This window comes from Bradyrhizobium sp. C-145 (genome assembly GCF_023375135.1).
GTDB classification, from domain to species: domain Bacteria; phylum Pseudomonadota; class Alphaproteobacteria; order Rhizobiales; family Xanthobacteraceae; genus Bradyrhizobium; species Bradyrhizobium zhanjiangense.
The window spans coordinates 113,310-574,682 of the sequence record NZ_CP088150.1 but is presented as its reverse complement, the minus strand read 5'-3'; the positions used below and the strand labels follow the sequence as shown (position 1 = coordinate 574,682).

At 64.4% G+C, this 461,373-nt stretch carries 398 protein-coding genes, 3 tRNA genes, 1 other RNA gene and 9 pseudogenes; 228 read left to right on the top strand and 183 right to left on the bottom strand.

All coding sequences use genetic code 11. The features are described from left to right. Nucleotides 1-80 precede the first annotated feature (80 nt). Nucleotides 81-1,493 carry an FAD-binding oxidoreductase gene (locus tag LRP30_RS02575; RefSeq protein ID WP_249759237.1) on the top strand — a complete coding sequence of 471 codons (1,413 nt, stop codon included), beginning with the start codon at nt 81-83 and terminating at the stop codon, nt 1,491-1,493. Nucleotides 1,494-1,504: 11 nt separating this feature from the next. After that, the gene (locus LRP30_RS02570) at nt 1,505-2,215 is read left to right on the top strand and encodes a GntR family transcriptional regulator (protein WP_164934855.1); all 711 of its coding nucleotides are present in this window, start codon (nt 1,505-1,507) and stop codon (nt 2,213-2,215) included. Nucleotides 2,216-2,221: 6 nt separating this feature from the next. Here the strand turns inward: LRP30_RS02570 and LRP30_RS02565 are convergent, their stop codons facing one another. Beyond that, nucleotides 2,222-2,359: a hypothetical protein gene (locus LRP30_RS02565; RefSeq protein WP_164934848.1), complete on the bottom strand. Its 138-nt coding sequence runs from the start codon at nt 2,357-2,359 to the stop codon at nt 2,222-2,224. Nucleotides 2,360-2,636: 277 nt separating this feature from the next. Between LRP30_RS02565 and LRP30_RS02560 the strand changes: the two genes are divergently transcribed. Further along, the gene (locus tag LRP30_RS02560; protein ID WP_249759236.1) at nt 2,637-4,658 is read left to right on the top strand and encodes a YgiQ family radical SAM protein; all 2,022 of its coding nucleotides are present in this window, start codon (nt 2,637-2,639) and stop codon (nt 4,656-4,658) included. A 17-nt stretch (nt 4,659-4,675) separates the two neighbouring features. On the opposite strand, the gene LRP30_RS02555 is transcribed toward LRP30_RS02560, so the two are convergent. The 3 genes from LRP30_RS02555 to LRP30_RS02545 all read right to left on the bottom strand — a co-directional run bounded on the left by LRP30_RS02555 (nt 4,676) and on the right by LRP30_RS02545 (nt 8,157). Beyond that, the gene (locus LRP30_RS02555) at nt 4,676-4,969 is read right to left on the bottom strand and encodes a DUF718 domain-containing protein (protein ID WP_249759235.1); all 294 of its coding nucleotides are present in this window, start codon (nt 4,967-4,969) and stop codon (nt 4,676-4,678) included. Nucleotides 4,970-5,369: 400 nt separating this feature from the next. Beyond that, the gene (locus LRP30_RS02550) at nt 5,370-6,365 is read right to left on the bottom strand and encodes a dienelactone hydrolase family protein (protein WP_249759234.1); all 996 of its coding nucleotides are present in this window, start codon (nt 6,363-6,365) and stop codon (nt 5,370-5,372) included. Nucleotides 6,366-6,588: 223 nt separating this feature from the next. Next, the gene (locus LRP30_RS02545; RefSeq protein WP_249759233.1) at nt 6,589-8,157 is read right to left on the bottom strand and encodes a winged helix-turn-helix domain-containing protein; all 1,569 of its coding nucleotides are present in this window, start codon (nt 8,155-8,157) and stop codon (nt 6,589-6,591) included. Nucleotides 8,158-8,318: 161 nt separating this feature from the next. Between LRP30_RS02545 and LRP30_RS02540 the strand changes: the two genes are divergently transcribed. Further along, a complete protein-coding gene (locus LRP30_RS02540) occupies nt 8,319-9,014 on the top strand; it encodes a hypothetical protein (protein WP_128940825.1) in 696 nt (231 codons plus the stop codon). 26 nt (nt 9,015-9,040) lie between these two features. Next, nucleotides 9,041-9,403 carry a hypothetical protein gene (locus LRP30_RS02535; RefSeq protein WP_128940826.1) on the top strand — a complete coding sequence of 121 codons (363 nt, stop codon included), beginning with the start codon at nt 9,041-9,043 and terminating at the stop codon, nt 9,401-9,403. A gap of 230 nt (nt 9,404-9,633) precedes the next feature. Here LRP30_RS02535 and LRP30_RS02530 read toward each other — a convergent pair whose 3' ends face one another. Beyond that, entirely contained in the window at nt 9,634-9,930 is a 297-nt protein-coding gene (locus tag LRP30_RS02530; protein WP_128940827.1) for a DUF1127 domain-containing protein, read from the bottom strand. 801 nt (nt 9,931-10,731) lie between these two features. On the opposite strand from LRP30_RS02530, the gene LRP30_RS02525 reads away from it, so the two are divergent. Both LRP30_RS02525 and LRP30_RS02520 read left to right on the top strand, forming a co-directional pair. Then, nucleotides 10,732-11,754, top strand: coding sequence for an LLM class flavin-dependent oxidoreductase (locus LRP30_RS02525; protein WP_249759232.1), 1,023 nt, complete (start codon nt 10,732-10,734; stop codon nt 11,752-11,754). 124 nt (nt 11,755-11,878) lie between these two features. Beyond that, nucleotides 11,879-12,313, top strand: coding sequence for a DUF2846 domain-containing protein (locus tag LRP30_RS02520; RefSeq protein ID WP_245508758.1), 435 nt, complete (start codon nt 11,879-11,881; stop codon nt 12,311-12,313). 336 nt (nt 12,314-12,649) lie between these two features. On the opposite strand, the gene LRP30_RS02515 is transcribed toward LRP30_RS02520, so the two are convergent. Beyond that, nucleotides 12,650-13,246, bottom strand: coding sequence for a TetR/AcrR family transcriptional regulator (locus LRP30_RS02515; RefSeq protein WP_128931066.1), 597 nt, complete (start codon nt 13,244-13,246; stop codon nt 12,650-12,652). 87 nt (nt 13,247-13,333) lie between these two features. Between LRP30_RS02515 and LRP30_RS02510 the strand changes: the two genes are divergently transcribed. Further along, nucleotides 13,334-14,644 (top strand): MFS transporter, encoded by a 1,311-nt coding sequence (locus tag LRP30_RS02510; RefSeq protein WP_249759231.1) that lies wholly within the window; start codon nt 13,334-13,336, stop codon nt 14,642-14,644. 103 nt (nt 14,645-14,747) lie between these two features. On the opposite strand, the gene LRP30_RS44900 is transcribed toward LRP30_RS02510, so the two are convergent. Both LRP30_RS44900 and LRP30_RS02505 read right to left on the bottom strand, forming a co-directional pair. Then, a complete protein-coding gene (locus LRP30_RS44900; RefSeq protein WP_256477652.1) occupies nt 14,748-14,870 on the bottom strand; it encodes a hypothetical protein in 123 nt (40 codons plus the stop codon). A gap of 13 nt (nt 14,871-14,883) precedes the next feature. Next, the gene (locus LRP30_RS02505) at nt 14,884-15,060 is read right to left on the bottom strand and encodes a hypothetical protein (RefSeq protein ID WP_245473399.1); all 177 of its coding nucleotides are present in this window, start codon (nt 15,058-15,060) and stop codon (nt 14,884-14,886) included. Nucleotides 15,061-15,336: 276 nt separating this feature from the next. Here LRP30_RS02505 and LRP30_RS02500 point away from each other — a divergent pair. From LRP30_RS02500 to LRP30_RS02475, 6 genes and pseudogenes are all read left to right on the top strand, one after another. Beyond that, nucleotides 15,337-15,648: pseudogene (locus tag LRP30_RS02500) on the top strand (phytanoyl-CoA dioxygenase); the annotation flags it as partial. Between the two features lie 508 nt (nt 15,649-16,156). Continuing rightward, a complete protein-coding gene (locus LRP30_RS02495) occupies nt 16,157-20,983 on the top strand; it encodes an NAD-glutamate dehydrogenase (protein WP_249759230.1) in 4,827 nt (1,608 codons plus the stop codon). A gap of 71 nt (nt 20,984-21,054) precedes the next feature. Next, nucleotides 21,055-21,375, top strand: coding sequence for a hypothetical protein (locus LRP30_RS02490; RefSeq protein WP_091887339.1), 321 nt, complete (start codon nt 21,055-21,057; stop codon nt 21,373-21,375). Nucleotides 21,376-21,507: 132 nt separating this feature from the next. Beyond that, entirely contained in the window at nt 21,508-25,191 is a 3,684-nt protein-coding gene (locus LRP30_RS02485) for a transglycosylase domain-containing protein (RefSeq protein ID WP_249759229.1), read from the top strand. A gap of 10 nt (nt 25,192-25,201) precedes the next feature. Further along, a complete protein-coding gene (locus LRP30_RS02480) occupies nt 25,202-26,221 on the top strand; it encodes a hypothetical protein (protein ID WP_249759228.1) in 1,020 nt (339 codons plus the stop codon). Between the two features lie 572 nt (nt 26,222-26,793). Next, on the top strand, nt 26,794-27,012 hold the full coding sequence (locus tag LRP30_RS02475) for a hypothetical protein (protein WP_249759227.1): 219 nt from the start codon (nt 26,794-26,796) through the stop codon (nt 27,010-27,012). Nucleotides 27,013-28,108: 1,096 nt separating this feature from the next. Here the strand turns inward: LRP30_RS02475 and LRP30_RS02470 are convergent. Next, a tRNA-His gene (locus LRP30_RS02470) sits at nt 28,109-28,186 on the bottom strand. A gap of 130 nt (nt 28,187-28,316) precedes the next feature. Here LRP30_RS02470 and LRP30_RS02465 point away from each other — a divergent pair. Beyond that, entirely contained in the window at nt 28,317-28,670 is a 354-nt protein-coding gene (locus tag LRP30_RS02465; protein WP_249759226.1) for a hypothetical protein, read from the top strand. 61 nt (nt 28,671-28,731) lie between these two features. Here the strand turns inward: LRP30_RS02465 and LRP30_RS02460 are convergent, their stop codons facing one another. The 4 genes from LRP30_RS02460 to LRP30_RS02445 all read right to left on the bottom strand — a co-directional run bounded on the left by LRP30_RS02460 (nt 28,732) and on the right by LRP30_RS02445 (nt 34,986). After that, a complete protein-coding gene (locus LRP30_RS02460; RefSeq protein WP_249759225.1) occupies nt 28,732-30,702 on the bottom strand; it encodes a sigma 54-interacting transcriptional regulator in 1,971 nt (656 codons plus the stop codon). A gap of 201 nt (nt 30,703-30,903) precedes the next feature. Continuing rightward, complete coding sequence (locus tag LRP30_RS02455) at nt 30,904-32,097, bottom strand: serine hydrolase domain-containing protein (protein WP_249759224.1); 1,194 nt, start codon at nt 32,095-32,097, stop codon at nt 30,904-30,906. Between the two features lie 82 nt (nt 32,098-32,179). Further along, the gene (locus LRP30_RS02450; RefSeq protein WP_249759223.1) at nt 32,180-33,814 is read right to left on the bottom strand and encodes an NAD(P)/FAD-dependent oxidoreductase; all 1,635 of its coding nucleotides are present in this window, start codon (nt 33,812-33,814) and stop codon (nt 32,180-32,182) included. Nucleotides 33,815-34,104: 290 nt separating this feature from the next. Further along, nucleotides 34,105-34,986, bottom strand: a complete 882-nt coding sequence (locus tag LRP30_RS02445; RefSeq protein WP_249759222.1) for a LysR family transcriptional regulator — start codon at nt 34,984-34,986, stop codon at nt 34,105-34,107. A 185-nt stretch (nt 34,987-35,171) separates the two neighbouring features. Between LRP30_RS02445 and LRP30_RS02440 the strand changes: the two genes are divergently transcribed. From LRP30_RS02440 to LRP30_RS02420, 5 genes and pseudogenes are all read left to right on the top strand, one after another. Further along, nucleotides 35,172-35,540, top strand: a complete 369-nt coding sequence (locus LRP30_RS02440) for a nuclear transport factor 2 family protein (RefSeq protein ID WP_249759221.1) — start codon at nt 35,172-35,174, stop codon at nt 35,538-35,540. A 105-nt stretch (nt 35,541-35,645) separates the two neighbouring features. Then, nucleotides 35,646-35,925 (top strand): annotated as a pseudogene (locus LRP30_RS02435) (type II toxin-antitoxin system ParD family antitoxin). A 263-nt stretch (nt 35,926-36,188) separates the two neighbouring features. Further along, complete coding sequence (locus tag LRP30_RS02430; RefSeq protein ID WP_091887314.1) at nt 36,189-36,473, top strand: GYD domain-containing protein; 285 nt, start codon at nt 36,189-36,191, stop codon at nt 36,471-36,473. A gap of 40 nt (nt 36,474-36,513) precedes the next feature. Next, entirely contained in the window at nt 36,514-36,777 is a 264-nt protein-coding gene (locus LRP30_RS02425) for a hypothetical protein (protein WP_249759220.1), read from the top strand. Between the two features lie 106 nt (nt 36,778-36,883). Further along, the gene (locus tag LRP30_RS02420) at nt 36,884-37,315 is read left to right on the top strand and encodes a nuclear transport factor 2 family protein (RefSeq protein ID WP_249761681.1); all 432 of its coding nucleotides are present in this window, start codon (nt 36,884-36,886) and stop codon (nt 37,313-37,315) included. A gap of 38 nt (nt 37,316-37,353) precedes the next feature. Here LRP30_RS02420 and LRP30_RS02415 read toward each other — a convergent pair. After that, nucleotides 37,354-37,430: transfer RNA gene (locus tag LRP30_RS02415), tRNA-Arg, on the bottom strand. Nucleotides 37,431-37,724: 294 nt separating this feature from the next. Beyond that, on the bottom strand, nt 37,725-39,227 hold the full coding sequence (locus tag LRP30_RS02410) for a HAMP domain-containing sensor histidine kinase (RefSeq protein WP_128930900.1): 1,503 nt from the start codon (nt 39,225-39,227) through the stop codon (nt 37,725-37,727). A 349-nt stretch (nt 39,228-39,576) separates the two neighbouring features. Here LRP30_RS02410 and rpmH point away from each other — a divergent pair, with 349 nt between their 5' ends. The 13 genes from rpmH (at nt 39,577) to dapE (ending at nt 50,314) form a co-directional block, all read left to right on the top strand. Beyond that, a complete protein-coding gene (gene rpmH, locus LRP30_RS02405) occupies nt 39,577-39,711 on the top strand; it encodes a 50S ribosomal protein L34 (protein ID WP_008542748.1) in 135 nt (44 codons plus the stop codon). Between the two features lie 27 nt (nt 39,712-39,738). Then, entirely contained in the window at nt 39,739-40,137 is a 399-nt protein-coding gene (rnpA, locus tag LRP30_RS02400; protein WP_249759219.1) for a ribonuclease P protein component, read from the top strand. A gap of 16 nt (nt 40,138-40,153) precedes the next feature. Next, on the top strand, nt 40,154-42,007 hold the full coding sequence (gene yidC, locus LRP30_RS02395; protein ID WP_091887309.1) for a membrane protein insertase YidC: 1,854 nt from the start codon (nt 40,154-40,156) through the stop codon (nt 42,005-42,007). Nucleotides 42,008-42,148: 141 nt separating this feature from the next. Beyond that, entirely contained in the window at nt 42,149-42,802 is a 654-nt protein-coding gene (gene yihA, locus LRP30_RS02390) for a ribosome biogenesis GTP-binding protein YihA/YsxC (RefSeq protein ID WP_128930897.1), read from the top strand. Beyond that, entirely contained in the window at nt 42,802-43,173 is a 372-nt protein-coding gene (locus LRP30_RS02385; RefSeq protein WP_249759218.1) for a DUF423 domain-containing protein, read from the top strand. Before yihA ends, LRP30_RS02385 begins: the two co-directional genes overlap by 1 nt. A gap of 167 nt (nt 43,174-43,340) precedes the next feature. Beyond that, entirely contained in the window at nt 43,341-44,228 is an 888-nt protein-coding gene (argB, locus tag LRP30_RS02380; protein WP_128930895.1) for an acetylglutamate kinase, read from the top strand. Nucleotides 44,229-44,410: 182 nt separating this feature from the next. Then, nucleotides 44,411-45,397, top strand: coding sequence for a DUF1036 domain-containing protein (locus tag LRP30_RS02375; RefSeq protein WP_249761680.1), 987 nt, complete (start codon nt 44,411-44,413; stop codon nt 45,395-45,397). Nucleotides 45,398-45,612: 215 nt separating this feature from the next. Continuing rightward, nucleotides 45,613-46,305, top strand: a complete 693-nt coding sequence (locus tag LRP30_RS02370) for a pyrimidine 5'-nucleotidase (RefSeq protein WP_249759217.1) — start codon at nt 45,613-45,615, stop codon at nt 46,303-46,305. Nucleotides 46,306-46,328: 23 nt separating this feature from the next. After that, complete coding sequence (locus tag LRP30_RS02365) at nt 46,329-47,234, top strand: LysR family transcriptional regulator (protein WP_206734819.1); 906 nt, start codon at nt 46,329-46,331, stop codon at nt 47,232-47,234. A gap of 105 nt (nt 47,235-47,339) precedes the next feature. After that, nucleotides 47,340-47,699: a carboxymuconolactone decarboxylase family protein gene (locus LRP30_RS02360; RefSeq protein ID WP_249759216.1), complete on the top strand. Its 360-nt coding sequence runs from the start codon at nt 47,340-47,342 to the stop codon at nt 47,697-47,699. After that, on the top strand, nt 47,696-48,139 hold the full coding sequence (locus LRP30_RS02355) for a DUF302 domain-containing protein (RefSeq protein WP_128930890.1): 444 nt from the start codon (nt 47,696-47,698) through the stop codon (nt 48,137-48,139). Before LRP30_RS02360 ends, LRP30_RS02355 begins: the two co-directional genes overlap by 4 nt. Before the next feature lie 140 nt (nt 48,140-48,279). Continuing rightward, the gene (dapD, locus tag LRP30_RS02350) at nt 48,280-49,125 is read left to right on the top strand and encodes a 2,3,4,5-tetrahydropyridine-2,6-dicarboxylate N-succinyltransferase (protein ID WP_249759215.1); all 846 of its coding nucleotides are present in this window, start codon (nt 48,280-48,282) and stop codon (nt 49,123-49,125) included. Between the two features lie 10 nt (nt 49,126-49,135). Beyond that, nucleotides 49,136-50,314, top strand: a complete 1,179-nt coding sequence (gene dapE / locus LRP30_RS02345; RefSeq protein WP_249759214.1) for a succinyl-diaminopimelate desuccinylase — start codon at nt 49,136-49,138, stop codon at nt 50,312-50,314. A gap of 136 nt (nt 50,315-50,450) precedes the next feature. On the opposite strand, the gene truA is transcribed toward dapE, so the two are convergent. The 3 genes from truA to def all read right to left on the bottom strand — a co-directional run bounded on the left by truA (nt 50,451) and on the right by def (nt 52,962). Beyond that, nucleotides 50,451-51,188, bottom strand: coding sequence for a tRNA pseudouridine(38-40) synthase TruA (truA, locus tag LRP30_RS02340; protein WP_128930887.1), 738 nt, complete (start codon nt 51,186-51,188; stop codon nt 50,451-50,453). Between the two features lie 118 nt (nt 51,189-51,306). Continuing rightward, nucleotides 51,307-52,242: a methionyl-tRNA formyltransferase gene (gene fmt, locus LRP30_RS02335; protein WP_249759213.1), complete on the bottom strand. Its 936-nt coding sequence runs from the start codon at nt 52,240-52,242 to the stop codon at nt 51,307-51,309. A gap of 192 nt (nt 52,243-52,434) precedes the next feature. Beyond that, complete coding sequence (gene def / locus LRP30_RS02330; protein WP_091887295.1) at nt 52,435-52,962, bottom strand: peptide deformylase; 528 nt, start codon at nt 52,960-52,962, stop codon at nt 52,435-52,437. A 171-nt stretch (nt 52,963-53,133) separates the two neighbouring features. Between def and rmuC the strand changes: the two genes are divergently transcribed. Both rmuC and LRP30_RS02320 read left to right on the top strand, forming a co-directional pair. Beyond that, entirely contained in the window at nt 53,134-54,333 is a 1,200-nt protein-coding gene (gene rmuC, locus LRP30_RS02325) for a DNA recombination protein RmuC (protein ID WP_128940850.1), read from the top strand. Nucleotides 54,334-54,535: 202 nt separating this feature from the next. After that, nucleotides 54,536-55,894 carry an MFS transporter gene (locus LRP30_RS02320; RefSeq protein ID WP_249759212.1) on the top strand — a complete coding sequence of 453 codons (1,359 nt, stop codon included), beginning with the start codon at nt 54,536-54,538 and terminating at the stop codon, nt 55,892-55,894. A 163-nt stretch (nt 55,895-56,057) separates the two neighbouring features. Here the strand turns inward: LRP30_RS02320 and LRP30_RS02315 are convergent, their stop codons facing one another. From LRP30_RS02315 to ffs, 5 genes are all read right to left on the bottom strand, one after another. Beyond that, complete coding sequence (locus LRP30_RS02315; protein WP_128947261.1) at nt 56,058-56,492, bottom strand: hypothetical protein; 435 nt, start codon at nt 56,490-56,492, stop codon at nt 56,058-56,060. 27 nt (nt 56,493-56,519) lie between these two features. Beyond that, entirely contained in the window at nt 56,520-57,122 is a 603-nt protein-coding gene (recR, locus tag LRP30_RS02310) for a recombination mediator RecR (RefSeq protein WP_091887285.1), read from the bottom strand. A 1-nt stretch (nt 57,123) separates the two neighbouring features. Next, nucleotides 57,124-57,444, bottom strand: a complete 321-nt coding sequence (locus LRP30_RS02305; RefSeq protein WP_122406015.1) for a YbaB/EbfC family nucleoid-associated protein — start codon at nt 57,442-57,444, stop codon at nt 57,124-57,126. A 133-nt stretch (nt 57,445-57,577) separates the two neighbouring features. Beyond that, entirely contained in the window at nt 57,578-59,419 is a 1,842-nt protein-coding gene (locus LRP30_RS02300) for a DNA polymerase III subunit gamma/tau (protein WP_249759211.1), read from the bottom strand. Between the two features lie 94 nt (nt 59,420-59,513). Then, an RNA gene (gene ffs / locus LRP30_RS02295) (signal recognition particle sRNA small type) lies at nt 59,514-59,610 on the bottom strand. A gap of 184 nt (nt 59,611-59,794) precedes the next feature. Here ffs and LRP30_RS02290 point away from each other — a divergent pair. From LRP30_RS02290 to LRP30_RS02250, 9 genes are all read left to right on the top strand, one after another. Further along, entirely contained in the window at nt 59,795-60,649 is an 855-nt protein-coding gene (locus LRP30_RS02290) for a transporter substrate-binding domain-containing protein (RefSeq protein WP_130213186.1), read from the top strand. A 186-nt stretch (nt 60,650-60,835) separates the two neighbouring features. Next, complete coding sequence (locus LRP30_RS02285) at nt 60,836-61,498, top strand: amino acid ABC transporter permease (RefSeq protein WP_091887276.1); 663 nt, start codon at nt 60,836-60,838, stop codon at nt 61,496-61,498. Beyond that, entirely contained in the window at nt 61,495-62,301 is an 807-nt protein-coding gene (locus LRP30_RS02280) for an amino acid ABC transporter ATP-binding protein (RefSeq protein WP_249759210.1), read from the top strand. Before LRP30_RS02285 ends, LRP30_RS02280 begins: the two co-directional genes overlap by 4 nt. Further along, nucleotides 62,301-63,056: an SDR family oxidoreductase gene (locus tag LRP30_RS02275; RefSeq protein WP_249759209.1), complete on the top strand. Its 756-nt coding sequence runs from the start codon at nt 62,301-62,303 to the stop codon at nt 63,054-63,056. Before LRP30_RS02280 ends, LRP30_RS02275 begins: the two co-directional genes overlap by 1 nt. After that, a complete protein-coding gene (locus tag LRP30_RS02270) occupies nt 63,053-64,180 on the top strand; it encodes a muconate cycloisomerase family protein (protein WP_249759208.1) in 1,128 nt (375 codons plus the stop codon). Before LRP30_RS02275 ends, LRP30_RS02270 begins: the two co-directional genes overlap by 4 nt. A gap of 241 nt (nt 64,181-64,421) precedes the next feature. After that, entirely contained in the window at nt 64,422-64,841 is a 420-nt protein-coding gene (locus tag LRP30_RS02265) for an HIT family protein (protein WP_128955956.1), read from the top strand. Nucleotides 64,842-64,851: 10 nt separating this feature from the next. Next, entirely contained in the window at nt 64,852-65,796 is a 945-nt protein-coding gene (nudC, locus tag LRP30_RS02260) for an NAD(+) diphosphatase (protein ID WP_249759207.1), read from the top strand. Nucleotides 65,797-65,809: 13 nt separating this feature from the next. Beyond that, nucleotides 65,810-66,763: a PfkB family carbohydrate kinase gene (locus LRP30_RS02255; protein WP_249759206.1), complete on the top strand. Its 954-nt coding sequence runs from the start codon at nt 65,810-65,812 to the stop codon at nt 66,761-66,763. 67 nt (nt 66,764-66,830) lie between these two features. Next, nucleotides 66,831-67,340, top strand: coding sequence for an Lrp/AsnC family transcriptional regulator (locus LRP30_RS02250; protein WP_008542650.1), 510 nt, complete (start codon nt 66,831-66,833; stop codon nt 67,338-67,340). A gap of 137 nt (nt 67,341-67,477) precedes the next feature. On the opposite strand, the gene LRP30_RS02245 is transcribed toward LRP30_RS02250, so the two are convergent. The 4 genes from LRP30_RS02245 to LRP30_RS02230 form a co-directional block, all read right to left on the bottom strand. Then, complete coding sequence (locus tag LRP30_RS02245) at nt 67,478-68,977, bottom strand: phosphomannomutase/phosphoglucomutase (RefSeq protein WP_249759205.1); 1,500 nt, start codon at nt 68,975-68,977, stop codon at nt 67,478-67,480. 192 nt (nt 68,978-69,169) lie between these two features. Next, entirely contained in the window at nt 69,170-69,682 is a 513-nt protein-coding gene (locus LRP30_RS02240) for a TIGR02281 family clan AA aspartic protease (protein ID WP_249759204.1), read from the bottom strand. Nucleotides 69,683-69,841: 159 nt separating this feature from the next. Further along, on the bottom strand, nt 69,842-72,316 hold the full coding sequence (gene hrpB, locus LRP30_RS02235) for an ATP-dependent helicase HrpB (RefSeq protein ID WP_249759203.1): 2,475 nt from the start codon (nt 72,314-72,316) through the stop codon (nt 69,842-69,844). A 141-nt stretch (nt 72,317-72,457) separates the two neighbouring features. Further along, a complete protein-coding gene (locus tag LRP30_RS02230) occupies nt 72,458-73,774 on the bottom strand; it encodes a UDP-glucose/GDP-mannose dehydrogenase family protein (RefSeq protein ID WP_249759202.1) in 1,317 nt (438 codons plus the stop codon). Nucleotides 73,775-73,968: 194 nt separating this feature from the next. On the opposite strand from LRP30_RS02230, the gene LRP30_RS02225 reads away from it, so the two are divergent. The 3 genes and pseudogenes from LRP30_RS02225 to LRP30_RS02215 all read left to right on the top strand — a co-directional run bounded on the left by LRP30_RS02225 (nt 73,969) and on the right by LRP30_RS02215 (nt 79,283). Beyond that, nucleotides 73,969-75,036, top strand: coding sequence for an acyltransferase family protein (locus LRP30_RS02225; protein ID WP_249759201.1), 1,068 nt, complete (start codon nt 73,969-73,971; stop codon nt 75,034-75,036). Nucleotides 75,037-75,229: 193 nt separating this feature from the next. After that, complete coding sequence (polA, locus tag LRP30_RS02220) at nt 75,230-78,325, top strand: DNA polymerase I (protein ID WP_249759200.1); 3,096 nt, start codon at nt 75,230-75,232, stop codon at nt 78,323-78,325. Nucleotides 78,326-78,597: 272 nt separating this feature from the next. Further along, a pseudogene (locus LRP30_RS02215) lies at nt 78,598-79,283 on the top strand (LysE family translocator). A 13-nt stretch (nt 79,284-79,296) separates the two neighbouring features. On the opposite strand, the gene LRP30_RS02210 reads toward LRP30_RS02215, so the two are convergent. Further along, complete coding sequence (locus tag LRP30_RS02210; RefSeq protein WP_249759199.1) at nt 79,297-81,150, bottom strand: feruloyl-CoA synthase; 1,854 nt, start codon at nt 81,148-81,150, stop codon at nt 79,297-79,299. Between the two features lie 151 nt (nt 81,151-81,301). Between LRP30_RS02210 and LRP30_RS02205 the strand changes: the two genes are divergently transcribed. The 5 genes and pseudogenes from LRP30_RS02205 to LRP30_RS02185 all read left to right on the top strand — a co-directional run bounded on the left by LRP30_RS02205 (nt 81,302) and on the right by LRP30_RS02185 (nt 85,031). Then, nucleotides 81,302-81,796 (top strand): MarR family winged helix-turn-helix transcriptional regulator, encoded by a 495-nt coding sequence (locus LRP30_RS02205; protein ID WP_249759198.1) that lies wholly within the window; start codon nt 81,302-81,304, stop codon nt 81,794-81,796. Nucleotides 81,797-81,976: 180 nt separating this feature from the next. After that, nucleotides 81,977-83,782 (top strand): allophanate hydrolase, encoded by a 1,806-nt coding sequence (atzF, locus tag LRP30_RS02200; RefSeq protein ID WP_249759197.1) that lies wholly within the window; start codon nt 81,977-81,979, stop codon nt 83,780-83,782. Between the two features lie 299 nt (nt 83,783-84,081). Then, nucleotides 84,082-84,468, top strand: a pseudogene (locus LRP30_RS02195) (transposase); the annotation flags it as partial. 293 nt (nt 84,469-84,761) lie between these two features. Next, nucleotides 84,762-84,842 (top strand): annotated as a pseudogene (locus LRP30_RS02190) (hypothetical protein); the annotation flags it as partial. Between the two features lie 48 nt (nt 84,843-84,890). Beyond that, complete coding sequence (locus LRP30_RS02185; RefSeq protein ID WP_249759196.1) at nt 84,891-85,031, top strand: hypothetical protein; 141 nt, start codon at nt 84,891-84,893, stop codon at nt 85,029-85,031. Nucleotides 85,032-85,059: 28 nt separating this feature from the next. On the opposite strand, the gene LRP30_RS02180 is transcribed toward LRP30_RS02185, so the two are convergent. The 10 genes from LRP30_RS02180 to ugpB form a co-directional block, all read right to left on the bottom strand. Beyond that, entirely contained in the window at nt 85,060-85,782 is a 723-nt protein-coding gene (locus tag LRP30_RS02180) for a GntR family transcriptional regulator (protein WP_128930865.1), read from the bottom strand. Further along, nucleotides 85,779-86,174 (bottom strand): oxalurate catabolism protein HpxZ, encoded by a 396-nt coding sequence (hpxZ, locus tag LRP30_RS02175; RefSeq protein WP_128930864.1) that lies wholly within the window; start codon nt 86,172-86,174, stop codon nt 85,779-85,781. The genes LRP30_RS02180 and hpxZ overlap by 4 nt, the downstream gene beginning before the upstream one ends. Nucleotides 86,175-86,186: 12 nt before the next feature. Next, complete coding sequence (locus LRP30_RS02170) at nt 86,187-87,581, bottom strand: AtzE family amidohydrolase (protein ID WP_249759195.1); 1,395 nt, start codon at nt 87,579-87,581, stop codon at nt 86,187-86,189. Nucleotides 87,582-87,588: 7 nt separating this feature from the next. Further along, nucleotides 87,589-87,768, bottom strand: coding sequence for a DUF4089 domain-containing protein (locus LRP30_RS02165; protein ID WP_128930863.1), 180 nt, complete (start codon nt 87,766-87,768; stop codon nt 87,589-87,591). 26 nt (nt 87,769-87,794) lie between these two features. Beyond that, nucleotides 87,795-89,648: an ABC transporter ATP-binding protein gene (locus LRP30_RS02160; RefSeq protein ID WP_249761985.1), complete on the bottom strand. Its 1,854-nt coding sequence runs from the start codon at nt 89,646-89,648 to the stop codon at nt 87,795-87,797. A 103-nt stretch (nt 89,649-89,751) separates the two neighbouring features. Beyond that, complete coding sequence (locus tag LRP30_RS02155; RefSeq protein ID WP_249759194.1) at nt 89,752-90,651, bottom strand: ABC transporter permease; 900 nt, start codon at nt 90,649-90,651, stop codon at nt 89,752-89,754. Nucleotides 90,652-90,865: 214 nt separating this feature from the next. Then, on the bottom strand, nt 90,866-91,879 hold the full coding sequence (locus LRP30_RS02150; RefSeq protein WP_249759193.1) for an ABC transporter permease: 1,014 nt from the start codon (nt 91,877-91,879) through the stop codon (nt 90,866-90,868). A gap of 215 nt (nt 91,880-92,094) precedes the next feature. Then, nucleotides 92,095-93,717 (bottom strand): ABC transporter substrate-binding protein, encoded by a 1,623-nt coding sequence (locus LRP30_RS02145; RefSeq protein ID WP_249759192.1) that lies wholly within the window; start codon nt 93,715-93,717, stop codon nt 92,095-92,097. 383 nt (nt 93,718-94,100) lie between these two features. Beyond that, on the bottom strand, nt 94,101-95,060 hold the full coding sequence (locus LRP30_RS02140) for an aminoglycoside 3'-phosphotransferase/choline kinase family protein (RefSeq protein WP_249761984.1): 960 nt from the start codon (nt 95,058-95,060) through the stop codon (nt 94,101-94,103). A 228-nt stretch (nt 95,061-95,288) separates the two neighbouring features. Further along, entirely contained in the window at nt 95,289-96,560 is a 1,272-nt protein-coding gene (gene ugpB, locus LRP30_RS02135) for a sn-glycerol-3-phosphate ABC transporter substrate-binding protein UgpB (protein WP_249761983.1), read from the bottom strand. A 255-nt stretch (nt 96,561-96,815) separates the two neighbouring features. On the opposite strand from ugpB, the gene LRP30_RS02130 reads away from it, so the two are divergent. From LRP30_RS02130 to LRP30_RS02080, 11 genes are all read left to right on the top strand, one after another. Beyond that, nucleotides 96,816-97,811 (top strand): TRAP transporter substrate-binding protein, encoded by a 996-nt coding sequence (locus LRP30_RS02130; protein WP_346016202.1) that lies wholly within the window; start codon nt 96,816-96,818, stop codon nt 97,809-97,811. Between the two features lie 6 nt (nt 97,812-97,817). After that, nucleotides 97,818-99,893, top strand: coding sequence for an ATP-binding protein (locus tag LRP30_RS02125; RefSeq protein ID WP_245473418.1), 2,076 nt, complete (start codon nt 97,818-97,820; stop codon nt 99,891-99,893). Continuing rightward, the gene (locus tag LRP30_RS02120) at nt 99,863-101,608 is read left to right on the top strand and encodes a DUF3369 domain-containing protein (RefSeq protein WP_128940876.1); all 1,746 of its coding nucleotides are present in this window, start codon (nt 99,863-99,865) and stop codon (nt 101,606-101,608) included. The genes LRP30_RS02125 and LRP30_RS02120 overlap by 31 nt, the downstream gene beginning before the upstream one ends. 10 nt (nt 101,609-101,618) lie before the next feature. Continuing rightward, entirely contained in the window at nt 101,619-102,353 is a 735-nt protein-coding gene (locus tag LRP30_RS02115) for a response regulator (protein WP_128930856.1), read from the top strand. A gap of 190 nt (nt 102,354-102,543) precedes the next feature. Continuing rightward, complete coding sequence (locus LRP30_RS02110) at nt 102,544-103,875, top strand: IS1182 family transposase (RefSeq protein WP_091895192.1); 1,332 nt, start codon at nt 102,544-102,546, stop codon at nt 103,873-103,875. A gap of 486 nt (nt 103,876-104,361) precedes the next feature. Continuing rightward, nucleotides 104,362-104,973, top strand: coding sequence for a sigma-70 family RNA polymerase sigma factor (locus LRP30_RS02105; protein WP_091887231.1), 612 nt, complete (start codon nt 104,362-104,364; stop codon nt 104,971-104,973). Nucleotides 104,974-105,462: 489 nt separating this feature from the next. Beyond that, nucleotides 105,463-106,161: a cytochrome c biogenesis CcdA family protein gene (locus LRP30_RS02100; protein WP_249759190.1), complete on the top strand. Its 699-nt coding sequence runs from the start codon at nt 105,463-105,465 to the stop codon at nt 106,159-106,161. Nucleotides 106,162-106,192: 31 nt separating this feature from the next. Continuing rightward, nucleotides 106,193-106,756 carry a thioredoxin family protein gene (locus LRP30_RS02095; protein WP_091887228.1) on the top strand — a complete coding sequence of 188 codons (564 nt, stop codon included), beginning with the start codon at nt 106,193-106,195 and terminating at the stop codon, nt 106,754-106,756. Nucleotides 106,757-106,858: 102 nt separating this feature from the next. Further along, the gene (locus tag LRP30_RS02090) at nt 106,859-107,833 is read left to right on the top strand and encodes a hypothetical protein (protein ID WP_249759189.1); all 975 of its coding nucleotides are present in this window, start codon (nt 106,859-106,861) and stop codon (nt 107,831-107,833) included. A 314-nt stretch (nt 107,834-108,147) separates the two neighbouring features. Further along, the gene (locus tag LRP30_RS02085; RefSeq protein ID WP_128930850.1) at nt 108,148-108,741 is read left to right on the top strand and encodes a L,D-transpeptidase; all 594 of its coding nucleotides are present in this window, start codon (nt 108,148-108,150) and stop codon (nt 108,739-108,741) included. 54 nt (nt 108,742-108,795) lie between these two features. Next, nucleotides 108,796-109,833 carry an amino acid ABC transporter substrate-binding protein gene (locus LRP30_RS02080; protein WP_128937084.1) on the top strand — a complete coding sequence of 346 codons (1,038 nt, stop codon included), beginning with the start codon at nt 108,796-108,798 and terminating at the stop codon, nt 109,831-109,833. A 262-nt stretch (nt 109,834-110,095) separates the two neighbouring features. On the opposite strand, the gene LRP30_RS02075 is transcribed toward LRP30_RS02080, so the two are convergent. Together LRP30_RS02075 and LRP30_RS02070 are read right to left on the bottom strand one after the other, a co-directional pair. After that, the gene (locus tag LRP30_RS02075) at nt 110,096-111,235 is read right to left on the bottom strand and encodes an acyl-CoA dehydrogenase family protein (protein WP_249759188.1); all 1,140 of its coding nucleotides are present in this window, start codon (nt 111,233-111,235) and stop codon (nt 110,096-110,098) included. A gap of 158 nt (nt 111,236-111,393) precedes the next feature. After that, complete coding sequence (locus LRP30_RS02070; RefSeq protein WP_249759187.1) at nt 111,394-112,593, bottom strand: acyl-CoA dehydrogenase family protein; 1,200 nt, start codon at nt 112,591-112,593, stop codon at nt 111,394-111,396. A 136-nt stretch (nt 112,594-112,729) separates the two neighbouring features. On the opposite strand from LRP30_RS02070, the gene LRP30_RS02065 reads away from it, so the two are divergent. Then, complete coding sequence (locus LRP30_RS02065) at nt 112,730-113,275, top strand: carboxymuconolactone decarboxylase family protein (RefSeq protein ID WP_249759186.1); 546 nt, start codon at nt 112,730-112,732, stop codon at nt 113,273-113,275. A 90-nt stretch (nt 113,276-113,365) separates the two neighbouring features. Next, nucleotides 113,366-113,860: a VOC family protein gene (locus LRP30_RS02060; RefSeq protein ID WP_249759185.1), complete on the top strand. Its 495-nt coding sequence runs from the start codon at nt 113,366-113,368 to the stop codon at nt 113,858-113,860. A 252-nt stretch (nt 113,861-114,112) separates the two neighbouring features. Here the strand turns inward: LRP30_RS02060 and LRP30_RS02055 are convergent, their stop codons facing one another. Both LRP30_RS02055 and LRP30_RS02050 read right to left on the bottom strand, forming a co-directional pair. Continuing rightward, nucleotides 114,113-115,369, bottom strand: a complete 1,257-nt coding sequence (locus LRP30_RS02055) for an MFS transporter (RefSeq protein ID WP_249759184.1) — start codon at nt 115,367-115,369, stop codon at nt 114,113-114,115. A gap of 144 nt (nt 115,370-115,513) precedes the next feature. After that, complete coding sequence (locus LRP30_RS02050; protein WP_249759183.1) at nt 115,514-116,761, bottom strand: MFS transporter; 1,248 nt, start codon at nt 116,759-116,761, stop codon at nt 115,514-115,516. Between the two features lie 189 nt (nt 116,762-116,950). Here LRP30_RS02050 and LRP30_RS02045 point away from each other — a divergent pair, with 189 nt between their 5' ends. Then, nucleotides 116,951-119,020 carry a prolyl oligopeptidase family serine peptidase gene (locus LRP30_RS02045; RefSeq protein ID WP_249759182.1) on the top strand — a complete coding sequence of 690 codons (2,070 nt, stop codon included), beginning with the start codon at nt 116,951-116,953 and terminating at the stop codon, nt 119,018-119,020. 11 nt (nt 119,021-119,031) lie between these two features. On the opposite strand, the gene LRP30_RS02040 is transcribed toward LRP30_RS02045, so the two are convergent. Further along, nucleotides 119,032-119,706, bottom strand: a complete 675-nt coding sequence (locus LRP30_RS02040; RefSeq protein WP_128930842.1) for a DUF938 domain-containing protein — start codon at nt 119,704-119,706, stop codon at nt 119,032-119,034. A gap of 260 nt (nt 119,707-119,966) precedes the next feature. Between LRP30_RS02040 and soxX the strand changes: the two genes are divergently transcribed. From soxX to LRP30_RS01985, 11 genes are all read left to right on the top strand, one after another. Then, complete coding sequence (soxX, locus tag LRP30_RS02035; RefSeq protein ID WP_128930841.1) at nt 119,967-120,320, top strand: sulfur oxidation c-type cytochrome SoxX; 354 nt, start codon at nt 119,967-119,969, stop codon at nt 120,318-120,320. A 22-nt stretch (nt 120,321-120,342) separates the two neighbouring features. Beyond that, nucleotides 120,343-120,834 (top strand): thiosulfate oxidation carrier protein SoxY, encoded by a 492-nt coding sequence (gene soxY, locus LRP30_RS02030; protein WP_091887206.1) that lies wholly within the window; start codon nt 120,343-120,345, stop codon nt 120,832-120,834. Nucleotides 120,835-120,845: 11 nt separating this feature from the next. Next, nucleotides 120,846-121,157 carry a thiosulfate oxidation carrier complex protein SoxZ gene (soxZ, locus tag LRP30_RS02025; protein WP_128930839.1) on the top strand — a complete coding sequence of 104 codons (312 nt, stop codon included), beginning with the start codon at nt 120,846-120,848 and terminating at the stop codon, nt 121,155-121,157. After that, nucleotides 121,157-122,020, top strand: a complete 864-nt coding sequence (soxA, locus tag LRP30_RS02020; RefSeq protein ID WP_164934866.1) for a sulfur oxidation c-type cytochrome SoxA — start codon at nt 121,157-121,159, stop codon at nt 122,018-122,020. The genes soxZ and soxA overlap by 1 nt, the downstream gene beginning before the upstream one ends. Then, nucleotides 122,017-122,325 carry a hypothetical protein gene (locus LRP30_RS02015; protein ID WP_249759181.1) on the top strand — a complete coding sequence of 103 codons (309 nt, stop codon included), beginning with the start codon at nt 122,017-122,019 and terminating at the stop codon, nt 122,323-122,325. Before soxA ends, LRP30_RS02015 begins: the two co-directional genes overlap by 4 nt. A 140-nt stretch (nt 122,326-122,465) precedes the next feature. Next, nucleotides 122,466-124,217, top strand: coding sequence for a thiosulfohydrolase SoxB (soxB, locus tag LRP30_RS02010; protein WP_249759180.1), 1,752 nt, complete (start codon nt 122,466-122,468; stop codon nt 124,215-124,217). Further along, complete coding sequence (locus LRP30_RS02005) at nt 124,214-124,672, top strand: hypothetical protein (RefSeq protein ID WP_249759179.1); 459 nt, start codon at nt 124,214-124,216, stop codon at nt 124,670-124,672. Before soxB ends, LRP30_RS02005 begins: the two co-directional genes overlap by 4 nt. Before the next feature lie 274 nt (nt 124,673-124,946). After that, nucleotides 124,947-125,984: an MBL fold metallo-hydrolase gene (locus LRP30_RS02000; protein ID WP_128940888.1), complete on the top strand. Its 1,038-nt coding sequence runs from the start codon at nt 124,947-124,949 to the stop codon at nt 125,982-125,984. 85 nt (nt 125,985-126,069) lie between these two features. Next, the gene (locus LRP30_RS01995) at nt 126,070-126,240 is read left to right on the top strand and encodes a hypothetical protein (RefSeq protein ID WP_164934867.1); all 171 of its coding nucleotides are present in this window, start codon (nt 126,070-126,072) and stop codon (nt 126,238-126,240) included. Between the two features lie 337 nt (nt 126,241-126,577). Then, entirely contained in the window at nt 126,578-127,786 is a 1,209-nt protein-coding gene (locus LRP30_RS01990) for an MFS transporter (protein WP_249759178.1), read from the top strand. Between the two features lie 206 nt (nt 127,787-127,992). After that, nucleotides 127,993-129,711 carry an amidohydrolase family protein gene (locus LRP30_RS01985; protein WP_249759177.1) on the top strand — a complete coding sequence of 573 codons (1,719 nt, stop codon included), beginning with the start codon at nt 127,993-127,995 and terminating at the stop codon, nt 129,709-129,711. A gap of 213 nt (nt 129,712-129,924) precedes the next feature. On the opposite strand, the gene LRP30_RS01980 is transcribed toward LRP30_RS01985, so the two are convergent. Beyond that, the gene (locus LRP30_RS01980; RefSeq protein WP_249759176.1) at nt 129,925-131,247 is read right to left on the bottom strand and encodes an MFS transporter; all 1,323 of its coding nucleotides are present in this window, start codon (nt 131,245-131,247) and stop codon (nt 129,925-129,927) included. A 144-nt stretch (nt 131,248-131,391) separates the two neighbouring features. Here LRP30_RS01980 and LRP30_RS01975 point away from each other — a divergent pair, with 144 nt between their 5' ends. Genes LRP30_RS01975 through LRP30_RS01960 form a run of 4 tightly spaced genes read left to right on the top strand, consistent with a single transcriptional unit; the run spans nt 131,392 to nt 135,990 of the window. Then, nucleotides 131,392-132,045, top strand: coding sequence for an ABC transporter ATP-binding protein (locus LRP30_RS01975; RefSeq protein ID WP_249759175.1), 654 nt, complete (start codon nt 131,392-131,394; stop codon nt 132,043-132,045). Beyond that, the gene (locus LRP30_RS01970; RefSeq protein ID WP_249759174.1) at nt 132,042-134,504 is read left to right on the top strand and encodes an ABC transporter permease; all 2,463 of its coding nucleotides are present in this window, start codon (nt 132,042-132,044) and stop codon (nt 134,502-134,504) included. The genes LRP30_RS01975 and LRP30_RS01970 overlap by 4 nt, the downstream gene beginning before the upstream one ends. After that, nucleotides 134,494-135,576 carry a lipocalin-like domain-containing protein gene (locus tag LRP30_RS01965; protein WP_249759173.1) on the top strand — a complete coding sequence of 361 codons (1,083 nt, stop codon included), beginning with the start codon at nt 134,494-134,496 and terminating at the stop codon, nt 135,574-135,576. The genes LRP30_RS01970 and LRP30_RS01965 overlap by 11 nt, the downstream gene beginning before the upstream one ends. 27 nt (nt 135,577-135,603) lie before the next feature. Next, entirely contained in the window at nt 135,604-135,990 is a 387-nt protein-coding gene (locus LRP30_RS01960; RefSeq protein ID WP_249759172.1) for an MAPEG family protein, read from the top strand. A 171-nt stretch (nt 135,991-136,161) separates the two neighbouring features. Here the strand turns inward: LRP30_RS01960 and LRP30_RS01955 are convergent, their stop codons facing one another. From LRP30_RS01955 to LRP30_RS01945, 3 genes are all read right to left on the bottom strand, one after another. Further along, entirely contained in the window at nt 136,162-137,352 is a 1,191-nt protein-coding gene (locus tag LRP30_RS01955) for an ABC transporter substrate-binding protein (RefSeq protein WP_249759171.1), read from the bottom strand. A gap of 311 nt (nt 137,353-137,663) precedes the next feature. After that, on the bottom strand, nt 137,664-140,822 hold the full coding sequence (locus LRP30_RS01950) for a multidrug efflux RND transporter permease subunit (RefSeq protein ID WP_249759170.1): 3,159 nt from the start codon (nt 140,820-140,822) through the stop codon (nt 137,664-137,666). Next, nucleotides 140,819-142,018 carry an efflux RND transporter periplasmic adaptor subunit gene (locus tag LRP30_RS01945; RefSeq protein ID WP_164934868.1) on the bottom strand — a complete coding sequence of 400 codons (1,200 nt, stop codon included), beginning with the start codon at nt 142,016-142,018 and terminating at the stop codon, nt 140,819-140,821. The genes LRP30_RS01950 and LRP30_RS01945 overlap by 4 nt, the downstream gene beginning before the upstream one ends. A gap of 639 nt (nt 142,019-142,657) precedes the next feature. Here LRP30_RS01945 and LRP30_RS01940 point away from each other — a divergent pair. The 7 genes and pseudogenes from LRP30_RS01940 (at nt 142,658) to LRP30_RS01910 (ending at nt 151,242) form a co-directional block, all read left to right on the top strand. Next, nucleotides 142,658-143,810: pseudogene (locus LRP30_RS01940) on the top strand (iron-containing alcohol dehydrogenase). A 19-nt stretch (nt 143,811-143,829) separates the two neighbouring features. After that, the gene (locus LRP30_RS01935) at nt 143,830-145,380 is read left to right on the top strand and encodes an AMP-binding protein (RefSeq protein WP_128930822.1); all 1,551 of its coding nucleotides are present in this window, start codon (nt 143,830-143,832) and stop codon (nt 145,378-145,380) included. Between the two features lie 387 nt (nt 145,381-145,767). Next, a complete protein-coding gene (locus tag LRP30_RS01930) occupies nt 145,768-147,366 on the top strand; it encodes an ABC transporter substrate-binding protein (RefSeq protein ID WP_128943371.1) in 1,599 nt (532 codons plus the stop codon). 35 nt (nt 147,367-147,401) lie between these two features. Further along, the gene (locus LRP30_RS01925) at nt 147,402-148,349 is read left to right on the top strand and encodes an ABC transporter permease (RefSeq protein ID WP_128930820.1); all 948 of its coding nucleotides are present in this window, start codon (nt 147,402-147,404) and stop codon (nt 148,347-148,349) included. Nucleotides 148,350-148,358: 9 nt separating this feature from the next. Next, nucleotides 148,359-149,252: an ABC transporter permease gene (locus LRP30_RS01920; RefSeq protein ID WP_091887158.1), complete on the top strand. Its 894-nt coding sequence runs from the start codon at nt 148,359-148,361 to the stop codon at nt 149,250-149,252. Next, nucleotides 149,252-150,259: an ABC transporter ATP-binding protein gene (locus LRP30_RS01915; protein WP_128943373.1), complete on the top strand. Its 1,008-nt coding sequence runs from the start codon at nt 149,252-149,254 to the stop codon at nt 150,257-150,259. Before LRP30_RS01920 ends, LRP30_RS01915 begins: the two co-directional genes overlap by 1 nt. Next, a complete protein-coding gene (locus tag LRP30_RS01910) occupies nt 150,256-151,242 on the top strand; it encodes a dipeptide ABC transporter ATP-binding protein (RefSeq protein WP_128930817.1) in 987 nt (328 codons plus the stop codon). Before LRP30_RS01915 ends, LRP30_RS01910 begins: the two co-directional genes overlap by 4 nt. Before the next feature lie 129 nt (nt 151,243-151,371). On the opposite strand, the gene LRP30_RS01905 is transcribed toward LRP30_RS01910, so the two are convergent. The 7 genes from LRP30_RS01905 to LRP30_RS01875 form a co-directional block, all read right to left on the bottom strand. Beyond that, nucleotides 151,372-153,348 carry an acetyl-CoA carboxylase biotin carboxylase subunit gene (locus LRP30_RS01905; protein ID WP_249759169.1) on the bottom strand — a complete coding sequence of 659 codons (1,977 nt, stop codon included), beginning with the start codon at nt 153,346-153,348 and terminating at the stop codon, nt 151,372-151,374. Further along, a complete protein-coding gene (locus tag LRP30_RS01900; protein ID WP_249759168.1) occupies nt 153,345-154,961 on the bottom strand; it encodes an acyl-CoA carboxylase subunit beta in 1,617 nt (538 codons plus the stop codon). The genes LRP30_RS01905 and LRP30_RS01900 overlap by 4 nt, the downstream gene beginning before the upstream one ends. Nucleotides 154,962-155,074: 113 nt before the next feature. Next, on the bottom strand, nt 155,075-155,941 hold the full coding sequence (locus tag LRP30_RS01895; RefSeq protein ID WP_249759167.1) for a 3-keto-5-aminohexanoate cleavage protein: 867 nt from the start codon (nt 155,939-155,941) through the stop codon (nt 155,075-155,077). A 221-nt stretch (nt 155,942-156,162) separates the two neighbouring features. Next, entirely contained in the window at nt 156,163-156,963 is an 801-nt protein-coding gene (locus tag LRP30_RS01890) for an AraC family transcriptional regulator (RefSeq protein WP_249759166.1), read from the bottom strand. A 273-nt stretch (nt 156,964-157,236) separates the two neighbouring features. Further along, nucleotides 157,237-157,893, bottom strand: a complete 657-nt coding sequence (locus LRP30_RS01885) for a glutathione S-transferase family protein (protein ID WP_128930812.1) — start codon at nt 157,891-157,893, stop codon at nt 157,237-157,239. Next, nucleotides 157,893-159,059: an acyl-CoA dehydrogenase family protein gene (locus tag LRP30_RS01880; protein WP_249759165.1), complete on the bottom strand. Its 1,167-nt coding sequence runs from the start codon at nt 159,057-159,059 to the stop codon at nt 157,893-157,895. Before LRP30_RS01880 ends, LRP30_RS01885 begins: the two co-directional genes overlap by 1 nt. A gap of 132 nt (nt 159,060-159,191) precedes the next feature. After that, nucleotides 159,192-160,328 carry an acyl-CoA dehydrogenase family protein gene (locus LRP30_RS01875; RefSeq protein WP_249759164.1) on the bottom strand — a complete coding sequence of 379 codons (1,137 nt, stop codon included), beginning with the start codon at nt 160,326-160,328 and terminating at the stop codon, nt 159,192-159,194. Nucleotides 160,329-160,593: 265 nt separating this feature from the next. Here LRP30_RS01875 and LRP30_RS01870 point away from each other — a divergent pair, with 265 nt between their 5' ends. Then, the gene (locus LRP30_RS01870) at nt 160,594-162,144 is read left to right on the top strand and encodes a long-chain fatty acid--CoA ligase (RefSeq protein WP_249759163.1); all 1,551 of its coding nucleotides are present in this window, start codon (nt 160,594-160,596) and stop codon (nt 162,142-162,144) included. A gap of 76 nt (nt 162,145-162,220) precedes the next feature. Continuing rightward, complete coding sequence (locus LRP30_RS01865; protein ID WP_128940908.1) at nt 162,221-163,444, top strand: ABC transporter substrate-binding protein; 1,224 nt, start codon at nt 162,221-162,223, stop codon at nt 163,442-163,444. 82 nt (nt 163,445-163,526) lie between these two features. Here the strand turns inward: LRP30_RS01865 and LRP30_RS01860 are convergent, their stop codons facing one another. Continuing rightward, nucleotides 163,527-164,297 (bottom strand): helix-turn-helix transcriptional regulator, encoded by a 771-nt coding sequence (locus tag LRP30_RS01860; protein WP_249759162.1) that lies wholly within the window; start codon nt 164,295-164,297, stop codon nt 163,527-163,529. A 187-nt stretch (nt 164,298-164,484) separates the two neighbouring features. Here LRP30_RS01860 and LRP30_RS01855 point away from each other — a divergent pair, with 187 nt between their 5' ends. The 5 genes from LRP30_RS01855 to LRP30_RS01835 all read left to right on the top strand — a co-directional run bounded on the left by LRP30_RS01855 (nt 164,485) and on the right by LRP30_RS01835 (nt 171,423). Next, nucleotides 164,485-166,746, top strand: a complete 2,262-nt coding sequence (locus tag LRP30_RS01855) for a marine proteobacterial sortase target protein (RefSeq protein WP_249759161.1) — start codon at nt 164,485-164,487, stop codon at nt 166,744-166,746. A 212-nt stretch (nt 166,747-166,958) separates the two neighbouring features. Continuing rightward, a complete protein-coding gene (locus LRP30_RS01850; RefSeq protein ID WP_249759160.1) occupies nt 166,959-167,528 on the top strand; it encodes a class GN sortase in 570 nt (189 codons plus the stop codon). Nucleotides 167,529-167,642: 114 nt separating this feature from the next. Then, nucleotides 167,643-169,862 carry an acetate--CoA ligase family protein gene (locus tag LRP30_RS01845; RefSeq protein ID WP_249759159.1) on the top strand — a complete coding sequence of 740 codons (2,220 nt, stop codon included), beginning with the start codon at nt 167,643-167,645 and terminating at the stop codon, nt 169,860-169,862. 151 nt (nt 169,863-170,013) lie between these two features. Further along, nucleotides 170,014-170,832: an MlaD family protein gene (locus tag LRP30_RS01840; protein WP_249759158.1), complete on the top strand. Its 819-nt coding sequence runs from the start codon at nt 170,014-170,016 to the stop codon at nt 170,830-170,832. A 285-nt stretch (nt 170,833-171,117) separates the two neighbouring features. Next, nucleotides 171,118-171,423 carry a hypothetical protein gene (locus tag LRP30_RS01835; protein WP_249759157.1) on the top strand — a complete coding sequence of 102 codons (306 nt, stop codon included), beginning with the start codon at nt 171,118-171,120 and terminating at the stop codon, nt 171,421-171,423. A 211-nt stretch (nt 171,424-171,634) separates the two neighbouring features. On the opposite strand, the gene LRP30_RS01830 is transcribed toward LRP30_RS01835, so the two are convergent. The 8 genes from LRP30_RS01830 to urtA form a co-directional block, all read right to left on the bottom strand. After that, nucleotides 171,635-172,675, bottom strand: a complete 1,041-nt coding sequence (locus LRP30_RS01830) for an aliphatic amidase (protein WP_249759156.1) — start codon at nt 172,673-172,675, stop codon at nt 171,635-171,637. Between the two features lie 40 nt (nt 172,676-172,715). Continuing rightward, entirely contained in the window at nt 172,716-173,078 is a 363-nt protein-coding gene (locus tag LRP30_RS01825) for a zinc ribbon domain-containing protein (protein WP_249759155.1), read from the bottom strand. 107 nt (nt 173,079-173,185) lie between these two features. Next, on the bottom strand, nt 173,186-174,415 hold the full coding sequence (fmdA, locus tag LRP30_RS01820) for a formamidase (RefSeq protein WP_128940916.1): 1,230 nt from the start codon (nt 174,413-174,415) through the stop codon (nt 173,186-173,188). A 27-nt stretch (nt 174,416-174,442) separates the two neighbouring features. Beyond that, entirely contained in the window at nt 174,443-175,132 is a 690-nt protein-coding gene (urtE, locus tag LRP30_RS01815; protein ID WP_128940917.1) for an urea ABC transporter ATP-binding subunit UrtE, read from the bottom strand. Between the two features lie 272 nt (nt 175,133-175,404). Next, nucleotides 175,405-176,160, bottom strand: a complete 756-nt coding sequence (gene urtD, locus LRP30_RS01810) for an urea ABC transporter ATP-binding protein UrtD (protein ID WP_249759154.1) — start codon at nt 176,158-176,160, stop codon at nt 175,405-175,407. 64 nt (nt 176,161-176,224) lie between these two features. Further along, entirely contained in the window at nt 176,225-177,367 is a 1,143-nt protein-coding gene (urtC, locus tag LRP30_RS01805; RefSeq protein ID WP_164939130.1) for an urea ABC transporter permease subunit UrtC, read from the bottom strand. A 17-nt stretch (nt 177,368-177,384) separates the two neighbouring features. After that, nucleotides 177,385-178,311 carry an urea ABC transporter permease subunit UrtB gene (gene urtB / locus LRP30_RS01800; RefSeq protein WP_128943392.1) on the bottom strand — a complete coding sequence of 309 codons (927 nt, stop codon included), beginning with the start codon at nt 178,309-178,311 and terminating at the stop codon, nt 177,385-177,387. Nucleotides 178,312-178,441: 130 nt separating this feature from the next. Beyond that, the gene (urtA, locus tag LRP30_RS01795) at nt 178,442-179,701 is read right to left on the bottom strand and encodes an urea ABC transporter substrate-binding protein (protein WP_128930796.1); all 1,260 of its coding nucleotides are present in this window, start codon (nt 179,699-179,701) and stop codon (nt 178,442-178,444) included. A 170-nt stretch (nt 179,702-179,871) separates the two neighbouring features. Between urtA and LRP30_RS01790 the strand changes: the two genes are divergently transcribed. Beyond that, complete coding sequence (locus LRP30_RS01790; RefSeq protein ID WP_249759153.1) at nt 179,872-183,243, top strand: ATP-binding protein; 3,372 nt, start codon at nt 179,872-179,874, stop codon at nt 183,241-183,243. Further along, nucleotides 183,227-184,153 carry a response regulator gene (locus LRP30_RS01785; protein ID WP_249759152.1) on the top strand — a complete coding sequence of 309 codons (927 nt, stop codon included), beginning with the start codon at nt 183,227-183,229 and terminating at the stop codon, nt 184,151-184,153. Before LRP30_RS01790 ends, LRP30_RS01785 begins: the two co-directional genes overlap by 17 nt. 214 nt (nt 184,154-184,367) lie before the next feature. On the opposite strand, the gene LRP30_RS01780 is transcribed toward LRP30_RS01785, so the two are convergent. After that, nucleotides 184,368-185,870 carry an NAD(P)/FAD-dependent oxidoreductase gene (locus LRP30_RS01780; protein ID WP_249759151.1) on the bottom strand — a complete coding sequence of 501 codons (1,503 nt, stop codon included), beginning with the start codon at nt 185,868-185,870 and terminating at the stop codon, nt 184,368-184,370. Nucleotides 185,871-185,995: 125 nt separating this feature from the next. Beyond that, a complete protein-coding gene (locus LRP30_RS01775) occupies nt 185,996-186,754 on the bottom strand; it encodes a trypsin-like serine protease (protein WP_249759150.1) in 759 nt (252 codons plus the stop codon). A 119-nt stretch (nt 186,755-186,873) separates the two neighbouring features. Here LRP30_RS01775 and LRP30_RS01770 point away from each other — a divergent pair, with 119 nt between their 5' ends. Next, nucleotides 186,874-187,509, top strand: a complete 636-nt coding sequence (locus tag LRP30_RS01770) for an HAD-IA family hydrolase (protein ID WP_249759149.1) — start codon at nt 186,874-186,876, stop codon at nt 187,507-187,509. A 145-nt stretch (nt 187,510-187,654) separates the two neighbouring features. On the opposite strand, the gene mtnA is transcribed toward LRP30_RS01770, so the two are convergent. From mtnA to LRP30_RS01755, 3 genes are all read right to left on the bottom strand, one after another. Next, on the bottom strand, nt 187,655-188,761 hold the full coding sequence (gene mtnA / locus LRP30_RS01765) for an S-methyl-5-thioribose-1-phosphate isomerase (RefSeq protein WP_249759148.1): 1,107 nt from the start codon (nt 188,759-188,761) through the stop codon (nt 187,655-187,657). An 18-nt stretch (nt 188,762-188,779) separates the two neighbouring features. Further along, complete coding sequence (locus LRP30_RS01760; protein WP_249759147.1) at nt 188,780-189,655, bottom strand: S-methyl-5'-thioadenosine phosphorylase; 876 nt, start codon at nt 189,653-189,655, stop codon at nt 188,780-188,782. Between the two features lie 269 nt (nt 189,656-189,924). Further along, the gene (locus LRP30_RS01755; RefSeq protein WP_128930790.1) at nt 189,925-190,197 is read right to left on the bottom strand and encodes a phosphopantetheine-binding protein; all 273 of its coding nucleotides are present in this window, start codon (nt 190,195-190,197) and stop codon (nt 189,925-189,927) included. Between the two features lie 356 nt (nt 190,198-190,553). Here LRP30_RS01755 and LRP30_RS01750 point away from each other — a divergent pair, with 356 nt between their 5' ends. From LRP30_RS01750 to LRP30_RS01720, 7 genes are all read left to right on the top strand, one after another. Next, nucleotides 190,554-191,771, top strand: coding sequence for an acyl-CoA dehydrogenase family protein (locus LRP30_RS01750; protein WP_249759146.1), 1,218 nt, complete (start codon nt 190,554-190,556; stop codon nt 191,769-191,771). A gap of 39 nt (nt 191,772-191,810) precedes the next feature. Then, the gene (locus LRP30_RS01745; RefSeq protein WP_128940927.1) at nt 191,811-192,791 is read left to right on the top strand and encodes an amino acid--[acyl-carrier-protein] ligase; all 981 of its coding nucleotides are present in this window, start codon (nt 191,811-191,813) and stop codon (nt 192,789-192,791) included. 41 nt (nt 192,792-192,832) lie between these two features. Then, complete coding sequence (locus LRP30_RS01740) at nt 192,833-193,708, top strand: acyl-CoA acyltransferase (RefSeq protein WP_249759145.1); 876 nt, start codon at nt 192,833-192,835, stop codon at nt 193,706-193,708. Between the two features lie 203 nt (nt 193,709-193,911). Continuing rightward, complete coding sequence (locus LRP30_RS01735; RefSeq protein ID WP_249759144.1) at nt 193,912-196,779, top strand: PAS-domain containing protein; 2,868 nt, start codon at nt 193,912-193,914, stop codon at nt 196,777-196,779. Nucleotides 196,780-196,983: 204 nt separating this feature from the next. After that, a complete protein-coding gene (locus LRP30_RS01730; protein ID WP_249759143.1) occupies nt 196,984-197,961 on the top strand; it encodes a tripartite tricarboxylate transporter substrate binding protein in 978 nt (325 codons plus the stop codon). A 148-nt stretch (nt 197,962-198,109) separates the two neighbouring features. Continuing rightward, complete coding sequence (locus LRP30_RS01725; protein ID WP_249759142.1) at nt 198,110-198,595, top strand: tripartite tricarboxylate transporter TctB family protein; 486 nt, start codon at nt 198,110-198,112, stop codon at nt 198,593-198,595. A gap of 4 nt (nt 198,596-198,599) precedes the next feature. Continuing rightward, nucleotides 198,600-200,108, top strand: a complete 1,509-nt coding sequence (locus tag LRP30_RS01720) for a tripartite tricarboxylate transporter permease (RefSeq protein WP_128930783.1) — start codon at nt 198,600-198,602, stop codon at nt 200,106-200,108. A 105-nt stretch (nt 200,109-200,213) separates the two neighbouring features. Here LRP30_RS01720 and LRP30_RS01715 read toward each other — a convergent pair whose 3' ends face one another. Then, nucleotides 200,214-201,908, bottom strand: a complete 1,695-nt coding sequence (locus LRP30_RS01715) for a bifunctional diguanylate cyclase/phosphodiesterase (protein WP_249759141.1) — start codon at nt 201,906-201,908, stop codon at nt 200,214-200,216. Between the two features lie 221 nt (nt 201,909-202,129). Here LRP30_RS01715 and LRP30_RS01710 point away from each other — a divergent pair, with 221 nt between their 5' ends. After that, nucleotides 202,130-202,390 (top strand): hypothetical protein, encoded by a 261-nt coding sequence (locus LRP30_RS01710; protein WP_164934874.1) that lies wholly within the window; start codon nt 202,130-202,132, stop codon nt 202,388-202,390. Here LRP30_RS01710 and LRP30_RS01705 read toward each other — a convergent pair whose 3' ends face one another. The 3 genes from LRP30_RS01705 to mtgA all read right to left on the bottom strand — a co-directional run bounded on the left by LRP30_RS01705 (nt 202,391) and on the right by mtgA (nt 204,210). Next, nucleotides 202,391-203,041, bottom strand: a complete 651-nt coding sequence (locus LRP30_RS01705) for a hypothetical protein (RefSeq protein WP_249761982.1) — start codon at nt 203,039-203,041, stop codon at nt 202,391-202,393. It lies immediately after the preceding gene. 142 nt (nt 203,042-203,183) lie between these two features. Next, complete coding sequence (gene rpmF / locus LRP30_RS01700) at nt 203,184-203,366, bottom strand: 50S ribosomal protein L32 (RefSeq protein WP_007598106.1); 183 nt, start codon at nt 203,364-203,366, stop codon at nt 203,184-203,186. Between the two features lie 169 nt (nt 203,367-203,535). After that, nucleotides 203,536-204,210, bottom strand: coding sequence for a monofunctional biosynthetic peptidoglycan transglycosylase (mtgA, locus tag LRP30_RS01695; RefSeq protein WP_249759140.1), 675 nt, complete (start codon nt 204,208-204,210; stop codon nt 203,536-203,538). Nucleotides 204,211-204,371: 161 nt separating this feature from the next. Between mtgA and LRP30_RS01690 the strand changes: the two genes are divergently transcribed. After that, complete coding sequence (locus tag LRP30_RS01690; RefSeq protein ID WP_128930779.1) at nt 204,372-205,295, top strand: polyprenyl synthetase family protein; 924 nt, start codon at nt 204,372-204,374, stop codon at nt 205,293-205,295. Nucleotides 205,296-205,466: 171 nt separating this feature from the next. After that, nucleotides 205,467-206,150: a DUF1345 domain-containing protein gene (locus LRP30_RS01685; RefSeq protein WP_091896586.1), complete on the top strand. Its 684-nt coding sequence runs from the start codon at nt 205,467-205,469 to the stop codon at nt 206,148-206,150. 157 nt (nt 206,151-206,307) lie between these two features. On the opposite strand, the gene LRP30_RS01680 is transcribed toward LRP30_RS01685, so the two are convergent. Continuing rightward, entirely contained in the window at nt 206,308-208,125 is a 1,818-nt protein-coding gene (locus LRP30_RS01680; RefSeq protein ID WP_128940935.1) for a caspase family protein, read from the bottom strand. Nucleotides 208,126-208,294: 169 nt separating this feature from the next. Beyond that, complete coding sequence (locus LRP30_RS01675; RefSeq protein WP_128940936.1) at nt 208,295-208,723, bottom strand: GFA family protein; 429 nt, start codon at nt 208,721-208,723, stop codon at nt 208,295-208,297. Between the two features lie 93 nt (nt 208,724-208,816). Here LRP30_RS01675 and LRP30_RS01670 point away from each other — a divergent pair. From LRP30_RS01670 to LRP30_RS01660, 3 genes and pseudogenes are all read left to right on the top strand, one after another. After that, nucleotides 208,817-209,216, top strand: a pseudogene (locus tag LRP30_RS01670) (nuclear transport factor 2 family protein). Nucleotides 209,217-209,437: 221 nt separating this feature from the next. Then, on the top strand, nt 209,438-210,292 hold the full coding sequence (gene bla, locus LRP30_RS01665) for a class A beta-lactamase (RefSeq protein ID WP_249759139.1): 855 nt from the start codon (nt 209,438-209,440) through the stop codon (nt 210,290-210,292). A 48-nt stretch (nt 210,293-210,340) separates the two neighbouring features. After that, nucleotides 210,341-211,948: a Na+/H+ antiporter gene (locus tag LRP30_RS01660; protein WP_128943408.1), complete on the top strand. Its 1,608-nt coding sequence runs from the start codon at nt 210,341-210,343 to the stop codon at nt 211,946-211,948. Nucleotides 211,949-211,982: 34 nt separating this feature from the next. Here the strand turns inward: LRP30_RS01660 and LRP30_RS01655 are convergent, their stop codons facing one another. From LRP30_RS01655 to LRP30_RS01635, 5 genes are all read right to left on the bottom strand, one after another. After that, nucleotides 211,983-212,681, bottom strand: coding sequence for an N-acetylmuramoyl-L-alanine amidase (locus LRP30_RS01655; RefSeq protein ID WP_128930772.1), 699 nt, complete (start codon nt 212,679-212,681; stop codon nt 211,983-211,985). Nucleotides 212,682-212,791: 110 nt separating this feature from the next. Then, nucleotides 212,792-213,688 carry a TauD/TfdA family dioxygenase gene (locus tag LRP30_RS01650; protein ID WP_249759138.1) on the bottom strand — a complete coding sequence of 299 codons (897 nt, stop codon included), beginning with the start codon at nt 213,686-213,688 and terminating at the stop codon, nt 212,792-212,794. Between the two features lie 261 nt (nt 213,689-213,949). Then, complete coding sequence (ispG, locus tag LRP30_RS01645) at nt 213,950-215,233, bottom strand: flavodoxin-dependent (E)-4-hydroxy-3-methylbut-2-enyl-diphosphate synthase (protein ID WP_249759137.1); 1,284 nt, start codon at nt 215,231-215,233, stop codon at nt 213,950-213,952. Nucleotides 215,234-215,245: 12 nt separating this feature from the next. Further along, complete coding sequence (locus LRP30_RS01640) at nt 215,246-216,199, bottom strand: DMT family transporter (protein WP_249759136.1); 954 nt, start codon at nt 216,197-216,199, stop codon at nt 215,246-215,248. Between the two features lie 35 nt (nt 216,200-216,234). Continuing rightward, entirely contained in the window at nt 216,235-216,729 is a 495-nt protein-coding gene (locus LRP30_RS01635) for a transcriptional repressor (RefSeq protein ID WP_091896613.1), read from the bottom strand. A 157-nt stretch (nt 216,730-216,886) separates the two neighbouring features. Between LRP30_RS01635 and LRP30_RS01630 the strand changes: the two genes are divergently transcribed. The 3 genes from LRP30_RS01630 to LRP30_RS01620 are packed head-to-tail and all read left to right on the top strand — an operon-like array spanning nt 216,887 to nt 220,092. Beyond that, entirely contained in the window at nt 216,887-217,369 is a 483-nt protein-coding gene (locus LRP30_RS01630; RefSeq protein ID WP_091896610.1) for a MarR family transcriptional regulator, read from the top strand. Further along, on the top strand, nt 217,362-218,531 hold the full coding sequence (locus LRP30_RS01625; RefSeq protein ID WP_249759135.1) for an HlyD family secretion protein: 1,170 nt from the start codon (nt 217,362-217,364) through the stop codon (nt 218,529-218,531). The genes LRP30_RS01630 and LRP30_RS01625 overlap by 8 nt, the downstream gene beginning before the upstream one ends. 4 nt (nt 218,532-218,535) lie before the next feature. Further along, nucleotides 218,536-220,092, top strand: coding sequence for an MDR family MFS transporter (locus LRP30_RS01620; protein WP_249759134.1), 1,557 nt, complete (start codon nt 218,536-218,538; stop codon nt 220,090-220,092). A 169-nt stretch (nt 220,093-220,261) separates the two neighbouring features. Here LRP30_RS01620 and LRP30_RS01615 read toward each other — a convergent pair whose 3' ends face one another. The 7 genes from LRP30_RS01615 to LRP30_RS01585 all read right to left on the bottom strand — a co-directional run bounded on the left by LRP30_RS01615 (nt 220,262) and on the right by LRP30_RS01585 (nt 228,840). Next, on the bottom strand, nt 220,262-221,353 hold the full coding sequence (locus LRP30_RS01615; RefSeq protein ID WP_249759133.1) for an ecdysteroid 22-kinase family protein: 1,092 nt from the start codon (nt 221,351-221,353) through the stop codon (nt 220,262-220,264). 49 nt (nt 221,354-221,402) lie between these two features. Next, nucleotides 221,403-223,091: a methyl-accepting chemotaxis protein gene (locus tag LRP30_RS01610; RefSeq protein ID WP_249759132.1), complete on the bottom strand. Its 1,689-nt coding sequence runs from the start codon at nt 223,089-223,091 to the stop codon at nt 221,403-221,405. 189 nt (nt 223,092-223,280) lie between these two features. Continuing rightward, nucleotides 223,281-223,883, bottom strand: a complete 603-nt coding sequence (gene pcaG, locus LRP30_RS01605) for a protocatechuate 3,4-dioxygenase subunit alpha (protein WP_249759131.1) — start codon at nt 223,881-223,883, stop codon at nt 223,281-223,283. Beyond that, nucleotides 223,884-224,585: a protocatechuate 3,4-dioxygenase subunit beta gene (gene pcaH / locus LRP30_RS01600; RefSeq protein ID WP_249759130.1), complete on the bottom strand. Its 702-nt coding sequence runs from the start codon at nt 224,583-224,585 to the stop codon at nt 223,884-223,886. Between the two features lie 250 nt (nt 224,586-224,835). Beyond that, entirely contained in the window at nt 224,836-226,299 is a 1,464-nt protein-coding gene (locus LRP30_RS01595) for a trehalose-6-phosphate synthase (RefSeq protein ID WP_249759129.1), read from the bottom strand. 231 nt (nt 226,300-226,530) lie between these two features. Continuing rightward, nucleotides 226,531-227,352: a trehalose-phosphatase gene (gene otsB / locus LRP30_RS01590; protein ID WP_249759128.1), complete on the bottom strand. Its 822-nt coding sequence runs from the start codon at nt 227,350-227,352 to the stop codon at nt 226,531-226,533. Between the two features lie 3 nt (nt 227,353-227,355). Further along, the gene (locus tag LRP30_RS01585; RefSeq protein WP_249759127.1) at nt 227,356-228,840 is read right to left on the bottom strand and encodes an MFS transporter; all 1,485 of its coding nucleotides are present in this window, start codon (nt 228,838-228,840) and stop codon (nt 227,356-227,358) included. A 182-nt stretch (nt 228,841-229,022) separates the two neighbouring features. Here LRP30_RS01585 and LRP30_RS01580 point away from each other — a divergent pair, with 182 nt between their 5' ends. After that, nucleotides 229,023-229,397, top strand: a complete 375-nt coding sequence (locus LRP30_RS01580; RefSeq protein ID WP_128940947.1) for a DUF3175 domain-containing protein — start codon at nt 229,023-229,025, stop codon at nt 229,395-229,397. Nucleotides 229,398-229,627: 230 nt separating this feature from the next. Here the strand turns inward: LRP30_RS01580 and LRP30_RS01575 are convergent, their stop codons facing one another. Together LRP30_RS01575 and LRP30_RS01570 are read right to left on the bottom strand one after the other, a co-directional pair. Continuing rightward, on the bottom strand, nt 229,628-231,661 hold the full coding sequence (locus tag LRP30_RS01575; RefSeq protein WP_249759126.1) for a HAMP domain-containing methyl-accepting chemotaxis protein: 2,034 nt from the start codon (nt 231,659-231,661) through the stop codon (nt 229,628-229,630). Between the two features lie 366 nt (nt 231,662-232,027). Then, on the bottom strand, nt 232,028-234,067 hold the full coding sequence (locus tag LRP30_RS01570; protein WP_249759125.1) for a HAMP domain-containing methyl-accepting chemotaxis protein: 2,040 nt from the start codon (nt 234,065-234,067) through the stop codon (nt 232,028-232,030). Nucleotides 234,068-234,325: 258 nt separating this feature from the next. Here LRP30_RS01570 and LRP30_RS01565 point away from each other — a divergent pair, with 258 nt between their 5' ends. Together LRP30_RS01565 and LRP30_RS01560 are read left to right on the top strand one after the other, a co-directional pair. After that, nucleotides 234,326-235,492, top strand: coding sequence for an FIST N-terminal domain-containing protein (locus LRP30_RS01565; protein WP_249759124.1), 1,167 nt, complete (start codon nt 234,326-234,328; stop codon nt 235,490-235,492). Further along, nucleotides 235,489-236,847 carry a hybrid sensor histidine kinase/response regulator gene (locus LRP30_RS01560; RefSeq protein WP_128940951.1) on the top strand — a complete coding sequence of 453 codons (1,359 nt, stop codon included), beginning with the start codon at nt 235,489-235,491 and terminating at the stop codon, nt 236,845-236,847. The genes LRP30_RS01565 and LRP30_RS01560 overlap by 4 nt, the downstream gene beginning before the upstream one ends. Before the next feature lie 146 nt (nt 236,848-236,993). Here the strand turns inward: LRP30_RS01560 and LRP30_RS01555 are convergent, their stop codons facing one another. The 5 genes from LRP30_RS01555 to LRP30_RS01535 all read right to left on the bottom strand — a co-directional run bounded on the left by LRP30_RS01555 (nt 236,994) and on the right by LRP30_RS01535 (nt 242,170). Beyond that, nucleotides 236,994-237,686 carry a response regulator transcription factor gene (locus tag LRP30_RS01555; protein ID WP_249759123.1) on the bottom strand — a complete coding sequence of 231 codons (693 nt, stop codon included), beginning with the start codon at nt 237,684-237,686 and terminating at the stop codon, nt 236,994-236,996. Between the two features lie 103 nt (nt 237,687-237,789). Then, nucleotides 237,790-238,476, bottom strand: coding sequence for a response regulator transcription factor (locus LRP30_RS01550; protein ID WP_091896604.1), 687 nt, complete (start codon nt 238,474-238,476; stop codon nt 237,790-237,792). A 123-nt stretch (nt 238,477-238,599) separates the two neighbouring features. After that, on the bottom strand, nt 238,600-239,790 hold the full coding sequence (locus tag LRP30_RS01545) for a transporter substrate-binding domain-containing protein (protein WP_346016201.1): 1,191 nt from the start codon (nt 239,788-239,790) through the stop codon (nt 238,600-238,602). A gap of 139 nt (nt 239,791-239,929) precedes the next feature. Beyond that, nucleotides 239,930-241,645, bottom strand: coding sequence for a PQQ-dependent methanol/ethanol family dehydrogenase (locus LRP30_RS01540; RefSeq protein ID WP_249759121.1), 1,716 nt, complete (start codon nt 241,643-241,645; stop codon nt 239,930-239,932). Between the two features lie 414 nt (nt 241,646-242,059). Beyond that, a complete protein-coding gene (locus LRP30_RS01535; protein WP_249761981.1) occupies nt 242,060-242,170 on the bottom strand; it encodes a hypothetical protein in 111 nt (36 codons plus the stop codon). A 551-nt stretch (nt 242,171-242,721) separates the two neighbouring features. Here LRP30_RS01535 and LRP30_RS01530 point away from each other — a divergent pair. From LRP30_RS01530 to LRP30_RS01510, 5 genes are all read left to right on the top strand, one after another. Beyond that, nucleotides 242,722-243,222, top strand: coding sequence for a (2Fe-2S)-binding protein (locus LRP30_RS01530; RefSeq protein ID WP_249759120.1), 501 nt, complete (start codon nt 242,722-242,724; stop codon nt 243,220-243,222). A gap of 82 nt (nt 243,223-243,304) precedes the next feature. After that, on the top strand, nt 243,305-245,647 hold the full coding sequence (locus LRP30_RS01525; RefSeq protein WP_249759119.1) for a xanthine dehydrogenase family protein molybdopterin-binding subunit: 2,343 nt from the start codon (nt 243,305-243,307) through the stop codon (nt 245,645-245,647). Nucleotides 245,648-245,662: 15 nt separating this feature from the next. Continuing rightward, nucleotides 245,663-246,463: a xanthine dehydrogenase family protein subunit M gene (locus LRP30_RS01520; RefSeq protein WP_091896509.1), complete on the top strand. Its 801-nt coding sequence runs from the start codon at nt 245,663-245,665 to the stop codon at nt 246,461-246,463. 210 nt (nt 246,464-246,673) lie between these two features. Further along, a complete protein-coding gene (locus LRP30_RS01515) occupies nt 246,674-247,798 on the top strand; it encodes a CaiB/BaiF CoA-transferase family protein (RefSeq protein WP_249759118.1) in 1,125 nt (374 codons plus the stop codon). 104 nt (nt 247,799-247,902) lie between these two features. Further along, the gene (locus tag LRP30_RS01510) at nt 247,903-248,214 is read left to right on the top strand and encodes a DUF1272 domain-containing protein (protein ID WP_249759117.1); all 312 of its coding nucleotides are present in this window, start codon (nt 247,903-247,905) and stop codon (nt 248,212-248,214) included. A gap of 69 nt (nt 248,215-248,283) precedes the next feature. Here the strand turns inward: LRP30_RS01510 and fahA are convergent, their stop codons facing one another. From fahA to LRP30_RS01485, 5 genes are all read right to left on the bottom strand, one after another. Further along, nucleotides 248,284-249,558 (bottom strand): fumarylacetoacetase, encoded by a 1,275-nt coding sequence (gene fahA, locus LRP30_RS01505; protein ID WP_249759116.1) that lies wholly within the window; start codon nt 249,556-249,558, stop codon nt 248,284-248,286. Between the two features lie 178 nt (nt 249,559-249,736). Further along, nucleotides 249,737-251,083 carry a homogentisate 1,2-dioxygenase gene (hmgA, locus tag LRP30_RS01500; RefSeq protein ID WP_249759115.1) on the bottom strand — a complete coding sequence of 449 codons (1,347 nt, stop codon included), beginning with the start codon at nt 251,081-251,083 and terminating at the stop codon, nt 249,737-249,739. 2 nt (nt 251,084-251,085) lie between these two features. Beyond that, nucleotides 251,086-252,042 (bottom strand): MBL fold metallo-hydrolase, encoded by a 957-nt coding sequence (locus tag LRP30_RS01495; protein ID WP_128930745.1) that lies wholly within the window; start codon nt 252,040-252,042, stop codon nt 251,086-251,088. A 24-nt stretch (nt 252,043-252,066) separates the two neighbouring features. After that, nucleotides 252,067-252,291 (bottom strand): DUF2783 domain-containing protein, encoded by a 225-nt coding sequence (locus tag LRP30_RS01490; protein ID WP_128930744.1) that lies wholly within the window; start codon nt 252,289-252,291, stop codon nt 252,067-252,069. A gap of 8 nt (nt 252,292-252,299) precedes the next feature. Next, nucleotides 252,300-253,913, bottom strand: coding sequence for an FAD-dependent oxidoreductase (locus tag LRP30_RS01485; RefSeq protein ID WP_249759114.1), 1,614 nt, complete (start codon nt 253,911-253,913; stop codon nt 252,300-252,302). A 110-nt stretch (nt 253,914-254,023) separates the two neighbouring features. On the opposite strand from LRP30_RS01485, the gene LRP30_RS01480 reads away from it, so the two are divergent. After that, nucleotides 254,024-254,566, top strand: a complete 543-nt coding sequence (locus LRP30_RS01480; protein ID WP_249759113.1) for a MarR family transcriptional regulator — start codon at nt 254,024-254,026, stop codon at nt 254,564-254,566. Nucleotides 254,567-254,678: 112 nt separating this feature from the next. Here LRP30_RS01480 and LRP30_RS01475 read toward each other — a convergent pair whose 3' ends face one another. The 3 genes from LRP30_RS01475 to LRP30_RS01465 form a co-directional block, all read right to left on the bottom strand. After that, on the bottom strand, nt 254,679-255,119 hold the full coding sequence (locus tag LRP30_RS01475) for a hypothetical protein (RefSeq protein ID WP_249759112.1): 441 nt from the start codon (nt 255,117-255,119) through the stop codon (nt 254,679-254,681). Nucleotides 255,120-255,308: 189 nt separating this feature from the next. Next, nucleotides 255,309-255,971, bottom strand: coding sequence for a phytochelatin synthase family protein (locus LRP30_RS01470; protein WP_091896478.1), 663 nt, complete (start codon nt 255,969-255,971; stop codon nt 255,309-255,311). Between the two features lie 283 nt (nt 255,972-256,254). After that, nucleotides 256,255-258,816 carry a GAF domain-containing protein gene (locus tag LRP30_RS01465; protein ID WP_249759111.1) on the bottom strand — a complete coding sequence of 854 codons (2,562 nt, stop codon included), beginning with the start codon at nt 258,814-258,816 and terminating at the stop codon, nt 256,255-256,257. Between the two features lie 226 nt (nt 258,817-259,042). On the opposite strand from LRP30_RS01465, the gene LRP30_RS01460 reads away from it, so the two are divergent. The 3 genes and pseudogenes from LRP30_RS01460 to LRP30_RS01450 form a co-directional block, all read left to right on the top strand. After that, a complete protein-coding gene (locus LRP30_RS01460; RefSeq protein ID WP_249759110.1) occupies nt 259,043-259,441 on the top strand; it encodes a hypothetical protein in 399 nt (132 codons plus the stop codon). A gap of 144 nt (nt 259,442-259,585) precedes the next feature. After that, nucleotides 259,586-260,461 carry a site-specific integrase gene (locus LRP30_RS01455; RefSeq protein WP_249757956.1) on the top strand — a complete coding sequence of 292 codons (876 nt, stop codon included), beginning with the start codon at nt 259,586-259,588 and terminating at the stop codon, nt 260,459-260,461. Nucleotides 260,462-260,471: 10 nt separating this feature from the next. Beyond that, nucleotides 260,472-261,503 (top strand): annotated as a pseudogene (locus tag LRP30_RS01450) (IS91 family transposase); the annotation flags it as partial. A 570-nt stretch (nt 261,504-262,073) separates the two neighbouring features. On the opposite strand, the gene LRP30_RS01445 reads toward LRP30_RS01450, so the two are convergent. Then, nucleotides 262,074-262,880, bottom strand: a complete 807-nt coding sequence (locus LRP30_RS01445) for an N-acyl homoserine lactonase family protein (protein WP_249759109.1) — start codon at nt 262,878-262,880, stop codon at nt 262,074-262,076. Nucleotides 262,881-263,260: 380 nt separating this feature from the next. Here LRP30_RS01445 and LRP30_RS01440 point away from each other — a divergent pair, with 380 nt between their 5' ends. From LRP30_RS01440 to LRP30_RS01415, 6 genes are all read left to right on the top strand, one after another. Beyond that, entirely contained in the window at nt 263,261-264,793 is a 1,533-nt protein-coding gene (locus tag LRP30_RS01440) for a caspase family protein (protein WP_249759108.1), read from the top strand. Nucleotides 264,794-264,937: 144 nt separating this feature from the next. Then, a complete protein-coding gene (locus tag LRP30_RS01435) occupies nt 264,938-265,609 on the top strand; it encodes an OmpA family protein (RefSeq protein WP_249759107.1) in 672 nt (223 codons plus the stop codon). A gap of 158 nt (nt 265,610-265,767) precedes the next feature. Next, nucleotides 265,768-266,697, top strand: coding sequence for an efflux RND transporter periplasmic adaptor subunit (locus LRP30_RS01430; RefSeq protein WP_249759106.1), 930 nt, complete (start codon nt 265,768-265,770; stop codon nt 266,695-266,697). After that, nucleotides 266,697-269,846 (top strand): efflux RND transporter permease subunit, encoded by a 3,150-nt coding sequence (locus LRP30_RS01425; protein WP_128942594.1) that lies wholly within the window; start codon nt 266,697-266,699, stop codon nt 269,844-269,846. The genes LRP30_RS01430 and LRP30_RS01425 overlap by 1 nt, the downstream gene beginning before the upstream one ends. A gap of 56 nt (nt 269,847-269,902) precedes the next feature. Continuing rightward, the gene (locus LRP30_RS01420; protein ID WP_128942620.1) at nt 269,903-270,190 is read left to right on the top strand and encodes a hypothetical protein; all 288 of its coding nucleotides are present in this window, start codon (nt 269,903-269,905) and stop codon (nt 270,188-270,190) included. After that, on the top strand, nt 270,187-270,471 hold the full coding sequence (locus LRP30_RS01415) for a type II toxin-antitoxin system RelE/ParE family toxin (RefSeq protein WP_128930730.1): 285 nt from the start codon (nt 270,187-270,189) through the stop codon (nt 270,469-270,471). Before LRP30_RS01420 ends, LRP30_RS01415 begins: the two co-directional genes overlap by 4 nt. Nucleotides 270,472-270,476: 5 nt before the next feature. On the opposite strand, the gene LRP30_RS01410 is transcribed toward LRP30_RS01415, so the two are convergent. Further along, entirely contained in the window at nt 270,477-271,151 is a 675-nt protein-coding gene (locus LRP30_RS01410) for a Crp/Fnr family transcriptional regulator (protein WP_128930729.1), read from the bottom strand. Nucleotides 271,152-271,399: 248 nt separating this feature from the next. Here LRP30_RS01410 and LRP30_RS01405 point away from each other — a divergent pair, with 248 nt between their 5' ends. Continuing rightward, on the top strand, nt 271,400-273,451 hold the full coding sequence (locus LRP30_RS01405; RefSeq protein ID WP_249759105.1) for an AsmA family protein: 2,052 nt from the start codon (nt 271,400-271,402) through the stop codon (nt 273,449-273,451). 207 nt (nt 273,452-273,658) lie between these two features. Beyond that, a complete protein-coding gene (locus LRP30_RS01400; protein ID WP_249759104.1) occupies nt 273,659-276,106 on the top strand; it encodes an adenylate/guanylate cyclase domain-containing protein in 2,448 nt (815 codons plus the stop codon). A gap of 170 nt (nt 276,107-276,276) precedes the next feature. On the opposite strand, the gene LRP30_RS01395 is transcribed toward LRP30_RS01400, so the two are convergent. Together LRP30_RS01395 and LRP30_RS01390 are read right to left on the bottom strand one after the other, a co-directional pair. Next, the gene (locus tag LRP30_RS01395) at nt 276,277-276,681 is read right to left on the bottom strand and encodes a PIN domain-containing protein (RefSeq protein WP_091897895.1); all 405 of its coding nucleotides are present in this window, start codon (nt 276,679-276,681) and stop codon (nt 276,277-276,279) included. Further along, nucleotides 276,678-276,908 carry an AbrB/MazE/SpoVT family DNA-binding domain-containing protein gene (locus LRP30_RS01390; protein WP_091897901.1) on the bottom strand — a complete coding sequence of 77 codons (231 nt, stop codon included), beginning with the start codon at nt 276,906-276,908 and terminating at the stop codon, nt 276,678-276,680. The genes LRP30_RS01395 and LRP30_RS01390 overlap by 4 nt, the downstream gene beginning before the upstream one ends. Before the next feature lie 240 nt (nt 276,909-277,148). Here LRP30_RS01390 and LRP30_RS01385 point away from each other — a divergent pair, with 240 nt between their 5' ends. Next, nucleotides 277,149-277,976, top strand: coding sequence for a hypothetical protein (locus LRP30_RS01385; RefSeq protein WP_249759103.1), 828 nt, complete (start codon nt 277,149-277,151; stop codon nt 277,974-277,976). On the opposite strand, the gene LRP30_RS01380 is transcribed toward LRP30_RS01385, so the two are convergent. Then, a complete protein-coding gene (locus LRP30_RS01380) occupies nt 277,977-279,245 on the bottom strand; it encodes a Spy/CpxP family protein refolding chaperone (protein WP_249761980.1) in 1,269 nt (422 codons plus the stop codon). A gap of 182 nt (nt 279,246-279,427) precedes the next feature. Then, entirely contained in the window at nt 279,428-280,483 is a 1,056-nt protein-coding gene (locus tag LRP30_RS01375; RefSeq protein WP_249759102.1) for a LysM peptidoglycan-binding domain-containing protein, read from the bottom strand. Nucleotides 280,484-280,659: 176 nt separating this feature from the next. Here LRP30_RS01375 and LRP30_RS01370 point away from each other — a divergent pair, with 176 nt between their 5' ends. From LRP30_RS01370 to LRP30_RS01340, 7 genes are all read left to right on the top strand, one after another. Next, the gene (locus LRP30_RS01370) at nt 280,660-281,352 is read left to right on the top strand and encodes a hypothetical protein (protein WP_249759101.1); all 693 of its coding nucleotides are present in this window, start codon (nt 280,660-280,662) and stop codon (nt 281,350-281,352) included. A gap of 108 nt (nt 281,353-281,460) precedes the next feature. Further along, nucleotides 281,461-284,124 (top strand): EAL domain-containing protein, encoded by a 2,664-nt coding sequence (locus LRP30_RS01365; protein ID WP_249759100.1) that lies wholly within the window; start codon nt 281,461-281,463, stop codon nt 284,122-284,124. Between the two features lie 297 nt (nt 284,125-284,421). Then, nucleotides 284,422-285,381 carry an AraC family transcriptional regulator gene (locus LRP30_RS01360; RefSeq protein WP_128943444.1) on the top strand — a complete coding sequence of 320 codons (960 nt, stop codon included), beginning with the start codon at nt 284,422-284,424 and terminating at the stop codon, nt 285,379-285,381. A 98-nt stretch (nt 285,382-285,479) separates the two neighbouring features. Beyond that, nucleotides 285,480-285,785, top strand: a complete 306-nt coding sequence (locus LRP30_RS01355; RefSeq protein ID WP_249759099.1) for a hypothetical protein — start codon at nt 285,480-285,482, stop codon at nt 285,783-285,785. A gap of 118 nt (nt 285,786-285,903) precedes the next feature. Continuing rightward, nucleotides 285,904-287,109, top strand: coding sequence for an NAD(P)/FAD-dependent oxidoreductase (locus LRP30_RS01350; RefSeq protein ID WP_249759098.1), 1,206 nt, complete (start codon nt 285,904-285,906; stop codon nt 287,107-287,109). A gap of 42 nt (nt 287,110-287,151) precedes the next feature. Then, entirely contained in the window at nt 287,152-287,898 is a 747-nt protein-coding gene (locus tag LRP30_RS01345) for an SDR family oxidoreductase (protein ID WP_249759097.1), read from the top strand. A 213-nt stretch (nt 287,899-288,111) separates the two neighbouring features. Continuing rightward, nucleotides 288,112-289,068, top strand: a complete 957-nt coding sequence (locus LRP30_RS01340) for an MBL fold metallo-hydrolase (protein ID WP_249759096.1) — start codon at nt 288,112-288,114, stop codon at nt 289,066-289,068. A gap of 136 nt (nt 289,069-289,204) precedes the next feature. Here LRP30_RS01340 and LRP30_RS44895 read toward each other — a convergent pair whose 3' ends face one another. Next, complete coding sequence (locus LRP30_RS44895; RefSeq protein ID WP_256477651.1) at nt 289,205-289,327, bottom strand: hypothetical protein; 123 nt, start codon at nt 289,325-289,327, stop codon at nt 289,205-289,207. An 85-nt stretch (nt 289,328-289,412) separates the two neighbouring features. Further along, nucleotides 289,413-289,589: a hypothetical protein gene (locus LRP30_RS01335; protein WP_164939125.1), complete on the bottom strand. Its 177-nt coding sequence runs from the start codon at nt 289,587-289,589 to the stop codon at nt 289,413-289,415. Nucleotides 289,590-289,710: 121 nt separating this feature from the next. Here LRP30_RS01335 and LRP30_RS01330 point away from each other — a divergent pair, with 121 nt between their 5' ends. The 3 genes from LRP30_RS01330 to LRP30_RS01320 all read left to right on the top strand — a co-directional run bounded on the left by LRP30_RS01330 (nt 289,711) and on the right by LRP30_RS01320 (nt 292,434). Then, nucleotides 289,711-289,848 (top strand): hypothetical protein, encoded by a 138-nt coding sequence (locus LRP30_RS01330; protein WP_249759095.1) that lies wholly within the window; start codon nt 289,711-289,713, stop codon nt 289,846-289,848. 123 nt (nt 289,849-289,971) lie between these two features. Next, complete coding sequence (locus tag LRP30_RS01325) at nt 289,972-291,111, top strand: beta-propeller fold lactonase family protein (protein WP_249759094.1); 1,140 nt, start codon at nt 289,972-289,974, stop codon at nt 291,109-291,111. Nucleotides 291,112-291,540: 429 nt separating this feature from the next. After that, a complete protein-coding gene (locus LRP30_RS01320; RefSeq protein ID WP_249759093.1) occupies nt 291,541-292,434 on the top strand; it encodes an HlyD family efflux transporter periplasmic adaptor subunit in 894 nt (297 codons plus the stop codon). Between the two features lie 321 nt (nt 292,435-292,755). On the opposite strand, the gene LRP30_RS01315 is transcribed toward LRP30_RS01320, so the two are convergent. Continuing rightward, the gene (locus LRP30_RS01315) at nt 292,756-293,607 is read right to left on the bottom strand and encodes a caspase family protein (protein WP_128930716.1); all 852 of its coding nucleotides are present in this window, start codon (nt 293,605-293,607) and stop codon (nt 292,756-292,758) included. A 421-nt stretch (nt 293,608-294,028) separates the two neighbouring features. On the opposite strand from LRP30_RS01315, the gene LRP30_RS01310 reads away from it, so the two are divergent. The 4 genes from LRP30_RS01310 (at nt 294,029) to LRP30_RS01295 (ending at nt 300,449) form a co-directional block, all read left to right on the top strand. Further along, nucleotides 294,029-295,759, top strand: coding sequence for a hypothetical protein (locus LRP30_RS01310; RefSeq protein WP_249759092.1), 1,731 nt, complete (start codon nt 294,029-294,031; stop codon nt 295,757-295,759). A 287-nt stretch (nt 295,760-296,046) separates the two neighbouring features. Further along, the gene (locus LRP30_RS01305) at nt 296,047-296,772 is read left to right on the top strand and encodes a thermonuclease family protein (protein WP_128930714.1); all 726 of its coding nucleotides are present in this window, start codon (nt 296,047-296,049) and stop codon (nt 296,770-296,772) included. 107 nt (nt 296,773-296,879) lie between these two features. Next, nucleotides 296,880-298,067, top strand: a complete 1,188-nt coding sequence (locus tag LRP30_RS01300; RefSeq protein WP_249759091.1) for an aminotransferase class V-fold PLP-dependent enzyme — start codon at nt 296,880-296,882, stop codon at nt 298,065-298,067. Between the two features lie 285 nt (nt 298,068-298,352). Next, on the top strand, nt 298,353-300,449 hold the full coding sequence (locus tag LRP30_RS01295; protein ID WP_249759090.1) for a S9 family peptidase: 2,097 nt from the start codon (nt 298,353-298,355) through the stop codon (nt 300,447-300,449). Between the two features lie 152 nt (nt 300,450-300,601). On the opposite strand, the gene LRP30_RS01290 is transcribed toward LRP30_RS01295, so the two are convergent. The 6 genes from LRP30_RS01290 to LRP30_RS01265 form a co-directional block, all read right to left on the bottom strand. Beyond that, nucleotides 300,602-301,693, bottom strand: coding sequence for an SMP-30/gluconolactonase/LRE family protein (locus LRP30_RS01290; RefSeq protein ID WP_249759089.1), 1,092 nt, complete (start codon nt 301,691-301,693; stop codon nt 300,602-300,604). A gap of 75 nt (nt 301,694-301,768) precedes the next feature. Then, nucleotides 301,769-302,488, bottom strand: a complete 720-nt coding sequence (locus LRP30_RS01285; RefSeq protein ID WP_249759088.1) for a ribonuclease activity regulator RraA — start codon at nt 302,486-302,488, stop codon at nt 301,769-301,771. 10 nt (nt 302,489-302,498) lie between these two features. Next, a complete protein-coding gene (gene araD / locus LRP30_RS01280) occupies nt 302,499-304,241 on the bottom strand; it encodes an L-arabinonate dehydratase (protein WP_249759087.1) in 1,743 nt (580 codons plus the stop codon). Continuing rightward, a complete protein-coding gene (locus tag LRP30_RS01275) occupies nt 304,238-305,101 on the bottom strand; it encodes an ABC transporter permease (protein WP_128930708.1) in 864 nt (287 codons plus the stop codon). Before LRP30_RS01275 ends, araD begins: the two co-directional genes overlap by 4 nt. A 10-nt stretch (nt 305,102-305,111) precedes the next feature. Then, on the bottom strand, nt 305,112-305,873 hold the full coding sequence (locus tag LRP30_RS01270) for an ABC transporter ATP-binding protein (RefSeq protein ID WP_249759086.1): 762 nt from the start codon (nt 305,871-305,873) through the stop codon (nt 305,112-305,114). After that, entirely contained in the window at nt 305,873-306,892 is a 1,020-nt protein-coding gene (locus LRP30_RS01265) for an ABC transporter substrate-binding protein (RefSeq protein WP_249759085.1), read from the bottom strand. Before LRP30_RS01265 ends, LRP30_RS01270 begins: the two co-directional genes overlap by 1 nt. Before the next feature lie 94 nt (nt 306,893-306,986). Between LRP30_RS01265 and LRP30_RS01260 the strand changes: the two genes are divergently transcribed. The 3 genes from LRP30_RS01260 to LRP30_RS01250 all read left to right on the top strand — a co-directional run bounded on the left by LRP30_RS01260 (nt 306,987) and on the right by LRP30_RS01250 (nt 311,896). Then, nucleotides 306,987-307,700, top strand: a complete 714-nt coding sequence (locus tag LRP30_RS01260) for a GntR family transcriptional regulator (RefSeq protein WP_128942615.1) — start codon at nt 306,987-306,989, stop codon at nt 307,698-307,700. A gap of 193 nt (nt 307,701-307,893) precedes the next feature. Beyond that, on the top strand, nt 307,894-308,322 hold the full coding sequence (locus LRP30_RS01255) for a response regulator (RefSeq protein ID WP_249759084.1): 429 nt from the start codon (nt 307,894-307,896) through the stop codon (nt 308,320-308,322). Beyond that, nucleotides 308,300-311,896: a PAS domain S-box protein gene (locus tag LRP30_RS01250; RefSeq protein ID WP_249759083.1), complete on the top strand. Its 3,597-nt coding sequence runs from the start codon at nt 308,300-308,302 to the stop codon at nt 311,894-311,896. The genes LRP30_RS01255 and LRP30_RS01250 overlap by 23 nt, the downstream gene beginning before the upstream one ends. A gap of 160 nt (nt 311,897-312,056) precedes the next feature. On the opposite strand, the gene LRP30_RS01245 is transcribed toward LRP30_RS01250, so the two are convergent. Beyond that, on the bottom strand, nt 312,057-312,692 hold the full coding sequence (locus LRP30_RS01245) for a response regulator (protein ID WP_091897867.1): 636 nt from the start codon (nt 312,690-312,692) through the stop codon (nt 312,057-312,059). A gap of 149 nt (nt 312,693-312,841) precedes the next feature. On the opposite strand from LRP30_RS01245, the gene LRP30_RS01240 reads away from it, so the two are divergent. Next, nucleotides 312,842-313,126 (top strand): hypothetical protein, encoded by a 285-nt coding sequence (locus tag LRP30_RS01240; RefSeq protein WP_249759082.1) that lies wholly within the window; start codon nt 312,842-312,844, stop codon nt 313,124-313,126. 165 nt (nt 313,127-313,291) lie between these two features. Here LRP30_RS01240 and LRP30_RS01235 read toward each other — a convergent pair whose 3' ends face one another. The 7 genes and pseudogenes from LRP30_RS01235 to LRP30_RS01205 form a co-directional block, all read right to left on the bottom strand. Further along, nucleotides 313,292-313,795 (bottom strand): response regulator, encoded by a 504-nt coding sequence (locus LRP30_RS01235; RefSeq protein WP_249759081.1) that lies wholly within the window; start codon nt 313,793-313,795, stop codon nt 313,292-313,294. A 142-nt stretch (nt 313,796-313,937) separates the two neighbouring features. Beyond that, nucleotides 313,938-314,255, bottom strand: a complete 318-nt coding sequence (locus tag LRP30_RS01230; RefSeq protein WP_091897861.1) for a pilus assembly protein PilZ — start codon at nt 314,253-314,255, stop codon at nt 313,938-313,940. A 2-nt stretch (nt 314,256-314,257) separates the two neighbouring features. Then, entirely contained in the window at nt 314,258-315,136 is an 879-nt protein-coding gene (locus LRP30_RS01225) for a protein-glutamate O-methyltransferase CheR (protein WP_249759080.1), read from the bottom strand. 61 nt (nt 315,137-315,197) lie between these two features. Beyond that, nucleotides 315,198-315,584, bottom strand: coding sequence for a response regulator (locus LRP30_RS01220; RefSeq protein WP_091897857.1), 387 nt, complete (start codon nt 315,582-315,584; stop codon nt 315,198-315,200). Between the two features lie 32 nt (nt 315,585-315,616). Further along, nucleotides 315,617-316,090 (bottom strand): chemotaxis protein CheW, encoded by a 474-nt coding sequence (locus LRP30_RS01215; protein WP_128930699.1) that lies wholly within the window; start codon nt 316,088-316,090, stop codon nt 315,617-315,619. Nucleotides 316,091-316,111: 21 nt separating this feature from the next. Further along, nucleotides 316,112-318,889, bottom strand: coding sequence for a hybrid sensor histidine kinase/response regulator (locus LRP30_RS01210; RefSeq protein ID WP_249759079.1), 2,778 nt, complete (start codon nt 318,887-318,889; stop codon nt 316,112-316,114). A 420-nt stretch (nt 318,890-319,309) separates the two neighbouring features. After that, a pseudogene (locus LRP30_RS01205) lies at nt 319,310-319,597 on the bottom strand (response regulator); the annotation flags it as partial. Between the two features lie 582 nt (nt 319,598-320,179). Here LRP30_RS01205 and LRP30_RS01200 point away from each other — a divergent pair. The 3 genes from LRP30_RS01200 to LRP30_RS01190 all read left to right on the top strand — a co-directional run bounded on the left by LRP30_RS01200 (nt 320,180) and on the right by LRP30_RS01190 (nt 321,896). Next, the gene (locus LRP30_RS01200; protein ID WP_128930696.1) at nt 320,180-320,887 is read left to right on the top strand and encodes a Crp/Fnr family transcriptional regulator; all 708 of its coding nucleotides are present in this window, start codon (nt 320,180-320,182) and stop codon (nt 320,885-320,887) included. A 152-nt stretch (nt 320,888-321,039) separates the two neighbouring features. Continuing rightward, nucleotides 321,040-321,417 carry an Hpt domain-containing protein gene (locus LRP30_RS01195; RefSeq protein ID WP_249759078.1) on the top strand — a complete coding sequence of 126 codons (378 nt, stop codon included), beginning with the start codon at nt 321,040-321,042 and terminating at the stop codon, nt 321,415-321,417. A gap of 230 nt (nt 321,418-321,647) precedes the next feature. Then, the gene (locus LRP30_RS01190; protein WP_091893184.1) at nt 321,648-321,896 is read left to right on the top strand and encodes a hypothetical protein; all 249 of its coding nucleotides are present in this window, start codon (nt 321,648-321,650) and stop codon (nt 321,894-321,896) included. A gap of 43 nt (nt 321,897-321,939) precedes the next feature. Here LRP30_RS01190 and LRP30_RS01185 read toward each other — a convergent pair whose 3' ends face one another. Continuing rightward, nucleotides 321,940-322,563 carry a helix-turn-helix transcriptional regulator gene (locus LRP30_RS01185; protein ID WP_249759077.1) on the bottom strand — a complete coding sequence of 208 codons (624 nt, stop codon included), beginning with the start codon at nt 322,561-322,563 and terminating at the stop codon, nt 321,940-321,942. Between the two features lie 311 nt (nt 322,564-322,874). Between LRP30_RS01185 and LRP30_RS01180 the strand changes: the two genes are divergently transcribed. From LRP30_RS01180 to LRP30_RS01170, 3 genes are all read left to right on the top strand, one after another. Continuing rightward, entirely contained in the window at nt 322,875-324,038 is a 1,164-nt protein-coding gene (locus LRP30_RS01180) for a hypothetical protein (RefSeq protein ID WP_249759076.1), read from the top strand. Nucleotides 324,039-324,516: 478 nt separating this feature from the next. Further along, nucleotides 324,517-324,942, top strand: coding sequence for a hypothetical protein (locus LRP30_RS01175; protein ID WP_249759075.1), 426 nt, complete (start codon nt 324,517-324,519; stop codon nt 324,940-324,942). A 291-nt stretch (nt 324,943-325,233) separates the two neighbouring features. Next, entirely contained in the window at nt 325,234-326,442 is a 1,209-nt protein-coding gene (locus LRP30_RS01170; RefSeq protein ID WP_128942469.1) for an EAL domain-containing response regulator, read from the top strand. A 131-nt stretch (nt 326,443-326,573) separates the two neighbouring features. On the opposite strand, the gene LRP30_RS01165 is transcribed toward LRP30_RS01170, so the two are convergent. Beyond that, nucleotides 326,574-327,434 carry a DMT family transporter gene (locus LRP30_RS01165; RefSeq protein ID WP_249759074.1) on the bottom strand — a complete coding sequence of 287 codons (861 nt, stop codon included), beginning with the start codon at nt 327,432-327,434 and terminating at the stop codon, nt 326,574-326,576. Nucleotides 327,435-327,595: 161 nt separating this feature from the next. On the opposite strand from LRP30_RS01165, the gene LRP30_RS01160 reads away from it, so the two are divergent. After that, the gene (locus tag LRP30_RS01160) at nt 327,596-328,963 is read left to right on the top strand and encodes a PLP-dependent aminotransferase family protein (protein ID WP_249761979.1); all 1,368 of its coding nucleotides are present in this window, start codon (nt 327,596-327,598) and stop codon (nt 328,961-328,963) included. 4 nt (nt 328,964-328,967) lie between these two features. Here the strand turns inward: LRP30_RS01160 and LRP30_RS01155 are convergent, their stop codons facing one another. Together LRP30_RS01155 and LRP30_RS01150 are read right to left on the bottom strand one after the other, a co-directional pair. Next, nucleotides 328,968-329,582, bottom strand: coding sequence for a GDYXXLXY domain-containing protein (locus tag LRP30_RS01155; protein WP_249759073.1), 615 nt, complete (start codon nt 329,580-329,582; stop codon nt 328,968-328,970). Next, entirely contained in the window at nt 329,579-330,850 is a 1,272-nt protein-coding gene (locus LRP30_RS01150; protein ID WP_249759072.1) for a DUF2157 domain-containing protein, read from the bottom strand. The genes LRP30_RS01155 and LRP30_RS01150 overlap by 4 nt, the downstream gene beginning before the upstream one ends. Before the next feature lie 511 nt (nt 330,851-331,361). On the opposite strand from LRP30_RS01150, the gene LRP30_RS01145 reads away from it, so the two are divergent. After that, on the top strand, nt 331,362-332,372 hold the full coding sequence (locus LRP30_RS01145; protein WP_249759071.1) for a tripartite tricarboxylate transporter substrate binding protein: 1,011 nt from the start codon (nt 331,362-331,364) through the stop codon (nt 332,370-332,372). Between the two features lie 117 nt (nt 332,373-332,489). Here the strand turns inward: LRP30_RS01145 and LRP30_RS01140 are convergent, their stop codons facing one another. After that, nucleotides 332,490-333,470: a tripartite tricarboxylate transporter substrate binding protein gene (locus LRP30_RS01140; protein ID WP_249759070.1), complete on the bottom strand. Its 981-nt coding sequence runs from the start codon at nt 333,468-333,470 to the stop codon at nt 332,490-332,492. A 60-nt stretch (nt 333,471-333,530) separates the two neighbouring features. After that, nucleotides 333,531-335,171 (bottom strand): FAD-dependent oxidoreductase, encoded by a 1,641-nt coding sequence (locus LRP30_RS01135; protein WP_249759069.1) that lies wholly within the window; start codon nt 335,169-335,171, stop codon nt 333,531-333,533. 116 nt (nt 335,172-335,287) lie between these two features. Between LRP30_RS01135 and LRP30_RS01130 the strand changes: the two genes are divergently transcribed. Beyond that, the gene (locus tag LRP30_RS01130) at nt 335,288-336,202 is read left to right on the top strand and encodes a LysR family transcriptional regulator (RefSeq protein WP_249759068.1); all 915 of its coding nucleotides are present in this window, start codon (nt 335,288-335,290) and stop codon (nt 336,200-336,202) included. Between the two features lie 61 nt (nt 336,203-336,263). Continuing rightward, the gene (locus tag LRP30_RS01125; RefSeq protein ID WP_249756508.1) at nt 336,264-337,469 is read left to right on the top strand and encodes an integrase core domain-containing protein; all 1,206 of its coding nucleotides are present in this window, start codon (nt 336,264-336,266) and stop codon (nt 337,467-337,469) included. Between the two features lie 263 nt (nt 337,470-337,732). On the opposite strand, the gene LRP30_RS01120 is transcribed toward LRP30_RS01125, so the two are convergent. Next, nucleotides 337,733-337,822 (bottom strand) — tRNA-Ser (locus tag LRP30_RS01120). 136 nt (nt 337,823-337,958) lie between these two features. On the opposite strand from LRP30_RS01120, the gene LRP30_RS01115 reads away from it, so the two are divergent. Further along, a complete protein-coding gene (locus tag LRP30_RS01115; protein ID WP_249759067.1) occupies nt 337,959-338,822 on the top strand; it encodes an alpha/beta hydrolase in 864 nt (287 codons plus the stop codon). A 471-nt stretch (nt 338,823-339,293) separates the two neighbouring features. Here LRP30_RS01115 and LRP30_RS01110 read toward each other — a convergent pair whose 3' ends face one another. Beyond that, entirely contained in the window at nt 339,294-340,430 is a 1,137-nt protein-coding gene (locus tag LRP30_RS01110; RefSeq protein ID WP_249759066.1) for an ROK family protein, read from the bottom strand. A 334-nt stretch (nt 340,431-340,764) separates the two neighbouring features. On the opposite strand from LRP30_RS01110, the gene rplU reads away from it, so the two are divergent. The 3 genes from rplU to LRP30_RS01095 all read left to right on the top strand — a co-directional run bounded on the left by rplU (nt 340,765) and on the right by LRP30_RS01095 (nt 342,269). Further along, a complete protein-coding gene (gene rplU, locus LRP30_RS01105; protein ID WP_080137431.1) occupies nt 340,765-341,151 on the top strand; it encodes a 50S ribosomal protein L21 in 387 nt (128 codons plus the stop codon). Between the two features lie 102 nt (nt 341,152-341,253). Continuing rightward, nucleotides 341,254-341,523 (top strand): 50S ribosomal protein L27, encoded by a 270-nt coding sequence (gene rpmA, locus LRP30_RS01100; RefSeq protein WP_128942462.1) that lies wholly within the window; start codon nt 341,254-341,256, stop codon nt 341,521-341,523. Nucleotides 341,524-341,675: 152 nt separating this feature from the next. After that, the gene (locus LRP30_RS01095; RefSeq protein WP_249759065.1) at nt 341,676-342,269 is read left to right on the top strand and encodes a GNAT family N-acetyltransferase; all 594 of its coding nucleotides are present in this window, start codon (nt 341,676-341,678) and stop codon (nt 342,267-342,269) included. 203 nt (nt 342,270-342,472) lie between these two features. Here LRP30_RS01095 and LRP30_RS01090 read toward each other — a convergent pair whose 3' ends face one another. Then, nucleotides 342,473-343,387, bottom strand: coding sequence for a DMT family transporter (locus tag LRP30_RS01090; protein WP_249759064.1), 915 nt, complete (start codon nt 343,385-343,387; stop codon nt 342,473-342,475). Nucleotides 343,388-343,650: 263 nt separating this feature from the next. Between LRP30_RS01090 and LRP30_RS01085 the strand changes: the two genes are divergently transcribed. From LRP30_RS01085 to LRP30_RS01075, 3 genes are all read left to right on the top strand, one after another. After that, a complete protein-coding gene (locus LRP30_RS01085) occupies nt 343,651-344,133 on the top strand; it encodes a MaoC family dehydratase (protein ID WP_128947778.1) in 483 nt (160 codons plus the stop codon). Nucleotides 344,134-344,217: 84 nt separating this feature from the next. Continuing rightward, nucleotides 344,218-345,258 (top strand): GTPase ObgE, encoded by a 1,041-nt coding sequence (gene obgE, locus LRP30_RS01080; RefSeq protein ID WP_128942479.1) that lies wholly within the window; start codon nt 344,218-344,220, stop codon nt 345,256-345,258. Nucleotides 345,259-345,356: 98 nt separating this feature from the next. Further along, complete coding sequence (locus LRP30_RS01075; RefSeq protein ID WP_249759063.1) at nt 345,357-346,991, top strand: alkaline phosphatase family protein; 1,635 nt, start codon at nt 345,357-345,359, stop codon at nt 346,989-346,991. Between the two features lie 161 nt (nt 346,992-347,152). Here LRP30_RS01075 and LRP30_RS01070 read toward each other — a convergent pair whose 3' ends face one another. Further along, entirely contained in the window at nt 347,153-348,118 is a 966-nt protein-coding gene (locus LRP30_RS01070) for a Bug family tripartite tricarboxylate transporter substrate binding protein (protein ID WP_249759062.1), read from the bottom strand. A 198-nt stretch (nt 348,119-348,316) separates the two neighbouring features. On the opposite strand from LRP30_RS01070, the gene proB reads away from it, so the two are divergent. The 11 genes from proB to LRP30_RS01015 all read left to right on the top strand — a co-directional run bounded on the left by proB (nt 348,317) and on the right by LRP30_RS01015 (nt 359,791). Further along, nucleotides 348,317-349,438, top strand: a complete 1,122-nt coding sequence (gene proB / locus LRP30_RS01065; protein ID WP_091893138.1) for a glutamate 5-kinase — start codon at nt 348,317-348,319, stop codon at nt 349,436-349,438. A 134-nt stretch (nt 349,439-349,572) separates the two neighbouring features. Beyond that, nucleotides 349,573-350,868, top strand: coding sequence for a glutamate-5-semialdehyde dehydrogenase (locus LRP30_RS01060; RefSeq protein WP_128930674.1), 1,296 nt, complete (start codon nt 349,573-349,575; stop codon nt 350,866-350,868). A 20-nt stretch (nt 350,869-350,888) separates the two neighbouring features. Next, the gene (locus tag LRP30_RS01055; RefSeq protein WP_249759061.1) at nt 350,889-351,533 is read left to right on the top strand and encodes a nicotinate-nucleotide adenylyltransferase; all 645 of its coding nucleotides are present in this window, start codon (nt 350,889-350,891) and stop codon (nt 351,531-351,533) included. A 214-nt stretch (nt 351,534-351,747) separates the two neighbouring features. After that, nucleotides 351,748-352,104 carry a ribosome silencing factor gene (gene rsfS / locus LRP30_RS01050; RefSeq protein ID WP_091893134.1) on the top strand — a complete coding sequence of 119 codons (357 nt, stop codon included), beginning with the start codon at nt 351,748-351,750 and terminating at the stop codon, nt 352,102-352,104. 94 nt (nt 352,105-352,198) lie between these two features. Further along, on the top strand, nt 352,199-352,681 hold the full coding sequence (rlmH, locus tag LRP30_RS01045) for a 23S rRNA (pseudouridine(1915)-N(3))-methyltransferase RlmH (protein ID WP_128930673.1): 483 nt from the start codon (nt 352,199-352,201) through the stop codon (nt 352,679-352,681). Between the two features lie 32 nt (nt 352,682-352,713). Beyond that, entirely contained in the window at nt 352,714-354,048 is a 1,335-nt protein-coding gene (locus LRP30_RS01040) for a peptidoglycan DD-metalloendopeptidase family protein (protein ID WP_249761978.1), read from the top strand. Then, nucleotides 354,045-355,400, top strand: coding sequence for a S41 family peptidase (locus LRP30_RS01035; RefSeq protein WP_128930672.1), 1,356 nt, complete (start codon nt 354,045-354,047; stop codon nt 355,398-355,400). Before LRP30_RS01040 ends, LRP30_RS01035 begins: the two co-directional genes overlap by 4 nt. Nucleotides 355,401-355,731: 331 nt before the next feature. Continuing rightward, complete coding sequence (locus LRP30_RS01030) at nt 355,732-356,955, top strand: divergent polysaccharide deacetylase family protein (RefSeq protein ID WP_249759060.1); 1,224 nt, start codon at nt 355,732-355,734, stop codon at nt 356,953-356,955. A gap of 80 nt (nt 356,956-357,035) precedes the next feature. Further along, nucleotides 357,036-357,542 carry an RNA pyrophosphohydrolase gene (locus tag LRP30_RS01025; protein WP_128930670.1) on the top strand — a complete coding sequence of 169 codons (507 nt, stop codon included), beginning with the start codon at nt 357,036-357,038 and terminating at the stop codon, nt 357,540-357,542. A gap of 64 nt (nt 357,543-357,606) precedes the next feature. Then, nucleotides 357,607-358,107 carry an RNA pyrophosphohydrolase gene (locus tag LRP30_RS01020; protein WP_249759059.1) on the top strand — a complete coding sequence of 167 codons (501 nt, stop codon included), beginning with the start codon at nt 357,607-357,609 and terminating at the stop codon, nt 358,105-358,107. Between the two features lie 337 nt (nt 358,108-358,444). Beyond that, entirely contained in the window at nt 358,445-359,791 is a 1,347-nt protein-coding gene (locus LRP30_RS01015; protein ID WP_249757405.1) for an IS5 family transposase, read from the top strand. Between the two features lie 244 nt (nt 359,792-360,035). Here LRP30_RS01015 and LRP30_RS01010 read toward each other — a convergent pair whose 3' ends face one another. The 7 genes from LRP30_RS01010 to LRP30_RS00980 form a co-directional block, all read right to left on the bottom strand. Beyond that, complete coding sequence (locus LRP30_RS01010) at nt 360,036-361,241, bottom strand: integrase core domain-containing protein (protein ID WP_249756508.1); 1,206 nt, start codon at nt 361,239-361,241, stop codon at nt 360,036-360,038. Nucleotides 361,242-361,445: 204 nt separating this feature from the next. Beyond that, complete coding sequence (locus tag LRP30_RS01005) at nt 361,446-363,104, bottom strand: adenylate/guanylate cyclase domain-containing protein (protein WP_249759058.1); 1,659 nt, start codon at nt 363,102-363,104, stop codon at nt 361,446-361,448. Between the two features lie 147 nt (nt 363,105-363,251). Beyond that, a complete protein-coding gene (locus LRP30_RS01000; RefSeq protein ID WP_128930667.1) occupies nt 363,252-363,659 on the bottom strand; it encodes a F0F1 ATP synthase subunit epsilon in 408 nt (135 codons plus the stop codon). A gap of 88 nt (nt 363,660-363,747) precedes the next feature. Further along, nucleotides 363,748-365,190 (bottom strand): F0F1 ATP synthase subunit beta, encoded by a 1,443-nt coding sequence (gene atpD, locus LRP30_RS00995; protein ID WP_128930666.1) that lies wholly within the window; start codon nt 365,188-365,190, stop codon nt 363,748-363,750. Nucleotides 365,191-365,224: 34 nt separating this feature from the next. Continuing rightward, nucleotides 365,225-366,097: a F0F1 ATP synthase subunit gamma gene (locus LRP30_RS00990; RefSeq protein ID WP_128930665.1), complete on the bottom strand. Its 873-nt coding sequence runs from the start codon at nt 366,095-366,097 to the stop codon at nt 365,225-365,227. 179 nt (nt 366,098-366,276) lie between these two features. Next, nucleotides 366,277-367,806, bottom strand: a complete 1,530-nt coding sequence (gene atpA, locus LRP30_RS00985; protein ID WP_128942452.1) for a F0F1 ATP synthase subunit alpha — start codon at nt 367,804-367,806, stop codon at nt 366,277-366,279. Beyond that, complete coding sequence (locus LRP30_RS00980) at nt 367,806-368,366, bottom strand: F0F1 ATP synthase subunit delta (RefSeq protein ID WP_128930663.1); 561 nt, start codon at nt 368,364-368,366, stop codon at nt 367,806-367,808. The genes atpA and LRP30_RS00980 overlap by 1 nt, the downstream gene beginning before the upstream one ends. 636 nt (nt 368,367-369,002) lie before the next feature. Here LRP30_RS00980 and LRP30_RS00975 point away from each other — a divergent pair. Continuing rightward, a complete protein-coding gene (locus LRP30_RS00975; RefSeq protein ID WP_249759057.1) occupies nt 369,003-369,503 on the top strand; it encodes a septal ring lytic transglycosylase RlpA family protein in 501 nt (166 codons plus the stop codon). Between the two features lie 176 nt (nt 369,504-369,679). On the opposite strand, the gene LRP30_RS00970 is transcribed toward LRP30_RS00975, so the two are convergent. Continuing rightward, complete coding sequence (locus LRP30_RS00970; protein ID WP_249759056.1) at nt 369,680-371,887, bottom strand: primosomal protein N'; 2,208 nt, start codon at nt 371,885-371,887, stop codon at nt 369,680-369,682. A 111-nt stretch (nt 371,888-371,998) separates the two neighbouring features. Between LRP30_RS00970 and LRP30_RS00965 the strand changes: the two genes are divergently transcribed. Together LRP30_RS00965 and LRP30_RS00960 are read left to right on the top strand one after the other, a co-directional pair. Then, nucleotides 371,999-372,964: a tyrosine recombinase XerC gene (locus LRP30_RS00965; protein WP_249759055.1), complete on the top strand. Its 966-nt coding sequence runs from the start codon at nt 371,999-372,001 to the stop codon at nt 372,962-372,964. 81 nt (nt 372,965-373,045) lie between these two features. Further along, nucleotides 373,046-373,636, top strand: a complete 591-nt coding sequence (locus LRP30_RS00960) for a DUF4337 domain-containing protein (RefSeq protein ID WP_128942448.1) — start codon at nt 373,046-373,048, stop codon at nt 373,634-373,636. Between the two features lie 156 nt (nt 373,637-373,792). Here LRP30_RS00960 and LRP30_RS00955 read toward each other — a convergent pair whose 3' ends face one another. The 12 genes from LRP30_RS00955 to LRP30_RS00900 form a co-directional block, all read right to left on the bottom strand. Beyond that, nucleotides 373,793-374,323 (bottom strand): hypothetical protein, encoded by a 531-nt coding sequence (locus tag LRP30_RS00955; RefSeq protein WP_091893104.1) that lies wholly within the window; start codon nt 374,321-374,323, stop codon nt 373,793-373,795. A 33-nt stretch (nt 374,324-374,356) separates the two neighbouring features. Further along, complete coding sequence (gene lpdA, locus LRP30_RS00950; protein WP_249759054.1) at nt 374,357-375,757, bottom strand: dihydrolipoyl dehydrogenase; 1,401 nt, start codon at nt 375,755-375,757, stop codon at nt 374,357-374,359. A 35-nt stretch (nt 375,758-375,792) separates the two neighbouring features. Further along, nucleotides 375,793-376,542, bottom strand: coding sequence for an SDR family oxidoreductase (locus LRP30_RS00945; protein ID WP_164939881.1), 750 nt, complete (start codon nt 376,540-376,542; stop codon nt 375,793-375,795). A 67-nt stretch (nt 376,543-376,609) separates the two neighbouring features. After that, nucleotides 376,610-377,851 (bottom strand): 2-oxoglutarate dehydrogenase complex dihydrolipoyllysine-residue succinyltransferase, encoded by a 1,242-nt coding sequence (gene odhB, locus LRP30_RS00940; protein WP_249759053.1) that lies wholly within the window; start codon nt 377,849-377,851, stop codon nt 376,610-376,612. Nucleotides 377,852-378,051: 200 nt separating this feature from the next. After that, on the bottom strand, nt 378,052-381,009 hold the full coding sequence (locus tag LRP30_RS00935; RefSeq protein WP_249759052.1) for a 2-oxoglutarate dehydrogenase E1 component: 2,958 nt from the start codon (nt 381,007-381,009) through the stop codon (nt 378,052-378,054). Between the two features lie 133 nt (nt 381,010-381,142). After that, on the bottom strand, nt 381,143-382,027 hold the full coding sequence (gene sucD, locus LRP30_RS00930; protein ID WP_091893094.1) for a succinate--CoA ligase subunit alpha: 885 nt from the start codon (nt 382,025-382,027) through the stop codon (nt 381,143-381,145). 33 nt (nt 382,028-382,060) lie between these two features. Then, a complete protein-coding gene (locus LRP30_RS00925) occupies nt 382,061-382,540 on the bottom strand; it encodes a DUF1579 family protein (protein WP_091893092.1) in 480 nt (159 codons plus the stop codon). A 4-nt stretch (nt 382,541-382,544) separates the two neighbouring features. Further along, complete coding sequence (gene sucC / locus LRP30_RS00920) at nt 382,545-383,741, bottom strand: ADP-forming succinate--CoA ligase subunit beta (protein ID WP_091893090.1); 1,197 nt, start codon at nt 383,739-383,741, stop codon at nt 382,545-382,547. Nucleotides 383,742-383,960: 219 nt separating this feature from the next. Next, on the bottom strand, nt 383,961-384,929 hold the full coding sequence (mdh, locus tag LRP30_RS00915) for a malate dehydrogenase (protein ID WP_091893088.1): 969 nt from the start codon (nt 384,927-384,929) through the stop codon (nt 383,961-383,963). Between the two features lie 250 nt (nt 384,930-385,179). Continuing rightward, the gene (gene zapE, locus LRP30_RS00910; protein ID WP_249759051.1) at nt 385,180-386,364 is read right to left on the bottom strand and encodes a cell division protein ZapE; all 1,185 of its coding nucleotides are present in this window, start codon (nt 386,362-386,364) and stop codon (nt 385,180-385,182) included. A gap of 172 nt (nt 386,365-386,536) precedes the next feature. After that, nucleotides 386,537-387,073: an RNA 2',3'-cyclic phosphodiesterase gene (gene thpR / locus LRP30_RS00905; RefSeq protein WP_091893084.1), complete on the bottom strand. Its 537-nt coding sequence runs from the start codon at nt 387,071-387,073 to the stop codon at nt 386,537-386,539. A 175-nt stretch (nt 387,074-387,248) separates the two neighbouring features. Beyond that, entirely contained in the window at nt 387,249-387,884 is a 636-nt protein-coding gene (locus LRP30_RS00900) for an arylesterase (RefSeq protein ID WP_164940906.1), read from the bottom strand. Between the two features lie 55 nt (nt 387,885-387,939). Here LRP30_RS00900 and LRP30_RS00895 point away from each other — a divergent pair, with 55 nt between their 5' ends. The 4 genes from LRP30_RS00895 to LRP30_RS00880 all read left to right on the top strand — a co-directional run bounded on the left by LRP30_RS00895 (nt 387,940) and on the right by LRP30_RS00880 (nt 393,043). Further along, nucleotides 387,940-388,662, top strand: coding sequence for an ABC transporter ATP-binding protein (locus tag LRP30_RS00895; protein ID WP_128930650.1), 723 nt, complete (start codon nt 387,940-387,942; stop codon nt 388,660-388,662). Beyond that, nucleotides 388,659-391,229, top strand: a complete 2,571-nt coding sequence (locus LRP30_RS00890) for an FtsX-like permease family protein (protein WP_249759050.1) — start codon at nt 388,659-388,661, stop codon at nt 391,227-391,229. The genes LRP30_RS00895 and LRP30_RS00890 overlap by 4 nt, the downstream gene beginning before the upstream one ends. Nucleotides 391,230-391,499: 270 nt before the next feature. Beyond that, complete coding sequence (locus LRP30_RS00885; RefSeq protein WP_128930648.1) at nt 391,500-392,291, top strand: Bax inhibitor-1/YccA family protein; 792 nt, start codon at nt 391,500-391,502, stop codon at nt 392,289-392,291. A gap of 221 nt (nt 392,292-392,512) precedes the next feature. Further along, nucleotides 392,513-393,043: a GNAT family N-acetyltransferase gene (locus tag LRP30_RS00880; RefSeq protein WP_128930647.1), complete on the top strand. Its 531-nt coding sequence runs from the start codon at nt 392,513-392,515 to the stop codon at nt 393,041-393,043. A gap of 123 nt (nt 393,044-393,166) precedes the next feature. On the opposite strand, the gene LRP30_RS00875 is transcribed toward LRP30_RS00880, so the two are convergent. From LRP30_RS00875 to acnA, 3 genes are all read right to left on the bottom strand, one after another. Next, entirely contained in the window at nt 393,167-393,538 is a 372-nt protein-coding gene (locus LRP30_RS00875; protein WP_128930646.1) for a DUF2794 domain-containing protein, read from the bottom strand. A 569-nt stretch (nt 393,539-394,107) separates the two neighbouring features. Continuing rightward, the gene (locus LRP30_RS00870; RefSeq protein ID WP_128930645.1) at nt 394,108-394,884 is read right to left on the bottom strand and encodes a DUF1223 domain-containing protein; all 777 of its coding nucleotides are present in this window, start codon (nt 394,882-394,884) and stop codon (nt 394,108-394,110) included. Nucleotides 394,885-395,105: 221 nt separating this feature from the next. Then, on the bottom strand, nt 395,106-397,826 hold the full coding sequence (gene acnA, locus LRP30_RS00865; protein WP_128942438.1) for an aconitate hydratase AcnA: 2,721 nt from the start codon (nt 397,824-397,826) through the stop codon (nt 395,106-395,108). 240 nt (nt 397,827-398,066) lie between these two features. On the opposite strand from acnA, the gene ccmA reads away from it, so the two are divergent. The 5 genes from ccmA to LRP30_RS00840 all read left to right on the top strand — a co-directional run bounded on the left by ccmA (nt 398,067) and on the right by LRP30_RS00840 (nt 401,267). Next, nucleotides 398,067-398,669 (top strand): heme ABC exporter ATP-binding protein CcmA, encoded by a 603-nt coding sequence (ccmA, locus tag LRP30_RS00860; RefSeq protein ID WP_249759049.1) that lies wholly within the window; start codon nt 398,067-398,069, stop codon nt 398,667-398,669. A 259-nt stretch (nt 398,670-398,928) separates the two neighbouring features. Further along, the gene (gene ccmB, locus LRP30_RS00855; protein ID WP_028150494.1) at nt 398,929-399,597 is read left to right on the top strand and encodes a heme exporter protein CcmB; all 669 of its coding nucleotides are present in this window, start codon (nt 398,929-398,931) and stop codon (nt 399,595-399,597) included. Between the two features lie 106 nt (nt 399,598-399,703). Next, nucleotides 399,704-400,495 (top strand): heme ABC transporter permease, encoded by a 792-nt coding sequence (locus tag LRP30_RS00850; protein ID WP_128930641.1) that lies wholly within the window; start codon nt 399,704-399,706, stop codon nt 400,493-400,495. Beyond that, a complete protein-coding gene (gene ccmD / locus LRP30_RS00845) occupies nt 400,492-400,677 on the top strand; it encodes a heme exporter protein CcmD (protein WP_128947762.1) in 186 nt (61 codons plus the stop codon). Before LRP30_RS00850 ends, ccmD begins: the two co-directional genes overlap by 4 nt. Next, a complete protein-coding gene (locus LRP30_RS00840) occupies nt 400,674-401,267 on the top strand; it encodes a DsbE family thiol:disulfide interchange protein (RefSeq protein ID WP_128930639.1) in 594 nt (197 codons plus the stop codon). Before ccmD ends, LRP30_RS00840 begins: the two co-directional genes overlap by 4 nt. A 140-nt stretch (nt 401,268-401,407) precedes the next feature. Here LRP30_RS00840 and LRP30_RS00835 read toward each other — a convergent pair whose 3' ends face one another. The 3 genes from LRP30_RS00835 to ftsY form a co-directional block, all read right to left on the bottom strand. Beyond that, on the bottom strand, nt 401,408-402,577 hold the full coding sequence (locus LRP30_RS00835; protein WP_128936665.1) for an IS481 family transposase: 1,170 nt from the start codon (nt 402,575-402,577) through the stop codon (nt 401,408-401,410). A gap of 127 nt (nt 402,578-402,704) precedes the next feature. Beyond that, nucleotides 402,705-403,307 carry a septation protein A gene (locus LRP30_RS00830; protein ID WP_128930638.1) on the bottom strand — a complete coding sequence of 201 codons (603 nt, stop codon included), beginning with the start codon at nt 403,305-403,307 and terminating at the stop codon, nt 402,705-402,707. A gap of 2 nt (nt 403,308-403,309) precedes the next feature. Continuing rightward, nucleotides 403,310-404,254, bottom strand: coding sequence for a signal recognition particle-docking protein FtsY (gene ftsY, locus LRP30_RS00825; protein ID WP_128930637.1), 945 nt, complete (start codon nt 404,252-404,254; stop codon nt 403,310-403,312). A 47-nt stretch (nt 404,255-404,301) separates the two neighbouring features. On the opposite strand from ftsY, the gene LRP30_RS00820 reads away from it, so the two are divergent. Further along, nucleotides 404,302-405,003: an RNA pseudouridine synthase gene (locus LRP30_RS00820; RefSeq protein WP_164939826.1), complete on the top strand. Its 702-nt coding sequence runs from the start codon at nt 404,302-404,304 to the stop codon at nt 405,001-405,003. A 116-nt stretch (nt 405,004-405,119) separates the two neighbouring features. After that, nucleotides 405,120-406,229, top strand: coding sequence for a DUF2336 domain-containing protein (locus tag LRP30_RS00815; protein ID WP_249759048.1), 1,110 nt, complete (start codon nt 405,120-405,122; stop codon nt 406,227-406,229). Between the two features lie 164 nt (nt 406,230-406,393). Here the strand turns inward: LRP30_RS00815 and mtaB are convergent, their stop codons facing one another. Beyond that, a complete protein-coding gene (gene mtaB / locus LRP30_RS00810) occupies nt 406,394-407,647 on the bottom strand; it encodes a tRNA (N(6)-L-threonylcarbamoyladenosine(37)-C(2))-methylthiotransferase MtaB (RefSeq protein ID WP_249759047.1) in 1,254 nt (417 codons plus the stop codon). Continuing rightward, nucleotides 407,647-408,522, bottom strand: coding sequence for a diaminopimelate epimerase (gene dapF / locus LRP30_RS00805; RefSeq protein WP_249759046.1), 876 nt, complete (start codon nt 408,520-408,522; stop codon nt 407,647-407,649). Before dapF ends, mtaB begins: the two co-directional genes overlap by 1 nt. A 214-nt stretch (nt 408,523-408,736) precedes the next feature. Between dapF and LRP30_RS00800 the strand changes: the two genes are divergently transcribed. Then, the gene (locus tag LRP30_RS00800; RefSeq protein WP_249759045.1) at nt 408,737-409,492 is read left to right on the top strand and encodes a GyrI-like domain-containing protein; all 756 of its coding nucleotides are present in this window, start codon (nt 408,737-408,739) and stop codon (nt 409,490-409,492) included. A gap of 5 nt (nt 409,493-409,497) precedes the next feature. Next, a complete protein-coding gene (locus LRP30_RS00795; RefSeq protein ID WP_249761977.1) occupies nt 409,498-410,208 on the top strand; it encodes an SIMPL domain-containing protein in 711 nt (236 codons plus the stop codon). 198 nt (nt 410,209-410,406) lie between these two features. Here the strand turns inward: LRP30_RS00795 and LRP30_RS00790 are convergent, their stop codons facing one another. Beyond that, nucleotides 410,407-411,471 (bottom strand): MBL fold metallo-hydrolase, encoded by a 1,065-nt coding sequence (locus LRP30_RS00790; protein WP_249759044.1) that lies wholly within the window; start codon nt 411,469-411,471, stop codon nt 410,407-410,409. Nucleotides 411,472-411,906: 435 nt separating this feature from the next. On the opposite strand from LRP30_RS00790, the gene ffh reads away from it, so the two are divergent. The 8 genes from ffh (at nt 411,907) to LRP30_RS00750 (ending at nt 418,000) form a co-directional block, all read left to right on the top strand. Then, complete coding sequence (ffh, locus tag LRP30_RS00785; protein WP_128942198.1) at nt 411,907-413,454, top strand: signal recognition particle protein; 1,548 nt, start codon at nt 411,907-411,909, stop codon at nt 413,452-413,454. An 85-nt stretch (nt 413,455-413,539) separates the two neighbouring features. Further along, a complete protein-coding gene (gene rpsP, locus LRP30_RS00780; protein WP_035702960.1) occupies nt 413,540-413,872 on the top strand; it encodes a 30S ribosomal protein S16 in 333 nt (110 codons plus the stop codon). A gap of 9 nt (nt 413,873-413,881) precedes the next feature. Further along, the gene (rimM, locus tag LRP30_RS00775; RefSeq protein ID WP_249759043.1) at nt 413,882-414,457 is read left to right on the top strand and encodes a ribosome maturation factor RimM; all 576 of its coding nucleotides are present in this window, start codon (nt 413,882-413,884) and stop codon (nt 414,455-414,457) included. A 127-nt stretch (nt 414,458-414,584) separates the two neighbouring features. Next, nucleotides 414,585-415,340 carry a tRNA (guanosine(37)-N1)-methyltransferase TrmD gene (gene trmD, locus LRP30_RS00770; RefSeq protein ID WP_249759042.1) on the top strand — a complete coding sequence of 252 codons (756 nt, stop codon included), beginning with the start codon at nt 414,585-414,587 and terminating at the stop codon, nt 415,338-415,340. A 109-nt stretch (nt 415,341-415,449) separates the two neighbouring features. Next, nucleotides 415,450-415,830: a 50S ribosomal protein L19 gene (gene rplS / locus LRP30_RS00765; protein WP_249759041.1), complete on the top strand. Its 381-nt coding sequence runs from the start codon at nt 415,450-415,452 to the stop codon at nt 415,828-415,830. 253 nt (nt 415,831-416,083) lie between these two features. Next, nucleotides 416,084-416,224 (top strand): hypothetical protein, encoded by a 141-nt coding sequence (locus tag LRP30_RS00760; protein WP_249759040.1) that lies wholly within the window; start codon nt 416,084-416,086, stop codon nt 416,222-416,224. 64 nt (nt 416,225-416,288) lie between these two features. After that, nucleotides 416,289-417,695 carry a 3-isopropylmalate dehydratase large subunit gene (leuC, locus tag LRP30_RS00755; protein ID WP_249759039.1) on the top strand — a complete coding sequence of 469 codons (1,407 nt, stop codon included), beginning with the start codon at nt 416,289-416,291 and terminating at the stop codon, nt 417,693-417,695. A gap of 95 nt (nt 417,696-417,790) precedes the next feature. Continuing rightward, complete coding sequence (locus LRP30_RS00750) at nt 417,791-418,000, top strand: hypothetical protein (protein ID WP_249759038.1); 210 nt, start codon at nt 417,791-417,793, stop codon at nt 417,998-418,000. A 38-nt stretch (nt 418,001-418,038) separates the two neighbouring features. Here LRP30_RS00750 and LRP30_RS00745 read toward each other — a convergent pair whose 3' ends face one another. Then, the gene (locus LRP30_RS00745) at nt 418,039-418,572 is read right to left on the bottom strand and encodes a hypothetical protein (protein ID WP_249759037.1); all 534 of its coding nucleotides are present in this window, start codon (nt 418,570-418,572) and stop codon (nt 418,039-418,041) included. 179 nt (nt 418,573-418,751) lie between these two features. Here LRP30_RS00745 and LRP30_RS00740 point away from each other — a divergent pair, with 179 nt between their 5' ends. Continuing rightward, on the top strand, nt 418,752-419,051 hold the full coding sequence (locus tag LRP30_RS00740; protein WP_128942194.1) for a DUF1330 domain-containing protein: 300 nt from the start codon (nt 418,752-418,754) through the stop codon (nt 419,049-419,051). Between the two features lie 10 nt (nt 419,052-419,061). Here the strand turns inward: LRP30_RS00740 and LRP30_RS00735 are convergent, their stop codons facing one another. Together LRP30_RS00735 and LRP30_RS00730 are read right to left on the bottom strand one after the other, a co-directional pair. After that, nucleotides 419,062-419,322: a hypothetical protein gene (locus LRP30_RS00735; RefSeq protein ID WP_128944399.1), complete on the bottom strand. Its 261-nt coding sequence runs from the start codon at nt 419,320-419,322 to the stop codon at nt 419,062-419,064. Nucleotides 419,323-419,363: 41 nt separating this feature from the next. After that, nucleotides 419,364-419,657, bottom strand: coding sequence for a hypothetical protein (locus LRP30_RS00730; protein WP_249761976.1), 294 nt, complete (start codon nt 419,655-419,657; stop codon nt 419,364-419,366). Nucleotides 419,658-419,855: 198 nt separating this feature from the next. Here LRP30_RS00730 and LRP30_RS00725 point away from each other — a divergent pair, with 198 nt between their 5' ends. From LRP30_RS00725 to LRP30_RS00705, 5 genes are all read left to right on the top strand, one after another. Next, entirely contained in the window at nt 419,856-420,254 is a 399-nt protein-coding gene (locus LRP30_RS00725) for a metallopeptidase family protein (RefSeq protein ID WP_249759036.1), read from the top strand. 300 nt (nt 420,255-420,554) lie between these two features. After that, on the top strand, nt 420,555-421,160 hold the full coding sequence (gene leuD, locus LRP30_RS00720) for a 3-isopropylmalate dehydratase small subunit (RefSeq protein ID WP_008539074.1): 606 nt from the start codon (nt 420,555-420,557) through the stop codon (nt 421,158-421,160). Nucleotides 421,161-421,239: 79 nt separating this feature from the next. Next, entirely contained in the window at nt 421,240-422,025 is a 786-nt protein-coding gene (locus LRP30_RS00715) for a hypothetical protein (RefSeq protein ID WP_249759035.1), read from the top strand. Between the two features lie 118 nt (nt 422,026-422,143). Beyond that, a protein-coding gene (locus tag LRP30_RS00710; protein ID WP_249757655.1) for an IS3 family transposase occupies nt 422,144-423,312 on the top strand; the annotation gives its coding sequence in 2 pieces (ribosomal slippage) (nt 422,144-422,432 and nt 422,432-423,312; 1,170 coding nt in all). A 232-nt stretch (nt 423,313-423,544) separates the two neighbouring features. After that, on the top strand, nt 423,545-423,964 hold the full coding sequence (locus tag LRP30_RS00705; RefSeq protein ID WP_249759034.1) for a DUF6455 family protein: 420 nt from the start codon (nt 423,545-423,547) through the stop codon (nt 423,962-423,964). Between the two features lie 188 nt (nt 423,965-424,152). On the opposite strand, the gene LRP30_RS00700 is transcribed toward LRP30_RS00705, so the two are convergent. Both LRP30_RS00700 and LRP30_RS00695 read right to left on the bottom strand, forming a co-directional pair. Next, nucleotides 424,153-426,945 carry a UPF0182 family protein gene (locus LRP30_RS00700; RefSeq protein WP_249759033.1) on the bottom strand — a complete coding sequence of 931 codons (2,793 nt, stop codon included), beginning with the start codon at nt 426,943-426,945 and terminating at the stop codon, nt 424,153-424,155. Between the two features lie 384 nt (nt 426,946-427,329). Beyond that, complete coding sequence (locus LRP30_RS00695) at nt 427,330-428,211, bottom strand: CoA ester lyase (RefSeq protein ID WP_128930617.1); 882 nt, start codon at nt 428,209-428,211, stop codon at nt 427,330-427,332. A gap of 103 nt (nt 428,212-428,314) precedes the next feature. Between LRP30_RS00695 and LRP30_RS00690 the strand changes: the two genes are divergently transcribed. Continuing rightward, nucleotides 428,315-428,959 carry a carbonic anhydrase gene (locus LRP30_RS00690; RefSeq protein ID WP_249761975.1) on the top strand — a complete coding sequence of 215 codons (645 nt, stop codon included), beginning with the start codon at nt 428,315-428,317 and terminating at the stop codon, nt 428,957-428,959. Nucleotides 428,960-429,074: 115 nt separating this feature from the next. On the opposite strand, the gene LRP30_RS00685 is transcribed toward LRP30_RS00690, so the two are convergent. Beyond that, on the bottom strand, nt 429,075-430,109 hold the full coding sequence (locus LRP30_RS00685) for an aspartate-semialdehyde dehydrogenase (RefSeq protein ID WP_128930615.1): 1,035 nt from the start codon (nt 430,107-430,109) through the stop codon (nt 429,075-429,077). 116 nt (nt 430,110-430,225) lie between these two features. Here LRP30_RS00685 and LRP30_RS00680 point away from each other — a divergent pair, with 116 nt between their 5' ends. Both LRP30_RS00680 and LRP30_RS00675 read left to right on the top strand, forming a co-directional pair. After that, nucleotides 430,226-431,011 (top strand): hypothetical protein, encoded by a 786-nt coding sequence (locus LRP30_RS00680; RefSeq protein ID WP_249759032.1) that lies wholly within the window; start codon nt 430,226-430,228, stop codon nt 431,009-431,011. A 156-nt stretch (nt 431,012-431,167) separates the two neighbouring features. Further along, on the top strand, nt 431,168-431,551 hold the full coding sequence (locus LRP30_RS00675; protein WP_128944390.1) for a hypothetical protein: 384 nt from the start codon (nt 431,168-431,170) through the stop codon (nt 431,549-431,551). A 145-nt stretch (nt 431,552-431,696) separates the two neighbouring features. Here LRP30_RS00675 and leuB read toward each other — a convergent pair whose 3' ends face one another. Beyond that, nucleotides 431,697-432,809, bottom strand: a complete 1,113-nt coding sequence (gene leuB / locus LRP30_RS00670; protein ID WP_091882962.1) for a 3-isopropylmalate dehydrogenase — start codon at nt 432,807-432,809, stop codon at nt 431,697-431,699. Nucleotides 432,810-433,037: 228 nt separating this feature from the next. Here leuB and LRP30_RS00665 point away from each other — a divergent pair, with 228 nt between their 5' ends. Next, nucleotides 433,038-434,237, top strand: a complete 1,200-nt coding sequence (locus tag LRP30_RS00665) for a YbfB/YjiJ family MFS transporter (protein WP_249759031.1) — start codon at nt 433,038-433,040, stop codon at nt 434,235-434,237. A gap of 82 nt (nt 434,238-434,319) precedes the next feature. On the opposite strand, the gene LRP30_RS00660 is transcribed toward LRP30_RS00665, so the two are convergent. The 5 genes from LRP30_RS00660 to LRP30_RS00640 all read right to left on the bottom strand — a co-directional run bounded on the left by LRP30_RS00660 (nt 434,320) and on the right by LRP30_RS00640 (nt 438,095). Further along, nucleotides 434,320-434,694: a hypothetical protein gene (locus LRP30_RS00660; RefSeq protein WP_249759030.1), complete on the bottom strand. Its 375-nt coding sequence runs from the start codon at nt 434,692-434,694 to the stop codon at nt 434,320-434,322. A gap of 171 nt (nt 434,695-434,865) precedes the next feature. Next, nucleotides 434,866-435,648, bottom strand: coding sequence for a molybdopterin-binding protein (locus tag LRP30_RS00655; RefSeq protein ID WP_249759029.1), 783 nt, complete (start codon nt 435,646-435,648; stop codon nt 434,866-434,868). A 10-nt stretch (nt 435,649-435,658) separates the two neighbouring features. After that, on the bottom strand, nt 435,659-436,288 hold the full coding sequence (locus LRP30_RS00650) for a cytochrome b/b6 domain-containing protein (RefSeq protein WP_249759028.1): 630 nt from the start codon (nt 436,286-436,288) through the stop codon (nt 435,659-435,661). Nucleotides 436,289-436,471: 183 nt separating this feature from the next. Then, nucleotides 436,472-437,026, bottom strand: coding sequence for a fasciclin domain-containing protein (locus LRP30_RS00645; RefSeq protein WP_249759027.1), 555 nt, complete (start codon nt 437,024-437,026; stop codon nt 436,472-436,474). A gap of 307 nt (nt 437,027-437,333) precedes the next feature. Beyond that, nucleotides 437,334-438,095: an SDR family oxidoreductase gene (locus LRP30_RS00640; RefSeq protein WP_128930608.1), complete on the bottom strand. Its 762-nt coding sequence runs from the start codon at nt 438,093-438,095 to the stop codon at nt 437,334-437,336. Between the two features lie 86 nt (nt 438,096-438,181). Between LRP30_RS00640 and LRP30_RS00635 the strand changes: the two genes are divergently transcribed. Further along, the gene (locus LRP30_RS00635) at nt 438,182-439,711 is read left to right on the top strand and encodes a malonyl-CoA synthase (protein WP_249759026.1); all 1,530 of its coding nucleotides are present in this window, start codon (nt 438,182-438,184) and stop codon (nt 439,709-439,711) included. 32 nt (nt 439,712-439,743) lie between these two features. Then, complete coding sequence (locus tag LRP30_RS00630; protein ID WP_249759025.1) at nt 439,744-440,241, top strand: hypothetical protein; 498 nt, start codon at nt 439,744-439,746, stop codon at nt 440,239-440,241. A 180-nt stretch (nt 440,242-440,421) separates the two neighbouring features. Here the strand turns inward: LRP30_RS00630 and LRP30_RS00625 are convergent, their stop codons facing one another. After that, a complete protein-coding gene (locus LRP30_RS00625) occupies nt 440,422-441,282 on the bottom strand; it encodes a sulfite exporter TauE/SafE family protein (protein WP_249759024.1) in 861 nt (286 codons plus the stop codon). A gap of 507 nt (nt 441,283-441,789) precedes the next feature. Here LRP30_RS00625 and sdhC point away from each other — a divergent pair. From sdhC to LRP30_RS00575, 10 genes are all read left to right on the top strand, one after another. Further along, on the top strand, nt 441,790-442,188 hold the full coding sequence (gene sdhC / locus LRP30_RS00620) for a succinate dehydrogenase, cytochrome b556 subunit (RefSeq protein WP_128930604.1): 399 nt from the start codon (nt 441,790-441,792) through the stop codon (nt 442,186-442,188). Beyond that, entirely contained in the window at nt 442,185-442,589 is a 405-nt protein-coding gene (gene sdhD / locus LRP30_RS00615; RefSeq protein WP_128930603.1) for a succinate dehydrogenase, hydrophobic membrane anchor protein, read from the top strand. The genes sdhC and sdhD overlap by 4 nt, the downstream gene beginning before the upstream one ends. Nucleotides 442,590-442,592: 3 nt before the next feature. Further along, nucleotides 442,593-444,428, top strand: a complete 1,836-nt coding sequence (gene sdhA / locus LRP30_RS00610) for a succinate dehydrogenase flavoprotein subunit (protein WP_091882929.1) — start codon at nt 442,593-442,595, stop codon at nt 444,426-444,428. A gap of 24 nt (nt 444,429-444,452) precedes the next feature. After that, nucleotides 444,453-445,235: a succinate dehydrogenase iron-sulfur subunit gene (locus tag LRP30_RS00605; RefSeq protein ID WP_060734471.1), complete on the top strand. Its 783-nt coding sequence runs from the start codon at nt 444,453-444,455 to the stop codon at nt 445,233-445,235. 183 nt (nt 445,236-445,418) lie between these two features. Then, nucleotides 445,419-447,557 (top strand): hybrid sensor histidine kinase/response regulator, encoded by a 2,139-nt coding sequence (locus tag LRP30_RS00600; RefSeq protein WP_249759023.1) that lies wholly within the window; start codon nt 445,419-445,421, stop codon nt 447,555-447,557. Between the two features lie 51 nt (nt 447,558-447,608). Then, nucleotides 447,609-449,570, top strand: a complete 1,962-nt coding sequence (locus LRP30_RS00595) for an ABC transporter ATP-binding protein/permease (RefSeq protein WP_249759022.1) — start codon at nt 447,609-447,611, stop codon at nt 449,568-449,570. A gap of 156 nt (nt 449,571-449,726) precedes the next feature. Beyond that, on the top strand, nt 449,727-450,551 hold the full coding sequence (locus LRP30_RS00590; protein ID WP_249759021.1) for an FkbM family methyltransferase: 825 nt from the start codon (nt 449,727-449,729) through the stop codon (nt 450,549-450,551). Nucleotides 450,552-450,575: 24 nt separating this feature from the next. Next, nucleotides 450,576-450,962, top strand: a complete 387-nt coding sequence (locus LRP30_RS00585; RefSeq protein ID WP_249759020.1) for a VOC family protein — start codon at nt 450,576-450,578, stop codon at nt 450,960-450,962. Between the two features lie 84 nt (nt 450,963-451,046). Continuing rightward, nucleotides 451,047-451,289, top strand: coding sequence for a hypothetical protein (locus LRP30_RS00580; protein WP_128930597.1), 243 nt, complete (start codon nt 451,047-451,049; stop codon nt 451,287-451,289). Between the two features lie 188 nt (nt 451,290-451,477). Continuing rightward, nucleotides 451,478-453,622 carry an OmpA family protein gene (locus tag LRP30_RS00575; protein ID WP_249759019.1) on the top strand — a complete coding sequence of 715 codons (2,145 nt, stop codon included), beginning with the start codon at nt 451,478-451,480 and terminating at the stop codon, nt 453,620-453,622. A 183-nt stretch (nt 453,623-453,805) separates the two neighbouring features. Here LRP30_RS00575 and argG read toward each other — a convergent pair whose 3' ends face one another. The 7 genes from argG to LRP30_RS00540 form a co-directional block, all read right to left on the bottom strand. After that, nucleotides 453,806-455,143 (bottom strand): argininosuccinate synthase, encoded by a 1,338-nt coding sequence (argG, locus tag LRP30_RS00570; protein ID WP_091882904.1) that lies wholly within the window; start codon nt 455,141-455,143, stop codon nt 453,806-453,808. A gap of 105 nt (nt 455,144-455,248) precedes the next feature. Beyond that, nucleotides 455,249-456,025 carry a phosphatase PAP2 family protein gene (locus LRP30_RS00565; RefSeq protein ID WP_249759018.1) on the bottom strand — a complete coding sequence of 259 codons (777 nt, stop codon included), beginning with the start codon at nt 456,023-456,025 and terminating at the stop codon, nt 455,249-455,251. A gap of 59 nt (nt 456,026-456,084) precedes the next feature. Next, nucleotides 456,085-456,384 (bottom strand): hypothetical protein, encoded by a 300-nt coding sequence (locus tag LRP30_RS00560; protein ID WP_249759017.1) that lies wholly within the window; start codon nt 456,382-456,384, stop codon nt 456,085-456,087. Between the two features lie 18 nt (nt 456,385-456,402). Continuing rightward, on the bottom strand, nt 456,403-456,900 hold the full coding sequence (locus LRP30_RS00555) for a hypothetical protein (RefSeq protein WP_249761974.1): 498 nt from the start codon (nt 456,898-456,900) through the stop codon (nt 456,403-456,405). A 135-nt stretch (nt 456,901-457,035) separates the two neighbouring features. Further along, a complete protein-coding gene (gene rlmN / locus LRP30_RS00550) occupies nt 457,036-458,229 on the bottom strand; it encodes a 23S rRNA (adenine(2503)-C(2))-methyltransferase RlmN (protein WP_128944628.1) in 1,194 nt (397 codons plus the stop codon). A gap of 180 nt (nt 458,230-458,409) precedes the next feature. Further along, a complete protein-coding gene (locus tag LRP30_RS00545) occupies nt 458,410-459,060 on the bottom strand; it encodes an invasion associated locus B family protein (RefSeq protein WP_249759016.1) in 651 nt (216 codons plus the stop codon). 116 nt (nt 459,061-459,176) lie between these two features. Next, the gene (locus LRP30_RS00540) at nt 459,177-460,016 is read right to left on the bottom strand and encodes an SDR family oxidoreductase (protein ID WP_249759015.1); all 840 of its coding nucleotides are present in this window, start codon (nt 460,014-460,016) and stop codon (nt 459,177-459,179) included. 218 nt (nt 460,017-460,234) lie between these two features. On the opposite strand from LRP30_RS00540, the gene LRP30_RS00535 reads away from it, so the two are divergent. Continuing rightward, entirely contained in the window at nt 460,235-461,209 is a 975-nt protein-coding gene (locus LRP30_RS00535) for an NADPH:quinone oxidoreductase family protein (RefSeq protein WP_249759014.1), read from the top strand. Nucleotides 461,210-461,373: the final 164 nt, after the last annotated feature.

Here is a 461,373-nt window from a genome sequence, read left to right as displayed (position 1 = left end):
TACCTTACATACAAGAAAGAGGCAAATCCTTTCCACCGTCGCGGCGCGCATAGGCGCAGTCAGATCTGAGGAGGTCTCGCATGGACATGGTGACCCCGAATGAGCGTCCTGACCAACTGCTTGGCGCATTGCGCAACAAGCTCGGCGCGGCCGCGGTGCTGACCGGCAGCGACGTGCCGGCGCGCAATTGCAACGACTGGAGCGCGAGCCTGCCGCAGACACCGCTCGCGGTGATCCGTCCGCTAGATGCGCAGGGCGTTGCCGATGCGATTCTGACCTGCCGCCAGGCGCGGCTTCCGTTCGTGCCGCAGGGCGGATTGACCGGGCTGTGCCGCGGCGCCTCGCCCGAGACAGGCTGGGTCGCGATCTCGCTGGAGCGCATGACCGGGATCGAGGAGATCGATCCTGCATCGGCGACGATGACGGTGAAGGCCGGCACGCCGCTGGAGACGATTCAGAAGGCCGCGGACGAGGCCGGCTTCTTCTTTCCGCTCGATCTCGGCTCGCGCGGCTCCTGCGCCATCGGCGGCAATCTGTCGACCAATGCCGGCGGCAACCGCGTGATCCGCTACGGCATGACGCGCGAGCTGGTGCTCGGGCTCGAAGTGGTGCTGCCGGACGGCACCATCATCACTGGCCTCAACAAGCTGATGAAGAACAACGCCGGCTACGATCTGAAGCATCTGTTCATCGGTTCCGAAGGCACGCTCGGCATCATCACCCGCGTGGTGCTGCGGCTGTTTCCAAAACCGCGCTCGACCATGGCCGCGCTCTGCGCGCTGAAGGATTATGCCGCGGTGATCGCGCTGCTCGGCGCCGCGCGCAGCGGGCTCGGGCCGCTGCTGTCGGCCTTCGAGGTGATGTGGCCGGACTATTGGGACGTGATCACGACGCGCGCCGGCGTGAAGCCGCCGGTCGCAACAGGCCACGGCCTCTACGTGCTGGTGGAGGCGCAAGGCACCGACGAGAGCTTGGATGCACCGCGCTTCCAAAACTGGCTGGAAGAGCTGATGGAGCGCGGACTGCTGGCCGACGCCGCCGTGGCGCAATCGCTGGCGCAAACGCAAGCCTTCTGGCGCGTGCGCGACATCTGCGCCGAATTCGGCCAGGTGCTGGGGCCGCACATCTCCTACGACATCGGGCTTGCGGTGGCGCGGATGGACGAGTTCGCGACGCGCTGCAAGGCCGCACTCGCAAAAGGCATCAAAGGCTGCGAGAGCGTCTATTACGGCCATATCGGCGACGGCAATCTGCATCTCGTCTCCTGGGTCACGGGTCTCTCCGTCGCGCAGCAGCCGAAAGAACAGATGGACGCGATCATTTATGGTCTGGTGCGCGAGATGGGCGGCAGCGTCTCCGCCGAGCACGGCATCGGCACGCTGAAGAAGAAGTGGCTGGATCATGCCAGGAGCGAGGCCGAGATCGCGCTGATGCGAACCCTGAAGGCCGCGCTCGATTCCGAGCATCTGCTCAATCCCGGCAAGGTGATCTGACCGGAGAGCCCATGAAGTCGCTGAAGTTCGATACGCCGAAATCGCTGTCGCAGCGGGTGATGCAGCGGCTGCGCCAGGCCATCGTCGACGGCGAATTCGCGCTCGGCGCCGCCATCTCCGAGGAGATGGTGGCCAATTCCTTCGGCGTCAGCCGCACGCCGGTGCGCGAGGCGATGGGCCTCTTGCAGGCGCAGGGGCTCGTGGCGATCCGGCCGCAGGTCGGCAGCTTCGTGTTCACGCCGAGCGCAGAGGACATCCATGCGCTCTGCACCTTCCGCATCGCGCTCGAGCCGAAAGCGGCCGAGCTCGCCTTCCGCCACGATCGCGAAGGCGCAATCGCGACAATGAACGCAGCGATCGCCGCGATGGAGCCGGCGATCGCGGTAAAAGACAACATCGCCTATGGCCGCGCCGACGCCGCTTTTCACGAGGCGCTGTTCGCCCATTGCGGCAACCGTTACCTGGCCGAATCCTATCAGCTCGTCTCCGGCCGCGTCGCCGCGCTCCGCACCAATTTGACCTCGCCGATCGACGTGCGCACCCGCTCGTCCTTCGACGAGCATCGCAGGCTGCTCGATCTGTTCGCCCGCGGCGAATTCGCGGCCTTCGAAGCGCTGATGACGACGCACATCACCAATTCGGGCGTTGTCTATGCCAAGGCGCTGAAAGTAGAGGCACTGAAAGTGGAGGCGCCGCAGATGGACGCGCCGAAGGTGGATTGAGCGCCGTCACGGTCCCTCCCTCGGTCCCGGCCTGTCCAGAAAATCCAGCGCGGTGTTGATCTGTTCGAGCTGGTGCTCGAGCCTGTCGCGGTCTTCGACCGACTGCGTCGTCTCGAGCTGTTCCACGAGCTTCTGCTTCCGCATCAGCAAGTTCTCTATAACCGTGCTCACAATTCCCCCATCGCCAGAGGCGAAGATCAGGGCAATGTCAAACCCGGACGCGAGCGCGCGCGACCCGGGCCGCATCAACCCTCCATCAGAATGTTCGCGGAGGCGGATGGTTCCTGCAGGTGAACCACGACGCGCTCGCCGAGGTCCGGCAGTTGCTCGGCTGAAGCTTGGCTGGCAGCCCGGGGAACCCCGACCTTTCACGCGCCCGTCGGTTGAATTCGGGGCCTCGGGGTCTTATCCGTAAGCCCCCATGGACACCCAGATCATCACCGCCGAAAAACCCCTGATGGCGCAGGCCCGCCCGCGCAAGCCGGCGCCGTTCCTCCCGATGAGCCGCGCCGAGATGGATGCGCTCGGCTGGGATGCCTGCGACATCGTGCTGGTGACCGGGGACGCCTATGTCGACCATCCGAGCTTCGGCATGGCGATCATCGGCCGCCTGCTCGAGGCGCAAGGCTTTCGCGTCGGCATCATCGCGCAGCCGGACTGGCATTCGGCCGAGCCGTTCAAGGCTCTGGGCAAGCCGCGCGTGTTCTTCGGCGTCACCGGCGGCAACATGGACTCCATGGTGAACCGCTACACCGCGGACCGCCGTCTGCGCCATGATGACGCCTATACCGCTGGCGGCGAAGGCGGCAAGCGGCCAGACCGCTGCACCATCGTCTACGCGCAGCGCTGCCGCGAGGCGTTCAAGGACGTCCCCATCGTGCTCGGCGGCATCGAGGCCTCGCTGCGCCGGATCGCGCATTACGATTACTGGTCCGATAAGGTGCGCCGCTCGGTGCTGGCCGACGCCAAGGCGGACTTGCTGCTCTACGGCAATGCCGAGCGCGCCGTGGTCGAGGTGGCGCAGCGGCTCGCTGCCGGCGAGGCGCCGCGTGAGCTCGACGACATCAGGGGCGTCGCGCTGTTCCGCCGCGTGCCGGAAGGTTATTCCGAGCTGCACGCCGACGATCTCGACTCCGCCGACGAAGGCGCATCGCGGAAGCCGGGCGCCACGGTGATCCGCCTGCCGGCGCTGGAGCAGGTCGAGCAGGACCGCGAGGCCTATGCGCGCGCCTCACGCGTGCTTCACCGGGAGAGCAATCCCGGCAATGCGCGGCCGCTGGTGCAGCGTCATGGCGATCGCGATCTCTGGCTCAACCCGCCGCCGATCCCGCTGACCACCGAGGAGATGGACGCGGTCTACGATCTGCCTTACGCACGCGCGCCGCATCCGTCCTACGGTGATGCGAGAATTCCCGCCTGGGAGATGATCAAATTCTCGGTGACGATCATGCGCGGCTGCTTCGGCGGCTGCACCTTCTGCTCGATCACCGAGCACGAGGGCCGCATCATCCAGAACCGCTCGGAAGGCTCGATCCTGCGCGAGATCGAGAAGATCCGCGACAAGACGCCGGGCTTCACCGGCGTGATCTCCGACATCGGCGGCCCCACCGCCAACATGTACCGGATGGCGTGCAAGGATCCGAAGGTCGAGGCGGCATGCCGGCGGCCGTCCTGCGTCTTCCCCGAGATCTGCCCGAACCTCAACACCTCGCATGACGACCTCATCAGGCTCTATCGCAAGGTGCGCGAGACCCGCGGCATCAAGAAGGTGATGGTCGCCTCCGGCGTGCGCTACGACCTCGCGGTCGAGAGCCCCGAATACATCAAGGAGCTCGTCACCCATCACGTCGGCGGCTATTTGAAGATCGCGCCGGAACATACCGAGCGCGGTCCGCTCGACAAGATGATGAAGCCGGGCATCGGCGCCTATGACCGCTTCAAGCGGATGTTCGACGCTGCTGCCGAGCAGGCCGGCAAGAAATATTACCTGATCCCCTATTTCATCGCGGCGCATCCCGGCACGACCGACGAGGACATGATGAACCTCGCGCTGTGGCTGAAGAAGAACCGCTATCGCGCCGACCAGGTGCAGACCTTCCTGCCCTCGCCGATGGCGACGGCGACCGCGATGTACCACACCGGCGTCAATCCCTTGCGCGGCGTCCGCCACGGCGGCAGTGACAAGGTCGAGGCGATCAAGGGCCTGCGCCAGCGCCGCCTGCACAAGGCGTTCCTGCGCTACCACGACCCTGACAATTGGCCGGTGCTGCGCGAGGCCTTGATCGAGATGGGCCGCCGCGACCTGATCGGCTCGCAACCCCATCAGCTCGTCCCAGCACACCAGCCGCCCGGCACCGGCAAGGCCGCCGGCACCAAGCGCCCCATTCGATCAGGCGGCAAGACGCAGAAGTTCACGACCAAGGGCGTGCGGCTGATCAAGTAGCGGCCGCCACGCGCCTGCTAGAGATCGAGCACGACCGCCCCTGACACGGCATCCGTGACGCCGCGTCCATTGCCCTGGTCCTCGAGCACCGACCTGAAACTGTCGAGAGTCTTGATCATCGCGGGCCGTGCCGCGACCATCGCGTCCTGACTGGCCCAGCTGCCGATGAGGCAGAAGGCCTGCTCGCCGGTCTTGATGATGACGCCATGTTCGAGGCCCGGCCACTTCGCCTTGCCGTTCCGGTGCGCGTCGAGGAAAGCGGCTTCCTCACCCTGCTTCACCCTGAACTTCACCACGTTATAGACTTGCATGATGCGCCTCCCGAAAATGGATTGATGAAAAGGCGAACGCCGGGCCGGTCCGGCTCGGGCTGATAGTTTTGCATCCCCGAAACAAAAAGTCGAAAACAACCCCATGCACAGTAGCCGGGAATAGCGAAATCAATGGCTTGAAGCGCGGAAGTCGAGTCGCGCCGTGATCGCGCCTGAGCGGGTCGTTCGCGTCCAACATTTAAGAAAAACCGAAAATCGCTTGAGGCGTCGGGCAAAACAGGTGTAGGATGGCATCATGGGAAGCGTGGGGCCAAGCAACCAGCCAGAGCGGCCAGCCAGTCTGCCCGCTCCACCGGATCCGCAATTTCTCGACCATCTGCTTCAGCAGCTCGGTAACATCTGATGCACAGTCAAATGTGCAGCAAGACGTTGCTTTGCTCTACGGTCGCATACTTCGTTGAAGAAAGGAGATCGTATCAGCGATAGATTGGGCGCGAACTGCCGTGTCAAATCCCATCGAATAGCCCGGTGCTGTAGCGAGGCAGGTACCAAAGGCGGTCGGGTCGAACGGCTTCGCCTCGCCGTCGATGAGCAAGGCCGGCCGCTTCGGCCCGAGCAGGATAAGCGGACATTTTTTCGTGCTCACGAGGTCCGGGTAGAAGCGGACGGTGGTGAGATCGGGGACGGTCCATGCATGGTAGGCGCCCGGGTAGATGACAGTTTGGATCGGGGCCGGCGCCCCTGCGGCGCGCACATAAGCCAGATATCTCTCGATCTTGGTCAGCGGCAGATTGTCGTCCTTGTCGCCGAGCAGCAGCAGGACCGGGGAGCCGGTATAGGCGCCGGGTTCAGCGACCGCGCCAAAAGTCCCACCGGGATAGAACGAGACGTGAGCTGCAAATCGGTCTGGGCCTGGAGTGAGCGCCGATCTCACCGCCTCGAATGCCGCAAGATGAGCCACTTCAGCCCCATACGAAAATCCGATGAGCGCAATATGCGCGGCGTCGATGCGACTATCGCGGGAGAGAAGCCGCAGCGCGGCGTATGCGTCCGCAACGCCAACCGTCAGATAGCCCGGTGATCCCTGCAGGGCTGTCCCCGTGGTTCCGCGCGCGGAAAAACTGTCATACGTCAATGTGGCGAAACCTGCCTTGCGCAATTCCGCAGCGACGTAGCCTTCGTTGGCGTCACGATAGCCAGCGAGCGTGTGAACGACGATGACGGTTGGATAGCGATCCTTCACTTGCTTGGGAAACTCAAGCGTGGCCTTGACCGTCACTGCTGCGGTCGTAGCCTCCCCCGCCAAAAGTTGGCGCATGTCGCCGTAGGTGGCCGATTGAAACGTGATTGTGGATGTGCCTGCCTGCGTCTGACAATGTCCAGCCGCTGTGCCAAATACGATACTCGCCATCAGCAAGCATAAAAATCGGTACATCGAAGTCTCTCCGCCTCACGGCCGAACGGACAAACCTACCTGTCCAATCCTGCGAATGCTACGTCTGATGGCCCATCTGAGAAGTTGTGTCTCGTCTGCCCGGGGGGCCGCTCACTGCGTCAAAGCAGTCCAGGCTTGCTCAACCTGAGTTCTTCGCATTTTGACCTGAGGCAGACTATCCCCGAGCCTCATCGATCTGTCTTTTTTTGACCGGAAACGTCCATCACTCTTCCGGCACGCCAGCGAGGCGGAAGCCTTCACAGACGCGCTCGAGCCCGACAAGAAAATTCGGACTGTCGCTTTGTTGAGCAGTGCGGAAGCGACGGATGGTGAAACCCGAGTTGAGCGCAAGTCCCGTTCTTGCAGCAGTTCGCGCCTCATCGAGGGCGCCGGTCAGGCCCAACGCAGCGGCGAGTGCCAAATGAGCGATAGGAAAGTTGCGGTTCGCCTCAATGCTTCGTCGGAGCCAACTGACGGCTTCGACGTCCGAACCAAGCTGTAGCTTGGCCACGCCTACAAAACACGCCCATTGGTAGGCCTCAACGTCGCGAGGGGAGAGACGTAAGGCCTCGAATATGTGGCCTTCGGTCTCGGCAGCGAGTCCCATATAGAATTTGGCAAAACCAAGGGCAGCATGAGCGTGGGCCCCGTTCGAATCCAGCGCCAACGCATGCTCGAATTCACGGATGCCTTGGGCGGCCCGGTTCGTAAAGATCTGGACCCAACCCCGAGCCAAGTGGGCTGAAGTGCGGTTCGGCGTGATCGACAATGCCTTATCCGCCATCGCCTCGGCCGCTGCGAACCGCGCAGGCCCATCATCCGTCGTAAAGCTGGATCCAATTGCCGTATCAACATTTGCCAGGCCAATCATTGCTTCGACGTTGTCGGGGTCGTACGCTAGAGAGCGTTCGAAGAAGTTCCGCGCTCGGGTTAAGCATTCAAGGCTAAACCCCTTCATCAGCCAGGCCCGGCCCTGGAAGTATAAGTCCATCGCATCGGGATGCAGCGTACGCTCGGCTCGTCGCGCTTCCGCCTCGATGAGCTGGCGACCTAACGTATTGGCGAGCCTCGATACGATTTCGTCCTGCATGTCGAACAGGTCGACGACAGACTTCTCGAAGCGCTCGGCCCAAAGATGCTGGCCGCTGATAGCATCAATCAACTGCACGTTCATGCGAAGCCGCTTGCCGCTGCGTTGCACTGAACCTTCGAGCACGTAGCGGACGTTTAATTCGCGGCCGACTTGCCGTACATCGACTGCTCTACCCTTGTAGGAGACGGCGCTGTTCCGTGCGATCACAAATGTACCAGCGATGCGCGACAAGTCTGTGGTCAAACTCTCGGTCACGCCATCCACGAAATAGTCCTGCTCGCGGTCGCCGCTCAGGTTCGCGAAGGGTAGCACGACGATGGAGAGGCGCGGTGGCATGTCGCCGGTTCGCTCGACTGAGCCAGCCGCCTTTATTGCGGAGCTCCCGGTTTCCTGCACGGCACCCACGAATCGGAAACCTTTGCGCGGGAGCGTCTTGATCAGGTCCTGTTTCTCGCCAGTGTCGCCGATTGCACACCTGGCACCATTGATGCGCGTCGTCAGCGCGGCATCCGAGACGATACGACCATTCCAAACGCCGGCGATGAGCTCGTCCTTGCTGACGACGCGTTCCCGGTTCCGGATCAAATAGTTCAGAAGGTCGAATACTTGCGGCGCGACAGAGATTGTCTCGGCTCCTTGCCGCAGCTCCCGCCGTTCCGTATCCAGCGTGAAATCCGAAAAGGAGTAAAGCAAATGCATCCTCCTGCGGTACGAACGCACTCCCCTGGAGCCGATATGTAAGCAGACGGTAAGAAGAATGGAAGCCGCCTGTAAAGCGCTTCCCATGACCTCGGTGCATCCTCGCGCGCGGCTGAACAGTATGAACTGCTTGCCGATCTCGCGTTACGAGGGAGGATGTCATGACGCGGATGTTTGCACTGACGTGGGCGGCCACTGCAGCGAGGCTCTTGATCTGGGTCGTATGCGTTCTCGCCTCTGCGAACCGCGCTCAGGCTCAATGCTCGGCGCGCGATGTGTTGCAAAAGCAGTTAGTGCTTAAGGCGGCGCCCGTTGTCCCGACACGCATGGGTCCAGTAACGTCCGTTTCGGATGTTGCCGAATGGAAAACGATCAGCATCGGGACGTTCCCGGATACGTTTGCTCTCCTCACCGCTCTGAGTGCGATTGGTTGCGGCGTCGGTAACTCGGCTGCGGAGGCTCTTGCCCGACCTGCGTTTACGCTCAGCGGTACCAGAACGGCGGTAACACTTCTGACAGTGACCGCGGCCGATCTAGGCTTCAGGGGTGAGACGGTGCCATTGCGGCAAATCTACGAACTCGCGCAGCAACTGGGCTTCGGGCTTGCACCGCCCGAAATCGCTCCGCAGCTCAGACTTCAATATCTGGACCAGCCCGTAGGTGAGTTTCTCGTCATCGGGATGAACCCGATCCGGACATGGACTGGTGAAGAGGTCATCCTGACCGTGGCAAATGGAGGAGCGGGTCTCATTCTCATCGGCCAGGACGGTCGCGCCGACGCGGAAATTCCAGTGACCTCCCGCTTCGTGTTCCTGCGCTCCTTGCCCATTACGCCAGCTGCGCTGAATCGAAACTGATTTTCCGAGATGGCCGAGGTGACGAGATGCTGGCGATCAGAGCGAAGAAGCGCTTGGCAACTCAAATCTGCCTGCTGTTGCTGGTTGCGACCGCGACATTTGCGCGAGATGACGGGCGCTATGCGAATTCACCGCTGAAGCCCTGGTTCGAGAGCCTGCAAAGCGAATTCGGGAAGTGCTGTGAGGACTCCGACGCCTACGTGGTCTCCGAACCGAATTGGAAGTCCGATCACGGACAATATCGAGTTCGCATCGACGACGAATGGGTGCTCGTGCCAGACGGCGCTGTCATCAAGCAACCCAATCTTGCCGGACGGACCATGGTCTGGAAGCACTACATCGATGGACATCCTCGTGTCCGCTGTTTCATTCCGGGCAGCATGACGTGACACGTCGACCAACGTCTAGTGAACCCCGCGCATGATCCAAGATCGATGGCTGGTCCACCATTGGGATCGGTTGCTCAGTTTCGTTAAAGCAAGAGGCCTCGCTCATTGTTGTTGCGGTGCTTACATCCGGAAATGGCCCCTTCTGGACCTTACCGCGCCCAGTTCCAATGCCTGATGCCTGAGGAAGATCAGAAGGGACTTCAGGCGCAGCAATCCATCGCTCGTGGCCTCTACCGAGAGTCAGTCGGTCCTACCTGGCCGTCCACAGTTGGCAGATATCGCAGCCATTCACCGGATCGGATGCCTCGAGGATCAATACCTCGGTGCGAGGCGACGTAGTCGATCTCGCTGCGCGTGGTGGCGATATCCATCAGTTCTCGATCACTTAGGTCGGACAAGGTGGCGCTCACTTTCCGGCGTTCGCGGCGCTCCTGAAAGGCATCCCAACATTTCCGGATGAAGCTGGTGACATGCCGGGTCGATACGGATGTCCATTCCAGCCGTGTCGTGCCATGCGTCGTGGTCATTGCGGTGTCTCCTGGACGGTGTTTCTGCACCGACCGGAGAGTGCCGCGGGATTGGTTGGGGCGCTTAACCGGCAGCTTACATTTTCCGTACCGGCGGCTTATTCTCGCGATTTTCGGCGAGGTCAAAACGCTGCCCAGTTAGCATCCAATGGGATTCGCATCCTTGCTATCTCTTTGCAGAGTACGTATTCGACACTGACCGGCGCGAGCTGCATCGCGGGGCAGACGTCGTCTCCATTGCACCACAGCTCGTAGGATGGGTAGAGCGCCAGCGAAACCCATCAATCTCTCAGCCTGTGGCGAGGCATGATGGGTTTGCTCAACCCATCCTACGAGCTTGACCGGTTGCGACATCTGAGGAGGCTTCTCGGCGTGGCAGATCGAAGTCGAATGATCTGAGTTCGTGGTCCGCTGTAAGGCAGAAGCACCAGCAGTCCAACCCGTGCCTCATCTGCTTCCCCGGGGGCAATCGCATATGGGAGCCATTTCCCTGTGGCCATCCTTCGAGACGCCCGCCGTAGGCGGGCCCTCAGGATGAGGACCGCGTGCGCGGCGGTAGTTTCAACGAGCACCGATGCCACTTAGCCTCATCATGAGGAGACCGCCACCGGGTCCGCGCAAGGCGCGGCCCGATGACAGGCTCCGCGGTCGTTTCGAAAGGACGAGGCGCGCGCTCAGGTCGCGCAAAATGCCATATGCGGTAGCCCTAACGGGGGGCGCTTACGGGTGCATGCCCCGTATTCTCATCTTTCCTCAGGTCGACGTCTCGCAAACTGTTCCGATCATCCATATGTTGCCTCCATGAAAAAGATCGGATTCCTCTCCTTCGGGCACTGGACGCCCTCGCCGCAGTCACAGACCCGCTCTGCTAGCGATACGCTGCTGCAATCGATCGAGCTTGCGGTCGCGGCGGAACAGTTAGGGGCGGACGGCGCCTATTTCCGCGTGCATCATTTCGCGCGGCAGCTGGCTTCGCCCTTTCCGCTGCTCGCCGCCGTTGGCGCGAGGACCAGCAAAATCGAGATCGGCACGGCCGTGATCGACATGCGCTACGAGAATCCGCTCTACATGGTGGAGGACGCAGGCAGCGCCGACCTCATCGCCGGCGGCAGGCTGCAGCTCGGCATCAGCCGCGGCTCGCCCGAGCAGGTGATCGACGGCTGGCGTTACTTCGGCTATCGCCCGGCCGAGGGCCAGAACGACGCCGACATGGGCCGGCGCCATGCCGAGGTCTTCCTCGACCTCTTGCGCGGCGAAGGTTTTGCCGAGCCCAATCCGCAGCCGATGTTTCCCAATCCGCCCGGGCTGTTGCGCCTCGAACCGCATGCGCAGGGCCTGCGCGAACGCATCTGGTGGGGCGCCGGCTCGAACGCGACCGCGGTGTGGGCGGCCAAGCTCGGCATGAACCTGCAGAGCTCGACGCTGAAGAACGACGAGACCGGCGAAGCCTTCCACGTGCAGCAGGCGGCGCAAATCCGCGCCTATCGCGCCGCGTGGAAGGAAGCCGGCCACGGCCGCGAGCCGCGCGTGTCCGTCAGCCGCAGCATTTTTGCGCTGATCGACGATCGTGACCGCGCCTATTTCGGCAGAAGTGGCGAAGGCGAGGACCAGATCGGCTTCATCGACCCGCGGACGCGCGCGATCTTTGGCCGGAGTTATGCGGCGGAGCCGGATGTGCTGATCGAGCAGCTGCGCCAGGACGAGGCCATTGCGGAGGCGGATACGCTGCTGTTGACGATCCCGAACCAGCTTGGCGTCGCCTATTGCGCGCATGCGATCGAGGCGATTCTGACTCACGTCGCGCCGGCGCTGGGGTGGCGGTGAGGCGAGCCGCCCCCCATACGACCTATAGTCGAGATTGACTTCAGCCACCACCCCAGCCAATGATGCCCGGGGAAATTGGAATGATTAAGGGGCGAGAATGCGTTTGGGGGTGGGGATCTTTGCCGTGGCCACGCTGCTTGCGGGGTGCGCATCGGGGCCAATGGGCGATCAGGCTCTGACCGAGAACGTCAAGTCGAACACTGCACGCCTTGTGGTGTATCGCTCGTCCGCCCTGGGATTTGCGGTCCAGCCCAACTATGCCGTGGACGGACGCGTGATTGGCGGCAGCCAGGCCGCGGGCTTCCTGGCGTGCGATCTGCCTCCGGGCCGACACGAGGTCGCCGTCAACAATCTGCCATTGAGCAGCAATCTGTTCGGACAGGGAAGCGAGAAGGTGAGCCTCGAATTGCGCGCAGGCAGCACCACCTATCTCTCAGCCCAGCCGCAGATGGGAATCGTGACGCCCGGCGCGATCACGCTGATCCAGGTCACGGAAAGCCAGGGCCGCGCGGACGTCGCCAAGCTGCATCAAAGCAACGGTTCATGTGACAAGGCGTGATCCAACTCGCTCCGGTATCAAGGAGCGCATCAATCGCCTCGCCCTGAAGATCATCCTGCGGCTCGGAGCCAAAGATCTCCCAGCCCGCTTTGACGGGGAATGGCGGAAGAAGGCGCAGGAGTGGGTCAGCGTCGGCAGGTGATTGCGGCCGAAACCTGAGCAACTGCTGCGGCTGCGGTCATTGAGCGACACCTGTGGTCGCACGATGCCGGCGTGAATAGGGACGCGATTGGTGGCTGAATTCGTCCCCGAGGCGATCAGGCTGCCGCCCGCTTCGACCGGCAGCAAGTTCCGCGTGCGCTTGTCAGCGGCCTGATCTGCGAGCCGGCCCACCGCTCACCCCGCCTTCACACCCGCATCGATCAGCATCTTCGCCGCCGCGACTGCCGACTGCGCCGGTCCGTCCTCCGACTGCTGGCCGGTGACGTAGATGCCTTCGATCAGCAGCAGCAGGGCGTCGCCGAGCACGGCCGGCTGGCGCGCGCCCATGTTGGCGGCGAGTTCGCGCAGGCGCTTGCGGAAGACCTTTTTGTGCGCTTCGGCGACCTGACGCGCGGGATTGTCGCGCGAGGGGTACTCCACCGCGGCGTTGCTGAGGCCGCAGCCGCGATAGCCCTTGCGCACGGCGTGCGCCGACAGCTGGCTGATATAGGCGAGCACATGCTCGCGCGCGTTGCTGTAAGTCTTGCCGTCGGGGCGCTCGAAATTCTCCCAGAAGTGCTGGTCGTAGTCGCGTAAGTACGCGGCAGCGAGATCGTCCTTGGAGGCGAAGCTGCGATAGAGGCTCGGCTTGGTCACGCCGGCCCGGTCCACCACCTCGTCGACGCCGACGGCGCGGATGCCCTCGCGGTAAAACAACTCGCTCGCGGAGGCGCGAATCCGGTCGGCGGCACGGAGCGGCGGGTCCGCGGGTGCTTCGGCTTTTTTCTTCATCGCTTTCCGATGCCTTCCATCTGGGCTTGACAATGTTACTGACCGGTACGTACTAATGCCGCATCGAAATACGTACCGGTAAGTAACATGCCCCATTCTCCCGTTCAACCTGCCTCCGTTCAATCCACCACCGTCTCCAGGCGGCCGTTCGGCCCGAACTATGCCTTCGTGGTCGTCGCCGTGATCTTCCTGGCGTTGCTGGCATCCGCCGGACTGCGCGCGACGCCGAGCGTGCTGATGCTGCCCCTTCAGAAAGCATTCGGCTGGGACGTCGGCGTGATTTCGTCGTCCGCCGCCGTCGGCATCTTCCTTTACGGCCTCGCGGGTCCCTTCGCGGCGGCCGTGATGCAGCGCTTCGGCATCCGCCGCACGGTGCTCGGCGCGCTGGTGCTGATGTCTCTCTCGACCGGGGCGAGCTACTTCATGACCGCGCCGTGGCAATTGTTCCTGACCTGGGGCCTGCTCTCCGGCATCGGCTCGGGCGCGGTCGCCAATGTGCTCGGCGCCACCATCGTCAATCGCTGGTTCACCACCAATCGCGGCCTCGTGATGGGCCTTTTGACCGCGAGCACCGCGACCGGCACCCTGATCTTCATGCCGGGCCTCGCCTCGCTGGTCGAGTGGGGCGGCTGGAAGCCGGTGGTGCTGACGGTGGCCACATGCTGCGCGGCGCTGATTCCGCTGGTCTATTTTCTGGTGCCGGAGCGGCCCGCCACGATCGGCCTGCGCTCCTACGGCAGCACGCATGACGAACAGCCCGCAGCACCCGCGCAGGGAAATCCGTTCGTCGCCGCGATCAGCAATCTTGTCCGCGCGACGAAGACCCCGACTTTCTGGTTCCTGTTCGCGACGTTCTTCATCTGCGGCTTCACCACCAACGGCCTCGTCGGTACGCATCTGATCGCGTTCTGCGGCGACCACGGCATTTTCGAAGTGCAGGCCGCAAGCCTGCTGGCATTGATGGGGTTCTTCGACCTGTTCGGCACCACCTTGTCGGGCTGGCTCACCGACCGTTTCGATCCGCGCAAGCTCTTGTTCTTCTATTACGGTCTGCGCGGGCTGTCGCTGATCTACCTGCCCTACTCGGACTTCTCCTTCGTCAGCCTGTCCGTGTTCGCGGTGTTCTACGGCCTCGACTGGATCGCGACGGTGCCGCCGACCGTGCGCATCGCCAACGAGGCGTTCGGCGACAAGAACGCGCCGCTGATCTTCGGCTGGGTCGTCGCCGGCCACCAGCTGGGAGCCGCCTGCGCGGCCTTCTTCGCCGGCTACATGCGCTCGGCGCAGGGTGACTATCTGCAAGCCTTCATGATAGCGGGCGCGACCGGTATCGTCGCAGCCGTGCTCTCGCTGATGATCGGCCGGCGTCCGATGCAGCCGGCGCTCGCCGCGGCGTGAGGGGCAGATTGCTTCGGATGGCGGCGGCGCGATCCGCCGCCGTTCAACCTGGGAAAGCGCGATGCGCGCTTGACGCGTCACTCTCGGAATAGAGCAGGAGCGGTCAGCTGATGTTGAGCAGAATCCGCCCCGATTCGCCGCTGCGCATCAGATCCAGCGCGTCGTTGATGTCGTCGAGCGCGAACTCGTGGGTGACGATGCCGCCCTTAGCAGTCATGATATCCATGAGGCGCGCCCCGTCACTCGAAATAGATGAATTCGTAATCGCCGGTGTAGCCGAGCTTGCCGTAGAGCCAGGTCCATTCCGATGTGTGCAGGATGGATTCCGCCGTCAGCGCCCAGCATTCGAGATTGTGCAGCTCGGCGACGGTCCGGTAAGCCTCGACCATGACGTACTTGTTCTTGCCGACCATCATTGTTTCAGATCAATGATGTGGACATCCGTAGCCGCAACCGCACGCGTGTCCGAGCCTCGCGCGGCCTTTGTTCGGGATGCGAGGTCGGGCGAACCTTGATTCCACGCTCCACCGCGGTATACGTTCCCACCATGATGTTCATGTCCACATTCTTCCCGCTGATCTGAACGACTGAAGTCGTTCCGGCGCATCCGCGCCAATCAGATCAAACGGCTGCGCTTGATGCGTAGCCGAACGGAGAATGTGCAATGCCCAAGACCGAACAGGCTGGCCTGAATCCGGAAAGGCTCGCATGCCACCATCGCGCGGGAGCTGCTGCCCTATGGCGACGCAGGCGCGACGCTCCGGCAGCTCTCTGCCGAGGACTACGCCTCGACCGCAGATTGCGGGGTCGAACTGGCGACCGGTGCGGCAGGCAGCGTCTATCTGTGCCATCCGTTCCTTGTTCATGCCGCGCAATCCCACCGGGGGAAGCGGCCGCGCTTCATGGCACAGCCTCCGCTGCTGCCGAAGGGCGAATTTGATCCGGCGTTGCCACCTTCGCCGGTTCAGATCGCCATCCGGCAGGCGTGTGGGCTGGCGTTGTAGTCGGACAACATCCGGGACCGCTGGGGCGGCTGATGTTCCGGTTGCTCCCGGCGTTTCACGGGGCAACGGGCTGAAGGGCCGAATGCTGAGCCCGGTGGCACGGGCGTTTGCCGATTGCGTTCGCGAAATTGCCAAGCCGCTTACCCGCCACTGAGGGCACGGCGTGATGAGAGCGGCGGCGAAATCGTACTGAAGCGCGCGAAATCGGAAATGGCGTGCCGTTCAGAACAAAACAACGAACTCATACATAATTGAAATTGCGTGTGATTTTTCCTGCCCCAGGCGTTCCACCGCTGTCGGCGCAGACTTCGGGTCCCTCCCGTTGTCGTAGGAAAATTCAACACACCTCACGACAGCGTGCACCTTTCGCTCCTGGGACGTAGTATGTTGCCGGAAGCCGTCGACGCTTCGAGACCGAGAATTTCGGTCGCACTCGATCGCGAGCGCTCGAAGAGATGCACTCCAGACTCAAGCTGATGATCGCGGCAGCGGTCGGACGGCGCGGCAAATGGAGGACACGATGGTGTGGCGTGACGACAAGGCCCGGGCAACCCTGATCCGCGATGCAGCAGGCAGCGTGCCAGCCGGCAAGAGCCCCCGGGCCTTTGCCGAGCCTCTGTTCGGCTACACCAATGCCGAGGACCTCGCCAATTACGATGCGGCCTCGCTTGCCCTCCTGGCGGAGCAAGCCTGGGAACACGTGCAGCGGCGCACGGCCGGCCGCGCCGATATCCGCGTCTTCAATCCGGTGCTGCCCGACGGACGCGAGATTTCCGTGCTCGAAATTCTCAACGACAACATGCCTTTCCTGTTCGACTCCACCATGGCGGAGCTCATCGAGCAGGGCATCGAAGTCACCCTTGTCGCTCATCCGATCATCGCCGTGGAGCGCGATGACCAGGGCAAGCTGCTGCGCTTCTACGGCGAATCACTGCCGGAGGGAGCAAAGGGCACGCGCGAAAGCCTGATTCATCTCCACATCACTCGCCTGGACGCCGATGCGGATCGCAAGAAGCTGATCGAGGGCCTCACCAGCACGTTGAATGACGTCCGCGCCTGCGTCACCGACTGGCGCGCCATGCGCGACCGCGTCGAGGAAGCGATCAAAACTTTCTCTTCCAATCCGCCGCCGCTGCCGATCGACGAGGTCGCCGAAGCAAGCCAGTTCCTGCAATGGCTCTGCGCGGACAATTTCACCTTCCTCGGCGTGCGTGAATATCGCTTCTCGTCCGACAGCGACGCGTCCGACGACATTACAACCGGCGAAGGCCTCGGCATCTTGCGCGATCCCGACGTGAAGGTGCTGCGCCGCGGCACGGAAATGGTGGTGATGACGACGGAAATTCGCGAGTTCATGCGCGAGCCGACGCTGCTGATCGTCATCAAGGCCAATGTCTCGAGCCGCGTCCATCGTCGCATCCGCATGGATTATGTGGGCATCAAGCTCTATACGCCCGACGGTCGGCTCGAGGGCGAACTGCGCGTCGTCGGCCTTTTCACCTCGGGCGCCTATACCCGTTCGGTACGACAGATCCCCTATGTCCGCCACAAAGTTTCGGGGGTGCTCCAGCGCGCGGGCTTCGACCCGAGCGGCCATTCCGGCAAAGCGCTCATGCATATTCTCGAAGAATATCCACGTGACGAACTATTCCAGATCGACGTCGACACTCTGAACAATTTCGTCATCGAGGTCCTGATCCTCTACGAGCGCCCCCGCGTCCGGGCGCTGGCGCGGGTCGACAAGTTCGATCGCTTCGTATCCGTCCTCACCTTCATTCCACGCGACAAGTACGACACCAATGTGCGCACGCGTGTCGGCGCCTTCCTGGCGCAGGCCTACAAGGGCACCCTGTCGGCCTCCTACGTAGCATTCCCTGAGGGGGCGCTTGCGCGCGTCCACTACATCATCGGGCGCTATGAAGGCAAAACTCCCCTCGTCGAACGCGCCGCGCTCGAAGCCGGAATCAGCGCCATTGCCGCAACCTGGGCCGACAAGCTGAAGGCCGCGCTCACTGCATCGACCGATGGCATGCGGGCACGCATGCTCGCCAATCGCTATGCCCAGGCCTTTAGCGGCGGCTATACCGAGGTATTCACGGCAGAACAGGCGATCGCCGATATCGCGACCATCGAGAAGCTCACGCCGGCGCGCCCGGTAACGATTTCGGTTCACCGCTTCGGGGGCGAGGGCAATCCCAGGCGCTTCGGCCTCAAAGTTTTCTCGGACGCCGCACCGCTGTCGCTGTCCTACCGCGTGCCGGTGATCGAAAATCACGGCCTGCGCGTGGTCAACGAACGCACCTATCAGATCGTGCCCGGTAACAGGCCCGCCCCGGTCTGGCTGCACGACATGACGATCGACACCAGCGACGGCCAGCCGATCGAGATCAGCCCGGACTTCAGCCATCGCCTAGAAGCCTCGATCATGGCCGTGGTCACCGACCGCGCCGAATCCGACGGGTACAATGCCTTGATCCTGCGCACGGCCCTGGGCTGGCGGGAAGTCTCGACCATCCGGGCGCTGTCCCGCTATTTGCACCAGATCCGTGCCCCGTTCACCCAGGACTATATGTGGGAGACCTTGCGCAAGAACGCCGCGATCACGGCCAACCTCGTCGCGCTGTTCCAGGTTAGCCGCGATCCGCATCTTATCCTTACCGATCGCGAACGTTCAGCGCGCGAGGCAACTCTCCTTGCCGAGATCGAGGAGCAGCTCAAATCCGTCGCCTCGCTCGACGAAGACCGCATCCTGCGCCGCTTCACCAATCTGGTCCAGGCAACCGTTCGCACCAATCTGTGGCAGATCGGCGAGGATGGACATCCGCGTCCGGTGATCTCCTTCAAGTTCGAGGCGCGCCGGATCGACGACCTGCCCGCTCCACGACCTCTCTACGAGATCTTCGTCTATTCACCTCGTGTCGAAGGTATTCACCTGCGCTTCGGCAAGGTTGCGCGCGGTGGCTTGCGCTGGTCCGATCGGCCGCAGGATTTCCGCACCGAAATTCTCGGCCTGGTGAAAGCGCAGCAGGTCAAGAACGCCGTGATCGTGCCGGTCGGGGCCAAAGGCGGCTTTGTACCCAAGCGCCTGCCACCGCCCTCCGATCGCGAGGCGTGGCTAGCGGAGGGCACGGAAGCCTATCGCATCTTCGTTCGTTCGCTGCTCGAACTCACCGACAATCTCGGCGGGGACATCGTGGTGCCGCCCGACCTGACCGTGCGGCATGACGGTGACGACCCCTATCTCGTGGTAGCCGCCGACAAGGGCACCGCCACCTTCTCCGACGTCGCCAACGCGATCTCGGCCGAGAAGAACCATTGGCTCGGCGATGCCTTCGCATCCGGCGGCAGCCAGGGTTACGATCACAAGAAGATGGGGATCACGGCGCGCGGCGCCTGGGAGGCGGTCAAGCGCCACTTCCGCGAGCTCGGCACCGACATTCAGACCACGCCGTTCACCGTTGCCGGCGTCGGCGACATGTCCGGCGACGTCTTCGGCAACGGCATGCTGCTCTCGCCGACGACGAGGCTCGTCGCCGCCTTCGATCACCGCGACATCTTCATCGATCCCTCGCCCGATCCGGCGATCAGCTTTCATGAGCGCCAGCGTCTGTTCGACCTGCCGCGGTCGAGCTGGCAGGACTACAACAAGTCGCTGATCTCGCAAGGCGGCGGCGTGTTCTCGCGCTCGCTCAAGGCGATCGCGCTCGCTCCGGAAGTGCGCACCCTGCTGGATCTCGATAAGCCGCAGGCGACGCCGTTCGAGGTGATGGCAGCAATCCTGAAAGCGCGCGTGGACTTGCTGTGGTTTGGTGGCATCGGCACCTATATTCGCGCGTCGGCGGAGAGCGACGATCAGGTCGGGGACCGCGCCAACGATCCGATCCGCGTCGCGGGTGGCGACGTGCGCGCGCGGGTGATCGGCGAAGGCGCCAACCTCGGCGTCACCCAGCGTGGCCGCATTGAAGCGGCACAGAAGGGCGTCAAGCTCAACACCGACGCTATCGACAATTCGGCCGGCGTGAACACGTCCGACGTCGAGGTCAATATCAAGATCGCGCTGGCGCGCCCCGAGCGCGAGGGACGCCTCAGCCCCGCTGACCGCAACAGCCTGCTTGCCGCAATGACCGACGAGGTCGGTACGCTGGTGTTGCGCAACAACTATCTGCAGACGCTGGCGCTCTCGCTCGCCGAGCGCAAGGGCGTGGCCGAGGCCGGCTTCCTCGCCCGCCTGATGCAGTCGCTCGAGCAGCGCGGCTTACTCAGCCGCGCGGTGGAGTACTTGCCCGACGACGCAGTGCTCACCGAGCGCATACGGCGCGGCCAGTCCCTGACGCGGCCCGAGCTTGCGGTGCTGCTCGCCTACGCCAAGCTGACCCTCTACGATGATTTGCTCGTCACCAGCGTGCCCGATGATCCCTATCTTGCCCGCGAGTTGTCTCAGTATTTTCCGCGCGAAATTCAGGACAAATTCCCGACAGCGGCCGAACTGCATCGTCTGCGGCGGGAGATCATCGCGACCAGCCTCGCCAATGCGGTGATCAACCGCGGCGGCCCGGCCTGTGTCGTACGCCTGATCGACGAGACGGACGCCGATATCCCGACCATCGTCATGGCCTACGTGGCGGTCGATGAATGCTACGGTCTAAAGGGGCTCAATGACGCGATCGATGCACTCGATGCCTGCATCGACGGGCAGGTGCAGCTGTCCCTCTACGCTTCCGTGCAGGACCTCCTGCTCTCCCGCATGGTCTGGTACGTGCGCAATGTCGATTTCAAGGGCGGGCTGGAGGCCGTCGTCGCGCGCTTCGGCCCGGCGATCCGCCAGATTGTCGCCGCGCTCGACACTACCCTGCCGCCGGACTTGCAGGCCGCACGCGCCAAGCGTCGGCAGGACCTGACCGACGCTGGCGTCCCGGCCGGCCTTGCCGGCGAGCTCGCCGATCTCGACCCTCTGGTCTCGGCACCCGATATCGTGACGGTCGCCGAGCGCACCACCCGCCCCATTGGCGACGCCGCCGCGACCTTCTTCGCCGCCGAGGCGAATTTCCGTCTCGACCGCATCATCGCCGCCGCGCGCCACGTGCCGGCAAACGACTATTTCGAACGTATAGCCATCGATCGCGCCGTTGAGCAGATCGCTGGCGCCGAAAGAAGACTGGCCGCGGATATGCTGGCGACCGGCCAGTCCGGCCAGCAGGCCGTCGAGACCTGGCTCGCCGCTCACCCCCAAGCGACGCGCATCCGCAGCTCGGTCGAGGAGATTGCTGCCAGCGGCCTGACGCTCGCCAAGCTGACGGTGGCGGCGAACCTGCTGGGCGACTTGGTCAAGGCCTGAGGGCGTAGCGAGGCAGCGATGTGAAAGGGTCAATGCTAGGCAGGTTGTCAGCCGGCGAATGGAGGAATCCAATGATCCACGCTACTTGCCATACAGCCGATAATGTCCGCTGCATCGAGTTCGATGCCACACCCTGGTTCAGCGAGGCTGACGCTCCGAGCATTATCGACTTGGCCCAACGCGGATGGGCCAGTACCGCGATTGCCGATTCCCTCGAGGGCCGACGCGGATACGAACGACTGCACGACCTCGTTGAGTATGCGGCGAAGCGACTGCAATCAGAATCCCTGGAGGACCCGACCTGGGAAACCTTCGAGTGCGTCGTCGACGGACCGGAGGCCGTGGCCTGGCTCGAGAAAAACCGACCCGACGTGGTGACAAGGATCCGGTAAGCCACGAAAAGCGCAGCAACGGCGGCGCTTGATTTTTGCGATTGCAAACAAAAGAAATGGCGCTCCCTAGGGACGGGCCAGAAGCGAGTGATTTCAGTGGACTAAAGAAACGTTTGGGCAGCAACAGCCTTATTGCCAGGCACGGTCGCTACAACTGCAAATCAATTCAGGCGTAAAGCTTCACTCATCCAATTTCTTGTTCAGTTCAGGATCGAGCTTGGTTCGGTCGACAGACTGATAGAACGTGATAGGCCTGCATTTTCCGTCGAAGTCCGCGAGGACGACGGCCGTCCACGGACTCGTGGTCTCGCCCGAACTATCGCGGGAGTCCGGCATGACCTTGCGAGCAGCGACGACATACCAAGCGCGACCAGCCGTTGCCGCCTTCGCAGCCGCAGCAAACTCATCCAATATTCCGCGCAGATTTTTGCGCATTTCTTCTTCCGTGTCCCCGCGGAGGTATTTTCGAGACGACTTTCCTGCCTCCCCGTACTCATGCTGAATGTTCAACTGCAGTCGGGCATCGTCCACTTCGATCTTGGTCACCCGTGTCACCGCTCCGCCTTCGCGAAGATAGTCCCGCACCCGGACGTCGCAGGCCAAAAATCTGTCCGTGGGCGGCTGAGCGACGCTAGCTGCAGGGGAGACCGCGGCAAGTGTCCGGGTGTGCTTTTTTCGAGGAGCAGCGTCCGCAGGCATCGTGGCGATGGCGGCGCTGAGGAGCGCCACGGCGAGCACGACTGGAAGAGGGGCATTCATGAGTGCGCTGCCAATTCGGTCTTTCTAAAACGCACGGGCCTCGGCGTTGGTTCCGCGGCGCGGCCAGGTCGGAGCAATCATGAAGGACCGGAGAAGCGGGCGGCGGCTCCTCAGGAACTTTTTCCTCAACACGGTCTTGTTTGTTATTGTTCTACGACCTTGCGGAGGCGGCTTTTCGACCATCGGCCGGTCATGGACTCGATACTCATCAAGATCTTCGCCACGGCGCTTGCCTTCAGCCAGGTCACTACCCGGCCGGATGGGATCAAGACGGAGTTCGATGCGGTGCGCGACCGCTTCGAGGTGGCGGAGCTCTTGAGTGCCGGCTGCGCCCACATGCGCAAGGCTTTCGACATCGAGGACATCAACCTGGACGATCTGATTGCCACCGCCATGGATGACAAGGAGGCGTTGAGCAGCGAGATCAAGGCGCTCAAAGGACTGAATCTGGCCGACCTCCAGGTGGCCTATAGGCAGTTCTGCAAGGTCGAAAACGTGCAAGACTCTCCGGTCGATCTCGGTCAGGTCATCACCTTCTACAACAGCGCGGTCAAGGATCTGCCCGACGCGGCGCAGCTTGAGCACCTCAGGCTTTCTGGCACCAGCGAAGTCCTCGACAACAAGGGCGAGCAGCTTGCTGAGATTTACGCGCCTAACAACCGCCGCATCTCGGTCAAGCTTGCGGATATACCGGAAGCGGTACGCAACGCATTTATCGCCGCCGAGGACAAGCGCTTCTTCCAACACGCCGGCATTGACGAGCGCGGACTGGTCCGCGCCTTCATCGGCAACTTCACGCACCCGGGCCGGCCGCAGGGAGGCTCGACCATTACGCAGCAGGTCGCCAAGAACCTTCTGGTTGGTAACGACATCACTTACGAAAGAAAACTGCGTGAAATGATCGTTGCCTCGCGGATGGAGCGCGCCCTGACCAAGGCGGAAATCCTCGAGCTCTATCTCAACTCGATTTATCTCGGTCGCGGAGCCTGGGGCATCGAGATCGCGGCGCGCAGCTATTTCGGCAAACCGGCCAAGGCGCTCTCCGCCGTCGAGGGCGCCCTCCTCGCCGGGCTAGCCAAGGGACCGAACTACTTCAACCCCGACCACCACCCCGAGCGCGCGCGCGAGCGTCTTGCCTACGTGCTCGGCCGCATGCGGGACGACGCCATGATCGACGACGCCGCGGCGAAAGCAGTATTGCCACAGCTGGTCGAGTACCGGCCGACGCGACGGGACTTCGGCTTTCACTTCGTCGATCACATCGCCCGCGAGGCAAAGTTGGTCGCGGGCCTTGATACTCTCACCAACGCCTCCTACACGGTGCGCTCGACCATCAACTCGGCCTTGCAGCGCGTAGTCGAAGCGACATTGCAGGAGGGCCTCGCGCGGTACGAGCTGAATACCGGCCGCTACAAATTTGAGGGACCCGAGGCGAACATTTCCGATGCCGTCCGTCGCATTGCGGCAGACCTGAAGGCCACGGAACCGGCTTGGCTCGCGGCGTTGAAGGCGACACGGCTACCTCTCTACGACGTTCACTGGGACTCGGCGGTCGTCCTGGAGAATGCGCGCGGCAAGCGTGGCCACGCGATCAACGTCGGTCTGACCGACGGAAGAATCCTGCCGCTGAACACCTGGAGCGCCGCGATCCAGCGCGGCCTCAAGCCATACGATGTGGTCTACGTGCAACTGCGCGAAGCCAAGGGCAAGGAAGCGGCGCGTGCCGATCTGCGTATTCGACCGAACGTGCAGGGAGCGGCACTCGTACTCGGGAACGAAACCGGCCGCATTCTCGCGATGGCGGGCGGCTTTTCGTATCCGGCAAGCCAGCTCAACCGCGTCGTCCAGACCCTGCGCCAACCCGGCTCCACCTTGAAGCCGCTGACCTATCTCGCCGCCCTTCGCAAGGGATTGCAGCCCAACACGCTGGTGATGGACGAACCCATTACGCTGACACCGATCGGCGCGACGGTCCACGCGCGCCGGGGCGATTTCTGGTCGCCCAAGAACTATGACGGCGGCGCTTTGGGTGCCATTACACTGCGGCGTGCGCTGGAAAACTCCCGCAATCTCGCCACCGTGCAACTGCTCGCATCCGGCCTCGACGACAGTGCCGAGCGAGGCCTCGACCGAGTCTGCGAGCTCGCGATGGAAGCGCAGCTCTACAAGGACTGCATGCGCTACTACCCGTTCGTGCTCGGTGCCCAAACCGTGCGGCTCATCGACCTTGCGGCGTTCTATGCAGCGATCGCCAACGAGGGCGCCCGGCCCCGGCCCCATGCGATCGAAAGGATCGAACAGGACGGCCGACCAATCTACCAGCACGATCCGCGTGCGGTGGACTGGATCGGCTCGGCCGACCGAGCATCGTTTTACCAGATGAAATCAATGCTGCAGGGCGTGCTCGCGCGCGGAACCGCGCGCGTGGTGAAGCATCTTTCGCCCTTTGTCGGCGGCAAGACTGGTACCACTGATAATGCGGTCGACGCCTGGTTCGTCGGCTTCACAAATGACGTTACCATCGCCATCTGGGTCGGCTACGACAACAGCGATGGCGGGCGCCGCTCCCTTGGCAGCGGCCAAACCGGATCAAAAGTGGCGCTGCCGATGTTCGAGCCGATCGTGCAGGCGGCCTGGGAGCTGCACGCTCCCAAGATGGCATTGAACGGCCCTTCGCGCGAAGCACTGCATCAGCTCGCTCCCCTGTCGATCGATCCCCATACCGGCGATCCTTCACCGCCCGGCTCCGGCCGCGCTTTCACCGAGTATCTCAAGAGAGATCCGTCGGGCAGAATCGATGATACGCAATTTCGGATCGTCTCGCGTGCAGAAAGCTACGCCCATCGTGGCGGCCGTGACGAAGACGACGGGCCATTCCAGCAGTGGTCCTACGACAACCGCCATTACGGCGATAACCGGTCGCCCTTTCCATTCCCGACCTGGCGTCTTGGTCCGCGCGAATATCCCTCCTGGCGCGGACCTCCCGATGACGAGGACCGCCTCCCGCGACCGCCGCTCCGAGTCGATCCCGATTATTTCTGGCGGCGGCTGAATTGAGCATTGACCCATGAGACTTCACCTGAGACTTCACCGTGCCGCAGCCCTCATCGCCGCCTGGCTGGCCGCTTGCACAGGTGCGGTCGCGCAGGAATTCCAGCTGGAGGACGTGGCCGCAGTCGCCGGCATCCCGATCGCACAGATCAACCCGCGCACCGTCATCTTCGCCGACCAGCGCAACGACAAACTCGCCGATTCCTCGACCGAGCTCATTCCTTTCGACGATTGGGCCCGCTCACGTCCGGTTCAGCGGCGCTTCCTCTCGCTCTTCCCGAGCTTCGTTGAGCCCACGCTCAACCAGCAAACGAAGCTGAAGCTCTCGGTCTACCAGGCGGAGGCCCGGTTTCGACTTCCAAAACCGGCAGCGGCATTGGATCTGGCGCGGTATGCGAATGTCGCGTTCCTCGAGCAGATCGATCCGGCAGTCAAGCACTGGCCGATCACGGCGGCCGATGATGTTCCCAGCAAAGACGCGGGCGCCGCGCACAACCGTCCGCCGGATCGCCGCTGGTGCGAGGACGCGAACGCGATCTGCGTGCGGTCCCGCTACGTGTTCGAAGGGAAAATTCCGGCGGGCATTCAGCTTGCCAACAAGCTGCGCGAGGAGAGCAAAAAACCGATTCCGGATTTCATCGAGTTCCTGAGTGAGATCATGTTGGTCACGCAGCCGCGCCTTGCCGAACTGCCGACCCTGACAGGCCTCGACTCCACAGTCACCAGCGCGCTCGAGCAGAACATCTTTTGGGTGAACCAGGTCATCCAGTTCGGCAAGCTGCTTGCGGTTCTGCAACAGCATCCGACCCAGCCGGAAGCCGCCATCGCAACGGTCTACATCCTGATTGCGGTCAGGAACGACGTGCTCAACAAGCAAAGGGAATACAGCAATATACCCGTTCTGCGAAACCTCGTTCCCGCGCAACTGCTCATGGGCAAGAGCTCCTTCAACAGCGGCGATTCGCTGAGCGCCGGCCTGCCGAAATACGCCAGAAGCCGCATCAAGGCGATCGCCAACATGATGGAGCGGGAATGAGTAGATCTTGCGCGGCAACGACAAATCGCGTTTGCCGTCGACAGGCGTCTGAGAAATCCGAAGAACTGGCAAACAGTCTCCGAGCCACGGCAAGACTCCTGCCCGCCACCCCTTGCAAGATCAGTTGATCAAGAGGCTCGCACTTCCGATCGGGACTCCCATCCCAAAATGTCGCGGCATATCGTGCATCTCTGGCGCGCCGCGACCGATGAAGATGGGCACTATTGCTTCGCCGTGGCGCTATGATTCCGCCGCTAGCCATGCGCTCCAACAGGTTAATCTGCGACGGTCTTTGATCTTATGCTATGCCCATAAGCTGCTCTCCCGATCTTGTCGGGATAGTACGGTCTATTTCGGTTTTATTGAACCATTCCTTGTGGGATTGTGAGACATTGATCGTGTCGGAAAGTGACGAGATATCCAAAGGAAGACCAGCGCGTATAGAGTGTTCAGTCGTCTTCTTGCCGGAAAGTGAGGGTGGTCGCACCTCTCCATTGCAGCCAGGAGCCCTGTCAGGAGACGCTTATCGGCCACATCTCGTGATCGGTGACCCAGCCCAACGTCGGGCCATAGTGACAGACCACAACCGCAGTCTCGAAGAGTATATCGGGGTCGCCTTCCATCAGGGGCCGCTGGTCCCTCAAGTCGGCATGGAGATGAGAACAGTGTTGACGCTGATCTACTTCCCTCACCCCATGTATGATAAGCTGGCGCCCGGCGTTACGTTTACCGTGCGCGAGGGTCCGCAGATCGTCGGCTATGGCACCGTTCGTCGGCGGCTAGACTGCTAGGACTGAGCAGCGAAATGCGTCCAAGCTACTCAGAGGTTCAGGCCGCAGCAAGAGTGCTGCACGACGAGGGGACTCGTCATGGGTGGTGGCCGCGTCACCTAACCATGATGGGCTGGACCCGATCGGCCAGAGCGAGTTTGACGGCATCGTCGAACGAATCCTGATGGCTGCTGCAGCCGTAAGTGAGCCGACTCAGGGCCAATAAGCAACTTGGCTTGAGATAATTACGGAAGCTGGCAGCTCAGGAGGCCAAGGACGTGCAGCGATGAGTTGGAATGAATCTGAGATTCTGGCGGCCCGCCGCAGCATATTCAAAGCCGCGCAAGACATGCTAGCCGGAAAGCTGTCGTACATCGAGGGCGCGCGGAAGATCGTTGCGGCTCGTAGGACGGCGCGGCTCGATGAATGGGACGTCGACGTGCTGCCTTTCGTAGGCATTGCTTCCGAGACGGACGCGTTACCGTTTGGAGAGATGAGGAAGCATTGGCAGGCGGCTGCCCTGGACGCCCTTCAACCGGAAATCGACCGAAAGGAAGCTTGGGCTCGCGGGTTTGGCGAACCTCATTGCCGAAGCCTCGTCGAGCGTCTTTCGATTAGGACAGCTAGATAAAAGCGACGGTGTCGCTCCGGGCTGTCGGTGGTCGTAAGGATTTGCCTGCACTTTGTTTTGGATGGCACTGAAGCGGCACCGTGTGAAGGGGCCTGGTGCCGCTCGAACCGCAAAAGCATTCAAAATCAACGTTCCGAGCGCCATCGTTCGCAGCATAGCGTCTTGTTGCGCGTGCTCGGCATGATGTCCGGCCATGATCGCATGGGAGGCCGCTCCGACGCGGAGCGGGCCGAGGGTGCGCTGGATCGGGCTAGGCCGAGCATCACGCCCCAGGCGCTGAAAACCTTCGCCAGCCAAGCGCGCAAGCGGATGCGGACCGAATCCGGCGGCTACCGGCGCGACCACCTCCGCGCGCTCGCCCAGCGTATCGAGGTGGACGCGAAAGAGATTCGCATCATGGGGTCGAAAAGCGTGCTCCCGCGCACGCTTGTCGCCGCATCGAGCGCAAAAACGGCAGGTTTTGGAGTGCCCAGTTTTGTACCGAAGTGGCGCGTCCGGAACGATTCGAACGCCCGCCCCTCAAATTCATAGTCTGATGCCCTATCCCATCTGAGCTACGGGCGCGATTTCGCGAGCGGCGATGGCGGGCTTGGCCCGCGACGCCCGGTTCGTGAACCGGAATGGCGTGGCGGCCGACAAAGATGGGCAACTCTTGCATCTTCCTGGCGTCCGCCTGTCCGACAGAGAGCGAAGAATGAGACGGCAATTTTCTTTGGTGATTCTCGTTGCTGCTCTGCCGATCCTGTCGGCGTGCGGGCAGCCGGTGCCGGACGACAAGGCCGCTTATGTCGGCGAGTGGCACGCGCAGGCGATGGACGTTGAGCTCACGAAGGACGGGACGGTCCGCTACAAGCGCGTCAAGCGCAACACCACGGCAGGCACCACCACGATATCGATCGACGCCCCGTTGCGGCGGTTCGAGGGCGACAATTTCGTCGTCGGCATTCCATTCCTTACGGCGACATTCGAGGTATCGACGCCGCCGCACCAGGAGGCGGGGACATGGAAGATGGTGGTCGATGGCGTCGAGCTGGCCCGCATTCCCTAGCCGAACTTTTCCGCCGGAAACTTGACGGTCCAACCCCAATGCTCAGAGAACGGCCCCGACTTCAGGCGGGGTCGTTTGCGGAGCCCAGGTCGGGACGAATGCCGTAGCGGCGCAGCTTGGCATAGACGGTGCTCTTGGCGAGACCGAGCGCGGACGCGGCGGCTGCCACATGACCATTGCATGAGCGCAGCGTGCGCGCGATGAGATCGCGCTCGGAAGATTCGGCGAGCGACAGGCCGTGGTCACCTCCGGCATGCAATTCCGTCTGGGGGATGAAAGCGGGCAGATTCGAAACTTCGATCACGTCCCCGTCCCCGGTCAACATCAGGCTTTCGACCAGATTACGCAGCTCGCGCACGTTACCGGGCCAGTCATAACCTTGCAGGCGCGCAACCGCCTGCGGCGTGAAACTGCGATCGCCGAGGCCATAGCGCATCCTAGCCTGAGCAACGAAGTGTTCGACCAGCATCGGAATGTCATCCGGCCGCTCCTTCAAGGGAGGCACGACGACCGGGACCACCGCCAGCCTGTAGTAGAGATCCTTGCGGAAGCGCCGTTCATTGACCTCGATTTGCAGCTCGCGGTTCGTTGCAGCGACGAGGCGGAAGTCAACCCTCCGCGTCGTGGTCTCGCCGATGCGGTTGATCTCGCCGCTTTCCAGCGCCCGCAGCAACATGGGTTGGAGGTCGAGCGGCAATTCGCCGATCTCGTCGAGGAAAAGAGTTCCGCCCGAAGCGGCTTCGATCTTTCCGGCGGAGCCGCCGCGACGCGCGCCGGTGAAAGCACCCTCCACATAGCCGAACAGCTCGCTGGCGAGCAGCTCGCGCGAGACGCTGCCGCAATTGACGACGACGAAGGGACGCTCGCGCCGAGGCGATGCCGCATGGATGCCTTGGGCAAATATCTCCTTGCCGACGCCGGTCTCACCAAGCAGCAGGACGGGCGCGGAGGTCGCGGCAACGCGGCGGCATGTCTCGACCACCGCATGCATCCTCGCATTGCCGTGGACGACGCTTGCGAATGCATGCGTCCCTTCGCGCGTAAGCGGCAGGTACGTCCTGCTCGCCGTCATCGGCTTCGGCGCGACCATGACCGTGCCGAGATGTTCACCCTGGTAGACCACCGGCCGCAGCCACTCCTCCTTGATCCAGGCCGGGCGTGACGTACCCCAGGGACGGTCATCGCTGGTCCCGATCTGAGGAAAGTCGGGCTGGCCCCGTGGCGCGCCGAGGTCGCGCATGATCTGCGCCATCTCGCCGTTGGCCTTGAACGGACGCCCGGCACTATCGAACAGCACCGTGTGGTGGCGGTCCGCGGCAGGCACCATCCAGAAGCACTGATCAAGCAGCCGGTAGCGGGCGTCCATCTCCATCTGGAGCAGATGTGCCTCGATGCGCGCGGCCGCCGAGATCGCCAGTGCGAGGGCCTGCCGTCCGTAGGAATCGGACAGCCCGGAAATGTCGATGGCCCCGATGACTGCGCCGTCGATAGGATCGCGGATGACGGAGGCCGAGCAGGTCCAGCGCTGGATCCCGGAGCAGAAATGTTCGGTGGCATGGACCTGAATAGCCTGGCCGGTCTGCAGCGCCGTGCCGATCGCGTTGGTGCCGCACGTCGCCTCACTCCAATTGCTGCCGGGCAACAGATGCGTCTTCTCCACGGCATTGCGCAGCGCGAGCCTGGTATCGCCTTCCAGGCGCAACACGATGCCATCGGCATCGGTCAGCACCATCACCGTGCCGGTTTCGAGCATGTAGTCGCGCGCCAGCGCCATGGTCGAAGCGCCGGCGTGGACCAGGCGGGTGCGCTTGTCGAGTAGGCGGTGCAGCCGGTCGTCGTTCATCGGCAGAGGCGCCTGGCTGCGCCGATAGTCCACGGCCGATTGCTGGCTCCGCCGCCAGGACTCGTTGATCGCGGGCCGAACGACCTGCCCGCCGGCGCCGCTTCCGGACATGAAGCGCTCCCAGCTGATCAGGACGGCGCGTTCAATACCTGGATTGGCAAAGGCTTCCTCCGGTGTCTGCCCCAACACGCTTCCTCCTTTGACGCGCTGAGCGGTCCAAGATCTTCTTGTTGTTGGGGGACCCCAAGCTTTATCGCCTGATTTTGAAATCATTCCATGCTGAGGCGCAACTGACAACCGGATCAGGGCGCAACTTAGGCGCGCCTCCGACCGCACTGCGAAAGCCGTGAAGCCGAAAGGCGCGCCGAATGTCCTAACCTGACAACGCGCTTACGCGGCCTTGCGCCGGTGCAGGGCGTCGTAGAAGGCCGTCTCGAAACGCATATATCCGGTGAACGAATCCGGATCGCCGAACGGCAGGATCTGGGTTGCCCAGTAGCCGCCGAAGCCATTCTGCCGGTCGATCCAGTAGAACAGGTTCGCCAGGCCCGCCCAGCCGAGCGCACCCGCGGGGCGGCCCGTCGGGGCCTCCTCGTCATTGACCATGAACGTGAACGCCCACGATTTCGATTGACCCGGGAAGAACTCGGCATCGTTGGAGAGCGACTTGATCACGCCCGGCAGCGCCGTCACCTTGAGATCGCCGAGGTGATTCTTTTCCGCCATCTGCACGGTCTCCGCTTTCAGCACGCGGCCGTGCGGGCCATTGCCGTCGTTCAACCACATCCGGATGAACCGCATGTAGTCTCCGACCGTGCTGTAGAGGCCGTGCCCGCCCATATGGACCTCGGGGCTCGCCGGCAACTCGAAGTCCATCGGCGTGAGCGAGCCGTCGGCGTTGCGGGCGTGCACGCCGGCGAGCTTGCTGCGGACGGCATCGTTGATCTCGAACGTCGTGTTCGCCATTCCGAGCGGCTTGAAGATGCGCTCGGCGAAGACCTCGCCCAGCCGTTTGCCGGTAATACCCTCGACGACCTGCCCCACCCAATCGATGTTCGTTCCGTACTCCCACTTCGAGCCGGGATCAAACAGCAGCGGCGTCATGAGCGAGGCCTTGGACGAGGTGATCACGCTCGGTTGTCCGTGCTCGGTCGCCAGGCGCAAATAGTTTTCGTTGAAGAAATCGTAGCCGAAGCCGCCGATGTGCAGCAGCAGCATGCGCGTGGTCACTTCGCGCTTCGGCGCCCGCAGCCTGGGCTGGCCCTTGGCGTCGAAGCCGTCGATCACCTGCAGCTTGCCGAGATCGGGCGCGTATCTCTTGGCGGGAGCATCGAGATCGAGCCGGCCCTCCTCGATCAGCTGAAGTGCGGCGGTGCCGGTGATTGCCTTGGTGGTCGAGAAGATGGCGAAGCTCGAATCGGTCGTCATCGCCTCCGACTTGTCGGTCCGACGCTTGCCTGCAGCGCCTTCGTAGATGTTGCCGTTGCGATCAGTCACCATGGCGACGACGCCCGGCACACCGTTCGCGTTCGCGACCGTCTCATTGAGGATTGCGTCGGCGTCGACAGTGAATTCCTTGCGCATGTGTTTCTCCGTTCTGTGTTGGCGAGATGCAAAAAGCGAGGCCGCGCTCACGCGACGGATCGCGCGGCCCTGTTTGCGGTGCTTATTGCTTGGCGAAGCCCTGGTAGCCGGCGGCGGCGACTTCATCGCACTTCTTGCGATAGGTCCCGACGCCGCCGATGTAGGACAGCAGTCGGCGCGGCTTGCCCTCGACGTTAGAGCCCATGTACCAGGAGTGAGTCTTGGTCACGAGAGTCGCGCTCGCGATCTCGTCGTGATGGGCGACCCAGGCATCCTGCGCTTCCCGCGTCGGCTCGATGACGCTCAGCTCGTTCTTGCGCAGATAGCCAATGCAGTCGCTGATCCACTCGACCTGCTGCTGAAGACACGTCGTCATGTTGCACAGGGCGGTGGAGGGTGCCAGCGGCGCTCCGGTCGTGAACATGTTGGGATAGCCATGGACCTGCAACCCCATGGTGGTACGGATATCGCGGCTCCATTCGTCCTTCAGCGAACGGCCGTCGCGGCCGCGGATGTCGATGCGGGTAAGCGCGCCCGAGCCGGCGTCGAAGCCGGTCGCGAGGATGATGACGTCGAGATCGTACGTCGTGCCGTCGGCGAGCTCGAGGCCTGTGGGCGTGATCCGCTCGATCGGATTGGTCTTGACGCTCACCAGCTCGACATTCGGCTGGTGATACGCTTCGAGATAGTTGGTCTCGAGCGGAACGCGATGCGTCCCGAAGCCGTAGTCGGTCGGAATCAGAGTCTCGCACAGTTTCGGATCCTTGAGTCGCGCGCGCATCTTCCTGCGGACGAATTCGGAGATTTCCTCGCTGACGTCCTCCTCGAAGAACATCTCTGCGAACGAGGCGAGCCACAGCCGCAGCGAGCCCTCGTCCCAGATCTTCTCCAGCACCGCATGGCGTTGCTCGCTGGTCAGGTCCTTCCAGTTGCCGTTGGTGAAGTCGTACTCGAAGCCGGTGAAGCTATGGGGAAGCGTCTCGCAGAACTCCTTGAAGCGCGCCTTGTAGGCCTCGACCTCCTTCGGGCCGTATTTCGGATTCTTCATCGGGATGATGTATTGCGGCGTGCGCACGAACACCTTGAGGCTGCCGACCTCGCCCGCGATGGTCTGGATCACCTGGATGCCGGTCGCCCCGTTACCGACGACGCCGACGCGCTTGCCGGCAAGATCGAGATCGCCCTTCGGCCAGCGGCCGGTGTGAACGAGCTTGCCCTTGAACGTCTCCTGTCCGGGAAACACGGATGTCAGTGGCGCCGACAGCATGCCGGTGCACGTGATCAGGAATTGCGTGTCAATGACCTCGCCGCTGTCGGTGGTGATCGTCCAGCGCTGCGTCGCCTCATTGTAGACGGCGGAGGTGATCGTCGTGCTGAAGCGGATGTCCTTGCGCAGGTCGAGCTTGTCGGCAACATAATTGAGCCAGCGTTCGATCTCGGGTTGGCCGGGGAAACGTTCGCTCCAGCTCCAGCCCTTGTAGAGCTCTTCGGAGAACAGATACTGGTAGATGTAGGCCTCGGAGTCGAAGCGCGCGCCAGGGTAGCGATTCCAGTACCACGTTCCACCGACACCGGTTGCCGCGTCGAACGCCTTGACCTTGAGACCCTGCTCGTCGCGCAGCTTATAGAGCTGATAAAGGCCAGCAACGCCCGTACCGATGACCACCGCGTCGAAACTCTCGTGTCGACGTGCGGAGTTGGTCCTGTTCCCACTCATGCATTCCTCCCAATCTCGCTTGTTGTCCTCCCCCCGCCGCAAGGCGTGAGGTGCCAGTGGGAAACGCAGATTGTGTGCCAGCCCCGACGCGCGGCTCTAAGCACTTGCGATGATTGAGTTTATGGTTTGCCGGCTGCGGCGCGGCGCGTTCGAAATTCGAACTGGGCGAGATGCGCGAGACCGAAATCCGATCGCGCATGCGCCTTCACGCTTCCGGGGGCGCCGTGCAACTCATCAGGCGCAGACGAGGCGGCCAAGGCAGGATTCCGCGGGCCTGAGGCAAATTCCTGTCAAGTGAGCCGCAGCGCGTTCACGAGTGCAGCCAGCGCAGCAGGCTGATGCTGACGACTGGGGTAATACATGAAGAAGCCGGGAATTGGCGGCGTCCAATCCTCCAGGACGCGGATAAGCCGACGCTTCGCCAAGTGCTCAGCGACCTGCTCTTCATAGGCGAGCCCGATGCCAGCTCCAGCGAGCACCGCCTGAATCACCAAGTGCGTATCGTCGATGATGAGCGGGCCGTTCACGCTGATCGTGACCGATTTTCGTCCCTGCTCGAATTCCCATCGATATGGACCGCTCGGAAGACGCAAGGTGATGCAGCGATGATCACTGAGATCCTTTGGTCTTTGCGGAATGCGTCGTGACGCGAAATAACGAGGCGATCCAACCACCGCCAGTCGCAAGGCCGGCGTGACCCGCACGGCGATCATATCCTTTTGAATGTACTCGCCGAGCTGAATACCGGCATCGAACTCGCCCGCAACAAGGTCTACGGGGCCGGTGACGGTGACAACGTCGAGGACGATGTCAGGATAGGCCTCGACGAATGCCGTCAGCTTCGGCAGCAATACCATCACCGCAGCCGACCGGGACATTACAATTCGAAGGCGCCCAGCAGGTCGCTGACGAATGCTTCGGGCTTTGTTGAGAGCACGATCAATCTGCTCGAGCGCCGGAGACAAGTCGTTCAAAAGAGCTGCCCCTGCAGCGGTTGGCGCGACACTCTTAGTTGTTCGAGCAAGAAGCTGCAGCTCAAGCCGTTGCTCAAGTCTCCGGATCGTGTGGCTGAGGGCAGACTGTGACACACCGAGCTTTACTGCGGCCCGCGTGAAGCTTCGTTCACTCGCGACGACTGCAAAGGCTGTCAGTTCGTTCAATTCGTTTCTCATGATTTATGAATATCACTCATGACTCCATCCCGTGCAACAGGTCTAGCATCATAAGCCGCTTGGCCCTAGGTTCGGCCAGCAGGGAGCATGAGGCGCCTTCGACACATTCCGGGCGCTTAAGACTCTCGGCACGGCAGGCGGGCCGCGCGATTCGGTCCGTTGTAACGATTTTTGCAGGATGACTGATGGACACGGATGTTCACGCCTTGCGCTCCCTGGCGCAGACCTATTTCGACGCGGCCTATGAAATGGATGCTGAGAAATTTGCATCCATATTCCATCCCTCGAGTTCCGTCACAAAGGTCGGTGACGATGGCAACGTGGCTGTGACGCCGATTGCCGCGTGGCTCGCAGCGGTCCGCAACCTTAGAGCACCGAAAGAACAGGGCCTCGAGCGCGACGACCAGATCGTGTCAATCGACGTCGAAAGAGAGCTCGCGCTCTTGAAGTTGAAATTTCAGATTCCGCCTCGTTACTTCACGGACATGCTGTCATGCTTAAAGGTCAACGGGGCCTGGAAGATCGTTCAGAAGGTGATGACTTCGAAAACGTAACGATTGGGCAGCGTGCGCACCAACATTCGGGTTGAGGCCATCAAACGCGTATGGCCCTACTATGCCATACGGGGCGCGTTTTCAAATAACCTGAGAGGATGACCGATGCCCACCAGAAATGTTGTGCTGACGGAGCGCCAGGAAAAACTACTCGAGACCCTCGTCAAGTCCGGCCGCTACCAGAATGCCAGCGAAGTGCTGCGCGAGGGGTTGCGGCTCGTGGAGCAACGAGAGGCCGAGGATGCGGGCAAGCTGAAAGCCCTGCGAGCAGCGGCTCGCGCCGGCGTTGGATCGGGGAGACTTCAAAGAATTCGGGAATATCGAGGAGCTGCAAACCTATTTGAATGACCTCTCAGAGAAGGTCATCTCCCGAACCGCCGAATAGAGCCCTCATGGCCGACCAGAGACTACCGACGAAGATGGGCACTATTGCTTCGCCGTGGCGCTATGATGCTGTGGCCAGGAACACGGTCCGGTCACCAATGCACGGCTAGCCTTCAATTTTGCACTACGCGTCATCGGGCAATGTGCTCTCAGGCCCGGCTCCCCATACGCTTCCGCCACGGAACGGCATGTACGCGGGTCGCGGGAAGGCGTATGATTGTTGGGTCCTTCTCGCACGATGATCAACATGACGTGGAGGTGGCCATGAAATATGTGCTGCTTGGTAATCTGAGCCCGGAGTGGGCGAGCAAGCAATCGGAGCGGATCGGCAAGGCCAAGGCAAAGCTCGACAATCTGGGTATCAAGATCGAGTCGATCCACTACACGCAGGGCTACTACGATTTCGTCGACATCATTGATGCCCCGAATCCGGAAGCGGTGCTCGCGTTCTCGGTCTGGTACTCGACCCAGGGTCTGGGGCGGATCCAAAGTATGCCAGCCTTCGACGCAAAGAGCTTCGAAGCCGCGATCAAGAACGCAGCGGGCTAAGCGCTGCCGGCTCACGGATCGCAGATCGAGCGACGACAAGATGAAAGCGACGGTGTCGCTCCGGGCCCTTGTGCGCGGCGTTGATGAGATCATCGCGCTTCACGCTCCGATCCACGAGACGATCTATCGCGACTCGACGCTCGAAAACGAGGTGGTCGCCATCGGCGATGGCGTGGCCGTCGCGCATTCCTGGAGCCGTCTCACGGTTGGCGCCGGGCATCCGGCCGGACCACATTCCGTGGACACCTTGATCCAAGCGGTGCTGACCCCGCTGGGACGGCAAATGGCTGATCAAGGCGCTTGAAAACGTGACCTTGACGAACCCACGCACCGGCGAGCCGGTCCTGCGAAAGTGATGTCGGCAGAGAGGTTCCCGGACCCGACACGCGTTGGAGGCGACGATGAAGACGATGGAGACGAACGTCAGGAAGCTGTTCGAGCGATATGAGAATATCTCCAAGGCTTCTTTGCGCGGCGACGTCGACATGGATGACGTCGCGGCGCTCTACGCCTCCGAGTTCGTCGCGGCCACGCCGGCCGGCGTGGTGACCGGGAAGAACGACGAGCATCTCAAGCAGGTCATCGCCGAGGGCTATGCCCACTACCGGGCTATCGGAACAAAGGAGATGCACATGCGGGGACTCCGCATCTCGCCGATAGACGGACACCATTGCGTCGCCCATGTCGCCTGGAGAGCGACGTATGTCCGCAAGAACCAATCCGACGTCGTGATTGATTTCGACGTCCACTACCTCGTCCAGCAGTTGGGCGCAGAGCCCAAGGTCTTCGGATGGGTGTCGGGGGACGAGCAGGCGCTCCTGAGGGAGCACGGCGTCATTTGACGCTGACTAGGCCCCTCACGCACATCTTGATATCGAAATGGCGCGCCCGGAACGATTCGAACGTCCGACCCTCAGATTCGTAGTCTGATGCTCTATCCAGCTGAGCTACGGGCGCGTTTTTCGCAAACAGCGATGGCGGGGGTGACCCGCGACGCATCTCCCGGAGGGCCGGGAGGGGTGCGAAAGAGCGCTCTGACTAGCCGCTCTTGCCGGCGTTGGCAAGGTCCGGGATGGGGAGATTTTGCAAGGAGATGACGGCCTCTTCCCTGTCATTCCCGGACTCGCGGAGCGAGAAGTGCGGAATCTCGCGCCCAAAACCTCCGGATTCCGGGTTCGGCGCTTCGCGCCGGCCCGGAATGACGGAACGGCCGGCCTCGCGCCGAATGACGCAGCTCGGCCGCGGGCCGAGTTACGCCCGCGCCCGCTCGTTGCGGATGGAGAGCAGTTCCACGGGCCGGTCGGGGATGACGATGCGGAAGGTGGCGCCGATGGTGCCTTCGACGAGGTGGATGTCGCCGCCATGGGCGCGGACGAGCTCGGCGGCGATGGCAAGGCCAAGGCCGCTGCCGCCGGGGCGGCCGGAGGTCTGGAACGCCTCGAACAGGTGCTCCCGGGTCTTCTGGGGAACGCCTGGACCGGTATCGGAAACCTCCAGGATGGCGACGGCGCCCTCGCGTTTTCCGGTGATCCGGATCTGCTGCACGCCGCCATCGCCGGACTGGGCATGGGTTTCCAGCGCCTGGGCGGCGTTGCGGACGAGGTTGAGCAGCACGCGGAACAGCTGGTCGGGATCGGCATCGACCGCAAGCCCGCGTTCGATCGCGGCGACCCAGGCGATCGTGGCATCGCTGGCCAGCCCTGCGGTCTCGCGCACCTCCAGCACCACCGGCTCGATCAGGATCATGCGGCGGTCGGGCGCGGCCTCCTGGGCGCGGCCATAGGACAGGGTCGACTGGCAGAAGGCGATGGCGCGCTCGAGCGAGCGCACCAGCTTCGGCGCAAAGCGCTGCACCCGCGGATCCGGCACGCTGGCGAGCTGGTCGGACAAAAGCTGCGCCGAGGCCAGCAGGTTGCGAAGATCATGGTTGATCTTGGAGACGGCGAGGCCGAGGGCAGCGAGCCGGCTCTTCTGATTCAGCATCGACATCAGATCGCGCTGCATGTCCGACAATTCGCGCTCGGCCACCCCGATCTCGTCGCTGCGCTGGCTCGGCACGATGATGCGCGCCGCGCTCTCCGGGTTCTCGTGGAAGCCGACCAGGCTGGCGGTGAGCCGCCGCATCGGGCGCACGAACAGGTAATGCAGGGCGAGATAGACGAGGCCCGCGGTCAGCGCCGCGATGATCAGCGCGACCACCACGACGTTGCGCGAGAAGCGGTACATCTGCTGCCGCAGCGGCAGCTCGTCGGTCACGATCTCGATGAATTGGGCATTGCCGACGCCGGGCCCGACGATGCGGATGGCCTGGTTGCCGGTCTCCAGCATCATCCGGAACGAGCCGGTGATCGCGTCCCAGGCCGTCATGTCGCGCAGATCGATGTCGTGCTCGATGGCTGTCGGAAGGTTATCGCTGGCGAGCAGCCGGCGCTGCTGACCCATCTTGATGGCGACGGCGCGGGCATTGATGCTTTTCAAGATCTGCCGCGACAGCGAATCGGGAACCATGCCAAGCGGCGCGGCATCCAGCACCAGCGCTGCCGTATTGGCCGCCGCCACCCGGTCGTTGAGCCGGTTGACCCAGAAGTTGGCGATGGCGGGCACGTAAAGCAGGCTGGCCGCGATCATCACCAGAGGGACGGTAAGGAGCAGCAGCTTGCCTGACAGCCCGAGCCCGCCCGACCCGCGCGGCCGCATCGCCGGCTGGTCCGGCTGATCCAGATCTTGGATCGGCTGGCGATCTGTGGCTGCCACGAAATTCGCCCCTGTTGACCTTGGCTGATGCAGGATGCGACCCGTCCCGGGTCCGGTCAAATTACGGATCGCTAATCTGCCAAGGTGAGATGTAAGCACTGGTAAAGCGAGTCGCCACCTCAAGGGTTAAAAACCCCGCACAAACAGCGATATTCACCGGAAACGCGCGCTTGTGCGGCGTTGACGAAAACAAGGCGCTCCCTTATAAGCCGCGCGAATTGTCCGCGATGACCCGGTGCGACACCGGGAGCGGCTCTTTTGGGGCGGGAAACGGCCCGTTTTGGGCCGCATCTTCGGGACTTTACCATCAATTCTACAGGCAAATTGCCCGGTCAGCGGAGAAAAACCCGTGAAGCGGACTTATCAACCCAGCAAACTGGTGCGCAAGCGCCGTCACGGCTTCCGTGCCCGTCTCGCCACTGCCGGCGGCCGCAAGGTTCTCGCCGCCCGCCGCGCCCGCGGCCGCAAGCGTCTGAGCGCCTGAGCCGGACCCCCTTTTTGGGATTTCATCATGGATCGGCTGAGGCAGCGGGCGGATTTCCTCGCCGTTGCCAATGGCGCGCGGGTGAATAATCCCGCGTTCGTCCTGCAAAGCCGCCGCCGGGACGACGGCGGCCCGATCCGGATCGGCTTCACCGTTTCCAAAAAGAACGGCAACGCCCCCGAGCGCAATCGTATCCGGCGCCGGCTTCGCGAATTGGTGAAGCGGCTCGATCCGGTGTCGATGCAACCCCATCATGATTATGTGCTGGTCGGACGAAGGGACGCGCTCTCGCGCGACTTCGCGACCATGCTCGACGATCTGCGCATAGCATTCACGAGGCCGGCGCGGCATACGGCCAAAGGACCGGCCAAGGCGCGCGACCAGAGGCCGGATCGCGCCACAGCGACCAGCCGCAAACCGGATTGATGACGAGACAATCGAGATGACCGACAATCGCAATACCATCCTCGCCGTCATTCTATCCGGCCTGGTGCTGATCGCCTGGCAGTATTTCTACAACGTGCCGCAGATGGAGAAGCAGCGCGCCCAGCAGCAGGCACAGACCGAGCTCCAGAAATCCACGCCGCAGCCGACGGCGTCCGCAACGCCGGGTACCACGCCGCAGGCGGGCGGCGCGACTCAGCCCTCGACACCGGCCGCGAACCAGCAGCAGGCCCAGCCGGTCGTTGCCCGGGACGCCGCGATTGCAGCCAGCCCGCGCGTGAAGATCGACACGCCGCGGATTGCCGGCAGCATCTCGCTGAAGGGCGGCCGCATCGACGACATCGCGCTGGTGCAATTCCGCGAAACCGTCGACCCGAAGTCGCCGCCGATCATCCTCTATTCGCCCTCGGGCACGGCGGAGCCCTATTACGCCGAGTTCGGCTGGGTGGCGGCGACGGGCGTGACGGCGAAGATGCCTGATGCCCAGACCGTCTGGCAGCAGGACGGCAGCGGCAGCCTGACGCCGTCGACGCCGGTGGTGCTGAAATGGGACAATGGCGAGGGCCTCACCTTCCGCCGCACCATCGCGGTCGACGACCATTATCTCTTCACCATCAAGGACGAGGTGAGCAATGTCGGCAATGCGCCGGTCACGCTCTATCCGTTTGCGCTGATCTCGCGCCACGGCGCGCCGCAGGTCTCGGGCTACTACATCCTGCATGAAGGCCTGATCGGCTATCTCGGTGACCAGGGCTTGCAGGAATACGCCTACAAGAAGATCGACGAAGCCAAGACGGTCAACTTCAAGGCCACCAATGGCTGGCTCGGCATCACCGACAAGTACTGGGCCTCGGCGCTGCTGCCCGACACCAATGCGCAGCTTCAGGCGCGCTTCTCGTCGAACCCGGTCGGCAACGTCCACACCTACCAGACCGACTATCTGCTCGATCCCGTCACCGTCGCGATCGGCGGCACGGCCACTGCAAACGCGCGGCTGTTCGCGGGCGCCAAGGAAGCCGGCGTGGTCGGCGTGTTCCCGTTCGCCGGCCTCGGCGGCTACAACAAGGCGCTGGGGCTCAACCACTTCGATCTCTTGATCGACTGGGGCTGGTTCTACTTCATCACCAAGCCGATGTTCCTCGGCCTCGACTTCTTCTACCGCTTCTTCGGCAATTTCGGCATCTCGATCCTGCTCGTGACCGTGATCGTGAAGCTGCTGTTCTTCCCGCTGGCGAACAAGTCCTACGCCTCGATGGCGAAGATGAAGTCGATCCAGCCGCAGCTGCAGGCGCTGAAGGAGCGCTATCCCGACGACAAGGTGAAGCAGCAGCAGGAGATGATGGAGATCTACCGCAAGGAGAAGATCAATCCGGTCGCCGGCTGTCTTCCCGTGGTGATCCAGATCCCGGTGTTCTTCTCGCTCTACAAGGTGCTGTTCGTCACCATCGAGATGCGGCACGCGCCGTTCTATGGCTGGATCAAGGACCTCTCGGCGCCCGACCCGACCAATTTGTTCAACCTGTTCGGACTGATCCCGGTCGACCCGACCACGATCCCCGTGTTCGGCCACTACCTCGCGCTCGGCATCTGGCCGATCATCATGGGCATCACGATGTGGTTCCAGATGAAGCTGAACCCGACGCCGCCGGATCCGACGCAGCAGATCATCTTCAACTGGATGCCGCTGATCTTCACCTTCATGCTGGCCGGCTTCCCGGCGGGCCTCGTGATCTACTGGGCCTGGAACAATCTGCTCTCGGTGGTCCAGCAGAGCTTCATCATGCGTCGCAACGGCGTGAAGGTGGAGCTGTTCGACAATCTCAAGGCGACGTTCGCGAGGAAGGCGACGTAGGCGCCGTTGCCGGGCGCAAATGCCTCCACATCGTCATGCCCGGGCTTGTCCCGGGCATCCACGTTTTTGGAGGCTCGTTTCGTGACTAAGACGTGGATGGCCGGGACGAGCCCGGCCATGACGAGAGGATAGACCGCTCGCATGAACGACAAGACCGACGAGCGACTGATCGAGGCCGGGCGAAAACTGTTCGCCCGCGACTGGCAGTTCATCTGGGCCTCGCCCTCGATTGCCACGCTGCCGCCGATGGCCGGGCTGGAGATCGCCTTTGCGGGACGCTCCAATGTCGGCAAGTCCAGTCTCATCAACGCGCTGACCGGCCGCAACGCGCTGGCGCGCACCTCGCATACGCCGGGCCGCACCCAGGAGCTGATCTTCTTCGAGGTCCCCGGGAAGAGTGACCTGCGCCTCGTCGACATGCCCGGTTACGGCTATGCCAAGGCGCCCAAGAGCCAGGTCGCGTCGTGGACCGAGCTGATCCACAAATTCCTGCTGGGACGTGCCTCACTCGCGCGCGTCTATGTGCTGATCGACGCGCGGCATGGAATCAAGGATGTCGATCTCGAAGTCCTGAAGACGCTCGATCGCTCCGCGGTCAGCTACCAGATCGTGCTGACCAAGGCCGACCAGGTGAAGGCCTCCGAGCTGCAGGCGCGCATCGCCGAGACCGAGGCTGCGCTGGCCAAGCACCCCGCCGCGTTCCCGAACGTGCTCGCGACCTCGTCGCGGAGCTCGACCGGCATGGAGGGCTTGCGCGCCGCGATGGCGAAGCTCTTGGAGGAGCGGGCCTCGTGATGGCGGCGCAACGCCTGCTGATCGGGCTTGCCGGTTTGATGGGCGCCGCCGGCGTCGCGCTGGCGGCCGCCTCCGCGCATGGCGCCGATGCGAGCCGGCTGGCAACGGCCAGCGCCATGCTGCTGTTTCATGCAACTGCCATACTTGCGACCGTCGCGCTGCTCGCGCGCGGCCTTCTGCACGGCGGAATTGGCCTCGTTGCCGCGTTCGGCTTCGCAGCTGGCGCCGCATTGTTCGCGGGTGACCTGACCTTGCGGCAATATGCGGGGCACGCGCTGTTTCCCTACGCGGCGCCGACGGGTGGGACGATATTGATCTTGGGCTGGTTGGCGGTGAGTGTGGCGGCGGCGGTGGCGAAGCGCAATCCGTAGCGCCCGTAGCCCGGATGGAGCGCAGCGCAATCCGGGACAGGTGTCTGCGGTACGAGCCCCGGATTTCGCTTCGCTCCATCCGGGCTACATATCAGCCACACTTTGCGCCGCGCCCGCCAATCAGATAGAACGCAGGCCGCGTTAGTCCCGCCAGCGAGATCCGCCTCATGACCGACATCTCCCCGCTCGACCAGGCCCGCATCCTGTCCGAAGCGCTGCCGCACATGCAGCAGTATGACGAGGAAACCATCGTCATCAAATATGGCGGCCATGCCATGGGCGACGAGGAGACCGCCAGAAACTTTGCCCGCGACATCGTGCTGCTGGAGCAGACCGCGATCAATCCGGTGGTGGTGCATGGCGGTGGGCCGCAGATCGCGACCATGCTCAAGCGCCTCGGCATCGCCTCGGAATTCGCCGCAGGCCTGCGCATCACCGATGCCGCGACCATCGAGATCGTCGAGATGGTGCTCGCCGGCTCCGTCAACAAGCAGATCGTCGGCTACATCAACGAAGCCGGCGGCAAGGCCGTGGGCTTGTCGGGCAAGGACGGTAACATGGTGAAAGCGTCGAAGACGACGCGGACCATCATCGATCCGGGCTCGAACATCGAGAAGGCGATCGATCTCGGCTTCGTCGGCGACCCCGAGAAGGTCGACCTCACTTTGCTCAACCAGCTGATCGGCTACGAGCTGATCCCGGTGCTGGCACCACTCGCAACCTCCAAAGAAGGCCAGACCCTGAACGTCAACGCCGACACGTTTGCCGGTGCCGTTGCCGGCGCGCTGAAGGCCAAGCGTCTCCTGCTGCTCACCGACGTGCCAGGCGTGCTCGACAAGTCCAAGAAGCTGATCCCGCAATTGTCCGTCAAGGACGCGCGAAAGCTGATCGCCGACGGCACCATTTCCGGCGGCATGATCCCGAAGGTCGAGACCTGCATCTACGCGCTCGAACAGGGCGTGCAGGGTGTCGTCATCATCGACGGCAAGATGCAGCATGCGGTACTGCTCGAGCTCTTCACCAACCAGGGCACGGGAACGCTGATCCACAAGTGAAGCGGGAGCGGACAAAGAAAGCCGTCATGGCCGGGCAAGAGCGCGAAGCGCGTCTTCGCGAAGATCTCCCGGCCATCCACGATCTTTCGTTCCGCGCCAAGAAGGTGGATGCCCGGCACAAGGCCGGGCATGACGAGCGGAGAGAGCGGCAGCCTCGCCGTCCTCCCCTGACCCGCTTCCTGATGACGCTGCCCGCCGCAGCCGTCTCGTTCTTCTTCTCCTCCGCGCCAGCTCTCGCCGACCTCAAGATCTGCAACCGCATGTCCTATGTCGTCGAGGCCGCGATCGGCATCGACGACAAGGCGGCGACCGCGACGCGGGGCTGGTTCAGGATCGATCCTGCCACCTGCCGCGTGGTGGTGCAGGGCACGCTGATGGCCGACCGCATCCTGCTCAACGCCCGCGCGCTCGGCGTCTATGGCGCCTCCCCGATCCCGCAGAACGGCCGCGACATGCTGTGCGTGGCGCAGGATAATTTCGTCATTGCGGCGGCGCGGCAATGCCGCAGCGGCCAGATCCAGGCCGCCTTCACGCAAGTGACGCCGACGCAAGGCGCGGACGGCAACCTCATTGCCTATCTCGCCGAGGATTCCGAATATGACGACGAGCAGGCGCGCCTTGCCGGCATCCAGCGGCTGCTGGTGATCGCGGGTTACGACGTCGGCGCGATCGACGGCGTCGACGGGCCGAAGACGCAAGCAGCGCTGGCCGCCTTCCTGAAGAGCCGCGGGCTGTCGTCCGACGTCGTCTCGTCGCCGAATGTGTTCAAGACCATGGTCGATGCGGTGCAGACGCCCTCCGCGACCGGCCTCACCTGGTGCAACGACACGCCGCACAAGGTGATGGCGGCAGTCGCGAGCGACGACGGCAAGTCGGTGACGAGCCGCGGCTGGTATCGCATCGATCCCAAGACGTGCCTGCATCCTGACGTGACCGGCCAGCCCAGGCAGATCTTCAGCTTCGCGGAAGCGGTCGACGCCGACAACCGCGTCATCAAGCTGAAGGACCGGCCGCTGAACTGGGGCGGCGACAAGCAGCTCTGCACGCGCGAGACCAAGTTCGAGACGAGCGAGCAGACCGATTGCGGCGCGCGCGGATTCGCCGCGACTGGTTTTGGCGCGGTGGACATGTCGAGCGGCGGCAAGACGCTGCGGTTTGCGCTGCCGTGATGGGTGGGATTGCTGTGACGATTGTTGCGGTGACCGCGCCACAAACTCCACCGTCGTCCTGGCGAAAGCCAGGACCCATTACCCCAGGATGGGGTTTGGCAAAGAACGACAACCAGAGTGCCCCATTGATAGGTCACGGCGTATGGGTCCTGGCTTTCGCCAGGACGACGATTGAGGGTGAGGCCACAGCGCCGCCCAACGGATAGAGAGTTGCGATGACCTGGCCCCGCACCTTCGCCCATGTCGACACCTGGGTATTCGATCTCGACAACACGCTCTATCCGCATCACGTCAATCTGTGGCAGCAGGTCGATGCGCGGATCGGCGAGTTCGTGTCGAGCTGGCTGAACGTGACGCCCGAGGAGGCGCGCAAGATCCAGAAGGACTATTACCTGCGCTTCGGCACCACCATGCGCGGCATGATGACCCTGCACGGCGTCTCCGCCGACGACTACCTTGCCTACGTCCACAAGATCGACCATTCGCCGCTGGAGCCGAACCCGGCGCTCGGTGCAGCCATCGCCGGGCTGCCGGGGCGCAAGCTGATCCTGACCAACGGCTCGGTCGACCATGTCGATGCCGTGCTGGCGCGGCTCGGCTTCGCAACGCATTTCGACGGCGTATTCGACATCATCGCCGCCGAGTTCGAGCCCAAGCCGGCACCGCAGACCTACCGGAAGTTCCTGAGCGACCATGCAGTCGATCCGACCCGCGCCGCGATGTTCGAGGACCTCGCGCGCAACCTCGCCGTCCCGCACGAACTCGGCATGACCACGGTGCTGGTGGTGCCCGACGGCACCAAGGAGGTGGTGCGCGAGGACTGGGAGCTGGAGGGCCGAGACGCCGTCCATGTCGACCACGTCACGGATGATCTGACGGGGTTTTTGCAATCGCTCGCCGCCGCCTGAGCGCGACCATGCAAGGAGCGAACGTGTCCCGGAAACCGCCAGGCCTACCCGCCATCGAATGGGACGATCTGCGCTATTTCCTGACCCTGGCTCGCGAGAAGAGCCTGTCCGGCGCGGCGCGCAGCCTCGGCACGACGCAGCCGACCATGAGCCGCCGACTCGAACTGTTCGAGAAGAAGCTTGGCGCCGTGCTGTTTCAACGAAGGCCGTCCGGCCTCGAGCTCACCGGCACCGGGCGGCAAATCCTCGACTATGCCGGCAGGATGGAAGACGCAGCTCTTGCTGCCGAGCGGATAGCCACCGGTAGCAGCGCCGGGCTCAGTGGAACGATCCGCGTGACCTCCGCCGAATGGCTGGGCGCGCGGGTTCTGTCGCCCCTACTTGCCGAGTTCTGCACCCTGCATCCCGAAATGAACATCGAGCTCGTCACCGACACCGAGGCGCTAAGCCTGACCCGACGCGAGACCGATATTGCCGTGCGTTTCGGACGCTTCGAGCAGGAGGGGCTGATGCAACGCAAGATCGGCAGCCTTCCGTTCGGCCTCTATGCGGCGCCCGGCTACCTCAAAGCGAAAGGTCTCCCGGATTTTCGGCAAGGCGGCGCCGGCGCCACGGTCATCGCCATGAACGCGGCGCTTGCCGAAAGCGTCGCCGAGACAAAGTGGCTCCGCCACCATTTGGCACACGCCCACATTGCCTTTCGCAGCAACAGCCGCGACGGCCAGGCGGCGGCGGCCGTTGCCGGCGCCGGCCTGGTTTGTCTGCCGGCACGTCTCGCCGGCGCATATCCGCAGCTGCGCGCAATCGAGACGCCGGCCCCTGTTCCGAGCCGCGATGTGTGGCTCGGATTCCACCGTGACACGCGCGGGATTCCCCGGGTGCGCGGTGTTGTGGACTTCCTCGCCGAGCGCACGCGTCGGCTCCGCTGACGATCTCCGGTCCGCGTATAGGGATCATACGCCGGCAGCCGATGGGCATCGGCGCAGCTGCCGCCTATGTCGTCTCCCGAGCCCCCGCAATCGAGGAGATCTGCAATGTTGGACTGGAAGACCTATCAAGGTGAACTGCTGGCGCGGATCGGTGACGTCGGCAAGCTCAGTCCGGAGACGGTGAAGGGTTGTCGCGCGCTCAGCGCCGCAGGCGCACAGAGCAGCCGGCTCGGCGACAAGACCCGCGAGCTGATCGCGCTCGCCGCCGCGGTGACCGCACGCTGCGATGGTTGTATCGCCGTCCATGCCGAAGCCGCGACCCGGCACGGCGCGAGCCGCGAAGAGCTCGCGGAAGCACTTGGCGTCGCGATCGCGATCGGAGCGGGCGCCGCGCTGGTGTATTCCGCCCGCACGCTCGATGCATTCGAGGCGAACCATGCGGCGAGCCCAGCGGCGGTCCGATGACGAAGGCGGCCCTTCAGACTGTCGCCTTTTCCGAGAGCGGCACCGCGGCAACTTCTTTCCAACGCGCCCTCTCCTCGACGCTGCCGGTCGAGGAGATCGTGACGCGCCTCAAAGACAGAATCCTCGCTGCCGATCTCTGGGTGCTGCACGAGATCAATCCGCAGATGCTGCTGCATCGCGGCGGATACGACATCGGCCCGGCTCGGCAGATCCTGTTCTTTCACCCGCGCCTGATGTCGCGTCTGCTGGCGGCCGATTCGGCGGCCTTGCTCGAAGTCCCCCTGAAGTTCGCAGTTATCGGCTTCCGCGAAGGACGAACCGAACTGCGCTGGCTCGATCCCGGCAAAGCCTTTGCGCGATATCGATCGCCGGCGCTTGCTGCGCTTGGCGACGAACTGGCCGACGTTTGCGAGAGCATCGTCGCCGGCCTCGATCCCTGAGGGGCAGGCCCCCGCTCACGTTCCGGGTGCGTCGGCGCCATCCGGAACAAGGCCGAGAGCGTTCTTGACTCTCCTCGTCCAAATCCCGAAAAAGCCCCCTCGATTTCCCGCAGATAACTCCGGTTTTGAGGAAGCCTCCGATGTCCCTGTCCGCCCTGGAATCCACCATCAACAGCGCCTTCGATGCGCGTGAGACCATCTCGACCACGACCAAGGGCGAGGTGCGCGAGGCCGTGGATCAGGCGCTGGAGATTCTGGACAAGGGCGAGGCGCGTGTTGCCGAGCGCGGCAGCGACGGCAAGTGGAAGGTCAATCAATGGCTGAAGAAGGCCGTGCTGCTGTCCTTCCGCCTCAACGACATGGGCGTCATTCCCGGCGGATCGGGCAAGGCGACCTGGTGGGACAAGGTGCCCTCGAAGTTTGAAGGCTGGGGCGAGAACCGTTTTCGCGATGCCGGTTTCCGTGCCGTCCCCGGCTCCATCGTGCGCCGCTCGGCCTTCATTGCCAAGAACGTCGTGCTGATGCCGTCCTTCGTCAATCTCGGCGCCTATGTCGATGAGAGCACCATGGTCGACACCTGGGCCACCGTCGGCTCCTGCGCCCAGATCGGCAAGCGCGTGCATATCTCCGGCGGCGCCGGCATCGGCGGCGTGCTCGAGCCGCTCCAGGCCGAGCCCGTGATCATCGAGGACGACTGCTTCATCGGCGCGCGCAGCGAGGTCGCCGAAGGCGTGATCGTGCGCAAGGGCGCGGTGCTGGCGATGGGCGTGTTCCTGGGCGCCTCGACCAAGATCGTCGATCGCGAGACCGGCGAAATCTTCATGGGCGAAGTGCCTGAATATTCGGTCGTGGTGCCCGGCGCCCTGCCCGGCAAGTCGATGAAGAACGGCCAGCCCGGCCCAAGCACCGCCTGCGCCGTCATCGTCAAGCGCGTCGACGAGCGCACGCGGTCCAAGACCAGCATCAACGAGCTGCTGCGAGATTGATCGGACGCGCATGACCGATGCTCTCTCCATTGCCCGCGATCTCATCCGCTGCCCCTCGGTAACCCCGGCCGATGCCGGTGCACTCGGGGTGCTTGAAAAAGCCCTCAGCGCCGCCGGCTTCATTTGCCACCGCGTGACGTTCAGCGAACCCGGCACCGCCGACGTCGACAATCTCTATGCGCGGATCGGCAGCGAGGGACCGCACATCACCTTTGCCGGCCACACCGACGTGGTGCCGCCGGGCGACGAGAGCGCCTGGAGCGTCGGCGCATTCTCGGGCGAGGTGAAGGACGGTTTCCTGCACGGCCGCGGCGCGGTCGATATGAAGGGCGGCATCGCTTGCTCGATCGCCGCGGTGCTGGAGCATCTCGCCGCCAATGGCGGCAAGCCGCGCGCCGACGGCCAAAAATCGGGCTCGGGTTCAATCTCCTTCCTGATCACCGGCGATGAGGAGGACGTCTCCATCAATGGCACCATCAAGCTGCTGAAATGGGCCGCCGAGCGCGGCGAAAAGTTCGACCATTGCGTGCTGGGCGAGCCCTCCAACGTCGAGACGCTCGGCGACACCATCAAGGTCGGCCGCCGCGGCTCACAATCGGGCACGCTCTATGTCGACGGCGTGCAGGGCCATGTCGCCTATCCACATCGCGCCTCCAACCCGGTGCCTGATATCGCGCGACTGATCGTGGCGATCTCCGACGAGCCGCTCGACCATGGCAGCGCCCAGTTCCAGGCTTCCAACCTCGAGTTCACCTCGGTCGACGTCGGCAACAAGGCCAGCAACGTCATCCCCGGCGAGGCCCGCGCGAAATTCAACATCCGCTACAACGACAACCACACCCAGGCGAGCCTGCGCGAATTGGTCGAGACGCGCCTCGCCAAAGCCTGCGGCAACCGCATCCGCGCCCGCATCGTCTGGGAGCCCTCGAACTCCAACGTGTTCGTGACCAAGCCCGGGCCGTTCACCGATCTCGCGGTCTCCGCGATCGAGGAGGTGACCGGCCGCAAGCCGGAGCTGTCGACGAGCGGTGGAACTTCGGATGCTCGCTTCATCTCGAGCTACTGCCCGGTGATCGAGTTCGGCCTGGTCGGGCAGACCATGCACCAGATCGACGAGCGCGTGCCGGTGACGGATCTGGAGAAGCTGACGCAGGTGTATCGGGGGATTTTGGCGCGGTATTTTGGGTGAGGCGCTAATTCTCGCCAAACCCTCTACCGTCATGCCCGGGCTTGTCCCGGGCATCCACGTTCGTCGGCGCGTCGGACAAGAAAGGTCGTGGATGGCCGGGACAAGCCCGGCCATGACGCCAGTGGCGGCATCAGAGTCAATAATCCACCTTCACCAGATACAACCCCTCCGGCGGGGCGACGATGCCGCAGGCGGCGCGATTGCGGGCAGCTAAGGCTGCGGAGAGATCGTCCGCGGTCCAGCGGCCCTCGCCGACCCAGACCAGCGAGCCCACCATCGAGCGCACCTGGCTGTGCAGGAACGAGCGCGCCGAGGTGAGAATCGTGATCTCGCGGCCATCGCGCGCGACGTCGAGCTGGTCGAGCGTCTTCTCCGGCGACTTGGCCTGGCACTCGGTGTCGCGGAATGTGGTGAAATCGTGCTTGCCGAGCAGGCGTTGTGCCGCCGCATGCATCGCGTCGGCGTCGAGCCGGCGCGGCACGCGCCAGGCGTGGCCGACGTCGAGAGTGAGATTGGCGCGGGTGTTGACGATGCGGTAGCGGTAATGGCGCTTGATGGCCGAGAAGCGCGCCTCGAAGGTCTCGGGGACGATCTCGGCCTCGAGCACCGCGACCGGATGCGGGCGCAGATGCGCATTGAGCCCGTCGCGAAAACGATCCGGCGCAAATTGCTTCGCGATGTCGACATGCGCGACTTGGCCGAGCGCGTGCACGCCGGCATCGGTGCGGCCGGCCCCATGCACCCGCGCATCCGCGCCGGTCATCGCCTTGACGGCAGCTTCCAGCGCGCCCTGCACCGAGGGCAGCGTCTCCTGCACCTGCCAGCCGCAGAACGGCGCGCCGTCATATTCGATGGTGAGCTTGTAGCGGGGCATCTCAATCCGGGTGGTGTCATCATCCGCGAAGGCGGATGATCCAGTACTCTGAGACAGCTCCGTTCGACCGAGACGCCTCGGCGTACTGGATACCCCGCTTTCGCGGAGTATGACAGCGTCAGCTGAACTTCGATCCCGCCTTCAGCGGCACGCCCCGCAAAAAGTCAGCGGCCTGCATCCGGGCCTTGCCTTCGCGCTGGATCTCGATGATGCGGATGGCACCCTCGCCGCAGGCGATGGTGAGGTGGTCGTCGAGCACCTCGCCGGGCGCAGCTGAGCCGTTCGCCAATTCACATCGCAGGATTTTGACGCGCGCATTCTCGCTGACGTCCGCGAGCTCGGCCCAGGCACCGGGGAACGGCGACAGGCCGTGGATGTGGCGCAGTACCGCGCGTGCAGGTTTCGTCCAGTCGATCCGCGCCTCGGCCTTGTCGATCTTGGCGGCATAGGTGACGCCGTCCTCGCTCTGCTTTTTGAGCTGAAGCCCGCCGCGTCCGAGCGCGGCCATGGCGCGGACCATCAAATCGGCACCGAGCCGGGAGAGGCGATCGTGCAGATCGGCCGCGGTCATGCTGTCCGTGATCGCGAGCCGTTCGGCCATGGCGACGTCGCCGGTGTCGAGGCCGACATCCATCTTCATCACCATCACGCCGCTCTCGGCATCGCCTGCCATGATGGCGCGATTGATCGGCGCGGCGCCGCGCCAGCGCGGCAACAGCGAAGCGTGCAGATTGTAGCAGCCGAGTTTTGGTGCATCGAGGATGGCCTGCGGCAGGATCATGCCGTAGGCGACGACGACCGCGGCATCGGCATCGAAGGCGCGAAATTCGTCGAGCGCTTCCGGCGTCTTCAACGTCTTCGGCGTCAGCACGGGAACGCCGAGTTTTCGCGCAGCTTCCTCGACCGGCGTGGGCTGCAATTGCAGGCCGCGGCGCCCGCCGGGCTTCGGCGCGCGGGTGTAGACGGCCGCGATCTCGTGGCCATGCGCGACCAGCTCGAGCAGCGTCGGCACGGAGAAATCGGGCGTGCCCATGAAGATCAGGCGGAGGGGCATGGGACGAGACAATCCTCGGAAAGGAACAGAGTACTCGTCATGGCCGGGCTTGTCCCGGCCATCCACGTTCTTTCTCACTCGACGGACGAAGAACGCGGATGTCCGGCACGTTAGCTTGAAGACGCGCTTCGCGCTTTTGGGCTTGAAGACGCGCTTCGCGCTTTTGGCCGGGCATGACGGCGGAGGACGTGGTTACTCCCCCGCGCGCTTGGCGGCTTTCTCGAACTTCTTCATCACGCGGTCGCGCTTGAGCTTCGACAGATAGTCGACGAACAACACGCCGTTGAGATGATCGATCTCGTGCTGGATGCAGGTGGCATAGAGGCCTTCGGCATCCTCCTCGTGCACCTTGCCGTCGAGGTCGGTGAAGCGCACGCGCACCTTCGCGGGACGCTCGACCTCCTCGTAATATTCGGGGATCGACAGGCAGCCTTCCTCGTACACCGAAAGTTCCTCCGAAGAGGAGAGAATCTCCGGGTTGATGAAGACACGCGGCTCGTGCTTGGTCTCGCCGTTCTCGTCGCGCTTGGCGAGGTCCATGGTGATCAGCCGCAGCGGCTGCGCGACCTGGATCGCCGCGAGGCCGATGCCGGGCGCGTCATACATGGTCTCGAACATGTCGTCGGCAAGCTTGCGGATCTCCGGCGTGACCTTCTCGATCGGCTTGGAGATCAGACGCAGCTGCTTGTCGGGCAGGATGATGATTTCTCTGAGGGCCATGGCGGCGATTTAAGCTGCGCGCCGGATGCGGTCAATCCGGCCAGGAACTTCGTTAACCCTCCGCTAACCATAAAACTTCAGCTTTCGTTAACCATAAAAATTAGTGGGTCGTTAACCACCGACGTTCCCTCTTCGTTCGCGCATTCCGGCGAATCGGGTAGAAGGGGACGCATGAACGAGATCATTGTCATGCTGGGCGACTGGCCGGTGCGCACGATCGATGCGCTGATCGGCTTCGGCGCCCTTATCCTCATCCTGCTGGTAGTGATTGCCGTCGTGATCGCGCGCTCCGGGCGGCGCGGCGCGGAACTCGCGATGGCGCATGCGATCCGGGCCGACGAGCTCGAGGAGCGCCTGAGCGAGGTGCTGCGGGCCCAGAGCGAGGCCTCGGGCCGGGTCGACGCCATGACCCAGGCGCTGGCCGGCCGCCAGGCCGAGATGGCGCGGGCGGTCAACGAGCGGCTGGATTCGGTGACGCATCGCGTCGGCCAGTCCATGGAACATTCGACCCGCAACACCATGGAGAGCCTGCGCGCGCTGCATGAGCGGCTCGGCATCATCGACAGTGCGCACAAGAACCTCACCGACCTCACCACGCAGGTGACGACCCTGCGCGACGTGCTCGCCAACAAGCAGTCGCGCGGGGCCTTCGGCCAGGCGCGAATGGAAGCAATCGTCCAGGACGGATTGCCCAAGGGCTCGTACGAGTTCCAGTTCACGCTCTCGACCGGCAAGCGGCCCGATTGCGTCGTGTTCCTGCCGGACCAGCGCCCGCTCTGCATCGATGCGAAATTTCCGCTGGAGGCGATGACCGCGCTGCACGACGCCCGCAGCGACGAGGAGCGGCGCTTCGCCACGCAGCGGCTGCGCGGCGACGTGATGAAGCACGTCAGCGACATCGCCGAAAAATATCTCGTCACCGGCGAGACCCAGGAGATGGCGCTGATGTTCGTGCCGTCGGAATCGGTCTACGCCGAGATCCATGACGGCTTCGACGACGTGATCCAGAAGGCCTATCGCGCCCGCGTCGTGCTGGTGTCACCCTCGTTGCTGATGCTCGCGATCCAAGTCATGCAGCAGATCATGAAGGACGCGCGCATGCGCGATGCCGCCGACCAGATCCGCACCGAGGTGATCAAGCTGGGCGACGATTTGGGCCGCCTGCGCGACCGCGTGCTGAAGCTGCAAAAGCATTTTGCCGACGTCAACGAGGACGTGCGGCAGGTGCTGATCTCCGCCGACAAGATCGAGAAGCGCGCCGGGCGAATCGAGGAGCTCGATTTCAGCAAGGCGGATGCGCCCGAAGGCCCACATTTGGTGGCCACCGGTGCGCCGGAGCTGTTTCCGAGGAAGCTCCAGGCGGGGGAGTGACGTCTTCACCTCTCCCCGCTTGCGGGGAGAGGTCGGATTGCCACCGGCGATGCGAAGCATCGTCCGGCGCAATCCGGGTGAGGGATACAGGTCCCTCGACGAGTTCAAATGTGGCGAGAGGCCCCTCACCCCAACCCTCTCCCCGTAAGAACGGGGGAGAGGGAGAAGAGGCAGCGCCCCCAGAATCTGCTAACACCACCCCATGACCGCACCCGACGCGACCTCCTCCGCTGGCGCCACCGCTGCCTCCTGGCGTGACAGCCTTGCCGTGTACCTGCAACCGCGGGTGCTGATAGTGCTGTTCCTCGGCTTCTCCTCAGGCCTGCCGCTGGCGCTGTCGGGCTCGACGCTGCTGGTGTGGATGCGGGAGGTCGGGGTCGATCTCAAGACCATCGGGCTGTTTGCGCTGGTCGGCACGCCCTACACGCTGAAATTTTTGTGGGCGCCGCTGGTGGATGCGATCCATGTGCCGCTGTTCACCCGCGTCTTCGGGCGGCGGCGTGGCTGGCTCTTGTTCTCGCAGCTGCTGCTGATCATCGCCATCCTGCTGCTGGCGATGACCGATCCTGCGCGCTCGCCGTTCTACGTCGCGCTCGGCGCGCTGCTGGTCGCGACCACGTCCTCGACCCAGGACATCGTGGTCGATGCCTTCCGGGTCGAGAGCCTGCCGGAGAGCGAGCAGGCGGCCGGAATGGCCGCTTATGTCGCGGCTTATCGTATCGGCATGCTGGTGTCGACCGCGGGCGCGCTGTTCATCGTCTCCGGCTTCGAGGGCACCGGCATTACACGCCACTCGGCCTGGATGTGGGGCTATGTGGTGATGGCGGCGATGGTGCTGATCGGGACGTTCACGGCGCTCGTCGCAACCGAGCCTGAGCAATCGACAAAGGCGGAAGCGGCGACGCACGCAGAGCCGGCCTTCGCTCGCGTCGTTCAGGCCGCGATCGGCGCCTTCGCCGAATTCCTCTCCCGCAAGGACGCGCTCGCCGCGCTGGCTTTCGTGGTGCTGTTCAAGTTCACCGATGCCTTCTCCGGCACGATGACGGCGCCGTTCGTAATCGACCTCGGCTTCTCTCGCAACGACTATGCGGCGATCGTGAAGGGCGTCGGGCTCGCCGCGACGCTGATCGGCGGCTTTGCCGGCGGTTTTGTCGCGCGGCGTTATTCGCTGGCGACCAGCCTCTGGATCGGCGGCGTGGTGCAGGCGCTCGCCAATCTTTCGTTCTCCTGGCTGGCGTTCGTCGGCACCAGCCAATGGGCGCTCGCCTTCGCCATCACGGCCGAGAACTTCACCAGCGCCATCGGCACCGTGATCTTCGTCGCCTACCTCTCCGCCCTGTGCAGGAACCCGCTGCACACAGCGACGCAATACGCGCTACTCACCGCGCTTGCGGCGGTGGGACGAACGTATCTGTCATCAGGCGCCGGCTTCGTGGCTGATACGACCGGCTGGGCGCTGTTCTTCGTGATCTGCGTGCTGGTGGCGATCCCGAGCCTGGTGCTGCTGGCCTGGCTGCAGAAGCGCGGGCATTTCGAGACGCTGGGGCCGGTGAGGGTTTGATACCGCGAGCGCCACGCCCGCGATGCCGTAGGATGGGCAAAGCGAAGCGTGCCCACCAACCTTCAGCGCGATCGACGAAAGATGGTGGGCACGGCGCTTTGCGCCTTTGCCCACCCTACGGCAGCTTGCTCCTCGCAATGATGACGGAGAAAGCGTCGCGAGCCTACTGCTTCTTGATCAAACTCCACTTCGTGATCACGGCCTCGCTCATCTGGCCGGCATCGCTGGCGCAGGCGATCTCGTCGACCTTGACCGAGATCTCCTTGCCGACGAACGACTTCAACTGCGCGGCCTGCGCGTCGCTGGAGGTGACGAGCTGGAAGGTTTCGGGGCCGGTCTCGAGATTGCATAGCCCGTTCGGCGGCGGCAGGCGGCGCGGCTCGGAGGTGATCTGATAAGTCGCGACGCGCTTGCCGTTCTTGACGTCGCGCACCTTCATCGCATTCAACTCGCCGGAGAGCACGTCGCCGGTGTTGATCGGCTTGCCGGGCTTGGACGGCGGCGGCGTCTCGTCGCCCTGCTGCGCGGAGATGGCCGGGCTCACCAGCACCATCATCGTCGCGACCAAAGCCAATCGTGTGGCGAAAAGTTTCGTCATGTCGTCCGTTCCGTAAAGTCTGGATGGCTAGAACAGGGTGCGCTGCCGCATCGCAGCCGATAGCGTACCTTCATCGAGATAATCAAGCTCGCCGCCGACAGGAACACCATGGGCGAGCCGCGTCACCTTCACATTGGCGTCCTGAAGCAGGTCGGTGATGTAATGCGCCGTGGTCTGGCCGTCCACCGTCGCATTCAGCGCCAGGATGATCTCCTGCACCTGCGAATCATGCGCGCGCGCCACCAGCGCGTCGATGGTGAGGTCCTGCGGGCCGACGCCGTCGAGCGGCGACAATGTCGCGCCGAGCACGTGATAGCGCCCCTGGGTGGCATTGGCCCGCTCCAGCGCCCAGAGGTCGGCGACGTCGGCGACGACGACGATGATGGAGGGATCGCGCTTCGGATCGGTGCAGACGGTGCAGGGATTTTGCGTGTCGATGTTGCCGCAGGTCTTGCACACCTCGACCTTGTCGAGCGCGACCTGCAATGCCGACGACAACGGCATCATCAGCGCCTCGCGCTTCTTGATCAGATGCAGCGCCGCGCGTCGCGCCGAGCGCGGACCGAGGCCCGGCAGCCGCGCGAGCAGCTGGACCAGCCGCTCGATTTCAGGACCTGCAACGGCGCCCATCTTACTGACCGAACAGCCCCGGCGGCAGGCCGAGCCCGCCGGTGAGGGCCTGCATCTTCTCCTGCATCGCAGCCTCCGCCTTGCGGCGGGCATCACCGAAGGCGGTGACGAGCAGGTCTTCCAGCACCTCGCGCTCTTCCGCCTTCATCAGCGAGGGATCGATCTTGATACCCTTGACGTCCATCTTCGCGGTCATGCGCACGGCGACGAGGCCGCCGCCGGAGATGCCTTCAACCTCGACGTTGGCGAGCTGGTCCTGCATCTCCTGCATCTTGGATTGCAGCTGCGCCGCCTGCTTCATCATGCCGAGAAAATCAGCCATAGCTCGCGTGTCCTTGAAAGAGGCTAAGGCGCTATGAATCATCATCGTACCTTAGCATATTGTTTGCGCATGATCTTATCGGAAAACCGCTTCGCACTTTTCGCTACGCGGCCCTTCGGGTCCGGATCATGCGCTAGAGATCGTCGCCGTCGGAACCCTCTAGCGGATCGTCACTGCCATAGTCCGAGTTAATATTGGTTTCCGGCGTCTCGGGGGCAAGCCTGCGGACCTCGACGACCTTCGCACCGGGGAAACGCGACAGCACCTCCTGCACGCGCGGGTCGGCCTCGGCGGTGCGCGCATGCTCCTGCTTCGCGGCCTGGTTCACCGAGCGCAGCGTCGGCTGGCCCTGCTCGTTGGAGACGATCACGGTCCAGCGGCGACCGGTCCACAGCTCGAACTTCTTCGCGAGCTCGGAGATCATGGTCTTGGAGGCGTTAGGCTCGAGCGCGACCTCCAGCCTACCTTCCTCGAAGCGGACGAGGCGCATGTCGCCTTCGAGCGCGCCCTTGGTGAGGAGGTCGCGCTTCTGCCCCGCCAGCGCGACGAGCTGGGTGAAACTGGTGACGCGCAGCACCGGCGCTGCGCCTTGCGGATCGGGCGCCGGCGCCGCCATCTGCGGCCGGGCAGCGCCACCGCCGAATGATGACGGCGAGGAGGTCGGCATGCGAACCGGGGCCGTGGAAGCAACCGGCGCCGAAGGCGCGCTGCGCGCGGCGCTGGCGCCGCTCACGATCGGCGAGCCGCCGCCGTTCTGCTGCAGCATCCGGATCGCTTCGTCCGGCGTCGGCAGGTCGGCGACATAGGCAATGCGCACCAGCACCATTTCGGCGGCCGCGGCGGGACGCGTCGCGGCCTGCACCTCGGTGATGCCCTTGAGCAGCATCTGCCACATCCGCGACAGCACGCGCATGGAAATCTTGGACGCGAAGTCCCGCGCGCGGACCCGCTCGGTCTCGCCATAGGCGACGTTGTCGGCGGTTGCCGGCACTATCTTCACGCGGGTGACGAAATTGACGAATTCGGCGAGGTCCGAGAGCACGACGATGGGATCGGCGCCGACGTCGTACTGGTCGCGGAACTCCTTAAAGGCGGCCGCGATGTCGCCGCGCGTCAGCGAATCGAAGAGATCGATGACACGGGTGCGATCAGCGAGGCCCAGCATCTGCCTGACGGCATCGGCCTTCACCTGCCCCGCGGCATGCGCGATCGCCTGGTCGAGCAGCGACAGCGAATCGCGCACCGAGCCTTCGGCGGCGCGCGCGATGATGCCGAGCGCCTCCGGCTCGATCTCGACGCTTTCCTTCGTCGCGATGTTGGCGAGGTGCTTCATCAGCACGTCGGCCTCGACCCGGCGCAGGTCAAAGCGCTGGCAGCGCGACAGCACCGTGACTGGAACCTTACGAATCTCCGTCGTGGCGAACACGAACTTGGCGTGCTCCGGCGGCTCCTCCAGCGTCTTCAGGAAGGCGTTGAACGCCGCCGTCGACAGCATGTGGACTTCGTCGATGATGTAGACCTTGTAGCGGGCGCTGGCGGGGGCATAACGCACGCTGTCATTGATCTGGCGGACGTCGTCGACGCCGGTATGCGACGCCGCGTCCATCTCCAGCACGTCCATGTGCCGGCTTTCCATGATCGCCTGGCAGTGTACCCCTAACGTCGGCATGTGGATGGTCGGGCCCTTCACCGAACCATCCGGCATCTCATAGTTGAGCGCACGGGCCAGAATACGCGCAGTGGTGGTCTTGCCGACGCCGCGGACGCCGGTGAGGATCCAGGCCTGCGGAATGCGCCCTGTCTCGAACGCGTTGGAGACGGTGCGGACCACGGCCTCCTGGCCGATCAGATCATCGAAAGAGGAAGGACGATACTTGCGCGCCAGCACCCGGTAGGGCGTGCCCGGCTCGGCGCCGAGTGCGAAGCCAGCCTGGCTGGCGCTGTCGGGATTGGGAGGGGCGCCAGCGTCGGTCATCGGTCGATCCGCAATGAAATCTCTCTCGGCCGGCTTTTGCGGAAAGGAGCGCGCCAGCGGGAGGCCCCGCCGGCGCAATTCGCTCGAAAAACAGGTAGGAGACTGACGAGCGACCCGATCCAGACCTCGTTAGGGCTGCTTCCTTCCGGACCTGACCCGGTTGGCGAGTGGCTCGTCCACCGCCAATCTCCCGGTCCCTATTTGGGGCCAAAGGGAGCGGAAAGCAAGCGGGTATCGGCTTGAACCGGTTGAGTTTGCCCAGCATCCGGGCAATTCCAGATCTGCCCAGCCGATAGGCTGTGCTTTCGCTGCTGGGACCACCTTGCTAAGAACGCTTGGCGGAACTCCATCCAACCAGAAAAGCGATTGATCCCAATGGTTACACGTCGTGATGTTGCATCGATTGTCGGACTTGGCGCCATTGGTGCGGCGGCTGCAGGGGCGCTGGCCTCCCCGGCCGTGGCGCAGGCGGCCGATCCGAACGAATCGACCTTCGCCCGCATCCGCCGGACCAAGAAGATGCGGATCGGCGCGGTCGGCGGCGGTGCGCCCTACTACATGAAGGATCTCGCATCCGGCCAATGGAAGGGTTTTTACATCGACATCGCCAAGGGGCTCGCCGACGACATGGAGGCCGAGCTCGAGATCACCGAAACCACCTGGGGCAATTCGGTGCTCGATCTGCAGGCCAACAAGATCGACATCTTCTTCGGCCTCAACCCGACCCCGAAACGCGCGCTGGTCGTGGACTTCTCGGTGCCGGTTTTCAACAACGCCTTCGCCATCCTCTGCAAGAAGGACTTCAAGCCGAAGAGCTGGGCCGAGCTGAACTCGCCCGACATCAAGATCGCGGTCGACCAGGGCTCCTCGCACGACCAGGTCGTCAGCCGCCTGACGCCGAAGGCGCAGATCACGCGGCTGAAGACCGCGGACGATGCCACCGCCGCACTCCAGACCGGCCGCGTCGACGCGCAGTGCCTGATCACCATGCTGTCGCTGACCGTGCTGAAGAAGAATCCCTCGCTCGGCCAGCTCGTGCTGCCGACGCCGATCTTCGCCACCACGTCCAATGCCGGTTTCCGCCGTGAGACCGACAAGACCTGGCGCGACTACGTCAACACCTGGATCGATTTCAACAAGGGCCTCGGCTTCATCCGCAACGCGATCATCACCAACATGGAGCTGGTGGGCGTGACCGAGGCGGACATTCCGCCGGGCGTGTCGCTGTAGCGTATGATTGGGCGCCGCTGCATCGGCAATCTCGCTGCGCCCCCTCTCCCGCTTGCGGGAGAGGGTTGGGGAGAGGGTGGCTCAGCTGGCAAGACTCCCCCAGAGGAAAGAACCCTCACCCGTGCCGCATCTTCGATGCGGCACGACCTCTCCCGCAAGCGGGAGAGGTGAAGCAAGAAAGCACGCATGTATCAGTGGGACTTCGGCATCCTCTGGGGCTATCGCTGGCTCTTTCTCAACGGGCTCGGCGTCACTGTCGGCTTCACCGTGGTCATCGTCGTCTGCGGGCTGCTGTTCGGCCTGCTTGGTGCGTTCGGCAGCCTGTCGCGCTTCAGGGCGCTGCGCCTTGCTGCGCTCGCCTTCATCGAGGCGTTCCGCTGCACGCCGATCCTGGTGCAGCTGATCTGGTTCTATTACGCGCTGCCGATCCTCGCCGGCGTCGAGATGACGCCGATCACCGCCTCGGCGCTGGCGCTCTCGCTCTATGGCGGCTCGTTCTATTCCGAGATCATCCGCGGCGGCATCGTCTCGATCGACAGCGGCCAGTCCGAAGCCGGCGCCGCGCTCGGCATGACGCCGATCCAGACCATGCGCCGCATCGTGCTGCCGCAGGCGATCAAGCGCATGATCCCGGCGCTGATGAACCAGTCCATCATCCAGTTCAAGAACACCTCGCTGGTCTCGGTGCTGGCGGTGCCCGACCTCGTCTATCAGAGCCAGGTCGCCGCCCATGACAGCTACCGGCCGCTGGAGACCTACACCGCCGTCGCGGTCGCCTATGCGGCGATCCTGATTCCGCTCACCATCATCGTCCGGCGCGGCGAGAAGCGATTGGCGGTGAGTGAATGAGCGAGACGTCCAATAACACCTCAAAAATCGAAATCCGCGGCCTGCGCAAGAGCTTTGGCAGCAACGAGGTCCTGAAGAACATCAATCTTGACGTCGCCAAGGGCGGCGTGGTCGCGCTGATCGGCCCGTCCGGCTCGGGCAAATCGACGCTGCTCCGCTGCATCAATCTCCTGGTCGTGCCCGACGGCGGCAGCGTCCGCGTCGGCGACACGCGCTTTTCATTTGGCGACGGTTCGAAGCTGCCCGACGTGAAGACGCTGGCAAGGTTCCGCGCCACCACCGGCATGGTGTTCCAGCACTTTAATCTGTTCCCGCACATGACGACGCTCCAGAACGTGATGGAGGGGCCGGTCACGGTGCGACGCATGGCCAGGGCGGACGCGGAGACGCTCGCGCGCGCGCAGCTCGCCAAGGTGGGCCTGGCCGAGAAGGCCGATCAATATCCGGCGAGACTCTCCGGCGGCCAGAAGCAGCGCGTTGCGATCGCGCGCGCGCTCGCGATGGAGCCTGATGTGATGCTGTTCGACGAGGCGACCTCGGCGCTCGACCCTGAATTGGTCGGCGAGGTCTTGAGCGTGATGCAGCGACTGGCGTCCGAGGGCATGACGATGGTAATCGTGACCCACGAGATCGCGTTTGCCCGCGAGGTCGCCGAGCGTGTCATGTTCATGCGCGACGGAATCGTGGTCGAGGAGGGGCCGGCGCGACAGGTGATCGACAATCCGCAGGAGGCCGCGACGCGCGCCTTCCTCAGCCATTTCCACCGCACCGGCGCCTTGCCGCCGGCCACAACGGCATCGTGATGTCCGATATTGAACGCGTGTATCTCGTCACTGGCGCTGCCAGCGGCATCGGCCGCGCCACCGCAAAGCTGCTCGCAGCGCCCGGCATCGGGCTCGTGCTGCACACGCGATCGAACGAGGACGGACTCAAGGTTACCGCGGCGGAGGCGCAAGCCCGCGGTGCGGCCGTTGCAACATGCCTCGGCGATCTCGCCAATGAAGTCGCCCTGACGCTGGCATGCGCGACTGCGCATCTCGATTTCGGCCGGCTTGACGGATTGATCCTGATTGGAGGCCACGCCCGCCGCGGCAGCGCGATCGGCACGCCGGCCGATCAATTCATGCAGGCGATGGACGAATCCGCTCTCGCCTTCACGCGTTTCGTGAAGCTTGCGCTTCCGCAACTCCGTGCTGGGCGCGATGCGCGGATCGTCGCGGTATCGTCCTTCGTCGCGCACGCGATCCGGCCCGAATTCGCGCCGTTCGCCGCGACCGCCGCGAGCCGCTCCGCACTGGAAGCGCTGGTGCGGCTGACCGCGGTCGAGCTCGCGAGCGACGGCATCACCGTCAATGCGGTTGCGCCGGGCCTCATCGTCAAGGACAAGCCGAGCGAGAGCCGGCTGTCGCCCGAGCAGATCGCTGCGACCGAGGCGCTGATCCCGATGCGCCGCCGCGGGCGGCCGGAGGAGGTCGCCGAGATCATCGCCTTCCTGGCATCCCCGAAAGCGTCCTACGTCACCGGCCAGGTCTGGCACGTCAATGGAGGCCTGACATGACCGAAGCGACCATCGAACGTCTCAGGCTGTTCCTGATCGAGAGCCCGATCAAGATGGCCCGCCTCCAGGGCGTCGGCAACGTCAAGGGCACGGTGAAGCGCGTGCTGATCGAGCTCACCGCGAGCGACGGCGTGATCGGCTGGGGCGAGGCAGCGCCGTGGGAGGTGTTCACGGGAACGCCGGAAGCGGCGTTCTCAGCGCTCGACATTTACTTAAGGCCGATCGTGCTCGGCAAGCCGGTGCGCCGTATCCGCGCGCTGATGGCAGAGCTCGACCGTGCGCTGGTCGGACATGCCGAGGCCAAGGTCGCCATCGAGATGGCGCTGCTCGACATCGTCGGCAAGTCGTCCGGCTTGTCGGTCGCCGACCTCCTCGGCGGCCGGGTGCGCGACACGATTCCCCTCTCCTTCTCGATCGCCGATCCGGATTTCTCCGCCGATCTCGAACGCATGCGAAACATGGTGCCGGACGGCAATGTCATCTACAAGGTCAAGACCGGCGTGAAGCCGCATCGCGAGGACCTCGACCACCTCGCGGCGATCCGCAAAGAATTCGGCGACAAGGTCGATTTGCGCGTCGACTACAACCAGGCCCTGGCGCCGTTCGGCGCCATCAAGATTTTGCGCGATGTCGAAGAGTTTGCGCCAACCTTCATCGAGCAGCCGGTGCCGCGCAAGTTTCTCGACGTGATGGCACAGCTCACCGCGGCGCTGGAAACGCCCGTGCTCGCCGACGAAAGCTGTTTCGATCGCCGCGACATGATGGAGGTGGTGCGCCGCGAAGCAGCCGATGCCGTCTCGATCAAGCTGATGAAGGCCGGCGGCCTGTTCGAGGCGCAGGCGATCATGGCGATCGCCGACATCGCCGGCCTGCCCGGCTATGGCGGCACGCTGTGGGAGGGCGGCATTGGGCTCGCCGCCGGCACGCAGCTGATCGCGGCGACGCCGGGCATCTCGCTCGGCTGCGAGTTCTACATGCCGCATCACGTGCTGACCGAGGACGTGCTGGAAGAACGCGTCGTCAACCGCGCCGGCTATGTCGTGGTGCCCGACGGCCCCGGCCTCGGCATTCGTGTGAGCGAGGCGTCGATCCGCGCCAATGCGCGCGTGCTGGCGGAGGCGTAACTCGCTGTCGTCCTGGCGAAAGCCAGGACCCATTACCCCAGGGAGCAGTTGTGGTCCGAGCTGGTCACCACAAATCTTCGCCAAACTACTTCCTGGGGTAATGGGTCCTGGATCTGCGCTTCGCTTGTCCAGGACGACGACGGTGCATGCGGCCCCTGCGGAGCCCGATCCTTCCCCTCGCTAACCGCGTATCGTATGGTCGGCCCCAACTCGCCCGCCCCCCGGCTATCCGGAAAGACACATGCCCGAACCCGCCTGGTCGCTGCACTCCCGCCTGAAAGAGGACACTATCGACATCGGCGATTTGCCGCTGTCGAAGGTGCTGGTCATCAAGGACGCGCATTATCCCTGGCTGCTGCTGGTGCCGCGGCAGCCCGACGCGGTCGAAATCATCGATCTCGACGAGGTGCAGCAGGCGCAGCTGATGACCGAGATCTCCCGCGTCTCGCGCGCGCTGAAGGAGATCACCAAATGCGACAAGCTCAACATCGCCGCGCTCGGCAACCTCGTGCCGCAGCTTCACGTTCACGTCATCGCGCGCCGGACCAGTGACGCGGCCTGGCCGCGGCCGGTGTGGGGCGTGATGCCGCCGCTGGCGCACGACGCCACTGAAGTGCAGAATTTCATCAGCGCGCTCCGCCGCAAGATCTGGTTGGGTTGAAAGAATCATAATGTCAGCATTCGACGCGTTTCCGCTGGGACAGCCGGCCTTCGTCACCAACGTCCTCGACCGCGCCGCGCATCTGCGCCGCGACGACGAAAAGCTGTTCGCGATGGAGCAGAAGCCGTCATCGCGCGCCTATGTCGTCTATCGCGACTCGCTCCTGGTGAAGCGCGAGGGCGACAAGGTTCGGGCGCTGCTGGGAATCGACGAGGCGCTGAAATGCGGCGCCAATCCCGGCACGGTCTTCTTGGGGCTGCGCGATGGCGCGGCGATGTTCGGCATGGGAATGTCGCAGGCGGCGGCCGAGAAGCTGGTCGGCCGCGACGACTACACCGTGACCGAGCTGCGCGGCATGGCGATGCAGGGCGCGCTGCCGCCACAGGAGTTGTCGGCGATCGCGATGGCAAAGTCGATGGTGGGCTGGCATCAGCGCCACGGCTATTGCGCCAATTGTGGCGCACGCACCAGCATGAAGGAAGGCGGCTGGAAGCGCGACTGTCCCGCCTGCAAGGCCGAGCATTTTCCGCGCACCGATCCCGTCGTGATCATGCTGGTCGCCTCCGGCGACAAATGCCTGCTCGGCCGCCAGAAGCAGTTTCCGCCCGGCATGTATTCGTGCCTCGCCGGCTTCGTCGAGGCAGCCGAGACCATCGAGGACGCGGTGCACCGCGAAATCCTGGAGGAGTCCGGGATCCGCTGCACCGACGTGCAGTATTACATGACCCAGCCCTGGCCCTATCCGTCGTCGCTGATGATCGGCTGCAGCGCGCGGGCGCTGAACGAGGACATCGTCGTCGATCGCATGGAGCTGGAAGACGCGCGCTGGTTCACGCGCGAGGAGGCTGCGCTGATGTTGACGCGGACGCATCCGGACGGGCTCGCGGGCCCGCATCCGTTCGCGATCGCCCATCATCTGCTTGGCCGCTGGGTGCACGATAAGAGCGGCGCTTGAGCTGAGAGCGCCGATGACCGCAACGGGACTAGCGCCGCGCATCCTCTGCATCGGCATTCCCGTGCGCGACCTCACCTTTCGCGTCGAGGCCGTGCCCGAACGCGGCAGCAAGGCCAACGCGAGCCATCTTGCGGAGATCTGCGGCGGCAACGCGCTCAATGCCGCGATCGCCATCGCCCGTCTCGGCGGCCGGGTCTCGTTCGCCGGACCGATGGGCGATGCCGGCGAGACGTCGAGCGGCTTCATCCTCGAACGGATGGCGCAGGAGGGCATCGAAACCACGCACATCGTGCGCATGCCGGGCCTGGCCACGCCGGTCTCGGCGATCATGATCGAGCCCTCCGGCGAGCGGACCCTCACGATCTATCGTGATCCCGCCTTGTGGAGCGTGAAGCTGGCGGACGCGGACGAATTGCTCGCCGATTGCCGCGCGGTCCTCGTCGAAAGCCGCTGCGCTTCGTTCGCGACCTCGCTCTGCACTGAGGCGCGCCGGCGCGGCGTTCGCGTCATCGTCGGCGTCGACCGCGCGATGTCGTTGCAGGACGGCCTGCTCACGACAGCCTCGCATCTGCTGTTCGCCAGCGAACAGGCGCAGGAGACCGCCGGCATCGCCGACGACGGCGAGGCCTTGAAGCGCCTGGCCGGGTTGACGCCGGCCTTCCTCGCCGCCACCCGCGGCCCCCTCGGCACGATCTGGCTGAACGAGGCGGGCGAGTTGGAGCAGACGCCAGCCTTCCCGATTCAGGCGGTCGATACGCTCGGCGCCGGCGACGTCTTCCATGGCGCCTTCGCGCTTCGCCTCGCCGAGGGCAAGGGGGCGCGGCAGGCGCTGCGATTCGCCGCGGCCGCCGCAGCGCTGAAATGTGGCCGTCATGGTGGTGGCCTAGCCGCCCCACAACGCGTTGAAGTTGAAGAGTTTTTGAGCGAGCAGCCGGCGGCGATGCCCGGCCGGCCGCCAACATTATAGACTTGCTATAGAATGATTTTCTCTATATCAGGGAAATCTGCCCCTCAAATGGAACAAAGTTCTTCAAATGACCGACCTTGCCGTCCAGATCCCCGAGACCAGCCGCCGCCTCGATGCCATCGACCGCAAGATCCTGATGGTCCTCCAGGAGGATGCCTCCCTCTCTGTCGCCGAGATCGGTGATCGCGTCGGCCTGTCCTCGACCCCCTGCTGGAAGCGCATCCAGCGGCTGGAGGCCGACGGCGTGATCATCAAGCGCGTCGCCCTCGTCGACCAGAACAAGATCGGGCTCGGCATCTCCGTGTTCGTCTCGGTGGAGAGCTCCGACCATTCCGACGCCTGGCTGAAGCGGTTCGCCGAAGCCGTCAGCGCCATGCCGGAGGTGATGGAGTTCTATCGCATGGCCGGCGACGTCGACTACATGCTGCGCGTCGTGGTGGCGGACATGCAGGCCTATGACGTGTTCTACAAGAAGCTGATCAGCGCCGTGCCGCTGAAGAACGTCACCTCGCGCTTCGCGATGGAGAAGATCAAGTCGGTCACCGCGCTGCCGATCCCGGCGGTGGTGGCGGCTTAGGGCTTTCACCACACGACGGCTGTCATCGCCCGGCTTGACCGGGCGATCCTGCGATCGAATCGAGAAGCTGCGGCGTACTGGATGCCCCGCCTGCGCGGGGCATGACAGCGGTGCGTGTGGCGACTTGCAGCTACGCCTCAAATCTTCTGATTGTACTCGCCGACTTCGGGATGGGTGCGCAGCACGCTGTTCACCATCTCGAACATGTCGTGCATGCGCTGCTCGGAGACCGGGCTCTCGACCACGACGACGAGCTCGGGCTTGTTGGAGGAGGCGCGCATCAGGCCCCAGCTGCCGTCCTCGACCGTGACGCGCACGCCGTTGACGGTGACGAGATCGCGGATCGACTGGCCGCCGATCTTGGCGCCCTTCGCCTGCAAGCCTTCGAAGTGCTTCACCACCTTGTCGATGACGCCGTATTTGACCTCGTCGGCACAATGCGGCGACATGGTCGGCGACGACCAGGTCTTCGGCAGCGCGTTCTTCAGGTCCGCCATCGACTTGCCCGGCGCGCGGTCGAGCATGTCGCAGATCGCGATCGCCGAGACCAGGCCGTCGTCATAGCCGCGGCCGAACGGCTTGTTGAAGAAGAAGTGGCCCGACTTCTCGAAGCCCGCCAGCGCGCCCATCTCGTTGGTGCGACGCTTCATGTAGGAATGACCGGTCTTCCAATAGGCGACCTTCGCGCCCTGCTTCTGCAGCACGGGATCGGTGACGAACAGGCCGGTCGACTTCACGTCGACGACGAACTGCGCCTCCTTGTGGATCGCCGACATGTCGCGCGCCAGCATCACGCCGACCTTGTCGGCAAAGATCTCCTCGCCGGTGTTGTCTACGACGCCGCAGCGGTCGCCGTCGCCGTCGAAGCCGAGGCCGACATCGGCCTTGTGATGCAGCACCGCGTCGCGGATCGCGTGCAGCATCTCCATGTCCTCAGGGTTCGGATTGTATTTCGGGAAGGTGTGATCGAGCTCGGTGTCGAGCGGGATCACCTCGCAGCCGATCGCCTCCAGCACCTGCGGCGCGAACGCGCCGGCGGTGCCATTGCCGCAGGCTGCGACGACCTTCAGCTTGCGCGTCAGCTTCGGACGAGAGGTGAGGTCAGCGATATAGCGCGCCGGATAATTCTCGTGGAATTGATAGGAGCCGCCGGCCTTGTTCTTGAACTCGGCATTGAGCACGATCTCTTTCAGCCGCGTCATCTCGTCGGGACCGAAGGTCAGCGGGCGATTGGCGCCCATCTTCACGCCGGTCCAGCCATTGTCGTTGTGCGAGGCTGTCACCATGGCGACGCAGCGCACGTCGAGATCGAACTGCGCGAAATAGGCCATCGGCGTCACCGCAAGCCCGATGTCGTGCACCTTGCAACCTGCCGCCATCAGGCCGGAGATCAGCGCGTATTTGATCGAGGCCGAATAGCCGCGGAAATCGTGGCCGGTGACGATCTCCTGCTTGACGCCGAGCTCGGCGATCAACGCGCCCAGCCCCATGCCGAGCGCCTGCACACCCATCAGGTTGATTTCCTTCTGAAACAACCAGCGCGCGTCGTACTCGCGAAAGCCCGTCGGCTTCACCATCGGCTCGGATTCGAAGGCATAGGTGTTGGGCAACAATACGGATTTCGGCTTCGGGAACATTGAGACGGTCTCGTGAAAAGGGGGCAGGATTTGCTGCAGCCTTAGCGAATGCCGGGCCGCAGCGGAAGGCGGGAATGAAGGCTTGTGGCCGATAATTGCGGCAGTTTGGTAACGAAGAAACGTTACCGCGAGGGCGGTGAAAGCAAAGAGATTTTCTTGAAATGGACGGCCGCGTGATCGCGCGGACTGCGCCTACTGCTCGAGCACCATCTGGCCGTTGGCGTATTCGAAGCGCTTGAGGCGGGACAGGAAGGAGAGGCCGAGCAGGTTCTCCGACAGCGCTGCGTCCGGCAGCACCATGGCATCGACGTCACGCACGATAAGGCCGCCGACCTCTAACATGGCGATGCGGGTGCGCGCGGCCTTGATGGTGCCGTTGGCGGTCGAGACGGTGGCGTTGTACTCGCTGCGCGAGGGACGCAGGCCAAAGCGTGCGGCCGAGGTCTCGTTCAGCGCAACCACAGAGGCGCCGGTATCGACCATGAAGCCGATACGCTGGCCCTCGATCCGGCCCTCAGCCTGGAAATGACCGCGACCGTCGCGGGAAATGGCCAGGCTGCGGCCGCCGGCGGGCGCGGTGGAGGCGACTGCCACCGTCGTGCGCGGCACCGAGGTGGCGGAGGCGGAGCTCATCTTGTCCGCCATCTGGGCCATGAAGGTGCCGAGGCCGATCATGACGGCCGCGAAGATCACTATGTTACGCATCACACCACTTCCGAGCCGAAAGCTCGATTTCACCACGCGGCGCGCCCGTCCGCGAGCGAAGGCACGCCGGGGCGCGTGTCATTTTGACGAAAAGGATGAGCAGATGGTTAATGCGGTCGCTTGAACCTCTGCCCGCCTGCGGCAGGGGGAGGGGACCTCTTACGTCCCCCGCGGCTTCGCTCGCCTGGTCGGCAGCGCGCTGGCGGGATCGTCGGGCCAGGGATGGCGCGGATAGCGGCCGCGCAGATCGGAGCGTACCGCGCTGTAGCTGCCGCGCCAAAAGCCGGGCAGATCGCGCGTCACCTGCACCGGGCGCTGGGCCGGCGACAGCAATTCCAGCACCAGCGGCACCTTGCCGGCGGCGATCGAGGGATGGGTGTTGAGGCCGAACAACTCCTGCAGCCGCACCGCGATAGTCGGCCCCTGCTCGGCTTCGTAGTCGATCGCGAGCATGCTTCCGGTCGGCGCCTCGAAATGCGTCGGCGCCTCGCGGTCGAGGCGCGCACGCATCTCCCAGGGCAGCAGCGCCATCAGCGCATCGGAGAGATCGCCGGCGGAGATGTCCTTGAGCGCGATCTTGTCGTAGAGCGCGGGGACCAGCCAGTCGTCGCGGCGCGCGATCAGTCCGTTGTCGGAGAGATCGGGCCAGCTGTCGCCTTCGGCCTTGCGCAGGAACATCACCCGGTCGCGCCATTGCTTGGCGGCCTTCGACCAGGGCAGCCGGTCAAGGCCCGCGGCGATCAGGCCATCCGCGAAGATGCGCGCCGTATCCTCCGAGGGCGACACGGCAAGTGTCGCCTCGGCGAGCGTGATCGCATGCAGCGCGCGCTTGCGCCGCGCCCGCAACGCCATCGCGCCTCGATCGAACGAGATCTCGTCGGCACTCTCGATATGCTCGGCGAAATGCCGCTCGATCTCGTCCTGCGTGATTTGCGCAGCGAGCAGGATGCGTCCGCTCGCCGCCGTTCCCGTCATTTCGCCGATCGCGATGTAGGGCGCGCGGGCGAGCGAGGAGGTCTGCTCGACGGACGCACCGCGGCCATTGGCCAGCACGAAGCTGCCATTGCCGCGGTTGCGCGCGACACGGTCCGGAAAGGCATAGGCGAGCATCAGGCCGGTGGAGAGATCCTCCTGCTGCCCCGCCGTCTCCGAGGCAGCCACCTGCAAGGCCCAGCGCCGCGCCAGATCACGCGCGCTCGCCGCGCGCGGCGAGCGATCACGGCGGAACTGGTCGCGCCTGTGTTCGAGATCGACGCTGTCGCCGCCGAGCCCACGCTCGGTGATGATCGCCGCGATCTCGGCCGCAGCCTCGCCGCTGCCTGCACGATGCGAATCCACGATCATGCGCGCCAGCCGCGGCGGCAGCGCCAGCGCGCGCAGGCTCTTGCCCTCCGCGGTGATGCGGCCGTCGCCATCGAGGGCGTTGAGCTCGGCAAGCAGGCTCTTGGCTTCCTTCCAGGCCGGCTGCGGCGGCGGATCGAGGAACGACAGCGCAGTGGGCTCGGCGACGCCCCATTGCGCAAGATCGAGCACCAGCGACGACAGATCGGCGCTGAGGATTTCCGGCTGGGTGTAAGGCGCGAGCGAAGCCGTCTGTGGCTCGTCCCAGAGCCTATAGCAGACACCAGGCTCGATGCGGCCGGCGCGGCCGCGGCGCTGGTCCACCGCCGCGCGCGAGGCGCGCACGGTCTCGAGCCGGGTCAGCCCGATGTCGGGCTCGTAGCGCGGCACGCGGGCAAGACCGGAATCGACGACGATACGCACGCCTTCGATGGTGAGCGAGGTCTCGGCGATCGATGTTGCCAGCACCACCTTGCGTGTGCCCTTGGGCGCTGGCGCGATGGCGCGGTCCTGCACGGCGGCATCGAGCGCGCCGAACAGCGGCACGATCTCGATGGAAGCGTCCTGCACGCGTTCGCCCAGGAAGTTCTCGGTACGGCGGATCTCGGCGGCGCCGGGGAGGAACGCCAGCACCGAGCCGCTCTCGGCGCGCAGCGCGGATGCGATGGCGTCGGCCATCTGCCGCTCCACCGGCGCGTCTGTCTTGCGGCCGAGATAACGCGTCTCGACCAGATAGGCGCGGCCCTCGCTCTCGACGACGGGCGCCTCGCCGAGCAATCTTGCCACGCGCGCGCCATCGAGCGTGGCCGACATCACGAGGATGCGGAGATCCTCGCGCAGGCCGGTTTGCGCGTCGCGCGCCAGCGCCAGGCCCATGTCGGCATCGAGCGAGCGCTCGTGGAATTCGTCGAACAGAACGGCGGCGATGCCGGAGAGTTCGGGATCGTCGAGGATCTGGCGGGTAAAAATGCCTTCGGTCACCACTTCGATGCGCGTCGCGCGCGAGATCTTGGAGCCGAAGCGGACGCGATAGCCGACGGTCTCGCCAGTATGCTCGCCGAGCGATTTTGCCATGCGATCGGCACTGGCGCGCGCCGCGATGCGGCGCGGCTCCAGCACGATGATCTTCTTACCCTTGGCCCAGGGCGCATCCAGCAGCGCCAGCGGCACCCGCGTGGTCTTGCCCGCACCCGGCGGCGCCACCAGCACGGCCGCGTTGTGCGCCTCCAGCGTGCGCGACAAATCGTCGAGCACGGCATCGATCGGAAGGGGCGTGTCGAAGCTGCGGGGCAAAAGTCTCGGTCCGTCATCGTCTGCCCTGTGCGCAATTGCGCACTGGGGCCGGCGATCCAGTAACTCGGATCCCGGTTATTACGAAGGTCACGGGCTACTGGATACCCCGCCTTCGCGGGGTCTGACAATCATGTGTAGCTATCAGCCCTGCACCGACGGGCGGCCGATGCTCTCGTAGACGAAGCCGGCGGCTTCCATGTCCTCGGGGCGGTAGATGTTGCGGAGGTCGACGACGACGGGCTTTGCCATGGTCGCCTTCAGCCGGTCGAGATCGAGCGCACGGAACTGCACCCATTCGGTGACGATGACGAGCGCGTCGGCACCTTGCGCGCAGGTATAGGCATCCTCGCAATAGGTGATGTTGGGCAGCTCGCTCCTGGCCTGCTCCATGCCGACGGGATCGAACGCCTTCACATTTGCGCCCATGTCGATCAGGCCGGTCACCAGCGGGATCGACGGCGCATCGCGCATGTCGTCGGTATCGGGCTTGAAGGTGAGGCCGAGCACCGCGATGATCTTGCCGCGCAGCGAGCCGCCGAGCGCCTGGCTCACTTTGCGCGCCATCGCGCGCTTGCGGTTCTCGTTGACGGCGAGCACGGATTCGACGATGCGCAAGGAGACGTCGTAGTCCTGCGCGATCTTGATCAGCGCCTTGGTGTCCTTCGGGAAGCACGAGCCGCCGAAGCCGGGACCCGCGTGCAGGAATTTGGTGCCGATGCGGTTGTCGAGGCCAATGCCCCGCGCGACTTCCTGGACGTTGGCGCCGGCTTTTTCCGAGAGATCGGCGATCTCGTTGATGAAGGTAATCTTGGTCGCCAGGAACGCGTTGGCGGCGTACTTGATCATCTCGGCGGTGCGGCGCGCCGTGAACATCAGCGGCGCCTGGTTCAGCGACAACGGACGATAGATGTCGCCCATCACCTTGCGGCCGCGCTCGTCGGAGGTGCCGACCACGATGCGGTCGGGGAATTTGAAGTCGCGGATCGCGGCGCCTTCGCGCAGGAATTCGGGGTTGGAGGCGACGACGACGTCGGCCGACGGATTGGTCTCGCGGATGATGCGCTCGACCTCGTCGCCGGTGCCGACCGGCACGGTCGACTTCGTCACCACGACGGTGAAGCCGGTGAGCGATTGCGCGATCTCACGGGCGGCCGCGTAGACATAGGAGAGGTCAGCGTGACCATCGCCGCGGCGCGAGGGCGTGCCGACCGCGATGAAGACGGCATCGGCCTCCGCGACCGGCTTGGACAGGTCGGTGGTGAAGTCCAGCCGCTTGGCTTTCACATTGTTCGCGACCAGTTCGTCCAGCCCGGGCTCGTAGATCGGGATTTCGCCGCGATGAAGGCCAGCGATCTTCTTCTCGTCCTTGTCGACGCAGGTGACGTCGTGACCGAAATCCGCAAAGCAGGCCCCGGACACCAGTCCCACATAGCCCGTGCCGATCATCGCGATGCGCATGAAAATCCCTGTTTTAGATTGGTTAAGAAACCCCGACGTGAGGCGGTTTAGCATTTTCCTGAGGGGAGGGAACAGTGGCGCATACAAAAAAGCGGTACGGAAATTGAACCGGTAAAGAAGTCTGAAACCGCAAGGCGCCACACTGCCCCGCTGACGGACAGGGACTGGCGGAACACGCCTCAAGAAGGGACATCATGGCACGATCAGGCACAATCGCTGCGGGCGGGCGTTCCAAGGCCCCTTCTGCCGTGCGTGTCGACTGGGTCGACTACGCCAAGGGCATCTGCATCGTCATGGTCGTGATGATGCATTCGGTCCTCGGGGTCGAACTCGCCGCCGGACAGACCGGCTTCATGCATGTCGCCGTGGCCTTCGCAAAGCCATTCCGGATGCCGGATTTCTTCCTGATTTCGGGCCTGTTCCTGTCCCTGGTGATCGACCGGGACTGGCGAACCTATCTCGACCGCAAGGTGGTGCATTTCGCCTATTTCTATGTCGTCTGGGTGACAATCCAATTCGGCTTCAAGGCGCCGGCCTTCGCGGCGGAAACGAGCTGGCGCGACGTTGGCCTGTTGTACCTCGAATCCTTCATCGAGCCGTTCGGCACGCTGTGGTTCATCTATCTGCTGCCGATCTTCTTCGTCGTCACAAAACTGACACGCAAAATCCCGCCGCTCGCGATCTGGCTCGTCGCCGCCGCGCTGGAGACGGCGCGCGTCACGACCGGCTGGACCGTCATCGACGAGTTCTGCGCGCGTTTCGTTTATTTCTATTCAGGCTATCTGTTCGCGCCTTACGTGTTCGCCCTGTCGGATCGCGCACGGAAGCATCCGGCCTTTGCGCTTGCAGCGCTCGCGACCTGGGTATTGGTCAATGCCGGACTGGTCACATTCGGCGCCAGCGAATGGAAGATCGTCTCGCTCGCGCTGGGCTTCGCCGGTGCCTGCGCCATCATCACGATGGGCACGCTGCTCGCGCGCGCGCAATGGCTGAATTTCCTCCGCTTCTGCGGCGAGCATTCGATCGTGATCTACCTCGCCTTCTTCCTGCCGATGGCGGCGACGCGGACGCTGCTGCTACGCACGGGCGTCATCGCCGATATCGGCACGGTGTCGCTGGTCGTCACGGTTCTCGGCGTGCTCGGAGCGCTCGCGATCTGGCAGGTCGCGCTGCGGCTCAACGCCAGCTTCCTGTTCGAGCGGCCGGACGCGTTCTGGATCGCGCCGAAGAAGGCGGGGGCGGTGTTGCAGGCGGCGGAGTGACCGAGATCGCTGTCGTCGCCCGGCTTGACCGGGCGACCCAGTATCCCAGAGACAGTCGTCATCGACCGATAGGCCGCGGCGTTACTGGATTCCCCGCATTCGCGGGGAATGACAGTGGGGATAGTGGCGCCAGCGAGCCAAAAATCCGCCTTCCAAGGCTGTCAAAGCCCGCAAAAATTCATACATTGCGGCCATGCCCAAAACCGCACCCAAAACGTCCCCGAAGACCACCGCCAAAGCTGAAACCAAGGCTGCCGCGCCCAAGGCGGCCGCCGAGAGCAAATCCGCTGCTGCCAAAGCTACTGCCAAGCCGGTCGCGGCGAAGGCGGCCGGCAAGGGCGACCATGTCTTCCTGGTCGACGGTTCCTCCTACATCTTCCGCGCCTATCACGCGCTGCCGCCGCTGAACCGCAAGTCCGACGGCCTCCAGGTCAACGCCGTGCTCGGCTTCTGCAACATGCTGTGGAAGCTGTTGCGCGACATGCCCGAGGACAACCGGCCGACGCATCTGGCGATCATCTTCGACAAGTCGGAAATCACTTTCCGCAACAAGATCTATCCCGACTACAAGGCGCACCGGCCACCGGCGCCTGACGATCTGATCCCGCAATTCGCGCTGATCCGCGAAGCCGTGCGCGCCTTCGACCTGCCCTGCCTGGAACAGGTCGGGTTCGAGGCCGACGATCTGATCGCGACCTATGTGCGGCAGGCCTGCGAGCGCGGCGCGAGCGCGACCATCGTGTCCTCCGACAAGGACCTGATGCAGCTCGTCACCGATTGCGTCACCATGTACGACACCATGAAGGACCGCCGCATCGGCATCCCCGAGGTGATCGAGAAATTCGGCGTGCCGCCGGAGAAGGTGGCGGAGGTGCAGGCGCTCGCCGGCGATTCCACCGACAACGTGCCTGGGGTGCCCGGTATCGGCGTCAAGACCGCGGCGCAGCTGATCACCGAATACGGCGACCTCGATCAATTGTTGTTCCGTGCCGGCGAGATCAAACAGCCGAAGCGGCGCGAGGCGCTGCTCGAGAACGCGGAGAAGGCGCGGATCTCGCGGCAGCTCGTGCTGCTCGATGACAAGGTCGAGCTCGAGGTGCCTCTCGACGACCTCGCCGTCCACGAGCCGGATGCGCGCAAGCTGATCGCCTTCTTGAAGGCGATGGAATTCACGACGCTGACGCGGCGCGTCGCCGACTATTCGCAGATCGATCCCGCCAACGTCGATGCCGATCCTGGCTATGCCAAGGGCGCCAGCGTATTCTCGCCGCTGCCGCCCTCGGATGTGGTGCCCGCGCCGGGAACCGGCACGCCGGCGCAAGCTGCTCCGCGCGAGCGCAACAAATCGGCAAGCAAGGAGGACAAGGCCGCGAGCCCGAAGGGTGCGCCGATTTCGCTCGCCGCCGCGCGCGAAGAGGCGCTGCGCAAGCTTCCAGTCGAGCGCGGCAAGTATCAGGCGATCAAGACGCTCAAAGAGCTCAACGCTTTTATTGCGCTCATCCATGATGCCGGCCATGTCGCGATCGAGACGAGAGCGAATTCGATCAATCCCATGCAGGCCGATCTCTGCGGCATCGCACTGGCGGTGGCGCCAAACGAGGCCTGCTATGTGCCGCTGGCGCACAAGCAATCCGGCGGCGGCGCCGGCCTGTTCGACGCGGGCCTGGCACCCGACCAGGTCAAGCACGACGACGCGATCCAAGCGCTGCGGCCGGTGCTGGAATCGTCAGGCATCCTCAAGGTCGGCTTCGACGCCAAGTTCACCGCGGTGATGCTGGCACAGCACGGCATCACCTTGCGCAACATCGACGACGCGCAACTGATCTCCTACGTGCTCGATGCCGGCCGCGGCTCGCATGCGATCGAATCGCTGTCCGAGCGCTGGTTCGGCCATGCCATGCTGAAGGAGAACGAGCTGCTCGGCAGCGGCAAGGGCAGGATCACCTTCGACCAGGTGCCGATCGACAAGGCCGCACCCTTATCGGCGGAAGGTGCCGACATTGCCCTGCGCGTCTGGCGCGTGCTGAAGCCGCGCCTCGTCGCCGAGCACATGACCACCATCTACGAGACGCTGGAGCGGCCGCTGGTATCCGTGCTCGCGCGCATGGAGCGGCGCGGCATCTCGATCGACCGCCAGGTGCTGTCGCGGTTGTCGGGCGAATTCGCCCAGACCGCAGCGCGGGTCGAGGCGGAGATCCAGGAGATCGCAGGCGAGCCGGTCAATGTCGGCAGCCCCAAGCAGATCGGCGACATCCTGTTCGGCAAGATGGGATTGCCCGGGGGCAGCAAGACAAAAACCGGCGCATGGTCGACCACCGCCCAGGTGCTCGATGAGCTCGCCGAGCAGGGCCACGACTTCCCGAAGAAGATTTTGGAGTGGCGCCAGGTCTCGAAGCTGAAATCGACCTACACCGACGCGCTGCCGACTTACGTCAATCCGCAGACCCACCGTGTCCACACCACCTACGCGCTGGCCGCGACCACGACCGGCCGGCTGTCGTCGAACGAGCCGAACTTGCAGAACATCCCGGTGCGCACCGAGGACGGCCGCAAGATCCGCCGCGCCTTCGTTGCGACGCCGGGGCACAAGCTGGTCTCCGCCGACTATTCGCAGATCGAGCTGCGGCTGCTGGCCGAGATCGCCGACATTCCCGTGCTGAAGCAGGCGTTCCGCGACGGGCTCGACATTCACGCCATGACGGCGTCGGAAATGTTCGGCGTGCCGATCAAGGGCATGCCCAGCGAAATCCGTCGCCGCGCCAAAGCGATCAATTTCGGCATCATCTACGGCATCTCGGCGTTCGGCCTCGCCAACCAGCTCGGCATCGCGCGCGAGGAGGCCTCGGCCTACATCAAGAAATACTTCGAGCGCTTCCCCGGCATCCGCGCCTATATGGACGAGACGCGCGACTTCTGCCGCAGCTACGGCTACGTCACCACGCTGTTCGGCCGCAAATGCCACTACCCCGATATCAAGGCGTCCAACGCCTCGGTGCGCGCTTTCAACGAGCGCGCTGCGATCAACGCCCGTCTCCAGGGCACCGCCGCCGACATCATCCGCCGCGCCATGACGCGCGTGGAGGATGCACTGGCCAAGAAGAAGCTGTCGGCGCAGATGCTGCTCCAGGTGCATGACGAATTGATCTTCGAGGTGCCGGACGCCGAAGTCGAGGCGACGCTGCCCGTGGTGCAGCACGTGATGCAGGACGCCCCGTTCCCGGCCGTGCTGCTGTCGGTGCCGCTGCATGTCGATGCGCGTGCCGCGACGAACTGGGACGAGGCGCATTGAAGCTGTCTCTTCGCCTCTCCCCGCTTGCGGGAAAGGTCGGATCGCCGCCGGCGATGCGGAGCATCGTCCGGCGCGATCCGGGTGAGGGTAGGCCTCTCGGCGATCTCATCCGTGGAGAGAAGCCCCTCACCCCACCCCTCTCCCCGTAAGAACGGGGCGAGGGAGCGCAGCGAGCGCGCGCCCAGAAACTCAATTGTCCTCCGTGCAATTGCGCGATGGCCCCACTTCGCCGCGCATATTAGAACCATCGCGTCCTCCGCACCGGTTCACCCATGCCCCACACCCCCGCCCTGCTCGGCTTTGCCCTCGTCTGCCTCGGCCTCGTGCTCACGCCCGGGCCGAACATGATCTACCTGATCTCGCGCTCGATCACGCAGGGGCCGGCGGCGGGCATCGTCTCGCTCGGCGGCGTGGCGCTGGGCTTCGTGTTTTACATGCTGTGCGCGGCGTTCGGCATCACGGCGCTGCTGCTCGCCATTCCCTTCGCCTATGACGCGCTGCGCTTCGCTGGCGCCGGCTATCTGCTGTGGCTCGCCTGGCAGGCGGTGAAGCCGGGCGGGCGCTCGCCGTTCCAGGTCAGGAAGCTCGCGATCGACAGCCCGCGCAAATTGTTCGCGATGGGCTTCGTCACCAACCTGCTCAACCCGAAGATCGCGATGCTGTATCTGGCGCTGCTGCCGCAGTTCATCGATCCGACCGCCGGCAGCGTGCTGACACAGTCGGTGGTATTAGGGGCGATCCAGATCGCGATCAGCGTCAGCGTCAATGCGATGATCGCGCGCAGTGCGTTGCGGCTAGGGACGCGCCCGACGACTAGGCGCGTCCCAAGTTCGCGGCCGGATCGATCGCGCTGTTCCTGGCGAGCCGGCCGAGCTGGATGCTGGTGCAGCGCTGGCTGATGGGCACGGTGCTGGCCGGGCTCGCGGTGCGAATGGCGGTGGAAGCGAAGAAGGTGTGAGGAGAGCGCCCGGTCAAGCACAGCCAATCCACTCCGCCGACGCATCATCATTCAACCGCGCCACCGCATCGGCGCGGCGCGTCAGCACGGCGCGCTGGTTGATGTAGCCCTTGTCGGTGATCTCGCCGCCGTCGACCGACGGCGGCTCGGCGAGCAGCAACGCGCGCGTGGCATGGCCGGAGGAGTTGCCGCTCTGCTGTTTCAGCCGTGCCAGACCTTGCGCGATCGCGGTCCTGACCTTGTCATGCGCCAGCACGTCGTTCACAGTTGCCGTCTCGCCCAGCCCGGCATGGGCGCGGCAGGCAGCGATATTCGGGAACACCAGGAAGCGCACCTCGTCGCCGCCATGGCCGGTGACGACGATGTCCTGCGCGAGCGGCGCCAATGCGGCGATGCCGGCGACGCGCAGCGTGCCGACGCTGACCCAGGTGCCGGAATTGAGCTTGAAATCTTCCGCGACGCGACCATCGAAGAACAGACCGCGCTCAGGCCGCTTCGCATCGGCAAACTTCACGGCGTCGCCAATGAGATAGAAGCCCTCTTCGTCGAACGCCTGCTTCGTCAGCTCGGGCGCCTTCCAATAGCCCGGCGTGACGTTGGGACCGCGTACGCGCACCTCCAGCTTATCGCCGGAGGCGACGAGCTTGAGCTCGGTGCCGGGAATGGGCACGCCGATATTGCCCGAGCGTTCTGCGAGGAAATGGCAATCGGTCGCGAGCGGGGAAGTTTCGGTCGAGCCCCAGGCCGAGACCATCGGCAACGCACGACCGACGGTCTCGATGGAAAGCTGCTCCAGCGCATCCCAGAGATTCTGCGGCAGCGCGGCGCCAGCATAGAACGCGAACTTCACCTCGCCGAAGAAGCGGCGGCGCAGCTCCTCATCGCCGCGGAGGGCCGCGATCAGCATGTCGAAGCCGCGTGGCACGTTGAAATAGACCGTCGGAATCACGCTTCTTAGATTGGCGAGCGAGATCGCAAACAGGCCCGGAGCCGGTTTGCCGCCGTCGATGTAGAGCGAGCCGCCGTTGCGCAGCACGAGGTTGAAATTGTGATTGGCGCCGAAGGTGTGGCTCCAGGGCAGCCAATCGAGAATCACGAGATCGCCGCAGCCCGGTTCGAGGAATGTCCATGTCTGCGCCTTGGCCTGCTGGCTCGATGTCAGCATGCGCTGGGTGTTGATGACCGCCTTGGGCGTACCGGTCGAGCCCGAGGTGAACAGCAATTTTGCGATCGTGTCTGGCGTCACCGCGGCGAAGGCTTTTGCGACGTCGGACGTTTCGGGCGTCGTCGCGATGGTGCGGAACGACAGCGCGTCGACATCGTCGGCATTGCCGCTGATGATCTGCGCCGTGTGCAGCGGCCTGATCGCATCTAGCGCCGCCGCAAATGGCTTCATCGCGGAGACATAGATCGCGCCTGGCTCGAGCAGCGCGATCATGCTCCTGAGCTTGTCGAAATCTTTCGACATCAGCGAATAGGCAGGCGAGATCGCCGCCGAGGGCACGCCGACATGCTGAGCGGCGAGCGCGAGCAGCGCATGATCAATGCTGTTGTCGGAGAGGATGGCGAGCGGGCGCTCGGCACTGAGGCCCTGCGCCAGGATCCAGGACGCGGCCGCCCGTATCTGCCGCAGCGCCTGCGCGTAGGTGATGGTGGTCCAGGGCGCTTCGGCGCTGCCGCGCTCGGCGAGGAAGATCGTATCGGGCGTTTGCCGCGCCCACTGCTCCAGCCAGTCGCCGGTGCAGCGCGCGCTTTCGCCAAGTGGCTCGGGCGAGCGCAGCACGATGCTGCCGTCGGCGCGATGCTCGGCAACGGTTCTGGGTGTTGCGAACAGGCTCGCAGCATCACCGCGTGAGGCGGCTGTCATCGGGTTTCCTCCTCGCCCCGGATCCGGGATCGGCCGCAGCCTCGTTCCGGGCTGCCTTGGCCACAATGTTGGGCACGACAATTGTTGTCGTCAACAACAATCTTTCACCCCGAGCGTCGAAGCGCTAAGGTTCGGCAGAGGGAGACACGATGTGACAACCAGCGCAGCCCAGACGTCCCCACGCAAACGCGCCGGCAACGGCGCTGCGCAGCGGAACGACGCCGACGAGGTCGGCCTCGACGCGCTGATCGACCACGCCGGCTATGCGGTGCGGCGCTTCCAGATCTGGATCTTCCAGGACTTCATCAAGACGCTCGGCGAGGTCGATATCCGGCCGACGCAATATTCGGTGCTGACGGTGATCGGCGCCAATCCGGGCCTGTCGCAGATGGCGGTGGCCAAGCGCCTCGGCATCGAGCGCGCCCGGCTGGTGCATCTGCTCGACAGCCTCGAACGGCGCCGATACGTGAAGCGGATCAAGTCGAAGACGGACCGACGTTCGCACGCGCTGCACCTCACCGCGCCTGGCGCGGCGGCGCTGAGCAAGTTCAAGCGCCTCGCGGCCGAACACGAGCGGCATGTCGAGGCGAAGCTCGGCAGGGAGAACCGGCAGCACCTGCTCCGGATCCTCGCCGACTTTACCTGATCTCGGCTGCCCACAGTTTAAGCAGATGCCTGCAACCGAGCAATTGCGCTCGACCACCAGAACTCCGCAAGCTACTGATCTCACGACAATATCCGCGGCACCTGCCTGGCCCCGATACTGTACACAATGGCACATCGCTTGCTTCAAGCCGGGTAAACCAGTTGCCGGAGTTTTGTCGCCATGGGGGCTGAGCAGCCTGAAACGATCGCCGCGATTGTGGCCGCGCATCGCGCGGGCACGCTGACGCCGGCGCAGACGGTCGCGCGGACTTATCGGCGCATCCGCGACCATAACGATCCCGCCGTGTTCATCAGCCTGCGCGACGAAAAGGACGCAGTCGCGGAGGCAGAGAGACTTGCCACGAAGGATGCCACGAGCCTGCCGCTCTATGGCGTGCCGGTTGCGGTCAAGGACAATATCGACGCGCTGGGATTTCCGACCACGGCGGCCTGCCCGGCCTTCTCCTATACGCCGACACGCGACTCCACCGCCGTGGAGCGCCTGCGCGCCGCCGGCGCCATCATCATCGGCAAGACCAATCTCGACCAGTTCGCGACCGGCCTCGTCGGCGTGCGCTCGCCCTACGGCATTCCCAAGAATTCGATCCGCGACGATCTCATTCCCGGCGGATCGAGCTCGGGATCGGCGGTCGCCGTCGGCGCCGGGCTGGTGCCGCTGTCGCTCGGCACCGACACCGCCGGCAGCGGCCGCGTGCCGGCGATGCTCAACAACATCGTCGGGCTGAAGCCGAGCCTCGGCATGATCTCGACCGCGGGCCTGGTGCCCGCCTGCCGCACGCTCGACTGCATCTCGGTATTCGCCTTGACGGTCGACGACACCGCGCTGGCGCTCTCCGTGATGGCGGGGCCGGATCAGGCCGATCCGTTCTCGCGCGACCGGCCGCTGGGGCCGATCACGCCGTTGCCGGCGAATTTGCGCCTGGGTGTGCCGCGCAACGGACAGCTGATCTTCTTCGGCGACAAGAAAGTGGAAGCCGCTTACAGCGATGCGCTGAAGCGCTGGACCGCCCTTGGCGCGACACCGACTGAGATCGACCTCGAGCCGTTCTACGAGACGGCGCGGCTGCTCTATGAAGGACCATGGATCGCCGAGCGTTACCTCGTGATCAAGAATCTGCTCGCGTCCGCACCCGATGCAATCCATCCGGTGACGCGCGAGATCACGGCGGCCGGCGCGCGGCTGACCGCGGCGGAGACCTTCTCGGCGCTCTATCGCCTGCAGGGCCTGCGCAAGATCGCCGAGCGCACTTTTGCGCACATCGACGCGCTGGTGCTGCCGACGGCGCCGACCGCTTATACGACCGCGCAGGTGCTGGCCAATCCGATCGAGCTCAACAGTCGGCTCGGCACCTACACCAACTTCGTCAACCTGCTCGATCTCTGTGGCCTCGCCGTGCCGGCTTCGATGCGCGCGGACGGCATTCCATTCGGCATCACGCTGCTCGCCCCCGCAGGATGCGACGCGCTGCTCGCGAGCATCGGCCGTGTGTTCCATGCGGATACGAAGCTGAGTCTCGGCGCACAGCGCGTGGCACAGGCACCGCTCGCGCCGCTTCTCGCAAGCAGCGGCGACGAGATTCCGATCGCAGTCGTCGGCGCCCATCTGTCTGGCATGGCGCTGAACGGCGAATTGAAGGCCCTGAACGGGAAGCTGGTCGAGGCGACCAAGACAGCGCCCGACTACAAGCTCTACGCGCTCAAGACCACACCGCCGAAGCCGGGCATGCTGCGCGTCGAAGCCGGCAAGGGCGCCGCGATCGAGCTGGAGATCTGGTCGCTGTCGTCGTCCGCCTTCGGCAAGTTCGTCAATGCGATTCCCGCGCCGATGGCGATCGGCACGATCCGGCTCGCCGATGGCCGCAGCGTGAAGGGCTTTCTCGTCGAGCCTGAGGTGCTGGGCGAGGCGCGCGATATCACGGCGTATGGTGGCTGGCGGAAGTATATGAAGGAAGCCGCGACGGCTTAGGTGCCGTAGGGTGGGCAAAGCGAAGCGTGCCCACCATCACCATCAAATAGGAAAGACGGTGGGGGCACGGCGCTTTGCGCCTTTGCCCACCCTTGTAATAGCGCAATCAGATATTGTCGGCGTGTTCCGTGAGGAATGGCCTGCCGCGGCTGCAACCCGCGGCAGGCCGCTGGCGATCGGATCGCGCCCACCCTGAGCAGTTTGTGGCTGCCCCGTAGCAGGATCGCGCCAGCACCTTCATCGGACCCGGATGGTTGCCGGAACAATCAGGTTCGCTTCACAAGGCAGGGTCGACGAAGATGGCACAGACTAGCACGACGACAGCGGGAATCGATACGTCCAAGGCGAAGCTCGACATTGTAGTTCATGGTCGAGACGAGGGTTGGGAGGTCGCCAACGACCTTCCCGGTTGGCGGAAGCTGGTGCAACTGCTGACCAAAGCTGGCGTCAAGCGAGTCGGGATCGAAGCGACCGGCGGTTACGAGCGTGGGGTAGTGGAGCATTTGCGTGCGGCCGGCGTCATCGTGCTGGTGCTGCAGCCGATCCAGGTCAAGGCGTTCGGCCGCTCCCGATTGCGTCGCGCCAAGAACGATACGCTGGATGCCGCGCTGATTGCTGCCTGCGCGGCATCGCTCGAAGAGGTGAGGAGTGCGCCGGATCCGCGCTTGGCGGAGCTCGCCGAGCAGCTCACCTTCCTCGAGCAGATCGAGGACGACATCAAGCGCTTCAAGACCCGGCTCGAGCATCTCGATAAGCCTGGGCTACGCCGCATCGTGCTGGATGACATTGCCCGGTTGAAGGCAAGGCGGCTCTCCCAAATCCGTCACATCGCCAAGCAACTACGCGCTCACCACGATCTCGCTGTCCGCCTTGACCTCGTGATGAGCATTCCCGGGATCGGTGAGCGCACGGCACTGGCCCTCCTGGTCCGCATGCCTGAACTCGGCCGTGTCAGCCGGAAGTCGCAGCCCTTGCCGGGCTGGCTCCCTTCGACAACGATAGCGGGCAGTACAAGGGCCAACGCCGTATCGCCGGCGGCCGCGCTCGCCTGCGTCGCTCTCTGTTTGCGGCAGCCCTGCCTGCGGCCTTCCGCTGGAATAAGGCCGTCATGGCCCTCTATGCCCGCCTGACTGCGGCCGGAAAGGCTCACAATGCCGCTCTCATCGCATGCGCGCGCAAGCTGCTCATCTATGCCAACACCGTCGTGCAACGCGGAACGCCGTGGACTGAAAAACTCCTCGGCGTTTAATGGTTGCTACGGCACCGCGCGCGCCGCCCTACACCGACACCGCATAGATCTCGTACTCCCCGCGCACCAACTCGATGTGCGCACGCATCGCAGCGGCGGCGCCTTGCTTGTCGCCGCGCATGATGGCGACGACGACGCGGTCGTGCTCGGCTTGCGACTTTGCCAATCGGCCAAGATTGCGGAACTGGGCGCGGCGGAACGGCTGCACGCGGACGCGGGTGGCGAGCGTGATCTCGGCGATGTAGCCATTCTGCGATCCCGCATAGATCGCGTTGTGGAAGCGCTCATTGACCTCGTGGAAACGCTCGGGATTGCCGGCATAGCTCAGCACCCGCAGCTCTTCGTGAATGGACTCCAATCCATGTCGCTCGGCGGCGGACATGCGCTCGGCAGCAAGGCCCGCGCACAGCGCCTCGAGCTCAGCCATCGCCTCGAACATGCTCTTGAGACGCTCGATCGAGGGCTGCGCCACCACCGCGCCACGATGGGCGCGCGCCTCGACGAGACCGCTCGCGACCAGCTGGCGCAACGCCTCGCGCACCGGCGTGCGCGAGACGCTGAACCGCCGCGCAATGTCGGTTTCGTCCAACGGTGCACCGGGAGCCAGGGTTCCGCGCACGATCTCATCGGCGAGCTGAAGGCGCAGTTCCTCGGCGCGCGTGACCTTGTGCACCGACGGCGAAGGACGGTCGACGCGCGGCACCACCGGCTCGGCCGGCAGCGTGCCCTGCGGAAAGTCGTCAAGCGTCATACGGTCTCTTTCGGCTCGTCGATGATGCTGACATGGGCGGCGACGACGCGCCAGCCCTCGGGGAAACGAATCCACGTCTGCATCTGCCGGCCGACCTTGCCGGGCGCCGTGTCGCGATAGAACAAGGTGGAGGCCACGGCCGCCTCGCGGCCATAGCTCGTAATCACGGTCTTCGCGGTGCGCCGGTTCAGGCCGACCGGCGAGCGGCCGGCGCGGAAGCCGGAGATCGCCTCATAGCCATAGAGATTCTCGCCGATGCCGTAGCGCAGCGTGCGGGAATCATTGCGGAAGAGCTCGCCGAGCACGGCGACGTCGTTGCTGACGAGGGCCTGCTCATAGCGCTCGAATGCGGCTTTGACTTCCGCGATCACGTCGGGGAGATCGATCTCCATCTCAAATTCCTCTTAAAGTCCCCTCGGCGACGGCGCGGATACCACGCCCATCTTCTCCAATGCGTGCGCGACGCGGAGCGCAATGTCCTCGCGCCAGGGCGCGGCGATGATCTGCACGCCGATCGGCAGCGGCTCGAGGGGCACCGGCACGGCGACGACCGGCAGGCCGATGAAGGAGATCGGCTGGGTGTGGATGCCGATATTGGCGCGCACCGGCAGCTCGACGCCGTCGAGCGTGAAATTCACCTGACCAAGCTTCGGCGCGGTGCACGGCGTTGCCGGCGCAAGCAGTACGTCGACCGACTTGAAGATCTCGGCGAGCTGCGCGCGATACCAGCGGCGGAATTTTTGCGCGCGGTCGACCAGCGGCGCCGGCACCATGGCGCCGGCGATCAAGCGGTCGCGCACGGCCGGATCGAAATCGTTCGGGTGCTTGCGCAGGCGGTCGAGATGCAGCGAGGCGCCCTCGGTGGTGGTGATGACATAGGCGGCCGCACGGGCGCGCGAGGCTTCGGGGATGTCGACGACCTCAGTCGCGCCGAGCGCCTTGGCAACGCGGCTGACGGCTTCGACCGCTTCCGGAAACACGTTCTTCTGGAAGTGACCGCCGGCGATCGCGACGCGCAAGCCTGAGATGGACTCGCCGAGCAGCGGCGCCACCTGTTCGACACCACGGGTAGTGCAGGCGCCATCGTCGGCATCGGGGCCCTGCATGACGTCATAGGCGAGTGCGAGGTCGGCGACCGAGCGTGCGAAGGGGCCGAGATGATCGAGACTCGCCACGAACGGGAACGAGCGCGCCCGCGACAGCCGACCATAGGTCGGCTTCAAGCCAAAGATGCCGCAGAACGAGGACGGCACGCGGATCGACCCATTGGTGTCCGAGCCGAGCGCGATCGGCACCAGCGCGCCGCCGACGGCGCTGCCGGAGCCGCCCGACGAGCCGCCGGTCATCCGCGTGGTGTCATGGGGATTGCGCGAGGGACCGTCATGGATGTTCTCGCCGGTGAAGTCATAGGCGTATTCGCCCATGTTGAGCGCGCCGACCAGCACGGCGCCGGCCGCTTCCATCCGCTCGATCAGCGTGGCGTCGCGCCTGGCGGGCGCGAGGTCGCGGTTGATCTTCGAGCCGGCGCGCGTGACGACGCCCGCGACATCGAACAAGTTCTTCACCGCGAAGGGCACGCCGGCGAGCGGGCCGACTTTCTTGCCCGCGGCGATGTCGGCATCGATCGCGCGCGCCTTGGCACGGGCGCGGTCGGCGGTGACGTCGGTGAAGGAATTGAGGATGGTGTCGTGCTGCTTGATGCGCGCGAGAGCTGCTTCCGTGGCAGCGAGCGCCGACATCCTGCCGCCTGCAACCGCGCTCGCGATTCCCGAGGCCGTCATCTCTGGCTTGATGGTCATGGCGACGTCAGGCCGTGAAAATCGGCGCCGGCTCGGTCTCGTCCGGCAGCGCGAATTCGTCGACGAGGCGGCCAAGCCGCAGCGAGACTTCGAGGTTGGCGCGCACCGCAGGCCTCCAGGCCTCCTCAACCGGCAGTGCCAGCGCTTTCGATACGGCGTCGATATAGTCGTCCAGCGGTTCGGCCATCGCTCTCTCGAACAATCAGTGCACTCTTAGTGTATCTGCAACGGCGGATGCGGGATCGCCGTCAGCAGCTCTTTGGTGTAGTCGTCCTGCGGATCGCTCAAGACATTCTCGGAAGAGCCCTCTTCGACGATCCGACCCGTCCGCATCACAATGACACGATCGCACAACAAGCGCACCACATTCAAATCATGCGAGACGAACAGATAGCTCATACCTAGTCGCGCCTTGAGGTCCTGAAGCAGGTTCAGCACGACGGCCTGCACCGAGACGTCCAGCGCCGCCGTCGGCTCGTCGAGGATGACGAGCTTGGGATGCAGCGCGATGGCGCGGGCGATGCCGATTCGGGCTTTCTGGCCGCCGGACAATTGATGCGGGAAGCGGTCGAGCAGGTTGTGCGGCAGGCCGACCATGGTGGCCAGCTCCTCGCAGCGGGCGCGGAGCGCGTCGCGGCCCCTGATGTCGCCGAGTTGCACGATCGGGTCCGCGATGGCGCGCGCGGCGGTGAAGCGCGGGTTGAGGCTGTCGGTCGGGTCCTGGAACACCATCTGGATCCGGCTGCGCTGCGGCAGCCGGGCGAAGCTGGCAGGCGCGATGCCGCCGATGTTCTCGCCGTCGAACTGGATCAGGCCCGAGGTTTGGTCCAGGAGGCGCATCACCATCATCGACGTGGTCGATTTGCCGCAACCGGACTCGCCGACGAGGCCTACGCTCTCGCCGACGCCAATTGAGAAGCTGATGCCGTCGACGGCGCGGAACACGTCCGGCTCCACGGGCGGCTTGCGGCCGAACAGTTTTCCGAGCACGGCGGTCGCGCCCTGGCGGGGGTATTCCTTGACGAGCCTGTCGACGAGGAGGAGGGGCTGGCTCTCACCACTTGCGCTGCTGTGCCCCCTCGCCCCGCTTGCGGGGAGAGGGTTGGGGTGAGGGGCTGTATCCGCGAGCACGGTGCTGGGAGAGTCCCCCTCACCCGCCACGCTCTGGCGCGCAATTGCGCTGCCGAGCGTGTCGGCCTCTCCCCGCACGCGGGGAGAGGCGAAGGACGCCGCCGCGGCATCCTCTTCCGGCAACAGATCCCGCAAGCTCACGCCGAGCCGCGGCGTCGCGCGCATCAGCTTCTTGGTGTAGGGATGCTGGGGGCTTGCGAAGATGTCGGCAGCTTTCGCGGTCTCGACCACGCGGCCCTTCTCCATCACCACGACGCGATCGCAATAGGCGGCGGCCAAGCCGAGGTCGTGGGTGATCAGGATGGTCGACATCGCGCGGCGCTTGGTCAGCTCGACGATCAGATCCATCACCGCCTTCTGCGTGGTGACGTCGAGGCCGGTGGTCGGCTCGTCCGCGATCAGCAGTTGCGGATTGCAGGCGAGCGCGAGCGCGATGACGACGCGCTGGCACATGCCGCCTGACAGCTCGAACGGATAGGCGTGGTAGCGCTCGCGCGGGCGGGCGATCTTGACCTGCTCCAACGCCTCGATCGCTTTCTCACCATGATCGGCGACCTGGGCCTGCTGCACATGGGTGCGCAAGACGTCCTCGATCTGGTCGCCGACCTTGCGGATGGGATTGAGCGCTGCGCGCGGGTTCTGGAAGATCATCGAGACTTCGCGGCCGCGCAGGTCGCGCATCTGGTCCTCGGTCGCGGCTTTGACGTCGATGCCCGAGAACATCACCGAGCCCTCGGCGATCCGTCCCGCGCGATCGAGGATGCGCATCACCGCATAGGAAGTCACCGATTTGCCGGAGCCGGACTCGCCGACGATCGCCAGCGTCTCGCCCTTGGCGACGGCGATGTCGACGTGCTGCACCGCCTTCACGATGCCGCGGCGGGTCGTGAATTCGACGGTGAGGTCCTGGATGTCGAGCAGGGGCTGGGCGGTCAGGGGTGCCTCCCAAACAAAAATGGCAAAAACAACCCCATGCACAGTAGAACGGGATTGATTTCATTGGGGAATTTCTGCGGCAAATTTGGACCTACGCTAGCCATCACGTCCTCCGCTGGGGATCGACGATGTCGCGCAGGCCGTCGCCGAGGAGGTTGAAGCAGAACACGGCGATCATCAGCGCGAGGCCGGGGAATAGCGCGATCCACCATTCGCCTGAGACCATGAAGCCCGCGCCTTCGGCGACCATGATGCCCCATTCGGCGGTGGGCGGGCGGACGCCGAGACCGATGAAGGAGAGGCCCGCGGCATTGAGGATGGCGTAGCCCATGGTCAGCGACATCTGCACGATCATGATCGGCATGATGTTGGGCAGGATATGCACCAAGAGGATGCGGAATTCGCCGTTGCCTGATAGCCGCGCGGCCTGCACGAAGCCGGCATTGCGGCGGACATTGGCTTCGGCGCGCGCGACGCGGGCATAGAGCGGGAAGTTCACGATGGCGGTGGCCAGGATGATGTTCTGCACGGTGTTGCCGAGCGCGGCGACGATGCCCATCGCCAGCACGAACAGCGGGAAGGCCATGATGGTGTCGGCGATGCGGCCGACGATGCGGTCGGTCCAGCCGCCGAAATAGCCGGCCGCGATGCCGGCGAGCCCGCCCATCAGGAACACCAGGGCGACGGAGGCGATCGCGATGAAGGTGTCGAGCCGGGTCGCGACGATGACGCGGCTGAGAATGTCGCGGCCCAACTGATCGGTGCCGAACCAGTGCGCCGCCGACGGCGGCTGCAACGTCGCCGCGGTATCGGAGGTCAGTGGATCGTAGGGTACCACATAGGGACCGAAGACCGCGGCGGCCAGGATCAGGATCAGCAGCGCAAAGGCAAAGCCCGTGACCTTGTTTTCGCTGAGGACATAGCGCGTCTGTTCGAGGATTGCCGATAGCCCCGAGGTACGCGCGGGACCGACCGGTTCAACAGCAGGCGCAACGGAGCTCATGAGATCACCCGGGTGTTGTTTGACCAAACCAGCAAGCCGCGGGGCGCCTTACCTCTCCCGCTTGCGGGGGAGGTCGGCGCAACGCGCCGGGTGGGGGCTCTCTCCACATCGGGGCTCTCGCCCGCGGAGATACCCCCTCCCCAACCCTCCCCCGCAAGCGGGAGAGGGGACGGACCTTCGTCGGAGTTTGCATAGGACGAAACCTTGTCATGGTTCAGCCCTCCAACCGCACACGCGGATCGATCACGCCATAGAGGATATCGATCACGAGATTGAGCAGCACGTACATGACAGCCATGGTCAGCACGAAGCCCTGCACCGGCGCGAAGTCGGACGAGATCAGCGCTTCCACCGCATAGGAGCCGATGCCGGGCCATGCGAACACTTTTTCGACCAGCACGTTGGCGCCCAAGAGGAACGAGAACACCATGCTGAGCGTGGTGATGACGGGCAGCATGGCGTTGCGGAAGGCGTAGGTGACGATAACGGTCGACGGCGACAGGCCGCTGGCGCGCGCGGTGCGGACGAACTCGGAAGCGAGCACAGCCAGCATCGAGGCGCGCGTCATGCGCGCGATCGGTGCCAGCGAGAAGATCGCAAGCGTGGTCGCCGGCAGGATGAGCTGGCTCAGCGCCGAGCGGAACGCCTCGACGTCCCGCGCGAGCAGGGTGTCGACCAGATAGAAGCCTGTCACCGTCGGCGGCGCGCTGTAGAACACGTCGAGCCGGCCGAGCGGTGCCGGCGACCAGCCGAACCGGAAATAGAAGACATAGACCAGCACGAGGCCGGTGAAGAACACCGGCAGCGACACGCCGGCCGTCGTCGTGACCCGGCAGAGATGGTCGACCCATGAGCCCGGCCGCGTCGCCGCCAGCACGCCGAGCGGGATGGCGATCACGATCGAGACGATGAGGCCGAGCAGTGTCAGCTCGGCGGAGGCCGGCAGGCGGTTGCGGATCTCAGTCGCGACCGGCTGGCCCGTGGTGAGCGAGTTGCCGAAATCGCCATGGGCGAGGTCGTTGGTATAGCGGAAGAACTGCTCGATCAGCGGCCGGTCGAGGCCAAGTTTTTTCCGGATCTGCTCGACGGCTTCCTTGGTTGCGGCGGGACCGGCGAAGTAGGCCGCGGGGTCCCCGGGCAGCGCGCGCGTCAGTAGAAAGGTGACGATGACGACGCCGATCAGCGAGGGAATCGCGAACATCAGGCGCTTGCCGATCATGGTCAGCATGGGGTGCTCCGCGGGCTTGCTTCGCCTCTCCCGCTTGCGGGAGAGGCCGACGCGCTCGCAGAGCGCGGCGGGTGAGGGCTCTGGCCGCGCGGGGACACCCTCCGCAATCCCTGCCAATCCCAAAGCGGAGACACCCTCTCCCCAACCCTCTCCCGCAAGCGGGAGAGGGAGCCCAGTGCCGATGCCGATGCGTCGCTGACGACCAGCATGCCCTCTCACCCCTTCGCCATCGCGCGATAATCCAGGCGGCGGTGGAACCAGTATTGGTAGCCGCTGATGTTCTTCTGCATCGCGACGTTGACGAAGGGCTGGTACAGCGGGATGCGCGGGATATCGGCGTAGGCGAGATCGACGAAGCCCTTCACGTCGGCATCGTAAGCTGCTTTGTCGCCAACAGCCGCAGCATTGCGCGCGCCGTCGATCAGCTTGTCCATCTCGGCCGACTTGTAGCTCATGGTGTTGAAGACGGAATTGTTGCCGTGATAGCACCAGTAGAAGAAGTATTCGGGGTAATCGAGCCAGCCCGAGAACACGTTGGTGAAGAGCGGCATCTCCTTCTTGTTCAATTCGGTGCGCCAGTTGGCGCCGGGCACCTTGTTGATGGTGGTCTTGATGCCGAGCTGCGCGAGGCTCTCCTGCACCAGCACGCAGAGCGGCTCGTTGACGCCGGCAAAGTTGAGGTCGAACGAGATCGTGGTCTCGAAGCCGTTGGCATAGCCGGCTTCTGCCAATAGCGCCTTCGCCTTCTCCATGTCCGTGTTGTATTTGTGCGGCTGCGGCCAGGCGACTTCGGTCGGCTTGTCTTTGGCAGCGCCGAACATGGGATTGCCGAGGCCGAACAGCACGGCGTCCATGATCTTTTGGTACGGCATCGCGTAGGCGATGGCCTGCCGCACCTTCGGATTGTCGAACGGCGGCTTGGTCACGTTCATGCCGATATACTGGATGCCGTTGGAGAACGGCAGCGACACCACGTTGAGCTTGCCGTTCGCCTTCATCTCCTGGAAATCCCTGAACGGCAGCTCATAGGAGATGTCGGCATCGCCGCGTTCCAAGAGCGCGCGGCGATTGCCGGCCTGCGGCACCATGCGCCAGATCACGCGCTTGATCTTGGGCAGAGGACCGCCGACCCAATCCTCGTTGCGCTCCATCACCACTTCGGTGCCGGCCGTCCACTTCGTCACCTTGTAGGCACCGGAGCCGGCGGTCTGCTGCTTGGTGAATTCGAGACCCCAGGGGTCCTTCTCGCTGGCGTTCTTCTTCACCAGCTCGGAATTGACGATGCAGGGCACGATCACCGCGAGATCGGGAATCGTCAGCCTGTCCTTCTTCAGGAAATCGACGCGCACGGTGTAATCGTCGATCACGACGAACTGCTCGGGCTTGGTCAGCGAGCCCGCACTCATCTGGAAGGTCGGGAAGCCGCCGACACTGACGGCGCGGTCGAGCGACCACTTCACGTCCTTCGCCGTGACCGGCGCGCCGTCGTGGAATTCGGCGTTCTTCTTGAGTTTGAAGGTGACCGACATGTCGTCGATCCTAAAGTCCTCGGCGAGCTCGCCCTTGAACTTGTCGCGATCGTAATAGGGCACGCCGCCGGGACCGCTCTTCATCTCGTGGCTGATCAGGCGGTCGTAGCAATTCCAGGACACCTCATAGCCGGGCACGTTGGTGCCGACGCCGTGGATGTCGAGATTGTTCGGGCCGCCTTCCGAGACGATCAGCAGCGTCTCCGAACGCGCATCGGCCTTGGCGGAGGAAACGACCTGCGGCATGGCCGGAAGCGCCGCGCCAGCGGCCAATCCGGAAACGGACTTAAGGAAATCGCGGCGCTTCATGAAATCGCTCCAACACAAAGTTTTTGGTTGGAACCGGATTCGCAAGGTTCGTGCCAGGGGTTAGTGGAACGTTGCCCAGCGCGCTAATCCGCTGAAATCGCGGGCGAAAGGCCGGATTTGCGGCCTGAAGGACGACAGCCCAAATCATTGTCATTGCATACAAAGCGTGGCATTTGCTTATTATGTAGGCTATTCGAGATAGCGGCTCATTTGGCGGGCACGCCTCCCTCTCCGCTGTCGTCCTGGCGAAAGCCAGGACCCATTACCCCAGGGAGGAGTTGCAGCGCGAAGCTGGTAACAACGAGTCTTCGTCAAACTTCTCCCTGGGTCCTGGATCGGCGCTGCGCTTGTCCAGGACGACACCAGTGGTGGACGACCGGCGATCACCCCGGCCAGATCAGCTCCTGCAACTCGACCAGATCGCCCGCCATGTCCTGCCAGCCCTCGATGCAGATGTGGCTGTTGAGGTCGCTGGCGCGGTGCAGCAGCATCAGGGCCATCAGGCGGCGCTTCAGCTCGAAATCCAGCTTTGCATAGCCGAAGCCTTCGAGCAGGCTGTGCACCCGGCCCGGCCGGCCCGCCGCCATGAAGGCGCTGGGGCCGAGCAGATCGTAATCGCGCCATCCGGCCAGGACGTCGCCGAAATCGAACAACCCAGCGAGCGAGTATTTGCCGTCATCGCAGGCGAGCAAGAAGTTCTCTGGAATGTATTCGCCGATCAGGATCACCGGCGGCGTATCCAACGGAATGAGCTTTGCGGCGTCGCGCAGGAGATCATCGAGGCCTTTGAGGAATTTCGGCGCAAGGCCGAGACGCGCGTGCCGCGCCTTGCAGCCCTGCATCTGCTGGCGCATGAAGCCGTCCCAGCGCGGCTCGATGTGCACGAGCTCTCCGAGCGGCGCGCGCTGCACGGCCGCGATGGTCTCGCCGATCTGGCGCAGCACGCGCTCCTTCTGGTCTTCCGCCAATTGCGGCCACACCTCCGAGCCGAGCATGCCGGCAAGGCGGGTGATGATCAGATAAGGCCAGCCGTCGCGCTCCCCTTCGGCGACGATCTCGGGAATCGGTAGACCGAGATGGCCTTTCAGTTGCGCCAGCGACCCACGCTCGGACAGGAATTGCGTACGCAGCAGCGGCGGGAAGATTTTCAGGATCAGCTTGTCGCCGAACCCCACGACGAGATTGGTGCCGGTCGCGAACACGTGCAGCGCGCTGACATCGAGACCGTGGCCGCGCGCGATGTCGAGCGCGATTCCCAGCCATTGCGCCGGGTCGGCGCGCCAGGCGCGAAAGCTTTTAGCGTCGGCGAAGTGAGGCAGTCGTTGCGACGGCGTGATGGTCATCTGCATTCGCGTATCGAAAGCAGGGTCAGCTTTGGTTGGTTCTGTGCAAGCCAAAGAGGCGATGCACCTCTCCCGCTTGCAGGAGAGGTCGGCACATAGTGCCGGGCGAGGGCTTTCTCCTCTAGGTGATTGTCCCGATGCGGAGGCACCCTCTCCCCGTCCCTCCCCCGCACGCGGGGGAGGGAGCGCACCTCACGCGCGGTCGCAGCGATGTCTAATCGCGACATTCTACCGCTCGGGACTGGCGCGCTCGAACTGGCGCAAGAGCTTGTTGCCGCGCGCGACGGCGGAATCCAGCGCTGCTTGCGCGCTTTTGTGGCCGGCGAAGGCCTGCTCCAACTCGTCCTCGATCGCGCCGCGAATCAGCACGAAAGAGCCGAGCCGGACGCCCTTGGAGTTCTCCGTCGGCGGATGCAGCGTGATCTCCTCGAACGAGATCGCCGAACCAGGATTGCGCTCGTAGAATCCCTGCGACCGTGTCAGCTCAAAGGCGGCGCGGGTAACAGGCAGATAGCCGGTGTTCTGGTGCCAGGCAGCCTGCACGCCCGGCTGCGACAGATAGGCGAAGAACCGCGCCACGCCCTTGTACTCCTCGCGCGGCCGGTCGCGCAGCACCCACAGCGTGGCGCCGCCGATGATCGAATTCTGCGGCGCGCCCTTCACGTCGGGCCAGTACGGCATCATGCCGTAGCCGATCTCGAATTTCGAGTTCGCCTTGATGTCGGCCCGCGTCGCCGAGGAGCCGATGAAGATGCCGCATTCGCCTTTCTGGAAACGCGGCTCGGCCGCTTGTCCGCGGCCGCTATAGTCGAACAGTTTTGTCTTTTGCCACTCGCTGAGCTGAGCGATGTGTTTGACGAGAACCGGATTGTTGATGGTCAATTCCGCGTCCAGCCCGGCAAAGCCGTTCGCCCGCGTCGCCAGGACTAAATTGTGGAAGGCGGAGAAATTCTCGACGTGGATCCAGGACGGCCAGGAGGTGGTGAAGCCGCAGACCGCACCGCGTTCGCGCAGGCGCTTGGCGGCTAGCCCCAATGCCGGCCAGGTCTTCGGCGGCGTCTCCGGATCGAGGCCGGCATCGCGGAACATGGTCTTGTTGTAGTACAGGATCGGCGTCGAGGAATTGAACGGGAACGACAACAGGTTGCCGGCCGCATCGGTGTAGTAGCCGGAGACGGCGGGAAGGTAATCGCCCAGCGAGAATGGCTCGCCCTGGTCCCGCATCAGGCTGAACACGGGATAGATCGCACCCTTGGCCGCGGTCATGGTGGCGGTGGCGACCTCGTTGACCTGGACGATGGCAGGCTGGCTGCGCGAGCGGAAGGCGAAGATCGCTGCCGTCACCGTCTCGGTGTAATTGCCCTTGTAGCTGGGCACGATGCGGTAGTCGGACTGCGAGGCGTTGAAGTCGGCAGCGAGCTTGTCGAGCTGCCGGCCGAGCTCGCCGGACATGGCGTGCCACAGCGCGATGTCGGTGGCGGCACGCACTGGCGTGGCCATGGTGACAGCCGCAAGGACGGCGACGGCCTGCAAAAAGCGCAATGCTGAAATCACGATGGCTCTTCCCGTGTCGCACGACTAAAGGGCGGCTGCCTTGCTTAAGGCGCGGCATTGGCAGTTTCAACCGGGAATGAGCGGCGGCCGCGCCGCACAATCGGCCCAACGCCCGGAGCGGGATGGCCTTCCCTTTACCATTTGCTAGATTGCGTTGAACCTTTTCCTTCCGCCATAGACTCCACCACTGAGGGGTTGAGTGTGCCAGTGTTGAGCCGTGCCGAACTCTCGCGGACCGGGGTGATCTTCGTCGCGCTTCTGCTTGCCGTCTGTACGACGGACGCGGTCGCACGCGAATTTCGCGCCGCCGACACCCAGACCGAGGATTACCCGACCGTCCAGGCGCTGCGCTACATGGGCGCCTTGATCGCCGAGCGCACCGGCGGCCGGCACGAGATCAAGGTGTTCCACTCCCGCCAGCTCGGTGAGGAGAAGGAGACGATCGAGCAGACCCGGGCGGGCGCCATCGACCTCAACCGGACCAACGTCGCCCTGATCGGCAATTTCGTCCCGGCGATGAACGTGCTGGCGATGCCGTTCCTGTTCCGGTCCATCGAGCACATGCAGAAGGTGCTGGACGGGCCGATCGGCAGCGAGATCTTGAACAGCTTCGAGCCCTATGGCTTCGTCGGGCTCGCCTTCTACGATTCCGGCGCGAGGTCGATCTACAACAGCGTCCGGCCCGTGAGGAGTGTCGCGGATCTCAGGGGATTGCGGATCCGGGTGCAGCAGTCGGAGTTGATGAGCCAGATGATGCGCGCGCTCGGCGCCGAACCGGTCGAGCTGCCTTACGGGCAAGTGCTCACCGGGCTTACCAATCACCTGATCGACGGCGCGGAAAACAACTGGCCATCCTTCGTGACGACAGACCATTACAAACTTGCCGGCCACTACGCGCTCACCGAGCACACGATGAGCCCGGAAGTGCTGGTGATCTCGCTGAAGGCCTGGAAAAGCCTCTCGGCGGAGGAGCAGACGATCTTCAAGGAGGCCGCGCAGCGCTCCAGCCTGTTCATGCGCGAGAAATGGCGCGACCTCGAGGAGCAGTCGCAGCGCAAGGCCCAGGAAGCCGGCGTCACCATCATCAACGACATCGACCGCAAGCCGTTCGAGGAGGCGATGGCTCCAATCTATGCCAAGGCCGGGCGCGATCCGGCCGCGGCCGCGCTGATCGAACGCATTCGCAAGGTGGAGTAGAGCCTCTTGGCCGGGCTTGGACACAGCGAGACCACAGAGAGGCCGCCCGGCCCGATCGGGCGCCTGCGCGCGCGCCTCGTCGGCGCGCTGCGGGCGGTGCCGATCCGCTGGCGCATCCTGTCGATCGCGGCGCTGAACTCCGCCGTCGTCGTGGTGCTGGTGGCGATGATCTGGAACGGCGCGCAGGTGCTGGGCTCGGCCTGGGACGACGTGCGCCAGGTGCGCGAGTCCGACCGGATCCTGGCACTGCTCGAAAGCGAGACCGGGCGTCTGCAAAACCTGATCCATCGCTACATCAACCAGCCGAGCCCAGACCTGTTCGCCGAGATCCTGCTGCTGCGCGAGGCGGTGCTGGGCACGCTGACCAACCGCGCCACCAAGGATCCGATGCTGTCAGGCTCGGTGGAGGAGCTCGAGCGCACCACCGACCGCTTCCTCAACGGCTTTGGCGAGCTGCGCAGCGTGCAGGCCACCATCGCCAAGACCTATGAGGAGCAGGTGCAGGGCCCGGCCAAGGACATGGCGGGCCTCTATTCCATCATCGAAGGCGCCACCGGCCATCGCGACGCGCTGATCTGGCCTTCGCTTGGAAAGTCCCGCGAAGCCTTCACCGCGATGCTGGTCGCGGCCAATTCCTACTATCTGTCGCTGTCACCGGGCGCGGCCGACGACGCGCGCCGCAACACCGAGACGATCGAGAAGACCATCCCGGTCATGATCGATCTCGCCGACAACGACCTCCAGCGCATGGCCTTGCGGCGGCTCGCGGACCGCACCGCGTCGTTGCGCGAGGGCTTTGCAAAGCTCTCCGAGCAGCTGGCGAGCCGCACCGATCTGTTGCGCAACACCATCGACGCCAGTCAGGCCGAAGCGATCGGCGCCATCGACGACCTCTCGACCAAGATGCGCCAGCGCGAGCAGAAGGCGCAGGCGACTTTTGATCGCACGCTGGCCGATATTTCCCGCCGCGTGCTGTCGATCGCGGTGATCTTCCTCGGCGTCATCCTCACCGCCGGCGTGATGATCGCACTGTCGATCCGCCTGCCGCTCCAGCAGCTCATGGCGGCGATGCGCGCGATCACGCTCGGCGACCTCGACCGCGAGGTGCAGGGCACCAAGGCACGCGACGAGGTCGGCGCCATGGCGCGCGCCGTGGAAGTGTTCCGCGAGAACGCGATCGCCAAGCGCCAGACCGAGGACGAGCTGCGCGCGTCGAAGGAGAAGGCCGAGAGCGCGCTGCTCGAGCTCAACACCGCGCAGCAGAATCTGATCGACGCCGAACGGCTCGCCGCGCTCGGCGGCCTCGTTGCCGGCGTCGCCCACGAGGTCAACAACCCGATCGGCATCAGCCTGACCGTTGCATCGAGCTTTGCCCGGCGCAGCGAGATCTTCGAGGCTCAGCTCAAGGGCGACGGGGGCTTGCGCCGCTCGCAACTCGAGGAGTTCGTGCAGTCCTCGCGCGACGCCTCGCAGCAGCTCGTCGCCAACCTGCAGCGCGCCGGCGAGTTGATCCAGTCGTTCAAGCAGGTCGCGGTCGATCGCTCCCATGCCGAGCGGCGGCAGTTCTCGCTCAGTGAAGCCACCGACCAGATCATCGCCAGCCTGCGCCCGGTGCTGAAGCGCTCGCCGATCACGCTTCAGGTCGACGTGCCCGAAGGGCTGCTGCTCGACGGCTATCCCGGCTCCTACGGCCAGATCCTGACCAACCTCTTCCTCAACGCCGCCAACCACGCCTTCGCCGACGGCCGCGCAGGCACGATCGCGATCTCGGCCCGGCCGCGCGGGGCCGACGACATCGAGATCAGCTTCGCCGATGACGGGGCCGGCATGACCCCGGACGTGCAGCGCCAGGCCTTTGACCCTTTCTTTACCACCCGGCGCAATGAAGGTGGCACGGGACTTGGCCTGCATATCGTCTATAACCTCGTCACCCAGCAGCTCGGCGGCCGCATGATGCTGGAATCCAAGCTGGGACAAGGCACTACTTTTCGCATTATCATGCCCCGCATCGCCAAGGGCGCGCAAAGCACAGAAAGTGACGGGACTTCTCAATGGCCGAACAGGACGATGTCCTCCACCTGATCGACGACACCGGTACCGCGTCGGAGGATGCCAACGCCCGGAAATGGAAGATCGCCGTCATCGACGACGATCCGGCCGTGCATGACGGCACCCGTTTCGCGCTGTCCGACTACAGCCTCAACGGCCAGAGCCTGGAGATCCTGTCGGCCTATTCGGCGGCGGAAGGTCGCAAGCTGATGGCCGAGCACGGCGACATCGCCGCCGTGCTGCTCGACGTCATCATGGAGACCGACGTCGCCGGCCTCGAGCTCGTCGAATTCATCCGCAACGAGATCAAGAACGAGACCGTCCGCATCATCCTGCGCACCGGTCAGCCCGGCCAGGCGCCGGAGCGGCGCGTGATCGTGCAGTACGACATCAACGACTACAAGGCCAAGACCGAGCTCACCGCCGACAAGCTGTTCACCTCGCTGACCGCCGCGCTGCGCTCCTATCAGCAGCTCGAGCGCATGGTGCAGACACGCCGCGGGCTCGAGATCATCATCGACGCCGCCTCGACGCTTTACGACTTCAAGTCGATGCAGCGGCTTGCCGAGGGCGTGCTGACCCAGCTCGCCTCGCTGCTCAACGTCGACTGCGCCGGCATCCTGGTCCTGCGCGACAATGGCGGGGTCGACCCCGAGCTCTCGGTGCTCGCCGGCAGCGGCTGCTACAGCCGCTTCATCGGCACCACCTCGTCGAAGGCACTCGACCCCGAATTGCGCGAGATGGTGGAGGCCGCGTTCCAGCGCCGCAAGAACGAATTCGCCGACCACCGCAGCGTGATCTATTTGCGCACCGGAAGCGGGCGTGAGGTGGTGGTGCTGCTGCAGGCCGAGCGCGAGCTGTCGGAGACCGACCGCTCGCTGGTCGAGATCTTCTCCAGCCGGCTCTCGATCGCCTTCGACAACGTCATCCTCTACCAGCAGCTCCAGGACGCCAACACGCAGCTGGAAGACCGCGTCGCCCAGCGCACCCGCGCGCTGATGCAGGCCAACCGCCGCCTCTCCGCGCAATGGCTGCGGCTGCAGCGCGCCAACGGCTTCAAGAACGAGATTTTGGGCACCGTCGCCCACGATCTGAAGAATCCGCTCGGCGTCATCCTCGGCCGCACCGAGATGCTGAAGGAGCTGATCTCGACCGGCGCCTCGCAAAGCGGCGTGGTCGCCCAGGTCGATCACATCCGCGACGCCACCAAGCGGCTGACCACGATGGTCGATCATTTGATCTCGGACGCGATGGCCGATGCCTTCGACATCACCATCCGCCGCGAACCGGTCGACGTCGCGGGCCTGGTCAAGGAGGTCGCCGAAGCCAACCAGCCGCTCGCCGTCAACAAGCAGCAGACGATCAGCGTCACCGCGCCACCCAACATCGTCACCATGTGCGACACCGACCGCATCCGCGAGGCGATCGACAACCTCATCAGCAACGCCATCAAATACTCGCCGATCGGCGGCAAGATCGCCGTGGCCGTGACCCATGAGGGCAGCGAAACCATCGTCCGCGTCAGCGACGAGGGCGCCGGCCTGTCGCCGGAGGATCTCGGCCGCCTGTTCGGCCGGTTCCAGCGGCTGTCGGCAAAGCCGACCGCCGGCGAGAGCTCGACAGGGCTTGGGTTATCCATCGTGAAGCGTATTATCGACATGCATGGCGGCGAGGTGACGGCAGACAGCGACGGGCCCGGCACGGGCTCGACCTTCACCATCACCCTCCCCGCGACTGAAATGCCGTGATCTCAGGACCATGACCCAAAGCCAGCACATCATGATCGTCGACGATGAGGCTCCGGCCCGGGAGATGGTCGGCGATTATCTCAAGATGCACGGCTTCACCGTGACGCTGTGCGACGGCGGCAAGTCCTTGCGCGCCGCGATCCAGGGCAGCATGCCCGACCTCGTCGTGCTCGATCTCAACATGCCCGAGGAAGATGGGCTCTCGATCATCCGCGACCTCAAGAGCCGCATCAACGTGCCCGTGATCATGCTGACGGCGACCGCGAGCCCGATCGACCGCGTCGTCGGGCTCGAGCTCGGCGCCGATGATTACGTGGCAAAACCCTGCGAGCTGCGCGAGCTGATGGCGCGCATCCGTTCGGTGCTGCGGCGGAGCGGGCCGGCCAAGGCTGCCGCGCCGGACGCCGCCGCGAAGTCCGACAAGGATCAATTGGTGCGCTTCGGCACCAAATGGCTCGATCTCGAAGCGCAGGCGTTGCGCGACGATGAGGGCAACGAGCATCCGCTGACCGCGTCCGAGTTCGGTCTGCTCAAGGTGTTCGCGGCCAATCCGAAGCGCGTGCTGTCGCGCGAGCGCCTGCTGGAGCTCGCCAATGCGCGCGACGCCGAAGCCTTCGATCGCGCCGTCGACCTCCGCATCATGCGCATCCGCCGCAAGATCGAGCCCGACCCCGCCAAGCCCGCCGTGATCCGCACCATCCGCGGCGGCGGCTATCTGTTCTCGCCGGCCGGCGAGAAGGCGTAGGCAGCGCGCGGAAGAGCTAGGTGCCGTAGGGTGGGCAAAGCGAAGCGTGCCCACCATTTCGCGTGCAATCGAAGAAAGATGGTGGGCACGGCGCAAGAGCGCCTTTGCCCACCCTACGAGGCTGTGACTCTTTTCCGTATCGAGCGTCAGGCGGATATGATTCTCTAAGCAGATTGATTTGCTGGAGAGAATGATGGCTGACGACGGACTTTTTGGCGAATTGCCGGAACAGTCGGCGCCATGCACCGAAGTGGTGCCGCGGGGGGCACCTCGGCTGCGCGAGCCTGTGCGCGATCAGGTCGAATTGCGAGCGGTCGATATCGATAGCCTGATCGGGCAGGATCATCCGGTGCGGGTGATCTGGGCTTATGTCGAAGGGCTCGACTTGAGCGAGCTGGAAGATCGCGTCAAGGCGCGGGAGAACAGGCCGGGTTATCCGGCGCCATCGCCACGGTTGCTGCTGGCGCTTTGGCTGTACGCCACGAGCGATGGCGTTGGCAGCGCGCGGGCGCTGGACCGGCTCTGCGACAGTCACGACGTCTACCGCTGGCTCTGCGGCGGCGTGTCTTTGAACCATCATACGCTATCGGACTTCCGGGTCGGCTGTGCCGACTTGCTTGACCGTTTGCTGGTCGAACATCTGGTGGCCCTGAACGAGGCAGGGTTGGTTGATCTGGAGAAGCTGACCCAGGACGGGGTGCGGATACGGGCGAGTGCGGGAACCGGATCGTTCCGGCGGGAGGCGACGCTGGATCGGCAGATGGCACAGGCCGGGGCCGTGGTGGAAGAGCTCAAGCGCGAGGTCGATGCGGATCCGGAAGCCAGCAATCGGCGGATCCGGGCCGCTAAGGAGCGCGCGGCGCGGGAACGCAGCGAGCGGGTGCAGGCCGCGCAAGCGGCGCTGGCTGAGATCAAGCGCAAGCGAAAACAGCTCGATGACAAGGGCGGCAACGGCAAAAAGCCAAAAGAGCCACGGGCCTCTACCACCGACCCGCAGGCACGGGTGATGAAGATGGCGGATGCCGGCTTCCGTCCGGCCTACAATGTGCAGGTGGCTAGCGCGGCCGGCGAACTGATCGTGGTCGCGATCGATGTCGACAACAGCGGCTCAGATCGCGGCTTGATGCGACCGATGCTGGAGCGAACGCGCGCTCGGCTGAAGCGCTTGCCACGCCGCTACCTCGCCGATGGCGGGTTTTGCAGTGGCGAGGACATCGAATGGGCGCATGGCGAAGGTATCGAGGTTTACTGTCCTCCTCCCAAATCCAGGAGCGGTGTCGATCCCTTTTTACCCCGGAGCAACGACGGTCCTGGCGTAGCGGCCTGGCGTGCTCGCATGGCCAGCGAAGCCGGCAAGGCACAGTACCAAGCCCGCACAATCTGCGAATGCATCCATGCCCGATGGCGGAACTGGGACCTCAGGCAATTAACCGTGCGCGGTATCGCGAAGGTCCGTGCCGTTGTGCTCTGGTACGCCCTCACCAACAACATCCTGCAGGGACACCGTCTCGTAAAGGCATAGACCGCGGCAGCATACCGACGGCCTGACGCCGCCGGCTTCGACCTCAAGGGACGCTAACGCCCCTTGAGGTCCATGCCGAAACAAACGAATTGGCTCACAGGCTCTACGATGATGATCGTCCGGGTAAGCGGAGCGCCGACGGCGGCAGTGTGTTGGCGCGACCGAACTGATAACCACGAGTCTTCGCCAAACCCAATCCTGTGGCTATGGGTCCTGGCTTTCGCCAGGACGACGCTTGAGGCGGCAGTAAACGCAACACCCCCAAATTCGTTCCTCACTCCGCCAATCCCCACCCCGTATTTCCCGTACATTGAAATTCCACGCTTTTTTGCTCCGAATGTTTCGTCGCCCCCCTTCCGACGAAACAATTTGGCGGTGCACGAAACCATTTTCCGCTTTTCGTGCAGACGTCCCGAAACGTTGGCTGATTAACACTTTCCCTCAAGGAAACGCCGCTCGGTTGCGGCGCTACGGGGAGCTAATTTCATGCCGAACGTCATTGCCATCAACGCCCAGGCCAGCCAAAGCATCATTGCCGTTCAGGCAACTTCGGACGACATGCTTCTCGAAAGCATTGCCGGCGGCAACCGGACGGCCATGCACATCCTCTATTGCCGGCACAATGTGCGGGTTTACCGCTTCATCCTGCGCATCGTGCGCGATGCCACCACGGCGGAAGACCTCGTCAGCCAGGTGTTTTTGGACGTGTGGCGGACCGCCGGCCAATTCCAGGGCCGCTCGCAGGTCTCGACCTGGCTGCTCTCGATCGCCCGCTTCAAGGCGCTGACCGCGATGCGCCAGCGCCGTTTCGAGGACATCGACCAGGAGGATGTGCGTCAGATCCCCGACGATTCCGACACGCCGGAGACCTCGCTCGACCGCAGCGACACCAGCGCCATCCTGCGCGCCTGCGTGCAGAAGCTGTCGCCTGCCCATCGCGAGATCATCAACCTCGTCTACTATCACGAGAAGTCGGTGGAGGAGGTCGGGCAGATCATCGGCATCCCCCAGAGCACGGTGAAAACGCGGATGTTTTACGCCCGCAAGCAGCTGGCCGATTTGCTTAAGGGCGCCGGCGTCGATCGCTTCGCCGCCTAAAATCAACGGATTCAATGGGATAGGGCCGCGCCTTTGGCCCTGTCTCCGGACACGGAAGTGTGACCGCCGACGAAACAATTGAAACAAAGCACAACATCAGGCGGAAAAACTTCCCTCCTATAAAGTTCGCATACGGTTTTGGTTAAACCTCCCAAGGACCTCCAACGACCCGGACGGGATGCCCCCCTCCGGGTCGTTTTGTGTTTGGCGGAAGGTGCGGCGGCAGGCTCCCGCCTCTCCCGCTTGCGGGAGAGGCCGACGCGCCCCGGGCGATGCGAAGCATCGTCCGGCGCGCGGCGGGTGAGGGTTCTTTCCTCTTGGGGGTGTCCCCATTGCGGTGGCACCCTCTCCCCAACCCTCCCCCGCGAGCGGGGGAGGGGGCACACCGCTGCCGTGGCACGCAGCTCGCCCGTCACGAACGCGTGACGCTGCGTAACGACCTCGCGCCTCCTCGCGAACAGCCCTCGTACCCCTCTCCACGAGTGCCCGATGCTCGAACTTCTCTTCGCCGTCCTTGCCGGCATCCTCACCATCGCCGCGCCGTGCACGCTGCCGATGCTGCCGATCCTGCTCGGCGCTTCGATCGGGCGCGCGGGGCACTTACGGCCGGCGATGATCGCGCTCGGCTTCATCATCTCGTTCTCGGCGACCGCGCTGCTGCTCGGTGCGATCACGCGGCTGTTCGACTTCGATCCGAACGTGCTGCGCGAAGCGGCATCCATCCTGCTGCTCGGCTTCGGCCTGTTGATGCTGTGGCCGGCGCCGTTCGAATGGCTGTCGATCCGGCTCAATGGCTGGCTCGATCTTGGCAATTCCAGCGCCACCCAGCGCGAGGGCGCGCTGGGTGGGCTCGTGCTCGGCACCACGCTCGGCCTGGTCTGGACGCCCTGCGCCGGTCCCGTGCTCGGCTCGATCCTGACGCTGGTTGCGACCTCGAAGAACTTAGGCTGGGCCGGGACGCTGCTGGTCGCCTACGCCATCGGTGCGGCAATTCCGATGCTGGCGATCGCCTATGGCGGCCAGGCCGCGACCACGCGGGTGCGCAGGCTCGCCCGCATCTCGCCGCGGCTGCAGCAGGGTTTTGGCATCGTCGTGATCGCCTTCGCGATCGCCGCCTATTTCCAATACGACACGCTGATCGTGGCGTGGCTCACCAGCTTCTATCCCACCGGCCAGATCGGCCTGTGATCATCGCGCATCGCAACCGGAGGACTCGTTCATGACTTTCAAACTGCTCACCGTGGCCGCCGCCCTGATCGGCATGGCCGGATCAGGCGCCGTCATCCCCGGCATCTGCGACGAGGCGGCGCGCGCTGCACCCATCGTCACCGCCGCCGCGAGCCAGCAGACCGCGCCCGACTTCACCGGCATCAACAACTGGTTCAACTCGAAACCTCTGAGCATGGCCGACCTGCGCGGCAAGGTCGTGCTGGTCGACTTCTGGACCTATGGCTGCGTCAACTGCGTCAACACACTGCCGCACGTCACTGACCTCTACGCCAAGTACAAGGACAAGGGCCTCGTCGTGGTCGGCGTGCACACGCCGGAATTCCCGTTTGAGCGTTCCGCCTCTAACGTGCAGGCTGCGCTGAAACGCCACGGCATCACCTATCCCGTGGCGCAGGACAATGATTCCAAAACCTGGAACGCCTACCGCAACCGATATTGGCCGGCGCAGTACATCATCGACCAGACCGGCAAGATCGTGTTCCAGCACGAAGGCGAAGGCAGCTACGACCAGATCGACGGAACGGTGGCGCGGCTCCTGAACGTGAACAGCTGATGCCGCGCCGACATCGCGCGGCCGGATTCATCTGTCGTCCTTGTTGCTTGACTCCACGGACCCATCCGTGGAGTTTCGCATCGACGAAATCAGCCGCCCGTGATGGACGACGCGACCACCAGCAACGACATCCGCCTTCGTGAAGGCTCCTCGATCGCGCAGCGGCTGATCATGGCCGGCTCTGCGGCCGCGGTGGCGCTGTGCTTCACGCCCGGCCTGTTCACGCACGACACGCTGGAAGTGATCATCTCGGTGGCCGCGCTCCTCCTGGGCGCGGCATTCGTCTGCGGCATCATGCTGGCGCCGGCGGTGGTATGGATCATCACCCCGAACGAGATCCTGATCGGGCAACAGCGCCCCTTCGGAAAGCTCCGTACGCGGGTCGTCGCCAAGGACGACATCAGGGAATTGCAAGTTCCCGGCAGCAAGCGGGCGAAAGCCCGTTTCCAGCTGGCCTTCACGCTGGCCTCCGGGGAACGCTTGACGTCTCCGCCGATCTCCGACGTCACGCATGTGCGCGACACCGTCGCCCGGATCGCCGCGCAATTCGGCGTTCCCAATGTCGAGGCGCCCAGCAATCCGCTCGATGCCAGCAATCCCGAGATGCATCTCGGCGAACCTCTCGAGCCGTTTCCCGCACGCGACATCCGCATCGTTGCATTGATCGCCGTCGCACTGTGCGCCGTTCCCTACGCCTACAAGCTCTGGCGCGGCCTGCCGCCCGGCCCGATCGACATCATGCTGCTGCCGGTTGGCGCGATCGCCGCGTTCGCCGTGCACAGATATGCCAATCTCGTGACCGGTGCCTTCTGGATCATCCGGCAAGGGGACATTCGCGTCGAACGCCTGTGGGGCGACGGCACGCCGCGCGCCGACCATATCGAGGGGCACGACGTGAAGACGATCACGGTCGAGCGCCGCGGCCGGTCCGAGGATGAGCATTGCATCGTGGTGATCCGGCTGCACTCCGGACGGCGCTTTCGCAGCCCCCGCATCGGATCGCGGCTCGAGGCCCGGGCCGTGGCGACCGAGATCGTTCGGCGGCTTGGAATCGCGGCGGAGAGCAACCGGATCTGATTGGCGTCTAGCGCCAGTTGTCGAAGTTGATCTCACCGCGAGTTCGGGTGAGGGCTCTCCTCTTGGGGAATCCCACCGCGGCGACACCCTCTCCCCGGCCCTCCCCCGCAAGCGGGGGAGGGAGCGCACCGAGCCGGGGCGCCACGATCACTGCTTTTCGCGCCATCCCCTGTTTGTGGCATTGCGCGGCGCGTCAAAAAACCAAAGCATTGCCGTGACATACCAGGGCGGCGCGCCATCAACTTGCCATGAACTTGCCCCTCAGGTTTGATGGTGCTGAATGATTTGCGCTGTGGCAGCGGGGAGAGCTTTACATGACGGATTTTCGTCGCCTGACCGGGATGCTTGTGGCTGCGATCGGCCTGATCCTTTGGGCGCCCCAAGCCTTCGCGCAGCAGCCTGATCGCGGCGACGAGCCGGGCCTGATCGCCGACGATGCCTACCAGCTCGATCCGGAATGGCAGAAGCAGGTGGTGTACTTCCGCACCACCGAGGCGCCCGGCACCATCATCATCTCGACCGCCGAACGTCATCTTTACCTGGTGCAGCCCGGCGGGCGCGCGATCCGCTACGGCATCGGCGTCGGCCGCGATGGTTTTCAGTGGCAGGGGCTGGTGAACATCACCAACAAGAAGGAGTGGCCGGACTGGACGCCGCCGCCGGAGATGATCCAGCGCCAGCCCTATCTGCCGCGCTTCATGGCCGGCGGCCCCGGCAATCCGTTAGGGGCCCGCGCCATGTATCTCGGCACCACCGTCTACCGCATCCACGGCACCAACCGTCCTGATACGATCGGCACCAAGGTGTCCTCGGGCTGCTTCCGTCTTGTCAACAACGACGTCGCCGATCTCTACGATCGGGTCCCGGTCGGGACCAAGGTCGTCATCCGGCAGAAGCCCGAGCTCTAATCTTCCTCGCCTTCGCGAATATTCCATTTCCCGATTTTTCGAGAGAGCAACATGATGCGCACTTTTCGAGGCGGCCTGCTGATCGGGCTCGCGGTCGCCGTGCTGGTCGCCGTTCTGGCCATTGTCTATGAATTCTACGACACCCGCACGCTGAAGCGCACCGTGCGCCGCGGCGAGGTGCTATGCGGCGTCAACAAGGGCCTGCCCGGCTTCTCGATCCCCGACGACAAGGGCAACTGGACCGGCTTCGACGTCGATTTCTGCCGCGCGGTGGCCGCGGCGATCTTCAACGATCCGGCCAAGGCGAAATTCGTCGCACTCGACGCCAGCGAGCGCTTCAAGGAATTGCAGAGCCGGAAGGTCGACATCCTCTCCCGCAACTCGACCTGGAGCATGGCGCGCGAGCTCGACTACGACCTCTATTTCCCGGCCGTCGCCTATTATGACGGCGCAGGTTTCATGCTGCCGCGTTCGCGCAACAAGGAGACCTCGCTGGACCTGACCGGCAGCAAGGTCTGCGTCCAGTCCGGCACTACGACGGCACTCAACGTCGCCGATTACTTCCGTGCCAACAACATGAAGTATGACGAGGTGAAGTTCGACAAGCTCGACGACGTCGTGAAAGCCTACGACACCGGCAAGTGCGACACGCTGAGCGCCGACGTTTCCCAGCTCTATGCGCTGCGGCTGAACCTCGCAAAACCCGGCGACCAAATGATCCTGCCGGACATGATCTCCAAGGAGCCGCTCGCCCCGGTCGTGCGCCAGCGCGACGACGACTGGATGATGATCGTGAAGTGGACGCTGTATGCGATGATCAACGCCGAGGAGCTCGGCGTCACCTCGGAGAACATCGACGAGGCCCTGAAGTCGAAGAAGCCGGAAGTGATGCGCCTCGTCGGCACCGAGGGCAATTACGGCGAACAGCTCGGCCTCACCAAGGACTGGGCCGTCCGCATCATCCGACACGTCGGCAATTACGGCGAGATGTACGAGCGCAATATCGGCGAGAAGTCGAAGCTGAAGATCCCGCGCGGCATGAACCAGCTGTGGAACGCGGGTGGTGTGCAGTACGCACCGCCGATGCGGTAGGCGGCGGTCTCGCCGCGTCATTGCGAGCGAAGCGAAGCAATCCAGAATCTTTCCACGGCGGCAGTCTGGATTGCTTCGTCGCAAGAGCTCCTCGCAATGACGAGCTTGGGGCGAGCGCTCTCCACCCTCTCAACTGTCATCGCCCGGCTTGACCGGGCGATCCAGTATTCCGAGACGCCAATCGTATGCGGAGAAGCCGCGGCGTACTGGATCGCCCGCCTTCGCGGGCGATGACAGCGGAGAACGAGGCGGCGGCCCCGTCTCAATACCCCCGCGCCCGCGCCAGCTGCTCGGTGTGGTAGTTGGCGTCGCCGAACAGTTCCTCGCACACGCGCGCGCGCTTCATGAAGAAGCCGATGTCGAACTGGTCGGTCATGCCCATGCCGCCGTGCATCTGCACGCCTTCCTGCACCGCGCGCGTGGCGGTGGTGCCGGCGCGGGCTTTTGCCACGGCGACGCTTGATGCAGCCTTGGCGACATCAGCATCCAGCGCCTGGAGCGCCTTCATCACGGCGGCGCGGGTGATCTCGATGTCGACATAGAGCTCGGCGGCGCGGTGCTGCAGCGCCTGGAATTCGCCGATCAGCTTGCCGAATTGCTTGCGGCTCTTCAGGTACTCGACAGTGCGATTGAACACCTCGTCGCTGAGGCCGACCATCTCGGCAGCCACCGCGCCGCGGCCGATATCGAGCACGCCGTCGAGCAGGCTTGCGGCCTGATCGACCTCGCCGAGCACGCTGTCGGCAGTGACCTCGACATTGGCGAATTCGATCCGCGCCGCGTTATGTGCGTCGACCATGATGGTGCGCTCGACCGCGACGCCCTTCGCCTTGGGGTCGACCAGGAACAGCGTCAGGCCCTCACGCTCGCCGGCAGCACCCGTGGTGCGCGCGGCGACGATGAGCAGATCAGCAACGTGGCCGTCGATGACCAGCGCCTTGGCGCCGGAAAGCTTGAAGCCGTTACCGGCGCGCACGGCCTGGAGACTGGTCTGCAGCGGGCGATGTTTCGCGCCCTCGTCGATCGCGAGCGTCGCAAGCAGCGAGCCGCTCGCGATCTTCGGCAGATATTCCGATTTCTGCGCGGCGTTACCGCAGCGGTTCAGCGCAGAGGCCCCGACCACGCTGGTGGCGAGAAAGGGCGAGGGCATCAGCGTCCGGCCGATCTCCTCCATGACGATTCCGGCTTCGACATAGCCGAGGCCAGAGCCGCCGAACTCTTCAGGCACCAAGAGGCCGGCAAAGCCCATTTCGGCGAAGGAATGCCAAAACTCCTTGGAGAAGCCGGTGGGGTCTTTGCTGTCGCGCAAGTGCCGCAGGTGCGACACTGGCGCCTTGTCGCTGATCAGCCCGCGCGCGCTGTCGCGGAGCATCGATTGTTCTTCGGTGAGGACGAGGGCCATGGTGTTGTTTCCGAATTCGAAGTCTATCTATGTTCGTCATTCCGGGCCCCGGAATCCATCAGGCCGCACGTATGCCGTGAGATGGATTCTCAGATGCGCAATTGCGCATCGTAGCTCGCGCGTTGCGCGCCCCCGAATGACGATGGTGAGAGTGTGCCTCACGCCCCCGGCAGATCCAGGATGCGCTTGGCGACGATGCCGAGCATGACCTCGGACGTGCCGCCCTCGATCGAGTTGGCCTTGGTGCGCAACCAGGCGCGCGGGCGGGCGCCCTGCTTGGAGCGCTCGCTCTCCCATTCCAGCGCATCGACGCCGCCGGCCGACATCAAGATCTCGTAGCGACGCTTGTTGAGCTCGGTGCCGTAGTACTTCATCGCGGACGAGAACGCCGGATGCGCTTGCCCCGCCTTGGCGAGATCGACTGCGCGCTCGGCACAGGCCGCAAGCGCGGCCTCATCCACGTCGAAGCGCGCGATCTGGCCGCGCAGCATGGCATCGTCGAGCCGCCCCAGCGCGTCGGTGCCGACGGAGTCGGCCGCGATCTGGCCGAGCGGACGGCCGACGCCGCGCTCGCCCATGCCCGAGATCATCGCGCGCTCGTGCTGGAGCAGATATTTTGCGACGTCCCAGCCGCGGTTGACGGTGCCGACCACGTGCGACTTCGGCACGCGGACATTGTCGAAGAAGGTTTCGCAGAACGGCGAATAGCCGGAGATCAACAGGATCGGCTTGGTCGAGACGCCCTTCGAGGTCATGTCGAACAGGATGAAGCTGATGCCGTCGTGCTTCTTGGCCGCGGGATCGGTGCGGACCAGGCAGAAGATCCAGTCGGCGTAATTGGCGTAGGATGTCCAGATCTTCTGGCCGGTGATGATGAAGTCATCGCCGTCGCTTTCGGCGCGGGTCTGCAGCGAGGCGAGATCGGAGCCGGCGTTCGGCTCCGAATAACCCTGGCACCAGCGGATCTCGCCCGCGGCAATCTTCGGCAGGTGCTCCTTCTTCTGCGCCTCGTTGCCGTATTTCAGCAGCGCCGGCCCGAGCATCCAGATGCCGAAGCTCGACAGCGGCGGACGCGCACCGATTCTGGCAATCTCCGCGCGCAGCACCTTGTGCTCGGCAGCACTGAGGCCACCGCCGCCATACTCCTTCGGCCAATCAGGCACCGTCCAGCCCTTGTCGCGCATGCGTTCGAACCAGATGCGCTGCGGCTCGGACGAGAATTTTGCGTTGCGCCCGCCCCAGAACACATCGGCGTCCGACGTCGCGGGCTTGCGCATCTCCGGCGGGCAATTGGCTTCCAGCCAGGCGCGCGTCTCGTTGCGGAATGTTTCGAGATCGGCAGTCTCAATGTCGCTCATGGTCGTTTCCATCAATCAAAATCGACTTGTTGCCGCCGACTCTGAGCCATCGCTCCGTGGAATTCAACCACTTCCGCAGCCCGCATTCGGCTATAGTCGCCCTTACGGCGAGCTTGAAAACAAAGAGGAAACGAGAATGCGCCTAAAGCTTCTTTCGCCAGGCGAAATGAATGAGAGCCAGCGCCAGACCTATGACGAGTCGATTGCCGGCAAGCGCGGCAAGCCGCCGGCGCCGATGATGGCCTGGCTCAATAGCCCGGAGATGGCACGCCACGCCACGCGGCTCGGCGAGGTCCTGCGCTTCGACACGATCTTTCCCGCAAAGCTCTCGGAGATCGCGATCCTGGTGACGGCGCGGCACTGGACCGCGCATTACGAATGGTATGCGCATAAGCGCCTGGCGCTTGCGGGCGGCATGAAACTCGAGATCATCGAGGCGATCCGCGACCGCCGCACGCCTGAGTTCGATGATCCCAAGGGAAAGATGATCTACGACGTCGCAAAGTCGCTGCATGAGGGACACGGCGTCGAGAAGGGTTTGTATGACGAGGCGGTGAAGGTGCTTAGCGAACGCGGCGTGGTCGAGGTCATCGGGCTGTGCGGCTATTACACGCTGGTGTCGATGACGCTGAACACGTTCGAGTTTGGCCTGCCGGAGGGCGAGGTCTCGGAGCTGGCTTAGTTTCCCATTCGGAAACGATAGGTTTCCAGATCGGCCAATAGCACTGTCCCGGGACCCGGCTTATGTGGGGTTCGACAACGGAGCATTCAGATGTCGCAAAGCCCAGCCGTCGCCGCCGGCACAAGGATCGGCCACGTTCACCTCAAGGTCGCCGATCTCGATCGCGCGCTCGGCTTCTATTGCGGCGTGCTCGGCTTCGAGCTGATGCAACGCATGGGCTCGGGCGCGGCCTTCATCTCGGCCGGCGGCTATCACCACCACATCGGGCTCAACACCTGGGAGAGCAAGGGCGGCTCGCCGCCGCCGCCCGGCACGACTGGGCTCTATCACACCGCGATCCTGTATCCGACCAGGCCGGCGCTGGCGGATGCGCTGCACCGGGTGCTCACGGCCGGCATCGCGCTGGACGGCGCCAGCGACCACGGCGTCAGCGAGGCGCTGTACTTGCGCGACGCCGACCAGAATGGCGTCGAGCTGTATTGGGACAAGCCGAGGGAGCAATGGCCGTTCGGGCCGGACGGCAAACTTGCGATGTTCACGAAGCGGCTGGACGTGGAGGATTTGCTGAAGCAGCGGGAGGCGTGAGCTCCGCTGCATCTCCGCTCGTCATTGCGAGCGCAGCGAAGCAATCCAGACTGTCACCGCGGCGGCAGTCTGGATTGCTTCGTCGCATCAGCGCAAAATTGCTCCGCAATTTTGTCGCGAGCTCCTCGCAATGACGGAGTATGTTGAAGCGGCGTCGCGTTATTGGGACATAGGTCCCGGCGGGTGGGCAAAGCGGAAGCGTGCCCACCGATTCTTGCGGCACGCGTGGAGAGACAGATGGTGGGCACGGCGCTATGCGCCTTTGCCCACCCTACGAGAGCTTCGATTGCGGCCTCCCCGCACCATGATCAGCGCCGCCGCCGCCACCTCCAGCGCGATGCAGAGATAGAACGGCAGCGCGTACCCGCCGGAGAGGTCGCGCAAAAAGCCGACGACGCCCGGGCCGAACGCATAGGTCACCTGATTGATCGCGGTGTTCAGGCTGATCAGCACGCCGAACGAGGCACTGTCGAACTCCTGCTGCACGATCAGCGACGGCAGCGTGATGAGGTTGCCGACGGAGAAGCCGAACACCGCGCAGGCCGCGATCAGCACATAGTCGTTGTGCAGGTTGATGACGACACACAACGCCGCGGCCTGGCTGAGGAACGACAGTGCCGAGGCCAGCCGCTGGTTGAGGCGGTCGATCACCAGCGAGAACAGCACGCGGCCGACCACCGCCATCGCCGTCAGCACGGCGACGGCGACCGCCGCGCGCTCGCGGCCGATCACGGGATCGAGGAACGAGATCAGGTGCACGATGAAGCCGACCTGCGCGAACAGCACCAGCGCGAAGGCGATCGTCACCGAGAGGAAGCCGACGTCACGCAGCGCCTGCGCGCGGATCTGCGTCGACGATTGCAGCTTCGGCTTCGCCGCTGCATGCCAGCCGTGAAGATCAGGCGGCCGGCCGACGAGAATGAGGATGACCGGCAGGAGCAGCACCAGCATGGCGCCGGCGGCGGCGTACATCGCGCTGGCGAAGCCGACATGGCCGATCAACGCTACCAGCAGCGGCACGCCGACGATGCCGCCAAAACTGGCACCGTTCAGCGCGAGGCTGATCGCCATGCCGCGCTTGGCATCGAACCACAAGCTGATCGTATTGGTGATCATGGCGAGACTGGTGCCGGCCCAGCCGAAGGCGAGCACCGCATTGGCGAGGTAGAGCTGCCAGGGCTCGCGCACCGCGCCGATCGCGATAGCGGCCGCCGCCATCGCCAGCGTGCCCGCAATCAGGCAGAGCCGCGGGCCGTATTTGTGGACGGCTTCTCCGACGAAGACGACCAGCAGCGCGCCGAACAGATAGAAGAAGGTCGTGCCGGACGAGATCAGTGAGGCCGACCAGCCATGCGCGCGCTGGAGCTCGGCGACATAGACGCTCTGGCCGTAGAAGCCGAGCCCCCAGCCGAAGGTCGCGAGCAGGAAGCAGACCGCGACGATATGCCAGCCTTCGTAGCGGAGGGTGGATTCGTCGACGGGAGCGGTGTGACGGGGGTTGTCGAGCATTCGCGCTTCTCCTTGGTTTCCCCCGCGAGCGCTTGCCTGGCTACGCTCGTCCAATCGATGACGAGCATCATGTAACGATACTGGCTCCGAAAATCACTTCGACGGCGATCGAAGCATCAACGCTGCTGACAGCCTCCTGCCAACTCAGATCGCGTCCGGGAACTCGCCCATCGCAGCGTCCAGGCGCGCCTTGCGGCGGCGCGCCCAGGACGCCAGCGACAGCACGGCGAGGCCGAGCACCACCGGCGGGAACACCACCATGTTCACCGCGGACCAGCCGTAATTGGCGAGCAGCTGGCCGGAGGAGAACGAGCCGATCGCCATCATGCCGAACACCAGGAAATCGTTGAACGCCTGCACCTTGTTGCGCTCCTGCGGACGGTGCGTCTCCAGCACCAGCGCGGAGGCGCCGATGAAGGAGAAATTCCAGCCGACGCCGAGCACGATGAGCGTCGCCCAGAAATGCATCGCGGTGATTCCAGAAAGACCGATGCCGGCGGCGCCTGCCTCGAGCAGCAGGCCGGCCGCAACGACCTTCGGAGCACCGAAGCGCGCGATCAGCGCACCCGTGAAGAAGCTCGGTCCGTACATGGCGACGATGTGCCATTGAATGCCGAAATTGGAATCGGACACGCTGAGGCCGCACAGCCTCATGGCGAGCGGCGCCGAGGTCATCACCAGGTTCATCATGGGATAGGCGATGACGCCGCACAAAGCGGCCGCGATGAAGCGCGGCTGGGTCACGATGTCGAGCAGCGGCCGTCCGCCATGCAGATCGGCCGCCGCGGGCTTGGGCATGTCGACACCGGCGACGATGCCCATCGCGACCAGCGCCACCGCCGCCTGCACCAGGAAGCTGAAGGCGAACAGATAAGGCTGCCAGACGTCCATGGTCCATTGCACGAGCTGTGGACCGAGCACGCCGGCTAACACGCCGCCCGCCATCACCCAGGACACCGCCTTGGGCCGATACGCCGCGCTGGCGCCGTCGGCGGCGGCGAAGCGATAGGATTGCGCCACCGCGCCATAGAGACCACCGAGGAAGGTCGCGATGCAGAACAGCGCGAAGGAGGCGTGCAGGATCGCGAAACAGCCGAGCAGGCCGGTGAGCGTGCCGAGGCCCGTGCCGATGACGAAGGCGGCGCGGCGGCCGAAGCGGCGCGAGATCGCGCCGGTGGGCAGCGTGCCGGCGGCGAGCCCGAGCACGTACATCGACAGCGGCACGGTCGCGAGCGACATGTCGGGTGCGAGCGTGGCGCCGACGATCGAGCCGGTGGCGAAGATCACCGCCGAATTGGCGCCGGTCAGCGCCTGCGCGGCGGCAAGGCGCACCACATTGGCACGCGCGCGCGTGTCGTCGGCGATTTCGGCAGTCGCGGTCACATCTAACATCGGTATTTCCGGCCCAAAGGGCTCTCGTTGATTCCCTGCACTATGGAGGGGCGCTGATGGGCGGGCAACCGGCGCAAACGGACGCGGGCCATGCCCGTGACGCAATCGGACGGATGATAGCGGGCCGCGCCCTTGACGGCTTGCGCTCGATCAAATCCTATCCGCCGCGATCTTGCTGGAGTTTTGCTCATGACCGTCGACGACAGGCCTACGCTCAGCGCTCCCGACGACGATCCCTGGCTGTGGCTGGAGGAGATCGAGGGCACGCAGGCGCTCGATTTCGTCGAACGGCAGAATCAGCTGACGCTCAACGCGTTCGGCGGCAAAGCCTTCGAGCGCGACCGCGACACGCTCGCCGCGATCTACGATCGGCCCGACAACATTCCCTATGTCAGCCGGCGCGGCAGCGATCTGCACAATCTCTGGAAGGACGCCACCAATCCGCGCGGCCTGTGGCGACGGACGACGCTGGCGGAGTTTCGCAAAGCGAACCCAGCGTGGGAGACCATGCTGGATATCGACCAGCTTGCGGCGAGCGAAGGCGAGGACTGGCTGCTGAGCCAGATCGTCACGATGCCGGGACGCTCGCGGGCGATTCTGAGCCTGTCGCGCGGCGGCAGCGATGCCGTGACGTTGCGCGAGTTCGACATGGACACCAAGAGCTTCGTCGCCGACGGGTTCACGCTGCCGGAAGCGAAGGGCGGCGTGGATTGGCTCGATACGGACACGCTGCTGCTGTCGAGCGCCCATGGCGAGGGCATGGCCACGAGCTCGGGATATGCGAGGACCGTGCGGCTGTGGCGGCGCGGGCAGCCTGTCGATCAGGCGCAAACAATCATCGAGACCGCCGCCGATCACATGATGATCTATGGCAGCGCCGATGACACCGGAGAGGAGCCGCGGGCCTGGCTCGTCGATCAGATCGACTTCTTCAATCACGCCATCTGGCTGCGCGATGCCGCCGGCACGACGACGAAGCTCGACCTGCCGACCGGCATCTGGATGCAGGCGCATGGCGACTGGTTCGCGATCAAGCTGCGCAAGGACTGGTCCATCGAAGGCCGGACCTATACCGCTGACACGGTGCTCGGCATCCCGCTGTCGGCGTTCCTCGCCGGCAGCCGCGATTTTTCAGTGCTGTTCGAACCGGCGCCGCGGCGCGCGTTGCAAGGTCTGTTCTGGGCGGCGGGCAAGCTCGTGCTGTCAATCCTCGACGAGCTGCGCCCGCGCTTCGAGATCTGCACGCCGTCCGCCGCCGGCTGGAGCCGCGACACACTTCCCGGCCTGCCGCAGATCGGCGTGGTCGACGTCTGGCCGCTCGATCGCCATCCGTCCGAAAGCAATGGCGACCTGCTCGCCAATGTGCAGGATCCGCTGACGCCGCCGTCACTGCTGCTGATCGCACGCGGCGTCACCAACCCGACCATGCTGAAGCAAGCGCCGAGGACGTTCACCGCCGATGGCCTCGTGGTGACGCAGCACGAGGCCATCTCGATCGACGGCGAGCGCATTCCCTATGTCCAGACCGGCCCCGCGGCGGAGGCCGGCGATGCGCCGGTCTATATGAGCGCCTATGGCGGCTTCGGACACTCGGTGAAGCCGTATTACAACCCTTCGCTCGGCAAGCTGTGGCTGGAGCGCGGCGGCACGACGGTGCAGGCCAATTTGCGCGGCGGCGGCGAGTTCGGCACGCGCTGGCACGATGCCGGCCGGCTCGCCGGCAAGAAGCTGTCGCATGACGATTTCGCAGCCGTTGCCGCCGATCTCGTCCGGCGCGGCGTGACGACGGCCAAGCGCATCGCCGCACAGGGTGGATCGAACGGCGGCATCCTCATCACCAACATGCTGGTGCGCTACCCCGAGCGTTTCGGCGCGCTGTTCTGCACCATCCCGCTGATCGACATGCGCCGCTACACGAAGTTGCTCGCGGGCGCGAGCTGGATCGCGGAATATGGCGACCCCGACAAGCCGGACGAATGGGCGTGGCTGAAGACCTATTCGGCCTATCACAATGTGAGGGACGGCCAGACCTATCCGCCGATCCTGATCGCCACCACGCGGCGCGACGACCGCGTCCATCCCGGCCACGCGCGCAAGATGGCCGCCAAGCTCCAGGCGATGGGCTATGAGGCCTGGTTGTACGAGCCCGCGGCAGGCGGCCACGGCTACGGCAAGGACAACAAGGAGCGCGCCGGCTTCGAGGTGCTGGGTTTCCGGTTCTTGAAAGAGAAGATCGGGTGGAAAGATGGCGAGGCCTGACGGCCTCGCGCTCAGTCCCGCGAAAACACCAGCGTGAGATTGTTCGCGGGCATATCGATGGTATCGACGAGGCGGAGGCCTGCGCCTTGCGCCAGCACCTCGACGTCGCCGATGTCGCGCACGCCCCATTCGGGATTGCCTTCGCGCAAGGAGGTGTCGAACACCGCGTTGCTGAGCGCGGTGTGCTTGCCGTGGCGCTTGAACGGACCGTAGAGGAACAGCTTGCCGTCGGCCCGCAGATAGCGGCCGGCGCCGGCGAACAGGCCCTCGGCCACGCTCCATGGCGCGATGTGAATCACGTTGGCGCAGAACACGGCGGCGAGGCTGGTCGGCCCCTGCCCGCTTTTCATCTCCGGACACCAATCGGGATCGGTCAGATCGATCCGTAAGGGCGAGCGGATGTTTGCGAGCCCCGAATGAACGCGCCAGGCCTCGATACTCTTAAGATGGCGCTGGTTGAGGTCGCTCGGCCACCAGATCAGGCCGGGCGTGTGACGGGCGAAATGAACCACGTGCTGCCCGGTTCCGCTGCCGAGCTCGACCACGTTGCCGGTCAAGCCGGCGAGATGTTTTTCCAATGCCGCCCAGATCGGCTCGTGATTGCGATGGAACGCCGGCGCATCGAGCCGGCCATCCGGTTCGACCCGTCCGCCGTCCCTGCCAAATTCGACGAGATATTCGGTCAAGTGAGGTCCCCTTGAAAACACGAGAACGCGTTGAAAACAGGATGGGCACCAAAGCGCCCTGGAAAAAGCCGGCCCGCGCCAATTGTCCTAATTGTTGGGGCCAAATCGGCCGAACCAATAATCTCTTTAATTACAATGCGGAAGATATTAACTCCATTTTGCTCGGTGCATAGTCTCGATTGTCAGGCGATGCCCTTTATGCTTTGGAACGCCTTTATTTCCGCGATCAGATCATCGCCATAACGCCTCGGAATACCGCCTTGACTGCCTTGTCCCGGACGTCCGTCCTGTTCCTCCTGCTGGCCATTGCCGCCGGCCTCGCCAGCCCGGCGCGGGCGCAGTCCGCCGTGGCCGAGGGCCGGAAGCTCGCCTTCGAGCGCGGCAAGGGCAATTGCCTGACCTGCCACGTCATCCAGGGCGGCGACCTGCCGGGAACGATCGGGCCGGAGCTGAAGGACATCAAGGCAAAGTACCCCGACCGCAACGAGCTGGCCGCGATCATCTTCGACGAGACCAAGCGCAATCCGCAGACCATGATGCCGCCGTTCGGCCGGAACCGGATTTTGACCGAACAGGAAATCAACGCGATCGTTGATTTCCTGCAAACGCTGTAACGGCCGGCCAGGAGAACTTGAGATGACCACGACCACCGGCCCTCACCCGACGCGGCGCCTGATCCTTCAGGGCGCGGCCTCTGTCGCGCTGATCGGCCTTGGCAACCTGCCGTTCGCAGCCAGCCCTGCGCGCGCGGCGGCGAACGACAAATATCCTGAAGAGGCCTTCAAGCAGAAGAGTGAGGCCGACGCGATCAAGGCGCTCTACGGCAAGGCGGCCGAGCCGTCCGACAAGGTCAAGCTGGATGCGCCGGAGATCGCCGAGAACGGCGGCGTGGTGCCGGTCTCGGTGACGACGACGCTCGACAAGGTCACCTCGATCTCGTTCTTCGTGGCCGAGAACCCGTTTGCGCTCGCAGCGTCCTACAAGATCGCCGACGGCACGATCCCGGGCGTCGCCAACCGGCTGAAGATGGCCAAGACCACCAAATTGGTCGCCATCGTCGAGGCCGACGGCAAGCTCTACAGCGCGACCAAGGAAGTGAAGGTCACCGTCGGCGGCTGCGGCGGCTAAGGAGAACCGAGATGGCATCCAGCATTCGCGTACGCGCCACCGCCAACGGCGACATCACCGAGGTGCAGGCGCTGATTCAGCACCCCATGGATACCGGCCTGGTCAAGGATTCCAAGGGTGAGCTGATCCCGGCGCACTTCATCCAGGAGCTGAAGTTCGAATGTAACGGCAAGGACGTCTTCGTCGCCAATTGGGGCACTGCGGTCTCCAAGGACCCTTACGTCAAATTCAGCTTCAAGGGCGCCAAGAAGGGCGACGAGCTCAAGATCTCCTGGAGCGACAATAAGGGTGCGTCGGATACGACCACCGCGAAGATTTCGTGATGAAGACCCGATCTGCCCTCCTGCTTGGCTCGCTCAGCGCCGCGCTCGTTGCGTTCGCCCTCACCTCTCCGCGCGTCGTCGCGGCCGACAAGGTCGATCCCGTCGCCGATGCTAAGGCGTTCCAGAATTTCTTCTTCCAGAAGTTTCCGAATGTGAAGCACGAGGATTTCGTCAACGGTCCTTATTCCATGAATGAGGACATGAAGCGGCAGTGGCAGGAGAAGGAGGAATTCCCTCCTTATGAGTTCGCGCTCGATGCCGGCAAGGAAATGTTCGCCACCCCGTTCAAGAACGGCAAGACCTATGCCGATTGCTTCCCGAATGGCGGCATCGGCATCCGTCAGAACTATCCCTATTTCGACACGAAGGAAGGCAAGGTCGTCACGCTGGAGCTCGCGCTCAACCGCTGCCGCGAGGCCAATGGCGAAGCGCCCTATTCCTACGTCAAGGACGAGATGGCTTCGCTGACGGCCTACATGGCCTTCACCTCGCGCGGCAAGCCGATGGACATCAAGATCCCCGACGACCCCCGCGCGCTCGCCGCGTTCGAGAACGGCAAGCGCTACTTCTACACCCGCCGCGGCCAGATGAACTTCTCCTGTGCGAGCTGCCACGTGCAGAGCCCGGGCGAGCGCATCCGTGCCGAGACCCTGGCGCCGGCGCTCGGCATCCTCAACGCGATGCCGATCTACCGGTCCGAATGGAGCGGCATGGGCACGACCAGCCGCCGCTTCGTCACCTGCAACAGCCAGACCCGCGCGGTTCCGCTGGAGCCGCAATCGGACGAATATCGCGACGTCGAATATTTCCTCTCCTACGTCGCCAACGGCCTGCCGATCTCGGGGCCGGGAGCGCGGCCATGAAGCGGACAGGTCTCCTCGCCATATTGCTTGCGTTAACCATCGCGCTGCCCTCGGCGCATGCGGCAACGGAAGCGGACTACAAGGCCGCCTATGCCGCCGCGGAAGCCGCAGCCAAGGAGGCGGCCAGCCTGCGTCACCAATGGACCACGACGATCTCGACCCTGGCGGCGGCGAAGAAGGCGGCTGAGGGCGGCGATTTCGACCGCGCATTCGCCGCAGCGAAAGAGGCCGAGGCGCTGGCGAAGGCGTCGATCTTTCAGGCAAATTCCGAAAAAGAAGCCTGGAAGGCGATGGAAATCCGCTAGACTGGGCCTGGCGCGCGAGAACATCGTGCTCCAGATCATTCTTTGAGCACGATCTTGTCGGAAAGCCGCACCACACTTTGCGCTAAAGCGGATCATGCTTGTGGAACAGTCGACAGCGTCGGGGGCGCGGAGAATTTGAGATGGCCATCCGGCGCCGCGATTTCCTGAAGAGCGCAGGTCTTGCCGTCGCATCTGTTGGACTGCCGCGGCTCGCGCGCGGCGCCGACACTGCGAGCATCTATGACATCGAGCGCTTCGGCAATGCGCGCATTCTGCACATCACCGACACGCATGCGCAGCTCAACCCAGTCTTTTTTCGCGAGCCCAGCGTCAATATCGGCATCGGTGAGATGGCAGGGCGGCCGCCGCATCTGGTCGGGCGCGCCTTCCTGGAGCGCTTCGGCATCCGGTCCGACAGTGCGGATGCCTATGCCTTCACCTGCTTCGAGTTTGAGAAATCCGCGGGCCGCTTCGGCAAGCTCGGCGGCTTTGCCCATCTGAAGACGCTGGTCGACCGCTTGCGCGCCGACGCCGGGGAAAAGCATTCGGTGCTCGTCGACGGCGGCGACCTCTGGCAAGGCACGGGGCTCGCCAACGTCATGCAGGGCCGCGACATGGTCGAGGTCGCCAATCTGCTCGGCATCGAGGCGATGACCGGGCATTGGGAATTCACCTATGGCGAGCAGGCGCTGCGCGACAATCTCGAGCGCTTCAAGGGCGAGTTTCTGGCGCAGAACGTGTTCCTGAGCGAAGAGGCCGCGTTCAACGACGCCCCCGCCTTCGACAAGGCCAGCGGGCGCGTGTTCAAGCCGTCGATCATCAAAGAGCTCGGTGGCCATCGCGTCGCAATCGTCGGCCAGGCTTTCCCCTATGTGCCGATCGCGCATCCCAAGCGGTTCACGCCGGACTGGACCTTTGGCATCCGCGAGGAGGAGTTGCAGAAGCATGTCGATGCCTTGCGCGGCACCGACAAGGTCGATGCCGTCATCCTGCTGTCGCACAACGGCATGGACGTCGACCTCAAGCTCGCAAGCCGCGTCACCGGCATCGATGTCATCCTCGGCGGCCATACCCATGACGCGGTGCCGCAGCCGATTCCCGTGAAGAACGCCGGTGGCACCACGCTCGTCACCAATGCCGGCTCCAACGGAAAATTTCTGGCCGTGCTCGATCTCGCGATCGGCAAGGGCAAGGTCAGCGACGTTCATTATCACCTGCTGCCGGTCTTCTCCGAGCTGCTGAAGCCCGATCCTGGGATGGCCGAGCTGATCGGCCGGCTGCGCGCGCCGCACGTGACCGACTGGTCGGAGAAGATTGCAACGCCCGATCGCCTGCTCTACCGCCGCGGCAATTTCTCCGGGCCCGTCGACGAGCTGATCTGCACGGCGCTGCGCACCGAGCTCAATGCCGAGATCGCGCTGTCGCCGGGCTTCCGCTGGGGCGTCACCGCGCTGTCAGGCCAGGCGCTGACCATGGAGGATCTGCTCGCGGAAACCGCGATCAGCTATCCCGAGACCTATGTGCAGGAGATGACCGGCGCACAGATCAAGGACGTGCTGGAGGACATCTGCGACAACCTCTTCAACGCGGATCCCTATTACCAGCAGGGTGGCGACATGGTGCGCGCCGGCGGGCTCAGCTACACTTGCACGCCGGACGCCGCGATCGGCAGCCGGATCTCCGAGCTGAAGCTCAGTAGCGGCGCGGCGCTCAGCGCCAGCCATCGCTACAAGGTCGCAGGCTGGGCCTCGATCAACGGCCAGCAGGGTGCGCCGGTGTGGGACGTCGTCGGCAAATATCTGCGCTCGGGCCGGATGTTTCAGGAGCGGCTCGGCTCCGGCGTCGCGCTGAAAGGGGTCGAGGGCAATCCAGGCATTGCAGCAAAGGGATGATGCGGTCGCAACACTTATCCGCGATGCTGCTGGCAGTGCTCGTCTGGGCAGCGATCCCACAGGCTTCTGCCCAGCAGTTGCCGCTGCAGGACAAGCCGTTCGCCGAGCACAAGGTCGTGCTCCAGCTCTCCGACGGCGATGCGAGGAAGCAGGCGCTGGTCTTGAGCGTCGCCAACAATCTGCTGAAGGCTTACGACCCCGACAAGATCGCGATCGAGGTGGTGGCGTTCGGTCCCGGCATCGATTTGCTGCTATCCGGCAGCGAGCGCCGCAAGCAGGTCGAGAGCCTGATCGCACAGGGCGTGCGCTTCGACATCTGCCTCAACACCGTCGACACGCTCGAGCGGGAGACGGGCAAGCGGCCGGAGTTCATCCAAGCTGCGACGCCGGTGCAGGTCGGAGTCGGGCAGATCCTGTTTTTGGCGGAGAACGGGTACACGGTGGTGCGGCCGTAGGGGCGGCTGTCCGGAGTTTGTGGCACGCCGCCGCAGCGCCCTCGCTGTCATTCCCTGCGCAGGCGGGGAATCCGGTACGCCGCGGCCCCTCCGTACCCTTCGCCGTCTCGGAGTACTGGATTGCCCGCCTTCGCCGGCGATGACAGCGAGCGTAGGGTTGCCCGCACCCGCAATAAAAATCTTCCAAATTTTCTTCTCTACACAGTGAATTGCTTCTCTTCCTGGCCTCCGACGTAGTAGAATCCTCGAAATCAGTTCCACGCCGGGTCCTGCCATGATCTTCCGCCAGCTCTTCGACAGCGTTTCAGGCACCTACAGCTATCTCGTTGCGAGCCGTCCAGGCGGCGAGGCGCTGATCCTCGATCCCGTGCTGGAGAAGGTCGATCGCTACTGCCAGCTGCTGCGCGAGCTCGACCTCAAGCTGGTCAAGGCGGTCGACACCCATCTGCACGCCGACCACGTCACCGGTCTCGGCGAGCTGCGCGACCGCACCCATTGCATGACCGTGATGGGCGACCAGACCAAGGCCGACGTCGTGGCGATGCGGGTCGCCGACGGCGACAAGGTGACGATCGAGGGCCTGTCGCTCGACGTGATGTACACGCCCGGCCACACCGACGATTCCTACTCCTATCTGATGGGCGACCGTGTCTTCACCGGCGACACGCTTCTGATCCGCGGCACCGGCCGCACCGATTTCCAGAACGGCTCATCGCGCGCGCAATACGACTCGATCTTCAACCGCCTGCTCAAGCTGCCGGACGAGACGATGGTGTTCCCGGCGCACGACTACAAGGGCGACACCGTCTCCACCATCGGCGAGGAGAAGCGCTACAATCCGCGGCTCCAGGTGCGCTCGGTCGACGAATATATCGAGCTGATGGCCAATCTGAAGCTGCCCAATCCGAAGATGATGGATGTGGCGGTCCCCGCCAACATGCATGTCGGCCTGCATCAGGAGGAGCTCGAGAAAGAGGGCCGCGCGCTCAGCGCGATCGAAGCGATCCGCATCCTCGGCCGTCCCGACGTCCTGCTGGTCGATCTGCGCGAGAGCAACGAGCGCATGAAGCACGGCATGCTCGAAGGCGCGCTGCACACGCCCTATCAATCCGTGGAGGAGAGCCTCAAGCCCGGCGGCATGCTGCGCGAAGTCGCGGCCGCCACCGGCCGCCGCGTCGTGTTTTTCTGCGCCTTCGGCGAACGCTCGGCGATGGCGGTGGCCGCCGCCAAGGAGGCCGGCCTTTCCAACACCGCCCATATCGCCGGCGGCCTGGATGCCTGGAAGAAGGCGGGCGGCCCGGTGATGCACTGAACGGCCGCCCCTTCTTGCGATAGGTCAGGTACCGCACATATTGTCCGGATAGGATCGGGTGCAGCATCACCATCCGGAACCAGCCATGGCCAAGACCGGCAAGCCGAGCCAGCCGCCCAAAATCGCGGACAACAGAGCGCCGAGCGACAAGGCAAAAAAGCCCCTGCCGCCGCGCGAGATCGACGACGACTACGAAGACGGCGACATCGCAACGCCGAAGCGCGACCGCTACGGGCCGGACGACGAGCCGTTGTGAGGCGGTGCCGGCGGGCTGAGTTTGAGCGCGCATTGGCGCCTCACCCTCCGCCGTCGTCCTGGCGAAAGCCAGGACCCATTACCCCAGCGCGGAATGGTGGGGCGAGGAAGCAACTCCGAATCTTCGCCAAACTGCTCCCTGGGGTAATGGGTCCTGGATCGGCGCTCCGCTCCAGACAACGCTGCGCGTTGTCGGGAGCCGCGCTTGTCCAGGACGACGTAGGGAGGCGTTCTCACGTCCACCGCCCGCGCTACCTGCCATGCGCCTGCGTTCATGGACAAATAACCGCTCTGCCCGATAGTTTGCGCCTCACTTTCGGACGCAAGACGGAACTGCAATGGTCGACGTTCTCGCCGCAGCGCAGCAAGGCAAGGCGGACAGCGCGCTGCGCACGCTGACGGGGATTTCGATCGCGCATTGGGTCAGCCATTTCCATCTGCTGGTGCTGCCGATGCTGTTCCCGTTCCTCAAGAGCCAGCTCGGCGTCGGCTATATCGAGCTCGGCTTCGCGCTCACCGTGTTTGCGGTGGTGTCGGGATTGACGCAGGCGCCGACCGGCTATCTCGTCGACCATTTTGGCGCGCGGCGAATTCTACTGGCCGGGCTCGGGCTTGGCGGCGTCGCGCTGATCTTGCTTGGCCTGCACCTCAGCTACGCCTCGCTGATCGCCTGCGCCGTGCTGCTAGGCCTCGCCAACAGCGTCTATCATCCCGCCGATTACGCGATCCTGGCCGAGCACATGGACGAGGCGCGTATGGGCCGCGCCTTTTCGATCCATACCTTTGCTGGCTTTCTCGGCGGCGCCGTCGCACCGGCCATCGTTGCGGCGCTCGTCACATTGTCCGGCGGCACTGGGGCGCTGATCGCCTCGGGCGCGATCGGCGTCGCGGTGGCGCTGCTGCTGATCGCCATGAACATTCCCGACGCCGGCGCACATAAGAAGAAGCCGGGCAGCGCGAACGCGCCAAAACAGGCCGTCATCACGCCGGCGCTGATCACGCTGACCGCGCTGTTCATGCTGCTGAGCCTGTCGGTCGCCGGCATCAACAATTTCGGCGTGGTGGCGCTGATGAGCGGCTACGCCGCCTCCTACTCCGCCGCCAATGTCGCGCTGACGGCATTCCTCGGCGCCAGCGCCATCGGCGTGCTCGCGGGCGGCTTCCTCGCCGACCGGACTGAGCGCCACGGCCAGGTCGCCGCAGCCTGCTTTGCCGCGAATGCGGCGATCGTCCTGCTGATCGCACTCGCCACGCTGCCGGGCTGGGCTCTCACCACTGCCATGACGGCCGCGGGCTTCCTCAGCGGCGTGATCGCACCCTCGCGTGACATGCTGGTCCGCAATGCCGCGCCTGCCGGCGCTGCCGGCCGCGCCTTCGGCATCGTCTCCACCGGATTCAATTTTGGCGGCATCGTCAGCCCGCTGCTGTTCGGCTGGATCATGGACCAGAGCGCGCCGCACTGGGTGTTCGGCGCCTCCGTGATCTTCATGGTGGCGACGGTGGTGCTGTCACCGTTCACGGAGCGGAAGCGGCAAGCCGCGGCGTAGCCACGAATTCATCTGTCGTCCTGGCGAACGCCAGGACCCATTACCCCAGGAAGGAGCCGTCGCGCGAGACTGGTCACTCCGAGTCTTCGCCAAACACAATTCGGTGGTTATGGGTCCCGGATCTGCGCGCGCTTGAGGCGCGCTTGTCCGGGACGACGAGTAGAGAGAATTGCGCAAACAACAACAAAACAGACGGGAAGAAACGCATGACCAATCCTGATCTCGTGATCCGCGGCGGCACCGTTGCGGATGGGCGCGGGGGCGAATTGTTCGAGGCCGACGTTGCCATCACCGGCGGCAGGATCAGCGAGGTCGGAAAGGTTTCGGCCAAGGGCAAGGAGGAAATCGACGCGCGCGGCAAACTGGTGACGCCGGGTTTCGTCGACGTGCACACCCATTACGACGGGCAGGTGACCTGGAGCCAGGACATCACGCCATCCTCGCAGAACGGCGTCACCACCGCGATCATGGGCAATTGCGGCGTCGGTTTTGCGCCGTGCAGGCCTGCCGACCACACCCGCCTGATCCAGCTGATGGAAGGTGTCGAAGACATTCCCGAGCCGGTGCTGAGCGCCGGGATTCCCTGGGCCTGGGAGAGCTTTCCGGACTACATGGACTGGCTCTCGAAGCGCGATTTCGACATCGATGTCGGCGCCCAGCTGCCGCATGCGGCGCTGCGCGTCTATGTCATGGGCGAGCGCGGCGCGCGCCGCGACCCCTCGACCGCTGAGGACAACGCGGCGATGGCGAGGCTCGCGGGCGAGGCGGTGCGCTCTGGCGCGCTCGGCTTCTCGACCTCGCGCACGCTCAATCATCGCACCTCGACCGGCGATTTCACGCCGACCCTGAAGGCGGGCGAGGACGAGCTCACCGCGATCGCCGGCGCGATGCATCGGCAGGGCCGCAGCGTGCTGCAATTCGTGCTCGATCTCTCCACCATCCACGAGGACCTGCCGATGATGCTGCGGGTGGCGGATGCGACGAAGTGCCCGATCTCATTCTCGATCACCCAGAACGACAAGGCGCCGCAGCGCTGGCGCCAGACGCTGGACGAGATCAATGCGGCCGCACAGCGCGGCCTCTCCATCACCGCGCAGATCGCGGCGCGCCCGGTGGGCCTGTTGCTCGGGCTCGAGCTGTCGCGCAACCCGTTCCAGACCCATCCGAGCTACAAGGCGATCGCGCATCTGCCGCTGCAGGAGCGCCTCGCGCGGCTGCATCAGTCCGATGTGCGCAAGGCGATCCTGAGCGAGACGGCGACCGCGACCGACGATCCGCTGTTCTTCCGGCCCAACTACGACAAGATGTTCTTGCTCGGCGATCCCCCCGACTACGAGCAGCCGCCGGAGAACGCGCTCGGGCCGCAGGCGCGCAGGCAGGGCCGGCAGCCGGAGGAGCTCGCTTACGATGCGATGCTGTCGGACGAGGGCCGCGGCATGCTCTACGTGCCCTTCCTCAACTATTCCGACGGCAACTTGGATGCGACGCGCGAGATGCTGATCGATCCGCAATCGGTGCCCGGCCTGTCCGACGGCGGCGCGCATTGCGGCATCATCTGCGATGCCAGCTTCCCGACCTATCTGCTGACGCACTGGACGCGGGACCGCAAGCGCGGCGAGAAACTGTCGATCCCGTTCGTGGTCGCGGCGCAGTCGCGCAAGACCGCGCTCTCGGTCGGCCTCACCGATCGCGGATTGATCGCCCCCGGCTACAAGGCCGACGTCAACGTGATCGACTACGACCGCCTGCATCTGCATCCGCCGAAGGTGCATTACGATCTGCCGGTCGGCGGCCGACGGCTATTGCAGGATGTCGACGGCTACGTGGCGACGATCGTGTCGGGCGTGGTGACGCGGCGGCAGGGCGAGGCGACCGGGCGCCGGCCGGGGAAGCTGATTCGGGGCGCGCAGGGGGTGGCGAGTTAGCGGGGACCGCATCTGAGACGCGAAAATCGCGCCTCAATCTCCGTGTCGTCCTGGCGAAAGCCAGGACCCATTACCCCAAGAAGAAGTTGTGGCACGAAGCTGGTGACCACAATTCTTCGCAAAACTACTTCCTGAGGTAATGGGTCCTGGATCAGCGCTCGCTACGCTCGCTTGTCCAGGACGACAGCCTTGGTTGACAGGCAGCGTACCCCCTTACGTCGGCGATACCGCGCTCTTCAGCGCGCTCGCCTGCGGGGCTCCACCGGTCAGCCTGGCGCGTTCGGTGTTCGGCCAGAGCAGGAGCAGACCGAGCAGGCCGGAGCCGACCATGATCGCGGCGTTGATGGTGAAGCCGGTCATGTAGCCGTCGAGCATGCTGCCGGCATGCTGGATCACGGTGCCCATCACGGCGGGTGCGATGATGCCCGAGAGCGTATAGAGCGCGCCGTAGATCGCGAGGATGGCGCCGCGCTGCGAGGTCGGCGTGAACTCGCCGAGCATGGGCGGGCAGACGACATAGATCGCGCCGCACAGGCCCGTTCCGACCACGAGCAGCGCGAGCTGAAGGCCGGCGCCCTGGACATGCGGCATCGATGCCAGGATCAGGCCGCCGACGACCAGCGGCACGGAGCCGAGCACGCCGCGGGCGACGCGCGTGGTCGAGCCGCGGACCATCATCAATTGCGAGATCCAGCCGGTCAGGATCACGATGGTGGCGCCGAAGATCCAGGGCAGGGTCGAGATCCAGCCAGCCTGGCTCTGCGAGAAGCCGAGGCCCTTGATGATGAACGGCGTGAACCAGGTCAGCCCGAGCGACAGCGCCCAATAGGCGCCGAAGGTCGCGGCGACGCAGCCGAGGAAGGTGCGCGAGGTGAGAAGCTGAATGTAGGGAATCTTCGTTTCGGTGGCCGCGAGGGCCTGCGTGTCCTCCAGCGGGCCTTCTTTGCCGAGCGCGAGCCAGGCACAGACCCAGATCAGGCCGATGACGCCGAGCGCGCCGAAGGCATAGTGCCAGGAATGATTGACGATGATCCAGTTCAGCGCCGGCACCGCGATGATCACGCCGAAGGCCGAGCCTTGCGACAGGATCGCGGTCGGCAGCGTGCGCTTCTCGTCGGGGAACCATTTGTAGACGGCGTGCGCGGCGACCGAGAAGGCCGGGCCTTCGCCGGCGCCCAGCACGATGCGGCAGATCAGGAGCGTGGTGAAGGAGACGGTGCCGACCATCGGAAACTGCGCCAACGCCCAGACCACGGCGAGCGCCAACAGCACCCAGCGCGTCGGCACCTTGTTGACGATGAAGCCGACCACGATGGCCGAGATCGAGAACAGGAAGAAGAACGAGGAGCCGAGCAGGCCAAATTGCTCCGGCGTGAGCTTGAGGTCCGCCATGATCGGCACGCCGGCGAGGCCGACGACGATCTTGTCGGCGAAGTTCACCAGCATGAACAGGAACAGGAGAAAGGTGATGGTCCAGGCGCCCTTCGGCGTCCCGGTCGGCTTGCTCGCCGCGGACGGCGTTCCCTGAGCGCTCATGATTCTCCCTGTCTGTCTTTTTGGCACTTTTTTGATTTGGCCATCTTGGGAGCTAACAACGGGTTCGAGACCAACGCAACCCGGCATTTCCGCAGCAAGTGTGCTACGCAGCATTTCCGTTAATTCCGTCCGGCGCCATTCATCGTGCTGAGCATCAAAAATCTCTCCAAGACCTTCTTCTCGGCCGGCGAGCCGGTCCACGTGCTGCGTGGCGTCGATCTCGACCTCCGCGCCGGCGAGCGCGTCGCGTTGACGGGAGAGTCAGGCAGCGGCAAGAGCACGCTGCTGCACCTGATCGCCGGGCTCGATGCTGCCGATAGCGGTTCGATCCGGCTGGCGGATATCGAGGTCACCAAGCTGTCGGATGCGGGACGCGCGGAGCTGCGACGCGACCGGATCGGCCTGGTGTTCCAGCAGTTCAACCTGATCCCGAGCCTGTCGGTCGCGGACAATCTCGCCTTCCAGGCCCGGATCGCGGGCCGGCATGATGCAGCGTGGACGAAAGAGCTGATCGAACGGCTCGGACTTGGCAGCCTGCTCAAGCGTTATCCAGAGCAATTATCAGGCGGACAGCAGCAGCGGGTCGCGATCGGCCGGGCCTTGGCGACAAAGCCCTCGCTGCTGCTGGCGGACGAGCCGACCGGCAATCTGGACGAAGCCACCGCTGAAGACGTGCTGGCGCTGACGCGCGATCTCGTGGCGCGCACCGGCTGCGGCTTCCTGATGGTGACGCACAGCCTGCATCTGGCAGCGACGCTCGACCGCCACCTCACTTTGCATGGGGGACGCATCGCATGAGGCGCGTACTGTGGGTCCTCGCCGTACTGCTGAGCCATTGGCGGCGCCACAGAACGCAGTTCGCAACGCTGCTGATCGGGCTGATCGCGGCGACCGCGCTGTGGAGCGGCGTGCAGGCGATCAACCAGCAGGCCCGCAGCGCCTATGACCGCGCCGCCGCGACATTCGGCGGCGCGCGCACCGCGATGCTGGTGGCGCCTGATACCGCGACCTTTTCCCAGGAGCTGTTCATAAGACTCCGCCGCGCGGGCTGGCTGGTCTCCCCGGTGCTGGAGGGAAGGATCCAGATCAATGGACACACAATGCGGCTGCTCGGCATCGAGCCGGTGACGCTGCCGGCCGACGTCGGCAATGCACCGCGCCTTGGTGCATCTGATTTGAGCAGCTTTGTTGCGCCGCCAGGCCAGACGCTGGTAGCGCGGGAGACGCTGGCCGACTTGCAGGAAATAGAAGGTGCGGCACCACCGATGAGCAACGGCGCAAGACTGCCGCCGCTGCGCGTGCTGCCGCAGCTCGTGCCCGACGTGCTCGTGGTCGATATCGGCGTGGCGCAGCGGCTGCTCAACAAGCCGGACCAGGTGTCGCGGCTCCTGCTCGGCAAGGCGAAGGGCAAGCCCGCGCCACTGCAAAGCGTCGTCGGCGATCAATTGCAGCGGGTCGAGCCGAATGCGGAGACGGAGCTGGAGCGCCTCACCGACAGTTTTCACCTCAATCTCACCGCCTTCGGTCTGCTGTCGTTCTTCGTCGGGCTCTTCATCGTCAACTCAGCCGTCGGCCTCGCCTTCGAGCAGCGGCTGCCGATGCTGCGCACGTTGCGCGCTTGCGGCGCCTCGGCGCGGCTGGTCAACACGGTGCTGGTGGTCGAGCTGGTCGTATTGGCGCTGGTCGCCGGGCTGATCGGGCTCGTCTGCGGCTATTTCATCGCGGCAGCGCTGTTGCCCGACGTCGCGGCGTCGCTGCGCGGGCTCTATGGCGCGCAGATCCCGGGGCAGCTGACGCTGCGTCCCGAATGGTGGCTGGCCGGTATCGGCATCAGCGTTGCCGGCGCGCTGGTGGCTGCGGCAACCAGCCTGATCAAGGCGATCAGGATGCCGGTGCTGGCAACGGCGCAGCCGCGCGCCTGGCAGCAGCGGCAACGCCGCTGGCTGATCCTGCAAAGTGCTGCGGCGTGCATGGTGTTCGCGGTCGCGCTGCTGCTGCTTCACTATGGGCAATCGCTGATCGCCGGCTTTGGCGTGCTGGCGGCGCTGATGTTCGGCGCGGCGCTGATCCTGCCGGCATTTCTCGAGATCATCCTGCTCCTCGGCCAGCGCCTCGCACGAAGGCCGCTCGCACTGTGGTTCTGGGCCGACAGCCGGCAGCAACTCTCCGGATTATCGCTGGCGCTGATGGCGCTGCTGCTCGCGCTCGCCGTCAATGTCGGGGTGTCCACCATGGTGGAGACGTTCAGCCGGACCTTCATCGGCTGGCTCAATGGACGGCTGGCGGCCGACGTCTACATCAGCGCGTCCGACAACGCGCAAGGTGTTGCGATCCGCAACTGGCTGCGCGAGCGTAGCGATGTCCAGGCGATCCTCTCGGGCGGACGTGCGGAGGCGCAAGTTCAGGGGCAATCGGTGGAATTGCTCGGCCTGCCCGATCACGCGCTCTATCGCGAGCGCTGGCCGCTCTTGGAAGCCGCGCCGCGTGCCTGGACCCGGCTCGTGCCGGGCAATGCCGCCTTCATCAGCGAGCAGCTGAGCCGCCGCCTCAACGTCCGCGTCGGCGACGTCTTAGAGGTACCGGCACCGGGCGGGACCTGGGAGCTCGACATCGTCGGCATCTATGCCGATTACGGCAACCCCAAGGGGCAGCTCGCGGTCAACGTCGCGGCGCTGATCCGGCATTTTCCGCAGACGCCGCAGACGCGGATCGGGCTCATCGTCGCGAAGGAGAATATCTCCGGTCTCATCGCGGCCTTGCAGAAGCAGTTTTCGCTCGACGATCGCAGCGTCGCCGACCAGGCCACGGTGAAGGCGGAATCGATCCGCATCTTCAACCGCACCTTTGCGGTGACCTCCGCGCTGAATGCCTTTACGCTTGGCGTCGCCGGCATCGCGCTGCTCACGAGCCTACTGACGCTGGCGAACTCCCGCCTGCCGCAGCTCGCGCCGCTGTGGGCGATCGGCCTCACCCGGCCGCGCCTTGCCGCGATCGAATTGACCAAGACACTGTCGGTTGCACTGTTCACATCGCTGCTGGCGGTGCCGCTCGGCCTGTTGGTGGCGTGGTGCCTGATCGCGATCGTCAATGTGAAGGCGTTCGGCTGGCGGCTGCCGTTCCATGTGTTTCCGCTGCAACTGGTCGAACTGGTCGCGGTCGCGCTGCTCGCCTCGCTGATTGCCGCACTACTGCCCATGCTACGGTTGGCACGGATGCAGCCAGCGAACCTCGTCAAGGTGTTCGCCAATGAGCGCTGATCGGATCTCACGGCGCGCCTTCGCCGGCGGCGTTGCCGCGCTCGCCCTCGCGCGCCGTGCACGCGCGCAGGGCTATGCCGGGCTCGGCGAAACCGCTGATGGCTTTGCCAAGGTGACGCCGGGGAAGGTCTTCAACTTTCCGGACGATCACGGGCCGCATCCGGAATTTCGCATCGAGTGGTGGTATCTCACGGCGAACCTCGTCGATTCCAGCGGCGCGGCTTGCGGCCTGCAATGGACGCTGTTCCGCCAGGCGACGCAGCCAGGTCCGCAAGCCGAAGGCTGGGCCAATCAGCAGGTATGGATGGGACATGCGGCGGTGACGCGCGCCGACACCCATCGCTTCAACGAGACGTTTTCACGCGGTGGCGTTGGGCAGGCCGGCGTCACGGCCAAGCCTTTCGATGCCTGGATCGACGATTGGGAGATGAAGGGTCTTGAGCGCACCGACGATCGCACGCTGGCGCCGCTGACGCTGAAGGCGTCCGGCATCGACTTCAGCTACGCACTGACGCTGGAGGCCGACCGTCCGGTGGCGTTGCAGGGCGACGGCGGCTACAGCCGCAAGTCGGAGCGCGGGCAGGCGTCCTACTATTACAGCCAGCCGTTCTACCGCGCGCGCGGCACGCTCACCATCGATAACAAGCAGGTCGAGGTGTCAGGCCAGGCCTGGATGGACCGGGAATGGAGCAGCCAGCCGCTCGATGCCGACCAGACCGGCTGGGACTGGCTGTCGCTGCATCTCGCATCCGGCGACAAGCTGATGCTGTACCGGTTGCGGCAGAAGGACGGCCAAAACTATCCGTTCGGCAATTGGATCAGCGCCGCCGGCGAGACGCAGATGATTGCAGGGGGCGAGATCCAGATGATTCCGAAGGCAACCGCGGACGTTGCGGGACGCAAGCTGCCGGTGGAATGGCAGATCGCAATCCCCTCGCGATCGTTCTCGATCCTGTGCAAGCCACTCAATCCAAGGGCTTGGATGGGGACCGGCTTCTCCTATTGGGAGGGACCGATCAGCTTTTCCGGCACGCATGACGGCGTTGGCTATCTCGAGCTGACCGGCTATTGAAGCGCGATCTCTGCGAAGGAACTAACGATGTATCATCTCACCGCCCTCGTCACGCTTCTGGCGATCGCATTTTATTTCTTCACCTGTATCAACGTCGCGCGGTCGCGCGACAAGACCGGCGTCAAGGTGCCGGCGATGTCGGGCCATCCGGATTTCGAACGCGGCTTCCGCATCCAGATGAACACGCTGGAATGGATGCCGATCTTCCTGCCGGCACTGTGGCTGTTCGCGACCTATATCAGCGACGCCATCGCAGCCGGCATCGGCGTGGTCTGGATCATCGGCCGCATCGTCTATTTCATCGGCTATTCCAAGGCGGCGGCAAAGCGCAGCCCGGGCTTCGCGATCCAAGCCCTCGCCGCCATGGCGCTGTGGGCGGCGGCGCTGGGGGCCGTGGTGTTGCGGATGACGTGAAGCCGAGGGCGACACCACACACTCGGTGTCGTCCCGGCGAAGGCCAGGACCCATAACCACAGGACGTGGTTATGGGCACGATGTGGCCACAGCTTGTTTCAACATTTAGGAGCCGGGGTAATGGGTCCTGGCTTTTCGCCAGGACGACATTGTGCTTGTTGAACCTCAGCCTCACTTCGTCAGCGGGCAGCCGCTTTCCTTCGCGGTGAAGAAGGCCTTGTCGCCGGGGACGGTGGCGAGCAGCTTGTAATAGTCCCAGGGCTTCTTCGATTCCGAGGGCTTCTTGACCTCGAACAGATACATGTCGTGGATCATGCGGCCGTTCTCGAGCACCTTGCCGCCTTGCGCGAAGTCGTCGTTGACCGGCAGCTCCTTCAGCTTCTTGGCGACCGCGTCCGGATCCTTGGTGCCGGCAGCCTTGACCGCCTTGAGATAGCTCAGCGTCGCCGAATAGGTGCCGGCGTGGATCATGCTTGGCATCCGCCCGGTGCGCTTGAAGAAGCGTTCGCCGAGATTGCGGGTCTTATCGTTGAGATCCCAGTAATAGCCCTCGGTCAGCACCAGGCCTTGCGCGGCCTGAAGCCCGAGGCCGTTCACCTCGGCGAGCGTCATCAGCAGGCCCGCGAGCTTCTGGCCACTGGCGACGATGCCGAACTCAGACGCCTGCTTGATCGAGTTGGTGGTATCGAGGCCGGCATTGGCGAGGCCGACGATCTTCGCCTTGGAGCTCTGCGCCTGGAGCAGGAAGGAGGAGAAGTCCGACGAGTTGAGCGGCACGCGCACCGAGCCGACCACCTTGCCGCCATTGGCGGTGACGATCTCGCTGGTGTCCTTTTCCAGCGCGTAGCCGAAGGCATAGTCCGCGGTGAGGAAGAACCAGGTGTCGCCGCCGGCCTTGGTCAGCGCACCGCCGGTGCCGACGCCGAGCGCGCGGGTGTCGTAGGCCCAGTGGAAGCCATAGGGCTGGCAGGCATCGCCGGTAAGGCGCGAGGTCGCGGCGCCGACGACGATGTCGATCTTCTTCTTTTCTTTGGAGAGCTCATGGATCGCGAGCGCGACCGAGGAGGTCGTCAGCTCCGTGATCATGTCGACGTTCTCGACGTCGTACCAGCGCCGCGCGATCGAGCTGGCGAGATCCGGCTTGTTCTGGTGGTCGGCGGTGACGACCTCAATCTTGTGGCCGAGCACCTCGCCGCCAAAATCCTCGATCGCCATCTTGGCGGCCTCGACCGACCATTTGCCGCCGTAGTCGGCATAGACGCCGGACTGGTCGTTGAGGATGCCGATCTTGACGCCCTGCGCCGAGGCAGGCACCGCCAACAATACGACCGAGGCCGCGGCGGCCAAGAATGCTGATTTCATATGTTATCTCCCGACAGTCTTCTGTTGTGAAATCGCGCGGATAGTAGTGAAGAACCCCACGCGTGCCCATCCATTTCGGCGTAGGCCGTTAGTTTGGGCGCGCGCTCCACAAGAATGGCGTCGTCCCGGCCTAGTGCGCAATTGCGCACGGGGGCCGGGACCCATAACCCCAGGGAGCAGTTATCGCGCGCAGCTGGTCACCGCGAGTCTTCGCCAAACTCGATCCTGTGGCTATGGGTCCCGGATCTGCGCTCGCGCTTGTCCGGGACGACAGCGTGATTGTGGCTACGCTGATGGACTCCCGACGATGGTCAGCCCGCGACCTCCGCCTTCTTATCCCGCCGCCCCTCCGCCAGGTTCCTCACCACCACGTAGAAGATCGGCGTGAACAGAAGTCCGAACAGGGTGACGCCGATCATGCCGAAGAACACGGCGACGCCGACGGCCTGCCGCATCTCCGAGCCGGAGCCGCTCGAGATCACCAGCGGCAAGACACCGAGGATGAAGGCGAAGGACGTCATCAGGATCGGCCGCAAGCGCAGCCGGCAGGCCTCAATGACAGCCTCGAGCCGCGGCTTGCCTTCGTTCTCGATATCGCGTGCAAACTCGACGATCAGGATCGCGTTCTTTGCCGCCAATCCCACCAGCACCACGAAGCCGATCTGGGTGAGGATGTTGACGTCCTGCCCCATGATGCGCACGCCGATGGTGGCAGCGAGCAGGCACATCGGCACGATCAGGATCACCGCGAACGGCAGCGTCCAGCTGCCATATTGGGCGGCGAGCACGAGATAAACGAACAGCACGCAGATCGGAAACACGTAGAGACCTGCATTGCCGCCGGTGACCTGCTGATAGGACAGGTCGGTCCATTCGAAGCTGAAGCCACTCGGCAGCGTGTCGTCCGCGAGCTTCTTGATGGTGTTGAGCGCGGTGGTCGAGCTGGTGCCCGGCGCCGGCTCGCCCTGCAATTCGGACGCCGCGTAAAGATTATAGCGCGCGACGCGGTCGGGGCCCGAGACATCCCTAAACTCGACCACACTGCCGAGCATCACCATGTCGCCGGAGGCGTTGCGCGTGCGCAGGCGTGCGAGATCGCTGGGCTCCTTGCGGTAGGGGAAATCGGCCTGCGCGGTGACGTGGTAGGTGCGGCCGAACAGATTGAAGTCGTTGACATAGGTCGATCCGAAATAGGTCTGGATCGTGTCGTTGATGTTGGAGATGGGAACACCGAGCTTCTGCGCCTTGGTGCGGTCGATGTCGACGAAGAGCTGCGGCGTATTGGCCGTGAAAGGCGAGAACACCGAGGTGAGACTTGGTGCCTTGCGCGCGGCGGCGACCAGCTCGTCGGTCGCGGCGGCGAGCATTTCGGGCCCGCGACCCTGGCGGTCCTGGACGCGGATGGTGAAGCCGCCGCCGGTGCCGATGCCCGGCACAGCCGGTGGCGGAATCACGATGATGAACGCGCCCTGGATCGCGGACAGGCGCTTGCGCAGCTCGGCCGTGATGGCGTTGGCGGACAGTCCCTTCTGCAGCCGCGCCTCGGGTTCGTCGAACACTGGAAACAGCGCCGCCGCATTGCCGGCCTGGGTGCGGGTGGCGCCGGAGAAGCCGGCGAAGGCCGCAACGCGGACGATGCCCGGCGTATCCAGCGAGATCCGCTCGATCTCGCGCACGACCTCGGTGGTGCGCGCCAGTGACGCCGCACCCGGCAATTGCACGGATACGATGACGTAGCCGCGATCCTGCGCCGGAATGAAGCCCTGCGGCGTGGTCACGATCAGCCAGCCGGCGCTGCCGATGAGCACGACGTAGATCAGGAGCATCACAACGGAGTGGCGGATCACGAAATTGGCGAGACCGGCATAACCATGCGCCAGCCGCTCAAACACGCGGTTGAACACGCCAGTGAAGGCATCCCAGCCCCGCGCAATGACATTCCAGGCAGCCGGCGGCTTCTTCTCCTCGTGCGGCACCAGGATCTGCGAGGCCAGCGCCGGCGACAGCGTCAGCGAGCAGAAGCAGGAAATCGCAGTCGCGACCGCGATGGTGACGGCGAATTGCTGGAAGAATTGCCCGGAAATGCCGCCTAGGAACGCGGTCGGAACGAACACCGCGCACAGCACCAGCGCGATCGAGACCAGCGCGCCGCCGACCTCTTCCATCGTCTTCAGCGCCGCATCGCGCCGGCTCATGCCGTGCTCGAGGTGCCGCTCGACATTCTCGACTACGACGATGGCGTCGTCGACCACGATGCCGACGGCGAGCACGAGGCCGAACAGCGTGAGATTGTTGATGGAGAAGCCCAGCGCCGCCATCACCGCGAAGGTGCCGACCAGCGACACCGGTATCGCGATGATCGGAATGATCGCGGGCCGCCATCCTTGCAGGAACACCAGCACCACGACGACCACGAGCAGCATGGCCTCGTAGATGGTCTTGATCAACTCGTGGACCGACTGCGCGATGAACTCGGTCGGGTTGTAGCCGATATTGTAGTCGAGACCGCGAGGGAAGCTCGCCTTGAGCTTCGTCATCGTGTCGGAGATGTTTTTCGCCGTCGCGAGCGCGTTTGATCCGGGCCGCTGGGTCACCAGCATGGCCACAGCCGATTTGCGCAGCAGGAAGCTGTTGGTGGAATACGCCAGCGCCCCTAGCTCGATGCGGGCAACGTCGCGCAAACGAACGACCCGGCCGTCGGAGCCGGCCTTGATCAGGATGTCCTCGAACTGCTTCTGATCCTTCAGGCGTCCCGTGAAGGTGAGATTCGGTTGGAAGGCGCGGTCGGCGATCGGCGGCTCGGCGATCTGGCCGCCGGCTATCTGCAGGTTCTGGGCGCGGATCGCCGCGAGCACCTCGGCCGAGGTCAGGCCGAGATTGGCGATCCGGTCAGGATCGAGCCACAGCCGCATCGAATAGTCGCGTGCACCAAAGATCTGGATGTCGCCGACGCCGTCGAGACGCAGCAGCTGGTCGCGGACCTGGAGCAGCGCATAGTTCGAGATGTAGAGCTGGTCGAACGTGTCGTCCGGCGACAGCATGAACACGACCATCAGGATGTCGGGCGAGTTCTTGCGCGTGGTGACGCCGTTGCGCTGCACTTCCTCCGGCAGGCGCGGCTGCGCGATGGCGACGCGGTTCTGCACCAGCACCTGGGCCTTATCGAGATCGGTGCCGAGCTTGAAGGTGACGGTGATGGTGAGCTGGCCGTTCGAGGTCGCCTGGCTGTAGAGATACAGCATGTCCTCGACGCCGTTGATCTCCTGCTCGATGGGAGCTGCGACCGTGTCGGACACAGTCTGCGCGGAGGCGCCGGGATATTGCGTGGTGACGACCACGGTGGGCGGCACCACTTGCGGATATTCGGAGACCGGCAGCGTGGTGTAGGCGATCGCGCCGACGATCAGCAGCACGATCGACAGCACCATCGCCAGGATGGGCTGGTTGATGGAGAGGCGGCCAAGATTCATGACTTGCCACCGGCCGGGGCTTGCGCGGTCTGCGGCGCGACCTTGGCGCCGACGCGGGCGCGCTGGATGCCATTGACGATGACGCGGTCCTCCGCCTTCAACCCTTCGCGGATCACGCGCAGGCCGTCATCGAGCGGCCCGAGCACCACGGGACGCGCCTCGACCGTGTCATCGGGCTTCACCACGAACACGATTTTGCGGGACTGGTCGGTCGCGATAGCGACGTCCGGAATCAGCAGCGCCTCATAGGGCGCGCTGCCGATCAGGCGGACACGCCCGAACTGGCCGGGCAGGATCGACAGGTCGGTGTTCTTGACCACCGCGCGGCTGCGCAGCGTGCCGGTCGAGACATCGAGGCGGTTGTCGAGGAAGTTCACTGTGCCCTCATGCGACGGCTTGGTTTCACCGGCCAGCGTCACCTGCACCGGGTTCGCGGTGTCGCGCGAACTTGGGCGCCGCCCCTCGAACCATAATTTGCTGTATTTGATGAAGGTCGCCTCATCCATGTCGAAATAGATGTAGATCGGATCCAGCGTGACGATCGAGGTCAGCAGCGTCGAAGCGCCGTTGTCGCTGCCCTGCACGAGATTGCCGGGACTGACGAGGTGGCGGCTGACGCGACCGGTCAGCGGCGCCGTCACATGCGTGAACTCGATGTTGAGCTTGGCGGCCTTCAGCGCGCCCTCGGCCTGCGTCTCGGCCGCATGTGCGGCCTGCAAGGCCTGGCGGCGCTGATCGACGACCTGCTCCGAGACCGCGCTGGTCTGCACCAGGTTGAGACCGCGGTCGAGCTCGCGCTTGGCAAGCTCCACTTTGGCCCGCGCGTCCGACAGCTGACCCTCTGCCTGCGCAGCCACCGCCTCGAACGGACGGGAATCGATCACGTAGAGCAGATCGCCCTGACGCACGATGGCGCCGTCCTGGAACTCAACCGAGTTGACGAAGCCGCCGACGCGGGGGCGCACCTGCACCTCCTCGACCGCCTCGAAGCGACCGGTGAACTCGTCCCAATCAGTGACAGTGCGCTTGACCGGTTGGGCGACCGTCACCGGCGCCGGCGGCGGGGCAGCGGCCTGCGACGCCGGCTTGTCGCAGCCGGACAGGGCGAATGCCGCGGCGAGAAGCCCGGCAATTGCGCTGTGCTGAACGAAATCGTGCTTTTTGACAATCTGCTCGCTTCCGTCCGGTCCAGTCATCCCAGGTCCTCGCATAAAAGCCGCGGAAAATGCGGGATAGGCGCCCACTCGCGGGGGACACAACATGGGCGGCAATGATGAACTCTTCAAGACCAATGCACGCGCAATGCCCGGCCGCATGCCCTGACCGGATGGCGGGTTGACAGGGGGATAGCCGCCGCGCACGCGATGATTAGCGGGCGGAATTCAATTGGACTTATTCACGGGGCACATGAATGCAGGAGGCGAGGTCCACGCTGCGTTCACCCTCCCCTGGAGGGGGAGGGCTATCGCATATGCATTTCGCGGGGACAACCCGCGAGTTTGCTCCGCCTCTCCCGCTTGCGGGAGAGGCCGACGCGTCCCGGGCGATGCGAAGCATCGTCCCGAGCGCGGCGGGTGAGGGCTCTCACCGCACTGGGATCGCCTCCGCAATTCTCGACAATCCCGACGCGGAGGCACCCCCACCCCAGCCCTCCCCCGCAAGCGGGAGAGGGAGCCCACTGCCGATGCCGAAGCATTATTCACGCCATATGCGATAGCCCTATCTGGAGGGGGAGGGTTAAGAAGAGGCCCAGCGTCTTCGCGCATGACGGGCCGCAACTGCTCGTCTAGACTACCCCCTACAAAAACAAGACGAATTGTCCGGGGAGGACAAGCGTGCACCAGGGACGTGTCGTTTATGGCGCGATCGAGGAGGTCGTGTTCGGCCATCCCGCAGCCGAAGCCATCGTCGCGCAGATGGACCGGCTGGGAACGCGCCGCGCCTTCCTGATGGTCTCGGGCACGCTCAACCGGCAGACCGACGAGATCACGAAGATCAGGGAGGCGCTCGGCGAGCGCTGCGCCGGCCTGTTCGACGCCATGCCGGCGCATACGCCGCGCGAGGCGGTGATCGCCGCCACCCATGCGGCGCGCGAGGTGAACGCCGATCTGATCGTCACCGTCGGTGGCGGCTCCATCACCGACGGCGCCAAGGCGGTGCAGCTGTGCCTCGCCAACGGCATCGACGATATCGGCGGCATCGAGCGCATCCGCGTGCACAAGGGCGTCGCACCCGAAATGACCGCGCCGACAGTGCGCCAGATCAGCGTGCCGACCACGATCGCCGGCGGCGAGTTCAGCGCGATCGCGGGCGTGACCGACCGCAGCACGAATGTGAAGCAGATGCTGCGGCATCCGCTCATGGTGCCGCGCGCGACCATCCTCGATCCCGCGATCACCGTGCACACGCCGGAATGGCTGTTTCTCTCCACCGGCGTCCGCGCCGTCGACCATTGCGTGGAAGCGATCTGCTCGCGCGAGACTCACCCTTATGCCGACGCGCAATCGATGAAGGGCCTCGCCATGCTCGCCGACGCGCTGCCGCGGGTGAAGGCCGATCCTGCCGATCTCGACGCGCGGATGGATGCGCAGATCGGTACCTGGCTGTCGATGGGCGCTCGCAGCGGGCGTGCCGATGGGTGCGAGCCACGGCATTGGCTACGCGCTGGGTGCGGCCTTCGACGTGCCGCACGGTTACACCTCCTGCGTCATGCTGCCGGCGGTGATGCGCTGGAATGCGCCCGACAATGCCGAGCGCCAGATGATCGTCGCGGCCGCCATGGGCTTTCCTGGCCGAGATGCCGCCGACGTGCTCGATGCCTTCATTGGCTCGCTCGGCATGCCGCGCAGCCTCGCCGAGGTGCGCGTGTCGCCGGAGCATTTCGACGCCATCGCCGCACAGGCGATGCGCACGAATTGGATCCCGCACAATCCGCGCAGGATCGACAGCCCGGCGCAAGTGCGTGAAATCCTGCTTCTTGCCGCATGATCCAAAAGCCGGAGGACTGATGTACCCAGGTCAGCATGCCCGCCTACGTCCGCTCCAGCCTGCCTTCATCATGGCGGCGACGGGCGAGACCGTCACCTATCGCGAGCTGGAGGCGCGCAGTAACCGCCTCGCGCATCTGTTTCGCAGGCACGGCCTGAAGCGGCTCGATCATTATTCGATCTTCATGGAGAACAATTCGCGCTATCTCGAGGCCTGCGGCGCAGGCGAGCGCTCCGGCCTCTACTACACCTGCATCAACTCCTTCCTGACACCGGGCGAGCTCGCCTATCTCCTCGTCAACAGCCAATCCAAGATCCTGATCACGTCGGTGGCGAAGCTCAACATCGCGCGCGAGGCGATCCAGGCCTGCCCCGACGTCAAGCTCTGCATCGTCGCCGATGGCCCGGGCGAGAGCGACCGCATCGTCGGTCTTGCGGAGGTGACCGCCGATCTGCCGACGACGCCGATCGCAGACGAGTGGCTCGGCACCGCGATGCTGTATTCGTCGGGCACGACCGGACGGCCCAAGGGCATCCTGCGGCCGCTGCCGGAGGAGCCGCCAAAGCACAATCTGCCGCTGTTCGATTTCCTGACGAAACTTTGGCACTACCGCGAGGGCATGGTCTATCTGTCGCCGGCGCCGCTCTATCACTCGGCGCCGCAGGCGGCAGTCAATCTCACGATCCGCATGGGCGGCACCGTGATCATCATGGAGAGCTTCGATCCGGAGCGTTACCTTGAGCTCGTCGAGCAATGGGGCATCACCCACACCCAGCTGGTGCCGACGATGTTCTCGCGCATGCTGAAGTTGCCGGAGGAGGTGCGCAGCCGCTACGATCTATCGTCGCTGGAGATCGCGATCCACGCCGCGGCGCCCTGCCCGGCCCTCGTCAAGGACGACATGATCAAATGGTGGGGCCCGATCATCCATGAATATTACGGCGCCACCGAGGGCCTCGGCTTCACCGCCTGCAACAGCGAGGAGTGGCTCGCCCATCGCGGCACCGTCGGCAAGGTTCTGCTCGGCGATCTCCACATCCTCGACGAGAACATGAGGGAATGCCCGACCGGCACGCCGGGCCAGGTCTGGTTCAAGACCGCCTCGCCGTTCGAATATTTCAACGACCCGGAGAAGACCCGGGAGGCGCGCTCGGCGGACGGCAGCATGAGCACAGTCGGCGACGTCGGCTATGTCGACAAGGACCGCTTCCTCTACCTCACCGATCGCGCGACCTTCATGATTATCTCCGGTGGCGTGAACATCTACCCGCAGGAGTGCGAAAATCTGCTGATCACCCACCCAAAGGTCGCCGACGCCGCGGTGTTCGGCGTGCCCAATGCCGATCTCGGCGAAGAGGTGAAGGCAGTGGTGCAACCGATGCCGGGCGTGGTGCCGGGCCCTGCGCTGGCGGAAGAGCTGATCGCGTTCTGCGCAAAATCGCTGTCGCGGCAGAAGGTGCCGCGCTCGGTCGATTTCGAAAAGGAATTGCCGCGGCTGCCGACGGGGAAGCTGTACAAGCGGCTGCTGCGGGATAGGTACTGGGGGAACAAGGCATCGCGGATCGTGTGAGGCGCAGCCACACTCAGCCATCGTCCCGGGCGCGACGAGGTCGCGAACCCGGGACCCATAGCCAAAGGGAACAATCGTCGCGCGAGCAGGCAACTCCGAGTCTTCGCCAAACCACTCCCTGTGGCTATGGGTCCCGGATCGGCGCGCGCTTGGGGCGCGCTTGTCCGGGACGACACCGGAGTTTGTTGATGTGGCTTGCGCCCCAACATCGATACAGGAACCGTCCCTTCGCACCTGCACTCTCGCATCGTGAGAGAATGAAGCCCTGCGGCCTTCCGTCATCCGAATTGTCGAGAGCGTGGGCGGCCTTGCCGGTTGCCTCCCTCCACGCCCATCGCTATCGTCCCCTCAAACAGGCCAAAAGGCCGATGTCCAGGGAGGACGAGGATGCGGAGCGTGCGGGCGCTCGCCGCGACGGCGGCGCTATCTTTGCTGGCGTTTTCGACCATTGCGCTTGCCGGCGAGCCCAAGCAGGGCGGGATCCTGCGGATGTATCATCGCGACAGCCCGGCCAATGCGTCCATCCTCGAGGGCGCGACCTATTCGATCAACGTGCCCTTCATGGGGGTATTCAACAATCTGGTCATCTATGACCAGCACATCGCGCAGAACAGCCCTGATACCCTGAGGCCAGAGCTGGCCGAGAGCTGGTCCTGGAGCGGCGACAACAAGAAGCTGACCTTCAAACTGCGCCAGGGCGTCAAATGGCATGACGGCAAGCCGTTCACGTCGGCCGACGTCAAATGCACTTTCGATCTCCTGATGGGCAAATCGCAGCAGAAGCTGCGGCAGAATCCGCGCAAGGCCTGGTACAATGAGGTCAACGACGTCACGCCGAACGGCGATTTCGAGGTCTCCTTCGACCTGAAGCGGCCGCAACCGTCGCTGCTGGCAATGCTCGCATCCGGTTATACGCCGATCTACCCCTGTCACGTCTCGCCGGCCGACATGCGCACCCACCCGGTCGGAACCGGCCCGTTCAAATTCGTCGAGTTCAAGGCCAATGAATCAATCAAGCTGACGCGAAACCCGGACTACTGGAAGAAGGGCCTGCCCTATCTCGACGGCATCGAGTACACGATCATCACGAACCGCTCGACCGCGATCCTCGCCTTCGTCGCCGGCAAGTTCGACATGACCTTCCCGACGCACATCACGATCCCGCTCCTCAAGGATATCAAGTCACAGGCGCCAAACGCGATCTGCGCAGTCGAGCCGACCAACGTTTCGACCAACATCATCGTCAATTCGACTTCCGCGCCGTTCGACAACATCGACATCCGCCGGGCGATGGCGATGGCGCTCGACCGCAAAGCCTTCGTCGACATCCTGTTCGAGGGCCAAGCCGATATCGGCGGCACCATGCTGCCGCCGCCGCAGGGCATCTGGGGCATGCCCAAGGACAAGCTGGAGACCATCCCAGGCTATGGCCCGAACGTGAACGCGAGCCGGGAGGAGGCCAGAAAGCTGATGCAGAAGGCCGGCTACGGCCCCGACAAGCACCTCGCCGTGAAGGTCTCGACACGCAATCTCGCGGAATATCGCGATCCCGCGGTGATCCTGATCGACCAGCTCAAGAGCATCTATATCGACGGCGAGCTCGACGTCGTGGAAACCGCGAACTGGTTCCCGAAGGTCGCACGCAAGGATTACATGCTCGGCCTGAACCTGACCGGGAATTCCGTCGACGATCCCGACCAGTCCTTCTACGAGAACTACTCTTGCGGCTCGGAGCGGAACTACACCAATTATTGCAACAAGGAGATCGAGAAGCTGTTCGACGTGCAGTCGCAGGAGATCGATGTTGGCAAGCGCAAGCAACTGGTCTGGGACATCGACAAGAAGCTGCAGGAGGATGTTGCCCGTCCGATCATCTTCCACGCGCGGGCCGGCACCTGCTGGCAGCCTTATGTCAAGGGGATCACGATCATGTCGAACAGCTCTTATAACGGCTTTCGCTATGAGGACGTCTGGCTCGACAAGTAACGCGGGCGGCTGAGGCGTTCGACAGGAGGCGGTGCATGTTTGCCTATCTGGTGCGACGCCTGTTCCTGATGCTCGTGACCCTGTTCGGGATCTCGATCGTCATCTTCTTCCTGCTGCGCGTCGTCCCCGGCAACATCGTCGACATCCTGTTCGCCGCGGCCGGCTATGTCGATCCCGCCGACAAGGCCAATCTGGAGAAGGAGCTCGGCATCGATGAGCCGCTGATCGTGCAATATTGGCACTGGATCAGCGGTCTTCTGCGCGGCGACTTTGGTTATTCCTACGTGTCGGAGAAGCCGGCGCTTCAGGAGATCCTGCCGCGGATTCCGATCACGGCGCGGCTTGCTGGCCTCGCGCTATTGTTCTCAGCGTCCATCGGCATCCCGCTCGGCGTCATCAGCGCCGTGAAGCAAGGCACCCGGCTCGACTATGCGCTGCGTGTCGTCAGCCTCAGCGGATTGTCCCTGCCCTCGTTCTGGCTCGGCCTTTTGATCCTCACCGCGTCGGTGGCGATGTTCGGCCAGATGCCGATCTTCAATCCCAATCCGCAAACCTGGCTTGAGGCATTTGCCACCTATGCCGTGCCGGCGGCCGCCGTCGGCTTCCGCAGCGCCGCGCTGACCATGCGCATCACCCGCTCCTCGATGCTGGAGGTGCTGCGGCAGGATTATATCCGCACTGCCCGCGCCAAGGGCGCATCCGACGCCGCCGTGAACTATCACCACGCGCTGAAGAACGCGATCTTGCCGGTGATCACCGTGATCGGCATCGAGGCGGCATTCCTGATCGGCGGTCTGATCGTAACCGAGACCGTGTTCAACATCCCCGGCGTCGCCCGCTTCCTGGTCGAGGCAATCCGCTGGCGCGACTATCCGATCGTGCAGAACCTCGTGATGTTCATCGCGGTCGTGGTCGTGTTCGCGAATTTCACCGTCGACATGCTCTACGCGGTGTTCGACCCGCGCATCAGGTACACGGATTAGGAGATCAGCTTGGCTGCGATCGACTTCGACGTTGAACTGAGACGGGCCGGGGCGCATGCGACCGGCGGCTGGCGGCGCGTGCTGTTCATGGCCCAGCGGCACGTGCTTGGCGCGGCCGGCCTCGTCATCATGACGGTGTTCGTGCTCACCGCAATCTTCGCCGACTTCATCGCACGCTACGATCCACTGACGGTCGACTCCGCCCGCGCGCTGGCGCGCCCGAGCCTGGCGCACTGGATGGGCACCGATTCCTTCGGCCGCGACGTGTTCAGCCGCATCATCCACGGTGCACGGATCTCGCTCGCGGTCGGGCTTGGCTCCACGGCGCTCGGCGGCTCGATCGGCGTGATCGTCGGCCTCACCTCCGGTTATCTCTCGGGCTGGGTCGATCTCGTGTTCCAGCGCGTCTCCGACGTTCTCCAGGCGCTGCCGCTCTTGGTGCTGGCGCTGGTGATGACGGCGGCGCTCGGCCCATCACTGCCGAACGTGATCATCGCTATCGCCATTCCGCTGATCCCGACGGTCGCGCGCGTCATCCGCGCCAACACGCTGGCACTGCGCGAACAGCCCTTCGTGGAGGCTGCAAAATCGATCGGTATGAGCGAGATGCGGATAGCGCTGCGCCACGTGCTGCCGAACACGCTGGCGCCGCTGATCGTGCTGGCGACCGCCCAGCTCGGCTCGACCATCCTGACCGAGGCTTCGCTGTCCTTCCTCGGCCTCGGCATTCCCGAACCTTATCCATCGTGGGGGCGTATGCTCTCGGAATCCGCCGCCGAATATGTCCGCACCGCGCCGTGGCTGGTGATCTTCCCGGGCATCGCCATCAGCCTCGCCGTGTTCGGTGCCAATCTGTTCGGCGACGCCCTGCGTGATATCCTCGATCCCCGGCAGCGCGGCTGATGGCTGACAAATCCGACCTCGTGCTCGACGTGAAGAACCTGAAGACGGTGTTCTTCACCAATTCGGGACTCTTCAAGGCGGTTGACGACGTTTCGTTCACCGTGAAGCGCGGCGAGACGCTGGCGATCGTCGGCGAATCCGGGTGCGGCAAGAGCGTCACGGCGCTATCGCTGATGCGGCTGGTGCCTGATCCGCCGGGCCGCATTGTCGGCGGCTCCGTCACGCTCGAAGGCACCGATCTGCTGGCGCTGGATGAAGCGAAGATGCGTGCTGTCAGGGGCAACCGCATCTCCATGATCTTTCAGGAACCGATGACCTCGCTCAATCCGGTGATGCGGATCGGCGACCAGATCGTCGAGGCGGTGCGGCTGCACCGGAACTTGTCGGCCAAGGAAGCGGCGGATATCGCAGTCGAGATGCTGCGGCTGGTGCGCATCCCCGAGCCGGCGCGGCGCGCACGCGAATATCCGCACCAGCTCTCCGGCGGCATGCGCCAGCGCGCGATGATCGCAATGGCGCTGGCGTGCCGTCCGGCGCTGCTGATCGCGGACGAGCCGACCACTGCGCTCGACGTCACGATCCAGGCGCAGATCTTGGCGCTGATCCTCGACCTTCAGAAGGAGCTCGGCACTGGGCTCGTGCTGATCACGCATGATCTCGGCGTGGTCGCGCAGACCGCGCAGCGCGTGATCGTGATGTATGCGGGCCGCAAGGTCGAGGAAGCCAGCGTCGAAGCGCTGTTTGCATCGCCAAAGCATCCCTATACGCGGGGGCTGATGGCTTCGATTCCGGCCGTGCCGGCGTCCGGCGTCGCCGCGCCGCCGCGGCTGAACGAAATTCCGGGCACGGTGCCGTCGCTGGTGCGGCTGCCGAAAGGCTGCGCCTTCGCGCCGCGGTGCCCACTCGCGATCAAGCGCTGCCAGGACGAATATCCGCCGCTCGCCGATTGGGGCGGCGGCCATCTCGCCGCCTGCTGGCGCGCGGAGGAAGTGGCGGAGGTAGCATGAGCGAGGCGCTGCTCGAGGTCACGGACTTGATCAAGCACTATCCCGTGCGTGCGGGCGTGCTGCGCCGGCAGGTCGGCACCGTGCACGCGGTCGATGGTGTCTCGTTCGCGCTCGGTGTTGGCGAAACGCTTGGCCTCGTCGGCGAATCCGGCTGCGGCAAGTCGACCGTGGCGCGCAGCGTGCTGCGGCTGGTCGAGCCGACCTCGGGCCAGATTCGCCTGGAAGGCGAGGACATCACCCATCTCTCGAAGACGGCGCTACGGCCGCACCGTCGCTCGATGCAGATCGTGTTCCAGGACCCCTTTGCCTCGCTCAATCCGCGCATGACCGCGGGCGACATCGTCGGCGAGCCGCTGGCCGTGCATGGGCTCGCCACCGGCAAGGCGCTGGAGGCGCGTGTCGCGAGACTGTTCGAGCAGGTGGGCCTAAGACCCGATCAGATGCGCAACTTCCCGCATCAATTCTCCGGCGGCCAGCGTCAGCGCATCTGCATCGCGCGAGCGCTGGCACTGGAGCCGCGGTTGATCGTCTGCGACGAGCCGGTCTCCGCGCTCGACGTCTCGATCCAGGCGCAAGTGATCAATCTCTTGATCGACCTGCAACGCCGGCACGGCTTCTCCTATCTCTTCATCGCGCACGATCTCGCCGTGGTCGCGCATATCAGCCACCGCGTCGCGGTGATGTATCTCGGGCGGATCGTCGAGATCGCCGACAAGGACGAATTGTTCCGCAACCCGCGGCATCCTTACACGCAGGCGCTGCTCGCCTCGGTGCCGATCGCCAATCCGCTCGCGAAAAAACTTGCGCCCCTGGTCGATGGCGATGTGCCGAGCCCGGTCAATCCGCCCTCGGGCTGCGCGTTTCATACCCGCTGCCGGTTTGCGATGGAACGGTGCAAGACGGAGCGGCCGGCGCTGGTGGAGGCGGCTGGCGGACATCGGGTGGCGTGTTTGCTCAATGAGGGGACGGGGCGACCTCTCTAATGTCGTCCCGGCGAAGATCCGTAGGGCGGGCAAAGCGATGCATGCCCACCATCCCAGACGCAACCGCCGCACGACGGTGGGCACAGTGCTATGCGCCCACCCTACGATTACGATACTGCGCTCGCCGCCCTAACCCGCCCCGATCTCCGCCACGATCCTGCCCGTGGTCACCTGCTCGCCCTCGGCAACGTCGATCGCCGCCACCACGCCGTCAATGCCGGCCTTGTGGACGTGCTCCATCTTCATCGCTTCCAACGTCATCACCGGTTGACCGGCAGTGACGCGATCGCCGGGCTTGACCAGGACGGCGACGACGCGGCCGTTCAGGGCAGCGCGGACCTTGCCGTCACCGCCGTTGGTCGCGGCAGCCTTCGGCGCGGCCAGCGTGAGATCATTCACCGCGAGCGGGATGCCGCGATGCTGGAGGTAGAGCCGGTCGCCATCGCGCAGGAATCTTGCGCTGTCCATTACGCCGTCATGGCGGAAGCGGATGGCGTCGGGATCAAGCTCATCGATTTCGAACTTGGCTTCCCGGCCGTCGGTAGCGATTGTGTAGCTGCCGTCGCGCTCGCGAGTGACTTCGAGTTCGTGTATCTGGCCGGCGATCTCGATCTTCGCAGGCAGCGGGAACGTTGCCGACAGGCTCCGTCCGCCCCGCCATGACGGCGCCTGCGGGCTGGTGACGTAGAGCAGAAGGCCCGCGAGTGCGACGCTGAATGCGCTGTTGGCGCGCGGTGCCATCAGCTCGTCGCGATGCGCGCCAATGAACGCCGTCGTCGCCTCGCCCTTGGCAAAGCCGGAATGACGCAGGCACGACATCAGGAACGCCTGGTTTGTGGTCACGCCAAAAGCCGTGAGCTGCTCCAGGCCGACGATCAACCGCCCCCTCGCCTCCTCGCGCGTGGCGCCATGGCTGATCACCTTGGCAATCATGGAATCGTAGAACGGCGGGATCTCGGTATCCGACTGTAGCGCATGCTCGATGCGCAATCCTTCCGGCACCTGCCAGCGCGCCATGCGGCCGGACTGCGGCATGAAATCGTGCGCGGCATCTTCCGAGCACAGTCGCACCTCGATGGCGTGGCCTTCGAAGCGGATATCCTGCTGCTTCACCGGCAATTGCTCGCCGCGCGCAACGCGCAGCTGCAGCTCGACGAGATCGAGCCCGGTGATCGCCTCGGTCACGGGATGCTCGACCTGAAGGCGCGTGTTCATCTCCATGAAGTAGAAGTCGCCGCTCGCATCGAGCAAAAATTCCAGCGTGCCGGCGCCCTCATAGCGCAGCGCCTTCACGGCCGCGACGGCCACCTCGCCCATTTTCGCGCGCAGCTCCGGCGTCACCGCAGGCGACGGCGCCTCCTCGATCAGCTTCTGGTGCCGCCGCTGCACCGAGCAATCACGCTCGCCGACATGGATCGCGTTGCCGTGGCTGTCGCCGAACACCTGGATCTCGATATGGCGCGGGTTCAGGATGGCCCGTTCGAGGATGACCGTGGGATCACCGAACGCGGCCTTCGCCTCCGACCGCGCGCTGCGCAGGGCATCGGGAAAAGAGGCCGCGTCGGCGACGAGCCGCATGCCTCGTCCGCCGCCGCCGGCCACCGCCTTGATCATCACGGGGAAGCCGATTTTTTTGGCTTCGGCGAGCATGACCTCGTCGCCCTGGTCAGTGCCCTGATAGCCTGGCACGATGGGCACGCCGGCCTTCTTCATGATCTCCTTGGCGCCGGCCTTGTTGCCCATAGCTTCGATCGCCTGCGGCGATGGGCCGATGAAGACGAGACCGGCATCCTTGCAAGCTCTCGCGAACTCCTCATTCTCGGCAAGGAAGCCATAGCCGGGATGCACGGCGTCCGCGCCGCTCGCCCTGGCTGCGGCGATGATCGCGGGGATGTTGAGATAGGAGTGCGCCGGCAGCGCTTCGCCGATGCGCACGGCCTGATCCGCCTGCCGCACGTGGAGCGCATCGCGATCGGCATCCGAATAGACCGCGACGACGCCGAGGCCGAGTTGCCGCGCGCTGCGCATCACGCGGAGCGCGATCTCGCCGCGATTGGCGATCAGGACCTTGAAGAACGGCCGGTGCTGCACTGATCCGTTCCTCATGGGCGAGCCACCGAGAACTGCATGCGCTGGGGTGTGCGTGCATCGCCCTCGCGGCAGATCGCGAGCACCTCGGACAGCACCGCGCGGGTGTCGCGCGGATCGATCACGCCGTCGTCGAGCACGCGCGCGCTGGTCGAAAACACGTCCATCTGGCCGTCGAACACGCCAATGATCTGCGCCTTCATGGCCTCGAGCTTGTCCTTCTCGACCGGTTTGCCGCGGCGCGCGGCGGCGGCCTCGGTCACGATCGCCATGGTTTCTGCAGCCTGCTCGCCGCCCATCACGGCGGTCTTGGCGTTCGGCCAGGAGAAGCAGAAACGCGGATGGAAGCCGCGGCCGCACATGCCGTAATTGCCGGCGCCGAACGAGGCACCGCAATAGATGGTGATCTGCGGCACCGTCGCCGAGGTCACCGCCTGGATCATCTTCGAGCCGTGCTTGATCATGCCGGCTTCCTCATAGGCCTTGCCGACCATGTAGCCGGTGGTGTTGTTCAGATAGAGCAACGGCGTGCGGGTCTGGCAGCAGGCCTGGATGAAATGCGTCGCCTTGTTGGCACCGGCGGGATCGAGCGGACCGTTATTGGTGATGATGCCGATCGCCTGGCCCTCGATGCGGGCATGGCCGCAGACGGTGGCGGGGCCGTAGTTCGGCGCCATCTCGGTGAAGTCGGAATCGTCGACGATGCGCGCGATCACCTGTTTCATGTCCACCGGGCGCTTGTGATCCATCGGCATGATGCCGAGCAGCTCGTCCTGGTCGTAGCGCGGCGGCTTGAACCGCGCAGCTACCCTGCCCGGCCGCTCCCATTGCAGCGCCGCCATGATCTCGCGCGCGATGCGAAGTGCGTCGCGATCGTCCTCGGCGAGATAGTCGCCGAGACCGGACACCTGCGTATGCATCTCGGCGCCGCCGAGCTCTTCCTCGGTCGCGATCTCACCGGTCGCGGCTTTCAATAGCGGCGGCCCGGCAAGGAAAGCGCGGGTGCGGCCGCGGACCATGACGATGTAGTCGGAGAGACCCGTCTGGTAGGCACCGCCGGCGGTGGACGAGCCATGCGTCACGGTGACCACGGGCAATCCCGCGGCCGAGAGCCGCGCGAGATTGCGAAAGATGTTGCCGCCGCGGACAAAATCCTCGACGCGGTAACGCAACAGATTGGCGCCGGCGCTTTCGACGAGCTGGACGTAAGGCAGCTTGTTCTCCAGCGCGAGCTCTTGCGCCCGCAGCGTCTTGTCGAGGCCGTAGGGCTGCAGCGCACCGGCATCGATGCCGGCATCGCTGGCGCTAACCATGCAGCGCACGCCCGAGACAAAGCCGATGCCGGCAATGACGCCGCCGCCGGGCACGCTCTTGGCCGGATCCGGAACGTCGAACATGTAACCGGCGAGCGTCGACAGCTCAATGAAGGGCGCGCCGGGATCAAGCACCAGCGCGACGCGCTCGCGCGGCAGCAGCTGGCCGCGCTTGTGGAAGCGGTCCTTTGCTGCGGCGGACGCTGCCCGCGTGCGCTCTTCCAGCGCGCGCATGCGGTCGATCAGCGCAAGCATGCCGTCGCGGTTGGCGTGGTAGCTGGTGCTGCCGGGCGAGATAGTGTTTTCGAGAATGGACATAAATCTATCCTACCCGTCATTGCGAGGAGCGAAGCGACGAAGCAATCCAGTCTGTTTCCGCGGATGCACTCTGGATTGCTTCGCTTCGCTCGCAATGACGGCTGGGGCTACGTTCAGCGATTCGTCCCAAAGATCTTCCGCGCCTCGGCGGGGCTTGCGATCTCGCGGCCGGCGCGGCGGGCGCAGGCGGCGACGGCTTCGATCAGCTGGCCGTTCGACGTCACCTTCTTGCCGTCGGCAAGATAGAAGGTGTCTTCGAGGCCGGTGCGCAGATGACCGCCGAGCTCGGCGCAGCGCTGGTGCAGCGGCCAGATCTCTTCGCGGCCGATCGCGGTGACCTGAAAATGCGCTTCGGGCCGCTTCAGCTTGATCAGGATCGGCAGCAGCTCGGGATCAGCAGGCATGCCCGAGGCGACGCCCATCACGAAGTTATATTCGAGCGGGCCCTTGTACATGCCGACCTGGTGATACATGCCGACGCAGCGGACGATGCCGACGTCGAAGCATTCGAACTCGGGGATGGTGCCGACCGCGTTCATGACGTCGAGATAGTCCTTCACCTTCTCGACCGCGTTGTCGAACATCATCGGCGGCCAGGCCCAGGTGTTGTCGGCCTTGACCTTCAGATAGTTCAGCGAGCCGGCATTGCAGGCCGCGATCTCCGGCTTCGTCTCACGGATGCAGTCGAGCGCGCCTGAGTAGTTCGGCCCTGACACGCCCGAGGTGTGGTTGATGATGACGCCCGGACAGGCCTCGCGGATCGCCTGCTGGATCTCCTTGCTGACGCTGACCTCCCAGGACGGCAGATGCCCCTTGTTCGGCGCCTGCTGGCGCAGATGGATGTGCATGATGGACGCGCCGGCATCGAACGCAGCCTTGGCCTCGCGCGCCATCTCTTCGGGCGTCACAGGCACGTTGTGCTGCTTCGGATCGGTGAGCACGCCGTTCAGCGCGCAGGTGATGACGGCCTTGTCGCTCATGCCTTGACGCTCATGACTTGGATGTCTCGCATGTTGGGAATTCAACACTTGCGATCATGTGATGGGCGGCATGCGGCTTCTTGCGCGGAGAAGCTAGCTAAGGACGAGCTATCGTAGGGTGGGCAAAGGCGCTTTGCGCCGTGCCCACCACATCTCGATGTTTGGTGACGATGGTGGGCACGCTTCGCTTGCCCACCCTACGAGAGCGGCGCTAACCCACCCTACGAAGCCTCCGCGAGCCGTACTGTCTCGGTGCTGCGATAGATCGCAAGATCGCGCGAGCCGACGAAGATGGCGCGCGGCTTCAGGCCGTAGAAGCGGCGGATCGAGTGGCTGAAATGAGTGGAATCGGGATAGCCGATGTCCTGCGCAAGATGGGCGAGGTTGAGGTCCTGGTTAGCGAAGTGCAGCAAATGCCGCGCGCGCTTCCAGGCACGGAAGGAGCGGAAGGAAATGCCGGTCTCCTCCTTGAACAAATGCAGGAAGCGCGAGGCGGACAATCCTGCTTCGGCCGCACAGGTATCGGCCGTGACCGGCTCGCCGGAGAAGCGTTCGATGCGGGCGACCGCGCGCGTCACCCGCGGGTCGAGCACGCGGCGCGGCAGCGCCTCGCCAAAACACATCTCGTCGAACTCGGCGGTGGTGATGTCGCCATAGCGGCGCTGACGCAGCAGCGCGTAGGCGGCGAGGATCTTGCGGGCATAGACGGCACTGTCCGGTCCGGTCAGCCGCTGGGCCAAGGCCTCCAGCACGCCGTCCGGCATGCTCTCGGGTTCGAGTGTCACGCTGATTGCAGTGCGATAGTCGCTGGCGATGGAATGCCGCTGGTTCGGCAGGGTGACGAACAACTCGCCGGTGGCGAGGACCTCGTCGATCGTCAGATGCAGATTGCCCTTCACCGCCACATAGACGTGGCAGCAGCCGGGGGTCCGTTTGCGGGGGCGGCCGAGCAGGCCGGCATAGAACACCCGCTCCGGCGTGATCAGCATCAAATGGTCGGATTCGCGACCTTTGTCTTCCATGGGGATCCTCCTCGCGCGGCTCTCTGGCCACTGCGGACGGAGGTCACCTTAGCGGAAATTTGGGCGCTGTCACGGTGGGATAGCGCTGTCATGAGGCGCAAAAGACAGGCGCTACGGAAGGGCAAAGAAAAACCCGGAACTCTTCGTCGTCCCGGCGGAGGCCGGGACCCATATCGGGAAGTCTATCGATGTGGGCGATATCAATCCCGAGCGACCAATCTTCGCAAAACATGTTTCGGGGAGTATGGGTCCCGGCCTTCGCCGGGACGACAACTACGCCCGCACCCTTGGAGCGACTTTCTGCTCGATCCCGGCCTTTTGCTCCGCAGCAACTGCGCGCTTGAAGCCGTCGCGCTGCTGCAAGCGCGCCCAATATGCTGCGACATTTGGCCCAAAATCCTTGGCCAGCCCAATGTTGTCGGCGAGGCGGAGCGCATAACCGATGACAATGTCAGCGGCTGTGAAGCGGCCGGCGCACAAGGTTTCGGCATTTGCGGTGGCTGCCTCGACGGCGCGCAAGCGTCCCAAGAACCATTTCGCATAGTCGCCGGCGACCTGCGGATTGCGGCGCTCCTCCGGCTCGAGCTGGGTGTATCTGAGCACCAGCGTCTGTGGGAAGGTTAGCGTGGCGTCGCTGAAATACATCCAGTTCAGGAACGCGCCATAGGCAGGATCCTCAGGTCCCACCATCAGCGGGGTCGGACCATATTTGATGCCGAGATAGTGGCAGATGCCGGAGGACTCCGTCATCCGCGTCTCGCCATCGATCAAAAAGGGGATGGTGCCGAGCGGATTGATCCCGAGATAATCCTTGGCGAACACCCGCGGCGGGAACGGCAGCATCTTCAATTCGTACGGCAGCCCCATCTCCTCCAGCATCCAGAGCGGACGGAATGAGCGCGCGGCGTCGCAGTGGTAGAGCGTGATCATCAAGCGTTTCCTTTGGCGCTGCCGGGCAGCGTGCCCATCATCTTGCACAGGACCATCAGCATGACCTCGTCGGCGCCGCCGCCGATCGAGGTCAGGCGGCTGTCGCGATAGGCGCGGCTGACCGGCGTTTCGTTGGTAAAGCCCATTCCACCCCAATATTGCAAGCAGGTGTCGGTGAGCTCACGGCCGAGTCGCCCGGCCTTCAGCTTGGCCATGGTCGCAAGCCGCGTCACGTCCTCGCCGGCGACCAGCTGCTCCGCGGCCCGATAGATCAGCGCGCGCAAGAGCTCGACCTCGGTCTGCATCTCCGCGAGCTTGAAGTGCACGACCTGATTGTCGAGGATTGACTTCCCGAATGCCTTTCGGTTGCGGGTGTATTCGATGGTCTGATCGATGATGTATTCATGCGCCTTCAGGCAGGCGGCCGCGCCCCAGAGCCGCTCCTCCTGGAACTGGATCATCTGGTAGGTAAAGCCTTTGCCCTCCTCGCCGATCCGGTTGCGCTTGGGCACGCGGACATTGTCGAAGAAGATCTGTGCCGTGTCGGACGAACGCATGCCCATCTTGTCGAGTTTGCGCGCGACGGTGACACCCTTGCTCTTCATGGGCACGCAGATCAGTGACTTGTTGCGGTGGACGGGCCCCTCGCCCGTGTTGGCGAGCAGGCAGATCCAGTCGGCCTGGGTGCCGTTGGTGATCCACATCTTGCCGCCATTGATGACGTAATCGTCGCCGTCGGAACGCGCATTGGTCTTGATCGAGGCGACGTCAGAGCCCGCGCCGGGTTCGGAGACGCCGATGCAGGCGACATAGTCGCCGGCGATCGACGGCGCCAGAAACTCGCGCCGCACTTCGTCCGAGCCGAACCGCGCCAGCGCCGGCGTCGCCATGTCGGTCTGCACGCCGATCGCCATCGGAACGCCGCCGCAGGTGATGGCGCCGAGCTCCTCTGCCATCATCAGCGCATAGGAATAATCGAGGCCGGAGCCGCCGAACTCCACGGGCTTGTTCAGGCCGAGGAAGCCGAGGCTGCCCATCTTCTTGAACAGCTCGTGCGCCGGGAAGATGTCGGCCTTCTCCCATTCATCGACATGAGGATTGATCTCATTGGCGATGAATTTTTGTAAGGACCGGCGGATGTCGTCGTGGTCGGCGGTGAAAAGCATTTTGTCAGCTCAGCTCTCGGTATCTCTGATGTGCTCGTCATGCCCGGGCTTGTCCCAGCCATCCACGCCTTCGTCACCCGGCGGCAAGAACGTGGATGCCCGGGACAAGCCCGGGCATGACGGAGGAGACTTTCACAACCCCATCTGCCTCGAGGCCAGATCCTTCATGATCTCCTCGGTGCCGCCGCCGATGGCGTTGACCTTGACCTCGCGGTAGATGCGCTCGGCCTTGATGCCGCGCATGAAGCCGGCGCCGCCGAAGATTTGCACGGCTTCCGAGGCGCAGAACGCCATGGTCTGCGTCGCCTGGTTTTTCATCATGCAGATTTCGGCGACCGGGCTTTCGCCCTGCTCCAGCCGCCAGGCCAGCATCTCCAGCATCGCTTGCGAAGCCGCGACCTTCTGCGCCATGTCGACGATCTTGTGGCGGATCACCTGATGCTGGGCCAGCGGCTTGCCGAACGTCTTGCGCTCCTTGGCGTAGGCGATCGCCTCATCGAGACAGACGCGGGCGAAGGCGGTGCAGCTCGCGGCCATGCCCATGCGCTCGCTGTTGAAGTTCTGCATGATGATCTTGAAGCCCTGACCTTCCTCGCCGATCAGATTCTCGGCGGGCACGCGGCACGCGTCGAAATGTAGCGTCGCGGTATCGGAGGCCCACCAGCCCATCTTCTTCAGCTTGGTGCGCGACAGGCCGGGCGTGTTGCCTTCGATCAGGAGCAGGCTGACACCACCGGCGCCCTCGCCGCCGGTACGCACCGCAACGGTCAGATAATCGGCTCGCACGCCAGAGGTGATGAAGGTCTTCTCGCCGCTCACGACGTAGTGATCGCCGTCGCGCCGCGCCCGGGTGCGCAGGTTCGCGACATCGGAGCCGCCGCCCGGCTCGGTGATCGCGAGGGCGGAAATCTTTTCGCCTGATAGCACCTGCGGCAGCACGCGTGCCCTCACCTCGGGGCGGGCCGCCCGGGCGATCGGCGGCGAGCCGATGGTGTGGCTCATCAGGCTGGCGCTGACACCGCCGGCGCCGGCCTGTGCGAGCTCCTGGCTCGCCACGATCTTCATGAACTGGTCGGCGGCGATGCCACCATATTCCTCGGGGAATCCCAGCCCCAACAGCCCGATAGCGGCCGCCTTGCGATAGAGCGCGCGCGGGAATTCACCGGCCTCGTCCCACTCATGAGCGAAGGGCGTGATCTCCTTCTCGACAAAGCGGTGCATGACGTCGCGGAAGGCATCGTGCTCGGCGGTATAGAACGGGCTCTTCATGGCACTTTCGCCTCGTACGGATTCGTCTCGGCCACCATGGACGGAACTTTGTTGGTTTCACTTGCGCCAAGTGGCTGGCCGGATGGGTCAGTTCGCGTGAAGCCGCGGGGCCAGCAACTGAACGCAAGACGATTTTCGCTCCTCGCAGGCCAACTCCGGATCAAAAAGATGGTGCACAAAACTCCGGCTGGCCCACCAAGGCCACGCCGGCCTGGTGCATGGCAATAAATAATACAGCGGCGCAAGACCGCCGAGGGAGGGATTTTTGGCCGTTCGTTATTACGACTGGATCGCTCATCATGGCCGGCGCACGCCTGGCAAGGTTGCGGTCATCGACCTCGCAAGCGAGCGCCGCTTCACCTATTCGCAGCTCGATGCCCGCGTCTCGCGCCTCGCCTCATTCCTGCACCATACGCTCAACGTCTCGCGCGGCGACCGCGTCGCGGTGCTGGCGCTGAACACCACCGATACGCTGGAGGTGCAGTTCGCCTGCGGGCGGTTAGGTGCCATCTTCGTGCCGCTGAACACCCGCCTCACCGTTCCCGAGCTCCAGTTCATCACCGGCGACTGCGCGCCGAAGGTAATGATCCACGATGCCGACCTGGCCGAGACGGCGCTGAGCGTGGCGAAGCTTTGCGGGGTCGCGACCAGCCTGCTGCTCGGACCCGGCGGATCCTATGAGGCCGGCATCGCCGCCGCCAAACCGCTCGACCGCGCCGAAGAAGTCACGCTCGATGACGTCTCGACCATCATGTACACGTCGGGCACGACGGGACATCCCAAGGGCGCGACCATCACCCATGGCATGACGTTCTGGAATTGCGTCAATCTCGGCGGCCCCGCCTGCATCGGGCCGTCCTCGGTGCTGCTCACCGTGCTGCCGCTGTTCCACACCGGCGGCCTCAATTGCTACACCAATCCGGTGCTGCATGCCGGTGGCACCGTGATGATCATGCGCACCTTCGATCCCGGCACCGCGCTCGGCCTGATCAACGACCCCGCGCAGGGCATCAACGTGTTCTTCGGCGTGCCCGCGATCTATCAATTCATGGCGCAGCATCCAGCCTTCGCGACCACCGATCTCAGCCGGCTGATCGTCGGCGGTGTCGGCGGCGCACCGATGCCGGTGCCGCTGCTGAAAGTCTGGGAAGCGCGCGGCGTCGCGCTTCAGCAGGGCTATGGCATGACCGAGACCTCACCGGCCGTGCTGGTGCTCGACCGCGAGGACGCTGCGCGCAAGGCTGGCTCCGCCGGCAAGCCGGTGCTGCATACGGAGGTGCGCATCGTGCGGCCCGACGGCAGCGATGCCGATGTCGGCGAGCTCGGCGAGCTCTGGGTCAAGGGGCCGAACATCACGCCGGGCTACTGGAACAGGCCCGAGGCCAACAAGACCTCATTCACCGACGGCTGGCTGCATACGGGCGATGCCACGCGCGTCGACGAAGAAGGTTTTTACTACATCGTCGACCGTTGGAAGGACATGTACATTTCCGGCGGCGAGAACGTCTATCCGGCCGAGGTTGAGAACGTCCTGCATCAACTCAACGCCATCGCGGAAGCTGCCGTGATCGGCATTCCCGATCCGCAATGGGGCGAGGTGGGCCTTGCCATCGTCGCGGTCAAGCCGGGCCAAAAGCTGACCGAGGCCGATGTCGTTGCGCATTGCGTGGCCAACCTTGCGCGCTTCAAATGCCCGCGCCAAATCCGCTTCGTCGATGCGCTGCCGCGCAACGCCACCGGCAAGATCCACAAGCCGACCTTGCGCAGGGAGTTCTCGGTGGCTTCCGAAGTCGACAACAAAGTCGCCAATGCCTGACCGAGGCGCCCCTCGCGGGCGCTTTTTCTTTTCGAAGTGCCTGCTCCAACCCAGAAGAAACCCCAAGGAAATTGCCATGAAGAACAAGAAACTCGCCCTGCTCGCCGCGGCAACGGCGCTGACATTTCTCTCAGTACAAGGCGCCTACGCGCAAAAGAAGTACGACACGGGCGCCAGCGACACCGAGATCAAGATCGGCAATGTCGAGGCCTATTCCGGGCCGGCTTCCGCCTACGGCATCATCGGCAAGACCGAGGAGGCCTATTTCAAGATGATCAACGACCAGGGCGGCATCAACGGCCGCAAGATCAACTGGATCTCCTATGACGACGGCTATTCGCCGCCCAAGACCGTCGAGCAGGTCCGCAAGCTGATCGAGAGCGATGAGGTGTTCCTGGTGTTCAACGCGCTGGGCACGCCGACCCAGACCGCCGTGCAGAAATATCACAACGCCAAGAAGGTGCCGCAGCTCTTCCTCGCCACGGGCGCCAGCAAATGGAACGACCCCAAGGGTTTTCCCTGGACCATGGGCTTTCAGCCGAGCTACCGGGTCGAGGCGCGGATCTTCGCCAAGTACATCTTGCAGGCAAAGCCCGATGCCAAGGTCGCGATCTTCTATGCCAATGACGATTTCGGCAAAGACTACGTCGCCGGCATCAAGGAAATTTTTGGCGACAAGGCGTCCTCGCTGATCGTCGCGGAGGAGAGCTACGAGACCACCGAGCCGTCGATCGATTCCCACATCGTCAAGCTGAAGGGCACCGGCGCCAACGTCCTCGTCAACATCTCGACGCCGAAATTCGCGGCGCAGGCGATCAAGAAGATCGCCGAGCTCGAATGGAAACCGATGCATGTGATGACCGATGTGTCGATCTCGATCGGCGCGGTGATGAAGCCCGCCGGGCTCGATGCTTCGGAAGGCGTGCTGTCGGCAACCTATCTGAAGGACGCGTCCGACCCGCAATGGAAGGACGACGAGGGCATGAAGAAGTTTTTGGCCTTCATCGACAAGTACATGCCCGGCGCCAACATCTCCGACACCAACCTCGTCTACGGCTACGCCGCCGCACAGACCCTGGTCCAGGCGCTGAAGCAATGCGGGGACGTGCTGACGCGGGAGAACGTGATGAAGCAGGCTGCCAGCCTGAAGGACTTTGCGCCGGATACGCTGATCCCCGGCATCAAGATCAACACCGGCGCCAACGATTTCGCACCGATCGAGCAACTCAAGATGATCCGCTTCAAGGCCGGTCAGTGGGAACTGTTCGGCGACATCATCAGCGCGGAAACGGGCGGCTAGCCCGCATCAGCTGAACACGCCCAAGCAAGATAGCGGCTGAAAAGGCCGCTATCTTATTTGCTTGAACGAGGTCAAAGCGCGGCTATCCGGGCAGGAAGAGCGCGAAGGGCTCCTCCACCGTTCGGCGCAGATGCTTTCGATACAAAGCATGGCTGGCGTCATCGGGCCCGACCCGCCCCAAAGACGGCTTCGGAACGTTTTTGAGCGGCACGTAGGCGATTGGCGCCGCGATCGGCGTGAGCTGCGAGCCAGGGCCGGCGCGGAGCGTCGAGATGATGCCGTACATCTCACCGGCGACGGTCGGCCGCGACACCGTGATCACGCGGTGCTGGCCGTGCTTGATGATGACGAGGTAGATGAAGCCGGACTGATGGGGAACGGCGACCTCGCCGGTATGTTCATAGGCGGCATCGGTGCGATCGCCCTCACGGAAGACCAGCGAAGAGACTTTCGGCTCCCAGATGATCTCGGTGCGGTAGGCGAAGATCGCGTCCTTGTCGCCGAACGACGGCCGCAGGGTGACGTAGACGTCCTCGAGCCAGGTCACCGCACGATGCGCATAAGAGCCGAGGCTGTCGGGCGCGACATCGTTTGTGGCCGGCGGCGTCACCACGACGGCACTTTTGCGCAAGGAGACGCCCAGTGCCTGCTCCAGCCGGACCGTCGTCGCCAGCGTGAACGGCCGCCGGCCGCCGAGCACCTTCTCCAACGTCGACAGGCTGAGCTTGGCCAGCTCGGCCAGCGCCTGGCGGGAGATCCGGCGTCTGGCGAGCTCCTCGCGAATTGTCTCCGCGATCTCGCGGCTCTGCTCGTCCGAAAGCTGCTTGTCGGTGAATTTATCCTGCGTCTGCATCGTCGACCCTGCCTTGTAAGTGCCATTCTAGCAGGGCGGACAAACCAGCACAAAACCGCACATGACCGCCCCGGCGGCGGTGAGCCCGGGCCGGTCGCGGCGGAACATTGCCGATCATTCTGCTCGCGAAATCAGGCCGTCCCGGCGGATGCTGAGAGCCAGCAAACGTCCTTCGGGAGCAGGCCAAATGGACACCTACGGCACAGCCGACCACGACGATCACCCCATGTTGAACCGGCTGATCAAGCTCGGATTGTTTCTTCTCGCGCAGGGCATCGCGGTGATGCTGATGGCTTTCGTGGCCCTGCTCGTCAGCTTCGGGACGAGTTGGTCGGCAACGACAGAGCAAGCAAGCCTGCTCCAGCCCGGCGATGCCAGGTCCGGCACTCTGCTCCTGAAGCAGGACGGCGCCTACACCGAAGCAATCCGCCTCGGCATCGACATCGACGTCACAGTGTCCGGCCCGACGCTGCGCGCCCGGGTCACTCAGGTCTTCCGCAACCCGACCAAGGACTGGGTCGAGGCGACCTATGTCTATCCGCTCGCGACCAACGGCGCCGTGGATGCGCTGAAGATGGTGGTCGGCGACCGCGTCATCGTCGGCGACATCGAGGAGCGGCAGCAGGCCCGCGTGATCTACGAACAGGCGCGCCGCGCCGGGCAGAAGGCCGCGCTCACCGAGCAGGAGCGGCCGAACATCTTCACCAACTCGGTTGCCAACATCGGTCCCGGCGAAACCGTGCTGGTGCAGATCGAATACCAGGAGCCGGTGCATCAATCCGGCAACGAATATTCGCTGCGCCTGCCGCTGGTGGTGGCACCGCGCTACAGTCCGGCGCCGATCGTGCAGAGTGTCGACTTCCGCAACGACGGCTCGGGTTGGGGCGCGACTCATTCGGACCCGGTTCCGGACCGTGACCGTATCTCGCCTCCCGTGCTGGATCCTGCCAAGAATGCGCCGGTCAATCCGACCAGCATCACGGTGCGCCTGAAGTCCGGCTTTGCGCTCGGCGAGGTCAAGAGCCACCACCACAACGTCAAGGTCGAGAGCCCGGACAACACCACGCGCGTCGTCACGCTCACCGCGGGCGCCGTACCGGCCGATCGCGATTTCGAGTTGACCTGGAAGCCGGCCGCAGCGAAGGCGCCATCGGTCGGCCTGTTCCGAGAGCATGTCGGCGATGCCGATTACCTGCTCGCCTTCGTCACCCCGGCGACCGCCGAGCAGGCGATGCAGAAACCGCTGCCACGCGAGGTCGTGTTCGTGATCGACAATTCGGGATCGATGGGCGGCACGTCGATCGTTCAGGCCAAGGCCAGCCTGACTTATGCGCTCTCTCGTCTTCAGCCGAACGACCGATTCAACGTGATCCGCTTCGACGACACCATGGACGTGCTGTTTGCGGCTTCCGTGCCGGCGGATGCCGCGCATGTCGGTGAAGCCACCTCCTTCGTCAGCGCCTTGCAGGCGCGCGGCGGCACCGAGATGGTTCCGGCGATGCGCGCGGCGCTGACCGACACGCTCGGCGACACCAGCATGGTTCGCCAGGTCGTCTTCCTGACCGACGGCGCGATCGGCAATGAGCAGCAATTGTTCGAAACCATCACGGCGATGCGCGGGCGCTCGCGCGTGTTCATGGTCGGCATCGGGTCCGCGCCCAACACCTATCTGATGACCCGCGCTTCCGAGCTCGGCCGCGGCGCCTTCACCCATATCGGCTCCGTCGAGCAGGTGGAGGAGCGCATGCGCGGCCTGTTCGCCAAGCTGGAAAATCCGGCCGTGACCGGTCTCAGCGCAAAATTCTCGGAGGCCAAGGCCGATGTCACCCCGGCGATCATTCCCGACGTCTACCGTGACGAGCCCTTGGTGCTGGCGGCAAAACTCGACAAGCTCGCGGGCTCGCTCGAGATCAAGGGCCGCGTCGGCGATCGCCCGTGGTCGGTGACGCTGCCACTACAAAATGCCGCCGAAGGCAAGGGCCTGTCGAAACTCTGGGCCAGGCGCAAGATCGGCGATGCCGAAGTTGCGCGCACCCTGCGCGAGATGACGCCAGAAGAATCCGACAAGGCGATCCTGGCGCTGGCGCTCGACCATCAGATCGTCACGCGGCTGACCAGCCTGGTCGCGGTCGACAAGACGCCGAGCCGCCCCGAAGGCGAGCCGCTCAAGCTCAGCGAATTGCCGATCAACCTGCCGGCCGGCTGGGATCTCGAGAAGGTGTTTGGCGAACGACAGCAATTGCCGGCACAGCTGCATGAGCGCCATGCCGACGCGCGCAATCAGCCGGCGGCGAGGCGGCCGACACCTGCTGCGCCCGATGCGATCCGTCTGCCCAAGACCGCAACCTCGGCCGAGCTGAAGATGATCGCGGGCCTGATCCTGATCGTGCTCGCCCTGATCCTGTTCGTGTTCAACCGGCGTCAGCCTTTGCTCACTGACGCCGCTTGAGAGAGGAGCCCCCCGAACTCCTCTGCTTCAGCGCGCGCGGCTGCCCGTCCCATACCAACGGCCGCGCGCGCCTTTTTTTGGATGGTCATTGCGAGGAGAAGAAGCGACCCAGACTACCGCTCCGAAGACGGTCTGGATTGCTTCGCGGAGCCTGTCATCGGGCCGCGCTTCGCGCGGACTCGGTGGCTCGCAATGACGGGAAATGAAACACAATGCCCCGCTTCATCTCTCCCTTGGTCCTGGCGCTGATCGGCCTCATCCTGTTTGGCGACGGTGCCTATATCCACGCCAAGGCCTGGCTCGCCCAGGTGCTGCTGGAGGGTGCATTCGACCGAAGCGTGGCGACGGGAGAGCTGGTCAAGCCATGGTCTTGGGCCGACACCTGGCCGGTCGCGCGGATCGAGGTGAAACGGATCGGCGCCAGCGCGATCGTGCTAGACGGCACGAGCGGCCAAGCGCTCGCTTTCGGACCCGGCCATATCGAGCGGACGGTCGATGCCGGTGAACGCGGCGTTGCCGTCTATGCCGCCCATCGCGATACGCATTTCCGCTTCTTGCGGAATATTGCCATCGGAGACGTGATCGAAATCACCCGCCGCGACGGCAAGCATTTCCGCTATCGCGCGGATTCTTCTGCCGTCGTCCGTTTCGACGCATCGGGCATCGATCCCGCGACAGAGGATTTCGAGCTGGTGCTCGCGACCTGCTGGCCGTTCGACGCTGTCACGTCCGGTCCCGAGCGTTATGTCCTGCATGGCGTCCTGATTGGAGCTGATGAATGACGGCGATGCATCGCTCATTCCATCACGCGGCATACCATGTGGTTGCTACTGCGAAGAACTCGCCATAGAACAGAGTGACGCGCCACCAAGAAGAACAACAGGTGAGGTCACGCCATGGAAGCTCGCGTATCTGCTGCATCCCTCTCTCCGCGCCCATGGTCTCCGTCACATGACGCCAGCGACGTGGTCAAGGGCATCCATGCCATGCTGCACCCGCGCAACATCGTGCTGGTGGGCGCGACCGACAAGCCCGGCAATTATGCCGAGCGCATCTGGAACAATCTGATCAAGTACGGCTACGAGGGCGGACTCTATCCCGTCAACGCCAGGCGCGACACCATCTGGGGCGTCCCCTGCCACAAGGACTTTGCCAGCCTCCCCGAAAGGCCCGATCACGTCCTGGTGCTGGTGCCGGCACGCTCTGCGGTGCAGGTGATCCGCGATGCCGCTGCGGCCGGCGCACGTTCGGCCACCATCGTCACCTCGGGCTTCAGCGAATTGCAGGATGAGGAGAGCCAGAAGCTCGCCGCCGAATTGCAGGCCGCCGTGCGCGAGACGGGGCTTGCGGTCACGGGGCCGAACTGTCTCGGCAATTTGAGCGCCGGCGAAAAACTCTTCACCAACATCGACGACCGTGTCGTCACCATGGAGCAGGGGGCGGTGGCGATTGCCGGACAATCCGGCGCCATCGTGATGGCGATTCGCCAGGCGCTGGAAGATCGGGGCGTCGGCGTCGGCTACATGGTGACGACCGGCAACGAAGCCGGGCTGGAGACGCCGGATCTGATGCGCTATTTCGCCGAGGACCCGAGCATCAAGGTGATCGTCGTCTATCTCGAAGGCGTGCGCAACACCAAAGCCTTCCGCGATGCCTGCAAGGCGGCGCGCGCCGCGAGCAAGCCCGTGATCGCGCTCAAGCTCGGCTCGTCCGAGGGCGGCCGCGCTGCGGCGATGGCGCATACCGGCGCGCTCGCCGGATCGATCGAGATGTTCGACGCCGTTGCAACGCGCGAAGGCGTCATTCGGGTCGGTGGGCTTGACGAGCTGATCGAGACCACAGAGTGCTTCGTCCACGCCGTGGCCCCCAGAGGCGACCGGCTCGCCGCAGTTACGCTCTCCGGCGGCAAACGCGGCATGCTGATCGACGCTTTCTATGCCGCGGGCCTGAACTTCGCACCGCTGAGCCCGCATGTCAGCTCGGAGCTGGCAAAGATGCTCGGCCCCGGATCGATCGTCGGCAATCCGCTCGACGCAGGCTTTGCCGCCGTGGTGGATCCCTCGGTCTATATGAAGTCGATCAAGCTGATGATCGACGATTCCGATATCGACGTCGTCATTATCGACGCCGAGCTGCCGAAGGCGCCGCATGAGCTGCGCGAGCGCAATTTGCGCATCGTCAACGAGATGGCGAGCAGGGCCGCAAAGCCCGTGATCTATATCAGCGCGATGTCGATCGGCTTCACCGAATTCACCAAGGCCCTGCGCAAGTCGCTGCCGCATCTGGCAGTCATGCAGGGCATGGACCGCGCGGTGACCGCGATCAAGTCGCTGCTCGACTATGCGAAGCTGCGCAAGGAAGTGCCGGACATCGCCTCACGCTCGAAGCCGGCCGCGCGTGCCGTGCTGGAGAAGACGCTGAAATCGGCGAACGGCGCGGCGCTCGACGAGGTTGCCTCCAAGAAACTCCTGAAGGCATACGGCATCCCGATCTCGAAGGAAGCAATTGCGCAGACGGCGGCGGAAGCCGCGAAGATCGCCAAGCAGATCGGTTTCCCGGTTGTCGCCAAAGTCGTCAGCGCCGAGATCCTGCACAAATCCGACATCGGCGGCGTGGTGCTGAACCTCAACAATGCCGCCGAGGTGAAGAAGGCGTTCGCCGACATCACCGCGCGGGTGGCGAAGCTGAAGGGCAAGCCGAGGCTCGACGGCATCCTGATCGCGCAACAGGTCAAGGCCGAGCTCGAGCTCGTGGTCGGCGCCTCGCTCGATGCCGAGATGGGACCGGTCGTGCTGTTCGGCACCGGCGGCATCGATATCGAGCTGATGAAGGACGTCGCACTCGCCGGCGCGCCGCTTGATGAGGCCGAGGCGCGGCTGCTGATCGGCCGCACCAAGGCCGGGATCAAGGTGCGTGGCTATCGCGGCAAGCCGGCACTGCACGAGACCTCCGCAGTGAAGGCGCTCGTCGGCCTCTCCAGCCTGATCGCAGATGCCGGCGACCGGATCGCCTCGATCGACATCAACCCGTTTCTGATCAACACCAGGACAGGCGTGGCCGTCGACGCCCTCATTGTCCTGAATAATGCTGCGGCAAAGCGCGCGGCCGGGCATTGAGATGAGGCAAATGCGTAAGTGGCGGGTTATGCTTCCGCTTCGCACTTCGTGCCACGGCAGACAAGTCGTTAACCCGCCTGTCCTAGTATAGCGGCCAAGGCCCATCCCGGCTTCTTCCAACTTCCCCGCTTTGGCCGTAAAATCGCCCTGCATGGCACGCGCGAGCAATCTTGTGATCGGAACGGCGACGCTGGCGGTGATCGCCGTGGCATTCGGCGGCCTGCTGGGCGTGCAGAAATGGCGCACCATCCAAAGCCGCAGCCAGTTGCGCGTGGTGTTCGAAGGCGGCTCCGCCAGCGGTCTGCGTCGCGGCGGGCCGGTCAATTTCGACGGCGTGCCTGCGGGCCAGATCCTGTCGATCAAGCTGGACAGTCCCCGCAGGATCGTGGCGCTCGTGATGCTCGACAACACCGCACCGATCCGCAAGGACACCGTCGCTGGCATCGAGTTCCAGGGTCTGACTGGCGTTGCCGCGATCTCGCTGATCGGGGGCGCCCCCTCCGCGCCGCCGGTGCCGCTGGACTCGGACGGCATTCCCATACTGACCGCCGATCTCAGCGACGCCGAGTCCATCGTGGAGACCCTGCACAGTGTCGACCGTACGATCGTGAGCAACGCCCCTGCGATCAAGGAGGGCCTGCGCACATTCGAGAACCATACTGCCGATCTCAGGAGCAAGGGCGGCGAAATCGACTCGGTCATGGCCAAGGTCGACAGCGCCTTCGCGGGCTTCGACAAAGCGGTCACGAAGATCGAGGGTGTGATGCCCGGCTTCGTCAATGGCAAGGCCGACGAGCTGTTCGAGAAGATACAGGGGCTGCACGAGCTCGCCGACACCATGAAGAAGAAATCGGCGGGGTACCTCGAGGACATCCGCCGCTCGCTGCTCGATATCAGCGAGACCGCCAACAAGATGGCGGGAACGCCCGTGGCGCCGCGACCGCCGCGCAGGCCAGAGCAGCAGCGGTGATGCTTACCCTCTCCTGGAGGGGGAGGGCCGATCGCGCGCAGCGCGAGCGGGGTGGGGTGATCTCTCCACACGGGCAGTGAAAAATACGGAGAGACTGCCACCCCACCTCGGTTCGCATTGCGCTCCGCTACATGCGAACCGATCCTCCCCCTCCAGGGGAGGATGGCAGTCCCACCGTGGCCCTATAGGCAGCGCCTACCACGCGTAACGGACGACGCCCTTGCCGGCGTCGAGGGACCGCCGCTGCCGAACACGGTGCCAGACGATGAAGACGGATGGTAAGCGGTGCTGATCGAACCGGACGAGTCCGTCCAATTGGTGGTGGTTGCGTCCCAGACGCCGCCGCCGCCATTGACGGCACCGTTCGGCGTGGTCTGCGATCCGTTGAAGAATTGCTGGGCGCCGGCGGGGCTCGTCGCGACAGTCGCGCCCAAGGTAAGGCTCACCCAGAACACCGCGCGAATGGCCGTGGTGCTCCGGCGCGAGCAACCCTGCCCACTCGATGGCAACCAAGCCCCCACGCTCTTCCCCGCACCCGCGGCGCTCCCCAGCGGCGCCGCGTGGAACTTAGGCCATGAGGATGGCCAGTAGAACTACGGGGCATCGAGAATCCGCCAACGGGACCGCAACTTGGACAGATTCAACGGTCCATGTGGCAACCGCGCCACGATTTTGCCGGGCGCTATTCCCATTCCGCGCATGCGCAGACATGTCAGAACGTCGACGCCTATGGATGGCCATTCACATCGATGGCTGATCATCCCGGCATCAAGCTCCGCTCAATCTGTTCTCCCGCCAATGGCTAGTAGTTGGACGCCGCAGCTTCATTCGGGATGCCGTCGATCGGGCACTCCTCGGTCCCCGGCGTCGAGCGTGTCATCGCCTCGACCATGTCGCGCGTGCCTTCGGGATCGGCGATCCAGTTCTTGTAAAAATCATAAGGACAAGCCGCAACGCCGCGCGGGCTCTCGCCGGAATTGATCATGCCGGTGTAGCCGCGGTGGACCAACTTGTAGAGATGGTTCTGCGACTGAGCGTTGCGGCGCGCATCGCGGATCAGATGTTTCGAGAGCTGGGCATACTGGATGCCGTATTCCTCCTCGCCGCACTCGCCGAGTGTACGTCCGTCGAAGCCGATGATCGCGGAATGACCGAAATAGGAATAGACACCGTCGAAGCCGGCCGCGTTGGCGACCGCGACATAGACATTGTTGGCCCAGGCCATCGCCTTGGAGATCATGACCTGCTGCTCCTTGGCCGGATACATGTAGCCCTGGCAACGCACGATCAGTTCGGCGCCCTTCATGGCGCAGTCGCGCCAGATCTCCGGATAGTTGCCGTCATCGCAGATGATCAGGCTGACCTTCAGGCCCTTCGGGCCGTCGGAAACATAGGTGCAATTGCCGGGATACCAGCCCTCGATCGGCACCCACGGCATGATCTTGCGATATTTCTGCACGATCTCGCCCTTGTCGTTCATCAGGATCAAGGTGTTGTAGGGCGCCTTGTGCGGATGCTCCTCGTGGCGCTCGCCAGTGAGCGAGAATACGCCCCACACTTTCGCCTTGCGGCAGGCCTCGGCGAAGATCGCGGTCTCTTCGCCGGGCACGACCGAGGCGGTCTCGTACATCTCCTTGGAGTCGTACATGATGCCCTGCGTGGAGTATTCGGGGAAGATCACCAGATCCATGCCGGGCAGACCGAGCTTCATGCCGACGATCATGTCGGCGATCTTGCGGGCGTTGTCGAGCACCTCCGCCCTGGTGTGCAGGCGGGGCATCTTGTAGTTGACCACTGCGACGCCGACGGTGTCGTTGCTGCTGGAAATGTCACCGTGAAGCATTTGAATTGGTCCTCTGCTCTGTTGGAGATTGGCGCGTGAGTTAGTGGCTGATCATCCAGGGCCGTGCGGTGGGAAAGCCCTTGGCGCCGCTCTTGGTCTTGGTCATCAGACGCGCGGGCTTTTTCTTGTCTGACGTGGTCTTGCCTGTGGAGCAGCAGCCGCAGCCGGGACCATGCGCGGCCTTGTATTGCGCCAGCGTCTGCGGCGCGTGCGTGCTGCGCTCGTTGACGGCATGCGCCTTGCGCTTCTCCGCCGGCATGCAGAAGAAATTCGGTGCGGTCAGGATCACGCGCGGCGCCGGCGTCTCGCAATGCGGACAGTTTTGCGGATCGTCGCATTCCGCCATCGGCCTGAGGTCCTTGAACGGACCGCAATCGTCACAGAGATATTCATAGACCGGCATCGCATCATCCCTAACGCGTGTTCAACACAGCTCACTGCTACCGCGATGCGGAGACAGCCCCTCACCCCGACCCTCTCCCCGTAAGAACGGGGAGAGGGAGCGCGGTGTCATTTGTCCGGCGATATCGGCATCTGGATATCGCCTGTGATATACTTGATGGGACCTGCCGCCGACGGCATCACGTCGAAGTCGAAGATCTCCGTCGGCAGCCACAGCGTGGCGCAGGCGTTGGGCACGTCGACCACGCCGGAGATGTGGCCCTGGCACGGCGCGGTGCCGAGGATCGAATAGGCCTGGGCGCCGGAATAACCGAACTTCTTCAGGTACTCGATCGCGTTGAGGCAGGCCTGGCGGTAGGCGATGTGGACGTCGAGATAGTGCTGCTTGCCGGCTTCATCGACCGAGATGCCTTCGAAAATGAGATAGTCCTTGTAGTTCGGCGTGATCGGCGACGGCTTGAAGATTGGATTCTTGATGCCGTATTTGGCCATGCCGTCCTTGATCACCTCGACCTTCAAATGCAGCCAGCCGGCCATCTCGATGGCGCCGCAGAAGGTGATCTCGCCGTCGCCCTGGCTGAAGTGCAGATCACCCATCGAGAGACCGGCCCCGGGCACGTAGACCGGGAAGTAGATCTTTGATCCGCGCGACAGATCCTTGATGTCGCAATTGCCGCCGTGCTCGCGTGGCGGCACCGTGCGCGCGCCCTCCGCACCGATCTTGGCCTTCACGTCGCCCTTGGCGCGGCCGCCATGGGCGGTGGGTGCGAACGGCGGATTGGCAAGGCCGGGCACACGGGTCGGGTTGGTCGAGATCAGCTCGGCCTCGCGCTTGTTCCACATATCCAGCATCTTCGGATCGGGCAGACAGCCGATCAGGCCGGGATGAATCAGGCCGGCGAAGTTCACGCCGGGCACGTGGCGCGACGAGGTGTAGAGGCCCTTGATGTCCCAGATCGACTTCTGCGCCAGCGGGAAGTGGTCGGTGAGGAAGCCGCCGCCATTCTGCTTGGAGAAGAAGCCGTTGAAGCCCCACATGCTCTCCTTGAGCGGACCGACATCGAGCAAGTCAACCACCAGCAGGTCGCCAGGCTCGGCGCCCTTGACGCCGATCGGACCGGAGAGGAAGTGCACGATCGACAGATCGATGTCGCGCACGTCGTCGGCGGAATCGTTGTTCTTGATGAAGCCGCCGGTCCAGTCATAGGTCTCGATGATGAAATCGTCGCCGGGATTGACCCAGGCCACGATCGGGATATCGGGGTGCCAGCGGTTGTGCACCATGTCGTTTTCGTAGGCCGACTTGGTGAGATCGACCTTGATCAGTGTCTCTGGCATCGAGATGCTCCCCTTTTACACAGTTGGTTAGACGGACAGATATTTCGAGACCTGCGCGGCATCGACGGCATCGCGCGGGTCGTCGCGAACGATCTCGCCGTTCTCGATCACCAGCACGCGATCGGCGATATCGAGCGCGAAGCTCAGGACCTGCTCGGACACGACGATCGAGAGCCCCTTCTCGTCGCGGATCCGCTTGAGGGTGCGCGCCATGTCCTTGATGATCGACGGCTGGATGCCTTCGGTGGGCTCATCCAGCAGCAGCACTTTCGGCTTGGTCGCGAGCGCGCGGGCGATCGCGAGCTGCTGCTGCTGGCCGCCGGAGAGATTGCCGCCGCGGCGGCCTTTCATCTCCAGCAGCACCGGGAATAGTTCGTAGATGTCGCCGGGCACTTCCGCCCCGCCGGAGACGACGAGCCCGGTCTCGATGTTCTCCTTCACAGTCATGGTGGAGAAGATCATGCGGCCCTGCGGCACATAGGCGAGGCCCTTGGCGACGCGCTCGTAGCTCTTGAGGCCACCGAGCTCGGCACCGTCCATGGTCACTGAGCCGCTTTTCGCTGGCAGGATGCCCATCAGCGACTTCATCAGCGTGGTCTTGCCCATGCCGTTGCGGCCCATGATCGCCACGATCTCGTTGGGCGCGACCTTGACGTTGAGCCCGTGCAGCACCTCGCTCTGGCCGTAGGCGACGTGAAGGTCTGAAATTGCCAGCATCGTTGGCTCCTAAGCTCGGTATGCCTTCCTTCTCCCCTTGTGGGAGAAGGTGGCGCGGGCGAAGCCCACGACGGATGAGGGGTATGCATCAGCGGATTCGAGGGGCAGTTTGATGCGCGGAGAGATACCCCTCACCCGGATCGCTTGCGCGACAGAGGCGAAGCTCCGCTTCGCCGTTCTTAAGAACGGCCGCCGAAGGCAGCCTACGCCTCTCCCACAAGGGGAGAGGTGCACCGCCAATGCCGCTGCGGACTCGCTGGTTTTCGTCATCGTCAGTGCCCCAGATAAACTTCGACGACCCTGGGATCGTTCTTCACCTTCTCCATGGTCCCCTCCGAGAGGATCTGGCCCTGGTGCAGCACGGTGACCTTGTGCGCGATGTCCTCGACGAACTTCATGTCGTGCTCGATCACCAGAACCGAGCGGTTCTTGATGATGCGGTTGAGCAGCTCGGCAGTCTTGGCGCGTTCGGACACACTCATGCCGGCGACGGGCTCGTCGAGCATCAGGAGGTCCGGGTCCTGGATCAGCAGCATGCCGATCTCGAGCCATTGCTTCTGGCCGTGGCTGAGCTCGTCGGCATAGGTGTTGAGCTTGTCCTTGAGGAAGATCATCTCCGCGATCTCCTCGACCCGGTCCTTGACCGGCTGGTCGCGCTGAAAAGTCAGCGAGCCGAACACGGTGCGACCGCGCGGAAACGAGATCTCGAGGTTCTCAAAAACGGTGAGATCCTCGAACACCGACGGCGTCTGAAATTTGCGACCGACGCCGGTCTGGACGATCTCGTTCTCTTTCATTTTCGTGAGCTCCTTGCCACGAAACTGAATGGAGCCCGAGGTCGCCTTGGTCTTGCCGCAGATCAGGTCGAGCACCGTGGTCTTGCCGGCGCCGTTGGGACCGATGATGACGCGGATCTCGTTCTCCTCGACGTAGAAGGAGAGATCATTGACCGCCTTGAACCCGTCGAACGAGACGGTCAATCCGGAGACCGCGAGCAGGAATTCCTTAGGCTGATGACCGATGAGCATGATCTATCTCCTCACTGCCAGCGTGGCATCGGCATCGTGATGACCGATGAGCATGATGGCCTCCTCACTCTGCCGGTGCGCCGTCGGCGACCGAGTTGTCGTTCCAGCCCGACTTCGACTTGCGCGAGGCGAACAGACGATCAATGCGCGGCTGCACGTAATCGGCCCAGAGCCCGGATAGACCGTTCGGAAAGGCGAGCACGACGGCGATGAACAACGCACCGAGGCCGAACAGCCAGAGTTGCGGGAAGGATTCCGACAGGCTGGTCTTGGCGAAATTCACCAGGATCGCACCCCATATCGCGCCGAAGATCGACATCCGCCCGCCGACCGCGGTGTAGATCACCATCTCGATCGACGGCACGATGCCGACGAAAGACGGCGACATGAAACCGACATTGAGCGCGAACATGGCGCCGCCGATCGCGGCGAAGACCGCGGCCATGCAGAAGGCAAAGATCTTGAAGTTGGCGACGCTGTAGCCGGAGAAGCGGACGCGGTCCTCCTGCTCGCGCATCGCCACCAGGATGCGGCCGAGCTTAGTCAGGCGGATGAACTGCGCGATGCCGATGCAGGCGAACAGCAGCACCACCTCGACGAAGTAGAGAATGACCTTGGCGTGGTCAGGCCGGATGTCCCAGCCCTTGAGTGTGCGCAGGTCGGTCATGCCGTTGATGCCGCCGGTATAGCCCTGCTGGCCGACGATCAGGATGGTCAGGATGGCGGCGACGGCCTGGGTGATGATCGCGAAATAGGTGCCGCCGACGCGACGCTTGAACATGGCGGTGCCGATGATCAGAGCGAAGAGACCGGGGACCAGGATGATGGCGAGGATGGTGAAGGTGAGGCTGTGAAATGGCTGCCAGAACAGCGGCAGTGACGTGATCTGATTCCAGTCCATGAAGTCAGGGATGCCGGGCGTCGACTGGATTTTCGTGTTCTCGACGCTGGACGCCTCGAGCTTGAGGAACATCGCCATGCAATAGCCGCCGAGGCCGAAGAACACGCCCTGACCCAGGCTCAAGATGCCGCCATAGCCCCAGCACAGCACGAGACCGAGCGCGACGAAAGCGTAGGTCAGGTATTTCGCGACCAGATTGAGGCGGAATGCATCCAGCGAGAGCGGCAGGATCACGAACAGCATTGCGGCCAGAACAATGAAGCCCATGAGTTCGGATCGATTGAAGAAGCGTGAGTTGATGATCATGACTTGCCTGCTTCTCGTTACTTGCGGACTTTGAGGGCGAAGAGACCCTGCGGTCGCAGCATCAGGATGCCGACGACAGCAAGCAGCGTGAGCACCTTGGCCATCGATCCCGACATGAAGAATTCGAGCGTCGATTGCGTCTGCGAGATCGAGAAAGCCGAGGCGATGGTGCCAAGCAAGCTGGCGGCGCCGCCGAATACGACGACGAGGAATGTGTCCACGATGTAGAGCTGGCCCGACGTCGGCCCGGTCGAGCCGATCATTGTGAAGGCGCTGCCAGCGACACCGGCAATGCCGCAACCGAGACCGAACGTGAAGCGATCGACCTTCTCGGTGTTAATGCCGACTGCGCCGGCCATGATGCGATTCTGCACGACGGCGCGCACCTGCCGGCCCCAGCGCGACATATAGAGAACGTAGGCGACGGAGATGGTGATCAGCACGGTGAGACACATCACGAAGACGCCGTTGATCGGCACCTCGATGCTGTCAGTCACGTGCAACGACCCGAGCATCCATTGCGGTAGCTCGACGCCGACCTCGCGGGCACCGAACACGGAGCGATAGGCCTGCTGCAGCATCAGGCTGAGGCCCCAGGTCGCAAGCAATGTGTCGAGCGGACGCTTGTAGAGATGCCGGATCAGAACCCATTCCACCAGCATGCCCAGCGCGCCGGATGCGACAAAAGCCAGGATCATCGCGAGGAAGAAGTAGCCACTGAACAGGCTTGGTAAATAGGCCTGGAAGAAGCTTGAGGTCATCCAGGTGACGTAAGCCCCCAAGATCATGAACTCGCCATGGGCCATGTTGATGACGCCCATCTGGCCGAAGATGATCGCCAGTCCCAACGCCATCAGGACGTAGACCGAAAACAGGATCAGTCCCGCAAAGCCCTGCATGACGAAGATGGAGCCAAGGTCACCAAGCGAGTAGTCGCCGAACATCGATTTCCTCCGTCGGGGAAAGGGTCCCGCGTCGCGAGCAGATTCGCGACGCGGGGTCTTGGGCATGGACTTGCGATCCACGCCAGGGAGCGGCTTGGTCTAGAGGGGAACGCGAGCGACGCCGCGGTCCTTACTGGTAGCCCTTCGGGAACGGATCCGGCTCGACGAGATCGGCGGTCTCGTAGATCAGCTCGAACTGGCCATCGAGCTTGGCACGTCCCACCCGGGTCTTCGACCAGAGGTGATGGTTTTCGTGGATGCGCACGTAGCCTTCCGGCGCGCCCTTGAACTCGACGCCCGGCGAGGCCGCGGCGATCTTGTCGACGTCGAAGGAGCCGGCCTTCTCGACCGTCAACTTCCACAGCCACGGGCCGAGATAGGCAGCCTGGGTGACGTCTCCGATCACGGTCTTCTCGCCCCACGCCTTCTTGAACGCCGGCACGAACGCCTTGTTGTTCGGATTGTCGAGCGACTGGAAGTACTTCATGCAGGCGTAGGCGCCCGCAATGTTCTCGCCGCCGATGCCGTCGATCTCGTCCTCGGTCACCGAGATCGTGAGAAGCGGCTGCTTGGCGAGATCGATGCCGGCGGCCTTGAGCTGCTTGTAGAAGGCGACGTTCGAGCCGCCGACGACGTCAGTGAAGATCACGTCGGGCTTGGTCAGCTTGATCTTGTTGATGACCGAGTTGAACTGGGTGCTGCCGAGCGCATAGTACTCTTCGCCGACCACCTTGCCCTTCAGCACGTTCTCGACATGCTTGCGCGCGATCTTGTTCGAGGTGCGCGGCCAGATGTAGTCGGAGCCGATGAAGAAGAACGACTTCGCGCCCTTCTCCTTGGCGATCCAGTTCAGGCCGGCGAGAATCTGCTGGGTCGCCTCCTGGCCGGTGTAGATGACGTTCTTGGACTGCTCGAGGCCCTCGTAGAAGGTCGGATAATAGAGCATGCCGTTGTATTGCTCGACGACCGGCAGCACCGCCTTGCGCGAGGCCGAGGTCCAGCAGCCCATGATCGCCGCGACCTTGTCGTTGACGAGCAGCTTCTTGGCCTTTTCGGCGAAGGTCGGCCAGTCCGAGGCGCCGTCCTCCTGGATGAACTTGATCTTGCGCCCGAGCACGCCGCCGGCGGCATTGATCTGCTCGATGGCGAGCTTCTCGGCTTCGATCGAGCCGGTCTCGGAGATGGCCATGGTGCCGGTCGCCGAGTGCAGGATGCCGACCGTCACCTCGGTGTCGGTGACCGCGAGGCCTGTGGTGTTGACTGCCGACGTCGCCGGGGCCTGCGCAAAAGATGCCCGTGGCAGCATCGTGATAACAGGCACGGCCGCCATTCCCATCAACAGTTTACGCCGGAGCGGCGACAACAGCCCCTTGTTTGCTTCGTCTGACATGAGCACCCCACTTTTGTTCGAGGACACGCGTTGGTGCCGTGAGGATGGCTCGAATTTGTGCAGCTCAAGCATACGCAAGATCGCGTATACTGCACCGCAAAATGCCGACGTAGGCTTTTGGTACGGAAATTGCGAGGGGCTCCGGGTCCGTATCTGGAGTGGGGTAAAGCGTGGCAGGGCGGCAGCGAATAGACCGCGTCAGGCGCCAGTACAACCAATGGGTCGCCAACCAGACGCTGGAAGACTACGCGCTGCGCTTCACGGCGAAGAGCGCCCGCCGTTGGTCCGCCGCTCGCGTCGCCAACACGGCGCTCGGCGCGATCTCCTTTCTGGCGCTGGAAGCGATCGGCGGTACTATCACGCTGAACTACGGCGTCACCAACGCCAGCGCCGCGATCCTCGTCGTCTCCGCCATCATCTTTTTCTGCGGCGTGCCGATTGCGTATTACGCGGCCAAATGCGGCATCGACATTGACCTGCTCACACGCGGCGCCGGCTTCGGCTATATCGGCTCGACCGTCACCTCGCTGATCTACGCATCTTTCACCTTCATCTTCTTCGCCATCGAAGCGGTGATTCTGGCCACCGCGCTCGAGATGTGCTTCGGCATTCCACGCCCGATCGGCTACCTCATCAGCGCGGTCGCGATCATCCCGCTCGTCACCTATGGCATCACGCTGATCAGCCGTTTCCAGCTCTGGACGCAGCCGATCTGGGTCATCCTGCATATCCTGCCCTTTGCCGCGATCGCCTGGGCCAATCCCTATTCGTTCACGGAGTGGCGCAAGTTCGCCGGCGAGCACGGCGACGCGAACGGACATTTCGACCTGTTGCTGTTCGGTGTCGCGTCCTCCGTGGTGTTTTCATTGGTGGCGCAAATTGGCGAGCAGGTCGACTTCCTCCGGTTTCTGCCGCGCGACCGCCGCACGTCGCGCACGTCATGGTGGATCGCCCTGCTGATCGCGGGGCCCGGCTGGATCATCTTCGGCGCGCTGAAATTGCTGCTGGGCTCGTTTCTCGCCTTCTTTGCGCTGAGCCACGGCCTCTCCAGCGAGCTGGCGGCCGAGCCAGCGCACATGTATCTCGAAGCATTCCGATACGTGCTGTCGCAGCCGGACATGGCGCTGGCGCTCACCGGCATGTTCGTGATCCTGTCGCAGATCAAGATCAACGTCACCAATGCCTATGCCGGCTCGATTGCCTGGTCGAACTTCTTCTCGCGATTGACGCACAGTCATCCCGGTCGCGTAGTGTGGCTGGTGTTCAACGTCATGGTGGCGCTGCTCTTGATGGAGATCGGCGTCTACAAGACGCTGGAGCAGACGCTGGCGCTCTACTCGAACGTCGCCATCGCCTGGGTCGGCGCGTTGGTCGCCGATCTCGTCATCAACAAGCCGCTCGGCCTGCGCCCGCCGCAGATGGAGTTCAAGCGCGCCCATCTCTACGACATCAACCCGGTCGGCGTGGGCGCCATGACGATCGCGACCATCGTCTCGATCGCGTCATTCTATGGCATGTTCGGCCCGGTCATGAAGGCGCTCGCGGCGTTCGTCGCATTGGCCGTCGCCTTCGTCACCGCGCCTGTCATCGCCTGGCTTACCGACGGAAAATACTACATCGCGCGCAAGCCCAAAAAGAGCTGGGCCAATATCGAGGCGATCCAGTGCTGTATCTGCGAGCACAGTTTCGAGCCGGAAGATACCACCTCCTGCCCGGCCTATGCCGGCCCGATCTGCTCGCTATGCTGCTCGCTCGATGCCCGCTGCCACGATCTCTGCAAGCCGCACGCGCGCGCTCAGGTGCAGTTCTCCGACGCGCTCAGCAGGATTTTGCCGCAGCCGATCTATCAGCGGATCAATTCGCAGTTCGGCCATTACATCGGAGTGTTCGTGGTCTCCGCGGGTCTTGTCGCGCTGGTGCTGGGACTGATCTATCTCCAGACCTCGGCGACCGTTTATGGCGAGAACATGCTCGTTTCCAACGTGCTCTGGAAGGTGTTCTTCTCGCTTAGCATCATCATCGGCGTCGTGGCCTGGCTGTTCGTGCTGGCACAGCAGAGCCGCCGGGCCGCGGAAGCTGAAACGAAACGGCAGACCGCGCTGCTGATCCAGGAGATCGACGCGCACAAGCGCACCGACGCCGAGCTCCAGCGCGCCAAGGAGGTCGCCGAATCCGCCAATCTCGCCAAGAGCCGCTATGTCGTCGGCCTGAGTCACGAGCTGCGCTCGCCGCTGAACGCCATCAGCGGTTACGCCCAGCTCCTGGAGCAGGACGCAACGCTCGCGACCAAGCCGCGCGACCAGGTCCGTGTCGTCCGCCGCAGTGCCGATCACCTCTCCGGCCTGATCGACGGCATCCTGGATATCTCCAAGATCGAGGCGGGGCGGCTGTATTTGTCACGCGACGAGGTGCGCCTCAGCGAATTCCTCGACCAGCTCGTCGGCATGTTCCGCCTTCAAGCCGCCGCCAAAGGCGTCGACTTCGTGTTCAGGAGGCCCACCTCGCTGCCGCTCGTCGTCTATGCCGACGAGAAGCGGCTGCGCCAGGTGCTGATCAATTTGCTCTCCAACGCGATCAAGTTCACCCAGGCCGGCAGCGTGCAGTTTGTCGTGCACTATCGCAGCCCCGTCGCCGAGTTCGAGGTGATCGATACCGGTCCCGGCATCCGAAGCGACGATCTCGAGCGCATCTTCGCGCCCTTCGAGCGCGGTGCGCTCGGTGTCTCGCAGCCACAGACCGGAACTGGCCTAGGCCTCACCATCAGCCGGCTGCTCGCCGGCGTCATGGGCGGCGACATCAAGGTCATGAGCACGGTCGGCGCCGGCAGTACGTTCAAGGTCAAGATCCTGCTGTCGGAGGTGACCAATCCTCAGCGTATCGCGCCGGTGGAGGCGCCGGTCTCCGGCTATCAGGGCGCGCGCAAGACTATCCTCATCACCGACGACGACCCCGTGCATCGCGACCTCCTGCGCGAGGTGCTCACACCGCTCGGTTTCATCCTGCTCAGTGCCCCCGACGGCCCGGGGTGCCTCGCGCTGGCGCAGCATTGCCGGCCCGATCTGTTCCTGCTCGACATCTCCATGCCGGCCATGGACGGCTGGGCCGTGGCCGAGGCCTTGCGTGCGAGCGGCCATCACCAAGCGCGTATCCTGATGGTGTCGGCGAGTGCGTTGGAGGCCCACGGCACGCCGCTGGCGCAGCCCTTCCACGACGGCTATCTGATGAAGCCGATCGACATCCCGCGGCTGCTGGAGACGATTCGTCAGCTCCTCAAGATTGAATGGCAATACGGCTCGGATGAGATCACGGCACCGTTCTGGCGGCCCGAGAGTGGATCAAAACCGCCGGTCCGGCACATCGAGGCGCTGATCGGGCTCGGCCAGATCGGCTACGTCAAGGGCATCCAGCTGAAGCTGGACGAGATCGGCAGCGAGCATCCCGAGCATGCCGATTTCGTCGCGGAAATGCGGTTGCTGGTCGACCGCTTCGACCTCGACCAGTACATGACCACATTGAAGGCGTTGCATGCGCATGAGCATTGAGTCGAGGAAGCGCGATGTCGCGCTTGTTGTCGATGACTCCCCGGAGACGCTGCGGCTGCTCACCGATGCGCTCGATAGCGCCGGGATGACGGTGATGGTGGCGCTCGACGGCGCGGCCGCGATGCGTATCGTCGACCAGCTCACGCCCGACATCGTTCTGCTCGACGCCGTGATGCCCGGTATGGACGGATTCGAGACCTGCCGCCGCCTGAAGCGCGACGCCGGCCTTGCCAATGTTCCCGTGATCTTCATGACGGGGCTCGCCGAAACCGAGCACATCGTGCGCGGGCTGGAAGCCGGCGGCGTCGATTACGTGACAAAGCCGATCGTGATCGAGGAGATGCTGGCGCGCATCCGCGTACATCTCGGCAACGCCCGCCTGACCCAGAGCGCGCGCGCCGCACTCGACGTCTCCGGGCGCTTCCTGTTCGCGGTCAACCGACAGGGCAACGTGCTCTGGGCAACGCCGCAGGCGCAAAGGCTGCTGTCCGACCACCGCGGCCCGCAGGCCGACGACTTCGTCCTGCCGCCATCACTGCTGCAATGGCTGGATCAGGCCAGGAGCAAGGGCAGCTCGAAATCTCAAGCGGCCTCCTTGCCCGACAATCCGCAACTCCGGTTCTACTACATGGGCGAAACCGCGCCGAACGAGTTCCTGCTGCGGCTGTCCAAGGAGTCCGGCACCGCGCCGCCGACCGAATTCACCAGCGAGCTCGGCCTCACCGCCCGCGAAAGCGAGGTGCTGGCCTGGCTCAGCAAGGGCAAGACCAACCGCGACATCGCGCAGATTTTGGGACTGAGTCCGCGCACGGTCGACAAGCATCTGGAGCAGATCTACGCCAAGCTCGGCGTGGAGAACCGGACGGCTGCGGCGGCGATTGCGACCAATGCGACGCGGCGGAATTCGTGAGCGTATCGCGCGAGTGAGTTGAGGCGCCGCTTGCGCAATAAATGGTGTCGTCCTGGACAAGCGCAGCAAAGCGGAGCGCTGATCCAGGACCCATAACCACAAGGAGAAGCTTGACGAAGACTCGTAGTTACCTGTTTGTGCCACGACACCTCCCTAATGGGTCCTGGCCTTCGCCAGGACGACTGCGGAAAGTGTGACGCCAGGCTAAGAAATTTCACCCATACACAAAAGCCGCATCGTCCAGATCCGTCTTCGGGATCTCGTCCTTCTCCACCCAGTAGTCCTGGCTGTGCTGCCATTCCGGCTTGTCGCCGCGCTTCGGCAGCAGGTCCATGTTGCGCATCATGTAGCCGGGGTTGAAGTTTTCCGGATCGATCCAGGGCAGGATCGGCATGTTGTGATCTTCGGGGCGCAAGCTCACTTCGACCTTCTTGGCGCCCTTGGCCTTCATATGACCGAGCAGCCGGCAGACGAAGTCGGCGACGAGGTCGACACGCAGGGTCCAGCTCGCGCGGAAATAGCCGAACACCCAGACCATGTTCGGCACGCCCGTGAACATCATGCCGCGATAGGTGACGGTGTCGCCGAAGGCGAGCGGCTTGCCGTCGATCTCGAAGGCGATGTCGCCGAGGGCGGCGAGATTGAAGCCGGTCGCGGTGACGATGACATCGGCTTCCAGAAGCTTGCCGGATTTGAGCTGAATGCCGTTCTCGACGAAGCACTCGATCTCGTCGGTCACGACGGAGGCTTTGCCGCTCGCGATGCCCTTGAACAGATCGGCATCCGGCACGAAGGCGATGCGCTGCCGCCACGGCCGGTATTTTGGCGTGAAGTGGGTCTCGACGTCGTAGTCGGGACCGAGGACCGCGCTGATCTGGCCGATCAGCTCCTTCTTGACCTGCTCCGGCTTGGACACGCAAAGCTTCGTGAACGCATCCTGCTCGAACAGGATCTTGCGCCGCACGATCTCATGGATCCACTCTTCGTCGACCTGAAGCCTGCGCAACTCCTCCGCGATCTCGATGGCGTTGCGGCCGAGCCGGAAATAGGTCGGCGAGCGCTGCAGCATGGTGACATGCGCGCACTCGTCGGCGATGTTCGGAACAAGTGTTGCCGCGGTCGCGCCCGAGCCGATCACAACCACCTTCTTGCCCGCGAGATCGATATCATCCGGCCAGGTCTGCGGATGGACGATGCGACCCTTGAAGCGGTCCATGCCCTTCCATTCCGGTGTATAGCCCTCCGAATGGCGGTAATAGCCCTGGCACATCCAGAGGAAGTTTGCGGTAAAGGTCTTTGCCTCGCCCGTATCGGTGGTCGTCGCCTCGATGGTCCAGAGATTCTGCTCGCTCGACCAGCTCGCGGAATTGATCTTGTGCTTGTAGCGGATGCGGCGGGCGATATCGTTGTCGTCGATCACCTCTTTCATGTAGGAGAGAATCTCCTCGGCGGTCGCGATGGGCGGGCCGACCCAGGGTTTGAAGCTGTAGCCGAAGGTGTGGAGGTCGCTGTCCGAGCGGATGCCGGGATAGCGATGCGTGTTCCAGGTGCCGCCGAACGTCGCCTGCGTTTCGAGGATGACGTAGCTCGTACCCGGCAGCTGCTTTTCGATATGATAGGCGCTGCCGATGCCGGAGATGCCGGCGCCGACGATCAGTACGTCGAAATGTTCGGAAGCTTGCTTGGTGGCGGTGTGACCGCGAACAGCGACATTCATTGTTACTTATTGCCTTGCTTTGTTTTGGTGGCCGGCCTTGATCGGACGGCGCGTTTCCTCCGCGACAGGCAGTGTCGCCCATCGCGCTTCCGCTTCAAGATGACATAGATCAGGTCGCGGTCAAATCACAGTGCCGCACCCCAGCTCCGTGCGGTCTGCAAGATCCAGTCCCGGTAGAGCGTGAGCGGCGTGACGCCGGTCAACCCGCCGCAACCGTCGGCGCCGTTTGGCCCTGTCGACCAGCTGACGACGCCGACGAGCACGGCGCCATTCGGCTTGTCCTCGAACACAGGACCGCCGGAATCACCGGTACAAGCGCCGATTCCGTCGCGAACACCGCTGGTTACGGGATCGACCAGCCGGATCTGGAGCGTCCCGGGCTGGCCGGTGGCGATAAGCGCAGCGACACGCGTGATGCCGCCGCTCTTGCCATCGCCGCGAACTGCGACGCCGATGCCGGCGATGGTAAAACGGCTGCCGACGCGGATTGGAATATTCGGTGCCCCGACTGGCACCGTCGATTTTCCCTTGAGTGGAATTTCCAGTTGCAACAGTGCCACGTCGGCGGTCGCCCGATGCGCCTGCATCGCCTGCATGTTGAAGTTCGGATGGATCGCGACAGAACGGACGTTCAGCAATTGCGGCTTGCCGTCGGCGCCGCGATCGACGATCTTGTAGTCCGCACCGGGCTGCACGCAGTGAGCGACGGTGAGCACAAGTTTTGGTGCGATCAGGCTCCCGGTGCAGAAATTGCCGCGCGAGCCGACAATAGTGACAATGGCGCGCGCGACACCATCCGCCTGCGGCGTGCCGCCGCCGACGATGGCGTGGGCAGGCGTGGCGAGCAGCAGAGCGGCCGTGATGAATGTCGCAATTGTTTTCATGGGGACGTCTTGCAGTCGGTTCGGTCAGGGGCCGAGTTTGCTTCGGGCTGGCCCTTGCCGATAGCGCGTGCTAGCCGTCTTGTCAGCTATCTTGGCACTGAATTGACGAGGGCGGGACCTTGACGATCGAAGCTGTGATCTTTGATTTTGGCGGCGTGTTGACGAGCTCACCGTTCGAGGCGTTCGCCCGGTTCGAGACCGAACGTGGCCTGCCCATCGACATCATCCGGCGCACCAACGCCGCCAACCATCTGGAAAATGCCTGGGCCAAGTTCGAGCGCGCCGAGGTGGATATCGACGCATTCGATCATTTGTTCGCCGAGGAATCACGTGCGCTTGGCGCCGAGGTGCGCGGCCGCGACGTGCTGCCGCTGCTCCAGGGCAATCTGCGTCCCGAGATGGTCGAGGCGTTGAAGCGCATCGCGGCGCAATTCAAGACCGGCTGCATCACCAACAACCTTCCGGCCAACGCCATCGGCAGCCTCACGGGGCGCACGCTTTACGTGGCCGAGGTGATGGCGCTGTTCGATCATGTCATCGAATCCGCCAAGATCGGCCTGCGCAAGCCCGATCCGCGTATCTACCGGCTGATGGTCGAGACGCTGAAAGTTGACCCAAACAATTGTGTTTATCTCGACGATCTCGGCGTCAACCTGAAACCCGCGCGCGAGATGGGCATGACCACGATCAAGGTGACGAGCGGAGCCCAGGCCATCGCCGAGCTCGAGGCCGCGACGGGGCTGAAGCTGAGTTAAGCTGCCCATAACAGGGACGCGCCGCCTCAACAAACTCGTCATTGCGAGCGCAGCGAAGCAATCCAGACTGCCTCCGCAGAGGGATTCTGGATTGCTTCGCTTCGCTCGCAATGACGGTGTTGAACGAGCCCGACTGGCGAACTGACTATTCCGCCGCGGCGGCGATCCGCTCGGGAAAGGCGTCCGCGAGCGAGGCGCGGTCGGGCTTCAGCACGCCACGCTCGGTGATGAGGCCGGTGACGAGACGCGCCGGCGTTACGTCGAACGCATAGTTCGCGACGGGCGATCCCTCCGGCACGATGCGAACCGTCTCGAACCTGCCGTCGGCGGTGCGGCCGGTCATGTCAGTGACCTCCACGCCACTGCGCTGCTCGATCGGGATGTCGCGGATGCCATCATGAACGGCGAAGTCGATCGTCGGCGACGGCAGCGCAACGTAGAACGGCACACCATTATCATGCGCGGCGAGCGCCTTCAGATAGGTGCCGATCTTGTTGCAGACATCGCCATTGGCGGCGACGCGGTCGGTGCCGACGATGGCGAGATCGACCATGCCGTGCTGCATCAGATGGCCGCCAGTATTGTCCGGGATCACCGTGTGCGGCACGCCGTGATGGCCCAGCTCCCAGGCCGTGAGCGAGGCGCCCTGGTTGCGCGGACGGGTCTCGTCGACCCAGACATGGACCTTGATGCCGCGCTCATGCGCGAGATAGATCGGCGCCGTCGCCGTGCCCCAGTCGACCGTCGCAAGCCAGCCGGCGTTGCAATGAGTCAGGACATTGACCACCTCGCCCGGCTTCTTCGCCGCAATCGCCTCGATCAGCTTCAGGCCATTGCCGGCGATGCCGCGGTTGATCTCGACGTCCTGTTCGACGATCTCGTCGGCACGCGCGTAGGCCGCCTCCGCCCGTTCGACCGGATCGATCGGCGCCAGCGCCGCGCGCATCTCGTCCAGCGCCCATTTCAGATTGATCGCGGTCGGCCGCGCCACGACGAGCGTCTCATAGGCACGCTTCAGGCCGGCGTCGGAGGCGTCCTCGCGCATCGCGAGCGCCATGCCGTAAGCCGCGGTGGCGCCGATCAGCGGCGCGCCGCGCACCAGCATGTCGCGGATGGCGACTGCCGCGTCTTCGCATGACGTCAGCTTCGCAATGACGAACTCGTGGGGCAGCCTGCGCTGGTCGATCGCGCCGACCGACCAGTCGCCACGCTCACGCCAGATGCTGCGAAAATGCTTGCCGTCGACCTTCATGGCATTCTGCCTTTCGTCTCAACCACGCAGGATGCGCCCTGCCACCGCATCGAGCTTCTTCAAAAGCTCAGGATCACGCGCCTCGGGCGCCGTGATCAGCGCGGTGTCGAGCGCACGATCCGAGCCGATCGGACACGGCTCATGCTCGCGCGGAAAATCCTTCGCCAGCCGCGCCACCAGCGCTTTCGCCTTATCGGCATTCGAGTTCAGCACGCGGATGATGTCCTGCACGGTGACCGCATCATGGTCGGGATGCCAGCAATCGAAATCGGTCACCATCGCGACGGTGGCGTAACAGAGCTCCGCCTCACGCGCGAGCTTCGCCTCGGGCATGTTGGTCATGCCGATCACGGAGTAGCCCAGCGTCTTGTACGTCATGCTTTCCGCATAGGTAGAGAATTGCGGCCCTTCCATGCAGACATAGGTACCGGTCCGCGCGATTGCGATGCCCTCGGCCTCGGCGGCTGCGGCCAGGTGAATGCGCAGCCGCGGCGAAACCGGATGCGCCATCGACACATGCGCGACGCAGCCTCGGCCGAAGAACGAGCTCTCGCGCTTGTGGGTGCGATCGACGAACTGATCGATGAGAACGAAGGTGCCGGGCGGCAGTTCCTCCCTAAAGGAACCGCAGGCCGATAGCGAGATCAGGTCGGTGACGCCGGCCCGCTTCAGAACGTCGATATTGGCGCGGTAGTTGATGTCGGAGGGCGACAGCCGATGGCCCTTGTCGTGCCGCGGCAGGAACACGACCGGCAGGCCCGCCATAGTGCCGCGCCGCATGGGCGCGGACGGCTCGCCCCAGGGGCTCTTGATCACCTCTTCGCGCGCACCCTCCAGGCCCGGCAGATCATAGATGCCGGAGCCGCCGATGATGCCCAATACCGCCTGCGTCATGCCTGCTCCATCCCGTCCGCGCTGTGCGACATGGTTAAGCTATGCCAGTTTTGCAGCGGTTTTGGAACGGGGGTGGGGGCAATGCCGGTGCGGTGAGAAGCACAAGCAAGCGCCTTACGCTCGATGTCGTCCCGGCGAAGGCCCGGACCCATAGCCACAGGATAGAGTTTGGCGGAGACTCGTGGTTGCCAGCTTTGCGCCGCAACCACTCCCTGGGGATGGGTCCCGGCCTGCGCCGGGACAACGCCGGATAAGCAGTTGTGCCGGAGCTAAGCCGCCGTTGCCGGCTGCAGCTGGGTCGCGACCATCCGCTCCAGCGTTTCGACGGACTGGAAGTTCTCCGGCGTGATCTCGGCTTGCGGGATGGTGAAGTCGAACTCGGCCTCGACGCCGAGCATCAGATTGACCATGTCCATCGAAGTCAGGCCAACGTCCACGAGCTTCGCCGACGGCGTGATGTCCGCCGTGAGCGAGTTCTGTTCGAGGATGCCCTTCACGAGCTTGATGATGCGACTGCGCATGTCGGTATCGAAGGCCTGCATCGGCAAATTCCCATCTGTCTATCGGAGGCGGACCGGACTGCCGGCTACGATGGGCACGGCCAGTCGATCCCGCAATGGGCGCGAGGGTTACTTCGCTTTTCTTAGTAAACGATGACTCAGATTGATTAAAATTCAGACCTCTTCCAGATCACTAACGCGACCGCCGAAATTCCGGTGATGCAAACAACCGGACCTTAACTGTTCGTTCGGAATTGGGATTTGTTTACCCTCTATTTCATCGACGAATTTGAATTAAATCCGTAGCCTCGTCTCACAAGCAAAGATGGTCGGAGGATCGCTGGCGACATCGCGAATGATGGCGGCGATCTCGAACGGCAAACCGGAGGCGGACGAGCATGAACGTGCGTGAAGCAGTCCTCACTGTCGACGAAACGCAGATGAGCTTTCTCGAGCAGGGTCCCTCCCTGATCGAGCGTGCCGCCCGGACCGCCGCTGCCGCAGCTGCCGATGCAGACGGGGTCGATCGCGACGCCCGCTTCCCCCACAAGGCTTTCGAGGTCGCGCGTGAGCAAAAACTGCTTGGCGTCATGATCCCGGTCGAGTTCGGCGGCTTCGGCGCTTCGATCTATGACGTCACCGATATCTGCTACACGCTCGGGCGTGCCTGCGCTTCCACCGCGATGATCTACGCGATGCACCAGACCAAGGTCGCCTGCGTCGTCAGGCACGGCCACGGCATTCCCTGGATGGAAACCATGATGCGCCGGGTCGCGCGCGACCAGTGGCTGCTCGCCTCCTCCACCACCGAAGGACAGAACGGCGGCAACATCCGCGCCAGCGCAGCCGCCGTCGATCACGCCGGCGATTCCGTGTCGCTGGTACGCGACGCCACCGTCATCTCCTACGGCGCCGAGGCCGACGGCCTCGTCACCATCGCCCGCCGCGCCACCGACGCTGCCGCTTCCGACCAAGTGCTGCTGGCGCTCGCCAAGGACGATTATTCGCTGAAGCGGACGCTGGGCTGGGAAACGCTCGGCATGCGCGGCACCTGCTCGACCGGTTTCGAGCTGAAGGTCGATTGCCCCGCCGACCGCGTCTTCCCGGAATCCTACGACAAGATCCACGCCCAGACCATGACGCCATTCGCGCATCTGTGCTGGTCGTCGGCTTGGGCCGGCATTGCCGCCGCCGCGGTGACCCGTGCGCAGGCCTTCATCCGCAAGGCGGCCCGCAGCTCCGGCGGACAAATGCCGCCGGCCGCGGCGCATTTCACCGCCGCCAAGATGTCGCTCGCCAAGCTGCGCGCGCTGATCGCTGCCAACATCGACGCTTTCGACCGCGCCGAGCATGACGAGCGCGCGCTCGGCTCGCTCGACTTTCAGTCTTCGATCACGCTTTTGAAGGTGCAGGCCTCCGAGCTCGCGGTCGAGACGGTGATGCATGCGATGCGCACCGCGGGTCTTTCCGGCTACCGCAACGACGGCGAATTCACGATGGGCCGTCACCTGCGCGACGTGCTGTCGTCGCCGATCATGATCAACAACGACCGTATTCTCGCCAACGCCGCGACAGCGACGCTGATGAGCGGCGTGCCAATGAGCCTTCGTGACTGAATCAACAAGAACAATTTTGAGATAGCAGGACATCGACCCATGAATATTGCCGTCCTCCCCAATTCGCCCGACACCGCACCGCAGATCATCGATCCGCTCGATCATCTCGCCGACAAGCTGTTCCACCGCATGGGCTCGGACGGGGTCTACGCCCGCACCGCGCTCTATGAGGGCATCGTCGAGAAGCTCGCCACGCTGATCACTGGCCATCGCGAGGCCGGAACCGAGGTGATGCGCTTTCCGCCGGTGATGAGCCGGGCTCAGCTGGAGAAATCCGGCTACCTCAAGAGCTTTCCGAACCTGCTCGGCTGCGTCTGCGGCCTGCACGGCACCGAACGCGAGATCAATGCGGCGGTGAGCCGCTTCGATGCCGGCGGCGACTGGACCTCATCGCTCTCGCCGGCCGACCTCGTGCTGTCGCCGGCCGCCTGCTATCCCGTCTACCCGATCGCGGCGAGCCGCGGCCAATTGCCGAAGGGCGGTCTGCGCTTCGACGTCGCCGCCGACTGCTTCCGCCGCGAGCCGTCGAAGCATCTCGACCGGCTGCAATCGTTCCGGATGCGCGAATATGTCTGCATTGGCAGCCCCGATGACGTCGCCGACTTCCGCGAGCGCTGGATGGTCCGCGCGCAGGCGATCGCGCGCGATCTCGGCCTCACCTTCCGCGTCGACTATGCCAGCGATCCCTTCTTCGGCCGCGTCGGCCAGATGAAGGCGGTAAGCCAGAAACAGCAGCAGCTGAAGTTCGAGCTCCTGATCCCGCTGCGCTCGGAAGAGCAGCCGACCGCCTGCATGAGCTTCAACTATCACCGCGAGCATTTCGGCACGACCTGGGACATTAAAGACGCCAATGGCGAGCCGGCCCACACCGGCTGCGTTGCCTTCGGCATGGACCGGCTCGCGGTCGCCATGTTCCACACCCACGGCACTGATACCGCCGCCTGGCCGGCCAAGGTTCGCGACGTCCTGGGCTTGCAGCCGCATGTTGCGGCCGAGGCCCACGGCGAAGGCTGGCGCTAACGGAACTCACGAGGCCGACCATTTCCACGGGCAAGACGAGCGTGATCCACACCAAGGTCCGATGCCGCGAGATCACCGAGTCCGATGTTGAAGCCATCGCGGACCTGCTGACGCGCGGCTTCGTCGGCCGCTCGCGTGACTATTGGATCCAGGGCCTGCGCCGGCAGGCCTTCCGGACCGTGCCGGAGGGCTATCCGCGCTTCGGCTACATGCTCGAGGATGACGGCACACCGGTCGGCGTGCTGCTGCTGATCTACACGGCGCGCAAAAACGGCGAAGAGACCGCCATCCAGTGCAATTTGTCGAGCTGGTATGTCGATCCGGCCTATCGCAACTACGCGCCGCTGCTGACCAAGATTGCGCAGCGGCACAAGGACGTCACTTACCTCAACATCAGCCCGGCGCCGTGGACCTGGCCCATCATCGAGACGCAGGGCTTTCGTGATTACTGCCGCGGCATCTTCTTCTCGGTGCCCGCGCTGGCGCGTGCCCCGCGCTGGAGCAGGATCGAGGTGATCTCGCAGCACGCCAAGGCGATCGAAGGGCTTTCCGACACAGAGACTGAGCTCTTGACGCGTCATGCGCGCTACAATTGCCTCAGCCTGGTCTGCCGCACGCCGCAGGGAACGTTCCCCTTCATCCTGCAACCGGTGCGCATCCGCCGCGGCTTCATCGCGCCGCCCGCGATGAAACTAATCTACTGCCGCAACATCGCCGAATATGCCGCCTGCGCCGGCCGGATCGGCCGGCTGCTGCTGCGGCTCGGCAAGATCTCGGTGGCCGTCGATTGCAATAGCCCACTTCCCGGCCTCATCGGCCTCTACACAGAGCGCCGCGGCCGCAAATATTTCAAGGGCCCGCATCGGCCACAGCTTGCCGATCTCACCGATACGGAGCTCGTGCTGTACGGGCCGTAGCGCTAATCTATCCCTATTTGGTGTCGTCCCGGCTAGCGCTGGCTTGCGCGCACCTCCGCATTCGCGCCGTCACGCGCATCTCTGCATCGCCAGTCACCCTCCGTAAACTACTGCGCTTAAGGGAATTTTCCGGCCTCTTCGCTACCCTCGGCGGCTGAATTACGTTGCGTTAAGTCTATTGCCCGCCGAGATCCACGATTCCCATGACGTCGACCTGCGACAATGAGCATGGTGCACATCGCGAACAGGCCCCCGCGGCCCTGATCGCGCTCGGCCAGCTTGCGCTCGACCACATGGAGCAGGGCGTCTGCGTCTACGATGCCGACAACCGGATCGTGCTGGTCAATCAGCGCTACCTCACGCTGTTCGACATGTCGGCCGATATCGTGCGGGTGGGCACGAGCTATCGCGAGGTGCTTGCCCACAGCGCGACACGCGGGAACTTCCCCCAGGACGAGCTCGATGCGCTGTATTCGGCGCGGATTGCGCAAATCGCAGCGGGCAAACCATTCCGCACCGAACAGCGGCTTGCAAGCGGCCTCGTCATGGCGCTCGAGTTGAAGCCTCTTCCCGGCGGCGGCTGGATGACGATCTGCGACGACGTCAGTCGTCTCGCCCGGCTCGAGGCGGAATTGCGCGTGCAGACGGAGCGCAGCCAGCACGCGCTCGCGAACATGTCGCACGGCCTCATCATGTACGATGCCGACAGCCGCGTCGTCGTCTGCAACGAACGTTTCCTGAAGCTCTACAACCTCGACCCCGAGATCATGAAGCCGGGCGTCACGCACAGCGCTGCCATCGACCACTGGCTTTCGCGCGGCAACCTGCCGGGCATGTCGGCCGATGAATTCCATGACACCAGGCTGGACGACGTGCGCGCCAGGAAGGCGAAAACCCTGCTGGTGATGCGCTATGACGGGCGGATGGTGCAGGCGGTCTCCCGCTTCCTGCCCGACGGCGGCTGGGTGACGGTGCACGAAGACGTCACCGAGCGGCTGCAATACGAGGAGACGCTGAGGCAGCAGAACTTCATCCTCGATGCAGCGCTGGAGAACATGGCGCACGGACTCGCCTTCTACGACAGCGACATGCGGCTCCGCGTCTGCAATACAAACTACCGCAAGATCTACCGGCTGTCGCCCGAAGAGACCCGGCCCGGCACGCATCTTTCCGAGCTGATCAAGCGTTCGATGGCGAATGGCGCATTCGCTTCCGAATACAGCCCGCAACAGCTCCTGGAAGCCGCCAGCGCAAGGATTGCGAACCGCGATTCCTCGTCGATGCGACGGCGCATGTCCAATGGCTCCGTGATCTCGGTGCGTTGCTGCGCGCAGCCAGACGGCGGCTTCGTCGCCACCTACGAGGACATCACCGAACGCGAACGCGCGATTGAGGAGCTGAGCGAGCAGTATCGACGTTTCGACGCCGCACTGAACAACATGAGCCAGGGCCTGTGCATGCTCGATTCGAGCCTGCGCATCATCGTCTGCAACCGCCGCTATATCGAGATGTACGGGGTGTCGCCCGAGATCGTGAAACCGGGCGTCTCGATGCGCGAGATCATGGAGCATAGCTGCGAACTGGGCATTGATCCGAACACCACAGGCGCGCGGCTCTATACCGACTATGTCGAGAGGCTGCGCGAGGGCGAGCACACGCTGCACCGCCATTTGAACGACGGCCGCATCATCAAGCTCAATCACAAGCGGATGGAGCTTGGCGGCTGGGTCGTCACCTATGAGGACGTCACCGAGCGCCACAAGGCCCAAGCCCGCGTCGCGCACATGGCGCGCCACGATTCGTTGACCGACCTGCCCAACCGCACGCTGTTCCGCGAGAAGATGGGCGAAGGGCTGAACCATGTCGCGATCGCCGGCGGCGCAATGGCCGTGCTGTATTTCGACCTCGACAATTTCAAGACTGTCAACGACCGCCTCGGCCACGCCGCAGGCGACCGCCTGCTGCGCTGGGTTGCGGCGCGGCTGAAGGAGAATGTCGGCGAGCATGATACCGTCGCGCGGCTCGGCGGCGACGAGTTTGCCGTACTCCAGCGCGGACCGCAGCCACAAGCGGCTGAAAAGCTCGCCCGTCGCCTGGTCGAGATCATCGGCCATCCGCCGCCGCTGGAAAGCCAGTCGATCCATGTCGGCGTCTCCGTCGGCATCGCGATCGGGCCCGATCACGGGCTCGATGCCGACGAACTGATGAAATGCGCCGACCTCGCCCTCTACCAGGCCAAGGCCAAGGGACGCGGCGCTTATCAGCTGTTCGAGCCCGAGATGGAAGAGGAGGCGCGCAGCCGGCACGCGCTGGAGCAGGATCTGCGCGGCGCGTTGGAATCACGTGAATTCCACCTCGTGTTCCAGCCGCAGGTCCGGCTCGACAGCTCCGAGCTCACCGGCTTCGAAGCGCTGTTGCGCTGGAAACATCCCTCGCGCGGCTTCGTCTCGCCGGCCGATTTCATTCCGATCGCGGAGGAGACCGGGCTGATCGTCCCGATCGGCGAATGGGTGCTGCGCACCGCCTGTGCGACCGCCGTCTCCTGGCCCGGGGTCACCGTCGCGGTAAACCTGTCGCCGGTGCAGTTCCGCTCGCGCGGCCTGGTGGCGATGATCACGAGCGCACTTGCGGAAGCCGGCCTGCCGCCACAACGTCTCGAGCTCGAGGTCACCGAGACGGCGCTGCTCGACGACAGCGAGGCGACGATCGAGATCCTGCACCAGCTCCGCGCACTCGGCGTGCGGGTCAGCCTCGACGATTTCGGCGTCGGCTATTCCTCGCTGAGCTATTTGCGCAAATTTCCGTTCGACCGCATCAAGATCGACCGCTCTTTCGTCGGCACGCTCGGCGAAAGCCCGGAAAGCGTTGCCATCGTCCGCACCATCGCCAGCCTCGGCTCCGTGCTCGGCGTCGAGACTACGGCGGAGGGTGTGGAGACCGCCGAGCAACTCGACTTCGTGCGCGAATGCGGCTGCACCGCCGTGCAGGGCTATTATTTCGGCAAGCCGTGCCCGGCGGCCGAGGTCGGCGGCACCATCGAGACGCTGAGCGCAGTCCGCCGCGTGGCGTAGCGGCTTTCCCCACTCAAATTCCGTATCTCGGCACGCCTCCAAACGACCAATTGTCGCATGGATGGTTTCCGGCGGAATTGGCGTCTCGCCCTTGCCTGGCACACGCGCAATGGCGCTTTTCTTCTCTCGTGATTTCGGAAACAATCGCCCCACAAGAACGAGAGATGGCGGCCCGAGCGAGGCCGCTGCGAGGGAGGCGTTTCGATGTCGCGATACGGGCTGAAGACGATTGCCTTTGCCGCCATGCATGCGGTCATGGGCGCAGTGCTCTCCACTGCCGCCAGCGCGCAGGACTATCCGACCAAACCGATCACGCTGATCGTGCCATGGCCGGCCGGCGGTTCGACCGACATCTCGATGCGCGCGATCGCCGACAGCGCTTCGAAGGTCCTGGGACAGCCCATCGTGATCGACAACAAGGCCGGCGGCGGCGGCACGGTGGGACCTGCGACAATGGCCGCGGGCGCGAAGCCGGACGGCTACACCATCTCGCAGATCCCGATCACCGTCTTCCGCCTGCCTCTGATGCAGGAGGTGTCGTGGGATCCGGCCAAGGACTTCACCTACATCATCCATCTCACCGGCTATACCTTCGGCGTCACCACCAACGCGGAATCCCAGTTCAAGAGCTGGAAGGACGTGGTGGAGTTCGCCAAGGCGAACCCGGGCAAGGTGACCTACGCGACGCCGGGCACCGGGACCTCGCTGCATATCGGCATGGAGCAGATCGCGGCGATGTCCGGCATCAAGCTGACCCAGGTCCCCTTTAAGGGCGGCGCGGAAACCAACGCCGCGGTCCTGGGGCAGCATACGATGCTTCAGGCAGATTCCACGGGATGGCGGCCGCTGGTCGATGCCGGCAAGCTGCGGTTATTGATGGTGTGGACCGGTGCCCGCTCGCCGAATTACCCCGATGTGCCGACGCTGAAGGAGCTCGGCTATCCCATGGTCTATGATTCCCCGTTTGGCATCGCCGGCCCGAAGGAAATGGATCCCAAAATCGTCGCCAAGCTGCACGATGCCTTCAAGAAGGCAGTCGAGGACCCCGCCGTCGTGGCAACGCTCGCCAAATACGACATGGTGCCGAACTACAAGAACACCGAGGACTACAAGAAGTTCGTCGTCGAGGTCACGGAGTCCGAGCGCAAAGTGATCGACACGCTCGGGCTTGCGAAGAAGTAGAGTTCTGCTGCCACACATGCCGGCGTCATCCTGAGGCGCGGGCCGCACTTGCGGCTCGCCTCGAAGGATGCAGACGGGTACCGTCGCCCTTCGAGGGCCGCTGAAGAAGCGGCCACCTCAGGGTGACGGTGGTCGAGAGGTGTCTCACATGACCAACCAAACCAACGTCAAACTCCGCCTCAGCAATTCCGAACTTTGGGGCGGGCTGATCGGGCTCGCGTTCGGGGGCTTCGTGATCTGGTCGGGGCTGAAGCTCAAGCTCGGCACCATCAACGATCCTAGCTCCGGTTACGTGCTGTTCTACACGGGCATCCTGATCTGCGTGTTCGCAACCTCCATCATCATCTCGGCCATCACCGAGGGCGGACCGACGCTGGCCTCGCGCTGGGAAAATGTGCGCTGGAGCAAGCCGCTTCTCGTCATCGCCTGCCTCACCGCCTTCTCGTTCGCGTTGGAGCCGCTGGGATTCCTGTTGTCGTCGATCCCGTTGATGCTGCTGCTGTTGCGCCTGATCGATCCCGTGCGCTGGACGCTGGCGATCCCGATCGCGGTGCTGGTGCCATCAGGCATGTGGTGGGTGCTCAAGCGGCTGCTTTTGATCCAGCTGCCCTCGGGCCTGTTCGGAATCGGCTGATCGCATGGATACGCTTGCCAATGTCGCCCATGGGTTCGGCGTCGCGCTGACCGGGATCAACCTGCTCTATTGCTTCATCGGGGTCTTCATCGGCACGCTGGTCGGCGTGCTGCCGGGCATCGGCCCAATCTCGGCGATGTCGCTGCTGCTGCCCGTGACACTCTCGGGCACGCCGGAATCCGGCATCATCATGATGGCCGGCATCTATTACGGCTCGATGTATGGCGGCTCGACCACCTCGATCCTGGTCAACATCCCCGGCGAAGCGGCCTCCGTCGTCACCTGCATCGACGGCCACCAGATGGCGAAGCAGGGCCGCGCCGGCCCCGCGCTCGGCATCTCCGCGTTCGGCTCCTTCATCGCCGGCACCTTCGCGCTGGTCGCGCTGATGCTGGTGGCGCCCAGGCTTGCCAGCATCGCCATCGCGTTCGGCCCGGCCGAGTATTTCAGCCTGATGGTGCTCGGCCTCGTCGTGCTCACCTTCCTGACGCAGGGCTCGATGCCGAAGGCGCTGCTGATGGCCTGCATCGGCGTCGTGCTCGGCCTGATCGGCCTCGACAGCATCACGGCGCAGCCGCGGCTCACCTTCGGCCGCATGGAGCTGATCGACGGCATCGGCCTCGTGCCGGTCGTGATGGGCCTGTTCGGCGTTGCCGAGGTGCTGCTCAATACCGAGCAGGCGATCAAGCGCGACATCATCAACGCCAAGATCACACAACTCTTGCCCAACAAGGCGGATTGGCAGGCGAGTGCCGGCCCGGTGGCGCGCGGCACCCTGCTCGGCTTTCTGCTCGGCATCCTGCCGGGCGGCGGTGCCGTGGTGGCCTCGTTCGCGTCCTATGCGCTGGAGAAGCGGCTGTCGAAAACGCCGGAGCGGTTCGGCCACGGCGCGATCGAGGGCGTCGCGGGCCCCGAATCCGCCAACAACGCGGCGGCCGGCGGCGCGTTCATTCCGCTGATGACCTTGGGCATCCCGCCGAACGTGGTGATGGCGCTGCTGCTCGGCGCCTTCGTCATTCATGGCCTGCAGCCGGGACCGCTGCTGATCACGCAGAATCCCGGCCTGTTCTGGGGCATCGTCGCCAGCATGTATATCGGCAATGTCATGCTGCTGATCCTCAATCTGCCGATGATCGGCATGTGGGTGCAGCTCTTGAAGCTGCCCTACAACATTCTGTTCCCGCTGATCATCCTGTTCACGATCCTGGGCGTCTACTGCTCGAGCAACAACGTGTTCGACGTCTACGTCATGATCGCGTTCGGGATCATCGGCTATTTCATGCGCAAGCTCGGCTATGAGCCGGCGCCGCTCGTGCTCGCCTTCGTGCTCGGACCGATGCTGGAGAACAATCTGCGTAAGTCGCTGATCCTGTCGCAGGGCGATCTCTGGACCTTCGTGCAGCGTCCGATCTCGGCGGCCTGCCTTGCACTCGCAACGGTGCTGCTGATCGCGCCGCTATTGCCCGCGCTGCGCAAGAAGCGCGAGCTGGTGGCATTGGACGAAGGGGCATGAGAGATTTCGTAGGGTGGGCAAAGGCACGCTTGCGCCGTGCCCACCATCTTTCCAACGACACAGCACGATGGTGGGCACGCTTCGCTTTGCCCACCCTACGGCTTCTCAGCTTGCAGCAGGCAGCGCACTATCCGTTGAAGCCGCCCACGGGCGCTCGGCAGACGCCAGTCCAATCAAACGGCCCTGGATGTAGTCGCACCCCCAATCGCGCAGCATGCTTGCGGCCTCTTCGTCCTGCACCCATTCGGCGACCGTCTTGATATCGAGGCGTCGGGCGAGGTCGATCAGGGTGTGCACGAAGGCGCGGTCGTCGGCGGACCGGGTGACGTTCTGGACGAAGGCGCCGTCGATCTTGACGATGTCGACGCCGAGCTTGCGCAGGTTCCTGAAGGAGGTGTAGCCGGCGCCGAAATCGTCGATGGCAATGCGGCTGCCGAAATTCTTCAGCCGCGTGACAAAGCCGCGGACGTCGTCGATGTCCTGGATCGCGACCGTTTCGGTGATTTCGACGATCAGCCGCTCGGCGACGCCGGGATGGGCCAGCATCAACGACTCGATCCCCGCCCACCAGTCCGGATCCATGGTGGTATCAGGCGAGATGTTGAGGCTGAGGCAGATGTCGGGCGCGGCCGCAAGCTCGGCGACCACGAGCTCGAGCACGCGATGATCGACCAGGCGAATCAGGCCGAGCCGTTCGGCGACCGGCACGATGTCGGGTGCGAGCAGCACCTGGCCATCGCCCTGATCCATCCGCACCAGGCACTCGTGGAAGGCGCGTTCGCGCGAGGCGGCGGAGACCACCGGCTCATAGGCGAGCTTGATGCGGCGCTCGTTCAGCGCGGTGACGATCTCGTCGGTGACGCGGATATTGACGCGGCGCTGCGCGTCGCGCGCGGCATCCGGGCGCCATGTCGCGAACGAGCCGACGCGGCGGCGCTTGGCGGCATCCAGCGTCTCATGGGCGCGGTTGACCGCCTCGTCGGTGTTGCGGGCATAGCGCGGCACGCTGACCGCGCCGATCGATGCGGTGACTGAGACCGGGCCTGATTTCGTCGGCACCACTTCGTCGCGGATGCCGGCGAGGAAGCGCTCGGCGGCAACGTTCATGTCGTCGACGGTGCAGTTCTTCAGGATCAGGCCGAACTTGTTGCCGGAGAAGCGGCCGAGCACGTCGCCGCCGCGCAGGCGCGCACGAATGCGCTTGGCGACGTCGAGGATCACCGCGTCGGCGACGTCGAAGCCAAAGGCGTCGTTGACGTGGGCGAGATGATCGATGCCGACCAGCATGAAGGCTGCGGTCGAGCGGAAGCGGGTCGTCTCCTCGATCGCCTCGGCCAGCGACGCGATCAGATGGGAGCGGTTGAGCTCGCCGGTCAAGGGATCGAGCCGGGCCAGCTTCCTCAATTCCTCGTCGCGGGCGTGACGCTCATTGTTGATGCGGACGGAGCCGATCGCGCGCGTGGGGCGGCCGTCGGGACCGGCAAACCAGCGGCCGGTCTCCTCGATCCAGACCACGGGATCGGAGGCGCTCATGCGCACGCCGTACTCGACCCGGTAAGGTGTGCCGTCGGCACCGTGCACGGCGGAGGTCTGTGCCAGCGCAACGGTCCGCAGCGATTGCGCCGGCTCGATCAGCTTGGCGAATTCCGCCCCGGTGGCGAGCCGCTCGGCTGGAATGCCCGGGAAGACGGCGCTGACCTGCTCACCCCAGACGATGACGTCGCTGGCGATGTCCCAGGCGAACACGGCCTGGCCGAGCGCGGCCAGGATGTCGGAGGCTTGCGGCAATGCTGGAGTCAAAATCGCCTCGTTTCGGGACAGTGGGAAAGTCCTGAGCCGGCACAGAATAAAGCCAGATTCGCCCTCGACCCTAGGCAAAGTTGATAAACAATTTGGAAACCACGTTTGCCGACCTCGGGGAACCAATCGGGCCCAGCCGGCATAGGGCTTGCGAGTACATGACACGCACCGGCGCCAGCGTCCCGAAATGCGACAACCCGGCCGGATCAACGGTGATTGCGATGTTGAGTACTGATCGATCGGACGCGGCGGACAACGGCACAGGCACGGGCCTCGTGCCGCTGATGCCGACGTTGCAGTGGGTCCACAAGGCGCCGCTGCCGCGCCCCGATCCCAGCTTCGTCACCCAATTGATCGCCAATGCCGAGCACATGCCCCAGACGAGCCGGCTTCGCCGCGCCTCGTCCGAAGACGCGCTGATGGCCTATGGCAGCAAGCGCCCGCTGCAAAGCGTCAGCGCGCGGACACGGCAGGTGGCTTGATCAGCGCGGTGGCGCGTCGGGAGAGGACGGCGTGCCGTTGCCCGGCTGAAGCTGCGGCGAGGGGATTTCCGGCGAGGGCGCGCCCTGCACCGGCTTGGGCGCCGGATGATCCATCAGCACGGATTCGGCGACGGATTGCGCCGACGGTGCGGGCGGCACCGCCGGTGCCGGCTGCGGCGCAATCACCGGCTCGAACTTACGCTCGGACGCCACATCCTCCTCCGGCGCTTCCTGGCGCTTGGCCTTGCGTGGCGCCGCCACCGTCGTCTCGGCGACATAGGTGACGCGACGGCGCGTGCGCTGGGCGATGCCGCCGAGGAAGTCGGCCATCGCGAGCAGCACCAGCAGGAAATAGGTGGAGTTGCCGAATTTGGGCCACATCACGAATTCGGCGGCGGCCGCGCCGAACACGATCAGCGACAGCAGGTGATCCATCAGGAATTTCGAGCCGGGCCGCGCGCCCTTGACCACCTCGAGCAGCAGCAGCACCACGCCGAGCGCGAGCAGCAGGTCGGCGAGCGTAACCGGCCAGGTCTCACCGGACACCATCGGCACCTTGAACAGCACGTCCGTAAAGGACACCGTCGGCATCAGGAAGGCGATGATGTTGTAGACCGCGAGCGGAATCAGAAGCAGCGGGAAACCGACCATCGGCAAAATGCCTTCTCGATCAAGATATCCGGACAGGACAATGCGGCGGCGAAGCATTTGCTCCGCCGCCGTCACCGTCTATCTCATGGGTTGGCCGAAATCAGGCGGGCCCAATCCTCCCGCCTGAAGAAAGGTCCTGCCTTCAGGACTCTTTCTTCTTCAGGACCTGGCGGCCCTTGTACATGCCGGTCTTGAGGTCGAGATGGTGCGGACGACGGAGCTCGCCGGAGTCCTTGTCTTCCACATAGGTCGGCTTCTTGATGGCGTCTGCCGAGCGGCGCATGCCACGGCGCGACGGCGAGGTTTTTCTTCTCGGAACGGCCATTTCAATATCCTCTAGGGATTGGTGTCATCAGGGCATCGTCCGCGAAGGGACGGCTCAGCACCCGCAATACGAGGCGAGCTGAATGCCGATCAAGGCCGCGCTTATAGAGGAAGGCTGGCCGTAAAGCTAGGCTCTTGGGCCGGAAAATACGCCCGAAATGGGCCCGAAATCAGCGATTTTCGCGCCAGCAGGTCGCAAGCGAGCTCGCCTGCCCCCGCGCCATATAGGTCGCCGCCAGCCGCCTGACACCGGGCCCCGGGGTCCGGGCACTGCGTTTGACCGGATTGGGCAGGGTCGAGGCCAGAAGGGCGGCTTCCCGGGGGGAGAGGTTGGCGGCCGACTTACCGAAGGCATAAAGGCTGGCCGCCTCGACGCCAAACTGCCCCTGTGGACCGAGCTCTGCGATGTTGAGGTAAATCTCCAGGATCCGCGGTTTGGGCAGGACGAGGTCGATCCACAGCGCCAGCGGGAATTCCAGCGCCTTGCGGACGAAGTCCCGCCCCTGCCAGAGGAACAGGTTTTTTGCGACCTGCTGAGTGATGGTGGAGGCGCCCCGGAACGGCGTACCGTCCTCCTGGGCGTCATCGATCGCCTCACGCAGCGCACCCCAGTCGATGCCGTGATGCTTGCAGAAATGGGCGTCCTCGGCTGCCACCACCGACCGCGGCAGATAGGGCGACATCGCCGCCAGATCGATCCATTGCCGCTGCATCGGCGCGCCCCGAAGCGAACGCCAGGCCATCAGCGTCGAAACCGGATGGCCGGTCCGGTAAAACGGCGCGATCACATAGGGCGCGAGAGCCACGACCGCGAGCACGACCAGCAGGATCTTGACGATGCGCAAATCGACCTTTCCGGCGCAAAATGAAACGCGGCCACGGGCTGGGCCATTAAGTCTGTGATAATTCTGGCCTTTTCCAGCACTTTTTAGGCCTTCCAAACGATTGACTGAGGCGGGCGCATAAAGGATTGTCCCGCCGAATTTTAGTTCTGGAGCCCTTCTTGATGACCGGCACGTCCCCGTCCGATTTCGCCAAACGTCTGGACAAGACCGCTGATGACACCGAGGCCCTGCTCGGGCGCCTGCTGTCGGACGACATCCTGCACGACGAGATCGCCCGGCCCAAGCGACTGATGGACGCAATGCGCTATTCGAGCCTGAACGGCGGCAAGCGCCTGCGGCCGTTCCTTGTGGTCGAGAGCGCGACCGTGTTCGGCGTTCCGCGCGAAGCGGCACTGCTCGTGGGCGCCGCGCTCGAATGCATTCACTGCTATTCGCTGATCCATGACGATCTGCCGGCCATGGACAATTCGGACCTGCGCCGCGGCCGCCCCACCCTGCACAAGCAGACCGACGACGCCACCGCGATCCTTGCCGGCGACGGCCTGTTGACGCTCGCCTTCGACATCGTCACCCGCGACGAGATCCATCGCGATGCCAATGTGCGGCTGCTGTTGACGCGCGCGCTGGCGCGCTGCGCCGGCATTGGCGGCATGGTCGGTGGCCAGATCCTCGATCTCGCCGGCGAAGGCCGCTTCGGCGGCAACGAACCGATCGATGTCGCCCGTATTCAGCAGATGAAGACCGGCGCACTGCTGCGCTATGGCTGCATCGCCGGTGCAATCCTCGGCCAGGCCTCGCAGAAAGAATACCAGGCGCTCGACGATTACGGCCGTGCGCTCGGCGAGGCCTTCCAGATCGCGGACGACCTGCTCGACGTCGAAGGCGATGCGGCAGCGCTCGGCAAGCCCTCGGGCCAGGACGCCGCGCTTGGCAAGACCACCTTCGTCACCCAGCTCGGCATCGAAGGCGCCAAGCAGCGCGTGCGCGACCTGCTCGCGCGCGCCGACAGCGCCGTGTCGATCTTCGGCGACCGCGCCGCCGTGCTGCAAGCCGCGGCGCGCTTCGTCGCCGAACGGAAGAACTGACGTTGGGTTTTCACCTCTCCCGCTTGCGGGAGAGGTCGCGCCGAAGGCGCGGGTGAGGGCTCTCTCCTCTCGGGGGTTTTCGCTTGTGGAGACACCCTCTCCCCAACCCTCCCCCGCAAGCGGGGAGGGAGCGCACCAGCGATGTCGCTCAGGACTTACCGGACGATCTGCATGCAAAAAGAAGATCCCGTCCTCGTCCGCTTCCGCCAGATGTCGCGGCCGATGCGGCTGCTTTATGCCCGGCCGCGAACGTTCATCGCGCTCGCTGTCGGTGTCCTCGTCTGCCTGCTGCTGCCGGGCACGCACCGGCTGGTGACGCGGCTCTTGTTCGGTTGGGACGCGCTGATCGCGGTCTATCTCGTGCTGGTCTATGCGATGATGCTGTGCAACGACCACCAGCACATCCGCCGCGCCGCCGCGATGCAGGACGACGGCCGCTTCGTGATCCTGCTGGTGACGGCGACCGGCGCCTTCGCCAGCATCGCCGCGATCGTCTCCGAGCTCGGCACGTCGCATCGCGGCGTCCTGGAGCTGACGATCGCGATCACCACGATCGCACTGTCATGGGCTGCGGTGCACACGACCTTCGCGCTGCATTACGCGCATGATTATTATCGGCACGGCACGGCAGGAGGCCTTCAGTTTCCGAGCGGCGACAAGGAAGACCACGCCGATTATTGGGATTTCGTCTATTTCTCGTTCGTGATCGGCATGACCGCGCAGGTCTCCGACGTCGGCATCACCGACAAGACCATCCGCCGTACGGCGACGGCGCACGGCATCGTGTCCTTCATCTACAACACGGCGTTGTTGGCGCTGACGGTGAACATCGCTGCAAGCGCGATTGCGACCTGAACTCACTCCAGGGAGTCGTCCTGGCGAAAGCCAGGACCCATTACCCCAGGGAGAAGTTGCTGCGCTGAGTTGCCAACCACAAGTCTTCGCAAAACCAAGGCCGGTGGTAATGGGTCCTGGCTTCGCCAGGACGACCATGTGGGGGACACCGCGATCCCTAGTAACAGACCTCGGCATTGGCGTCGTTGCCGGGGCCGCCGCCGCCGCGATATTCGAGACGGCAGCCGCGATGCACCGGACGGCAGCCACCGCTATTGCAGTAGACCTGCCCGCCGCCCGTCGCGCGGCCGGCGCCAGTGGCAGCAGCAACGCCGGCAGCGGCGCCATAACCGCCTGCTGCGCCGGCGGACTGACGACGCGGTCGTGCCGGACGCTCATCGCCGTCGTCGCGCTTGGCAGTTACACGCTTGGCCGTTGCGGGCTTGGCGGCACGCTGCTTCTCGCACTCATTATCGTCGTTGACCGCATAGCCGTCACGACAGACGATCTTGCTGCACTTGTCGCCGTCGGCCTTGAAGCCGTGCTCACAGACCAGTGGGCAGACACGCGACGGCTTCGACTTGACCGCATCGAGCGCATCGGTGCTCGCCACCTTCACGTCGAGCTTGGTGCCGGCATACCGGTTGAACTGCGACAGCGACCGCTGCGAGGACGTATTCCAATTGCCGTCGGCCTGCCCGGAGAAGCAGCCGACGCGGCCGAGTTCGGTCTGCACCGAGCGGCTGAGATCGGCCGGTGCAATCGCAGGCGTCAGCGCGGCGACGTTGGTGCCGGCCGGAGCGACCGTGCTGGCCGGCGCGGCGCCCGGTGCCGCAGCGGCGAGGTCGACGCGCTGCTGCTCAGCCACGGCGGCCTGCTGCTGCGCCTGCTCCTTCGCTTTCTGGGCGGCAAGCTGCGCCTGTTCGGCGGCTTTCGCATCGGCCGCAGCCTTGGCCTGCGCATCCTTCTGCGCGCCGAGGGCGGCGAGACGATCGCGCTCGGCCTCGGCCTGCTTCGCCTTCGCGATCGCCGCGGCATGAGCCTGCTCGGCGCCGATCTTCTCGACCTGGAGCTTGGCAAGGCTCGCATAGAAACCGTCGGGATGCTGGGCGAGGAAGGCATCCCACGCCGCCCTGTTGCCGACCTGGAGCGCGAGCTCGTAATCGCGGCGGATATCGGCCTGCGGGTTCGCAGCAGGCGCGGCCGCCGCAGCCGTCATCTTCACCGGCACCAGCGGAACATCCTCGCCGCCGAGCGAGCCATAGACGAACGGCTCCTGCTTGTTGCCGGTCGACTTGAGCACGTCGTCGCGCACGAAGCCGAAGGCGCGGCGGACGTCGAGGCCCGGCGTCGTCAGATGCTTCGACAGCGCGACCGTGAACGGGCTGTTGGCGCCGTCACCGTCCTGCGCCGTGAAACCGGCCTTGGCCGAATAGGCGATCAGCGTATTGGGGCTGGTCGGCTCGACCTGAGCGAGGCCCCGGCCAATGCCGCGCGAGGCAATCGTGCGCTTCATCCTCTTGCCGAACGGATTGTCGCGGCAGGCATCCAGGATCACCAGGCGGAGCTGCTTTGCGGGCTCGACCGCGACCAGGATGCGATCGAGCGAAAGCGCCTCGTCGTAGACGTCGGTGTCGCGCTCGAGCTTGGCATCGACCGGGATCAGATAGTTGGAGCCTTCGACCTCGATGCCGTGGCCGGCATAGTAGACCACGGCGATGTCGGCATCGCGGGTCGCATCCGCAAAGTCGCGGAGTACCCGCCGCGTATCCAGCGCCGACAAATCGTGCCGGGAATCGACGACATCGAAGCCGGCCTCCTTCAGCGTCTTCGCCATCACCGAACCGTCATTGACGGGATTGGCCAGCGACGGCGCATGCTGATAGGCCGAATTGGCGAGCACCAGCGCAACGCGCTTGCCGGCGAAAGCAGGTTGGGCGCCGAGCAGCAGCGCGAGGGCGAGGAGAAGCGGACAAAGTCTGAGCAAATTGCGCATGACACGACTTCCGAAATTCGGGGCCGCTTGGGCCCTTTGGGACCGCTTTAGCAAGATCCACCGCGGGCGCTTGTGATGGAGGTCACGAAGGGTACCAACGACAAGCCGAAAGGCCACTTTTGTTTGTCGCACCAGCGGGATCGCGGTTCGCCGGGAGGATACGGTTCCCTCAGACAACCCCGATGTGCTCCCGATATTGCGGCAGATTGTCCGTAATTTCGTGCCAGGGCGCCTTCGAGCCCACGAAAATGTGGGCGCTCGGCCGGATCGAGGGGGTATCGACCAGGGTTCCCATGGCAACATGGACCCATGCTCCTCCACGCACCCGGGAATAGAGCAGCGAGCCGCACCGGGCACAATGCGCGTCATGGGTGGTGTCGTCGCCGAAAATGACCCGCTGGTCGCCGCCGCTGACAATGCGGAGCTGGTCCTGGGCGATGCCGGCGAACGGCTTGAAGGCGGCGCCGGTGGTGCGGCGACAGTTCGAGCAGTGGCAGTTCATCGCATAGGAGAACGCATCCGTCACCTCGAAGCGCACGGTGCGGCAATAGCATTCGCCGATCAGGATACGGGCGTTCGATTTCTCTGATGCGGTCATTCCAGCGTCCTCGCAATTGGCGACAGACACCCATAGCGCATTTTGATGCGCACGACTAAGTTCACCCCAAGCCATCATTCGAAGGGATGACCCATGAGCCCAAATCGTTCAAGTGTCGAAGCCGTCGTGCAATCCTATTTCGACGGCCTCTATGAGGGCGACTTTCGACGGCCTCTATGAGGGCGACGCCGAAAAGCTCGGCGCCATCTTCCATCCCTCCGCGGACCTGCGCTGGGTCGAGAAGGGCGAATTGCAGGTGCTGACCGTGCCGGACTGGCTCGACCGCGTGCGCAAGCGCCCCTCCGGCAAGGCCGAAGGCAAGCCGCGCGAGGATTTCATCGTCACCATCGACCGTTCGGACGACAACACCGCCTTCATCAAGGTCCGGTGCCAATTGCCGCCGCGCTATTTCACCGACTATTTGGTGGCGATGAAACTCGCCGACGGCTGGCAGATCGTGTCGAAGTCTTATCGGTACGACCTGAGGGAGTGAAGGGTCTCTCGACCCTCCGCTGCCCGAATTCGGACTCGCTCTCTTCTATTCTCCGTCAGTGCGGGGCCAACTCTCGCCACACGTCATTGCAAAGAGCCTTTGCGACGAAGCAATCCAGAATCCCTCCGCGGAGAGACTCTGGATTGCTTCGTTGCGCTCGCAATGACGGTGCGGATGGAGCATAGGCTACATCTCCCTGCCACACTCGCCCGAAAGTCCCCATGCTGCTCGATCGTCGCTCCCTGCTCGCCTCACTGTGCTGGATGGCTGCTTCTCCCGCGCTTGCCGCGGATGGGCCGCCTGAGCTCGAAACCTACGAACGCGAGAGCGGCGGACGGATCGGGGTCTATGCAGAAAATCTCGCAACCGGCGCAAAACTCGCCTGGCGCGCCGACGAGCGGTTCGTCATGTGCTCGACATTCAAGGCCTCGCTCGCCGCTTGTGTACTGGCGCGGGTCGATCGCGGCGAGGAGCAGCTTGCGGCCATGATTCCTTACGGCCAAGCCGACCTCTTGGAGTACGCGCCGGTCGCCAAGCAAAATCTCGCAGCCGGCGCAATGTCGGTCACTGAGATGTGCAAGGCGATCGTCGAGCTCAGCGACAACACCTGCGCCAATCTGCTGCTGGCGCGAATCGGCGGGCCGGCCGCGCTCACCGCGTTCTGGCGATCGATCGGCGATACCATCTCGCGGCTCGACCACAACGAGCCCGAACTCAACCGCTCCCGGCCGGGCGATCCCCGGGACACCACGACGCCGGCGGCGATGGCCGGAAACCTGCGCCGCCTCGTGCTGGGGGAAGCATTGTCACCGACCTCGCGCGCGCAGCTCACCGAATGGATGGTGAACTGCAAGACCGGCGCAAACCGGCTGCGCGGCGGCCTGCCGGCAGGCTGGAGGATCGGCGACAAGACCGGCAACAACGGCAAGGACGCATCGGGCGATATTGCGGTGGTGTGGCCGCGGCCGGATGCTCCGATCCTGATCGCGGCCTATACCCAGGGCGGCACGCCGAGCGCCGCACAGATCGCGGCGGCGTTCGCGCGGATCGGGCGGATGGCCGAGCGGCTGGCGTGAGCCGCGCGCATTGACGCAGCAGTCGCTTCCGGGTCAAGACAGACCGTCATGGAAGCGAAGTTTCAGACCTTTCTCATCCTGCTGGCCGTGCTGGCAGGCGTGGCGCTGGCCGCACGCCGCTTCAACATCGCGCCCGCCATCCTGCTAATGCTGGCCGGCGTCGGTCTCGCCTTTGTGCCGGGCATGCCATCGGTGGAACTGCCGCCGGAGCTGGTGCTGCTGCTGGTGCTGCCACCGCTGATCTACTCGGCAAGCGTCGCCATGAGCTGGCGCGAGTTCAAGAAGAATTTGCGTCCGATCGTGCTGCTCGCGGTCGGCGCGGTGATCTTCACTGCGGCCATGGTGGCGGCCGCCACGCATTACATGATCGGCCTGCCGTGGACCATCGGCTTCCTGCTGGGGGCCATCGTCGCGCCGCCCGACGTGGTGGCGCCGCTCGCGATCGCGCGCCGGCTGCACATGCCGCGCCGGATCCTGGTCGTGCTCGAGGGCGAAGGGCTCGCCAACGACGCCACCGCGTTGATCCTCTACCGTTTTGCGCTCGCCGCGATCATGGTCGGGCATTTCTCGCTGCCGCTGGCGGCCGGCGAATTCCTCCTCATCATCGCCGGCGAGATCGCCTTCGGCATCGGCGTCGGGTGGCTTTCCCTGCGTTTCCGCAAATGGTCGGGGGATCCGCAGGTCGAGCTCACGCTGTCGCTGATCACGCCTTACGTCTCCTACTGGCTGCCCGAGCATGTCGGCGGCTCCGGAGTGATCGCAACGGTCGCCTGCGGGCTTTATGTGAGCTGGAACGGCCCGCTGCTGATTTCTTCCGCGACGCGCCTGCAGGGCATCTTCTTCTGGGACCTCGTGATCTATTTGATCGAGGGCCTCTTGTTCCTGCTCACCGGCTTCCAGATGCGCGCGCTTTACGAGAAGTCGAAGGCCTTTCCGCTCGACGACATCCTGATCGCGACCGCCGTGGTTCTGGTGATCGTCGTGATCGCGCGCTTCGCCTGGCTCTATCCCGCGACATATCTGCCGCGGATGCTCAGCAAATCGCTGCGCGAGCGCGATCCGTCGCCGCCCTGGCAATGGGCGTTCACGCTCGCCTTCACCGGCGTGCGCGGCGCGGTGTCGCTGGCGGCGGCACTGGCGCTGCCGTTCACGCTTCCGGACGGCGAAGCATTTCCGTACCGTGACCTGATTCTGTTCGTCGCCTTCGGCGTCATCTTCATCACGCTGATCGGCGTCGGCCTGACGCTGCCGCCAGTGGTGCGCTGGCTCGGCATTGCCGAGGCCGGCCGCAACGAGCATGTCAGCGAGCACGAGGCCGAGATCGCCGCACGCCGCCAGGCGCTTGACGCCGCACTGAGGTCGCTCGACGCGCTGACCGCGGAGAAGGAGGTATCGGACGAGGTGATGCGGCTCCTTCGGGCCCGCCACGAGATCCGCATCAACCAGCTTCCGGATTTGCTCGATCCCACCCACCACGACGTCTCCGCCGCCGGCATCGCGCTGACCCGGGAGCTGATCGTCGCCGAGCGCAAATTCATCCACGACCTCTTGCGCGACGGTCAGATCACCGACGAGACGCGGCGGCGGATCGAGCGGGATCTCGATCTGGAGGAGGCGAGTTTGGCAAACAGAGAGTATCGGGGCGCGCCGCTGTAGCTTCCTGTCGTCATTGCAAGCGCAGCGAAGCAATCTACCGCCGCTCGCAAAACTCCCTCATCGCGGCCGCAACGGCCCCCGCAACCGCGTCCTGCCGTTCCGACGAATTCATTTCCATCTCCTCGTCGCGATTGATGATCGAGCCGGCCTCGAGCAGCACCGCGGCGCTTCTCGTCCGCGAGAGCACGACGAGCCCGTCGTAGCGGTAGACGCCGACGTCCTTGTCCAGCAGCTGGTGCCGGTAGCGGCCCATCACCGGAAGGGTGTATTGCCTCGCATAATGCAGGCCCTGCTCCTTCAACTGCCTGCCGATCATCCGGGCCAGCAACAAGCTGGTGGCGAAGTGCGGATTCTGGTGCGACACGAACAGCGAATGTCCCGAAAAGCGGTCGCTGAAATAGCTGTTGGCGCCGTCGAATTCCCAGCTCTCGAGCAGCTTGTCCGGCACCGAATCGTGATGGACCGAGAGGAACAGATCGGTCCGGCCGTCATTCGCGGCACTGACGCGCTTGAACAGGCTCGCCCTCGCCTTGCCGTCCGTGACGAGCAGGCGGGTTGCGGCAAAGCCTTCGGACTTGAGCTTTGCTGCGATCAGACTTGCGAGACGGAAGTTGAAGCCGAACTCCGGATCATTGCGCGCGCTCAACGCGCCGTAGGAGTCCGGGGTGTGTCCGACATCCACGACGATCCGGAATTTCGGCATCTCGCATTTGGCCGGCGCTGCCGCCCTCATTTGCGTCTTTGCAGCCTTCCGCGTCCTGGCCGCCTGGCTATCGTCAACCGACAAGAGCAAGAACGGGATCAGCGAAATGGCGATAGCGGCGATGGAGCGCCACGACCTCCTCACACCGGCCGCTCCCCCTTCACCGTCACCCGCGTGCCGGAGCGCGTATGCGGCCAGTAGTCCCACATCGCGCGGTGCTGGGTGCAGCGGTTGTCCCAAAAGGCGATGGCATTCTCGGTCCAGCGGAAGCGGCACTGGAACAGCGGGTTCTCGGCGTGCTGGTAGAGATAAGCGAGCATCGCGTCGCTCTCGTCGCGCGGGATGCCGTTGATGTGGCGGGTGAAGCCGCGGTTGACGTAGAGCGCCTTCCTGCCCGTGACCGGATGCGTGCGCACCACCGGGTGCTCGGCATGTGGATAGGAGGGACGGTCGGCGACGCCGTAATTGGCGTAGAGGCCGCGATAGATCGGCTCGCCATCATGCAGCGCGGTGAGCCCGTCGAGATAGGCCTTCATGCGTTCCGAGAGAGCGTCATAGGCCGCGTACATGTTGGCGAACAGCGTGTCGCCACCGCGCGGCGGACATTGCTTGATGTAGAGGATCGAGCCCATCGGCGGCTCGAGATCGCAGGACACGTCCGAATGCCAGCCCTCGCCGTTGGCGCGCGGCGAGTCCTTGTCGGCGTAGATCTTCATCAGCGCCGGGTCTTCGTCCTCGTGCGGTGCGGCCGGATGAAAATGCAGCTCGCCGAACTTGCGCCCGAAGGCGAGATGCTGTTTGGGCGTGATGTGCTGATCGCGGAAGAAGATCACGAGGTTTTCGGCGAGCGCGCGGTGGATTTCGTCCATCTGCCGGTTGGAGCGGCTATCGCCCTCGACGAGCCTGCCGATGTCGACGCCGGAGATTTCCGCGCCGATGATCGGCGTGAGCTTTTCGACCGCGATGGTCTCGTAAGGAGCACCGTCCTCGGCGGTGTGGCGATAGCGCGGACCTTGCTTGCCGGCGAGTGAGCTCATGGCGTGTCTCCCGATCATTTTGATTGAGAGCATGGTAGCGCGCGGTGATGGATGTGCAATCTGCACTGCAAACATGGCCGTCGTCCCGGACAGCGTAAGCGCAGATCCGGGACCCATAACCACGGGGTTAGGTTTGGCGAAGACTCGGAGTGACGACCTGCCATAACCACAGACTCTGTGGTTATGGGTCCCGGATCTGCGCGCGCTTGAGGCGCGCTTGTCCGGGACGACGGAGGTGTGTGGGGGCGAGAGTAGAGAAAACTACTCCGCCGCCGTCACCGGCACCTTGGCGCCCTGGCCGTAGCGCTGGTCGATGTAGTCGATCACCAGCGCCTTGAAGTCGGCGGAGATCGTGGGCCCGCGCAAGGTGCGGAACTTCTTGCCGTCGACGAACACCGGCGCGGCCGGCGCTTCGCCGGTGCCGGGAAGCGAGATGCCGATATTGGCGTGCTTGGATTCGCCGGGACCGTTGACGATGCAGCCCATCACCGCGACGTTGAGCTCTTCCACGCCGGGATATTTCGTCTTCCAGGTCGGCATCTCGTCGCGGATGAAATCCTGGATCGAGCGGGCCAGTTCCTGGAACGTGGTCGAGGTGGTGCGGCCGCAACCGGGACACGCCGCAACCAGCGGCACGAAGGTGCGGAAGCCCATGGTCTGCAACAGCTCCTGGCCGACCTGCACCTCACGGGTACGGTCGCCGCCGGGCTCCGGCGTCAGCGAGATGCGGATGGTGTCGCCGATGCCCTGCTGCAGCAGGATGCCGAGCGCGGCCGAGGACGCCACGATGCCCTTCGAGCCCATGCCGGCCTCGGTCAGACCGAGATGGATGGCATAGTCGGAACGGGAGGCGAGATCCTGGTAGACCGCGATCAGATCCTGCACCGCCGAGACCTTGGCCGACAGGATGATGCGGTTCTTCGGCATGCCGAGCTCTTCGGCGCGCGCGGCTGACAAGAGCGCCGACTGCACCATGGCCTCGCGCGTCACCGCGCGCACGTCGCGCGGATCGGCCGAGGCCGCGTTCTCGTCCATCAGCTTGGTGAGCAGTTCCTGGTCGAGTGAGCCCCAATTGGCGCCGATGCGCACCGGCTTGTTGTTCTTGTTCGCGATCTCGATGATGTCGGCGAACTGGGTGTCGCGCTTGTCCTTGAAGCCGACATTGCCGGGATTGATGCGGTATTTGGCGAGCGCCTCGGCGCAGGCCGGATAGGCCGCAAGCAGCTTGTGGCCGATATAGTGGAAGTCGCCGATCAAGGGCGTGGTGATGCCGCGCTTGGCGAGGCCGTCGCGGATATGCGGAACGGCGGCAGCGGCTTCCTCGCGATCCACGGTGATGCGAACCATTTCGGAACCGGCGCGCGCGAGCGCTGCGACCTGGGCGATGGTGCCGTCGATGTCGGCGGTGTCGGTGTTGGTCATCGACTGCACGACGATCGGTGCACCGCCGCCCACTGAGACGTCGCCGACCTTGACCTGGGTGGTCTTGTGCCGGGGCGCGGGGCCCGCGAGGTCGGAATCGATGGTGTTTTCGAGCTTGTTCATGGGGTCCAAATATCAGGTTTTGGTGACGTTCAGCAATGCATCGCGCGGCGCCGCAGCCGTTTGGCTCGGACGGTTAATCAGAAAAAGCCCAACAATTACAAGGACCGCAGCGGCCCCGAATGTCAGGCTTAAGGTGTCGTGCATGATGAAATAGCTACCGACCACGCCAAACAAAGGGGTGATGAAGGTAAAAGCCGACAATTTGCTGGCCGAATAAGCCTTCACCAGCGCGAACCAAAGCGTGAACGTGGTTCCCACCACCCAGATCGCCTGGAAGGCCATGAGGGCGAGCGATAGTGGCGCCGGCGTGTGCGTGATGGATTCGCCGGACAGCCAGGCTGCCAGCCCCAGGATCGGGATCGAGGTCGCGACCTGGAAGCCCAGCGCCTTCTCGGGCGCGGCGAAGCGCAGCCGCGTGCCCTTGGCGACCAGCGTGGTCGCCGCCCACAACGCCGCGCCGCCGACGATCATGAGGTCGCCGAGCAACACCTTGGCATCGACATCCGGCTGCGGCACGCCGATGGCGAGTGCGACGCCGGCAAAGCTCACGGCGAGCCCCAGCCATTGCGTACCGCCGAGCCGCTCGCCGAGCACTTGGTAGGAGCCGAGCGCGACGAAGAACGGGGCGGTGTAGAGGAACACGACCGCGCGCGACGCCGGCGTGAAGCGCAGGCCCTGGAAGATCAGAACGAACTCGATGCCGAACATCAGTCCGGCGATGAGGCCGGGCTTCCAGGTGCCGTCACGTTCGAAGAAATTGACGCCACGTAAGGTGCCGATGATGAACAGCACCGGCAGCGCGCCCATTGAGCGGATCGTGGCCTGGAGCATCGGCGGGATGTCCGGCAGCACCAGCTTCACCGCAATCTGGTTGAACCCCCAGGTCAGGCACAGCATCAGCATCAGGGCGATGGCGCCGGCACTGAGGGGACGTGCGGCGGATGGTATGGCTTGTGGCGAGGACATCTCTTCCCGAATACCGGCTTTGTGCCGTTGTTGCTTTAAGCAGCTTTCTGACAATGGGTGCAGACGCCCGTGATCTCCACCACGGACAATTTGGGGGCGAAGCCTGAGCTGCGCGCGGCGGCATTGAGATCCTTGGCGAAGGAGGCCGACGGGATCTCGCCGACCAGGCCGCAGCGCTCGCAGATCAGGAACGCGACGGCCGAGGTCGCGTCGTGGTCATGGGCGGCGCAGGCGAGATAGGCATTGCGGCTCTCGATGCGATGCACGAGGCCGTTGGCCATCAAGAAATCGAGGGCACGATAGATCGTGATCGGCGCCGGTCGCGCCATCGACTTGGCGAGTTCGTCGATCACCTCATAGGCGCCGAGTGGACGGTGGCTGGAGAGCAGCGCCCCGAGCACCTGACGGCGTATCGGCGTGAATTTCTGCGCGCGCTGCTCGCAGACCTGTTCGGCATGCGCCAGCGCATCCGCAGTGCAGCGGCCGTGATCGTGGTCAGGCGCGGGGAATGCCGGCTTTGCGAGGGTCATGCGGCCCATCTTCTAGCATTTCGGCGAGGGAACCCAAAGCGCGACACTTCGGATGGCTGTCAGCCATGCTCTCGCTGCGGGACAGCGTCGCATCAATCTGCGCTGGAATAATCATAAGCTTGCTTATTATATTGCAGGCTTATTGGAGATTAAGCTCATGACCCGCGGGTCTGTCGACCAGAACTTCCTGTTCACGCTCGCCGAGCTCTATCGCCTGCTGCGCGTCTATGCCGACAAGGAGGCGTCGCGCTTCGGCATCACCCGCGCGCAATGGGCGGTGCTGGCCAAGGTGGAGCGCAGCGAGGGCATGAAGCAGTCGGAGCTCGCCGAGCTCCTGGAGGTGCAGCCGATCACGCTGACGCGCCTGATCGACAAGCTCTGCGACAATGATTGGATCGAACGCCGCAGCGACGCCTCGGACCGCCGGGTCAAGCGCCTGTACCTGAAGAAGGCGGGCCGGCAGCTGCTCGGCCGGATGAGCGGGCTCCGGTCCGAAATCACCGCCAACGCGCTCGACGGCATCGCCCCGGCTGATGCGCACCGTCTCCTCACCCAACTCGAAACAATCAAGGAAAACGTGCGGAACGCGACCCAGACCAGCGGCGCGGAACAAGCGCGTAGGGAGCAGCGCTATGGCTGATCAGGTTCTCAAGTTCCAGCCCGAGCAGAAGAGCGACAGCGGCAAGCCGACGAAGAAAGCCGGCAGCGATCCGCGCCGCCGCTTGGTGGCGGGCCTGCGCCGCTATCGCCGCTTCCTGCTTCTGGTCGTCCTGCCTGTCATCGTCGCCATCGGCGGCATCACCTTCTATCTGAACGGCGGCCGCTATGTCGGCACCGATGATGCCTATGTCGGCGCGCAGAAGGTGCTGGTGACGCCCGACATCTCCGGCAAGATCCAGAAGGTCGTGGTGAAAGAAGGTCAGGTCGTCAAGCAAGGCGACGAGCTGTTCGAGATCGACCCCGTTCCCTTCCGCCACATGGTAGATGAAGCCAAGGCACAGCTCGCCCAGGCCCGCACGACCTACGACAACCTCGTTGCCAACATCAAGATCTATGGCGACATGCTCAACCTTGCCCAACAGGGCGTCGACCTCAAGCAGCGCGACGTCGAGCGCAAGCAGGCGCTGGTGAAGAACAATTACGGCTCCCAGCTCGATCTCGACAACGCGGCGAATGCGTTGGTCACCGCGGGCGCGCAGGCGCAATTCATCAAGCAGCAGCTCTCCAACGCCAAGACGCAATTGCTCGGCGATCCCGCCTTGCCGCTGGAGCAGTTCCCGCCCTACGCGCAGGCGAAAGCCAAGCTGGACGACGCCCAGCGCAACCTCGACCACACCGTGCTGCGCGCGCCGATGGACGGCGTGGCGACGCAGGTCGAGCAGATTCAGCTCGGCCGTTACGTTGCCGCCGGCGCGCCCGTGTTCTCCATCATCGACGTCGCGCATCCCTGGGTCGACGCCAATCCGAAGGAGAGCGACCTCACCTATGTGGCAGAAGGACAGCCGGTCACACTCGAGGTCGACGCGTTCCCGAACCACGTCTTCAAGGGCAAGATCGGCTCGCTCTCGCCCGGCACCGGCGCGCAATTCGCGATCCTGCCGCCGCAGAACGCCACTGGCAATTTCGTCAAGGTGGTGCAGCGCGTGCCTGTCAGGATCTATTTCGACGAGACCGACAAATATGTGCGGAAGCTGAAAGCCGGCATGAGCGTCTACGCCACCATCGACACCGGCCACCGGCGCTCACTCGCCGGCCTGTTTGGCCTGTCGGCGACCGCGGGCCAAGACCACGACAAGGACTGATTCGATGTCCGGCCCCAATGCCAGCCTGATGGTCCCCGGCCTGCGCCGGAACATGGTGACGATCTGCGCCATGACCGCGACCATCATGCAGGCGTTGGACACCACCATCGCCAACGTCGCGCTGCCCTACATGCAGGGCACGCTCTCGGCCTCGCAGGACCAGATCAACTGGGTGCTGACCTCCTACATCGTCGCCGCCGCGATCATGACGGCGCCGGTGGGCTGGATCGCCAACCGCTTCGGCCGCAAGCGCATCTTCATCATCTGCTCGGCCGGCTTCACCATGGCATCGGTACTGTGCGGTCTGGCGCAGGACATCAACCAGATGGTGCTGTTCCGCCTGCTGCAAGGCGTGTTCGGCGCCGCCCTGGTGCCGCTGTCGCAGTCGGTCATGCTCGACTATTACACACTCCAGGAACGCGCCAAGGCGATGTCGATCTGGGGCATGGGCGTGATGATGGGCCCGATCATGGGACCGTCGCTGGGCGCCTGGCTCACCGAGACCTATTCCTGGCACTGGGTGTTCTTCGTCAATCTGCCGTTCGGCGCCATCACCGTCCTCGGGCTGATCGTCTTCATGGACGAGACCCGGAAGGATTTCAGCCTCAAATTCGACTGGTTCGGCTTCGCCGCGCTGGCGATCGCGATCGGCGCGCTTCAGCTCGCGCTCGACCGCGGCGAGCAGCTGGGCTGGCTGGAATCCAACGAGATCCTGGCGGAGTTCATCGTCTCCGCCATCGCCTTCTACTTCTTCCTCGCACATTCCTTCACGACCTCGACGCCGTTTATCCGCTTCGCGCTGTTTCGGGATCGCAACTTCGTCACCGGCTGCGTGTTCATGATCGTAATGGGACTCGTGCTGTTCTCGACCATGGCGCTGGCCTCGCCCTACATGCAGAACGTGATCGGCTATCCCATCATCACCGCCGGCCTGCTGCTGGCGAGCCGCGGCTTGGGCACCTTTTTCGCCATGATGCTGGTCGGCCGCATGATGCGCTATTTCGAGGCGCGCACGCTGATCATCACAGGGCTGGCGCTGACTGCAGGCTCGCTGTTCCAGATGACCGGCTGGACCGACCTGACCCAGGTGCCGGAGATCGTCACCGTCAGCGTCATCCAGGGCTTCGGCTTCGGCCTCGTCTTCGTGCCGCTCTCGACCGTGGCGTTCCTGACCTTGTCGAATGATCTGCGCACCGACGGCACCGCGATGCTGACCCTGATGCGCAACGTCGCGAGCTCGGTCGGCATTTCCGTCGTCATCGCCGAGCTGACGCAGGGGACGCGCCGGACCTATGCGATCCTCTCCGAGCACGTCAACCCGTTCAACCACGCGCTGCAGATGCCCAGCGTCAGCGGCCTGATCAATCTGTCCACCGACGCCGGCCGCGCCCTGGCCGACAGAATGGTCAGCGTGCAGGCGCAGATCATCGCCTTCGCGCACGATTACCAGCTGGTGATGATCTTCATCCTCTGCACCATCCCGCTCGCTTTGCTGATCGGCTCGACCAAGGCCACACTGCGCAAGCAGGCCGCGGGGCCGGAGCACGCGGTGATGGAGTAGGCAGCTATAGTTTCCGCTGTCGTCCTGGACAAGCGAAGCGCAGATCCAGGACCCATTACCCCCGGCGGAAATTTGGCAAAGACTCGCGGTTGCCAGCTCGTGCCACAACCTCTCCCTGGGGTAATGGGTCCTGGCTTTCGCCAGGACGACATCGGATTTGCGGAACGAGTTACCCCAACAACTCCTCGCACCCCAGATCCTCGACCGCCATCATGATCCGCTCCAGATGGTGCCACCAGATCACCGGCGGGATGTTGATGGCCCATTGCCAGACCGGCTTAGTGATGTGCCAGAGCACCGACAAGCGGTAGTCACGATCGAGCGCGCCGCGCGTGTATCCGGTGACGCCGCTTGCGAGCAATGTCTCGTGATAGAGATTGAGCAGGGGGCGCTCGAGCGCCTGCCGGCGCTCCGGAAACCAATGAAGCGCCATCATGTAAGCGAGGTCGTTGGTCGGGACATTGACGCCCCACAGGTCGAAATCGAAGATGCGCACGGTGTCGGCAACGCCAGCGCGCGGCAGGAAAAAATTCCAGGTATGGGCATCGCCATGGGTGATGCTGAGGTTACGGCGCGAATGGTAGCGCTCGGATAGCCTGGCCGATTGGTCGATCAGGCGACGATAGAGGAGCCGGCGTTCTTCGCTGAGGCGATCGCCGAGCAGATCGGCGAACCGGTCGTAATGGCCGGCAAAGGTCTCCATGTGCTGCGCGCTGTCTTCGGGGCTCGCCCAGGTGCCGATCGTGTCGCCGAGATCGGGATGGTCCCACCAGGCCGCATGCCAACGCGCGAGCGTGGTGACGATCGCGACTATTTGCTCGCGCGACGGCGGCAGTGGCCATTGGGTTGCGATCTCATGGCTATCAGTGAGGTCCTCGAGCAGGAGATGCCAGGTCCCGCCCGGCTCGTCGAAACGTCCGTCGAAGCAGCGCGGCACCAACCCCCACGGCATGTTCGGAGCGAGCTTCGTATAGAAGGCCACCTCGTGCCGGCCGCCATCGGCGAGCGTCTTGGCAAAGTCGGCATGTGGCGTCTTGAGGATCAGCGATTGCGGCGCGCCGGCCGATTCGCCGACATAGCGCAGTCCAAGGCGGGCAATGTGCGACACCACGGTGTCACGCTGATGCAGCACCTTCACCTCGCGGACTGCGCCAGCGTCCAGCACGCCGCCTCTGCGTAGCGCGGCCGTCAGTCGGGCGGGCTCAATGACCGCCGGCAATTGTGGGGATGTCATAACCACGATGCCCCTGTCCCGCGCCATACTGCACGATCATAACCCCACACACCAGCGGCCGAGTTGATGCCGGGCGTCAAGCCGCGGCAGTCGAGTCCCGCACGGTCCGCACCACCACCGACCGCAGCTGTTCGAGATTGGCCGCCATGCCGGCGATCGCCTGCCTGACTTCCGCGGCGCGCTCGTTCACCGCGGCGGCGTCGCGGCTGACATTGCCGATCTTGGCCGAGACCTCCTGTGCCGCGGACGCCGATTCGGAAATCGACCGCGTGATCTCCCGCGTCGCGGCATCCTGTTCTTCCATCGCGGCGGCAACCGAGGTCGCGACGCCGTCGATCTCGACGATGTGGCCTCCCATGGTCTCGACGGCATCGACCGCGGCCTGCGTCGAGGTCTGGATTTCGGCAATCAGCCGCCCGATCTCCTCGGTGGACTTGGCGGTCTGATCGGACAGGGATTTCACCTCGGCGGCGACCACCGCGAAGCCGCGGCCGGCCTCGCCGGCGCGCGCCGCCTCGATCGTGGCGTTGAGCGCGAGCAGGTTGGTCTGGCCGGCGATGCCGCCGATCAGATCGGAGACCTCGGCGATCTTCTTCACCGAACCGGCCAGCGCCTGGATGGTCGAGCGCGCCTGCTCGCGGCCGGCGACCGCAGATTTGGTAACCGTGCTGGTCCGCGCGACCTGGCTCGCGATCTCGCGGATCGAGGCGCTCAGCTCTTCCGCCGCAGCCGAGACGGTCTGCGAGCTGCCGAGGGCCTGGGTGGAGGCCGCGGCGACCGCCTGCGATTGCGCGGAGAGCGAACTTGCGATCTCGGACAGGCTGGTGGCGGCGCGCTCCACGCCATGCGTCGCCGCGCTCGCGGTGTCGACCGACCGGCCGGTCTCGCGCTCGACGGTTTCGGCCATCTGCTGCAGGGCGCCGCGTTTGGCGAGTGCGGCCTCCTGTTCCTGCCGCAACTGCTCCTCGCGCAGGCGGGAATTCTCGACCGCCGCCTGCTTGAACACCAGGAGTGCACCGGCCATCGAGCCGACCTCGTCCCGGCGGTGCGCGAAAGGAATGTCGGCGGCGAGATCGCCGGTCGCGAGCTTCTGCATCGTGTCAGTCATGCGCACGATCGGGCGCACCACGCCGAGTGCAACGCCGAGCAGGCCTGCGGCAATGAAGGCGAGGACAGCGGCGGAGACGCCGAGGAGGATGTAGAGCATCGAGCTGTCGCGATCCGCGGCCAGCTTCTCCATGGCGGCATTCTGCTTGTTGGCGCTCTCGACGATGCTGTCGATGACGGTGCGATGCGCGGTGTAGGCGTCCTTGAGCTGCGCATAGGCGCGCTCAGAAGCGGCCGCGTCCTTGGCCTTGAGGGCCGGCAGGAGCTGGTCGGACGCCTTCCAGAATTTCTGCACCTCGGCATCGGATTTCGACACCAGCGCGGTCTTCAGATCAGCCGAGAGGCTGGAGGAGACCCAGAAGGCCTTGCGCTCGTCGTAATCCTTGCGGAGCTGAACCAGGCGCTCGCCATGGGCCGCGAGCTGGTCCGGCTCGCGCATGGCGAGGGTGGCCTCGAGATAGGCTTCGATGACGTATTCCGGCGGCGGCAGGATGTCGGCGATGAGGTCGTTGCCGAGCTTGATGTCGGAATAGAGCGGGCCGCCGACCTTGAGCTCGCGTAGCGCATAGAGACTGGTGGAGACCACGGCCGTGAAACCGAGGGCCAGGACGATGCCGAATGCAATGATCGCAGAAGAAAGCGAAAGACGAATTTTCATGGAACAATCCAATGCCGCAAATGGATCCTAAACGACTGCGGTAAACACGGGATTGCTACGCGCGGAAATTGCACCGCGCGAACTCCGGGAAACTACGGGAAAACGGTCGGGAGGCTTCCGCTACCCCGCTCGGCCGTCGTCCCGGACAAGCGCGCCTCGGGCGCGCGCAGATCCGGGACGACGCGGGAGTTAAACGTCGAAGAACACCGTCTCGTCGTCGCCCTGGAGTCGCAGGTCGAGGCGGTAGACCGCCTTGCCGCCCTCGCGCGTCGCAACCAGCGTGGCGCGCCGCTCAGTGGGCACCAGCGCCAGCACGGGATCGGCGGCGTTGCCGGCCTCGTCGCTGAAATAGATGCGGGTATAGAGATGCCTGAGCATGCCGCGCCCGAACACCGCAAGCAGGATGTGCGGCGCCTGCGGCTTGCCCTCGGGATCGGGCACCGCGCCCGGCTTGATGGTGTCGAAGGAATAATTGCCGTCCTTATCCGTGCCGCAGCGGGCAAAACCGCGGAAGCTCGCATTCGGCAGCGCACGCTTGTCCTGCGGGTCGGCAAAGCGGCCCTGCGCGTCCGCCTGCCAGATCTCCAGCATGCAATCCGGCACGGCGATGCCGTCGCCGTCGAACACCCGGCCCTCGATGCGGACACGGTCGCCCGTGACGTCGGGCGTCAGCGTCGAGTTGGTGAACGCGTCGTTCCAGGCGTATTCGCCGTTTGGCGTCAGCCCGTATTTGAAGAACGGTCCGACGGTTTGCGATGGGGTGATACCGTTTGGCCTCACAGAATCCTGCACTTAATGGTTCTCCATAGGCGTGGCGTTCTGGCCGCGCAGCACGATGTCAAAGCGGTAGCACAGCGCCCATTCGGGCTTTGTGTTCTCGAGATCGAACGAGGAGACCATCCGCGCCCGCGCCTTCTCGTCCGGCACCGAATTGAAGATCGGGTCGAACGGGAACAGCGGATCGTTCGGGAAATACATCTGCGTCACGAGGCGCGTGACGAAGGAATGGCCGAAGACCGACAGGTGGATGTGCGCGGGCCGCCACGCATTGTGATGATTGCCCCAGGGATAAGCGCCCGGCTTGATGGTGACGAAGCGGTAGTAGCCAGAGGCATCGCTCACGGTGCGGCCGGCGCCCGTAAAATTTGGATCGAGCGGCGCCGGGTGCTGGTCGCGGACATGGACATAGCGGCCGCAGGAATTGGCCTGCCAGATCTCGACCAGCGAGTTCGGCACGCCGCGGCCGTCCTCGTCGCGGACGTGGCCGTGCACGATGATGCGTTCGCCGAGCGGCTCGCCACTGTGCTGACGGGTGAGATCATTGTCGCCCTGGCGCACCGTCTCATGACCATAGACCGGACCGGTCAGCTCCGACAGGGTGTGGCGCATCGGGATCAAAGGCTTGTTCGGCGCGCGCTTGATCGAGCTCTTGTACTCGGGCGACAGCGGCAGCGGATGCGCCTTGTTGCTGTCCGTAGGATAGATGAATGTCATTGGCGAACTCCTCCCCGGCCATTGTGGACCGGCCGGTCAACGCTTCCGCCAATCATTATAGGATATAACTAATTTGGGGAAGCGGGTTTCGCGGGCTTCCTTTCTTCACCTCGCCCGCAAGCGGGGACGGGTCGGATCGTCCCGGCGATGCGAAGCATCGTCCGGCGCGATCCGGGTAAGGGGGGTACAGCCCCCTTCGACAAATCGCGTGCAGACCCTCTTCCCGTAAAAACCGGGCGAGGGAGCAAAACTAGATCAACCGCACGCCTGATATCGCCGACTTCAGCCAGCGTAGCGCCTGCGGCGGCTGCGCTGCGAGCGGGGCGACGACGGCCTTCTCGGTCCGGCATTTCTCGAGCTCAGCCACGAAGTCGGTCGACCATTGCTGGATGGTGTGGCCGCGCAGCTTCTTCATCATTGCGTCCCAGCGCATCTTGCGTTCGGTGAGCGGCATTGAGGCCGCGACCGCGATCGCGCGCGCCATGCCATCGATGTCGTGCGGATTGACCATCAAGGCGGTGTCGAGCTCATTGGCCGCGCCGGCGAACTTCGACAGCACCAGCACGCCGGGATCGGCCGGGTTTTGCGCGGCGACGTATTCCTTGGCGACGAGGTTCATGCCGTCATGCAGCGGCGTCACCACGCCGATTTGCGCCGTGCGGTAGAGCCCCGCGAGCACGGTCTGGCTAAAACCCTTGTTCAAATAGCGGATTGGCGTCCAGTCCACTTCGCCGTGACGACCGTTGACGTCGGTGACGAGGCGCGCGACCTCGTTCTGGAGATTGCCATAGGCCTCGATGCCACCTCGCGAGGGGTTCGCGATCTGGAGCAGCGAGATGCTGCGCGCAAACTGCGGCTGCTCCGTCCAGAGCCGGTCGAATGCACTGATGCGGTTGACGAGGCCTTTCGAATAGTCGAGGCGGTCGACGCCGATCGCGAGGCGCTCGCCATTGAGGCTGCGCCGCAGCCGCGACACGTCGGGATGCGAAGCCGACTTCGCCGCATAATGCGCGAACTTTTCCGCATCGATGCCGATCGGAAACACTTCACAGCGCGTGCGGCCATGCTGAGAGATCGCAACACCGTCCTCGATGGCGAGGCCGAGCTCGCCGCCGACATAAGCGAGGAAGTTCTGGCAGTCCTCATTGGTCTGGAAGCCGAGCAGATCGTAGGCCAGCATCGCCGTGATCAGCTCGCGATGATTGGGCACGCCCTGCACCACCGCGGCGACCGGCCACGGCGTATGAAGAAAGAAACCGATGGGATCGCCGACGCCGAGACTACGCAGTTCTGCGCCGAGCGCCAGGAAGTGATAATCCTGCACCCAGAACGCAGTTTTTGTTTTTCGAAATCGCATCAAGGCGCGCGCCATGAAGGCGTTGACCTCGCGATAGCTGACATAATCTTCGCGCGAGACGCGGATCAGATCGCTGCGCGAATGCAGTGCCGGCCACAACGCTGAATTGGCAAAACCTTCGTAATAGCCGCCGTAATGTGCCGCCGGCAGATCCAGCGTCGCAATCGCGCCCGAACCCAGTGCTTCAATCTCGGCGAACGGTTCCTTCTGATGGCCATCACGCACGCGGCCTGAAGAACCCACCCAAATGGCCCCCGAATGTTCCACCACCGGCAGCAAGGCCGCCGCGAGGCCGCCCGTCATGGGTTCATTAGGTTTGCCGCGCGCGACGCGATTTGAAACGACAACTAAGTTCACAGGTCGTCCCCTCCTGTTTCATTCCAGCCCGTTTAACTGCCGTTCATCAATATGGTTCCGGATCATCGTTTCAACGAATTGAAACCAAAATCGGGCGTGCGCGTTGGAACTGGCTTCCTTCGCGGAACCCGACGATTCATCAGCTTTTTGCGATTTGTGTAGCGCAGCATGCATTGCGATGCGCAACGATGCTGGCGCGTATTATGTCCGCGAGGTGGCGCTGCCTTTGTTTCACCTCGGATCGAGCAAGCACGCAAGGAACGCACGCACATCGCTCGGCGCATCGAAGTGACCATTCACACCCATGGCGCGGCGGCCGACCGAGAACGCGAGCCCGTCCATATCAGGCATGATCGCGAACACAGTTTCGTCCGTGACGTCGTCACCGATGAACAGAGGACGACGTCCCCTGAACGGCTCATGCTTCATCAATTCGTGCACGCCGCTCGCCTTGGTGAAGCCGGAATGCTTGATCTCGCAGACGAATTTGCCAGGCAGCACCTCGATCGGCGCATTGGGCAGATCGGCGCGGATCAGCGACACGGATTCGTAGATCGCCTTCTCCGCATGCGGCGCAAGGCGGTAATGCAGCGCCAGCGAATAGCCCTTGTCCTCGAGCAGAATTCCCGGGCTGAGTTTGGCGATCGCAGCCAGCCGCCGCTTCAGCTCCTTGTCCAGCGGCGGCGCGTGGACGTCATCTGCTTCACTGTCCACCGACAGCCGCATCTCGGCGCCGTGACCGGCGACGGCGCGAAACACGTCGGGCGCGAAGATCAGGTCGATGTCGTTAAGCGAGCGGCCGCTGACCAGCGCCAGCGCGCCGGAGGTGCGTTCCACCAAACGATTGAGCGTGTCCGACAGCCCCGGCGGCACCCACACCTCGCGCGGCGTCGGCATCAGGTCGAGCAGCGTTCCGTCGATGTCGAGCAGGATCGCGGTCTCGTCCAGATGCGGCACGAGCGCATGCGGCACCGGCACCGTTTCCGGCGTCTCGTCGTCACCAGGGATGGTGAGCTTCTCGTCCAATGCCATTTCCGCAAGTTCCGATTTCATAGTCTACTCCATAAAGGCAAGCGGCCGTGCGATTTGTTCGAGCGATTTGCGCTCTGCCGAGACGGCATAGCGCCACGCCACGATCGCAGCCGCGATCATCAGGAACGCCCCCAGCAGATAGCCGGCGAACACGCTGGTACGTGATCCCGTGTCGATCAGCGCGCCGAATAGTGCCGGCCCGATCACGCCGCCGATGCCGGTGCCGACTGCATAGAACACCGCGATCGCCAGCGCGCGAACCTCCAAGGGAAAGTTCTCGCTGACGGTGAGATAGGCCGCGCTCGCGGCCGGCGAGGCGAAAAAGAAGATTATCATCCAGGCCACGGTCTGCCCCTGCGCGCTGAGCGCGCCGATCGAGAACAGATAGCCTGACAACGCCAGCAACAAGCCCGATACGCCATAGGTGAACACGATCATGGTGCGGCGGCCGAGCGTGTCGAACAGGCGGCCGAGCAGCAGCGGACCGAGGAAGTTGCCGGCGGCGAAGGGCAGCAGGTACCAGCCGACATGATCGGCGCTGATGCCGTAGAAATCGGTCAGCACCAGCGCGAAGGTGAAGAAGATGGCGTTGTAGAAGAACGCCTGCGCGCTCATCAGCACGAGGCCGACCAGCGCGCGCTGACGATAGGCAGAGAACAGCGTGTGGACGACCTCGGGGATCGGCGTGTGATCGCGCATCTTCAGACGGATCTTCGCAAAGCGTCCGTCGCTCGTATCCTGGCCTTGTCCGATCACCGAGCATTCGATTTCGTCGACGATGGCATGCGCCTGGTCGGGTCGGCCGTGAATCATCAACCAGCGCGGACTCTCCGGAATCCACATCCGCATCAAGAGCACGACGAGGCCGACGGTCGCCCCGATCAGATAAGCGAGGCGCCAGCCGACGTCGGGACCGATCACGGCTGGATCGAGCAGCATGATGGCCGCCACCGCGCCCATCGCAGCGCCGATCCAGAAGCTGCCGTTGATGATGAGATCGGTCCAGCCGCGATAGCGCGCCGGCACCAGCTCCTGGATGGTCGAATTGATCGCGGTGTATTCGCCGCCGATGCCGGCGCCGGTGAGGAAACGAAACAGCGCGTAGCTCGCGACATCCCATGACAGAGCAGTCGCAGCCGTCGCCGAGAGATAAAGCGCAAGCGTGATGAAGAACAATTTCTTGCGGCCGATGCGATCGGTGAGCCAACCGAAGCCGAGCGCACCCAGCACCGCGCCGGCAAGATAGGCGGAATTGGCGATGCCAAGATCCAGATTGGAGAAATGCAGCGTGGGGCTCTGCTTCAGCGCGCCCGAGAGCGCGCCGGCCAGCGTCACCTCGAGTCCATCGAGGATCCAGGTGATGCCGAGCGCGAGCACGACGCGCGTGTGAAAGCCGCTCCACGGCAGCGCATCGAGGCGCGAGGGAATGCTGGTCTCGACGACGCGATCCGTCGCCACCGCCGAGATCGCAGATTCATAATTCAGCGCTGGGCTTTGCTGCAATTCCATCGCGTTGTTGTGTCTGATCAATGGAAGCGGCCCCGGTTCACATAGCGTGGACGGGGTCGATCCGATGATGGGGATGCGGCATTCCGCCTGCCACCTGCGACAACGTTTGCGACGAGGCTGGGTTCCCATAGGAACAGCTGCCGAGAACATCCGTTTTCGATGGAGCTGCAAGGAGTTGACGCATGGCTCAGGTCAGAAAGACGACACATTCACGGAAGACAGGCGCGCGCAACACCGCGCGCCGCAAGGCCAGCACGACACGCAAGAGGTCAAGCCGCCGCGCAGCGCCGAAGCGATGGTCGCAGCGTGTGACGAAGGAGAGCGACGCGCTCGATCTCAAGCGCGGTGTGTTCAAGCTCAAGGACCCCAAGAAAATCGCGGGCTCCCTGAAGCGTTCGGCCGAGCACAGCTCGCGCCGCAAGGCTGGCGCCTATCGCTCCGCGCTGTCGATGCTGACGTTCTACATCAACCGCGCCGGCAAGACGCTGCCGAAGACGCAGCGCACGCGACTGGAGCGCGCGAAGGTGGAGCTGAAGCGGGCGTTCGGGCGGGAGTGAGTTACAAATTTCCGCTGTCGTCCCGGACAAGCGGAGCCCTGGCAGCGCGAAGCGTTGTCCGGAGTATAGCGCAGATCCGGGACCCATACTCCGCAGCAATCGTTTTGCGAAGATTCGGAGTTGCCAGCTCGTGCAGCAACGCAATTCGGTGGTTATGGGTCCCGGATCGGCGCGCGCTTGAGGACGCGCTTGTCCGAGACGACAGTAGAGGGTGGTGCAACGGCGGGCCCTTACGCCGCTCGGATATTCGCCATGAAGCGGTCGAGCTCGGCGCGCAGGCGGGTGCTTTCGCTCGACAGCGTCTTGGCCGAGTTCAGCACCTCTTCCGAGGCCGAACCGGTCTCGGCGGCGCCGCGGTTGACCTCGCCGATATCGGTGGCCGCGGTCTGAGTGCCTTGCGCGACGGTCTGGACGCTGCGGGCGATCTCCTGCGTTGCCGCACCCTGCTGCTCGACGGCGCTCGCGATCGAGGTCGAGATCGACGAGATCTGGCCGATGGTCGCGCCGATCTCCTTGATCGCGGCGACCGATTCGGCCGTGGCGCCCTGCATGCCGGTAATATGCGAGGAGATTTCATCCGTCGCCTTCGCGGTCTGGCTCGCCAGCGACTTCACCTCGCTCGCAACCACCGCAAAGCCGCGACCGGCTTCACCGGCGCGCGCCGCCTCGATGGTGGCGTTGAGCGCCAGAAGATTGGTCTGCTCGGCAATCGCCGTGATCAGCTTGACCACTTCGCCGATTTGCTGGGCGGCATGCGACAGTTTGCCGATGCGGCCGTCGGTCTCCTTGGCCTGCACCACGGCGGCCTCGGCAATGCGGCTGGAATCGCGAACCTGACGGCCGATCTCCTCGACCGAGGCCGACAGCTCTTCGGTCGCTGTCGCCACCGACTGCATGTTGGAGGACGCCTGCTCGGAGACACCGGCGACCTGGCTCGACAGGCTCTGCGTGGTCTCGGCGGTGCGGGTCAGCGTGGAGGCGGCCGATTCCAGCTGCACGGCGGAGGCCGAGACATTGGAGACGATGGCGCCGACGGCGCTCTCGAAATCGTCGGCAAAGCGGATCAGCTCGGCGCGCCGGCTTGCCGCCTGCTCCCGGTTCTGGACCTCGCTGGCGGCGGCATCGCGCTCGGCCTTGGCCACCGCCTGAACCTTGAACTCCTCGACCGCGCCGGCCATCTCGCCGATCTCGTCCTTGCGGCCAAGTCCCGGCAGCACCACGTCGAAATTGCCCGAAGCCAGCTCCCGCATCGCCTTGCACATCGCAATCATCGGACGCGAGATACCATTGCCGAGCATCCAGGCCAGGACGGCACCGACGGCAAGACCGCCGAGCGCCATCATCAACATTAGCCGCTCGGTCTCGCCTATGGTCGCATTGGCGCTCGCCTCGATGCGCTGCTGGTCGGCGGTGAGGTCCGAACGCAGCTCGGCCGAGAGTTTGAGGATCGACGCGGCCGTCTTGGTCATCTCACCGTTCAGCTTGACGATGACCTTCACGTTCTCGGTCAGCTTCGCGAAAGAGGTGCGGTACTGCTTCAGGAGATTGCCGATCTCGGTGACGCGGTCGGTGATCTTCTGGTCGTTCGCATAGATCGAGACCAGCAAGGTCTCCAGAAACTTGATGCGGGCGATCACGCCATCGGCGGTCTTCGGCTCCGGCTTGGCGACGAAGGCGCTGACCGAGGTGGAAACGGCCAGATATTGCGAGGTGACGTCCTTGGCCGTGGTCTGGACCGATGCAAGCCCCGCCAGCGCAGCCGTGTCGGCGAGATCGTCGAACTTGAAGCGGATCTTGTTGCCGACGCTGTTGAGCTCATCGGCCGCGATCTTGTTGTTCTCGCGGGTCAGGGTGATGATCTCACCGAACACCTTTGTGAAGCGCTGGAATTCGGCCTCGAGCTTACCGACCTGCTCACGGCGGGCGGCCCCAGTCGTGGCGGATATCGACTTGCCGATCGCGCTCCTCAGATTCTCTTCGGCGGCCTTGGCCGCGGTCTCGTCATCCGCCGTGCCGGTCAACGTGTAGGCCCGCGCCAACCCCTGATAGGCGATCAGCTCGCGATCGACGGTCCGCGCGAGGTCGGCTTCCGAGACGCTTGCGCGGTAGGAGCCCACGGCGGCCTGGATCCGCTCGAAGCCGAAATAGGCGAAAGCCATGCTGACGGCGAGGATGGCGAGCACCGCCACGAAGCCAAGGATGATTTTTGCGCGAAACCGTAGCGTTGGCAGCTTCGATTGCTGCAACTTCGACTTGACCGACATTCCCCACCCCATTCCATTCGCGGAAAACCAGGCGCAGCCGGAAGCAGCCCGCTCCCCGACTCCGCGGCACGTTACGGGGCAAAGGATAAGCTGTGGTAAATTTGTGGCACCGCAACTGGCGGTGAGGTGACGCGGGGATGCGTCTCAGCATGTCGTCCCGGACAAGCGGAGCCCTGGCAACGCGAAGCGTTGTCCGGAGCGGAGCGCAGATCCGGCACCCATACTCCGCAGCAATCGTTTTGCGAAGATTCGGAGTTGCCAGCTCGTGCAGCAACGCAATTCGGTCGTTATGGGCCCCGGATCGACGCGCGCTTGAGGGCGCGCTTGTCCGGGACGACAGCGGAGAGGTGATGCAACGGCGGTGCCCTACGCCGCCCGGATATTCGCCATGAAGCGGTCGAGCTCGGCGCGCAGGCGGGTGCTTTCGCTCGACAGCGTCTTGGCCGAGTTCAGCACCTCTTCCGAGGCCGAACCGGTTTCGGCAGCGCCGCGGTTGACCTCGCCGATATCGGTGGCCGCGGTCTGAGTGCCCTGGGCGACGGTCTGGACGCTGCGGGCGATCTCCTGCGTTGCCGCGCCCTGCTGCTCGACGGCGCTCGCGATCGAGGTCGAGATCGACGAGATCTGGCCGATGGTCGCGCCGATCTCCTTGATCGCGGCGACCGATTCGGCCGTGGCGCCCTGCATGCCGGTAATATGCGAGGAGATTTCATCCGTCGCCTTCGCGGTCTGGCTCGCCAGCGACTTCACCTCGCTCGCAACCACCGCAAAGCCGCGACCGGCTTCACCGGCGCGCGCCGCCTCGATGGTGGCGTTGAGCGCCAGAAGATTGGTCTGCTCGGCAATCGCCGTGATCAGCTTGACCACTTCGCCGATTTGCTGGGCGGCATGCGACAGTTTGCCGATGCGGCCGTCGGTCTCCTTGGCCTGCACCACGGCGGCCTCGGCAATGCGGCTGGAATCGCGAACCTGACGGCCGATCTCCTCGACCGAGGCCGACAGCTCTTCGGTCGCTGTCGCCACCGACTGCATGTTGGAGGACGCCTGCTCGGAGACACCGGCGACCTGGCTCGACAGGCTCTGCGTGGTCTCGGCGGTGCGGGTCAGCGTGGAGGCGGCCGATTCCAGCTGCACGGCGGAGGCCGAGACATTGGAGACGATGGCGCCGACGGCGCTCTCGAAATCGTCGGCAAAGCGGATCAGCTCGGCGCGCCGGCTTGCCGCCTGCTCCCGATTCTGGACCTCGCTGGCGGCGGCATCGCGCTCGGCCTTGGCCACCGCCTGAACCTTGAACTCCTCGACCGCGCCGGCCATCTCGCCGATCTCGTCCTTGCGGCCAAGTCCCGGCAGCACCACGTCGAAATTGCCCGAAGCCAGCTCCCGCATCGCCTTGCACATCGCGATCATCGGACGCGACATGCCGGTCCCGAGCAGGAAGGCGAGGACCGCACCGAGCAGCGTGCCGCCGACGGCGAGGATCAGCACCAGTTGCTCGGTCTGTCCGATGGTCGCTTCCGACTCCGCTTCCAGCCGCTGCTGTTCGGCGACGAGGTCCGCCTTCATGGCGGTGGCGCCCTGAAGGATCGCCCCGGCCGAGCCGCTCATTTCGGTCACGAGGTCATCGATCATCTTGGCGTTGGCGATCAGCTTCTCCAGCGCTTGCCGATAGGCTCCCAGCAGCGCCTTGGCGTCCTTCAGCCCGGCGACGATCTTGTCGTCCATGGAATAGACCGCACCGAGCGAGTTATCGACGAATTTCAGCCGCGCCAGCGCGCTTGCCGCGACCGCTTGGTCTGAATTGAGGATGAAATTGCTCGCGGCAGAACTTGCGGTCTGGAACTGGGCATTGACCTGCTTGGTGCCGAACTCGATCGCCTGCGCTTCCGCGTCGGAGGCGTTGTTGCCGATGTCGTCGAGCTTGTATTTCAGGAGATTGGCGTTGCGCTGGAGCTGGTTCTGGACCAGCAGCGCGCTGTCGCGCTTGGCCTGCAAAATCTTGGCAAAGGTCGCGGAGAAGTTGGAAAACTCCTTGGCGAGCTTATTGAGGCCCTCCTGCCGCGCCGGCTTCTTGGCGCTCTTGATGGCCTGGTCGATCGCGCTCTTCAGGCTGGCTTCCGCCTCCAGCGCCGCCTTGGCGTCGTCCTCCTTGCCGGTCACGACAAAGTAGCGGGCGGCCGAACGATAGCCGAGCAGCTCGCGGTCGATGTTGCGGGCAAGGTCGGCCTCGGAAACGCGGGTGCGGTAGGATCCGACCCCGGAGGAAACCCGCTCGAAGCCGAAATAGGAGAAGGCCATGCTGCCGGCGGAGATCACCAGCACTGCGGCGAAGCCCAGAATGATCTTGGTACGAAATCTGAGGGTCGGAAATAGTGTGCGCTTCGACGGCGATGCGGTACGCCCGGACATTCCAACCCCCAAGATCTGTTCTTGCACGTGCAACGCGGCCTGGAAGCAGCCCCTTCCGGACCGGCGATGAAAATTAGGGCAGAATCGTCAAGGGGCGGTAAATTCGTCCGCCCCTCCTCCGCAAAGGCGGCTTGGTGCGGAACACCCGCCCCGGCCACCTGGCCGCCGTGTTGCGACCGGGCGAAAAACGCCATACTCTTTGGACACTTGTCAGGCACTTGGCATTAGACCGAGCGGGTCCTCGAGGGGAGAAACGGAGTGGGGCAAACCGACTTTCGGTTTGGCGGTGCGTCTGGCGTTGCTGTCGCGAAGTCGAAGGCCGCGGGCGCCGAGCGAGCCGTTGCCGACCTCGCCGGCCAGCTCCCATCCGACGAGCTGGCGCTCATTCTGCTCTTCGTCTCCCCGAGCTACGATCCACACCAATTCATCGCCGAGATCAGCCGACAATTTGACGGGGTCCCGGTCTGCGGTTGCACCACTGCCGGCGAGCTTGCCCCCGACGGCTGGGACGAGAACAGCGTCGTCGCTCTCGCGTTCAGCCGAGCCGACTTCTCGGCCGTGGTGCGCCCCATCCTCAATCTCGACAGTTTTCACGTCGAGGACGGCCGCAGGATCGGCGCCGAGCTTCGGCAGGAGCTGCTGCGGGTGTCCTCCCAGGTCGAGCGCGGAAATCCGTTCGGTCTGGTCCTGATCGACGGCCTGTGCCGCCGGGAAGAAGCGGTGATGTCCGCGATCTATGCCTCGCTGGACGACATTCCGATCGTCGGTGGATCTGCGGGCGACGGGATGCGCTTCGAGAGGACCTGGGTGTTCTTCGACGGCAAGGCGTACACGAATGCCGCTCTCCTGATCCTCTTGAGCACGTCGCTGCCGTTCCGGGTGTTCAAATGTGACAATTTCGAACCGCGGCCGCAGAAGATGGTGGTCACCGAGGCCGACATCGAGAATCGAACGGTCAGGGAACTGAACGCCGAGCCCGCGGCCCAGGAATATTCCCGCGTCGTCGGGATCATGGACGCCAAGCTCGATCCGTTCTCGTTCGCCTCGCATCCGGTTCTGGTCCGCGTCGGCGGCTCCTACTATGCCCGGTCGATCCAGCGCGTCGAACCGGACGGCTCGCTGCACTTCTTTTGCGCCATCGACGAGGGCATGGTGCTGACGGCGGCGACATCGCGCAGCCTCGTCGGCACGACGCGCGAGGCCTTCGCGGAAACGCGCGACCAGATCGGCGAGGTCTCGCTCTATATCGGTTTCGAGTGCCTGCTGCGCCGGCTCGACGCCGAGCAGCACCAGCTCGCCCGCGACATGTCCGAGCTCTACCACCAGAATCGCGTGGTCGGTTTTCATACCTACGGCGAACAGTTCGGCTCGATGCATGTGAACCAGACGTTCACGGGCGTCGCCATCGGCAGGCGCTCCTCGTGACCGGGCTATGGCAGGATGCCGAAACGGTCGAACAGCTGCAGCGGGAAACCGCGAAGCTGAAGAAGATCAATGCCGCGCTGATGTCCCGCGTCGAGCGCTCGATGGACCAGCAGCTCAATGCCTTCTCGTTGTTCGAGACAGCCATCGCGCTCGACCGCCAGGTTCGAGACCGGACGCACCAGTTGCGCGAGGCGCTGCATTCGATCGAACGCGCCAATGAGGGTCTGTATCGCGCCAAGCAGCAGGCCGAGGCCGCAAGCTCGCTCAAATCGTCCGTTCTGATCTCGGTTACCCACGACCTGTTGCAGCCGTTGAATGCGGCGCGCCTGACGCTCTCGGCGCTGGCCGAGATGATGGAGACGCAGGAGGCGGGCCTGCTGATCGACCAGGTCGACCGCTCGCTGGTGACGCTGGAGGACCTGTTGCGGTCGTTGCTGGAGATCGCCAAGCTCGACGCCGGCGCGCTCAGGCCCGACGTGCGTCCGTTGGCGCTCGCGCCGCTGTTCGAGCAGCTCCGCAACGAATTCGCGCCGATCGCCGCACGGCAAGGCCTGACCTTGCGGATCCGCAACTCGCCGCTCGCGGTGTCGTCGGACGTGATGATGCTTCGGCGCATCCTGCAAAATCTGCTTGCCAATGCCATCCGCTACACCCGCAGCGGCGGCGTCGTAATGGGATGCAGGCGCCGGAACAACCGCATCTGCGTCCAGGTCTCCGACACCGGACCGGGAATTGCGCAGGCGCAACAGGAGGCAATCTTTCGCGAATTCCAGCGCGGTGAGGCCAGCGCAACCGACCAGGCCGGGTTCGGGCTCGGTCTCTCCATCGTTCGCCGCTTCGCGACGGTGCTCGGACATGCGGTGCAGCTGTCGTCACAGGTCGGCAAAGGATCGACGTTCGTCCTGGAGCTCGAGCCGGCCGATCTTGCCGAGGTCAGCGACGAGGTGCACGAGACCAAGCTCGCCGAACGCCAATATGGTGGCCTCGAAGGCGCCAAGATCCTGCTGGTCGAGAACGATCCATCCGGCTCCGAGGCCATGGCCGCCTTGCTGGAAGGCTGGGGCTGCGATGTCGCGACCACGCGATCGACTGCGGAAGCGCTGCTGCGTCTCAGCGAGCTGGGCGGCGCGCCCGACGCGGTCATCGCCGATCTTCATCTCGATCACGGCGAAAGCGGATTGTCGGCGATAGCCGACATCCGGCAGCAACTGAAGCTCGACGTGCCCGCGATGATTATCACCGCCGACTACTCCGAGAAGGCTGCCAAGCAAGCGAGCCTCTCTGGCCTCGAAGTGTTGAAGAAGCCGGTCAAGCCTGCCGAGATGCGCGCGCTGCTGTCGTTCCTGCTGAGCTAGCTGGTGCGACGGTCACACAAAATATCGAAAACAACCCCATGCACAGTAGCGGTAACGAATTGCATTCCGCCAAGAGATTGATTCTTAAATAAAATAGCCGACAGGAACGACCGCCAATCGATGGGACGGGACGGAAGAAATTCGCGTCACTGCTGATCCGGTTGGGCACGCTCGCGCCTCAGCGTAGTGCCCTCGCCTGCCAGCGTCGCGAAATCGATCTGCGACATTTCGACGATCGCCTTGGTGCGGCTCAGCACGTTCAGCTTGCGCAGGATGTCCGAGACATGGACCTTCACGGTGGTCTCGGAAATCTTCAGCTCATAGGCGATCTGCTTGTTCTGCAGGCCGCGCTTGAGCATTTCGAGGACCCGCAATTGCTGCGGCGTCAGGTCATGCAGCCGTTTCAGCAGGTCATGCGCGGGACTTGGGGCCCGCCGCGGCCGGAGTGCGCGATAGGCGTCGGGAATACAGACGAGACCCTGCAGCGCCTCGCCGATCGACTGGGCAAGCTCCTGCTTGGACGAGGATTTGAGGATGTAGCCGGCCACCCCGAGCGACAAGGCGCCGGCGATGATGCGTGGATCCTGATGACCCGACACGATGACGACGGGAACCTTCGGGAATGCCTTGCGGATGCGAATGATGCCCGAGAGGCCAGTCGTGCCCGGCATCGACAGATCGAGGAGGAGAAGATCGAGCTCGGCGCCCGCGGACAGCTGTTCGAGCGCGCCGTCGATCGATATCGCCTGCAGGATCTCGGCCCCGGGCGCCACCATTTGCAGCGCGCCTTCGAGCGCCTCGCGAAACAACGGATGGTCTTCGACAATCAGAAATCGCATCACGCGTGAGCCATTCCCAAATCGTTGCCGGGTTCGAGCTTGAACCGAGGATGTATCAGCCGGCCCACGCCGGGTTGATCCAGGTCAAGAACGGCGGCGCGGATCATTGCGGTCTCCCGCGATCGACCCTCGCATAGGGCCGGCTCCTGGGATCGGGCAGGTCCATCTTGCCGATTTCGATGATCGCCTTGTTGCGGCTGAACAGTCCGAGCTTGCGCAGGATCTCGGTGATGTGCGCTTTCACCGTGGATTCGGCGAGCTGTAGCTCCTGCGCGATCTGCCGGTTCGGATAACCGCGGCGAAGCAGGTCCAGCACCCGAAGCTGCTGCGGCGTGAGCTCGCGGAGCTTGACCACGAGGGCCTTGCTGGTCTCGGCTTTTCGCCGCGGCGGCGTCGGCACGAAATCCCGGGGCACCGATACCGATCCGGACAGCACGCCCTCGATCGACTGGGCCAGCTCGCGCTTCGACGTCGACTTCGGGAGATAGCCGGCCGCGCCGAGCGCCAGCGCTTCGCGGACCACATGCTGGTCCTCCTCGCTCGATACGATGGCGACCGGCAGGCGCGGATAGGTTTCGCGCAAGCGGAGAAAGCCGGAGAAGCCGGTCGCATCCGGCAGCGACAGATCGAGCAGCGCGAGGTCGATCCCCTGTTCGGCCGACAGGATGTGCAGGGCGTCCTCGATCGACATCGCCTCCAGGATGCGGGCCTCCGGCAAGGCGAGCCGCACTGCATTGCCCAGAGCTTCGCGAAACAGCGGATGATCGTCGATGATCAGGAAGCTGGCCATGGCGCCTTCCAAAGGATCCACCGCACGCGCGGCGGCAGCGCACCCATCCTGCGCCGGTCCGGCGTCGGAAAGATGCATGATGGACGCTACCACATCTTCCCGATCCCGTCCGGTCAAGGCCGTTCAGTCGTTCGATTCGACCTGGACGGTCAGCAGGAAGGAATAAATGCTGTCGAACTGGTCGTCGGTGTAGACCTCCTTCCAGGCCGGCATGCCCTTGGCGGGACGTCCCTCATGCACGGTCTTCCAGAACGTGTCGCGCATGTCGTCGCCGTAGCGGTGACGCAAGAGCCGCAGATCGATCTTCCGTTCGCTCTGGATGGCGTCGGGGCCATGGCAATGCGCGCAAGTTCCGTTGAAGATCTCCTTGCCCGCACCGATGGTCTCCGCATTCGGCGCAGATGCATCGCCCTTGATCTCGGTTGCCACCACATTTGCGACCTGCCTCACGCTCGGCCCGGGGCCCGCTCCTGTCGTGGTTCCCGCCGGCACAGCCTGGGCCGCGCCAAAGCGGACAGGCTGTCCGGCCGGCAAGCCGTATTTCACCGCGAGATCGGCGATTGTGCTCCGAAGCGTCGGCAGGATCGCATCGACCCGATCACGCAGCTCGGTCGAACCCTTCGCAAAGCCGATGGCGGCATCCCATGACAGGCCTTCGCCTTCGGTGAGCCGGATTTGATAGCGGTCATGATAGGCGGTCATGTTCAACCAGCCGGCGACGGGCCCCCAGATGAAGGCGACGTCGGCCCTGCCCTGATCGAGCGCCTGCATGGCCTCCTCGGGCGAGAGCACGGTCACCTTCTGGATGTCGTCACGTGTCGCAAGGAGGTTTTGTGGTGTGCTGGCGTACTGGACAGCGACGCGCTTGCCCCTGAGGTCTTCCACGCCACCGATCGCCTGACCTTTCGCCGCGACCAGGGCGTAGCCTTCCTTCGCAAAGGTGCTGGAGAAGATCACGGCAGGTCCCATGAAATCCTCGGAGCGTGGCAAGCCGATCATGGCGTCGCATTGCTTGCCCAGCAGCGTGACCCGCACGGTGCGCTTGCCGAAATAGGATTTGTACCAATCGTAAGTGATCGGTTGGCCGAGCGCCTGCGCCAGCGCCTGGCCAATTTCGACATAGAAGCCCGGCCGCGACGGATTATCGCTCGAGAACGGCAGATTGGTCGGATCGGCGCACAGACGGAACGGCTTCGCCTCGTCTGCGTGAGCGGTTGCGGCCGATGCAATCAGCGCGGACGCGGCGGCCCATGCGAGCAGTCCCGCGATAGTGCGAAGTCGGCTGTTGCCATTTCCTGGGTTGATCGGACGCATCCTCATCTCCGGCAGGTGGGAATTGTTGGACCAAGCGTGGCAACACAGGATCTGGCCCGAGATCTGGCCGATGCCGTCGCCGCGCGATGTCGAGAAAGCGCGCGCGTATCCCGTTCCTCCGGGATACGCGCGCGAGTCGTCACTGGACGGAGAACACGAAGAGCGAACCGCCCTCGGGGGCTGCGGCCGTCATCTTCTTCCCAACCTCGCCCAGGAACGCGGGCAATGCAGCCGTGCGGCCGACGACGATGGCGACGTACTGCTTGCCGTCGACACTGTAGGTCACCGGGCCCGCACCGATACCGGAGCCGAGATTCTTGCTCCACAGCACCTTGCCAGACTTCGCATCGATGGCGCGGAAGTCACCACGGATGTTACCGGCGAACACGAGGCCGCCGCCGGTGGTCAGCGTGCCGCCGTTGAACGGCAGATCTTCCTTGATCGACCAGACCTTCTTCTGGGCGATGGGATCCCAGGCCACGAGCTCGCCAAGGAAGCCGCCGGGGCCTTCCTTGGTCGGAAATTCGGCGCCGAGATAGAACACGCCGCGCTTGTAGGCGACGTCGGACACCGACCAGTCCATGCAGACATTGTTCGAGGGGATGTAGACGAGCCCGGTCTGCGGATTGAACGACATCGGTTGCCAGTTCTTGCCGCCAATCAGGTTCGGACAGATGTCCTTGGCGGGATGGCCCGGCCCCGGACGCTTGTCCGGATCTTCGACCGCCCGCATGGTGTTGACGTCCCACTTCTTCGCCCAGTTGGAGAAGACGTATTTCTCCGCCGAGACCACCTTGCCGGTCTCACGGTTGGCGACGAAGAAGTAGCCGTTGCGATCCGCCTTCATCAGCGCCGGCACCGTGCTGCCGCCGATCTTGAGATCCGCGAGCACGGCTTCGTTGACGCCGTCATAGTCCCAGGCATCGGCCGGCGTGGTCTGGATATGCCACTTGATCTTGCCGGTGTTGGGATCGAGCGCGAGCGTCGAGGCGGTGTAGAGATTGGTCAGCTTGCCGAAATTGCCGTCGCCGGTCGAACGAACGCCGGTGTTCCACGGACCGGGATTGCTGGTGCCCCAATAAACGGTGTCGCTCTTGGGATCGTAGGAGCCGACCAGCCAGGCCGCACCGCCGCCATGCTGGGCGGAATCGCCTTTCCAGGTGTCGCCGCCAGGCTCATCCGGACTGGGAACCGTAAAGGTCTGCCACAATTGCTTGCCGCTGTTGATGTCGAAGGCCTGGAGCGAACCGCGCACGCCGTACTCGCCTCCACCGAAGCCGGTGATGACCTTGTCGCGCACCACCAGCGGCGGCGAGGTGATGACCGAACCCTGCTTGTAATCGACGACCTTCGTCGTCCACAGCGCCTTGCCGGTCGCGGCATCGAGCGCCGTCAGCTTGCCGTCGAGCCGGCCGACGAAGATCTTTCCGTCCGCATAGGAGACGCCGCGGTTGTTCACGTCGCAGCAGGCATATTGCAGCACGTCATCGGGAATTTCGGGCTCCCAGGTCCATTTGCGCGCACCGGTCGCGGCATCGAGCGCATAGACGTATTTCGGGCCCCAGGAGCTCGAGACGTACAGCGTGTTGCCGACGACGATCGGCGAGGATTCGTTCGAGCGCAACGACGCCAGCGAGAACGAATAGGCGAGCGTCAGCTTGCCGGCGTTCTCGGTATTGATCTGCTTGAGCGGGCTGTAACGCGTATTGCCGTAGTCGTGGCCGGCAACGGCCCACTGGTTCGAATCGGACTGTGCCTTGATCAGCGAGTCGTTGGCACGGACGCCTGATGTGCCGGCGGCCAGCATCGCAACCATCGAAATACCAGCCAAAAAACCCTTCGTTCCAAAGGTCATGTATTCCCTCCGCGGTGTTGTTGTGTACGCCGGTTGGGCGCTGGAACGCATTGCGCTCCCGATGCGCAGTTTGCCTGCGAGCCATCGCGCAAATTACAGCATCGGCTTTTCGCGCTTAGTATAGGCGGAAGGTAGTAGTGCAAATCGTCGGCGGCTTTCGCCGCTCATCTCGTTGTCGAATCTCGGCTCCTTGCCTTGATTTTCAGGTGGAAACGCACCAAGCGAGTGTGGGGACCGACGACATCGCCTCACTCTCGGTCGTCGTCCCGGACAAGCGAACGAAGTGAGCGCTGATCCGGGACGACAGGGGAGCTTGTGTTGACCTTGCCTCGTCCCACTGCTTCGTCAGCTTGGCAATGTCGCGCGCAAGCCGGCCGCACGCATCGGGCATCGCGCAACGATCGTGCGCCGCAGTCACGATGATGGCGCTACCACCGCCGCAAAGTTTTCGAGGACGTTCGCGGCAAGTTTTCGCGACGTCGAATCGATCAACCGCGAGTCGAGCTGCGCGAGCTTGCCGCCGATCTGCGCCTCGGCTTCGCAATGCAGGGTGGTGACGTCGGTGCCTCTCCCTCAAGCCTGGCCTTCGCGCCGCCCTCGGCGAAGCCGCCCACGCCGCCGGCCCTCACCGACGTGGCGCGAGGGCCCGCACAGCGACATCAGGCGCCCGGCGCACCCCAGGGCGCACCCGCAATAAAATCAATGGCTTAGCGTCCCACCGCCTACTACCAAGATCGCGATTGCAAAGCCGCGAGCGCGTGCTCCTATTCACACTAGGGAACAAGACATCCAAGGGAGAACAACGTGCGGGAGGGCTGAGCTCGCAGGCGAGCGACGGCGGTACGCGGCTTCGACGCGATGCGACGTTGTCCGCGGACGCGATGAGAACTTTCCGAACCTAGCTTGCGGTCGCGCCATGCGTTGGCGGCGGCGTGGCGCATCATGATCGAATCGCGCGCCGTGACGGCCGCCACGATGACCTTTCCATGACGCGAGGTCACCAAAATGCCAGTTGCAAAGTTCCGTTGCGCTGTTTCTAATTAGAACCAATCAAAATCATTCTGGGAGGACTTCACGTGTCTACAGTCAAACTGACGGTCAACGGCAAGGCCGTTGCTGTCGACGTCGAGGACCGCACGCTGCTGGTCCACCTCTTGCGCGATCACCTCAACCTCACTGGGACCCACGTCGGCTGCGACACCAGCCAGTGCGGCGCCTGCGTCGTGCACATGGACGGCCGCGCCGTGAAATCCTGCACCGTGCTGGCGGGACAGGCGGACGGCGCGAGCGTCACCACGATCGAAGGCATCGCCAAAGGCGATGAGCTGCATCCGATGCAGGCCGCTTTCCGCGACAATCACGGCCTGCAATGTGGCTATTGCACCCCGGGCATGATCATGTCGGCGATCGACATCGTGCAGCGCCATCAAGCTCAAGGATCTGGCGGCCAGCTCGACGAAGCCACCGTACGTCAAGAGCTCGAGGGCAATATCTGCCGCTGCACCGGCTACCACAACATCGTCAAGGCCGTGCTGGATGCGGCCGGTCGCATGAACGTTGCGCAGGCGGCCCAGTAAAGCGGCCGCCGCGAACAAGAAAACCACTGCCGCTTTCGATGGAAAGCGCGGGTCAACAAATTTCCGGTCGGGAGGACCAGACATGGGTGTTGAAGGCATCGGTGCGCGCGTCGTGCGCAAGGAAGACAAGCGTTTCATTACCGGCAAGGGCCGGTACGTCGACGACATCAAATTGCCGGGCATGACTCATGCCTATTTCATCAGAAGCCCACACGCGCATGCCAAGGTGAAGGGGATCGACTCCTCTGCCGCCTTGAAGATGCCGGGCGTGGTCGCGGTGCTCACGGGACAGCAACTCGTCGACGACAAGGTCGGTAACCTCATCTGCGGCTGGGCGATCACCTCCAAGGATGGCAGCCCGATGAAGATGGGCGCATGGCCGGCGATGGCGCCGGAGACGGTGCGGTTCGTTGGCCAGGCCGTCGCGGTCGTGATCGCCGAGAGCAAGAATCTCGCGCGCGACGCGGCGGAAGCTGTCGTCGTCGATTACGAGGAGCTTCCCGCGGTCGCCGACATGCACGCCGCGATCAAGGCCGGCGCGCCGCAGCTGCATCCCGAAGCCCCTGGCAACCAGGTCTATGACTGGGTGCTCGGCGACGAGGGTGCGGTCGATGCAGCCTTCTCGAAGGCCGCCAATGTGGTCAAGCTCGACGTCACCAACAACCGCCTCGCCCCGAACGCGATGGAGCCGCGCGCGGCGATCGCCGATTACGACGCGGCGGAGGAGCATTTCACGCTCTACACCACGTCGCAGAACCCGCACGTCGCCCGCCTCGTGCTGTCGGCGTTCTATAACATCGCGCCCGAGCACAAGCTGCGTGTGATCGCGCCCGACGTCGGCGGCGGCTTCGGCTCGAAGATCTTCATCTATCCCGAGGAGATGGTGGCGCTGTGGGCCTCCAAGAAGGTCGGTCGTCCCGTGAAGTGGACCGGCGACCGCACCGAGGCCTTCCTCACCGACGCGCATGGCCGCGACCATGTGACCCATGCCGAGATGGCCTTCGACGCCAACAACAAGATCACCGGGTTGAAGGTGAAGACCTACGCCAATTTCGGCGCCTACATGTCGCTGTTCTCGTCGTCGGTGCCGACCTATCTCTACGCGACGCTGCTGTCGGGCCAGTACAACATCCCGGCGATCCATGCCGAGGTGATCGGCGTCTACACCAACACCACGCCGGTCGACGCCTATCGCGGCGCCGGCCGACCCGAGGCCAGCTACCTGCTGGAGCGGCTGATGGAGACGGCGGCACGGCAGCTGAAGGTCGATCCGGCCCAGCTGCGCCGGACCAACTTCATCACCCAGTTCCCGCACCAGACGCCTGTGATCATGGCCTATGACACCGGCGACTTTAACGCCTCGCTCGATGCCGCGATGAAGGCGATCGACTATGCCGGCTTCCCTGCCCGCAAGGCACAAGCCAAATCACAAGGCAAGCTGCGCGGCATCGGCGTGTCCTGCTACATCGAGGCCTGCGGCATCGCGCCGTCAAAAGCCGTCGGCAGTCTGGGTGCCGGCGTCGGCCTGTGGGAATCGGCCGAGGTGCGCGTCAATCCGGTCGGGACCATCGAGATCCTCACGGGATCGCACAGCCACGGCCAGGGCCACGAGACCACGTTCTGCCAGCTCGTCGCCGACCGCCTGGGCGTTCCGATCAGCCAGGTCTCGATCGTCCATGGCGACACCGATAAGGTGCAGTTCGGCATGGGCACCTACGGCTCGCGCTCCGCAGCCGTCGGTCTTACCGCGATCCTGAAGGCGATGGAGAAGATGGAATCCAAGGCCAAGAAGATCGCTGCGCATGCGCTGGAGGCCTCGGAGGCCGACATCGTCATTGAGAACGGCGAGTTCAAGGTCACGGGCACCGACAAGGCGATCGCCTTCCCGATGGTCGCGCTCGCAGCCTACACCGCGCACAATCTGCCTGAGGGGATGGAGCCGGGCTTGAAGGAGAGCGCCTTCTACGACCCCACCAACTTCACCTTCCCGGCCGGCGCCTATATCTGCGAGCTCGAGGTCGATCCCGGCACCGGCAAGACATCCTTCGTCAACTTCGTCGCGGCCGACGATTTCGGCCGGCTGATCAACCCGATGATCGTCGAGGGACAGGTCCACGGCGGCCTCGCCCAAGGCATCGGGCAGGCGCTGCTCGAGCACGCGATCTACGATGCCAACGGCCAGCCGGTGACGGCCTCGTTCATGGATTACTCCATGCCGCGTGCCGACGATTTGCCCTCGTTCAACCTCTCCCACACCACGACGCTGTGCCCGGGCAATCCCCTGGGCATCAAGGGTTGCGGTGAGGCCGGCGCGATCGGCGCTTCTGCAGCCGTGATCAACGCGATCACGGATGCGATCGGCAAGAACAATCTGGAAATGCCCGCGACCCCCGACAGGGTGTGGCGCACGATCAACGCCGCTTAAGAGGGAGGAACGAAGATGTACCAGACCACCTATCATCGTGCTTCCTCGGTCGACGAAGCCGTGAGCCTGTTCGGCAAGAGCAGCGAGGCGAAATTCCTGGCCGGCGGACAAACCCTGCTGCCGGTCATGAAGCAGCGGCTCGCCAATCCGTCAGACGTCATCGACCTCGGCAAGATCAAGGACATGATCGGCGTCGAGGCCTCCGGCGACACGCTGACCATCAAAGCCGCCACGCCGCATCATGACGTCGCCACTAGCGATGCCGCGAAGAAGGCGATTCCGGCACTCGCCTATCTGGCGTCGCTGATCGGCGACCCCGCGGTGCGCTATCGCGGCACGATCGGTGGCTCGATCGCCAACAACGATCCCGCTGCCGACTATCCCGCCGCACTGCTCGCGCTCGGCGCCACCGTGAAGACCAACAAGCGGTCGATCTCGGCGGATGACTTCTTCAAGGGTCTGTTCACCACGGCGCTCGAAGATGGCGAGATCATCACTGCGGTGTCGTTCCCGGTTCCGGCGAAGGCGGGCTACGCCAAGATGCGGCATCCGGCCTCGCGCTTCGCGCTGACCGGCGTGTTCGTGGCGCAGACCAAGTCGGGCGAGGTGCGGGTGGCCGCCACCGGCGCCTCGCAGAACGGCGTGATGCGGGTGCCCGCCATCGAAGCCGCGTTGAAGGCGAACTGGTCGCCATCGGCGATCGACAGCGTCAATATTTCTGCGAGCGGATTGCTGGCTGACATCCATGGCACGGCCGAGTACCGCGCCAACCTCGTCAAAGTGATGGCACAGCGCGCTGTGACCGCTGCGGGCTGACAATCGCGCTTTAGCGCCTCGACACAAATTTTCCGCGGCGCGCACTTCGGTGCGCGCCGTTTTTATTTTGGCCATGCGGCATGAAAACCGCTTGCCTCGCTGGTGTGAAGGCGAGAAAAGTTAATCAGCCAATTAACTCGCCCCAAAGAGCAATGTCCGAGGCCGTTGCCGGATCACCGGCATCCGCCCGCGACCCGAGGAAACAACAACGTGCTCGATAAACCAGCCCAACAAAAATCAGATGGCTCCTCCGTCCGCGCCTCCGGCCCGCTGTCGGGCTTCCGCATCGTCGAATTCGCCGGCATCGGACCCGGCCCGTTCGCCTGCATGATGCTGGCCGACATGGGCGCCGACGTCGTCACGCTCGATCGCATCGGCGCCAGGAAGAGCATGAAGTCGGTGGCCGGCCGCGGCCGCAAGGTGATCGAGCTCGACCTCAAGGACAAGGCGGCGATCGCACAAGTGCTCGACCTGCTGGCCAGCGCCGATGCGCTGGTCGAAGGTTTTCGTCCCGGCGTGATGGAGCGGCTCGGGCTCGGGCCTGACGTGGTGCTCGCGCGCAACCCGAAGCTGGTCTACGGCCGCATGACCGGCTGGGGCCAGGAGGGCCCGCTTGCGAACGCCGCCGGCCACGACATCAATTACATCTCCATCACCGGTGCGCTCGCCGCGATCGGACCTAAGGAGACACCGGTGCCGCCGCTCAATCTGGTCGGCGATTTCGGCGGCGGCGCGCTCTATCTCGTCGTCGGCGTGCTTGCGGCGCTTCTCGAAGCGCAAAAATCTGGCAAGGGCCAGGTGGTCGATGCCGCCATGTGCGACGGCGCGGCGTCGTTGATGTCGTTCTTCTTCGACATGACCACGATGGGACGCTGGACCGAGGGGCGCAACCAGAACTTCCTCGACGGCGGCGCGCATTTCTACGGCGTCTACGAATGCGCCTGCGGCCATTTCGTCTCGATTGGGTCGATCGAGCCGCAATTCTACGCGCTGCTGCGCCAGCACGCGGGCCTGACCGACGCCGATTTCGACGCGCAGATGGACCGCAACGCCTGGCCGGCGCTGAAGGAGAAGCTGAAGGCGGTGTTCAAGAGCAAGACGCGCGAGGACTGGTGCAAGATCATGGAAGGCACCGACATCTGCTTCGCGCCAGTGCTGACCATGTCGGAGGCCACGCAACACCCGCACATGGTCGCCCGCAATGTCTTCGTCGAGCGTCACGGCGTGAAGCAGCCCGCGCCCGCGCCGAGATTCTCACGCACGCCTTCGGCCGTCCGCGAGCCGGAGGCGGCGGAGATCGCCAGGGTGACGGCGGCGTGGAAAGCGGAGCCCTAGCTGAGCAGGCAATCCCCTGGAGCCCGGCTGAATTCGAGGGAAATCCGGCATTCGCGCCGCGGGCGCGATCTGCGATGATCCCGGTCAATCCGGGAGATTCAACCATGGCCCTCCAGCTTCGACCGAACTGCGAATATTGCGACCGCGACCTGCCGCCGAACGCAACCGACGCGCGGATCTGCTCGTATGAATGCACGTTCTGTGCGGATTGCGTGGAGACGAAACTCTTCAACGTCTGCCCGAACTGCGGCGGCGGTTTTGCCCCGCGCTCGATCAGGCCCGCGCGGGAATGGCGGCCGGGCGTGTGCACGACCAAGCAGGTGCCGTCCGACAAGCGGGTGCATCTGAAGTACAGCCTGGACGACGTCGCGGCGCATTGCGCGCGGATACGCGAGGTGCCGCCGGAGAGGCGGTGAACTGCTGCCACACCGTCATTGCGAGGAGCCCTTGCGACGAAGCAATGACGGTGGCCGTGGCGGCGCGCGCTACTCCGCCGCCAGAATCGTCCCCTCGACCTCGCCGAACCCCACGCGATAGCCATTGCCCTGACACCAGCCGCGCATGACGAGGCTGTCGCCGTCTTCCAGGAACGACCGCTTGATGCCGCCGGGCAATTCGACCGGCTCGGTGCCATTCCAGCTGATCTCGAGCAGGCTGCCGCGCTGATCCTTTTCCGGGCCGGAGATGGTGCCGCTCCCCAGGAGATCGCCGACATTCATGGCGCACCCGCTGGAGGCGTGGTGCATGAGCTGCTGCACCGAGGACCAGTACATGTATTTGAAATTGGTGCGGCTGATGCTGGCGGGGGCGTTGGCGCCGGCGGCGCGCAAGGACACGTCGAGCGCAATATCGTAGTTCTGCGGCTTGCTCTGCTTGAGATAGTCGAGCGGCACCGGCGCCTGCTCCGGCCCCTTCAGCCGGAACGGCTCCAGCGCCTCGCGCGTCACCACCCACGGGCTGATCGAGGTCGCGAACGCTTTTGCCAGGAACGGGCCGAGCGGCACATATTCCCATTGCTGGATGTCGCGCGCGCTCCAATCGTTGAGCAGCACGAAACCGAAGATCATCTCCTCGGCTTGGCTCTCGCTCAGCATGCCGCCCATCGGCGATGGCTGGCCGATCACGATGCCCATCTCCAGCTCGAAATCGAGTCGCTTGCACGGAGCGAAGTTCGGCACCTCCACGTTCGGCGGCTTCAGCTGCCCGCGCGGCCGCTTCACCTTGGTGCCCGACACCACGACGGTGGAGGCGCGGCCGTTATAGGCGATCGGCATATGCAGCCAGTTCGGCTGCAGCGCATTGTCCTTGCCGCGGAACATCACGCCGACATTGGTGGCGTGCTCCTTCGACGAATAGAAATCGGTGTAGCCTGAGACGGTGAAGGGCAGATGCAGTTTTGCATCGCGCATCTGCACCAGCGCGCGGCTGCGCAGCTCCTCGTTGTCGCGCAGTTCCGGATGATCGTGACGCAGGAGCTCGCTGATCCGCGCCCGCGTCTTGGTCCAGACTTTTGGTCCGAGCGCCATGAAGGGATTGAGCGAGGCCCCGGAGAACACACCGAGCGGACCGACGTCGAGCCGCGAGTCCTGCTCGAGCTCCCAGAGATCGAGCACGTAATTGCCGATCGCAACACCGATCCGTGGCGTTGGATTGCCCGCAGTCGAGAACACGCCATAGGGCAGGTTCTGGATCGGAAAGTCGGAAGCGGGATCGACGTCGATGAAGGAGCGGAGGCTGGGGTCGTTGGGGTGGGTTGTCACGTTCGGCTCGATTCTTTCTTCCTTCTCCCCTTGTGGGAGAAGGTGGCGCGAAGCGCCGGATGAGGGGTTCTATCCGCGTATCCGAATGTGAGAGGCTCACTCGCGGAGACAGACCCCTCACCCGTCTCGCCGCCATGCGGCGAGCCACCATCTCCCACAAGGGGAGAGGGCAAGAAAGCTATGGCCTGTTCGGATCGAACCGCTTCTCCAGGCCCTTCCAGCACTCAGCATAGTCGTCTTGCAGCGTCGACGACTTCGCCGCATGCGCGGTGACGCGCTGCGGGTAGCGGGTCTCGAACATGAAGGCCATGGTGCCGGTCAGCTTCACGGGCTTCAGTTCGCCATTGCTGGCATGCTCAAACGCATCGCGATCCGGGCCGTGCGGCAGCATGCAATTGTGCAGGCTGATGCCGCCGGGGACGAAGCCTTGCGGCTTGGCATCGTAGACGCCGTAGATCAGGCCCATGAACTCGCTCATGATGTTCATGTGATACCAGGGCGGGCGGAAGGTGTTGTCGGCGACCATCCAGCGCTCGGGGAAGACCACGAAGTCGATATTCGCGGTTCCCGCCGTCTCCGAGGGCGAGGTCAGCACCGTGAAGATCGAGGGATCGGGATGGTCGAAGCTGATCGCGCCGACCGGCGAGAACGTGCGCAGATCGTACTTATAGGGCGCGTAATTGCCGTGCCAGGCGACGACGTCGATCGGCGAATGCGGCAACGTGGTATTGAACAGCGAGCCGCCCCATTTCACGTAGAGCTCGGTCGGCGTGTCCTTGTCCTCGTAATACGCGACCGGCGTCAGGAAGTCGCGCGCATTGGCGAGGCAATTGGCGCCGATCGGCCCGCGTTCCGGCAGCGTGAAGGCGCCGCCGTAGTTCTCGCAGAGATAGCCGCGCGCCGGACCGTTCGGGATTTCGACGCGGAACTTGACGCCGCGCGGGATCACCACGATCTCGCCGGGCTCGGCGTCGATGCGGCCGAACTCGGTGACGAGACGCAAGACGCCCTGCTGAAGCACGAACATCAGCTCGCCGTCGGCATTGTAGAAATGCTGGTCCACCATCGACTTGGTGATGAGGTAGACATGCGCCGCCATGCCGGCCTGCGTGTTGACGTCGCCGGCGGTCGTCATGGTCTGCACGCCCTGGAGGAAGGTCACCTCCTCCTTCGGGATCGGCGTCGGATCCCAGCGCAGCTGCGCGATCGGCAGATCGTATTCGTGGCACGGTGCCGAGCGCCACAGCCCGGCATCGATCTTCTCGAAGCGGCCGGAATGCTTCACCGACGGGCGGATGCGATAGAGCCAGGAGCGCTCATTGGTGCCGCGCGGCGCGGTGAAGGGCGAGCCCGAGAGCTGCTCGGCATAGAGGCCATAGGCACAGCGCTGCGGCGAGTTGCGCCCGATCGGCAGCGCGCCCGGCAGCGCCTCGGTCTCAAAACTGTTGCCGAAGCCGGACATATAGCCCGGCGTCACCTGTGCGGAACTGCGAACGATCTGATCGGGCGAGGTGCTGATGTTCATGACTATCCTCCTCCTTGCAGGGCAGACCACATCTCCTGGTCGCGCTTGTCGGTCCAGATCACGGGGTCGTCGATCCCCGACGCTTCGTCGAAGGCGCGTGACACGTTGAACGGCAGGCAGTGCTCGTAGATGGCAAAACTCGAGAATTTCGGATCCATCACCTCGCGCGTCGCCGCCATCGTCTCCTTCAAGGTGCGGCCCTTGGCGACGGAGATTTCGGCCGCGCCATAGAGTGTGGAGACGAAATCGCGCGTCATCGCGATGGCCTCACGCCCGGTGGCGAGACCCTTCAGGGCATCGCCGCGGCCCGGCGCGATGGCCTTGGGATTGAAGTTGCGAATCTCGTTCAGCGTCAGCGGCCATTCGCGCAAATGCGCGTCGCCGCAATAACAGGCCGAGTGATATTCGATGAGATCGCCGGAGAACATCACCTCGGCATCCGGCACCCAGGCGACGATGTCGCCGGAGGTGTGGCCCGCCCCTAACTGCATCAGGCGCACCTCGCGCTTTCCCAGATAGATCGACATCTCGCCTTCGAAGGTCAGCGTCGGCCAGGTCAGGCCGGGGATGCTCTGCGCGTCCTGGAACAGGCGCGGGAAGCGGCCGTATTCGGAATCCCAATCCTGCTTGCCGCGCTCTTCGATCAGCCGATAGGTCTCCTGCGAGGCGACGATACCCTGCGCCTTGTAGGCGGATGCGCCCAGCACGCGCACCGCATGATAATGCGACAGCACGACATATTTGATCGGCTTGTCGGTGACGGCGCGCACGCGCTCGATCACCTTGTTCGCCATCGCCGGCGTTGCCTGTGCATCGAACACGAGGCAACCGTCGTCGCCGACAATGACGGCCGTGTTCGGATCGCCCTCGGCGGTGAAGGCATAGAGATCGGTGCCGATCTCGGAGAAGGTGATCTTCTTCTCGGAGAGATCGCCCGTGGATGCGAAGTTCTTCGCCATCAATTCGTCCTTCAAGTCATTGGGTTATTGTTGTTGCTGTTGTTGCTGCTGGCCGTCGATCATGCGCCGCTTGGCAAGGCCGATCGCCTCGCGCAGCACGTCGATGTCGCCGATATGGTTGGCGAGGATCAGCACCAGCGCCGCGTCGAAATCGGCGCTCTGCTCCTCGGTGAGGCCGCGATGCGCCTCGACGATGGCGCGAAAGGCATCGTCGGGACGCGCGAAGTTGGAGTTGGTGGAGAGCGGCATGCGAAACCTCAATACAAACCTTCGGCCCGCGCCAGCGCCGCCGCGATCGTCGCGCGCGTCGGGTGGCGGAAGCGCGCCGCGACATAACCGTCGGGCCTCAGCAGATAGGCGGCACCCGGCTCGGCGCCGTAGCGCTTTGCGACCAGGTCCGAGGGATCGGCAAGTCCGCCTTCATCTCCAATGCAGATGCCCTTGAGGCCATCGGGCACATCGATCGGCGCGCCATTGCTGAACGACAGCAAGGTGAAGTCCGTTCCACCCTCGCGGAAGGCATCCGTCAGATAGATCTGCTCGCCGGCACGCGTTGCGACGGGCGCGTCGAGCATGGAACAGCCGGGCGACGGTCCGCCGCGCCACGTATCCGCATCGAGCGAGGACAGCGGCGAGTCGTAGCTGCACGGCACCGACAGCCGGCCGGCATTGACCATGCGCTTGCCGAACTCGGTCTCCTTGGCGAGCGACAGCACCGCCTTGCGCAGCCGCGCTTCCTGGTGCGAGTTCGGTGCCATGAAATCGGTCGAGCGGGTGGATTCGCGGATGTTCTCGTCGGCCGCCATGCTGCGCTCGGCATGGTAGCTCTCGAGCAGGCTCGCGGGCGAAGTCCCGCGCAGCACGCGATCGAGCTTCCAGGAGAGGTTTTCGGCGTCCTCCAGTCCCGAGTTGGCGCCGCGCGCACCGAACGGCGAGACCTGGTGCGCGGAATCGCCGGCAAAAATCACGCGGCCATGGATGAAGCGGTCCATCCGCCGGCATTGGAATTTGTACAGCGAGATCCACTCGAACTCGAACTTGTCATGGCCAAGCATGCGCGCGATGCGCGGCTGGACGTTTTCCGGCTTCTTCTCGAGAACCGGATCGGCGTAGCGATTGAGCTGGAGATCGATGCGCCAGACGTCATCGGGCTGCCGGTGCAGCAGCGCCGAACGTCCGGCATGGAACGGCGGATCGAACCAGAACCAGCGTTCGGTCGGGAATTCTGCGGTCATCTTGACGTCGGCGATCAGGAACTGGTCCTCGAACACCTGTCCCGCGAACTCGGCGCCGACCATCTGTCGCAGCGAGGACCGCGCGCCGTCGCAGGCGATGACATATTGCGCGTGCAGCCGATAGGCTCCCTCCGGCGTTTCGATCGTCAGCGCGACCGAATCATTGCGCTGCTCCAGCGCCGTCACCTTGTTGCGCCAGCGCAGGTCGATCGCAGGCAGATCCTGAATGCGATCGACCAGATAGGCTTCGGCGTAATATTGCTGGAGGTTGATGAAGGCCGGCCGCTTGTGGCCGTCCTCGGGCAGCAGGTTGAACTGGTAGAGCTGCGACTCGCCGTGAAAGATGCGGCCGACGCTCCACACCACGCCCTTCTCGACCATGCGGTCGCCGACGCCGAGGCGGTCCCAATATTCCAGCGAACGCTTCGAGAAGCAGATCGCGCGCGAGCCTTCGCCGATACGGTCGGCATCGTCCAAAAGCACGACGCGCTGGCCACGCTGGGCAAGATCGATCGCGAGCGACAACCCCACCGGGCCCGCGCCGACGACCACGACCGGATGCGCGGCCGGGTCTTGGCCCAGACGATCCTGATCGGGGTGGCGGCGATAGCCGAACTGGGATTTGGCCTGCGCCATGCGCTAACCTTTCGCTCTGGTCAGGAGAGGACTGATCTGCTAGATAGTCTCACGTGCAACTATTTTGGACCGGAGCCGGCCGGCCGTCAACTGAATTCGGAGCGCTTTCCTTGGCGAGGACATCCAGCGACATCACGCTGAAGACACGGCAAGCCGACGAGACTTCGCCGCGGCCAAAACCTCGGCTCGACCTGTTCAAGTTCGTGCCGTTCCGCCTCAACCGGCTCGCGGCGGAGGTGAGTTCCGCGCTCGCGGTGGAATATCAGGAGCGGCATGGCCTCGACATTCCGGCATGGCGCGTGATCGCCACGCTCGGCTTCCGCAATGATGCCTGCAGCGCGCAATTCATCTCGCAATGCACCCGCACGCACAAATCGACCATCAGCCGGGCGGTGACGACGCTGCTGCACCAGGGATTGATCGAGCGGGTCGAGAACGAAGCCGACCGCCGCGAATTCCGCCTGCAACTGACGAAGAAGGGCCGCGCGCTCTATGAGGAGCTGTTTCCGCAATTGCTGCGGCGGGAAGACGAGATCCTCGCCTGCCTCTCCGCGCAGGAGCGCAAGCAGCTCTCGGCCCTGCTCGGTAAGATCGAGCAGAGCCTCGACCTGATCCAGACCAGCGAAGAGGCGGACGCCAAGCAGGCGTATTAGGGTGGGCAGCTATAAAGTGGAAATCGACGAAACATAGGCCGAGGTCTGCTACGGGCCAAAGGCGACATTCCCTGCTTGGCCTGATATGAAAGAGGCCGCTACGTGGCATCGGTCAAAATTGAAACGGACTGACCGAAACGGAAATCTTGCCGTCTGCGGTTAGTTCCACCTCGAAGTCCACCTCCTTTTGCGCTGTCACATCCTCAACGGTCGCAGACAATAACGCGGTACAGGTAACTGCTCGCTTGGCTTTGCTTCTTGAATTTGTGCTTATCGCATCATCCAACCTATAAGCGGCACCTTGTCTCGCCTTTTCCCAAATCGCTAGTTTTTCGGCCTCTGTGGTCGCATGACTTATCATCGCCGCAACCGCGCTCGAGTTCATAACGGCGTAGTTGACAAGCGCGTTGTTGCTGTCGCCCGAAACGATCTTAATCACTGTATTACGCGCATCCAAAGAATTACACTCGGGCATCGTTCCGGCACAACCGCCCAGCAAAAGTAAAACAGGGAGAGGCGCTAAAACCGACTGTCCTTCCAGAAAATGCTTCATCGGAATCCGGACCACATCAGACAGCCGACGTCGTGACGGCTGCAGTGCTGTTCGACTCAGGGCCACGAGCAGACCCGTCGCAAGGCAGCCGCTCGCAGCCTTGTTTTATTCGATCGCCTGGTCACCTCCACCGCCTCGCTCGCCTTCTTCAGCCCAGGGCTGTACGTCACAGGCCGCAGGGATTTGCAATTACTCGATCAGCAGCAGCCCGCGCTTCTTATCGCCATCGTACGTATTCACAGCTGCGAACAGCCGCTTTCGCTCGACTAGCCATGGCTGGTAATTGGAATTGACGTCGAGCACGAAAACTAGATCTTCGGCTTCCAGATAGCCGCCAATGGGCGAATGATGTCCAACACCAGCACCAAAAATTTGCGCGCGATTGAAATTCACGATGTAGCGTCGGCCAGGATCGTTGGAGCGACGCAAATGTTCCAGAAACTGGCCCTCGCTGAGATTACGCAAGACCGTGACTTTGCGGCTCGTGTTGGTCCGCGCCACCTCGGCCAGTTCGTCGAGCGTGAGACCCAGGATGCATAAGCCCGTCCAGCACCGCCCGGTGCCGGCCAACACCTTACCCTCCGTGCTTGCCGTCTCGCCGAGCGACCTATACGCATTCGCAACAGCTGCAGGTCCGCAACGAGAGCTATTTGATTGCCAGTTCACGTTCCCATGGAATGTGGCGGCCACTGGCAGGTGCCACGCGCGTTCCATAAGCTCCGGTGTACGTGTTACCGAGGATGCAATGGCTTCTGTCGGCACGCGTGACTGGCCGACGACAAGGGCCCCGGCACCCAGCAGGCCCGCAGTGACAACCATGCAGATAATGCTGACTGAGCGCCACCGCTTCATGGGTCTGAACCTGGCAGCAGTCCGACTGGAGGCTGGCCAGATTATATCCTTAAGCTAATTGGCGGAAGCGACCCCAAGTAAACGTCCGTTGAAGGTCATTCTCATCGATTTGGCCGCGTCGCCACCACGTCCGGTCTGGCGTCAGCTGCTGACGTCCGGGCGCTATCGCGATCTTCGCCGTCGGGTCAAACAAGAGCTCAACGAGAGCAATTCGCGTCCGCTAGACCCTGCGAAGCAGAACTCTAAAAGGCTATCCCCAGTTTCGCCGATGGGCCAAAAGAGGTCATCGCGGCAGCGTGATAATGAACTCGGTAAACACACCCAGCTCGCTCTCGACATCGAGGGTTCCGCCGTGTTGTTTGACAATGATGTCGTGGGTCATCGACAGACCGAGCCCCGTGCCTTCGCCAGCTGGCTTGGTAGTAAAGAAGGGATTGAACATTTTTTCCTTCACCTCGACCGGAATCCCGGTGCCGTTGTCGCGGATGCGAATTTCGACCTTGTCGTCAAGGTTGTTCGTGATCGCACTCAGCACAGGCTCAAAGGTCTCGTCTCCCGCCTCGGACTTGCGCCTGGTCGCGGCATAGAATCCGTTGGAGATCACGTTGAGCAGCGCGCGCGTGATCTCCTGCGGATATACCTCGATTTCGCCCGCGTCGGGGTCGAGGTCCTGCGTGAGCGTGATGTTGAAGTCGGACTTCTCTGCGCGCGCGCCATGGTAGGCTAGATTAAGACTCTCCTGGACCAGGGCATTGATGTCGGCGAGGCGGCGCTCGCCCGGTCCCTCGCGTGAGTGCAGCAGCATGTTCTTGACGATGGAATCGGCCCGCTTGCCGTGCTGCACGACCTTTTCGAGGTTGCTCTTCAAAAGCGCCGTCAGCTCATCGACTTCGGTGCGGATCTTGTCGACGAGTTCGGCGGGCTTGAGGGCCTCGTTCAACTCCTCGGTCAACTCCGCTGAAAGGGTTGCGAAATTATTGACGAAGTTGAGCGGGTTCTTGATCTCGTGCGCAATGCCCGCGGTGAGCTGGCCGAGCGAGGCAAGCTTTTCGGTCTGCACCAGGCGGTCCTGTGCGGTGCGGAGGTCGTCGAGGGATTGCGAGAGATCGTCGGTTCGCTGCCGCAGCTCCTTGAGCAGTCGTGTGTTTTCGATGGCGATCACCGCTTGTGCCGCAAAATTTTCCAGCAACTCGACCTGCTTGTCGCTGAACTCTTGCACTTCCTTGCGGTAGACAGCAAAGCCACCGACAAGCTCGCTCTCCTTGAGCATCGGCACAATCAGAACGGTGCGGGCTGCGGCGACCTTGTAGATCAGATCGTCGGGATGCTCTGTGGCGATATCGGCAATGTGAACCAGCGCCTTGGTCTCGACGAGGCGCCCCAGCGAAGGCGCCCCATCAAACGGCGCGATGAAGTGTGGCGGCGTTTCCTGGTCGGGCGTGTACAATTGCGGCACGTTTTGCGCGGCCATTCGCGCCACCCGCCGCAACCTGTCGCCTTCGTATAGGAGCAGCGTCCCAAAACTGGCACGGCAGATGCGCACGGCATTTTCCAGCATGGCCTCGAACACCGGCCCAAGTCCGCCAGGCGAAGTGGATATGACTCGTAGCACTTCCGACGTCGCAGTTTGCCGCTCCAGCGCTTCCCTCGTTTCATTGAACAATCGCGCGTTCTCGATCGCAATCACCGCCTGGTCGGCGAAGGACTGTAGCAAGGCAATCTGCTTCTCATTAAATGGCTGCACCTCGGTGCGGCGAAGCAGAATCGCGCCAATGCTCTCCTTTTCGCGCAGCAACGGAACAGCCAGAATGCTGTGAATAACCCCAGTGCCGGTATGCTGGGTCAATTTCCGACCATCTGGAAATTCGGCGCCTTCGTCTGAGAGGAGGTCGCGCACGTGCACCGGCGTCTGATCGAGGAACGCACGCCCCGAGACCCAGCCGCGATTGATCGGCCACTTTCCTACATCTATCGAAATCGGGCCATGATGTGCGCTGAAGCGCAGTTCGTCGCCGTCCTTCAAGAGCACGGCAGCATCATCGGCCTCACAAAGTTGGCACGCACTTGCGACGATTGCTTCGAGAACTGGTTCGACGTTAGTCGGTGAGGACGCTATGACCCTTAAGATATTGCTGCTGCCGGTCTGGTAGGTGAGGGCTTCGGAGAGATCGCGGGTCTTGGCCTGCACCTCGTTGATCAGCCGCGCGTTTTCGATGGCGATCACGGCCTGGTCGGCGAAGGTCTGTAGCAATTGCACGTGATGGTCGGCGAATGAACCGGTCTCGACTCGCGTCACGGTGATCAAGCCGATAGGCACCCCATTGCTCATCAACGGCGTGAACAACATGCTGCGAAAGCCGCGCAATCGCGCCAAATCCCTGGCCAGTATGTTTGGCGAGGATTCGGTATCGACAATCTGCGTTGGTTTGCCATCACGCAGCAACTCGAAGGGCGCCGAAGTCGTTGTGAGATGCCGCGGGAACGAAGCTCGCAATGCTTCGTCAGCGACCGGATTGGTCGGCGTGAACGCCTCCAGGTGTTGCATGCCGTCGATATAGCGAAACACTGCCGTAGAGAAACCGCCAATCAGCCTGTTGGCGCTGATCGCAATCGCCTCGAATACCGGCTGCACATCGTCAGGCGAACTTGCGATGACCTTCAATATTTGGGCCGTCGCCGCCTGCTGCTCGCGGGCCTCCTTCAGGTCTTTGCTCGAACCGGCGACCGAACGACGCTTCGCTCGGCTGGCCGCTGGCGCAATGCGGCGCTTGCTCTTGGTGGTCTTGCGGCCCTTGCGGGTCTTCGCCTGGCTCGTCTTGCCGCCCGTTCTTGATGGCCGCGTCATATCCGCCCCCAAACGGTCAAGAAGGTATCTTATCGGTCCAAACCATCATTCAGGAAGGGGCGGGATAGCCTGAATCGCATGTCACCGGGCCGGGCTGATGTCCGAGAAGGGGTCACAAGCAGACGGTCGGCGAGCTGCGCGACAAGGTCTGCCACGGGCCCAAGCAGACATACAGGCGGGGAAATGGTAGAACGCCCCTGCCTGATTGGTGCCACCCGAGCAAGCCATGCCTAAGTATTTTCCGATCGACGCAGGCGTGACGTTTGACTGCGATAAGAGCGACCTGCTCGCGATCAAGTGGAAGGCAGAAAGCCTCTCGGCGGACTTCGTTCTTCCGAGCGCTGAGGGTCAGGCGCTTCGCGTTCGTTTCAACGGCGCCACTATAGTCCGCCTTTTGGACGAAATGCCGCTCAGTACTGAGCAACAGCCTACGAAAAACGAGGGGTTAGTTCCAAGGCACTTCGCTTATCGCGTGGAGGGTTCGACCTTCGCGGACAGCCAGTCGGAGACCTGGAAGGAGATTCATCGTCCCGTTCGACAGTACGAATTCATCACCGGGTGGGGCTGCATGGATGTGCTCTCTGGAGTGGAGCCATCCTTTGAAGTTGTCGATATCACAGCCTGACGAATGTCGGCTTGGAGGCAAAGGACTAAACCGCTCGCGCGGTAGGACCCCGGGGCTGGCGACACAGCCAAGACGATAGCGCGACGGGGCGTCCTGTCTTGAGATGAGGGGTTCGCAACCTTCATCCAAGACAGGAGCATCCCCATGACCGACGAGGCAATGAGCCCGTTGCGCCGGCGCATGATCGAGGACATGACGATCCGCAAGCTCGCGCCGAAGACCCAACATGACTACGTGCAAAGAATCAAGAACTTCGCCGCGTTTCTCGGGCGCTCGCCGGATACGGCGACCTTCGAGGACGTGCGCCGCTATCAGCTACATCTGACGGCAAGCGGCGTTGGCGTGCCGACCATCAACCAGACCGTCTCGACGCTGCGGTTCTTCTTTCGGGTCACGCTCAAGCGCCACGAGATCGTCGAACACACCCATGTCATTCACGAGCCGCGCAAGCTGCCGGTGGTGCTCAGCGTCGAGGAAGTGGCGCGGCTGCTCGATGCCGCGCCGGGGCTGAAGTACAAGGCGGCCTTGAGCGTGGCCTACGGCGCTGGCCTGCGCGCCACTGAAGTGGTCTCGCTCAAGGTCTCCGATATCGACAGCAAGCGCATGATCATCCGCGTCGAGCAGGGCAAGGGCGGCAAGGACCGTCACGTCATGCTATCGCCGAGCCTGCTGGACCTGCTGCGGGCCTGGTGGAAGGCGGCGCGTCCGCAGGGTTGGCTGTTCCCGGGACGCGATCCGGCGCAGCCGATGACCACGCGCCAGCTCAATCGCGCCTGTCACGCCGCTGCGCAAATGGCGGAGATCAACAAGCGCGTCTCGCTGCACACCTTGCGGCACAGCTTCGCTACCCACCTCCTGGAGCAGAACATCGATGTCCGCGTGATCCAGGTGCTGCTCGGTCATGCCAAGCTCGACACCACGGCGCTGTATACCCGCGTCGCGACCAAGACGATCAGCGAGGTCATGAGCCCGCTGGAGCACATCGCGCTCAAACTCAAGGAGATCCGGCCGCCCGGCTGACGCCAAAGCGGTGTCGCGCCCGGCTTTGGAGGTTGCGGATATCTTCCGCGACCATGGCCCGGCATGGCGCAAGGCCCATGCCGGCCATGTCAGCCTCCACCAGCTCAAGGTGATGTCGGCGATCGAGCGCTGCCGCACGGCAGCCCTCGGCGGCCATGTCGCGCGCTGTGAGGACTGCGCCTATACGACCATCGCCTACAACTCCTGCCGCAACCGGCACTGCCCGAAGTGCCAGGGCGCCGCCGCGAAGGAATGGCTTGCCGACCGCGCGGCCGAGCTGCTGCCGGTGCCGTACTATCATGTGGTGTTCACGCTGCCGGCGGCCATCGCCGACATCGCTTACCAGAACAAGACCGTCCTCTACGACCTCTTGTTCAAGGTCTCGGCCGAGACCATGCTGACGATCGCCGCCGATCCGAAGCATTTGGGGGCCAGGATCGGCATTACCTCCGTGCTGCACACCTGGGGCTCGGCGCTCACCCATCACCCGCATGTGCACATGATCGTGCCGGGCGGCGGCATCTCGCTGGACAATAAGCGCTGGATATCGTGCCGGCCGGGCTTCTTGCTGCCGGTGCGCGTACTCTCCCGCCTGTTCCGGCGCGTGTTCCTGGAGAAGCTCGTCGCTGCCCACCAAGCCGGCCGCCTCAGCTTCTTCGGCGATTACGCCCACCTCGCCGAGGCGCAATCCTTCGCAGCTTACCTCACCCCGCTGCGCAAGGCCGAGTGGGTCGTCTACGCCAAGCGGCCGTTCGGCGGTCCCGAGGCAGTGCTGGCCTATCTGTCGCGCTACACCCACCGTGTTGCCATCGCCAACAGCCGCCTGATTGCCTGCGACCAGCGTGGCGTCACCTTCAAGTGGAAGGACTATCGCATCGAGGGCCGTGATCGCTACAAGCAGATGACGCTCGGGACCTTCGAGTTCATCCGCCGCTTCCTCATCCACGTGCTGCCACGCGGCTTCCACCGCATCCGCCACTACGGCCTGTTCGCCAAAGGCGCTTGCGCCGATAACATCGCCCGCGCCCGTGAGCTGCTCGCCGTTGCAAAACCTCAAGATGAGCCCCTCCGGATATGATCGGAAGAACGACTTCAATGCGAACGGGACCATGAAGGCGCAATAGCGCCAAGTCTCGTCGAACACTGAAACTAGCGATCGCCAAGACAATTAAAAAAGCCCGGAGGCGGAAGGCCTCCGGGCAATGGGCTTTGCGTGCGCAAAGCCTTTGCCGATGCTGCGCCTTGTCATAGGCGCGACTGTCAATCCCGGCGTCAAGAAACGGCAACAGGCTCAAAGCGTCGGCAGCTATCGGTGACCGCACAAGCAACTGGTTCCCGCATCCTCGGCTGGTATGTAGCACTCCGAGCAATCGATGTCTCTTGTGGGTCATTCGCGTCGATTTGGCCGCGTCGCCACCGCGTCCGGTCTGGCGCCGGCTGCTGACGTGCCGGGCGCCGCCCTAGTTCGATCCCGGAGGTGCGCAAGCGCCGTCTTGCGGGACGATGCTTCGCATCGCCGCGAGAACCATGAAGGCCCCTCAGCTGCATCTCGGCCTTCATCCTTCGAGACGCGCGCAAGAGCGCGCGCCTCAGGATGAGGGTCTGCGTCAGGCTATTTCGCAAACGATCGCGACGGCGGCAGGTGCAGCGCCCACGCATCGACCTTGTCGCTGGCGCGCGGATAGATCTCGGTCACGATCGGATCGTGGCCGGGGATGAATCGATCAGGGTGACCGGCGAGGCGCTCGATCGTCTCCCAGCCCTGCGCCATGTCGCCGACATTGTAGACGATCGGGAACGGGCTCTTGCGCTGGAGATTGGCGTAGTAATGCGCGGCATCGGACGCCAGCACCACCGGTCCGCGCGCGGTCTCGACCCTCACCACCTGCAAGCCGTCGGAATGGCCGCCGACGCGGTGCACGGTGACGCCGGGCGCGACTTCGCCATCGCCGGAATAGAAGGTGACGCGCTCGCCATAGACATGGCGCACCATCTGCGTGACGTGCTCGACCGAGAACGGATGGCGCAAGAGGCCGTTGCACATGCAGCGGCCGGTCGCGTAGGCCATCTCGCGCTCCTGGAGATGGAAGCGCGCATGCGGGAAGCGATCGAGATTGCCGGCGTGGTCGTAATGCAGATGCGTCACGACGACGTCGCGAATCGCGGCCGCGGCGACGCCGAAGCGCTCCAGCGCGTCGACCGGATTGAGCGTCAGCTTGCGCGCCCGCGCGCTCGCCTCCTCGGCGTTGAAGCCGGTATCGACCAGGATGTCGCGACCGTGCCCTCGGATCAGCCAGACGAAATAGTCGAGGTCCTGCGCCGCGCTGTCATGCGGGTCGGGCGCGAGGAAGTTCATGTGGGGGGTGCGCGGCGACATTGTCGCATAGCGCAGTGCGTAGATCTCGTAGACGTTTCCCATGACGCGGCTCTTTGTTTTGCTTTTTCTGAGTGGACCTGCAGAGACGAGCCGGCGGACCAAGCCATTGTCCGCCGCAAAGGTCAAACACCTGAAGTTGCGGCGACCGCTGTCCTGCAATGTGAGACCAATCACATTTTAGTCGCCCTGGCTGCCCTAACGTCCCGCGGACAGGATCGAGCCAGATCGCATCGGGTGCAACCATGACAGCCTCTTTATTCCCCTCGCAGCACGGCCATGCCTTGCGGTCGATCGTCGCGATAAAGTCGAATCTCCAAGCGGTTGACGCCCCCCATCCCGGGTCTGATAATGCATGGAGCGAAAGTTAAGGTCGCCGCGGCGCAAGCTGGGAACGGTGCCTTTTTGGCTGGACCGCGCTGATTATGAAAATTCGCTTCCTTTTTCTGCTGCCTTTGCTGATCTCGCTTGTTCCGACTGCCCCGTCACTTGCGGCTGGCGACCGCTTTGCGCTGGTGATCGGCAACGCCAAATATCCGGATGCGGATGCCCCGCTGAAGGAACCGATCAATGACGCGCGCGACGTCGCCGACGAGCTCAAACGCGACGGCTTTTCCGTCGAGATTGGCGAGAACCTGACCGGCGACGGCATGCGCCGCGCCCTCGACAAGCTCTACGGCAAGATCAAGCCCGGCTCCGTGGCGCTGGTGTTCTTCAGCGGATTCGGCATCCAGTCCGCGCGTCAGAGCTACATGCTGCCGGTCGATGCGCAGATCTGGACCGAATCCGACGTGCGCCGCGACGGTTTCAGCCTGGAGACCGTGCTCGGCGAACTCAACACCCGCGGCGCCGGCGTCAAGATCGCGCTGATCGACGCCTCCAGGCGCAACCCCTTCGAGCGCCGGTTCCGCAGCTTCTCGGCCGGCCTGACCCCGGTGATCGCGCCGAATGGCACGCTGGTGATGTATTCGGCCGCACTGGCCTCGGTGGTCTCGGACGCCGGTGGCGAGCACAGCCTGTTCGTCCAGGAACTGCTGAAGGAAATCCGCGTCCCCGACCTGATGGCCGAGGAGACGCTGAACCGCACCAAGATGGGCGTCACCCGCGCCTCGCGTGGCGAGCAGGTGCCGTGGATATCCTCTTCATTGGCCGAAGATTTCTCGTTCATTCCGGGGGCCGGCGGATCGCGTCCGTCAACGACGCCGCCACCCGCGCCGCCGGCCGTGGTCGCCAACAACCCGCCGCCGGCACCTCCCGCGCCACCGACGCCGCCTTCGCCCCCGAAGCCGGCCGACACGGCTGCGGCTCCTGCACCTCCTCCCGCTCCCCCTGCGCCCGCACCGGCTCCCTCGCCGAAGCCGCAGGTCGAGGCCGCCCTGCCGCCACCGCCGCCGCCCGTGAAGCCGGTTGATCCCGGTCCCGCGCCGAGCACGGACAGCGGACCGAGCCCCGCCGTGCTGGCTGACGACCCCACGATCAAGAGCCTGACGGCCAAGATTGCCGCCAATCCGGACGACGTGAACGCGCTGTACCGGCGTGGCCAGGTCTATGCCAGCAAGGGCGCCTACAACCTCGCCATCAAGGATTTCGACGATACGCTCCGCATCAACGCGAAGGACGTCGAGGCACTGAACAACCGCTGCTGGACTCGCACCGTGGTCGGCGATCTCCAGGGCGCGCTCAAGGATTGCAACGAGGCGCTACGGCTGCGGCCGAACTTCGTCGATGCGCTGGACAGCCGCGGGCTTGTCAATCTGAAATCGGGAGCGGTCAAGAACGCCATCGCCGATTTCGACGCGGCCCTGAGGATCAACCCGCGCCTGACGTCCTCGCTCTACGGACGCGGCCTCGCCAAGCAGCGCAACGGGTCCGCTCAGGAAGGCGCGCTCGACATCGCCAATGCCAAGGCGATGGATCCAAACATCGTTCAGGAATTCGCAAGCTACGGAGTGCGTTGATATTTTTTGGGTTGAGGCACGAGACGCCTCGAACCTTCAACAGCCCAAGGAAGACTAATGGGCGGATGCCGCAAGGGGGCCTTTCCCGAGGGCTTGTTGCAGGAATTTGGAAATGCGCGAGCTGGCTGCGCAGGAGGGACTGCTATGAAATTGGCTGCAAAGGGACTGACCGCGATCCTGTCCATCATCACCATCGGCGCCGCTCTGTCGCTGCCGACTTCGCCCGCCTTCGCGGGCGACGAAAGCAACAGCAAGAACGTCACCGAGGACGAGATCGTCCGCGCACTCGCGCCGCCGCCGAAGAAGCCTTTGACCCGCGGCCTCTCGATCGCCCCGCAGGCCGATCCCGCGCCGAACGCGGCGGAGACCAAGCTGATCCAGTCCGTGCGCGGCCGCTCGACACGCTCGCTGTCGTCGACCGAGCGCGAGGAAATCGCCTCAGTCGCCAAGGACAAGCCGAACATCGATCTCGAGATCACGTTCGACTACAACTCCGCCAATATCAGCGCCAAATCGATGCCTTCGGTGCAGGCGCTCGGTCGCGCGCTGACCAGCCCCGATCTGAAGGGCTCAACCTTCGTGGTCGCCGGTCACACCGACGCCGCCGGCGGCGAAGCCTACAACCAGGACCTGTCGGAACGCCGCGCGGATTCGATCAAGCGCTACCTCGTCGACAAGTACGGCATCTCGGCGACCGACCTCGTCACCGTCGGCTATGGCAAGAGCAAGCTGAAGGATCCGAGCCAGCCGATGGCGGAGGTCAACCGCCGCGTGCAGGTCGTCAACATGGAAAACAAGACCACCGCATCGAAGTAAGCACGACGCAATCCTTTGCAGTGACACGTCGTGATGTGGTGTAACGTCTCGCTTCCAAAGCGCGTCCCGCAGCCTTGCGGGACGCCGCTTTATTTCGGGGAAACGCTCTCGATAGGCCTCGTACGGACGGCCGTGAGCCAGGCCAGGGTGATCCGGCGATGAACCTTTCCGCATATCTCAAGCCGGCCGGAACGGTGGCGTTCGTCGTCGCGCTCGGCATCGGCTACTATCTGTTCGAGCATCGGCGCCGCCCCGAGGCGAAGGAAACGCCGGGCGAGGCGCTCGTCATCGTGACGAAGTCGACCAATGCCTGCTTCTCCGACCTCGTGCGGGTGACCGGCTTCTTCGTGCCGCGCCGCGAGGCCGTGGTCGTCGCCGACCAGGAAGGCTCGCGGGTCACGGACCTCTTCGTCACCGAAGGCACCACTGTCACCGACAATCAGGAGCTGGCGCGCCTGACCGCGCCACCGCAGATCCCGGGCCAGCCGCAGCGCCCCGGCCCGCAAGGCCCGATCTCGCTGAAGGCGCCCGCGCCGGGCCTCATCACCGAGGTCCGCACCATCGTCGGCGCGCCGGCCTCGCCGCAGGCCGGCCCGGTGTTCCGCATCGCCGTCAACAACGAGATCGAGCTCGACGCCCAAGTCCCGGCGGTTCACATGCCCAAGCTCAGCTCCGGCGCGACCGTGCGCATCAGCCGCGACGACGCGCCCGATCTGATCGGCCGAGTCCGGCTGGTTGCGCCCGAAATCGACCGCACGACCCAGCTCGGGCGCGTCCGCATCAGCGTCACCAACAATCCCTCGCTGAAGGTCGGCGTATTCGCGCGCGCCTCGATCGACGCCAAGCGAAGCTGCGGCGTCTCGATCCCCAAGACCGCGATCGACCATCTCACCGTGCAAGTCGTCAAAGCCAATATTGTCGAGACGCGCAAGGTGCGGGTCGGACTGTCGTCCGACAGCGCGACGGAAATCCTGGAAGGGCTCGAGGTCGGCGAAATCGTCGTCGCCGACGCCGGGTCTTCGCTCCATGATGGCGACCAGATCAAAACCATGTTCGCCGATGAACTCGATCGCACGCGGGTACGCTGATGGCTCTTAATATCTCGGCATGGTCGATACGTCATCCGCTGCCGTCTGTCGTCTTTTCGATCATCCTGCTGGTTCTCGGCTGGACCTCCTTCACCAAGCTCGCGATCACACGGCTGCCGTCGGCCGACATTCCCGTGATCTCGGTTGCGGTCTCGCAGTTCGGCGCAGCGCCAGCCGAGCTCGAATCCCAGGTCACCAAGACGGTTGAAGACGCGGTCTCCGGCGTCGAGGGCGTGCGGCACATCACCTCTTCGATCACCGATGGCCTGTCGGTCACCACGATCCAGTTTGCGCTGGAGACCAACACGGATCGCGCGCTCAACGACGTCAAGGACGCGGTGACGCGCGTGCGCTCCAACCTGCCGCAGAACGTCACCGAGCCGCTGATCCAGCGCGTCGACGTCATCGGTCTGCCGATCGTCACCTATGCCGCGATCTCGCCCGGCAAGACGCCTGAGCAGCTCTCCTATTTCGTCGACGACGTGGTCAAGCGCGCGCTGCAAGGCGTGCGCGGCGTCGCCCAGGTCGAGCGCATCGGCGGTGTCGAGCGCGAGATCCTGGTCTCGCTCGATCCCGACCGTTTGCAGGCGATGGGGCTGACCGCGGTCAATGTCAGCCAGAGCCTGCGCGGCACCAATGTCGACGTCGCCGGCGGCCGCGCCGAGATCGGCAAGAACGACCAGGCCATCCGCACGCTCGCCGGCGCCAAGACGCTGGGCGATCTTGCCGGCACCATGATCCCGCTGTTCGGCGGCGGCGAGGTCCGGCTCGACGATCTCGGCACCGTCACCGACACCATCGCCGACCGCCGCACCTTCGCCCGATTCAACGGCGAGCCGGTGGTCGCGCTCGGCATCAAGCGCTCCAAGGGCGCCAGCGATGTGAAGGTGGCCGAGGCCGTGCAGAAGCGCATCGACGCGCTCAAGACCGCCTATCCCGACGTCGATCTGAAGCTGATCGACACCTCGGTCGAATATACCAAGGGCAATTACCACGCGGCGATCTCGACCCTGTTCGAAGGCGCCATCCTCGCCGTCGTCATCGTGCTCCTGTTCCTGCGCGACCTGCGCGCGACCATCATCGCCGCGATCTCGCTGCCGTTGTCGATCTTCCCGGCGTTCTGGGCGATGGACCTGCTCGGCTTCTCGCTCAACCTCGTCAGCTTCCTCGCCATCACGCTGTCGACAGGTATTCTGGTCGACGACGCCATCGTCGAGATCGAGAACATCGTCCGGCACATGAACATGGGCAAGTCGCCCTATCGTGCCGCGTTAGAGGCTGCCGACGAGATCGGCCTCGCGGTGATCGCGATCTCGCTGACGATCATCGCGATCTTCGCACCCGCGAGCTTCATGTCGGGCATCGCCGGGCAGTTCTTCAAGCAGTTCGGCATCACCGTTTCGGTGCAAGTGTTCTTCTCGCTGCTCGCGGCCCGCTTCGTCACTCCGGTGCTGGCCGCCTACTTCCTCAAGCACAGTTCGCATGAGGAGCCGCCGCCCGGCCGCATTTTGCGGTCCTATCATGGAATCGTGGCCTGGTCGGTGAGGCACTATTTCATCACGGTGCTGATCGGACTCGGCATCTTCGCCGCCTCGATCTGGAGCATCACGCTGCTGCCGCAGGGCTTCCTGCCGGCGCAGGACAGCGCCCGCTCGCTGCTTGCGCTCGAGCTGCCGCCGGGCACTCAGCTCGCCTATACCGAAAAGGTCACCGAGGACATCGTCGCGCGCCTGCGCAAGCGGCCCGAGGTGAAGAGCATCTTCGTCGACGGCGGGCGCGTCCCGCCGGGCACCCAGGAAGTCCGGCGCGCCGCCCTGATCATCAACTACACGCCCAAGGACAGCCGCGACATCACTCAGCGCGAGCTCGAGTTCTCGATCAGCCAGGAGCTGGAGAACGTTCCCGACATCCGCTTCTGGTTCCTGGACGAGAACGGCCTGCGCGCGATCTCGCTGGTGGTGACCGGTGTCGATCCCAACATCGTCAACAACGTCGCGAGCGAGCTTGCGACGCAGATGAAGCGTATTCCCACCATCTCCAACGTGATCTCGGAAACCTCGCTGGAGCGGCCCGAGCTGCGCATCGAGCCGCGCGCCGATCTCGCGGCGCGGCTCGGCGTCTCGACCGAAAGCCTGTCGCAGACCATCCGCGTCGCCACCATCGGCGACGTCGGGCCTGCACTCGCCAAGTTCGACGTCGGCGACCGCCTGGTGCCGATCCGCGTTCAGCTCGAGGATGCCGCGCGCGGCAATCTGAAGACGCTCGAGCAGCTCCGCGTGCCGCTCGGCGAGCACGGCGAGAAGGGCGGCGTGCCGCTCTCGGTCATCGCCGACGTCAAGCTCGACCAGGGCCCGACCAGCATCAACCGCTACGATCGTGAGCGACAGGCGACCGTCGCGGCCGACCTCGTTGGCTCCGCCGCGCTCGGCGATGCCACCAAGAAGATCTACGAGCTGCCGGTGATGAAGAGCCTGCCGAAGGGCGTGAAGGTCTCACCCTCGGGCGACGCCGAAAGCCTGAACGAATTGTCCGACGGCTTTGCGACCGCGATCACGGCCGGCCTGATGATGGTCTATGCCGTGCTGGTGCTGCTGTTCGGCACCTTCCTGCAGCCGATCACCATCCTGTTCTCGCTGCCGCTCTCGATCGGCGGCGCGATCGCCGCCTTGCTCGTCACCGGCAAGCAGCTCACCACGCCGGTGTGGATCGGCATCCTGATGTTGATGGGCATCGTCACCAAGAACGCGATCATGCTGGTGGAATTCGCCATCGAATCCATTCACGCCGGCAAGCCGCGCGAGGAGGCCATGATCGATGCCGGCATGAAGCGCGCCCGCCCGATCGTGATGACCACGATCGCGATGGCCGCGGGCATGATGCCGAGCGCGCTCGCGGTCGGCGCCGGCGGCGAGTTCCGCTCACCGATGGCGCTCGCGGTGATCGGCGGCCTGATCTTCTCGACCATCCTGTCGCTGGTGTTCGTGCCGGCAATGTTCATGGTGATGGACGATTTCGGCGCCCTGATCTGGCGTTTTGCCAAGCGGCTGATCGTGCACAGCGAGGATGCGGAGACCACGGAGCATCATGGAGCGGCGCCAGCGGAAGCGGGGCCAACGCCAAAGAAAATCGTGCACCCGGCGGCGGAGTAGATATTTCCCCGCGATAGCGGGCTCGACATGCGCAGGTGAAGTGTTATCTTTTGAGCATGAACCTCGTAAGCCGCACGCTTGAAATCGACGTTGACACTGATGCCCGTCTCAGGGAGATCGCCTCTGAGCGCGGCAAGGATGTTGCAACGGTGCTCGCCGAGGCCGTCGCGCTGCTGGATTCAGTCATCGACCTTTCAGGTCCGGATCTCGCAGAGGATCGCGATCGCTATGAGGAATTCAAGCGCACCGGACTTGCCGTGCCCCTCGACGACGTCAAAGCATGGGTGGCAAGCTGGGGTTCAGCCAACGAGCTGCCTCGCCCACAACCACGCAAGATCAAATGATCCTGCTTTCGCCGGCCGCTCTGGAGGATATTGAGCGGCTGCGAAGCTTCCTTGACGCAGTCAATCCCGAAGCCGCGACACGTGCCCTGCGATTAATCTGGACAGCCATCGATCGGCTGTCGGAATTCCCATCCCTTGGCAAACCAACGGAGGATGACAGCATCCGCCAGATTATCGTCCGGTTCGGTTCTTCCGGTTACATCGTGCGATACGTCATTGTTGAGGAGTCGGGCGATATTCTCATCACTCGGCTCTGGCACGGTCGTGAGGAACGCACCTGAAGTCTCTACTCGTTCCGCGCGATCGCCGTCAGCTTGGTCATGTTCCGCAGCAATATCCGGCCGCGCTGGAGATCCAGGATCGCCTCCTTGCGCCAGGCCTGAAGCTGGCGGTTGACGCTCTCGCGGGCGGCGCCGACGAAGACGCCGAGCTGCTCCTGCGAGATGTGCACCTCGGAGCCGAAATCGGCGGCGAGCGCGCAGAGCCGCCGCGCCAGCCGCACCGGCAGCGGCTGCAGCATGGATTCCTCCATGCGCTCGCTCTGCCAGCGGATGCGCTGGCAGAGCAGCGCGATGATCTTGATCGCGACCTTTGGCTCGCGCTCGAGGAAACCGAGGAAATCTTCGCGGCGCAGCACGAACAATTCGCTCGCCTCACCTGCGGTAGCATCCGCCGTGCGGCTCTGGCCGTCCAGCACCGCGACCTCGCCGAACAGGTCGCCCGGCCCCATGAAGTTCAGCGTCAGCCGGCTGCCGTCGGAGGCGCCGGTCTCGATGCGGACCTGGCCGCGCCGCACGCCGAACAGCGCGTTTCCGGGATCGCCCTTCTGAAACAGCACCTCGCCGCTCCCCAGATGCTGGGTGTGGCAGAGATTGGACAGCCGCTGGAGTTCGTCCGCACCGAGATCCGCGAACATCGCGTTCATCTTCAGGATGACCGCAAATTCGGCCTGCTTGCTCATTTCAATGTCCTCGTCAATTTACTCGTGAATGTCCTTGGCAAATCGCTTGGAACCATCAACATCAGGATCGCGTAAAACCGCGCCGGAGAAGTGTGTCATAAGTCACATAACTTTGCAGCACCCCCCGACTATTTTTGCGCGCTTGGAGCCGCTTCCCGTCCCGGGATAAACTCAGGCACAAAAGACGGGCGCAAAGGACGGTTAATCCGCCGGGTTCGCTGCCGATCGTCCGTCGTTGGGAAGTCGACATGAGAGCACTGAAATTCGCCGGCGCGGCTTTGGCTGTCGTCATCATCGCGATCGCGGTCCTGCTGGTGGTCGGAATCCCGTCCGGCTTCCTGACCTCGACGATTGCCGCGCGGGTCGAGAGCGCGACCGGCTATCGCCTGTCGATCGACGGCACTACCAAGATCAGCCTGTGGCCGACGCTGAACGTCACCCTGAATGACCTCACGCTGCAAGACCCGAAGGACCGCAGCGGCATCACGCGCCTGACGGTCGACAGCGTGCAGGCCGACATGTCGCTCTCCAGCGTGTGGTCGGGCCGCCCTGCGATCAGCGAGCTCGTCGTCACCCATCCCGTGCTCTACCAGCCGTTGCTGCGTGAGCGCCTGCCGAATGCCGGCACCGCGTCGAAGCCGCTCGCGCTCGATACAGGGGGCGCGACCATCGACCGCGTCAAGGTCATCGACGGCGAGGTGGCATTCGCGCGGATACGCGATCGCGTCGAGGGCCGCATCAGCGCCATCAATGCCGATGCCGTCGTTGGCGGCGACCGCAAGGTCAACATCACCGGCACCGCGCGCGTCGGCGAGCACCCGACCAAGTTCGATATCAAGGCAACCCCACCGACGGCGCCCGGCGACCGGCCGACGATTCCGGTCGACTTCGCCATCGACATGCCTGACGTGCTGAAATCCCAGCTCGCAGGTCACGCCGACATGCGGATGAGCGGCGATGTCGTGATGATCAACGGCGTGAACGGCAGGCTCGGCGACGGCGCCTTCAACGGCTGGGCTTCGGTCGACATCGCGAGCAAGCCGCTGGTCAAGGTCGATCTCGACTTCCAGCGGCTCGCGATTCCGCTGGCGAAATCGCCGGAAGGCACGGCCGGACAACCCTGGAGCAATGCGCCGATCGACGTCTCCGGGCTCAATTATGTCGATGCGCAAGTCAGGATCTCCGCGAACGAAGCCGTGATCGGCGATGCCCATCTTTCGCCGCTCGCGCTCGATGCAAAACTCGCCGGCAGCGTACTGAAGGCCGGCACCGCTAATCTCGGCGCCTATGGCGGCCAGGTCTCGGGCGAGGTGATCCTGGATGCGACCACCGGCGCGCCGAGCTTTGCCATGCATTCCGATCTCGTCGGCGTGCGCGCGCGGCCGCTGCTGCAAGGCCTTGCCGAATTCGACCGGATCGACGGCAAGCTGCAGGCCAAGCTCGCTTTGCGCAGCGCCGGCGCCAGCCAGCGCGCGCTGATGGCGAACATGCAGGGCACGGCCTTCGTCAATTTTCAGGACGGCGCGATCCGCGGCATCAACGTTGCGCAGATGATCCGCTCGCTGACCACAGGCACGCTGTCCGGCTGGCAAGAAAGCCAGGACCCCGGCCAGGAGCAGAGCACGGACCTGTCGCAGCTCTCGGCCTCGTTCCGCATCGACAAGGGCCAGGCGGTGACGACCGATCTCAATCTGATCGGACCGCTGGTGCGCGTGACCGGCGCCGGCACCATCGCCCTCGACACCAAGATGATGGGCTTCCGCGTCGAGCCCAAGCTCGTGATGACGACCGAGGGCCAGGGCCGCACCTCCGATCCGGTCGGCTTCGGCATTCCCGTGATGATCCAGGGCACCTGGTCGCAACCGCGGATCTATCCAGACATGGCCGGTGTGCTGGACAATCCGGACGCCGCCTATGCCAAGCTGCGCGAGATGGGCAAGGGCCTGTTCGGCCCTGATGGCGCCGGGCTCGGCAATATCCTGGGCAGCCTCGGGTTGGGCGGCACCACGCCGGGCGGCGGCAACGCGACCGGCAATGCCAATCCGCAAGGTCAGCAGCCGGGACAGAACAATCTGCTCGGCGGTCCCTTGGGCGAAGCGATCGGCAATCTGATCCAGCAGGGGCTTTCCAGCGGTGCGGGATCCAACACCGGCGCCGGCCGCAGCCGCAGCCTGCCGGCAACGCCATCCACGCCGGCCCCACAGGCCTCACCTTCCGGTCCCGCCCCGGAGGACCCGCCGGTCGCGCAGCAGGACAGTCAGCCAATGAACGACGTGCTGCGGCAGCTCTTCAATCGATGAGGGGCGGACCAACGCGCAGGCTGCGGCAATTCAACCGCTTTTCCACCTGCCCCTTTGTCACCGCTTCTGGCGTCCATAGCGGGTAACCACAACGGCGGCTCGGCCGGCCGCTCGGCAATCCCCTGGCCCAAATTGTGGTAGAACGGGCTCGAAAGGGCCCGTACGGCCGGCAGCGCGCAGCGTCAATGGCGGCGCGAGAGGATCGGGATGGCAGGAGCGAACGACAAGACACGGTTTCTGCGCGAGGGCCTGTTCGCCAAATATGTCGTCTCCCTCGTCGGCCTCGTCGTGTTCGTGCTCGCCGTCAACGGCGCGATGGAGACCTGGATCTCCTACCGCGCCACCCGGACGTCGCTGACCGACGGGCTGGAGGACAAGGCGCAAGGCGCCGCGCGGCGGATCGAGCAATCGATCTCGGAGCTCGAGCGTCAGATCAGCTGGGTGACGCGGGCGAGCCAGGACACGCTCGAAAAGCGCCGTGCCGACTACGCCTCGCTCCTGCACCAGGTCTCAGTCGTCAACCAGCTGTTCCAGCTCAATGGCGAGGGCCGCGAGGTGCTGCGCGTCTCGCGCCAGTCGACCACGACCGGGAGCAATGCCGACCTCTCCCGCGACATGCGCTTCACCGACACCGTCGCCCGCGGCGTCAGCTACGCGCCGGCCTGGTTCGCCGACCGGACCCCGTTGATGTCGATCTCGGTGGCGCATTCCGGTTTCAACGCCGGCGTCACGGTTGCCGAGATCGATCTCAGCTTCCTCTCCGACTTCCTGTCCGACGCCCAGGTCGGCAAGGCCGCGTTCGCCTATGTGGTCGATCCGCGCGGCCGCGTGCTGGCGACATCCTCGAAAGGGCCCGAGATCGGCAAGGACCTGTCGAAGCTGCCGCAGGTCGCGGCCGCGATCGCACCTGGCCGCGAGCCCGACACGTCCGGCACCGATTTCAACGGCCATGCGGTGATGAGCGCCGCGAGCACGGTGCCGAAGCTCGGCTGGAGCGTGCTGTTCGAGCAGCCGACCACGCAGGCCCTGATGCCGATCCGCGACCAGCTGGTGCGCATCGCGCTGCTGATCGGCGTGGGGCTGATGGTCGCGATCCTCGCCGGCACGCTGCTCGCCCGCCGCATGATCATCCCGATCACGGCGCTGCGCGACGGCGCGCACAAGCTCGGCGAGGGCGATTTCAGCCACCGCATCGACGTCCACACCTCCGACGAACTGGAAGACCTCGCCGGCCAGTTCAACCGCATGGCCGATCAGATCCAGGAGACCTATTCGAACCTGGAGACCAAGGTCGAGGAGCGCACCCGCGATCTCGCGCAGTCGATCCACGAGCTCAAGGTGCTGGAAGAGGTCGGCCGCGCGGTCGCCTCCTCGCTCGATCTCAATGCCGTGCTGCCGACGATCGCGGCCCGCGCCATCGAGATCACCCGTGCCGATGCCGTGCTGATCTACGGCTATGACGCGGAAGCGCGCCGCTTCAACCTGGTCGAGGCCAATGGCATCGGCAAATCGGCCGAGGGCGCGCATGTCACGATCGACGAAGGCGAGAACATCCTGAGCGATTCGGCAGGGAGCGGCGAGCCGATCGCGCTGGCCGATCTCGACGATGCCACGGAGCAGCCGCTGCGCGACGCTGCCGTCAATGCCGGCTTCCATTCCGTGCTGGTGGTGCCGCTGGTCGACCAGCAGGGCACGCTCGGCTCGCTGGTGGTGCTGCGCCGTGCCAGCGGCGCATTCGCCCCCAGCATCATCGGCCTGATGCGTACCTTCGCCAACCAGGCGGTGCTGGCGATGCGCAATGCGCGGCTGTTCACCGAGGTCGACCACAAGAGCCACGCGCTGGAGACGGCGAACGAGACCGTGCGCGCCCAGGCCGACAAGCTGCGCGAGCAGACCGAGCAGCTCAAGGACTGGAACAAGTCGCTGGAGGCGCGCGTCAAGACCCAGCTCGGCGAGATCGAGCGCATCCGCAAGCTCGAGCGTTTCCTGGCGCCGCAGGTCGCGCAGCTGATCGCCTCCTCCGACAGCCCCGAGGGGCTGCTCACCAGCCAACGCCGCGAGGTGACCGTGGTGTTCTGCGACCTGCGCGGCTTCACCGCGTTCACGGAAGCGACCGAGCCGGAAGAGGCGATGAACGTGCTGCGCGAATATCACGCAGCGCTCGGCAAGCTGATCTTCAAATATGAGGGCACGCTCGACAAATATGCCGGCGACGGCGTGATGATCCTGTTCAACGCGCCGATTCAATTCGAGGACCACATCCAGCGCGCGGTGAAGATGGCGGTGGAGATGCGCGACACCATCGGCCCGCTGACCGAGCGCTGGCGCAACCGCGGACATAGCCTCGGCTTCGGCATCGGCATTGCGCTCGGCTACGCGACGCTCGGCCAGGTCGGCTTCGAGCAGCGGCTGGAATATGCCGCGATCGGCAGCGTCACCAACCTCGCCTCCCGCCTCTGCGGCGAGGCCAAGCCCAACCAGATCGTGGTGAGCCGCCGCGTCTACGGCATGGTCGAACCGTGGGTCGAAGCCCGCGCGCTCGACGACCTCCAGCTCAAGGGCTTCAATCACCCCGTGCTGGCGATGGAGATTTTGAACTGGCGCGAGGAGATGGCGAACGTGGTGGATGCCGCGGCGGCGCGGCGGCGAGGCTAGCCAAAACAAAAAAGTCGAAAAACAACCCCATGCACAGTAGGTGGGGTCTGTGAGATCAATGAGTTAGACGGGTCTCGCGCGGGTGCTGGCGTGATTTGACATGATCGGGCGCTCAGGCTGATCGCGCAGATGCGTAAAATTCCAGATCTTGGCGACGTGAGTCTGGGCGTTCACGGTGCGCTCCCGAGAAACGGATTGACGATGGTGAGCCCGCCGATGCTGCGGCCGTGTTGCAGGTCTTCGCTGTAGAGCGTGTCGCAGCCGGCCTCGACCGCCGCAGCGACGATCAGCGCATCATAAAAGGCAAGGGTGTGACCGCTGGCAAGCGCAAGCGCCGCGGCGTGCGTGTGTGATGTCAGCGGCAAGATGTCGGGAAAGCGAAAGCGGAGGGACTGCACAGCTGCCTCGATCATTGGCCAATCCTGCTTCTGCTTCTTACGCAACACGTTGGTGAACTCGTTGAGCACCTGCGCGCTGATGACACCACCGCCAGCAATCGTGTTCAGCGCTCGCTGGCGCTTTGTGTCGGTCGAATAGGCGTAGATCAGAATATTGCTGTCGAAGAAGGCGCTCACCGCTCGTTCGCCTCATCGCGATCGAACTTGTAGCCTTCGGGCAGGGGAAACTGGAACTGCTCCACCTGCCTGAGAAATTCCGCTCGCTTGTCGATCTTCTCTACTGCGAGCCGGCCCTTCGAGGCCTCCACCACGTTGAGCTCGTCGCCGGGCGAAAGATTCAGAGCCTCGACAAGCGCCTTGGGCAGGCGAACCGCCAAGCTATTTCCCCATTTGGAAACGAGCACGGGACCCTCCATGATATACATCAGCTACTGTATATCATAAAACGGATATCATTTCTCCTCAAGAGGCCTGCAGCCGATGCCTTCGTCTTGGGAGGCGCGCCGGCGAAGCCGAGGATCTCGCGCAATTCACCCTCCCACGAACCATATCCCGCGTCCCTGCGACCAATCCTCGCTTCGCGAAAATCCGGATGGAGACGACCTGTGGCGTTTGCCTTGCCTTCGCGTGCTTATGATTTGCAGATGCTGGACCGTCCCGCCGACCGCGCGCGCGATCATGGCTGGGTCTATGGGCTGCCGCCGGGCATCACATCCGAGCAATGGCCGCTCGATCCGGTCAGCGGCTATCCGCTGATGCACGGTTTTACGCTTCTGCTGCCGGAGGATTATCGCGTGCATGGCGAAGACATCGCCGCGGTGTCGTTCTTTGCCACCGCGCCCGATCACAATGACGGCGGCGCGCCTGATGATCCCGAAATCCGCGAGGCCGTGCTGGCGCTATCAGCGCATCCGCGGCTGTCGCGGATGACCGACATCCTCGACTATGAATATGCCGCGCTGCTGCTGACCAAGGCCGAATATGAGGGCGCGTTCGCGAACCCGCCGGCGCCGCTGACGCTTGCGACGGCCGAGCGGCCGCGCTGGCTCGACGTCGGCGGCGCCAGCGCCTTCTTCGAAGCCGCGCCGCCTTACGGGCAGAAGATGTTCGCCAGCGCTCCGCGCGCTGCTCTCATTGAAAATCGCGCGATTGCCCTGACGCCGCGCGCGAGCGATCCGAACGCCGGCAAGGGCCCTCAGGACGAGCACACACGCGAGAAGGCGCCGACCGGCTATCAGCCCTACTACTATTACGTCGGCGGCGTGCCGGGCCGCGACAATTTCCGGCTGCACGATTGGAGCAAGGACCACGCCCACAATCATCTCGGCGGCACCATGCGGCCGTGCCAGGCGGTGCCGGAGATGAGCCCGTTCTACATCGAGTTCGAGGAATATTTCGGCGGCTACAATTTTGGCGGCGGCAATGCGCAGCTCGACTTCAGGGATATGAAGTTCGACTGGGCGTGCGGGTGATCACGCCCCCCGCTTCGGTCCGATCGCCTCGAAGCCGGCCTTCTGCTCGTCGCTCAGATCGGCCTCGAAATCGTCGAGCGCATCGCTGATGCCGCCGACCGCTTGCAGCATCGTCTCCAGCCGCGCTTTCACGGCGGCGAGGCGGGCCTGCGGTGTCGCGGCGGTTTCCGCCGGGCAGGCGCTCAGCGTCTCCATGGTGCGCAGCGTGGTATCCTGGAGCACCTCAAAGCGGGCGCGGGCGGTCTCGTCGAGCTTGAGCATGGAAGCGATGTCATTCGCGGGCCATTGCTGCTGCACCAGCTGCTCGTATTGGCGCTGCGCCTTTTCGTCATAGCGGGGATCGTAGCCCGGCTTGCAGGCGGCGGCCGCCTGCGCGTCCTTGGGCTGAGCCGCGGCAAGCGCGGCGCGACGCTCATTGCCGAGCGCATTGAGTCTGGCTTTCTGGTCGTCCTTGAGGAGGCCGACGAATTTCGCAAGCGGCGGCGCGACCGCGTCAATTGCCTTGATCATGGCCTCAAGCCGCTCGCGCATCAGGCCGAGGCGCTCGGCGGCGGTGGCCGGGGCCTGCGCCGGGCAGGCGGCCCGGATGGTGTCGCGCGCAGCATTCCAGGCGGATGCGAGCTCGTCGAGCGCGGTGCGCTGCGATTCGTTCGGCGCTACGGCGGCAGTGATGCGTTCGACGGGCAGACCGCCGGTGTCGCTGGCTTCGCAAAGAGTCTCTGCGGACGGGGGCCGCCGCGCGCGCCGGCCTTGCGGCGCGGTGTAGGCGGCAAGCTCCGTGGCCGCATAAGGCGTGAAGATGGCGGCATAGATGTCGCCATAGCCATAGAGCGAGAGGCTGGTGGTGTCGCCGAAGATGATCGCGGTGGTGAGATCGTCATGCGCGAACGGCCAGAACACCGGGCCGACCCAGCCATAGCTGCCATCGGGGTGGCGCCACCAGCCCTGCGGACGGCGACCGCCCTGCCAGCCCGACAGCGCGGCCTGCGCGGTGAGCGCCGCACGCAGGACGTAAGGGTTGGCCGGCTGGCCGCGCTCGGCGCCGCGGGGATCCTGCGACCTCAGCGCGGCCGAGCGGTATCGGCCACCGCGCACCGCCATGCGGGCTTGGCGCAAGCGCGACAGGCCGATCATGTGGCCGACGGCAAAACGTGCCACGCCGAGCGGACCGCCGCGCAATCCGAACTGGGCCTCGGCCTTGTCAGGTAGCAGCACTGCCCCAAACATGAGGGCAGCACCCGCCAGCGCCAGTCCCATGCGTCCGGACATGAAAACTGACCTGACCACCTCGGCCTCCTCCCAACGCCAAGCGCGCACTGCGTCGCATCACAATGACGCGCGGGGGAACCGATAGTTCCGGAACCACAGAGGGCAAAGCGTCGCGGGCGAGCTTATCTCTCCCCTGCTTGCGGACCGCTTTGTGGCGAGAGGGAGAGGAAAGACCGTGCCCGTCACTGCGCCTTTGGCGGCATCACGAAGGTCTGGCCGGGATAGATCAAATTGGGATTGTGGATCTTGTTGCGGTTGGCGTTGAAGATCACGGCGTAGCGGGCGCCGTCACCATAGGCGAGCTTGCTGAGCGCCCACAGGCTGTCGCCGCGGGAGATCACACGGCTGCCACCCGCTTCCGCGGGTGTGCCACTGAGTGCGTCGGCGGGGGAAGCCGATGCGACAGCCGTCCCCGCTGCCCGGGCCAGCACCTTCGGCTTCGGAGCACCCATCAATCTGGGCCGAGCCGCGGGCCTGTCGGGCGCTGAGGCCAGGTGCGGCGACGCCGAGGGCAAGGAGGCCACGACTTCAGGCTTGTCGTCGGTCTTCTCGGCCCGCTTCGCCTCTTGTTTCGCTTCTTGCCGCACGGCGGGTGCCGGCGGCGGCGCGGCCTCGGCGATCGTCACCGGCATGCTGCGGCTGGATTGCGTGACGGTCCCGTCGGTCGATTTCGCCCGCAGGGTCAGCTCGTAGGAACCGGCAGGAAGCTGCGGCGGGGTCATCACGAACTGGCCCGATGCATCGGCCGTGACGGTGTCGAGCGGCTTGCCGTCGCGCAGCAGCTCCACCTTCGCACCCGGCGTGGCCTGGCCGGCGATCACCGCCGCCTCGCCATGATCGTCGATGCGCGCGACGTCGAAACGGGGACCCGCATCCGCCGCTGCCGCCGGCGGCTTGACCGGCGCGAGATCGGCCAGCGCCGTGACCTGCTTCTGCGTCTCGGCCAGCGCGCCCGCCTTCGGCTCGGGCGCCGGCGATGCGGCCGGGGCTGGCGGCGCGTTGGCTGCAAGCTTTTGCTCTTCCGCCTTGGGTTCCGGCTTTAGCTCGGGCTTGGTTTCGACCTTGGGCTCGATCTTGGCATCGACTTTGGCTTCGGCCTTGGCCTCCGGCTTGGCGGCGATTTCGGTCTTCGCCTCGCCCGGCAGCAGGCGGCGCAGTTCGGTGGGGCCGATCACCAGCACGGTGCCGCCCACCGCGAGCAGACAGAAGGCAATGAAGGCCTTGGATGCGGTGATCATCGGAAATGAACCTTGGGACGCAAATCAGCCGAGGGCAGCAAATTGCGCCGTTTTCGCTGCGGCAGCAAGACGATCGTTGGGATGATGCGCAGCCGCGCCCGAGATGAACCGGCAGGGCCCTGTCGGCGTCAAATCAACGAGACCGCATTGCGCCCATTTTTTTAAGGATTTTCCCCGTGAACGCATTTTGCCGCCCTGCGCCATGGCTGGCGCTCGCCCTGACGCTGACCGCCTCGCCTGCGCCTGCTGCCTCCGGCCCGCCGCCGGGCTTCGTCCTCACCGACGATAAGGATCTCGGCTTCACCTCGCCCGACCAGACCACCAAGCTCGAGCAGTACATGAAGGACGGCGAGGATTTCGACGTCAAATGGCAGGTGTGGGCGCGACACGGCGAAGGGATGACCGAGCTGAAGCCCGAGCAGGGCTATCCGGCCGGCTTCCGTTTCACGAGCGATTCGCAATGGCTGGTGCGGATGCAGAAGACCGGCTCGGGCGAGCAGGACCTCTTTCTCTACCATGTCGAGAAGGGCGCCTTCGTCAGCGCGACGAAGCATTCGCTCAGCGATCTCGCCTGGGCCTATTTCCACAGCCGGCCGGACACGCGGAAGATGAAGCTCGACTACCACATCTCGGCCAATCTCGTGAAAGGCACGGAAGAGGCCTATCGCGGGCTCGGCGTGAAATGGCCCGACAACCGTTACCTCGTGATCTCGCTGTCGGGCGAAATGGACAAGCACCCGAAGAACGTCGCCATGAAGGGCCTCGCCGACTGGCGCTGCCGCTATGATCTCAAGACCGGGACCTTCGACGTGCCGGCGATGTTCGCCAAGGCGAATGCGGAAGCCTTGAGGTGGGAGATCCGGCGGTGACGCCGGGGAACAACCCCCTGATTCCGTTCCGATTCATATTTTCGTAACCCTTGCTGGTAACGGGGTCTTGTCGGTTTTGCTGCATCTTGCGCCCCACGGGAGGGCTGGATGGGCACATCGATCCGATGGACCGCGCGGATGCGCGCGTTGCTGCGCCGCTGGCGCGGGGCACCGCTGACATGGCTGATCGTCGGCGGCTTCGTGCTGATGGCCGCGACCGCCATCGGCACCGCGCTCACCGTCGACCGCTTCCGGCAGAACGCGATCGAGAGCGGCCGCGACAGCCTGGAAAACTCCGTCCGCATGCTGGCGCGGCATTTCGACCGCGAGTTCGAGGACTTTGCGGTGCTCCAGAAGAGCATCATCGCCGAGCTCGAAAGCCGCGGCATCGAATCCGCCGAGGTGTTCCGCAGCGAGATGGGCACGCTCGCCATGCACGAGGTGCTGCGCGCAAAGGCCAGCGGCTGGTCCGACGTCGCCGGCGCCAATGTGTTCGATTCCAAGGGCGTGCTGATCAACTCGTCGCGGCGCTGGCCGGTCGCCGAGATATCGGTGGCCGACCGCGGCTATTTCAATCGGCTCAAGAACGATCCGGCCGCGCAGGAAGAGATCGAGGTCGTAAAGGGCCGCCTCGGTAACGGACCGGCGATCGTGTTCGCCCGGCGCGTCTCCGGCCCGCACGGCGAATTCCTTGGGCTCGTCTCGCGCGCGATCGCGCCGGAGCAGCTCGAATCCTTCTTCGCCTCGACTGGGCTGGGCGAAGAATCCTCGATCGCGATGCACCACCAGAACGGCCAGCTCCTCGCGCGCATCCCGCATGTCGATGCGATCATCGGGCAGAACTACCGCAAGGGCACGCCCGAGCAGATGGCGGTGTTCGAGCGCACCTTCGTCACCACGAAGCTCGCAAGCCCGATCGACGGCAAGGACCGCATCGTCGCTTCGCGCCTCCTCACCGGCGAGCCGCTGGTCGTGATTGCGACCAAGTCGCTGGATGCGACGCTCGCCACCTGGCGCACGCAGACGAAGTTCTTCGTCACGGTGGCCGTGCTGTCGATCGGCCTGCTCGTGCTCACGCTCTATCTGATCTTCCGCCAGGTGACGCACCGGCTCTCGCTGGAGAAGCAGCGCCTCGACACCGCCATGAACACCATGACGCAGGGCCTGTTGATGTTCGATCAGGACGAGCGGCTGATCGTCTGCAACCGGCGCTATATCGAGATGTACGCTCTGTCGAGCGAGGTGGTGAAGCCCGGCGCCCATTTCCGCGACGTGATCCAGCATCGCCACGACACCGGCTCGTTCCACGGCGACGTCTCGTCCTATTGCGACGACATCCTGAACAATGTCGGGCGCACCCAGAGCACCATCGTCGAGACCGCCGACGGCCGGCTGATCGAGATCAAGAACCAGCCGGGCGCGGCCGGCGGCTGGCTCGCGACCCATGACGACGTCACCGCGCGCATTCGCGCCGACGAGCGCATCGCCCATATGGCGCATTACGACGCGCTGACCGACCTGCCCAATCGCGTGCTGATGCGCGGGCATCTGGAGCGCCGCGTCGCCGAGCTTGCCCAAGGCAAGCCGTTCGCGATCCTCTATATCGATGTCGACGAGTTCAAGGGCGTCAACGATTCGCTCGGACACGAGGTCGGCGACGAGCTGCTGCGCCAGGTCGCGAACCGTCTGCGCGCCTGCGTCAGCGGCAACGACATGGTGGCACGGCTCGGCGGCGACGAATTCGCCATCATCAAGGCCGGCACCAACGATCAGGCCCAGCTGACCGCGCTGGCTGAAACGATCTTGAATGCCCTGCGCACACCCGTGAACTGCAAGGGCCAGGAGATCCCGACCGATGCCAGCATCGGCATCGCGATCGCGCCCGACCATGGCGATAATATCGACGACCTGCTCAAGCGCGCCGATCTTGCGATGTACGCCGCGAAGTCGGAAGGGCGCCGCACCTTCCGCGTCTTCTCCCCCGAATATGACGCCAAGGCGAAGGCGCGCCGGCAGCTCGAGCTCGATCTGCGGCAGGCGCTCGCGCGCAGCGAGTTCGAGGTGCACTACCAGCCGCTGGTCGACCTCGCGGCCAATGTCGTCACCGGCTGCGAGGCGCTGCTGCGCTGGCGCCATCCGGAACGCGGCATGGTTTCGCCCGCAGACTTCATTCCGGTTGCGGAAGAGACCGGCCTGATCGGCGAGATCGGCGAATGGGTGCTGAAGCAGGCCTGTACCGAGGCCGCGAGCTGGCCCGGCCAGATCCACGTTGCGGTGAACGTCTCGCCGGTGCAGTTCCGGTCGCGGACGCTGGCGCTCAAGGTCGCCGCCGCGCTCGCGGAGTCGGGGCTGGCGCCGGAACGGCTCGAGCTCGAGATCACCGAGACCGTGCTCATTCGCGACGACGAGGAGGCGCTGACCATCCTCCAGCAGCTGCGCGAGCTCGGCGTACGCATCGCGCTCGACGATTTCGGCACCGGCTATTCGTCGCTGAGCTATCTGCACCGCTTCCCGTTCGACAAGATCAAGATCGATCGCAGCTTCATCAGCGACATCGGCGAGCCCGAGGATTCCTCGCCGATCGTGCAGGCCGTGGTGCACATGGCCGCCGCCCGCCGCATGGCGACGACCGCCGAAGGCGTCGAGACCGAGGCCCAGCGCGAGGTGCTGCGTCAGCTCGGATGCAGCCAGATGCAGGGCTGGCTGTTCAGCCCCGCGGTGCCGGCTTTGAAGCTGAAGCAGCTCTTGTCGGCGCAGGCCGCGGCGGCTTGAGCCGCGCGCTCATGACTGCCGCTCCATCCGCGGTGTCCGTGACGAATTGGCATCGAACCGCTCGTGATGCGGTTGAACTGATGGCACGCGACCGCCTGTCACGCCTTTTGTCATAAAGCGTTTCCCTCCCCCTCCGCCCATCGTGCGTTCGCGAAACCCCGCGCCTGCTTGGAGCAGGATCGGACAAAGCGTGGCCGCTTCAGGCAATACGCTGGGCCCTCACAGCCATAGAACGCGCGCCGGCCCGTACAAATACGGGCGATTGATTTGAAGTTCGACTGATCAGGAGGCGCAACTATGACCGGAAACTCCGCTCCCATGCGCGATCCCCCGCAGCAGGGCTTGCCACCTGCACCTGGCGGACAGGGGGAGGACAACTCGCATTCCGACCGGCGCGCCGCCGGTGCGGAGATGGCGCGCGTGCTCAGGACCGAGCCATTTCGCATGGCGCTGGATGCCTCCGGCGCCGGCATCGCGCACTGGAGACACGATCCACTGCACGACGTCGTCGAGCCCATGAGCCACCACGTGATCATGGCCTACAACGGCGTGATGCAGCGTATGGAGCGGCGCTCGGGACGATCGGTTGCGATCGGTACGTTTCGTCCCGGGGTCCTGATCATCATTCCGGAAGGATCGAGCTCCAGGTGGGACATTCCGAAACCCGTCGACGTGGTTCAGCTCTATCTTCCCGATGCGACGCTGAAGCGCATTGCCGACGAGGCCGGAACCACCGGACCGGCCGACCTGCTGGAGCGAACGGCGCATCCCGATCCCATCACGTCCCGACTGCTCTTGAGCGCGGCGGACGCGCTGGAGGGCCATGGCGCGCTGGATAATCTGTTCCGGCATCAGCTGACGGATCTTCTGGCCACGCGCGTTCTGGCGGCCCATTCGGGCTCGTCGACCACGTTGCAGCCGACCGTGGGCGGGCTGTCGCCGAAAGTCCTGCTCCGTGCGATCGAACGATTGCGGTCCGACAGTGATGCGGACGTCTCGCTCGATGCGCTGGCGTCCGATGCCGGTCTGTCGCGCTTTCACTTCTGCCGCGCCTTCAAGGAAAGCACCGGGTTGTCGCCGCATGCCTGGCTCCGCCAGCACCGGCTGGAGCAGGCCATGAAGATGCTGCGCGACAGTGACGATGCGGTGGTCTCGATCGCAGCCGCGCTTGGCTATTCCTCGCAGACGGCATTCGCAGCCGCCTTCAGGAAGCTGACCGGCGAGAGCCCGAGCGATTGGCGCAGGCGCCAGCGTTAGCAGCAATCGCGCTGCAATCACGGCAATCGCTCTGGCGCTGCGGCAGATCCGATCCGCTAAACCATCACCATGCCCAGACCAATCGACGGAGACCGAAGATGACCTGGAAAAAGATGACCTGGAAAAACTTCATCAGCCGGAGGGTGATCGCCTCGCGCCGCCGAGGTCTTGCGACTGCAACCTTGTACGGACTCTCGCTGGCCGTTCGCTTCACGTCCGCGACGGGCGAGGAGGTGGAGATTCCCGCGCAAGCCCTGCACCCAGCCTACCCGCTGATGGCGATCATGACCCGGGACGGCTCCGGCCTTCCCTACCAGGACTGGAGCCCGAGGGCGGCTCAGTCGGTCATCATTCGCCAAGGCTGGCCATCGAGTTCGCAGCTGTCGCGCTGCGTAGCGCCTTAAGACCAGCGATTCACTTCATCCCTTCTCATCTCTTCGTGCCGTCGCCGGACGCGGCCCTCGACGGAGCAGCGACGGCTCGCGCACGGACTTTCGAAACTGCCTACCAAGGAGCAAACCCATGCGATTAGTCATCATCGGCGCCGGCTTCGCCGGCATGTACGCTGCCCTTTCCGCAGCCCGCCTGCGCGAGATCCAGGGCGTCTCGCCGGAGGCGCTCGAGATCGCGCTGGTGGCCCCCGAGCCGACACTCGTGGTTCGCCCGCGGCTCTATGAACCGAAGCCCGAGACCCTGACGGCGCCCCTGCTCGACGTGCTCGAGGCCATCGACGTCACCTATGTGCAGGGCATCGCCGAGACGGTCGACACCAAATCCTGCATGGTAAAGATCGCCACCGCGAAGGGCACGAAGAAGACACTCTCTTACGACCGCCTCGTCGTGACCACCGGCAGCCGGCTGTTCCGTCCGAATATTCCGGGTCTTGCCGAGCATGGCTTCAGCGTCGATTCGCTCGACGACGCCATCGCACTCGACAAGCACCTGCATGGCCTCGCCAAGCGGCCGGCAACGAACGGGCGCGACACGGTCGTCGTCGCCGGCGGCGGCTTCACCGGCATCGAGGCCGCCACGGAAATGCCGGCACGGCTTCGCGACATCTTCGGTACCAACGCGAAGACCCGCGTCATCATCGTCGAGCGCAACAATGCGATCGCGCCCGACATGGGCGCAGGCCCTCGACCCGTCATCGAGGACGCCCTTCACAAGCTCGGTGTTCAAACCCGCCTCGGTGCCGGCGTCACCTCGCTCGACGAGTCCGGCGTCACCCTGTCCAGCGGCGAACACATCGAGACCGAGACGGTGATCTGGGCGGCCGGCATTCGTGCCGCGCCTTTGACCGCGCAGATCCCCGCCGAGCGCGACAGTTTCGGCCGCTTGCTGGTCGACCGCTGCTTGCAGGTGCCAGGCGTCCAGGGCGTGTTCGCGGCCGGCGATGCGGCGCGTGCCGCCTGCGACGACGAGGGCAATTACGCGCTGATGTCGTGCCAGCACGCCACGCGGATGGGCGCCTTCGCCGGCAACAATGCGGCCGCGGAGCTGCTGGGCCTGCCGACCAGGCCCTATCACCAGAAGGCCTATGTCACATGCCTCGATCTCGGCGAAGCCGGCGCGCTGTTCACGCGCGGCTGGGAGCGCAACGTGGAGATCGTCGGCGAGGTCGCCAAGAAGACGAAACGGGAGATCAACACCGTCTGGATCTACCCGCCGCGCGCCGAACGTGCCGTCGCGCTGGCCTCGGCCGATCCGGAGCGCGTGACTGACCTCTAGGTCGTGGCTGGACTGCGCTGTCAGCGAAGAAGGAGATCGAACATGAAAAGTGAAAATGTCGTCATCGTGACGGGAGGCAGCTCGGGCATCGGGCGCGCGGCGGCACTACGTTTCGCCAGACAAGGCGACAAGGTGCTCGTGACCGGCCGCCGTCCCGGCCCTATCGAAGAAACGGTTGCCGAGCATGCAAACATTGCCGGCCTGGTTGCCGATGTCGCCTCCGCCGAAGATGCCAGGCGCACAATTGCCAAGGCGGTCGATACCTGGGGCAAGGTCGATGCCTTGGTCAACAACGCAGGCGCAGGCGCAATTCTCCCGCTGGCCGACACGACGGCCGATCGGATCATGGACATCTTCTCCGTGAATGTGATCGGTCCAAGTCTGCTCGCCGCTGCTGCTCTGCCTCACCTCAGGGCGACACAGGGCACCATCGTCAATGTCTCGAGCACTTTCGGTCACAGGCCGGCGGGCGCCCTGTCGCATTACGCAGCCAGCAAGGCGGCATTGGAGCACTTGACTCGCTGCTGGGCGCTGGAGCTCGCACCGGTCGGTATACGCGTGAACGCGGTCGCTGCGGGGCCCACGGAATCTGGCGCTCTGACTGGCATGATGGGGCTGTCTCTGGAGCAGGCTGCCGCAATCAAGGAGCAGGAGCGCGCGCGCATACCGCTCGGGCGGCGCGGCGTTCCGGACGATGTCGCAGAATGGATCGTCCGGCTCGCCGGCCCCGCCTCAGAATGGGTGACGGGCCAGGTGGTCGCGATCGATGGCGGCTTGGGACTGGCATAGCTGCCCGCATGCGTTGGCAGCAATCACTCTATAGCGGCGGCAATCGCTCTGGGGCACTCGCACGTCGCGTTCGATAAATCATCACGGGACAGCACCAGCAATGAGCGCGCCACCCATCTCCGAACACCTCACCAGCATTGACCGCGCTGCCCACGGAAGACGCGCGGTCTTTTCCCGAACTGAACGTCAAGACAGAGCAAGGAGCATCCAAAGATGAATCAGACGATCCGCAACACTCAGGAGACAACGAACATGAACTTGCACGACACTGCACGCCTCGGCCGGCCGGGCCCCGAAGAGCTGGTCCCGTCGCGCTACGCGCTGCGGATTGGCGAGATCGACGTGCTGGTGATCAGCGATGGGGTGCTGACGCTGCCAGGTGCGATGCTGGCCCACAACGCCGACCCGGCCGTCCGCGCGGCCTGGCTGAAGGACATGTTCCTGCCGCCGGATGCTTTCGATTGGGCGCTGAACGTGGTCGTGGTGCGCAGCGGCGGCCAGACCATCCTCGTCGACGCTGGACTAGGGTCCGACCCTGACTTGCACCTGCCGCGGGCCGGGCAGTTGAGCAAGCGACTGGAAGCCGCCGGCATCGATCTTGGGTCCGTGACCGACGTGGTGCTGACGCATATGCACATGGACCACATTGGCGGCCTGCTCGTCGACGAGGTCAGGGACCGGTTGCGCCCGGACCTGCGCATCCACGTGGCAGCCGCCGAGGTCAAGTTCTGGGAGGCGCCCGATTTCTCCCACGTCGCGATGCCGCCGGGATTTCCGGATGCGCTTCGGGCAACCGCCAAGCGGTTCGCGAAAGAGTACCATAACCAGCTGCGCACCTTCGAGGACGAGCACGAGGTGGCGCCGGGAGTGGTGGTCACGCGCACCGGCGGCCACACCCCCGGGCACAGCGTGGTCCGCCTGGCATCCGGCGGCGATCGGCTGACATTCGCCGGCGACGCCGTGTTCACCGTCGGATTCGATCACCCCGAGTGGCACAACGGCTTCGAGCACGATCCCGAAGAGGCGGCCCGCGTTCGTGTCCGTCTCCTGCGGGAGCTGGCGGCGAACGAAGAGCTCCTCGTCGCCACTCACATGCCGTTCCCATCGGTCGGCCGGGTGGCGGTCGACGGCGATCACTTTCGCTGGGTGCCGGCGTTCTGGGACTACTGACCGCTAGAAGCATGATCCGAACCTGAAGGGCTGCGTTGGCGCAAAGTCTGCTGCGGTTTAAGGATCATGCTCAGCGCGAACCGAGGCGCGATGACGATCACCCGATCGCATCGCGCTTTGCCGCACGACAGAAAATCTACATCATGCCTTTTGCGGCACGCACTTCGGCGATCTCGGCGTCGGGATGGCTGACGATGGTCGCAAACATGATGCCGCTGATGATCAGCGACCAGGCGGTGTCCCAATAGATCCAAAACACGTGCCAGCCTCCGTCTCGATCTCCTCCGCCCGCGGGATCAGGGTAACGGCAAGGCGAGGCTGCCGTTCCCGGTGCGCATGCGGGGCTATTCTTGTTTGGTCGGCGGGGCGCTGCGACCGGTTTGACCGGTGTGGCGCTTTGCCACGACATCCTCGTCGCGCTCGCCCTGATGCGGGCGCGGCGGCGGCTTGGGCTGGCCTTGCTGACCGCCATGCTTGCCGCCCATGTCGGGCTTGCCTTCGAGATCGTTTTCACGGGGCATGATGCTTCAATGCGCTGGCGCGGCATTGGTTCGCATTGTGAACGAGGTCATAGGATCGCCGCGGTTTGCGGTGCACGATCGTTGCCCGAGGCATCGAGATTCGACCGGCGGATTAGGCCTGATGCAGAGACGACTGATCGCCTGGACCATCCTGACCTGCGGGCTGCTTGCGGTCGCCGTATGGACCGTGCTCGGTCCACCCGGCCAACCGCCCGGCCCCCATTTGCCCTCCCGCAGCGTGACGGCGGCGGTGCGGTAGCCTCCGAGCGACCGATACAATTTCGGCATCGATCAATCCCAACTGGAATTTGGTACGACGGCGCGCCTCCCGCTATCCTCGACGGCAAAACGACAATGCCGCACCGGCTTTGAGGAGGAGACCATGTTGAGACCGACCCGACGCATCGCATCGCGCCTGCCGCACGCTGCGATCGCCACCACCCTCGCCTTTCTCGCCCTCATCCCTGGAGTCCGTGCCGGCATGGCCGAAACCTTCGCTTATGTCGGCAACGCCGACAGCAACGACATCAGCGTGTTCAAGATGGCCGAGAGCGGCGAGATGATGCCGGTGCAGACGGCCGGCTTCACCGGCGTCGAAAAGCCGGGATCCTCGACGCCGCTCGCGATCACCCCCGACAAGCGCGTGCTGATCGCCGGAATCCGCTCGCAGCCATACCTCGCGGTGAGCTTCGCGATCGACCCCAAGACTGGCCAGCTCAGTCATATCGGCAACGGACCGCTCGCCGACAGCATGGCCAATATCGCCGTCGATCGCAGCGGCAAGTTCCTGTTCAGTGCCTCCTATGGCGGCAACAAGGTCGCGCTGAATCCGCTTCAAGCCAACGGCGTCGCGGGCGAGCCGAAGCAGGTGATCCCGACCGGGCTGAATGCGCACGCAGTTCTGCCCTCGCCCGACAACCGATTCGTGTTCGCGACCAATCTCGGCTCCGACCAGGTGCTGAGCTTTGCGTTCGACGCCGCGACCGGCACGCTGACGCCAAGCGATCCGCCGGCCCACAAGCTGCCGGAAAAATCCGGGCCGCGGCACTTCGTATTCCACCCGGGTGGCAAGTTCGTCTATCTCGTTCACGAGCTGAACGGCGACGTCGCGGCATTCAGCTATGACGCCAAGAGCGGCGCCTGGACCGAGATCCAGCGCACCACCGCACTGCCGGAAGGGTTCAACGGCAAAGCCTCCGATAAAAAACCTTGGGCCGCCGACATCCACATCACGCCCGACGGGCGCTTCCTCTACGCCTCCGAGCGCACCACGAACACGCTCACCGCCTACAAGGTCGATGCAACAAGCGGCAAGCTGACCACGATCGGCAGCGTGCCGACCGAGAAGCAGCCCCGCGGCTTCAATATCGATCCCTCTGGGCGCTATCTCGCCGCGGTCGGCGAACTCTCCGACGGCATGACGGTCTATGCGATCAACCAGAGCAGCGGCGCGCTCGCCAAGCTGAAATCCTATCCCACCGGCAAGAAGCCGAACTGGGTGGAGTTTCTGAGCCTGCCGTGAGAGACGCGCGGCCGGCCTACGTAATCATCCGTAATTTCGCGAGGCCCGCCTTGGCGCGATATCATCGGGCATGGACCGTCAAATTGTCTTCAAGTGTCCCCAGACCGGCATGAATGTGCAATATCGGCTTGGCGACGAGCCAACCGATCGGACGCATGTTTCCGTGCCGTGTCAGGCCTGTACGCGCCTGCACCTGATCGATCGCGCCACCGGCAAGCTGCTGGGTGATCGCCGGAGCTGACGGCCAGCCAGCCCCACTGCGACCTCCCCGTCCGGCGGGAGCGAACCTGATCTCCAATCCCGCGACTAATCAAAGACTTGCCACCGCGGCCCGCGCCGGCGTGGCATCCCGCCATGGGACAACGCTGCCGTAGTCCGGCCCGTTGCCATCTGCTATCGATTGAAGGGCTTGAACCCGTGGAATTTTCGATGCGTCATTTGCCCCGTGCCGTTGCCCGAAGCCTGTTTCCCGCAGCCATCGCCGGCGTGTTCGCTTTCGGCCCATATCCGGCCGGAGCCGCCGAGGACGATGCCCCGAAGGGGCCGGCGGTCACGGTGCTGAAGGTCGCGAAATCCTGCTTCTCCGACATCGTCGAGGCCACCGGCACGATCATCGCGCGCGAGGAAACCTCGGTGCGGCCCGAACGTCCCGGCCTGAAGGTGACCGAGGTGCTGGCCGAAGCCGGCCAGACCATCACTGCCGGCCAGGTGCTGGCGCGGCTGGCGCTGCCGGAAGGCGGCACGCTTCAGGTCACCGCGCCCGTGGCGGGCGTGATCGCCACGTCGACCGCGCAGATCGGCAATTTCGCCTCGGCCAAGGGCGAGGCCCTGTTCACGATCGTGGCGCGCAGCGAATATGATCTGGTCGGCCTGGTCGCGACCACCGACATACGCAAGCTCGCCGTCAATCAGCAGGCGACCGTGCGCATCGCCGGCGCCGGCGACATCGACGGCAAGATTCGCCGCATCGGGCCGACCGTCGAGCAAAACATCCAGCAGGGCATGGTCTATATCGGCATCTCCTCGCAGAAGCGCCTGTTGCTCAACGCGAGCGGGCGCGCGCTGATCAAGACCGGGCAGAGCTGCAACGTCGCGGTGCCGCTGACGGCCGTGCAATATTCCTCGGCCGGCACCGTGGTGCAGGTGATCCGCCGCAATCGCGTCGAGACGAAGCGCGTCGAGATCGGATTGATGTCGGGCGGCAATATCGAGGTCCGCGACGGCCTCAACGATGGCGACGTCATCGTCGCCCGCGCCGGCGCGCTGCTACGCGAGGGCGATCCGGTGCGCCCGGTGATGGCGAGCGCGGAAGCGGCGAAGTAGCAGCGACGATCGTCATTGCGAGCCAACGGGTCCGCGCGTAGCGCGGCCCGATGACAGGCTCCGCGAAGCAATCCAGAGTCCCTCCACGGAGAGATTTCTGGATTGCTTCGTCGCAAGAGCTCCTCGCAATGACTAGGTGGCGACAGATGTGCGCTCAGGCACGGCTATCGGTAGGGTGGGCAAAGCCACCGGGTCGCGCGAAACGCGCGCCCGATGACAGGCTCCGCGTGCCCACGTCTTTCGAAATGTTGGAGATAATGGTGGGCACGGCGCTTTGCGCCTTTGCCCACCCTACGCGTGCTCGTATGACCTTAAGAAAAACTAGCCGCCGGCTTCGCCGAAACGGACATCCTCGAGCAATGACGACGAGACACTCGGGACCTGGTCGCCTTCGCTGGCGCGGGAGATGGCGACGCGGGTCTTGTTGAAGACGCTTTCGGCGCTGCTGCCTTGCGCATTGAGGTTGTTGAGGAGCTCGCTGACCAGCACGCTGTGCTCGCCCTTGCCGTCATCGACGACCTTGCCGGGCGAGGCCGAGGTGAGGATCAGCGCATTGTCGGACGCGCTGATCGGCGCGAGACCGTGGCTGTAGGAGCGGAAGCGGCGCTCGTAGGGGTTACGGCGGGAGGCGTCGACGACGACGAGCTTGGCCTTGGCGCCCTGCTCCTTCATCATGTCGAGCACGCCCTCGATGGAGACGCCGTGGCGGCGGACGTCGCTTTCCTTCCAGATCACGGCATCGACCGGCAGCATGTAGCTCTCGCGGCCGGCCTGCACGCCATAGCCGCCGAAGAACAGCATGACGACGCTGTCGTGCTTGATCCGGGACTTCAGGCGGTTGACGGCGCGGACCATGTCGTCCTTGGTCGCGTCTTCCACCATGTCGACGTCAAAGCCGCTCTTGCGCAGGGACGAAGAGAGCGCGCGGGCGTCATTGATCGACTGCGTCAGGGGCGCGTTGGCGTCGGGGTAATGTCCATTGCCAATGACCAGCGCCAGACGCGTGGCATGGCCGATCGAGCCGGTGATCTGGTCGGTCGAGACGGCCTTGGCGGCGTCGATCGCGCGCATGTTGAGGGCAGCATGGGCGCCGATCACGAGGGACACCGTGCCGATGAGGGCGGCGGCGACGGCAATCGTGCGTCGGGAAAGGTCGAGCTGCCTTACATTCATCTCGGTTCGTTCCTGTGCCAAAGACCAGCCAAACGCGCGCACACTGTTTGAGTAGCGCGATAGCGTCTTTAGGTTTGAGGGATTGGCCGGGGATGTGCCCCCGAATTGCGCGCAATCTGCGGCGCCGCACCAAACAAACCTTTAACCGGATATCGCCTCCCCGGCAATAGATTGCCCAATATTTAAGCTAAGCAGCTGAAGATGTTAGATAATTCTCCGGCCCGATTTTCTCCGCTTTGGGTTCCCCCGGAGGTTTCCGGGGCCTCATCATGCAGCCTTCGTGCCGGCTTTTTCCGTGACTCCCATCACATTTGTATTTCCTGCGAATCCGGGTAGCTTTTTCAACGACTTGCAGGGGGTGGCACGCGGCTTGGGAGCGTGTCGGCCGGCCCCCGGCCGATGCCCCGCGACCAGGTATTTCATGAGCTTTCAATATTTTGCCGGCGCCGCCTGCCGGGCGCTGACGGCGCGGAAGGACGGCCCGTCGCTTTACGAGGTCTGCGATCCCGTGCTGGCGGGTCAGGCCGGCGGCGATCCGCATCTCGCCAAATTCTACAAGACCGCGCTCGGCAATCCCGCGCTGCGGGTGCTGCTGCGGCGGGCCGGATTGCCCGAGTTGCGCGACGAGGCCCGATTGGCGGCGCTGCGCCAGGCGCTCGCCCGTGCCCGCGACGAGGCGGAGCCCGACTGGGCGGCCATCGGCCAGCCCGTGGCCGATCTCCTCGACAGCATCGCGCTCGACCATCCCCGGCCGCCGCCGGCCGTGTTCGTCGGTAAGGCGCCGCAACAATCGCAGATCGACGGCGTGATCCGCGACTGCGCACAGCACCTGCTCGACTCGTATCGCCGAAACGGGTTTCTGCCGACCTATGCCGCCTTCAACCTGATCGGCGATCCCGATTGCCGCGGACGCGAGCTGATCATGGCGCTCACCGGGCTGAACGCGCGCGGCTACAAGAATTCCTCGCTGCTGTTCAACCTCGCCCGCGTCTTCATCGCGCGCTCGCCGGCGCGCGCCGTGGTGCATCCGCCGTGGCGAGGGGTTGCCGAGCCGATGTGGGAGCCGGTGCAGATCCGCCACCGTTCGGCCTATTACGATGCGTTCTTCATCGAGGCGCTGCTGAGCTATATCGAGACCGGGCTAGCCTTACCCGCCGACAAGATCGCGGCGGAGCGTGCGATCGCCGACATGGTGGATTTCTGCGTCAACATCAGCCGCGAGGAGGCCGAGGGCATCGACGGCGCGCGGTTCAACGTCATCACCGCGCTCGCGCCGGCGCCGCATCCGCGCTTCTCTCGCTTCTTCGCCCAGATCAAGCAGGATCTCGGCTTCGGAATCTACGTGCCGGATTGCGACACCACGGCCTGCTCGATCTCGGCAGCGACGCAGGCCGGCTGCACCGATGAGATCATCGACCAGCCGCTGCTGGATTTCTACGCCGGCTACCAGGTCCGCGCCGGCGTCAACGCGCCGCGCGTGACGGTGCCGCTCAACGACCATATCGACTATGAGGGCGGCGTTGCGACCTGGATCGATAATCTCGCGGGCGAGCGTCCTTACGGCAACGATCTCGATCCGACGCTCAATCTCGACATTCTCGAAGTCAGCTTCCGCAACCTGGCACGCTGGGAGATTCTGGAGACGCCATCGCGGCTCGCCACCGTGCATCGCATCATCGGCTTCCAGAAGCGATTAGCCGCGAGCGGTGCTTTCGCCAATCCGCGCTCGCACATCTATTACCTGCCGGAACTCTACAGCGCCTATTTCGGCCGTTGTTATGCCGCCTTCCTGGCGCTGCCGCTGGCAGCGCAAGCCGCAATCGATCCCGACGGCGATTTCGATTTCATCCGCCACCGCGTGCTGTCCTACGTCAAGGGCGAGCTGATGGCCGCGGAGATGAATGTGTTCGACGCCGCGCTGGCGCTGATCGCGCTCGGCCATCTCGGCGCCGACCCACGCGCCTTCGCGCCGGCGCTGAACGTGATCGTCGATGCCATCGGCGAAGGCGGCCGCCGCGGCCCGTTCCGTGCCTATGAATGGAACAAGATGAAGACACCGACGCGGATTCTGGTCGGCGGGCCCGAGGTGACGTCGGCATTCGTGCTGATGGGACTGGCGGTGGCCCGGCGAGCGATGGCAGGGCGGGGGTAGCTCTTCACCCTCCCTGGAGGAGGGGTCGATCGCGCGCAGCGCGAGCGGGTGGGGTGACGGTCCCTCCGCGACGAACAGTGCCCGAGTGGAGAGATCACCCCACCCCGTCACGCAATCTCGCTTCGCTCGATCGCATGCCGACCCTCCCCCTCCAGGGGAGGGTGAAGGAGCGCCCCACAATGACGGGAAGTTGAAAGCTCATCTGTTAGGCAGGCGCTGGTCGAGTGGCCAAAAGCTGACCACAATCGCGGGGTCTATCGAGATTTTCCTGGAACTTGCGGACCGGCATGTTGCGAAAAGTCCTGATTGCGCTGGCTTTCATCGCCCTCCCGTCGCTGGCTGACGCCGCCGACATCACCGGCATGGCAAAAGTGCGCGCCGGCGATACCGTCGTGATCGGCAACACGCGGGTGCGGCTCGGCGGCATCGACGCGCCGGCGGTCGACCAGCTCTGCCTCAACACCAAGACCGAGCGCTGGACCTGTGGCGTCGCTGCGCGCGACGAGCTCGCCAAATATGCCGATGGCAAGAATTGGGTGTGCCATACCCGCGCGATCGACCGGCGCGGCCGCACCGTAGCGCGCTGCGAGGTCGGCGGCGAGGACATCCAGAAATGGCTGGTGCGCAGCGGCTGGGCGCTGGCCTACACTCGCATGTCCCATGATTACGAGGCGGACGAAGCCGCCGCGCGGGAGGCCAAGGCCGGGATGTGGCAGGGCGCCTTCATCGCGCCCTGGGACTGGCGGGTCCGCAACAAGAAGACTGCCATCCTCGGCGCCACCAAGCCGCCAGATGGGGCGCATGCGGTGCTGCTCGCCTCGGCCTCGGGACCGGTCGCGCCGTCGCCTGATTGCACCATCAAGGGCAACGTCAACAGCGCCGGCGAATGCATCTACCACCAGCCGACCAGCCGCTGGTACACCCAGATCAAGATGAAGATCAGCAAGGGCACCCGCTGGTTCTGCTCGGTGGAAGAGGCGGAAGCCGCCGGCTGCCGCGAGACGAAGCGATAACCCACCTCAGACCTGCGTTTTGAGCGCTTTTCTCAGGCGCCAGCGCGCCGTAAAAGTATGAATCAGCGACCCACCAGCCTGTCCTCCAGCAACAAGGACCAACAGCAATGACCGTTCGCGCGGGCCGGGAATTTCTGGCCATCCCCGGGCCCACCACGATGCCCGACGAGGTGCTGCAGGCGATGCATCGTCCGGCGATCGACATCTACTCCAGGCAGATGACCGATCTGACCGAGGGGCTGCTCCGTGACATCTCGAAGCTGTTTTCGACCAAGGGCAAGTCCTACATCTACATCGCCAACGGCCACGGCGCCTGGGAAGCGGCGCTGAGCAACGTGCTGTCGCGCGGCGACAAGGTGCTGGTGCTGGAGAGCGGGCGCTTTGCGATCGGCTGGGGCAATGCGGCGGCGCTGATGGGCGCCGAGGTCGAGGTGCTCAGGGGCGACTGGCGCCGCGCGGTGCGGCCGCACGAGGTCGAGGAGCGCCTGCGCCGCGACAAGGAGCACACCATCAAGGCCGTCGTCGTCGTCCAGGTCGACACGGCCTCGGGCGTGCAGAACGACATCGAGGCGATCGGCAAGGCGATCAAGGCCAGCGGGCATCCCGCGCTGTACATGGTCGACACCGTGGCTTCGCTCGGCTGCATGCCGTTCGAGATGGATAAATGGGGCATCGACGTCGCGATGTCCGGCTCGCAGAAGGGCCTGATGACGCCGCCCGGCCTCGGTTTCGTCGCCGCCAACGCGCGTGCGCTCGAGGTGCACAAGACAGCCAACATGGCGACGCCCTATTGGAGTTGGAGCGAGCGCGAGGGCACCGAGCACTATCGCAAATATGCCGGCACCGCGCCGGTGCATCTGTTGTTCGCGCTGCGCCAGGCGATCGACCTCTTGCACGAGGAAGGGCTGGAGAACGCCTTCCGCCGCCACAGCCTGCTCGGCGAAGCCGCGCGCCGCGCGGTCGGCGCATGGTCGGAAGGCCAGGTGCTCGGCTTCAACGTCGCGGAAGCCAGCGAGCGCTCCAACACCGTGACCACGGTGACCATGAGCAACGGCCATGACCCGGCCGTGCTGCAACGCTATTGCAAGGAGAAGTGCGGCGTCGTGCTCGGCACCGGCATCGGCGATCTCTCGGGCCAAGCCTTCCGCATCGCCCATATGGGCCATGTCAACGCGCCGATGCTGCTCGGCACGTTGGGCGTGATCGAGATCGGGCTCAACGCGCTGAAGATCCCGCATGGCAAGGGCGGGCTCGAGGCAGCGGTCGCGTATCTCGGTGAGGAAGTGGCGGTGTAGGGCGCTGCCACAAACTCCGCTGTCGTCCCGGACAAGCGCAGCTCTGGCAACGCATAGCGTTGTCAGGGCGGAGCGCTGATCCGGGACCCATAGCCACAGGACGTGGTTTGACGAAGACTCGGAGTTGGCAGCTCGCGCTACAACCCCGCCCTGGGAGTATGGGTCCCGGATCTGCGCGCGCTTGGGGCGCGCTTGTCCGGGACGACATTGAAGTTCTGAGTTCTTTAAATCCTCCACATTCGATCTGATATAGGGGCAAGACACATCCCAGCTCCGAGGATCGACTTGCCCAACACCGCCAGCAAGACCCCGCCCGTCGCCCCGCGCCGGCCGCATTCCTTCACGCGGCACGGGATCACCGTGACCGACGACTATTCCTGGCTGAAGGACGAGAAATGGCAGGAGGTGCTGCGCGATCCCAGCGTGCTCGATCCGGACATCCGCAAATATCTGGATGAAGAGAACGTCTACACCGAGAGCCTGCTCGGCCACACCGCCCCCCTCCAGAAGACGCTGGTGCGCGAGATGCGGGGGCGGATCAAGGAGGACGATTCCAGCGTGCCCTCGCCCGACGGTCCCTTCGCCTATTTCCGCCGGTTTCGCGAGGGCGGGCAGCACGAGCTGTTCGGCCGCATGCCGCGCGACGGCGGCGACGGCCATATCGTGCTCGACGGCGATGCGCTCGCCAAGGACCACAAATACTTCAAGTTCGGCGGCAGCCGGCACTCGTATGATCACAAGCTGCAGGCCTGGAGCGTCGACACCAAGGGCTCCGAATATTTCAGCATCCGCGTGCGCGATTGGTCTACGGCCAAGGATCTTGACGATATCGTCGAGGAGACCGACGGCGGCATGGTCTGGGCCGCGGATTGCAAGAGCTTCTTCTATGTGAAGCTCGACGACAATCACCGGCCGATGCAGGTGTGGCGGCACAGGCTCGGCACCAAGCAGGCCGACGATACGCTGGTCTATGAGGAGCAGGATGCCGGCTGGTTCACCCATCTGCACGAGAGCACCAGCGGCCGCTTCTGCGTGATCGCGGGCGGCGACCACGAGACCTCGGAGCAGCGGCTGATCGATCTCGCAAACCCCGAGGCGCCGCCGCGCCTGGTCGCAGCGCGCGAAGAAGGCGTGCAATATTCGCTGGCCGACCGCGGCGACGAGCTGTTCATCCTCACCAATGTCGACGACGCAATCGACTTCAAGATCGTCACGGCGCCGCTCGCCGCGCCCGAGCGCACGAACTGGCGCGACCTGATCCCGTATCGTCCCGGCATCTACATCATCGACCTCGATCTCTATGCCGGCCATCTGGTGCGGCTCGAGCGCGCCAATGCGCTGCCGGCGATCGTGATCCGCGATCTCGCGACAAAGGAAGAGCACGCGATCGCCTTTGATGAAGCCGCCTATTCGCTGGATACGATGGGCTCCTACGAATTCGAGACGACGAATTTGCGTTTCGCCTATTCGTCGATGACGACGCCATCGGAGGTCTATGATTACGACATGGTCAAACGCACGCGGACCTTGCGCAAGCGCCAGGAGATTCCGTCCGGCCATGATGCCGCCGACTACGTCACCACGCGCATCATGGCCAAGGCGCATGACGGCGCGGAGGTGCCGGTCTCGATCCTCTATCGCCGTGGGCTGAAGCTCGACGGCTCGGCGCCGCTGCTGCTCTACGGCTACGGCTCCTACGGCATGGCGATGCCGGCCTCGTTCAGCGCCAACCGGCTGTCGCTGGTCGATCGCGGCTTCGTCTATGCCATCGCCCATATTCGCGGCGGCGCCGACAAAGGCTGGGGCTGGTATCTCGACGGCAAGCGCGAGAAGAAGACCAATTCGTTCGACGATTTTGCCGCCAGCGCGCGAGCGCTGATCGCAGCGAAATACACCAGCGCCAAGCGCATCGTCGGCCATGGCGGCTCGGCCGGCGGCATGCTGATGGGCGCGGTCGCCAATCGCGCCGGCGAATTGTTCGCGGGAATCGTGGCTGAAGTGCCGTTCGTCGACGTGCTCAACACCATGCTCGACGACACGCTGCCGCTGACGCCGCCGGAATGGCCGGAATGGGGCAATCCGATCGAGAGCGAGACGGATTTTCGCACCATCCTGTCCTACTCGCCCTACGACAATGTCGCGGCGAAGGACTATCCGGCTATACTGGCGATGGGCGGATTGACGGATCCGCGCGTCACCTATTGGGAGCCCGCCAAATGGATCGCACGCCTGCGCGCCACGATGCGCGACGGCGGCCCGGTGCTGCTGCGCACCAACATGGGCGCCGGCCACGGCGGCGCCTCGGGGCGGTTCGATCGGCTCGACGAAGTCGCGATCGTCTATGCGTTTGCGCTGTGGGCGGCGGGGATGGCGGAGGCCTGACCTTCTCCCTCGCCCCGCTTGCGGGGAGAGGGTCGGGGTGAGGGGGGTCTCCGCAAGGACGGTGACAGTTGGACTCGCGGAGAGTCCCCCTCACCCGGATTGCATCTTCGATGCGATCCGGCCTCTCCCCGCAGGCGGGGAGAGGCGAAGACTCACACCGCCCCATGCGCCTCGACATACAGCGCGTAGACCGAATGGCTGCTGGCCATATAGAGGCGATTGTTCTTCGGCCCGCCGAAGCAGAGGTTGGCGCAGCGCTCCGGCAGCTTGATGAAGGCAAGCGGCTTGCCTTCCGGGTTGAACACCATGACGCCGTCGAGATCGTCCGGCTTACTCCTGAGCTGGAACACCTTGCGGCCGCCGATCTCGGTCGGCTCGCCCTGCAGCGCGCCGTTCGAGCCCCAGCCGCACCAGAGATTGCCGTCGCGGTCGACGCGAAAGCCGTCGAGCGAGCCCTGGTCGGCGGCGTCGATCAGCTTGATCTTGCCGCTCAGCGAGCCGTCGTCGCCGACATTGTAGCTCCAGATGCTGCGGTTCGGCGTGCCCTTCCACTCGACGATGTAGAGCTTCTTCTCGTCCGGCGAGAAGGCGAGGCCGTTGGGATTGACGAGGTCGGTGAGGACGGCGGTCAGCTTGCCGTCCTTGGCGATGCGATAGACGTTGGTGGTGGCCTGCTCGGCCTTCTCCTTCTTGCCCTCCCACTCGCCGTTGATGCCGAACAGCGGATCGGTGAACCAGATGCTGTCGTCGGACTTCACCACGATATCGTTTGGCGCGTTCAGCCGCTTGCCCTCGAACTTGTCGGCGAGCACCGTGATCTTGCCGTCCTTCTCGGTGCGAGTGATGCGGCGGGTGACGGAATGCTCGCAGGTGACGAGGCGACCCTGACGGTCGCGCGCATTGCCGTTGGCGTAATTGGCATCGGCGCGGAACACGCTGGTCTGGCCGGTCTTCTCGTCGAACTTCATGATCCGGTTGTTAGGGATGTCGGAGAACAAGAGATAGCCGCCCTCGGGAAAATAAGCCGGGCCTTCAGCCCAGCGCATCCCGGTTGCAACCTGCTCGACCGTCGAGGAATAGAGCCGGTATTTTGTGAAGCTGGGGTCGAGGATCTGGACGGCCGGGTCCGGGTAGCGCTGATTGGGCGTGAACGCGAACGACTGGGCGCCGGCAGCGCGGGCGAGAAACGTGGATGCCACTGCTGCGCCGGCGCCGGCCATCAGATTACGTCGCGTGAAATTCATTGTAATCCTCCCTGCTTGATAAAAGGCCGGCGCTTGATGCGGCCGGCCTGTTTCTTGACGTGATTTGCTCTCGGCTTAGCGGCCGTTCTTCTTGCGCCATTCGGCAAAGTCGGTGAGCGTCTGCGGATCTGTCGCGGGATACAGGCCGAAGATGCCGCGGCCCTTGCCGACTTCCTCCGTGACGAAGTCCTCGAACGCGGTCATCTCAAAGGTCTCGTTCGCGATCTCATCTGCGAGATGCGCGGGGATCACGATGACGCCGTCGCTGTCACCGAGGATGACATCGCCGGGGAACACCGGCGCATCACCGCAGCCGATCGGGACGTTGATCTCGATCGCCTGGTGCAGCGTGAGGTTGGTCGGCGCGCTCGGGCGGTGGTGAAAGGCCGGGAAGCCGAGCTTGGCGATCTCCGCGGAATCGCGAAAGCCGCCGTCAGTTACGACGCCGGCGACGCCACGCTTCATCAAGCGCGTCACCAGGATCGCGCCGGCCGACGCCGCGCGCGCGTCCTTGCGGCTGTCCATCACCAGCACGCTGCCTGCCGGACAATCCTCGACCGCCTTGCGCTGCGGATGCGAGCGATCCCTAAAGACCTCGATGGTGTTGAGATCTTCGCGTGCCGGCATGTAGCGCAGCGTGAAGGCCTCGCCGACCATGGTCGGCTGGTCCGGGCTTAAGGGGTGCACATCCTGGATCATCTGGATGCGCAGGCCGCGCTTGAACAAGGCGGTGGCGACGGTGGCGGTGGAGACGGATTTGAGTTTGTTGCGGGTGGCTTCGCTGAGTTTGGTCATGTCGTGCTCTCTAGTAAATCGAAGGCTCGCCGATCGGCGCGCCGAAATCGGTCTCCAGGAAGTCGAAGTCGCAGCCGTCATTGGCCTGCTTGATGTGTTTGGTGAACATCCAGCCATAGCCGCGCTCGAAGCGGCGCTCGGGCTGCTTCCAGGCGGCGCGACGTTTTTCCAACTCGGCTTCGCTCACATTGAGATTGATGGTGCGCGCGGCGACGTCGAGCGTGATGCGATCGCCGTTCTGCACCAGCGCCAGCGGACCGCCGATATAGGACTCGGGCGAGACGTGCAGGATGCAGGCGCCATAGCTGGTACCGCTCATGCGCGCATCCGAGATGCGCACCATGTCGCGCACGCCCTGCTTCACGAGTTTGGTCGGAATGGGCAGCATGCCCCATTCCGGCATGCCCGGCCCGCCCTGCGGCCCGGCATTGCGCAAGATCAGGATATGATCTTCGGTGACGTCGAGATTGGGATCGTCGACCGCCTTCTTCATCGCGGGATAATCGTCGAACACCAGCACCGGCCCGGTGTGCTTGAGGAAGCGCGGTGCACAAGCGGAAGGCTTGATGACGCAGCCGTCGGGCGCGAGATTGCCTTTGAGCACCGCAAGCGCGCCTTCCTTATAGATGGGATTGTCGACGGAGCGGATCACGTCGGCATTGTGCACTTCGGCGTGCGCGATGTTCTCAGCCACCGTCTTGCCGGTGACGGTGACGCAGTCCAGATGCAGATGCGGCTTGATCTGGCTCATCAGCGCCGGCAGCCCGCCGGCATAGAAGAAATCCTCCATCAAATACGTATCGCCGCTCGGCCGTACGTTGGCGATCACGGGCACCTTGCGGCTGGCCTTCTCGAAATCGTCGAGGCCGATGTCCTGGCCGGCGCGGCGCGCCTGTGCGATCAGATGGATGATCGCGTTGGTCGAGCAGCCCATCGCCATGGCGACCGCGATCGCGTTCTCGAACGCCTTGCGGGTCTGGATCGTCTTCGGCGTCAGATCCTCCCACACCATCTCGACGACGCGGCGGCCGCATTCGGAGGCCATGCGGATGTGGTTGGCGTCCGCGGCGGGAATCGAGGAAGCGCCCGGCAGCGTCATGCCGATCGCCTCGGCGATCGCGGTCATGGTCGAGGCCGTGCCCATGGTCATGCAGGTGCCGTAGCTGCGGGAGATGCCGGCCTCGATGTCGAGCCAGTCCTTGTCGGAGATCTTTCCGGCGCGGCGCTCGTCCCAATATTTCCAGCCGTCGGAGCCGGAGCCCAGCGTCTTGCCCTTCCAGTTGCCGCGCAGCATGGGACCCGCCGGCAGATAGATCGCCGGGATGTTCATCGAGGTGGCCCCTAGCAGCAGCGCCGGCGTGGTCTTGTCGCAGCCGCCCATCAGCACCACGCCATCGACGGGATGGCTGCGCAACAATTCTTCGGCGTCCATTGCCAGCAGATTGCGGTAGAGCATGGTGGTGGGCTTGAGCAGCGATTCCGACAGCGACAATGCCGGCAGCTCCAGCGGCAGGCCGCCGGCCATCAGGATGCCGCGCTTGACGTCGTCGACCCGCGACTTGAAGTGCATGTGGCAGGGCTGTGCATCCGACCAGGTGTTGATGATCGCGATGATCGGCCGGTCCTTCCACTCCTCCGGCCCGTAGCCCATCTGCATAGTACGGGAGCGGTGGCCGAACGAGCGAAGGTCGTCGGGTGCGAACCAGCGCGCGCTGCGGAGCTGGTCAGGCGTTTTCTTCTTGTTCTTGGTCATGATTGCGTGCCCCATTTCTGGACGGTGTTCCGCTCGATGGCGCGGAAGATCAGGTTCTCGACAAAGAGCCCGATGATGATCACGGTCAAGAGGCCAGCGAAGACGGCAGGTATGTCGAGCAGATTGCGGTTCTCGAAGATGAACCAGCCGAGACCGCCCTGGCCCGAGGACACGCCGAACACCAGCTCGGCCGCGATCAGCGTGCGCCAGGCGAAGGCCCAGCCGATCTTGAGGCCGGTGAGGATCGAGCCGAAGGCTGCTGGGATGAGGATCTTTGCCACATAAGGCAATCCGCGCAGGCCGTAATTGCGGCCGACCATCCGCAGCGTGTTGGACACGCTCTTGAAACCGGAATGGGTGTTGAGCGCGACTGGCCACAGCACCGAATGGATCAGCACGAAGACCAGGCTGCCATTGCCGAGGCCGAACCAGATCAGCGCCAGCGGCAACAGCGCGATCGCCGGCAACGGGTTGAACATCGCCGTGACGGTCTCGAGGAAGTCGGTGCCGATGCGCGTCGAGATCGCGAGCACGGTGAAGATCGCGGCCAGTGCGATGCCGGCCGAATAGCCCATGAACAGCACCTTCAGCGAGGTCCAGGCCCGCATCGGAATGGTGCCGTCCTTGACGCGATCGAACAGCGTCACGAAGGTGTCGTGCAGTGTCGGAAACAGCAGGGGATTGTCGAGAGTGACCCCGTACGCCTCCCAGACCGCCGCGAGAAACAGGATGATGACCGACTTGCGGACAAAGCCGTCGTTCCACAATAGCTCAAGCACACCCAGCTTGCGCTCGACCTCGCCTGCACCTCCCGTGCTGGCAACCGGCGCGTCACGCAGCAAGATTCTGGCTTCGCCCATGGCGGCTCCCTTAGTGCGCTACAGCTTCGGAGGCGAACAGGAGATCGTGGATCTCCTTCTCGAGCCGACCGGCGCTGCCGTCCTCATTCGAAACCTTGTCGACGTCGATCACCTCGGCCTTGACGCGGCCGGGATGCGGCGACAGCAGCAGGATGCGGTTGCCGATGCGGATCGCCTCCGCGATCGAATGGGTCACGAACAGCACGGTGAATTTGGTCTCGCTCCAGAGCTGGAGCAGTTCATCCTGACAGGTCCGCCGCGTCAGCGCGTCGAGCGCGGCGAACGGCTCGTCCATGAGAAGGATATCCGGCTCCATCGCCATGCCGCGCGCGATCGCGACGCGCTGCTTCATGCCGCCGGAGAGCGTGTGCGGATAGGCATCGACCACGCGGGTGAGGCCGACCTTCTCGATATAGGCGCGCGCCTTCGCCTCGGCGTCCTTGCGCGACAGCTTTCGCGCGGTGAGCAGCGGGAACATCACGTTGGCGAGCACACTCTTCCAGGGCAGGAGCTGGTCGAACTCCTGGAAGATCATCATGCGGTCGGCGCCGGGCCCGTGGATCTCGCGGCCGTTGATGGTCATGCTGCCTTCGCTCGGGCTCATGTAGCCGCCAACGGCCTTGAGAAGGGTCGACTTGCCGCAGCCGGAGGGCCCGAGCAGCACGAAGCGGTCGGACCGGTCGACGGCGAAGCTCACTTTTTCCGTGGCGGTGACGACGGCGCTGGAGGTCTTGTAGCGCAGCGTCACGCCGCTGACGTCGAGCAGCGCCATCAGTTGCCCTTCAGATCGTGCGCGACGGGGAGATAGTAATCCGTCCAGGCCTTGGGCTGATTCTTCAGCGTTCCGGTCTTGTAGAGATGGGCGGCGAATTTCATCGTGCCCTGCGGCTCGAGATTCCACTCCATCATGCCGGGCTCTTTCAGCAGATCGAGCAGCTCTTCCACCGACGTCTTGTCGCCGGTGATCTCCTTGTAGATCTCGACCGCCTGCTTAGTGTCGCTGCGGATCAGATCCTGCGCTTCCTTGGTGGCGTCGCGCACGGCCTGGATGACCTTTGGATTGGCGTCGGCAAACTTCGTTGTGGTGAAGAATTGCGCCTGGCTGAGCGGGCCGCCCATCACGTCGGGCGACGACAGCACCACATGCGCGCCCGATACGCTCTTCAACTCCAGGAAGGTGAAGGGCGGAATCGAGAAGTGGTTGTGCACCTCGTGCTTCGGGTTGGACAGCGCCGCATAGGCGTCGGGGTGACCGAGCTGCACGGTGTTGGCATCCAGCTTCGACCATTGGTCGGCACCAAAGGCCTCGGCGGCCGCGATCTGCAGCACGATCGCCTGGGTCGAGACCTTCACGGTCGGCACCGCGATCTTGTCGCCCGGGCCGAAATCCCTAACCGACTTGATGTTGGCGTCGCGGCTGATCAGCGTCATCGGCTGCGCCGAGGTGGCGACGATGCCCTTCACGCCGCCGCGGGTGCGATCCCATAGCAGCAGCAGATTGCCGGTGCCGGTGTTGAGGATGTCGACGCCGCCGGCGAGCAGCGCGTCGGTCTGCGCTCCGCCGCCGGAGAAGGTGATCCATTTGGTGGTGACACCGGTTACGCCGAGGGAAGCCGCATGCTTCTCGATCAGCTTCAGCTTCTCCATGATGTGGCTCGGCATGTAGAAGATGCCGGGCTGGCGCGACAGCGCGATCTCGGACTTTTGCTGCGCGCGAGCCGTTGACATTGAGAAGGCGATCGCGGCGATCACGGTGGCGGCCACAAGCTTGCTGCGAAGATGCTTGATCATTGTTGTGTGTTTCCTCCGGCCAGCGTCGATCTGCGTTGACCCTGCTGGTGCACTAATATATTAGTGCATCAAACGCAAGCTCGCGGGACCCGCCATGGAATCATCCCATACCGCGCTGCGCGCGCCTCCACGCCCCGCCCGGCTCGACCGCGGCCGCCAGGCGGCGCCGCAGGTGTTCGAGCGGCTACGCAACGCGATTGTCGCGCTGGAGCTGCCGCCCGGCGCTCCCTTGTCGCGCGCCGAGCTTGCCGGCCAGTTCGGCGTCAGCTCGACGCCGGTGCGCGACGCGCTGATGCGGCTGGAGGAAGAGGGCCTCGTCGACGTCTTTCCGCAGCATGCGACCGTGGTGAGCCGGATCGACGTCGACCGCGCGCAGCAGGCCCATTTCCTGCGTCAGGCACTGGAGCTGGAGATCGTGCGCCTGCTCGCAACAAATCCCGACCAGTCCCTGGTGATCCGCCTCGACCATGCCATCGCGCTCCAGCAGCAATTCGCCAAGGCCGGCGATTTCGAGAGCTTCATCGCCGGCGACAACGACTTTCACGCCCAGCTCTACGCGGCCGCCGGCAAGCAGGAGCTCTGGACGCTGGTGCGCAGCCGCAGCGGACATATCGACCGGCTGCGCCGGCTGCATTTGCCCTCACCCGGCAAGGCCCAGAACATCGTCCGTCACCACAGGCTGATCACGCGCGCGATCGAGGCCGGAGATGCCGAGGCCGCGCAGCAGCATCTGCGCAAACATCTGTCGGGCACGCTGAGCGAGCTGGACAAGATCCGAAGCCGCTATCCCGAATACCTGACTGACTAAGAGGGAACCCGAGCTGACCCGGCTTATGCACGAGAGCGTGCATATAGCGTTGGCAAGGCTCGGTAATCTCGACCGGATGGTGGCGCTCGCGAAGTGCTTGCGGGCCGGGCGGAATCCGCGCAACAATTTCGTCTTTGATGGCTTGATTTGCGGTCGCTGGGGCATCCCCATCCGACCCCGGAGGATCTCAGACGTGGCCAACATCCTGATCGTGGATGACGACCCGGCCGTGCAGATCACGATCCGGCTGCTCCTGGAGCGGGCCGGTCATCACGTCACCGTCGCCGGCGATGGCTACGAGGGGCTTGCGTTGTTCGAGGCCAGCCCGTTCGACCTGTTGTTTCTCGACATTTTCATGCCCGGCATGGACGGGCTGGAGACGATGCGCCATATCCGAGCGCTGGCCCCGACCGTCCCGATCATCGTCATTTCCGGCCGTTCGGCCGCGCCGGACGCCTATGCGGAGCCGAATTTCCTGAAGATGGCAACCAAGCTCGGCGCGGTGGCAAGCTTGCAAAAGCCGTTCCGACCAGGCGCACTGCTCGCGGCGGTAGATGGCTGCCTTGGCACGGCCCAGGCGGCATCGCTGGGGAATCCGGATGTCAGCGCCGGCCACCGATGACAAGGACCCTCATTCCTTTCCAGGCCAGAACGGGCGTGGCCATTCGGGAACCGGTGCGAATATCCCCATGACGCTCGCAACGCGGCTTGCCATCACGATGACCCTGCTGGTGGCGGTGACCGTGGCCGCAGTCGGATGGCTGGGCTATCGCAACACCACCCAGGCCGTCATTCCGCGGGTACTGGAACGCGTCGAAGCCCAGTCACGGCTGCTGGCGACCAATCTCGAATCCTACGTCGCCGGCGCGCGCGGCGATCTGCTCGGCTACCGCTCTGCCGCAGCCATCAACGGCCTGATCCGCGCTCACATCGGTGGAGGCATCGACACATCCGACGGCGTGTCGGAGCAAACTTGGCGCGAGCGCATCGCAGCGCGGCTCGCAGCCGAGATCGACGCCAAACCCAGTTACGGGCAATTTCGCATCATCGGTCTCGACGACGACCAACGCGAGCTGGTCCGCGTCGATCGCTCCGGCCCGAATGGAAAGGCGCGGGTTGCTCCCAACGACGAACTCGAGCGCAAGAGTGAACGAACCTACTTTCAGGAGACGATCCGACTGGCGCCGGGCGAGATCTACGTGTCCGCCATCGATCTTGCCACCCGCCAAGGGGGAACCACGACCTCCCACATTCCGACGTTACGCGTTGCAACCCCGCTGTTCACGGCGGACGGCAGGCCATTCGGCATCATCATCGCCAATATCGACATGCGACCGGCGCTCGACCGCGTCCGCTCCACCGTGACCTCGGGCGGAGAGATCTATGTCGTGAATTTGCGCGGCGACTATCTCGTCCATCCCGATCGCACGCGGGAATTCGGCGCATGGCATGATCGTCCCAACGACTGGCGCAAGGATTTTCCGTATTTCGCAGCCTCGGCCGGGACGCTGGAAGGATCCACGCGGCTCATGACCGACGGGTCGGGCCGGCCGAGCGGGGCGGCGATTGCGCCGGCGCTGCTCGTGGGCAAGGACTGGGTTGCGATCATCGAGACGATCCCCTCGCCGGTGTTCGGCCTCGTGCCCGCAGCGATTCAACGAACGTCCCTACTCGTCGGCGTGCTTGCCGTGCTCGCTGCGGCTTTACTCGCGGTGCTCCTGGCGCGCTCATTGACGCGCCCGATCGGCCGCCTGACCAGGGCGGTGCAGGCCATCGGCAGCGGACGTCCAGCGGATATACCCGTCGATGCCAGCGGCGAGACCGGCGTGCTGGCACGGGCCTTTGCCCAGATGGTCGAGGAGACTCGGGCGAAAACGGCCGCGCTCCAACGCGAGATCGAGGAGCATCGCCGCACCGAGGCAGCTCGAAGCCATCATGCGGCGCGCGAGCGCCTGTTCAGCGCCGCAGTGGAATCGTCCGACGATGCGATCGTGATGCAGTCGCTCGAAGCCATCATCACGGGCTGGAATCCGGCTGCCGAACGCCTCTACGGCTATTCGGCGGACGAGGCGATCGGAAAATCCACCGCCATCATCGTACCCGCCGACCGCCGCGACCAGGGCAAGAACATCTTGCGGCGGATCGCGGCAGGCGAGCCGATCGAACGCTTCGAGACGGTGCGCCTGCGCAAGGACGGCACGCCGGTCGAGATCTCGCTCAGCCTCTCGCCGATCAGGGGACCGTCAGGCGAGATCGTCGGAGCCTCTGGATCTGCGCGCAGCCTCACCGAGGCGCGGCGGGCCGAGCGGGCGCTGCAGCAGCAGCTCGAAGAGCGCCGGCAGATCTTCGAGACGTCGCAGGACCTGATCATGGTCATGGACGCGCGCGGTCATGTCGCGCAGATCAGCCCGAGCAGCGAGACCATTCTCGGCTACCGGCCGGAGGAGATGATCGGCCGCAGCGGCGCCGACTTCGTTCATCCCGACCATCTGGAGCAGTCCCGCGAAAACATGCGCGCGATGCGGCTCGGCGAGCGGCCAAAGCTCGGTGATACGCGCTGCTTCCACAAGAACGGACACCAGGTCTGGCTGTCCTGGCTCGGCAACTGGTCCGAGCCGGCGCAGCGGTTCTTCTTCGTCGGGCGCGACATGACGGAGGCGCGGCTCGCGCAGGAATCGCTGCGCGAGAGCGAGCGGCTTGCCCGCAAGATCGTCGAGACCTCGCTCGACGCCTTCGTGCAGACCGACGAGACCGGCAGCATCCTGAACTGGAATTCGCAAGCCGAACGGCTGTTCGGCTGGCGCCGCGACGAGGTGCTCGGCAAGAACACGATCGATCTGATCGTCGCCGAGAGCGAACGCGAGAGGGTTAGGGCCGGCCTGACGCAATTCCTCGCGAACGAAGACGACAAGACGCTGAACCGCCGCCGCGAGCTGATGTGCCGCCGCCGCGACGGCAAGGAGTTCAAGGCTGAGCTGAGCGTCACCGCGCTGAAGCGCCGCGAGGGCCTGCTGTTCAACGTCTTCTACCGCGACCTCACCGACAAGATCGCGGCCGAGGAACGCATCCGCCATGCCGAGAAGATGGAGGCGGTCGGCCAGCTCACCGGCGGCGTGGCGCACGACTTCAACAATATCCTCACCGTCATCACCGGAACCATCGAGATCCTCGCGGAGGCGGTCGAGAAGGAGCCGCAGCTTGCGGCCATCACCAAGATGATCGACGAGGCGGCCGCGCGCGGCGCCGATCTGACCCAGCACCTGCTCGCCTTCGCGCGCAAGCAGCCGCTTCAGCCGCGCGAGATCGACATCAACTCGCTGATCATCGACACCGCGAAACTGCTGCGGCCGACGCTGGGCGAGCAGATCCAGATCGAATCGGTGTTCGAGGACGAGAGCTGCGTCGCGATCGTCGATCCCAACCAGCTCACCACCGCGATCCTCAACCTCGCACTCAATGCCCGCGACGCCATGCCGAACGGCGGCAAGCTGATCGTGGAGACGGGCGCCGCCTATCTCGACGAGGTCTATGCCAGCGCCAACGATGTGCCGCCGGGGCACTACGTGCTGATCGCCGTGAGCGACACCGGCACCGGAATCCCCGCGAACATGCTGGCCAGGGTATTCGATCCCTTCTTCACCTCGAAGGGCCCGGGCAAGGGCACCGGACTCGGACTCTCAATGGTTTACGGCTTCATCAAGCAGTCCGCAGGGCACATCAAGATCTACAGCGAGGAAGGCCACGGCACCACGATCAAGATGTACCTGCCGCCGGGCAAGACGCCGACGGCGGTCGGCGAGGGCGTGACGGCGGCGGCGATCGAGGGCGGACAGGAGACCATCCTGGTGGTCGAGGACGACCGCCTGGTGCGTGACTATGTGCTGGCTCAGCTGCATTCGCTGGGATACGTCACCTTGCAGGCCGCGAACGCCGCGGAGGCGCTCGCGATCGTCGCCGCCGGCAAGCCGTTCGACCTCCTGTTCACCGACGTCATCATGCCCGGCAAGATGAACGGACGTCAGCTCGCCGACGAGATCCAGAAGACCCGCCCCGATCTCAGGGTGGTCTACACGTCCGGCTATACCGAGAATGCGATCATCCATCACGGCCGGCTGGATTCGGGGGTTCTGCTGCTGGCCAAGCCCTATCGAAAATCGGATCTGGCGCGGATCATCCGCAGGGCACTGCAGGGATGAGCGCAGGCCTTTTAGGCAGGCCTTTCATAGCTGGTCGCGTGTAGCCCGGATGGAGCGCAGCGCAATCCGGGAAGTCTCTCCGGGAAGTCTCTTGCTGCGTGCACCGGTCCCGGATTTCGCTGGCGCTCCATCCGGGCTTACAAAGGCTCGCCGATCGATTCTACGACGCGCGCTGGGCCGCGGTCATCACGATGCGGATCAGGTCGGCGGCATTGCGCGCGCCGAGCTTCTTCATGATGTTGGCGCGGTGGTCCTCGATGGTGCGCGGGCTGATGCCGAGCGTGCGGCCGGCTTCCTTGTTGGACGCACCGGAGGCGAACTGCTCGAGCACCTCGCGCTCCCTGCGCGTCAACGGCTCACGTCCTGGGAAGTGCAGCGAGCCGAATTTCGGCGACGCATTCTCCGCCTGCCGGCGCGCATAGGCGCCGATCGCCTCGTCGAGCCGGCCGACGATCTCGCTGCCGCGGAACGGCTTCTCGATGAAGTCGAGCGCACCGCTCTTGATCGCCCCGACCGCCATCGCAATGTCGCCCTGCCCGGAGATCATGAAGATCGGCGCCGGGTAGTCCTCGCCGTGCAGTTCCTTGAGAATGTCGAGGCCTGACTTTCCGGGAATATGCACGTCGAGCAGGATCGCAGCCGGTGTGCGGTTCCGCGCGACGGAGAGCAGCGCTGCGCCGTCCGCAAAACAGATCACCTCATAGCCCGCCGCCTTCAACACCATCGACAAGGTGTCGCGAACGGCAGGGTCGTCGTCGACCACGAAGATTTCACCGCGAGAGCTTTGTTCGGCCATGTGCCACATCCAGTTGGCATGAAGGACTCGCGTCCGCGCCAACCGTTATGGCGTTCGGCGCGGATTCGGCCCACCCGTATTTGTACGGGACATAGACTTAACGCACAAGTAGCGGCATGGCGCCTAATTGCGGGAGACGGAGAATATCCATGCTAAATTTAGCCGATACACCGTTGCTCGCAACGCCCGAGGTCGAGAGCCGTGAGCTGATTGCAGCTGACCTTCGCTTGCTGATCGCACAGATCGAGACCAGCATGCGCCGGATCGCCGCAGCCATGGATCAAGAACACGGCAATGATGCGGAAAGTTCCGCGGACGTCTTCATCCTCGACGACGTCACGCCCCAGTATGCCACCGCGAGCGCCGCCCTCGGCGCCTGCCGGGCGGGCCTTCGCCACGCCCTGCAATGCCTGTCGGAATCCACCGACGCGTAGGATCGCGATCAGCGGCGGCACATCCGATCGCATGGCAGCTCCGCAGCTAAAGCGCGACGAGATTAGGATGCATCGTCATCGCGCTTTAGGCTGTTGTTTGAGCATGATCTTTTCGGAACCGCTGCGCACTTTGCGCTAACGCGGCCTTCGGGTCCGGATCCTGCTTTAGGCGCGGTGCCGTTCCACGATCGCGTCGGTGGCGACACCGCCCCAGGTGTGGATTGCCGGCAGGCCCATCGCAGTCTTGCCGAGATTGGCGAGGCTGATGCGCAGGGCCGCCAGATCCAGCGGCTTCGGCAGGCTCTGGAGCTCGATCCCGACGGAACGGGCGAAGCTGCGGGCGGCACTGCGGCGCTTGCCGTCCATGCCGCTGATGACGATCACCGCGCCGGCGAATTTCGCTTCCTGCATCTCGCGCAGCACGTCGATGCCATCGCCATCCTCCAGCACGAGATCGAGCGTCACGCAGTCGAAGCGCGCGGCGCGGAGCTTCTCGATCGCTTCCGCCACCGAGGGCGCCACGGTGACTTCGTGGCCGGCCTGCTTGGCGGCAACCGTGATCAGGCTGCGCTGCGTGGCGTCGTCATCGACGACCAGGAGCTGAAGCGCACGCCGCTCGGCGACGTCGGGCAGGTTTGACGAGATGGGGGAGAGAGAGCTTCTGGGCATTGCCGGTATTCCTGAGATTGAGACCAGCAATGGTTACACGGCTCGCGCTTAGACGACGTAAAGCGGCTACGGCAAATTGGTTCTGATGTTTCAGCAAATATAAAGTAACGTGGCGGAAAGTGCGGCGGCAGCCACGCGCCGATCAGGCCGCGGCGTCATGGCCGCCGGTCGCGCCGCGCTTCTTCCGGTTCTTGCCGCGCAGGAATTGGATATCCATCTCGGCGCCGTTGACCCGTACCAGCTCGCAGCGGCGGTAGGCAAGGCCGGTTGAGGACAGTAGCAGAAAGAACTCTTTCAGGTTCAGCCCCTGGATCGAGCCTTCCACCGTGAGAATGGCGTCGGTGTCGGAGATCGCGTTGAGCTTGCAGTCGCGCCGCCAGGTGCCGTCGATCGCCATGATGCAGACGTCATAGCCGCGGCTGAACGTTACGCGCTCCGCACCTTTTCCATCCTCGGCCATGCTTACCGTCCTGCCATCACCGCCAGGCGCGGGGCCACGCCCGCGAGAGCCGGCTTGGCTGCCGCCGCGCGCGGATCGTTCGGCTTGTACAGGCCGCGCCGCTCCGCAATCGGCCTGAACGTGTCGGTCAATCCGACCACGGTCTCGGCCGCACCCAGCACCAGGAAGCCGTCGGGCTCGATCTGGCGCGCCAGGCGATTGAAGATGTTGATCTTGGTGTCCTGGTCGAAATAGATCAGCACGTTGCGGCAGAAGATCACGTCGAAGGTGCCGAGCTGGGCAAAATCGTGCAGCAAATTGAGCTGCCGGTGCTGGATCATCGCGCGCAATTCGGGATTGATCTGCCAGGTCTCGCCGGTCTGCTTGAAATATTTGACCAGCATCTGGATCGGCAGGCCACGCTGCACCTCGAACTGGCTGTAGACGCCGGCCTTGGCCTTTTCCAGCACCTCCTGCGACAGGTCGGTCGCGATGATCTCGATGCGCCAGCCGGTGAGGGCCGCGCCCATCTCCTTCAGGCACATCGCCAGCGAATAGGGCTCCTGCCCGGTCGAGCCGGCGGCGCACCAGATGCGCACGCTGCGGCGTCCGGCGCGCGCCTTGACGATCTCGGGCATGATCGTGTCGCGGAAATGTTCGAACGGCACCTTGTCGCGAAAGAAGAAGGTCTCGTTGGTGGTCATGGCTTCGACCACGTCGGTGATCAGCGGACGCGAGCCGGCCTGCAGCTTCTGCACAAGCTCGGCGATGCCGGAGAGCCCGGTCTTGCGGGCGAGCGGCAGCAGGCGGCTTTCGATCAGATATTGCTTGTCTGCGGACAGGTCGAGACCGGAATTATCCTTTAGGAACTTGCGCAGATACTCGTACTCGGTCGGGGTCACGGATGGCCTCTTCGAAACTGTACTGGAACACTCTGGCCCAAACACTTTGGGCCAGACACACTCAGACCATGGTTTGTCCGACCGGGATCAACCCAACTTCAGCGAATTTGTCGGCGATAATGTCCTTGTCGAAGGGCTTCATGATGTATTCGTTGGCGCCGCCGCTGAGCGCCTGGGCGATATGAGCCACGTTGTTCTCGGTGGTGCAGAACACCACTTTGGGCTGGTCGCCGCCGGGCAGGCGACGCATGTGGCCCATGAATTCGAAGCCGTCCATCACGGGCATGTTCCAGTCGAGCAGCACCGCATCGGGCAGCTTGCGCTGGCAGATTTCGAGCGCCTTCGAGCCGTCCTCGGCTTCGGTGACCTCGAACTCCAGGCCTTCCAGAATCCGGCGCGCGATCTTGCGCACGACGCTGGAATCATCGACCACCAAACACGTTTTCATTTTGGTTCTCCGGTTTCGATGTTTCGGTTGGCTCACGCAGCCATTTGCACTTTGGTTTCGAGCTCGAGGACGCGATCGACGTCGAGGACGACCATGAGCTGGCCGTCGAGGCGGTGGACGCCGCCGGCGAGCTTGGCCATGCGCGGATCGAGGTTGACGGGGTTTTCCTCCTTGCCGTCCTCGGGCAGGCGCAGCACCTCGCCGATCTGGTCGATCAAGAGGCCATAGGATTCACCGCGCAGGTCGACGCCGACCGCCATCGGCACCTTGCCGTCTTCGGCCTTGGGCAGGCCGAGCCGGGCGCGCATGTCGACCACGGTGACGATGCGGCCACGCAGGTTCAGGACGCCGGCGATCTCGCGCGAGGACAGCGGCACGCGGGTGACGCGCTCGGGCATGAACACGTCCTGGACGCGGGAGATCGGCAGGCCGAACAGCTGGCCGCCGATCATCGCGGTGACGTATTCGACCATGGCGCCCTCGGTGGACTGAGTCTTGCGGCTCATCGATCTATCTCCTTGTCGCCCTTACGCCGCCGCCCGGCTCAGCTCGGAGGCGCCGGCGGCGCCCGCGGTCTGCTCCTTCAGCGCCGCGATCAGACCGGGACGGTCGAACTTGGCGACATAGTCGTGGAAGCCGGCCTGGCGGCCGCGCTCGATCGCCGCCGGCGACACCAGCGCGGAGAGGCCGATGATCGGCATCGACCCCAGATTGTTGTCGGAGCGGATCAGTTCGGCGAACTCGAACCCGTTCATGTCGGGCATCTCGATGTCGGTCAGGACCACGTCGAAGCTCTGCGCACGCAGCGCCGCCAGGCCCTCCTGCGCGGTCGGCGCGGTGCGGACGCGGTAGCCGGCCGCTTTCAGCACCGGCGCCAGCATGTTGCGGAAGAAGGCGCTGTCGTCGACCAGCAGCACCGACTGCGAGTGCAGCGACGGCTTCATCTCCTTGCGGGTGAACCAGTCGGCGAACGCCATCGGCAGGAAGTGGCCGACGTCGATCACCTCGGTGGCCTGGCCCTTGATCACGGCCGAGCCCAGAATGCCCGAACCGGAGCCGCCGACCTCGATGTTGAGCCGCTCCTCGACGATGTCGATGATCTCGTCGACGACGAGGCCCATGGAGCGGCCGTCGTCGGCGAACACCAGGATCGGCTGGGCGCCCTGGCTGGCGATGGTGACGCCCTCCATCGCGACCAGCGGCATCAGCTGCTCGCGGTACTGCACCATGTAGCGGCCGTTACTGAACTCGATCTTGTCGGCCGGCAGCTCCTCCAGGCGGGTGACGAGGCCGAGCGGGACCGCCTTGGGCTGGGACGAGCCGGCGCGGAACACCAGCAGCGAGGTGGTCTGCTCGCCGCTGCCGATGTGATGGCCTGCGTTCTCGTCGGCCATGTCATGGGCCGAGGAGCCGGCGGCGCCGAGCGCCTTGGCAATGCCGTTGGGGTCGATGATCATGATGACGGCGCCATCGCCCAAGATGGTGTTGCCGGAGAACATGTCGATGTGACGCAGCTTGGTCGACATCGGCTTGACCACGATCTCTTCGGTGTGGAACACGCCGTCGACGACGATGCCAAAGGTCTGGCTGCCGACCTGGGTCACCACGATGAAACCGTTCTCGGGATCGGACGCGGCGCCATCGTCGATCTTCAAGAGCTTCTTCAGATGGATCAGCGGCAGCAGCTTGTTGCGCAGGCGCAAGACCGCGGTGTCCTTGATGCGCTCGATGCGGTGCTCGCTGTTGGCGCGAGCGCGCACCAGCTCGACCACCGAGAGCTGCGGGATGGCAAAGCGGTCGCCGGCGGCTTCGACGATCAGGGCCGAGACGATCGCCAAGGTCAGCGGGATCTTGATGGTGACCGAGCTTCCCTCGCCGGCCACGCTCTTGATGTCGATGGTGCCGCCGATCTGGTCGATATTGGTGCGGACCACGTCCATGCCGACGCCGCGGCCCGAGACCGAGGTGATGGCGGCCGCGGTGGAGAAGCCCGGCGCGAAGATGAACTTGTGGATCTGCGCCTCGCTCATCTTCTCCAGCTCAGCCTCGGTGACCAACCCTGAGGAGATCGCCTTGGCCTTGATCTTCTCGGTGTTGAGGCCGCGGCCGTTGTCGGCGATGCAGATGATGATGTGGCCGCCCTCGTGATAGGCGGACAGCCGAATGGTGCCCTGCTCGCCCTTGCCGGCCGCTAAGCGCTCGGCGGGGGTCTCCAGGCCATGATCGGCGGAGTTGCGCACCATGTGGGTGAGCGGGTCCTTGATCAGGTCGAGCACCTGGCGGTCGAGCTCGGTGTCGGCGCCGTGCATCTCCAGCTCGATCTGCTTGCCGAGTTCGCTCGAGAGGTCGCGGACGATGCGGGGCAGCTTCTGCCAGGCGTTGCCGATCGGCTGCATGCGCGTCTTCATGACGCCCTCCTGCAGCTCGGCGGTGACGTTGGACAGCCGCTGCAGCGGCACCTTGAACTCGGTGTCCTCGTTGCGGCGGGAGATCTCCAACAGCTGGTTGCGGGTCAGCACCAGCTCGGAGACCATGGTCATCAGATGCTCCAGCGTATCCACGTTGACGCGGATCGACTGGTTGGCGATGCGGTCGCCTTCGCCGGCACTCTCGTCGGCCATCGACTTCTTCGGCGCGGGCTTTTGCTTGGCGGCTTCCTTCGCAGCCGGGGCTTCAGCCGCCGGGGCGGGCTCGGCCTTGGCTTCAGCCTTGGCAACGGGCGCAGCAGGCACCGGCGCTTCGATCGCGGTCTCGCGGAAGGCGCGCTCGAGCTCGTCGAGCGAGACTTCGCCGGGACGCAACGGGCGCTCCAGCGTCTGTTCGATCAGCGTGCCCGTGGTCATCTCCTTGGCGGGCGCAGCGGCGGGGGCTTCCGGCGCCAGCGGCGGCGCGTCGGCAACGGGAGCTGCGCCAGCCGCCATGGCGGCCATGCCCTGCTCGACCATCGCCTCCAGCTTGTCGATGAGGTCGCGGTCGTTGCCCTCCGGCTCAGCTTCGGTCGCCTCCAGGCCAGCCAAAATCTCCTTGATGCGGTCGATCGAGGACAGGATCACCGTCACCGCCTGTCCGGTCACCGGCATGCCGTCGCGGAATTTGCCCATCAAGGTCTCGCCGGCATGCGCCAGCGCTTCCAGCCGCGGCAGGCCGAGGAAGCCGCAGGTGCCCTTGATGGTGTGGACCAGGCGGAAGATGTTATCCAGGATCTTGGCGTTGTTCGGCTCCTGCTCGAACTTCACCAGCTGATTGTCGACGGTGTCCAGGCTCTCGCTGGTCTCCGTCAAAAACTCCCGCAACAGATCATCCATGAGGTACGCCTTACTGACTGGGCTTCGACGCGTTGCGTCGCGCTTGGAATCGACGGAAGCCCTCTTTTCGATCGTTAGACATCCCTTTTCACGGTCCCGTTAATTTCGGCCTCCGTGCTAATACGGATATTGAAGACAAGTTTGCCGTTCGGCTGCATGCGAGGACACGCTTCGGCAAAACCGGCACCGCGCCGCGACGGAGCGAGGAGTGAGGTAGACGCGTCGATAACGGCGCATGGCACGCGCGAGAAAATCCCGTTCGTGAAGGACGATAGGCGCGGCCTTGAGTGGAATTGAACGGACTCGGCCCGCGGTTGCGGGCGCTCTCGCGATAGTCGTTTCATGCTGTGCCGCGATCCGCAAAATTCGCGTTTTCGGTAAACGAACCGTTACCTTGTCGCCAGTCCGGCTCGTGCCGCGCTAACCCAGCCGCGTTACCGAGGCAATCTCGGCGTCGGGCCGATGCTCCGCCAGGCAATCGTTGATGGCGGCGAGCAGTGCGTGCGGCGTGAACGGCTTGCGCAGACACCGTTCGGCGCCGAGCTCCAGCGCCATCCGGAGGAAATCGGGTGCGGGCGAATTCAGATTTGCGAAAGCGTCGCCCGACATCGCGATCAACGGAATGGCGGGCGCCCGCTCGTGGAAGGTCCGGATCGATTCGAACCCACGCATATGCGGCATGAAGATATCGATGATCATCAGATCGAACTGTTCGTATGCGAGGGCCCGCGCACCATGGTTCGGAGCAATGCTGGATGGCTGAAAGCACTCGCGGGCGAGACTGCGCGGGTCGACCGGCGTCCGATGGCAGCACGGATGCAATGCTTCCGGCTCATGAAGGCCCCTTGCCGCTTTTTCCTGCGCAACCCTCGCAGACGGGCGCACAACTCAGGAGCGAATCAGCGCGCCGCTCTTTATTTCCGCCGCAAATGCCACAGGCTGTCTGCCCTGTAACGGGTATATGGACAGCGCCACAACCTATACAATATATTTTTGTCGCCGCGCAACTGCATCACGAACGGGGCGCGGCGCCGATCGGAACATCGAACGCGCCGGATTGACCCGCATGACCGCGAGAGGCCACCCGCCCAACCAGTTGCTGCAAATGCTCGAGGCGGCAGATTTCAATCTGCCGCGCCCTCGTACTTGAAATGGTCAGGGAGACTGTCTTGGGCCGGACATCTTGTCCCAATTGCCAATATATCCCGACGTGAACATGATGGAACTTACTCGCGCAAGAAGCGATTTCGCCGGCGGCGACTTTGCTGATGCAGAAGGCGGGAGGCAGCTTTGGAAACGACGGGCCGCCCATCCAACGGTTTCCTGTCCGCGCTGTCGGCAGACGATTATGAGCTGATCCGCCCGTACCTGCGCGCGATCGATCTGCCCCATGAGGCGGTGCTGGTCGAGGCCGGCGAAACGCTCAAGCGCGCCTATTTTCCCCACCGCGGCGTGATCTCGCTGGTGGTGAAGCTCGCCAAGGGCGAGCATGTGCAGGTCGCGATGATCGGCCGCGACAGCCTGCTCGGGACACTCTCGACCATGGGCGATGCAAGCGCGTTGAACACGGCCGTCGTGCTGGTTCCCGGGGTCGCGTCAGTGATGGATCTCGACCGGCTGCGCGTCGCGGCCGACCAGAGCAGCAGCTTGCGGACCTTGCTCACGCGCCACGGTCTTGCGGTTTACGCGCAGGTCCAGCAGACCGCGGGCTGCAACGCCGCCCATCCGGTGGAGTCGCGGCTGTCGCGCTGCCTGCTGCACACCCATGACCTGTCGGGCGACTACCGGCTGCTGCTGACCCAGGAGGCGATGGCACAGATGATCGGGGCGCGGCGCAACAGCGTGTCGCTGGTCGCCAACACCTTGCAGCAGGCCAATTTCATCCACTACAGCCGCGGACACATCCAGATCCTGAATCTGGACGGCCTGCGCCAGACCGCGTGCGAATGCTACGCCACCGTGAAGGCGCAATACGACCGGCTGCTCGGCCAGCGCTGACCCCGCACGCGTGGTAAACCGACGGCTAATGCCGGCCCGCAAACACGAGCCGTCCTGCTTCCGGAACTGAAATCCAGATGCCGTAGACACGGCTGGCCTCGCACCGATACCGGCCCGCGCGGCATCGAAGTGTGATCGAGGCAGGCAAAGCCATGTTTGGAGTGACCGCCGCGCCGGCGCAGAAAGTGCTCGATTGCGCGCCCGTGCGCGACCCGAATGCTTATGCGGCGCTGGTACGTGAGATCGGCAAGGACGGAGCCCGCGAGGTGCGCGCCGTGTTCTGGAGCGAGACCTGCGCACGCCTGCAACTGTTCCGCACGCTCTCGCGCGAGCAGCATCAGGCCAGGATCGCGCGCGAAGCACATTCGTTGAAGAGTGCGGCCGGGACGTTCGGCTATGCGAGGCTCGCGGCGCTGGCACTGCGGCTGGAGAAGTCCGCGGAGACGCTTCACGACACCGAGCTCGGCGATCTCCTGGACCTGATGGATGCCGCCTACGCCGCGGCGCGCGCGCAGGAGCCGAAATGCTAGAGCATGATCCGGAAAAGTGCGCAGCGGTTTTCCGAAAAGATCATGTTCAAACAACAACCTAAAGCGAGATGACGATTCATCCAAATCTCATCGCGCTTTAGAGCCATTTCGGTTGTCGAAAACGCTCTAACCCATCCGCGCGTGTATTCCCGCCGTACTTCTACGGCTTGGGATTTTCACAGATGGCTAATCATAGCTGGCGATAGTCGCGGGAAACCAGGAGGGTTTCCATGTTCACCTACGAGACTGCGGACCAGAAGGAAGTCCGTCGCTTCCGCATCGCTCAGTTCAACGGCCGGATGGCGACGGTAAAGTCTGGCGAGTCGACTGTGACTGGCTTCGTGCGCTCGGTGCTCGAGCAGGAATCGAGCATGCCTCCCCGCTGGACCATCACGATCATCCCGAACGCACCGAAGGACGAGCCCAAGCCGCTGCGGCCCGCATCACGCACGCGTCCCTTCGCCGAAGACTATTTCTGAGCGGGATCCGCGCCGCCGGCCGGGCGGAATGCAACAATCAATCTCAATCGATCGAGTGCAGCAGCGCCGCACGGACGAGGTCCGCAGTGTTGCGCGCACCGAGCTTGCGCATCGCCTCGGCGCGGTGGCTTTCGAACGTGCGCGGACTGATCTGCATCCGAAGCGCGCCCTGCTTGTTCGAATAGCCTTCGCTGATCAGCCTCAGCACCTCGCGCTCGCGCTTGGTCAGCCGCTTCTGGCCGGACAGGCCAATCAATTCGGCGCTGGGCACGCGCTGCGGCAGCGGCACGCGGGGGGTCCGCGCTTCGGCGTTCCCGGTTCCGGATGGGATCGGCAGGCCGCCCTTGTGAGGACCGGCAAGCTGCTTGACGAGGCCGCAAACGCGCTCGGTCTGCGCCAGCGCATTCTCCACCACGCGCTGCAAATAGGCGCGGTCGACGGTGACGGGCGCGAGCTGATCGCTGTGATGCTTGATCTCGCCCATGTAGAGCAGGAGCGCAGTCAGGGGGCCGTTGAGCTCGCGGGCAATGGCGGCGGCCATTTCGTCGGCGGCCTTGGCACGGGCGGCGTTCAGGCGGACGAAATCGGGCTCTTCAGCTGGAGCAGCGCTGCTTTCGTACCATTCCGACGGCCGCGAATCAGCGGCCGTATCATTCTGTGACGCCATGTCACTCATTTAGCGGAACGGGGGCCGGTCTGTGGTTAACTTTTTGCCCCGTAAGACTACGGTGATTTCGGCAGTTTTGCGCTAAATCCGCGGCATCGGCACAATTTATGCTTGCGCGGGTCGGTTCCCGGGCGCGTAGAGGTTGAGATTCCGGCTCAGATCCTCAAAGCCTGCCTCCGCTCGTGCCCGCCCCCCGGATTTTACGGATTAATTAACGGCGACTTGCTTCTCTAGGGAGATTGAGAGCGCGCAAATGCCTCCACGCATTGGGCCCGCATGCCTGCGGGAAACGCTGCGAAAGATTGCGTGCCATGAACGAGATCGATCGGCTGTCGGAATTCTTGCAGAGGCTGACGCCGCTGTCGCGCAGCTGTCTGCTCAGCGAACTCGAGCGGCTCGAGCTGTGCGGCATCGACATGCCGGGCTCGGCCGACATCCAGTCGCGCTTGCGCGCCGAGTTTCGCAAGGACGGATCGACCCAGGCGCGCGCCACCAGCCCCTCGCGCTATTTCTTCGCGCCGCTCGAGCTGCTTCTGATCGACGGCGCGCCTGAGCACGCCAATGCGGGGCGGATCTCGCGCAACACCCTCACCCCGATCTGGGAATGGATCTGCCGCGACCTGCTGCCGACCATGGCACGCGACTACATCAAGGCGGTCAACGACCAGGTCGCCGCCAACAATCCGAAGGAAGTGCAGAAGACCGCGTCGACCTTCCAGACCAAGGTCCTCAAGGTCCTCGAGAGCACTCTGGCGTCGGCGGACAGCACCGAGCTCGCACGCGCCAAGCTCGCGCAGTACACGGCATCGCGCACCGCCTTCGACGACGTCATGAAGATCCTCGACGTGCTGCGCGCCGGCGCCGCGCTGCCGAAGTTCAACGAAAAACTGCCCGAGCAGATCGCGAAGTTCGATGACAACCAGGTGGCCCAGATCACCTCGCAACTCGACGGCTTCAGGAAGTCCCATCCCCGCGCGCTGCCTTTCGCATTGGCACTGGTGGCAAGGCGCCTGAAGACGCCCTGGCAATTGGTGCGCCTTGCCACCAAGGCTGCCGCAACCAAGAGCGCCGCCGACGTCGCCGCCGCGCCCTATGCCTGTGTCGTTCCCATGGTGCTCGACCGGCTCGACGACAAGCGCCTCGCTCTTCGCGTCGCACTCCGGCACAACCGCGTGCTGGTCGCGCGCGACCTGCTCGCCGAGATCTACGACATCGAATATGCGCTCAAGGTCCGCATCGATGACATCGAACATTGCGAGTGGGGCATCCGCCTCCAGCAATTGATGGACGCGATCGCGGCACTGGTGTCCGCCGAGGTCAGCCGCTTCCCTGCCAATGTCGGCCACATTCTCGGATCGCGCCGCCTGCGCAGCCACGATACGCTCGGCGGCAAGTTGACCTATCTCGCGTGGAAGGGACGCGACGCGATGCAGGACGGCGCGGCGGCGTTTCGCAAATTGATCGGGCAGACCTGATATCGCGCAGTCATCAAAGCGCGAGGGGCTTTCGCGTTATCGGTGAGTGATCATGCCCTAATGCGCGATGAGATCGAATTGAACCGTCATCGCGCTTTAGGTCTTTGTTTGAGCATGATCTTTTCGGAAAACCGCTTCACACTTTTCCGGATCGTGCTCTAATGCGCGCGCGGCAGACACAGGAAGCGATCGAGAAATCGCCCCGACAGCACAAATCTGAACCACCAATACATCATTCGCCGCATCGTCATTGCTGCATCCTCGACAGCCCACCACCGGCTGTGCGGAGCAATAGCGCAGGCGCAGCAGTGCGCATGTGAAGTGTTTCACATTTGCGCCGACAGGCGCGGACGCATCGTCGCATAACTGTCACGAGCGCAGATGGAACATGCCCGCATCGCGCGAAAATGAGTTCCGCGGCCGTAGCTGTCGCTCCTATCCTCCGATGCTGCGAAGGAACAAGCCGCAGGAGGTCGCGATGAGATCGAACCGACGGACCCTGACGATGGTGACGTTGCTCGTGAGTGCGCTCGCGCTCACATCGACGACGATGGCGCAGACCACGCCGCCGCAAGGCAATGCTGCGCCGACCGCCGACAACGCGGTGCTGCTGACCGTCTTCTTCAAGCACGATCAATCCCGGCCGCTGCACGAGCTGAATGCGCAACTCGAGACGCAGGGCTTCTACAAGGCGTTTCCGCCGGCCGGCGTCGAGGTCGTGAGCTGGTATGTGATGATGGGCGTTGGCCAGGTGATCACGCTGCGCCTGCCGGCGTCGCGGCTGCGCGAGGTCAACCGCGTCATCGAGGACACGGCCTGGGGATCTTATCGCACCGAATTCTATCCGACCTATGACTACAAGGCAGTCGGCGTGGCACAACACGAAAAAGCCGTCGGAAATTAATTCTCCAATCGTTCTGTCATTGCAGCAAAGGGCCACGCAACCGCATCGCTCGATGCCTGGCGTCGGCAAGCCGCACCTTCATCGATCGCTCGGGAGAAATTCCGCATGCGCTGGCAGCCGTTGCGCGTGCGGTGCCCGAGTATGCGAATTCTTTTCGAAGAATCTGTCGACAAATTAGCTCGAATTGCAGGGCTTAACGTTACTCAAATAATTCAACAACGACGTGACGCTCTCCTTATTTGAACCCACGCTCCGCGTTTAAGAAACCGTCACGGAACGGGAGTGGTGTTGATGAACGATGGGATTGTTGAACTCGTCGGACGAAGGCCTGTAACCTTCGGCCGGCGAAAGGTGACGCCGCGCGCCTGCGTGGCCGACAGCAAGCGTCACTTGCGCGCCTTCCTCAGCGAAGTGCTCGAGGATCTTGGCTTCGTTACCTGCGAATGCGCCAGCGCGGACGAGCTGCAAACCGTGCTCGCCACCGAATTGCCGGATCTGATCCTGCTCGGTGTCGCCACCGACGGCATCGAGCCGGGGAGATTCCTCGAGGTCTTGGTGCGTGAGGGCTTCGCTGGGAAGGTTCTGGCGGTCGGCGCCCGCGAATCGATCGTCGTCAGGGCCGTGCGGCAGGTCGGCGAGGAATATGGCCTTGCGATGCTGCCGCCGCTGACCACGCCCTTTGCCGCGGAGACGCTGCGCGAGCGTGTCGCGATGCTGCTGCCGGAGGAGCCGGCGCCGAGCCCGGCCGTGCATGTCGGCGAGGCCTTGCATGCCGGCTGGCTGGAGCTCTGGTACCAGCCCAAGATCGACGCGCGCACGCTGATCCGCAGCGGCGCCGAGGCGCTGGTGCGAATGCGCCATCCGACCTGGGGCGTCGTGCCGCCGGCCTATTTCATTCCCGAGGAGCACGATCCGCATCTGCGTGATCTCTCGGAATTCGTGATCGAGCGCGCCATGCAGGACTGGCACTATCTGCTGGAGCAGCAGAGCCCGGTCGATCTCTCGATCAACCTGCCGGCGTCCTATCTGAAGGCGCCGCAGGCGGTGCGCGATCTCTGTCGCCGCGTGCCGACGCATCCGGCCTTCGGCGGGCTGACCATCGAGATCGACAGCGAAGAAGCGACCCGCGATCTCGATCTCCTGACCGAGGTCGCACGCGAGGTGGGGCTGCACAATATTGGCCTCGCGATCGACAATCTCGGCGCCAACTGGCCGGCGCTGATGGGCCTGGACAAGATTCCCTTCGTCATGATGAAGGCCGACCGGCACTTCGTCACCGGCAGCGGCAGTGACCGGCTGAAGCGCACGGTGTGCCGTCACATCGTCGAGCTTGCGCAGGGCTACGGCGCGCGCGTGGTCGCCGAGGGCGTCGAGAGCCGCGCCGACCTCGTCGGCGCGAACGAGCTCGGCTTCGATCTCGTGCAGGGCTTTCTGTTCGGCAAGCCGATGCCGCTGAAGAAATTCGCCCGCTCGACGCTGACGAAAACCGTGATGGAGTGAGCTCGTTCGCGGCTCGTACGTCGCTGGGCGCGCGCGGGAATCATTGATCTCGCGCGCGTTCACCGGGCCTGCTCGGACAGTCCGTGCACTCGCGCTATTGCCGTGCCGAAGGCAGGACTAGCCGGCCATCATCATGCAAACCGCCGCGCGAAGAAGACGCAGGCGACCACGAGCACGGTCGCGGCGATCATGCTCCAGGCAACCGGCTCGTGCAGCAACAGGCCGGCGAGCGCGAGGCCGAAGAATGGCTGGAGCTGCTGCAACTGGCCGACGCGGGCGATGCCGCCGAGCGCAAGCCCGCGATACCAGAAGATGAAGCCGACGAACATGCTGAAGATCGAGACGTAGGCGAGCCCGATCCAGGCGGGCGCGCTAACGCCGCTCCATATCGGCGGCCACGTCCAAATCGCGACGGCCACCATCAGCGGCAGCGCGAGCAGTAGCGCCCAGGAGATCACCTGCCAGCCGCCGAGGCGGCGCGACAACGCGGCGCCTTCGGCATAGCCGAGACCGCATAAGACGATCGCGGCCACCATCAGGAGATCGCCGCTGAGCGAGGCTGAGCCGTCATGCGACAGAGCAAAGCCCGCGACGGTGGCACTGCCGAGGACGGCGAACAGCCAGAACAACGGCTGCGGCCGCTCACCGCCGCGCAAGACGCCGAAGATCGCGGTCGATAGCGGCAAGAGGCCGATGAAGACGATCGAATGCGCCGAAGTGATGTGCTGGAGCGCGAGCGCGGTCAGCAAGGGAAAGCCGACCACGACGCCGATGGCGACGATGGCGAGTGAGGCGAGATCGTGCCTCGCCGGCCGCGCCTGACGGAGCAAGCCGAGCACGGCCAGGCCTATCAACGCCGCAATGACCGCGCGCGTGGACGTCAGGAACAGCGCGGAGAAGCCGCCGACCGCCACGCGCGTCGCCGGCAGCGAGCCGCTGAAGATAATGACGCCGAGAAGCCCATTGCCCCAGCCGGTGGCGGTAGATTGCATTGCTGTCTCGCTTTTTGCGAGCGCGATGCTCGGCCATCGCCAGTGACAAGACCAGCGACAGTTCAGTACAATCTGGCAAAACTGTATGGATATGGAAGGCGATACACTTGGACAGCGAGGCATCAGCGAGAGGGCGCAACGGAACGCGGACCGCAGACGTGATGAGTGCCATCCGCACCAAGGTCGCGGGCCGCGCGCTCGGTGCCGGCGACCGCTTGCCATCGATCCGCAGCCTTGCGGCGACGATGGGGGTTTCGCCTTCCACCATCGTCGAGGCCTATGACCGCCTGGCCGCGGAAGGGCTGATCCGTGCCCGTCGCGGCTCGGGCTTCTACGTCTCGCCGACGGTCATGCCGCCGCTTGCGCTTGCCGAGGTCGAGCCGCGCCGCGACCGGGAGGTCGATCCATTCTGGGTCTCGCGGCAGTCGCTCGATGCAGACACGACCGCGCTGAAGCCCGGCTGCGGCTGGCTGCCGCCGGAGTGGATGCCGGAGGCGGCGCTGCGACGCGCTATCCGCGCGCTCGCGCGGACCCATGCGACTCTATTGGCGGACTACGGCGGCACGCGCGGTTCGCCGGCACTGCGCCGGCTGCTGCTTACGCGTCTTGCGGAAGATGCGATCGAGGTGTCGGTCGACCAACTCATGCTCACGGGCTCGGGCACGCAAAGTGCCGATCTCGTCTGCCGCTTCCTGCTCCGTCCCGGCGACACCGTGCTGGTCGATGATCCCTGCTACTTTAATTTTCGCGCCTTGCTGCGGGCGCACCAGGCGAAGATCGTCGGCGTGCCCTACACGCCATCGGGTCCGGACGTCGCAAGCTTCGAGCAGGTCCTCGCCAGCGAACGGCCGCGGCTCTACATCACCAATTCAGCGCTGCACAATCCGACCGGCGCGACGCTGTCGCTTCCGACTGCGCATCGGCTGCTGAGCGCGGCCGCCGCGCACGACCTCACGATCGTCGAGGACGATATTTTCGGCGACTTCGAGCCGGAGCGCTCGCCGCGCCTTGCCGCGCTCGACGGTCTCGCCCGCGTGATCCGCATCGGCAGCTTCTCCAAGACGCTATCGGCCTCGGTGCGCTGCGGCTATATCGCCGCGCGCGCCGACTGGATCGAGCATCTCGTCGATCTCCAGGTCGCAACCAGCTTCGGCGGCTCAAGCCCGGTCGCGACCGAGATCATCGCAAAGGTGCTGGCCGGCGGCAGCTATCGCAAGCACATGGACGAGCTCAGGCAACGGCTCATGCGCGCCCGGCGCGACGTCGCGCGCAAGCTTCAGGCGCTCGGCATCGAGCCGTGGCTGACGCCGCGCGGCGGCTTCTTCCTCTGGTGCCGTCTTCCGGGCGGCCAGGATGCCACGGCCGTCGCGCGCGCGGCTCTCGAAGAGGATGTGGTGCTGGCACCGGGCAACGTGTTCAGCGTGTCCCAGACGGCATCGAACTTCATGCGGTTCAACGTGGCGCAGATGGGCGATCCCAGGATGTGGGATGTGCTGCGGCGGGCGTTGAAGGCGGGCACCGAACGATAGACGCCTAGTACCAAGGCTCCTCATACACCGGCTCGCCGTCGAGCAGCAGCCGCTTGATGGCAGCGCGGCCGGAGGGCAGCACCGCGGCGACGACCCGCAGCTTCTGCTGGTTGCGCGCCTGCTCGAGCTTCTTGCCCTCGCCTTCGGGCACGAAATAGCTTTCGAGACCGTATTTGATCGTCAGCTTGTCACAGAAGGTGCGGCCGTTTGTGCCGCAGGCGCCTCCCGAATAGCCGACGCGGCCGCGGATCAGCACGTCAGGCGCCGTGACCGGGACAGGCTCGGCATGCACCGAGACGGCCTCGTAAAGGCCGCTGGCATTGGGCGCGAGCTTGACGAACACGACGGCATTGCGTTCGGCGGCCGGCTTGCCGGCGAGCGCGCCGGCCGGCACTTGCGAGATTTCATAGCGGAGCACGACATAGTCGCCGCGCAGGAGATCGCGGGGATCGACCGGCTGCGTCTGCAAGGTCACCTCACGGCCCTCGCGCAGGATCTGCATGCGATCGGCGACCATCAGGACCAGCAGCACGCATTGAAGCAGGACCGCGCCCCCGAACAGCACGGCTTTCGGAATGCGCTGCCAGATTTTTGTGACTGATGCGGCCAGTTTGATCATCGCGCAGCCCTCGGCAGCATGCGATTGAGCGCGGTCGCAAATCCGACGGCGATGATTCCGGCCGCCGCAAGGAAGGCCGAGCGGCCCAGCAGCGAGCCCTTCACGGCCCAGGTGATGCCCGCGATTACGCCGGCGATGCCGAGCCAGCCGGCAACGATTCGCGGACGCACCTCATCGAGCATGCCGGAGACGACGAGGCACAGCATGGCGCAGAGCAGCGCGGCATAGGCGAACCAGGGCTCGCCGGCCGCAGATGCCGGCCAGATCGGCGCGGCGAGCAGCACGAGCCCGATGGCGCATGCTGCCAGGACTTCACCGGCGCGCCTGGTGATCCCGGCGGATGCGAGAGAAAGGATTGCACCCGCAATCCCGCTCAGGATCGCCCAAAGCGGTTGAGCTGGCACCGTGCCGGTCCGGAAGCTAACGATGTCGTCGACAGTCGTCACCTCGAGGCAGGCAACGCCGGCCAGCGTAAACGCCCCGTAGATCGACAGAACGCTCCCGAGGCGGAGCGCCCTCGGCGACGGCGATGCGGCGATCGCGAGCCCCGCGCCGAACAACAGCGCCGCGCCGTTCGCAAGCAGGAATGATGGCTGCGCGCCATCGAGTTCAAAGCGGAGCGACGTCGCGATCCACCACGGCAGCATCGCGATCGCGACGAGATGCGCCGCCACGCGAGAATTCCATGCGAAGGCCGTCGCGGCGGCGATGAGCCAGACTGCCACAAAGGGAAGATGCAGGGCGTCCGGCGTGTCGTAAGTCCGCAAGCAGGTCCAGATCGAGGCGGCCACGAGACCGACCGCGAGCGCACCGCGCGAACCGGTCAAGAGTGCCCCGGCCAATGCGCCGATCGACCACAGCAGCATGCCGCCGGCAAAGTCCTCGCCGAGATGATACATCTGGCCGACCAGCGCGATGCCCGCGCCAAAGACGATCGCGCCAATGCTGGCACAGAGATCGGCGAGAACCGTGCGTCCCGCGCTGGCGAACCACGCCCCGAGACCGCCTGCGACGACCATGCCGGCAAGCAGGATCACGAACCGCAACAGCCGCGCGATCTCGGTCCAGTGCGCCGCGACGAAGGCGAGAAAAGCCGCCGCGATCAACAGGCCGCCGACAATGGCGACGACCACGGCGATGTTGATGCCGGCCGGCAGCGGCGGCAGCGCATTGCGGATGGAGGCGGCCGCCGCCGGCGCGATCACACCGTCAGCTTCCCATTGTGCAAGATCGGCTTCGAGGCGCTGCCGATAGGCTTTGTCGAACATCGTCACCTAACTGCCGGCGGGCGGCTGCCGCCAGTCAGCCGGCGGGATGTTGCTTGGTCGGATTCCGCCGATGGCGGGTTCAAGACCGCACTGTCTGCAGAGGGCATAGACGGTTGCTGCACGACACGTCAGCCGGCGAGCTTGCGGTCGCGGATCGGCTGAGCGCCCGCAAGTATGCCGCGCTGAAGCGCGCAGCCGGCGAGAGATCGCGACCGATGCGTCCGATCAGATGCTGCAGTTGAACAGCTGCACGCCTAACTGCGCTTCGAGCTCGCCGATGTAGCGACACCAAGGTCGGCGAGAGCCCGGCGCGGCGGGCCGCCGCCGAGAAGCTGCCCTCGCGGACCCATGATGACGAACAGTTCCACGACCTGAAGGCAATTCATCCATCTTTTCATATTCTGCAAAAGAGATGCTCAGATTGCGCCGATGGTTGGAAGAGACTCACAGCTGTAACTTTCAGTCAACATGGCCATAAACGGCCACACGGCAGCGAGGGAGAACTGCAACCATGGAAGGCATCGCCGCCAAGGTGATGAGAGCGCTCTTGTGCCTCGTCGCCGCGACGACGCTGGCGCTCCAGGCGGGCGCCGCGGGGGCTCAGACGGCCGCAGAATCCTGGCCGAACCGCGCGATCACCTGGGTAGTGCCGTTCGGGGCCGGCGGCGTCACCGACCTCGTCTCGCGCAAGATCGCGGAGCTGCTGCGGACGCGGCTTGGGCAGCCCGTGGTGGTGGAGAACCGCCCCGGCGCTGGCGGGACCATTGGGACGGAGTTCGTTGCCCGGGCCCAGCCCGACGGCTACACCGTGCTCTACGCCTCCGGCGGGCCTATGACGATCCAGCCGAACCTGGGGCTGGCGAAGCTCAACTACGACCCGCTCAAGAGCTACGTCCACGTCCGCGGCGTGAGCTCGTCGAACCAGATCCTCGTCGCGACCGCGGCAGCGCCCTACAACTCGCTGGCTGAGTTCGTCGCGTACGCGAAGGCCAACCCGGGCAAGGTCAATTTCGGGTCCCCCGGCCCCGACACCGCCCAGCACCTCGCCGGCGAGATGTTCCAGGCTGCCGCCGGCATCAAGCTGACCCACGTGCCTTACAAGTCGGGCTCGAGCCAGATGACCGACATGATGTCGGGCATCCTGGACGTCTCCTTCGACTACCTTACCGTGCTCAGGCCGCTGATCGACACCGGCAAGGTCAAGGTGCTCGGCACCACCGGCACGGCGCGGCTGGCCGCGCTGCCCGGCGCGCCCACGGTGCTCGAGGTCGGCTACCCGGACGCCGTCAGTGTCGGCTCGACCTGGGTCTCGGTCCCTGCCGGAACCGACCCGAGAATCGTGGGCAGGCTCTCTGAGGCCCTGGCCGCCGTGCTCGCCGACCCCGCCATCGTCGCGGACCTCGCCACCAACGGCCAGGTGTCGATCGCCGACAAGGGGCCGGCCGAGATGGAGCCGTTCATCGTCGAGGAGACCGCACGCTACAAGCGGGTGATCGAGAGCGCGGGCATCGCCGCGCGTTAAAGCATGATCCGGACCCGAAGGGCCGCGTGAGCGCAAAGTGCGCAGCGGTTTTCCGAAAAGATCATGCCCAAACAACACCTAAAGCGGGATAACGATTCATCCTCATCGCATCGCGCTTTAGTTCGCCTTGATCCCGGCCTCGCCAATCAGCTTGCCCCATTTCGCGCTTTCGCCCTGAATGAAGCGGCCGAACTGCTCAGGCGATGTCGGCGCGGGCTCTGCGCCGAGGGTGCGGATCTTCTCGACCACCGACGGGTCTTTCAGGGCCTTCGTGAAGGCTTCGTTCAGTCGGCCGACGACATCCGCAGGCGTCCCGGCCGGAGCAACGAGACCGAACCAGCCGACCGATTCGAAACCCGCGATCCCGCTCTCGGCAAGAGTCGGCACGTCAGGGAGGGATGCAAGACGGCGCGCCGAGGAGACGCCGATCGCGTTGAGCTTGCCTTCGAGGATCAGCTGCCGCGATGCGGGGATATCCAGCACAGCGAACGGGACGTGCCCTGCGAGCACATCGACCGTCGCCGGCGCGGTCCCGCGATAGGGTACGAGCTCCATATTAATCCCCGTCTTCTGCGCGAACAGCGCTGCCGTCAGATGCATGGCGGTCGAGTTGCCGCCATGTCCGATCGACAACGCGCCTGGCTTTGCCTTGGCGAGCGCGATCGTCTCCGCCGTATTGTGCGCGGGCACGTTTGCAGACGCTACCAGCACAAAGGGAATCTCCGCAAGCAGGGTGATCGGCGCGAGATCCCTGGGATCGAACGGCATTGACGAATTGAGGTGCGGATTCACCGTCAGGCTGCCTGCCGGCGCGACACCGAGCGTATAGCCGTCCGGCTTGGCTTGCGCGACCGCGGCCATGCCGATGTTGCCCCCTGCTCCGGCGCGGTTCTCGATCACCAGGCTCTGCTTGAGCTCGGCGGTGACCAGCGGCTCGAGCGTGCGGATCACGGTATCGGCGCTGCCGCCGGGCGGGAAGGTCACGATGATCTTGATCAATTGCTCCGGATAGGCCGCCTCAACGCCCCCCAGCGGCAGCACGGCGAAAGTCGTGGCCGTCAGCACGGCCAGAATGCGACGTCTTGCAGAGTGAAACACGTTCCCCTCCCCCGATGAAGTTTTGATTTGTGGCCGTCAGGCCGGAAACCCGCAGTCCCCTTACGTCGCCTCGCCGGTGAGGCGCGCCAGTAACCCTTGCGGATTGTCGGGCGCGACTTGCCCGCGCCAGGCGATGTGCTGGTCTGGCCGCACCAGCACCAGCTTCTCGGCATAGGCACCGTTCGCCTCGTCCGGCGCGATGTCGACCAGCGTGAGCGGCATGCCGCGTTCCTCCGCGGCCGACTCGAGCTCTGCCACATCGATCGCCGGATCGAGCCGCAGCAATGTATAGCCGGGCCCGAATGCATCGTAGAGCGATCGGCCGTCGCGCAGGAAGAGGTGCGGCGCGCGGGCGCCGGGTACGGTGGAAGGCGCAAAACTTCCCATCGCGTAAGCCGGCGGGGTCTCACCGTCATAGGCGATAATCGGCGAGGCATCGTAGTAGTAGCCGAAGTTGAGGCCGGCGCAGCAATATTGCTGCACGTTCAGATCGTACGCCGCCCTGGCCAGCGCTGCGCGCGCCGCGTGCCCGCGCGGCGTGGCGTCCTCGATCTCCGCTGAGACGCCGCCGCGCTGGGCCATCATCTTCATCGCGTGGTCCATCGCAAAGCGCGACACCTGTTCGGTGATGGGCTGGCGCTCCGCTTCATAGGCGTCGAGAATTGAAGCCGGCGCCCACCCGTTCAGATGCGCCGCCAATTGCCAGCAGAGGTCGACGGCGTCGGCAATGCCCGCATTCATGCCGTAGCCGGCATAGGGCATCCACAAATGCGCGGCGTCGCCGCAGATGAAGACCCTGCGATCGCGGAAGCGATCGGCCACCAGCCGGCGCCCGACCCAGTCCTCCTTGCTAAGGACCCGGTATTCGAAGCGCGCATCGACGCCGAGAATGGCGCGGATCGCCCAGTCGCGATCGACCGAATCGAACTCGGGCTCGTCGGGCTTCAGGTGATTGTGGATCAGCCAGCGGTCGTGACCGTCGATCGCAACCGTGGTGCCGGAGCGCCGCGGGTTGAGCGAGAGCACCATCCAGGCAGGCTTGTGCGCTCCCATCAGTTCCTTGAGTTGCGGAGCTTCGATATAGGTCGATTGCACGCGCTGGATCACCGGCGTCCCGGACAGGCTCGCGCCAATCGATTTCCGCACGAGCGAACGGCTGCCATCGCACCCGATCACGAAGTTGGCTTCGATACGGAGCGGGTTTCCGCTGTCGAGGTTGCGACCTATCGCGATCACAGGGCCGTCGTTCTGTTCGATGTCCGTAATTTCCGTGCGCGCCAAAATGGTGATGCGCGGCTGCGCGGCGGCATGGCCAAACAAGATCGGCTCGAGATAGACCTGGTTGATCCGGTGCGGCGGCTCGGGCGTCGGCCACCAGGTGTCGGGACCGCCGGTTGCGGTGTAACGGCGCGCGCGGGAGGGGATGTCGATGCGGCAAAGTTCGATGCCGGTCGCGGTGGTCCGGTAGGAGCAATCGTTCGGGAAGTCGGCCGGCAGGCCTGCGTCGCGCAGCTTTGCGGCGACGCCGAGCCGGCGGAAGATCTCCATCGAGCGCGCCGAAACGTGATTGCATTTGACGCTGGGCGGATCGCCGGCATGGCGGATCTCCGCGACGACGACGTCGATCCCGCGCGAGGCCAGATCCATCGCCGCGGTCAATCCGACGGGCCCGGCGCCCACCACCAGCACCTGTGTCCTCATGCTCGTTTCCATCCCATGCTTCACCCGCGGATTCGCCGTCCACGCAGCATGCATTTTATTGCAGGGTCGCTTATGAGATAAGCCAGAAAGAACTCATCAATTCATGAGCATTGCCTATGAATGTCACCTTGAGGCAGCTGCAGGCCTTCACCGGCGTGTACCGGACGCGCAGCATCACGCGGGCCGCGCGCGAGCTCGGGATCACGCAATCGGCGGCGAGCCTCTTGGTCCAGCAGCTCGAGGTCCAACTTGGCGTCAGGCTGTTCGATCGCTCCACGCGGTCCGTGCAGCCAACGCTGGCCGCCGACGAAGCTTTTCATGCCGCCGAACGGATGCTCAGCGATGCGCAAGGACTGTCACGGCGCATGCATGACCTCGCGCAGGCGCGCGCAGGTCGCGCCGTGTTTCTCGCGTCAGCCGGCGCCGCATCGGCGCTGCTGCCTTTGGTGTTGGCGAAATTCCGCGCAGGCTATCCGGACATTGAGATCGACATGCGCGACGTTGCCGCGGACGATCTCGTTCCGCGCATGATCGCAACCGATGCAGAGTTCGCGATCGGCAGCGTGGAGGGCGAGATCGCGGAGATGTCGGTCGAGACCCTGGCCCGCGGTCGCCTGAGCGCAATCGGCCGCCGCACCGCCGACTTCGCCGCACGTCGTTCCCTCACATGGGACGAGCTCGAGCAGCTCCCGACGATCGCGATGCGGCGCGAGACGCGGATCCGCATGCAGATTGATCAGGCATTGGGCGCGCAGGGCAAGCGCCTCTCGCCGACCTATGAAGTGACGCTGATCAACACCGCGCTCGCCATGACCGCGCAGGGCCTCGGCCTCGCCATCCTTCCCGCAACGATGCTACCGGCCGATCAATTCCCGACGCTGATCGCGAAGCCGCTGGTGCGCCCGGCCATCACCCGCCCGGTATCGCTGCTCCAGCGCCAGGGACGAACTCTCTCGCCGGCGGCGCAAGCGTTTGTGGCGACGGCGAGGACGGTGCTAGCGGAGCGATCTACTGAGCGGCCCGAGACATAGGTGACAGAACGTACCGGACACATGGGTTACACTTTCCGCTTTTGTTCTGCGGGAGGTGTGGATGCCGTGGAAAGTGAGTTCGGTAATGGAAGAGCGCCTGCGCTTTGTCGCCCGGCTTCTGGATGGGGAAGCCATGACCGAGGTCTGCCGCGAGTTCGGCATCTCCCGCAAGACCGGCTATAAGATTTTCGACCGCTACAAGGAGCAAGGGCTTGGGGCGTTGAGCGACCGCTCCAGGCGGCCCATACGCTACGCCAATCAGCTCCCGCAACAGGTCGAGACCCTGATTGTCCAGCTCAAGGCCGAGAAGCCGCACTGGGGCGCCCGCAAGATCCGAGAACTGCTGGTACGCCGGCTCGATGGCGACATCAGGGTTCCCGCCAAAAGCACCATTCATGCGGTGCTCGACCGCCACGGTCTGGTCAAGCGCAGCAGCGGGCCGCGCCACCATGCGCACGGCACGCCGCTGTCGCCGGGCACGCTCCCCAATGATCTGTGGTGCGCCGACTTCAAGGGCGAGTTCAAGCTCGGCAATGGCCGATACTGCTATCCACTGACCGTTACCGACCATGCCTCGCGCTTTCTGCTGCTCTGCGAAGCGCTGGACTCAACGCGCGAAGACGCTGCCCTCACAGCCTTTGAGCAGCTGTTCCGCGAGCGCGGCCTGCCGTTTGCCATCCGCTCCGACAATGGCGTCCCCTTTGCCAGTCCCAATGCTTTGTTCAATCTCTCGAAGCTGTCAGTGTGGTGGCTCCGGCTCGGCATTGCGATCGAGCGCATTAAGCCAGGCCATCCGCAGCAGAACGGCCGTCATGAGCGCATGCATCTCACGCTCAAAAGGGAAGCCACCAGACCGCCGGGGTTCAACAGCCTCCAGCAGCAGGATCGCTTTGATAGCTTCCGGCACGAGTTCAATGAGGAACGCCCTCACGAAGCTCTCGATATGAAGCGTCCCGCAGACCTCTACACAGCTTCAGCACGCCGCTACGATGGCCTGCCCGAACTGACCTATCCCTTCCACGATCGCGACGTCGTCATCACATCCTGTGGGCGCCTTTGCCTGCACCGCAAGAAAATCAATATCTCCGTCGTGCTGGCCGGCCAAAAGCTCGGCATCAAGGAGGTCGACGACGGCATTTGGCTCGTCAGCTTCATGCACTACGATCTGGGCTACTTCGACCTGGAGCAAAAGACCTTGCAGCCCCTCGACAACCCATTCGGCCCAAAGCCCGTCACCGATGTCTCCGGTACGACATCCTCGCTTTGACCGAGAGGCAGTCTTGCTCATTCTTGGCACGGCAGCCCTTGGCTCGGCCGCGCTGAGCGGTCAACCCCCGCAGCCCGCAGGGGCGCGCCTTTGGCGCGCGGGGTTGACGGCGAACGCGCGTGCCGAGCAACAATGCGGCTGTGCCATGAATGCTTGGAGTGAGTGACCCTGCAACCCCTCGACAACCCGTTCGGCACGAGGTTGTCACCCATGTCTTAGGTACGACCTGTTACCTATGTGTCCGGGCTGGACATACTTGATAATGGCGGAGAGGGAGGGATTCGAACCCCCGATAGGCTTGCACCTATGCCGCATTTCGAGTGCGGTGCATTCAACCACTCTGCCACCTCTCCTGAAGGTGCCGATAAGAGGTAGGAACCCCTGTGGTCGGGGCGTGTAATAGGCGAGGATGGCCGGCCAGACAAGGCGCGAAAGGCGAAAATCCGCTGCCTGTTTCATCCCTTCCCTCTCATTCCGAAAGGAACCACCGTGGAGCATCTGACGATCGCGGCCAATGGCGCCGATTTCCACTTGGTTCGCGCAGGACGGGGCAAACCGCTGCTTTTGCTGCATGGTTGGCCGGAATTCTGGCTGACCTGGGAGCCGGTGATGGCCCGGCTGGCGGATCGCTTCACCCTGATCGCGCCTGACCTGCGCGGTTTCGGCGACAGCGACAAGCCCGATGGCCCTTACGGGCCGGATGGCCATGCGGCGGACATGCTGGCACTGATGGACGGGCTCGGCATCGATCGATTCGGCGTCGTGGGTCATGACGTCGGCGGCGCCGTGATGCAGCCCCTGGCCCGGCAGGCACCGGCACGGCTCACCGGGCTGTTCTTCTTCGATTTCGTCTATCCCGGCATCGGGCCGCGCATGGCGGCCCCCGATAGGCTCAACCACATCTGGTACCAGTCCTTTCAGCAGATGGAGATGGCCCCGGCACTGGTCGGCGCCAGCCGCGAGACCTGCCGGCTCTATATCAGCCACTTCCTCAAAGGCTGGGCGCACCGGAAAAATGCCTTCGACGACGTGCTCGACGCCTTCGCCGACAACTTCCTCAAGGACGGCAATCTCGCCGGCGGCTTTGCGCATTATCGCGCCTCGCATGCCGGGCGCATCGCGATGATGAAGGGTGAGGCGCCACGCCTGCCGCCGATCAACGTGCCGACCTGCGTGCGCTGGGCCGAGCACGACCCGCTGTTTCCCTATGCCTGGACCGATCGGCTCGGCGAAACCTTCAGCGAACTCGATCTGGCGATGTTTCCGGACGTCGGGCACTTCCCGCATCGGGAAGATCCGGATCGCGCGGCCGTGGAGATCGCGACGTTCTTTCAGCGCATCGGCTGGAGCTGAATCAAGGGGAGCTCTTGCGATGATGGAGGTGCACTCCCTCTCCCGCTTGCGGGAGAGGGTCGGGGAGAGGGTGTTTCCACAATGGGATTGTTGGATTGCTGAGGACGTCCCGACGCGGCGAGAGCCCTCACCCGCCGCGCGCGGGACGATGCTTCGCATCGCGCGGGGCGCGTCGGCCTCTCCTGCAAGCGGGAGAGGCGGAGCAAGCGTCAGAAAAACGGGGTGGGACCGCCAGACGCGGTAAACACTGGCGGTCCCTTGCCGCTCATTGAAATACTGACCGGGAAGGGCGGCTTCGCCGGCCGAGTGAAGCGACGATTCGACCCTAGCGTGCAGCCCGCATCGCGCAACGCAATCCGCCCCTTAACCTAACCGGTCAAGGTTACTGTGGAGCCTGAAACGGGGCTCCAGATCCTTCTTGGACGCGTTTTCTTGACGCGAACCGGTGTCCACTTCGCTCGAAAACCCGAGTTAGTCGTTCTTGTTGTTGTCCTTGCCCTTTTTCTTGCCGTTCTCCGTGGAATCCCGGTCTTTTCCGTTGGCGCCCTCCTTGCGGCGGTTGGTGAAACGCGCATTGCCAAGGCCGGTGCCGATGGTGAGCACGCCCCAACGATCGACGTGCTGCATGAACGGCACTTCCGCAAGGCCCTGAACCACGCCGTCATTGTGCATCACGACCGCGGTGTCGTGCTCGCCGATCTCAGGGATGGCTTCGACGAGGCTCGCCGGCAGGTTGAATTTGCTGCTCTCCCAATTGCCGGGCAGATTCTGCGCACCCTTCTCGATGGAGCCGTCCGCATCGATCACGCCGGGGCAGGCGATGCCGATGAACGGCGCGAGCTTGAAGCCTTCAGCTTCGGCATCCTCGATCAGGCCTTCGAGCATCTTGACCAATCGCTTCACCGCGGCCTCGCGGCTCGGCTCATCATCGGCATGGCGCCACAGATCGGATTTGAAGACCGCGGCCTTGGACAGATCGGGCGCCTTCTTCCAGCGTGTCTCCACGATCCCGCAGCGGATGTTCGTTCCACCGATGTCGACCGCGAGGATGCTGTCATAGGCCTCGAAAATCCAGGACGGCGCGAGGTGCAGGGCTCCGATCAAGCCGGCATCGTCAGGATCGAATCGGATTGGCACCAGATCGACCTTGAAGCCTTCCGACTTGAGGATGATCTCGGCCCGGGCAATGGCAATTTCGCCGAGCCGGCTCGCGCGAAAGCCGCCGCCGACCACAATGCAGTCGGTCTTGGCCCAGGCCTTGGTCTTGAGGAACCGCCGCGTGACGTAAGCGAGCTCCTGCGCGAAATCCTCGATCGCGCTATGCACGACGGCCGTGGCCTCGGTATTGTCGCCGACCAGAACGGCATCGAGAGCCTTCTTGCTGATCTTGTCGGACGGCTCGTCGCCGAAGGGATCTTCGCCGCTATTGCGAAGCGGCTTGCGCCACTCTTCGAGGATCTCGCGGAACGCGCCCTTGCTGGCGCGGTCCCCCAGAAAGCCCTCGTCGTCCTTGAGCTCGATGTTGAAGCTGTCGACGTCGACCGACGGCAGGCGGCTCGCCCCGTGCTGGGCGATGCCCGTCGTGTTGACCAGCTGGTCTGTTGCCATGATAGCCCTTGCCCGCGTGTCCGATTTGCGAGGACACAACGGGGAGGGAACCCGTTGGTTTCAAGCCGGCCGCAGATTCGGCCCATACACCGGAATGGACCCAAATCCTTCAAATCCTGACCGTTTTCGCTCGCTTTTCCTTGACTTGCGGCGTCCGGCGGCTATAAGTCCCACAGCCGGCGCGGGGCGTTTCTCGCGCCGCTTGCTTTTGCGTGGGTTTTCAAAGGGATAACTCCCGCCCGCACAAAGCTCGCATAAACCCGTAGCGACTGACAAAAAGCCGGCCCCGACAAACTGTCGCGAGGCCGGGATTGAACACGAAGGAAAAAAAACGATGTTCGCAGTCATCAAAACCGGCGGCAAGCAATACCGCGTCGTGCCGGATGATGTTCTCGAAGTAGGCAAGATCGCCGGCGAAGTCGGCACGATCGTGCAGTTGAATGAAGTTCTGGTGGTCGGCGGCGACACGCCGGTCCTGGGCGTCCCGACGGTCGCAGGCGCGTCCGTTGCGGTCGAGGTGCTCGACCACAAGCGCGGACCGAAGGTCATCGCGTTCAAGAAGCGCCGCCGCAAGAACTCGCGCCGCAAGCGCGGCTACCGCGACGAGATCACGGTGCTGCGCGTCACCGAGATCCTGACCGACGGCGCCAAGCCCACCAAGGGCCCGCGTCCGAAGAAGGAGAAGGTGGCCAAGGAGTCCGCGAAGGAAGCCGCCGAATAACGAGATTTGATCACGCCAATTCACGAATTGATGCGTGAGAAATCGTGAAATGATTCCGTCAAGGAATTGATCTAGACATACGTAGGATTTCGGAGACGAGCCATGGCTCACAAAAAAGCAGGCGGTTCATCGCGTAACGGACGCGATTCCAAGGGCAAGCGCCTCGGCATCAAGGCGTTCGGCGGGGAGATTGTCGCTCCCGGCAACATCATTGCGCGTCAGCGCGGCACCACCTGGCACCCCGGCCTTAATGTCGGCATGGGCACGGACCACACTTTGTTCGCCAAGGTCGAAGGTCGTGTTGCGTTCCAGGCCAAAGCCAAAGGCCGCACCTTCGTATCGGTGCTCCCGATCGCAGAGGCGGCTGAATAGACGGCGGATCAAATGGGAATCCGCCGGGTCCTGACCAAACCGGCGGAGTCCTAGAGATCATAGAGATCGAAGGCTCCAGGGGAGGCGGGAAACCGGCCTCCCCTTTTCTTTGACTTGCTCACTTTGACTTAGTGACTTTCCAGGAGCCGGACATGTTGCAGGATTTCTCGAGCTTGACCTTGCAGGAGGCGAGACCGAGTGTCGTCGCCACCGAGCGGCTGACCTTGCGGCGGCCGACACTCGCCGACGTCAGGACCATCGCCCGGCTCGCCAACGACCGCCGCATCGCGGAAAACACCCGCCGCCTGCCGCATCCTTATTCGCAGGACGACGCCGTTGAATTCATCCGCGCCACCGCCGCGCTCGGCAGCGAGACCGTGTTCCTGATCGAGCACGACAGCGGGCCGATCGGCATGGTCGGCATCGACTGCTCCACGCCCGACAATGCCGAGCTCGGCTATTGGCTCGGCGTCGAGCATTGGGGCCAGGGCTTTGCCACCGAGGCCGCACGCGGCGCGATCGACTTCTTCTTCGAGGAGTTCGAGGACGATCATCTCTATGCCGGCGCGCGCGTCACCAACCCGGCCTCGCGCAAGGTGCTGGAGAAGTGCGGCTTCCAGTGGAGCGGCGTCCAGCTGCACCGCTTCCTGGCGCTGGGATCGTCCACGCCCGTCGATTGCTTCCGTCTGTCACGCGGCGTGTGGGCGTCGCTGAAGAGCTGGAGCAGCGCGAGGAGGATGAGGTAGGTGCACCGATCACCCTCCCCTGGAGGGGGGTCGATGCGCATGCAGCGAAGCGGAATGCGCAGCGGGGTGGGGTGAAGCCACAGCAATGGTCTCACCCACCACCGCCAATCCAAGCACCATCTTCGCGGAAAGACTGTCACCCCCCCGCTCGCACGGCGCGCGAGCGACCTCCCCCTCCAGGGCCCTCCAGGGGAGGGTAAGAGCTAAGCGGGCGGATTCACCTCGGCGTTCTCACGCCCCAAATCGCGTTCCCGCAAGTAAATATAGAATCCCGCGCCGATGATGATGGCGGCGCCGACGATGGTGGCGACTTCAGGCAGGTCGCCGAACACGACGAAGCCGAAGATCACGGCCCAGACGATCATCGAATATTGGTAGGGCACCACGACACTGGCCGGCGCGAGCTTCAGCGAGCGGTTGACGCAGAACAGCGCGGTGACCGAGACGCATCCCGCAAGCGCGAAGATCACGAGGCTGCCCGATGTCGGCGGCACCCAGTGAAATGCAGAGAGAGCGGCACCCAGCGAAAACGTGCCGATGAATTGCGAGGACGCCATCACGATGTCGGGCGTCTTGCGCAGGCTGCGCGTGATCAGCATCAGCGTTGCGAAGGAGAGGCTGCCGCCGAGCGCGATCAGCGCTGGCAGGCTGATGGTCTGCGCGGACGGCCGCAGCGCGATCAAGACGCCGCAGAAACCGATCAGGATGGCGGTCCAGCGCCGCCAGCCGACCTTCTCGCCCAAAAAGATCGCCGACATCGCGGTGACGAAGATCGGGCCGGCCAGATAATAGGTGATGACGTCGGCGAGCGGCAGATAGACGGTCGCGAGGAAGAAGGCAGCCACCTCCAGCGTCGACAGCACGACGCGAAACAACTGCAGGCGCGGCCGCTCCAGCTGCAGGAAGTGGTGACGCTGCCGCCAGATCAGCGGCGACAGCAAGAGCAGCGCCGCGCAGGCGCGCAGGAACAAGAGCTGCCCCACCGAATAGGTGCCGACCAGGAACTTGCCCATGGCGTCGCCGAACGAGAACATGAAGATCGACAGCACCATCAAGGCGATGCCGGCCAGCCGTGCCGAGCGGTCGTCATAGGCGGAGAGATTCTTGAAGAAGGGCATTGCTGTCGTTCGTGGAAGACCCGTCATTGCGAGGAGCTGTTGCGACGAAGCAATCCAGACTGTTTCCACGGAAGCAGTCTGGATTGCTTCGCTTCGCTCGCAATGACGAGCGGAGGAAGCGTCGAAAAACGGCGAGTAGTGTCGCTTCGGTCGTTTTAATGACGCAGGCGCGCTGGACAAGCCCACTTGCGCCGAATTGAACGGATTGTCGCACTCTTCGCATCGCGGTAGCGATAGAACTCATACCGACGAAAGGACGCGGCATGACCGATTTCGATCCCTCCCAGCATCGCATGATCCCAACGCAACGCTGGTTTGAGGATTTCGTCCTCGGCGAGCGTTTCGTGCTGCCGAGCCGCACTCAGACTTCCGCCGTGTTCGCGGCATTCCAGACCGCAAGCGGCGACACCCATCCGGTGCACTACGACGTGGAATATTGTCGCGCCCGCGGCATGCCGCATCTGCTCGCCCACGGCTTCCAGACCTTGATTCACACCGCGCCCGGTGCCGGCCTGTTTCCGTTCATGGTCGAGGAGTCCCTGGTCGGCTTCCTCGAGCAATCAAGCCGGTTTCTCAAGCCGGTGTTCGCCGACGACACCCTTTATCCCGCGCTCGAAGTCACCGAGCTGGTGCCGGGTCGCACGACCGGCGTCGTCACGCTCAAAAGCACCGTGTTCAACCAGCGCAAGGAGCTGGTGCTGGAGGGCACGCAGAAATTCCTGATAAGGAAAAGGCCCGCAGGTTAAGCACGCCCCAAAATCGCGGAATTTCCGCCGATGCACGGGTCAATTCGGGTTGCCGGGCCGGGCGAGCTGGCCTACCTATGGCCCATGAAATTTCTCGACGAAGCAAAGGTCTATATCCGCTCCGGTGACGGCGGGAACGGCTGCGTGGCGTTCCGCCGCGAGAAGTTCATCGAATTCGGCGGCCCCTCCGGCGGCAATGGCGGCCGCGGCGGCAATGTGATCATCGAGGTCGCCGATGGGCTCAACACGCTGATCGACTACCGCTACCAGCAGCATTTCAAGGCCCAGAAGGGCGAGAATGGCATGGGCTCGGACCGCCACGGCGCCAACGGCAAGAACATCGTGCTGAAGGTCCCGGTCGGCACGCAGATCTTCGACGAGGACCGCGAGACGCTGATCCACGACTTCACCAAGGTCGGCGAAAAATTCGTGCTGGCCGAGGGCGGCAATGGCGGCTTCGGCAACGCGCATTTCAAATCGTCGACCAACCGCGCGCCGCGCAACGCCAATCCCGGCCAGGTGGGCGAAGAGCGCTGGATCTGGCTGCGGCTGAAATTGATCGCGGATGCGGGCGTCGTCGGCCTGCCCAATGCCGGCAAGTCGACCTTCCTCAGCAAGGTCAGCGCGGCAAAGCCGAAGATCGCCGACTATCCCTTCACCACGCTGCATCCGCAGCTCGGCGTCGTGAATGCCGACGGCCGCGAATTCGTGCTGGCGGATATTCCGGGTCTCATCGAAGGCGCGCATGAAGGCGCCGGCCTCGGCGACCGCTTCCTCGGCCATGTCGAACGCTGCCGCGTGCTGCTGCATCTCGTCGATGCGACGAGCGAGCACGCCGGTAAGGCCTACAAGACGGTGCGGACGGAGCTGGAGGCCTATGGCGGCCAGCTCACCGACAAGATCGAGATCGTCGCGCTCAACAAGATCGACGCGGTCGAGCCGGACGAATTGAAGAAGCAGAAGGACCGCCTGAAGCGCGCCGCCAAGAAGACGCCGCTGCTGCTGTCCGGCGCGACCGGCCAGGGCGTCAAGGAAGCGCTGCGCGCGCTGGCCGACGTGATCGGCGAGAGCCCGGTCTCCGCCAAGGCGAAAAGCGCCGCTGAAGCGGAGCCGTGGTCGGCGTAGTAAGACGACACTCTCTCGACACCTCTCCCCGACGGGAGAGGTTTTCTTCGCGCCATCGATAGCGCAATATCGGGCAAACGAAGTACGGAGCGAGACGCATGGCGCGCGCGAAGAACGTTCTCTGGATCATGTGCGACCAGCTTCGCTATGATTATCTCGGCTGCACCGGCCATCCCACGCTGAAGACGCCGAACATCGACGCCATGGCCAAGCGTGGCGTGCTTTTCAGCAAGGCTTACGTGCAGTCGCCGATCTGCGGCCCGTCGCGGATGTCGTTCTATACCGGGCGCTACATGCGCTCGCACGGCTCGCACTGGAACGGCTGGCCGCTGCGTGTCGGCGAGCCGACGCTCGGCGATCACCTGGGCAAAATCGGCGTGCGCAACGTGCTGGTTGGCAAGACCCACATGGCGCCCGACCTCGAGGGCATGAAGGCGCTCGGTATCCCCCCGGAATCGATCATCGGCGTGCATGTCGTCGAATGCGGCTTCGAGCCCTATGAGCGTGACGACGGCCTGCATCCGACCGGCCGGCCGCGGCCGAAATACGACGAGTATCTGCGCCAGCAGGGTTTTGAGGCCACCAATCCCTGGGAGCATTGGGCCAATTCCGGCGCGGCGGACGACGGTAGCTTGCAGAATGGGTGGCTGTTGGTGCATGCCGACAAGGCCGCGCGCGTGCCAGACGAGCACTCCGAGACGCCCTACATGACGCGGCGCGCGATGGACTTCATCAGTGAGGCCGAGACCGATGGCCGGCCGTGGTGCCTGCATCTGTCCTACATCAAGCCGCACTGGCCCTATATCGCGCCCGAGCCCTATGCGAGCATGTATTCGACTGATGACATGATCCCGGTGATCCGCTCCGAGCGTGAGCGCTCGAGCCCGCATCCGGTGTTCGGCGCCTATATGGACATGCGCTACTCCCGCAACATGGCGCGCGATGATGCCCGCGAGAAGGTGATCCCGACCTATATGGGCCTGATCACCCAGATCGACGACCAGATGGGCGTGCTGATGAAGTTTCTGGAGGAACGCGGCCTCTTGGAAACAACCATGATCGTGTTCACCTCCGATCACGGCGACTATCTCGGCGATCACTGGATGGGCGAGAAGGACCTGTTCCACGAGCAGTCAGCCAAGATTCCACTGATCATCATCGATCCGTCCAGGCAAGCCGACACCACGCGCGGCACGCGCAGCGATGCGCTGGTCGAGGCGATCGATCTTGCACCGACCTTCGTCGACTATTTCGGCGGCAAGGTGCCGGGCCACATCCTCGAAGGGCGCTCGCTGCTGCCGCTGCTGCGTGGCCCGACGCCGTCAGATTGGCGCAGGGTGGCGTTCTCCGAATACGACTATGCCATGCAGGATGTGCGGCTGAAGCTGAACCAGCCAATCGAACGCTGCCGCCTGTTCATGGTGTTCGACGGCCGCTGGAAATACATCCACGCCTCCGGCTTCCGTCCGATGCTGTACGACCTCGAAACCGATCCGGACGAATATTTGGATCGCGGCGATGACCCCGAATGCGCCGGCATCATCGCGCGGCTTCAGGCCGAGCTATTCGACTGGGCGCTGCATCCGAACGACCACATCACCACCCCGCGCGAGAAGATCGCGGCCTATGCGGATAACCAGCTGCAGGTGAAGGGCGGCATTTTGATCGGCATCTGGGATGAAGCCGAGCTTGCGGCGATCAAGGATGGCATCGCACAACGCGCGAAGATGTAGAGGCGCTCTTTGCCTCTCCCCGCTTGCCGGGAGAGGCCGGATCGCGTCGCGAGATGCGATCCGGGTGAGGAGGACTCTCCGCGAGTCCAACTCTCACCGGCCCCGCGGAGACTCCCCCCTCACCCCAACCCTCTCCCCGCAAGCGGGGAGAGGGAGAAGACTCAATTCTCGATCTTGTATCCCGTCGCCTTCACGATCGGTTGCCACAACGCGATGTTCGCTGCGAGCTCCTTCGTCAATCCTTCCGGCGTGGACCCGACCGGAATGAGCCCAATCGCGGTGAGCTTCTCCTTCACCTCGGGCTTGGCGAGCGCGGAGCTTGCGGCGGCGCCGAGCTTGCTGGCGAACTCCGGCGGGCTGCCGGCCGGAAGCCACATGCCGTACCAGGCGTCCGCGACGAGATCGATGCCGCTCTCCCTCAGCGTCGGAACGTCTGGCGCAAACGGCGATCGTTCCGCGCTCGCGACCGCGATGATCTTCACACCCTTGGCGCGATGTTGCGGCAGAGCGTCGGCCAATGTCGTGATGCCGAACGAGATGTGGCCGCCGACGATGTCGTTGAGGATGGGCGCGCTGCCGCGATAGGGCACGCGGGTCAGGGGAATGCCGAGGTCCTTCTCAAGCTTGGAGCCCATGAAATGCGGAATGGTGCCATTGCTCGGCACCCCAAACGAGGTCTTGTCCGGATGCGCCTTGAGCCAGGCCACGAAGCTCTTGAAATCAGCGGCCTCGACAGTCGGGTTGATCACCAACGCAAATTCGAACCGCGCCAGCAGCGACACCGGCATGAAGTCCTTGGCCGTGTCGAAGCTCGGTGTCGTCTCCACCATTGGCAGCAGATACATGGTCGGCCCCGTCGTCACCAGCACCATGCTGCCGTCGGGACTGCCACCCTTCACCGCCTTGATGCCGATCAGGCCGTCGCCGCCGGTGCGGTTCTCGACGACGACGGTCCGTTGCAACGCTGGCGCCATCTCCTGCGCGATCAGCCGGCACAGCGTGTCGCCGCCAGCTCCCGCTGCGAACGGGAAGATGACCTTTGTGAGCCCGGCCTGCGCTTGCGCCCCACCCGCCTGCGCCAGCAGCGGCAGCCCCAAGCATCCGGCCATGAATTTGCGGCGATCCATTCGTTTCCTCTTTCAGCCCATTTTGGTTGGCGGCAATTAGAGCCAGGCGGACGCCCGAGACAAGGCCGACATGCGCCGTTTACCATGCCGGCTGCCTTGCGCCGGTCACCGTCCTGCTGCAAAAGCAGGGCTCATCGGCGCCGCCTGTCGCTCCGCCGTTTCCCGAGCAATTCGCATCCAGCGCCAGCACAAATACACATGGCCAGCCCCGAACTCAGTCAATTCCGCCGTATCGTCGTCAAGGTCGGCTCCGCGCTGCTGGTCGATTCCGACAGGGGCGAGGTGCGGGCGTCCTGGCTGGCTGCGCTGGCGGACGACATGGCAAAACTGCACCGCGAAGGCCGCGACGTGCTGGTCGTCTCCTCGGGCTCGATCGCGCTCGGCCGCAGCCGCCTCAAATTGCCGCGCGGTCCGCTGAAGCTGGAGGAGAGCCAGGCCGCCGCCGCGGTCGGCCAGATCGCGCTGGCGCGGATTTGGTCGGAGGTGCTCGGGGCGCACGACATCGGCGCCGGCCAGATTCTGGTGACGCTCCAGGACACCGAAGAGCGCCGCCGCTACCTCAATGCGCGTTCCACCATCGGCAAGCTGCTGGAGTGGCGCGCGATTCCCGTGATCAACGAGAACGACACGGTCGCCACTAACGAGATCCGCTACGGCGACAATGACCGCCTCGCCGCGCGCGTCGCCACCATGGCGAGCGCCGACCTCCTGGTGCTGCTCTCCGACATTGACGGCCTCTACGACGCCCCACCCAAGAACAACCCGAACGCAAAGCTGATTCCGGTGGTCGAGAGCATCTCCTCGGAGATCGAGGGGGTGGCGGGAGATGCCGAGTCCGAGCTGTCGCGCGGCGGCATGCGCACGAAGGTCGAGGCAGCCAAGATCGCCACGACAGGCGGCACGCATATGCTGATCGCCTCCGGCAAGATCGAGCATCCGCTGCAGGCGATCGCCGATGGCGGCCGCTGCACCTGGTTCCTGACGCCGGCCAATCCCATCACCTCGCGAAAGCGCTGGATCGCCGGCACGCTGGAGCCGAAGGGCACGCTGACCATCGATGCCGGCGCGGTGACGGCGCTGCGCGCCGGCGCCAGCCTGCTGCCGGCCGGCGTGATCAAGGTCGAGGGCCAGTTTGCCCGCGGTGATGCCGTGATCGTGCGCGGTCCCGACGCCAGCGAGGTCGGGCGTGGCCTGATCGCCTATGACGCCGAGGTCGCCGAGCGGATCAAGGGCCGCTCCTCCCCAGACGTGATGGCCATCCTCGGCATCAGCGGCAGGTCCGAGATGATCCACCGCGACGACCTGGTGGTCGGCGGGTAAGGGCCGCAGCGGCCCTTTTGCAAGAGACCGGGCAGGCCAGCGACCCAGCCCGTCGCGACCGGGGAAACCAGCCACGCCCTTCGCAGACGCGGGATTTCCGTGCTAGGACACCGCCTTAGCAGAAGGTTGACCCCATGGCCGCCCCCCTCAAAGCCGTCGACGGCAATGCCGATCTCCAGGCGCTGATGTCCGATCTCGCCGCCAAGGCCCGCGCCGCCGCGCGAGTGCTGGCGCTGGCGCCGCCGGAGCAAAAGAACCGGGCGCTGGAAGCCATGGAGCGGGCGATCCGCGGCAACGCTGCAGCGATCCTCGCCGCCAATGCCGAGGACGTCGCGGAAGCCCGCGCCTCCGGCAATGCGACCTCCGCCTTCATCGACCGCCTGACGCTGACGCCGGCACGCGTCGAAGGGATGGCCGAGGGCATCGGCATCGTGCGCGGCATTGCCGATCCGGTCGGTGTCGTCACCGAAAGCTGGCAGCGGCCCAACGGCATGACCATCGAGCGCGTGCGCGTGCCGCTCGGCGTCGTCGGCGTGATTTTCGAGAGCCGGCCGAACGTTGCGGCGGACGCCGGCGTGTTGTGCCTGAAGTCCGGCAATGCCGTGATCCTGCGTGGCGGCTCCGACAGTTTTCGTTCCTGCCGCGCCATCCATGAGTGCCTGGTGCAGGGCCTGCGCGAAGCGGACCTGCCTGAAGCCTCGATCACGCTGGTGCCGACGCGCGACCGTGCGGCGGTCGGCATGATGCTATCAGGGTTGAATGGCGCCATCGACGTGATCGTGCCGCGCGGCGGCAAGAGCCTCGTCGCGCGCGTCGAGCAGGAAGCGCGCGTGCCGGTGTTCGCACATCTCGAAGGCGTCAACCACGTCTATGTCGACGGCAGCGCCGACCTCGCCATGGCGAAGTCGATCGTGCTCAACGCCAAGATGCGCCGCACCGGTGTCTGCGGCGCCGCCGAGACGCTGCTGGTAGATCGCGCGGGAGCCGCAAAGAGCCTGAAGCCGCTGGTGGAGATGCTGATCGAGGCCGGCTGCGAAGTGCGCGGCGACGACGCCGTGCAGAAGACCGATGCGCGCGTAAAGCCTGCCAGCGAAGACGATTGGGACACCGAATATCTCGATGCGATCATCGCAGCGAAAGTGGTCGACGGCGTCGACGGCGCCATCGCGCACATCCAGAACCACGGCTCGCATCACACCGATGCCATCGTGAGCGCGGATGAGACCGCCGCAAACAAATTCCTGAGCGAGGTCGATTCCGCAATCGTGCTGCACAACGCCTCGACGCAGTTCGCCGATGGCGGCGAGTTCGGCTTCGGCGCCGAGATTGGCATCGCCACCGGCCGCTTCCATGCTCGCGGCCCTGTCGGCGCCGAACAGTTGACGAGCTTCAAATATCGCGTTCGCGGCACCGGGCAGACGCGGCCGTAAGCAACGTCGCGGGGCGGGTATTGAGCAACACATTCGTCGTGCCGCATTTCGTGGCGCAAGCGGTCCCGCCCCATACGGAGGGCATGCGCATCGGCCTGCTCGGCGGTTCGTTCAACCCGCCGCATCAGGCCCATCGCGCCATCAGCCAATTCGCGCTGAAGCGATTGCAGCTCGATCGCGTCTGGTGGCTGGTGACGCCGGGAAATCCGCTCAAGGAGAACGGCGCATTGCAAGAGCTCGGCGCGCGCATGCAGGCGGCGCGCGAGGTCGCCAACGATCCCAGGATCGAGGTGAGCTGTCTCGAATCCGTCATTCGTACCCGCTATACCATCGACACGATCAACATCTTGCGCCGCCGCTTCTCTGGCTTGCGCTTTGTCTGGATCATGGGCGCCGACAACCTCGCTCAATTCCACCGTTGGCAGGACTGGCGGCGCATCGCCGCCCAGGTGCCGATGGCAATCATCGATCGCCCCCCGCAGAGTTTTCGCGCCCTCGCCTCGCCCGCAGGCCAAGCGCTATCGCGCTACCGCCTGCCCGAGGACAAGGCAGCACTGCTTGCGGACCAGCCGGCGCCGGCCTGGGTGTTTTTGACCGGATTGAAGCTGAATCTCTCCTCGACGGGCCTGCGGAACCCGGACGGGAGCTGGAAAGGTACGAAGTGAGAAAAGGTACGAAGTGAGACGGAGTGTGTGGATTTGGGGCTCTCTGGCATATTGAAAGCCTTAACCCCACATGATGTAGTGTAACCAGTGAGCGTCGGATTCGGCGTTCGCGATACAGTGAAAGGAATGGTCCCTGGCCACATCTGTATTGTCCAAGTCTGTTTTACCCAAGGTTGCTAAGCCTACGCGTAAAACATCGACCAAAGCTGCGGCCTTGAAGGCGCAACCCGACGCCGACAAGACGCTGAGCCTGATCCTCTCCCGCCTCGAGGACATGAAGGCGGAAGAGACGGTCACCATCGACCTTCGCGGCAAATCGACGTACTCCGACTACATGATCGTCACCACCGGCCGGGTGAACCGGCACGTCGGCGCGATCGCGGACAACGTCACGAAGGGCCTCAAGGAAAACGGCATCAGGAACATCCATGTCGAGGGCTTGCCCAATTGCGACTGGGTTCTGATCGATTCCGGCGATGTGATCGTGCACGTGTTCAGACCCGAGGTCCGCGAGTTCTACAATCTCGAGCGATTGTATACGCAGGGCCCAGGGGCGGCGAAGGCGATCTAGGCTCACTGAGCCGATTTCGAATCGGCTGACGCGCATGGTAGCGTCGTGCGCGCGCTTGATGCGCGCGACCCTGAGACACGACGCTGAAGCCATCATGCGTGTTGCCATCATTGCCGTGGGCCGGCTGAAGCAGGGCCCCGAACGGGAGCTTGCCGACCGCTATTTCGAGCGGTTCGACGAGGCCGGCCGCAAGCTCGGATTCCGCGAGCTCACCGTCCACGAAATCCCGGAAAGCCGTGCGCGCGACTCCGCGACGCGGATGGCTGAAGAAGCCGCGGCGATAAGCGCGCATATTCCGGAAAAGTCGATCCTGGTGGCGCTGGACGAGCGCGGCCAGAATCTGGATTCCACCGTATTCGCACGGCATCTCGGGCGCTGGCGCGACGAGGGTGCCGGACATACTATCTTCGTGATCGGAGGGGCGGACGGACTTTCGCCCGAATTGCGCCGTAAGGCCAAGCTCGCGATCGCGTTCGGCTCTGCGACCTGGCCGCACCAAATGGTCCGCGTCATGCTTCTGGAACAGCTTTATCGGGCCGCCACCATTCTGGCCGGCCACCCATATCACCGCGCGTGATGCGCGTCATAACGAGCACCTTTGCCGACAAGATGCGAGCGCCGCTCCTCAACCTGTTGCTGATCACTGGCCTCGCCGGCGTAAGCTTCGCGCAAGCTCAGACGGCGACGCCGCCGCAGACCGCGGCCGTCTCGCCCGATGCGATCAAGCAGCGTGAGCAGGAGCTCGAGGCCGCCCGCGCCAGGCAGAAGAGCGCCGAGGAAGCGCAGGCCAAGCTCAAGGCCGAGATCACCGCGCTCGGTCAGGACCGCACTCAGCTCAATCAGCAGCTGATCGACACCGCCGCCAATGTGCGCTCCGTCGAGACCAAGATCGACGAAGCCGAAGCCCGGCTGCGAAACCTCAACGGCCGCGAGCAACAGATGCGCGCCTCGCTCGATTCGCGCCGCGCCGACATCGTCGAAGTGCTGGCCGCCTTGCAGCGCGCCGGCAGGCGCACGCCACCGGCGCTGCTGGTGCGTCCCGAAGACGCGCTGCAATCCCTGCGCACCGCGATGCTGCTCGGTGCGGTTGTGCCGGAATTGCGCGGCCGCGCCGAGGCGATCGCCGGCGAGCTCGGCGAGCTCGTGGCGCTGCGCAAGAACATCGCCAGCGAACGCGACCAGCTCGCCCTGGACCGCGACAGGGTCCGCAACGACCAGAGCCGGCTCACTGCTTTGGTCGACGAGCGGCAGCGCCAGCAGGCGGCGCGGGAAAAGGACCTCGACGCCGAGAATTCGCGCGCGATCATGCTGTCAAAGCAGGTCGGTGATCTCCAGGGCCTGATCACCAAGATGGAGCAGGATCTGCAAAGCGCCGCCAAGGCTGCTGAGAAGGCGGCCGAGGCGGCCAAGCAGGCCGAGGCGAAGGCGGCCGCCAGCGCGAATACCGGTGCCAAGTCTGGTCCGGCCGCTTTCAAGGATCGGTCCCGGACCACGCCCGCGATTGCCTTCGCGTCGGCCAAGGGGCTCCTGCCTCTTCCGGTTAACGGTAACAAGATCAGGGACTTTGGCGGTTCCGATGGCGTCGGCGGGGTCCAGAAGGGCATTTCGCTGGCCACCAAGCCCGGCTCCCAGGTCACGACGCCGTGTGACGGCTGGGTGGTCTATGCCGGCCCCTTCCGCAGCTATGGACAACTCTTGATCCTTAACGCTGGTGGCGGGTATCATGTCCTGATCGCCGGGATGGAGCGCATTTCGGTCAACATCGGACAGTTTGTGCTCACGGGGGAGCCGGTCGCGACCATGGGGTCGACCTCTCAAGTCGCCTCCATTCTCGCCACGAACGCGAGTCAACCTGTGCTCTATGTCGAGTTCCGTAAGGACGGCACTCCAATCGATCCAGGCCCATGGTGGGCCGCAAATGAAGGCGAGAAGGTTCGCGGATGATGCGCAAGACTTCAGTAATCCTCCTCAGCGCAGCCACCGGCGCGGCGCTGACGCTGTTCGTGACCCAGCCGCGTGCAGTGTTCATGGGCTCCAGCGCGCGAGCCGCCACCGCGGACACCTATCGCCAGCTCAATCTGTTCGGCGACGTCTTCGAGCGCGTGCGCTCCGACTATGTCGAGAAGCCCGATGACACCAAGCTGATCGAATCCGCCATCAGCGGCATGCTCACCGGCCTCGATCCGCATTCGAGCTACATGGACGCCAAGAGCTTCCGCGACATGCAGGTGCAGACCCGCGGCGAGTTCGGCGGCCTCGGCATCGAGGTCACGATGGAAGACGGCCTGATCAAGGTGGTTTCGCCGATCGACGACACGCCAGCCTCGCGCGCCGGCATCATGGCCAACGACATCATCACCAATCTCGACGACGAGGCGGTGCAGGGCCTGACCCTGAACCAGGCGGTCGAGAAGATGCGCGGTCCGGTCAACACCAAGATCAAGCTCAAGATCATCCGCAAGGGCCAGGACAATCCGCTCGACGTCACGCTGGTGCGCGACAACATCCGCGTCCGCTCGGTGCGCGCGCGCGTCGAAGCCGACGACATCGCTTACATCCGCATCACCACCTTCAACGAGCAGACCACCGAAGGCCTGAAGCGTGAGGTCACCAATCTCTCGAACCAGATCGGCGACAAGCTGAAGGGCTACATCATCGACCTCCGCAACAATCCGGGCGGCCTGCTGGAGGAAGCGGTCACCGTCTCCGACTCCTTCCTGGAGAAGGGCGAGATCGTCTCGACCCGCGGCCGCAATGCCGAGGAGACCCAGCGCCGCACCGCGCATGCAGGCGACCTCACCAAGGGCAAGCCGGTCATCGTGCTGGTCAATGGCGGCTCGGCTTCGGCGTCGGAAATCGTCGCCGGCGCGCTGCAGGACCACAAGCGCGCGACCATCGTCGGCACGCGCTCGTTCGGCAAGGGCTCGGTGCAGACCATCATTCCGCTCGGAAGCGGCAACGGCGCGCTGCGGCTGACCACGGCGCGCTACTACACGCCGTCGGGCAAGTCGATCCAGGCCAAGGGCATCGTGCCCGACATCGAAGTGCTTCAGGACGTGCCGGACGAGCTGAAGTCCCGCACCGACACCAAGGGCGAAGCGTCGCTGCGCGGCCACCTCAAGAACGACGGCGACGAGAAGACCGGCTCGCAGTCCTACGTCCCGCCGGATGCCAAGGACGACAAGGCGCTCAAACTCGCCGACGATTTGCTCCACGGCATCAAGAACAGCGCCTCGGCCGCGCCCACGCCGGGTGGCGACAAGGCCGCCGCCGACAAGCCCAAAGCGGCGAACTAGAATCGGCTTAGACGAATCTCTCGCAAAGGGCGGCTCCAGGAAGCCGCCCTTTTTGCTTGGAACTTAGGCCCGTGCCCCGGAGGAGCGACGCTTCCTAACCTCTCCCGCTTGCGGGAGAGGTCGCGCCGAAGGTGCGGGTGAGGGCTTTCTCCTCTGGCGGGAGTCTCTCTCTGCGGAGACACCCTCTCCCCAACCCTCGCCCGCGAGCGGGAGAGGGAGCGCACCTGCGTCAAGGGTGCAGCCGATTCGATCACGCATCCCCGGCCTATCCCGGCCTGCCGCCGCTTGATCTCGGCGTGGTATCGTCATTGCGAGTGATTCGGGATCGCGCATGACTGAAACGGCCGATGATCTGAGCGCCCCGCTCGGACAGGATAAGCCGCGCCGGAAACGCCGGCTCCGGCTGCCGTTCACGGCCATGCAGCTGCTTGCCGTCGTGCTTCTCCTGTTTCTGGTCACCTTTGCCGGCTTCGCCATCTTCAACAAGGACCCGCTCGGCGGCGAGCCGATGACGCGGATCGCAATACGCGAGCCCAAAGCCACGGATGAAAAGCCGGTGGCCTCGGGCCATGCCGGCGAAAGCAGGCAAGAGGGCAAGCACGAGACCAAGGAGGCGCCGAAGCAGGCTGGTCCCGGTGAGCAGAAGACCGTCACTATGATCGACGGCTCCACCGGCGCCCGCCATGACGTGGTGATCGGCGCGGGCGAGGCCACCGACAAGGGCGGAGCGGCTTCGGCACCGCCGCCTGTCATGGCCGGGATCGATCCAAAACTGCTGGAGAAGTCGCGCTACGGCATGATCCCGGTGGTCGCAGGCGACATGAAGCCGTTCAACGTCTACGCGGCCGATGCCGACCGCGCCAAAGCCGCCAAGATGCCGGTGGTCGCCATCGTGATCGGCGGCCTCGGCGTCGGTGCCGCCAAGACTACCGATGCGATCATGAAGCTGCCGCCGGCGGTGACGCTGGCCTTCACACCTTACGGATCCGACCCCGGCAAGCTCGCCGAGCGGGCGCGCGCCCAGCGTCACGAGATCTTCCTCCAGATCCCGATGGAGCCCTACGACTTCCCCGACAACGATCCCGGGCCGCAGACGCTGCTGACCTCGCTCAGCACCGACCAGAACATGGACCGCCTGTACTGGCACCTGAGCCGGATGCAGGGTTATGCCGGCCTCACCAATTTCATGGGCGCCCGCTTCATCGCGAGCGAGCCGGCCATGCAGCCGATCATCCGCGAGGCGGCCAAGCGCGGGCTCGGCTTCTTCGACGACGGCTCCTCGCCGCGCAGCATCGCGCCGCTGGCCGCGGCCAACCAGGGGATGCCGTTCGGCAAGGGCGACATCGCGATTGACGTGGTGCCGACCCCGACCGAGATCGACCGCGCCCTGAACAAGCTCGAAGCGACGGCGCGCGAGCGCGGCATCGCCGTCGGCACCGCCTCGGCCCTGCCGGTCTCGATCGAGCGCATCAGTGCCTGGACCAAGACTTTGGGCGACCGGGGTATCCTTTTGGTGCCATTGACAACTGCGATGCTGAAATCAAAATTCAGCTAAATCAACGAATTGGTACGGCACGGGTCCCCCGCGGGGCCGCTTTAGGTCCTACCGACAACAGTATGTGAGGGTCTGGCGGAATGGCGCGTTACGAGGATCTGCCCTACCGGACCTGCGTCGGGGTGATGCTGATCAACACGAAGGGACTGGTGTTCATCGGCCGCCGCGCCGGCGGCATCGAGCATGTCGACGACGCCCATATCTGGCAGATGCCGCAGGGCGGCGTCGATCCCGGCGAGGACACTTGGGAGGCCGCCAAGCGCGAGCTCTATGAAGAGACCAGCGTGCGCTCGGTCGAGCGCCTCGGCGAGGTTCCGGACTGGCTCATTTACGACATCCCACGCACGGTCGCCGGACGCGCCTGGAAGGGCCGCTACCGCGGCCAGCGCCAGAAATGGTTCGCGGTGCGCTTCACCGGCAAGGACAGCGAGATCAATGTCGAAAAGCCTGGCGGCGGCGGCCACAAGGCCGAGTTCGTGAGCTGGCGCTGGGAGCCGATGAAGAACCTCCCCGGATTGATCATCCCGTTCAAGCGCCCGGTCTATGAGCGCGTGGTGAAGGAATTTTCCGCGCTGGCGGATCAGTAAATCAAATTGTCTCGCCGGGTTCGATGCTAAAGGCACCGCCGGAGTGACAACGAAAGATCCACGCGTGACCAATGAAAAACCCTACCGCCCCAACGTGGGAATCGCCTTGTTCAATGCCGACGGCCGTGTGCTGATCGGCCACCGCTTCAAGGGCGACGGGCCCGAAATCATCCTGCCGGGCGTCGACTGGCAGATGCCGCAGGGCGGCGTCGACGAGGGCGAGAATCTGCGCGATGCTGCGATGCGCGAGCTCTGGGAGGAGACCAACGTGGTCAGCGCCGACTATCTCGGCGAGACCGACTGGTTCACCTATGAATTCCCGCCTTACGATGGACCGCAGACGCACCGGCTGGCGAAATTCCGCGGCCAGCGGCAAAAGTGGTTTGCACTGCGCTTCACCGGCAAGGACGACGAGATCGATCCGCTGACGCCACGCAACGGCCAGCCGGCGGAGTTCGATGCCTGGCGCTGGGAGCGCCTCGACCGCGTCGCCGATCTCGTTGTCCCGTTCCGCCGCGACGTTTATCGCGCCGTGGCAGCGCAGTTTGCGACGTTCGGAAACTAAAACTACGAAATCAACCCCATGCACAGTAGCGATGTGCTTGATATGTGGAGAGAATAATCTGCGGCGGGGTGCGATCGGCGGAGCCCACGAACGCCAACCTCTCCCGCTTGCGGGAGAGGTCGGATCGCGAAGGCGATCCGGGTGAGTGTCCAGCCCGGACACATAGGTAGTCGTCCGTGAAGAGCGGCTAAGCGACTGAGCCAGAATCGGATTCGTGGTTGTGGACTGTTTTTGGATTGCAGGGTTTTGATGCTTCGGGCGTCGGAACCCTGCAATTTTGTTTTCAGGATTCCGTCGAATCGCCGGTCATGATTCCGTGGTGGCATCGGAGGTGGCGATGCGGCCGAAGAAGCACAGGACGACGGGATCGGGCGATCTGTTCCGGGCCAGGCTGGACCAGATCATCAACATGAAGCACGAGCTGGTTCAGCTCGCCGGCAAGGTCGATTGGGACTGGATCGACGGCGAGATCGCGCCGCTCTATAGCGAGAACGGCCGGCCGGGCATCGCGACCCGCTTCATGATCGGGCTGCTGCTGCTCAAGCACATTTACGGCCTGTCCGATGAGGGGATGTGCGAGCGCTGGGTCCACGACCCGTATTTCCAGTACTTCACCGGCGAAGAGTTCTTCCAGCATGCCTTCCCGCACGAGCGCTCGGACCTGAGCCACTGGCGCAAGCGGCTCGGCGACAGGCTGGAACTGCTGCTGGCCGAGAGCCTGCGGGTGGCGCACGAGGCCGGCGCGTTACGCGGCCAAGACCTCAAGCGGGTCACAGTCGATACCACGGTGCAGCCAAAGGCCATCAGCTTCCCGACCGATGCCAAGCTGCTGCACGCGACGATCAAGGGGCTCAACCGTCTGGCGAGGAAGCACGGGATCAGGCTGCGGCAGTCCTATCTTCGCATTGCCAAGACCGCGGCCATGATGGCTTCCCGCTACGCCCATGCCAAACAGTTCAGGCGCCATCAGCGGCAGTTGCGTCTCCTGCGCTCAAGGCTGGGCCGGATCATCCGCGACATCCGTCGCAAGATCGAAGGTCAGGCCGTGCTGGAGAACGCCTTCGCCCTCCCGCTTGGCCGGGCCTCCCAGATCCGCTCGCAGCAGCAGCGCCAGCGCGGCTGGAAGCTGTATTCCTTCCATGCTCCGGAGGTGGAGTGCATCGGCAAGGGCAAAGCAGCCGCGCCTTACGAGTTCGGTGTCAAAGCCTCCATCGTCACCAACAACCGCCGGGCTCCCGGCGGCCTGTTCGTGCTGCACGCCAGGGCGCTACCCGATAACCCGTACGACGGTCACACCTTGCGGGACGTCATCGACCGCACCGAGACACTCACCGGCTGTGCGATCGAGCGGGCCTATGTCGACAAGGGATACCGCGGCCATGACGCGCAGAACCCGCGCCGTGTCTTCATTTCCGGCCAGAAGCGCGGCGTCTTCGGTGTCATCAAGCGAGAGCTGCGCCGCCGCTCTGCCATCGAACCCATCATCGGACACCTGAAGGCCGATGGTCACCTCGGCCGCTGCTACCTCAAAGGCCGCGCCGGCGATGCGGCCAACGTCATCCTCTCTGCCGTCGGTCACAACTTCCGCCGCATCCTCGCCTGGCTGAGGATTCTTTGGTGCCTCTTCCTGGCCACCTTCATCGCAGCCATCAGCGACCGTTCATCGCTGCAATCGGCTTCTTAACGGACGACTAGGTAACAGGTCGTACCTAAGACATGGGTGACAACCTCGTGCCGAACGGGTTGTCGAGGGGTTGCAGGGTCACTCACTCCAAGCATTCATGGCACAGCCGCATTGTTGCTCGGCACGCGCGTTCGCCGTCAACCCCGCGCGCCAAAGGCGCGCCCCTGCGGGCTGCGGGGGTTGACCGCTCAGCGCGGCCGAGCCAAGGGCTGCCGTGCCAAGAATGAGCAAGACTGCCTCTCGGTCAAAGCGAGGATGTCGTACCGGAGACATCGGTGACGGGCTTTGGGCCGAATGGGTTGTCGAGGGGCTGCAAGGTCTTTTGCTCCAGGTCGAAGTAGCCCAGATCGTAGTGCATGAAGCTGACGAGCCAAATGCCGTCGTCGACCTCCTTGATGCCGAGCTTTTGGCCGGCCAGCACGACGGAGATATTGATTTTCTTGCGGTGCAGGCAAAGGCGCCCACAGGATGTGATGACGACGTCGCGATCGTGGAAGGGATAGGTCAGTTCGGGCAGGCCATCGTAGCGGCGTGCTGAAGCTGTGTAGAGGTCTGCGGGACGCTTCATATCGAGAGCTTCGTGAGGGCGTTCCTCATTGAACTCGTGCCGGAAGCTATCAAAGCGATCCTGCTGCTGGAGGCTGTTGAACCCCGGCGGTCTGGTGGCTTCCCTTTTGAGCGTGAGATGCATGCGCTCATGACGGCCGTTCTGCTGCGGATGGCCTGGCTTAATGCGCTCGATCGCAATGCCGAGCCGGAGCCACCACACTGACAGCTTCGAGAGATTGAACAAAGCATTGGGACTGGCAAAGGGGACGCCATTGTCGGAGCGGATGGCAAACGGCAGGCCGCGCTCGCGGAACAGCTGCTCAAAGGCTGTGAGGGCAGCGTCTTCGCGCGTTGAGTCCAGCGCTTCGCAGAGCAGCAGAAAGCGCGAGGCATGGTCGGTAACGGTCAGTGGATAGCAGTATCGGCCATTGCCGAGCTTGAACTCGCCCTTGAAGTCGGCGCACCACAGATCATTGGGGAGCGTGCCCGGCGACAGCGGCGTGCCGTGCGCATGGTGGCGCGGCCCGCTGCTGCGCTTGACCAGACCGTGGCGGTCGAGCACCGCATGAATGGTGCTTTTGGCGGGAACCCTGATGTCGCCATCGAGCCGGCGTACCAGCAGTTCTCGGATCTTGCGGGCGCCCCAGTGCGGCTTCTCGGCCTTGAGCTGGACAATCAGGGTCTCGACCTGTTGCGGGAGCTGATTGGCGTAGCGTATGGGCCGCCTGGAGCGGTCGCTCAACGCCCCAAGCCCTTGCTCCTTGTAGCGGTCGAAAATCTTATAGCCGGTCTTGCGGGAGATGCCGAACTCGCGGCAGACCTCGGTCATGGCTTCCCCATCCAGAAGCCGGGCGACAAAGCGCAGGCGCTCTTCCATTACCGAACTCACTTTCCACGGCATCCACACCTCCCGCAGAACAAAAGCGGAAAGTGTAACCCATGTGTCCGGTACGTTCTGTCACCTATGTCTCGGGCCGCTCAGAGGGCTTTCTCCTCTTAGGGATTGTCTCTTTGCGGATGCACCCTCTCCCCAGCCCTCCCCCGCAAGCGGGGGAGGGGGCGCATCTCGCTCGCGGGTAGCAATCGGGCCTAAGCACAAGAGGCTCTAATTGATCGGTCCCACTGTGAACGGGCCGATCGCGATGACGTGGCAATCGCTGTCGCGCTTGGCGCAGTCGGCGAGCGCGGAATTGACGGCGGTCTGCTCGTCGGCGGCCTTGAGGCCGAGACCCGGGCGGCCGGCGGTGCCGACCGCGACTGCATACCAGCCCATGGCGTCCGTGAGCTTGTGCATGACCTCGCCGCGCGCATCCGCCATGATCGAGGCATTGGAGGCGGCGTTGAAGAAGCCGGTGATCCTGAACAAGGTCGGGATCGGCACCACGAAATTGTCGTCGACCGCGACGACGAGGCAGGCAACGCCGGCGATGGCGCCACACGATTCCAGGGAACGTCGTGCCGCGTCGTCGGCCGATGCGGCGCCCAGCACCATGAAATATTGGCCACCCGGCCCGAGCGCGACCGAGCGGGATTTCGCTGCCGGTACGAACATGTTCTCGAGCCGGACTTTCTGGGGATCGCGCACCATCGGAAAGTCCTTCGACACGAACGGCCGCTCGGTCATGGCATCGTGCCGCACGAAGGGTTGCGGCGGCATCGGCGGCCTGCCGTGGGTGTACACAACGGTGTTGCCGACCGCGTAGAGCTCGCAGCGCCGCGGCGATTGCGCGGCGTCGGCGCGCTTCTGGCACTGCTCGACCGCCATGTTGCGCGCGGCCTCTTCGTTCGGCTGGTTCAACGCCGAGCCGGTGAAGCCGCCGACATTGAGCGCGAAGGCCTTGTAGTCGGCGGCAGCGGAATAATCGCCCGCAAGATAATTGCGGACGCGCTCGTTGATGAAGGGCACGCTCTCGGCAGAAAATTTGCCTGATATCGGCGAAGCCGATGGTGACGGTGCCGGCATCGGCGCCATCGCGGCGCCGGTATTCGGCGGCGTCATCAGTGTCTTCGCCATTTGAGTCGGCATCGGGCTCGTCGCCGCCGCATTTGCAGTCGGAGCTGCACTGGGCGTCGCGGCCGGCGGCGCTGCGACGCTCGCCGTCTGCTTGAGCTTGGTGTTGTAGAGAAAGCCGCTGACGCCGATGGCGACGATCGAGACGACGGCGACCACCAGCGGCCACATCCATACGGGCGCGGCGGCCAGCTTGGAGGCCGGCTTCTTCAGCTGCGGTTTCGCATAGGATCCGTCCTCGCGCCGCATCGCCACCATGTAGGCGTGCACCGGCGTCGGGATGTTCTTGACCTCCTGGGCACCGATATCGGCGAACTGGACCGACAGCTTGTTGGCGACCTGCTCGTGCACGGCGCGGGAGATGCAGATGCCGCCGACCTCGGCGAGGCCTTCCAGCCGCGCCGCGATGTTGACGCCGTCACCCAAGAGATCGCCGTCGCGCTCGACCACGTCGCCGATGGTGATGCCGATGCGGAACGACATCTGCCGGCTCGGCGGATAGGCCATGTTGCGGGTCCGCAACGATTCCTGGATGTCGATGGCGCAGCGGACCGCGTCGACCGCGCTGGGAAATTCCGCGAGCACGGCATCGCCCGCCGTGTTGAAGATGCGCCCGCCCGACTTGGCGATGAAATCGTCGACGACCTCGCGATAGGAGGCGAGACGCCGCAGCGTCTCCTCCTCGTCTTCCGCGACCAGTCTCGAGTAACCGGCAATATCGGCTGCGAAAATCGCTGCGATCTTGCGTTTCATCTGCCCAGCCCCGGAACAAATTCGCGACTGCAGAATGCCGTTATCGGCGACGCGGTGCAACAAAGTTTCAGCGCCCGCCACGGGTGTGACGAGCGCTGAACTTGTTCAGGAAATTTGAGCTTGAGCCCCGGAGCGGTGCCCCGGGGCTTAGTGCATAGCCGTGGTGCCGATCACGTTCTGGATGCTCTTGTAATGGTCGAGCCGCTCGATGGCGTGATCAAGCTCAGAGCCTTCCTTCTCGGCAAGCTTTGCTTCCATTTCGGCAATCGTCTCGGCGAACTGCGCGCGATCGATCTCCTGGATCGAGGTGGCAACGTCAGCGAGCACCGTGAGACGGTTCTCCGAAACTTCGGCGAGGCCGCCGAGCACGATCATCTTCTGATGCGTGCCGCCGGTGGTGATGGTGAGGATGCCGGGACGAACCGCAGCCACCACCGGCGCGTGTCCGGCGAGCACGCCGAAATCACCCTCGGCGCCGGGAATATCGACCTGATCGACCTCGCCGGAGAAGGCGAGCTTTTCGGGAGAGACGAGATCGAAGTGGAAGGTGGCCATGAAGAACCTGCGAATGGTGAGTAGCGAATAGCGGGTGGCGAACTGGGAGCAGCGGACTATTCGCTACTCCCCATTCGCCATTCGCTTCTTAAGCTGCTTCAGCGGCCAGCTTCTTGCCCTTCTCGACGGCTTCTTCGATGGTGCCGACCATGTAGAAGGCAGCTTCCGGCAGGTGGTCATACTTGCCTTCGCAGAGGCCGCGGAAGCCCTTGATGGTGTCCGCGAGCTCGACGAACTTGCCCGGCGATCCCGTGAAGACTTCGGCGACGTGGAACGGCTGCGACAGGAAGCGCTCGATCTTGCGGGCGCGCGCCACCGTCAGTTTGTCCTCTTCCGACAGCTCGTCCATGCCGAGAATGGCGATGATGTCCTGCAGCGACTTGTAGCGCTGGAGCACCTGCTGGACCATGCGGGCGGTCTGGTAGTGCTCTTCGCCGACGACGAGCGGCGAGAGCATGCGCGAGGTCGAGTCAAGCGGGTCCACCGCGGGGTAGATGCCCTTTTCCGAGATCGCGCGCGACAGCACGGTCGTGGCGTCCAAGTGCGCGAACGAGGTCGCGGGCGCCGGGTCGGTCAAGTCGTCGGCCGGCACGTAGATGGCCTGCACCGAGGTGATCGAGCCCTTCTGGGTGGTGGTGATCCGCTCCTGCAGCGCGCCCATGTCGGTGGCGAGCGTCGGCTGATAACCCACCGCCGAAGGAATACGACCGAGCAGCGCCGACACTTCCGAACCGGCCTGGGTGAAGCGGAAGATGTTGTCGACGAAGAACAGCACGTCCTGGCCCTGGTCGCGGAAGTGTTCGGCGACGGTCAGACCGGTGAGACCGACGCGGGCGCGGGCGCCCGGCGGCTCGTTCATCTGGCCGAACACCAGCGCGCACTTCGACTTGACGCTCGGATCCGGATTGTGCGGATCGGCGTTGACCTTGGACTCGATGAACTCGTGATAGAGGTCGTTGCCCTCGCGGGTACGCTCGCCGACGCCGGCGAACACCGAGTAACCACCGTGCGCCTTGGCGACGTTGTTGATCAGTTCCTGAATCAGCACGGTCTTGCCGACGCCGGCGCCGCCGAACAGGCCGATCTTGCCGCCCTTGGCGTAGGGCGCGAGCAGGTCGACGACCTTGATGCCGGTAACGAGAATTTCAGCTTCGGTCGACTGGTCGGTATAGGTCGGCGCTTCCTGGTGGATGGCGCGAGTGCCCTCCGACTTGATCGGGCCGGCCTCGTCGATCGGCTCGCCGATGACGTTCATGATGCGGCCCAGCGTACCGTCACCCACGGGCACCGAAATCGGCTGACCGGTGTCGGTCACTTCCTGGCCGCGCACCAGACCTTCGGTGGCGTCCATCGCGATCGTGCGGACGGTCGATTCGCCGAGGTGCTGGGCGACTTCGAGCACCAGGCGGTTGTTGCCGTTCTTGGTCTCCAGCGAGTTGAGAATGGCCGGCAGGTGGCCTTCGAACTGCACGTCGACGACGGCGCCCATGACCTGGGTGACGCGACCGATCTGGGTGGCTGCTGTAGCCATTTACTGTCTCCTTCGATCCGAATTTCGTGTCCGGTCAGACTGCTTCTGCGCCGGAGATGATTTCGATGAGTTCCTTGGTGATCTGGGCCTGACGCGTGCGGTTGTAGACCAGCGTCTGCTTGCGGATCATTTCGCCAGCGTTGCGGGTGGCGTTGTCCATCGCCGACATCTGCGCACCGTAGAACGAAGCGTTGTTCTCGAGCAGGGCACGGAAGATCTGCACCGCGAGATTGCGCGGCAGCAGGCGGGCGAGGATCTCGTCCTCCTCCGGCTCGTATTCGTAAGCCGTCGTATTGGCGGCAGCGCCCTCCTCGACCACCAGCGGGATGATCTGCTGGGCGGTCGGGACCTGCGCGATCACCGACTTGAAACGCGAATAGAACAGCGTGCAGACGTCGAACTCACCGGCATCGAAACGGGCCAGCACCTTCTTGGCGATGTCCTCGGCATTGACGAAGCCGAGCTGGCGAACGCTGCGCAGGTCGAGATGCTCGACGATCTGCTTTTCGAACAGGCGGCGGAGCTGCTCATAGCCCTTGCGGCCGACGCAGAAGAGTTTGACTTCCTTGCCCTGTGCGATCAGCGACTGCGCGTGCTCGCGGGCGAGACGCACGATCGAGGAGTTGAAGGCGCCCGACAGGCCCCGTTCGCCGGTGCAGACCAGCAGCAGGTGAACCTGGTCCCTGCCGGTGCCGGCAAGCAGCTTCGGCGCGCCGGGCGAACCGGCGGCGGCGCTGGCGATGTTACCGATCACCGCGCTCATCTTGTCGGCGTAGGGACGCGCCGCTTCCGCGGCGGTCTGTGCGCGGCGCAGCTTGGAGGCCGCGACCATCTGCATGGCCTTGGTGATCTTTTGCGTCGCCTTGGTGGAGGCGATGCGCACCCGCATGTCTTTAAGTGACGCCATTCTTCGTTCACCCCGGCGGTTCGACCCCTTACGATCAAGCCGCTAGCCTATCCCAGTCGTCATGTCCGGGCTTGCCCCGGGCATCCACGTCTTCTCGCTCCACGCGGTGACGCGTGGATGGCCGGGACATCAGATGCGAAGACGCGCTTCGCGCTTTAGCCCGGCCCTAGTGGGCACTCTTAAGCGAAGGTCTTCGCGAAGCCCTCGACCACCGACTTCAGCTTGCCAGCAGTGTCGTCGCTGAGGTCGCGGGTGTCGCGGATCGAGTTGAGGATCTCGACGTTCTTGCCGCGCAGCAGCGACAACAGACCGTCCTCGAACCCCTTGATCTTGTTGAGCGGGAGCGGATCGAGGTAGCCGTTGGTGCCGGCCCAGATCACGCAAACCTGCTCTTCCATCTTCAGCGGCGCGAACTGAGGCTGCTTGAGCAGCTCAGTGAGACGCGAACCGCGGTTGAGCAGGCGCTGGGTCGAGGCGTCCAAGTCGGAGCCGAACTGCGCGAACGCCGCCATTTCGCGGTACTGCGCCAGCTCGCCCTTGATCTTGCCGGCGACCTTCTTGGTGGCCTTGGTCTGCGCCGAGGAGCCGACGCGCGACACCGACAGACCGACGTTGACCGCGGGACGGATGCCCTGGAAGAACAGGTCGGTTTCCAGGAAGATCTGGCCGTCGGTGATCGAGATGACGTTGGTCGGGATGTAGGCCGACACGTCGTTGGCCTGGGTTTCGATGACCGGCAGCGCGGTCAGCGAGCCCGAGCCCTGGTCCTTGTTCAGCTTCGCCGCGCGCTCGAGCAGGCGGGAGTGCAGATAGAACACATCGCCCGGATAGGCTTCGCGGCCCGGCGGGCGGCGCAGCAGCAGCGACATCTGGCGGTAGGCGACGGCCTGCTTGGACAGATCGTCATAGATGATGACCGCGTGCATGCCGTTGTCGCGGAAGTACTCGCCCATGGTGCAGCCGGTGAACGGCGCGATGTACTGCATCGGCGCCGGATCCGAGGCGGTGGCGGCGACGACGATCGAGTATTCGAGCGCGCCCTGCTCTTCCAGCACCTTGACGAACTGCGCGACGGTCGAACGCTTCTGGCCGACCGCGACGTAGACGCAATACAGCTTGATGTTCTCATCCGGCTGCGCGTTGAGCGGCTTCTGGTTCAGGATGGTGTCGAGCGCGATCGCGGTCTTGCCGGTCTGACGGTCGCCGATGATCAGCTCGCGCTGGCCGCGGCCGATCGGGATCAGGGCATCGATCGCCTTGAGGCCGGTCGCCATCGGCTCGTTCACCGACTTGCGCGGAATGATGCCGGGCGCCTTGACGTCGACGCGCATGCGCTTGTCGGCCTGGATCGGACCCTTGCCGTCGATGGGATTGCCGAGCGCGTCGACGACGCGGCCGAGCAGACCCTTGCCGACCGGCGCGTCCACGATGGCGCGGGTGCGCTTGACGGTCTGGCCTTCCTTGATCTCGCGGTCGGCACCGAAAATAACGACACCGACGTTGTCGGTTTCGAGGTTCAGCGCCATGCCGCGGGTGCCGTTCTCGAACTCGACCATTTCACCGGCCTGGACGTTGTCCAGACCATAGACGCGGGCGATACCGTCGCCGACGGACAGCACCTGTCCGACTTCGGAGACTTCAGCTTCCTGGCCGAAATTCTTGATCTGGTCCTTGAGGATCGCGGAAATTTCCGCGGCGCGGATGTCCATCAGCCTGCCTCTTTCATCGCGTGCTTGATCGAATTGAGTTTGGTGCGAAGCGAACCATCCACCATGCGGCTGCCCAGCTTGACGACGAGGCCACCGATGATCGAGGGATCGACTTTCACGTTCAGCGCGACGTCCTTACCGGTCACCGACTTCAGGGCAACCTTGAGGGCGTCGAGATTCTTGTCCGAGAGCGCTTCCGCGACGGTGACGTCGGCCGTCGTCTCGCCCTTGAACTTGGCGACGAGGGCGCTGTAGGCGCGGATGACGTCCGACACCGCGAACAGGCGGCGGTTGGCTGTCAGCACTTTCAGGAAATTGGCGGAGATACCGGCGATGCCGGCCTTGGCCAGCACGGCCGACAGGGCCTTGGACTGGGCGTCTGCGGCGAACACCGGGCTGCGGACGAGGCGCTTCAGATCGGCGCTTTCGTTGAGTAGGGCATCGAATTTGTCGAGATCGGCTTTGACCTCGTCGACCACTTTCTGGTCGCGGGCCAGTTCGAACAAGGCCGTTGCATAACGGCCGGACACACCTGAAACGGACGTATCTTCTGCAGCCACAGACGCGCTCTTTTTGCTGTCAAACTCGCAAGGGAAAAACCGTCGCCACGAAGCGGCGCCTAGCGATCCAAGCCCTTGGAATTCAAGCGGGACTTCGATTTTCGGCCGACACGGGAGGTGCCGGGTCCGTTAAAATCGCGGCTTTGCTAACATAGCAGGCGCGCAGGTGCAACATGACGCCAAATTAAAGGCATGGGGTTCTGTTGCCAGTTCGTCGCACGCCGCGAATGACGTTGAGGACCTGCCGCGCCACGGAATTGCCGCGAGCCTTGCAGCGGGCCGGGGCGCATTGGTTCCTGCTCTCAGCGCATAGCCGCCATGAACACGGATCGCAGAGACGTGAATCCCATCACGTCGGTTCCACTCGAGGAATACTTACCCAATTCTAAACACCGGCGGCGATGACTTCACTCTACAGTATTCGCAAGTATTGGACTGGTTAATGAATTGTTAAAGCAAAATATTACGGAACATCGCCTGAATATCGTGGGCAGGTAACAAGATGTTTCATGACGAAACAGAACAGATTTACTGCCCAATTCACGCCGCATTGCGAAAGGAAACGCGATCCCGCTCACAAACTGATGGGGGCTCCACTAGCCACATATGTGGCAATACTAGCTTAGGGACCACTATATGCTGTCTTTGAAGACGCTGGGCTTTGTGACCCGGCCGCGCACGGCGATTGCTTTCGTTGCCGCAACTCTCGTCATCGGTGGAACTGCCACCGAAGCTTCCGCCAAATCCAGGCATCACCGGCATCACCATCACCGCCACCACGTCCAGAACGATACCAACGCGAGCTCCGATTGGCGCAACGCCAACGCCGCGATGACGCCGTCGTCGGGCACGGGCCGCAGCTTCTCCGGCATGGCCTCCTATTACGGCAACGAGTCCGGCAGCCGGACCGCCTCGGGCCAGCGCTTCAACCAGAACGCCTTGACCGCCGCGCACCGCTCGCTGCCGTTCGGCACCAAGCTGCGCGTCACCCATGGCGGCCAGAGCGTCATCGTCACCATCAATGACCGCGGCCCGTTCATTCGCGGCCGCGTGCTCGACCTCTCCACCGGCGCTGCCCGCGCCATCGGCCTCACCGGCGCCGGCGTCGGCCGCGTCACCGCGGAAGTCGTCTCCTAAGGCGCGCTCCAAGCGCCTCGCACGCGCAGTTTTCATCAGTTTGATGCGCGCATGAAACAAGCCCGTGGTCTTGGGGGACCGCGGGCTTTTTTTGTTGGCCGTCATTGCGAGCCACCGGGTCCGCGCAACGCGCGGCCCCGGTGGCTCGCAATGACGTGGAAAGAGCGAGCGCGCCCCTACAAAAAGCTCTGCGGATCGACGTCGACCTCGAGCTTCAGATTGCCCTTCGGCTTCGGGCAGACGGCGAGCCAGTTGCGCAAATAGTCCGACAGATCGAAGCCGCGGGCCGATTTCACCAGCATGCGAAAGCGGTAGCGGCCCTTGATGACGGCGAGCGGCGCTTCCGCCGGCCCCAGCACCACCACGCGCTCGTCGCGCGGCGCCAGCGCCACCAGACGGCGGCCGAAACCTTCCGCGCTCGGGCGGTCGCCCGCGGAGATGATCAGGCTCGCGAGCCGGCCGAACGGCGGATAGAGCGTGCGTTCGCGCAGGTCGATCTCGCTGTCGTAAAAGGCCTCGCGGTCGCAGGCGATCAACGCTTTCATCACGGGATGATCGGGCTGGTGGGTCTGGAGATAGCCGACGCCGCGGCCCTGCTCGCGCCCGGCGCGGCCGATCACCTGGTTGAGCAATTGCCAAGTGCGTTCCGCTGCGCGCGGATCGCCATTGCTAAGGCCGAGATCTGCATCGACCACGCCGACCAGATTGAGCCGCGGGAAGTTGTGGCCTTTTGCCACCAGCTGCGTGCCAATGATGATGTCGACACGGCCCTCGGCGATTTCGGCGAGTTCGCTGCGCATCGTCTCGATCGAGGTGATGAGGTCGCTCGACAGTACCATGGTGCGCGCGCCCGGGAACAGCGCGGCCGCCTCCTCCTGCAAGCGCTCGACGCCGGGCCCGACCGCGACCAGCGATTCTTCCGCCGAGCAGTTCGGACAAATGTGCGGACGCGGCATCGAGAAGCCGCAGTGATGGCAGACCAGGCGCTGACGAAAGCGATGATCGACCAGCCACGCATCGCAGATGGTGCAGGCGAAGCGATGGCCGCAGGCGCGACACAGCGTCAGCGGCGCATAGCCGCGGCGATTGAGGAACAACAGCGCCTGCTCGCGCCGCTCGATCGCGGTCTTGATCTCGCCCGCAAGCCGCGGCGAGATGAAGCGGCCGCGCGCGGGCGGCTCGCGGCGCAGATCGATCGCCTCGATATGCGGCATGTGCTGGCCGCCGAAGCGCGAGGGCAGCGCGATGCGCTGGTAGCGGTTCTTGCGCGCATTGACCTCGGACTCGACCGACGGCGTCGCGGAGGCCAGCACGACCGGAATTTTCGCGATATGCGCGCGCACCACCGCCATGTCGCGGGCGTGGTAATGCACGCCGTCGTCCTGCTTGTAGGCCTGGTCGTGCTCTTCATCGACCACGATGAGGCCGAGATTGGCGTAAGGCAGAAACAGCGCCGAGCGCGCGCCGACCACGACCGGCGCGGTGCCTGCGGAGATCGCCGCCCAATTGCGCGCGCGGGTGCGCGGCGTCAGCTCCGAATGCCATTCGATCGGCCGCACGCCAAAGCGCTGCGCGAAGCGGTCGAGGAACTGGCCGGTGAGCGCGATCTCCGGCATCAGGATCAGCGACTGTTTGCCACGACGAATGGCTTCCGCGACCGCCTCGAAATAGACCTCGGTCTTGCCCGAGCCGGTGACGCCGTCGAGCAGCGCGACGTGGAAGGTGCCGTTGGCGGCGAGCGCGCGCATCGTGTCGACCGCGGTACGCTGGAGCGGTGTGAAGTCCGGCCGGCCAAAATCCGGATCGGGTGCGGGCGGCGGCGGAGGCGGCGGCATCGGTTCGACCGTGAGCGTGCCTTCGTCGACGAGGCCGTCGATCACGCCGGCCGAGACGCCGGCCTCCTTGGCGGCCTCGGACTTGCCGTGCAGCAGCCGGTCCGACAGCATCGCGATCAGCCGCTGCCGCGCCGGCGTCAGCCGCTTCGGGGGATCACCGACCAGGCGCACGCCGGGGCGCGCCCGTTCGGGGCCGAGATTCTCGCCCATCCGCAGGCACATGCGCAGCACCATGCCGCGTGGGCTCAGCGTGTAATTGGCGATCCAGTCGACGACCGAGCGCAGCTCGGGCTTGAGCGGCGGGATGTCGAGCTTCTCGCTGACGTCCTTGAGACGGTTGTGCAGGCGCGGATCGGGATTGGCGTTTTCAGCCCAGACCACGGCCAGTACCTCGCGCGGGCCGAGCGGCACGCCGACGAGATCACCCGCCTTCAGCTCCATCCCGCGCGGCACCTTGTAGGAATAGGTCTGGTCGAGCGCGACCGGCACCAGCACGTCGACCATGCGGGTCGCGTTGGCGGAGGCGGGACTGCGCGGTGTGTGATCCATGGATTGGGAATCGGAACCTGGGGTCTCGAGGCTAGCGCGACGGGCCGGCCTTAGCGAACGATAAACGAGTGTGATGCGATATACTGTGCGGAATCACGACGTCCAGAGCGCATGAGCAAAGCGGCTGCCCCACCCATCGAGCTTGCCAGCGCCGATCCCTCGATCGCGCAGGAGATGGCGCGTTGGCTGTCGCAGCTCGGCGCCGAGCGGCGGCTGTCGCCGAAGACGCTGGAGGCCTATGGCCGCGACTTGCGGCAATGCCTGGATTTTCTCTGCGCCCATTGGGGCGAGCGCGTCACGCTCGCACGGTTCGCCGCGCTGGAAGCCACTGATGTGCGCGCCTTCATGGCGATGCGCCGCGCCGACGACATTGCCGGCCGCTCGCTGATGCGCGCGCTGGCGGGCCTGCGCTCGTTCGGCCGCTTCCTCGAGCGCGAAGGCAAGGGCAAGGTCGGCGCGTTGTCCGCGATCCGCGCGCCGAAAGTCGCAAAAAGCCTGCCAAAGCCGCTGCCGATGGCGTCGGCCAAACGGCTTGCCGATGCCGATGAACGCGCCGGCGAGGAACGCGAGACGTGGATTTTGGCACGCGATGCTGCGGTGATGGCGCTCTTGTACGGCTCGGGCCTGCGCATCTCCGAGGCGCTCGGCCTGAAGCGCCGCGAGGTGCCGCGTCCGGGCGAAGGCGACGTGCTCGTCGTCACAGGCAAAGGCAACAAGACCCGCATGGTGCCGGTGCTGCAAAACGTGCTCGAGCTCGTGCAAGAGTACGTTGCGATGTGCCCCTATCCGCTGCCGGCGGAGGGGCCGATCTTCGTCGGCGCGCGCGGCGGGCCCTTGAGCCCGCGCATCATCCAGCTTGCGATGGAGCGGCTGCGCGGCGCGCTCGGCCTGCCCGACAGCGCCACCCCACACGCGCTCCGCCATTCCTTCGCCACGCATCTGCTCTCGCGCGGCGGCGACTTACGCGCCATCCAGGAACTGCTCGGCCATTCCTCGCTCTCGACCACGCAGGTCTATACCGGCATCGACTCCGAGCGGCTGCTCGAAGTCTATGCGAGCGCACATCCGCGGCGGTGACACATTGATGTCATAACGCGCGTGCCTCTTGCGCGGCGCACGCGGTTCGGTCAATCGTTGCGGAACCGAGCAGGAGGACATATGAGCGCACATGAAAGCATGGAGCATGCCGAGCACGCCGAACACGCGTCCGGCTCGAACAAGAAGATCGCGCTCCTGATCGCGGTTCTGGCGCTGTTCCTGGCGATCTCGGAGACGCTCGGCAAGGGCGCCCAGACCGAATCGATCAGCAAGAACGTCGAGGCCGCCAATCTCTGGGCGTTCTTTCAGGCCAAGAGCATCCGCCGCACCGTGGTGGCGACCGCGGCCGAGCAGGGCAAGCTGACGCTGGGTGGCACGACCGACGACGCCATGAAGGCGACGGTGCAGAAACAGGTCGACGACTGGACCAAGACCGCGCAGCGCTACCGCTCCGAGCCCGAGACCGGCGAAGGCACCGAGCAGCTCGCCGAGAAGGCCAAGCATGCCGAGCACGAACGCGACGAGGCGACCGCGAAGTACCATCACTTCGAGCTGGCCTCGGCCGCGTTCCAGATCGGCATCGTGCTGGCGTCAGCCACCATCATCACCGGCATGTTCGCGCTCGCTTATGTCAGCGGCGTGCTGACGCTCGCGGGCCTGATCATGACTGCGCTCGGCCTGTGGTGGCCGCATCTCTTGCATTTGCATTAGTTGGCGCGCGCACGCTTAAAGTCACACGAACGGTGTCATGCCCCGCGAAGGCGGGGCATCCAGTACGCCGCGGCTTCTCGGTTCTAGCCGCAGCTGTTTCGGAGTACTGGATCGCCCGGTCAAGCCGGGCGATGACACCGCGTAGGCGGCAAACAACTACCGCGCTTCGTGCACGCTTTTGCGAAAACGCTGGATCAGGCGCAGCGTCCGTGACGACCACCCCTCGCCGTTGCCGGTGATCAGCTCGCGAATGCGGCGCTTGATCGGATCGACCAGCTCGGCGGCCTTGGCGCGCACTTTCAGGACGAGCTCATAGATCCGCTCGAACCAGTGCATCTCCAGGAGCTTATCGCGCGTGACGTCGAACACGAAGGCGGTGACGCCGACGCCGAGCATCTTCGCGAACACGATCGTGAATACCGCGCTGGTCCAGTATTCGTGCGCGAGCAGCCACAGGCCGACCAGCTTGAGCGGAAACAGCGGGATGATGGGGACCGCGAACACGATCAGCGTCATGGCCGGCGACAGCGCATCAACGCGCTCCGTCAGCCATTGCTTGAAGCGCGCAAGCGGGATGGCTGCGACGACTTTTGCAACGATCGGCTCGAGATGGTCCCACAGCCAGGCTTCGATCAGGAAGACGATCGCAAGCAGGACCCAGACCGGTTGAAGAAGGCGGCGCAGCATGTGTTGTCCCGCCCGATTCGGCTCGGGCCGTGACTACATATGGATGGCCCGCTTGCCGACTGCAAGCGCGGCTTCCTTGACCGCTTCCGAGCGGGTCGGGTGCGCGTGGCAGGTGCGGGCGAGATCCTCCGCACTGCCGCCAAATTCCATGAGAACGCAGGCCTCATGGATCATTTCGCCGGCTTCGCGGCCGACAATGTGCACGCCGAGCACGCGATCGGTCTTCGCATCTGCGAGAATCTTCACAAAACCGTCGGTGGTCTGGTTGACCTTGGAGCGGCCGTTGGCGGTAAAGGGAAACTTCCCGACGGTATAGGCGACGCCGGCCTGCTTGAGTTCCTCCTCGGTCTTGCCGACAGAGGACACTTCCGGCGTGGTATACACGACGCCCGGGATGACATCGTAGTTCACGTGGCCGGCTTGCCCTGCGATGATCTCGGCGACCGCGACGCCCTCATCCTCGGCCTTGTGCGCGAGCATGGGTCCTGCGACGACATCGCCGATGGCGTAGACGCCCTTCAGACTGGTGGCGAAATGCGGATCGATCTGGACGCGGCCGCGTGCGTCGAGCGCGACGCCGGCTTCCTTCAGGCCGAGGCCATCGGTGTAGGGCGTGCGGCCGATGCAGACGAGCACGACGTCGGCTTCAATAGTCTCCGCAGCACCGCCGGTAGCCGGTTCGATTTTCGCGAGCAATGCCTTGCTGTTGGCTTCGACGCCCGTGACCTTCGAACCCAACTTGAATGCAAATCCCTGCTTTTCGAGCATCCGCTGGAATTGCCGTGCGACCTCGCCGTCCATGCCGGGCAGAATGCGATCGAGGAATTCGACCACCATGACCTCGGAACCGAGCCGGCGCCACACAGAGCCAAGTTCGAGCCCGATCACGCCCGCGCCAATGACCAGCAATCGGCCGGGCACCTTGTCCAGCGACAGCGCGCCGGTCGAGGAGACGATGCGCTTCTCGTCGATCTCGATGCCCTTGAGACGTGCGATATCCGAGCCGGTCGCGATCACGATGTTCTTGGTCTCGATCACCTGCGCCTTGCCGTCGGCGGAGACTTCGACCTTGCCGGTGCCCAAGATCTTGCCGGTGCCCTTGAGCACGTCGATCTTGTTCTTCTTCATCAGGAACTCGACGCCCTTGACGTTGCCGTCGATGCCCTGCTGCTTGAAGTTCATCATCGCGGGCAAATCGAGCTTCGGCGCGGAAACGCTCACGCCCATTTTCGCGAAGGAATGGCCGGCTTCCTCGAACATTTCGGAGGCGTGCAGCAGCGCCTTCGACGGCATGCAGCCGACATTGAGGCAGGTGCCGCCGAGCGTGGCGTTCTTTTCGACCACGGCGACTTTCATGCCGAGCTGGGCTGCGCGCACCGCGCAGACATATCCGCCCGGTCCGGTGCCGATGACGACGAGATCGTAGGTAGCCATGAGAGAAAGTCCCGTAGGTTTAGCGTGAGGATGTGTCAGCGTCCGCCGGACACATCGAGAATGGCTGAGGTGACGTAGGAGGCCTCGTCCGAGATCAGCCAGACGATGGCGTTGGCGATTTCGTCGGCGGTGCCGACGCGCTTCATCGGCACCAGATGGGCCAGACGATGGGCGCGGTCGGGCTCGCCGCCGGCGGCGTGGATGTCGGTGTCGATCAGGCCGGGGCGGATCGCCGCGACGCGAATGCCTTCGCTCGCGACCTCATAGCCGAGCCCGACGGTGAAGGAATCGATCGCGCCCTTGGACGCCGCATAATCGACATAGGTATTCGGTGAGCCGAGCTTGGCCGCCACCGACGACAGGTTGACGATGACGCCGCCTTTGCCGCCGTGCTTGGTCGACATCCGCTTCACAGCCTCGCGCGCGCAGAGGATGGAACCGGTGACGTTCACCGCCATCACGCGCTGGATGCGCTCGGCCGACATCTCGTCGACGCGCACGCCGCTCTTGCCGACGATACCGCCATTGTTGACGAGCGCGCCAAGCGTGCCGAACTTGTCGGCTTGCTTGAACAGCTCGAGGATGTCGCTTTCCTCGGCGACATCGCATTTCACCGCAATGGCCTTGCCGTTCTTGGCTTCGATCGCGGCCACGACTTCGTCCGCAGCCTGCTTGTTGCTGGCGTAGCCGACCACGACGCGGAAGCCGCGCGCGGCCGCCGCAAGCGCGGTCGCCCGTCCGATGCCGCGGCTGCCGCCGGTGATGACAACGACTTTATCCGTCATGCGCGCCTCCATGGTTCGACATGCGCCGTCGCGTTTGGTTGCGACGGCGCTCGCAAAGCATCAGGGATCAGAGATCGAGCACCAGGCGTGCCGGATCTTCCAGGCTCTCCTTGACGCGGACCAGGAAGGTGACGGCTTCCTTGCCGTCGATCACACGGTGATCGTAGGACAGCGCCAGGTACATCATCGGGCGGACCTCGATCTTGCCGCCGACGACCATCGGCCGCTCCTGGATCTTGTGCATGCCCAAAATGCCGGACTGCGGCGCGTTCAGGATCGGGGTCGACATCAGCGAGCCGTAGATGCCGCCATTGGTGATGGTGAAGGTGCCGCCCTGCATCTCGTCGATCTTGAGCTGGCCGTCGCGGGCGCCGCGACCGAAATCAGCGATGCTCTTCTCGATGTCGGAGATCGACTTGTGGTCGCAGTCGCGCACCACGGGGACGACGAGGCCCTTGTCGGTGCCGACGGCAACGCCGACGTGGTAATAGTTCTTGTAGATCAGGTCGCTGCCGTCGATCTCGGCGTTGACGGCCGGGATGTCCTTCAGCGCCTGCACGACAGCCTTGGTGAAGAAGCCCATGAAGCCGAGCTTGGCGCCATGCTTCTTCTCGAACGCGTCCTTGTAGTGGGCACGCAGCGCCATGACGTTGGTCATATCGACCTCGTTGAAGGTCGTGAGCATGGCCGCGGTGTTCTGCACGTCCTTGAGCCGGCGCGCGATGGTCTGGCGCAGGCGGGTCATCTTGACGCGCTCCTCGCGGGCGGCGTCATCGGCCGGCGACGGCGCGCGGACCTGAACGGCGGCGGCGGGCTGGTTGACCGGGGTCGGCGCGGAGGCCGCACGCTCGATCGCGGCGAGCATGTCGCCCTTGGTGACGCGGCCGTCCTTGCCGGAACCCGGAACGGTCGAGGCGTCGATGCCGGTCTCGGCCGACAGCTTGCGCACCGACGGAGCCAGCGGCGCATCGGCCGGCGGCGCCTTCGCGGCCGCGGCCGGTGCAGCAGTGGCTGCAGCGGGAGCCGGAGCAGCTGCAGCCTTGGCGGGAGCAGCGGCAGGCTTTGCAGCACCTGCGCCTTCGGTGATCTGGCCGAGCAGCGCACCGACCGCAACGGTCGCACCGTCAGCAGCGATGATCTCGCTCAGCGTGCCAGCGGAGGGCGCCGGGACTTCGATGGTGACCTTGTCGGTCTCGAGCTCCACCAAGGGCTCGTCGACGGCGACGGGATCGCCGGCCTTCTTGAACCAACGGCCGATGGTGGCCTCGGTGACGGATTCGCCGAGCGTCGGCACTCGAATTTCAGTCATGGTTTTTTCCTTAAGGGGATCGCCAATGCGGTCATGAATTCTCAGGTGTCATCGCCCGCCTTGTGCGCAATTGCGCACGGGGGCGAACGATCCAGTACGCCGAGACGTTGGTGATCAGAACGAACGCCGCAGAGTACTGGATGCCCCGCCCTAGTTGCGCAACTGCGCACAAGGCGGGGCATGACTCAGTTTAAAATTGTCTAGCTCAGTGCTTCGTCCAGGAACGCCTTCAGCTGCGCCTGATGCTTGGACATCAGACCCGTGGCGGTCGCGGCGGAAGCGGCGCGTCCGACATAACGCGGACGCCGGCTCGCACCGTGCACCTGGTTCAGCACCCATTCCAGATAGGGCTCGATGAAGTGCCAGGCACCCATGTTGCGGGGCTCTTCCTGGCACCACACCACTTCCGCCTTCTTGAAGCGGGACAGCTCGACCACCAGCGCCTTCAGCGGCACCGGATAGAGCTGCTCGACGCGCATCAGATAGATGTCGTCGATGCCGCGCTTCTCGCGCTCCTCGTAGAGGTCGTAATAGACCTTGCCGGAGCAGAGCACGATACGGCGGATCTTCTCGTCCGGGACGAGCTTGCTCGCCTCGTTCGGCTGCATCTGGGCGTCATCATAGAGGATGCGGTGGAAAGTCGTGCCCTTCGCGAGCTCTTCGAGACGCGACACCGCCCGCTTGTGACGCAGCAGCGACTTCGGCGTCATCATGATCAGCGGCTTGCGGATCTCGCGGTGGAGCTGGCGCCGCAGCACATGGAAGTAGTTCGCCGGCGTGGTCGGGTAGACCACCTGCATGTTGTCCTCGGCGCACATCTGCAAGTAGCGCTCGAGACGCGCCGAGGAGTGCTCCGGTCCCTGGCCCTCATAGCCGTGCGGCAGCAGGCAGACGAGACCGGACATGCGCAGCCATTTGCGCTCGCCCGAGGAGATGAACTGGTCGAACACGACCTGCGCGCCGTTGGCGAAGTCGCCGAACTGGGCTTCCCACAGCGTCAGCGTGTTCGGCTCGGCGAGCGAATAGCCGTATTCGAAGCCGAGCACGGCCTCTTCCGACAGCAGCGAGTTGATGACCTCGTAATGGCCCTGCTCGTGGCCAAGATGGTTGAACGGCGTGTAGCGGCTTTCGTCCTCCTGGTCGATCAGGACCGAGTGACGCTGCGAAAAGGTGCCGCGCTCCGAATCCTGTCCCGACAGACGGACGTGATGGTTTTCATGAAGCAGCGTGCAGAACGCCAGCGCCTCGCCGGTCGCCCAGTCGATGCCGTTGCCGCTGTCGATCGCCTTCGAGCGGTTGTCAAGGAAACGCTGGATGGTGCGGTGAACGCGGAAGCCGTCCGGCACCTTGGTGATCTTGCGGCCGATGTCTTTCAGCGTGGCGATGTCGACGCCGGTGACGCCGCGCCGCGCATCCTCTTCCTGGTCGGCGATCTTGAAGCCGGACCACTTGCCGTCGAGCCAGTCGGCCTTGTTCGGCTTATAGGAGGTGCCGGCCTCGAACTCGGCGTCGAGCCGCGCGCGCCAGTCGGCCTTCAGCTTGTCGACCTCGCCCTCGGTGACCACGCCTTCGGCAATCAGGCGCTTGGAGTAGAGAGTGAGGGTCGAGGGATGGGCCGCGATCCGCTTGTACATCACGGGTTGGGTGAACCCCGGCTCATCGCCCTCATTGTGGCCGTAGCGCCGATAGCACCACATGTCGATCACGACCGGCTTGTGGAACTTCTGCCGGAATTCGGTCGCGACCTTGGCCGCGAACACCACGGCTTCCGGATCGTCGCCGTTCACGTGGAAGATCGGCGCGTCGATCATCTTCGCCACATCCGACGGATAAGGCGAGGAGCGCGAGTAACGCGGGTAGGTGGTGAAGCCGATCTGGTTGTTGACGATGAAGTGCACGGAGCCGCCGGTGCGGTAGCCCTTCAGGTCCGACAGGCCGAAGCACTCCGCGACCACGCCCTGGCCGGCGAACGCGGCGTCGCCGTGCATCAAAAGCGGCATCACCGAGATGCGCATGTCCGGGGGATCGCCGTGCTGGTCCTGCTTGGCGCGGACCTTGCCGAGCACCACGGGATCGACGATCTCGAGATGCGAGGGGTTGGCGGTGAGCGACAGATGGATGCGGTTGCCGTCGAACTCGCGGTCCGAGGACGCGCCGAGGTGGTACTTGACGTCGCCCGAGCCTTCGACCGCGTCGGGGTTGGCCGAGCCGCCCTTGAACTCGTGGAACAGTGCGCGATGGGCCTTGCCCAACACCTGGGTCAGCACGTTGAGACGGCCGCGATGCGGCATGCCCAGCACGATCTCCTTCACGCCGAGATTGCCGCCGCGCTTGATGATCTGCTCGAGCGCGGGGATCAGCGCTTCACCGCCATCGAGGCCGAAGCGCTTGGTGCCGGTGAACTTGGTGTCGCAGAACTTTTCGAAACCCTCGGCTTCGACCAGCTTCGTCAGGATGGCGCGGCGGCCTTCGCGGGTGAACGAGATCTCCTTGTCCGGTCCCTCGATCCGCTCCTGGATCCAGGCCTTCTGCGCGGCATTGCTGATATGCATGAACTCGACGCCGAGCGTCTGGCAGTAGGTGCGCTCGCAGATCGCGGTGATCTCGCGCAGCGTGCCGTATTCGAGGCCGAGCACGTGATCGAGGAATATCTTGCGGTCGAAATCGGCTTCGCTGAAGCCGTAGGTGCGCGGGTCGAGCTCTTCGCGGTTGCGCTGGGCTTCGATGCCGAGCGGATCGAGCTTGGCGTGGAAATGGCCGCGCATGCGGTAGGAGCGGATCAGCATCAGCGCGCGGACCGAGTCGCGCGTGGCCTGAAGCACGTCGGCAGAGGAGATGTCGGCACCCTTGGCCTGCGCCTTGGCGGCGATCTTGGCACCGACCGCCTTCTCGACCTCGGCCCAGTTGCCGTCGAGGGCCGACGTGAGGTCGTCCTGCGGCGTCAGCGGCCAGTTGTCGCGCTCCCAGGACGGCCCTTCCGCGTTCTTCCGGACGTCGGCGGGCTGGTCGTTGAGGCTCTTGAAGAACTCCCGCCACTCGGCGTCGACCGAGGACGGATCCTTCTCGTAGCGGGCGTAGATTTCGTCGATGTAGGTGGCGTTGGTGCCCTGCAAAAAGGATGAGAGGGCAAAGGCTGCGTTCGCGTCCTGGCGAGACATACTGGAGTTCCTGGCGATTTCGGTTCGCGCCTAAACGGCGCTGGCGCCGAGCTCCCGGCAGAGGCTCGGCGCGACAGGCACCCTTTACCCTATTTGCTGCGAAACTTCGCCCGGAAAAACGCGAAGAAGTGAATTAGCCTTTCAACTTTTCGGCAAGCGTATGTCCGAGGCGCGCGGGCGACGGAGAGACGGTGATTCCGGCCGATTTCATCGCTTCCGTCTTGGATCCGGCGTCGCCCTTGCCACCCGAGATGATCGCGCCGGCATGGCCCATACGGCGGCCGGGAGGGGCCGTGACACCGGCGATGAAGCCGACCATCGGCTTCTTACGGCCGCGCTTGGCCTCGTCCTTGAGGAACTGGGCGGCGTCTTCCTCGGCGGAACCGCCGATCTCGCCGATCATGATGATCGATTCGGTCTTGGGGTCGGCGAGCAGCATCTCCAGCACGTCGATGAACTCAGTGCCCTTGACCGGGTCGCCGCCGATGCCGACCGCAGTGGTCTGGCCGAGGCCTTCCTGGGAGGTCTGGAACACGGCCTCATAGGTCAGCGTGCCGGAGCGGGAGACGATGCCGACCGAGCCGGTCTTGAAGATGTTGGCCGGCATGATGCCGATCTTGCACTCGCCGGCGGTCATGACGCCCGGGCAGTTCGGCCCGATCAGGCGCGACTTGGAGCCGATCAGCGAGCGCTTCACACGCACCATGTCGACGACCGGAATGCCCTCGGTGATGCAGACGATCAGCGGGATCTCGGCATCGATGGCTTCGCAGATCGCGTCCGCCGCACCCGGCGGGGGCACGTAGATCACCGACGCATCGGCGCCGGTCTTCTCACGCGCCTCGCGCACGGTGTCGAACACCGGCAGGCCCAGATGGGTCGCGCCGCCTTTGCCGGGCGAGGTGCCGCCGACCATCTTGGTGCCATAGGCAAGCGCGGCCTCCGAGTGGAAGGTGCCGTTCTTGCCGGTAAAGCCCTGGCAGATGACCTTGGTGTTCTTGTCGATCAGGATGGACATGAGATCTGCTTTCGCGAACTAACGAGTGAGAGGTCAGTGGATGCGGCGGTAGACGCCGGTGAGCACGTCGGCCCAGCCTTCCGCGTCCGGCGAGAACTGGATCTTCAACGAATAGGAATTGTCGTCGATGATCTCGTAGACGTGGCGCGCATTGCCGCGGAGCGAGCCGCGCACCAGCGTCAGGGTCTTTCCGACCCAGCCGCCGGAGGCGGGCGAGGGCGGCGTGTAGCCGAGCGAGTCGTACCAGAACAATTTGTAGGTCCGATCGTCGCGGTCGTAGGTGAAGATGCCGTGGGTGGCGAAGATCTGCTTGCCGTCGCGCATCTGGACCGAGTCCTGGATCAGATAGAACCCGTTGAGGTCCATGCGCGCGACGACGTGCGAGGTGGCCGGCCCGCCCTCCGTCCAACGCGACGGAAAGACCATCTCTTCGCCATTCCATTCGCCGGCGAACGCGGCGAGGCGCGTGTGTTCGGGGAGCGGAGATGATGCGGCGAGATGGTCCTGGGCCATGGCCTTAGCCTCCCTTGACGGCCTTCACGATCTTCTGCGCGGCGTCGTCGAGATTGTCGGCCGGCACCACGTTCAGGCCGGATTCACGGATGATCTTCTTGCCGAGCTCGACATTGGTGCCTTCGAGGCGGACCACCAGCGGGACGCTGAGGCCGACCTCGCGCACAGCGGCGGTGACGCCCTCGGCGATCACGTCGCACTTCATGATGCCACCGAAGATGTTGACCAGGATGCCCTTCACGTTGGGATCCGCGGTGATGATCTTGAAGGCGGCAGCGACCTTTTCCTTGCTGGCGCTGCCGCCGACGTCGAGGAAGTTGGCCGGCGACATGCCGTAGAGCTTGATGATGTCCATCGTCGCCATGGCAAGACCGGCGCCGTTGACCATGCAGCCGATATTGCCGTCGAGCGTGACGTAGTTGAGATCGTATTTCGACGCCTCGATTTCCTTGGCGTCTTCCTCGGTCTCGTCGCGCAGCGCGAGCACCTCGGGGTGCCGGAACAGCGCGTTGTCGTCGAACGAGACCTTGGCGTCGAGCACGCGGAGCTGGCCCTGCTTGGTCACGACCAGCGGGTTGATCTCCAGCATCGACATGTCCTTGGCGACGAAGGCGGCGTAGAGCTGCGCGGTCAGCTTCTCGGCCTGCTTGGCGAGATCGCCTGACAGGTTCAGCGCCTTCGCAACGGTGCGGCCGTGATGGCCCATGACGCCGGTTGCGGGATCGACCGAGAAGGTCACGATCTTCTCAGGCGTGTTGTGCGCGACCTCCTCGATGTTGACGCCGCCCTCGGTCGAGACGACGAAGGAGACGCGCGAGGTCTCGCGGTCGACCAGGATCGAGAGGTAGAATTCCTTGTCGATGTCGGAGCCGTCCTCGATGTAGAGGCGGTTGACCTGCTTGCCAGCGGGACCGGTCTGCACGGTCACGAGCGTGGCGCCCAGCATCTGCTTGGCGAATTCGGAGACCTCGGCGGCCGACTTGGCGATGCGGACGCCGCCCTTGTCGCCGGCCGAGGCTTCCTTGAACTTGCCCTTGCCGCGGCCGCCGGCGTGGATCTGGCTCTTCACCACCCAGACCGGGCCCGGCAGCGCCTTGGCGGCGGCTTCCGCGTCAGCGGGCTTAAGGACAGGCACGCCCTTGGAAATCGGCACGCCGAACTCGCTCAGCAGCGCTTTGGCCTGGTACTCATGGATATTCATATGGTCGCTCCCTGAACCCGCGGGCGGTGACCTCAAGGGCCCACCTCAGTCTTGTGGCTGGCATACCATATACCACAGGAACTGCAACCCGGATTCTTTGACTTCGAGATCTCTGAACTGGGAGATCACTGACTGGCCCGGAGCCCGCCCGGACACCCGGGCTCCGGAAATGAAACCGCCGAAGACCGGTTTTCGGGCTTCGGCGGGAATTGCTGGCGCTTAGCGACCGAGAAGATCGGGTGCGATCTTCTTGCAGGCATCGACCAGGCCCTGGACGGCGCCGACCGACTTGTCGAAGGCCTCGCGGTCCTTGCCGGCGAGCTCGATCTCGACCACACGCTCGACGCCCTTGGAGCCGATCACGACGGGCACGCCGACATACATGTCCTTCACGCTGTACTCGCCGTTGAGGTAGGCGGCGCAGGGCAGCACGCGCTTCTTGTCCCGCAGATAGCTCTCGGCCATCGCGATCGCGGACGCCGCCGGCGCGTAGAAGGCCGAGCCGGTCTTGAGCAGGTTGACGATCTCGGCGCCGCCGTTGCGGGTGCGGTCGACGATCTCATCGAGACGCGCCTGCGAGGTCCAGCCCATCTTGACGAGATCGGGCAGCGGGATGCCGGCGACCGTGGAGTACTTCACCAGCGGCACCATGGTGTCGCCATGGCCGCCGAGCACGAAGGCGGTGACGTCCTCGACCGAGACGTTGAACTCGTCGGCCAGGAAGTAGCGGAAGCGCGCCGAATCCAGCACGCCGGCCATGCCGACGACTTTCTTGTGCGGCAGGCCCGAGGCCTTCTGCAGCGCCCACACCATCGCGTCGAGCGGGTTGGTGATGCAGATGACGAAAGCGTCGGGAGCGTACTTCTTGATGCCGGCACCGACCTGCTCCATGACCTTGAGGTTGATGGAGAGGAGGTCGTCGCGGCTCATGCCGGGCTTGCGCGGCACGCCGGCGGTGACGATGCAAACTTTTGCGTTGTCGAGCGCTTCGTAGGAGTTCGCGCCGCTGTAGTGCGCGTCAAAGCCGTCGACCGGCGAGGACTGCGCGATGTCGAGCGCCTTGCCCTGCGGCACGCCCTCGGCGATGTCGAACATCACGACGTCGCCCAATTCTTTCAGGCCGATGAGGTGAGCCAGCGTTCCGCCGATCTGGCCGGAGCCAATCAAAGCAATCTTGTCGCGCGCCATGTGAACCTGTCCTTTAGACACGTAAGGAGGGGAAAACTGAGACGGGTGGTTATCCCTTTCGCCTCCCCCGTTCAAGTCGGTGGATGCCCAATTGTCGGGCTTGGCGCGATAGCAGCCATACCCGGTCCGTCATTCCGGGATGCGCCGACAGGCGCAGGCCTGGAATCCATTGAGCTGCAGAGTTGGTGATGCGATGGATTCCGGGCTCGCGCGTGGCGCACCCTGGAATGACAGCGCTGGCAAATAGGACTTAAGTCTCTACCAGGCCCTTGGTCGAGCCGCTGGCGGTGGAATCCTTGCGGCCGTGAGGCAGCGCCAGATAGGATTCCGAGCTCATCTCGATCAGGCGTGACGCGGTCCGCTTGAACTCGTTGGCCTCGTTGCCTTCGGTGGCGAGGTACAGCGAGATCGGATTGGCATCGGCCGAGGCCATCAGCTTCACCGCATTGTCATAGAGCGTGTCGATCAGCGTGATGAAACGCTTGGCGGCGTTGCGCTGGGAGAAGTCCATCACTGGAATATGGTCGACCAGGATGGTGTGATAGTCGTGCGCGAGCCTGAGGTAGTCCGATGCCCCAAGCGGCTTCTCGCAGAGATCGGCGAACGAGAACCGCGCCACGCCATGGGCCGAGCATGGCACGTGCAGGATGCGTCCCTTGATCGAAATGTCGTGCGGCTTGCATCGGGCGCCGCCGCTCATCTTCGACCAGGCGCGGTCGAGCGCTGCGTCCGCATCAACGTCCGCCGGCGTCAGCCACATCGGCACGCCCTGAAGCTTCTCCAGGCGGAAGTCGGTGCGCGCATCGAGCCGCGCGACGTCCATGTGGTCGGTGATCTGCTTGATGAAAGGCAGGAACAGCGACCGGTTCAGGCCGCCCTTGTAGAGATCGTCGGGTGCGACGTTGGAGGTCGCGACCACGACGGTGCCGAGCTCGAACAGCTTTGCGAACAGACGGCCGAGGATCATCGCGTCGGCGATGTCGGTGACATGGAATTCGTCGAAGCAGAGCAGCCAGCTCTCCTCGAAGATCGCGTTCGCGGTCAACGCGATGACGTCGCCGTCGGCGATCTCACCGCGCGCGATGCCCTGGCGATAGTCATAGATGCGCTCATGCGCTTCCGCCATGAACTCGTGGAAATGCGCGCGACGCTTGTGCTCGACGGTACTGTACTGAAAGAACAGGTCCATCAGCATGGTCTTGCCGCGACCGACCTCGCCATGGATGTAGAGCCCGCGCGGCGCCTCGTCCTTGTCACTGCTGAACAGGCGGCTGAGCAGGCCCTGCTTGCGCTGCGGCTTGTAAGTCGCGAGCCGCAGGTCGAGCGCCGCATAGGCCTCGGCGACTTCGGCCTGCGCGGCATCCGGCTCGATCGCGCCGGACGCGATCTCGGCCTGATAGGCTTCGCTGAACGGGGAACTTGGGGTCGTGAGCATGGCCCCTTACCGCCAGAGACCGGCGGAAATTGCAAGCCGTGAATTGGTGGAAGGGGTATGCGGATTCGTGTCCCGGACGCGCTGATCCGGGACCCACCGTTTCGTTCATCGCCAAATTTCGTTCATCGCTGAGCGCTAGGCCCCGGCTCTACGGCCGGGGCAGGAGAGCGAGCTACGCACACAGCTCGTAAGCGTCCTCGACGACATACGGGCCGCCGCCGGTGGAGGCGCGGGACGAGAACAGAACAAAGCGCTCCGCCATGAACGCCTTGCTCGGGAAGTAGCCGCGCAGCGAGAGATAGTCGGCGACGTCGCGATCGGATGCGTCGTGCAGCCGGGCCAGCGTGACGTGCGGGATGAACTTGCGGCCTTCAGGGTCGAGACCGATCCGCTGCATCATGCGTTCGAGCTCGGCCTGCAATTCCATCAGCGGCTTGCTCGGCGCGATCGTCGCAACGACTGCCCGCGGTTTGCGGCCGCCAAAACTCGTGAGGCCCTGCACCTTCACCTCGAACGGCTTGCGGTCGACGCGAAACAGCATCGAGGCGATCTCGTTGGCGGAGACACCATCGATATCGCCGATGAAGCGCAAGGTGACGTGATAATTTTCGGGATCGATCCAGCGGGCGCCGGGAAGGCCACCCCTCAAGTTGGAAAGCGACTGGCCGATCTCGGCCGGAATTTCCAGACCAGTGAACAAACGCGGCATCGTTTCGCACTCCCGATGCTTGGGTACAGCCCCTGGGAAGCAGGACCATCCCCAAATTAGAGCCGGCGACGAATCACCGGTACCCTGATTCCTATCGCAGTTGTGTGACTCTGCGAAGCTTAGCCCGCCTCACCCCGGTAAAACCCTGGGAATTACGGTTAGCGCTGCCTGCTTTTCAACGCCGTTGCTCAGCGATCGTGCCAAGGAATGCCTCCACCGTGGGCATCATCCTTTCGACGATGATGTCGACGCCGGCCGCGGTCGGATGAATGCCGTCGGCCTGGTTGAGCTTGGCGTCGGCTGCGACGGCGTCGAGGAAGAACGGATAGAGCGGCACGTCGAATTTCTTCGCCAGCTCCGGATAAATCGAATTGAAGCGCGCGGCGTAATCGGCGCCGTAATTCGGCGGCGCCAGCATGCCGCACAGCAGCACCGCGATCTTGCGTGCCTTGAGCCGCTGGATGATGTCGCTCAGCGCGGCGCGCGTCAAATCGGGATCGATGCCGCGCAGCGCGTCGTTGGCGCCGAGCTCGACGATGACGGCCTCGGTTCCTTCAGGCACCGACCAGTCGAGCCGGTCGCGACCGCCGGAGGACGTGTCGCCGGACACTCCAGCATTGACCATGTCGACCGCTATGCCTTTGGCTTGCAAGGCTTTTTGAAGTTTTTGGGGGAATGCGTCCTGGGCCGGCAGGCCGAGACCGGCGCTCAGGGAATCGCCGAGAACGACGAGCTTGATCGGCTTCTGCCCCTGTGCCGAGGCCGGCGTGATGGCCGTCATCAAAGCGAACATCAACACGGCTATGTGCATGAACAATCCGTAACGCCTCTCGACCGCGCCAGCGGAGTTGCCATATGACCGGACCATGGACAGTCGCATCGAAACCTCTTCGCTCGCCGCCACCGCGGCGGACACCATCGCCATCTCCAACGTCAATCTCTCATTGGGCACGGGCGCGGCGCGCGTTCACATCCTCAAGGATATCAGCCTGCGCGTGGGCCGGAGCGAGACGATCGGCCTGATCGGCCCGTCAGGCTCGGGCAAATCCACGCTGCTGATGGTGATGGCGGGGCTGGAGCGTCCTGATAGCGGAGAGGTGGTGGTGTCTGGCACGCCTTTCAATGCCCTCGACGAGGACGCGCTGGCCCGCTTCCGCGGCCGCCAGGTCGGCATCGTCTTCCAGTCCTTCCATCTGATCCCGACCATGACGGCGCTTGAGAACGTCGCCGTGCCGCTCGAGCTCGCCGGCAATCCGGATGCCGCCAGGCGCGCGGCGCAGGAGCTGCAATCGGTCGGCCTCGGCGATCGCTTGCATCACTATCCGACGCAACTCTCCGGCGGCGAGCAGCAGCGCGTTGCGCTGGCCCGCGCGTTGGCACCCGATCCGGCGATCCTCGTCGCCGACGAGCCGACCGGCAATCTCGATGAGGCCACCGGAAAGCAGATCATCGATCTCCTATTCAGCAAGCATGCCGAGCGCGGCATGACCTTGGTGCTGGTGACGCACGATTCCTCGCTCGCGCATCGCTGCGATCGCGTCATCCGCCTGCGCTCCGGGCGCATCGACACGCAGTCCGCGCCCGCATGAGCACGGCTGCCGAATCGTTCGCGAAGCCAAGTGCCGTCGCGCTGTCACTGCGCTACGCGCTGCGCGAATTGCGCGGAGGCCTGCGCGGCTTCTACGTCTTCATCGCCTGCATCGCGCTCGGCGTGATGGCGATCGCCGGCGTCGGCTCGGTCTCGGCGAGCCTCTCCGACGGTCTTGCGCGCGAAGGCCGCACGCTGCTCGGCGGCGACGTCTCGTTCGTGCTGTTCCAGCGCGAGGCCAAGCCGGAAGAGGTCGCGTTCCTGCGCTCGCGCGGCACCGTGTCGACCGCCGCGACCCTGCGCGGCATGGCGCGCTCGACTGATGGCAAGCTCGCGCTGGTCGAGATGAAGGCGGTCGATGGCACCTATCCGATGCTGGGCCAGCTGACACTGGCACCGCCGCTGCCGATGTCCGATCTCCTCGCCGAGCGTGACGGCGCATTCGGCGCCGCCGCCGATCCAACGCTGCTGGCGCGGCTCTTGCTCAAGCCCGGTGATCGCGTCACCATCGGCTCGGCGACCTTCCAGATCCGCAGCACGGTCGAGGCCGAACCCGACAAGCTCGCCGGCGGCATCGGCTTCGGGCCGCGCTTCCTGATCAGCCAAGCGGGCCTGCGCGCCACCGGCCTGATCCAGCCCGGCAGCCTGGTGCGCTGGGTCTACCGGGTGAAGCTGCCTGACGCTGCCAACAGCGAACGCGCCACCGAGACTTTCATCGCTGACGCGCGCAACGCGGCGCCGCAGGCCGGCTGGGAGATCCGCAGCCGCTCCAATGCCTCGCCGCAGCTCGAGCGCAACATCAACCGTTTCACCCAGTTTCTGACACTGGTCGGCCTCGCCGCACTGCTGGTCGGCGGCGTCGGCGTCGCCAATGCCGTGAAGAGCCATATCGACCGCCGGCTCGAGGTGATCGCGGCCTTCAAGGCCGTCGGTGCCACCGGCCGCGACGTGTTCGGCATCTATCTCGCGCAGGTCATCCTGCTCGCCGCGATCGGTTCGGTGATCGGCCTTGCGCTCGGCGCCGCGATGCCCTTCGCCATCGTCGGCCTGTTCGGCAAGCTGTTGCCGCTGCCGGTGGTGACGGCCGTGCATGCCGACGAGCTCGCGCTGTCCTTCGTCTATGGCCTCCTCACCGCATTGGCCTTCGGCCTGTGGCCGCTCGGCCGCGTCCACGACGTGCCGGTGGCCGCGCTGTTCCGCGACACCATCAGCTCCGAATGGCACCGGCCGCGCCTGGGCTACCTGGTGTTCATGGGCGTCGTGATCGTCCTGCTCGTCGCCGTCGTGATCGGGCTCTCATTCGACAAGCGCATCGCCGCGGTGTTCGTGGCCTCCTCCGTCGTCGTGTTCGCCCTGCTGCGCGGCATCGCCGCCCTCTTGATGGCCATCGCACGGCACCTGCCGCGGACGCGGCTGCCGATGCTGCGGCTGGCGATCGCCAACATCCACCGGCCGGGCGCGCTGACGCCGTCCGTCGTGCTGTCGCTGGGGCTCGGGCTCGCCGTGCTCGTCACCATCACCCAGATCGACGGCAATCTGCGCCGCCAGTTCCTGGCGGCGCTTCCCGAGCAGGCGCCATCGTTTTTCTTCATCGACATCCCGAGCGCGCAGGCCGAGCAGTTCGACCTCTATCTGCGGCAGATTGCCCCCGGTGCCAAGGTCGAGGATGTGCCGATGCTACGCGGCCGCATCGTCGGCGCGCGCGGGTTGCGCGCCGAGGAGCTCAAGCCCTCGACCGATTCCGAATGGGTGCTGCAAAGCGACCGCGGCCTGACCTATACCGGCGAGCTGCCGAAGGGGTCCAAGGTGGTCGAGGGCGAATGGTGGAGCGCCGACTATTCCGGCCCGCCGCTGGTCTCGATGGAAAAGAAGATCGCCGACGGACTCGGTCTCAAGCTCGGCGACGAGATCGTGGTCAACGTGCTTGGCCGTGACATCCCGGCTAGAATCGGCAATCTGCGCACCATCGACTGGCAGCGGCTCGGCATCAATTTCGTCCTCGTGTTCTCGCCGAACGCCTTCAAGGGCGCGCCGCATACCCATATCGCAACGCTGACCGAAGCCGGCAGCAACGCTGCGGGCGACGGCAAGATCATCAAGCAGGTGGCCGACGCCTATCCGATGGTGACGAGCGTGCGCGTGCGCGAGGTGATGGAGACGGTCGGCTCGGTGGTGACCAACCTGGCGCTGGCGATCCGAGGCGCCAGTGCCGTGACCCTGATCTCGGCGATCCTGGTGCTCGGCGGGGCGCTCGCCGCCGGCCATCGCCACCGGGTCTATGATGCGGTGATCCTGAAGACGCTGGGCGCGACGCGGCTGCGGCTGCTCGGCGCCTATGCGCTCGAATACCTCCTGATCGGGCTCGCCACCGCGGTGTTCGGCGTGATCGCCGGCAGTATCGCGGCCTGGATGATCGTGACGCGGCTGATGACGCTGAGTTTCGTCTGGCAGGCCGGCAGCGCCGCCAGCGTGGTCGCGGCCGCGCTCGTCGTCACTGTGGGGCTCGGGCTCGCCGGCACGCTGCTTGCGTTGAACAAAAAGCCCGCGACGGTGTTGCGGAATTTGTGACAAAAGGTAGCGGATGGGCGCGCGGGAGCAGGAATCGCACGATTCCTGCGATTAACCACGTCCGCCCGTCAGGATTGTGGCCGAGGGCGACATTCAGCCGCGCGTGGACGGTTGCAGCGAATGTGTTAGTTTCCCACATATCGAGTGGGTTCGGAGCCCCGATTGTGAGCCTAAATTTAGTCGGCTGGGATCGGTATCCGAGATAGAACTGACGAACCGGCGGCGTGGCGACCCTCATGCCGGACCGGACCAACCAACGGGAATTCGACCATGTCGGACCTAGACCGTAACTACGCTTCTCCTTTCGGCAGGGCCGCCGGGCGTGTTGACGCCGCGACGGTCGATGCCGGCCTGCGCGCCTATATGCTGCGCATCTACAATTACATGAGCATCGGCCTGGCCATCACGGGCCTTGCCGCGCTCGGCGTCTACATGGCCGCCGTGACGGACGTCCCGACGCCGGAAGCCGTCCGCGTCGGCAAGCTGTTCCTGACGCCATTCGGCTACGCGATGTTCGTGAGCCCCCTGAAGTGGCTGTTCATGCTGGCGCCGCTCGCGATGGTGTTCGTGATCTCGGCGGGCATCAACCGTCTGGCACCCTCGACGGCCCAGATCCTGTTCTGGGTGTTCTCGGCGCTGATGGGCATCTCGCTGTCGTCGATCTTCCTGGTGTTCACGCACACCTCGATCGTGCGGGTATTCTTCATCACCGCGGCGACCTTCGGTGCGCTCAGCCTCTACGGCTACACCACCAAGCGTGACATGACCGGAATGGGCTCGTTCCTGTTCATGGGCCTGATCGGCATCATCATCGCCAGCCTGGTGAACCTGTTCCTGGCCAGCTCGATGCTGCAGTTCATCGTGTCGGTGGTCGGCGTGCTGGTGTTCGCGGGCCTCACCGCCTGGGATACCCAGCGGCTGAAGAACGACTACATCTACGGCTACGCCTCGGCCGGCGGTGACATCGCAGAGCGTGCGGCCATCACCGGCGCGCTGTCGCTGTACCTGAACTTCATCAACCTGTTCACGCTGCTGCTGCAGCTCCTCGGCCAGCGCGACTAACGCCAGGACGAGGGAACGACATGAACCCCGGCCGTAAGGCCGGGGTTTTTGTTTGGGCCGGGCTGTACCCACAGGCACCGTCATTGCGAGGAGCTCTTGACGAAGCAATCCAGAGTGCCTCCGCGGATGCATTTCTGGATTGCTTCGCTACGCTCGCAATGACGCCGGAGAAGCAGCGCAGCCTCTTCCAGCGGCCGCGGGAAGCCTCTATCCTTCCCGCCATGTCCGCACCTGAAATCAGGCCCACCACCGAGGCCGACCTTCCCGCCATCACCGCCATCTATCAGCAGGCCGTCCGCGAGGGCACCGCGACGTTCGAGCTGGAGCCGCCCGACCTTGCCGAGATGACGCGCCGCTATCGCGCGCTGATCGACGGCGGCTATCCCTATTTCGTCGCCATCCTCGATCGTCGCGTGGCCGGCTATGCCTATGCCGGGGCCTACCGGCCGCGGCCGGCCTATCGCTTCACGGTCGAGAATTCGATCTATCTCGACCCCTCCTTCCACCGCCGCGGTGTCGGCTCCCTGCTGCTGGAGCGGCTGATCACCGAATGCGAGGCGCGTGGCTTCCGCCAGATGATCGCCGTGATCGGCGATTCCGCCAATGCCGGCTCGATCGGCGTTCACACCAAGAGCGGCTTCAAGATGATCGGCACGCATCCCAATGTCGGGCTGAAATTCGGCCGCTGGCTGGATACGGTGATGATGCAGCGGGATCTCGGCGAGGGCGCGAGCACGGTGCCGGGGAAGTAGGGGCTCCCGTCATTCCGGGGCGCGCGCAGCGCGAACCCGGAATCCATTGAACGACACGGACGGTGGATGAATGGATTCCGGGTTCGCGACTTCGTCGCGCCCCGGAATGACGACCGAGGGTCTTCACACCACCGCCAGCTTCCGATCGATCACCAGCAGCACGCGCTCGAGCTCGTGACCGCGGCGCAGGATCAGGCCGGTCGCCGAGATCACGCTGTACATGCCCTGCTTGCGCGCAAGCCGCGGGTCCTTCTCGATCCGATAGATCGGCACTTCCGAGGCGCGGCGATAGACCGAGAACACGGCGCGGTCCTTCAGGAAGTCGATAGCGTAGTCGCGCCACTCGCCGTCGGCGACCATGCGGCCGTAGAGATTGAGAATCCGGTGCAGCTCGAGGCGGTTGAAGGTCACCCGATTCGGCTGCGTCGTCGCAGCGGCGGGGCGCGCCGCCGCGCGCTGCTCGCTCGGCTCGGCATCCTCCGACATCAGATTCATGGGAAGCGCCTCCTCATCGCACGGCATGACCCGCGTCCGCGACAACCGGAACCTCTGGCATCATGACAGTTGCATGATTGCGCCAACCTGTCCCTACTGCAAGGGGCCTTCCCGTTCGACTCATCGAATCGGGACACACGCAATGGTGGAACTTTGTCGCGGCAAACCGTCACGGGATCGTTAGCAGGAATCATAGTGTCGCCGCTTTTCCGCCTAGCGACTGCCGCCCTGCACTGCGAAAAGGCTCACGTGCGTTGGCCCGGTCCTTCGGTTCCGGATTCCTCAGCCCCCAGCCCCCCGGGGTCGACAGGATCGGGTCTGTACGCGCGACAAGGAGGGCCAACGCAAGTTGGTCCTTTTTTGTTTGTGTGGGTGTTTCCGGCTCGCCGAGCCTTCGCTCTCCTCATGCACCGGCTCCCTCCCCTCATCCTGAGGGCCGCGCTCGCGCGGCGTCTCGAAGGATAAGGCCGAGCTGCATCCGCCGGGCCTGCTTGGTTCGTGACGCGCGCAAGGGCGCGCTCCTCACCATGAGGAGTTAGAGCGAGCGCGACGCTGGTGAGTCAGTGAAATCAGTGCAGCGACGTGTAGGCCGCGCCCAGCATCGCACCCGGCTTCTCTCGGTTGCCATCCTGAACATAAACCACCGCACCGTCGACGCCGTCGCGCGTGAGGTTCTCGATCGGCACCGTCCAGCTTTCCGGACGGCCGGTCCAATCGCCGACCTTGAGCAGGTTGCGCACCACGTTGTGGTAGGTGATCTGCTGTCCGCGATTTTCGCCGCGGGTGATCGTGATCGGCACCGACTTGGCGATCGAGCAGATCCAGACCTCGCCGTGCGAGACGGTGGGCTCGTTGCTCGCGGCGACGGAGACGCTGATCTGCTTGCCCGCAAGCGACATCGTCACCGGCACGCTCATCACGCCCATGCCCTTGTCGGTCTTGCCGATCGCATTCTCGATGCCGGTGCGATCGCTGCCGATGACATGGGTCGACCCATTGACGACGACCTGCGGCGTGTAGACCTCGCGGTCGCCGCGCATGCGCGAGTAAGCACGCTGCCGCGCAGAGAACCGCGAATCGGCCAGCGTGTCCTTCCAGCCGAGATAGTCCCAATAGTCGATCGGCATGCTCAGCGCGATGACCGAGGGATCTTTGGAGAGATCGCCGATGATCTTATCGGCGGGCGGGCAGGACGAGCAGCCCTGCGAGGTAAACAATTCGACAACGGCGCGGGGATCAGCCTCGGCAGGGCGGATGACGGCGACGATCGCACAGATGCCGAGAGCACCCGACCAGAGGGCACTGGACCAACGTGAAATCGGATGAGAAGCCGTCATTGTTGTCATGTCGAACGCCGCACACCATTGCTCGTGAGAGGGAATCTTATCGCCTGATGGTCACCGTAATCTTACGGGGCGCAGCACATTCTTCCGTCCAGGAGGAGGTTTTCCACCGGCCGGGCCCATCCGAAACGTGCCGCAAAACGCGCGAAGGCGGCCTTTTGATAGGCCGCCTTCGTTCTGGCTTCTACTCACTTCGCAGTGAGCCATCGTTCACAAATCCGCGCTTACGCCGCGAGCTTGCGCAGGACGTAATGGAGGATGCCGCCATTGCGGTAGTAATCGAGCTCGTCCAGCGTATCGATGCGGCAAAGCAGCGAAACGCGCTGCAACGAACCGTCGCCGGAGACGATCTCCGCGGTCAGCTTCTGGCGCGGCTTGAGGTCGCCGACGAGGCCGCGCAACGTGACCTTCTCGTCACCCTTCAGACCCAGCGACTGCCAGGAAGTGCCGTCCTCGAAGGTCAGCGGCAGCACGCCCATGCCGACCAGGTTCGAACGGTGGATGCGCTCGAAGCTCTGGCAGATCACGGCGCGAACGCCGAGCAGGCGCGTGCCCTTCGCGGCCCAGTCGCGCGAGGAGCCGTTGCCGTATTCAGCGCCGGCGAACACCACCAGCGGCACCTTCTCTTCCTGGTACTTCATCGCGGCGTCGTAGATCGACATCTGCTCGCCGTCCGGCCAGTGCTTGGTCAGACCGCCTTCCGGAATGTTGCCGTCGGCGCCCTTCAGCATGAAGTTCTTGATGCGGATGTTGGCGAAGGTGCCACGCATCATCACTTCGTGGTTGCCGCGGCGCGTGCCGTACTGATTGAAGTCCGCGGGGCGCACCTGGTGCTCGCTGAGATATTTGCCAGCGGGCGAGGTGAGCTTGATCGAGCCGGCCGGCGAGATGTGGTCGGTGGTGATCTTGTCGCCGAACATGGCGAGGATGCGCGCCTCGACGATGTCGGTGACCGGCTCCGGCTCCTTCTTCATGCCGTCGAAATAGGGCGGGTTCTGCACATAGGTCGAAGACATGTTCCAGCGATAGGTCTCGCTCTCGACCGTCTTGATCTTGCGCCAGTTGGTGTCGCCCTTGAACACGTCGGCATACTTCTTCTTGAAGATCGACGCGGTCACGAACTTCTTCATGAAGGCGTTGATCTCCTTCGTCGTCGGCCAGATGTCCTTCAGGTACACCGGCTTGCCGTCCTTGCCTTCGCCGAGCGGCTCCGTGGCGAGATTCTTGGTCACGCTGCCCGCGAGCGCGTGCGCGACGACCAGCGGCGGCGAGGCCAGATAGTTCGCCTGCACGTCCGGCGAGACGCGGCCTTCGAAATTGCGGTTACCTGAGAGCACGGCAGCGGCAACGATGCCGTTGTCGTTGATCGATTTCGATATCTCTTCCGGCAGCGGACCGGAATTGCCGATGCAGGTGGTGCAGCCGAAGCCGACCAGGTTGAAGCCGACCTTGTCGAGATCTTTCTGCAGACCGGAATCGGCGAGATAGCCCGCGACCACTTGGCTACCCGGGGCAAGCGAGGTCTTCACCCACGGTTTGGCCTTGAGGCCCTTCGCAGCCGCGTTGCGCGCAAGCAGGCCGGCGCCGATCAGCACGCTCGGATTCGAGGTGTTGGTGCAGGAGGTGATCGCCGCGATCACGACGTCGCCGTGACCGATCTCGAAGTCCTTGCCTTCGACGGCAAAGCGCTTCTCCGGCTCCTCGGCCTTCTTGTACTCGCTGCTGAGCGCGAGCGAGAAGCCCTCGGCCACCGACGGGAGCGCGATACGGCCTTCGGGACGCTTCGGACCGGCCATCGAGGGAACGACGTCGGCGAGGTCGAGCGTCAGCGTTTCCGTGAACACCGGATCGGCCGACTTGGCGGTGCGGAACAGGCCCTGCGCCTTGGCATAGGCCTGAACCAGCGCAACGCGCGCCGAGGCGCGACCGGAGGTCTTGAGGTAGTCGAGCGCGGCGGCGTCGACCGGGAAGAAGCCGCAGGTCGCGCCATATTCGGGCGCCATGTTGGCGATGGTCGCCTTGTCGGCGACGGAGAGATGGTCGAGGCCCGGGCCGAAGAACTCGACGAACTTGCCGACGACGCCAAGCTTGCGCAGCATCTGCGTCACGGTCAGCACGAGGTCGGTCGCGGTGACGCCTTCCTTCATCGCGCCCTTCAGCTTGAAGCCGACCACGTTCGGCAACAGCATCGACAGCGGCTGGCCGAGCATGCAGGCTTCCGCCTCGATGCCGCCGACACCCCAGCCGAGCACGGCGAGACCATTGACCATGGTGGTGTGGGAATCGGTGCCGACCAGCGAGTCGGGATAAGCGACCTCGAAGGTGCCGGTCTTCTTGCCGACCGTCATCTTCTCCTTCTTGGTCCAGACCGTCTGGGCCAGATATTCGAGATTGACCTGGTGGCAGATGCCGGTGCCGGGCGGCACGACCGAGAAGTTCGAGAACGCCTTCTGGCCCCACTTCAGGAACTCGTAGCGCTCCTGGTTCTGCTTGTATTCCTCGGTGACGTTCTTGCCGAAGGCCTTGTTGTCGCCGAAGAAGTTCACGATCACGGAGTGGTCGATGACGAGGTCGACCGGGACCAGCGGATTGATCTTCTCAGCATCGCCGCCGAGCTTCTGCATCGCGTTGCGCATCGCGGCGAGGTCGACCACCGCGGGCACGCCGGTGAAATCCTGCATCAGGACGCGCGCCGGGCGGAACGCGATCTCATGCTCCAGCGACTTCTTGCGCAGCCACTTCGACACCGCGACGATGTCTTCCTTCTTGACCGAGCGGCCGTCCTCGTTGCGCAGCAGGTTCTCGAGCAGGACCTTCATCGAATAGGGAAGTTTCGAAATTCCCTTCAGACCATTCTTCTCGGCCGTGGGCAGGCTGTAATAGACATAGGTCTTGGCGCCGACCTTGAGGGTCTTTTTGCATTTAAAGCTGTCGAGCGAGGTCATGTAGGAATCCCAATTGTTAGTTATACCCGGCAGGGTATTTTAACACCGTCAGCGTATCAGGCTTGGCCGCTTGCAGGGGCAGGTTGAGTTGCTGCATCAAGTAGTTCCGGGCTTATAGAAGCTTTCTAACCGCGCCGCCACAGCCACAATCGTGCCGCGCCAATCCGCGAGCCAAAAATTCCCATGCGCTACCCCAAGTTTTCCTGAGGCCTGGCTTTGAGCGGGTTGAAACGAGGCGAGATGCGGCTTTCAGGTCACGGACTCAGATGCGTGCGGGGTGGCCGCGAGGTGTTCGCCGGCCTCGATTTCGCGGCCGCCTCCGGCGAAGCCCTGGCGGTGATGGGTCGCAACGGATCGGGCAAGACCTCGCTGCTGCGGCTGATCGCCGGCCTGCTCATTCCGGCCGGCGGGACGATCGCGCTGGATGGGGGCGACGGCGAGCTGACGCTGCCGGAGCAATGCCACTATCTCGGCCATCGCGATGCCCTGAAGCCGGCGCTGAGCGTGGCAGAAAATCTGGCGTTTTGGGCTGATTTCCTCGGCGGCGAGCGCTGCGATGCCGCCGAGAGCCTCACCAAAGTCGGCCTCGACCACGCCACCCACCTGCCCGCCGCCTTCCTCTCCGCCGGCCAGCGCCGCCGGCTGTCACTGGCCCGGCTGCTGGCCGTGCGCCGCCCGGTCTGGCTGCTGGACGAGCCGACCACGGCGCTGGACGTGGCCGGCCAGGACATGTTTGCCGGATTGATGCGACAGCACTTGGCAAGCGGCGGCCTGATCATCGCCGCCACCCACGCCCCGCTGGGGATCAACGCGCGAGAGCTGCGGATCGGGGGTGTGGGGTGATGCGGCTCGACCCTCAGCTTTCCGAGCGCCCAAACTCCGCTCTCTCCGTTCCTTCCCCGCTCCCCCATCTCGCACCCGGGAAGCAAGCGTCGCCGGGAGCTCCCACGCTTCTCCCGCTTGCGGGAGAGGCCGGCGCGAAGCGCCGGGTGAGGGTTCTCTCCTCTGGGCGAATCTTCGTTGTCGAGACACCCTCTCCTCAGCCCTCCCCCGCAAGCGGGGGAGGGAGCGCACCGCCTTTGGGGCCCGAGCGGAGCCCTCAATGACCGCCTTGTCGGCCCTCATCCGCCGGGACATCCGGATCGCGCTCCGCGTCGGCGGCGGGGCGCTGATCGGCGTGCTGTTCTTCCTGACCGTGGTGGTGCTGATGCCGTTCGCGGTGGGGCCGGATCTGGCGCTGCTGTCGCGGCTCGGGCCGGCCATTCTCTGGCTCGGTGCGCTGCTGGCAAGCCTGCTCACGCTGGACCGGCTGTTCATGGCCGACCATGAGGACGGCTCGCTCGACCTGATCACGATGAGCCGGACGCCGCTGGAACTCGCCTGCGCCGCCAAGGCGCTGGCGCATTGGCTGGCGGCCGGCCTGCCGCTGATTGTCGCAACCCCGGTGCTCGGCCTCTTGCTCAACCTCGACATGGTCGCAACCGGCGCGGTGGCGCTGACGTTGCTGGCAGGAACCCCCGCGCTCACCTTCACCGGCATGATCGGCGCGGCACTGGCGGTGACCCTGCATCGCGGCGGACTGCTGATGGCCGTGCTGGTGCTGCCGCTGTCGATTCCGGTGCTGATTTTCGGGGTTGCGGCCTCGCAGGCCGTGATCGTCGGTCCGATGACGTTCGGTGCACCGTTCTCGATCCTCTGCGCGCTGTCGCTGGTCAGCCTCGTGATCGGCCCGTTCGCGGCGGCGGCGAGCCTGCGGCATGGACTCGACTGAGATGGGCTCGATTGAGATGGGCCCGCCTGACCTTGACCCGCATCAACTTTCGCGACGTGCTTTCGTGCTGATTGCCTGAGCGCTCCCGGATGATTATCAGAATACCATGACGCTGATCGACCTCGCCAATCCCACGCGGTTCCTCGCGCTGACAGCGCGCCTGCTGCCGTGGCTCGCGGCTGCGACCGTCATCCTGCTCACCATCGGTCTGTACCAGTCAGCGCTTGCGCCCGACGACTATCAGCAGGGCGCGACGGTGAAGATCATGTTCATCCACGTGCCCAATGCCTGGCTCTCGATGTTCGTGTGGGGCGTGATGAGCATCGCCTCATTGGGCACGCTGGTGTGGCGGCATCCGCTCGCCGACGTCGCCGCGAAAGCGGCTGCTCCCATCGGCGCTGCCTTCACTTTCCTCGCGTTGCTCACGGGCTCGCTGTGGGGCCGGCCGATGTGGGGCACTTACTGGGAGTGGGACGCGCGGCTGACTTCGGTGCTGATCCTGTTCCTGATGTATCTCGGCCTGATGGCGCTGTGGCGCGCGGTCGACGATCCCTCGCGCGCGGCACGCGCCGCGGCGGTGCTGACGCTGGTTGGCGCCATCAACCTGCCCATCATCAAGTTCTCCGTCGACTGGTGGAACACGCTGCACCAGCCGGCATCGGTGATGCGCATGGGCGGCTCGACGCTCGACAAGTCGTTCCTGATCCCGCTGCTGGTGATGGCGATCGCCTTCACACTGCTGTTCGTCACGCTGCACTTGGCCGCGATGCGCAACGAGATCCTGCGCCGCCGTGTCCGTTCCCTGCAAATGATGCAGGCGAGCCGCGTCGCGTTCTCGAGCGAAGTGGGCGCCGGTTCGCGTGAAGAAAACGCGTCAAAAGAAGCTGGAGCTGCGTGATGATGGCGCTCGGCCCTTACGCGTCGTTCATCGTGACGTCCTATGTCGCAGCGGCCCTCGTGGTCGTGATCCTGATCGGCTGGGTCGTGCTCGACTATCGCAACCAGACGCAGCGCCTGCGCGAGCTCGATCGCAGCGGCGTGACCCGCCGCTCGGGCCGCAGCGCGACGGATCGATCATGAGCAATCAATCGAGCCCGGCGACGCCGCAGCGCCGCACCTTCCTGATGGCGCTGCCGCTGATCGCCTTCCTCGGCCTTGCGCTGTTGTTCTGGTTTCGACTCGGCAGCGGCGATCCCTCGCGGATTCCGTCCGCACTGATCGGGCGGCCTGCGCCGCAAACGCTGCTGCCGCCGCTCGAGGGATTGCAGGCTGACAATGCGCCGGTACCGGGGCTCGATCCCGCCGCGTTCAAAGGCAAGGTCAGCCTCGTCAACGTCTGGGCGTCCTGGTGCGTGCCGTGCCATGACGAGGCGCCGCTCCTGACCGAGCTCGCCAAGGACAAGCGCTTCCAGCTCGTCGGCATCAACTACAAGGACGCGGCCGATAACGCCCGGCGCTTCCTCGGACGCTACGGCAATCCGTTCGGCCGCGTCGGCGTCGACGCCAACGGCCGCGCCTCGATCGAATGGGGCGTCTATGGCGTGCCCGAGACCTTCGTCGTCGGGCGCGAGGGTACCATCGTCTATAAGCTGGTCGGACCGGTCACGCCGCAAAACCTCAAGACGGTGCTGATGCCGGAGCTGGAGAAGGCGCTGAAAGCGGGATCTTAGCCAAGCCCGTCATTGCTAATCAAAGACCCGGCGCCCCACATACAGCTGTCATGCCCCGGCTTGACCGGGGCATCCAGTACGCCGCGGCTTATCGATTCAGCCACAGACGGCTCGGAGTACTGGATCGCCCGGTCAAGTGTTCAGCCCGGGGACATGACCGACGGGTGTTCGGGGACATAGCCGACACTTTCTCCGCTCGCCAAGTCGATGATAGCGATTTGGTGGGCGGCAAAGAAGATCCCGTATTGCGCATCGTTTGCCGAGGGGCGGATGGCGAGGCGCTCGCCACGGAAGGCCTGTGGCACTTTCCACAGACGTCCCTTGAAGCTGACATAGGCCTTGGTCGTGGAGACGCGGCGCACGATCTCATGGCTGTCGTATTCGACCTGTGGCAATCGATCGGGCATTGGTCGCTGGCTGGGCCGATATCGACTGGCCGGGACCTGTTGTCCGAGCGCCTCGTGTGGCCGTTCGAAGTTGTAGACTTCCCGCCAGGCGTCGAAGGCACGCTGCGTCTCTGCGAGATCGCGGAACTGTCGCAGTGCGAACACCTCAGCCGCGAGGGTGCGGTGGAATCGTTCATTCTTGCCGCGGCTTTGCGGGTGATATGGGCGGCTGCGGATGACGGCGACGCCAAGCTTGAGCAGCCACACCGAGAACCGTGTCCATCGCTCGCCGGAAGGATCACCCCAGGGCGAACCATTGTCGACGAAGAAGGCCTCCGGGAGCCCGTAGTGGCGAAAGGTCTTCTCCAGGCGGCTGCGCACGGTATCTGTGCGTTGATCGGCACAGGCCTGCAGACACAGATCATAGCGGGAGTGGTCATCCACCACCGTCAGAGGATGGCACTGGGTATCATTGCCGAGCCGAACCCAGCCTTTGAAGTCCATCTGCCACAACAGATTGGGGGCCGGCATCTCGAAACGCTGGCTTGCCATCGGGCCGCCGATCGGAGGCTTGATGCGGCCAGACCGACGCAAGATCTGATGAACTGTTGAGACTGCTGGCGAACGCAAACCATTGCGCTCCAGGCAGTGAGCTATCTTGCGAGCTCCCCATGCCGGATGGGCATCGCGCACCGCGAGAATACGTGCCTCGAGCTCGCAATCGGTCTGTCCCGGGCTCGCATGCGGTCGGCGCGAGCGGTCGTTGACATTCTGATCCGCTTGCCATCGTGCAAGCCACTTGTAGCCCGTGTCGGGATGGATATTGAACCGCCGGCAGAGCTCCCGCCGGTTCGCTCCCTCCTGCATCGCAAGCCGCACGAACTCCCGCCGCTGATCCATCACCGACACCTCTCGCCAGGGCATGGACTTGGCCTCCTTTACCGCCAAATCCCTGCACTATGATGTGTCGGCTATGTCCCCGAACACCCGTCGGTCATGTCCCCGGGCTGAACATCAAGCCGGGCGATGACACCGAATGTGTGGCGAGCGCTCACCCCTTGCTCACATCTCCCGCCTCGGCCTCGCTCGCCTCCAGCGACACCGGCTCGAGGTGATAGCGCTTGATCAGCGGCATCTGGATCATGCCGAAGATGGCGGTCAGCGGAAGGACGCCGAAGACCTTGAAGTTCACCCAGAAGTCCGTGCTCTGGGTGCGCCAGATGATCTCGTTCAGCACCGCGATGCCGGCAAAGTACAGCGCCCAGCGCAGCGTGAGGATGCGCCAGCCGTGCGGCGTCAGATTGAACACCTGGTCGAACATCACGGCGATGAAGGAGCGGCCGAACAGCAGGCCGCCGCCGAGGATCGCGGCGAACAGGCCGTAGATGATGGTCGGCTTGACCTTGATGAAGGTCTCATCGTGCAGCACCAACGTCAGCGTGCCGAACACCAGCACGATCACGCCGGTCACGATCGCCATGATCGGGATGTGCCGCGTCACCACATAGGAGGCGGCCATCGCCGCCACGATCGCCACCATGAAGGCGCCGGTCGCGGCGAACAAATTGAACTTCGCATTGACGAAGAAGAACACGAGCAGTGGACCGAGCTCGGTCGCGAGCTTGAACAGCGGATGCGGCTGGGTCTTGTCCATTCTCAACTTTCGATTCCGGCGATGGCGCGGGCGAAATCGCGCGCGGTGAAGGGCGCGAGATCGTCGACGCCTTCGCCGACGCCGATGAAATGCACCGGCAGTTTGAATTTCTCCGCCAGCGCCACCAGGATGCCGCCGCGCGCGGTGCCGTCGAGCTTGGTCATCACGAGGCCGGTGACCCCGGCGGTGCGATGAAAGGCCTCGACCTGCGACAGCGCGTTCTGGCCGACGGTGGCATCGAGCACCAGCAGCACCGCATGCGGCGCGGTGGCGTCCACCTTGCGAATGACACGCACGACCTTCTCGAGCTCGTTCATCAGCTCGGCCTTGTTCTGAAGCCGGCCGGCGGTGTCGATCAGGAGCACGTCGATGCTCTGCTCCTTCGCTGCCGTCAGTGCGTTGAAGGCGAGGCTTGCCGAATCCGATCCTTGCGCGCCGGCGATGACCGGCGTCTTGGTGCGCTCACCCCAGACCTTGAGCTGCTCGATCGCCGCCGCGCGAAACGTATCGCCGGCGGCGAGCATCACCTTGCGGCCTTCGGACGCGAACTTTTGCGACAGTTTGCCGATGGTGGTGGTCTTGCCGGAGCCGTTGACCCCGACCACGAGGATGACGAACGGCTTTTTCGCTGCATCGATCTCGAGCGGCTTCGCGACCGGTACGAGCACCTTCTCGACTTCGGTCGCGACTACGTCCTTGACCTCGTCCGCCGAGATCGCTTTGTCGTAGCGCCCCGCGCCGACGGCGTCCGCGATCCGTACCGCGACTTGCGTGCCGAGATCGGCGCGCAGCAGCACGTCCTCGATGTCGTCGAGCATGGCGCGGTCGAGCTTGCGCTTGGTGACGAGGTCGGCGACCGCAGTCCCGAGCGAGGACGACGTGCGCTTCAGCCCGTTGGAGAGGCGGCGCCACCAGCTCAGCTTGGGGGTCTCGGAGGTATCGTTCATGGCGGGGGTGTGTTAGCCGTTCCGACGATTAAACGAAAGTCTTGCAATTGCTCGATGTTCCCGAATTGACCGCCGATGAAATCTTAGGCCGCGTGCTCCATCGCGACGGCTTGATGCTGGTTATCGACAAGCCGGCCGGCCTGCCGGTGCATCGCGGCCCCAAGGGCGGGGCGAACCTCGAAGCCTCCTTCGACGCGCTCCGCTTCGGCCTGCCGCGACCGCCGGTGTTGGCTCACCGGCTCGATAAGGATACCTCCGGTTGCCTCGTGCTTGGCCGCCACCGCAAGGCGACAGCCTCGCTTGGCCTGCTGTTCAAGCACGGCAAGATCGGCAAAACCTACTGGACCGTGGTCGAGGGCGGTCCTGCCGAGGACGAAGGCAGCATCGACATGCCACTCGGCCGCCTCAATGCCGAGCGCGGCTGGTGGCAGAAGCCGGATCCGGAAGGGCAGAAGGCAATCACGAATTGGAAGGTCATGGGCCGCGGCGCGGGCCTCGCCTGGCTCGCCATGGAACCGGTGACCGGACGGACCCATCAATTGCGGGTGCATTCGGCCGCGACCGGCTGGCCTATCGTCGGCGATAACATTTACGGCACCGGCCCGCGCTTCGGCGAGCCGCGCCTGCACCTGCATTCCCGCGAGATCGTGGTGCCGATCTCCCGGAACAAAGAGCCGATCCGCGTCGTGGCGCCGGCTCCGCCCCACATGCATGAGCGCCTCCGCGCCTGCGGATGGAACGGGGAGTAAACGCCCGTCTTTGCCCGGTCCTGGACCATGGTTTACGAAACGTTCAGCGCTCGGCTCTAATGATAGCGGTTGCTTAGAACAAGCTTTTCGTAACCGCTCAGGACGAGCAGCGCGTGATGTCCAAGGCCGAGCTATCGATCGTCGACGAGGTCGAATCCGCGATACGGATGGGCTCGCCGGAAAAGGGGCTGGAGACGGCCCGGCGCGTCACCGACCTGTTCCTGGCTTCTGCCGGCAGTTTTGACGACGAGCAGATCGCGCTGTTCGACGACGTGCTCGAGCGCCTGATCGGCACCATCGAGCTGCGCGCCATCGCCGACATCGGCGCCCGCGTTGCGCTCGCCGAGATCAGCGCGCAGCTCGCGCCGATCGCGCAGGCGCCGCCATCCGTGATCCGCCGCCTCGCCAACAATGACGAGATCCGTATCGCCGGACCCGTGCTCCAGGAATCCGCCCGCCTCGATGATGCCGAGCTGATGAAGATCGCCTCCAGCAAGGGCGAGCCGCATCTGCTCGCGGTCGCCGGCCGCTGGTGGCTGAAGGAGATCGTCACCGACGCGCTGCTGGCACGGCGCTATCCCAGCGTCAGCCGGCGGCTCGCGGCCAATCCCGGCGCCCGCGTCTCCGGCAGCGGATTTGCCATCATCGTCGGACAGGCCGAAAGCGATCCGGAGCTCGCAATCAGCGTCGGCGTCCGCGTCGATTTGCCGTCGGAGCTGCGCCGCCGATTGCTGCGTTCGGCGAGCGACGCCGTGCGCACCCGCCTGTTGTCACGCGCGCCACCGCATCTGTTCGAGGAAATCCAGAGCGCGATTGCCGCCGTCACCGTCGGCGTCGAGCGCGAGATGTCTGGCGTTCGCGATTTCGAAGGCGCCAAGCGGGCCATCGCAAATCTGAAAGCGCACGGCCGGCTCAACGAAGCGACGCTGCTTGGCTTCGCCACACAGCGGCGCTACGAGGAGACCGTGGCGGCGCTTGCAGCGCTGTCTGAATCAACCGTCGAGGTGATTCGCCCGCTGATGCAGAGCCTGCGCGACGACGGGCTGCTGGTGCCGTGCAAGGCCGCGCAACTCGGCTGGGACACCACCGCCGCCGTGCTCGAAAGCCGTTACGCGACGGGCGCGATGAAGCCAGCAGATCTCGCGCGGGCGCAGGGCCATTTTGCGAGAATGACGCCGGAGAACGCGCGGCGCACGCTGCGGTTCTGGCAGGTGCGGGCGTTGTAGACTCTTCCCCTCTCCCCTTGCGGGAGAGGGTGCCGCGCGAAGCGAGGCGGGTGGGGGGTCTCTCTCCGCGCATGACTCTCTCAATGCGAGTGCGCTGAAGCAACCCCTCATCCGGCGCTTCGCGCCACCTTCTCCCGCAAGGGGAGAAGGAAGAAAGCAGCGGACTATATGGTCAGCCGCTCGCCATCACTGCCAACAATCCTCAGCGACACCACACTTCCCACCCGTTCGCCCGCAATCGCCACCGGCAGATAGTGTTCCGTGCGTCCCTGCCCTTCGCTCTCGATCAGCACCTCGCGCGTCGTGCCGATCTCGGCTTGCAGCCGCTGCCGCAACGCCGCCTCGCCAACTGCACGCAGCCGCCGCGCGCGCTCCTTGATCGCGCTGCCCGCAACCTGCGGCATCCGCGCGGCCGGCGTGCCGGGGCGTGGCGAGTAGGGGAAGACGTGCAGGAAGGTGAGGTCGCATTCCTCGACGAGATCGAGCGAGCGCGAGAACATCTCCTCGGTCTCGGTCGGGAAGCCCGCGATGATGTCGGCGCCGAAAATGACGTCCGGGCGCAGGCGACGCACCTGGTCGCAGAACGCGATCGCATCCTGTCGCGAATGCCGCCGCTTCATGCGCTTCAAAATCATGTCGTCACCGGATTGCAGCGACAGGTGCAGATGCGGCATCAGACGCGCATCGTCGGCGATGGCATCCAGCAGATCGTCATCTGCCTCGATCGAATCGATCGAGGAGATGCGCAGGCGCTTCAATTCCGGCACGTGCCGCAGGATCTGCTTGGTCAGCATGCCGAGCTTGGGCGTGCCCGGCAGGTCAGCGCCGTAGCTGGTGAGGTCGACGCCGGTCAGCACGATCTCGGCATGGCCGCGCCGGGCCAGCGCCCGCACCTGTTCGACCACCGCGCCCATCGGCACCGAGCGCGAGTTGCCGCGGCCGAACGGGATGATGCAGAAGGTGCAGCGATGGTCGCAGCCGTTCTGCACCTGCACGAAGACCCGCGGCAGGCCGGTTGCAAAGCCGTCAACGAGATGCGGCGCCATCGCCTTCACCGCCATGATGTCGCTGACGGCGACCTTCCCGCCGGCGCCGATGTCGAATGCATCGCGCGCATCGCGCCATGCGGACGAGCGCAGCTTGTCGTCATTGCCGACGACGCGATCGACCTCGGCCATAGCGGCGAACATCGCGGCTTGCGTCTGTGCCGCGCAACCGGTGACGACGATGCGGGCCCCGGGCCGCTCGCGTTTCAATTTGCGGATCGATTGGCGCGCCTGCGCCACCGCCTCATTGGTGACGGCGCAGCTGTTGATGACGATGGTGTCGGAGAGGCCTGCACTCTCCGCCTCGCGGCGGATCACCTCGGCCTCGAAGGCGTTGAGGCGACAGCCGAAGGTGACGATGTCGACGGCCATCAGCCGACCGGCGCGAACAGCGCCGGATCGAAATTGCCTTCATATTCGAAGGTCGCGGTGCCCGTCATCAACACATGGTCGTCGCGCTCGCGCCATTCGATGCCGAGCTTGCCGCCGGGCAGCGTGATCTCGACATCGCGATTGGCTCGCTTCAATCGCGCCGCAGCGACGGCCGTGGCGCAGGCCGCCGAACCGCAGGCCTTGGTAAGGCCGGCGCCACGCTCCCAGGTGCGGATCGTGATGTGCTCGCGATCGACGATATGGGCGAGCGTGATATTGGCGCGCTCGGGGAAGATCGGATGGTTTTCCAGCAGCGGACCAAAACGCTCGAGATCATAGGCGTTGACGTCCTCGACCCAGAAGATCGCGTGCGGATTGCCCATGCTCACCACGGAGGGCGAATGCAGGATCGGATTGTCGATCGGCCCGATCTGCAACTCGATGTAGCGGGTGTCGCGGAACTCTTCCGCCAGCGGGATGTCCTGCCAGCCGAACTTCGGCGCGCCCATGTCGACGGTGTAGAGGTCGGGCGCGGGGCCCTGCCAGCAATTGAGCAAGCCCGCTGCCGTCTCGAATGTCGCGGTGGTCTGTCCGCTCTTCTCGAAGATGCGGCGCACCACGCAGCGCATGCCGTTGCCACAGGCGCCGGCCTCGGAGCCGTCATTGTTGTAGATGCGGATGAAGGCTTCGGTGCCGGCCAGCCGCGGCTTCTGCAGCACCATGAGCTGGTCGTAAGCCACGCCGCCGTTGGCGGAGGCCACCGCCCGCGCGTCGTCCGGCGTCACGCGGCTTGCGGAATCGCGCATGTCGACAACGACGATCTCGTTGCCGATGCCGTTCATCTTGGCAAATGCGTGGTTGGCCAGCGCGCTCATGAAAATTCCCGAATTTCGCCCGTCTTATATGGCGATCCTTGCCGGCTTGGCCAGCGGTTTACTGCGAAGCGCCGAGCAGGTCGGCCATGACGCATCTGTCATGGGACGAATTCGGCGCTCGCGTGTTAGAACTGCGCCGTTCGCGCGACCGGGAGGCGCGGCCGGGTGCAGGACGGATTTAGGCCTTGGGACACAAGGTCTTGGGGAGAATAAAATGATCAGGTTTCGTCGTCTCGCTTTGGCCGCGCTGATCCCGGCAGCGGCCTTGTCGTTTGGCCTGTCCGGAGTTCTGGCGCAAACACCGAGCCCGGCGCCCGCCGCATCGGCAAGCCCCTCGCCGGCGCCATCGGCTTCACCATCCCCTGCCGCGAGTGCTTCGCCTGCGCCGGTGGCAACGCCCGCGCCGGCGGCCAGCGCCTCACCCGCTGCGACGCCCTCGCCCGCAGCCAGCGCCTCACCCAGCCCGTCGGCGCCCGCGGCAGCCGCCACGCCCGCCCCGGTGCAGACCGCCGATCCCTTTGGCCTCGAGACCATGCTCGAGCCCAAGAAGGTCGTGATGGTCAAGGGCACTGCCAATTGGGATTCGGCCTTCGACACGCTGATCGACGCCTTCAAGGCGCTGAACGCGCTGCTGGACAAGCAGGGCATCAAGCCATCAGGCAATTCGATGATCGTCTATACCTCCACCGACGACACCGGCTTCACCTTCCTCGCCGAGATCCCGGTCGAGCAGGATCCGAAGAACCTGCCCAAGGATATGAGCATCGGCAAATCGCCGGAGGGCAAGGCGTTGAAATTCGTCCATCGCGGCTCCTACGACAACATGGACAACACCTATGAGGCGATCACCAATCACCTCGACGACAAGAGGCTGGAAGCCAAGGACACCTTCATCGAGGAGTACCTCACCGATCCGCTGAAGACGGCCGAGGACAAGCTCGTGATCAACGTTTTCGTGCCGCTGAAGTGAGAATGATGAAAAAGCCTGCCCTCCTTTTGACGTCCCTTGTCGCCGTCTTCGCCGCCACGCTGGCGGACCCCGCACGGGCCGACGATTTTCCGTCCGTCATTTCGGTGAGCGGCGAAGCTAGGATTTCCGTGGCCCCCGATCTCGCGCAGATCGATGCCGGCGTCGCCAACGACGCCAAGTCGGCGAAGGAAGCTTCCGACGCCAACAACGCGGCGATGGGCAAGGTGCTGCTGGCGCTGAAGGGCGCCGGCATCGCCGAGAAGGATTATCAGACCTCGCGCCTGTCGCTGCAGCCGCAATACGGCCAGAACAAATCCACCGGCGCCTCGCCCGTGGTCGGCTTCCGCGCCTCCAATCGCGTCACCGTAAAAATTCGCGACGTGACCAAGGTCGCGGGCATCATCGACACGCTGGTTAGCGCCGGTGCCAACGACATCGGAAATATCTCGTTCGAGGTGACGCAGGCCTCAAAACTACTCGATGATGCGCGCGAGCAGGCGGTCGCCGATGCCCGCCGCAAGGCGGAGATCTACGCCAAGGCTGCTGGCGTGACGCTGGGCGCGCCGCTCAGCGTCACCGAGGGCGGCGGCCCGGTGCCGCTATTCAAGGGCCGCATGGCAGCGGCTCCGATGGCCGCACCCGCCGCCGTTGCACCGGGCGAGGAGACGCTGTCGGTGACGGTGAATGTGAGCTGGGCGATCAAGCCGGGGCAGTAAGCGCCGCAAGAGGCAGGCTGCCAACACAATCTCAGCCGTCGTCCTGGCGAAAGCCAGGACCCATTACCCCAGGGCGTAGTTTGGGCGCGAGCTGGCAACAACGCGTCTTCGTCAAACCACTCTCTGCGGTAATGGGTCCTGGATCAGCGCTCGCTCCGCTCGCTTGTCCAGGACGACGAGTTTTATGCTTGGAGAGAGTTAAATCTCCACCACCTGCCCGGGCATCATCGCCACGAACCGCTGTTGCGGGATCTTCGCGGCATCCAGCGCTTCGACCAGCGCCTTCGCCGGCGCATCGATCGCCTCATCCGTCAACTGGAACGTGCCGTGATGATGCCCGAGCGCCTCCTGCGCGCCGCAATCCGCGAGCGCTTTCACGGCATCTTCCGGATTCATGTGCTGGTCGCGCATGAACCAGCGCGGCTCATAGGCACCGATGGGGAGGATCGCGAGCCGCAGTGGCCCATGCTTCTCCGCGACGCGTCGAAAATGCCTGCCATCGCCATAGCCGGAATCGCAGACGACGTAGATCTTGCCGGCCGGCGTCTCCAGCACGAAGCTCGCCCATAGGGCCTTGTTGCGATCGAACACGCCGCGCGCCGTCCAGTGCCGGGTCGGGACCAGATGCACGGCGATGCCGCCACCGAGCTCGACGCGGTCGTGCCAGTCGAACCCTTCCACCTTGATCGCGGGATCGGAGCTGCGCATCGTGACGTCGTTGCCGAGCGGGGTGACGACGCGCGGGGCAAAATTCTTGGCGAGCCGCGACAGCGTCGCAATGTCCAGATGATCGTAGTGCCCGTGCGAGACCAACACGACGTCGATCTTCGGCAAATGATCGAAAGAAATGCCGGGATCGTTGTGCCGCTTCGGCCCGGCCCAGGCGACCGGCGAGGCCCGCATCGACCAGACGGGATCGACCAGGATGTTGAGACCGCCGGCCTGGATCAGCCAGCTGGCGTGGCCGACGAAAGAGAGCCGCACCTTGTCGCCGTCGACACGCGCCGGCGGGGTGTCGGCGTGTGGACTGGGGACCCAATCCGGCCATTTCGCGCGTTGCCGCTTGCCGCCGAATTGCCAGCGCAGCACCTCTCGAAGCGATTTCGGCGGTGCACCGTCGGGATCAAAGAAGTGCAGGCCGTTGAAATGGTCGGAGGCGGGACCGCCATAGGTTTTCATGCGGGACATCCAAAGGGACGGGACACCGACCAGCGCGCCGGCACCGGCAAGCAGTCCGAACAGGCGACGGCGGGTGATCGGCACGACCGGCTTTTAGGGATGGTAGCGGAGAAAGGTCATCGCCTTCTATATGGGCGAAGCCCTGGGAAAAGGAACCGGCAGCCGAAAGGGCTCTATTTTCAGGATCTTGCCCTGGCAGGACCGTCCCGACACCCTAACTTTCCTTGACTTTTGGGCGTGAGCGGCGTTTAACCCCGCCACTTTCTCGGAAAGGCTTTCTTTTCGACCCGCCGACTGGCCCTGGAGGCCGGAGGTCAACGCCCGACAGCGCTGTGCGCCCTCGGGCGCAAAGGTGTTTGGACTTTCTTCTCCCTCGCCCCGCTCTTGCGGGGAGAGGGTCGGGGTGAGGGGCTCTCTCCGCGTGTGATGCGCGTAGATGGTCCCGTACCCCCTCACCCGCCGCGCAAGTGCGCGGCGACCTCTCCCCGCAGGCGGGGAGAGTAAAAAAGGACAACGGCATTGTTCGACAATCTGTCGGAACGGCTTGGCGGAATTCTCGATCGTCTGACGGGGCGCGGTGCGCTGACCGAAAAGGACGTCGATGCCGCGATGCGCGAGGTGCGTCGCGCGCTGCTGGAGGCCGACGTCGCCTTGGAGGTTGTGCGCAGCTTCACCGAGCGCGTGCGCGAGCAGGCGATCGGCGCCACCGTCGTCAAGTCGGTCACGCCCGGCCAGATGGTGGTCAAGATCGTCCATGACGAGCTGATCAACACGCTCGGTGCCGAAGGCCAGACCATCGACGTCAATTCCGTGCCGCCGGTGCCGATCATGATGGTCGGCCTGCAAGGCTCGGGTAAGACCACCACCACCGCAAAGCTCGCCCGCCGCCTGGTCCAGCGCGACAAGCGCAAGGTGCTGATGGCCTCGCTCGACGTCTACCGCCCGGCGGCGATGGAGCAGCTGGCCGTGCTCGGCCGCGATCTCGACATTCCGACCCTCCCGATCGTGACGGGCCAGCAGCCGCCGCAAATCGCCAAGCGCGCGCTGGAAGCCGGCAAGCTCGGCGGCTACGACATCGTGCTGCTCGACACCGCCGGCCGCACCACGCTCGACGAAGAGATGATGGCGGAGGCAGCCGCGATCAAAGCCGCGGCCAACCCGCATGAAGTGCTGCTGGTCGCAGACAGCCTCACCGGCCAGGACGCGGTGAATCTCGCGCGCTCGTTCGATCAGCGCGTCGGCCTCACCGGCATCGTGCTGACCCGCGTCGATGGCGACGGCCGCGGCGGCGCCGCGCTGTCGATGCGCGCGGTCACCGGCAAGCCGATCAAGCTGATCGGCACCGGTGAAAAGACCGACGCGCTGGAAGACTTCCATCCTGATCGTATCGCCGGCCGCATCCTCGGCATGGGCGACGTGGTCTCGCTGGTCGAACGCGCCGCCGCCAACATCGACGCCGAGAAGGCCGCGCGCACCGCCGAGCGCATGCGCAAGGGTCAGTTCGACCTCAACGACATGCGCGAGCAGCTGTTGCAGATGTCGAACATGGGCGGCATCAGCGGGCTGATGGGCATGATGCCCGGCATCTCCAAGATGAAGAACCAGATCGCGGCCGCTGGGATCGACGACAAGATCCTGAAGCGCCAGGTCGCGATCATCGATTCCATGACGCGCGACGAGCGCCGTCATCCCGACCTGCTCAAGGCCAGCCGCAAGAAGCGCATCGCTGCGGGTTCTGGCCAGAGCGTCGAGCACGTCAACAAGCTCCTGAAGATGCACCGGAACATGGCCGACGTGATGAAGGCCATGGGCTCGGGCAAGCGCGGCCCGCTCGCCGGCATCGCACAGGCGATGGGCTTTGGCGGCGGCATGAAGATGCCGTCTCCCGAAGAGATGAAGGCTCTTCAGGAAAAGATGCAGAGCGGCGGCGGACAGGGCCTGCCCAATCTGCCGAAGGATCTCCCTGCGGGCTTGCGCCAGGGCCTACCGAACCTTCCTGGTCTGACCGGACTGAGCGGCAAGCCGACGCTGCCGGGCCTCGGCGGTTTCCCGGGCAAGAAGAAATGAGGAATTCGTCGCGGGGGATCGCAAGCATCCCGCGCAACGCGGAATATCAATCAACCGAACAAACCGTACTTTGAAGGAGAACTGAATGTCCGTCGTCATCCGCCTCGCCCGCGCAGGCACCAAGAAGCGTCCCGTCTATCACGTCGTCGTTGCCGACTCGCGCTTTCCGCGCGATGGCCGCTTCATCGAGCGCCTCGGCTATTTCAACCCGCTGCTGCCGAAGGACAACGAGGCGCGCCTCAAGCTCGACATGGAGAAGGTGAAGGCCTGGGTCGCCAAGGGCGCGCAGCCTTCGGACCGCGTGGCGCGTTTCCTCGACGCTGCCGGCGTCAAGAAGCGCGAGGCGCGCAACAACCCGCAGAAGGCCGTGCCGCGCAAGGAGCGCAAGGCGCAGGCCGAAGCCGCCGCGAAGGCGTAAGGCCGGATCATGTCGGCGCTGGTCTGCGTCGCGCGGATCGGCGCCGCGCATGGGGTGCGCGGTGCGGTCAAATTGTGGACCTTCACCGAAGATCCCTTTGCCATCAGACGCTACGGTCCGCTGCTGTCCAAGGACAGCAAGCGCCAGTTCGAAGTAGCATCGGCGCGCGAGGCCAAAGATCATCTGGTCGCGACCTTCAAGGGCATCACGACCCGCGATGAGGCCGAGCGCCTCAACGGCATCGAGCTCTACGTTCCGCGCGAAAAGCTGCCGGCGACCGACGAGGGCGAATATTACCACACCGACCTGATCGGGCTCGCCGCCGTCACCACTGACGGCGAGCCGCTCGGCCGCGTCGTCGCGATCCAGAATTTCGGCGCCGGCGACATCATCGAGATCGCCCCGCCCAAAGGCCCGACGCTGCTGCTGCCGTTCTCCAACGCGGTGGTGCCGGAGGTCGATATCGCCGGCGGCCGTGTCGTGATCGCGCTGCCGCAGGAGATCGAGGGCGAGGACGAAGGCGAAGTCCCTCCTCCGGGTCGTCCCGGCCTAGTGCGCAAAGCGCACGGGAGCCGGGACCCGTAACCACGAGACGTGGTTTTTGGCTAAGCTGGTAGCTCCGATCATCGCAAAACGAAGCGCGGTGGCTATGGGTCCCGGATCTGCGCTCCGCTACGCTGCGCTTGTCCGGGACGACAAGAACTGAGATGCAATGACCAACCCCTCACCCTGGCGCGCGACGGTGCTGACGCTGTTTCCGGAGATGTTTCCGGGGCCGCTCGGCGTGAGCCTGGCCGGCCGGGCGCTGGCCGCCGGGCTGTGGCAACTCGAGGCGCGGGACATCCGGGCCTCCGCCACCGACCGGCATCGGAGCGTGGACGACACCCCGGCCGGCGGCGGGCCGGGCATGGTGCTGCGGGCGGACATCCTGGCAGCGGCCATCGATGCTGCTCAAATCAGCCCGGAGCGGCCGCGCTTGCTGATGAGCCCGCGTGGTCGGCCATTGACCCAGGCCCGGGTTGTGGAGCTGGCCAGGGGCCCCGGCCCCCTGATCGTCTGCGGGCGGTTCGAGGGCGTGGACCAGCGGGTGATCGACGGGCGCGGCCTGGAGGAGGTCTCGATCGGCGATTACGTGCTGTCCGGGGGCGAAATCGCAGCCATGGCCCTGATCGACTCCTGCGTCCGGCTACTGCCGGGGGTGATGGGCAAGGAGGCCTCTGGAACCGAGGAAAGCTTTTCGGACGGCCTGCTCGAATACCCCCAATACACCCGCCCGCAGCTGTTCGAGGGGGCTCCGATCCCGGAGATCCTGACCTCCGGCGACCACGCCAAGGTCGCGAGCTGGCGGCGCGCTGAATCCGAGGCCCTGACGGCGGCCCGGCGGCCCGATTTGTGGGCCCAAATCCCGAGCAAGGCCCCGAATCGGGCCGGCCGCCAAAAAACGCCAAAAAACAAGACAGACGGGTGACAAACGCTTCGGCTTGCCTTATAGGAGCGGCCACATCCGCAATGGCTGGATAGACGAATTTCGCGCAGCCCCCGTTTCGAAGGCTGGGCGCGCCGATGGAGATTTACCCATGAACCTGATCAAGCAGCTCGAGCAGGAGCAATTCGACAAGCTGTCCTCCAGCAAGGACATCCCGGAATTCGCCCCCGGCGACACCGTGATCGTCAACGTGAAGGTCGTCGAAGGCGACCGCACCCGCGTGCAGGCCTATGAGGGCGTCTGCATCGGCCGTTCCGGCGGTGGCCTCAACGAGAGCTTCACCGTGCGCAAGATCTCCTATGGCGAGGGCGTCGAGCGCGTGTTCCCGCTGCTCTCCCCGATGATCGACTCGATCAAGGTGGTGCGCCGCGGCAAGGTGCGTCGCGCCAAGCTCTATTACCTCCGCAACCTTCGCGGCAAGTCGGCCCGCATCGTCGAGAAGCAGGACCGCCAGGCTGCCGTCGGCGAGTAAGCTCCGCCACCAGGCAAGTTCTAGAAAGCGCGGGGCTCGGCTCCGCGCTTTTTTGTTTTGCCCGGATGTCTGTACTCGTTCTCGTCATTGTGGGCCACCGGGTCCGCGCAAAGCGCGGCCCGATGACAGGCTCCGCGAAGCAATCCAGAATCTTTCCGCGGAGGACTCCGGATTGCTTCGTCGCAACAGCTCCTCGCAATGACGAATTCGAAGCTCTCGCGCTTTTACCTCTGCATGCTATATAGCTTCTAGAATGTTTCCAGATCTGACCAGCCTCGCCCCCGTCAAGCGCATCGTCATCGACGATCGCTCGCGGCTGCCCGGCCGGTTCTTCGGACGCTTCGCGACCTCGGCAACGTCAGAGCTTACGCGCGCAGCTCAAAAGCTGCGCTGACGATTTGTTGCCCGCGCGCCAGGCGCGCACATCCGCTTACACACATTCTTCGGAGCTTAAGCTCATGTCCAAGCCGACCACATTGTATGACAAGATCTGGAACGACCATCTGGTGCACGAAGCCGAGGACGGCACCTGCCTGCTCTATATCGATCGCCACCTGGTGCACGAGGTGACCTCGCCGCAGGCGTTCGAAGGCCTGCGCGCGACGGGCCGCAAGGTGCACGCGCCCGAGAAGACGCTCGCCGTCGTCGACCACAACGTGCCGACCACCGACCGCACCAAGCCGAATCCTGATCCTGAAAGCATCGAGCAGATCAAGGCGCTGGCCGAGAACGCCAAGGAATTCGGCATCGAATATTACAACGAGTTCGACAAGCGCCAGGGCATCGTCCACGTCATCGGCCCCGAGCAGGGCTTTACGCTGCCCGGCACCACCATCGTCTGCGGTGACAGCCACACCTCGACGCATGGCGCGTTCGGCGCGCTCGCTCACGGCATCGGCACCAGCGAGGTCGAGCACGTGCTGGCGACGCAGACGCTGATCCAGAAGAAGGCGAAGAACATGCGCGTCACCGTCGATGGCAAATTGCCTGAGGGCGTGACGGGCAAGGACATCATCCTGGCTATCATCGGCGAGATCGGCACCGCCGGCGGCACCGGCTACGTGCTGGAATATGCGGGCGACGCGATCCGCGCGCTCAGCATGGAAGGCCGCATGACGGTCTGCAACATGTCGATCGAAGGCGGCGCCCGCGCCGGTCTCGTCGCGCCCGACCAGAAAGCCTACGACTTCCTGCGCGATCGTCCGAAAGCGCCGAAGGGCGCGGCCTGGGACGAGGCGATGCGCTACTGGGAGAAACTGCGTTCCGACGAGGGTGCGCATTTCGACCATGAACTGCGCCTCGACGCCGCAAAGCTGCCGCCGATCGTGACCTGGGGCACCAGCCCCGAGGACGTCATCTCCGTGACCGGCATCGTCCCCGACCCCGACAAGATCGAGGACGAGGCCAAGCGCATCTCCAAGCATCGCGCGCTGAAATATATGGGCCTGACGGCGGGCACGAAGATCACCGACATCAAGCTCGACCGCGTCTTCATCGGCTCCTGCACCAACGGCCGCATCGAGGATTTGCGCGCGGCAGCGAAGATTGCTGAAGGCAAGACCGTTTCAGCGAACGTCAACGCCATGGTAGTGCCGGGCTCCGGCATCGTGAAGGAGCAGGCGGAGGCTGAGGGTCTCGACAAGATCTTCATCAAGGCCGGCTTCGAATGGCGCGAGCCGGGCTGCTCGATGTGCCTTGCCATGAACCCGGACAAGCTGAAGCCGGAAGAGCGCTGCGCCTCGACCTCGAACCGCAATTTCGAGGGCCGCCAGGGTTTCAAGGGCCGCACGCATCTGGTGTCGCCGGCAATGGCGGCGGCGGCCGCGATCGCCGGTCACTTCGTCGACGTCAGGGATTGGCGGTAAGCCGCTCCCTGCAATTGTAGCGATTACGGCAAACCGCCGTTAATCCGCGTCGCCCACATTCTCGTCCTCGCGACGGTTTCGCGAGGACGCAGCTGATGGCCAACAAGCCGGAATATGTCGATCTGATCAGCGAGGCCACGCGCCAGCATCGGCGGCGCGCGACGCCGCTGCGCGTCGTCTCCAAGCCCGAGCTCGAGGAAACCTCAAAGCTCAGCCGCTGGCCGCCGACGATGTTCAGGCAATGGAAGCTCGAGAACCTGATGCGGTGGAAATCCGCGTCGTGGAAGCTCAAGGATTGGCTTTAAAGGGCGCCGCTGAGGCGCCCTTTGCATTTCGATCGGGCTCACCAATAGCGGTACGGATAGTGCCAGCGAGGCCAGCGGCAGACGCGGCGCGGACCGTAATAGGTCCAGATGATCCGGCAGCGGCGCGGATAGTGGTAGTAGGGATAATAGCCGCCGTAATAATAGCGCCGGTGGAAGTGACGATAACCGTAATGGGGGCGATAGAACCCGTAGCGATGATAGCCGCCATAGTGACGAAATCCGCCGTAACGATAGCCACCGCCGTGAAAGGCCGGCGCGGCGCGGAAGCCGCCGCCATGGAAGCCGCGGCCATGGAAGCCACCAAAATGTCCGCCACCGCGGAAACCTCCGCCGTGAAAACCGCCACCATGTCCGCCGTGCCCGCCGCCACCGTGGCGAACCTGCGTGACAAGATCGTCGGCCGCAGCCTTCGTCGCGGGCGACGTCGCCGGATTGATCAAGGTGAGTGCTTCGGCGCGACGCGCGCTGCCGGCCGACAGCATCAATGTCGTGGCGGCCGCGATCCCGAGCAAGCGCATCGGGCTTGCCTTAAGATCCAATATCCTCAGCATGGAATCCTCCCTGAATCTGGACAGCGCAGTTGCGACGCGACGTCTTGGCCGCGCCAAACGCTGTTCAATTGCGGTCGCTCCCTAGATTAGACTGAGGAGAGCGATGTGAACGCCCCCTGAACGAACGACGCTGGGCTTCGCGATGCGACGCAGTGCCGCGAGGTAAGGAGTTTTTGGAAATGACAGTCTATGCGATTGCGCAATTGAAGATGACGGACCGCGCGGCCTATGACCGCTATCAGGCGCGGTTCTTCGACGTGTTCAAGAAGTATGGCGGCAAGCTGCTCGCCGCCGACGAACATCCGCGCGTGCTCGAAGGCGCATGGCCGCATGACAAGCTTGTCATGATGTCGTTCCCCGATGAGGCTGCGTTCTTCGCCTTCTCGAACGCGCCCGACTACGAGGACATCTCGCGCGATCGCAAAGCGGGCGCACAGGCGACGGTGCTGCTGGTCAGGGGATTTGCGCCCGCCGGCTAATGCGCCGGCGTCACCAGAAGGGTCCGTAGCCAAACACGAACGGGGCCGGCACGCCGTAGGGGTAGGGACGGTAGTAGACCGGCCGCGCGTAATAGCGTGGATCATGGCGTGCAGCAGGCCGCGCAATGTCATGGGCGCGCGCGTGTCGTCGCACATCGAAAACCGCGATCCCCGCGGAGGCCTCCGGCACCGTCACCCTTGGCGCCGCGGAAGCGCGAGGCAGGCCGGCGGCGAGCGCAACGGCAACAACGAATACGATCCATCTCGCCATGACGATCCTACAAGGCACCGCGTTGTTCGCCGGCGCAGGCCTCAGCCACGGCGCCAGTAGCAGCTCACACGCGGCACGATCACCGTGCCGCTCGGGCGGTATTCCTGCACATAGGTGGCGTTGCACACGCGGACTGCGTCGGGGCCGGGATTATAGCGCGGATAGACGCCGTCCGGGCTGTAATAGGGCGTGACGCGCAAGCGCGCCGGGGGCCGCCTGCGTGGCGGGGGAACGTCGTCCGGTGAGGCCGCCTGGGCGAGGCGAATCTCGGGGCCGGCGGTCTGGACTTGAGTTTGGGCTTGGGCGCCAACGCAAAACTGCAAAAACAACCCCATGCACAGTAGCGTCAGCGCTGTTTTCGCTCGCATTTTTCCGCCCACCCGAAACATTCCCATTCGAGGCCCCACGCTCCCCGTTTTGACGGCGCTCGTCAACCTCGCCGCGCTTATAAAGCGGGATGCATCGCCGCGGAACCCGCGCTAGTTTGCGCGAACCCATACCCACTTCGCTCGAAAACGCTTTAGAAGAGGCCCATGTGGACGGAATTGAAAGCGCCCTCCCTGGCCGAGATGGAAGCGACGGCGCATGAAATCTTCGAGCGCCTGCCGGCGGAGTTTCGCAGGCTCTGCGAGGGCGTCATCATCCGCGTCGACGACTTCCCGACCGAGGAGGTCCTGGACGAGATGCAATGCGAGAGCGAGTTCGACCTGCTCGGCCTGTTCCAGGGCATCGGCCTGCCGCAGCAGAGCTTTGGCGACGTGGCGCGGCTGCCCAACATGGTCTGGCTCTACCGCCGGCCGATCCTGGACTATTGGGCCGAGCACGACGAGACCCTCGGCCACATCGTCCGCCATGTCCTGATCCACGAGATCGGCCACCATTTCGGTCTGTCGGACGACGATATGGCCGCGATTGAGGCGCGGGCGGACTAGAGCGGGCCGGATTGATCGCGTCACCGCAGCGGCGGTGCGCTCCCTCCCCCGCTGCGGGGGAGGGCTGGGGAGAGGGTGTCTCCTCAACGGGACACTCCCCCAGAGGAGAGAACCCTCTCCCGCGCCCCCGGCGCGACCTCTCCCGCAAGCGGGAGAGGTGAAGTCCCGACGCCGCACCAAGTCCAGCCTCAACCCCCGCAAGCCGGAGAGGTAAGGCAGCCCTGCCGATTTCGGCCTAGGATTCGGGGCCCGATCGCGATAAACACCTGTTCCCCTAGACCCATCCGGGAAAGCGCAACCATGGACAAGTTCACCACGCTGGAAGGCGTCGCGGCGCCGCTGAAGATCATCAATGTCGACACCGACATGATCATTCCGAAGCAGTACCTGAAGACCATCAAGCGCACCGGCCTTGGCAAGGGGCTCTTCTCCGAGCAGCGCTACAAGGACGACGGCAGCGAGAATCCGGATTTCGTCCTCAACCAGCCCGCTTATCGCAATGCCAAGGTGCTGGTCGCCGGCGACAATTTCGGCTGCGGCTCGAGCCGCGAGCACGCGCCCTGGGCGCTGCTCGACTTCGGCATCCGCTGCGTGATCTCGACCTCGTTCGGCGACATCTTCTACAACAACTGCTTCAAGAACGGCATTCTGCCGATCCGCGTCAGCCAGGAAGACCTCGACAAGCTGTTCGACGACGCCGAGCGCGGCGCCAACGCGACGCTGACGATCGACCTGCCCAACCAGGAGATCCGCGGCCCCGACGGCGGCAAGGTCAAGTTCGAGATCGACCCGTTCCGCAAGCACTGCCTGATCAACGGCCTCGACGATATCGGCCTCACCATGGAGAAGAAGGCCTCGATCGACACCTATGAGGACAAGCTCAAGCGCGAACGCGCCTGGGCCTGAGATCGCGTTTCTGGTTCGAGCCCCGGTGCTGACGGCGCCGGGGCTTTTTCTTTGCTCTGACTATCCTTATAGCTCGCGCATGCTGCCCGACATCGTCACCTTCTGGCATGGCCCGATGGACGCCCTGCGCCAGACCTGTCTGCGCTCACAGTTGGCTGCCGGCCACAAGGTCACGGTCTACAGCTTCGACCCCATTCCCGGCCTGCCCGCGGGCATCGCGAACGCGGATGCCGAGGCGATCCTGCCGCACGCGTTCTCCGAAAGGCTGCGGCCGCCGCAGCCGGACGGCAGCTGGCGCGACTGGACCACGCTGCAGTTCAGCGACTTCTTCCGCATGAAGCTGATGGCGAACGACCTCGGCCTCTGGCTCGACGCCGACGTGCTGCTGCTGAGGCCCGTCGAGATCGATCCGGCAAAGCCCTATTTCGCCTGGGAGCGGCCGCGCCAGCTTGGCAATTCCGTGATCTACCTTCCGCCGGAGCACGGCATCGTCGCCGCCTTCGAGGAGCTGATGGAGCAGGAGGAGCTGACGCCGAACTGGCTGTCCGTGCGCCACCGCATCACCTTCATGATGCGCCGCCTGCGCGGCGGCTCGAACCGCCTCTCCGACATCCGCGTTGCGATCTATGGTCCGGCGGCGCTCACCGCACTCGCGCGCCGTACCGGCGAGCTGGCTTGCGCGCTGCCGAAGCAGTCGTTCTACGCCGTGCATGCCGAGCCAAAACTGTTCTTCGATCCCTCGAGCTATCTCGGCCTCGTCACCAACCCCGAGATCATTGGCCTGCACATCTCGCCCAAGGGCCGCGGCGGCGAAAAGCCGATTCCGGGGAGCCTGTATGCGTGGGCGGCGGAGCGGTTTGGGTAGTTGCCGCGGAGGCAGTGCGCTCCCTCTCCCGCTTGCGGGAGAGGGTTGGGGAGAGGGTGTGAACCTCCTCCGAATGAGTGGACACCTGTAGTAGGCTCATTGAGCCCGGAGGTGTCGAATGGAACGTCAACGTCGGTCATTTACCGAAGAGTACAAGCGCCAGGCCGTTGAGCTGGTGGTGTCGAGCGGTCGCTCGATCACGTCGGTAGGCAAGGAACTCGGGCTGCGCGACTCGGTGCTGCGGCGTTGGGTGGATAAGGCCGGGCAGCAGCCGGCATCGGCGGCGTGGCGCCCCACCACGCAGGCGACGCCGATGTCGGCGGACCAGGCTTCGGAGATCGCCCGGTTGCGCCAGGAGAACGAACGGCTGCGCATGGAGCGCGACATTTTAAAAAAGTCGATCGCGATCTTTGCCGGAACCCGGACATGAGCTTCCGCTTCATCGAGGACCATCGCGACGCCTATCCGGTACGATTGATGTGCGCCGTGCTCGAGGTCTCGCCGGCCGGCTATTACGCCTGGCGCGATCGCCCGGCGAGTCAGCGGACCAAATCCAATGCCACGCTGCTGGCTGCGATCCGGCAGGCCCATCACGACAGCAGCGGACGCTACGGCAGTCCCCGCGTCCATGCCGTGCTGCGGACGCAGGGCCGTGGCGCCAGCCGCGGCCGGATCGAGCGGATGATGCGCCGGCACGGTATCCGCGCCATCACGGCGCCGCCGCGCCGGGTGCGCACCACCGACAGCCGTCACGACCTGCCGATCGCCCCGAACCTGATCGCGCGCGACTTCACAGCGGAAGCCCCGAACCGCGTTTGGCTCGCCGATATCACCTACATCCCGACCGCGGAGGGCTGGCTGTATCTGGCGGCCGTCATGGATCTCTTCAGTCGAAAGATCGTCGGCTGGGCCATGCGGGATCACATGCAAGTCGAACTCGCATCCGCGGCGTTGACGATGGCCATCCAGCAGCAACGGCCGCAGGCCGGATTGATCCACCACTCCGATCGCGGCGTGCAGTATGCCTCACACGCCTATCGCGACGCTCTCACGGGCGCCGGCATCGTTGCATCGATGAGCCGCAAGGCCGATTGCTACGACAATGCCCCGATGGAGAGCTTCTTCCATACCCTGAAGACCGAGCTCGTTCACCATCGCGACTACCAGACCCGCGCCGAGGCCCAGCGCGATATCTTCGCCTTCATCGAGGGCTTCTACAACCGCACCCGGCTCCATTCCGCGATCGGATATATCGCCCCGATCGAGATGGAGCTAAAAGCCGCTTAAACCCGTCCACTTTTTCGGGGGAAGATCAGTGTCTCCACAATAAGAATCCCCAAGAGGATAAAGCCCTCACCCGGCGCGCCGGACGATGCTTCGCATCGCCCGGGACGCGCCGACCTCTCCCGCAAGCGGGAGAGGTTAAGCACCCCGAGCATCCAATTTGATCCAGCGCAACGCGCTCCTGCACCATTGTGCCTAATCTCGCTCCAATCCCACGACTCCAACGGAGCTTTCCATGAGCACCGCAAGCAGGCCCTATCCCATCGTCCAGGACCTCATCGAGTCCTTTGCCGGCTGGCTGAAGCATCGCCGCGAGATGAACGAGATGCGGCAGCTCGATCGCGCCGATTTCGACCGGATCGCCAGCGATCTCAGGATCGCGCCTGACGATCTGGAGGAGCTCGTTCGCCACGGCAAGCACGCCGCCGACGAATTGCCGAAGATGCTGGAGCAGCTCGGCATCAACGCCGAAGGGCTCGGCCGCGCACAGCCGCTGCTGCTGCGCGACATGGAGCGGGTCTGCTCGCTCTGCAACCAGAAGGGCCAGTGCGACCGCGATCTCGCCGACGGCACCGCCGCGGAGAATTATCACGGCTACTGCGCCAACGCCGCGACGCTGGAGTCGCTCGACCGCGCCGACGTCGCGCCGCACTGACGCCAGCGCGGGAGATCTCACTGGGGTGTACTTACTCGATCGAGGACGTGGAGGTCTGCTGCAGCCTATAGCAGACTCGTTCAGAGGTCCGAGCTGGGGCTCAAGGCCGACATCGCTATCCTATTCGATGGCCTCGTCGGGGCGGGCAGTTGCACCGGCAAGTCAGAAAATAGCGTTTCTCGCGAACCTCAGCGGCTACCCGGTTGCCGGCGGATATCTTCCAAAATACCGCGCATCGCATCGATCTCTTTGCCGAAGCCTGCCCAATCACCGGATTTCAACCGCTCCATGGCCTGGTCATAGTGCGTGAGCGCCTCCTGCGCGCGCGCTGCCGCGGAGGCTTCGGCGGGTGTTTCCGCGGTCACAGCCGACGCTGCCGGGGAAGGGCCGCTGTCCACGAAGAGTGCCGACAGGGCCTCGGCAAGCGTTTCCTTCATGACGACATGCTCACCATAGGCGGCAATCACTCGCTTGAGCTCCGGCAAATGTCCTTGCTCGGCCCGCAAATACAGCGGCGACACGTAGAGGATCGAATTCTCGATCGGGATCACGAGCAGATTTCCCCGGATCACCCGCGACCCCATCTGGTTCCACAGCGATATCTGTTGGGAGATCTCCGTGTTCTGATGAATTCGCGCCTCGATCTGGAACGGCCCGTAGACCAGCTTCTCTTTGGGAAATTCGTACACGATCAGCTTGCCATAGCCGGGCTCGTCGCAGCGCGCGGCAAGCCAAGCGATCATGTTGTCGCGACGGCTCGGCACCATCGGGATCATGATGAAGAACTCGGCTTGCGCCTCTCCGGGCAGCCGCATGATGATGTAATAGGGGGCCATGGTGGTGATGCCGTCCATTGAAGAGACGCCATCACCGGCCGGTTGACGCGGAAATTGCCAGAGGTCCTCCCGGTTATAGAAAACATCGGCAGCTTCCATGTGGTAGGTCTGGAAAAGTCGCGCCTGGATCAGGAAGAGGTCTTCGGGATAACGAATGTGCTTCTGAAGATCGGACGGCATGGCCGCGAACGGCTTGAACAGGTCCGGGAAGATTCGCTGATAGGTCGCGGCGACCGGGTCGGCTGGGTCCATCAGGTAAAAATCGACGGTGCCGTTATAGGCGTCGATCACGACCTTCACTGAATTGCGGATATAATTGAGGTTGTAGCCGGGCGCAGGCTGTGCGTAGGGAAAATAATCGCTGGTCGTGTAGGCGTCCTGCATCCAGAACATCCTGCCCTCGCTGACGACCAGATAGGGATCGCGATCGAGAGAGAGGAACGGGGCGATCGTGCCCACCCGCTTCTGGATGTTGCGCCGGATCATGATCCGGCTGTCATCGCCGATATAGTCTGACAGCAGCAGGTTCACATCGTTGAAATGGTGGGCGAAGATCAGTCTCCGCACCATGCCCGACAGCGGCACGCCGCCGGACCCGTCATAGGACGCGTAGGCGTTGTCCTTTCCCCTGGGATAATCGAATTCCGGCACGGTTCCCTTGACGATGACGTAGTCCTCAGTCTGCAGTCCGTAATAGATGCGCGGCTCGCGAATCGCGGGACCTCCATGTGCGACCGGAGGAATGTCGTCCAGATAGAGCAGCGGAAGTCCTTCGCCGCTCTTCTGGGTGACCGGACTCATCACCGCACCATTGCCGTGGGTGAACAGGATGTGGCGGTTGACCCAGGTCTGCGCGTTGGGTGGCAACAGCGCGGAATTCAACTCGCGGCCTGAGATCATCACGCTTTGGTAGGTATCGCCGAACCAGTAACGATCGACATCGAGGTCGCGCAGTTTGTAATAGGTGCGAATCTCCTGCAATTGAGCGTAAGTGTCGGCCAATGGTTGCCAATCCCACAGCCTTATATTTTCAATGGTAGCCTTGTTGGCCTCGAGCGCCCTCAAGGTCAGGTTCTGTTCCGCAGGGAACGGCTTCGGCACGATCCGATTGAGATTGTAGGCCTCCCGCGTCAGGGCAATGTTGCGTTCCATGTAAGGCCGCTCCCACGCCAGCTCGTTCGGCCCGACGTAGAAGCGCTGAAACACTGCGGGGATGATGCCCGATAGCAGGAAAGCGCCGCCGAACAGCAGCACAATCGCGGCGGTGGGGAGGCGGTAGGTACGCACCCACAGGTTCGCGCATGCCGCCACAGCGGCGACGATCGAAAGTGCAATCAGCAGCCACAGGACCGGCAGTTCCACATTGACGTCGGTGAAGCCTGCGCCGACCACCACGCCGTTGTCGCCGTACAGCAGGAGATAGCGGTCGAGACTGTAGGACCACGCCTTCACACCAAAGAAGAGGCCGAGAAGCCCCGAACCGTGCGAGATCGCCGCTGGTGATACTCGCTGCGCCCGGTCCTCGATGTCGCCGTGCACCCAGTAGATAAGCCCGGCGAGCAGCGCGCTCATGACGAGTGTCAGCAACGCCCAATTCTTGATGGCCACAAAGACGGGCAGGGAAAACAGGTAGAATCCGATATCCTTGTCGTACAAGGGATCATTGGTGCCGTAGGGCACTTGATAGATGAAGCGCAGAAAAGTGCTCCAGTTGCCGGCTTCTCCCCAGCCGACAAGCAGAGCGACGAGGCCGCTACTGGCGGCGATCATGCTGCGCCACCGCAGCCGCTCGCGCAGGAATTCAAGCGGATCGGGCAGCGCCGCAGCGGCCACAAGCCTCGGGTCGAAGGCCGCGGGCAACCGGGTTCGGCCCCCGGCAAGGCCAAGTGCAAGGCGCGCGTTCGCCCACAAGATGGCGGCGGTCGCCGCGAAAACGACGAGGAAGACGGCGGCTTTCGCGGCGATTGTGGTCCAGAAAACCTGTTCGTAGCCGATCGACGAGAACCACATCCAGTCGACCAGGAAGTCGCCGACGAGAGCGAGCAGGATCAGGCCGATTGCGGCGATGATGGCCGCGATGATGAATCCCACCACGGCGCTTCGCCCTGGTGCCTTCCGTTCGGGTCCGGAAATCCCGATCGTCATAGTAACATTATAGCAGAACGAGCGACGTGGCGCGCCTGTCACGGGGCGCCGCACCTGCTTTTTCCTCCGCAGTCCTAAAGCGGAATGGCTTTAGGTTGAATCGATTGCCGCGGGTGGTTCACCTCTCCCGCTTGCGGGAGAGGTCGGCGCAAAGCGCCGGGTGAGGGCTTTCTCCTCTTGGGGATTGTCCCATCGCGGAGACACCCTCTCCCGCAAGCGAGAGAGGGAGTGCACCTCGCTCGTTGCAGCGTCAAGCCTCATCCCATCAAGCTTTTACACGCGGATACCCGCAACAGGCTGCGCGCCGAACTCGGAAGGACGCGCGAGGTCTTGCAGAGCTGCGTGTTGTCCCCTGAAGCAACGCCGCTTTTTTGAGCGTGCGCCCTAGCCTTTCCCCATCGCCGCGATCGCGTCTGCGATCTCGATCGTGCGCCGGGCCATGTCGGCGTGCAGGCGTTCGACCATGGCGCCGTCCAGCCGGATCGCGCCACGTGAGACGTTTTCCGGCAATTCGAACGCTGCGATGATTTTTCGCGCGCGCGCGACTTCCTCTTCGGGTGGGGTGAAGATCGCGTTGCAGGCATCGATCTGCGAGGGATGGATCAGCGTCTTGCCGTCGAAGCCGAGATCGCGCCCTTGCGCGCATTCGGTGGCAAAGCCGTCGGAATTGGCGATGTCGCTATAGGGCCCGTCGAGGATTTCGAGGCCGTGGGCGCGCGTTGCCAGGATGCAATGGGTGATCATCGGGATCATCGCGGCGCGGCCCGGCAGCATCTTGATGCGGGTCTCGCGCGAGATGTCGTTCGGGCCGAATACGAAGCCTGAGAGGCGGCTCGATGGATCGCGGCCGGCGGCGGCCAGCTCCTCGGCATGGAGCACGGCGCGCGCGGTCTCGATCATGGCCCAGACTTTCACGGTCGGCGCGGCGCCAAGCTCGGCCAGCTTCCGGTCGATCGCGCCGAGATCTTCGATGCTTGAAACTTTTGGAACCAGGATGCCGTCCGGCGAGGCCTTGGCGGCCATCGCGACGTCGTCGGCCCACCAGGACGTGTCGAGACCGTTGGTCCGGATCAGGATCTCGCGTTTGCCAAAACCCTTGGCCGCGATCGCGGCGGCAATGCCGTCGCGCGCCACCGCTTTGGCATCAGGAGCGACGGAGTCCTCGAGATCGAGGATCAGGCCGTCGGCGGCGAGATTGCGCGCCTTTTCCAGCGCGCGGGGATTGGAGCCGGGCATGAACAGGTGGCTGCGGCGCGGGCGGGTCATGCAAGCGTTCCTTCCTCGTCAGTCCTCTTACCGAAGCCGATAGCATTTGGCCTGCTTATTCGAAAGGCTTGTTCGCCCCTGCGGTCTATGATTAGGCATGGGTATGGTGACATTCCCGAAGCATTTGCTGGAAGGCTACGAGGCCTTCGCCACCCAGCGGCTGCCGGCCGAGCAGACCCGCTACCGCGAGCTGTCGGTGAAGGGACAGTCGCCGGAAGTGATGGTGATCGGCTGCTGCGACAGCCGTGTCTCGCCCGAGGTGATCTTCGACGTCGGTCCGGGTGAATTGTTCGTCGTCCGTAACATCGCCAATCTGGTGCCGACCTACCAGCCCGACGAGAACGCACATGGCGTCTCGGCGGCGCTGGAATATGCGGTGACGGTGCTGAAGGTGAAGCACATCGTGGTGCTCGGCCACGCGCAATGCGGCGGCATCCGCGCCTTCGTCGACAAGATCGAGCCGCTGACGCCGGGCGACTTCATCGGCAAATGGATGCAGATGTTCATCAAGCCGGGCGAGGTGGTCGAGCAGCGCAACCACGAGACCATGGCGCAGTTCATCGAGCGCATCGAGAAGGCCGCGGTGTTCCGCAGCCTCGAAAACCTGATGACCTTCCCGTTCGTGCGCAAGGCGGTGGAGAACGGCCAGATGCAGACCCACGGCGCCTATTTCGGAGTCGCGGAGGGATCGCTGTTCGTGCTGGATAAGGTCGCGAAGGAATTCAAGAACGCGCGAAGCGTAGCGTAAGCCATCGCTCTCGTAGGGTGGGCAAAGCGAAGCGTGCCCACCACCTGTCGGAATCGGAAAGAATGGTGGGCACGGCGCGCGAAGAGCGCGCCTTTGCCCACCCTACGGCAGCGCGTTACGCCGCCTTCTTCTTCGCGCTGATCAGCTTGCGGTTGATAAGCACTTCCGCGATCTGGATCGCGTTGAGCGCGGCGCCCTTGCGCAAATTGTCGGACACGCACCACAGCACGAGGCCGTTCTCGACCGTCGCGTCCTCGCGGATGCGGCTGATATAGGTGGCGTCCTCGCCGGCCGCTTCGTAAGGCGTGGCGTAGCCGCCGGGCTCCTGCTTGTCGATGACGAGGCAGCCCGGCGCCTTGCGCAGGATCTCGCGGGCTTCATCGGCTGTGATCGGGTTCTCGAACTCGATGTTGACGGCCTCGGAGTGGCCGACGAACACCGGCACGCGCACGCAGGTGGCGGAGAGCTTGATCTTGGGATCAAGGATCTTCTTGGTCTCCGCCATCATCTTCCACTCTTCCTTGGTGTAGCCGTCCTCCATGAAGACGTCGATATGGGGGATGACGTTGAAGGCGATGCGCTTGGGAAATTTCTTCGCGACCAGCTCGTCATTGGTGTAGACGGCCTTGGTCTGCGAGAACAATTCGTCCATCGCGTCCTTGCCGGCACCCGACACCGATTGATAGGTCGAGACCACGACGCGCTTGATGGTCGCCTTGTCGTGCAGCGGCTTGAGCGCGACCACGAGCTGCGCGGTCGAGCAGTTCGGGTTGGCGATGATGTTCTTCTTCTTGAAGCCTTCCGTCGCGCCCGCGTTCACCTCCGGCACGATCAGCGGCACGTCCGGATCCATGCGCCACGCCGAGGAATTGTCGATCACGACCGCGCCGGCGGCACCGATCTGCGGCGACCATTCCTTCGACACCGAGCCGCCCGCCGACATCAGGCAGATGTCGACGTCGGAGAAGTCGTAATGCTCGAGCGCTTTGACCTTCAGGGTGCGGTCGCCATAGGAGACCTCGACGCCGACGCTGCGGCGTGACGCCAGGGCCACGACCTCGTCGGCGGGGAATTTGCGCTCATCCAGGATGTTGAGCATTTCCCGTCCGACATTGCCGGTCGCGCCGACGACTGCGACTTTGTAACCCATCGTTCACTCTCCGATGAAAAAGCCCGTTCCCGAAGCTGACGCTTAAACAGGAAGAGCAGCGCTTCTATGCGAGAACCGGCCTCAAGACAACGTTGGACCATGCCTGAAGGCCGTGGATGCAGTCGCCTGAGGCCAGCATGGCCGTTAGCCCTACCCAGATCCATCTGGCGCTTGCAGCCTTTGCCGACGAGGTCATCGGCACGCTGGCGCACCTGATCGCCTATGTGGGGGCGCTCGCGCTGTTTGCCATCCTCGCGCTCGGGGCGCTGGGCCAGCTGCCTGACTTGCGCGACGATGAGCCGGCGGACAAGCCGGGCTGGAGCGCGGCCGACCGCTCGCATCCGGCCTTCGCCGTCAGCCGGCTTGATTCATCAGAGAAAACAGCCTCTTACATCATCCTAAGGCATCCCGAAGGAGGCCGCCGGGACGTGCTGCGCTGGGCGAGCGAGGCCGGCCAGCCGCTGGCCGAGCTCGAAATCTACCGGGAAGGCAGCGAGTTCGACGTGGCCCGTCCGGCGACTGCGGACCTGGCCGTCCAGATGGGCTTGAGCGCGGCGACCACGCTCGAGCAGGCCGGCCTGATCGACACCAAATTCGGCCCGGTCGCCCTGTTCCGGCCGGTCGGCGCGGAGGGGACGCGGGCGTGCCTCGGCTACCTCAAGCGCAGCGAGGAGCCGGCACTGCAGATCTCCGGCTTCTCCTGCCAGGGCGACACCCTGCCCGCCCGGCGCGCGGCGATCGCCTGCACGCTGAACCGGCTGACGCTGCTGACCTCGGGCAACGAGCCCAGGCTGGCGGAATTGTTCGCCCGTGCCGAGCTGAAGCGCCGCGCCTGCGATTCCCAGGGATCGTCGGACTGGCTGCTGGGCGCCGCGAACGCGCAATTGCGCGGGGCGCTCTAGGCCGCATCAAGCTCAAGTGGCTGGTATTGATGCAACTTTTGCCGGCGCGCACGATTATTCCGAGCTGGTGTGACCCAATTGACCTAGTTGCATCCGCCCCGGCCGGGCTAGTATGGGGTGAAATCGACTGGCGGCCTGCCGCCTGAAGGGGACGTGATGAGCTTGAAATTCTCTGCGGCGAACACATTGGCGACCTGGCTTGCGGCGGGCGCCGTCATTGCCATGTCCCTCGCGTCGCCGGCTTCGGCCGACACCAGGACCAAGCGCTATGACGAGCGCGGCCGGCCCTATTACGGACCGAGCGGCCCCAACGCGGTCTATCAGCAGGGCCGCACCCGCATCTATGTGAGCAAGCGCTCCTGGCTCGACGGCGGCACCGAGGTCAATCCGGGCGACCGCAAGTTCAGCGACTATGCCTTCCCGCCGGCGGTGGGCTATCCGTCCTTCGCCCGCGAGAACCTGAACCGCCCGATCGATCGCCAGCCGCTCTCGCCGCCCGCTGATGTCGGCGGCTACCCGCAGAATTTCCCGCTGTACTGAGGCGGACGCAGGCTTCGAATCAAATGGCCGGGCTCACACCCGGCCATTTTTTGTCGCGTAGCCCGGATGGAACGAAGCGCATCCGGGAAGTCTATCCACGAGGCGAGAACCCCGGATTTCGCTGCGCTCCATCCGGGCTACGACTCTACCCGTGCAGCTTCTGCAATTCCTTCAGAATCGCTTCGCCCATCTGCGTGGTCGAAGCGGCGGTGGTGCCTTCCGACTTGATGTCGGCGGTGCGCAGGCCGCTGGCGAGCACGGCGGCGATGGCGGCATCGACCTTGTCGGCGAGATCGCCCATGTCGAAGGAGTAGCGCAGCGCCATGCCGAACGACGAGATCATCGCGATCGGATTGGCGAGGCCCTTGCCCGCGATGTCAGGGGCGGAGCCGTGCACCGGCTCGTACAGCGCCTTGCGCTTCTTGCTCTTGACGTCGACCTCGCCAAGCGAAGCCGAGGGCAGCATGCCGAGCGACCCCGTCAGCATCGCCGCGATGTCGGAGAGCATGTCGCCGAACAGATTGTCGGTGACGATGACGTCGAACTGCTTCGGCCATTTCACCAGCATCATGCCGCCGGAATCGGCGAGCTGATGCTCGAGCGTGACGTCGGGGTATTCGCGCTTGTGAACTTGCGTGACGACCTCGTTCCAGAGCACGCCCGACTTCATGACGTTGCGCTTCTCCATCGACGTCACCTTGTTCTTGCGCTTCTTGGCAAGCTCGAAGGCGACGCGAGCGATGCGCTCGATCTCATAGGTGTCGTAGACCTGGGTATCGATGGCGCGCTTCTGGCCGTTGCCGAGATCGGTGATGGTCTTGGGCTCGCCGAAATAGACGCCGCCGGTGAGCTCGCGCACGATGACGATGTCGAGGCCCTCGACCGCCTCGCGCTTCAGGCTCGAGGCGTCTGCCAGCGCCGGGTAGCACACGGCGGGACGCAAGTTGGCGAACAGGGCGAGATCCTTGCGCAGACGAAGCAGACCGGCCTCGGGGCGCACCTCGTAGGGCACCGCATCCCATTTCGGGCCGCCGACAGCGCCGAAGATCACGGCGTCGGCGTCCTTGGCTTTGGCCATGTCGCCCTCGGAGATCGACACCTTGTGCGCGTCATAGGCCGCACCGCCGACGAGACCGGTGTCGGTCTCGAATTTGGCGATCCCGGCCGAATTGAGCCAGTCGATCAGCCGCTTCACCTCGCCCATCACCTCGGGGCCGATACCGTCGCCGGGGAGCAGCAGCAATTTGTGGGTCGCCATGGTCGTTCTACCTCCGTTGCGTCATGTCCGGCTTGTCCCGGCCATCCACGTCCTCGGCTTGCGGGGCCAAGAACGTGGATGCCCGGCACAAGGCCGGGCATGACGGCATCTCGTGAATTTCGGCCGGAGTGCTAGAGCGGCGTTGCGCGCTTGGCAAGACACCATTGCCGCGCCGCGGCTGTGCAAGGCCGGCAGGGCCTGCCACAGTGCGGGTTGCCGGAGTACCCCTTGCACGCCCCTGACCGTCCCCCGAACCCGCATCCTGCGCGGCTGATCCTGACCCTGTCGCTGGCGGCGACGGTCGGGCTCGGCATCGGCCGCTTCGCCTATGCGCTGGTGCTGCCCGACATGCGGGAGGACCTTGGCTGGTCCTACTCGGCGGCCGGTTTCATGAACACCATCAACGCCGTCGGCTACCTCGTCGGCGCGCTTGTCGCGTCGCGGCTGATCCAGCGCGTCGGCTGGTCAGCCGCAATCCGCGGCGGAACCCTGGCCTGTGTCGCCGCGCTCGCGACCTGCGCACTATCAGGCAATTTCGTCGCGTTGAGCCTGGCGCGCCTCGTGCTGGGCTTGGGCGCAGCGGCGGGCTTCGTCGCCGGCGGCGCGCTGGCCGCGACCATTGCGCAGTCGCAGCCCGCGCGCGCCAATTTCCTGCTCAGCCTGTTCTATGCCGGACCAGGCATCGGCATTCTCGCCTCGGGGCTGATCGCCCCGTTCACGCTGCAATATTTCGGACCCGGCTCGTGGTGGATCGTGTGGTGGGCGCTGACGCTCTTGTCCGTCGCCATGACGATCCCGCTGTTCCTGATCCGCATCGAAAGCGGCGCGCGTTTCTCGGAAGGCAGTCACGCATCGTTCGCGATCCTGCCGGTGCTGATCTATCTCGCCGGCTATTTTCTGTTCGGCGCGGGTTATATCGCCTACATGACCTTCATGATCGCCTATGTGCGCGACGGCGGCGGCGGGGCCGCGGCGCAGGCGGCGTTCTGGAGCCTGATTGGCCTGTCCGCCTTCGTCACGCCCTGGGCCTGGCGCGGCGTGCTGGCGCTCGACCGCGGCGGGCTCGCCACCGCGATTATCCTCGGCACCAACGCGTTAGGGGCCGCCCTGCCGATGCTGGGGCATTCGCCGGCCTGGCTCGCGATCTCGGCGGTCGTGTTCGGCGTCGCCTTCTTCGCCGTGGTCGGCTCGACCACTGCCTTCGTCCGTTTCAACTATCCGCCCGAGATGTGGCCGACCGCGATCGCAGCGATGACGATCTCGTTCGGCGTCGGCCAAACGCTCGGCCCGATCGTGGTCGGCGCCATCACGGATGCGCTGGGCAGCTTGAGCTACGCGCTGAACGTCTCGGCCGCACTGCTGGCGCTCGGGGCGGTGGCGGCGCTGTGCCAGCGGAAGGTGGGGCCGGCCAGGCAATCGGTGCCGTAGGGTCGGCATAGGCGCGAAGCGCCGTGCCCACCATCTTCTTCAGCATGGATGGAATGGTGGGCACGCTTGCGCTTTGTCCACCCTAGGAGACCTGCTTGTTCATCACGAGAACTGACCATATCGCCAGTTGAACGAGGAATCCGAGCGAGAACAAGCCAAGGAAGCCGACGAACATCCATAATCCAGCGACGCGTCTCGTGCGCCACAGATAGTAAGGCAGATACGGCAGCCAGAACAATATGAGGAGAAATCCGTAGTCGAACGGCCGCTCGACTTGTGGGTGATCTCGCTGGTCAGCCACGATCCACATGATGAGCAAAAACGCCAACAGGGTGTCTGCAAAAGCAGCGGTCACAGGCCTTGCGTATATGCCGCGCCAAAAGAAAAGGCCCTCGGCCAGCGCGGACAACGCCGAAACGCAAATCAGCGAAGCTGCCAGCCATTTCTTGACGTTCATTCTGGTCGCTGATTCTACACTCATGCGGCCCACAAAATAGGACCGCTGCAGCGATCATGTCCAGCATCGCGCTACCGTAGGCTGGGCAAGGCGCCTAGCGCTGTGCCGCCACAGCCTCTGCCGCGGATGCCGGTGGCACGCTTGCGCCTTGCTCATCCTACGGCAGCGGAGCTAGCTCCCGCTGAACGAATTGTACCCCTGGTCTTCCCAATAGCCGCCCTTGTAGTCGTTGGTGACTTCCATCGAGACCACGTATTTCGGGTTCTTGAAGCCGAGCTTTGTCGGCACGCGGATCTTCATCGGGAAGCCGTAGGCGCGCGGCAGGATCTCGTTCGCGTATTTGAACGTCATCTGGGTCTGCGGATGCAGCGCGCTGCGCATGTCGAGCGGCGAGTTGTAGCCGTCCTTGTCGGCACACTGGAACCAGACATATTTCGCGCGCGTGTCGGCGCCGATCAACTTGAGGAAATCGCGCAAGGGCGTGCCGGTCCAGCTGCCGATCGCGCTCCAGCCCTCGACGCAGATGTGGCGGGTGATCTGGGTGACCTGCGGCAATCGATAGAGCTCGTCCAGCGTCCAGGGCTTCTTGTTATCGACGAGACCGCGCACTTCGAGCTTCCAGTCCTTGCCGTCGACATCCGGCGCATCGTCGAGATCGTAATAGGCGTTGAACGGGAACGGCTTCGTGATCGCGCTCTCGGGGAAGGTCGGCGCCAGCGCATCGGGATTGAAAATGAAGGACTGCACGGCGTCGTTGAACTTCGACACCTGCTTCAGCATCTCCTCGGCTGAGGAGGAGTCGACGACGTCGCAGCCGGTGAGCAGCGTCAGCGCGCCGAGGCTGGCGCCGCCCGCGATGAAGCGGCGGCGGGTGACGTCAGGCATCGTCTTGATGGAGTCCTTGATCAAGAGCCGCTTGTCGACGCCGGGGATCAGGAATGAACGTTTCGCCATGTTCTCCTCCTCAGCGACCGATGATCATCGCGCGCAGGCTCTTCGGCACCAGCAGCGCGAGCAGAACATGAATGACCAGGAACGCGCAGATCGCGGCCATGCAGAAGAAGTGCACGTAGCGCGCGGTCGGATAATCGCCGAACAGCATCACCAGGTAATAGAGCTGCACCGGCTTCCACATCGCGAGGCCCGACAGCACGATCAGCACGCCGACCACGATGATGCCGGCATAGAGCAGGCGCTGCACGTAATTGTAGACGGTGAGATCGTCATGGCCGAGCTTGAAGGTCAGCGCCGCCCTGACGTCGTGAAGCACGCCGGACGCCGTGATCGGCAGCAGCTTCTTAGCGAAACGGCCGGTGGCGAAACCGGTGATGAGATAAGCGAGGCCGTTGATCATCAACAGCCACATCGCCGCAAAATGCCAGAGCAGACCGCCGGCGAGCCAGCCGCCGAGCGTGTACTCGCGCGGAAAGCTGAAGCCGAACAGCGGTGAGGCGTTGTAGATCTGCCAGCCCGACAGAATCATCAGGATCATGGCGAGGGCGTTGACCCAATGCATGATCCGGACCCAGGCCGGCTGGATCACTTTGGCCGGAGTGGCCCTGACCTGCTCGTCGGTGACTGTGAGGCTCGCCATGATGGTTCCGTCCTGAACGTCGTTTGACAGCAATTATACGCCGATGCTTCCGCTTTCGTTACGCCCCGTCCGGCATCAAATCGATACTGGCGGGCTATCACGGTCACAAGAAAGCGAGCCGGGCACCCCCGGCTCGCCGTCTCGAGACCTCCTGTTCGGGGGATGAAACAGGGGTGGGCGGTGTTACGTCGCCGGCATCAGCACGGTGTCGACCACATGGATGACACCGTTGGACTGGTTGACGTTGGAGATCGTCACCATCGAGGTGCCGCCCTTGGCATCGACGATCCAGGTCTTGCCGTCCATCTTCTTCACCGTCAGTTCCTCGCCCTCGGCGGTCTTCATCTTCTTGCCGTCGGTGAGGTCGGAGGCCGCGAGCTTGCCGGGTACGACGTGATAGGTGAGGATCTTGGTCAGGGTCGCCTTGTTCTCGGGCTTGACCAGGTTGTCGACGGTGCCGGCCGGCAGCTTGCCGAAGGCGGCATTGGTCGGCGCGAACACCGTGAACGGGCCCTTGCTTTCCAGCGTCGGCACCAGGCCCGCCGCCTTCACCGCCGCGACCAGCGTGGTGTGGTCCTTGGAGTTGACCGCGTTCTGGACGATGTTCTTGGACGGGAACATCGCGGCGCCGCCGACCATGACGGTCTTCTCCTCGGCGCTGACAGGCGCGATGACGGTCGCGGTGATGGCGAGGGCGCTGAAGGCGGCAGCAGCGAGATAGGCAATGCGCTTCGACATGGAGAATCTCCCGATTGAATTGAGACCGGCGATGGCCGGCGTTTGAGTTGGCAACAACGGCGACTGTGTCTCCTTGGCTTGAAGCAGCAGTGCCGTCGTTGGACCGAACTACGGGAGGGTTTGCTGGGCGGTTTCGGAAAAAAATTCTTTGTGATGCGTGAAACTATGGGGGAGGGATTTCGTGTGGTGCATCCACGCCGTCATTGCGAGGAGCCCTTGCGACGAAGCAATCCAGACTGTCTCCGCGGCTACATTTCTGGATTGCTTCGCTTCGCTCGCAATGACGGACTCGCGGCTGCGCCCCACCTCAGTCCCTGCTGTGCGGCGTCTGAATAAAACCGCGATTATGCGTCGGGCTGATCAGCACCTCGTTGATGCAGACGCGCGCCGGCATGCTCGCAATGAACGCGATGGTGCGGCCGAGATCTTCGGATTGCAGCATCCTGGCCTGCTCCTCCTCGCTCGGCACCACCGGGCGCAGCTTCAGGATCGGCGTTGCCACCTCGCCCGGCATCAGGCAACAGGCGCGCAGGCCGTTGACGCATTCGTCCATGTTGAAGGAATGGGTCAGCGCCAGCACCGCATGCTTGGTCGTGGTATAGGCCGGGCCCGGCATCTTCGAGACATGGCGGCCGGCCCAGGACGAGACGTTGATGATCGCGCCATCCTGCTGCTTGCGCATCGTCGGCAGCACCGCGCGCATGCAATAAAGCACGCCGTTGAGATTGACCTGGACGAGCTTATCCCAGCCTTCCAGTTCCATGTCCTTCCAGCTGCGCTTGGGAACATTGATGCCGGCATTGTTCACCAGCAGATCGATCCGGCCGTGCCTGGCGACGATTCGATCGGCTGCCTTCTGGGCTTCAGTGGCGTTGGACACGTCAAGCACAATGGCCTCGGCCGTCCCGCCTGCGCCATTGATCTTCGCAACCACCGCATCGAGGGCTGACTGGCGCCGGCCCGACACCACCACCGTCCAGCCGTCGGCAGCTAATGCCTCGGCGCCGGCCTCGCCGATCCCGCTGCCGCCGCCCGTGACCCAGGCCACGCGTTTCCCGTTTTTGGTCATGCAAACTGTCTCCGTTGCTTCTGCGGGGCGGTTTTTGCTAATCCAGCCCTCGGTTTTGACCGGCCTTCGCCGGCGAGGAATGTTGCATGAACCAAGCTGCCAACGCCAATCTGTTTTCCCGCCTGTTCGACGGCCTGGACGATCCCAAACGCCTCGCAATCGAGACGCATGACGGCGCCCGTATCAGCTATGGCGATCTGATCGCGCGCGCGGGGCAGATGGCGAATGTGCTGGTCGCACGCGGCGTGAAGCCCGGCGATCGCGTCGCGGTGCAGGTGGAGAAATCGGTCGCCAACATCGTGCTGTATCTGGCCACCGTGCGGGCCGGCGCGGTCTATCTGCCGCTGAACACCGCCTATACGCTGAATGAGCTCGACTACTTCATCGGCGATGCCGAGCCGTCGCTGGTGGTTTGCGATCCCTCCAAGGCGGAAGGCCTCGCCCCGATCGCCGCCAAGGTAAAAGCCAAGGTCGAGACGCTCGGGCCTGACGGCAAGGGCTCGCTAACGGACGCCGCCGACAAGGCAAGCGGCGAGTTCGCGACGGTGCCGCGCACAAGCGACGACCTCGCCGCGATCCTCTACACATCTGGCACCACGGGCCGCTCCAAGGGCGCGATGCTGACGCATGACAATCTGGCGTCCAACTCGCTCTCGCTCGTCGACTATTGGCGCTTCACCGACAAGGACGTCTTGATCCACGCGCTGCCGATCTATCACACGCACGGCCTGTTCGTGGCGACCAACGTGACGCTGTTCGCCCGCGCTTCGATGATCTTCCTGCCGAAGCTCGATCCTGACCTCATCATCAAGCTGATGTCGCGCGCGACGGTGCTGATGGGGGTGCCGACCTTCTACACCCGCCTGCTGCAGAACCCCGCGCTGTCGCGCGAGACGACGAAGCACATGCGGCTGTTCATCTCGGGCTCGGCGCCGCTGCTCGCCGACACCCATCGCGAATGGTCGGCGCGCACGGGACATGCCGTGCTCGAGCGCTACGGCATGACCGAAACCAACATGAACACGTCGAATCCCTATGACGGCGAGCGCGTGCCCGGCGCGGTCGGTTTCCCGCTGCCGGGCGTCTCGGTGCGCGTCACCGATCCCGAGACAGGGAAAGAGCTGCCGCGCGAGGAGATCGGCATGATCGAGGTCAAGGGCCCGAACGTGTTCAAGGGCTACTGGCGCATGCCGGAGAAGACCAAGGCCGAGTTCCGGCCCGACGGCTTCTTCATCACCGGCGACCTCGGCAAGATCGACGACAAGGGCTACGTCCACATCCTCGGCCGCGGCAAGGATCTCGTGATCTCCGGCGGCTTCAACGTGTACCCGAAGGAAATCGAGAGCGAGATCGACGCCATGCTGGGCGTGGTCGAGTCCGCCGTGATCGGGGTGCCGCATGCCGATTTCGGCGAGGGCGTCACGGCGGTTCTCGTGCGCCAGCCCGGCGCGAGCATCGATGAACCGGCCGTGCTGAAGGGCCTGGAGGGGCGCCTTGCGAAATTCAAGATGCCCAAGCGCGTGCTCGTCGTCGACGAGCTGCCGCGCAATACGATGGGCAAGGTGCAGAAGAACGTGCTTCGCGAGACCTACAAGGATATTTACGCGAAGAAGTGAGGGGCGCAATCGCTCCGGGGGTGGGGGGACGTATGAACCGCGAGCAGGCTGTCCGGATCAACGATCATCTTCTTGATGCTTACAGGGCCCTCGACCAGGCCCGAATGGCCATCGCAGCGCTTGGCAAGGCTGAGCGGATTGAGCTCGAGGACTGGCTGGACGAAGTCGTTGCTGCTTTGGAGGATGAGTTGCTTCAGCCGATCTACGATCAGTATCCGGATCTGGAGCCTCCGAAGTCCGATCGAGAACCCCTCGTATATACCTGCGAGCTCACATGGGACGAGGTGCGCCTGCCGCCGTCGGTGACCGAGCAGCAAATCGATGAGGTCATTTTCTCGGTCATGAAGCCGACGTGGCGGAAGACCGCCATGATGGTCACGCTTGTGATGGACCGCTGTAAAGAGCTGGGATTGCCAATCGAAGGCGAAATGATTGCTGCGCGACTAAGACTGCTTTCAGATTCCGATCGCATCGAAGGCATCGGCGATCTCCGATCATGGTTCCACAGCGAAGTGCGATTGAAGGACTAATCGCTGATTAGACCCGATCGACGCTCCCCGTTCGCTGTCCAGTGCTGCGATGGGACTGGGATCGCGCGCTCTTTCAACAACGTCATTGCGAGGAGCTCTTGCGACGAAGCAATCCAGACTGCCGCCGCGGAAAGATTCTGGATTGCTTCGCTGCGCTCGCAATGACGGAGGGTGTAGCGGCTATTGTCCGCCCACCAGGCTCAGCACAAACCGGCTGCCGACGATCAACAGATAGCACCCGAACGCAGCTTCCAGCGTCCGCTTCGACATCGCATGCGCGGCCTTCACGCCTAGCGGCGCGGTGACGAGACTCGTCGGCATGACCAGCACGGCGCCGATCAGCGAGACGTAGCCGAGCGCGAACGGAATCTGCAGCGCTGCGACGGCCGGATAGCTCGCCGCCGCGGGCCAGCCCGCATAGATGTAGCCGAGCGCGCCGGGGATCGAGATCAGCACCGCGAGCGCCGACGAGGTCGCCACGGCCTGATGGATGGGACGGCTGTAGAAGGTCATCAGCAGGTTGGAGAACAGGCCGCCGCCGATGCCCATCAGCGTCGAGAGGATGCCGACCACGAAGCCGTAGACGCGCATCAATGGGCCCTTCGGCAGATCATCGCCGAGCTTCCAGGTCTCGCGTGCGAAGATGAGCCGGACCGCGGCTGACCAGGCGACGGCGACGAATACGATCTTGAACAGCCGTTCCGGCGCGTAGCGCGCGACCACGCTGCCGGCGATGACGCCGATCACGATCGGCAGCCACCACACGCGCAGGATCGCCATGTCGACGGCGCCGCGTTTGTAGTGCGCCTGGAATGAACGGATCGAGGTTGGGATGATCACCGCAAGCGAGGTGCCGACGCAGAGTGGCATGCGCACCTCCAGCGGCACGCCGGCGATGCGAAAGCATTCGTAGAACACGGGCACGAGAATCGCGCCGCCGCCGATGCCGAACACCCCGGCCAAAAATCCCGAGAGTGCGCCGGTTGCGATTAGCAACAGCGCAAGCTCCACGATCTCCTTGATGTCCAGCCCTGCAATCACCTGTGACCTGCCCCGGCGACTGGTCGCTGCGGCTCCGAGATGTCGCTTCGGAACGCCGCGTAGGGAGCATTAGGCGATCTGATTCTCGCGGTCGACACACCGAACCTCCCGGCTGGGGTGGAATGCAGGGTGCGCATATCCAAGGGGGTCGAACGGAAGCGGAATGGGAGGGACCGTTCGCATGGGCGCACGAGTTTGCGCGACGACTGGACCCACCTCTGGCCGATTTGGACGGGACGGTCCGTTTAGAGGCGTTCCAATAGCAATTTCAACGCACCTCGTTCCCTCCAGAAGAAATGAATAAAGACTCTTTACTTCGTTGGCGGACCGACGCTCTGGTATACCAAGCCACTGATTGGCCTTGTTTCATCAACGCTCTAGAGCTGAACCACCGTTCGATTTATGGCGATTTGGTGATTGCGCCAGCGAAATCGACTCCGTAAATAGAGCCCACCTTTCCGATCCCCGCGCGCCCTTCTGTTGGGCCGCAATACAACATCAAAGCCCATGACCGCACGGATCGAACGACCGCTCTCACCACACATGCAAGTGTACCGTTGGACGTTGACGATGGCGCTGTCCATCATCCATCGCGCCACCGGTATCGCCCTCTATGTCGGAACCCTGCTGCTGGTCTGGTGGCTGATCGCGGCGGCCTCCGGCCCCGCCGCCTACGCGCACGTCCAGGCCTTCGCCGGCAGCATCATCGGACGGCTGATCGTGTTCGGCTACACCTGGGCGCTGATGCATCATATGCTCAGCGGCATCCGGCATTTCGTCTGGGATCTCGGCTACGGCTTCAAGGCCAATGAGCGGGAAGCGCTGACCTGGGGCGCCCTGATCGGGGGCATCGCGCTGACGGTGCTGATCTGGATCATCGCCTATGCGATCGGAGGTGGACGATGAGCGCAACCGATACGCCGAAGCGCAGCATGCGCACCCCGCTTGGCCGCGTCCGCAATCTCGGCGCCGCGCATTCGGGCACGTCCGATTTCTGGCGCCAGCGCATCACCGGCGTCGCCATGACGCTGCTGATGATCCCGGTGCTGGTGATCATCATGATGCTGCTCGGCCGCAACCAGATCGGCGCTGCGCAGATTCTCAGCTCCATTCCCGTCGCGGTGATCCTGCTCCTCTTCATCTTCGCCAGCGCCTGGCACATGAAAATCGGCATGCAGGTGGTGATCGAGGACTACGTCCATAACGAGAAGCTGAAGCTCATCTCCATCATGCTCAACAACTTCTTCTCGGTCGCCGTGGCGCTCGCCTCGACCTACGCGATCCTGAAACTGTCATCCGGAGTGTAACCCATGGCCACTACAACGAATGGCTCGGGCAACGGCGCTCCCGCCACCAACGGCAAAGCCTATCCGATCGAAGACCACACCTATGACGTCGTCGTGGTCGGCGCCGGCGGCGCGGGCCTGCGCGCCGTGGTCGGCTGCAGCGAAGCGGGCCTGCGCACCGCCTGCATCACAAAAGTGTTCCCGACCCGCTCGCATACGGTTGCAGCGCAGGGCGGCATCTCGGCCGCGCTCGGCAACATGCACCGGGACGACTGGCGCTGGCACATGTACGACACCGTGAAGGGGTCGGACTGGCTCGGCGACCAGGACGCGATCGAATACATGGTGCGGAACGCGCCGGAAGCCGTCTATGAGCTCGAGCATTGGGGCGTGCCGTTCTCGCGCACCGAGGACGGCAAGATCTATCAGCGCCCGTTCGGCGGCATGACCATGGACTTCGGCAAGGGTCAGGCGCAGCGCACCTGCGCGGCCGCCGACCGTACCGGTCACGCGATGCTGCACACGATGTACGGCCAGTCGCTGCGCCACGCGGCCGAGTTCTTCATCGAGTTCTTCGCCATCGACCTGATCATGGACGACCAGGGCGCCTGCCGCGGCGTGATTGCGCTCAAGCTCGACGACGGCACGCTGCATCGCTTCCGCGCCCAGACCACGATCCTGGCCACCGGCGGCTATGGCCGCGCCTATGCCTCCTGCACCTCGGCGCACACCTGCACCGGCGACGGCGGCGGCATGGTGCTTCGCGCCGGCCTGCCACTGCAGGACATGGAATTCGTCCAATTCCACCCGACCGGCATCTATGGCGCGGGCTGCCTGGTCACCGAGGGCGCGCGCGGCGAAGGCGGCTATCTCGTCAACTCCGAGGGCGAGCGCTTCATGGAGCGCTATGCGCCGTCGGCGAAGGACCTCGCCTCGCGCGACGTCGTCTCGCGCGCGATGACGATCGAGATCCGCGAGGGCCGCGGCGTCGGCAAGAAGAAGGACCACATCTTCCTGCACCTCGACCACCTCGATCCCGCGGTGCTGGCCGAGCGGCTGCCCGGTATCTCCGAATCCGCAAAGATCTTCGCCAATGTCGACGTGACGCGGGAGCCGATCCCGATCGTGCCGACCACGCACTACAACATGGGCGGCATTCCCACCAATTATCACGGCGAAGTGCTGACCAAGAAGGACGGCGACGACAATGCTGTGGTCCCCGGCCTGATGGCGCTCGGCGAAGCCGCCTGCGTTTCCGTGCACGGCGCCAACCGCCTTGGCTCCAACTCGCTGATCGACCTCGTGGTGTTCGGCCGCGCTGCGGCGCTGCGCTGCGCCGAGAAGCTGACGCCCAACGCCGAGCAGCCGGAGCTGCCGGCGAACTCGGCCGAGATGGCGCTCGGCCGCCTCGACCATTACCGCTACGCTTCCGGCGGCACGCCGACGGCGAAGCTGCGCGAGGGCATGCAGCACGTGATGCAGAACAACTGCGCGGTGTTCCGCACCGGTGAGGTCTTGAGCGAAGGCCAGAACCTGATCGCGAAGGTCCACAGCGGCATCACCGACATCGCGGTGTCCGACCGCTCGCTGGTGTGGAATTCGGATCTCGTCGAGACGCTCGAATTCGACAATCTGATCTCGCAGGCGGTGGTGACGATGAACTCGGCCGCCAACCGCACCGAGAGCCGCGGCGCCCATGCGCGCGAGGATTTCTCCGAGCGCGACGACAAGAACTGGATGAAGCACACGCTGGCCTGGCTGGACGATTCCGGCAAGGTCAAGATCGACTACCGCCCGGTTCACGACTACACCATGACCAACGACGTGCAGTACATTCCGCCGAAGGCGCGGGTGTATTGATCGAACAGCGAAGGCCCTATCGAAATGGTTGAATTCGCACTTCCGAAGAACTCCAAGATCAGCGGCGGCAAGACCTGGCCGAAGCCTGCGGGCGCGACCGAGCTCCGCGAGTTCAAGGTCTATCGCTGGAATCCGGACGACGGCAAGAATCCGAGCGTCGACACCTATTATGTCGACACCAATGATTGCGGTCCGATGGTGCTGGACGGCCTGATCTGGATCAAGAACCACATCGACCCGTCGCTGACCTTCCGCCGCTCCTGCCGCGAAGGCGTCTGCGGCTCCTGCGCCATGAACATCGATGGCCAGAACACGCTGGCCTGCACCCGCTCGATGCACGACGTGAAGGACGGCGCGGTGAAGATCAATCCGCTGCCGCATCAGCCCGTCGTGAAGGACCTCGTCCCCGATCTCACCAATTTCTACGCGCAGTACGCCTCGGTCGAGCCGTGGCTGAAGACGACCTCGCCGACGCCGCAGAAGGAATGGCGCCAGAGCCACGAGGACCGCGAGAAGCTGGACGGCCTCTACGAGTGCATCCTCTGCGCCTGCTGCTCGACCTCCTGCCCGAGCTATTGGTGGAACAGCGAGCGCTATCTCGGCCCCGCCGCGCTGCTGCAGGCCAACCGCTGGGTGTCCGATTCGCGGGATGAAGCGACTGGCGAACGGCTCGACAATCTCGAGGACCCCTTCCGCCTCTACCGCTGCCACACCATCATGAACTGCGCCAAGGCCTGCCCGAAGGGCCTCAACCCGGCCGAAGCCATCGCCGAGCTCAAGCTCAAGATGGTCGAGCGCCAGATCTGAGACGAATGTTCCCGCCCCCGGCCGGGCCGGCCGGGGTATTCTGCGATCGCAGTCAATTTGAGCAGAATTTTCTCCAACCCGCTGCGCGCGCAAGTTTTAGGTCCACAACCAGCGGTTTTCGCATAAGCTGCTTCCTTCCCTGCGCGAGATTCAGTTAAGCTCGCGCCAGGGACCGGAGCGACTGTGCAGAGGGCGCAACGCAACTCGCTGAGGCTGTTGCAGTGGATGATGGCGGCATCCCTGGCGCTGCCGGTTGCGCTATTCGTCATTGCGGCCACGATCTCCTACACATCGACGAATGACATCGCCGACCGCGAGATCGAGCGCACCCTCGACGTCGCGCATGAGCATGCGCTGAAGGTGTTCGAGACCATCGACCGCAGCCTTGCCGAGCTCAACGAGGTCGTGCGAAACCTTTCCGACGATACCATCCGCGCGCGCGAGCCGGCTTTGCACCGTCGCCTGAAGCGGCTGACCGATTCGCTGCCGCAGCTCAAATCGGCCTGGATCTTCGATGCGGACGGAAAAGCGCTGGTCAACAGCCTCGCCTCGCCGCCACCGGCGCTGAGCTTTACGGACCGCGATTACTTCTATTCCCACATCGACCAGAGCATCGGCACGTTCATCGGCATGCCGCTGACGCCACGCCCGCCCTATCAGGGCGCGCGCTTCTTCAGCGTCAGTCGCCGCCGCGATTCCGACGACGGCAACTTCATCGGTGTGATCCAGGCCTCCGTCCTGCCCGAATATTTCGAAAGCTTCTATGCCAGGATCGGCTCCGATCCCGGTAGCTTCTTCGCAATGGGGCGTGCCGACGGCGCCGTGCTCGCGCATTTCCCACGGCTCAACCACGACCTGCGGCTCGACCCGGGCGGCCCGGTTGGCCAGCAGATTGCCGGCCAGCCCGAGCGTGGCCTGATGACCATCGGCTGGCCATCGGACGGGATCGAGCGCCGCATTGGCTACCGGCGCATCGCCGAATATCCGATCTATGTCAGCGCCGGGCTCGAAACCTCGGCGATCCGGGCACGCTGGTTCGCCACCATGGGCCAGCATCTGGTGTTCGGCATTCCCGCCACCGCGCTGCTGTTCCTGCTGCTCGCCTTCGCATTCCGCCGCACCCAGCATCTTCAGGCCGAGGCCGCAGCGCGGCGCGAAGCCGAGGACGCGCTCAAGCACAGCCAGCGCCTGGAGGCGCTCGGGCAGCTCACCGGCGGCGTCGCGCACGACTTCAACAATCTGCTGACGGTGATCCGCGCCTCGGTCGACCTGCTGAATCGCCCGCAACTGACGGAGGAGCGGCGGCAGCGCTACATCACGGCCATCGCGGACGCAGTCGCACGCGCCGCCAAGCTGACCTCGCAGCTGCTCGCCTTTGCGCGACGCCAGACCCTGAAGCCAGAGGTGTTCGACGTCGGCCAGCGCATGCAGTCGCTGCACGACATGCTGGCAACGCTGCTCGGGCCCGCCATCGAGATCGTCACACGGCTGCCGGCCGAGCCCTGTCTCGTCAATGCCGATGCCGGCCAGTTCGAGACCGCACTGATCAACATGGCGACCAACGCGCGCGATGCGATGCAGGGCAAGGGCAGGGTCATCTTCGAGGTCGAGACCGCGACGACCATTCCGGACACGCCGGCTCCTGTCTCCGGCAACCACGGCTTCGTCCGCGTCACTGTCCGCGATACCGGGATCGGCATTCCCGCGGCGCGACTCGGGCGCATCTTCGAGCCGTTCTTCACGACCAAGCAAGTCGGCCACGGCACCGGTCTTGGCCTATCCCAGGTGTTCGGCTTCGCTCGGCAATCCGGCGGCGAGGTGACCGTCACGAGCGAGGTGGGGCAAGGCAGCACCTTCTCGCTCTATCTGCCGCGCGTGCCGCCGGACCTGCGGTCGCAGCGGCTGGCGCCGAACACGGCGCCGGCGGTGGCCGGCAGCGGCATGTCGGTGCTGGTGGTCGAGGACAATATCGAGCTCGCCAATTTTGCCGCCGACGGCCTCACCGAGCTCGGCTACAACATCACGCTGGTCGACAATGCGACCGATGCACTTGCTGAGCTCATCGTGGACGCCAATCGTTTCGACGTCGTGCTCTCGGACGTGGTAATGCCCGGGATGACCGGGCTCGATCTGGCGCAGGCGGTCCGCGACCGCGGCATCGGCGTGCCGGTGGTGCTGACCACGGGCTACAGCCAGGCCCTGTCGCAGGATGGCGCTGCCGGCTTCGATCTCGTGCAGAAGCCGTATTCGATCGAAGAGCTGTCGCGCGTTCTGCACCGGGCCGCACGGCTGCGACGTGTGCGAGATGGCGCCGCCGAATGATTCGGCTGGGAACCGAAGGGAACCGGTTGATTTCCTTCGCGTTGTCCGCCCATGCACAAGCCCGCCGTGAAGCGCGAACAGGGCGAGAAGCCGCCCATTGTCGAGATCAAAGGCGAGAACGGCGATGAAGTGGCACCGCCGCCGCCTCCCGAGCTGCTCGAACCCGACCCCGAACTATCACCCGAGGAAGCCGAACAGGTCCGCAAAGATTATCTGCTGACGCGCTTCTGGATCAGCGCGCGCGACTTCTGGGGCCGTAACGGCGATCGTCTCGCCTGGCCGTTCTCGATCGGCCTCGGCGTGCTGATCGTCCTGACCGTCTGCTTCCAATACGGCATCAACGTCTGGAATCGCGCCATCTTCGACGCCATCGAGCAACGCGATGCGACGAGTGTCTTCCATCTCAGCGCAATGTTCTTCCCGCTCGCGATCGGCAGCATCGCGCTCGGCGTCGCCCAGGTGTTCGCGCGCATGAGCATTCAGCGGCGCTGGCGCGCCTGGCTCACGGCAAGCGTGCTGACACGCTGGCTCGCCAACGGCCGCTATTATCAGCTCAACCTCGTCGGCGGCGACCACAATAATCCCGAATACCGCATCGCCGAGGATTTGCGCATTGCGACCGACTCACCGGTCGATTTCCTCGCCGGCGTGACGTCGGCGCTGCTATCGGCCGTGACCTTCATCATCGTGCTCTGGACCATCGGCGGCGCGCTCACCGTCACGCTCGGCGGCTCAAGCATCACCATTCCCGGATTCCTGGTGATCGCCGCGATCCTCTACGCCGCGATCGCCTCCAGCTCGATCGTGGTGATCGGCCGCCATTTCGTGCAGATCTCCGAAGACAAGAACCAGGCCGAAGCCGATTTCCGCTACACGCTGACGCGCGTGCGCGAGCACGGCGAGAGCATCGCGCTGCTCGGCGGCGAAGAGGAGGAACGCGATGGCATCGACCGCAATTTCACCAGCGTGCTTCGGCAATGGGCGCGCCTGGCCGGACAACACATGCGCACGACGCTTGTCTCGCAGGGCTCCAGCCTCGTTGCGCCCGTGGTCCCTCTCCTGCTCTGTGCGCCAAAATTCCTCGACGGCAGCATGACGCTGGGTCAGGTGATGCAGGCGGCCTCCGCCTTCACCATCGTGCAGAGCGCGTTCGGCTGGCTGGTCGACAATTATCCGCGGCTTGCCGACTGGAACGCCTGCGCGCGCCGCATCGCCTCGTTGATGATGTCGCTCGACGGCCTCGAGCGCGCCGAGCAGGGCGATGGCCTTGGCCGCATCCAGCGCGGCGAGACCGGCAATGACGCCATGCTGGAGTTGAAAGACCTTTCCGTCACGCTCGACGACGGCACCGCGGTGGTCGGCGAGACCGAAGTGGTGATCGAACCGGGCGAGCGGCTTCTGGTCGCGGGCGAATCCGGCACCGGCAAGAGCACGCTGGTGCGCGCCATCGCCGGCCTCTGGCCGTGGGGCGGCGGCAGCGTCAATTTCCATCCCGACCGGCGGCTGTTCATGCTGCCGCAGCGGCCCTACGTGCCCTCGGGATCGCTGCGCCGCGCGGTCGCCTATCCCGGCGCCGCCGACGACTGGACGATCGAGGAGATCGGCCAGGTCCTGCGCAAGGTCGGTCTCGCTCACCTCAAGGAGAAGATCGAGGAGGAGGCGCCGTGGGACCAGACCCTATCGGGCGGCGAGAAGCAGCGTCTCGCCTTTGCGCGGCTGTTGCTGCACAGCCCCGACATCGTCGTGCTCGACGAGGCCACATCCGCGCTCGACGAGAAGAGCCAGGACAAGATGATGAAGATGGTCACCGACGAGCTGCCGAAGGCGACCATCGTCAGCGTCGCGCATCGCGCCGAGCTGGAGGCCTTCCACAGCCGCAAGATCGTGCTGGAGCGCCACAAGAGCGGCGCCAAGCTCGTCAGCGACGTCGACCTGATCCCGCGCAAAGGCAAGCGCAAGCTGCTCGGCCGCATCCTGCGCCAGCGCATGGCTCCGCCGAAGAAGGCGGCGTGAAGGCCGTAGCCCGGATGGAGCGCAGCGCAATCCGGGATAGGTCCCCCAAACGCGAGAATCCTGGATTACGCTACGCTCCATCCAGGCTACAACCCGCCGTTGGAGTCCTCATCAAAACCGGCTATGCATGCGCCGCTTGCAACGAGGACCGCCTGCTTGACGACCGACAACGCCCCTTCGTCCGCGCCGTTCGGCGCGTTTGCGCCGAATGCGGCGCAGGCCGCGCTCATTCGCCTCGCCCAACAGTCTGGGCTGAAGCGCGGCGCATTCCGGCCCTGGATGTCGCGACTGGTCAACCTGCTGCGCGGCGGTCCGGTCGACGTGCAGTATCAGGGCGCCTCGTTCCGCTTCTATCACCAGGGCAGTGCGACCGAGCGCGGCGCACTGTTCAACCCCGACTACAATCTCGACGAGCTCGATTTCCTGCGTCAGCACACCCCGGCGGGCGGCACGTTCGTCGACGTCGGCGCCAATGTTGGCACGTTTGCGCTGGTGATGGCGCGGCAGGTCGGCACCAAAGGCAAGGTCGTTGCGATCGAACCGCATCCGACGACATTTGCGCGACTCGCGTTCAATCACGCCGCATCGAAAGCGACGCAGGTGCGCCTGGTGCAGGCCGCGGCAGGCGACAGCGACGGCGAGCTGATGATCGAGAGCGGCGGCGGCAATCTCGGTGCCACCCACGTCGTCACCGGCGCCGTGAGCGCCGATGCCATCAAGGTCCCATCACTGCGGCTGACGCGCATTCTCGACGAAGCCGGCGTCACGCAAGTCGATTCGCTCAAGATCGACGTCGAGGGCTTTGAGGACCGCGTGCTGATCGGCTTCTTCCGCGACGCGACGAAATCGCTGTGGCCGCGCGCGGTCGTCATCGAGCACCTGTCACAAAACGAATGGCAGCAGGATTGTATTGCCGACATGGTCGCGCGCGGCTTTGCCATCGCGCGCAAGACGCGGAGCAATACGTTCCTGTCGCGCTGACAGGGACGAACAGCGGAGGTTGCGATGATTGATCACATGGGATTCTCAGTCTCCGACTATGAGCGCGCCAAGGCGTTCTACGCCAAGGCGCTGGCGCCGCTCGGCTACAGCCTGATCATGGAAGTAACGGCAGAGCAGACCGGGCACGCCGCGGCCGCAGGCTTTGGCGCCGACGGCAAGCCCGATTTCTGGATCGGCGGCGAAGGCGCGATGAATAAGCCGGTGCACGTCGCCATTCACGCCAAGGACCGTGCCACGGTGGACGCGTTCTACAAGGCGGCAATCGCGGCGGGCGGACGCGACAACGGCCCGCCCGGCATCCGCCCGCATTATCATGCGAACTACTACGGAGCGTTCGTGCTCGACCCCGACGGGCACAACATCGAGGCCGTCTGTCACGCACCGGAATAAGCCGCGTTCCACACCACGCGAAAAGGGAACATTGGCACGGCATCATCGTTATTGTCCTCTGGACAATTGATTACGAAGATGCCGATGCCAATCGAGCCGCCCGAGATTCCGCCGACAACACCGGGGACTCCGACCGAGCCGCCTCCTGGAATTCCGCCGGGCAATCCGCAACCCGACATCACGCCGCCGATGCACGAGCCTGGCGAAACACCGCGGCCGGATGAATTGCCGCCGCACGTTCCCGAAGAGATTCCACGACGCGGGCCGAACGGACCGCTCACGCCCAATCCTGCGACGGACGCACCTTCGCCGCGGGATCACACGTGAGGGCGAGCCATCACATGTGGGGCGATTGCAACCTGCGTCTGAATGCGCAATGAACGTCGTCATAGTGAGTTGATTTGCGTGCAGAAATAAATCGGGCCGCGACTGCTTGGCCCGCCACATTCCGGCCTAACGCGTAGCTGTTCATCCCAACACTTCGTCAAAGAACCTTCCCGGGGAAGTTCACCACCATGACCAACCTTCGTTTCGTGCTGCTTGCAACGACGGCTCTGACCGCGATGCAATTCGCAAGCTCCGCATCGCATGCGCAAAGTGCGCCGCCGCTCGTCGTCGCACAGGCCCAGCCACAAGAGACGGGCCCTGACGGAAAACCGAAGCAGCCGCCGAAGGGACCGCCAGCGGCCGCGCCGCCCGCGCGCCCGACCACACCGCCGCCAGCGGCTGCACCGCCGCATCCGCCCGCCGCGCCTCCGCCGGCGGCCGCACCGCCGCGCCCGGCAACGCCGCCACCGCCGTCGCCTCCACCTGCGGCCCGTCCGGCTCCGCCGCCGCCACCTCCGCCGCCTGCCGCACCGAAGCAGCCTTCACCGCCGCCGGCTGCGGCCCCGCAGCAGCATGCGCCGACGCCGCCTCCTCCGGCACCGCCTGCAGCGCGTCCGTCTCCCACGCCGCCACCCCCGCCGCCTGCCGCGAAGCAGCCTTCGCCGCCGGCCGCGGCTCCGCAGCAACACGCGCCCACACCACCGCCGCCTGCGGCTCGCCCAACTCCGACGCCGCCGCCCCCGGCAGCGGGTCCCGCAGGGCGGCCCGCGCCTGCGCCCACGGCGACACCCCCTGCACCGGCAGCAGCGCCCACGGCTCGTCCGGGCGCTCCTGCCCCGGCGACCACACCGACACCGACTCCCGCGCCGACTGCGACCCCCGCCCCCGGCAGCACGCCCGCGGCTCCGCCGCCGGGCCGCCCGGGCGCGCCGTCGCCCGGCGGACGTCCCGGCACGCCTCCGGCTGCAGGATCACCGTCGCCGGCTCCAACGGCCACGCCGGCACCAGGTGGCGGCACGCCGACGCCGCCGCCCGGACGTCCCGGTGCAGCACCGACGCCTGCTCCCGGCGCAACCCCGGGCGCGACGCCGACCCCTGGCCCTCAGGGTGGGACGCCGCCTGCGGGCGCGCCCGCTGCCGGAACTCCGGCTGCGCCGCCCCAGGCCGGCGGCCTCCCGCCTCGGCCTCCGGCTCCAGCCGGCGCAGCAGCACCGACCGTCGTGCCCGGCACGCCGGCCGCAGCGCCGCCGCCGAACCGGGCGCAGTACGCTCCGCCCACGGTTGCGCCAGCCTTCCGGGCCGCACCGACGGTCGCAGCACCCTTGCCGCCACCGCCGCGTCCGCCGCAGCGTGACCTGACGCCGCTCGCGGTCGGTGCAGGCGTGGTGGCTGGCGCCGTGATCGGCGCCACCATCGCCGACCTCCACAACCAGCGCCGCGAGGTCGTCGAAGGCGGCCGCACCGTCTACACCGAACCGGACCGCATCATCATCCGCGATCCGGGTGGGCAGGCCTATGTCCGCGGCAACGATCTCTATCGCTTCCGCTACGGTGCCCGCGACATCCGCACCGACACTGTCGGCGGCGAGACCCGCACTGTCGTGGTCCGTCCCGACGGCAGCGAGGTGATCACTGTGGTCGGTGCAGACGGTTCGCTGCTGCGGCGAATCCGCAGGGATCCCGGCGGGCGCGAGATCGTCATCATCGACAACAGCTACCGCGATCCGCGCGCGGTCGGCGGCTTCTATGTCGACGTGCCGCCGCCGGTCGTGAACATTCCCTATGATCGCTACATCGTCGATGCCGAGGAGGCGTCGCCGGACGTGATCTACGCGACCATGCAGGCACCGCCGGTGCAGCGGATCGAACGGCGTTATTCGCTCGACGAGATCCGCTACAGCCCCAATGTTCGCATGCAGATGCCGAGCATCGACGTCAACACGATCAACTTCGAGACGGGATCGTGGACCATCCCGCCGGACCAGGCGGCCCGGCTGCAAGTGATCGCCGACGGCCTCAACCAGGCGATCCAGCGCAACCCGCGCGAGGTTTTCCTGATCGAGGGACATACCGACGCGGTCGGCAACGACGTCGACAATCTGTCGCTGTCGGACCGCCGTGCGCAGTCTGCGGCCGAATTGCTGACGCAGCAGTTCAATGTACCCGCGGAGAACCTGACGTCGCAGGGCTACGGCGAGCAGTACCTGAAGGAGCAGACGCAGGGGCCGAGCCTGATCAACCGGCGCGTCACCATCCGCCGCATCACGCCGCTGCTCAACGGCGGCCAGGCCTCGCTGCCGCCGCCCCCGCCCGGCACCGCGCCGCCGCGCTGAGACGGGACCACAAACGCAAATGGCCGGGAGCGATCCCGGCCATTTTTGTTTTGAGTAATCGCGCGCGAGGTTGCGGCACGGCGCGAACTCGTAGGGTGGGCAAAGGCGCACTAGCGCCGTGCCCACCACCACGGCAATTGTGGGACGATGGTGGGCACGCTTCGCTTTGCCCACCCTACGGCGTCAACCCTTGTCGCTCTCCAGCCGGAAGATCTGCGAGCCTTCGCTGCCCGAAAGCAGGCCGGTGTCGCTGTAGAGCTTCAGCTTGGTGCGGGTGTCGGCGATGTCGAGATTGCGCATGGTGAGCTGGCCGATGCGGTCGGCCGGCGTGAAGGCGGCGTCCTCGACCTTCTCCATGCTGAGCCGCTCCGGCGCATAGGTGAGGTTGGGGCTCTCGGTGTTGAGGATCGAATAGTCGTTGCCGCGGCGCAGCTCCAGCGTGACCTCGCCGGTGACGGCGCGCGCGACCCAGCGCTGCGCGGTCTCGCGTAGCATCAGGGCCTGCGAGTCGAACCAGCGGCCCTGATACAGCAAACGGCCGAGGCGCATGCCGCTGATGCGGTACTGCTCGATGGTGTCCTCGTTGTGGATGCCGGTGACGAGGCGCTCATAGGCGATGTGCAGCAGCGCCATGCCGGGTGCCTCATAGATGCCGCGGCTCTTCGCCTCAATGATGCGGTTCTCGATCTGATCGCTCATGCCGAGGCCGTGGCGTCCGCCGATCGCATTGGCTTCGAGGAACAGCGCGACGGGATCAGAGAAGGTCTGGCCGTTGAGCGCAACCGGCTGGCCTTCCTCGAAACGCACCACGACCTTCTCGGCCTTGACGGCACAGTCGTCGCGCCAGAACGGCACGCCCATGATCGGGTTGACGATCTTGATGCCGCTGTCGAGGCTCTCGAGATCCTTGGCTTCGTGCGTGGCGCCGAGCAGATTGCTGTCGGTCGAATACGCCTTCTCGGCGCTCATCTTGTAGGCGAAGCCTTGCGCCGTCATGAACGCCGACATCTCGGCGCGGCCGCCGAGCTCGTCGATGAACTGCTGGTCGAGCCAGGGCTTGTAGATCTTCAGGCCGGGATTGGTGAGCAGGCCGTAGCGGTAGAAGCGCTCAATGTCGTTGCCCTTGAAGGTCGAGCCGTCGCCCCAGATGTTGACGCCGTCTTCCTTCATCGCCGCGACCAGCATCGTGCCGGTGACGGCGCGGCCGAGCGGGGTGGTGTTGAAATAGGTGATGCCGCCGGTCGAGATGTGGAAGGCGCCCGACTGGATCGCGGCGATGCCTTCGTGGACGAGCTGCGTGCGGCAATCGACGAGCCGGGCCTTCTCGGCGCCGAATTCCTGCGCCTTGCGCGGGATCTCGTTGTAGTCGGCTTCATCCGGCTGGCCGAGATTGGCAGTGTAGGCGTAGCAGCGCGCGCCCTTCTGCTTCATCCAGAGCAGCGCCGCGCTGGTGTCGAGCCCGCCCGAAAAAGCGATGCCGACTTTCTCTCCCTTGGGCAGGCTTTTCAGGATCGTGGTCATGGCGCTTCCAATCGGGTCACAAGGGGCTGATGACAGGGCGAATTCGACCGCGCGAATATCAAATTTCGCACGCCTCGGCACCCATTTAATGGCTCAAATCGTGGCTCAAATCGACGGCTCGGGACCCGTCTTGCGGCCGAACAGGCGCTGGCGGAGCTGGTAGGCGGGCCAGTTCAGCCGGGTCAGCGCGGCGTCGACCGCCGCGTCGGAAAACCGCGTCCGCGGCCAGCGGTAAATCAGCGCGTAGGCAAACCAGATCACCACGAAACTGACGAGCCCGGCAATCGCCACATCGGTGAAGAAATGTCCGCCGAAGGCCATACGCAGCCCGCTGGTCACAGCGCCGAAGATAACCGCTCCGGCATAGGCGAGCGGCCGCCAGGCCGGCGGGGCGAGCGCGGCAGGCGCCAGCGTCCAGAACGCGGTCGCGCCCTCGCCCGAGAAGAACGAGCAGTTGCGCGCGCAGCCGCCGCGCGGATCCCACCACGGCACGAACTGCTGGTCGCCGGCAAATTCCGTCACCACCACCGGACGCGGACGTCCCCAATAGGTCTTGAAGGTCAGGTTGGTCAGAATGCCGGCCGACATGGTCAGCGTCACCAGCAGAAAAATGATCGCGCGCCCCGACACCATCAGCGGCCGGTCGGGCCGGAGCATCTTGACCACGAGCGCGACGAGCGATGGCAATGCAAAGGCCCAGGCGACCCACATCGCCGCGTCACGCGCGAAGCTGGCCCAGCCGTTCAGCTTGAGCGGGAAGGTCTTGGTCTGGGGATCGAAGAACAGCGAGGCGAGCTTGAGATCGAGCTCGGGATAGAGGCCGAAGACGAGGCCGATCACGAGCCACAGCGCCAGGGCGATGAAGAGTCCAGTCCGGTTCATGGCGCGCGGTTTAGCGGAGTGGGCGCCCTATGGAAAGGCCCGGCGACAAGGTGCCCGCGCTATGTTTCATCGCTTGCTGACCTTGCCGCACGCCATTGACCCATATTCGCGAAGATGGCCATTCGCGGCCATGGGCTGCGCTCGGGCTTGCCACTCCAAGTCAAATGCACTTCAGCAACTCGCCCGTCACCGACGAGAAAAATGGCATCGTCGCGATCATCACGGCGAGCAATTAGCCGCAGGCCGCAATTCCAGAGTGGATGTTCCGGACCAATCTCCTTGCGAAGCTCGTCTTCCCAAGCCTTGCAGACATGCTTGTCGATGATGGCATACCAAGGAGCGGTCCAGACCTCCTCCATATTGATCTCCATAATGCTCTAATTGGATGATCGCGACTGCGACTGCGACGGCAGCGGCGGGGGCGGCCGGCGCGGGGGCGGCGGATCGCGCCAGGCGCCGGCGTTGCGGCCGGCGATCAACCAGTAGACCACGCCGGCGACGATGCCGGCGCCGGTCATGATCTCCAGATGCCGCCGCACGATGCCCTCGAACTGCAACGTGTCGGCATGAAAGGGAACGAGGCCGAGATAGCAGGCGAGCCCGACAAGGCCGCCGCCGACAGCATAAGCGAGCGCGCTGCGGATGTAGAGCGCTTCAGTGATCGCGACGATCACCGCAGCCGGCACCAAGGCAAAGCCCGAGACGAAGATGAAGCCGAAACCGAGCAGGATGTCGATCGTGCCCTGATCGACGGGACCTGCGCCGAGATCAGCGAACTCCGGAAACAGCAGCGCGACGACGACGATCATGCCGCCGACGAAACAGGCGGCGAGGAAGCCGATGAAGATGACGACGAGGCGGCCGATCAGGGACATGACGCCAAAGCCATCGTGACCGTCATTGCGAGCGATGCGAAGCAATCCAGAGATGCGTTCGGGGAGACAGTCTGGATTGCTTCGTCGCTACGCTCCTCGCAATGACGAGGATGCGAGAGCGCGAGCATGATCCGGCTAGTCCGTCATCGCCATGGCGCGCAGCGCCTGGCGTTCCCTGGCCGAGAGCTTTTCCGTCTCCGACTTGAGCTGGCCGCAGGCGGCTAGAATGTCGCGGCCGCGCGGGGTGCGCACCGGCGAGGAATAGCCGGCATTGAAGATGTATTCGGAGAATTTTTCGATCTGATCCCAATCCGAGCACTCATAGGCCGTGCCGGGCCAGGGATTGAACGGGATCAGGTTGATCTTGGCCGGAATGCCCTTGAGGAGCTTCACCAGCAGCTTCGCGTCATCGAGCGAATCATTGACGCCCTTGAGCATCACGTATTCGAAGGTGATGCGGCGCGCGTTCGAGGCACCGGGATAGTCGCGGCAGGCCTGCAGCAGCTCCTTGATCGGATATTTGCGGTTGAGCGGCACGAGCTCGTTGCGCAGCTCGTCGCGCACCGCGTGCAGCGAGATCGCCAGCATCACGCCGATCTCCTCGCCGGCGCGGACGATGTTCGGCACCACGCCCGAGGTCGACAGCGTGATGCGGCGGCGGGAGATGCCGATGCCTTCGTTGTCGCCGACGATGAGCAGCGCATCGCGCACCGCGTCGAAATTGTAAAGCGGCTCGCCCATGCCCATCATCACGATGTTGGTGACGCGGCGCGTGCCGTCCTCGCGATCGGCCCAATCATTCAGGCGATCCCGCGCGACCATCACCTGTCCCACGATCTCGCCGGCGGTGAGGTTGCGCACGAGGCGCTGCGTGCCGGTGTGACAGAAGGCGCAGTTCAGCGTGCAGCCGACCTGCGAGGAGACGCAGAGCGTGCCGCGATCGGTCTCGGGGATGTAGACGCACTCGACTTCATGCGCCTTCTCGACATTGTCGCCGCTCGGCAGCCGCAGCAGCCATTTGCGCGTGCCGTCGTTGGAGATCTGCTCGGCCACGACCTCGGGCCGGTCGACGGTGAAATGCTGCGCGAGCTCGGCGCGAATGCCCTTCGAGATCGAGGTCATCTCGTCAAAGCTCTGGGCGCCGCGAAAATAGAGCCAGTGCCATAGCTGCTGCACGCGCATCTTGCGCTGTGCCGGCGCGACGCCGATCTCGCCGAGACGATCGGCAAGCTCGGTGCGCGACAGACCGATCAGCGACGGTTTTGCCGGCGGCACATAGGTTTCGAGCGGAGTCTTCTCCACCAATGTTGCGTTGTGCGGCTCGGTCATCGGTTGCCTGAGATTGCTGCTGTCTCGTCATGCCCGGGCTTGTCCCGGGCATCCACGTTCTTTCCCGCCCGGAGCCAGCGCGTGGATGGCCGGGACAAGCCCGGCCATGACGGCAGCACCTTTGGGATAACCCCTATATAGCAACCGGAACAGCCGATTGCGACCTTATCGCCCGCAGCTTTACCGCCTGCAGTCCTGGGCGATCTTATCGAGCGCCTGGGCGAGGCCCTTCAGCGAGAAGGTGTCGGTTGTCTCGGTGCCCTTGGCCGAGACGCCCTTGACCACGAGATCGGCGGATTTGCGCATGGCTTCGACCATCCGCTCCTCCTCGGCCGCGTTCTTGATCCAGAGGCCGTCGCCCTGCGTATACATGGCGAAAGCAGCGCCGCCGACCTCGACTGTCGATTCCGAGCCTGGTTTCAGCGCATAGCCGATCATGACCGAGACTTCGTTATTGACCTTCTCGGCCGGCCGGGTCGACACGAACGCATAGGCGGGATCGCGCGGCCGGTTCGGCGGGTTGGTCTTCGACGACGAGGGCTTGGCCAGCGCGAAGCAGACCTTCTTGCCGTTGGGCGTGGCCGAATAGGCGCCCCAGGTGCCGAACTGGCCGATCAGGGTTGGTTCCGCGCCGCCCGCAACCGCCGCGGTCGGGGCGGCCGGTTTGCTCTCTGGCTTTGCAGCCGTCTTTGCGTGGGTGTTGGCGGTCGTACTGGCCGCCGGCGCAGCCGGTTTCGGTGTCGCCTTCGGCGCCGTCTGCGCCCGCGCGAGATCGGCGATCCCGCACGTCATCATGCCGATCATCAAAACGAAAGCTAGCACCCGCCACATGCTGGAGTGGTTCCCTCAATATTGTGACTGGAAGATGGCCCGGCCGCGTTTTGTCCCCGGGCAGGGATAGCCGGGAAAGTCCCAATTTGGGAAGGTAGTTAGCAGGTTGGTCAGCACTAGGCCCTGGATCGCGCGGCGCGCTGAGCGGCCCACTGCGCCTCGCTCCAGCCGAGCAGGTCCTCGGCGCCGGAACTGCGCAAATGCGCGCCGCCGTCGATCACCACCATCTCGCCGTTGATGTAGCCGGCACGGTCCGAGATCAGGAAGCTGGCGAGATCGGCAAGTTCGCCGTGCTCGCCGGTGCGGCCGAGCGGGTTGCGCGCGGTCCAGCCTTCGTCGCGGCCCTCGGGGCGGAGCTGCCCGGAGGCGCCGGCGGTCGGGAACGGTCCGGGCGCGATGGCGACGGTGCGGATGCCCTTAGTCCCCCATTCCACGGCGAGACTTTTGGTCATCGCCAGCACCGCCGACTTCGCCATCGCCGAGGGCACGGTGAAGGCGCGGCCGGTGATGGTCGAGGTCGAGAGGATCGAGAGCACGACGCCGCCATGCTTGCCCTCGATCCAGCGCCTGCCGGCGGCGAGCGTGCAATACATCGCGCCGTGCAGTGTGGGCGCGAGGATCGCGTCCGCCGCGCGAAAGGAGAGATGCTCGCTCTGCGCGATGAAGGTCGCGGCGGCGTTGTTGACGAGGATATCGAGCGGCGCTTCGCGCCAGATGGTGTCCATCATGTTGTCGACGGCGGCACCGTCGCGGATATCGCAGGCGATGGTCGTGACCTTGCCGCCGGTCTCTTCGCGCATCTCACTCGCCGTCGCCTCGAGCCGATCGAGCTTGCGGCCGCAGATCACGAGCTCGGCGCCGAGCGCGAGGAAGCGACGGCCCATCGCAGCGCCGAGGCCCGAGCCGCCGCCAGTGACGAGGATGCGTTTGTCCTTGAGCAGGCTTGTTTCAAACATCGTTTGAATCCTCTTTCCTTCTCGCTCCGTCATTGCGAGCACAGCGAAGCAATCCAGACTATTTCCGCCGCACGGACCCTGGATTGCTTCGCGGCGCTCGCAATGACGTGAGGATAGGTCGGCGCGTCGCTTTGGCAAAGAAACCGGATTGTCGCCCGTGCCTAAATCCGGCAAAACCGGGCCAACCATAATTTCACTCGAAACGCCCAGGTGCCGCCATGAAAGCCATCCTCTGCTCGCAATATTGCCAGCCCGACGATCTCGTTCTGGCCGACGTGCCGGATCCGGTGGCAGGGCCCAGCGAAGCCGTGATCGCGATCAAGGCGGCGGCGTTGAACTTCTTCGACATCCTGATGATCCAGGGCAAGTATCAGATCAAGCCGCCGTTCCCGTTCTCGCCGGCCGCCGAAGTCGCCGGCGTGATCGAGAGCATCGGCGCTGGCGTGACTGACCTGAAGGTTGGCGATCGCGTCGTCGCCTCCTGCGGCCACAACGGCGCACGCGAGAAGATCGCGCTGCCGGTAGCATCGATCGTGAAGATTCCGGACAATCTCGATTATGATCGCGCCGCCGGCATCATCATCATTTACGGCACCGCGCTGCATGCGCTGGAGGATCGCGCGAGCCCGAAGCCGGGCGAGACGCTCGCAGTGCTGGGCGCAGCCGGCGGCACGGGCCTTGCTGCCTGCGAGCTCGGCAAGCTGATGGGCCTGAAGGTGATTGCCTGCGCTTCGTCGGACGAGAAGCTCGAATTCGCCAGGGCGCACGGCGCAGAGCTGACGCTCAATTACGCCAAGGAAGACTTGAAGGAAGGCTTGCGCAAGCTCACCGATGGCAAAGGCGTCGACATCATCTTCGATCCCGTGGGCGGCGCCTATGCCGAGCAGGCGCTGCGCTCGATCGCCTGGGAAGGCCGCTTCCTCGTGATCGGCTTTGCCGCCGGCGACATTCCGAAGATGCCGCTGAACCTCGCACTGCTGAAGGGCTGCGACATCCGCGGCGTGTTCTGGGGTGCCTGGACCCGGCTCAACCCGGCCAAGAACCGCGCCAATCTGGAGAAGCTCGTGAAGTGGACGGCCGAAGGCAAGATCTCATCGCATGTCGACCGCACCTTCCCACTGGCCCAGACCGCGGACGCGTTGAAGGTGCTCGCGGGACGTCAGGCGATGGGAAAGGTGATTTTGCACCCGTGATGACAGTGTCATCACGAGGCTGTTTCGACACACTCAACTGTCATCGCCCGGCTTGACCGGGCGATCAGTACTCCGAGACAATTGCGATTAATCGACAGGCCGCAGCGTACTAGATGCAACGGTCAAAGCCTGGGCATGACAGCTGAGTTGATGGCACTCCGCTC

Excerpts from the sequence above, each read along its gene's own strand:
- LRP30_RS00885 (WP_128930648.1), top strand. The coding sequence starts at position 391,500 with ATGTCGGACCTAGACCGTAACTACGCTTCTCCTTTCGGCAGGGCCGCC.
- LRP30_RS00955 (WP_091893104.1), bottom strand. The coding sequence starts at position 374,323 with ATGCTGCGCCGCCTTCTTCAACCGGTCTGGGTCCTGCTTGCGATCGTC.
- LRP30_RS02375 (WP_249761680.1), top strand. The coding sequence starts at position 44,411 with ATGACGCTGCCCGCCGCAGCCGTCTCGTTCTTCTTCTCCTCCGCGCCA.
- LRP30_RS00545 (WP_249759016.1), bottom strand. The coding sequence starts at position 459,060 with ATGTGGCGGGTGCTAGCTTTCGTTTTGATGATCGGCATGATGACGTGC.
- LRP30_RS01155 (WP_249759073.1), bottom strand. The coding sequence starts at position 329,582 with ATGATCAAACTGGCCGCATCAGTCACAAAAATCTGGCAGCGCATTCCG.
- LRP30_RS01460 (WP_249759110.1), top strand. The coding sequence starts at position 259,043 with ATGCCTAAGTATTTTCCGATCGACGCAGGCGTGACGTTTGACTGCGAT.
- LRP30_RS00835 (WP_128936665.1), bottom strand. The coding sequence starts at position 402,577 with ATGCCCTGGCGAGAGGTGTCGGTGATGGATCAGCGGCGGGAGTTCGTG.
- LRP30_RS01240 (WP_249759082.1), top strand. The coding sequence starts at position 312,842 with ATGCTAAATTTAGCCGATACACCGTTGCTCGCAACGCCCGAGGTCGAG.
- LRP30_RS00705 (WP_249759034.1), top strand. The coding sequence starts at position 423,545 with ATGAGCACCGCAAGCAGGCCCTATCCCATCGTCCAGGACCTCATCGAG.
- LRP30_RS00575 (WP_249759019.1), top strand. The coding sequence starts at position 451,478 with ATGACCAACCTTCGTTTCGTGCTGCTTGCAACGACGGCTCTGACCGCG.
- LRP30_RS00630 (WP_249759025.1), top strand. The coding sequence starts at position 439,744 with ATGAACCGCGAGCAGGCTGTCCGGATCAACGATCATCTTCTTGATGCT.
- LRP30_RS01990 (WP_249759178.1), top strand. The coding sequence starts at position 126,578 with ATGGTCGACGTTCTCGCCGCAGCGCAGCAAGGCAAGGCGGACAGCGCG.
- LRP30_RS01435 (WP_249759107.1), top strand. The coding sequence starts at position 264,938 with ATGAAATTGGCTGCAAAGGGACTGACCGCGATCCTGTCCATCATCACC.
- LRP30_RS01925 (WP_128930820.1), top strand. The coding sequence starts at position 147,402 with ATGTTTGCCTATCTGGTGCGACGCCTGTTCCTGATGCTCGTGACCCTG.
- LRP30_RS01570 (WP_249759125.1), bottom strand. The coding sequence starts at position 234,067 with ATGTCCGGGCGTACCGCATCGCCGTCGAAGCGCACACTATTTCCGACC.
- LRP30_RS01470 (WP_091896478.1), bottom strand. The coding sequence starts at position 255,971 with ATGAAGCGGTGGCGCTCAGTCAGCATTATCTGCATGGTTGTCACTGCG.
- LRP30_RS02385 (WP_249759218.1), top strand. The coding sequence starts at position 42,802 with ATGGCGGCGCAACGCCTGCTGATCGGGCTTGCCGGTTTGATGGGCGCC.
- LRP30_RS01265 (WP_249759085.1), bottom strand. The coding sequence starts at position 306,892 with ATGATCAAGCATCTTCGCAGCAAGCTTGTGGCCGCCACCGTGATCGCC.
- LRP30_RS01210 (WP_249759079.1), bottom strand. The coding sequence starts at position 318,889 with ATGGATGATCTGTTGCGGGAGTTTTTGACGGAGACCAGCGAGAGCCTG.
- LRP30_RS01130 (WP_249759068.1), top strand. The coding sequence starts at position 335,288 with ATGAATGTCACCTTGAGGCAGCTGCAGGCCTTCACCGGCGTGTACCGG.
- LRP30_RS01325 (WP_249759094.1), top strand. The coding sequence starts at position 289,972 with ATGTTGAGACCGACCCGACGCATCGCATCGCGCCTGCCGCACGCTGCG.
- LRP30_RS02280 (WP_249759210.1), top strand. The coding sequence starts at position 61,495 with ATGAGCGAGACGTCCAATAACACCTCAAAAATCGAAATCCGCGGCCTG.
- LRP30_RS01635 (WP_091896613.1), bottom strand. The coding sequence starts at position 216,729 with ATGACCCTCGCAAAGCCGGCATTCCCCGCGCCTGACCACGATCACGGC.
- LRP30_RS02300 (WP_249759211.1), bottom strand. The coding sequence starts at position 59,419 with ATGACCGACGCTGGCGCCCCTCCCAATCCCGACAGCGCCAGCCAGGCT.
- LRP30_RS02115 (WP_128930856.1), top strand. The coding sequence starts at position 101,619 with ATGACCCAAAGCCAGCACATCATGATCGTCGACGATGAGGCTCCGGCC.
- LRP30_RS00730 (WP_249761976.1), bottom strand. The coding sequence starts at position 419,657 with ATGGGGTTGTTTTTGCAGTTTTGCGTTGGCGCCCAAGCCCAAACTCAA.
- LRP30_RS01230 (WP_091897861.1), bottom strand. The coding sequence starts at position 314,255 with ATGGCCGAGGATGGAAAAGGTGCGGAGCGCGTAACGTTCAGCCGCGGC.
- LRP30_RS01580 (WP_128940947.1), top strand. The coding sequence starts at position 229,023 with ATGGCTCAGGTCAGAAAGACGACACATTCACGGAAGACAGGCGCGCGC.
- LRP30_RS02065 (WP_249759186.1), top strand. The coding sequence starts at position 112,730 with ATGCGCCTAAAGCTTCTTTCGCCAGGCGAAATGAATGAGAGCCAGCGC.
- LRP30_RS01620 (WP_249759134.1), top strand. The coding sequence starts at position 218,536 with ATGTCCGGCCCCAATGCCAGCCTGATGGTCCCCGGCCTGCGCCGGAAC.
- LRP30_RS02060 (WP_249759185.1), top strand. The coding sequence starts at position 113,366 with ATGTCGCAAAGCCCAGCCGTCGCCGCCGGCACAAGGATCGGCCACGTT.
- LRP30_RS01125 (WP_249756508.1), top strand. The coding sequence starts at position 336,264 with ATGCCGTGGAAAGTGAGTTCGGTAATGGAAGAGCGCCTGCGCTTTGTC.
- LRP30_RS00925 (WP_091893092.1), bottom strand. The coding sequence starts at position 382,540 with ATGGCCCAGGACCATCTCGCCGCATCATCTCCGCTCCCCGAACACACG.
- LRP30_RS01035 (WP_128930672.1), top strand. The coding sequence starts at position 354,045 with ATGATGCGCAAGACTTCAGTAATCCTCCTCAGCGCAGCCACCGGCGCG.
- LRP30_RS00680 (WP_249759032.1), top strand. The coding sequence starts at position 430,226 with ATGCAGTCGCCTGAGGCCAGCATGGCCGTTAGCCCTACCCAGATCCAT.
- LRP30_RS01445 (WP_249759109.1), bottom strand. The coding sequence starts at position 262,880 with ATGGGAAACGTCTACGAGATCTACGCACTGCGCTATGCGACAATGTCG.
- LRP30_RS01110 (WP_249759066.1), bottom strand. The coding sequence starts at position 340,430 with ATGGCAACAGACCAGCTGGTCAACACGACGGGCATCGCCCAGCACGGG.
- LRP30_RS02050 (WP_249759183.1), bottom strand. The coding sequence starts at position 116,761 with ATGTTAGATGTGACCGCGACTGCCGAAATCGCCGACGACACGCGCGCG.
- LRP30_RS01170 (WP_128942469.1), top strand. The coding sequence starts at position 325,234 with ATGAACGATGGGATTGTTGAACTCGTCGGACGAAGGCCTGTAACCTTC.
- LRP30_RS01945 (WP_164934868.1), bottom strand. The coding sequence starts at position 142,018 with ATGACTGGACCGGACGGAAGCGAGCAGATTGTCAAAAAGCACGATTTC.
- LRP30_RS01840 (WP_249759158.1), top strand. The coding sequence starts at position 170,014 with ATGGCACGCGCGAGCAATCTTGTGATCGGAACGGCGACGCTGGCGGTG.
- LRP30_RS02250 (WP_008542650.1), top strand. The coding sequence starts at position 66,831 with ATGACCGACCTTGCCGTCCAGATCCCCGAGACCAGCCGCCGCCTCGAT.
- LRP30_RS01540 (WP_249759121.1), bottom strand. The coding sequence starts at position 241,645 with ATGACCTTTGGAACGAAGGGTTTTTTGGCTGGTATTTCGATGGTTGCG.
- LRP30_RS01640 (WP_249759136.1), bottom strand. The coding sequence starts at position 216,199 with ATGTCCTCGCCACAAGCCATACCATCCGCCGCACGTCCCCTCAGTGCC.
- LRP30_RS02230 (WP_249759202.1), bottom strand. The coding sequence starts at position 73,774 with ATGCGCATCGCGATGATCGGCACGGGCTATGTGGGACTGGTGTCCGGG.
- LRP30_RS01855 (WP_249759161.1), top strand. The coding sequence starts at position 164,485 with ATGGACACCTACGGCACAGCCGACCACGACGATCACCCCATGTTGAAC.
- LRP30_RS02445 (WP_249759222.1), bottom strand. The coding sequence starts at position 34,986 with ATGAGAAACGAATTGAACGAACTGACAGCCTTTGCAGTCGTCGCGAGT.
- LRP30_RS00635 (WP_249759026.1), top strand. The coding sequence starts at position 438,182 with ATGAACCAAGCTGCCAACGCCAATCTGTTTTCCCGCCTGTTCGACGGC.
- LRP30_RS01285 (WP_249759088.1), bottom strand. The coding sequence starts at position 302,488 with ATGACCAAACTCAGCGAAGCCACCCGCAACAAACTCAAATCCGTCTCC.
- LRP30_RS02170 (WP_249759195.1), bottom strand. The coding sequence starts at position 87,581 with ATGACCATCAAGCCAGAGATGACGGCCTCGGGAATCGCGAGCGCGGTT.
- urtD (WP_249759154.1), bottom strand. The coding sequence starts at position 176,160 with ATGCTCATCGGTCATCAGCCTAAGGAATTCCTGCTCGCGGTCTCCGGA.
- LRP30_RS01705 (WP_249761982.1), bottom strand. The coding sequence starts at position 203,041 with ATGGTCGGTTTCCCGCTGCTTCTGATTCCGCTCGCGGTCTACAACATC.
- rmuC (WP_128940850.1), top strand. The coding sequence starts at position 53,134 with ATGAACGAGATCATTGTCATGCTGGGCGACTGGCCGGTGCGCACGATC.
- LRP30_RS01085 (WP_128947778.1), top strand. The coding sequence starts at position 343,651 with ATGACCGATTTCGATCCCTCCCAGCATCGCATGATCCCAACGCAACGC.
- bla (WP_249759139.1), top strand. The coding sequence starts at position 209,438 with ATGCTGCTCGATCGTCGCTCCCTGCTCGCCTCACTGTGCTGGATGGCT.
- LRP30_RS02565 (WP_164934848.1), bottom strand. The coding sequence starts at position 2,359 with ATGCGGAAGCAGAAGCTCGTGGAACAGCTCGAGACGACGCAGTCGGTC.
- LRP30_RS02495 (WP_249759230.1), top strand. The coding sequence starts at position 16,157 with ATGGAGGACACGATGGTGTGGCGTGACGACAAGGCCCGGGCAACCCTG.
- LRP30_RS01235 (WP_249759081.1), bottom strand. The coding sequence starts at position 313,795 with ATGCCCAGAAGCTCTCTCTCCCCCATCTCGTCAAACCTGCCCGACGTC.
- LRP30_RS00595 (WP_249759022.1), top strand. The coding sequence starts at position 447,609 with ATGCACAAGCCCGCCGTGAAGCGCGAACAGGGCGAGAAGCCGCCCATT.
- LRP30_RS01415 (WP_128930730.1), top strand. The coding sequence starts at position 270,187 with ATGATCCTGCTTTCGCCGGCCGCTCTGGAGGATATTGAGCGGCTGCGA.
- LRP30_RS02450 (WP_249759223.1), bottom strand. The coding sequence starts at position 33,814 with ATGAGTGGGAACAGGACCAACTCCGCACGTCGACACGAGAGTTTCGAC.
- leuD (WP_008539074.1), top strand. The coding sequence starts at position 420,555 with ATGGACAAGTTCACCACGCTGGAAGGCGTCGCGGCGCCGCTGAAGATC.
- LRP30_RS02145 (WP_249759192.1), bottom strand. The coding sequence starts at position 93,717 with ATGAAGCGCCGCGATTTCCTTAAGTCCGTTTCCGGATTGGCCGCTGGC.
- LRP30_RS02255 (WP_249759206.1), top strand. The coding sequence starts at position 65,810 with ATGACCGCAACGGGACTAGCGCCGCGCATCCTCTGCATCGGCATTCCC.
- LRP30_RS00800 (WP_249759045.1), top strand. The coding sequence starts at position 408,737 with ATGATCAGGTTTCGTCGTCTCGCTTTGGCCGCGCTGATCCCGGCAGCG.
- LRP30_RS01375 (WP_249759102.1), bottom strand. The coding sequence starts at position 280,483 with ATGATCACCGCATCCAAGGCCTTCATTGCCTTCTGTCTGCTCGCGGTG.
- rpmA (WP_128942462.1), top strand. The coding sequence starts at position 341,254 with ATGGCTCACAAAAAAGCAGGCGGTTCATCGCGTAACGGACGCGATTCC.
- LRP30_RS00880 (WP_128930647.1), top strand. The coding sequence starts at position 392,513 with ATGTCCGCACCTGAAATCAGGCCCACCACCGAGGCCGACCTTCCCGCC.
- LRP30_RS00740 (WP_128942194.1), top strand. The coding sequence starts at position 418,752 with ATGACAGTCTATGCGATTGCGCAATTGAAGATGACGGACCGCGCGGCC.
- soxZ (WP_128930839.1), top strand. The coding sequence starts at position 120,846 with ATGGCATCCAGCATTCGCGTACGCGCCACCGCCAACGGCGACATCACC.
- LRP30_RS02265 (WP_128955956.1), top strand. The coding sequence starts at position 64,422 with ATGCCCGAACCCGCCTGGTCGCTGCACTCCCGCCTGAAAGAGGACACT.
- LRP30_RS01475 (WP_249759112.1), bottom strand. The coding sequence starts at position 255,119 with ATGAAGCATTTTCTGGAAGGACAGTCGGTTTTAGCGCCTCTCCCTGTT.
- LRP30_RS02080 (WP_128937084.1), top strand. The coding sequence starts at position 108,796 with ATGCGCACTTTTCGAGGCGGCCTGCTGATCGGGCTCGCGGTCGCCGTG.
- LRP30_RS00580 (WP_128930597.1), top strand. The coding sequence starts at position 451,047 with ATGCCAATCGAGCCGCCCGAGATTCCGCCGACAACACCGGGGACTCCG.
- LRP30_RS00645 (WP_249759027.1), bottom strand. The coding sequence starts at position 437,026 with ATGTCGAAGCGCATTGCCTATCTCGCTGCTGCCGCCTTCAGCGCCCTC.
- LRP30_RS01550 (WP_091896604.1), bottom strand. The coding sequence starts at position 238,476 with ATGGCCAGCTTCCTGATCATCGACGATCATCCGCTGTTTCGCGAAGCT.
- LRP30_RS01145 (WP_249759071.1), top strand. The coding sequence starts at position 331,362 with ATGGAAGGCATCGCCGCCAAGGTGATGAGAGCGCTCTTGTGCCTCGTC.
- truA (WP_128930887.1), bottom strand. The coding sequence starts at position 51,188 with ATGCCCCGCTACAAGCTCACCATCGAATATGACGGCGCGCCGTTCTGC.
- LRP30_RS02370 (WP_249759217.1), top strand. The coding sequence starts at position 45,613 with ATGACCTGGCCCCGCACCTTCGCCCATGTCGACACCTGGGTATTCGAT.
- sdhC (WP_128930604.1), top strand. The coding sequence starts at position 441,790 with ATGACCGCACGGATCGAACGACCGCTCTCACCACACATGCAAGTGTAC.
- LRP30_RS01850 (WP_249759160.1), top strand. The coding sequence starts at position 166,959 with ATGCCCCGCTTCATCTCTCCCTTGGTCCTGGCGCTGATCGGCCTCATC.
- LRP30_RS02110 (WP_091895192.1), top strand. The coding sequence starts at position 102,544 with ATGATGGCTGACGACGGACTTTTTGGCGAATTGCCGGAACAGTCGGCG.
- urtA (WP_128930796.1), bottom strand. The coding sequence starts at position 179,701 with ATGTCAGACGAAGCAAACAAGGGGCTGTTGTCGCCGCTCCGGCGTAAA.
- soxB (WP_249759180.1), top strand. The coding sequence starts at position 122,466 with ATGGCCATCCGGCGCCGCGATTTCCTGAAGAGCGCAGGTCTTGCCGTC.
- LRP30_RS01730 (WP_249759143.1), top strand. The coding sequence starts at position 196,984 with ATGTCGCGATACGGGCTGAAGACGATTGCCTTTGCCGCCATGCATGCG.
- LRP30_RS02540 (WP_128940825.1), top strand. The coding sequence starts at position 8,319 with ATGACGCGGATGTTTGCACTGACGTGGGCGGCCACTGCAGCGAGGCTC.
- LRP30_RS01490 (WP_128930744.1), bottom strand. The coding sequence starts at position 252,291 with ATGCCGCTCTCCACCAACTCCAACTTCGCGCGTCCCGACGATGCCTTT.
- LRP30_RS02575 (WP_249759237.1), top strand. The coding sequence starts at position 81 with ATGGACATGGTGACCCCGAATGAGCGTCCTGACCAACTGCTTGGCGCA.
- LRP30_RS01680 (WP_128940935.1), bottom strand. The coding sequence starts at position 208,125 with ATGCGCAATTTGCTCAGACTTTGTCCGCTTCTCCTCGCCCTCGCGCTG.
- LRP30_RS01690 (WP_128930779.1), top strand. The coding sequence starts at position 204,372 with ATGACCGGCACGTCCCCGTCCGATTTCGCCAAACGTCTGGACAAGACC.
- LRP30_RS01245 (WP_091897867.1), bottom strand. The coding sequence starts at position 312,692 with ATGGCCGAACAAAGCTCTCGCGGTGAAATCTTCGTGGTCGACGACGAC.
- LRP30_RS02570 (WP_164934855.1), top strand. The coding sequence starts at position 1,505 with ATGAAGTCGCTGAAGTTCGATACGCCGAAATCGCTGTCGCAGCGGGTG.
- LRP30_RS01175 (WP_249759075.1), top strand. The coding sequence starts at position 324,517 with ATGAGATCGAACCGACGGACCCTGACGATGGTGACGTTGCTCGTGAGT.
- LRP30_RS00900 (WP_164940906.1), bottom strand. The coding sequence starts at position 387,884 with ATGCACATAGCCGTGTTGATGTTCGCTTTGATGACGGCCATCACGCCG.
- ccmB (WP_028150494.1), top strand. The coding sequence starts at position 398,929 with ATGACCGCCTTGTCGGCCCTCATCCGCCGGGACATCCGGATCGCGCTC.
- LRP30_RS02510 (WP_249759231.1), top strand. The coding sequence starts at position 13,334 with ATGCCCCATTCTCCCGTTCAACCTGCCTCCGTTCAATCCACCACCGTC.
- LRP30_RS00715 (WP_249759035.1), top strand. The coding sequence starts at position 421,240 with ATGCTGCCCGACATCGTCACCTTCTGGCATGGCCCGATGGACGCCCTG.
- LRP30_RS00565 (WP_249759018.1), bottom strand. The coding sequence starts at position 456,025 with ATGAACCGGACTGGACTCTTCATCGCCCTGGCGCTGTGGCTCGTGATC.
- LRP30_RS01875 (WP_249759164.1), bottom strand. The coding sequence starts at position 160,328 with ATGAAGAGCCCGTTCTATACCGCCGAGCACGATGCCTTCCGCGACGTC.
- LRP30_RS02285 (WP_091887276.1), top strand. The coding sequence starts at position 60,836 with ATGTATCAGTGGGACTTCGGCATCCTCTGGGGCTATCGCTGGCTCTTT.
- LRP30_RS01310 (WP_249759092.1), top strand. The coding sequence starts at position 294,029 with ATGAGCTTTCAATATTTTGCCGGCGCCGCCTGCCGGGCGCTGACGGCG.
- yidC (WP_091887309.1), top strand. The coding sequence starts at position 40,154 with ATGACCGACAATCGCAATACCATCCTCGCCGTCATTCTATCCGGCCTG.
- LRP30_RS01710 (WP_164934874.1), top strand. The coding sequence starts at position 202,130 with ATGTTGAGTACTGATCGATCGGACGCGGCGGACAACGGCACAGGCACG.
- LRP30_RS02420 (WP_249761681.1), top strand. The coding sequence starts at position 36,884 with ATGGAGACGAACGTCAGGAAGCTGTTCGAGCGATATGAGAATATCTCC.
- LRP30_RS01075 (WP_249759063.1), top strand. The coding sequence starts at position 345,357 with ATGGCGCGCGCGAAGAACGTTCTCTGGATCATGTGCGACCAGCTTCGC.
- LRP30_RS00585 (WP_249759020.1), top strand. The coding sequence starts at position 450,576 with ATGATTGATCACATGGGATTCTCAGTCTCCGACTATGAGCGCGCCAAG.
- thpR (WP_091893084.1), bottom strand. The coding sequence starts at position 387,073 with ATGCCGCGTTTGTTCACTGGTCTGGAAATTCCGGCCGAGATCGGCCAG.
- soxA (WP_164934866.1), top strand. The coding sequence starts at position 121,157 with ATGAAGACCCGATCTGCCCTCCTGCTTGGCTCGCTCAGCGCCGCGCTC.
- rlmH (WP_128930673.1), top strand. The coding sequence starts at position 352,199 with ATGCGTGTTGCCATCATTGCCGTGGGCCGGCTGAAGCAGGGCCCCGAA.
- def (WP_091887295.1), bottom strand. The coding sequence starts at position 52,962 with ATGGCCCTCAGAGAAATCATCATCCTGCCCGACAAGCAGCTGCGTCTG.
- LRP30_RS01030 (WP_249759060.1), top strand. The coding sequence starts at position 355,732 with ATGACTGAAACGGCCGATGATCTGAGCGCCCCGCTCGGACAGGATAAG.
- dapE (WP_249759214.1), top strand. The coding sequence starts at position 49,136 with ATGACCGATGCTCTCTCCATTGCCCGCGATCTCATCCGCTGCCCCTCG.
- LRP30_RS00935 (WP_249759052.1), bottom strand. The coding sequence starts at position 381,009 with ATGTCTCGCCAGGACGCGAACGCAGCCTTTGCCCTCTCATCCTTTTTG.
- urtC (WP_164939130.1), bottom strand. The coding sequence starts at position 177,367 with ATGATCATCAACTCACGCTTCTTCAATCGATCCGAACTCATGGGCTTC.
- rpsP (WP_035702960.1), top strand. The coding sequence starts at position 413,540 with ATGTCCGTCGTCATCCGCCTCGCCCGCGCAGGCACCAAGAAGCGTCCC.
- LRP30_RS00975 (WP_249759057.1), top strand. The coding sequence starts at position 369,003 with ATGCTGTCTTTGAAGACGCTGGGCTTTGTGACCCGGCCGCGCACGGCG.
- hmgA (WP_249759115.1), bottom strand. The coding sequence starts at position 251,083 with ATGAACATCAGCACCTCGCCCGATCAGATCGTTCGCAGTTCCGCACAG.
- LRP30_RS01775 (WP_249759150.1), bottom strand. The coding sequence starts at position 186,754 with ATGAAAACAATTGCGACATTCATCACGGCCGCTCTGCTGCTCGCCACG.
- LRP30_RS01735 (WP_249759144.1), top strand. The coding sequence starts at position 193,912 with ATGACGTCGACCTGCGACAATGAGCATGGTGCACATCGCGAACAGGCC.
- LRP30_RS01290 (WP_249759089.1), bottom strand. The coding sequence starts at position 301,693 with ATGAATTTCACGCGACGTAATCTGATGGCCGGCGCCGGCGCAGCAGTG.
- atzF (WP_249759197.1), top strand. The coding sequence starts at position 81,977 with ATGGGGGCTGAGCAGCCTGAAACGATCGCCGCGATTGTGGCCGCGCAT.
- LRP30_RS00945 (WP_164939881.1), bottom strand. The coding sequence starts at position 376,542 with ATGACGGATAAAGTCGTTGTCATCACCGGCGGCAGCCGCGGCATCGGA.
- obgE (WP_128942479.1), top strand. The coding sequence starts at position 344,218 with ATGAAATTTCTCGACGAAGCAAAGGTCTATATCCGCTCCGGTGACGGC.
- LRP30_RS02535 (WP_128940826.1), top strand. The coding sequence starts at position 9,041 with ATGCTGGCGATCAGAGCGAAGAAGCGCTTGGCAACTCAAATCTGCCTG.
- LRP30_RS01025 (WP_128930670.1), top strand. The coding sequence starts at position 357,036 with ATGGCGCGTTACGAGGATCTGCCCTACCGGACCTGCGTCGGGGTGATG.
- LRP30_RS01685 (WP_091896586.1), top strand. The coding sequence starts at position 205,467 with ATGCAAAAAGAAGATCCCGTCCTCGTCCGCTTCCGCCAGATGTCGCGG.
- LRP30_RS01015 (WP_249757405.1), top strand. The coding sequence starts at position 358,445 with ATGCGGCCGAAGAAGCACAGGACGACGGGATCGGGCGATCTGTTCCGG.
- LRP30_RS01315 (WP_128930716.1), bottom strand. The coding sequence starts at position 293,607 with ATGAATGTAAGGCAGCTCGACCTTTCCCGACGCACGATTGCCGTCGCC.
- yihA (WP_128930897.1), top strand. The coding sequence starts at position 42,149 with ATGAACGACAAGACCGACGAGCGACTGATCGAGGCCGGGCGAAAACTG.
- LRP30_RS01915 (WP_128943373.1), top strand. The coding sequence starts at position 149,252 with ATGGCTGACAAATCCGACCTCGTGCTCGACGTGAAGAACCTGAAGACG.
- LRP30_RS00745 (WP_249759037.1), bottom strand. The coding sequence starts at position 418,572 with ATGCTGAGGATATTGGATCTTAAGGCAAGCCCGATGCGCTTGCTCGGG.
- LRP30_RS02245 (WP_249759205.1), bottom strand. The coding sequence starts at position 68,977 with ATGTTCCCGAAGCCGAAATCCGTATTGTTGCCCAACACCTATGCCTTC.
- LRP30_RS01755 (WP_128930790.1), bottom strand. The coding sequence starts at position 190,197 with ATGCAGGCCTTCGATACCGACATGCGCAGTCGCATCATCAAGCTCGTG.
- LRP30_RS02075 (WP_249759188.1), bottom strand. The coding sequence starts at position 111,235 with ATGGCCCTCGTCCTCACCGAAGAACAATCGATGCTCCGCGACAGCGCG.
- LRP30_RS02465 (WP_249759226.1), top strand. The coding sequence starts at position 28,317 with ATGAGACGGCAATTTTCTTTGGTGATTCTCGTTGCTGCTCTGCCGATC.
- LRP30_RS01330 (WP_249759095.1), top strand. The coding sequence starts at position 289,711 with ATGCAGAGACGACTGATCGCCTGGACCATCCTGACCTGCGGGCTGCTT.
- leuB (WP_091882962.1), bottom strand. The coding sequence starts at position 432,809 with ATGGCGACCCACAAATTGCTGCTGCTCCCCGGCGACGGTATCGGCCCC.
- LRP30_RS01650 (WP_249759138.1), bottom strand. The coding sequence starts at position 213,688 with ATGAGCTCACTCGCCGGCAAGCAAGGTCCGCGCTATCGCCACACCGCC.
- LRP30_RS01350 (WP_249759098.1), top strand. The coding sequence starts at position 285,904 with ATGCGATTAGTCATCATCGGCGCCGGCTTCGCCGGCATGTACGCTGCC.
- LRP30_RS00760 (WP_249759040.1), top strand. The coding sequence starts at position 416,084 with ATGTTTCCAGATCTGACCAGCCTCGCCCCCGTCAAGCGCATCGTCATC.
- LRP30_RS01960 (WP_249759172.1), top strand. The coding sequence starts at position 135,604 with ATGTATCATCTCACCGCCCTCGTCACGCTTCTGGCGATCGCATTTTAT.
- mdh (WP_091893088.1), bottom strand. The coding sequence starts at position 384,929 with ATGGCGCGCGACAAGATTGCTTTGATTGGCTCCGGCCAGATCGGCGGA.
- LRP30_RS00830 (WP_128930638.1), bottom strand. The coding sequence starts at position 403,307 with ATGGACAAGACCCAGCCGCATCCGCTGTTCAAGCTCGCGACCGAGCTC.
- LRP30_RS01890 (WP_249759166.1), bottom strand. The coding sequence starts at position 156,963 with ATGGAAGACAAAGGTCGCGAATCCGACCATTTGATGCTGATCACGCCG.
- LRP30_RS02360 (WP_249759216.1), top strand. The coding sequence starts at position 47,340 with ATGTTGGACTGGAAGACCTATCAAGGTGAACTGCTGGCGCGGATCGGT.
- LRP30_RS00685 (WP_128930615.1), bottom strand. The coding sequence starts at position 430,109 with ATGGGTTACAAAGTCGCAGTCGTCGGCGCGACCGGCAATGTCGGACGG.
- LRP30_RS00725 (WP_249759036.1), top strand. The coding sequence starts at position 419,856 with ATGTGGACGGAATTGAAAGCGCCCTCCCTGGCCGAGATGGAAGCGACG.
- LRP30_RS01860 (WP_249759162.1), bottom strand. The coding sequence starts at position 164,297 with ATGCAGACGCAGGATAAATTCACCGACAAGCAGCTTTCGGACGAGCAG.
- LRP30_RS01880 (WP_249759165.1), bottom strand. The coding sequence starts at position 159,059 with ATGCTTTTCACCGCCGACCACGACGACATCCGCCGGTCCTTACAAAAA.
- LRP30_RS01455 (WP_249757956.1), top strand. The coding sequence starts at position 259,586 with ATGACCGACGAGGCAATGAGCCCGTTGCGCCGGCGCATGATCGAGGAC.
- nudC (WP_249759207.1), top strand. The coding sequence starts at position 64,852 with ATGTCAGCATTCGACGCGTTTCCGCTGGGACAGCCGGCCTTCGTCACC.
- LRP30_RS01365 (WP_249759100.1), top strand. The coding sequence starts at position 281,461 with ATGGGCACATCGATCCGATGGACCGCGCGGATGCGCGCGTTGCTGCGC.
- LRP30_RS01335 (WP_164939125.1), bottom strand. The coding sequence starts at position 289,589 with ATGCCCCGTGAAAACGATCTCGAAGGCAAGCCCGACATGGGCGGCAAG.
- LRP30_RS00640 (WP_128930608.1), bottom strand. The coding sequence starts at position 438,095 with ATGACCAAAAACGGGAAACGCGTGGCCTGGGTCACGGGCGGCGGCAGC.
- LRP30_RS00890 (WP_249759050.1), top strand. The coding sequence starts at position 388,659 with ATGAGCACGGCTGCCGAATCGTTCGCGAAGCCAAGTGCCGTCGCGCTG.
- LRP30_RS01300 (WP_249759091.1), top strand. The coding sequence starts at position 296,880 with ATGACCGTTCGCGCGGGCCGGGAATTTCTGGCCATCCCCGGGCCCACC.
- LRP30_RS01970 (WP_249759174.1), top strand. The coding sequence starts at position 132,042 with ATGAGGCGCGTACTGTGGGTCCTCGCCGTACTGCTGAGCCATTGGCGG.
- LRP30_RS01135 (WP_249759069.1), bottom strand. The coding sequence starts at position 335,171 with ATGAGGACACAGGTGCTGGTGGTGGGCGCCGGGCCCGTCGGATTGACC.
- lpdA (WP_249759054.1), bottom strand. The coding sequence starts at position 375,757 with ATGGCTACCTACGATCTCGTCGTCATCGGCACCGGACCGGGCGGATAT.
- LRP30_RS01430 (WP_249759106.1), top strand. The coding sequence starts at position 265,768 with ATGAACCTTTCCGCATATCTCAAGCCGGCCGGAACGGTGGCGTTCGTC.
- LRP30_RS02290 (WP_130213186.1), top strand. The coding sequence starts at position 59,795 with ATGGTTACACGTCGTGATGTTGCATCGATTGTCGGACTTGGCGCCATT.
- LRP30_RS02440 (WP_249759221.1), top strand. The coding sequence starts at position 35,172 with ATGGACACGGATGTTCACGCCTTGCGCTCCCTGGCGCAGACCTATTTC.
- LRP30_RS02545 (WP_249759233.1), bottom strand. The coding sequence starts at position 8,157 with ATGCATTTGCTTTACTCCTTTTCGGATTTCACGCTGGATACGGAACGG.
- LRP30_RS02355 (WP_128930890.1), top strand. The coding sequence starts at position 47,696 with ATGACGAAGGCGGCCCTTCAGACTGTCGCCTTTTCCGAGAGCGGCACC.
- trmD (WP_249759042.1), top strand. The coding sequence starts at position 414,585 with ATGACCAACCCCTCACCCTGGCGCGCGACGGTGCTGACGCTGTTTCCG.
- zapE (WP_249759051.1), bottom strand. The coding sequence starts at position 386,364 with ATGCTCACGACCCCAAGTTCCCCGTTCAGCGAAGCCTATCAGGCCGAG.
- LRP30_RS01270 (WP_249759086.1), bottom strand. The coding sequence starts at position 305,873 with ATGGCGCTGCTCGACGTCAGCGGCGTGACGCTGCGCTACAAGACCTCC.
- LRP30_RS02505 (WP_245473399.1), bottom strand. The coding sequence starts at position 15,060 with ATGATGGTCGGCAAGAACAAGTACGTCATGGTCGAGGCTTACCGGACC.
- hpxZ (WP_128930864.1), bottom strand. The coding sequence starts at position 86,174 with ATGGAGATCGATCTCCCCGACGTGATCGCGGAAGTCAAAGCCGCATTC.
- LRP30_RS02090 (WP_249759189.1), top strand. The coding sequence starts at position 106,859 with ATGGACGACGCGACCACCAGCAACGACATCCGCCTTCGTGAAGGCTCC.
- atpD (WP_128930666.1), bottom strand. The coding sequence starts at position 365,190 with ATGGCTACAGCAGCCACCCAGATCGGTCGCGTCACCCAGGTCATGGGC.
- LRP30_RS00695 (WP_128930617.1), bottom strand. The coding sequence starts at position 428,211 with ATGACCCGCCCGCGCCGCAGCCACCTGTTCATGCCCGGCTCCAATCCC.
- LRP30_RS01910 (WP_128930817.1), top strand. The coding sequence starts at position 150,256 with ATGAGCGAGGCGCTGCTCGAGGTCACGGACTTGATCAAGCACTATCCC.
- LRP30_RS01545 (WP_346016201.1), bottom strand. The coding sequence starts at position 239,790 with ATGCGTCCGATCAACCCAGGAAATGGCAACAGCCGACTTCGCACTATC.
- LRP30_RS02140 (WP_249761984.1), bottom strand. The coding sequence starts at position 95,060 with ATGACCATCACGCCGTCGCAACGACTGCCTCACTTCGCCGACGCTAAA.
- LRP30_RS01220 (WP_091897857.1), bottom strand. The coding sequence starts at position 315,584 with ATGAAAACGTGTTTGGTGGTCGATGATTCCAGCGTCGTGCGCAAGATC.
- LRP30_RS00815 (WP_249759048.1), top strand. The coding sequence starts at position 405,120 with ATGTCCAAGGCCGAGCTATCGATCGTCGACGAGGTCGAATCCGCGATA.
- LRP30_RS02210 (WP_249759199.1), bottom strand. The coding sequence starts at position 81,150 with ATGACAGCCGCCTCACGCGGTGATGCTGCGAGCCTGTTCGCAACACCC.
- LRP30_RS01885 (WP_128930812.1), bottom strand. The coding sequence starts at position 157,893 with ATGATCACGCTCTACCACTGCGACGCCGCGCGCTCATTCCGTCCGCTC.
- LRP30_RS02225 (WP_249759201.1), top strand. The coding sequence starts at position 73,969 with ATGGCACGATCAGGCACAATCGCTGCGGGCGGGCGTTCCAAGGCCCCT.
- araD (WP_249759087.1), bottom strand. The coding sequence starts at position 304,241 with ATGACCAAGAACAAGAAGAAAACGCCTGACCAGCTCCGCAGCGCGCGC.
- LRP30_RS01195 (WP_249759078.1), top strand. The coding sequence starts at position 321,040 with ATGTTTGGAGTGACCGCCGCGCCGGCGCAGAAAGTGCTCGATTGCGCG.
- polA (WP_249759200.1), top strand. The coding sequence starts at position 75,230 with ATGCCCAAAACCGCACCCAAAACGTCCCCGAAGACCACCGCCAAAGCT.
- sdhD (WP_128930603.1), top strand. The coding sequence starts at position 442,185 with ATGAGCGCAACCGATACGCCGAAGCGCAGCATGCGCACCCCGCTTGGC.
- LRP30_RS01360 (WP_128943444.1), top strand. The coding sequence starts at position 284,422 with ATGACCGGAAACTCCGCTCCCATGCGCGATCCCCCGCAGCAGGGCTTG.
- LRP30_RS00605 (WP_060734471.1), top strand. The coding sequence starts at position 444,453 with ATGGTTGAATTCGCACTTCCGAAGAACTCCAAGATCAGCGGCGGCAAG.
- fmdA (WP_128940916.1), bottom strand. The coding sequence starts at position 174,415 with ATGCCAGAGACACTGATCAAGGTCGATCTCACCAAGTCGGCCTACGAA.
- urtB (WP_128943392.1), bottom strand. The coding sequence starts at position 178,311 with ATGTTCGGCGACTACTCGCTTGGTGACCTTGGCTCCATCTTCGTCATG.
- LRP30_RS01895 (WP_249759167.1), bottom strand. The coding sequence starts at position 155,941 with ATGAGCGACAAGGCCGTCATCACCTGCGCGCTGAACGGCGTGCTCACC.
- LRP30_RS01160 (WP_249761979.1), top strand. The coding sequence starts at position 327,596 with ATGAGTGCCATCCGCACCAAGGTCGCGGGCCGCGCGCTCGGTGCCGGC.
- LRP30_RS00650 (WP_249759028.1), bottom strand. The coding sequence starts at position 436,288 with ATGGCGAGCCTCACAGTCACCGACGAGCAGGTCAGGGCCACTCCGGCC.
- otsB (WP_249759128.1), bottom strand. The coding sequence starts at position 227,352 with ATGAAATCGGAACTTGCGGAAATGGCATTGGACGAGAAGCTCACCATC.
- fmt (WP_249759213.1), bottom strand. The coding sequence starts at position 52,242 with ATGCCCCTCCGCCTGATCTTCATGGGCACGCCCGATTTCTCCGTGCCG.
- odhB (WP_249759053.1), bottom strand. The coding sequence starts at position 377,851 with ATGACTGAAATTCGAGTGCCGACGCTCGGCGAATCCGTCACCGAGGCC.
- LRP30_RS00875 (WP_128930646.1), bottom strand. The coding sequence starts at position 393,538 with ATGAATCTGATGTCGGAGGATGCCGAGCCGAGCGAGCAGCGCGCGGCG.
- LRP30_RS01385 (WP_249759103.1), top strand. The coding sequence starts at position 277,149 with ATGCTGGACCGTCCCGCCGACCGCGCGCGCGATCATGGCTGGGTCTAT.
- LRP30_RS01675 (WP_128940936.1), bottom strand. The coding sequence starts at position 208,723 with ATGACCGCATCAGAGAAATCGAACGCCCGTATCCTGATCGGCGAATGC.
- LRP30_RS01630 (WP_091896610.1), top strand. The coding sequence starts at position 216,887 with ATGACCCGCGGGTCTGTCGACCAGAACTTCCTGTTCACGCTCGCCGAG.
- LRP30_RS00840 (WP_128930639.1), top strand. The coding sequence starts at position 400,674 with ATGAGCAATCAATCGAGCCCGGCGACGCCGCAGCGCCGCACCTTCCTG.
- LRP30_RS01520 (WP_091896509.1), top strand. The coding sequence starts at position 245,663 with ATGTACCAGACCACCTATCATCGTGCTTCCTCGGTCGACGAAGCCGTG.
- ftsY (WP_128930637.1), bottom strand. The coding sequence starts at position 404,254 with ATGAACGATACCTCCGAGACCCCCAAGCTGAGCTGGTGGCGCCGCCTC.
- LRP30_RS01005 (WP_249759058.1), bottom strand. The coding sequence starts at position 363,104 with ATGAAACGCAAGATCGCAGCGATTTTCGCAGCCGATATTGCCGGTTAC.
- LRP30_RS01725 (WP_249759142.1), top strand. The coding sequence starts at position 198,110 with ATGACCAACCAAACCAACGTCAAACTCCGCCTCAGCAATTCCGAACTT.
- LRP30_RS01345 (WP_249759097.1), top strand. The coding sequence starts at position 287,152 with ATGAAAAGTGAAAATGTCGTCATCGTGACGGGAGGCAGCTCGGGCATC.
- LRP30_RS00870 (WP_128930645.1), bottom strand. The coding sequence starts at position 394,884 with ATGACAACAATGACGGCTTCTCATCCGATTTCACGTTGGTCCAGTGCC.
- LRP30_RS01865 (WP_128940908.1), top strand. The coding sequence starts at position 162,221 with ATGAAGAACAAGAAACTCGCCCTGCTCGCCGCGGCAACGGCGCTGACA.
- LRP30_RS01410 (WP_128930729.1), bottom strand. The coding sequence starts at position 271,151 with ATGAGCAAGCAGGCCGAATTTGCGGTCATCCTGAAGATGAACGCGATG.
- LRP30_RS00990 (WP_128930665.1), bottom strand. The coding sequence starts at position 366,097 with ATGGCGTCACTTAAAGACATGCGGGTGCGCATCGCCTCCACCAAGGCG.
- LRP30_RS00660 (WP_249759030.1), bottom strand. The coding sequence starts at position 434,694 with ATGAACGTCAAGAAATGGCTGGCAGCTTCGCTGATTTGCGTTTCGGCG.
- LRP30_RS01575 (WP_249759126.1), bottom strand. The coding sequence starts at position 231,661 with ATGTCGGTCAAGTCGAAGTTGCAGCAATCGAAGCTGCCAACGCTACGG.
- LRP30_RS01190 (WP_091893184.1), top strand. The coding sequence starts at position 321,648 with ATGTTCACCTACGAGACTGCGGACCAGAAGGAAGTCCGTCGCTTCCGC.
- LRP30_RS02085 (WP_128930850.1), top strand. The coding sequence starts at position 108,148 with ATGACGGATTTTCGTCGCCTGACCGGGATGCTTGTGGCTGCGATCGGC.
- LRP30_RS02005 (WP_249759179.1), top strand. The coding sequence starts at position 124,214 with ATGATGCGGTCGCAACACTTATCCGCGATGCTGCTGGCAGTGCTCGTC.
- LRP30_RS02455 (WP_249759224.1), bottom strand. The coding sequence starts at position 32,097 with ATGCGCAAGGAATTCACTGTCGACGCCGACGCAATCCTCAATGAGACG.
- LRP30_RS02560 (WP_249759236.1), top strand. The coding sequence starts at position 2,637 with ATGGACACCCAGATCATCACCGCCGAAAAACCCCTGATGGCGCAGGCC.
- LRP30_RS02150 (WP_249759193.1), bottom strand. The coding sequence starts at position 91,879 with ATGCTGACCATGATCGGCAAGCGCCTGATGTTCGCGATTCCCTCGCTG.
- LRP30_RS01830 (WP_249759156.1), bottom strand. The coding sequence starts at position 172,675 with ATGCTTCACGGTGACATTTCCAGCAGCAACGACACCGTCGGCGTCGCA.
- LRP30_RS01845 (WP_249759159.1), top strand. The coding sequence starts at position 167,643 with ATGGAAGCTCGCGTATCTGCTGCATCCCTCTCTCCGCGCCCATGGTCT.
- LRP30_RS02490 (WP_091887339.1), top strand. The coding sequence starts at position 21,055 with ATGATCCACGCTACTTGCCATACAGCCGATAATGTCCGCTGCATCGAG.
- rnpA (WP_249759219.1), top strand. The coding sequence starts at position 39,739 with ATGGATCGGCTGAGGCAGCGGGCGGATTTCCTCGCCGTTGCCAATGGC.
- LRP30_RS00690 (WP_249761975.1), top strand. The coding sequence starts at position 428,315 with ATGGTGACATTCCCGAAGCATTTGCTGGAAGGCTACGAGGCCTTCGCC.
- LRP30_RS01250 (WP_249759083.1), top strand. The coding sequence starts at position 308,300 with ATGTCAGCGCCGGCCACCGATGACAAGGACCCTCATTCCTTTCCAGGC.
- LRP30_RS02305 (WP_122406015.1), bottom strand. The coding sequence starts at position 57,444 with ATGGCTGATTTTCTCGGCATGATGAAGCAGGCGGCGCAGCTGCAATCC.
- LRP30_RS02105 (WP_091887231.1), top strand. The coding sequence starts at position 104,362 with ATGCCGAACGTCATTGCCATCAACGCCCAGGCCAGCCAAAGCATCATT.
- LRP30_RS02320 (WP_249759212.1), top strand. The coding sequence starts at position 54,536 with ATGACCGCACCCGACGCGACCTCCTCCGCTGGCGCCACCGCTGCCTCC.
- LRP30_RS01930 (WP_128943371.1), top strand. The coding sequence starts at position 145,768 with ATGCGGAGCGTGCGGGCGCTCGCCGCGACGGCGGCGCTATCTTTGCTG.
- LRP30_RS00795 (WP_249761977.1), top strand. The coding sequence starts at position 409,498 with ATGAAAAAGCCTGCCCTCCTTTTGACGTCCCTTGTCGCCGTCTTCGCC.
- LRP30_RS01780 (WP_249759151.1), bottom strand. The coding sequence starts at position 185,870 with ATGAATGTCGCTGTTCGCGGTCACACCGCCACCAAGCAAGCTTCCGAA.
- LRP30_RS01905 (WP_249759169.1), bottom strand. The coding sequence starts at position 153,348 with ATGAGGAACGGATCAGTGCAGCACCGGCCGTTCTTCAAGGTCCTGATC.
- LRP30_RS02165 (WP_128930863.1), bottom strand. The coding sequence starts at position 87,768 with ATGGCCGAACCGCTGGACGACTATATCGACGCCGTATCGAAAGCGCTG.
- rimM (WP_249759043.1), top strand. The coding sequence starts at position 413,882 with ATGTCGGCGCTGGTCTGCGTCGCGCGGATCGGCGCCGCGCATGGGGTG.
- dapD (WP_249759215.1), top strand. The coding sequence starts at position 48,280 with ATGTCCCTGTCCGCCCTGGAATCCACCATCAACAGCGCCTTCGATGCG.
- LRP30_RS01615 (WP_249759133.1), bottom strand. The coding sequence starts at position 221,353 with ATGGCGCGGGACAGGGGCATCGTGGTTATGACATCCCCACAATTGCCG.
- LRP30_RS00850 (WP_128930641.1), top strand. The coding sequence starts at position 399,704 with ATGACGCTGATCGACCTCGCCAATCCCACGCGGTTCCTCGCGCTGACA.
- LRP30_RS00675 (WP_128944390.1), top strand. The coding sequence starts at position 431,168 with ATGAGCTTGAAATTCTCTGCGGCGAACACATTGGCGACCTGGCTTGCG.
- leuC (WP_249759039.1), top strand. The coding sequence starts at position 416,289 with ATGTCCAAGCCGACCACATTGTATGACAAGATCTGGAACGACCATCTG.
- LRP30_RS00970 (WP_249759056.1), bottom strand. The coding sequence starts at position 371,887 with ATGGATCACACACCGCGCAGTCCCGCCTCCGCCAACGCGACCCGCATG.
- LRP30_RS00895 (WP_128930650.1), top strand. The coding sequence starts at position 387,940 with ATGGACAGTCGCATCGAAACCTCTTCGCTCGCCGCCACCGCGGCGGAC.
- LRP30_RS01380 (WP_249761980.1), bottom strand. The coding sequence starts at position 279,245 with ATGTCCGGACGCATGGGACTGGCGCTGGCGGGTGCTGCCCTCATGTTT.
- LRP30_RS01750 (WP_249759146.1), top strand. The coding sequence starts at position 190,554 with ATGAACGTGCGTGAAGCAGTCCTCACTGTCGACGAAACGCAGATGAGC.
- LRP30_RS02055 (WP_249759184.1), bottom strand. The coding sequence starts at position 115,369 with ATGCTCGACAACCCCCGTCACACCGCTCCCGTCGACGAATCCACCCTC.
- LRP30_RS01745 (WP_128940927.1), top strand. The coding sequence starts at position 191,811 with ATGAATATTGCCGTCCTCCCCAATTCGCCCGACACCGCACCGCAGATC.
- LRP30_RS01935 (WP_128930822.1), top strand. The coding sequence starts at position 143,830 with ATGTACCCAGGTCAGCATGCCCGCCTACGTCCGCTCCAGCCTGCCTTC.
- LRP30_RS02015 (WP_249759181.1), top strand. The coding sequence starts at position 122,017 with ATGAAGCGGACAGGTCTCCTCGCCATATTGCTTGCGTTAACCATCGCG.
- sucD (WP_091893094.1), bottom strand. The coding sequence starts at position 382,027 with ATGTCCATCCTGATCGACAAGAACACCAAGGTCATCTGCCAGGGCTTT.
- LRP30_RS01305 (WP_128930714.1), top strand. The coding sequence starts at position 296,047 with ATGTTGCGAAAAGTCCTGATTGCGCTGGCTTTCATCGCCCTCCCGTCG.
- LRP30_RS00700 (WP_249759033.1), bottom strand. The coding sequence starts at position 426,945 with ATGACGATCGGGATTTCCGGACCCGAACGGAAGGCACCAGGGCGAAGC.
- LRP30_RS01625 (WP_249759135.1), top strand. The coding sequence starts at position 217,362 with ATGGCTGATCAGGTTCTCAAGTTCCAGCCCGAGCAGAAGAGCGACAGC.
- LRP30_RS02270 (WP_249759208.1), top strand. The coding sequence starts at position 63,053 with ATGACCGAAGCGACCATCGAACGTCTCAGGCTGTTCCTGATCGAGAGC.
- LRP30_RS02315 (WP_128947261.1), bottom strand. The coding sequence starts at position 56,492 with ATGACGAAACTTTTCGCCACACGATTGGCTTTGGTCGCGACGATGATG.
- LRP30_RS01995 (WP_164934867.1), top strand. The coding sequence starts at position 126,070 with ATGGCCAAGACCGGCAAGCCGAGCCAGCCGCCCAAAATCGCGGACAAC.
- rplS (WP_249759041.1), top strand. The coding sequence starts at position 415,450 with ATGAACCTGATCAAGCAGCTCGAGCAGGAGCAATTCGACAAGCTGTCC.
- LRP30_RS44900 (WP_256477652.1), bottom strand. The coding sequence starts at position 14,870 with ATGGATATCATGACTGCTAAGGGCGGCATCGTCACCCACGAGTTCGCG.
- soxY (WP_091887206.1), top strand. The coding sequence starts at position 120,343 with ATGACCACGACCACCGGCCCTCACCCGACGCGGCGCCTGATCCTTCAG.
- LRP30_RS01785 (WP_249759152.1), top strand. The coding sequence starts at position 183,227 with ATGCGCATGAGCATTGAGTCGAGGAAGCGCGATGTCGCGCTTGTTGTC.
- LRP30_RS01320 (WP_249759093.1), top strand. The coding sequence starts at position 291,541 with ATGCGTCATTTGCCCCGTGCCGTTGCCCGAAGCCTGTTTCCCGCAGCC.
- LRP30_RS01465 (WP_249759111.1), bottom strand. The coding sequence starts at position 258,816 with ATGACGCGGCCATCAAGAACGGGCGGCAAGACGAGCCAGGCGAAGACC.
- LRP30_RS01040 (WP_249761978.1), top strand. The coding sequence starts at position 352,714 with ATGCGAGCGCCGCTCCTCAACCTGTTGCTGATCACTGGCCTCGCCGGC.
- ugpB (WP_249761983.1), bottom strand. The coding sequence starts at position 96,560 with ATGGCCACGCCAGTGCGTGCCGCCACCGACATCGCGCTGTGGCACGCC.
- proB (WP_091893138.1), top strand. The coding sequence starts at position 348,317 with ATGGCCAGCCCCGAACTCAGTCAATTCCGCCGTATCGTCGTCAAGGTC.
- ccmA (WP_249759049.1), top strand. The coding sequence starts at position 398,067 with ATGCGGCTTTCAGGTCACGGACTCAGATGCGTGCGGGGTGGCCGCGAG.
- acnA (WP_128942438.1), bottom strand. The coding sequence starts at position 397,826 with ATGACCTCGCTCGACAGCTTTAAATGCAAAAAGACCCTCAAGGTCGGC.
- LRP30_RS02240 (WP_249759204.1), bottom strand. The coding sequence starts at position 69,682 with ATGCGTAACATAGTGATCTTCGCGGCCGTCATGATCGGCCTCGGCACC.
- LRP30_RS02275 (WP_249759209.1), top strand. The coding sequence starts at position 62,301 with ATGTCCGATATTGAACGCGTGTATCTCGTCACTGGCGCTGCCAGCGGC.
- LRP30_RS01165 (WP_249759074.1), bottom strand. The coding sequence starts at position 327,434 with ATGCAATCTACCGCCACCGGCTGGGGCAATGGGCTTCTCGGCGTCATT.
- LRP30_RS01060 (WP_128930674.1), top strand. The coding sequence starts at position 349,573 with ATGGCCGCCCCCCTCAAAGCCGTCGACGGCAATGCCGATCTCCAGGCG.
- LRP30_RS01095 (WP_249759065.1), top strand. The coding sequence starts at position 341,676 with ATGTTGCAGGATTTCTCGAGCTTGACCTTGCAGGAGGCGAGACCGAGT.
- LRP30_RS01965 (WP_249759173.1), top strand. The coding sequence starts at position 134,494 with ATGAGCGCTGATCGGATCTCACGGCGCGCCTTCGCCGGCGGCGTTGCC.
- LRP30_RS00555 (WP_249761974.1), bottom strand. The coding sequence starts at position 456,900 with ATGTCCCTGATCGGCCGCCTCGTCGTCATCTTCATCGGCTTCCTCGCC.
- sdhA (WP_091882929.1), top strand. The coding sequence starts at position 442,593 with ATGGCCACTACAACGAATGGCTCGGGCAACGGCGCTCCCGCCACCAAC.
- LRP30_RS02515 (WP_128931066.1), bottom strand. The coding sequence starts at position 13,246 with ATGAAGAAAAAAGCCGAAGCACCCGCGGACCCGCCGCTCCGTGCCGCC.
- LRP30_RS01985 (WP_249759177.1), top strand. The coding sequence starts at position 127,993 with ATGACCAATCCTGATCTCGTGATCCGCGGCGGCACCGTTGCGGATGGG.
- argG (WP_091882904.1), bottom strand. The coding sequence starts at position 455,143 with ATGACCACGATCCTGAAAAGCCTGCCCAAGGGAGAGAAAGTCGGCATC.
- LRP30_RS00750 (WP_249759038.1), top strand. The coding sequence starts at position 417,791 with ATGGCCAACAAGCCGGAATATGTCGATCTGATCAGCGAGGCCACGCGC.
- LRP30_RS01485 (WP_249759114.1), bottom strand. The coding sequence starts at position 253,913 with ATGGCGCAGGCCAAATCCCAGTTCGGCTATCGCCGCCACCCCGATCAG.
- LRP30_RS02000 (WP_128940888.1), top strand. The coding sequence starts at position 124,947 with ATGATCTTCCGCCAGCTCTTCGACAGCGTTTCAGGCACCTACAGCTAT.
- recR (WP_091887285.1), bottom strand. The coding sequence starts at position 57,122 with ATGGGCGCCGTTGCAGGTCCTGAAATCGAGCGGCTGGTCCAGCTGCTC.
- LRP30_RS00535 (WP_249759014.1), top strand. The coding sequence starts at position 460,235 with ATGAAAGCCATCCTCTGCTCGCAATATTGCCAGCCCGACGATCTCGTT.
- LRP30_RS01585 (WP_249759127.1), bottom strand. The coding sequence starts at position 228,840 with ATGGAATTGCAGCAAAGCCCAGCGCTGAATTATGAATCTGCGATCTCG.
- LRP30_RS02095 (WP_091887228.1), top strand. The coding sequence starts at position 106,193 with ATGACTTTCAAACTGCTCACCGTGGCCGCCGCCCTGATCGGCATGGCC.
- pcaH (WP_249759130.1), bottom strand. The coding sequence starts at position 224,585 with ATGACATTCATCTATCCTACGGACAGCAACAAGGCGCATCCGCTGCCG.
- LRP30_RS02100 (WP_249759190.1), top strand. The coding sequence starts at position 105,463 with ATGCTCGAACTTCTCTTCGCCGTCCTTGCCGGCATCCTCACCATCGCC.
- mtnA (WP_249759148.1), bottom strand. The coding sequence starts at position 188,761 with ATGAAGGTCGACGGCAAGCATTTTCGCAGCATCTGGCGTGAGCGTGGC.
- LRP30_RS01260 (WP_128942615.1), top strand. The coding sequence starts at position 306,987 with ATGGAATCATCCCATACCGCGCTGCGCGCGCCTCCACGCCCCGCCCGG.
- LRP30_RS02155 (WP_249759194.1), bottom strand. The coding sequence starts at position 90,651 with ATGAGCTCCGTTGCGCCTGCTGTTGAACCGGTCGGTCCCGCGCGTACC.
- LRP30_RS01495 (WP_128930745.1), bottom strand. The coding sequence starts at position 252,042 with ATGGCGAAGAACTTCGCATCCACGGGCGATCTCTCCGAGAAGAAGATC.
- LRP30_RS00655 (WP_249759029.1), bottom strand. The coding sequence starts at position 435,648 with ATGGCGAAACGTTCATTCCTGATCCCCGGCGTCGACAAGCGGCTCTTG.
- LRP30_RS01510 (WP_249759117.1), top strand. The coding sequence starts at position 247,903 with ATGGCCCTCCAGCTTCGACCGAACTGCGAATATTGCGACCGCGACCTG.
- LRP30_RS02430 (WP_091887314.1), top strand. The coding sequence starts at position 36,189 with ATGAAATATGTGCTGCTTGGTAATCTGAGCCCGGAGTGGGCGAGCAAG.
- LRP30_RS02070 (WP_249759187.1), bottom strand. The coding sequence starts at position 112,593 with ATGAGCGACATTGAGACTGCCGATCTCGAAACATTCCGCAACGAGACG.
- LRP30_RS01275 (WP_128930708.1), bottom strand. The coding sequence starts at position 305,101 with ATGGGCGAAGCCAGAATCTTGCTGCGTGACGCGCCGGTTGCCAGCACG.
- LRP30_RS00960 (WP_128942448.1), top strand. The coding sequence starts at position 373,046 with ATGAGCGCACATGAAAGCATGGAGCATGCCGAGCACGCCGAACACGCG.
- mtaB (WP_249759047.1), bottom strand. The coding sequence starts at position 407,647 with ATGGCCGTCGACATCGTCACCTTCGGCTGTCGCCTCAACGCCTTCGAG.
- LRP30_RS01150 (WP_249759072.1), bottom strand. The coding sequence starts at position 330,850 with ATGTTCGACAAAGCCTATCGGCAGCGCCTCGAAGCCGATCTTGCACAA.
- rpmF (WP_007598106.1), bottom strand. The coding sequence starts at position 203,366 with ATGGCCGTTCCGAGAAGAAAAACCTCGCCGTCGCGCCGTGGCATGCGC.
- LRP30_RS02555 (WP_249759235.1), bottom strand. The coding sequence starts at position 4,969 with ATGCAAGTCTATAACGTGGTGAAGTTCAGGGTGAAGCAGGGTGAGGAA.
- LRP30_RS01070 (WP_249759062.1), bottom strand. The coding sequence starts at position 348,118 with ATGGATCGCCGCAAATTCATGGCCGGATGCTTGGGGCTGCCGCTGCTG.
- LRP30_RS02480 (WP_249759228.1), top strand. The coding sequence starts at position 25,202 with ATGAGACTTCACCTGAGACTTCACCGTGCCGCAGCCCTCATCGCCGCC.
- LRP30_RS01660 (WP_128943408.1), top strand. The coding sequence starts at position 210,341 with ATGGAAGCGAAGTTTCAGACCTTTCTCATCCTGCTGGCCGTGCTGGCA.
- LRP30_RS01720 (WP_128930783.1), top strand. The coding sequence starts at position 198,600 with ATGGATACGCTTGCCAATGTCGCCCATGGGTTCGGCGTCGCGCTGACC.
- LRP30_RS01440 (WP_249759108.1), top strand. The coding sequence starts at position 263,261 with ATGAAAATTCGCTTCCTTTTTCTGCTGCCTTTGCTGATCTCGCTTGTT.
- LRP30_RS01525 (WP_249759119.1), top strand. The coding sequence starts at position 243,305 with ATGGGTGTTGAAGGCATCGGTGCGCGCGTCGTGCGCAAGGAAGACAAG.
- LRP30_RS00540 (WP_249759015.1), bottom strand. The coding sequence starts at position 460,016 with ATGTTTGAAACAAGCCTGCTCAAGGACAAACGCATCCTCGTCACTGGC.
- LRP30_RS01950 (WP_249759170.1), bottom strand. The coding sequence starts at position 140,822 with ATGAATCTTGGCCGCCTCTCCATCAACCAGCCCATCCTGGCGATGGTG.
- LRP30_RS01355 (WP_249759099.1), top strand. The coding sequence starts at position 285,480 with ATGACCTGGAAAAAGATGACCTGGAAAAACTTCATCAGCCGGAGGGTG.
- LRP30_RS01760 (WP_249759147.1), bottom strand. The coding sequence starts at position 189,655 with ATGACGCAGGCGGTATTGGGCATCATCGGCGGCTCCGGCATCTATGAT.
- LRP30_RS02550 (WP_249759234.1), bottom strand. The coding sequence starts at position 6,365 with ATGTACCGATTTTTATGCTTGCTGATGGCGAGTATCGTATTTGGCACA.
- urtE (WP_128940917.1), bottom strand. The coding sequence starts at position 175,132 with ATGCTGGCAATTTCAGACCTTCACGTCGCCTACGGCCAGAGCGAGGTG.
- LRP30_RS00735 (WP_128944399.1), bottom strand. The coding sequence starts at position 419,322 with ATGGCGAGATGGATCGTATTCGTTGTTGCCGTTGCGCTCGCCGCCGGC.
- LRP30_RS01980 (WP_249759176.1), bottom strand. The coding sequence starts at position 131,247 with ATGAGCGCTCAGGGAACGCCGTCCGCGGCGAGCAAGCCGACCGGGACG.
- LRP30_RS01900 (WP_249759168.1), bottom strand. The coding sequence starts at position 154,961 with ATGTCCATTCTCGAAAACACTATCTCGCCCGGCAGCACCAGCTACCAC.
- LRP30_RS02525 (WP_249759232.1), top strand. The coding sequence starts at position 10,732 with ATGAAAAAGATCGGATTCCTCTCCTTCGGGCACTGGACGCCCTCGCCG.
- LRP30_RS01400 (WP_249759104.1), top strand. The coding sequence starts at position 273,659 with ATGGCAGGAGCGAACGACAAGACACGGTTTCTGCGCGAGGGCCTGTTC.
- rplU (WP_080137431.1), top strand. The coding sequence starts at position 340,765 with ATGTTCGCAGTCATCAAAACCGGCGGCAAGCAATACCGCGTCGTGCCG.
- LRP30_RS01340 (WP_249759096.1), top strand. The coding sequence starts at position 288,112 with ATGAATCAGACGATCCGCAACACTCAGGAGACAACGAACATGAACTTG.
- ispG (WP_249759137.1), bottom strand. The coding sequence starts at position 215,233 with ATGAACAAGCTCGAAAACACCATCGATTCCGACCTCGCGGGCCCCGCG.
- LRP30_RS02425 (WP_249759220.1), top strand. The coding sequence starts at position 36,514 with ATGAAAGCGACGGTGTCGCTCCGGGCCCTTGTGCGCGGCGTTGATGAG.
- LRP30_RS01090 (WP_249759064.1), bottom strand. The coding sequence starts at position 343,387 with ATGCCCTTCTTCAAGAATCTCTCCGCCTATGACGACCGCTCGGCACGG.
- LRP30_RS02045 (WP_249759182.1), top strand. The coding sequence starts at position 116,951 with ATGACCGTCGACGACAGGCCTACGCTCAGCGCTCCCGACGACGATCCC.
- LRP30_RS01000 (WP_128930667.1), bottom strand. The coding sequence starts at position 363,659 with ATGGCCACCTTCCACTTCGATCTCGTCTCTCCCGAAAAGCTCGCCTTC.
- LRP30_RS01420 (WP_128942620.1), top strand. The coding sequence starts at position 269,903 with ATGAACCTCGTAAGCCGCACGCTTGAAATCGACGTTGACACTGATGCC.
- rlmN (WP_128944628.1), bottom strand. The coding sequence starts at position 458,229 with ATGACCGAGCCGCACAACGCAACATTGGTGGAGAAGACTCCGCTCGAA.
- LRP30_RS01215 (WP_128930699.1), bottom strand. The coding sequence starts at position 316,090 with ATGAGCCGCAAGACTCAGTCCACCGAGGGCGCCATGGTCGAATACGTC.
- LRP30_RS01610 (WP_249759132.1), bottom strand. The coding sequence starts at position 223,091 with ATGAAAATTCGTCTTTCGCTTTCTTCTGCGATCATTGCATTCGGCATC.
- LRP30_RS02120 (WP_128940876.1), top strand. The coding sequence starts at position 99,863 with ATGGCCGAACAGGACGATGTCCTCCACCTGATCGACGACACCGGTACC.
- LRP30_RS01405 (WP_249759105.1), top strand. The coding sequence starts at position 271,400 with ATGAGAGCACTGAAATTCGCCGGCGCGGCTTTGGCTGTCGTCATCATC.
- LRP30_RS00560 (WP_249759017.1), bottom strand. The coding sequence starts at position 456,384 with ATGGAGGAGGTCTGGACCGCTCCTTGGTATGCCATCATCGACAAGCAT.
- LRP30_RS01185 (WP_249759077.1), bottom strand. The coding sequence starts at position 322,563 with ATGGCGTCACAGAATGATACGGCCGCTGATTCGCGGCCGTCGGAATGG.
- LRP30_RS02180 (WP_128930865.1), bottom strand. The coding sequence starts at position 85,782 with ATGACGCTTGACGACTTTCCGCAGGGCACGCTGCCGGCCGAGCCGGTG.
- LRP30_RS02185 (WP_249759196.1), top strand. The coding sequence starts at position 84,891 with ATGGCCCTCTATGCCCGCCTGACTGCGGCCGGAAAGGCTCACAATGCC.
- LRP30_RS01180 (WP_249759076.1), top strand. The coding sequence starts at position 322,875 with ATGAACGAGATCGATCGGCTGTCGGAATTCTTGCAGAGGCTGACGCCG.
- LRP30_RS01955 (WP_249759171.1), bottom strand. The coding sequence starts at position 137,352 with ATGAAATCAGCATTCTTGGCCGCCGCGGCCTCGGTCGTATTGTTGGCG.
- atpA (WP_128942452.1), bottom strand. The coding sequence starts at position 367,806 with ATGGACATCCGCGCCGCGGAAATTTCCGCGATCCTCAAGGACCAGATC.
- LRP30_RS01655 (WP_128930772.1), bottom strand. The coding sequence starts at position 212,681 with ATGAGGGCGGCAGCGCCGGCCAAATGCGAGATGCCGAAATTCCGGATC.
- dapF (WP_249759046.1), bottom strand. The coding sequence starts at position 408,522 with ATGAGCGCGCTGGCCAACCACGCATTTGCCAAGATGAACGGCATCGGC.
- LRP30_RS01825 (WP_249759155.1), bottom strand. The coding sequence starts at position 173,078 with ATGCCGGTCTATGAATATCTCTGTGACGATTGCGGTCCGTTCAAGGAC.
- LRP30_RS01555 (WP_249759123.1), bottom strand. The coding sequence starts at position 237,686 with ATGCGATTTCTGATTGTCGAAGACCATCCGTTGTTTCGCGAGGCGCTC.
- LRP30_RS00965 (WP_249759055.1), top strand. The coding sequence starts at position 371,999 with ATGAGCAAAGCGGCTGCCCCACCCATCGAGCTTGCCAGCGCCGATCCC.
- LRP30_RS01425 (WP_128942594.1), top strand. The coding sequence starts at position 266,697 with ATGGCTCTTAATATCTCGGCATGGTCGATACGTCATCCGCTGCCGTCT.
- LRP30_RS02530 (WP_128940827.1), bottom strand. The coding sequence starts at position 9,930 with ATGACCACGACGCATGGCACGACACGGCTGGAATGGACATCCGTATCG.
- sucC (WP_091893090.1), bottom strand. The coding sequence starts at position 383,741 with ATGAATATCCATGAGTACCAGGCCAAAGCGCTGCTGAGCGAGTTCGGC.
- argB (WP_128930895.1), top strand. The coding sequence starts at position 43,341 with ATGACCGACATCTCCCCGCTCGACCAGGCCCGCATCCTGTCCGAAGCG.
- LRP30_RS01010 (WP_249756508.1), bottom strand. The coding sequence starts at position 361,241 with ATGCCGTGGAAAGTGAGTTCGGTAATGGAAGAGCGCCTGCGCTTTGTC.